This window comes from Mesorhizobium sp. CA10, from assembly GCF_020165285.1.
GTDB lineage: Bacteria > Pseudomonadota > Alphaproteobacteria > Rhizobiales > Rhizobiaceae > Mesorhizobium.
On the sequence record NZ_JAIUHV010000002.1, the window covers coordinates 284169 to 739903 of the forward strand.

423 protein-coding genes, 2 tRNA genes and 5 pseudogenes (1 of these 430 only partly in view) are annotated in these 455735 nt (G+C 63.5%); 207 read left to right on the forward strand and 223 right to left on the reverse strand.

Annotated features, from left to right (window positions below; all coding sequences use genetic code 11):
• The 4 genes in view from LB535_RS04835 to LB535_RS04850 are tightly spaced (each overlapping or abutting the next) and all read right to left on the reverse strand, a layout consistent with a single transcriptional unit that may run on beyond the window.
• Positions 1-87 carry the 5' end (the start) of a glycosyltransferase family 2 protein gene (locus LB535_RS04835; RefSeq protein WP_224631362.1) on the reverse strand. It extends 900 nt beyond the left edge of the window, so only the first 87 of its 987 coding nucleotides appear in the window; its start codon is at positions 85-87; its stop codon lies off the left edge, out of view.
• Entirely contained in the window at positions 77-1018 is a 942-nt protein-coding gene (locus LB535_RS04840) for a glycosyltransferase (protein WP_224631363.1), read from the reverse strand. The genes LB535_RS04835 and LB535_RS04840 overlap by 11 nt, the downstream gene beginning before the upstream one ends.
• Positions 1015-2028 (reverse strand): glycosyltransferase family 2 protein, encoded by a 1014-nt coding sequence (locus LB535_RS04845; RefSeq protein ID WP_224631364.1) that lies wholly within the window; start codon positions 2026-2028, stop codon positions 1015-1017. The genes LB535_RS04840 and LB535_RS04845 overlap by 4 nt, the downstream gene beginning before the upstream one ends.
• Positions 2028-3203 (reverse strand): glycosyl transferase family 1, encoded by a 1176-nt coding sequence (locus LB535_RS04850; protein WP_224631365.1) that lies wholly within the window; start codon positions 3201-3203, stop codon positions 2028-2030. The genes LB535_RS04845 and LB535_RS04850 overlap by 1 nt, the downstream gene beginning before the upstream one ends.
• A gap of 277 nt (positions 3204-3480) precedes the next feature.
• On the opposite strand from LB535_RS04850, the gene LB535_RS04855 reads away from it, so the two are divergent.
• Positions 3481-4851 carry a polysaccharide pyruvyl transferase family protein gene (locus tag LB535_RS04855; protein ID WP_224631366.1) on the forward strand — a complete coding sequence of 457 codons (1371 nt, stop codon included), beginning with the start codon at positions 3481-3483 and terminating at the stop codon, positions 4849-4851.
• On the opposite strand, the gene LB535_RS04860 is transcribed toward LB535_RS04855, so the two are convergent.
• From LB535_RS04860 to LB535_RS04900, 9 genes are all read right to left on the reverse strand, one after another.
• Positions 4753-6177 carry a lipopolysaccharide biosynthesis protein gene (locus LB535_RS04860; protein ID WP_224631367.1) on the reverse strand — a complete coding sequence of 475 codons (1425 nt, stop codon included), beginning with the start codon at positions 6175-6177 and terminating at the stop codon, positions 4753-4755. The genes LB535_RS04855 and LB535_RS04860 overlap by 99 nt on opposite strands.
• Positions 6178-6215: 38 nt before the next feature.
• Positions 6216-7334, reverse strand: coding sequence for a glycosyltransferase (locus LB535_RS04865; RefSeq protein ID WP_318012265.1), 1119 nt, complete (start codon positions 7332-7334; stop codon positions 6216-6218).
• A 214-nt stretch (positions 7335-7548) separates the two neighbouring features.
• Positions 7549-8628 carry a glycosyltransferase gene (locus LB535_RS04870; RefSeq protein ID WP_224631369.1) on the reverse strand — a complete coding sequence of 360 codons (1080 nt, stop codon included), beginning with the start codon at positions 8626-8628 and terminating at the stop codon, positions 7549-7551.
• Between the two features lie 49 nt (positions 8629-8677).
• Entirely contained in the window at positions 8678-9898 is a 1221-nt protein-coding gene (locus tag LB535_RS04875; RefSeq protein ID WP_224631370.1) for a glycosyltransferase family 2 protein, read from the reverse strand.
• Between the two features lie 88 nt (positions 9899-9986).
• Positions 9987-11318 (reverse strand): UDP-glucose dehydrogenase family protein, encoded by a 1332-nt coding sequence (locus LB535_RS04880; protein ID WP_140845616.1) that lies wholly within the window; start codon positions 11316-11318, stop codon positions 9987-9989.
• A 129-nt stretch (positions 11319-11447) separates the two neighbouring features.
• Complete coding sequence (locus tag LB535_RS04885; RefSeq protein WP_224631371.1) at positions 11448-12332, reverse strand: glycoside hydrolase family 16 protein; 885 nt, start codon at positions 12330-12332, stop codon at positions 11448-11450.
• A 138-nt stretch (positions 12333-12470) separates the two neighbouring features.
• Positions 12471-12848: a hypothetical protein gene (locus LB535_RS04890; protein WP_224545397.1), complete on the reverse strand. Its 378-nt coding sequence runs from the start codon at positions 12846-12848 to the stop codon at positions 12471-12473.
• A 123-nt stretch (positions 12849-12971) separates the two neighbouring features.
• A complete protein-coding gene (locus tag LB535_RS04895) occupies positions 12972-13982 on the reverse strand; it encodes a glycosyltransferase family 2 protein (protein ID WP_224631669.1) in 1011 nt (336 codons plus the stop codon).
• Positions 13983-14004: 22 nt separating this feature from the next.
• Positions 14005-15237: a nucleotidyltransferase family protein gene (locus LB535_RS04900; RefSeq protein WP_224631372.1), complete on the reverse strand. Its 1233-nt coding sequence runs from the start codon at positions 15235-15237 to the stop codon at positions 14005-14007.
• Positions 15238-15737: 500 nt separating this feature from the next.
• Here LB535_RS04900 and LB535_RS04905 point away from each other — a divergent pair, with 500 nt between their 5' ends.
• From LB535_RS04905 to LB535_RS04930, 6 genes are all read left to right on the forward strand, one after another.
• The gene (locus tag LB535_RS04905; protein ID WP_095769314.1) at positions 15738-15890 is read left to right on the forward strand and encodes a lasso RiPP family leader peptide-containing protein; all 153 of its coding nucleotides are present in this window, start codon (positions 15738-15740) and stop codon (positions 15888-15890) included.
• 156 nt (positions 15891-16046) lie between these two features.
• On the forward strand, positions 16047-16346 hold the full coding sequence (locus LB535_RS04910; RefSeq protein WP_095769315.1) for a PqqD family protein: 300 nt from the start codon (positions 16047-16049) through the stop codon (positions 16344-16346).
• Positions 16330-16746 carry a lasso peptide biosynthesis B2 protein gene (locus LB535_RS04915; protein WP_224631373.1) on the forward strand — a complete coding sequence of 139 codons (417 nt, stop codon included), beginning with the start codon at positions 16330-16332 and terminating at the stop codon, positions 16744-16746. Before LB535_RS04910 ends, LB535_RS04915 begins: the two co-directional genes overlap by 17 nt.
• Before the next feature lie 3 nt (positions 16747-16749).
• Positions 16750-18660: a lasso peptide isopeptide bond-forming cyclase gene (locus tag LB535_RS04920; RefSeq protein ID WP_224631374.1), complete on the forward strand. Its 1911-nt coding sequence runs from the start codon at positions 16750-16752 to the stop codon at positions 18658-18660.
• Entirely contained in the window at positions 18657-19637 is a 981-nt protein-coding gene (locus tag LB535_RS04925) for a serine kinase (RefSeq protein ID WP_318012266.1), read from the forward strand. Before LB535_RS04920 ends, LB535_RS04925 begins: the two co-directional genes overlap by 4 nt.
• Positions 19638-19645: 8 nt before the next feature.
• Positions 19646-21541: an ABC transporter ATP-binding protein gene (locus tag LB535_RS04930; protein ID WP_224631375.1), complete on the forward strand. Its 1896-nt coding sequence runs from the start codon at positions 19646-19648 to the stop codon at positions 21539-21541.
• Here the strand turns inward: LB535_RS04930 and LB535_RS04935 are convergent.
• Positions 21515-21787, reverse strand: coding sequence for an exopolysaccharide production repressor exox (locus LB535_RS04935; RefSeq protein WP_224631376.1), 273 nt, complete (start codon positions 21785-21787; stop codon positions 21515-21517). The two genes, LB535_RS04930 and LB535_RS04935, sit on opposite strands and share 27 nt — an antisense overlap.
• 607 nt (positions 21788-22394) lie before the next feature.
• Between LB535_RS04935 and LB535_RS04940 the strand changes: the two genes are divergently transcribed.
• From LB535_RS04940 to LB535_RS04955, 4 genes are all read left to right on the forward strand, one after another.
• Positions 22395-23072 carry a sugar transferase gene (locus LB535_RS04940; protein ID WP_224631377.1) on the forward strand — a complete coding sequence of 226 codons (678 nt, stop codon included), beginning with the start codon at positions 22395-22397 and terminating at the stop codon, positions 23070-23072.
• A 184-nt stretch (positions 23073-23256) separates the two neighbouring features.
• Positions 23257-24435, forward strand: coding sequence for a polysaccharide biosynthesis/export family protein (locus LB535_RS04945; protein WP_095769320.1), 1179 nt, complete (start codon positions 23257-23259; stop codon positions 24433-24435).
• Positions 24436-24551: 116 nt separating this feature from the next.
• The gene (locus LB535_RS04950; protein ID WP_224631378.1) at positions 24552-25646 is read left to right on the forward strand and encodes an acyltransferase family protein; all 1095 of its coding nucleotides are present in this window, start codon (positions 24552-24554) and stop codon (positions 25644-25646) included.
• Between the two features lie 20 nt (positions 25647-25666).
• Positions 25667-26950 carry an O-antigen ligase family protein gene (locus LB535_RS04955; protein WP_224545391.1) on the forward strand — a complete coding sequence of 428 codons (1284 nt, stop codon included), beginning with the start codon at positions 25667-25669 and terminating at the stop codon, positions 26948-26950.
• Positions 26951-27238: 288 nt separating this feature from the next.
• Here the strand turns inward: LB535_RS04955 and LB535_RS04960 are convergent, their stop codons facing one another.
• The 20 genes from LB535_RS04960 to LB535_RS05055 all read right to left on the reverse strand — a co-directional run bounded on the left by LB535_RS04960 (position 27239) and on the right by LB535_RS05055 (position 46716).
• Positions 27239-27814, reverse strand: a complete 576-nt coding sequence (locus LB535_RS04960; RefSeq protein WP_224631379.1) for a DUF1349 domain-containing protein — start codon at positions 27812-27814, stop codon at positions 27239-27241.
• Between the two features lie 121 nt (positions 27815-27935).
• Complete coding sequence (locus LB535_RS04965) at positions 27936-29375, reverse strand: aldehyde dehydrogenase family protein (protein WP_224545389.1); 1440 nt, start codon at positions 29373-29375, stop codon at positions 27936-27938.
• A gap of 125 nt (positions 29376-29500) precedes the next feature.
• Positions 29501-29986, reverse strand: a complete 486-nt coding sequence (locus tag LB535_RS04970) for a hypothetical protein (protein ID WP_224631380.1) — start codon at positions 29984-29986, stop codon at positions 29501-29503.
• Between the two features lie 212 nt (positions 29987-30198).
• A complete protein-coding gene (locus tag LB535_RS04975) occupies positions 30199-31266 on the reverse strand; it encodes an ABC transporter ATP-binding protein (protein ID WP_224631381.1) in 1068 nt (355 codons plus the stop codon).
• Between the two features lie 3 nt (positions 31267-31269).
• Positions 31270-32118 carry a carbohydrate ABC transporter permease gene (locus LB535_RS04980; RefSeq protein ID WP_224604069.1) on the reverse strand — a complete coding sequence of 283 codons (849 nt, stop codon included), beginning with the start codon at positions 32116-32118 and terminating at the stop codon, positions 31270-31272.
• A complete protein-coding gene (locus LB535_RS04985) occupies positions 32118-33041 on the reverse strand; it encodes a carbohydrate ABC transporter permease (RefSeq protein ID WP_224531429.1) in 924 nt (307 codons plus the stop codon). The genes LB535_RS04980 and LB535_RS04985 overlap by 1 nt, the downstream gene beginning before the upstream one ends.
• Positions 33042-33226: 185 nt before the next feature.
• Positions 33227-34504: an ABC transporter substrate-binding protein gene (locus LB535_RS04990; RefSeq protein WP_224631382.1), complete on the reverse strand. Its 1278-nt coding sequence runs from the start codon at positions 34502-34504 to the stop codon at positions 33227-33229.
• Between the two features lie 25 nt (positions 34505-34529).
• Complete coding sequence (locus LB535_RS04995; RefSeq protein ID WP_224631383.1) at positions 34530-35750, reverse strand: PLP-dependent transferase; 1221 nt, start codon at positions 35748-35750, stop codon at positions 34530-34532.
• On the reverse strand, positions 35747-36478 hold the full coding sequence (locus LB535_RS05000; RefSeq protein ID WP_140688122.1) for a FadR/GntR family transcriptional regulator: 732 nt from the start codon (positions 36476-36478) through the stop codon (positions 35747-35749). Before LB535_RS05000 ends, LB535_RS04995 begins: the two co-directional genes overlap by 4 nt.
• Before the next feature lie 140 nt (positions 36479-36618).
• A complete protein-coding gene (locus LB535_RS05005; protein ID WP_224631384.1) occupies positions 36619-37278 on the reverse strand; it encodes a DUF2161 domain-containing phosphodiesterase in 660 nt (219 codons plus the stop codon).
• 68 nt (positions 37279-37346) lie between these two features.
• Positions 37347-38624, reverse strand: a complete 1278-nt coding sequence (locus tag LB535_RS05010) for an L-fuconate dehydratase (protein WP_224631385.1) — start codon at positions 38622-38624, stop codon at positions 37347-37349.
• A gap of 52 nt (positions 38625-38676) precedes the next feature.
• The gene (locus LB535_RS05015) at positions 38677-39408 is read right to left on the reverse strand and encodes an SDR family oxidoreductase (RefSeq protein WP_224631386.1); all 732 of its coding nucleotides are present in this window, start codon (positions 39406-39408) and stop codon (positions 38677-38679) included.
• Between the two features lie 18 nt (positions 39409-39426).
• A complete protein-coding gene (locus tag LB535_RS05020; protein ID WP_224631387.1) occupies positions 39427-39873 on the reverse strand; it encodes a MaoC/PaaZ C-terminal domain-containing protein in 447 nt (148 codons plus the stop codon).
• An 8-nt stretch (positions 39874-39881) separates the two neighbouring features.
• Positions 39882-40955, reverse strand: coding sequence for a Gfo/Idh/MocA family protein (locus tag LB535_RS05025; protein WP_224631388.1), 1074 nt, complete (start codon positions 40953-40955; stop codon positions 39882-39884).
• Positions 40948-41277 carry an L-rhamnose mutarotase gene (locus LB535_RS05030; RefSeq protein WP_201412971.1) on the reverse strand — a complete coding sequence of 110 codons (330 nt, stop codon included), beginning with the start codon at positions 41275-41277 and terminating at the stop codon, positions 40948-40950. Before LB535_RS05030 ends, LB535_RS05025 begins: the two co-directional genes overlap by 8 nt.
• An 11-nt stretch (positions 41278-41288) precedes the next feature.
• Positions 41289-42401 carry a mandelate racemase/muconate lactonizing enzyme family protein gene (locus LB535_RS05035; RefSeq protein ID WP_224631389.1) on the reverse strand — a complete coding sequence of 371 codons (1113 nt, stop codon included), beginning with the start codon at positions 42399-42401 and terminating at the stop codon, positions 41289-41291.
• A 1-nt stretch (position 42402) separates the two neighbouring features.
• Positions 42403-43500 (reverse strand): ABC transporter ATP-binding protein, encoded by a 1098-nt coding sequence (locus LB535_RS05040; RefSeq protein ID WP_224631390.1) that lies wholly within the window; start codon positions 43498-43500, stop codon positions 42403-42405.
• A 4-nt stretch (positions 43501-43504) separates the two neighbouring features.
• Positions 43505-44371, reverse strand: coding sequence for a carbohydrate ABC transporter permease (locus LB535_RS05045; RefSeq protein ID WP_224602374.1), 867 nt, complete (start codon positions 44369-44371; stop codon positions 43505-43507).
• Positions 44372-44373: 2 nt separating this feature from the next.
• The gene (locus LB535_RS05050; RefSeq protein ID WP_224631391.1) at positions 44374-45270 is read right to left on the reverse strand and encodes a carbohydrate ABC transporter permease; all 897 of its coding nucleotides are present in this window, start codon (positions 45268-45270) and stop codon (positions 44374-44376) included.
• Positions 45271-45399: 129 nt separating this feature from the next.
• On the reverse strand, positions 45400-46716 hold the full coding sequence (locus tag LB535_RS05055; RefSeq protein ID WP_224631392.1) for an ABC transporter substrate-binding protein: 1317 nt from the start codon (positions 46714-46716) through the stop codon (positions 45400-45402).
• A 166-nt stretch (positions 46717-46882) separates the two neighbouring features.
• Between LB535_RS05055 and LB535_RS05060 the strand changes: the two genes are divergently transcribed.
• Positions 46883-47671 carry an IclR family transcriptional regulator gene (locus tag LB535_RS05060; protein WP_224631393.1) on the forward strand — a complete coding sequence of 263 codons (789 nt, stop codon included), beginning with the start codon at positions 46883-46885 and terminating at the stop codon, positions 47669-47671.
• Positions 47672-47827: 156 nt separating this feature from the next.
• The gene (locus LB535_RS05065) at positions 47828-48664 is read left to right on the forward strand and encodes an amidohydrolase family protein (RefSeq protein ID WP_224631394.1); all 837 of its coding nucleotides are present in this window, start codon (positions 47828-47830) and stop codon (positions 48662-48664) included.
• A 40-nt stretch (positions 48665-48704) separates the two neighbouring features.
• On the opposite strand, the gene LB535_RS05070 is transcribed toward LB535_RS05065, so the two are convergent.
• Genes LB535_RS05070 through LB535_RS05080 form a run of 3 tightly spaced genes read right to left on the reverse strand, consistent with a single transcriptional unit; the run spans position 48705 to position 51559 of the window.
• Complete coding sequence (locus LB535_RS05070; protein WP_224631671.1) at positions 48705-49829, reverse strand: extracellular solute-binding protein; 1125 nt, start codon at positions 49827-49829, stop codon at positions 48705-48707.
• 14 nt (positions 49830-49843) lie between these two features.
• On the reverse strand, positions 49844-51004 hold the full coding sequence (locus LB535_RS05075) for a CaiB/BaiF CoA transferase family protein (protein ID WP_224631395.1): 1161 nt from the start codon (positions 51002-51004) through the stop codon (positions 49844-49846).
• A 3-nt stretch (positions 51005-51007) separates the two neighbouring features.
• Positions 51008-51559: a MaoC family dehydratase gene (locus LB535_RS05080; protein ID WP_224631396.1), complete on the reverse strand. Its 552-nt coding sequence runs from the start codon at positions 51557-51559 to the stop codon at positions 51008-51010.
• Between the two features lie 129 nt (positions 51560-51688).
• On the opposite strand from LB535_RS05080, the gene LB535_RS05085 reads away from it, so the two are divergent.
• Complete coding sequence (locus tag LB535_RS05085) at positions 51689-51940, forward strand: hypothetical protein (RefSeq protein WP_224631397.1); 252 nt, start codon at positions 51689-51691, stop codon at positions 51938-51940.
• A gap of 35 nt (positions 51941-51975) precedes the next feature.
• Here the strand turns inward: LB535_RS05085 and LB535_RS05090 are convergent, their stop codons facing one another.
• A complete protein-coding gene (locus LB535_RS05090) occupies positions 51976-52332 on the reverse strand; it encodes a hypothetical protein (protein ID WP_224631398.1) in 357 nt (118 codons plus the stop codon).
• Between the two features lie 492 nt (positions 52333-52824).
• Here LB535_RS05090 and LB535_RS05095 point away from each other — a divergent pair, with 492 nt between their 5' ends.
• Together LB535_RS05095 and LB535_RS05100 are read left to right on the forward strand one after the other, a co-directional pair.
• Positions 52825-53283 (forward strand): YbhB/YbcL family Raf kinase inhibitor-like protein, encoded by a 459-nt coding sequence (locus tag LB535_RS05095; RefSeq protein ID WP_224631399.1) that lies wholly within the window; start codon positions 52825-52827, stop codon positions 53281-53283.
• A 63-nt stretch (positions 53284-53346) separates the two neighbouring features.
• Positions 53347-53847, forward strand: a complete 501-nt coding sequence (locus LB535_RS05100; RefSeq protein WP_224631400.1) for a DUF6496 domain-containing protein — start codon at positions 53347-53349, stop codon at positions 53845-53847.
• Positions 53848-54561: 714 nt separating this feature from the next.
• Here the strand turns inward: LB535_RS05100 and LB535_RS05105 are convergent.
• On the reverse strand, positions 54562-55380 hold the full coding sequence (locus LB535_RS05105) for a DUF3800 domain-containing protein (protein ID WP_224631401.1): 819 nt from the start codon (positions 55378-55380) through the stop codon (positions 54562-54564).
• Between the two features lie 241 nt (positions 55381-55621).
• Here LB535_RS05105 and LB535_RS05110 point away from each other — a divergent pair, with 241 nt between their 5' ends.
• Positions 55622-56998 (forward strand): DUF6538 domain-containing protein, encoded by a 1377-nt coding sequence (locus LB535_RS05110; RefSeq protein ID WP_224631402.1) that lies wholly within the window; start codon positions 55622-55624, stop codon positions 56996-56998.
• A gap of 70 nt (positions 56999-57068) precedes the next feature.
• Here the strand turns inward: LB535_RS05110 and LB535_RS05115 are convergent, their stop codons facing one another.
• From LB535_RS05115 to LB535_RS05130, 3 genes are all read right to left on the reverse strand, one after another.
• Entirely contained in the window at positions 57069-57593 is a 525-nt protein-coding gene (locus LB535_RS05115) for a hypothetical protein (protein WP_224631403.1), read from the reverse strand.
• A 328-nt stretch (positions 57594-57921) separates the two neighbouring features.
• The gene (locus LB535_RS05125; RefSeq protein WP_224631405.1) at positions 57922-58158 is read right to left on the reverse strand and encodes a hypothetical protein; all 237 of its coding nucleotides are present in this window, start codon (positions 58156-58158) and stop codon (positions 57922-57924) included.
• 361 nt (positions 58159-58519) lie between these two features.
• The gene (locus tag LB535_RS05130) at positions 58520-58750 is read right to left on the reverse strand and encodes a hypothetical protein (RefSeq protein WP_224631406.1); all 231 of its coding nucleotides are present in this window, start codon (positions 58748-58750) and stop codon (positions 58520-58522) included.
• Positions 58751-59058: 308 nt separating this feature from the next.
• On the opposite strand from LB535_RS05130, the gene LB535_RS05135 reads away from it, so the two are divergent.
• From LB535_RS05135 to LB535_RS05160, 6 genes are all read left to right on the forward strand, one after another.
• Positions 59059-59733: a recombinase family protein gene (locus LB535_RS05135; RefSeq protein ID WP_224631407.1), complete on the forward strand. Its 675-nt coding sequence runs from the start codon at positions 59059-59061 to the stop codon at positions 59731-59733.
• A gap of 197 nt (positions 59734-59930) precedes the next feature.
• Positions 59931-60377, forward strand: coding sequence for a hypothetical protein (locus tag LB535_RS05140; protein WP_224631408.1), 447 nt, complete (start codon positions 59931-59933; stop codon positions 60375-60377).
• 1200 nt (positions 60378-61577) lie between these two features.
• Positions 61578-62039 (forward strand): hypothetical protein, encoded by a 462-nt coding sequence (locus LB535_RS05145; protein ID WP_224631409.1) that lies wholly within the window; start codon positions 61578-61580, stop codon positions 62037-62039.
• An 879-nt stretch (positions 62040-62918) separates the two neighbouring features.
• Positions 62919-63833 (forward strand): hypothetical protein, encoded by a 915-nt coding sequence (locus tag LB535_RS05150; protein ID WP_224631410.1) that lies wholly within the window; start codon positions 62919-62921, stop codon positions 63831-63833.
• A 226-nt stretch (positions 63834-64059) separates the two neighbouring features.
• Entirely contained in the window at positions 64060-64236 is a 177-nt protein-coding gene (locus tag LB535_RS05155) for a hypothetical protein (protein WP_224631411.1), read from the forward strand.
• Between the two features lie 413 nt (positions 64237-64649).
• Positions 64650-68429 (forward strand): hypothetical protein, encoded by a 3780-nt coding sequence (locus tag LB535_RS05160; protein ID WP_224631412.1) that lies wholly within the window; start codon positions 64650-64652, stop codon positions 68427-68429.
• Between the two features lie 44 nt (positions 68430-68473).
• Here the strand turns inward: LB535_RS05160 and LB535_RS05165 are convergent, their stop codons facing one another.
• The 3 genes from LB535_RS05165 to LB535_RS05175 form a co-directional block, all read right to left on the reverse strand.
• Complete coding sequence (locus tag LB535_RS05165; RefSeq protein ID WP_224631413.1) at positions 68474-69178, reverse strand: hypothetical protein; 705 nt, start codon at positions 69176-69178, stop codon at positions 68474-68476.
• Between the two features lie 276 nt (positions 69179-69454).
• A tRNA-Ala gene (locus LB535_RS05170) sits at positions 69455-69530 on the reverse strand.
• A 160-nt stretch (positions 69531-69690) separates the two neighbouring features.
• Positions 69691-70086, reverse strand: coding sequence for a TIGR02300 family protein (locus LB535_RS05175; protein WP_224631414.1), 396 nt, complete (start codon positions 70084-70086; stop codon positions 69691-69693).
• 196 nt (positions 70087-70282) lie between these two features.
• Here LB535_RS05175 and aroA point away from each other — a divergent pair, with 196 nt between their 5' ends.
• From aroA to rpsA, 4 genes and pseudogenes are all read left to right on the forward strand, one after another.
• The gene (gene aroA, locus LB535_RS05180; protein ID WP_224631415.1) at positions 70283-71641 is read left to right on the forward strand and encodes a 3-phosphoshikimate 1-carboxyvinyltransferase; all 1359 of its coding nucleotides are present in this window, start codon (positions 70283-70285) and stop codon (positions 71639-71641) included.
• Positions 71638-71916, forward strand: a pseudogene (locus LB535_RS29035) (DUF6881 domain-containing protein); the annotation flags it as partial. The gene aroA and the pseudogene LB535_RS29035, both read left to right, overlap by 4 nt.
• Positions 71917-71946: 30 nt before the next feature.
• On the forward strand, positions 71947-72597 hold the full coding sequence (gene cmk, locus LB535_RS05185) for a (d)CMP kinase (RefSeq protein WP_224631416.1): 651 nt from the start codon (positions 71947-71949) through the stop codon (positions 72595-72597).
• 194 nt (positions 72598-72791) lie between these two features.
• On the forward strand, positions 72792-74489 hold the full coding sequence (rpsA, locus tag LB535_RS05190) for a 30S ribosomal protein S1 (protein ID WP_224631417.1): 1698 nt from the start codon (positions 72792-72794) through the stop codon (positions 74487-74489).
• Positions 74490-74608: 119 nt separating this feature from the next.
• On the opposite strand, the gene LB535_RS05195 is transcribed toward rpsA, so the two are convergent.
• The 4 genes from LB535_RS05195 to LB535_RS05210 form a co-directional block, all read right to left on the reverse strand.
• The gene (locus LB535_RS05195) at positions 74609-75316 is read right to left on the reverse strand and encodes an SDR family NAD(P)-dependent oxidoreductase (protein WP_224531510.1); all 708 of its coding nucleotides are present in this window, start codon (positions 75314-75316) and stop codon (positions 74609-74611) included.
• Positions 75317-75510: 194 nt separating this feature from the next.
• The gene (locus tag LB535_RS05200; protein ID WP_224631418.1) at positions 75511-77091 is read right to left on the reverse strand and encodes a 5-guanidino-2-oxopentanoate decarboxylase; all 1581 of its coding nucleotides are present in this window, start codon (positions 77089-77091) and stop codon (positions 75511-75513) included.
• Positions 77088-77756: a TetR family transcriptional regulator C-terminal domain-containing protein gene (locus LB535_RS05205; RefSeq protein WP_095769362.1), complete on the reverse strand. Its 669-nt coding sequence runs from the start codon at positions 77754-77756 to the stop codon at positions 77088-77090. Before LB535_RS05205 ends, LB535_RS05200 begins: the two co-directional genes overlap by 4 nt.
• Entirely contained in the window at positions 77726-78598 is an 873-nt protein-coding gene (locus tag LB535_RS05210; protein ID WP_224631419.1) for a dimethylarginine dimethylaminohydrolase family protein, read from the reverse strand. The genes LB535_RS05205 and LB535_RS05210 overlap by 31 nt, the downstream gene beginning before the upstream one ends.
• Positions 78599-78809: 211 nt before the next feature.
• Here LB535_RS05210 and LB535_RS05215 point away from each other — a divergent pair, with 211 nt between their 5' ends.
• From LB535_RS05215 to LB535_RS05240, 6 genes are all read left to right on the forward strand, one after another.
• The gene (locus LB535_RS05215; protein ID WP_140845568.1) at positions 78810-79625 is read left to right on the forward strand and encodes an ABC transporter ATP-binding protein; all 816 of its coding nucleotides are present in this window, start codon (positions 78810-78812) and stop codon (positions 79623-79625) included.
• 57 nt (positions 79626-79682) lie between these two features.
• Entirely contained in the window at positions 79683-80480 is a 798-nt protein-coding gene (locus tag LB535_RS05220) for a transporter substrate-binding domain-containing protein (RefSeq protein WP_140546720.1), read from the forward strand.
• A gap of 141 nt (positions 80481-80621) precedes the next feature.
• Complete coding sequence (locus tag LB535_RS05225; RefSeq protein ID WP_411969533.1) at positions 80622-81335, forward strand: ABC transporter permease; 714 nt, start codon at positions 80622-80624, stop codon at positions 81333-81335.
• Entirely contained in the window at positions 81335-82144 is an 810-nt protein-coding gene (locus tag LB535_RS05230) for an ABC transporter permease (RefSeq protein ID WP_224631420.1), read from the forward strand. Before LB535_RS05225 ends, LB535_RS05230 begins: the two co-directional genes overlap by 1 nt.
• Before the next feature lie 94 nt (positions 82145-82238).
• Positions 82239-83240 (forward strand): Ldh family oxidoreductase, encoded by a 1002-nt coding sequence (locus LB535_RS05235; protein WP_224531539.1) that lies wholly within the window; start codon positions 82239-82241, stop codon positions 83238-83240.
• 371 nt (positions 83241-83611) lie between these two features.
• The gene (locus tag LB535_RS05240) at positions 83612-84595 is read left to right on the forward strand and encodes a complex I NDUFA9 subunit family protein (protein ID WP_224631421.1); all 984 of its coding nucleotides are present in this window, start codon (positions 83612-83614) and stop codon (positions 84593-84595) included.
• Between the two features lie 8 nt (positions 84596-84603).
• On the opposite strand, the gene LB535_RS05245 is transcribed toward LB535_RS05240, so the two are convergent.
• Positions 84604-85974 carry a cytochrome P450 gene (locus tag LB535_RS05245; RefSeq protein WP_224631422.1) on the reverse strand — a complete coding sequence of 457 codons (1371 nt, stop codon included), beginning with the start codon at positions 85972-85974 and terminating at the stop codon, positions 84604-84606.
• Between the two features lie 272 nt (positions 85975-86246).
• Between LB535_RS05245 and gyrB the strand changes: the two genes are divergently transcribed.
• Positions 86247-88718: a DNA topoisomerase (ATP-hydrolyzing) subunit B gene (gene gyrB / locus LB535_RS05250; protein WP_224631423.1), complete on the forward strand. Its 2472-nt coding sequence runs from the start codon at positions 86247-86249 to the stop codon at positions 88716-88718.
• A 73-nt stretch (positions 88719-88791) separates the two neighbouring features.
• Here the strand turns inward: gyrB and LB535_RS05255 are convergent, their stop codons facing one another.
• The 10 genes from LB535_RS05255 to LB535_RS05300 form a co-directional block, all read right to left on the reverse strand.
• Positions 88792-90189: an NAD(P)(+) transhydrogenase (Re/Si-specific) subunit beta gene (locus LB535_RS05255; protein WP_095769372.1), complete on the reverse strand. Its 1398-nt coding sequence runs from the start codon at positions 90187-90189 to the stop codon at positions 88792-88794.
• 1 nt (position 90190) lies between these two features.
• Positions 90191-90610, reverse strand: coding sequence for an NAD(P) transhydrogenase subunit alpha (locus LB535_RS05260; protein WP_140545871.1), 420 nt, complete (start codon positions 90608-90610; stop codon positions 90191-90193).
• Positions 90610-91890, reverse strand: coding sequence for a Re/Si-specific NAD(P)(+) transhydrogenase subunit alpha (locus LB535_RS05265; protein ID WP_224631424.1), 1281 nt, complete (start codon positions 91888-91890; stop codon positions 90610-90612). The genes LB535_RS05260 and LB535_RS05265 overlap by 1 nt, the downstream gene beginning before the upstream one ends.
• Positions 91891-91975: 85 nt before the next feature.
• The gene (locus LB535_RS05270) at positions 91976-92200 is read right to left on the reverse strand and encodes an aa3-type cytochrome c oxidase subunit IV (RefSeq protein WP_095769375.1); all 225 of its coding nucleotides are present in this window, start codon (positions 92198-92200) and stop codon (positions 91976-91978) included.
• 148 nt (positions 92201-92348) lie between these two features.
• Positions 92349-92498, reverse strand: a complete 150-nt coding sequence (locus LB535_RS05275; protein WP_023729728.1) for a DUF3096 domain-containing protein — start codon at positions 92496-92498, stop codon at positions 92349-92351.
• A 148-nt stretch (positions 92499-92646) separates the two neighbouring features.
• Positions 92647-93339: an N-acyl amino acid synthase FeeM domain-containing protein gene (locus LB535_RS05280; RefSeq protein WP_224629017.1), complete on the reverse strand. Its 693-nt coding sequence runs from the start codon at positions 93337-93339 to the stop codon at positions 92647-92649.
• Between the two features lie 404 nt (positions 93340-93743).
• Entirely contained in the window at positions 93744-96059 is a 2316-nt protein-coding gene (locus LB535_RS05285; RefSeq protein WP_224631425.1) for a putative bifunctional diguanylate cyclase/phosphodiesterase, read from the reverse strand.
• A 149-nt stretch (positions 96060-96208) separates the two neighbouring features.
• Positions 96209-99682, reverse strand: coding sequence for an indolepyruvate ferredoxin oxidoreductase family protein (locus LB535_RS05290; protein WP_224631426.1), 3474 nt, complete (start codon positions 99680-99682; stop codon positions 96209-96211).
• A 207-nt stretch (positions 99683-99889) separates the two neighbouring features.
• Positions 99890-100420: a hypothetical protein gene (locus LB535_RS05295; RefSeq protein WP_224631427.1), complete on the reverse strand. Its 531-nt coding sequence runs from the start codon at positions 100418-100420 to the stop codon at positions 99890-99892.
• Positions 100413-101021, reverse strand: a complete 609-nt coding sequence (locus LB535_RS05300; protein WP_095769381.1) for a CGNR zinc finger domain-containing protein — start codon at positions 101019-101021, stop codon at positions 100413-100415. The genes LB535_RS05295 and LB535_RS05300 overlap by 8 nt, the downstream gene beginning before the upstream one ends.
• 93 nt (positions 101022-101114) lie before the next feature.
• Here LB535_RS05300 and LB535_RS05305 point away from each other — a divergent pair, with 93 nt between their 5' ends.
• From LB535_RS05305 to LB535_RS05320, 4 genes are all read left to right on the forward strand, one after another.
• Positions 101115-102020 carry a branched-chain amino acid ABC transporter permease gene (locus LB535_RS05305; RefSeq protein ID WP_140844787.1) on the forward strand — a complete coding sequence of 302 codons (906 nt, stop codon included), beginning with the start codon at positions 101115-101117 and terminating at the stop codon, positions 102018-102020.
• Positions 102021-102206: 186 nt separating this feature from the next.
• Positions 102207-102812, forward strand: coding sequence for a TRAP transporter small permease subunit (locus LB535_RS05310; RefSeq protein ID WP_224631428.1), 606 nt, complete (start codon positions 102207-102209; stop codon positions 102810-102812).
• Positions 102812-104602: a TRAP transporter large permease subunit gene (locus LB535_RS05315; RefSeq protein WP_224631673.1), complete on the forward strand. Its 1791-nt coding sequence runs from the start codon at positions 102812-102814 to the stop codon at positions 104600-104602. Before LB535_RS05310 ends, LB535_RS05315 begins: the two co-directional genes overlap by 1 nt.
• A 7-nt stretch (positions 104603-104609) precedes the next feature.
• Positions 104610-105638, forward strand: a complete 1029-nt coding sequence (locus tag LB535_RS05320; RefSeq protein ID WP_224631429.1) for a zinc-dependent alcohol dehydrogenase family protein — start codon at positions 104610-104612, stop codon at positions 105636-105638.
• Positions 105639-105884: 246 nt separating this feature from the next.
• Here LB535_RS05320 and LB535_RS05325 read toward each other — a convergent pair whose 3' ends face one another.
• A complete protein-coding gene (locus LB535_RS05325; protein WP_095769385.1) occupies positions 105885-106994 on the reverse strand; it encodes a TRAP transporter substrate-binding protein in 1110 nt (369 codons plus the stop codon).
• A gap of 268 nt (positions 106995-107262) precedes the next feature.
• Here LB535_RS05325 and LB535_RS05330 point away from each other — a divergent pair, with 268 nt between their 5' ends.
• Complete coding sequence (locus tag LB535_RS05330) at positions 107263-108036, forward strand: gamma-glutamyl-gamma-aminobutyrate hydrolase family protein (protein WP_095769386.1); 774 nt, start codon at positions 107263-107265, stop codon at positions 108034-108036.
• Positions 108037-108057: 21 nt separating this feature from the next.
• Here the strand turns inward: LB535_RS05330 and LB535_RS05335 are convergent, their stop codons facing one another.
• The 5 genes from LB535_RS05335 to LB535_RS05355 all read right to left on the reverse strand — a co-directional run bounded on the left by LB535_RS05335 (position 108058) and on the right by LB535_RS05355 (position 112407).
• Positions 108058-108444 carry a hypothetical protein gene (locus LB535_RS05335; protein ID WP_224631430.1) on the reverse strand — a complete coding sequence of 129 codons (387 nt, stop codon included), beginning with the start codon at positions 108442-108444 and terminating at the stop codon, positions 108058-108060.
• 175 nt (positions 108445-108619) lie between these two features.
• The gene (locus tag LB535_RS05340) at positions 108620-109603 is read right to left on the reverse strand and encodes a 2-hydroxyacid dehydrogenase (protein WP_224631431.1); all 984 of its coding nucleotides are present in this window, start codon (positions 109601-109603) and stop codon (positions 108620-108622) included.
• The gene (locus tag LB535_RS05345) at positions 109600-110622 is read right to left on the reverse strand and encodes a LacI family DNA-binding transcriptional regulator (RefSeq protein ID WP_095769389.1); all 1023 of its coding nucleotides are present in this window, start codon (positions 110620-110622) and stop codon (positions 109600-109602) included. Before LB535_RS05345 ends, LB535_RS05340 begins: the two co-directional genes overlap by 4 nt.
• A 66-nt stretch (positions 110623-110688) precedes the next feature.
• Complete coding sequence (locus LB535_RS05350) at positions 110689-111573, reverse strand: DMT family transporter (protein ID WP_224631674.1); 885 nt, start codon at positions 111571-111573, stop codon at positions 110689-110691.
• Between the two features lie 426 nt (positions 111574-111999).
• Positions 112000-112407, reverse strand: coding sequence for a DUF2000 family protein (locus tag LB535_RS05355; protein ID WP_224631432.1), 408 nt, complete (start codon positions 112405-112407; stop codon positions 112000-112002).
• A 44-nt stretch (positions 112408-112451) separates the two neighbouring features.
• On the opposite strand from LB535_RS05355, the gene LB535_RS05360 reads away from it, so the two are divergent.
• Positions 112452-113312 carry an AraC family transcriptional regulator gene (locus tag LB535_RS05360; RefSeq protein WP_224631433.1) on the forward strand — a complete coding sequence of 287 codons (861 nt, stop codon included), beginning with the start codon at positions 112452-112454 and terminating at the stop codon, positions 113310-113312.
• 63 nt (positions 113313-113375) lie between these two features.
• Here LB535_RS05360 and LB535_RS05365 read toward each other — a convergent pair whose 3' ends face one another.
• Positions 113376-113849, reverse strand: coding sequence for a MarR family winged helix-turn-helix transcriptional regulator (locus LB535_RS05365; protein ID WP_224631434.1), 474 nt, complete (start codon positions 113847-113849; stop codon positions 113376-113378).
• A gap of 371 nt (positions 113850-114220) precedes the next feature.
• Between LB535_RS05365 and LB535_RS05370 the strand changes: the two genes are divergently transcribed.
• The 5 genes from LB535_RS05370 to LB535_RS05390 all read left to right on the forward strand — a co-directional run bounded on the left by LB535_RS05370 (position 114221) and on the right by LB535_RS05390 (position 120204).
• Positions 114221-115252 (forward strand): CobW family GTP-binding protein, encoded by a 1032-nt coding sequence (locus LB535_RS05370; protein WP_224631435.1) that lies wholly within the window; start codon positions 114221-114223, stop codon positions 115250-115252.
• A gap of 228 nt (positions 115253-115480) precedes the next feature.
• Entirely contained in the window at positions 115481-116455 is a 975-nt protein-coding gene (locus LB535_RS05375) for a WD40 repeat domain-containing protein (RefSeq protein ID WP_224631436.1), read from the forward strand.
• A gap of 132 nt (positions 116456-116587) precedes the next feature.
• On the forward strand, positions 116588-117964 hold the full coding sequence (locus LB535_RS05380) for an aspartate aminotransferase family protein (protein WP_224631437.1): 1377 nt from the start codon (positions 116588-116590) through the stop codon (positions 117962-117964).
• Between the two features lie 11 nt (positions 117965-117975).
• The gene (locus tag LB535_RS05385; RefSeq protein WP_224631438.1) at positions 117976-119382 is read left to right on the forward strand and encodes a glutamine synthetase family protein; all 1407 of its coding nucleotides are present in this window, start codon (positions 117976-117978) and stop codon (positions 119380-119382) included.
• Between the two features lie 48 nt (positions 119383-119430).
• A complete protein-coding gene (locus tag LB535_RS05390) occupies positions 119431-120204 on the forward strand; it encodes a UdgX family uracil-DNA binding protein (protein ID WP_224631439.1) in 774 nt (257 codons plus the stop codon).
• Positions 120205-120488: 284 nt separating this feature from the next.
• Here LB535_RS05390 and LB535_RS05395 read toward each other — a convergent pair whose 3' ends face one another.
• The 4 genes from LB535_RS05395 to LB535_RS05410 all read right to left on the reverse strand — a co-directional run bounded on the left by LB535_RS05395 (position 120489) and on the right by LB535_RS05410 (position 125099).
• Entirely contained in the window at positions 120489-121748 is a 1260-nt protein-coding gene (locus tag LB535_RS05395) for a glycerate kinase (protein WP_224631440.1), read from the reverse strand.
• On the reverse strand, positions 121745-122248 hold the full coding sequence (locus tag LB535_RS05400) for a heme-degrading domain-containing protein (RefSeq protein ID WP_224631441.1): 504 nt from the start codon (positions 122246-122248) through the stop codon (positions 121745-121747). The genes LB535_RS05395 and LB535_RS05400 overlap by 4 nt, the downstream gene beginning before the upstream one ends.
• A 305-nt stretch (positions 122249-122553) precedes the next feature.
• Positions 122554-123870: a guanine deaminase gene (gene guaD, locus LB535_RS05405; protein ID WP_224631442.1), complete on the reverse strand. Its 1317-nt coding sequence runs from the start codon at positions 123868-123870 to the stop codon at positions 122554-122556.
• A gap of 2 nt (positions 123871-123872) precedes the next feature.
• A complete protein-coding gene (locus LB535_RS05410; protein ID WP_224631443.1) occupies positions 123873-125099 on the reverse strand; it encodes a urate hydroxylase PuuD in 1227 nt (408 codons plus the stop codon).
• A 276-nt stretch (positions 125100-125375) separates the two neighbouring features.
• Here LB535_RS05410 and LB535_RS05415 point away from each other — a divergent pair, with 276 nt between their 5' ends.
• On the forward strand, positions 125376-126296 hold the full coding sequence (locus LB535_RS05415) for a LysR family transcriptional regulator (RefSeq protein WP_140844725.1): 921 nt from the start codon (positions 125376-125378) through the stop codon (positions 126294-126296).
• Between the two features lie 89 nt (positions 126297-126385).
• On the opposite strand, the gene LB535_RS05420 is transcribed toward LB535_RS05415, so the two are convergent.
• Positions 126386-127216 (reverse strand): PhzF family phenazine biosynthesis protein, encoded by an 831-nt coding sequence (locus tag LB535_RS05420; RefSeq protein ID WP_224631444.1) that lies wholly within the window; start codon positions 127214-127216, stop codon positions 126386-126388.
• Between the two features lie 225 nt (positions 127217-127441).
• Between LB535_RS05420 and dps the strand changes: the two genes are divergently transcribed.
• Positions 127442-127930, forward strand: a complete 489-nt coding sequence (gene dps / locus LB535_RS05425) for a DNA starvation/stationary phase protection protein Dps (protein WP_224631445.1) — start codon at positions 127442-127444, stop codon at positions 127928-127930.
• A 37-nt stretch (positions 127931-127967) separates the two neighbouring features.
• On the opposite strand, the gene xdhC is transcribed toward dps, so the two are convergent.
• The 4 genes from xdhC to uraH form a co-directional block, all read right to left on the reverse strand.
• Complete coding sequence (xdhC, locus tag LB535_RS05430; RefSeq protein WP_224631446.1) at positions 127968-128870, reverse strand: xanthine dehydrogenase accessory protein XdhC; 903 nt, start codon at positions 128868-128870, stop codon at positions 127968-127970.
• Positions 128871-128923: 53 nt separating this feature from the next.
• Positions 128924-131287, reverse strand: a complete 2364-nt coding sequence (xdhB, locus tag LB535_RS05435; RefSeq protein WP_224631447.1) for a xanthine dehydrogenase molybdopterin binding subunit — start codon at positions 131285-131287, stop codon at positions 128924-128926.
• 193 nt (positions 131288-131480) lie between these two features.
• Positions 131481-132956, reverse strand: coding sequence for a xanthine dehydrogenase small subunit (gene xdhA, locus LB535_RS05440; protein ID WP_224631448.1), 1476 nt, complete (start codon positions 132954-132956; stop codon positions 131481-131483).
• A 3-nt stretch (positions 132957-132959) separates the two neighbouring features.
• On the reverse strand, positions 132960-133334 hold the full coding sequence (uraH, locus tag LB535_RS05445; protein ID WP_224631449.1) for a hydroxyisourate hydrolase: 375 nt from the start codon (positions 133332-133334) through the stop codon (positions 132960-132962).
• A 169-nt stretch (positions 133335-133503) separates the two neighbouring features.
• Here uraH and puuE point away from each other — a divergent pair, with 169 nt between their 5' ends.
• The 17 genes from puuE to LB535_RS05530 all read left to right on the forward strand — a co-directional run bounded on the left by puuE (position 133504) and on the right by LB535_RS05530 (position 149732).
• Positions 133504-134928 carry an allantoinase PuuE gene (puuE, locus tag LB535_RS05450; RefSeq protein ID WP_224631450.1) on the forward strand — a complete coding sequence of 475 codons (1425 nt, stop codon included), beginning with the start codon at positions 133504-133506 and terminating at the stop codon, positions 134926-134928.
• Positions 134929-135026: 98 nt separating this feature from the next.
• Entirely contained in the window at positions 135027-135887 is an 861-nt protein-coding gene (locus LB535_RS05455) for a bifunctional allantoicase/(S)-ureidoglycine aminohydrolase (protein ID WP_224631451.1), read from the forward strand.
• Positions 135884-136375, forward strand: coding sequence for an ureidoglycolate lyase (locus LB535_RS05460; RefSeq protein WP_224631452.1), 492 nt, complete (start codon positions 135884-135886; stop codon positions 136373-136375). The genes LB535_RS05455 and LB535_RS05460 overlap by 4 nt, the downstream gene beginning before the upstream one ends.
• 15 nt (positions 136376-136390) lie before the next feature.
• Positions 136391-136984: a nucleoside deaminase gene (locus LB535_RS05465; RefSeq protein WP_224631453.1), complete on the forward strand. Its 594-nt coding sequence runs from the start codon at positions 136391-136393 to the stop codon at positions 136982-136984.
• Positions 136985-137033: 49 nt separating this feature from the next.
• On the forward strand, positions 137034-137339 hold the full coding sequence (locus LB535_RS05470) for a type II toxin-antitoxin system MqsR family toxin (RefSeq protein WP_224631454.1): 306 nt from the start codon (positions 137034-137036) through the stop codon (positions 137337-137339).
• A 2-nt stretch (positions 137340-137341) separates the two neighbouring features.
• Entirely contained in the window at positions 137342-137755 is a 414-nt protein-coding gene (locus LB535_RS05475) for a type II toxin-antitoxin system MqsA family antitoxin (RefSeq protein WP_224631455.1), read from the forward strand.
• Positions 137756-137834: 79 nt separating this feature from the next.
• Positions 137835-139820, forward strand: coding sequence for a CocE/NonD family hydrolase (locus LB535_RS05480; protein WP_224631456.1), 1986 nt, complete (start codon positions 137835-137837; stop codon positions 139818-139820).
• Between the two features lie 148 nt (positions 139821-139968).
• On the forward strand, positions 139969-141555 hold the full coding sequence (locus tag LB535_RS05485) for an ABC transporter substrate-binding protein (RefSeq protein WP_095769414.1): 1587 nt from the start codon (positions 139969-139971) through the stop codon (positions 141553-141555).
• 16 nt (positions 141556-141571) lie between these two features.
• A complete protein-coding gene (locus LB535_RS05490) occupies positions 141572-142531 on the forward strand; it encodes an ABC transporter permease (RefSeq protein WP_224631457.1) in 960 nt (319 codons plus the stop codon).
• A 13-nt stretch (positions 142532-142544) separates the two neighbouring features.
• A complete protein-coding gene (locus tag LB535_RS05495; protein WP_224532594.1) occupies positions 142545-143369 on the forward strand; it encodes an ABC transporter permease in 825 nt (274 codons plus the stop codon).
• Positions 143369-145024: an ABC transporter ATP-binding protein gene (locus tag LB535_RS05500; protein ID WP_224631458.1), complete on the forward strand. Its 1656-nt coding sequence runs from the start codon at positions 143369-143371 to the stop codon at positions 145022-145024. The genes LB535_RS05495 and LB535_RS05500 overlap by 1 nt, the downstream gene beginning before the upstream one ends.
• On the forward strand, positions 145021-145170 hold the full coding sequence (locus tag LB535_RS05505; protein WP_224631459.1) for a hypothetical protein: 150 nt from the start codon (positions 145021-145023) through the stop codon (positions 145168-145170). The genes LB535_RS05500 and LB535_RS05505 overlap by 4 nt, the downstream gene beginning before the upstream one ends.
• Positions 145171-145245: 75 nt before the next feature.
• The gene (locus LB535_RS05510) at positions 145246-146085 is read left to right on the forward strand and encodes an alkaline phosphatase family protein (RefSeq protein ID WP_224631460.1); all 840 of its coding nucleotides are present in this window, start codon (positions 145246-145248) and stop codon (positions 146083-146085) included.
• 280 nt (positions 146086-146365) lie between these two features.
• Positions 146366-146932: a sigma-70 family RNA polymerase sigma factor gene (locus LB535_RS05515; protein WP_224631461.1), complete on the forward strand. Its 567-nt coding sequence runs from the start codon at positions 146366-146368 to the stop codon at positions 146930-146932.
• Positions 146929-147594, forward strand: coding sequence for an anti-sigma factor (locus LB535_RS05520; RefSeq protein WP_224610188.1), 666 nt, complete (start codon positions 146929-146931; stop codon positions 147592-147594). Before LB535_RS05515 ends, LB535_RS05520 begins: the two co-directional genes overlap by 4 nt.
• On the forward strand, positions 147584-149032 hold the full coding sequence (locus tag LB535_RS05525) for a S8 family serine peptidase (RefSeq protein ID WP_224631462.1): 1449 nt from the start codon (positions 147584-147586) through the stop codon (positions 149030-149032). Before LB535_RS05520 ends, LB535_RS05525 begins: the two co-directional genes overlap by 11 nt.
• Positions 149033-149162: 130 nt before the next feature.
• Entirely contained in the window at positions 149163-149732 is a 570-nt protein-coding gene (locus tag LB535_RS05530; RefSeq protein ID WP_224631463.1) for a GNAT family N-acetyltransferase, read from the forward strand.
• 103 nt (positions 149733-149835) lie between these two features.
• Here LB535_RS05530 and LB535_RS05535 read toward each other — a convergent pair whose 3' ends face one another.
• From LB535_RS05535 to LB535_RS05545, 3 genes are all read right to left on the reverse strand, one after another.
• On the reverse strand, positions 149836-151182 hold the full coding sequence (locus LB535_RS05535; RefSeq protein WP_224631464.1) for an NAD(P)/FAD-dependent oxidoreductase: 1347 nt from the start codon (positions 151180-151182) through the stop codon (positions 149836-149838).
• A gap of 139 nt (positions 151183-151321) precedes the next feature.
• Positions 151322-152344, reverse strand: a complete 1023-nt coding sequence (locus LB535_RS05540) for a substrate-binding domain-containing protein (protein WP_224604314.1) — start codon at positions 152342-152344, stop codon at positions 151322-151324.
• Between the two features lie 16 nt (positions 152345-152360).
• Positions 152361-152636, reverse strand: coding sequence for a hypothetical protein (locus LB535_RS05545; protein ID WP_224631465.1), 276 nt, complete (start codon positions 152634-152636; stop codon positions 152361-152363).
• 66 nt (positions 152637-152702) lie between these two features.
• On the opposite strand from LB535_RS05545, the gene LB535_RS05550 reads away from it, so the two are divergent.
• From LB535_RS05550 to LB535_RS05570, 5 genes are all read left to right on the forward strand, one after another.
• Entirely contained in the window at positions 152703-154058 is a 1356-nt protein-coding gene (locus LB535_RS05550; protein ID WP_095768191.1) for an ABC transporter substrate-binding protein, read from the forward strand.
• A 165-nt stretch (positions 154059-154223) separates the two neighbouring features.
• Positions 154224-155237, forward strand: a complete 1014-nt coding sequence (locus tag LB535_RS05555; protein WP_224631466.1) for a carbohydrate ABC transporter permease — start codon at positions 154224-154226, stop codon at positions 155235-155237.
• Position 155238: 1 nt separating this feature from the next.
• Complete coding sequence (locus LB535_RS05560; RefSeq protein WP_140844682.1) at positions 155239-156393, forward strand: carbohydrate ABC transporter permease; 1155 nt, start codon at positions 155239-155241, stop codon at positions 156391-156393.
• A 4-nt stretch (positions 156394-156397) separates the two neighbouring features.
• Positions 156398-158062 (forward strand): alpha-glucosidase, encoded by a 1665-nt coding sequence (locus LB535_RS05565; protein WP_224631467.1) that lies wholly within the window; start codon positions 156398-156400, stop codon positions 158060-158062.
• Positions 158063-158097: 35 nt separating this feature from the next.
• The gene (locus LB535_RS05570; protein WP_095768187.1) at positions 158098-159210 is read left to right on the forward strand and encodes an ABC transporter ATP-binding protein; all 1113 of its coding nucleotides are present in this window, start codon (positions 158098-158100) and stop codon (positions 159208-159210) included.
• A 186-nt stretch (positions 159211-159396) separates the two neighbouring features.
• On the opposite strand, the gene LB535_RS05575 is transcribed toward LB535_RS05570, so the two are convergent.
• The gene (locus LB535_RS05575) at positions 159397-159630 is read right to left on the reverse strand and encodes a DUF680 domain-containing protein (RefSeq protein ID WP_095768186.1); all 234 of its coding nucleotides are present in this window, start codon (positions 159628-159630) and stop codon (positions 159397-159399) included.
• Positions 159631-159701: 71 nt separating this feature from the next.
• Positions 159702-159908 carry a DUF680 domain-containing protein gene (locus tag LB535_RS05580; protein WP_095768185.1) on the reverse strand — a complete coding sequence of 69 codons (207 nt, stop codon included), beginning with the start codon at positions 159906-159908 and terminating at the stop codon, positions 159702-159704.
• Positions 159909-160528: 620 nt separating this feature from the next.
• On the opposite strand from LB535_RS05580, the gene LB535_RS05585 reads away from it, so the two are divergent.
• From LB535_RS05585 to LB535_RS05605, 5 genes are read left to right on the forward strand one after another with little or no spacing between them, the layout of a single operon-like run.
• Entirely contained in the window at positions 160529-160951 is a 423-nt protein-coding gene (locus tag LB535_RS05585; protein ID WP_224631468.1) for a PqqD family protein, read from the forward strand.
• 33 nt (positions 160952-160984) lie between these two features.
• Positions 160985-162034 carry a serine kinase gene (locus LB535_RS05590; protein ID WP_224631469.1) on the forward strand — a complete coding sequence of 350 codons (1050 nt, stop codon included), beginning with the start codon at positions 160985-160987 and terminating at the stop codon, positions 162032-162034.
• The gene (locus LB535_RS05595) at positions 162031-162786 is read left to right on the forward strand and encodes a glycosyltransferase family 2 protein (protein ID WP_224631470.1); all 756 of its coding nucleotides are present in this window, start codon (positions 162031-162033) and stop codon (positions 162784-162786) included. The genes LB535_RS05590 and LB535_RS05595 overlap by 4 nt, the downstream gene beginning before the upstream one ends.
• The gene (locus LB535_RS05600; RefSeq protein WP_224631471.1) at positions 162783-163460 is read left to right on the forward strand and encodes a glycosyltransferase family 2 protein; all 678 of its coding nucleotides are present in this window, start codon (positions 162783-162785) and stop codon (positions 163458-163460) included. Before LB535_RS05595 ends, LB535_RS05600 begins: the two co-directional genes overlap by 4 nt.
• Entirely contained in the window at positions 163460-164932 is a 1473-nt protein-coding gene (locus LB535_RS05605; protein ID WP_224631472.1) for a nucleotidyltransferase family protein, read from the forward strand. The genes LB535_RS05600 and LB535_RS05605 overlap by 1 nt, the downstream gene beginning before the upstream one ends.
• Before the next feature lie 25 nt (positions 164933-164957).
• Here the strand turns inward: LB535_RS05605 and LB535_RS05610 are convergent, their stop codons facing one another.
• From LB535_RS05610 to LB535_RS05645, 8 genes are all read right to left on the reverse strand, one after another.
• Positions 164958-165362 (reverse strand): type II toxin-antitoxin system VapC family toxin, encoded by a 405-nt coding sequence (locus LB535_RS05610; protein ID WP_224545298.1) that lies wholly within the window; start codon positions 165360-165362, stop codon positions 164958-164960.
• The gene (locus tag LB535_RS05615; RefSeq protein ID WP_095768178.1) at positions 165359-165592 is read right to left on the reverse strand and encodes an AbrB/MazE/SpoVT family DNA-binding domain-containing protein; all 234 of its coding nucleotides are present in this window, start codon (positions 165590-165592) and stop codon (positions 165359-165361) included. Before LB535_RS05615 ends, LB535_RS05610 begins: the two co-directional genes overlap by 4 nt.
• 69 nt (positions 165593-165661) lie before the next feature.
• The gene (locus tag LB535_RS05620; RefSeq protein ID WP_224631473.1) at positions 165662-166408 is read right to left on the reverse strand and encodes a ferredoxin reductase; all 747 of its coding nucleotides are present in this window, start codon (positions 166406-166408) and stop codon (positions 165662-165664) included.
• Between the two features lie 24 nt (positions 166409-166432).
• Positions 166433-167044 carry a molybdopterin-dependent oxidoreductase gene (locus LB535_RS05625; protein ID WP_224631474.1) on the reverse strand — a complete coding sequence of 204 codons (612 nt, stop codon included), beginning with the start codon at positions 167042-167044 and terminating at the stop codon, positions 166433-166435.
• Between the two features lie 116 nt (positions 167045-167160).
• Complete coding sequence (locus LB535_RS05630; RefSeq protein WP_224631475.1) at positions 167161-168699, reverse strand: DegQ family serine endoprotease; 1539 nt, start codon at positions 168697-168699, stop codon at positions 167161-167163.
• Positions 168700-168888: 189 nt separating this feature from the next.
• Positions 168889-169635, reverse strand: a complete 747-nt coding sequence (locus LB535_RS05635; RefSeq protein ID WP_224631476.1) for an MBL fold metallo-hydrolase — start codon at positions 169633-169635, stop codon at positions 168889-168891.
• A gap of 14 nt (positions 169636-169649) precedes the next feature.
• Positions 169650-170816, reverse strand: coding sequence for a diphosphate--fructose-6-phosphate 1-phosphotransferase (locus LB535_RS05640; protein ID WP_224631477.1), 1167 nt, complete (start codon positions 170814-170816; stop codon positions 169650-169652).
• Positions 170817-170927: 111 nt separating this feature from the next.
• On the reverse strand, positions 170928-171596 hold the full coding sequence (locus LB535_RS05645; protein WP_224631675.1) for a L,D-transpeptidase: 669 nt from the start codon (positions 171594-171596) through the stop codon (positions 170928-170930).
• A 325-nt stretch (positions 171597-171921) separates the two neighbouring features.
• Between LB535_RS05645 and LB535_RS05650 the strand changes: the two genes are divergently transcribed.
• From LB535_RS05650 to xylB, 3 genes are all read left to right on the forward strand, one after another.
• Positions 171922-172545, forward strand: coding sequence for a LysE family translocator (locus LB535_RS05650; RefSeq protein ID WP_224631478.1), 624 nt, complete (start codon positions 171922-171924; stop codon positions 172543-172545).
• 4 nt (positions 172546-172549) lie between these two features.
• A complete protein-coding gene (locus tag LB535_RS05655) occupies positions 172550-173869 on the forward strand; it encodes a tetratricopeptide repeat protein (protein ID WP_224631479.1) in 1320 nt (439 codons plus the stop codon).
• Between the two features lie 82 nt (positions 173870-173951).
• Positions 173952-175406, forward strand: coding sequence for a xylulokinase (gene xylB, locus LB535_RS05660; RefSeq protein WP_224631480.1), 1455 nt, complete (start codon positions 173952-173954; stop codon positions 175404-175406).
• Positions 175407-175603: 197 nt separating this feature from the next.
• On the opposite strand, the gene LB535_RS05665 is transcribed toward xylB, so the two are convergent.
• Positions 175604-175966, reverse strand: a complete 363-nt coding sequence (locus tag LB535_RS05665; protein ID WP_224631481.1) for a nuclear transport factor 2 family protein — start codon at positions 175964-175966, stop codon at positions 175604-175606.
• Positions 175967-176076: 110 nt separating this feature from the next.
• On the opposite strand from LB535_RS05665, the gene xylA reads away from it, so the two are divergent.
• The 3 genes from xylA to LB535_RS05680 all read left to right on the forward strand — a co-directional run bounded on the left by xylA (position 176077) and on the right by LB535_RS05680 (position 178598).
• Entirely contained in the window at positions 176077-177402 is a 1326-nt protein-coding gene (gene xylA / locus LB535_RS05670; protein WP_224631482.1) for a xylose isomerase, read from the forward strand.
• A gap of 170 nt (positions 177403-177572) precedes the next feature.
• Entirely contained in the window at positions 177573-177776 is a 204-nt protein-coding gene (locus LB535_RS05675) for a hypothetical protein (RefSeq protein WP_095768166.1), read from the forward strand.
• A gap of 60 nt (positions 177777-177836) precedes the next feature.
• Entirely contained in the window at positions 177837-178598 is a 762-nt protein-coding gene (locus tag LB535_RS05680) for a TIGR01458 family HAD-type hydrolase (RefSeq protein WP_318012269.1), read from the forward strand.
• On the opposite strand, the gene LB535_RS05685 is transcribed toward LB535_RS05680, so the two are convergent.
• Complete coding sequence (locus tag LB535_RS05685; protein ID WP_224629722.1) at positions 178579-179559, reverse strand: GlxA family transcriptional regulator; 981 nt, start codon at positions 179557-179559, stop codon at positions 178579-178581. The genes LB535_RS05680 and LB535_RS05685 overlap by 20 nt on opposite strands.
• Before the next feature lie 131 nt (positions 179560-179690).
• On the opposite strand from LB535_RS05685, the gene LB535_RS05690 reads away from it, so the two are divergent.
• From LB535_RS05690 to LB535_RS05745, 12 genes are all read left to right on the forward strand, one after another.
• Entirely contained in the window at positions 179691-180614 is a 924-nt protein-coding gene (locus tag LB535_RS05690; RefSeq protein ID WP_224631484.1) for a 3-keto-5-aminohexanoate cleavage protein, read from the forward strand.
• A gap of 14 nt (positions 180615-180628) precedes the next feature.
• On the forward strand, positions 180629-181255 hold the full coding sequence (locus tag LB535_RS05695) for an HD domain-containing protein (RefSeq protein WP_224631485.1): 627 nt from the start codon (positions 180629-180631) through the stop codon (positions 181253-181255).
• Between the two features lie 5 nt (positions 181256-181260).
• A complete protein-coding gene (locus LB535_RS05700; RefSeq protein ID WP_224610147.1) occupies positions 181261-182382 on the forward strand; it encodes a carnitine 3-dehydrogenase in 1122 nt (373 codons plus the stop codon).
• 4 nt (positions 182383-182386) lie between these two features.
• Positions 182387-183550 (forward strand): acyl-CoA dehydrogenase family protein, encoded by a 1164-nt coding sequence (locus tag LB535_RS05705; RefSeq protein ID WP_224631486.1) that lies wholly within the window; start codon positions 182387-182389, stop codon positions 183548-183550.
• Positions 183551-183614: 64 nt separating this feature from the next.
• Positions 183615-185693 (forward strand): acetate--CoA ligase family protein, encoded by a 2079-nt coding sequence (locus LB535_RS05710; RefSeq protein WP_224631487.1) that lies wholly within the window; start codon positions 183615-183617, stop codon positions 185691-185693.
• Positions 185686-186468, forward strand: coding sequence for a carnitinyl-CoA dehydratase (locus LB535_RS05715; protein ID WP_224631488.1), 783 nt, complete (start codon positions 185686-185688; stop codon positions 186466-186468). The genes LB535_RS05710 and LB535_RS05715 overlap by 8 nt, the downstream gene beginning before the upstream one ends.
• A gap of 216 nt (positions 186469-186684) precedes the next feature.
• A complete protein-coding gene (locus tag LB535_RS05720) occupies positions 186685-187617 on the forward strand; it encodes an alpha/beta hydrolase (RefSeq protein ID WP_224631489.1) in 933 nt (310 codons plus the stop codon).
• 364 nt (positions 187618-187981) lie between these two features.
• The gene (locus tag LB535_RS05725) at positions 187982-189943 is read left to right on the forward strand and encodes a hypothetical protein (RefSeq protein ID WP_411969528.1); all 1962 of its coding nucleotides are present in this window, start codon (positions 187982-187984) and stop codon (positions 189941-189943) included.
• An 11-nt stretch (positions 189944-189954) separates the two neighbouring features.
• Positions 189955-193794 carry a DUF11 domain-containing protein gene (locus tag LB535_RS05730; protein ID WP_224631491.1) on the forward strand — a complete coding sequence of 1280 codons (3840 nt, stop codon included), beginning with the start codon at positions 189955-189957 and terminating at the stop codon, positions 193792-193794.
• 288 nt (positions 193795-194082) lie between these two features.
• Entirely contained in the window at positions 194083-194760 is a 678-nt protein-coding gene (gene rpe, locus LB535_RS05735; RefSeq protein ID WP_224631492.1) for a ribulose-phosphate 3-epimerase, read from the forward strand.
• A gap of 261 nt (positions 194761-195021) precedes the next feature.
• The gene (locus tag LB535_RS05740; RefSeq protein WP_224631493.1) at positions 195022-195759 is read left to right on the forward strand and encodes a GntR family transcriptional regulator; all 738 of its coding nucleotides are present in this window, start codon (positions 195022-195024) and stop codon (positions 195757-195759) included.
• Between the two features lie 108 nt (positions 195760-195867).
• Entirely contained in the window at positions 195868-197385 is a 1518-nt protein-coding gene (locus LB535_RS05745; protein WP_224631494.1) for a malonate--CoA ligase, read from the forward strand.
• Positions 197386-197566: 181 nt separating this feature from the next.
• Here the strand turns inward: LB535_RS05745 and nagA are convergent, their stop codons facing one another.
• From nagA to LB535_RS05765, 4 genes are read right to left on the reverse strand one after another with little or no spacing between them, the layout of a single operon-like run.
• Complete coding sequence (gene nagA, locus LB535_RS05750; protein ID WP_224631495.1) at positions 197567-198727, reverse strand: N-acetylglucosamine-6-phosphate deacetylase; 1161 nt, start codon at positions 198725-198727, stop codon at positions 197567-197569.
• The gene (locus LB535_RS05755) at positions 198724-199755 is read right to left on the reverse strand and encodes an SIS domain-containing protein (protein WP_224631496.1); all 1032 of its coding nucleotides are present in this window, start codon (positions 199753-199755) and stop codon (positions 198724-198726) included. Before LB535_RS05755 ends, nagA begins: the two co-directional genes overlap by 4 nt.
• Complete coding sequence (locus LB535_RS05760) at positions 199752-200531, reverse strand: GntR family transcriptional regulator (RefSeq protein ID WP_224531693.1); 780 nt, start codon at positions 200529-200531, stop codon at positions 199752-199754. Before LB535_RS05760 ends, LB535_RS05755 begins: the two co-directional genes overlap by 4 nt.
• Complete coding sequence (locus tag LB535_RS05765; protein ID WP_224631497.1) at positions 200528-201409, reverse strand: BadF/BadG/BcrA/BcrD ATPase family protein; 882 nt, start codon at positions 201407-201409, stop codon at positions 200528-200530. Before LB535_RS05765 ends, LB535_RS05760 begins: the two co-directional genes overlap by 4 nt.
• Positions 201410-201609: 200 nt before the next feature.
• Here LB535_RS05765 and LB535_RS05770 point away from each other — a divergent pair, with 200 nt between their 5' ends.
• The 6 genes from LB535_RS05770 (at position 201610) to LB535_RS05795 (ending at position 208094) form a co-directional block, all read left to right on the forward strand.
• Positions 201610-202560 carry an N-acetylmuramic acid 6-phosphate etherase gene (locus LB535_RS05770; protein WP_224631498.1) on the forward strand — a complete coding sequence of 317 codons (951 nt, stop codon included), beginning with the start codon at positions 201610-201612 and terminating at the stop codon, positions 202558-202560.
• A gap of 114 nt (positions 202561-202674) precedes the next feature.
• Positions 202675-203934, forward strand: a complete 1260-nt coding sequence (locus tag LB535_RS05775) for an ABC transporter substrate-binding protein (RefSeq protein ID WP_224631499.1) — start codon at positions 202675-202677, stop codon at positions 203932-203934.
• Positions 203935-204176: 242 nt separating this feature from the next.
• Positions 204177-205106: a carbohydrate ABC transporter permease gene (locus tag LB535_RS05780; protein ID WP_095768146.1), complete on the forward strand. Its 930-nt coding sequence runs from the start codon at positions 204177-204179 to the stop codon at positions 205104-205106.
• 8 nt (positions 205107-205114) lie between these two features.
• Positions 205115-205954 carry a carbohydrate ABC transporter permease gene (locus LB535_RS05785; protein WP_224604417.1) on the forward strand — a complete coding sequence of 280 codons (840 nt, stop codon included), beginning with the start codon at positions 205115-205117 and terminating at the stop codon, positions 205952-205954.
• 112 nt (positions 205955-206066) lie between these two features.
• Positions 206067-207080 carry a Gfo/Idh/MocA family protein gene (locus LB535_RS05790; protein WP_263490618.1) on the forward strand — a complete coding sequence of 338 codons (1014 nt, stop codon included), beginning with the start codon at positions 206067-206069 and terminating at the stop codon, positions 207078-207080.
• Between the two features lie 15 nt (positions 207081-207095).
• Positions 207096-208094: an ABC transporter ATP-binding protein gene (locus tag LB535_RS05795; RefSeq protein WP_224631501.1), complete on the forward strand. Its 999-nt coding sequence runs from the start codon at positions 207096-207098 to the stop codon at positions 208092-208094.
• A gap of 204 nt (positions 208095-208298) precedes the next feature.
• On the opposite strand, the gene LB535_RS05800 is transcribed toward LB535_RS05795, so the two are convergent.
• The 5 genes from LB535_RS05800 to LB535_RS05820 form a co-directional block, all read right to left on the reverse strand.
• Complete coding sequence (locus LB535_RS05800) at positions 208299-209144, reverse strand: fumarylacetoacetate hydrolase family protein (protein ID WP_224631502.1); 846 nt, start codon at positions 209142-209144, stop codon at positions 208299-208301.
• Positions 209145-209318: 174 nt separating this feature from the next.
• Positions 209319-210050 (reverse strand): SDR family oxidoreductase, encoded by a 732-nt coding sequence (locus LB535_RS05805; protein ID WP_224629686.1) that lies wholly within the window; start codon positions 210048-210050, stop codon positions 209319-209321.
• A 319-nt stretch (positions 210051-210369) separates the two neighbouring features.
• Positions 210370-212745: an aldehyde dehydrogenase family protein gene (locus tag LB535_RS05810; RefSeq protein WP_224631503.1), complete on the reverse strand. Its 2376-nt coding sequence runs from the start codon at positions 212743-212745 to the stop codon at positions 210370-210372.
• 16 nt (positions 212746-212761) lie between these two features.
• Positions 212762-213808, reverse strand: a complete 1047-nt coding sequence (gene deoC, locus LB535_RS05815; protein ID WP_224631504.1) for a deoxyribose-phosphate aldolase — start codon at positions 213806-213808, stop codon at positions 212762-212764.
• 426 nt (positions 213809-214234) lie between these two features.
• Positions 214235-215062, reverse strand: a complete 828-nt coding sequence (locus LB535_RS05820) for a ferredoxin--NADP reductase (protein ID WP_224629680.1) — start codon at positions 215060-215062, stop codon at positions 214235-214237.
• Positions 215063-215284: 222 nt separating this feature from the next.
• On the opposite strand from LB535_RS05820, the gene LB535_RS05825 reads away from it, so the two are divergent.
• Positions 215285-217357, forward strand: a complete 2073-nt coding sequence (locus LB535_RS05825; RefSeq protein WP_224631505.1) for a hydantoinase/oxoprolinase family protein — start codon at positions 215285-215287, stop codon at positions 217355-217357.
• Between the two features lies 1 nt (position 217358).
• On the forward strand, positions 217359-219047 hold the full coding sequence (locus LB535_RS05830; protein WP_224631506.1) for a hydantoinase B/oxoprolinase family protein: 1689 nt from the start codon (positions 217359-217361) through the stop codon (positions 219045-219047).
• 238 nt (positions 219048-219285) lie between these two features.
• Here LB535_RS05830 and LB535_RS05835 read toward each other — a convergent pair whose 3' ends face one another.
• The 6 genes from LB535_RS05835 to LB535_RS05860 form a co-directional block, all read right to left on the reverse strand.
• Entirely contained in the window at positions 219286-219747 is a 462-nt protein-coding gene (locus tag LB535_RS05835) for a MarR family winged helix-turn-helix transcriptional regulator (RefSeq protein ID WP_224631676.1), read from the reverse strand.
• On the reverse strand, positions 219744-220328 hold the full coding sequence (locus tag LB535_RS05840) for an amino acid synthesis family protein (RefSeq protein ID WP_224604446.1): 585 nt from the start codon (positions 220326-220328) through the stop codon (positions 219744-219746). Before LB535_RS05840 ends, LB535_RS05835 begins: the two co-directional genes overlap by 4 nt.
• Positions 220321-221205, reverse strand: a complete 885-nt coding sequence (locus LB535_RS05845) for a UPF0280 family protein (protein ID WP_224631507.1) — start codon at positions 221203-221205, stop codon at positions 220321-220323. The genes LB535_RS05840 and LB535_RS05845 overlap by 8 nt, the downstream gene beginning before the upstream one ends.
• Positions 221205-222746 carry a 6-hydroxynicotinate reductase gene (locus tag LB535_RS05850; RefSeq protein WP_224631508.1) on the reverse strand — a complete coding sequence of 514 codons (1542 nt, stop codon included), beginning with the start codon at positions 222744-222746 and terminating at the stop codon, positions 221205-221207. The genes LB535_RS05845 and LB535_RS05850 overlap by 1 nt, the downstream gene beginning before the upstream one ends.
• Entirely contained in the window at positions 222743-225490 is a 2748-nt protein-coding gene (locus tag LB535_RS05855) for a molybdopterin-dependent oxidoreductase (protein ID WP_224631677.1), read from the reverse strand. The genes LB535_RS05850 and LB535_RS05855 overlap by 4 nt, the downstream gene beginning before the upstream one ends.
• A 62-nt stretch (positions 225491-225552) precedes the next feature.
• The gene (locus LB535_RS05860; RefSeq protein ID WP_224631509.1) at positions 225553-226410 is read right to left on the reverse strand and encodes an FAD binding domain-containing protein; all 858 of its coding nucleotides are present in this window, start codon (positions 226408-226410) and stop codon (positions 225553-225555) included.
• Between the two features lie 303 nt (positions 226411-226713).
• On the opposite strand from LB535_RS05860, the gene pncA reads away from it, so the two are divergent.
• Positions 226714-227328, forward strand: a complete 615-nt coding sequence (gene pncA, locus LB535_RS05865; RefSeq protein ID WP_224631510.1) for a bifunctional nicotinamidase/pyrazinamidase — start codon at positions 226714-226716, stop codon at positions 227326-227328.
• A 328-nt stretch (positions 227329-227656) separates the two neighbouring features.
• On the forward strand, positions 227657-229039 hold the full coding sequence (locus tag LB535_RS05870; protein WP_224631511.1) for a sodium:proton antiporter: 1383 nt from the start codon (positions 227657-227659) through the stop codon (positions 229037-229039).
• Between the two features lie 238 nt (positions 229040-229277).
• Here the strand turns inward: LB535_RS05870 and LB535_RS05875 are convergent, their stop codons facing one another.
• The 8 genes from LB535_RS05875 to gcvA form a co-directional block, all read right to left on the reverse strand.
• On the reverse strand, positions 229278-230006 hold the full coding sequence (locus LB535_RS05875; RefSeq protein ID WP_224631512.1) for an ABC transporter ATP-binding protein: 729 nt from the start codon (positions 230004-230006) through the stop codon (positions 229278-229280).
• Positions 229999-230727: an ABC transporter ATP-binding protein gene (locus LB535_RS05880; protein WP_224631513.1), complete on the reverse strand. Its 729-nt coding sequence runs from the start codon at positions 230725-230727 to the stop codon at positions 229999-230001. The genes LB535_RS05875 and LB535_RS05880 overlap by 8 nt, the downstream gene beginning before the upstream one ends.
• Entirely contained in the window at positions 230724-231686 is a 963-nt protein-coding gene (locus LB535_RS05885; RefSeq protein ID WP_224631514.1) for a branched-chain amino acid ABC transporter permease, read from the reverse strand. Before LB535_RS05885 ends, LB535_RS05880 begins: the two co-directional genes overlap by 4 nt.
• Positions 231683-232564 (reverse strand): branched-chain amino acid ABC transporter permease, encoded by an 882-nt coding sequence (locus tag LB535_RS05890; RefSeq protein ID WP_224531644.1) that lies wholly within the window; start codon positions 232562-232564, stop codon positions 231683-231685. The genes LB535_RS05885 and LB535_RS05890 overlap by 4 nt, the downstream gene beginning before the upstream one ends.
• Positions 232565-232580: 16 nt before the next feature.
• Positions 232581-233885 (reverse strand): ABC transporter substrate-binding protein, encoded by a 1305-nt coding sequence (locus tag LB535_RS05895; RefSeq protein ID WP_224631515.1) that lies wholly within the window; start codon positions 233883-233885, stop codon positions 232581-232583.
• A gap of 154 nt (positions 233886-234039) precedes the next feature.
• Positions 234040-235482 (reverse strand): hypothetical protein, encoded by a 1443-nt coding sequence (locus tag LB535_RS05900; protein WP_224631516.1) that lies wholly within the window; start codon positions 235480-235482, stop codon positions 234040-234042.
• A 183-nt stretch (positions 235483-235665) separates the two neighbouring features.
• Positions 235666-236970 carry a nicotinate phosphoribosyltransferase gene (gene pncB / locus LB535_RS05905; protein ID WP_224631517.1) on the reverse strand — a complete coding sequence of 435 codons (1305 nt, stop codon included), beginning with the start codon at positions 236968-236970 and terminating at the stop codon, positions 235666-235668.
• Between the two features lie 189 nt (positions 236971-237159).
• Positions 237160-238134, reverse strand: a complete 975-nt coding sequence (gcvA, locus tag LB535_RS05910; RefSeq protein WP_224631518.1) for a transcriptional regulator GcvA — start codon at positions 238132-238134, stop codon at positions 237160-237162.
• A gap of 212 nt (positions 238135-238346) precedes the next feature.
• Between gcvA and speB the strand changes: the two genes are divergently transcribed.
• From speB to LB535_RS05930, 4 genes are all read left to right on the forward strand, one after another.
• Positions 238347-239402 (forward strand): agmatinase, encoded by a 1056-nt coding sequence (speB, locus tag LB535_RS05915; RefSeq protein WP_224631519.1) that lies wholly within the window; start codon positions 238347-238349, stop codon positions 239400-239402.
• 139 nt (positions 239403-239541) lie between these two features.
• The gene (locus tag LB535_RS05920; RefSeq protein WP_224631520.1) at positions 239542-240342 is read left to right on the forward strand and encodes a transporter substrate-binding domain-containing protein; all 801 of its coding nucleotides are present in this window, start codon (positions 239542-239544) and stop codon (positions 240340-240342) included.
• A 76-nt stretch (positions 240343-240418) separates the two neighbouring features.
• Positions 240419-241087 carry an amino acid ABC transporter permease gene (locus LB535_RS05925; protein WP_224631521.1) on the forward strand — a complete coding sequence of 223 codons (669 nt, stop codon included), beginning with the start codon at positions 240419-240421 and terminating at the stop codon, positions 241085-241087.
• Positions 241084-241731 carry an amino acid ABC transporter permease gene (locus tag LB535_RS05930; RefSeq protein ID WP_224631522.1) on the forward strand — a complete coding sequence of 216 codons (648 nt, stop codon included), beginning with the start codon at positions 241084-241086 and terminating at the stop codon, positions 241729-241731. Before LB535_RS05925 ends, LB535_RS05930 begins: the two co-directional genes overlap by 4 nt.
• 39 nt (positions 241732-241770) lie before the next feature.
• Here the strand turns inward: LB535_RS05930 and LB535_RS05935 are convergent, their stop codons facing one another.
• Positions 241771-243174, reverse strand: coding sequence for an MATE family efflux transporter (locus LB535_RS05935; protein ID WP_224631523.1), 1404 nt, complete (start codon positions 243172-243174; stop codon positions 241771-241773).
• A gap of 241 nt (positions 243175-243415) precedes the next feature.
• Here LB535_RS05935 and LB535_RS05940 point away from each other — a divergent pair, with 241 nt between their 5' ends.
• From LB535_RS05940 to LB535_RS05965, 6 genes are all read left to right on the forward strand, one after another.
• Positions 243416-244333: an AraC family transcriptional regulator gene (locus LB535_RS05940; RefSeq protein WP_140846401.1), complete on the forward strand. Its 918-nt coding sequence runs from the start codon at positions 243416-243418 to the stop codon at positions 244331-244333.
• A 279-nt stretch (positions 244334-244612) separates the two neighbouring features.
• Positions 244613-245887: an ABC transporter substrate-binding protein gene (locus LB535_RS05945; RefSeq protein ID WP_224631524.1), complete on the forward strand. Its 1275-nt coding sequence runs from the start codon at positions 244613-244615 to the stop codon at positions 245885-245887.
• A gap of 103 nt (positions 245888-245990) precedes the next feature.
• Positions 245991-246857 carry a carbohydrate ABC transporter permease gene (locus LB535_RS05950; protein ID WP_224631525.1) on the forward strand — a complete coding sequence of 289 codons (867 nt, stop codon included), beginning with the start codon at positions 245991-245993 and terminating at the stop codon, positions 246855-246857.
• Between the two features lie 11 nt (positions 246858-246868).
• Positions 246869-247681: a carbohydrate ABC transporter permease gene (locus tag LB535_RS05955; RefSeq protein ID WP_411969534.1), complete on the forward strand. Its 813-nt coding sequence runs from the start codon at positions 246869-246871 to the stop codon at positions 247679-247681.
• 14 nt (positions 247682-247695) lie between these two features.
• On the forward strand, positions 247696-248742 hold the full coding sequence (locus LB535_RS05960; protein WP_224631527.1) for an NAD(P)-dependent alcohol dehydrogenase: 1047 nt from the start codon (positions 247696-247698) through the stop codon (positions 248740-248742).
• Positions 248743-248745: 3 nt separating this feature from the next.
• Positions 248746-249831: an ABC transporter ATP-binding protein gene (locus tag LB535_RS05965; RefSeq protein ID WP_224631528.1), complete on the forward strand. Its 1086-nt coding sequence runs from the start codon at positions 248746-248748 to the stop codon at positions 249829-249831.
• Positions 249832-250189: 358 nt separating this feature from the next.
• Here the strand turns inward: LB535_RS05965 and LB535_RS05970 are convergent, their stop codons facing one another.
• From LB535_RS05970 to LB535_RS06010, 9 genes are all read right to left on the reverse strand, one after another.
• Positions 250190-251776, reverse strand: coding sequence for an FGGY-family carbohydrate kinase (locus tag LB535_RS05970; protein WP_224631529.1), 1587 nt, complete (start codon positions 251774-251776; stop codon positions 250190-250192).
• Positions 251773-252456 (reverse strand): HAD family hydrolase, encoded by a 684-nt coding sequence (locus LB535_RS05975; RefSeq protein ID WP_224631530.1) that lies wholly within the window; start codon positions 252454-252456, stop codon positions 251773-251775. The genes LB535_RS05970 and LB535_RS05975 overlap by 4 nt, the downstream gene beginning before the upstream one ends.
• 20 nt (positions 252457-252476) lie before the next feature.
• Positions 252477-253955 (reverse strand): mannitol dehydrogenase family protein, encoded by a 1479-nt coding sequence (locus LB535_RS05980; RefSeq protein ID WP_224631531.1) that lies wholly within the window; start codon positions 253953-253955, stop codon positions 252477-252479.
• 148 nt (positions 253956-254103) lie between these two features.
• A complete protein-coding gene (locus LB535_RS05985; RefSeq protein ID WP_224631532.1) occupies positions 254104-254874 on the reverse strand; it encodes an L-iditol 2-dehydrogenase in 771 nt (256 codons plus the stop codon).
• The gene (locus tag LB535_RS05990) at positions 254871-255875 is read right to left on the reverse strand and encodes an ABC transporter ATP-binding protein (RefSeq protein WP_224631533.1); all 1005 of its coding nucleotides are present in this window, start codon (positions 255873-255875) and stop codon (positions 254871-254873) included. The genes LB535_RS05985 and LB535_RS05990 overlap by 4 nt, the downstream gene beginning before the upstream one ends.
• Positions 255876-255921: 46 nt before the next feature.
• The gene (locus LB535_RS05995; protein ID WP_224610066.1) at positions 255922-256746 is read right to left on the reverse strand and encodes a carbohydrate ABC transporter permease; all 825 of its coding nucleotides are present in this window, start codon (positions 256744-256746) and stop codon (positions 255922-255924) included.
• A gap of 11 nt (positions 256747-256757) precedes the next feature.
• Positions 256758-257630: a carbohydrate ABC transporter permease gene (locus tag LB535_RS06000; RefSeq protein ID WP_095768103.1), complete on the reverse strand. Its 873-nt coding sequence runs from the start codon at positions 257628-257630 to the stop codon at positions 256758-256760.
• A gap of 143 nt (positions 257631-257773) precedes the next feature.
• Entirely contained in the window at positions 257774-259084 is a 1311-nt protein-coding gene (locus LB535_RS06005) for an ABC transporter substrate-binding protein (protein WP_095768216.1), read from the reverse strand.
• A gap of 174 nt (positions 259085-259258) precedes the next feature.
• Positions 259259-260167 (reverse strand): LysR substrate-binding domain-containing protein, encoded by a 909-nt coding sequence (locus LB535_RS06010; protein WP_224631534.1) that lies wholly within the window; start codon positions 260165-260167, stop codon positions 259259-259261.
• Between the two features lie 62 nt (positions 260168-260229).
• On the opposite strand from LB535_RS06010, the gene LB535_RS06015 reads away from it, so the two are divergent.
• Positions 260230-260463: a hypothetical protein gene (locus LB535_RS06015; protein WP_318012270.1), complete on the forward strand. Its 234-nt coding sequence runs from the start codon at positions 260230-260232 to the stop codon at positions 260461-260463.
• A gap of 20 nt (positions 260464-260483) precedes the next feature.
• On the opposite strand, the gene LB535_RS06020 is transcribed toward LB535_RS06015, so the two are convergent.
• Entirely contained in the window at positions 260484-261440 is a 957-nt protein-coding gene (locus tag LB535_RS06020) for a sugar-binding transcriptional regulator (protein WP_224631535.1), read from the reverse strand.
• A 209-nt stretch (positions 261441-261649) separates the two neighbouring features.
• On the opposite strand from LB535_RS06020, the gene LB535_RS06025 reads away from it, so the two are divergent.
• A complete protein-coding gene (locus LB535_RS06025; protein ID WP_224631536.1) occupies positions 261650-262282 on the forward strand; it encodes an HAD family hydrolase in 633 nt (210 codons plus the stop codon).
• A gap of 400 nt (positions 262283-262682) precedes the next feature.
• Here LB535_RS06025 and LB535_RS06030 read toward each other — a convergent pair whose 3' ends face one another.
• From LB535_RS06030 to ureC, 8 genes are all read right to left on the reverse strand, one after another.
• The gene (locus LB535_RS06030; protein ID WP_140628305.1) at positions 262683-263450 is read right to left on the reverse strand and encodes a class II aldolase and adducin N-terminal domain-containing protein; all 768 of its coding nucleotides are present in this window, start codon (positions 263448-263450) and stop codon (positions 262683-262685) included.
• Between the two features lie 83 nt (positions 263451-263533).
• Positions 263534-264166, reverse strand: coding sequence for an urease accessory protein UreG (gene ureG, locus LB535_RS06035; protein ID WP_042637471.1), 633 nt, complete (start codon positions 264164-264166; stop codon positions 263534-263536).
• On the reverse strand, positions 264163-264603 hold the full coding sequence (locus tag LB535_RS06040) for a DUF3995 domain-containing protein (RefSeq protein ID WP_224631537.1): 441 nt from the start codon (positions 264601-264603) through the stop codon (positions 264163-264165). Before LB535_RS06040 ends, ureG begins: the two co-directional genes overlap by 4 nt.
• A complete protein-coding gene (locus tag LB535_RS06045; protein WP_411969535.1) occupies positions 264600-265328 on the reverse strand; it encodes an urease accessory protein UreF in 729 nt (242 codons plus the stop codon). Before LB535_RS06045 ends, LB535_RS06040 begins: the two co-directional genes overlap by 4 nt.
• Positions 265264-265839 carry an urease accessory protein UreE gene (gene ureE / locus LB535_RS06050; protein ID WP_224631538.1) on the reverse strand — a complete coding sequence of 192 codons (576 nt, stop codon included), beginning with the start codon at positions 265837-265839 and terminating at the stop codon, positions 265264-265266. Before ureE ends, LB535_RS06045 begins: the two co-directional genes overlap by 65 nt.
• Complete coding sequence (locus LB535_RS06055) at positions 265836-266441, reverse strand: glutathione S-transferase family protein (RefSeq protein ID WP_224631539.1); 606 nt, start codon at positions 266439-266441, stop codon at positions 265836-265838. The genes ureE and LB535_RS06055 overlap by 4 nt, the downstream gene beginning before the upstream one ends.
• 56 nt (positions 266442-266497) lie before the next feature.
• Positions 266498-267091 carry a hypothetical protein gene (locus tag LB535_RS06060; RefSeq protein ID WP_224631540.1) on the reverse strand — a complete coding sequence of 198 codons (594 nt, stop codon included), beginning with the start codon at positions 267089-267091 and terminating at the stop codon, positions 266498-266500.
• 93 nt (positions 267092-267184) lie between these two features.
• Positions 267185-268897, reverse strand: coding sequence for an urease subunit alpha (gene ureC, locus LB535_RS06065; RefSeq protein WP_411969529.1), 1713 nt, complete (start codon positions 268895-268897; stop codon positions 267185-267187).
• Positions 268898-269064: 167 nt separating this feature from the next.
• Between ureC and LB535_RS06070 the strand changes: the two genes are divergently transcribed.
• Positions 269065-269442, forward strand: a complete 378-nt coding sequence (locus tag LB535_RS06070) for a hypothetical protein (RefSeq protein ID WP_140843685.1) — start codon at positions 269065-269067, stop codon at positions 269440-269442.
• 117 nt (positions 269443-269559) lie between these two features.
• Positions 269560-270045 carry a hypothetical protein gene (locus tag LB535_RS06075; protein WP_224631541.1) on the forward strand — a complete coding sequence of 162 codons (486 nt, stop codon included), beginning with the start codon at positions 269560-269562 and terminating at the stop codon, positions 270043-270045.
• A 20-nt stretch (positions 270046-270065) separates the two neighbouring features.
• On the opposite strand, the gene LB535_RS06080 is transcribed toward LB535_RS06075, so the two are convergent.
• From LB535_RS06080 to LB535_RS06100, 5 genes are read right to left on the reverse strand one after another with little or no spacing between them, the layout of a single operon-like run.
• Complete coding sequence (locus LB535_RS06080; RefSeq protein ID WP_224631542.1) at positions 270066-270371, reverse strand: urease subunit beta; 306 nt, start codon at positions 270369-270371, stop codon at positions 270066-270068.
• 7 nt (positions 270372-270378) lie between these two features.
• Positions 270379-270972, reverse strand: a complete 594-nt coding sequence (locus tag LB535_RS06085; protein WP_224631543.1) for a HupE/UreJ family protein — start codon at positions 270970-270972, stop codon at positions 270379-270381.
• Positions 270973-270997: 25 nt separating this feature from the next.
• Entirely contained in the window at positions 270998-271252 is a 255-nt protein-coding gene (locus LB535_RS06090; RefSeq protein WP_224631544.1) for a DUF1272 domain-containing protein, read from the reverse strand.
• Between the two features lie 12 nt (positions 271253-271264).
• Positions 271265-271567 carry an urease subunit gamma gene (locus LB535_RS06095; RefSeq protein WP_041003069.1) on the reverse strand — a complete coding sequence of 101 codons (303 nt, stop codon included), beginning with the start codon at positions 271565-271567 and terminating at the stop codon, positions 271265-271267.
• A gap of 21 nt (positions 271568-271588) precedes the next feature.
• Positions 271589-272470: an urease accessory protein UreD gene (locus LB535_RS06100; RefSeq protein WP_224631545.1), complete on the reverse strand. Its 882-nt coding sequence runs from the start codon at positions 272468-272470 to the stop codon at positions 271589-271591.
• Between the two features lie 203 nt (positions 272471-272673).
• Between LB535_RS06100 and LB535_RS06105 the strand changes: the two genes are divergently transcribed.
• The 3 genes from LB535_RS06105 to LB535_RS06115 all read left to right on the forward strand — a co-directional run bounded on the left by LB535_RS06105 (position 272674) and on the right by LB535_RS06115 (position 274980).
• Complete coding sequence (locus LB535_RS06105) at positions 272674-272928, forward strand: acyl carrier protein (RefSeq protein WP_041003067.1); 255 nt, start codon at positions 272674-272676, stop codon at positions 272926-272928.
• A 4-nt stretch (positions 272929-272932) separates the two neighbouring features.
• Complete coding sequence (locus LB535_RS06110; RefSeq protein WP_224631546.1) at positions 272933-274141, forward strand: beta-ketoacyl-[acyl-carrier-protein] synthase family protein; 1209 nt, start codon at positions 272933-272935, stop codon at positions 274139-274141.
• Positions 274142-274275: 134 nt separating this feature from the next.
• On the forward strand, positions 274276-274980 hold the full coding sequence (locus LB535_RS06115; protein ID WP_224631547.1) for a glutathione S-transferase family protein: 705 nt from the start codon (positions 274276-274278) through the stop codon (positions 274978-274980).
• Positions 274981-274984: 4 nt separating this feature from the next.
• Here LB535_RS06115 and LB535_RS06120 read toward each other — a convergent pair whose 3' ends face one another.
• The 4 genes from LB535_RS06120 to LB535_RS06135 all read right to left on the reverse strand — a co-directional run bounded on the left by LB535_RS06120 (position 274985) and on the right by LB535_RS06135 (position 279401).
• Entirely contained in the window at positions 274985-275305 is a 321-nt protein-coding gene (locus LB535_RS06120) for a hypothetical protein (protein ID WP_224631548.1), read from the reverse strand.
• A 152-nt stretch (positions 275306-275457) separates the two neighbouring features.
• Complete coding sequence (locus LB535_RS06125) at positions 275458-276084, reverse strand: nucleoside triphosphate hydrolase (protein WP_224631549.1); 627 nt, start codon at positions 276082-276084, stop codon at positions 275458-275460.
• Positions 276085-276245: 161 nt separating this feature from the next.
• Positions 276246-277352, reverse strand: a complete 1107-nt coding sequence (locus tag LB535_RS06130; RefSeq protein ID WP_224631550.1) for a hypothetical protein — start codon at positions 277350-277352, stop codon at positions 276246-276248.
• A 240-nt stretch (positions 277353-277592) separates the two neighbouring features.
• On the reverse strand, positions 277593-279401 hold the full coding sequence (locus LB535_RS06135) for a methyl-accepting chemotaxis protein (protein ID WP_224631551.1): 1809 nt from the start codon (positions 279399-279401) through the stop codon (positions 277593-277595).
• A 450-nt stretch (positions 279402-279851) separates the two neighbouring features.
• Between LB535_RS06135 and LB535_RS06140 the strand changes: the two are divergent.
• Positions 279852-280697, forward strand: a pseudogene (locus LB535_RS06140) (D-alanyl-D-alanine carboxypeptidase family protein); the annotation flags it as partial.
• 367 nt (positions 280698-281064) lie between these two features.
• Here LB535_RS06140 and LB535_RS06145 read toward each other — a convergent pair.
• Entirely contained in the window at positions 281065-281514 is a 450-nt protein-coding gene (locus tag LB535_RS06145; protein WP_224631553.1) for a universal stress protein, read from the reverse strand.
• A gap of 379 nt (positions 281515-281893) precedes the next feature.
• On the opposite strand from LB535_RS06145, the gene LB535_RS06150 reads away from it, so the two are divergent.
• The 5 genes from LB535_RS06150 (at position 281894) to LB535_RS06170 (ending at position 288006) form a co-directional block, all read left to right on the forward strand.
• The gene (locus LB535_RS06150) at positions 281894-282817 is read left to right on the forward strand and encodes a DUF1003 domain-containing protein (protein ID WP_224608179.1); all 924 of its coding nucleotides are present in this window, start codon (positions 281894-281896) and stop codon (positions 282815-282817) included.
• Positions 282818-283070: 253 nt separating this feature from the next.
• A tRNA-Arg gene (locus LB535_RS06155) sits at positions 283071-283147 on the forward strand.
• A 363-nt stretch (positions 283148-283510) separates the two neighbouring features.
• Positions 283511-284626 (forward strand): Fic family protein, encoded by a 1116-nt coding sequence (locus LB535_RS06160; RefSeq protein WP_224546577.1) that lies wholly within the window; start codon positions 283511-283513, stop codon positions 284624-284626.
• Positions 284627-284716: 90 nt separating this feature from the next.
• A complete protein-coding gene (locus LB535_RS06165; RefSeq protein ID WP_224631554.1) occupies positions 284717-285850 on the forward strand; it encodes a hypothetical protein in 1134 nt (377 codons plus the stop codon).
• Positions 285851-285903: 53 nt separating this feature from the next.
• Positions 285904-288006: a nuclease-related domain-containing protein gene (locus LB535_RS06170; RefSeq protein WP_224585957.1), complete on the forward strand. Its 2103-nt coding sequence runs from the start codon at positions 285904-285906 to the stop codon at positions 288004-288006.
• Here LB535_RS06170 and LB535_RS06175 read toward each other — a convergent pair.
• Positions 287972-288601, reverse strand: coding sequence for a hypothetical protein (locus LB535_RS06175; protein ID WP_224546559.1), 630 nt, complete (start codon positions 288599-288601; stop codon positions 287972-287974). The genes LB535_RS06170 and LB535_RS06175 overlap by 35 nt on opposite strands.
• Before the next feature lie 119 nt (positions 288602-288720).
• On the opposite strand from LB535_RS06175, the gene LB535_RS06180 reads away from it, so the two are divergent.
• Positions 288721-288957, forward strand: coding sequence for a helix-turn-helix domain-containing protein (locus LB535_RS06180; RefSeq protein ID WP_224525795.1), 237 nt, complete (start codon positions 288721-288723; stop codon positions 288955-288957).
• Here the strand turns inward: LB535_RS06180 and LB535_RS06185 are convergent.
• Positions 288951-289151, reverse strand: coding sequence for a helix-turn-helix transcriptional regulator (locus LB535_RS06185; protein WP_224525796.1), 201 nt, complete (start codon positions 289149-289151; stop codon positions 288951-288953). The genes LB535_RS06180 and LB535_RS06185 overlap by 7 nt on opposite strands.
• A 127-nt stretch (positions 289152-289278) precedes the next feature.
• On the reverse strand, positions 289279-292326 hold the full coding sequence (gene traA / locus LB535_RS06190) for a Ti-type conjugative transfer relaxase TraA (protein WP_224585954.1): 3048 nt from the start codon (positions 292324-292326) through the stop codon (positions 289279-289281).
• Positions 292327-292498: 172 nt separating this feature from the next.
• Between traA and LB535_RS06195 the strand changes: the two genes are divergently transcribed.
• From LB535_RS06195 to LB535_RS06205, 3 genes are all read left to right on the forward strand, one after another.
• Complete coding sequence (locus LB535_RS06195) at positions 292499-292825, forward strand: conjugal transfer protein TraD (protein WP_224546657.1); 327 nt, start codon at positions 292499-292501, stop codon at positions 292823-292825.
• A 1-nt stretch (position 292826) separates the two neighbouring features.
• Entirely contained in the window at positions 292827-293045 is a 219-nt protein-coding gene (locus tag LB535_RS06200; protein ID WP_224546555.1) for a conjugal transfer protein TraD, read from the forward strand.
• 596 nt (positions 293046-293641) lie between these two features.
• Positions 293642-293917 carry an rRNA adenine N-6-methyltransferase family protein gene (locus LB535_RS06205; RefSeq protein ID WP_224546553.1) on the forward strand — a complete coding sequence of 92 codons (276 nt, stop codon included), beginning with the start codon at positions 293642-293644 and terminating at the stop codon, positions 293915-293917.
• 401 nt (positions 293918-294318) lie between these two features.
• On the opposite strand, the pseudogene ftsH reads toward LB535_RS06205, so the two are convergent.
• Together ftsH and LB535_RS06215 are read right to left on the reverse strand one after the other, a co-directional pair.
• A pseudogene (gene ftsH / locus LB535_RS06210) lies at positions 294319-296249 on the reverse strand (ATP-dependent zinc metalloprotease FtsH).
• A gap of 114 nt (positions 296250-296363) precedes the next feature.
• On the reverse strand, positions 296364-297146 hold the full coding sequence (locus LB535_RS06215; RefSeq protein ID WP_140715342.1) for a Crp/Fnr family transcriptional regulator: 783 nt from the start codon (positions 297144-297146) through the stop codon (positions 296364-296366).
• 94 nt (positions 297147-297240) lie between these two features.
• Between LB535_RS06215 and LB535_RS06220 the strand changes: the two genes are divergently transcribed.
• From LB535_RS06220 to LB535_RS06230, 3 genes are read left to right on the forward strand one after another with little or no spacing between them, the layout of a single operon-like run.
• The gene (locus LB535_RS06220; RefSeq protein WP_224525806.1) at positions 297241-297720 is read left to right on the forward strand and encodes a circadian clock KaiB family protein; all 480 of its coding nucleotides are present in this window, start codon (positions 297241-297243) and stop codon (positions 297718-297720) included.
• A complete protein-coding gene (gene kaiC / locus LB535_RS06225; RefSeq protein ID WP_224546549.1) occupies positions 297707-299203 on the forward strand; it encodes a circadian clock protein KaiC in 1497 nt (498 codons plus the stop codon). Before LB535_RS06220 ends, kaiC begins: the two co-directional genes overlap by 14 nt.
• A 1-nt stretch (position 299204) precedes the next feature.
• Positions 299205-300347, forward strand: a complete 1143-nt coding sequence (locus tag LB535_RS06230; protein ID WP_224585950.1) for a two-component system sensor histidine kinase NtrB — start codon at positions 299205-299207, stop codon at positions 300345-300347.
• Positions 300348-300466: 119 nt separating this feature from the next.
• Here the strand turns inward: LB535_RS06230 and LB535_RS06235 are convergent, their stop codons facing one another.
• From LB535_RS06235 to LB535_RS06260, 6 genes and pseudogenes are all read right to left on the reverse strand, one after another.
• Positions 300467-300832: an SPW repeat protein gene (locus tag LB535_RS06235; RefSeq protein WP_140715336.1), complete on the reverse strand. Its 366-nt coding sequence runs from the start codon at positions 300830-300832 to the stop codon at positions 300467-300469.
• A complete protein-coding gene (locus LB535_RS06240; protein ID WP_224585948.1) occupies positions 300810-301175 on the reverse strand; it encodes a DNA-directed RNA polymerase subunit omega in 366 nt (121 codons plus the stop codon). Before LB535_RS06240 ends, LB535_RS06235 begins: the two co-directional genes overlap by 23 nt.
• 8 nt (positions 301176-301183) lie before the next feature.
• Positions 301184-301930 (reverse strand): NADH dehydrogenase ubiquinone Fe-S protein 4, encoded by a 747-nt coding sequence (locus LB535_RS06245; protein WP_224585946.1) that lies wholly within the window; start codon positions 301928-301930, stop codon positions 301184-301186.
• A gap of 73 nt (positions 301931-302003) precedes the next feature.
• Positions 302004-302501 (reverse strand): Hsp20/alpha crystallin family protein, encoded by a 498-nt coding sequence (locus LB535_RS06250; RefSeq protein ID WP_140715330.1) that lies wholly within the window; start codon positions 302499-302501, stop codon positions 302004-302006.
• A 75-nt stretch (positions 302502-302576) separates the two neighbouring features.
• Positions 302577-303046 (reverse strand): annotated as a pseudogene (locus LB535_RS06255) (Hsp20 family protein).
• A gap of 228 nt (positions 303047-303274) precedes the next feature.
• Complete coding sequence (locus LB535_RS06260) at positions 303275-303637, reverse strand: hypothetical protein (protein ID WP_224585942.1); 363 nt, start codon at positions 303635-303637, stop codon at positions 303275-303277.
• A 238-nt stretch (positions 303638-303875) separates the two neighbouring features.
• Between LB535_RS06260 and LB535_RS06265 the strand changes: the two genes are divergently transcribed.
• A complete protein-coding gene (locus LB535_RS06265) occupies positions 303876-305270 on the forward strand; it encodes a Do family serine endopeptidase (protein WP_224525820.1) in 1395 nt (464 codons plus the stop codon).
• Between the two features lie 441 nt (positions 305271-305711).
• Here LB535_RS06265 and LB535_RS06270 read toward each other — a convergent pair whose 3' ends face one another.
• The 3 genes from LB535_RS06270 to LB535_RS06280 all read right to left on the reverse strand — a co-directional run bounded on the left by LB535_RS06270 (position 305712) and on the right by LB535_RS06280 (position 309738).
• Positions 305712-307046 (reverse strand): tyrosine-type recombinase/integrase, encoded by a 1335-nt coding sequence (locus LB535_RS06270; RefSeq protein WP_224525824.1) that lies wholly within the window; start codon positions 307044-307046, stop codon positions 305712-305714.
• 199 nt (positions 307047-307245) lie between these two features.
• Positions 307246-308916 (reverse strand): recombinase family protein, encoded by a 1671-nt coding sequence (locus LB535_RS06275; protein ID WP_224631555.1) that lies wholly within the window; start codon positions 308914-308916, stop codon positions 307246-307248.
• Between the two features lie 366 nt (positions 308917-309282).
• Complete coding sequence (locus LB535_RS06280; RefSeq protein ID WP_224631556.1) at positions 309283-309738, reverse strand: hypothetical protein; 456 nt, start codon at positions 309736-309738, stop codon at positions 309283-309285.
• Between the two features lie 246 nt (positions 309739-309984).
• Between LB535_RS06280 and LB535_RS06285 the strand changes: the two genes are divergently transcribed.
• The 3 genes from LB535_RS06285 (at position 309985) to LB535_RS06295 (ending at position 311735) form a co-directional block, all read left to right on the forward strand.
• A complete protein-coding gene (locus LB535_RS06285) occupies positions 309985-310197 on the forward strand; it encodes a helix-turn-helix domain-containing protein (RefSeq protein ID WP_224631557.1) in 213 nt (70 codons plus the stop codon).
• 353 nt (positions 310198-310550) lie between these two features.
• Complete coding sequence (locus tag LB535_RS06290; RefSeq protein ID WP_224631558.1) at positions 310551-310808, forward strand: hypothetical protein; 258 nt, start codon at positions 310551-310553, stop codon at positions 310806-310808.
• Positions 310809-310844: 36 nt separating this feature from the next.
• On the forward strand, positions 310845-311735 hold the full coding sequence (locus tag LB535_RS06295) for a DUF1353 domain-containing protein (RefSeq protein ID WP_224631559.1): 891 nt from the start codon (positions 310845-310847) through the stop codon (positions 311733-311735).
• A 189-nt stretch (positions 311736-311924) separates the two neighbouring features.
• On the opposite strand, the gene LB535_RS06300 is transcribed toward LB535_RS06295, so the two are convergent.
• From LB535_RS06300 to LB535_RS06310, 3 genes are read right to left on the reverse strand one after another with little or no spacing between them, the layout of a single operon-like run.
• The gene (locus LB535_RS06300) at positions 311925-313148 is read right to left on the reverse strand and encodes a hypothetical protein (RefSeq protein ID WP_224631560.1); all 1224 of its coding nucleotides are present in this window, start codon (positions 313146-313148) and stop codon (positions 311925-311927) included.
• On the reverse strand, positions 313145-313627 hold the full coding sequence (locus tag LB535_RS06305) for a response regulator (protein WP_224631561.1): 483 nt from the start codon (positions 313625-313627) through the stop codon (positions 313145-313147). The genes LB535_RS06300 and LB535_RS06305 overlap by 4 nt, the downstream gene beginning before the upstream one ends.
• The gene (locus LB535_RS06310; protein ID WP_224631562.1) at positions 313617-317069 is read right to left on the reverse strand and encodes a hypothetical protein; all 3453 of its coding nucleotides are present in this window, start codon (positions 317067-317069) and stop codon (positions 313617-313619) included. The genes LB535_RS06305 and LB535_RS06310 overlap by 11 nt, the downstream gene beginning before the upstream one ends.
• Positions 317070-318716: 1647 nt before the next feature.
• On the opposite strand from LB535_RS06310, the gene LB535_RS06315 reads away from it, so the two are divergent.
• Positions 318717-319355, forward strand: a complete 639-nt coding sequence (locus LB535_RS06315) for a hypothetical protein (RefSeq protein ID WP_224631563.1) — start codon at positions 318717-318719, stop codon at positions 319353-319355.
• A gap of 467 nt (positions 319356-319822) precedes the next feature.
• Here LB535_RS06315 and LB535_RS06320 read toward each other — a convergent pair whose 3' ends face one another.
• Both LB535_RS06320 and LB535_RS06325 read right to left on the reverse strand, forming a co-directional pair.
• Entirely contained in the window at positions 319823-320752 is a 930-nt protein-coding gene (locus LB535_RS06320) for a Kiwa anti-phage protein KwaB-like domain-containing protein (protein WP_224631564.1), read from the reverse strand.
• Positions 320749-321351: a hypothetical protein gene (locus tag LB535_RS06325; RefSeq protein WP_224631565.1), complete on the reverse strand. Its 603-nt coding sequence runs from the start codon at positions 321349-321351 to the stop codon at positions 320749-320751. The genes LB535_RS06320 and LB535_RS06325 overlap by 4 nt, the downstream gene beginning before the upstream one ends.
• A 186-nt stretch (positions 321352-321537) precedes the next feature.
• Here LB535_RS06325 and LB535_RS28970 point away from each other — a divergent pair.
• Positions 321538-321922 (forward strand): annotated as a pseudogene (locus LB535_RS28970) (tyrosine-type recombinase/integrase); the annotation flags it as partial.
• Positions 321923-321965: 43 nt separating this feature from the next.
• On the opposite strand, the gene LB535_RS06330 reads toward LB535_RS28970, so the two are convergent.
• Positions 321966-322226 (reverse strand): hypothetical protein, encoded by a 261-nt coding sequence (locus LB535_RS06330; protein WP_224631566.1) that lies wholly within the window; start codon positions 322224-322226, stop codon positions 321966-321968.
• Positions 322227-322498: 272 nt separating this feature from the next.
• Here LB535_RS06330 and LB535_RS06335 point away from each other — a divergent pair, with 272 nt between their 5' ends.
• The 8 genes from LB535_RS06335 (at position 322499) to LB535_RS06370 (ending at position 331495) form a co-directional block, all read left to right on the forward strand.
• Complete coding sequence (locus LB535_RS06335; protein ID WP_224631567.1) at positions 322499-323074, forward strand: hypothetical protein; 576 nt, start codon at positions 322499-322501, stop codon at positions 323072-323074.
• Entirely contained in the window at positions 323071-324456 is a 1386-nt protein-coding gene (locus LB535_RS06340) for a 7-cyano-7-deazaguanine synthase (RefSeq protein WP_224631568.1), read from the forward strand. The genes LB535_RS06335 and LB535_RS06340 overlap by 4 nt, the downstream gene beginning before the upstream one ends.
• Complete coding sequence (locus LB535_RS06345) at positions 324440-325630, forward strand: helix-turn-helix domain-containing protein (protein WP_224631569.1); 1191 nt, start codon at positions 324440-324442, stop codon at positions 325628-325630. Before LB535_RS06340 ends, LB535_RS06345 begins: the two co-directional genes overlap by 17 nt.
• Positions 325605-326300 (forward strand): DNA-binding protein, encoded by a 696-nt coding sequence (locus LB535_RS06350; protein ID WP_224631570.1) that lies wholly within the window; start codon positions 325605-325607, stop codon positions 326298-326300. The genes LB535_RS06345 and LB535_RS06350 overlap by 26 nt, the downstream gene beginning before the upstream one ends.
• 228 nt (positions 326301-326528) lie before the next feature.
• Positions 326529-326951: a hypothetical protein gene (locus LB535_RS06355; protein WP_224631571.1), complete on the forward strand. Its 423-nt coding sequence runs from the start codon at positions 326529-326531 to the stop codon at positions 326949-326951.
• Complete coding sequence (locus LB535_RS06360) at positions 326942-328255, forward strand: ImmA/IrrE family metallo-endopeptidase (protein WP_224631572.1); 1314 nt, start codon at positions 326942-326944, stop codon at positions 328253-328255. Before LB535_RS06355 ends, LB535_RS06360 begins: the two co-directional genes overlap by 10 nt.
• A gap of 773 nt (positions 328256-329028) precedes the next feature.
• Positions 329029-330018 (forward strand): hypothetical protein, encoded by a 990-nt coding sequence (locus LB535_RS06365; protein WP_224631573.1) that lies wholly within the window; start codon positions 329029-329031, stop codon positions 330016-330018.
• A gap of 1 nt (position 330019) precedes the next feature.
• Positions 330020-331495, forward strand: coding sequence for an FAD-dependent oxidoreductase (locus tag LB535_RS06370; RefSeq protein ID WP_224631574.1), 1476 nt, complete (start codon positions 330020-330022; stop codon positions 331493-331495).
• Positions 331496-331534: 39 nt separating this feature from the next.
• Here LB535_RS06370 and LB535_RS06375 read toward each other — a convergent pair whose 3' ends face one another.
• The 4 genes from LB535_RS06375 to LB535_RS06390 all read right to left on the reverse strand — a co-directional run bounded on the left by LB535_RS06375 (position 331535) and on the right by LB535_RS06390 (position 333669).
• Positions 331535-332005, reverse strand: coding sequence for a YbhB/YbcL family Raf kinase inhibitor-like protein (locus tag LB535_RS06375; RefSeq protein WP_095768074.1), 471 nt, complete (start codon positions 332003-332005; stop codon positions 331535-331537).
• Positions 332006-332053: 48 nt separating this feature from the next.
• Positions 332054-332491, reverse strand: coding sequence for a DUF2267 domain-containing protein (locus LB535_RS06380; RefSeq protein WP_224631575.1), 438 nt, complete (start codon positions 332489-332491; stop codon positions 332054-332056).
• A gap of 343 nt (positions 332492-332834) precedes the next feature.
• Positions 332835-333245 (reverse strand): CBS domain-containing protein, encoded by a 411-nt coding sequence (locus LB535_RS06385; protein WP_263490577.1) that lies wholly within the window; start codon positions 333243-333245, stop codon positions 332835-332837.
• A gap of 148 nt (positions 333246-333393) precedes the next feature.
• Complete coding sequence (locus tag LB535_RS06390; protein WP_224631576.1) at positions 333394-333669, reverse strand: hypothetical protein; 276 nt, start codon at positions 333667-333669, stop codon at positions 333394-333396.
• 265 nt (positions 333670-333934) lie between these two features.
• Between LB535_RS06390 and LB535_RS06395 the strand changes: the two genes are divergently transcribed.
• Complete coding sequence (locus tag LB535_RS06395) at positions 333935-334621, forward strand: alpha/beta fold hydrolase (protein WP_224631577.1); 687 nt, start codon at positions 333935-333937, stop codon at positions 334619-334621.
• A 296-nt stretch (positions 334622-334917) separates the two neighbouring features.
• Here the strand turns inward: LB535_RS06395 and atzF are convergent, their stop codons facing one another.
• Genes atzF through LB535_RS06440 form a run of 8 tightly spaced genes read right to left on the reverse strand, consistent with a single transcriptional unit; the run spans position 334918 to position 343186 of the window.
• Positions 334918-336720: an allophanate hydrolase gene (atzF, locus tag LB535_RS06405; RefSeq protein ID WP_224631578.1), complete on the reverse strand. Its 1803-nt coding sequence runs from the start codon at positions 336718-336720 to the stop codon at positions 334918-334920.
• On the reverse strand, positions 336717-337067 hold the full coding sequence (locus LB535_RS06410; RefSeq protein ID WP_224631579.1) for a cupin domain-containing protein: 351 nt from the start codon (positions 337065-337067) through the stop codon (positions 336717-336719). Before LB535_RS06410 ends, atzF begins: the two co-directional genes overlap by 4 nt.
• Positions 337060-337728 carry a cysteine hydrolase family protein gene (locus LB535_RS06415; protein WP_224631580.1) on the reverse strand — a complete coding sequence of 223 codons (669 nt, stop codon included), beginning with the start codon at positions 337726-337728 and terminating at the stop codon, positions 337060-337062. The genes LB535_RS06410 and LB535_RS06415 overlap by 8 nt, the downstream gene beginning before the upstream one ends.
• Positions 337728-339260 (reverse strand): ABC transporter ATP-binding protein, encoded by a 1533-nt coding sequence (locus LB535_RS06420; protein ID WP_224631581.1) that lies wholly within the window; start codon positions 339258-339260, stop codon positions 337728-337730. The genes LB535_RS06415 and LB535_RS06420 overlap by 1 nt, the downstream gene beginning before the upstream one ends.
• Before the next feature lie 10 nt (positions 339261-339270).
• Positions 339271-339972 carry a cysteine hydrolase family protein gene (locus LB535_RS06425; protein ID WP_224631582.1) on the reverse strand — a complete coding sequence of 234 codons (702 nt, stop codon included), beginning with the start codon at positions 339970-339972 and terminating at the stop codon, positions 339271-339273.
• A 14-nt stretch (positions 339973-339986) separates the two neighbouring features.
• Positions 339987-340913, reverse strand: coding sequence for an ABC transporter permease (locus tag LB535_RS06430; RefSeq protein WP_224631583.1), 927 nt, complete (start codon positions 340911-340913; stop codon positions 339987-339989).
• Positions 340913-342037, reverse strand: a complete 1125-nt coding sequence (locus LB535_RS06435) for an ABC transporter permease (RefSeq protein ID WP_224631584.1) — start codon at positions 342035-342037, stop codon at positions 340913-340915. The genes LB535_RS06430 and LB535_RS06435 overlap by 1 nt, the downstream gene beginning before the upstream one ends.
• Before the next feature lie 21 nt (positions 342038-342058).
• Positions 342059-343186, reverse strand: a complete 1128-nt coding sequence (locus LB535_RS06440) for a BMP family ABC transporter substrate-binding protein (RefSeq protein ID WP_224631585.1) — start codon at positions 343184-343186, stop codon at positions 342059-342061.
• A 324-nt stretch (positions 343187-343510) separates the two neighbouring features.
• Between LB535_RS06440 and LB535_RS06445 the strand changes: the two genes are divergently transcribed.
• Complete coding sequence (locus tag LB535_RS06445; protein ID WP_224631680.1) at positions 343511-344155, forward strand: GntR family transcriptional regulator; 645 nt, start codon at positions 343511-343513, stop codon at positions 344153-344155.
• A 104-nt stretch (positions 344156-344259) separates the two neighbouring features.
• Here LB535_RS06445 and LB535_RS06450 read toward each other — a convergent pair whose 3' ends face one another.
• The 7 genes from LB535_RS06450 to LB535_RS06480 form a co-directional block, all read right to left on the reverse strand.
• Complete coding sequence (locus LB535_RS06450; RefSeq protein ID WP_411969536.1) at positions 344260-345573, reverse strand: ABC transporter substrate-binding protein; 1314 nt, start codon at positions 345571-345573, stop codon at positions 344260-344262.
• Positions 345574-345666: 93 nt separating this feature from the next.
• On the reverse strand, positions 345667-346515 hold the full coding sequence (locus LB535_RS06455) for a carbohydrate ABC transporter permease (protein WP_224631587.1): 849 nt from the start codon (positions 346513-346515) through the stop codon (positions 345667-345669).
• Positions 346512-347447 carry a carbohydrate ABC transporter permease gene (locus LB535_RS06460; protein ID WP_224631588.1) on the reverse strand — a complete coding sequence of 312 codons (936 nt, stop codon included), beginning with the start codon at positions 347445-347447 and terminating at the stop codon, positions 346512-346514. Before LB535_RS06460 ends, LB535_RS06455 begins: the two co-directional genes overlap by 4 nt.
• 1 nt (position 347448) lies before the next feature.
• A complete protein-coding gene (locus LB535_RS06465) occupies positions 347449-348540 on the reverse strand; it encodes an ABC transporter ATP-binding protein (RefSeq protein WP_224631589.1) in 1092 nt (363 codons plus the stop codon).
• A 43-nt stretch (positions 348541-348583) separates the two neighbouring features.
• Positions 348584-350095, reverse strand: a complete 1512-nt coding sequence (locus LB535_RS06470) for an alpha-N-arabinofuranosidase (RefSeq protein WP_224631590.1) — start codon at positions 350093-350095, stop codon at positions 348584-348586.
• A gap of 184 nt (positions 350096-350279) precedes the next feature.
• On the reverse strand, positions 350280-351206 hold the full coding sequence (locus LB535_RS06475; RefSeq protein ID WP_140545631.1) for an ArsR/SmtB family transcription factor: 927 nt from the start codon (positions 351204-351206) through the stop codon (positions 350280-350282).
• A 202-nt stretch (positions 351207-351408) separates the two neighbouring features.
• Positions 351409-352881 carry a PLP-dependent aminotransferase family protein gene (locus tag LB535_RS06480; protein WP_224631591.1) on the reverse strand — a complete coding sequence of 491 codons (1473 nt, stop codon included), beginning with the start codon at positions 352879-352881 and terminating at the stop codon, positions 351409-351411.
• A 535-nt stretch (positions 352882-353416) separates the two neighbouring features.
• Between LB535_RS06480 and iolE (LB535_RS06485) the strand changes: the two genes are divergently transcribed.
• The 7 genes from iolE (LB535_RS06485) (at position 353417) to LB535_RS06515 (ending at position 360511) form a co-directional block, all read left to right on the forward strand.
• A complete protein-coding gene (iolE, locus tag LB535_RS06485; protein ID WP_224631592.1) occupies positions 353417-354328 on the forward strand; it encodes a myo-inosose-2 dehydratase in 912 nt (303 codons plus the stop codon).
• Positions 354329-354355: 27 nt separating this feature from the next.
• Positions 354356-355453, forward strand: a complete 1098-nt coding sequence (locus LB535_RS06490) for an ABC transporter ATP-binding protein (RefSeq protein ID WP_224631593.1) — start codon at positions 354356-354358, stop codon at positions 355451-355453.
• Positions 355450-356763, forward strand: a complete 1314-nt coding sequence (locus tag LB535_RS06495) for an extracellular solute-binding protein (protein WP_224631594.1) — start codon at positions 355450-355452, stop codon at positions 356761-356763. Before LB535_RS06490 ends, LB535_RS06495 begins: the two co-directional genes overlap by 4 nt.
• Positions 356764-356774: 11 nt before the next feature.
• On the forward strand, positions 356775-357668 hold the full coding sequence (locus tag LB535_RS06500) for a carbohydrate ABC transporter permease (protein ID WP_176477056.1): 894 nt from the start codon (positions 356775-356777) through the stop codon (positions 357666-357668).
• Positions 357665-358483, forward strand: coding sequence for a carbohydrate ABC transporter permease (locus tag LB535_RS06505; RefSeq protein ID WP_224631595.1), 819 nt, complete (start codon positions 357665-357667; stop codon positions 358481-358483). The genes LB535_RS06500 and LB535_RS06505 overlap by 4 nt, the downstream gene beginning before the upstream one ends.
• Before the next feature lie 63 nt (positions 358484-358546).
• Entirely contained in the window at positions 358547-359539 is a 993-nt protein-coding gene (iolG, locus tag LB535_RS06510) for an inositol 2-dehydrogenase (RefSeq protein ID WP_224631596.1), read from the forward strand.
• 45 nt (positions 359540-359584) lie between these two features.
• On the forward strand, positions 359585-360511 hold the full coding sequence (locus tag LB535_RS06515) for a sugar phosphate isomerase/epimerase family protein (protein ID WP_224631597.1): 927 nt from the start codon (positions 359585-359587) through the stop codon (positions 360509-360511).
• 69 nt (positions 360512-360580) lie between these two features.
• Here the strand turns inward: LB535_RS06515 and LB535_RS06520 are convergent, their stop codons facing one another.
• Positions 360581-361690 carry a Gfo/Idh/MocA family protein gene (locus LB535_RS06520; protein ID WP_224631598.1) on the reverse strand — a complete coding sequence of 370 codons (1110 nt, stop codon included), beginning with the start codon at positions 361688-361690 and terminating at the stop codon, positions 360581-360583.
• A gap of 157 nt (positions 361691-361847) precedes the next feature.
• Between LB535_RS06520 and LB535_RS06525 the strand changes: the two genes are divergently transcribed.
• The 9 genes from LB535_RS06525 (at position 361848) to phnN (ending at position 371916) form a co-directional block, all read left to right on the forward strand.
• Positions 361848-362693 carry a MurR/RpiR family transcriptional regulator gene (locus tag LB535_RS06525; RefSeq protein WP_224631681.1) on the forward strand — a complete coding sequence of 282 codons (846 nt, stop codon included), beginning with the start codon at positions 361848-361850 and terminating at the stop codon, positions 362691-362693.
• 154 nt (positions 362694-362847) lie between these two features.
• Entirely contained in the window at positions 362848-364782 is a 1935-nt protein-coding gene (locus tag LB535_RS06530) for a bifunctional 5-dehydro-2-deoxygluconokinase/5-dehydro-2-deoxyphosphogluconate aldolase (RefSeq protein WP_224631599.1), read from the forward strand.
• Between the two features lie 32 nt (positions 364783-364814).
• Entirely contained in the window at positions 364815-366659 is a 1845-nt protein-coding gene (gene iolD / locus LB535_RS06535) for a 3D-(3,5/4)-trihydroxycyclohexane-1,2-dione acylhydrolase (decyclizing) (protein ID WP_224631600.1), read from the forward strand.
• A 35-nt stretch (positions 366660-366694) separates the two neighbouring features.
• Entirely contained in the window at positions 366695-367609 is a 915-nt protein-coding gene (gene iolE, locus LB535_RS06540) for a myo-inosose-2 dehydratase (protein WP_140843606.1), read from the forward strand.
• Positions 367610-367673: 64 nt separating this feature from the next.
• Positions 367674-367886, forward strand: a complete 213-nt coding sequence (locus LB535_RS06545; protein ID WP_224631601.1) for a DUF3329 domain-containing protein — start codon at positions 367674-367676, stop codon at positions 367884-367886.
• Between the two features lie 376 nt (positions 367887-368262).
• Positions 368263-369075: a 5-deoxy-glucuronate isomerase gene (gene iolB, locus LB535_RS06550; protein WP_224631602.1), complete on the forward strand. Its 813-nt coding sequence runs from the start codon at positions 368263-368265 to the stop codon at positions 369073-369075.
• A 245-nt stretch (positions 369076-369320) separates the two neighbouring features.
• Entirely contained in the window at positions 369321-370028 is a 708-nt protein-coding gene (locus LB535_RS06555; protein ID WP_224631603.1) for a DUF1045 domain-containing protein, read from the forward strand.
• A gap of 122 nt (positions 370029-370150) precedes the next feature.
• Positions 370151-371290, forward strand: coding sequence for an alpha-D-ribose 1-methylphosphonate 5-triphosphate diphosphatase (locus tag LB535_RS06560; RefSeq protein ID WP_224631604.1), 1140 nt, complete (start codon positions 370151-370153; stop codon positions 371288-371290).
• Positions 371290-371916: a phosphonate metabolism protein/1,5-bisphosphokinase (PRPP-forming) PhnN gene (phnN, locus tag LB535_RS06565; protein ID WP_176477063.1), complete on the forward strand. Its 627-nt coding sequence runs from the start codon at positions 371290-371292 to the stop codon at positions 371914-371916. Before LB535_RS06560 ends, phnN begins: the two co-directional genes overlap by 1 nt.
• Before the next feature lie 200 nt (positions 371917-372116).
• Here the strand turns inward: phnN and LB535_RS06570 are convergent, their stop codons facing one another.
• The 7 genes from LB535_RS06570 to LB535_RS06600 form a co-directional block, all read right to left on the reverse strand.
• Entirely contained in the window at positions 372117-372932 is an 816-nt protein-coding gene (locus LB535_RS06570; RefSeq protein WP_224631605.1) for an ABC transporter ATP-binding protein, read from the reverse strand.
• Positions 372932-373663, reverse strand: coding sequence for an ABC transporter permease (locus tag LB535_RS06575; RefSeq protein WP_224631606.1), 732 nt, complete (start codon positions 373661-373663; stop codon positions 372932-372934). The genes LB535_RS06570 and LB535_RS06575 overlap by 1 nt, the downstream gene beginning before the upstream one ends.
• Before the next feature lie 9 nt (positions 373664-373672).
• Positions 373673-374419, reverse strand: coding sequence for an ABC transporter permease (locus LB535_RS06580; protein ID WP_224631607.1), 747 nt, complete (start codon positions 374417-374419; stop codon positions 373673-373675).
• An 86-nt stretch (positions 374420-374505) separates the two neighbouring features.
• On the reverse strand, positions 374506-375348 hold the full coding sequence (locus tag LB535_RS06585) for a transporter substrate-binding domain-containing protein (RefSeq protein WP_224629887.1): 843 nt from the start codon (positions 375346-375348) through the stop codon (positions 374506-374508).
• Between the two features lie 193 nt (positions 375349-375541).
• Positions 375542-376537, reverse strand: a complete 996-nt coding sequence (locus LB535_RS06590; RefSeq protein ID WP_224525925.1) for an ABC transporter permease — start codon at positions 376535-376537, stop codon at positions 375542-375544.
• Positions 376534-378099: a sugar ABC transporter ATP-binding protein gene (locus LB535_RS06595; RefSeq protein ID WP_224525926.1), complete on the reverse strand. Its 1566-nt coding sequence runs from the start codon at positions 378097-378099 to the stop codon at positions 376534-376536. Before LB535_RS06595 ends, LB535_RS06590 begins: the two co-directional genes overlap by 4 nt.
• A 120-nt stretch (positions 378100-378219) precedes the next feature.
• On the reverse strand, positions 378220-379182 hold the full coding sequence (locus LB535_RS06600; RefSeq protein WP_095768035.1) for a sugar-binding protein: 963 nt from the start codon (positions 379180-379182) through the stop codon (positions 378220-378222).
• A 611-nt stretch (positions 379183-379793) separates the two neighbouring features.
• On the opposite strand from LB535_RS06600, the gene LB535_RS06605 reads away from it, so the two are divergent.
• Complete coding sequence (locus LB535_RS06605) at positions 379794-380909, forward strand: LacI family DNA-binding transcriptional regulator (RefSeq protein WP_224631608.1); 1116 nt, start codon at positions 379794-379796, stop codon at positions 380907-380909.
• Between the two features lie 63 nt (positions 380910-380972).
• Positions 380973-382049 carry an NAD(P)H-dependent flavin oxidoreductase gene (locus LB535_RS06610; protein ID WP_224631609.1) on the forward strand — a complete coding sequence of 359 codons (1077 nt, stop codon included), beginning with the start codon at positions 380973-380975 and terminating at the stop codon, positions 382047-382049.
• A 69-nt stretch (positions 382050-382118) separates the two neighbouring features.
• Here LB535_RS06610 and LB535_RS06615 read toward each other — a convergent pair whose 3' ends face one another.
• Entirely contained in the window at positions 382119-383522 is a 1404-nt protein-coding gene (locus tag LB535_RS06615; RefSeq protein ID WP_224631610.1) for an FAD-dependent oxidoreductase, read from the reverse strand.
• A 177-nt stretch (positions 383523-383699) separates the two neighbouring features.
• Between LB535_RS06615 and LB535_RS06620 the strand changes: the two genes are divergently transcribed.
• A complete protein-coding gene (locus tag LB535_RS06620) occupies positions 383700-384500 on the forward strand; it encodes a class I SAM-dependent methyltransferase (RefSeq protein WP_224631611.1) in 801 nt (266 codons plus the stop codon).
• A 19-nt stretch (positions 384501-384519) separates the two neighbouring features.
• Here LB535_RS06620 and LB535_RS06625 read toward each other — a convergent pair whose 3' ends face one another.
• Complete coding sequence (locus LB535_RS06625; protein WP_224631682.1) at positions 384520-385224, reverse strand: helix-turn-helix transcriptional regulator; 705 nt, start codon at positions 385222-385224, stop codon at positions 384520-384522.
• Positions 385225-385351: 127 nt separating this feature from the next.
• Here LB535_RS06625 and LB535_RS06630 point away from each other — a divergent pair, with 127 nt between their 5' ends.
• A complete protein-coding gene (locus LB535_RS06630) occupies positions 385352-385987 on the forward strand; it encodes a LysE family translocator (RefSeq protein WP_224631612.1) in 636 nt (211 codons plus the stop codon).
• Positions 385988-386008: 21 nt separating this feature from the next.
• Here the strand turns inward: LB535_RS06630 and LB535_RS06635 are convergent, their stop codons facing one another.
• From LB535_RS06635 to LB535_RS06670, 8 genes are all read right to left on the reverse strand, one after another.
• Positions 386009-387100, reverse strand: a complete 1092-nt coding sequence (locus LB535_RS06635) for a 3-deoxy-7-phosphoheptulonate synthase (RefSeq protein WP_224631613.1) — start codon at positions 387098-387100, stop codon at positions 386009-386011.
• Between the two features lie 436 nt (positions 387101-387536).
• The gene (locus tag LB535_RS06640) at positions 387537-387800 is read right to left on the reverse strand and encodes a type II toxin-antitoxin system prevent-host-death family antitoxin (protein WP_224631614.1); all 264 of its coding nucleotides are present in this window, start codon (positions 387798-387800) and stop codon (positions 387537-387539) included.
• Between the two features lie 110 nt (positions 387801-387910).
• Positions 387911-388705 (reverse strand): SDR family oxidoreductase, encoded by a 795-nt coding sequence (locus tag LB535_RS06645; RefSeq protein WP_224608277.1) that lies wholly within the window; start codon positions 388703-388705, stop codon positions 387911-387913.
• 29 nt (positions 388706-388734) lie between these two features.
• Positions 388735-389727 carry an inositol 2-dehydrogenase gene (iolG, locus tag LB535_RS06650; RefSeq protein ID WP_224631615.1) on the reverse strand — a complete coding sequence of 331 codons (993 nt, stop codon included), beginning with the start codon at positions 389725-389727 and terminating at the stop codon, positions 388735-388737.
• 80 nt (positions 389728-389807) lie between these two features.
• A complete protein-coding gene (locus LB535_RS06655; RefSeq protein ID WP_140543283.1) occupies positions 389808-390578 on the reverse strand; it encodes an ATP-binding cassette domain-containing protein in 771 nt (256 codons plus the stop codon).
• A gap of 2 nt (positions 390579-390580) precedes the next feature.
• Complete coding sequence (locus LB535_RS06660) at positions 390581-391657, reverse strand: ABC transporter permease (protein ID WP_095768206.1); 1077 nt, start codon at positions 391655-391657, stop codon at positions 390581-390583.
• 181 nt (positions 391658-391838) lie between these two features.
• Positions 391839-392780, reverse strand: coding sequence for a sugar ABC transporter substrate-binding protein (locus LB535_RS06665; protein ID WP_095768205.1), 942 nt, complete (start codon positions 392778-392780; stop codon positions 391839-391841).
• Between the two features lie 504 nt (positions 392781-393284).
• Positions 393285-394316: a LacI family DNA-binding transcriptional regulator gene (locus LB535_RS06670; RefSeq protein ID WP_224631616.1), complete on the reverse strand. Its 1032-nt coding sequence runs from the start codon at positions 394314-394316 to the stop codon at positions 393285-393287.
• Positions 394317-394488: 172 nt separating this feature from the next.
• Here LB535_RS06670 and LB535_RS06675 point away from each other — a divergent pair, with 172 nt between their 5' ends.
• From LB535_RS06675 to LB535_RS06685, 3 genes are read left to right on the forward strand one after another with little or no spacing between them, the layout of a single operon-like run.
• Positions 394489-395595 (forward strand): fatty acid desaturase family protein, encoded by a 1107-nt coding sequence (locus LB535_RS06675; RefSeq protein ID WP_224631617.1) that lies wholly within the window; start codon positions 394489-394491, stop codon positions 395593-395595.
• Positions 395596-395636: 41 nt separating this feature from the next.
• Complete coding sequence (locus LB535_RS06680) at positions 395637-395951, forward strand: MocE family 2Fe-2S type ferredoxin (protein ID WP_140674315.1); 315 nt, start codon at positions 395637-395639, stop codon at positions 395949-395951.
• A gap of 5 nt (positions 395952-395956) precedes the next feature.
• Positions 395957-397186 carry an NAD(P)/FAD-dependent oxidoreductase gene (locus LB535_RS06685; protein WP_224631618.1) on the forward strand — a complete coding sequence of 410 codons (1230 nt, stop codon included), beginning with the start codon at positions 395957-395959 and terminating at the stop codon, positions 397184-397186.
• Between the two features lie 377 nt (positions 397187-397563).
• On the opposite strand, the gene LB535_RS06690 is transcribed toward LB535_RS06685, so the two are convergent.
• The 5 genes from LB535_RS06690 to hslV form a co-directional block, all read right to left on the reverse strand.
• Positions 397564-398598: a DUF1402 family protein gene (locus tag LB535_RS06690; protein ID WP_411969537.1), complete on the reverse strand. Its 1035-nt coding sequence runs from the start codon at positions 398596-398598 to the stop codon at positions 397564-397566.
• Positions 398599-398737: 139 nt separating this feature from the next.
• A complete protein-coding gene (gene hslU, locus LB535_RS06695) occupies positions 398738-400048 on the reverse strand; it encodes an ATP-dependent protease ATPase subunit HslU (RefSeq protein WP_224525955.1) in 1311 nt (436 codons plus the stop codon).
• Positions 400049-400053: 5 nt separating this feature from the next.
• The gene (locus tag LB535_RS06700) at positions 400054-400653 is read right to left on the reverse strand and encodes a DUF2585 domain-containing protein (protein ID WP_224546351.1); all 600 of its coding nucleotides are present in this window, start codon (positions 400651-400653) and stop codon (positions 400054-400056) included.
• Positions 400654-401220, reverse strand: coding sequence for a GNAT family N-acetyltransferase (locus tag LB535_RS06705; RefSeq protein ID WP_411969531.1), 567 nt, complete (start codon positions 401218-401220; stop codon positions 400654-400656).
• A 6-nt stretch (positions 401221-401226) separates the two neighbouring features.
• Positions 401227-401778 (reverse strand): ATP-dependent protease subunit HslV, encoded by a 552-nt coding sequence (gene hslV / locus LB535_RS06710; protein WP_095768016.1) that lies wholly within the window; start codon positions 401776-401778, stop codon positions 401227-401229.
• A gap of 215 nt (positions 401779-401993) precedes the next feature.
• On the opposite strand from hslV, the gene hisB reads away from it, so the two are divergent.
• From hisB to LB535_RS06760, 10 genes are all read left to right on the forward strand, one after another.
• Positions 401994-402590, forward strand: a complete 597-nt coding sequence (gene hisB, locus LB535_RS06715) for an imidazoleglycerol-phosphate dehydratase HisB (RefSeq protein WP_224631619.1) — start codon at positions 401994-401996, stop codon at positions 402588-402590.
• Between the two features lie 4 nt (positions 402591-402594).
• Complete coding sequence (locus LB535_RS06720) at positions 402595-403068, forward strand: DUF2628 domain-containing protein (RefSeq protein ID WP_224631620.1); 474 nt, start codon at positions 402595-402597, stop codon at positions 403066-403068.
• Position 403069: 1 nt separating this feature from the next.
• Positions 403070-403720, forward strand: a complete 651-nt coding sequence (gene hisH, locus LB535_RS06725) for an imidazole glycerol phosphate synthase subunit HisH (RefSeq protein WP_224631621.1) — start codon at positions 403070-403072, stop codon at positions 403718-403720.
• A 2-nt stretch (positions 403721-403722) separates the two neighbouring features.
• Entirely contained in the window at positions 403723-404013 is a 291-nt protein-coding gene (locus tag LB535_RS06730) for a DUF1330 domain-containing protein (RefSeq protein WP_095768012.1), read from the forward strand.
• 3 nt (positions 404014-404016) lie between these two features.
• On the forward strand, positions 404017-404763 hold the full coding sequence (gene hisA, locus LB535_RS06735) for a 1-(5-phosphoribosyl)-5-[(5-phosphoribosylamino)methylideneamino]imidazole-4-carboxamide isomerase (RefSeq protein WP_224631622.1): 747 nt from the start codon (positions 404017-404019) through the stop codon (positions 404761-404763).
• A complete protein-coding gene (locus LB535_RS06740) occupies positions 404760-405599 on the forward strand; it encodes an arginase family protein (RefSeq protein WP_224631623.1) in 840 nt (279 codons plus the stop codon). The genes hisA and LB535_RS06740 overlap by 4 nt, the downstream gene beginning before the upstream one ends.
• Positions 405599-406390: an imidazole glycerol phosphate synthase subunit HisF gene (hisF, locus tag LB535_RS06745; RefSeq protein WP_224631624.1), complete on the forward strand. Its 792-nt coding sequence runs from the start codon at positions 405599-405601 to the stop codon at positions 406388-406390. Before LB535_RS06740 ends, hisF begins: the two co-directional genes overlap by 1 nt.
• A gap of 9 nt (positions 406391-406399) precedes the next feature.
• Complete coding sequence (locus LB535_RS06750; protein ID WP_095768008.1) at positions 406400-406723, forward strand: phosphoribosyl-ATP diphosphatase; 324 nt, start codon at positions 406400-406402, stop codon at positions 406721-406723.
• Positions 406724-406795: 72 nt separating this feature from the next.
• A complete protein-coding gene (gene coaA / locus LB535_RS06755; protein WP_140843531.1) occupies positions 406796-407755 on the forward strand; it encodes a type I pantothenate kinase in 960 nt (319 codons plus the stop codon).
• Between the two features lie 387 nt (positions 407756-408142).
• Positions 408143-410083: a GtrA family protein gene (locus tag LB535_RS06760; RefSeq protein WP_224631625.1), complete on the forward strand. Its 1941-nt coding sequence runs from the start codon at positions 408143-408145 to the stop codon at positions 410081-410083.
• A gap of 152 nt (positions 410084-410235) precedes the next feature.
• On the opposite strand, the gene LB535_RS06765 is transcribed toward LB535_RS06760, so the two are convergent.
• The 4 genes from LB535_RS06765 to LB535_RS06780 all read right to left on the reverse strand — a co-directional run bounded on the left by LB535_RS06765 (position 410236) and on the right by LB535_RS06780 (position 414459).
• A complete protein-coding gene (locus tag LB535_RS06765) occupies positions 410236-411417 on the reverse strand; it encodes a glycosyltransferase family 87 protein (protein ID WP_224631626.1) in 1182 nt (393 codons plus the stop codon).
• 105 nt (positions 411418-411522) lie between these two features.
• Positions 411523-412140 (reverse strand): alpha-ketoglutarate-dependent dioxygenase AlkB family protein, encoded by a 618-nt coding sequence (locus tag LB535_RS06770; protein WP_224631627.1) that lies wholly within the window; start codon positions 412138-412140, stop codon positions 411523-411525.
• Between the two features lie 188 nt (positions 412141-412328).
• Positions 412329-412766: an alternative ribosome rescue aminoacyl-tRNA hydrolase ArfB gene (arfB, locus tag LB535_RS06775; RefSeq protein ID WP_224525984.1), complete on the reverse strand. Its 438-nt coding sequence runs from the start codon at positions 412764-412766 to the stop codon at positions 412329-412331.
• A gap of 82 nt (positions 412767-412848) precedes the next feature.
• A complete protein-coding gene (locus tag LB535_RS06780) occupies positions 412849-414459 on the reverse strand; it encodes a phosphoenolpyruvate carboxykinase (protein ID WP_224631628.1) in 1611 nt (536 codons plus the stop codon).
• Between the two features lie 340 nt (positions 414460-414799).
• Between LB535_RS06780 and LB535_RS06785 the strand changes: the two genes are divergently transcribed.
• From LB535_RS06785 to LB535_RS06850, 14 genes are all read left to right on the forward strand, one after another.
• Positions 414800-415501, forward strand: a complete 702-nt coding sequence (locus LB535_RS06785; RefSeq protein WP_006201274.1) for a response regulator transcription factor — start codon at positions 414800-414802, stop codon at positions 415499-415501.
• Between the two features lie 127 nt (positions 415502-415628).
• Positions 415629-417413: a sensor histidine kinase gene (locus LB535_RS06790; RefSeq protein ID WP_095767999.1), complete on the forward strand. Its 1785-nt coding sequence runs from the start codon at positions 415629-415631 to the stop codon at positions 417411-417413.
• A gap of 13 nt (positions 417414-417426) precedes the next feature.
• Positions 417427-417888, forward strand: a complete 462-nt coding sequence (locus LB535_RS06795; RefSeq protein WP_224631629.1) for an HPr kinase/phosphorylase — start codon at positions 417427-417429, stop codon at positions 417886-417888.
• A 164-nt stretch (positions 417889-418052) separates the two neighbouring features.
• The gene (locus LB535_RS06800; protein WP_027166957.1) at positions 418053-418454 is read left to right on the forward strand and encodes a PTS sugar transporter subunit IIA; all 402 of its coding nucleotides are present in this window, start codon (positions 418053-418055) and stop codon (positions 418452-418454) included.
• On the forward strand, positions 418451-418747 hold the full coding sequence (locus LB535_RS06805; RefSeq protein WP_095767997.1) for an HPr family phosphocarrier protein: 297 nt from the start codon (positions 418451-418453) through the stop codon (positions 418745-418747). The genes LB535_RS06800 and LB535_RS06805 overlap by 4 nt, the downstream gene beginning before the upstream one ends.
• 202 nt (positions 418748-418949) lie before the next feature.
• Positions 418950-420350: an adenosylhomocysteinase gene (gene ahcY, locus LB535_RS06810; protein ID WP_224607129.1), complete on the forward strand. Its 1401-nt coding sequence runs from the start codon at positions 418950-418952 to the stop codon at positions 420348-420350.
• Between the two features lie 189 nt (positions 420351-420539).
• Positions 420540-423119, forward strand: coding sequence for a sensor histidine kinase (locus LB535_RS06815; protein ID WP_224631630.1), 2580 nt, complete (start codon positions 420540-420542; stop codon positions 423117-423119).
• 10 nt (positions 423120-423129) lie between these two features.
• Positions 423130-424641, forward strand: coding sequence for a tRNA (adenosine(37)-N6)-threonylcarbamoyltransferase complex ATPase subunit type 1 TsaE (tsaE, locus tag LB535_RS06820; RefSeq protein ID WP_224631631.1), 1512 nt, complete (start codon positions 423130-423132; stop codon positions 424639-424641).
• A complete protein-coding gene (locus LB535_RS06825; protein ID WP_224631632.1) occupies positions 424638-425360 on the forward strand; it encodes a nucleotidyltransferase family protein in 723 nt (240 codons plus the stop codon). The genes tsaE and LB535_RS06825 overlap by 4 nt, the downstream gene beginning before the upstream one ends.
• A complete protein-coding gene (gene addB, locus LB535_RS06830; RefSeq protein ID WP_224631633.1) occupies positions 425357-428476 on the forward strand; it encodes a double-strand break repair protein AddB in 3120 nt (1039 codons plus the stop codon). The genes LB535_RS06825 and addB overlap by 4 nt, the downstream gene beginning before the upstream one ends.
• Positions 428473-431985, forward strand: a complete 3513-nt coding sequence (addA, locus tag LB535_RS06835; protein WP_224631634.1) for a double-strand break repair helicase AddA — start codon at positions 428473-428475, stop codon at positions 431983-431985. Before addB ends, addA begins: the two co-directional genes overlap by 4 nt.
• Positions 431986-432059: 74 nt before the next feature.
• Positions 432060-432383 carry a thioredoxin gene (gene trxA, locus LB535_RS06840; protein ID WP_095767992.1) on the forward strand — a complete coding sequence of 108 codons (324 nt, stop codon included), beginning with the start codon at positions 432060-432062 and terminating at the stop codon, positions 432381-432383.
• Between the two features lie 131 nt (positions 432384-432514).
• Entirely contained in the window at positions 432515-432796 is a 282-nt protein-coding gene (locus tag LB535_RS06845) for a cupin domain-containing protein (protein WP_140546375.1), read from the forward strand.
• Positions 432797-432850: 54 nt separating this feature from the next.
• Positions 432851-433615 (forward strand): TSUP family transporter, encoded by a 765-nt coding sequence (locus LB535_RS06850; RefSeq protein ID WP_224631635.1) that lies wholly within the window; start codon positions 432851-432853, stop codon positions 433613-433615.
• A gap of 36 nt (positions 433616-433651) precedes the next feature.
• On the opposite strand, the gene LB535_RS06855 is transcribed toward LB535_RS06850, so the two are convergent.
• The 6 genes from LB535_RS06855 to LB535_RS06880 all read right to left on the reverse strand — a co-directional run bounded on the left by LB535_RS06855 (position 433652) and on the right by LB535_RS06880 (position 439504).
• Complete coding sequence (locus LB535_RS06855; protein ID WP_224631636.1) at positions 433652-434071, reverse strand: VOC family protein; 420 nt, start codon at positions 434069-434071, stop codon at positions 433652-433654.
• A 52-nt stretch (positions 434072-434123) separates the two neighbouring features.
• Positions 434124-435449 (reverse strand): bifunctional folylpolyglutamate synthase/dihydrofolate synthase, encoded by a 1326-nt coding sequence (locus LB535_RS06860; protein WP_224631637.1) that lies wholly within the window; start codon positions 435447-435449, stop codon positions 434124-434126.
• Positions 435450-435704: 255 nt separating this feature from the next.
• Complete coding sequence (gene accD / locus LB535_RS06865) at positions 435705-436631, reverse strand: acetyl-CoA carboxylase, carboxyltransferase subunit beta (RefSeq protein WP_140843501.1); 927 nt, start codon at positions 436629-436631, stop codon at positions 435705-435707.
• 94 nt (positions 436632-436725) lie between these two features.
• Positions 436726-437565, reverse strand: a complete 840-nt coding sequence (trpA, locus tag LB535_RS06870) for a tryptophan synthase subunit alpha (protein ID WP_224631638.1) — start codon at positions 437563-437565, stop codon at positions 436726-436728.
• A 2-nt stretch (positions 437566-437567) separates the two neighbouring features.
• A complete protein-coding gene (trpB, locus tag LB535_RS06875) occupies positions 437568-438818 on the reverse strand; it encodes a tryptophan synthase subunit beta (protein WP_224631639.1) in 1251 nt (416 codons plus the stop codon).
• Between the two features lie 26 nt (positions 438819-438844).
• Positions 438845-439504 (reverse strand): phosphoribosylanthranilate isomerase, encoded by a 660-nt coding sequence (locus tag LB535_RS06880; RefSeq protein ID WP_224631684.1) that lies wholly within the window; start codon positions 439502-439504, stop codon positions 438845-438847.
• Between the two features lie 110 nt (positions 439505-439614).
• On the opposite strand from LB535_RS06880, the gene LB535_RS06885 reads away from it, so the two are divergent.
• Positions 439615-439830 (forward strand): hypothetical protein, encoded by a 216-nt coding sequence (locus LB535_RS06885; RefSeq protein WP_095767985.1) that lies wholly within the window; start codon positions 439615-439617, stop codon positions 439828-439830.
• A gap of 325 nt (positions 439831-440155) precedes the next feature.
• On the opposite strand, the gene LB535_RS06890 is transcribed toward LB535_RS06885, so the two are convergent.
• The 4 genes from LB535_RS06890 to LB535_RS06905 all read right to left on the reverse strand — a co-directional run bounded on the left by LB535_RS06890 (position 440156) and on the right by LB535_RS06905 (position 443546).
• Positions 440156-440914, reverse strand: coding sequence for a M48 family metallopeptidase (locus LB535_RS06890; RefSeq protein WP_224631640.1), 759 nt, complete (start codon positions 440912-440914; stop codon positions 440156-440158).
• Between the two features lie 120 nt (positions 440915-441034).
• Complete coding sequence (locus LB535_RS06895) at positions 441035-441514, reverse strand: DUF2852 domain-containing protein (RefSeq protein WP_224631641.1); 480 nt, start codon at positions 441512-441514, stop codon at positions 441035-441037.
• 116 nt (positions 441515-441630) lie between these two features.
• Complete coding sequence (locus tag LB535_RS06900) at positions 441631-442773, reverse strand: benzoate/H(+) symporter BenE family transporter (RefSeq protein WP_224631642.1); 1143 nt, start codon at positions 442771-442773, stop codon at positions 441631-441633.
• Positions 442773-443546: an alpha/beta hydrolase gene (locus LB535_RS06905; RefSeq protein ID WP_224631643.1), complete on the reverse strand. Its 774-nt coding sequence runs from the start codon at positions 443544-443546 to the stop codon at positions 442773-442775. Before LB535_RS06905 ends, LB535_RS06900 begins: the two co-directional genes overlap by 1 nt.
• Positions 443547-443759: 213 nt before the next feature.
• On the opposite strand from LB535_RS06905, the gene infC reads away from it, so the two are divergent.
• Entirely contained in the window at positions 443760-444296 is a 537-nt protein-coding gene (gene infC, locus LB535_RS06910; RefSeq protein WP_095767981.1) for a translation initiation factor IF-3, read from the forward strand.
• A 74-nt stretch (positions 444297-444370) separates the two neighbouring features.
• Here infC and LB535_RS06915 read toward each other — a convergent pair whose 3' ends face one another.
• Entirely contained in the window at positions 444371-444529 is a 159-nt protein-coding gene (locus LB535_RS06915) for a hypothetical protein (RefSeq protein WP_224546267.1), read from the reverse strand.
• Between LB535_RS06915 and LB535_RS06920 the strand changes: the two genes are divergently transcribed.
• The 8 genes from LB535_RS06920 (at position 444528) to LB535_RS06955 (ending at position 452323) form a co-directional block, all read left to right on the forward strand.
• Positions 444528-445175, forward strand: coding sequence for a methyltransferase family protein (locus LB535_RS06920; protein ID WP_224526022.1), 648 nt, complete (start codon positions 444528-444530; stop codon positions 445173-445175). The genes LB535_RS06915 and LB535_RS06920 overlap by 2 nt on opposite strands.
• A 180-nt stretch (positions 445176-445355) precedes the next feature.
• The gene (locus tag LB535_RS06925; RefSeq protein ID WP_224631644.1) at positions 445356-446651 is read left to right on the forward strand and encodes a hypothetical protein; all 1296 of its coding nucleotides are present in this window, start codon (positions 445356-445358) and stop codon (positions 446649-446651) included.
• 249 nt (positions 446652-446900) lie between these two features.
• Positions 446901-447104, forward strand: coding sequence for a 50S ribosomal protein L35 (gene rpmI / locus LB535_RS06930; RefSeq protein ID WP_027166935.1), 204 nt, complete (start codon positions 446901-446903; stop codon positions 447102-447104).
• A 93-nt stretch (positions 447105-447197) separates the two neighbouring features.
• The gene (gene rplT, locus LB535_RS06935) at positions 447198-447599 is read left to right on the forward strand and encodes a 50S ribosomal protein L20 (protein WP_042637600.1); all 402 of its coding nucleotides are present in this window, start codon (positions 447198-447200) and stop codon (positions 447597-447599) included.
• A gap of 145 nt (positions 447600-447744) precedes the next feature.
• Positions 447745-448842, forward strand: a complete 1098-nt coding sequence (gene pheS, locus LB535_RS06940; RefSeq protein ID WP_224631645.1) for a phenylalanine--tRNA ligase subunit alpha — start codon at positions 447745-447747, stop codon at positions 448840-448842.
• Positions 448839-449276: a GFA family protein gene (locus LB535_RS06945; RefSeq protein ID WP_224631646.1), complete on the forward strand. Its 438-nt coding sequence runs from the start codon at positions 448839-448841 to the stop codon at positions 449274-449276. The genes pheS and LB535_RS06945 overlap by 4 nt, the downstream gene beginning before the upstream one ends.
• A complete protein-coding gene (gene pheT / locus LB535_RS06950) occupies positions 449273-451681 on the forward strand; it encodes a phenylalanine--tRNA ligase subunit beta (protein ID WP_224631647.1) in 2409 nt (802 codons plus the stop codon). The genes LB535_RS06945 and pheT overlap by 4 nt, the downstream gene beginning before the upstream one ends.
• 39 nt (positions 451682-451720) lie before the next feature.
• Positions 451721-452323 (forward strand): nucleotidyltransferase family protein, encoded by a 603-nt coding sequence (locus tag LB535_RS06955; RefSeq protein WP_224631648.1) that lies wholly within the window; start codon positions 451721-451723, stop codon positions 452321-452323.
• 330 nt (positions 452324-452653) lie between these two features.
• Here LB535_RS06955 and LB535_RS29040 read toward each other — a convergent pair whose 3' ends face one another.
• Positions 452654-452821, reverse strand: a complete 168-nt coding sequence (locus LB535_RS29040) for a hypothetical protein (protein WP_224631649.1) — start codon at positions 452819-452821, stop codon at positions 452654-452656.
• A gap of 19 nt (positions 452822-452840) precedes the next feature.
• Between LB535_RS29040 and LB535_RS06965 the strand changes: the two genes are divergently transcribed.
• Positions 452841-453236: a hypothetical protein gene (locus LB535_RS06965; protein WP_224631650.1), complete on the forward strand. Its 396-nt coding sequence runs from the start codon at positions 452841-452843 to the stop codon at positions 453234-453236.
• Here LB535_RS06965 and LB535_RS06970 read toward each other — a convergent pair.
• The gene (locus tag LB535_RS06970; RefSeq protein ID WP_224631651.1) at positions 453222-454043 is read right to left on the reverse strand and encodes an Asp/Glu racemase; all 822 of its coding nucleotides are present in this window, start codon (positions 454041-454043) and stop codon (positions 453222-453224) included. The two genes, LB535_RS06965 and LB535_RS06970, sit on opposite strands and share 15 nt — an antisense overlap.
• Before the next feature lie 40 nt (positions 454044-454083).
• Positions 454084-455325 carry a D-amino acid dehydrogenase gene (locus tag LB535_RS06975; RefSeq protein ID WP_224631652.1) on the reverse strand — a complete coding sequence of 414 codons (1242 nt, stop codon included), beginning with the start codon at positions 455323-455325 and terminating at the stop codon, positions 454084-454086.
• Positions 455326-455592: 267 nt separating this feature from the next.
• Between LB535_RS06975 and LB535_RS06980 the strand changes: the two genes are divergently transcribed.
• On the forward strand, positions 455593-455735 hold a 143-nt coding region (locus LB535_RS06980), incomplete at its 3' end, for a GIY-YIG nuclease family protein (RefSeq protein WP_411969539.1).

The window sequence follows — 455735 nt, forward strand, 5'->3', positions numbered from 1 at the left end:
GAGTTGCGCGATCGCGCCGGCGATGGCGCGGTCGAGAGTCGCCTCGGCGTTGTAGGCGGCGATGACGAAGCTGACGTCAGGCTGCACGCTTGTTCCCTTGTTCTGGCGACGTGAGGCCGTATTGGCGGATTTCACGGACGCCGACCAAACCGCTGACGACACCAACGTGCATAATGCCGCGCAGCACGCTGCGGTTCCGCTGCACCGGGCTGATGGCGGTCAAAATAGCCATGCCGAAGCAGTAAGCAGCCTTGGCCGAAGCGAGCCCGACCTGACCGGCGCGACGCAACCCGCCGGCGCCGTGTCCTATCAGGTGGCCATGCGTCTGGCCGAAGCGGAAGCGGCGGCGGCGCAGCCAGTCGAACGCGGCCCTGGCACGCGGCACGACCTCGTCGACGAAGGCTTGCGGAGCAAAGGCGATGCGGCCGCCGGCCTTGACCATGGCATCGAAGAACTCGGTGTCCTCGCCACCGGTCTGGCCGCGCGCCAGGCTGAAGCGCCGGCCGCAAAGGCTCGCGTCGGCCATTTTGAGCAAGACGTTGCAGGTGTAGCCGGTACGGATCTCGCCGCGCACCCAGACCGGCAAGGTGGAATGGAAGTCGCCCTTCTGCATCCAGTCCGGCGCGTCGGGGCGGTAATGCGCCCGCACCGGACCGAGCACCGCCGCAGCGCCCGTGGCATCGGCCGCCGCCATCAATTCGACCAGCCAGCGGGGCGACGCCGTCTCGTCGTCATCGATGAAGGCAACGAAGTCCGACACGCTGGCGTCGAGACAGGCGTTGCGGGCAATCGAGATGTTGCGCGCCGGCGCGTGACGATAGCGGACCGGCAGCTTCAATTCCTCGGCCAATGCTTTCACCAGCTTCTGCGCGCCGGGCTCATCGTCATTGTCGGCAACGACGATGCCAATCTCGGCTCCCGCCGGCTTCTCCAGCGCGGCGACGGAGCGCAACGTGTCGGCCAGCTCCGGCCGACGGAAAGTGCAGATGCAGATGTCGATCGAGCGCCCGGTCATCATGCCACCTTGCGCTGCAATCGAGACGCCAAAAGCTGCTGCCAGAAACCGGCCGACCAGCCGAAATGCATGACCATCGCCGAAACCCCAGCCAGCGCTATGCTGGCGTTGCGTTGGCGTGTCGCGGTGACCGCGCCGTAGCCGAGGCACACCGCCGCCCATAAGAGGAACGGCACCGCCGCCAGCCAGTGGACGAAGGAGAACAGGGCGAGCAGCACCACGGGCGCAACCAGCAGCGGGATCATCTGCCGAACCTTCGGCACCATGCGGTGCTTCAGCACGTTCCTGGCGCGACCGCGGCCATAGCCGAGATACTGGAAATAGAGGCTCTTCAGCGTCGAGCGCGGATAATAGACCATCTGCGTCCTGCCGCTCATCCAGATGCGGTAGCCGGCCTGACGCAGGCGGTAGTCGAGCTCGGCGTCCTCATTGTGGCTGAAGCTCTCGTCGTAGCCGCCGACATGCCTGAAGGCGGCGACGCGCATCAGCGCGTGGTGGCCGTGGTCGACCCATTCGCCTTCGGACATGTGCCGGTGCTTCGAGCCGCCGGTGCCGAGCTTGGAATTCTGCGCCGCCGCGACCGCCTTCTGCACGGCCCCGGTGCCGGCGGTCAGCATCGAAACGACGACCGAATCGGCGCCGGTGGCAAATGCCTCCCCGACCAGCCGGTCGCAGTAGTCGTCCGGATAGCCGCCATGCGCGTCGATGCGGATGAGGTAGTCCGCGCCTTCGCCAAGGGCCGTCACCGCGAGATTGATGGCGGCGCTCTGGAGGCGCTTCGGATTGGCGAGCAGGATGACCCGGGGATCCTTCGCCGCGACGTTTTCGACGATGGCTTGCGTGCCGTCGGTGCTGCCGCCGTCGGCGACGACGATGCGGCCGCCGAGCCGGGCCGCCGCGGGCCGCAATTGGTCGAGCAGGCCGCCGATATGGGCCGCCTCGTTGAGGCAGGGAATGACGATCAGGATCGATGGGATAGCCTGCGTCAGTGGTTGCTGCACGTCCCCTGCCATCACGCCGCGGCCTCTGTCGTCGCAAAATTTGAAGGCATAGCGGCGAGGCCGCTCAGCTTTTCGACGAAAGCCGCGCAGTCGCTGCGGTCGTAGCTCCAGGTCCGCGGATTGCGCGCCAGCACCCGCGACTTCAGGCCGCGATATCGATCCTGATCCATCCGCCCGAGCACCGCCTCGATGCCCTCGGGCGTCGCTTCGGACAGAAGCACGCCGATATCCTGCCGCTTCAGGAAGCGGCCGGTTTCGGTGCTCGCCATCGAGATCGGCACGGCGCCGAAGCGGCAGCCCTCGTAGAGACGGTTGGGAAGCAGCCATTCCGAATTCTGACCGGCTTCAAAGAAATCGATCGCCCAGGAGAAATGAACCTCACCGTAGATGGCTGCCATGTCCTCCGGATTGCGGTAGGGGCCGCGGAAGGAAAGCCACGGCTCGGCCTCGACGAAACCGTGAAAGTCCGGAAATTCGGACAGCGCCGGACGGCCCCTGAGCACGACTTCGAAACGGCCCGCCTGCCGGCGGGTGAAATCGGCCAGCAGCTCCAGCGAGCGGCGGCAGCGCAGCGCGCCGAACCAGCCGATACGCCAGGGCGGTGGCAACGGGCTGTCGTCCTCGACAGAATGCGCGGCGACAACGGATGCTGCCTCGAAATATTTGTTCTCTATCAGCTCGACAGGTGCGACGATCTGCCCGAAAGGCTCGAAGTAATTGGCGATGAAGGCCGGCGAGCTCGTCACCAGAAGCTTCACGTCGCGCGCGAGATGGCGTTCGGCGCCACGCAGCGTCCTGCCGACGAAGTCGTCGCGCAGCACCAGGCGATGGATATCGAGGCATTCATAGACGATCGGCACGCTCGCCCCGAGCGCGCCGTTGGCGCGGCGGGCCAGCGCCAGCATTTCGAGGTTGCGCGCGATGATGAGATCAGGCTTGGGCACGGCGCCCAGCTTCGCGCCGATCGACATGGCTGCCTTGGCGACAGCGCCGATGCGCTGCGCGAATCGGCCGTCGCGCGTCGCGCCAAGGTCGACAGGCTCGATGCCTTCGATCTCGGCGACCGGGCTGGTGGTGCGGCGGAAGCCCGCCAGGGTAACCCTGGCGCCGCCTGCCTTGAGCATCTGTATTCTCCGGCGCACCGCCGGGTCGGATACGTCATGCACAAGGTACAAGACATGCAGCATGTAACTCGACCGCTGTTGGGCCCACCCATCGGGGATGCTAGTACAGCTTTTGCTGCATCGCAACAATTTTGGTGCGGCGTAGCAAGCGCCCGCACATTTTTTGTTGCACTGCAAAAATCATAAGCTACTCTCAGCCTGCTTGGCGTCGATCCGGATTTCGCGTTGGCTATCAGCGCGGAGCAGCCCGCCAGATCGCGACGCGGATCGCGTGTAAACACTCCGGCAAACATGCCGTTTTAACCGACGTGGCCCGCCACGGACGCGAAACGAGGTTCCCATGAAAGTCGTGATCGAAAACACAGTGTGTCTGAACACTGGCGATGCCGCGATCCTTTTGGCTATCCGCCATATTCTCAGATCGATCGTCGGCGGCGATGTGCAGTTCCTGGTTTTCGACAGTCAGCCCGACGTCGCGGCCAGGCTTTACCCGAAGAAAGATTACCCGGATCTCGAATTCCACAAGCTGCTGTCGGAATCCCTGTTCAGGGATCAGCATGGCGGCGGGATAAAGGGCCGGCTCAAGTCGATCTACAATCGGGGAGTCTTGCGCGCCTTGCGCCGCTTTGCCCAAAACGGCGCCAGCAGCGTGTTCTTCAGCAGAAGCGACCGCCACGGCCTTGAGGCCTATGCGAGCGCCGACCTGGTGGTCACGACAGGCGGAACCTATCTCGTCGAGAACTACGATCTTGAAAAGCGGCTCAATCAATTCCGCATCGATGCGATCTTGGGCAAGGACCCGATCTTCTTCACGCAATCGCTCGGCCCGTTCAAGAAAAGTTACAATCGCCAGGAGCTAGGCCCGATCTTCGATCGGGCTCCGCTCATCCTGCTGCGTGATGAGCGATCCAGAAATCACCTACTGGATCTGGTGAAAGACCCCGGCAAATGCCATGTGGTCGCCGATGCCGTCTTTGCCCTGGCTGATACCGACAGGATCAAGAAACATCTCGGCAGCGCACCGGCGCCGACGGGCCGAGTCGCTATTTCCGTCCGCCACTGGAGCTTCGTCAGCGACGGTGAAGATGGCATGCGCCGCTATCTCGATTCGATCCGGGAGATCGCCACAATTCTTGTCAGGGACCACGCCAAGCAGGTGACCTTCATCTCAACCTGCCAGGGTGTGCCGGAATATGCCCATGACGACGCCAGGACTGCGCGGGCGATCGTGGCCGAGCTCGACCCGGAAATCGCCGAACACGTCAATATCGACGCCGCATTTCACACGCCCGACCAACTGATGGCGCTGGTGAAGGATTGCGACTTCGTCGTCGCCACGCGCATGCATATGATGATCATGTCGCTTTGCGTCGGCACACCGGTGCTGCCGATCGCCTATGAATTCAAAACCAAGGAAGTCGCCAAGCGCATCGGTGTCGACGACCTTCTGCTCGACATTGATACCGTAACGCCGTCGGAAGCAGCCGAAAAACTCGGCAGATTCATCGCCAGTCTTGACCACTATCGCCGGGCGAGCCTCGAGGCCGTGCTGGAAGAGCATGCGTCGGCAATGTCGGCAACCAGGCCGCTGTCCTCCTTGATAGGCAACCGCTCACCCAATGTTGCTGGCGACGTTGGCAAGAGTGGCGAACAACGCCTTGCGCGACTGCGGAACAGCAAGCATGAGGGCCAAGGCGAACCCGTAGTTTAGGACGACCGCCACCAGGATCGTGAGCAGGTCCGACTGATTGGTCAGCAGCGCCGGCAGCGACAGATACGAGAGCCAGGCGAGCAGGGACGAGACGATGAAGAGCCCCTGTATGCCCAGAAAATCGCCGGCGGTCACCGGGCCGACACGATGGATGAGGGCGGCAAGCACCGGGATACGCAGCACGTAACCGCTGATGGCATAGGCCGCCGCGACGCCGATGGCACCCCAATGCAGGCCGACGATGAAGGAGGCGACGGTCGTCAAAGACGAATAGATGCCCCAATGAAACATCGTCTTCGTCTTGCCCTGGCAGATGAATATCCACCCCGTGGTGCTCGATACGGACTGCATCAGGCCGGCGATGCCCAGCCAGGCGAAAATCGGCGCCACGGCCATCCAACGCTCGCCGAAGAGAAGCCTGACCACCTGCTCCGAAGTCAGTGTCAAAGTCGCAATGCCGGGCATGGTGATGACGGCCAGCAGCCAGTTTGTCCGGACGTAGATGTTTCGAAATCGCTGCTTGTCCTCATGGATGCGGCTGAGCAGCGGCACCATGATACGCGCCAGCGGCTGGTTGATGTTCTGCAGCGGAAAGAGCAGAAGCTTGTACGCGCGATCATAATAGCCCAGCTCGACCGCGCCGGAATATTTTCCGATGAGAATGTTGTCGAGGTTGCGAGACAGAAAATTGACGAGATTGAAGCCGGTGAGATTCGCCCCGAACCTGAATATGTCGGCGTCGACCTTCAGATTCGGCCAAGACGGCGTCCAGCGCGTCACCAGCCAGCCGGCAACCAGCGCTACGACAGCTGACACAGCTGGACCCAAAACCAGAGACCAATAGCCAAGCCCTAAATACGCCGCGGTTGCGGTAGCGAGCAGCCCTACGGCCGCGGTGATTGCGTCGTTGAACGCAAGCTGGCCGAATTGCAGATAGCGGTTCATCAGGGCAAGCGGCACCGCGGCAAGACTGCCAAAAAGCAGCGGCACGGCGGAAGCAAGTGTTATCCCCCACATTCGCTGATCGCCGTAGAAAGCGGCAATGGCGGGGGCCAGGCAAGCCACGACCGCCCCGGCGCACAGGCCGACAACCGCGCTCAGCCAGAAGACTTGGTTGAGTTGCCGTTGATTGATCTCCTTGCGCTGGATGACCGCCTGCTGGAGGCCCAGATCCTGAAGCAGGCCGACGAAGGCCACGATCGGTCCCACGGAAGCCACCAGACCGAAATCCTCGGGGACGAGCAGCCGGGCAAGGATGACGACCGAAAGGAACTGGATCGCTATCTTGAAGCCTTGCGCGCCGGCCGTGACCAGCCCGCCGCGCAAGGCAACGCGACCAAATTGCGGGGGCGGCGGATTGGCATTCATGTGACGGATCCGGTCTCCCCTAGCCGCGCAACGATCTGCGCAAAGCGTTCATTCAAGCTATCGGCATTGAAATCCGCCTCGACCTTCCTTCGAGCGGCAAGCGCTATCGGCTCGCACAGGCCCGGGTTCTCGGCGATCCAGGTGAGTTTGCCGGCAAGCGCGGCGACGTCCCTTTCGGGCACGAGGAAGCCAGTCTTGCGATCCTCGATCAGCTCCGGAATTCCCGAATGGTAGGTGCTGACAGCGATCAGGCCGCCGGCCATCGCCTCCATGAGCGCAACCGGTATTCCTTCCAGATCGCCGTCTCGCCCGGCGACGCTTGGCAGCAGGAAGACATGGGCGTCGCGCAGGCGCTGCTTCACCTCGCCGTGCGGACGCGGTCCGAGGAAGGTCACCCTGTCGGCAATACCGAGGTCGACGGCGGTAAGCTTCAATTCCTCCAGCAATTCCCCGCCGCCGATCACGGAATAGGTCCAATCGCGGTGCGGCAGGCAAGCGAGGGCGCGAAGCGCATATTCGGTCCCCTTTTTCTCGGTCAGCCGGCAGACCGAGATGAAAGACAGCGTACGCCCCTGCCAGGAGCGCCAGCGATATTCGATCTCGCTTGGGCGAATGCCCATGTGGTGAACCGCGACTTGTGCCGGCGCGGCACCGGCATCGATCAGGGCCTGACGGAAGAATGCGTTCACAGGGAGCTGGAGAGCCCCTTGTTCGAAAACGGGCCTGTACTGGTCCAGAGTGCCGTCATGCAACGGCCTGCCGACATCGGTGCCATGGAATATGGTCACTAAAGGCGCGGAAATCCTGTGCCGCTTCATGACGCGGGCGACGCGCAGGCCGTTATGGCCAAAATGCGCCACGATCACATCGACGTTTCGCAGCTTTTGTGCGTTGGCCAGGTCGATAAAGGTCGAAAGCTTGTCCCAAAATCTGCCGGACCATTTCCGGAGCAGTGAGCGGTAGCGATTCAGGCCACCCCACCAGGAAACGACAGGGCCGGGCAATGTCTGCCAACGTGCATCGTCCACATTGCTATCCTTGCCAAAAGCCATCTCGTTGCAGACGACGCTGACTTTCATTCCCCTTTCAAGGCATCCGGCAATCTGATCGAGCACGAATGTCTCGGACAGAGTGGGAAATTTGTCGACTACGAAGCAAATCCTCATCGGCAGGATGTTCTCGCCCAGATCAGGCTGGAAACATCGCCGGCAGGGCCTGACGCATGCGGCATGAACTTTGACTCCTGTCGCCCCAACCTATTGCAGGTTTTGCCGCATCGCAACATTTTTGGTGCAGCGCAGCAAACGGTTCCCTCTCCTTGCTTGTAAGCTACGCAGCGTGGCGGACGCCCTGCCGAGCCGCTCTTTCGAGCAGATCGAGAAACACCACCAATTGCCGCGCGGGATCGAGCTCCGGGCGCTTGGAGAAGGCCAGAGCCGAGGCCGAAAGCCGTTCGTATTCCTGGCGATCATTCCAAAGGCGCGTCACCGCCGACGCCCAGTCGATAAGCGGGGCGTCGTAGTCGAGCACCACGCCGCCGGGACCAATGGCTTCGGGCAGGCCGCCGCGCCTCGAGCCCACGACAGGGATGCCGCTGCAATGCGCCTCGGACGCCACGCGGCCCCAGGCTTCCTCCCATTTGCTCGGAGCAAGCAGGATCCTGGTGCGGCCATAGACCGTCTTCATGTCGTCGGTGCGGTTTTCCAGCGTGACGTTCGAGAGCGGCGCGATGGTCTTTTCGATGCGGGCACGATGCTCGTCCTCCAGTTTCCAGCTCTCCACGAAGAGGAAGGGAATCTCCGGGCAGGCGGCCGCAATCCTCACCGCCAGATCGAACCCCTTCTCCTCATAGGGATTGATCATGGTGACGAATTCGCCGGTCGTATGCGTGCAGTAGAGCGCGTCGTTGATGGTCGGCGGAAGCACGGTGGACTCGATGCCGAATTTTTCCTTGTAGGTGCGCGCCGTGAATTCCGAATTGGCGATGTACAAAGCCGAATTGAGTTCGCGCGGATCGCCGGCGAGTTCGTGAAATTCGACATTATGCAGATAGACGACCAGCGGCACGCCTTCGGCAAGAAGCGCCTTTCCGAGCAGGACGGATTTGTGGCACTGCACGACCGCGACATCCGGTGTGGCCTTCTCGACGGCGAAGCCGGCCGCCTCCCAGGGGAACCAGGCGCGCATCACCGGGTAGCCGGGGAAATTGTCGACAACCGCGGGCTGCCGCAGCAGCTTCATCTTGGCACGCGCCTTGAGGCCGAACATGCCGTCGCCGAACAGCGAGGCGAGGACCGACGCCTGATGGCCGTGCTCGATCAGCTGTTCGACCAGGTGATGCGTGTTGGATTGCACGCCGCCGGTGAACTCGGGAATGTACCCGTTGCCGCTTGCAAAAAGCACTTTCATCGTTCTGCTCCTAATTCGGCCCGGGCGAGTATCCGCAAGCCACGGCTCATCAGCTTGCGCCGCGCGCCAAGGGAAGCTTCGACGTCATCGCCCGACACAGCCGGCCGAGCGAAGCGGAAAGCGACAGCGCCGAATACTCCCGCAACAATTTTGAAGCCGGGATCACCTTTCCCGCCTTCAGGTCCCGCGCCAGATAATGCGGGAAGGAATGCATGTATTCCCTGACGAGGTCGGCCTTCAGCGGTCCCGACCTCCATGCCTTCACCGCCGAGACGAATTCGTCGGCCGGGGCGGATGCCAAACCTGTATCGTAGGCTTCGAACGTACGCCGCACGATGGCGCGTTCCTTGTCGCTGAGCGACGTCTTTCCGGCTCCTTCGGCAAGCAGGGCGTAGCGGCGGATGTCCTCGGCCGCGTGATGCCACAGACCCTTCCTGGCCATGATGCTCGACCGCTGCAGCAGCGCCTGCATCTCGAGATCGGCCGTCCTCGGCAGGGCCTGCTCCGAGCGATCCAGATACTCATGCAGATCGACCGACTTGTAGACCTCTTCCATGATCGCCCGGTCGTACGCGCCCCAGGCCTTGATCCGGTCGGTGTAGGAAATGACCACCTTGGTGCTGCCGCGGACCATGTCGTGCTGGCGCTGGAAGAACATCAAGCCATCAACCCTGATGCCCTTGAACCGGCGTGCAAGCCTCAACATCATCTCGTAGTCCTGCGACCGGACCAGGGTCTCGTTGAAGCCACCCACCTCGTCGTAGCATTTGCGGCGCACCAGGAGACCCGGCTGGTGGACGTGGCAATATTCAAGATGCGACGGGAAGAAATTGTCCTGGCTGACATGGCCGAAGGCGACGACCTCGTAATCCTGCTCATCGATCTGGGCCGAACGCTGGAAACGCGCATATTCGCCGAATGCGAAATCGGCGGCCGGCTCCCGCTCGAAGGCGGCGAGAAACCGCTCAAGCGCCGTCGGGTGCGCGACGTCGTCGTCATCGAATATCCAGACGAAATCTCCTGTGCAGCGCTTCAGGGCAAAATTCAGCGCCGTCGATTTCCCGCCATTCTCCTTGCGGTGGTATTCCACCGGCGCCGGGAAAGAGGCCGCCACCGCGCCGGTATCATCCGTCGAGCCGTCGTCCACGATCAGGATCTGATCCGGCACCACGGTCTGCCGCAGCAGGCTGCCGATGGATTCGGGCAGGAATTTTTGCCGGTTGAAGGTGGGGACGATGACGGTGACCGTCGGTTTGCGCTGCGCAGCCATTGATGACCTCATACTGTTGCCGATGCTCCGTTCGCCGGCATGAGTCCACAGCCAAGGCGACGGCCATTGTCCTTGAGGCAATCAGCCCTCATGCCGCCATCCTGCCGATCGAGAAATATTCGATGCCGTAGCGCGCGATCACCTTGGGATCGTAGAGATTGCGGCCATCGAAGATGACCGGCGTCGTCAGAGCATCCTTGAGCGCATCGAAGGACGGCGCGCGGAAGCTCTTCCATTCGGTGCAGATCAAAAGCGCGTCGGCGCCGCGCAGCGCCGCTTCCTTGGTGCCGCACAAAAGCAGATCCTCGCGCAGGCCGTAGATCGCCTGGCACTCCTGCATCGCCTCGGGATCGTAGGCCTGCACCTTGGCGCCGGCCGCCCACAGCGCTTCCATCAGCGTGCGCGCCGGCGCCTCGCGCATGTCGTCGGTGTTGGGCTTGAAGGCCAGCCCCCAGACGGCAAAGGTCTTGCCCCTGAGCGCGCCCTTGAAATAGTGGTTGACCTTGTCGAACAGGACCGACTTCTGCGCATTGTTGCGCTCCTCGACGGCGCGCAGCAGCTTGGCGTCGAACTTGACGCCCTCGGCGGTCTTGATCAGCGCGCGCACATCCTTGGGAAAGCACGAGCCGCCATAGCCGAGGCCGGGATAGATGAAGTGGTAGCCGATGCGCGGATCCGAGCCGATGCCCTTGCGCACCTCCTCGATGTCGGCGCCCAGCTGCTCGGCGAGATTGGCCATCTCGTTCATGAAGCTGATCTTGGTCGCCAGCATGCAATTGGCGGCATATTTGGTGAATTCGGCGCTGCGCACGTCCATCACGATCATCTTCTCGTGGTTGCGGTTGAACGGCGCGTAGAGCTCGCGCATCACCATCTCGGTGTCCTCGCTGGAGGTGCCGACGATGATGCGGTCCGGCTTCATGCAATCGGCGACCGCCGAGCCTTCCTTGAGGAATTCGGGGTTCGAGGCGACGTCGAAGGCGAGATCCTCGCGGCCGCGCTTCTTCAGCGTTTCGGCGATCCTGGCCTTCACCTTCTCGCAAGTGCCGACCGGCACGGTCGACTTGCCGACGACGATCTTGGCGCTGTCCATCTCACGGCCGATGGTCTCGGCGACGGCCAGCACATATTTCAGGTCGGCCGAGCCATCCTCGCCGGGCGGCGTGCCGACCGCGATCATCTGGATCTGGCCATGCCTGACCGCCGCCGCCGCGTCGGTGGTGAAGCGGATGCGGCCGGCCGCGTGGTTTTCTCTGACGAGGGCCTCCAGGCCCGGTTCGAAAATCGGGACCAAACCCTGGTTCAGCCGCTCCACCTTCTTCTCGTCGATATCGACGCACACCACCTCATGGCCGACCTCGGCCAGCACAGCGGCCTGGACGAGACCGACATAGCCAATCCCAAACACCGTCAAATTCATTTGGTTCTATTCCTGTCAAAGGCCGGGCCGCAAAAGCGGTCCGGCCGGTTCAGATGTCCCCCAGGCCAACGGCCCAGTTGGTTCGGCATGATCCTATCCCAAAATCGGTTCCACTTTGGGGGATCATGCCTAGTTGGAATTGCTAATGCTGCATGCCAGCGATTCCGGGAATTGGCATGGCTGGCCCAAAGCGGTGAAAGCGACGCGCTTGACCTCCATGGTCACCTTGCTGCCGGGATCGACAAAGGCGCCCATCCAGTTGGTCAGCTTGTCGCTGCCCCAAAGGCTGAAGAAGATTTTCTGCGAATGCTTCGGCAACTCGTCGGGGTTGGTCACCTCATGGACGAGCTTGCCGTTGACGTACCAGCGCAGCCGGTCCTTCTCCCAAACGAAGCCATAATCGTTGAAGCCCTTGTCGGCGCCGCCTTCGACGTCGACAAGCTTGCCGTTCTTCGGCTTGCCCTGAATGTAGCTGTTGACCTGCACCTTCGACGGATCCTTGGTGAGGACCTCGAAGTCGATCTCGTCCCAAGGCTGTTTGTCCTGCGGGCCGATATAGGAGAAGAAGGCGGCGTTGAGGCCGGAGCCGGTGCCGGTCTTCATCCGTGCCTCATAGACCCCATAGCCGTAGCGCTGCTTGGTCTGGATCTCGGCGCAGGCGAACTCGCGGTCCTTCAGCTTGCGCTTTTCGAAGCCCAGCGAAAGCACGCCGTCGGACAGCCGCACGAGATCCTTCGACCACGTGCAGTTCTGATGTGCGCCATTGGTCCAGCCGTCCGAGACGAACCAGCGGGACTGGTTGAAATTCGAGAAATCGTCAACGAAGGACGGCGCGCTTTGCAGCTCTTGCTGCGCCGCTTGCGCATGCGCGGGATGCGGGCTCGCCGTAAGGGCCGCAGCGACCGCAAACAGGGCGCCGACCACGCCAAGCCTCAGGCTGGTTAATCCGCTCCCTGGCGCCTGCGATACCTCGCAAGCCGCCTCGGTGGAGGTGTTGTCCGGATTTGCGTTCATAACAAACTCACCTTGTGTTGTCCGCCCAACCCAAAGTCATCCTCGGTTCGCATGAGCGAGCCGCTTCCGATCTTCCGCCCTGTGAACTCCTCTAATGTCCTGTAACGTCTCGTACCGATGACGGCGCCTGACGCGCCGTCAGCCTCTTGCCGTCGCCTGCGCAGCAGACCGGTCGGCACCATCCTCGACGATCGCGTCGAGCGAATGACGCAGTTCCTTCACCAGGCCTTTCTGGCGAACAAGCTCCGCAATGCGCCGCTCGCAGTTCAGGATCGACTTGGTCATCGCGGCGACATCCGATCCCTTGCTGGCCGACGCCGAACCATTCTCCATCGCCTCGACCAGAAAGGCGGCGTTGGCAGCCGTCGACTTATAACGATTCTCCAGTCCGATTTTCTCCGCCTCGATCTCGGCCGCGATCTGGTCGAACAGCTTCGCCAGCCGGTCGAAACGCTGGAGATCGGTCTGCCGGTCGCGAGCCGGATCCCGGGATCTGAAGCTAAAAATCGAAGCCATCCTATCGGCCTTTCGAAATTGCTGCATTGCAACATAGACTGCCATTCCAGCAGCGACTAGGCAACATCATAGTTTTCGGAATGCGATTTTTTGAGGGACGGCGGTTTCCGGGACAATGCGCGATCACCCGTTTGCGGCGCTGGTTGCCGCCATCAGGAAGCGCGTCGGCGGCATTTGCTGCCGCGCAACAATCCCGGTGCGGCGGAACAGCGCGTCGAGCTTGTCGGTGGCGACGCCGCGCACGATCGGGATCAGATTCGATTGGCTTGCGAAAGCGTAGGCCGCGGCCGATGCCAGCCCACGCTCGGCCTTCACATCAAGGAAGTTGCGCAGCCGGTATTTGTCGCGGACATGGCGCTCATGGCGCCGCAAGGCGGCCTTCGAGCGCTCCGGAAGGCTGTCTATCTGGAGCAGCGCCAGATCGGCATCGGCAAGGCGCTTCAAATCCTGCGTCCTGTGGCGGCCGCTCAGCGAATCGGCGCGCACGATCGCGCCATAGCCGCAGGATTTGATGATCTTGAACCGAGCCCCGTAAGCGACAGCGCGCGCGTAGAGTTCGTAGTCCTCGCCAAGCCTGAGGTTCTCGTCGTAGCTCAACCCATGCCGCTCGAGGAAAGCCCGGCTGATCACCGGCTTGAGGAAACCGAGCTCGCCGCGCCGCACACGGCGGCGCGAGATGTTGCCGTCGATGAAGCGCTCGAAATCGAGAAATTCCGGCTCGGCCGCGAAAGGCGGGGCGGCGACCTTGGCGAGATCGGTCGCGGCATCGTCGCGGATCAGCATGATGTTGTCGGCGGCGAAATCCCAGTCGGTGCTGGCGAAAAGCCGGCGGAAGCGGCCTTCGAGGAAGAAATCGTCGGCGTCGAGGATGCTGATGAAGGGCGATTTGGAGGCCTGGATAGCGGCGTTGCGCGCGGCGGAAGGACCGCGATTGACGTCGAAACGGATGACGGCAAGCCGGCCGCTGCCATCGTCGGCGGCCAAAGCCACATCCCGGGTGTCGTCGGTGGAGGCGTCGTCGACCACGATGACTTCGGCGACTTCGGCCTCGCGCAGCGCCGAAGCGATGGCGCCGGGAATGGTGCGCGCCGCATTGCGCGCGGCGATGATGACGCAGACCCCCGAGGTCGTTATGGGCGTCGTCACGGGCATGGGCTCACCTTTCGCTTGCATGATTGGCCGCCCCGCCCACGATTCTGATCATTTCGCTCCGCGCCGGCCCGGCCGTGGCCGGGCGCTCGAAGATGCGCCGGCTGAGGTCGGCGGAGGCCGCCCAGCCGGCTTCAGCCAGGTAGCGGACCGGCTCGCGGCCGCAGAGTTCCCACAGCACATGGCGGCGCTGCGGCCAGCGCAGGGACGCGAGCCACGGCGCCATGACCATGTGGAAGAGGTCGGCGTTGTCGATGCGGGCCAGCATGCGGGTGGCGCGATCCGAAAGCAGCGTGCCGTCGCCGCCGAGCAGCACGTCGGCGGCGCGCAATCCCAAGAGCAGCGTATCCGCCAGGCCCTGTTCGGCGGCGTGGTCGAGCACCCTCCGCTGCTCGGCCTCGCTCAGGCGGCTGACGCTGGCCCTGACGTCACAGACATAGCCGGCGCAGGGCTCGCGGTTGAAAAAGGCCTTGGCGACGCTGATCGAGGACAAAAGCAAGGTGTCGGCGGCCGAGATGATCGGCATGGCGGCGCCGGCCAACTCGACTTCGCGCTTGCGGCGCAGGAAGCCGTCGGTGTCGCGCGGGCTGGGCGAACCCGGCTGCTGCAGCCGGTGGTGGAGGTCGACTGTCGAGGCCCTCGCGCCGTCTTCGCGCACCATATGCTGCTCACCGAGGAAGCGCACCCACCAGACCGAGCGCGACTTGCCGGCAACCTCATAGCCCATCGTGCGCAACGCATCGCGGGCCTTGGCGAAACCGGTCGGCGAAACCAGTATATCGACGTCGCCGGATGGCTTCATGAAGTGGTCGCCATAAAGCAGATGCTGCTGGAGCGGCCCCTTGAGGAAGACGAAATCGACCTGCCTGTCGCGCAGCACACGAGCGATGGCCACCGAATCGCCAATGCAGGCGACATTCATCGACATGGTACGCCGGCGGTAGCTGTCGAGCCAGCCAGGCAACTCCGCAGGCGCGGCATTCGCGGGCGCCCGCGCGAGCGCCTTGAGCAGGAAGACGGCGACCTTGTTCAGCCTGGCGATGTCGGCGACATTGGTTGCCGAAATTGGGGCCGCCGGGATCGGGGTGGCCGACGCCGTCGGCGCGGGCACATCGACCCGGCCATCCGTGATGTTGGCTCGTGGCGCGAAAAACAGCCTCAGGCAGGCCTGCACATAAGCGACTTCGTCGGTGCAGCCAGCGGCGCGCAGCCTTTCATAGGAGCCATCCTGCACCGCCATGCCCGATGTCGTTCTCCGCAAAATGCCGCCCAAAGGGTTTATACTGCACCTGCGAAGAAAAGCATCGGAAAAATTGACGCGCTCACGCCAAAAGCGGCTGAGGCCGCCTCCTGACCGCAACCCCAGCGTTTAAAATCGCTTCGCGTTCAATCACTTTTGAAGACAATTCCGGGGGCGTCCCGGCTGGCCGGAAAATGACGATTTTTTGTGACAAATTCATCGCAATTGCGAGATGTCTTTTTCGCCTGAAAAATTATCGCAGATAAATCAACCGCTTATCTAAACGACACGGACCTACGGTTGAATTCCTGGATGGGTGAGGTTTAGGATGACGCTGCCTAGGCCTTGATTAACAACGGATACGAGCGCAACCAAGAATTGATTAATGCTTGGTAAATCAAGCTTGACTCATGGATGTTGCCATGCAGCAATTGCGCTGCAGCATAGCGATATGTTGGCGGCATTCTGCAGCCGCTTCCAGTCCTTAATTGGAGAGTACAATGGAACAGAATGTTGAAAAGCATGAGTATGAAACCCCCAGCCTGACGGTTCACGGTTCGATTGAAACTATCACGCAGGGCGGTGCAGGCACGACGGCGCTCGACGCGAGCTTTCCCGCGCACACGCCGGTCGGCGAGCTGACTTTCTCTTAAAACTCACACAGGTGTCCGGGTGTCTGAGTTGGGGCTCCGGATGCTCTCCAACAGGTGAGCCGGGGGGCGTTGTCCCCCGGATTCCTGCCGAGGATCGCAGGCAACCGATCCCGGTGGAAGCCAAAGGGCGCGACGGGCCAGCAACGAGGTTTTAGGATGCACTGGAACCCTTCGGACCATGACCGCGTCGTCGCGACGAACGAGGCGGTGGCTTGTGAATTCGGCGCCGGACTGGCGCTGCTCCACCTCAAATCCAATGTCTATTACAGCCTGAACGGCGTCGGCGCCTTCATCTGGGAGCAGATCCAGGAGCCGCGATCCATGCTCGATATCCGCAGCGCCGTGCTTGCGCGCTACAATGTCGATGCCGAACGCTGCAGGGCCGATGTCGAGGGCTTGCTCAAGGGGCTGAGCGAAGCAGGGCTTGCGAGGCTCCACAATGAGGAACTGGTCTAGGCTCCGCTCGCTGAGCGCCTGGGAAATGCTGTTTCTGGCGCACTGCCTGATGGTGGTGAGCGTTGTGCGGCTCGCGCTGACGCTGTCCTCCTATCACCGTGTCCGTAGCCTGGTGACGGGAATGCACGCCAGACGCGACGCCAGCGTCGCCGACCTGCGGCGTGTCGCATGGGGCGTCGCCGCCGCGGCGCGGCTCGTGCCGGGCGCCAGCTGCCTGACCCAAGCGCTGGCAGGACAATATCTGCTCGCCCGCCAGGGCAGCGCATCGAAAATCTGCATCGGCATCGAACGAGGGACCGGCAGCGAGCTCAAGGCGCATGCCTGGTTGATGAGCGGCAACCACATCGTGCTTGGCGGCTCGATCAAAGGATTTGCCCATCTGGTCGACCATAGGTCGTGAGCGATGAGCGGCGTCGCTGGAATCGTGCTCAGCGATAACGGCCGGCCCGCCGCGGCCGGCGATATCCAAGAGATGCTTTCGCGCATGCGCCACCGCGCCCGCGACGGTAGCTCATGGTGGACGGATGGCAGCGTGGCGCTCGGCCATGCCTGGCTCGACACGACCGGTGAGAAGGGCCCCGGCCCGCTGACGATGGCCGGCGGCAAGCTCGCCATCACCGCCGACTGCCGGCTGGACAATCGCGACGAGCTTCTGGCGCGGCTCGGCATGCGGGACCGGTCGGTCGCCGACGCGGTGCTCATCATGCGCGCCTACCTTAAATGGGGCGAGGCCTGCCCGACCTATCTGCAGGGCGATTTCGCCTTCGCGATATGGGATGGCGAGCGCCGGGCGCTGTTTTGCGCGCGCGATCATTTCGGCGTCAAACCTTTCTACTATCATTCGACCGGCAGGCGCTTCGCCTTTGCCTCGGAGATCGGGCCGATCCTGGCGCTGGACGGCGTCGGCAGGCGGCTCAGCGAACACCAGATTTCCGGCTTCCTCGCCGGCTTGACGGACGATCCGCAGGCCACGCTCTACGCCGAAATCTTCCGCCTGCCGGCGCGGCACAGCATGACGGTCGCCGACCGCCGGGTAGTGCTGCAGCGCTACTGGCAGATCGAGCCTTCGCAGCGGCCGCCGCACCCGGACGCGGCCGAAGAATTCAGGCATCTCTTTGCGCAATCGGTGGAGAACAGGATGCGCGGCACGCCGGCCGTCGGCGCGATGCTGAGCGGCGGGCTCGATTCCTCCTCGATCGCTTGCGTCGCCGGTCTTCGCGCGGCGGCGAGGCGCAACCCGAAGCTCAAGACTTTCTCGCTGGTGTTCGACAAGGGATCGTCGATGGACGAGAAGCCGTTCATCGATGCGGTGCTCGACGACAATCCGCTCGATGCCACGCTGATTGCGGTGAGCAATTACGCGCCCTTCGCCGAGTTCGAGCGCATCCTGGAGGAACAGGAAGGCACGTTCCTGGCGCCCGGTCTGTCATTGACCCGCGACCTTTACCGCACCGCGGGCGCAAAGGGCGTCAAGGTGCTTCTCGACGGGCATGGCGGCGACGAGGTCGTCTCGCAGGGCCATGGGCACCTCCATGAACTCGCCAATGCGGGCCGTTGGCTCGAGCTGTGGCGCGAATTGCACAGCGCCGCCAACACCTATGGCGAGGGCATGTTCTCCCTCTATTTCAAATTCCTGACCATTTATGGACCGGCTTGGCGGATCGCCCGGATGAGATCGATGGCCAGACGCCTTGTCGGCAAGGTGCGGCAGAGGCCCGCATCGGCGCCGCGCGCCTGGGCGGGCCTGGTCAATCCGGACCTTGCCAGGCGCACCAATCTTGCCGAGCGGTTTCATCGCAGCGGCTACATGCCCGCCGCCGTGAGCGCCAGCGAAGCGCTGACGCATCGCTGGCTGCTGTCCACCGGGCTGGTGCCGCACGCCTTCGAAGTGCTCGACAAGGCCGCCGCCAATTCCGGCGTCGAGCCCCGCTATCCGTTCTGGGACAAGCCGCTCGTCGAGTTCTGCCTGGCGCTGCCCGGGGAGGAAAAACTCAGGGACGGGTTTGCCCGCCACGTGCTGCGCCGGGCCATGCAAGGCGTTCTGCCGCCGGCCGTGCAATGGCGGCGCGACAAGATCGATTTCACCGCTAACCTGGTCAAGGGCATGCTCGGCAACCACCGCGAGCTTCTGGACAGGCTGCTGATAGCGGACGGCGAGCGGATCGCGCCCTATGTCAACCTGCCTGAAGTGAACGCCGTCTATGAGCGCCTGCTCAGCCAGCCCGAGCAGGCAACGCTGCCCGACGTCCAGCATGTCTGGCGTTCGGTTTCGCTATCGCTGTGGCTGCGGCAAGTCCAAGGAAGCCCCGCATGAAGCTTCCGACCGCTTCCCTTGCGCGACCGGGGCCCGCCACCGGGACAATGGCGCCGGGCGGACGTGTCCGCCATTTCTACAAGGCCTACGGGCTGATCGTCAGCTCGGACGTGGCGTTGCCGGAACTGACGCTGACGGCGCCGGCGACGCCGGACCTGGAGATCGCGGTCGGGCCGATCGACTTTCCCGACGGCGCATCGCATGGCGCCACGGGCTTTCGGTTCGAGGCGACCCGCCAATATCTTTCCTGGCAGGCGGTCGGCACCTTCATGATCAGCGACGGCAGGCGGATCGATGTCGATCCGGCGCCGGGGATCGACGACCCGCTGCTTGCCTTTCCGCTGCTCGGGCCGGTGATGGCTCTTGCCCTGCATCGGCGCGGGCTGCTCGTCCTGCATGCCAGCGCCATTGCCGTCGACGGCAAGAGCGTGATCTTCATGGGCGACAAGGGCGCCGGCAAGTCGACGACGGCGGGCGCGATGATCCGCGCTGGCCATCGGCTGCTCACCGATGATGTCGTCGCGCTGGATTTGTCCGACCCTGGACGAACGATGATCCTGCCCGGATTTCCGCAGCTCAAGCTGGCCGCCGACGCGGCCGGCGCCATTCGCCTCGAGCAGGCGGAAGTGCGCCCGCAGGTGCATCCGCAAATCGACAAGGCGCAGCATCGGCTGCACGACGGATTTGCCGCCGAGGCGGTGCCGGTATCGCGCATCTATGTGCTCGAGCGCGGCGAACGCGCGGCGATCTCGCAGCTTGCCGGTGTCGCCGCGCTGCCGGCGATCATTAAATTCTCATACATCACGCGCTTCGGCCGGCAGGCGTTGACCGGCGATCTCGCCGCCGCGCATCTCAGCCAATGCGCTAAGATCGCCGGGCTGATCGGCGTCAACCGCCTCGAAGTGCCGGCCGGACTCGCCAGGCTCGATGAAGCGGTCGCCGCGATCGAATCCGACCTGGCGTCCGGAACAAGGTGATCCAGGGTATGGGCTGGTCCTCGAAGTTTCGCCTGTCGCTTTTGCGCGATGTCGCCGGTTTCGGCGCCATGGTGGCGCATGTCGGCGGACGGCGCACGGCGACGGCGCTTGCCTTCCTGATCCTGGGGAGCCTCACCGAAGGCATTTCGATCCTGCTGCTCGTTCCGCTGCTGCGCCTGATCGGCAAGCCCGACCAGGACTATGCGGTGCGGGTGCCGGAGGCCTTGCATCGGCTGGTGCCCGGCGGAACGCTGTCGCTCGCGAGCGTGCTCTCACTGCTCGTCGCGCTGGTGGCGCTGCAAGCGATGTTCAACCGCTTCAAGTCGGTCTACATGGCGCGGTTGCTCTATGACTTCGTCAACCGCGTGCGCATGAACCTGTTCGAGAGCATCGGCAAGGCCCGCTGGGGCGTTTTCACCCGCATCCGCAGCTCCGATCTGGACCATGCGCTGAACGGCGACGTCGACCGGGTGCAGGTTGCGGCCTTCTCGCTGCTGATGCTGACCCAAGCCACACTGCTCCTGGCCGGCTATCTCATTGTCTCGCTGTTCATCTCGCCGGTGATGACGTGCTTCGCCATCCTTGTCGGTCTGGTGCTGCTGGTTGCGCTGCAGCCGTTCCGGGCGCGCGCCAGCGCCTATGGCCGCACGCTGACCGGCAATCGCCAGGACCAATACCGCACGGTCTCCGAGTTCCTCGGCGGCATCAAGGTCGCCAAGAGCCTGAACGTCGAGGCAAGCTATTTTGCCGAGCTCGGCGCGACGCTGGACAGGATGAAGGCCGACAACATCGCCTTCGTCCGCAACAGCTCGCTCGGCACCGCTCTGTTCCAGGTTACGAGCGTGATCGGGCTGAGCCTCTTCATCTATATCGCGCTGGTTCGCTTTCACCTGTCGCTGGCCGAGATCGTCGTGCTGCTGCTGGTCTTCATGCGGGTCGCGCCGCGTTTCATGGACATGCAGCTTCAGACCCAACAAGTGCTGATCAACCTGCCGGCCTATGCTTCGATGCAAAGCCTCCAGGCTCGCTTCGATGCCGAGCGCGAGCCGGAAGAGAACGTGACCGAACAAGGCGCAAAACTGTCGCTTGAGACCGGCCTCAACATCCGCGATGTGGCGTTCGCCTATGGGGAGGGCGACGGCAAACCGGTGGTCAGCGACATCACCTTCGGCCTGCCGGCGGGCAAGGTGACGGCGCTGATCGGCCCTTCGGGTTCCGGCAAGAGCACGATCGCCGACATGCTGCTTGGGCTGCTTGAACCCACCCAGGGACGTATTCTGGCCGACGGCGTCGAGATCACGGCGCAGAATCGCAGGGCCTGGCGCGATCAGGTCGCCTATGTGCCGCAGGATGTGTTCCTGCTGCACGACACGATCGCCGCCAATCTGCGCCTTGCGGCGCCTGAGGCCAGCGACGAAGAATTGTGGGCGGCCCTGCGAAACGCCCATGCGGCCGATTTCGTTGAGCGGCTGGACTCGCGGCTCGATACGGTGGTGGGCGACCGCGGCGTCCGCCTTTCCGGCGGCGAGCGGCAGCGCATCGCATTGGCGCGTGCGTTGCTGCGCAAGCCCTCGCTGCTGATCCTCGACGAGGCGACAAGCGCGCTCGACTGGCAGAATCAGTCGCTGATCGCCCAATCGATCGAGGCGCTGCGCGGCCGGATGACGATTTTGACCATCGCGCACCGGCCGTCGATGATCGCCTTCGCCGACTGGGTCGTGGCCATCGAGAACGGACGCATCGTCGAGGTCGGACAATATCGGCGGTTGAGGGCGAAAGCCGGCAGCCGGCTTGCAAGGATGCTGTCCGGCGAGCAGGTGGAGCGCGAAAGCGCGCCACCGATCGCGGCCGGGCTGACCTCCGCGCCGGTCGAACGTTCAGTGGAGGCTACGTCTGGCGCTTAGCTTTTCGCCTTCGGCGACCTTGCTCAGGATCGGGCCGCGGTCCGCCTCGCGGGTCTTGTCGGCCGATGTCGGCGTGGCTCCCCCGATCATTGCAAAGACCAGAAGGAAATAGCCGGCCTGGATAATGACGGCGCAGACGATGGTGCGAAGCAGGATGGTTCCCGCCGACACGCCATCGAAATAGGACCAGCCGATGACGATCGCGAGCGCGAAGATCATACCGACGATGAATTTCGGCAAAGACATGACCGCCGCCCTCTCAACCGAGACGAGCATGCAGAAGCTGCGACTTACCCACCCGCGTAACTCCCCGTTGCGCCAAAGAGCTCTTTCTGGCTGCCCAATCCGGCCGGTTGCTTCCGACCTTCCTTACCCGTGCAGACTATGACAGGAACAATTTGCGACTCTATTAAGGCCGGCCTGCCGGAGCAAGGCCGTGCAGGTATGGTTTCCAACGATTTTACGAGATCGACTCTGCCATGCTGCGCCGCACACTCTGGCTCCGAGAGCTATTCAATGAGACGTCTGCCGCTTCAGTTAAACTCATCACTTTGATTAGTATTTTATGTGAATAACTTACCATTGCGAGTGCTTCCAGCGGCCTGCAACCGCGTTTCTTCTGCAGCAAAGAATGCACTGTCCAAAAATGGCCCGAAAAGCGGACTACATTTTCCTGGTTTTCTCTCACCTTGTCATAAACGTGCCACAAAGGTGAAAATTTGGGCAAGGCAGGTTTATTATTTAATCAATTCATGACGTGAACATTTCAACGCGATGGGAAATTGTGTGTTGCGCTGCAGCATTTTTTTGGTATCTTGCCGTAAACCATCCGTTCAACGTATGGAGCTTCTGCATGAGGGACGTCGCCAAGTCGGCAAATGCGAGTTTTGCGCAGGCCGGCGTTGATTTTCCACCCCCCATCGGCGGTCTGCTCAAACGCAGTTTCGATGTCGTTGGGTCCCTGGCTGGGCTGATCCTGCTGAGTCCGCTCTTCCTGATGGTCGCGCTGCTGGTCAAGCTTTCGGATAATGGTCCGATCTTCTATGGCCACAAGCGTATCGGCCGCGGCGGCAGGATTTTCTCTTGCCTCAAATTCCGTACCATGGTGCCGGATGGCGAACGCGTGCTCGCTGCGCATCTGGCGGCCAATCCGGAAGCCAACGCCGAATGGATCGCGACGCGCAAGCTGAAGAACGATCCGCGCGTCACCCGCGTCGGCCAGGTGCTTCGCAAGCTCAGCCTCGATGAGCTGCCGCAGATCCTCAACATCCTGCAGGGCGACATGAGTCTTGTCGGCCCGCGCCCGGTCGTGCGCGACGAATTGGAAATCTACGGCAGCGCGGCGGTCTATTACCTGAAGTCGCGCCCTGGTCTCACCGGTCTGTGGCAGGTGAGCGGCCGCAACGACGTATCCTACGACACGCGCGTCGCCTTCGATCGCCATTATGTCGAGAACTGGTCGTTGTCCGAGGATATTCGCATCATCTTCAAGACTGTTCCTGCCGTGTGGATGTCACGCGGCAGCTATTGACCGACGGGCCTGCTCCGCCAGATTCGGGGCAGGCATCCGGCAGTGATCTCATCGGGCGGATGGGGCCAAAGCGAATCGGAAAACGTATTTGACAAAAGACCTCTTCGGACTGCCCTTCGCATGCAGTCTCATATCCAGGACCACAGCCCGCTTCGGCGGCGTCTTGCTTGCTGCGTTGCTGGTCATGCCGCAGGTCGCTGCCGCCAGCGACTATCGGCTTGGACCGCTGGACAAGCTCAACATCCGGGTCGCCGAATGGCAGACTGTCGACGGCACGTTCCGCGATTGGTCGGCCCTCAATGGCGAGTATTCGGTCGGCCCGGGCGGGATGCTCTCGGTGCCGTTCGTCGGCGACATGCAGGCCGCCGGCAAGACGACGGCCGAGATCGCTTCAGCGATCGGGCTCGCCCTGCAACGAAAGCTGGCGCTGCCCGACAAGCCGGAAGCCTCGGTCGAGATGGCGCAGTTCCGGCCGTTCTACATTTCAGGCGAAGTCCAGAACCCCGGGCAGTTTCCCTTCGTGCCCGATCTGACCGTGCTCAAGGCAATCAGCATTGCTGGCGGTATCCGGCGCAATGCCGACTATGGTCCGCAGCTCGAAAAGGATCTGATTACCGCCAAGGGCAGCTATGAGATCTATGACGACCAGCGCTTGCGGCTGATGGTCAAGCGAGCCCGCATCGACGCCGACCTCGCCGGGAAGACGACTTTCGAGGTGCCTCAGGAAATTCAAGGCGATCCGAGATTGCCGACCATCGTCGCCGACGAAACGGCGATCCTGGTCTCCGACCAGAAATCGCTGAAGCTGAAGCTCGACGCACTCGACGACCTGAAGGGTGTTCTGCAGTCGGAAATCGAATCGCTGCAGAAGAAGATCGCCAACCAGCAGAAGCAGGTCGATCTGGCCTCGAAGCAGGCCGACAGCATCGGTCCGCTGGCGCAGAAGGGCCTGGTCGCCAATGCGCGCCTGCTTTCCTCGCAGCAGTCGGTCACCGATCTGCAGGGCAAGATCCTGGATTATGAGACGGCCATCCTCACCGCCAAGCAGTCGATCAGCAAGGCGGAGCAGGACGCTATCGATGCCCGCAACACACTGAGTTCGAGCCTCACCGCCGATCGGCAGCAAACGGAAGCGAACCTTAATGAGGCGGCCTTGAGGGTCGGCATGCAGAAGGGCCTAATCGCACAGGCATCGGATCCGGCAACGGCTGCCGCCTACACCGGCAATGAAGAGCCAGCCCTGCTCTATTCGCTGGTGCGCGTCGTCGACGGCAAGACCAGCGAGGTCGAAGCCAAGGAAGACACGCCTATCCTGCCGGGCGACGTGATCAAGGTGAAGCTGGCGCCGACGGCCAGCCAATAACGCCGCCGGCCCGGGTTTGTCCGAAGCGAACCGGGAACGGAGGCGGGAGGGACAAGCCAGGCTCGTTCGCGCGCAGCGCGGGCGAGCGATCTGTTTGGACCGCTTGAAGGCATAACATGCAGCCCGCAGCCCAGCGTCACGTGTATCTGAACCTCGACGCCATCCGCGGCGTGGCGGCGATCAGCGTCATGATCTACCATTTCTCGCCATTCCTCGCCGACGGCAAGGTGCTGCCGTCGAGCTATCTCGCGGTCGATCTGTTCTTCCTGCTCAGCGGCTTCGTCATCGCGCATGCCTATGACCGCAAGATCGAAACCGGCATGGGCTTCGGCACTTTCGTGGCCATCCGCCTGATCCGGCTCTATCCGCTCTATCTAGCCGGCACGCTGCTCGGCTTCTTCTATCTGCTGGTCAAGAACAGACTGATGCCGGCGGAATACATGCCGCTGTCCGAGATCGGCATGCAGCTGACAACCGGCATGCTGTTCATCCCGCTGGTCAGCGACGCCTATCATACGATCTTTCCTCTCAACCCGGCATCGTGGTCGCTGTTCTTCGAGCTCATCGTCAACATTGCCTATGTCGCTGTCTTCGTGCTCTTGTCGCAGCGGGTGCTGACGGGGATCGTCGGCGCCAGCCTCGTGCTGCTCGTCGTCGCCTCGGTTGTCGCCGGCACGCTCGATTTCGGCATGACCGGCAAGACCATTGTCAGCGGGCTGCCGCGCGTAACCTTCTCGTTCTTCCTTGGCGTGCTGCTCTGCCGATCGATGGCGCGCTGGCAGGGCAACTTCGGCTTCCTGCGGCGCGGCTTCTGGGTCGAGGGCGCGATCCTGCTCACGCTTGCGGTCTTCGCCATCGCCCCGGCTGCCGGCGGCGCGCGGGTTGCTTACGACCTCTGCGCCATCGTCATCGTCTTCCCGATCATGGTGATGACGGGCGCGGTGGCGCCGACCGCGCCGCGACTGTCAGGCGTCTATGGCTGGCTCGGGCGGATTTCCTACCCGATCTACATCATCCACACGCCGATGCTGATGATCATCGCCGGGGCCGGCAAGGCCTTCTCGATCGATCCGTTCGCGCATCATCCCTTGTTCGGCATCGTGATGGCGGCGATGGTTGTCGTCATCGCCGACATCGCCACGCGCGTCTATGATGAGCCGGTGCGGCGCTTCCTGCAGCGGCAGATGCAGCGCGCCCGGGCCGTGGCTTAGCGCGGGACAAAAAGGCCGGTATGAAGATTCCGAAATCCATCCTGATCGATCCCGATCGCAACGAGACCTACGGCATTTTCGCCGTCGCGGTTTCCACGCTCGCCTTCGCCTACTCGCCCAATTTCGGCCAGATCCTGATCCTCGCCTACTACGCCGTCTGGCTGCCACTGCTGTTCGTCGACTACCGGCGCTTCACCTGGAAACTCTCCAGCGCCTGGCTACCCATTCTGCTTGCGGCCTATGTCTGCCTCTCGGTGTTCTGGTCGCAGGCGGCGGGCATCAGCGCGCGCGCGGCGGTGCAATATTCCTCGCACATCGTCTGCGCCTATGTCGCGGCGCGCACCATCAGCGTGCGCACGCTGGTGGTCGGCTCGCTGATCGGCATCTTCTTCGTGCTGCTCTATTCACTCGGAGTCGGTGGTTACGCGCTCGACACGATCGACGGCACGGTCAATTTCGTCGGCGCCTTCGGTTCCAAGAACCAGGTCGGCTTCTTCTCTTCGCTCGGCATCTTCTTCTGCCTGGCGTTCCTTGTCTTCTACCGGCGCAACTGGCTGGGCTTCGTCTGGACCGCGCCGATCATGCTTTTGTCGGTCTATATGCTGGCAATCGCCCATTCGGCGACGTCGGTGGCCTCGCTGCCGGCGGTGATCGGCATCGTGATGCTGCTCACCATGACCAAGGTCCTGTCGCGACGCTATCGCCGGGTGCTGTTCGTCGTCGGCGCCGGGGCGCTGGTGACGGGCGTGGTGGCAGCGCTCAACCTCGGGCTGCTGGATGTCGTGCTCGGCATATTCGGCAAGGATTCGACGCTCACCGGCCGCACCTATCTGTGGGAACAGGGCTGGAAAGCAGCGCAGCAGCGTCCGCTGCTCGGCTATGGCTATGCCGCCTATTGGGTGCAGGGTTTTGCCGATCCGGAGCGGCTGTGGGCGGAATTCTATATCTCGACGCGTTCCGGCTTCCACTTCCACAACACCTATGTCGAGACGCTGGTCGAAATCGGCTTCATCGGCGTCACCTTGCTGGCGCTGGTCATCCTGCGCGCCTTCTACGGCCATGTATCGAAGGTGGTGTTCGGCGGGTGGAGTGCCGATTCGGTGGTGCTTGCCGGCGCGACCGGGCTGATGCTGATCCGCTCCTTCTTCGAGGTCGAGATGCTCGGCCCCTATTTCATGGCGTCCTTCATCGTCTATTACGGCCTGTTCAAGCTGAACCCATTGCCGGCTTTCCGGCGCCGCCAGATGGCCGTTGCCGCCGAGGACGAGAGGCCGGCCATCGGCCGCATGCCGGCGCCGACCTGAGGGGCTTTTGGCGTGCTCGCCAACGATCTTGGAATCCGCCCGAGCGGCTTGCCCAAGCCCGAAATCCTGCACGTGCCGTGGTAAACGCCTATGTTACATCGGCCTGCCGCGCCAACCATTCGACGGACACTGGGCATTGCGGCGTGGCCGCAATGTCGGTCGGTTCGTTGAAGCAGCGCGTCCAGAACAGGATCAGCGGAGTATCAGACGGCTTCGGACCCTTCCGCTCTGGCAAGGCGCCGTCTTACCTTATCGCGGCAATCGCGAAAGAACCACGCGGTTCCGCACTCACCCATGCAGGTCCCTTGCAATCGCCGGCCCGATCGTGAAGCCGGAGAAGGTCGCCTCAAAGCCTTCGCGCTGCGGCGAGCAGCACATCATGCCGACATCGACCGTTTTCGAGATCGGGAAATAGGCCAGGCGCACCGGTTTCCAGTGGCCGCCCGAGGCGTCCAGATACTGGATGCGGATCGCCTCGGCATGGCGGGTCAGGCGGATCCTGACGCCGTCCTTGCCGGCGGCAATGGCGACCAGCGACCAGTCGGAGGTGTCGTTGGTGACAACGACGGAGAAGTATGCCAGCCCGTCGGTGTATTCGATGCCGGCCTTGATCCAGTGCGTTTCGCTCAGGCGCAGCATCAGCCCCGCCTGATCGTAGAGCACCTTGTAGTCACCCTTGACGGTGACTTCGGCGCTGAAATCACCCTCGACGGAACGGTAGAGGAAATGGCCGTTGTCACGCCAGAAGCCGTAGAAGGTCTCGCGCCAGAAGTCGGTGTCCTTGCCTGTTCGGACGGTGAGCGTGCCGTCGCCGACCGTGTGCTGCGGTGGCGGGTTGAGCCATGTCATGTCGGCCACGCTCATCGATCTGCTCCCGGATTGGACTAGTGCGTTTCACCGTTTCATGGAAACGGCGAAACGCCCTATCTCCTTGTTTTTGCGCAATTCCGGACGGAAAACCGCCAACACTTTTCCTGGAACTGCTCTAGCCGGCGAATGTATAGGCGGTCTTCACCGTGGTGTAGAACTCCATCGCGTAACGGCCTTGTTCGCGCGGGCCGTAGCTCGAGCCCTTGCGGCCGCCGAACGGCACGTGGAAATCGACGCCGGCCGTCGGCAGGTTGACCATCACCATGCCGGCCTCGGAATTGCGCTTGAAATGCGTCGCGTGCTTCAGGCTGGTGGTGCAGATGCCGGAGGTGAGGCCGAACGGCGTGTCGTTGGCGACAGCCAGCGCTTCGTCATAGTCCTTGACGCGGATGACATTGGCGACGGGGCCGAAAATCTCCTCGCGCGAGATGCGCATCGCGTTGGTCGAGCCGACAAACAGCGCAGGCTGCAGATAAAAGCCAGGCGCGCCGCGCTCAAGCCGGTCACCGCCGAAGGCGAGCTCGGCGCCTTCCTGGCGGCCGATGGCGATGTAATCCTCGTCCTGCTTGAGCTGGTTCTGGTCGACGACAGGACCGATCTGGGTCTTGGCATCGAGCGCATCGCCGATGACGAGCTTGTCCAGCCGCTCCTTGATCGCGTCGACAAAACGGTCGTGGATGCCGTCGGTGACGATCAGGCGCGAGGACGCCGTGCAGCGCTGTCCGGTCGAGAAATAAGCGCCGTTGACCGCGCAGTCGACGGCCACCGCGAGATCGGCGTCGTCGAGCACGACGAGCGGATTCTTGCCGCCCATTTCGAGCTGGAATTTGCGCATGTGCTCCACACTTGCCGCGGCGACGCGCTTGCCGGTCCCGACCGAGCCTGTGAAGGAGATGGCGTTGACATCGGGATTGTCGAGCATCGCCTGGCCGACCACCGATCCCTTGCCCATGACGAGGTTGAGCACGCCCTTGGGCAGGCCGGCGCGGTGCAGGATATCGACGATGGTCCAGGCGCTTTCAGGAACCAGCTCGGCCGGCTTGAAGACGATCGTGTTGCCGTAGGCCAGCGCCGGCGCGATCTTCCAGGCGGGGATGGCGATGGGGAAATTCCACGGCGTGATGATGCCGACGACGCCGACGCCTTCGCGCGTCATCTCGACGCCGACGCCAGGCCGAACGCTCGGCACCATCTCGCCCGACAGACGCAGCGTCTCACCGGCGAAGAAGTCGAATATCTGCGCGGCGCGGATCGTCTCGCCGACGCCCTCTGCCAGCGTCTTGCCTTCCTCGCGCGCGAGCGACCGGCCGATCTCGTCCTTGCGTGCCATGATCTCGTCGGAGGTTTTCTTCAGCACGGCATGGCGGGCAAGAGGCCCGGAGCGCGACCAGGCGGGGAAGGCCGCCTTGGCGGCGGCGATAGCCTGCTTGGTTTGCTCAGGCCCGGCCGAAGCATATTCGCCGACGACGTCGTTGGTGTTCGACGGGTTGATGTTGCGTGAGCCGGCCTCGCCAAGCCACTCGCCGTCGATCAGGTTCTTACGCAGCACGGTCATTGTCTTGTTCCTTGAAGCTGGGGTAGTGGCAGTCCGTCGGCCGGTCAATTGTCGGACAAATGATATAATGATTGTCCCGTGGCAGGTCTACCGGCCTTCTGCGACAAACCTAGGGCCTTGCCGCGTCAGGTCGAGAACGACCAGAACAGGCAGGCGAGCGTGACCGCGCCGAAGGCGACGAAGAACAGGCTTCTGAGCAGGACGTTGCGGCGAAGCTCGTTCATGGTGAGATGCGCCGCAACGATCACTGCCACGAACAGGAAACGCCAATTGAAAAGCGCCCAGAGCACCTCGTGCTGGCCGAAGGCCCATCTGGCAAGCAGCGAGCCGACGATGGTCGCGAACAATACGATCGTCGCCCAGAAGATCGCATCGGCCGCGTGAGTCAGGACGACGCCGGCGGCGCGGATGGGCAGGATCATCATCAGCATGGCAGCGAAGAAATAGACGGCGGCGATCGCCAGGAACGAGCCGGCGTCGGCGATGCCGTCGAGACGCTTCACGCCGAACGCGCCATAGGGATAGCCGTGCCTCGCCACGGCCAATGACAGCGCCATCAGCAAAGCGCTCAAAACCGTGACCAGTGCGAATGTGCCGAGGGCCTTGCTCATGCCTTTTCCTGTCGAGACGAATCAACAGGAGTCTAGCAGAGCATGGCCCTCGAAAGCCGCAATTCACTGCTCGACATTCTCGAAGATGTCGGCGCTTAAGCGATCAAGTTGGTTGCCATGACAGCGAGACGATCGCGCCTGAGTTGAACACCCACATCTGCGGCCGGTGAGTTGCTGGCGGAGCGTTCCGATGACGCGCCGCTGCTGGCCAGCTATCCAATCCGGTTTCCGCTCACCGGATCGAACAGATGCAGCGCAGCCGGATCGGCGGCGAGGCGGATCGTGTCGCCCGGCCTCACATCGCTGCGGCCCATGACGAAGACGCAGACCTGCTGGTTGGCCAGCCTGACATAGAACTGCGTCGAGAGACCGAGCGGCTCGAACACCTCGACCTCGGCCTTCAGCGCGCCGTCTTCGACCAGCTTGATGTGTTCCGGCCGCAGTCCGATGGTGAGGTCATCGCCGTCGCTGAGCGGCAGGCCATCCGGCAGCCGCAGCTTCTGGCCATCGGCGAGCACGGCATTGACCTTGCCACTCTTGGCGACCTTAGCCGGCAGGAAGTTCATGCCCGGCGAGCCGATGAAGCCGGCGACGAAGGTGTTGACCGGACGGTCGTAAAGCTCCAGCGGACGACCGACCTGCTGCACATAGCCGTCATGCATGACGACGATGCGGTCGGCCATGGTCATCGCCTCGACCTGATCGTGGGTGACATAGACCGACGTGGTCTTGAGCTGCTGGTGCAGCGCCTTGATCTCGGCACGCATATGGACGCGCAATTTGGCGTCGAGGTTGGACAGCGGCTCGTCGAACAGGAACACTTTCGGGTCGCGCACGATGGCGCGCCCCATGGCGACGCGCTGGCGCTGGCCACCGGAAAGCTGGCGCGGCAGGCGACCGAGATAGGGGTCGAGGCCGAGCCGCTTGGCGGCAGCACCTACCCTGCCGTCGATCGTCGCCTTCTCGGCCTTCTTCAAAAGCAGGCTGAAGCCCATATTGGAGGAGACATCCATATGCGGGTAGAGCGCATAGGACTGGAACACCATGGCGATGTCGCGGTCCTTCGGCGCAACATCGTTGACCAGCCGCTCGCCGATATGGATCTCGCCGCCGGTGACTTCTTCCAGGCCGGCGATCATGCGCAGCAGCGTGGACTTGCCGCAGCCGGACGGGCCGACCAGCACGACGAACTCGCCATCGGCGATCTCGAGATCGACGCCGTGCAGGATGCGCAGCGCGCCGTAATCCTTCTCGACGTTTTGCAGCGTGACGGAAGCCATCTTTTATCCTTTGACCGCGCCGGCGGTGAGGCCGGTGACGAGATAGCGTTGCAGGAAAGCGAAGAAGACGCAGACCGGGATCAGCGCCAGGATGGAGGCCGCCATCATCTGCCCCCAGTCGACGGCGAACTTGCCGATGAAGGTGAGCAGGCCGACGGCGAAGGTCTTCTGCTCGTCGCTGGAGATCAGCATCAGCGCGAACAGCAACTCGCTCCAGGCGGCGGTGAAGACGAAGCCCAGCGTCGCGCCCATGCCGGGCAAGGTCAGCGGCACGATCACCCGGCGCATCGCCTGCGCGCGGGTGCAGCCGTCAATCATCGCCGCTTCCTCCAGGTCTTTCGGGATGCCGTCGAAGAAGGACTGCATCAGGAAGGTTGCGAAGGCGGTGTTGAAGGCGGTGTAGATAATGATCAGGCCGATCAGGCTGTTGGTGAGGCCGAGGTCGCCCATGATGCGGTAGATCGGCGGAATGACCATGACCAGCGGGAAGGTCTGGGTGAGCAGCAACAGGATCGCCAAAGTCGCCTTGCCGCGGAAAGTGAAGCGCGACATGGCATAGCCGGCAAGCGTGGCGATGACGGTGACAAAGGCGGCCGTCGACACCGAGACGATGACGCTGTTGAGGAAATAGCGCGGAAAGTCGGAGGCCTCGAGCACGGTGGCGAAGTTCTGAAAGGTCGTCTGCGACGGCCAGAAGGTGATGCCTTCGGAATAGAGCAGGCGTTCGGGCGTCACCGAGATCTTCAGCGTCCAGAAGATCGGAAACAGCGCGAAGATCACGTAGGCCGCGATAGCGCCGTAGAGACCGATGCCGCCGAAGATTCGCGAAGTGGTGGAGCGACCGGCGATCATCAGACGTGCCTCACCAGGGTGCGGCGGATGGCGATCAGGCCGATGGCGTAGGCGATGAGCAGCACCAGAAGCAGCACCGCAACCGCCGAGGCGTAGCCTTTGTCGAGGGACTTGAAGGCGCTGACATAGATGTAGACCGGCACCGTGCTGGTCGAGCCCGCCGGCCCGCCCTCGGTCATGACGAAGATCAGATCGGCGAAGGTGGCGATCCAGATGGTGCGCAGCATGACGGTGATGACGATGGTCGGCGCCAGGAAGGGCAGCGTCACCTTGGTGAAGCGCTGCCAGGGCGAAGCGCCGTCGATGGCCGCCGCCTCATGCAACTCGGAGGGGATCGACTTCAGCGCCGCCAGCAGCGTGATGGCGAAGAACGGGATGCCGAACCAGATGTTGGCGACGATCGGCCCCCACATGGCGGTGGCGGGATCGGACAACACGTTGGTCGGCTCCGCCTTCAGGCCAAGCGCGAACAGCCAATGCGGCAGCGGCCCGATGATAGGGTTGAACAGCCAGGCCCAGGTGAGGCCTGAGAGAAAGGACGGCACCGCCCAGGGCAGGAATACCACCGCCTGGACGACCTTGCGGCCGTAGAAAGGCTTGTCGAGCAGCAGCGCGAGACCCAGGCCAAGGAAGAACTGAAAGAACAGGCTGGCGACCGTCCACCACAACGTGTTGATCAGCGCCTGGCCGAGCACCTGGTCGGAGAGCATCGCCTGGTATTGGGCGAGGCCAACATATTGCGACTTGAAGGCCGAGAATTTGCGGAAGGAATAGCTGATGCCGATGATCAGCGGCACCAATAGCACCAGGACCAGCAGGACGATCGCAGGCGATAGATAGAGCCACGGCTCGATCGCGGCCTTGCTCAGCCGTTGCTTTCGCGGCCGGGCGGCGGATCGGATTTCGGAGACGGCGTAGGTCATAAGTTTTTGGCTCTACGGTGGTGAGTGGGTGCCGGGGACGGCGACAGCGTCCTTCTCCCCGTTCAACGGGGAGAAGATGCCGGCAGGCAGATGAGGGGCAGCGCGAACTTATGAAGGTGTGGCGCCGCCCCTCATCCGTCACTTCGTGACACCTTCTCCCCGTAAACGGGGAGAAGGAAAGAAGCTCACTTCTTGTTTTTTGCCAGCCAGTCCTGCTGTTCCTTGGTCAGGAACTTCGCCCATTCGTCGGCGACATCCTTGGCCGGCTTCTGGCCGAGCAGCACTTCCTGAAAATTCTTGATCGCCACCTGGTCGACGAAGTTGCCGAGGTTCTCCAGATGCGTCGGCGGCGTCACCATTTCGTATTTGGAGCTGTCGCTGAGCTCGGTGAACCAGCCCTTGAACTGCTCGGTCTTGAAATGGGCGTCCTGGTCAGCGCCGTTGTGGATCGGCACGACGCCGACTTCCTTGGCCCATTCCAGATTGTCCTTGGGCGACAGCAGCGTCGCCATCAGTTTCCAGGCCTCATCCTTGTGTTGGGAATTGGCGAACATCGCCCAGCCGGCATAGCCGAGCGTCGGGTAGGATTTGCCGCTCGGACCCACGGGGAGCGGCGCGACCGCGAAGTCGTCGGCGCTCATCTTGTCGGCGATGCCGAGCAGCGCGTCCGGATCCTGGTTTAGCATGGCGCAGGTGCCGGAATAGAAGCCGGTCACCGTCTCGTTGAAGCCCCAGCTCACGGAATCTTTCGGCGCCAGACCGTTCTTGTACATGTCGGCCAGCATCTGCAGACCCTTGACCGAGCCTTCGTCATTGATGGTCGAGACGCCGTCGTCGGTGAAATAGCCGCCCTTGCCGTCGGCGATGTTCATGAACATGTGCATGCCGTTGAAGGCGCCGGGACCCCCGCGCAGGCAGTAGCCATATTTGCCGGGAATGGCGGAGATCTTCTTGGAGAAGGAGACGAACTCGTCGAGGTTTGCCGGCGGACGGTCCAGTCCGGCTTCCTTGAACAGCTTCTTGTTCCAGAACAGCGCGTTCACATAATAGCCATAGGGGATCATGAACTGGGTGTTGTTGACGGTCGAGCCGAACTGCTTGGCGCGATCGCCGAGCGTCTTGGCGTCGGGCCATTTGGCCATGAAGGGACCGAGATCCTCGAGCTGGCCGTTGTTGGCATAGAGGCCCATCCAGCGTTCCGGCATCTCGACGACGTCGGGCGTGTCACCGGCCTGTACCATGGTGAGAAACTTCTCGAAGGCCTGGCCCCAGGGCAGCGAGACCACCTCCACCTTGATGCCCGGGTTCGCCGTCTCGAATTCGGCAATCTGCTTCTTCAGGAATTCGGTGCGCGGCGGGCTGGTGATGACCTCGACCAGCTTGATGGTGGTATCGGCCAGCGCGCCGCTGGCGGAAATCGCCAGGCCGGCCACGGCGGCAAACAGGAAGGTCAGTCTTTTCATCTTCGGGACTCCCATTTTTGGACGACTATTTTTTTGATTTGTCGAAGGCTTTACTTTTGTCGAAGGCTTGGGCGATGTCGGCCCAGAGGTCCTCGACATTTTCCAATCCGACATTGAAGCGGATGGTTCGGGGGCTGACGCCGAAGCGCGCCATCGAATTGATGCCCGGCGTCTGCTCGAGCGAGGCTTTTGCCGGCACGACCAGGCTTTCATGGCCGCCCCAGCTGACGCCGATGCGGAAATATTTCAGCGCGTCGACGAAGGCCGGGATGTCGACATCCTCGGTGACCTCGAAGGAGAACAGGCCGGCATAGCCGGCTAAAGTCTTCTTGCCGGGGTGGTTGGAATAGGCGGGGTGGTTGACCCGCTCGACCTTGCCATGCGCCTTCAGCCGCTCGGCAATGATGAGGCCGCTCTTCATGTGATGCGGCAGGCGCAGCGGCAGCGTGCGCAGGCCGCGCAGCAACAGCCAGCCTTCGAAGGGCGACAGCTTGCCGCCAAGCTGCGAATAGGTCTGTTCGTTGATGTGCTTGATGTGGGCCGCCGAGCCCGCCACCACACCTGCGACGGTGTCGCTGTGGCCGCCCAGATATTTCGAGGCCGAATGCAGCACCAGGTCGACGCCATGCGAGATCGGCTTCTGGAAGACGGGGGTGGCCCAGGAATTGTCGATGGTGGTGACGATGCCCTGCTCCTTCGCCAGCCGCGTCAGATGCTCCAGGTCCTGCAGCTCGAACATCATCGAGGTCGGACTTTCGAGGTAGAGCAGCTTGGCGCCGGGAAGTGCCGCGGCAACCGCGTCGGGATCGGAGCCGTCGACATAATCGACCTTGATGTGCAAGCGCGGGAACAGCCGCTCGAACAAGCGGTAGGCGTCGCCATAGCAGTTGCGCACGGCAACCATGCGCTCGCCGGCGCCGACAAAGGCGAGCACTGTGGCGCTGATCGCCGCCATGCCGCTGGAAAAGCCGCGCGCGGCCTCCGCGCCTTCGAGCGCCGCGACACGCGCTTCGAATTCCATCACCGTCGGGTTGTCGCCGCGCGAATAGATCGGCTGCTTTCGCCGTCCGGCGAAGGTGTCGGCCATGTCGGCATAGTTGGCGAAGGTGAACAGCGACGTCTGGTAGATCGGCGGCACCACCGCACCGTCGGGAAACGGATCGTCATGCGCCAGAAGCGTCGCCGCCTCGCCGAGATAGTCGCTGGCCATCGAGGCCGGGTCGAAAGTGCTGGGCTGCTCGTTCATCTGCGGTCCGAAAGTTTGAGGTTGGCAGCGCCGCGCTTCAAATCGTCCTCGACGGTGGCGATGAGTTTTAGCGCCTCGGCGCGAGCGCCATCGGGGTCACGCGCGGCGATGCAATTGAAGATGGTCCGGTGATAAGGAAAACTGGCATGGCCGAAGTCGCGCACGCCGAGAGGATGCTCCCAGAAGCGGTGGAACAGCTCGTACATGGCGGCGATGATCTGCTCGAATAGCGGATTGCCGGAAGCGCGGAAGATCGCCTGGTGGAATTCCCAATCCTCGTCCGAGGACATCCCGGCGCGGGTCTGGAAGGCCTCTTCCATGAGGTCGAGCTTGCGCTCGATCTCGGCGAGCTCGGCTTTGCCGGCACGAATGGCGCAGAGGGCGGCGGCCTCCGCTTCCAGCGCGCGCCGGATCTCAAGCGTGGACATCAGGCCGGCGAAATCATTGCCACCGGCTAAAGTCAGCGGCATGTGCAGCATATCGGGCGAGACGGCGGCCTTGAGGTAGGTGCCCGAACCCTGCCGCCGCTCGACCAGGCCGAGGCCTTCCCAGCGCGTCAGCGCCTCACGCACCGTGTTGCGGCTGACCTTGAGGCGTTCGGCGAGGATGCGCTCCGTCGGCAGCTTCTCGCCGGGACCCAGAGCCTCCTGCCGCACGAACCCCGCCAAGGCCTTCAGCACCGCGTCGTCGCGCGCCGTCGTCTGGATGGGCGGAAGGAAATCGGTCACGCCGGCTGGGCCTGAAAGTGGTTCAATGGTCCAACCAATTTCTGCACATGCGGAAAGATGAGTCAACAACCGAAACCAGGCCCGACGCCGAATGGCGGTTTTCCGGTTACAACGCGGAATGGTAAGTCGGCAAATCGTCCTTACAACGTCGCCGGCAAAGGTCCGATGGCGGCAAGGCCGGCTTCTGTCAGTGCATAGATGCCGCGCTCGGCGCGGGCGAACCAGCCATAGTAATTGTGCTGCAGGATGCTGGCGGCGCGCGGCGAAAGCGCCTTGAGATCGCGCGGCCGTTTCGGACCGTCGGCCAGGGCGGCGGCGCAGGCCAGCGCTTCCTGCCGGTAGGCGGTCATGATCGGCTTCTTGCGCGTGCTGCCGCCGATGGACGGATCGCCCTTGCGGCGGTGATGCTCCTCGACTAGGCGTGAGCGCCGCCTGGGATCCCGGCGCGGCGGCAAGGCGGCCGGACTGAGCAGCAGCTCCACCTCGCCCTTCTTGCCGACGCCTAGCAGGCCGAAGCCGAGGCGGCGGCAGAGCGCGCGGAAGCGGCGGTCATGCTCGCGGCCCTTGCCGCGCGCCGACATATAGGCGGCAAGCCACACCTCGTCGCAGGCCGCCGCGCGGTCGACGGCTTGCAGGACGAGCTCGAGGTTGAACTGCAGCTTCAACTCGCAGATGACGACAACCGGCGGCTCGCCGGCACGCACGCCGACCACGTCGCAGCCGCCGATCTCGCCCTTGACGGCGAAATCCAGGCTCTCGAGGAACCGCTTCACCGGCTCGTAGAGGGAAGTCTCCTGCATTCGGCAGGCATAGCCGATTCGCAGCGGTCCAGTCGCGCGGGCGTAGTAACAGTTTGCAGCGTCACCTTTCAGGGCCGATGCAGGTAGTCCTCGATTGACTGTGCCTTCATCTCGATCGAGAAGCCGGGCGCACGGGGCGGCATATAGGCGGCATCGCGGATCACGCAGGGTTCGATGAAATGTTCATGCAGGTGATCGACATATTCGATCACCCGTCCGTCCTTGCTGCCCGACACCGCGATATAGTCGATCATCGACAGATGCTGGACATATTCGCATAGACCGACGCCGCCGGCATGCGGCCAGACCGGCAGGCGGTATTTGGCGGCGATCAGAAGCACCGCCAGAACCTCGTTCAGCCCGCCCATGCGGCAGGAATCGATCTGCACGACGTCGATCGCGCCGCCGGCGATGAACTGCTTGAACATGATGCGGTTCTGGCACATCTCGCCGGTCGCGACCTTGATCGGCGCGACAGCCTTGCGGATCTTGGCGTGGCCGGCGATGTCGTCCGGGCTGGTCGGCTCCTCGATGAAGAAGGGTTTCGCGAAGGCGAGGTCCTTGAGCCAGTCGATCGCCTGGTCGACCTCCCAGACCTGGTTGGCGTCGATCATCAAATAACGGTCCGGGCCGATGACCTCGCGGGCGATCCTGAGACGGCGGATGTCGTCGGCGCGGTCGCGGCCGACCTTGAGTTTGATGTGGTTGAAGCCATCGTCGACCGCCTCCTGGCAAAGGCGCCTGAGCTTCTCGTCAGGATAGCCGAGCCAGCCGGCAGAGGTGGTGTAGCAGGCATAGCCTTCGCGCTCGAGCGTGGCGATGCGCTCGGCCTTGCCCGTCTCGGCCTTCTTCAGGATCGCCAGCGCCTCGGCGGGCGTGATGGCGTCGGTGAGGTAGCGGAAATCGACGATGCGCACGATCTCTTCCGGGCTCATCTCTGCGACCAGCCGCCAGACCGGCTTTCCGGCTTCCTTGGCCCAGAGATCCCAGACAGCATTGACCACCGCGCCAACCGCAAGATGCATGGCGCCCTTGTCCGGCCCGATCCAGCGCAGCTGGCTGTCGCCGGTCACGTGGTGCCAGAAGCGGCCGGGATCCTCTTTCACCCAGTCGAGATCGAGCCCCACGACGAGGTGGCGCAGCGCTTCGATCGCCGCGCAGCAGATCTCGTTGCCACGACCGATGGTGAAGGTGAGGCCATGGCCTTTCAGCGGCGGAACATCGGTGTCGAGAATGACATAGGCAGCCGAGTAATCCGGGTCCGGATTCATCGCGTCCGAGCCGTCGAGGCTTTGCGATGTCGGGAAGCGCAGGTCGAAGGTCCTGAGGTCTGTGATTTTGGTCATTGCTGCCTCGTAACTGGCTTGCCTCACAACTCAACTGGCGGCCGAAACGGCCTCAGATCGACCAGCCGCCGTCGATATTATAGGCCTGCCCGGTCGTATAGGTGGCGCCGGCCAGGTAGACCGCAAGGTCGGCGATCTCCTCCGGCGTGCCGATCCTGCCCATCGGCTGACGCGCGATGAAGGCGGCGCGCGCGGCCTCATAGTCGCCCTGCGCCTGCATGCGGCCCTGGAGCGAGGGACTCTCGACGGTGCCCGGGCAGATGGCGTTGCAGCGGACGCCCTTGGCGACATAATCGGCGGCAATCGACTTGGTCAGGCCGATCACGGCCGCCTTGGTCACGCCATAGGCGAAGCGGTTCGGCACGCCCTTCGGGGCGCCAGCCACCGACGCCATGTTGATGATCGAGCCATCGCCGCGCTCCAGCATGCCGGGCAGCACGGCGCGGATGGTCCGGATCATGGCGCGCACATTAAGATTGAAGGCAAAGTCGAGATCCTCGTCCTTCATCTCCAGGATTGAGCCGGCATGGACGAAGCCGGCGCAGTTGAACAGCACGTCGACTTGGCCGATCTCGGCGAAGGCGGCCTTCACCGCCTCGTCGTTCAGCACGTCGAGTTTTCGCGTCGTGATGCCAGGCGTCTTGCCAAGCTCGGCCAAGGCCGCCTCGTTGATGTCGGTGGCATGGACGATCGCGCCGGCCTTGGCGAAAGCCAGCGCGCTTGCCCGTCCGATGCCCTGCGCGGCCGCCGTGACGACCACGACCTTGCCAGTGATATCCGCCATGTTCTTTGTCTCCGTCTTTCAGCCGGGCAGTCGCTCGACGATATAGATGTGATCCGCCGCCAGCACGACCTCGTCGCGCTGGTTCAAAACCTCGACGTGTTCAACGACGCGTCCCGCGTTTGGCCGTTTCGGATCGTCTTCCTTGGCGGCGATGGTGGTGCGCGTGCGGATCGTATCGCCGATGAAGACCGGCTTGATGAAGCGCAGCCGGTCGTAGCCGTAAGAGAAGGCGACCGGGTTGACGACGCTCGCCGTCAGCCCGACACCGACCGAGAAGACCAGCGTGCCATGCGCGATGCGCTGGCCGAAGGGCGTGGTCTTCATGAACTCGGCATCCATGTGATGCGGGAAGAAATCGCCGGTGTGGCCAGCATGGACGACGAAGTCCGTCTCGGTGATGGTGCGGCCGCTGGTGAGGCGCGACGAGCCGATCTCGTAGTCCTCGAAATAGGTGGTCTGTTCCATGTCCGGCCTTACGGCTTTGCAGCCAGCGGCGTCGCCGGCGCGGCACTCGATTTATAGGCGGCCTCGACCAGCGCCATGGTGTGCCAGGCGTCCTCGACGGAGCTGACCAGCTCCGCGTCTTCGCCGGATGCGAAGCGCTGAACATTGGCCATGCGGCCGACAAAGGCATCGGGGAACCATTCGCCGGCGAGCGGCACGGTGACCCACTCCGACCTGCCTTTCGGATAGATTTCCAGAATGTCCGGCTCGCCGCGCGGATAGTCGAGGTTGAGGCCGAGCTTGACATAGGCTGCGCCCTCGGTGCCGCAGATGCGGAACTCGCAAGCCTGGTGGCGGCGCCCGAATTTGTGGTCGTGGTTGATCGAGAGCGCGCAGCGCACCGTATCGCCATAGTCGAGGATGGCGCTGGTGCGGGTCTGCGCGACCTTGTGATGGGGATGGCCGAGCGTCTTGGCATGCACGCCAAGCGGATTGCCGAGAAGCTGGCGGATCAGGTCGAGATAATGGATCGAATGCATGGCGATCTCGACGCGCGGCGCCTTGAGCAGGAATTCCCACAGCTGCCAAGGCGTGTCGAGCGCCAGCAGCGCGTCGAAATCCACCACCTCGCCTAGCCATCCCTTGGCAATGCCGTCCTTCAGCGCCAGCATCATCGGCGCGAAGCGGAGCTGGAAATTGACCGCCGCCTTGAGCTGCTTGGCGCGGCAGATTTCGAGGATCTCCGTCGCCTCGCCGAGATAATTGCCCATCGGCTTCTGGATCAGCGCTACAGCGCCATCCGGCAAAGCGTTCAGCACCTCGACATGCCGGCCCGGCGGGGTGGCGAGATCGAAGATCGCGTCCTTTACCGCAGCCGCTTCCTCGACCGAACGGAACGCCGTCACGCCCCATGTCTCGGCCAATTTTTGCGCCTTGGCCCGGTCCGGATCGTAGAGGCCGGAAATCGGGAAGCCGGCCTTACGATAGGCGGGAAAATGCGCGTCGCCGACGATCGAGCCGGCGCCGAACGTCACGATCGAGCGGGGTTTTAAAGGCTTTGGCCAGGACTGCGCCAGCGATGCCGGATCAAAGGCATCAGTCATGATGGAAGACCTCGTCCATCGACGCCCACCACTCGCCTTCCTTCCGCGTCTCAAGCGGCTCCTGACAGGGCATGCAAACGGACCACCATTCCTGCGTCTTGGGGTCGGCGGCCATCTTGGCCATGTCGGCGGCGTAGTCGGTGCCGTGATATTCGAAATAGGAGAAAAGCAGGTTCTCCGGCCGCTTCAGGTAGATCGAATAGTTCTTGATGTTGCAGGCCGAGATCATGGCGAGAACGTCCGGCCAGACGGCAGCGTGAAGGCGGACATATTCCTCGACCTTCTCAGGCTTTAGGCCCAGTACCATTCCCATCCGCTGCATCATCCGTCTCCCTATTTCACGATCGCCGTGGTGAACTCGGCGATGCTCTTTGCCTTCACGGCGTCCCAATCCCAGTCGATGCCGAGGCCGGGCTCACTGGGCGCCAGCGCATGGCCATTCTCGATGCGCATCTTGTCGCCCGTCAACTCGTCGAGCTGCGGAATATATTCGACATATTTGCCGTTCTGGATGGCGCAGACCAGGCTGACGTGCAGTTCCATCAGGAAATGCGGGCAGACCGGCATGTCGAAGGCCTCGGCCGCGTGGGCGACTTTCAGCCACGGGGTGATGCCGCCGATGCGGCCGACATCAACCTGGATGATGTTGCAGCCGCCTTTCTGCATGTACTGGCGAAAATGCCTTATCGAATAGAGCGACTCGCCGACGGCGATCGGCGTCGCGGTCGAGTTCGACAGCCGCACATGGCCGTCGATGTCGTCTGCCGGCAGCGGCTCCTCGATCCAGGCGAGATCGAGATCGCGCAACCGCTCGGCGCGGCGGATCGCCTCGTCGACGGAAAAGCCCTGATTGCAATCGGTCATGATCTCGTAGCCGTCGCCGACCGCCTTGCGCACCGCCGACAGCCGCGCGACATCCTCTGAACCGTGCGGCTTGCCGATCTTCACCTTGGAGCCGCTAAAGCCCTTGGCCTTCGCTTCCAGTGCATCGTCGACCAGTGCGGCCGTTTCGATATGCAGCCAGCCCCCCTCTGTGGTGTAGAGCGGGCAGCGGTCCTTGGCGCCGCCGGCAAGCTTCCAGAGCGGCAGGTTCTGTTTTCTCGCCCGCAGGTCCCAAAGGGCGGTATCGATCGCGGCCAGCGCAATCGCGGTGATGGCGCCGATGGTGGTGGCGTGGGTGGCGAATTCGAGATCGTGCCAGATCGCCTCGATCCGGTCGGCGTCGCGGCCGATCAGGCGCGGCGCAAGATGGTCGGCCAGAAGCCGCATCACCGACGAGCCGCCGGTGCCGATCGTATAGCTGTAGCCGGTGCCCGATGCGCCGTCGGAATCGGTGATGGTGACGATCGGCGTCTCCTGGCTGACGAAGCTCTGGATCGCGTCGGTGCGCTTCACCTTCGGCACGAGGTCGACCATGCGCAGCTCGATCTTCTCGATTTTCGCCATGTCAGCTCCTCAGCGACTTGCCGGTTTCGGCGGAGAACAGATGCGCGCGGCTCAGGTCGAAGCTCATGCCGATCCTGTCACCTGCTTTCAGCGGCTTGGGATTGAGCATGCGCGAGATCCAGTCGGTGCCGTTGAACTCGGCGAAGACCAGCGTTTCGTTGCCGAGCGGCTCGGTGATGCTGACCGGCAGCTCGATACGATGGACTTCCGCTTCGCTGCCTGAGCTCAGGCCGTGGCCGGTCGGATAGAAATCATCGGGACGGATGCCGAACACGACCTTGTCGCCGGCAGCCGTCTTCGACTTGAACTGGCCGGGCAGCGGCAGGCTGTCGCCGCCACCGAACATCAGTCGCCCGTCGCTCACCGTCGCCTGGTGCAGGTTCATCGGCGGCGAGCCGATGAAGCCGGCGACGAAGTGGGTCGCAGGCCGGCTGAACACCTCGTCCGGCGTGCCGACCTGCTCGATATGGCCCGAGCGCATGATGACGATGCGGTCGGCCAGCGTCATCGCCTCGACCTGGTCGTGGGTGACATAGATCACCGTCGACCTGACCTTGGCGTGCAGCTTCTTGATCTCGGTGCGCATCTGCGTGCGCAGCTTGGCGTCAAGGTTGGAGAGCGGCTCGTCGAACAGGAAGACATCGGGATCGCGCACGATGGCCCGGCCCATGGCGACGCGCTGGCGTTGGCCACCCGAGAGCTGCGAGGGGCGGCGCTCAAGCAGCTCGTCGAGGCCGAGGATGGCGGAGGCTTCGGCAACGCGCCGGTCCATGTCATCCTTGGCCGCACCCGCGATCTTGAGCGAGAAGGCGAGGTTCTCGCGCACCGTCATGTGCGGATAGAGCGCATAGGACTGGAACACCATGGAGATGTTGCGCGAGCGCGGCGGCAGGTCGTTGACCATGCGCCCGCCGATGTCGATCATACCGCCGCTGATGTCCTCGAGGCCGGCGATCATGCGCAATGTCGTCGACTTGCCGCAGCCGGACGGGCCGACCAGCGCGATGAACTCGCGGTCGGCGATCTCGAGATCGATGCCGTGCACGATCTCCATGTTGCCGTAGCGCTTGGTGAGCTGTTTCAGCGAAACCGTTGCCATGAAATCAACCTTTCACCGCGCCGGAGGTCAGGCCGCCGACGAGGTGTTTCTGGACGATATAGGTGAGGGTCAGGGCCGGGATGATCATCACCACGGCCAGCGCGCACATGCCGCGCCAGTCGATGGTGAACTCGGCCGTATAGTCGAGCAGCCCGACGGGCAGCGTCTTGGAATTGACGGAACGTGTGAGCTGCGAGGCCAAAGCGAACTCGTTCCAGCAGGTGAGGAAGGCGAAGATCGCGGCCGAGGCGATGCCAGGACGCGCCAGCGGAAACTCGACCTGCCAGAAGGCCTGCCAGCGCGTGCAGCCGTCGATCTGGGCTGCTTCGGCAAGGTCCTTCGGCACCTGGCGGAAGAAGCCGTCAATCAGCCAGATGGTGAACGGCACGTTGAGCGCGACATAAGCGAGGATCATGCCGATATGGGTGTCGATGATGCCCAGCCGCACATAGAGGAAAAACAAAGGCAGCGAGAGCGCGATGCCGGGCACGGTGCGCGTCAGCATCAGGCCGAGGAACATGCCCGACTTGCCGCGGAAGCGGTAGCGCGCGAAGGCGTAGCCGCCGGCCATGCCGATGGCCACCGCGATCGCCGTCGAGGTGACCGAGATGATCAGCGAGTTGCGGAAATAGTCGAGCACCGGGATGCCGCCTTTGCCGATGCCGCTGAACATGGCGACATAGGCGTCGACGGACAGCTGCTGCGGAATCCAGACCGGCGGCTTGGCCATGATCTCGACCGTGGGCCTCAGCGACGACAGCACGATCCAGATGCCCGGCAGGCAGATCACCAGCATGGCAAGGAATAGGCCGACGCGGTGCGCGACGGTGAGCGCGCGGCGCGTGAGGCGGGCGGAGGCGTTCTCGTCCATTCTCACCACTCAGCGCCGATCTGCGCGCGAGCCGCGGCGAGCTTGTTGTAGAAATAGACGGTGAAGGCGATCGATAGCAGAATCGAGAAATAGGCCATGGCATTGGCGAGGCCCATGCGGGCATCGCTGTAGGCCGTGCGCCCGACCAGCGTCCACAACAGCTCGGTGCGGCCGGCCGGGCCGCCATCGGTCATGATCTTGACGATGTCATAGGCTCGCGCGACATCGAGCGAGCGGATCGTCATGGCGATGTAGGCGAAGGGCATGACGAAGGGCCAGGTGACATAGCGGAAGGTCTGCCAGGGCGTGCAGCCATCGACGCGCGCCGCCTCGATCGGCTCCTTGGGCATGGCGAGCAGGCCGGCCAGGATCAGAATCGCGAAGATCGAGGTCGATGACCAGATCTCGGCGATCGAGATGGCGATGAAGGCGAGATGGCCTTCGATCAGCCACGGGATGGCGTCCTCAGTGATGCCCAGCGACTGCAGCGCATTGTTCACCAGGCCGATATTGTCGTTGAACATGAATTTGAACTGGAAGCCGACGAGGATCGGCGAGAACATCATCGGGAACATCATCAGCGTGCGCAGGATGCGCTGGCCGCGCGTTGCCTTCTCGACCAGCATGGCCAGGCCGAGGCCGAGCAGCATCTCGAGGTTCAGCGCGATGGTGAGCAACAGAACGGTGCGGCCGAAGGCCCACCAGAAATCCGCATTGGTGAGGATCGATAGATAGTTCCTGAAGCCGACGAAGACGAAGAAGGTCTCGGGCCGCGTCAGGCGGAAGGGCGTGAAGCTGGAATAGAGCGACAGGATCAACGGTAGCACCACCACAGCCGCCAGCACGACCATGGCCGGAAGCAGCAGCAGGAACGGCGCGGATGGCTTGAAGCCCTTCATCAGGATCCTGTGGTGTATTGCATTTCGGGCCGCCACGGGCATGGCCCCGGCCGGAGCGGAAAGTCAGCGGCGACAAGACGCTGTCGCCTCCCCCATTCACGACGGGGGAGGCAGCCTTGGGAGTGCTGCTTAGAGCTTGCCGGCGTCCTGAAGGATCTGCGTCGCCTTGGCGGCCGCCTCGTCCAGGGCCTGCTTGGACGTCTTGTCGCCAAGGATCGCCGCCTGCAGCTCGGGGTAGACGGCGTTGGAGATCTCGATCCACTCAGGCGTCTGCGGCACGGCGAAGGCGTGCTTGGCTTCCTCCTGGAAGGCGGCGAGGACCTCCTTCTTGTACGGATCGTTCTCAGCCTGCTTCAGGTCCCAGTCCCAAACCGCGGTGCGGGTCGGCAGCGGGCCGGCGGCGGCTTCCAGCTTCTGGCTGTCCTCATTGGTCAGCCACCACGCCAGAGAGGCGGCGGCTTCCTTGTTCGGGCAGTTCTCGGTCACTGAGAAGCCATGGAAACCCGACCAGCCGGTGCGCTTGCCGGAAGACCCCTTGGGCGCGACCTTCACGCCGACATTGCCGGCGACCTTCGAGGACTTCGGGTCGTTGAAGAAGCCGGCCCAGCCCGGCCAGTCGAGGTTGATCGCCACGGTGCCCGAGGCAAAGCCCTGGCCGAGATCGTCCCAGAGATAGTTGGTGGTGCCGGCCGGCACGGCCTTGGCCTTGTAAAGATTGACGAACCAGTCCAGCGCACGGATACCGGCCTCGGAATTGAAGACGGGCTTGCCATCCTTGTCGAGATATTCGCCGCCCTCGGCGACCACCATCTCGTAAAAGCGGCCGTTGATCGCCTCTTCCTTGCCGGCGAACTGCGTGCCGTAGAAATTGGGCGGGTTGGCGAAGAACTCAGCCTGGTCGGTGACTTCCTTCCAGGTGTCGGGCGGCGCAAGGTCATAGCCGTATTTGACCTTGAACTTGGTCTTGTTGTCGGCGTTGTCGTAGAGGCTCTTCTGGTAGTAGAGCGCCGAGACATCGAACTGCGCGCGCGGCAGCATCTCGAGTTTGCCGTCGATGGTCGCGGCCTTGATCGTCGAGGGCACGAAAGCGTCGATCTCTTCCTTCGGCAAGAGCTTGCTGAGGTCGGTGTAAAGGCCGGTATATTGCGGCGCGAAGGAAGAATGGTTCCAGCCGACGCACCAGTTGGTGCTGCCCGAGGCGATGTCCGACTTCAGCTCCTTGTCGATATCGAAGCCGTTCTTCTTGGTCAGGATGTTGACCTTGGCGCCGGTCGCCTTCTCCCATTCGGGGATGCGCTCGTAGAGCTTTTCATATTGCTGGCCGCCGATCAGCTTCACGTCGATCGTCACGCCAGGAAATTTGCCGGGCAGATCGGCCGAAAACGCAGTGCCGCTCAGCAGCAGGCCAGCCAGGCCGGCGGAAATGCCTAGAACCAGTCTCGTCATGTTCTCCTCCCATGGGCTCGCAGCGACGGCCCTGCCGAGTGCGCGATCGATCGCTTGAGCTTCATTCATATGCAAATAGCATTTTCATTCCCGGGTCAAGCCGAATGTGCTTCCAGTGGAACGAAGTTCATGCATATATGCAGCTCGAAATTCACTGGAGGGACGGGTGGCAGAGGAAGACGATGGGGACCGCTACCGCGCGCCGGCGCTGGACAAGGGGCTGGATATTCTCGAGTTGTTGTCCAGCGTGGACGGGGGGCTGACGCAGGCGGAGATCGCCAAGCGGCTCGACCGCAGCCCGAACGAGTTCTACCGGATGCTCGACCGCCTGGTGCGGCGCGGCTATGTCACCAAGATCGACGGCGACCGTTACTCACTGACGCTCAAGCTCTTCGGCCTCGCGCAATTGCACGCGCCGGTTCGCCGGCTGGTGTCCTATGCGACGCCGATCATGCGGGAGCTGGCCGAAACCTCATCGCAGGCCAACCAGTTGGTCGTGTTCGACCGGGGCGCCGCCGTGGTCATCGCGCAGCAGGAAGCGCCTCGCTATTGGGGCATCTCGATCCGCGTCGGCTCGCATATCAGCTTGTTCGACACTGGTTCCGGCCATGTGCTGCTTGCCTTCCGCTCGCCCGAAGAGCGCAAGATGATGATCGCCGAGCATCTGCAGAGCACCGAACAGTTCAACCTGACGCCGGAGTTCTTCGCCCGCCTCGACCAGGTGCGCGACCGCGGTTACGAGATGATGGCCTCGCTGCAGACCGCCGGCGTCTACAATCTTTCGACGCCAGTGCTGGGGCCGGACGGCAGAGCCATCGCGGCGCTGACCATTCCCTACATCACCTTGGTCAATGCGCCCACGGCGCCGGACATCACACTGACGATCCGGCATCTGCAGCATGCAGCGGCAAGGCTCTCGCAGCTCGCCGGATCGGATGTGCCACAATCGTCGTAATTTCTTATTTGAATAATAGATTTTTCGGCGAGATAGTGTCTTAGGAGCGGGATCCGGTCATCCCGTCCTAACGCTTTGTTTTTTTGGAGCATGATCTTATCCGAAAAGTCTGCAACTTTTCAGGATCATTCTCCAGGCCACGGAGGATACGCCGCCATGATCATCGACACGCATCTGCACCTCATCGACCAGGGCGCGCTTCGCTATCCATGGCTTGCCGGCGTGCCGGCGCTGAACCGCGATTTCTCCTATGCCGAATATGCCGCCGATGCGCGGCGCTCAGGCATTGAAGCCGTGTTGCATATGGAGGTCGACGTAGACCCCGCCGACATCGCCGCCGAGACGGCGCACGTCAAGGCGATCGCCGGCCAGGCGGGCAGCCTGCTTCGCGGAGCGATCGCCTCCTGCCGGCCCGAGGAGGCCGGTTTCGAGGCTTATCTGGAAACGGTCAAGGCGGAGCCGTTCGTCAAGGGTTTCCGTCGCGTGCTGCATGTCGTTCCCGACGACGTTTCGGAAGGGGCGCTGTTTCGCCAGAACGTCAAGCGGCTGGCCGGCACTGGCCTGACATTTGATCTTGTGGTGCTGCCGCATCAGATCCCAAAGGCAATGGCGCTTGCCGACCTCGCGCCCGACGTCCAGTTCGTTCTCGACCATTGCGGCGTGCCCGACATCAAGGGCAATGCCGAGCATCCGTGGCGAGAGCATATGGAAGCAATTGCCAAGCGGCCCAACGTCACGGCCAAGATCTCCGGCGTCGTCGCCTATGCCGATCCGGCGACGTGGACGGTCGAGACGCTCCGGCCCTATGTCGAGCACACGATCCGGTGCTTCGGCTGGGACCGGGTGATCTGGGGCAGCGACTGGCCGGTCTGCACGTTGGGCGGCGGGCTGACGACCTGGATCGCCGCCACGCATGCGCTGCTGGCCGGTGCAAGCGATTCAGAGCGGACCCGCCTGCTCTCGGGCAATGCACGCCGGCTGTGGCGGATATAGACGTCAAGCTCGCCGAGCGTCGCGGCGGCGATCGGCACATCTAGCCGGCGGCTGGCGCGAAACTCTCCCGGAACAGGCGATTGATGTCGGCGACGACATGGCCGGCGTCCTGCCGGCCGGCAAGGCCTTCATTGATGCGGTCCGAAGCCAGCTGCTGGAAGGCCATGTAGCCGTCATGGCGCGGGCGGACCCAGGCGCCCTCGAGTGTCGCCCGCGTAGCGCGATAGAAGTCGCTGGTCGCGGCATTGACGGCATTGTCCTCCCAGGCCGCGGCATGGCCGGGCTGGCCGCCTGCGGCGGCGTAAGGGCCGCGCTGCACGTCGCCGCTGGCGATCCAGTAGGCGAAGTCGATTGCCGCCTGGCGCTGGGCGGAAAAGGCGGAGACGGCAATGCCGGTGCCGCCAAGCGCCGAGCCGACCGGGCCGTTGCCGCTGGCAACCGGTATGTCGGCGAAGGCGAGGCGGTGCGGGCGGAAACCCGCCACCGCATAGGGAACATAGCCATAGATCAGCGGCGCGCAGGCGATGCGCGAGCCGGACTTGGCCATCTTCTCGAAGACGGCGATCGGATCCATCGTCAGGCATGCGGGATCGACTAGCGCCGCAATCTCACGCAGCATCTCGAAGGCGGTTTCGCCGGTCTCGCCATCGACAAGGTCGTTCGAGCCGTCGACTATGCATGGCCGGCCGAGGTCAGCAGTCAAAGTGTAGAAGCACATCAGCGAATGCGGCGGCCGAAGCGGCAGGAGCACGCGGCCCTGCTCGGCAAGCGCCAGCACCTCGGTCCAGATCGCCGGCGCGGCTTCGATCAGATCGGGCCGCCAGGCCTGCACCTGGGTCGCGGCGTCGATCGGGAAAGCCCATTGCCGGCCCTGCCAGCTATAGCTCGGATAGGATTGGCCGACGCTTGCCGCAGCCAGCGCCATGCGTTCCGCCTCGCGTCCGGGCACATCGAGCGGCGCAAGGCATTTCTCGGCGGTGATCTGGCCGACATGCGGGTGGTCGATGACGATCAAATCATAGGCGCGGGCGAGCTCTTCCACCGGGAAGGATTCGAAATCCTGCAGCGAGCGCTTTTCCCATTCGATCGAGACGCCGGCCTTTTCCTTCCACAGCGCCGAGCACGCCACCATCGGGTCATAGCCGCGCGGATGGCTCCAGGTCATGCCTTTCAACCGGATCACAGGCCGAACTCCGCGCGGATTTTCTCGCTGTGCTCGCCGATCCGAGGGGCGGCCCGATCCACCTTGGCGCGCGCGCCGTCGACGCGCAGCGGCGAACGCGTGGTGAGGATCGACACGTTGTCCTCGCGTGTCACGGTCTGCAGCATGTCGAGGGTCTTGAAGCCATCGCTCTGCATCAGTTCCGGCCACGTCAGCACCTTGGCGCACCAGACGTCGGCGGGCTCGAGAATGGCAAGCCACTCGTCGATGGTCTTCTCGGCGATGCGCCTGGCGATGATCGCCTTGATCTCGTCGCGGGCGGTGAACCAGGTCGCGGGCTTGTCGCGGAAAGGGTCGAGCTCGGGCAGTTCGAGCAGGTCGGCTATCTTCGGGATCGGCGTCATGGCAATCGCCAGGTAGCCGTCCTTGGCCAGATAGACGCCGTAAGGCGCCGAGAGATAGGCATGGGCGCTGCGGAAGGACGACCGCTTCGGCAGGCGGCGGCCGTCGTTGAGATGCGTGGTCAGCACCTCGAACTGGAAATCGACCAGCGCCTCGAGCAGGCTGGTCTCGACATGGCCGCCCTCGCCCGTGATGCCGCGCCGCACCAGCTTGGCCAGGATGCCTTGGGCGCAGGCGGCGCCCGCCAGCATATCGGCGATCGCCAGGCCGAACGGCACCGGTCCCTGCTCCTCGTCGCCGTTCAGCCACATCACGCCGGAACGAGCCTGCGCGAGCAGATCCTGCCCAGGGCGCTTCACCCATGGCCCTTCCTCGCCATAACCGCTGATCGAGGCATAGACGAGCCGGGGATTGATCGTGCTGACACGCTCATAGTCGAGGCCGAGCCGCTCGATGACGCCCGGCCGGAAGTTCTGGATAAGCACGTCGGCCTTGGCGATCACACCGCGCAGCGCGGCGAGGTCGGCTTCGTTCTTCAAATCGAGGGCAAGGCTTTCCTTGCCGCGGTTGATGGCGTGGAAAATGGTGGAATCGCCGCCGATCTCGGTGTCGCTGAGATAGAGCCGGCGCGACAGGTCGCCGCCATCGGGCCGCTCGATCTTGATGACGCGCGCGCCGAGGTCGAGCAGGCGCAGCGAGCAGTAGGGTCCCGACAGGAACTGGCTCATGTCGACGACGACGAGGCCGGTCAGCGGAAGTTCTTTGTCAGCGGCCACGATTCACTTCTCGGTCTTGCCGACAAAATCGGCCGGGTTCTTGTATTTCACGGTCTGCAGATGCTCGCAGTAGAGCACGAGCTCCCCTTCACCCTTGAAGACTTCATAGCTGGCGCGGATCAGGCCCATATCCTGGTAGCGCGGCTTTTTGTCGAGGTTGGTGCGGATCGAATAGATGGTGTCGCCGATGAAGACCGGCTTGATGAAGCGCAGTCTGTCGTAGCCATAGGAAAAGGCGTTGATGCAATTGGTGGCGACCAGGCCGAGTCCGGCCGAGAAGACGAAGGCGCCCGCCACCAGCCGCTTGCCGAAGATACCTTCCTTCTCGGCGAACATCTGGTCCTGCACGTAAGGATGGATATCCAGCACCAACGCATTGAACATATGGCTTTCGCCCTCGGCGATGGTGCGGCGAAGCGAGCGGATTTTGTGGCCGACCTGCCAGTCCTCGTAGAACCAGTTTTCCGAATTCCAGACAGGGATGTCGGCATGCGCCTCAGGCATGTCGGCGGGATGCGTCGAGGCGACACCAACGGTCGGCGAGAATGCGCTCATGATCCTCTCCGGGAGCTTCCGGCGCGGCCTGCAAGGCGATTCCGGGCGCGATGCCGGATGGCGAAATGCATGGTCGCTTTCCTCCCACTGTTTTCTTTTGTGAATAACATTTTCACATATGGGATTGCCTTGCAAGCGACGATCGGCGAAATTTTCGCCAAGGCCGGCACCAGCGGAGGAGCCGCCGGCGACGCCAGGAAGATCGATGCAAAGCGCCTGTCTTGCCTTTGTCGGCAGCCTCAACCGCCAGGCGCCCTGCTTCCAGGGCGCGGCGCCTACGCCTTCGACGAGGCGACGCTTGCCGTGCAGAAGCTTGCCGAGACCGACGAGATCGGAACGCCGATATGCGTGCGGATCATCGAGGACCGGCTTCAATCCTAATCTTAGCGAGTGGAGTTCTTAGCGACTGACTTTGCTCACTGGCCGACCCGCGCGAACGAGCCGGTATAGGTCTGGCCGGCAAGCGCGTAGGTGACGTTGAGCGTTCCAGGCGATGCCATCGTTGCGGTGATGTCGGCGCCGTTCGGCAGGCGTCCGAGCTTCAACGTGTTGCCGGAAATCCTACCGGAGCCGTCGGCGACGCCCGGCTTGTTGTCGGCCAGATCGCCCCATGCGTAGCTGGCCGTCACCTGCCCGCCTGAAGACACGGTCAGGATCGCCAGCTTGCCGTCGTACATGCCGTTGAGCTGCCCCGCCCATATGCCGGAGAATGCGGCGTATCTGGCGGGAACGCCCTTGCCGGGTGGAACGACCGCAGCCGCCTCATCCAGCACCGCCGAATTCGGTGAGGCCGGAGCGGGAGCGGCGGCCGGAGCGGGTTGCGGGTCAGCAACAGGCTGTGTGTCCGGGGTCGATTGACAAGCAGCAAGCGCGGCCGCAATGCAAAGCATCGGCAAGAGATTATTTTGTCGCGCAAGCAGCCCGGATCGAACACGTCCCTGCGCCGGATTTCCACCCAAAGCCGGAATTCTCATAAGCGTCCCTCTGACAGGAAGCCCTTAGCCTAGTTGCGGCCATCGGCATAGGGATTTCCTCCGGCGCTTGTTTCGCCGGATGCGAGCCGCGTTCGCTTCCGTGGGAGCAGCTTTCCCGACATCTAAACTTGCTGGCATCCATCGACGCTCCGTCGCGGGCATGATGCTGGAACTCCCGCCAATGCCCCGCGTTCCAAAAGAAACCAGTAGCGAGCGCGCTCCGCCGATCCGAGCAAAGATCGTTCGTGAATTCCTTCGAGAAGAACGCGATAGGTGCACGGAGCTCCAGCCATGGCTTTCACGCTTGAGAGTCCAGCCTTTGAAAACGGACAGACCATTCCCGAGCCCTATGTCCGCAACGGAGGCAATTTGTCCCCTCCCCTGCGGTGGAAGAACGCACCGGCCGGGACCAGAAGCTTCCTGCTCGTCGTCGAGGATCCCGATGCGCCGCGCGGCATGTTTCGCCATTGGGCGGTCTATGACATTGCCGCCGGGCGAGACCGCCTGCCGGAAGGCACCGCTGGACCGGAAACCTTCCACCAGGCCGTGAACGACTTCGGCAATGCCCATTATGACGGTCCCCAGCCGCCAAAAGGGCACGGCGTTCACCATTATCACTTCCGTCTTTCAGCGCTCGACGTGGAGGCGTTGGAACCCGGCGGAGAACCGAAAATCGCGAATCTTCTGGCCCAGGCGAAGCCGCATATGATCGCCACTGCCGACCTCGTCGGCACATATGAAAGCCGCTGATGCGCGATCTGACGCATCCTGTCGGCATTCGATCATGCCGCCGTTCGAACGAGGAGAAAGACAATGCCGGACAAAAAAACCATCGAAAAGGCGCGCGAGGACAAGCGCGAAGGCAAGTCGGCAAGCACGCAGGCCGGTGAATTCGTTCACGCGGAAATCGACAAAGTCCGCAAGGGCAAGCACGGCACCCGCTCCACCAAACAGGCGATCGCCATCGGCCTTTCGGAAGCGCGCCGCGCGGGCGTCGACCTGCCGCCCCCCAAAAAAAGCGATGTGAAGGAGAGCACGCGCAAGAGCGCCAAATATGCTTACGAGGCAGGCCAGGGCGAACGGAAGCCGAAGCGCCAGCCGAAGGTCTCGAAGGCGGTATCGAAGGTGCTTGAGGGCGAGCCGAAAAGCACCGCCTCCCACAAGGCTCTGTCGAAGCAGGCCAAGAGCGCCGCATCCGGCCGCACAGCCGAGGAGCGGTCGGCGGCGGCGAGGAAAGCCGCGCAGACCAAAGGCGCCGCCGGACGATCGGCGGCAGCGCGCAAAGCAGCCAGAACCCGCGCCGAACACGGTTAGGAGCAATTTCAGGAGAATGTGACCGGCTAAGTTGGATGCTTTCGCCGTGACTTTCATCAGGAATGGCAACAAACCAGCGAACTGTTCGTGAAACTCTAGCCGCAACAGCAGGAAGCGGCGACGCCGTTCACGGGACTCCTTCGGCGGGGCTCCATACCGGCCACAGATGCAGCGGCCCAATATGCCGGAGCGTTTGCCATTCGATCATTCGGGGCATATGGTTTTGACATCGGCCGCCAGATATTTCGGATGCAGTCGACAGTAAGAGGTACGTGCTCTTGCCCGTCCGGGAGAAGACACATGCCTCAATCCGTGTATTCGAACATCCGGCCCATCGGCACTGTAGCTCTACCCGACTGTCAATCGACATTGAACATCAAGAGATTGAACACCGGACCACTCCGCCAAGGTTGAATGGCGAGCGTGTATCCCGACGGGTGCAAGGCATCAAGCCGGCCCAATAAAAAGAGGCCACGTCTTGGGCGTCGGGATTTGCACCTGATCGCGCCAGATGGCGACGACATCATGTCCGGCGGTCTCAACCGCTGATCAGCCCCAGAGCAAGGGCGATCTGTCCAGCCAACCAAATTCCCCCAACGACAAGGCAGAGGCCGGCGAAGGGCATGACGAGCATCCTTTTGACGACCCACCAAGCCGCGCCCGCGCGCGTCATTTCTCTCATAGGGGTACGTCTGTTCATGGATCGGCCAACTTCTATAACTGCATGTACGGCTGGGCGCGTCGTTGCACGTAAAGCATGCGTGCCACCAAATCAGCCTCAGTTTCGTTTCCGCTCGCGGGCACCCCGAATTCCTTGAGCAATCGGACATAATACAAGAGCCGAGCTTTGTCGAAGTGAGCGCCGCGATGGGGAATGTCTAGCAGGCTTGCAAAATCCTTTCGTCGCGGTCGTCCGGTCATCCTATGCTTGACTTCGGTGGCCCACTGCCACGCTAGCAGGTCGGCAGCTTGGACGGCGGCAGACCCTTGCTTCGGGATGAATGAGTGAGCGGCATAGCCATAGTGAACGTTGTGCAATGCGCTCAGGGGGTTGGTCAGAGCCGCCTCCACCACCTTGCTGGCTTCAGATCGGCTAGCGTGACCCGCCTCAAAAAAATAAGTCGACTTTCCCCGAAAGCCACTTCTGGAAAACCACTTGCCTATCTCATCAATGACGCATCTGGCGCAAAATGCGTAGGGGCTCTTAGCCGGACCCCAATCGGGCATCAGTTCCTGATATGCCGCCAGGTCAACGGACACGGCAAAGCCATGCGCGGCACGACGTTTAATAATCCCAATGAGAGCAGTCTCTGCCTCGATGCGTTGTGCGCGAGTAAGCGAGGCGAAGTGTTCATTCCCGTGCGCACAATCGACCATGTGAAAAAACGGCAGATCGTACTTTTTCAGGACACGCGCCCACTCACCCGCCATCAGACGAGCTTCGCGCTTTGCAAATGCGTATCCAGCGACGCAAAGCACCGGCGACCCGGCGTGCGAACCGCTCTCATCAAAATATGCGTGAACGATTTGCACGAGCCCACTCAACAGCGGCAGAGAGTTAGAGAGGCGCACCCAAATTTCAGAAACGTTCTTTTCTATCAATTAGATAGAAGGACTGTTTGGTGGAGCCAATCGGACTAGACACCACGTCGCCCACACCCGTTGCAAACCTTGAAATCCCATGGTAGGCGGCCTTATTAAGGGGTCAGAACCTGGGGTCAGAATTGAAATGAGCAGGCGGAGGCAGACAAGGGGACGAAGGAACAACGGGGCGATGCGGCACCTTCAACTGAAGGGAAACCGATACCGCTACCGTAGGGCCATTCCGGCAGAGCTTCAACGGCACTTCGGAGGCAACAAGTTCTACGTCCGGTCGCTTGAAACCAGTGACGTTGTAGAGGCCAAGCGGCGTCGGGACGCGGCCGAGAGGGAGAGCGACAAGCTGTTCGCCGAGCTTCGGCGCGGCGGAATGACCGCCACCACCCGAGACACCATTCGGGAGCTTGGGCAGGTATGGGCAAGGGAGCTTGTGGAGAGCCGAGCGGACCCCGTTAGATGGACCGAAAAGCTGACAGGGCGAACCCCCGCCACGGACGAAGATGTCCACGACGCTTACGGCCATGTCATGGAACAGGCCGAGAGGGTCGAGCGGGAACATGGGGAAGAGGCAAAGGCAAAGTTTCTTAATGAGGCGTTCGGCCGTGTCGGCGTGGACCGCTTCCGGGACGACTACCTTGGCGAGGTGAAGCTTGCCCCGAAGACCATCAGGGACCGAACGGGCCACCTTAACAGGTTCGCAAGGTGGGCCGAAGCCGAAGGTTTGCGACTGGCCGATATCGACCGCCGCACCGCAGGACGATATTTCACCTCACAGCTCGCCGGCGGAGACCGCTGGACCGCTCTGAAGCACCTGTCGAGCTTGCGGGGATATTGGGACTTCCTGAAGCGGCGCGGCCACGTCAACGGCCGTGATAATCCTTGGGAGGGCCAGCAGCTGCCCGACCGGAGCCGCAGGGTTGAACGTGGGGCGCGGGACAATGACGAGCGGCCTTTCACGACGAAGGAAATGCAGACCCTCCTCTATCCCCCGGCGGACGAGAAGACCAAGGCGCTAGGGCGAACCCCTGCCCCGCTTATCGATGACGCCATACGCATTGCGGCGCTGACCGGGATGCGGCTTGCGGAGGTCGTTACGCTTTGGTGCGAGGAAGTAGACGAGGGTTTCTTCTCCATCGGCCACGGAAAGACGAGCGCGGCGGTGCGCCGTGTTCCCATCCATCCGCACCTCAAGCAGATCGTGGAGCGGCGGACAAAGGACAAGAAGCCAAAGGACTGGCTATTTGACGAGCTGCAACACGAGAGGGACCCTGGCGACACGTTCGGCAAGCGTTTCGCCCGCTATCGAGAGCGTTTAGGGGTTGACGACAAGAGGGAAGGAAAGCGCCGCAGCTTGGTCAACTTCCACAGCTTCCGCAGATGGTTCATCACCGAGGCCGAACGCGGCGATATTCCAGAGAGCACCATTGCGGCTGTCGTGGGCCACGAGGAGGGCCGCAAGGGAATGACCTTCGGGGTTTACTCGCGGGGGCCGTCAGACGAGCAAATGCGGGCCTGTGTCGAGGCCGTGAAGCTGCCGTCTGCGAAGCAGTAATTACTTCTTCGTAGGTCGGGTAGGTGCAGGGGCGGTCGAGGGCTTGCCAGCGTCCGGCTTTCCGACGCCGCTAGGGACCACCGGGGCTGGCCGGTGGCTGGGGGTTCCCCGTTGTTCGTAGCTGGGAGTTGGTGGTCGCGCCATTTGGAACGGTCCTCGTGCTTGTGTAGGCATGAAGTGCCAACGAAATTACCCCAAGAATGAATAGCACAAGCGCCGCGACATTTAGGAGTTTCGTCGCCCCCTGGAACGGGTTTCCACCGCTTTCGTAGGCCGTGGAGTTGATGACGCATTTGTCTAGCTTGTCGATTTCTCTCTGCGCGTCCTCTGCGCCTGTAAAGTAGGACGTTATGTTTGCCGATATGGCAGCACCGAAACAAATCCATGAGGTGAGTAGGTAGGCGCTCACGGCTCCGCTGCCCCCTCCGATCTTGTCCATAAAGACGATGGATATCCCGAGGGCACCGCTCGACACGCTCAAGAGCGACTTGTCTAAGGTCGTTAGCTGATCCGACCGCAGCGCAACCATGGCCTCGCGATGCTTCAAGAGACCCTCGAAGTACGTTTCTGTCGGCCCGCCGTCTTCCTCCCGCACCAGCTTACCCCCTTGCTGCATCGTCTCGATTGTAGGAACATACTCCTAGATGGGGCGACACTCAACAGGAGGTCGCGATGGTTCGACGCAACAGACCGAAGCAGCTATCAAACGGAGAGCTGGAGCAATTCATGAAGGCGGCCGAGGCGCTGCACCACAGCATCACGCGGCCTCTCATTTCGCCCCAGTGCGACGACTACAGGTCCCTTCAGGATTTGCATGAGGCGCTGCTGAAGGCTGTGCGAGAGGTGACCGGAAGGGACGCAACGTTCATCCGGTGGTTTGGGGCTGGGTCGCGGTGAGACGGTTCGGCCTCTGACACCAGTTGTCAGGCGGCGTCGTCGGCGGTGCGCTCGGCTATAGCGAACGCTTGTAGGTTCTTCACCTTGCCGTGTTCCCCTTCGGCGTTTGCGATGATGGAGAAAAAGGCCGCTCTCACTATATCCTTTTTCGAGACCTTCGGATGCTGAGCCTTGACGGCCTTTATCAACTGCTTGGGGTTCATGTCCGGCGTCACGACACGCATAAGAGTGTCTGCGATTGCCTGCATCTCCGCTGTATCCATCTCTCATGCTCCCAGGTTTCGACCAGTCTGCATTAGCAGTGCGACAAGCGTGAGGCGGAGGGCCTCGCGACCTCAACAACCTAAGCCCGCTTGAACACACAGGCGGTTTGCGCGATTGTCATCCGCCCCCGTTAACACAGGTGAACGATGAACCGGAGGGAAAAGGCTCGGCCTTTCGTGCCAACCGAAATCCATGTCGGGACCGTCAAGGATCATGAGGGACACATTGGCATCCTCTCAATCCTGACGACGGAAGGCTTACTGGACATAGCGTTGGACCGGCAAGCCGCCGAGGCAATAGTCACGGCCATCGAAGCTATACGGTCCAAGCTGGAAATGGCCCAGGGCTAGGCTATCAGCCCTAACCTGGGAACTTGGCCTGCTCCGCCCGCTCTAACTGGTCAAGCAGGGAGACCTCTTGTTTGGTAAGGGACGGGTCCACCTCTAGGCCCAGCAGTTTTCTGACATCGCGCCGGTTGGTTTCGGCCCTGATAAGCTTGCGCAGGGCACGTGCGATCACCGCTTCGGATTGTCCCTGCATTTTGGATCGCGCTTTCTTGGAATTCCCCAAGCGCCAACGCAGCGGGGACATGATGGTTCCAAGCGGTTTCAAACTGGCCCAAAAATCCGAGGGGCCGAACTCGACAGTTGATGCAGCGCGATACCCCCCGCCGGGGGTCGCGGCCGCCCTCACACCCGAGGCCCACGCTCGGCCACCGATAGGCCCTCCTTCGTGTCCGGTCAGCGGCTGGAGCGGCTTCGTGGGGCTTCGGTGGTGTAGGACACCGGGCAGACCCGAACGCCTCTCCAGCCACCGCTCTTTTGTCAGGCACAACGAACGTTGACATTAGACAAATGCCGTTCTAAGGCTTTGTCAGGCACAACGGGCAGGGGCAGGCAATGAAGCAGTACGTCATCTACACACGGGTCTCGACCGAGGATCAGGGCAAGCTAGGTCACGGGCTGGACGCGCAACGGCGCGACATCGATATCTTTCTGGAGAGGTTCACCGAGGTCCCATTCGAGGTGCTCGGCCGCTTCTGCGACGTGCTCTCCGGCAAGCAGGATGATCGGCCCGAGCTGGCGAAGGCGTTGGCGCTGGTGCGCAAGACCGGAGCGGAGCTACTCGTGGCGAAGCTCGACCGGCTAAGCCGTAAGGTGGCCTTCATCGCGGCCTTGATGGAAGACCCCAAGGTGCGCCTTCGGGTCGCCCAAATGCCCCATGCGGACAAGTTTCAGCTCCACATTTACGCGGCCCTTGCGGAGCAGGAGCGGGACTTCATATCGGCCCGCACGATCGCGGCGCTGAAGGAAGCGAAGGCCAAGGGTAAGCAGCTCGGCGGCCTCCGGGACAAGACCATGGCCCGCAATGCAGCCATCCAGGAGAAGGCGCGGCAAGAGGCGGGGCCGGCGATGGCCGTCATCGGCCCCATGAGAGCCGGCGGGGAGACCCTTATGGCAATCGCCGAGGCCCTGAACAGGACCGGAGTGGCAACTTCGCGGGGTGGCCGGTGGACGGCCAAGCAGGTTTCCCGCGTGATTGATCGAGCCAGGTTGGTCCAGAATGCAGAATAACCATGTATCAGATGGTCCCGGTTACGGGACAAACTTTGATGCATCCAACGCTCCTCTAGATTGAAACGTGGATATGTTTTGCCCGGATACGGGACAATCCAATTATTGGCCCGTATGCGGGAGTTTAATACTCATTGATTGCTCGCCGGCCGTGCGGCATCCCGTGACCGTCTCATTCAACACACGAGGACTACAGCATGACCGACCACAACACCGCCCCTTCGGGCCACGCGGGAGAGGCGATAAGGCACCTTGCGAAGGCTATAGGCGGCCTCACGACCACCATCCGCGCCGTGGGCTCCGGCCGAGAGCTACACTCGCCCCTCACTTTGGAGCCCCTTGGGTGGACCGAGAAAGCCCTTGCGGAATTTGAGCGGCTCTCGAAGACGTCACTGGAGGGCACGGACACGGACAGGACGGGCGGGCCATCGGCCCTTGTCTCGCGCCTCGCCTTCGTTGCCGAGAGCGCATCACAAGCGCTGGAATGCATCGCAGCAGGGGCGGCAGTGTCGGAAGCCATTCGCTACGCTCTCATGGCGGACAGCCACCTCACCCAATTCGTCCGCATGATCCCGGAGGAGGAGTACGCTTCAGCCATCCGCGACGTGTGGGGTCGGGAGGCGATGCCCGTTCGGCTTCGATAGGGCCTCTTTCGTGTCCGGTGGGGCACTTTCAGCGGCTTCGAGGGTTCGGGAGGTAGAATGTACCGTCCGGACCCTGAAGGCTGTTTTTAGGGCTGACCGGACACAAAGCCGATTACCCCTTCACTTAGGAATGGCGGCCCCGTTTCAATTACCACCCCATCTAGGAATGGCGGCTCCGGTTGTGGGTCTTACGTGATTAGGGACTGCCTCAGGAATGGGGCTCCCGGTTCAATTACCCCTTGCTCTAGGAATGCCCGCCCCGGTTGGTCTCAGGTGATTAGGGCCCGCTTCAGGAATGGCGGTCCGTTTCAATTACGACACACCTCAGGAATGGCGGCCCCGATCAATTACGACTTACCCTAGGAATGCCCGCCTCCCTCACGTGGTTTATGAACGTGTTTGAGAGGGCCGAACCAATTACCCCTCCCCCTAGGAATGGCGGCTCCGGTGTGGGTCTTACGTGATTAGGGACCGCCTTAGGAATGGGGCTCCGGTTCAATTACCCCACCACTCAGGAATGCCCGCCTCCCTCACGTGGTTAGGGACGTGTTTATGGGCAGGGGTGTCGATTACGCCTTACTTCAGGAATGGTCCCGCCCTGCACGATGTTCTGAACGTGTCTATATGGCTGGCCTGTCAATTACCCCCCACTTCAGGAACCGACCCCTCCGGTTGAGCTAACGCTTATTGGGAGAGAGCCGAGGCTAAGGCCATGTTCTATGGCATGGGCAATTAGGCCGCACCCTAGGAAAGGGGCCTCCGGTCGATATATCTAACGTGTTTATGAGCGTTGGATGTGAAGTGGTCCAGAGCGCGTGACTAACGCTGCTCCTCCACAATCCTCCTACCTCCCTCTTTCAAACAAGGCTCCCCTTCAGTGGGTCGAGCCGACCCCTTCAGAGACGCAAGACGACGCTTTCAAGCTTCATCCCGACCTCCTCCAAAGCCACCTCCGGGCGACCTTCAGTGTCTCCATAGGTTCCCCGGCGATGGATTGGCGGGGCTGGCTCATTCGTTCCACTCGGAGCGTCGTCTTGCGTCTCTCTTTTTTGCCATCCCGTAGTGGGGTCCCCAGCGGGGAAGCCCCTAACGCCAGCGCCGCAAAGCGTGTGTCCGTGTGCGTCTCTCTGTTTCGACGCGGCCCGTAGCTCCGCCCCTCCCAAATATCTTTGCCTTCCGTAGATTGGACCCAGCAACACCATGACGACCACCTCTAGGCCCACTCCAGGGCACCCCAAGACCTACCAGCGTATCCCGAACGACCACTTCAGGCCCTACCGTCGCGGACTGGTCAGCGAGAACCTTGTCCTTGTCCCCATCAACGACCCGAAGCGGGGCCGTGTGCTTTTCGCCAAGGTCGAGGAGCGCACCTTCGACAATCTTCCCGGACATGTCCGCAATGCCGCGTGGGCCGTGGTTATGGAAGGGAAGCGAGCAAACGACATGCACTTCTCGGTCCGCGTCGGACACTCCAGCGACATGGTGGTGGTGTCTCGACTGATCATGGGCGCAAAGCCCGGAGAGCGTGTCCTGAACCTCGGCGGCGATCCCCTCGACCTCCGGACCACCAATCTTCGCCTCAAGCAGATCAAGGCCACCAACAGCGTCATGACGGCACGGCAGCGCCATCGCCAGCTTCAGCAGGAGGCACTCGCACAATGAGCCTTCTCGCAACCTGTGAATGGTCGGACGACTACAGCGCCGTCGTCGCCACCATAGGCCCCCGTTACCGCGTCATAGTGGACCGCAGGGGCTTCGGATGGAACCTACAGCACCGCCGAGCGCGGGGCGGTGGACATGGGCGATGGTTCTCTATCGCCTCGCTCATCACGTCTCGAAAGAACCTGTCCGAACTAACCATCCCGAACATGCACTCAGGCTACATCAAAGACCAAGGGATCACGCAGGAGATTGTGGACGCTGCCTTTGCCATGCTGCCCGAGCGGTTCTCTCCCGAGCCCACCTTCGAGCACCGTACGGTCCACGAAAGGCGACCCATTAGGGTAGAGCCCACGTCCTACAAGACGGCCCACGACATCTTCCCGAGGTCGTGACCCCTCACCACTCACACACTCAAAAGGAGCAAAGGTATCTCCACGCCTACTCACGGCGGAAACGCCGCGACCCTGACCGTTGAACTGTTCGGTTCATACGGCGCACGACACCACGACTACATCCAAGACTTCAGCACATGGAAGTCCCCCAAGGACCCGCTAGGCCCACTAGCCCGCCTTCTCGTCCGCCAGGGGTTCAGCCCGTCCTCCCGAATGCATGTCGTCCGCGATGGCGTTCCGGTCTTCAAGCGAGACCGCAAGCTATCCGCATGGGCCGGAGAAGACTGGGCCGACACGCAGACCACCGTCGCTAGGCGCAGGGGTTATGTCCCGTTTGTGTCTGGTGAGGCCCTTTCAGAGGCTTCGACCGACCAGGACGAGGAAAGCACCGTCCTCGCCTGAACGCCTCTCCACGACACGTTTTTCCTACCACCTCAGCCGCGCCTAAAGCGGCGCACAAATCAGCAGAAAAGTGAGACACACCACCATGGCAAACTATGCCGACTTCCAAATCACCGCAGACACCGCCCTTGAGGCACAAGCCGCCGCCGCACAGTCCCGCAACACCCCCACCGCCGCTCCCACGGTCCAGACCAATCGCAAGGTCCAGGTGGACACCCACGGCGATGGCCGGGTCGTCACCAAGGACCTCGGCTCCCGCAGCGTAGAGACCCAGCGGCAAGTCCGCCCCGGCAACGTCCTGATCGGTGGCGTTGAAACCTCTATCGAAGCCGCCCGTGCCGCAGGACTGCTCCCGCCGGGTTTTGATGGGCCTGTCGGGAACAAGGCCACCCCGGCAGGCACCGCACAGGCCACCTCCGCCGCCGCAGACGACGCAAAGGGCTCTGAAGGTGACCAGAAGGCCGCCGAGGGTGCCGCTGAAGGTGACGCCGCAACGGACCTTGCCGCAATGGTGATGGACACGCTTGCGGGGACCTTGGGAGCCGACGCTGTAGAGACTGGTATTTGGCAGGCCGCCGAGACCGGCGACATTGAGGGGAGCACCCCGCAGGGTGTAACTGACGACGCCGTGTCTGCGATTGTCGAGGGCTTCACTGCCCAAGCAAACGCCGTGCTGCGCAGCCTCCCCGCAGGGGTAGCTTCAGTAGCCATGCTGGAGGAGACCATGAATGAGGCGGAGCTTCGCGAGGCCCGCATGGCGACCATCCACAATGACCGTGAGAAGCTTGCCCACCTCGGCAAGACGGCTCTCGGCCGGATGGAAACGATGCCCTATCAGAACGCCGCAGCGTTTGAGGCTCTCATCGCCGACATGCCCGCAGCCGAGCGGAAGGCTCTGTCCTTCAATGAGGAGCGTAGGGAGTGGATGGTGAAGGTTCCGGGCCGACAGGCCATGTCCTTCGGCTCCGCAGTCCGCGCCGGCATCGTTCGCGTAGGCTAGTGCCGTACCGCGACCCTCTAGCCCGCAAGGCCGCCCGTCGCCGCCACTACGTTGCCAACCGTGATCGACTGTTGGCGGGACAGCAGGCCCGCAGAGATGCCGACAGGGAAGCTTGTCGAGAGGCCAATAGGCGACATTCGGCGGCCTACAGAGCGAGGCGTAGGGCGCTCGGCTCTCTCCAGACATAGACCCATTACCCAAGCCCACAACACCAAGGAAAACCACGTTGGAAAACAAGCACGACAAGCAGGCCAAAGAGGCCGCCGCGTACACCTCAATGATTGCGTCAATCCATTGTCCGGCAGAGGTCGAAGCGGCTGCGGCTGCGGAGGCCGAGTTGCAGGCGAAGGCCAAGCGCCGGAAGTCCAAGACGACGCCGGTCCCGGTAGACGCCACAAGCTGACATGCCCTCTGCCATCCACTACCCCCGCGCTTTCCTGAACTGGCAGGCGCGGGTCGTAGCGGCGCGGGCGGCTCACCTCTACCGCGCGTCTCATGACGGGCGCGGCAACTGGACCGTGACATGCCCAGGCGCCTACAAGGACAAGCCCATCAACTTCCCCGCCGACGACCACGTTACCTCCGGTTCTGACATCGGCGGAAATGATGCCGGGGGTATGCAGCCTGCACCCCTAAAGGATGCACAGGCGTCAACGGCGGCTCCGATGACCCCGGCAGAGAAACACGCTGCTGAAGTCCGGGGCAGTTATCCCGACCTAAGCGCCTAACAAGGCGACCACCACAACCGACAAGGGCTCCGGCGCAGCGATGCACCGGGGCCTCTTTTCGTCATCAACACCACCAAACGGAGACACCATGAGTTCCAGCCTCGCCGAGGCCATCAAAAACGAAAGTCAGCGGATCGGCGCTGACCCGCAAGACCTTGCAACAGTCATGTCCTACGAGACGGGCGGCACCTTCGACCTTTGGAAGAAAGGCCCGGTGACCAAGTGGGGTCAGCATATCGGCCTCATTCAGATGGGCGAGCCGCAGCGCCAAAAGTACGGCTACTACAAGGGCATGTCTGTCGAGGATGCCGTCCGGGCCTCCGCAAACTACCTCGTGGACAACGGCTTCAAACCAGGCATGGGCCTGCTCGACATGTACTCCGTCATCAATGCCGGCGGACCGGGCTTGTACGATCGCTCCGATGAGGCCAATGGCGGCGCTCCCGGCACCGTACGGGACAAGGTGGAGCAGCAGATGGGAAGCCATAAGGCGAAGGCCCTGGCCCTGCTAGGTGGCGAGTATGCGCCGGAGGTCTCAAACCCCTACGCCGAGAACGTCGCCCCGCAGAACAACACCGGCATTTACGACAACAGCCGCACCCCGCCGGCTCCTACGCTGGTCGAAGTCACACAGCAGAAGGCGGACGAGGCCGCCAATGGCCCGCAGCCCTACACCGGCTGGGGCGGCTTTGTCGAACAGGTGGCCGACGACATGGCAACGGACAATTACACGTCCCGCATCATCCGTTGGGCCACCCAAGGCTCCTATGACCCGAACGACAAGGGCTGGTCAGAGGACGAGTGGAAGCACATCACGGAGACCCTCCCGGAGCGGTATCACGATTACGTGCTAACCGGCTCCTCGAAGTACAACCGGGACCTCCGGCTGAAGTACGCCACGGAAATGGCCGAGATTGACGCCCGCAAGTCCACCGCAGGCACCGCAAGCTCCCTTACATCCGGCCTGATCGCTGGCGCTCTGGACCCGGTGTTGCTCCCTACGCTGATCGGCGGGCCGGCTGTCTCGTTGGGCCGCACGACGCTGGGCTTCGCCGGGAAGGTGCTGGCCGGTGCTGCTATAGGCGGCACGACTAACGCCGCGCTGGAGCTTGGGGCAAAGTACGGTCTGGACGACCCACGAGCGGACGCCGTGACTGCATTTGGCGTAGGGGCGCTGCTTGGTGGCCTCGCAGGGCCGCTGGCTCGCAATGCCGCCACGACGGTCGAACGGGACATGATGACCAAGATTGGCCTCGACACCATTGAGGAGGCCAAGCAGCGGAAGCTCTCACAGATGCCGTCCCACGATGCGCAGATGATCGTGGACCATACGGGCTCGGCAGGCGCAGCCCGCAACACCGACCGCATCGTCCCCTTCGACCCGAACGACTGGGGCATAGATGACGCGGCGGTTGACCGTGGGTTCGGCGGCAAGTCTCGCTTCGACGTGGCGGGACAGCTCACCACAAGCGCCAACCCTCGCGCCCGTCTCGCCGGCTTCGCCTTTTTCGAGGAGAGCGCCGGCACCAAAGGCCACGCTGTTCTCGACGCCCCTGCCTCGGTCCGCGCCGTAGCTCTGGAGCGGAAGCTTATGGGCAACCGCAACTCCGTTTATCAGGTCGCCATGCGTGAGTATGTGACGGAAGGGGCCTCGCTCCTCAATCCGATTGCCCGCGCCCGTCGCGCCGACGAGTTCAACCGCCTCGTCAACGCCTACATGGCCGACCCGCACCCGTCACCCGACGTGAGCCCAGCCATCGTCAAGGCGGCCGGAGCCCGCAAGGCATTCTATGACGGTTGGGCCGACGAGTTGGAGCGAGCCTTCCCCGGTCTTCAGGTGAAGCAAAAGGGCTACTACTCGCCGAAGGTCGCAGACCACAATCGGATCTCGGAACTCGACCGCACCGTGGACGAGGAGACCATGCACAAATTCATCGGCGAGAGCATCCGCCGAGCGCATGGGGAGATTGAGGAGAGCCTTCTGAAGAAGATGGCGAAGGGCTATTGGGCCAATATCCGCAAGGCCGGCTATGGCATTGAGGACAGCATCGCCGGGGCTCTCGGCCTTGGCGACAAGCAAGGCTTCAAGGACGCCTTCAAGCGGTCCCTGAACGAGGCCGAGGGGTTGTCGGACGCGGACCTCGACAAGGTGTACGACCTTTTCTCCGGTGTCGTGGACGAGACAAAAAAGACCGGCGACGGTTCCAAGGGTGTCGGCTACCTGAAGCGTCGGACTGTGATGGATTACGCCTACTCGGCCAACGTCCGCACCCGCGACGGCGGCTCGATCCCGCTGAAGATGGACGACGTGTTCATCCAGGACGCCGAGTTCCTCGACCACCGATACGCCCGCACAATGTCGGGTCGGGTGGCCTTCGCGGACACGAAGATACGTGACCCCAAGACAGACCAGCTCATCTTCGACGGCATCCGCTCCGAGGCCGATCTGGAGAAGGTCAAGAACTGGGTACGGGAAGGTTTCCACCAAATGGACAAGCCCCTTGCCAAGGTGCAAGCCGCCATGGACAGCTCCATTGAGAACCTCGACTTCGGATGGAAGCGTATCAACGGCATCCCGGTCTATGGGCAAGAGAAGAACTACGCCCAGTGGGTCCGCCGAATGAAGGCCCTCCAGTTCATCCGCCTCATGTCCAACATGGGCCTTAATCAGGTTCAGGAGAGTTGGAAGGTGGCGGCCATGACCGGCTTCCGCGCGTCAATGCAACAGCTCCCCGCAATCCGCCGTATGGTGGACGAAACAGGACGTTCGGTCCCCAAGCGGGATGCTCTCCTCGCCGAACTGGAGCATATGACGGGCATCGGTCTGGACGGCTTGGTCGGCAAGTTTGACTTCCGCCTAGCTGACGACCGGATTGGCGCGGGTGCTTCCTCACGGCTGGCTAACGGCTTAGACGTGGCGCTCGACTGGGGCCAGCGGGTGACCGCAGAAGTGTCCCTTATGCGGGGCATCCACGACTATCAGCAGAAGTGGGCGGCCAAGGCCGTGGCCCAACACCTCTTTGACATGGCCCGTGAGACCGCTGTTGAAGGCGGTGGGTTCGACCTCTCCCGGCTGGCCGGCAAGGGTCGTGAGCGGCTCGCAACCGCTGGCATCGGCGACAAGCAAGCCGAGTTGATCTTCGGCAACCTCTTGGCCCACGCCGAGCGGGACGGAGGCAAGCTCGTGTCGCTCGGGGCGAACAAGTGGGACCCGAAGGCCGTGACGGAGTTCTCCTACCTCATCAACCGCTACACCGACCGTCTCGTCCAGGCGAACGACGTGGGCGGATTGGCCCGGTGGATGAGCCATCCAGTCGCACAGCTCTTTGCGCAGTTCCGCAGCTTCGTGCTCGGGGCTTGGGCGAAGTCCACGCTCTACAGCATCAACCACATGGACCCGCGAATGGCGGTCCTCTTGGTTGGGGAGCTGGCCTTCGGCGCTGCCACGTTCGCGGTGCGGCAGGCTCCGCAGCTTGCGACGGACGAGGGCTATGACAGGTACTTCGAGGAGACCCTTGACCCGGTGAACCTCGCCAAGAACGGGTTCGCTCGTTCGGCCACGGCTTCGGTGCTCCCGATGCTGATGGACAGTGCCTTGCTCATGACCCCGATTGGCCCCCAGTTCGGCTCCGCACGGGCCAGCGGTGCGCCACAGGACGCTCTCTTTGGTGCGCCGGTCCTCGACCAAGTGAGCAAGGCGCAGACGTTCGTGAGAGGGGCGGCCAATGCGGCCCTGAAGGGTGAGGACATGACCCAGGCACAGGCGCGGGCCGGCTGGAGCGCCTTCATGCCGCTTGGCAACTTCCTGCCGTTCTCGGCACTCTTCAGTCACATGATTGAAGGGTTGCCGGAGCGGTCGGGGCGGTAAGACGCCTCAAGGAGCCCCGGTCAGTTGATCGGGGTCTCCCTCTTCTAGCTTTGCTTTTGGTCAGCTCTGTCGACCGGCAAGTCGGGGTCTGGATTGAACCGCTTTAGCACCTTCTTGTAGAACTCGACGTTGATGCCCCCGAGGTCGTCCGGGAATGCATCATCCTTGCGGTAAAGGCTGATCGTCTCCGGTAAAAAGTGCATTGGTTGGTGGACTACCTTCAACCGTAGAGGCGGCCACGCCTTCTCATCCAACGCAAGCTCAAACTGTGCCAGCGCGGTTTTCTTCCCGTCCATGTAGTCGTAGATGATTGCGTCAATCGTACCGCTCCACCTCTTGCGCCCCTCGACCGTGAGGCGGGTGTGGACGTAATGCTTCTCCAGCCCCCCGGAGTACAGCTCTCCCTCTACCTCCCCGTGGTAGACCCGAAGTCGCAACACGACCGGCGAGCCCTCCACTGTCGAGGCGGTGCGCTCCTCATCTGTCGCGTCTATCACCCCCTCCAAGTCGCTCGTCCACACGCCGGAGTACTGCTGATCCAGGAGGACAAAATCGGTGACGTTCTTGTATGCGGCCGGAGCCTCGTTGAAGAACGAGTTCACCTTGGCGGGAAGTTCCAGGAGGCCCAAGAACACCGCAACCAACCAACCGGACGCCGCGATCAACGCGGTCCGCCTAGTTGCCCAAGTGATCGGCGCGGTCTCCGCAACCTTACGCCTTGTCACTGCCGGGGTGTTACGCTTTGCCACGCCGCCCTCCGCTGCCGCAGCAGCTATCCCCACTAACTGTTTATGTCCGGTGCGGGCAATAGAGGGCGATTGTTGTTCGACAGGTCTTTCTGCCGGCCGCCCTATATTGGAGCCGCCCAAAGGCCGACCGGACATAGAACAGAGCCGGTGGGCGCAATCCAGCGGGACCCAGCACCGCCCGCACGTCCGCCCTCGGCGTAAAAGGGGTCAGAAAACGGGATCAGGGGGTCATTTCTGACCCTTCTAAGTACTTGATTTTGCTCATGTACAGTGACTTGGTGGAGCCAATCGGAATCGAACCGACGACCTCTTGAATGCCATTCAAGCGCTCTCCCAACTGAGCTATGGCCCCACTCCCGGCAGTCGGCCGGCGCCGTTTCCGGCGAAGAGATCCGGCGCGATGGGAACCGCGCCGTCGTTTAGTGCTGGCGGCTTCTAGCGCCGCCTTCGGTCAAGATCAAGCCTTGAAAAGCCGCTTTTTCGTCACAGGCCAAAATGGCCGGCAAACGAACTTAGACTTCGTCATCGTCGTCGCCGACGCCGATCATATCGGCGACGTCATCGTCCTCTTCCTCTTCGTCGGCAAGGAAGGTGTCGTCCTCATCGTCGCCGAGATCGACATCCTCTTCATCGTCGCCAAGATCTGGAAGCTCGTCGCCGCCGCCCTTCACCTCGTCATCGGCCTCCTCGAGCGAGACGACTTCGGCGCCTTCCTCTTCGTCGGCGTCCACTTCCTTCTCGGCGACTTCCTCATCTTCCTCGAGGGCGGAAATCTTGCCTTCCTCGAAATAGGAGCGTGGATAGCTCTTGCCGGTATAGGGCGAGACGATCGGGTCTTTGTTGAGATCGTAGAATTTCCGACCCGTTTCGGGGTCGACACGCTTGGTGCCAAGTTCAGCTTTTGCCACAGCAGGCCTCGTCAATAAAAGAGTGGTCCCCATAACCGCAGTTTTGAGCGCTGTCAAAGCCAAAAGCCGGCATTGTAAAATGCTCGTATTCGAAGGCCTCGCACAAGGGGATGACCATTGCAACGCACCGTGATACGAGACCGCCGCAGCATGACGAACCGAGCCGGCCAGCCGGCATTTCATTTGGAAGACAAGGATGTCTCACTCCGCCGCCGCTAAGCCGGCCACGGCCCGCAAATCCCCTGCCCTTGCCGGCACCGCGCGCGTGCCGGGCGACAAATCGATCTCACACCGCTCGTTCATGTTCGGCGGCCTTGCCTCCGGCGAAACCCGCATCACCGGCCTGCTCGAAGGCGAGGACGTGATGCGCACGGGCGCCGCCATGAAGGCGATGGGCGCGCATATCGAAAAGAACAGCGGCGAATGGGTGATCCGCGGCACCGGCAACGGCGCGTTGCTGCAGCCTGAAGGCCCGCTCGACTTCGGCAATGCCGGCACCGGCTCGCGCCTCACCATGGGGCTCGTCGGCACCTATGACATGGAGACGGCCTTCATCGGCGACGCCTCGCTTTCGGGCCGGCCGATGGGCCGCGTGCTCGACCCGCTGCGCCAGATGGGCGTGCAGGTGCTGAAGGCCGCGCCCGGCGACCGCATGCCGATCACGCTGCGCGGCCCGAAGCATGCAGCACCCATCACCTATCGCGTACCGATGGCATCCGCCCAGGTGAAGTCGGCGGTGCTGCTTGCCGGCTTGAACACTCCCGGCATCACCACGGTGATCGAACCCGTGATGACGCGCGACCATACCGAAAAGATGCTGAAGGGGTTCGGCGCCAACCTGAGCGTCGAGACGGATGAGCGCGGCGTGCGCCACATCTTCATCGAAGGCCAGGGCAAGCTCACCGGACAGACGATCGCCGTGCCAGGCGACCCCTCCTCCGCCGGCTTCCCGCTTGTCGCGGCGCTGATCGTGCCGGGCTCGGACATCGTCATCGAGAACGTGCTGATGAACCCGACCCGCACCGGGCTGCTGCTGACCTTGCAGGAAATGGGCGGCAAGATCGACATCCTCAATCCGCGCAATGCCGGCGGCGAGGACGTGGCGGACCTGCGCGTGCGCTCCTCGGAGCTGAAAGGCGTGGTGGTGCCGCCCGAGCGCGCGCCCTCGATGATCGACGAGTATCCGGTGCTGGCCGTCGCCGCGAGCTTCGCCGAGGGCGAGACGCTGATGCAGGGGCTGGAGGAACTTCGGGTCAAGGAATCCGACCGTCTGGCGGCGGTGGCTAGAGGCCTGGAGCTCAACGGTGTCGACTGCACAGAGGGCGAAGCCTCGCTCGCCGTGCGCGGCAGACCGGGCGGCAAGGGACTCGGCGCTCATCCGAACGGCCCCGATACCGCCGTGAAGACGCATCTCGACCACCGCATCGCCATGAGTTTTCTGGTGATGGGGCTGGCAACTGAAAAGCCGGTGACGATCGACGACGCCAACATGATCGCGACGAGCTTTCCGGAGTTCATGGGATTGATGAAGGGATTGGGCGCGGAGATTGTATGAAATACGTCTACGTTCACTGGAAGCATGAGATCGCGGAAGAGCCGTCTCACCTCTGGTATGAAGTCGCAGACGACAATTTCCAAAACCGGACAATAGAGTTCTATGCTGATGGGTCGGTTGGCTTCGCCATTCGCGGTGATGCCCCGGACGGGTCAGACGACCTTGAAATCGGAGGGACACGAAATTCCACCGAAGGCTTTCCAGATATCGAAGAGATCAACTCGGATCCTGATTTCGAGGCTTTGCCGGTCACAGCGGTCGAGTTCGATCGCCAGTGGCGCAAGGCGCTTGCGTCAAGGCGTCGAATGACCACTCCCTTCACCATCGCCATCGACGGCCCCGCAGGCGCGGGCAAAGGCACGCTCGCCCGCCGGCTTTCCGACCACTACCGCCTGAACCTGCTCGATACCGGCCTCACCTATCGCGCGGTGGCCCTCAAGCTGCTCGAGCTCGGTCTGCCGCTCGACAATGTCTCGGCTGCAGAAACCGCGGCGCGGCAGGTCGACCTGTCGAACCTCGACCGCACCGTGCTCGCCGCGCATGCGGTGGGCGAGGCGGCCTCCAAGGTCGCGGTCATTCCGACCGTACGGCGCATCCTGGTGGAGAAGCAGCGGGCCTTCGCCAAGGCGCCGCCGGGCGCCGTGCTCGACGGCCGCGACATCGGCACGGTGGTGTGCCCCGATGCCGACATCAAGCTCTATGTCACGGCAAGCGCCGAAGTGCGCGCAAGGCGTCGGCTGGCCGAGATCGAGAGCATGGGCGGCAGCGCCGATTTCGCCACCATCCTTGCCGATATCGAGCGCCGCGACGAGCGCGACATGGGCCGCGCCGACTCGCCGCTGAAGCCGGCGGCAGACGCGCACTTGCTTGATACCAGCGAAATGGCTATAGAAGCCGCGTTTCTGGCGGCGATGGCGATCGTTGACAACGTCCTTGCCAAGAGAAACAAGGCCTGATCAGGTTTTTCGATTGCCGTTGGCGGCGAAAATACCCATATCGGGCACGAACCAGCCTGCCAGCATTCTTCATGCGCCGGACTTGCCGCCTGAACAGCGGCCAAGGGCTTTCAGCCCGGAACGCCGGCAGGCTCACGCAACGCTAACCCACGGCGCCCGCCCCGCTTGAAGACCGGGGTATTCCAGGAGAAACAATGTCAGTAGCTAATCCGTCTCGCGACGATTTCGCGAGCATGCTCGAAGAATCATTCACCGCCGGCCATTCCGGCGAGGGCCAGGTTGTCCGGGGCACGATCACCGCGATCGAAAAGGACATGGCCATCATCGATGTCGGCCTCAAGGTCGAAGGCCGCGTGCCGCTGAAGGAATTCGGCGCCAAGGGCAAGGAATCCTCCCTCAAGGTCGGCGACACCGTCGAGGTCTATGTCGAGCGCATCGAAAACGCGCTTGGCGAAGCCATGCTGTCGCGCGAGAAGGCTCGCCGCGAGGAGAGCTGGGTGCGTCTCGAAGAGAAATTCACCAAGGGTGAGCGCGTCGAAGGCGTCATCTTCAACCAGGTCAAGGGCGGCTTCACCGTCGACCTCGACGGCGCCGTGGCGTTCCTGCCGCGCAGCCAGGTCGATATCCGCCCGATCCGCGATGTCACCCCGCTGATGCACAACCCGCAGCCCTTCGAGATCCTCAAGATGGATCGCCGCCGCGGCAACATCGTGGTGTCGCGCCGCACCGTGCTCGAAGAGAGCCGCGCCGAACAGCGCTCGGAAATCGTGCAGAACCTCGAGGAAGGCCAGGTGGTCGAAGGCGTGGTCAAGAACATCACCGACTACGGTGCGTTCGTCGACCTCGGCGGCATCGACGGCCTGCTGCATGTCACCGACATGGCATGGCGCCGCGTCAACCATCCGACCGAGATCCTCAACATCGGCCAGACGGTCAAGGTGCAGATCATCCGCATCAACCAGGAAACCCACCGCATCTCGCTCGGCATGAAGCAGCTCGAGTCGGATCCGTGGTCGGATATCGGCACCAAGTTCCCGATCGGCAAGAAGATCAAGGGCACCGTCACCAACATCACCGACTACGGCGCGTTCGTCGAGCTGGAGCCGGGCATCGAGGGCCTCATCCACGTTTCGGAAATGTCGTGGACGAAGAAGAACGTGCATCCCGGCAAGATCCTGTCGACGACGCAGGAAGTCGACGTGGTGGTGCTCGAGGTCGATCCGGCCAAGCGCCGCATCTCGCTCGGCCTCAAGCAGACGCTGGAAAACCCGTGGCAGGCTTTCGCCTCGAGCCATCCGGTCGGCAGCCAGGTCGAGGGCGAGGTCAAGAACAAGACCGAGTTCGGCCTGTTCATCGGCCTGGAAGGCGACGTGGACGGCATGGTGCATCTCTCCGACCTCGACTGGACCCGTCCGGGCGAGCAGGTCATCGAAGAGTACAATCGCGGCGACATGGTCAAGGCGCAGGTGCTCGACGTCGACATCGAGAAGGAGCGCATCTCGCTCGGCATCAAGCAGCTGGCCCGCGACACTGTCGGCGAGGCGGCCAGCAGCGGCGAGCTGCGCAAGAGCGCCGTCGTCACCTGCGAGGTCATCGGCGTGAAGGATGGCGGCCTTGACGTGCGGCTGGTCGACAGCGGCATCGAGACCTTCATCAAGCGTTCGGACCTTTCGCGCGACCGCGACGAGCAGCGCCCCGAGCGCTTCACCGTCGGCCAGAAGGTCGATGCCCGCGTCATCGCCTTCGACAAGAAGACCCGCAAGCTGCAGGTCTCGATCAAGGCGCTGGAAATCGCCGAGGAGAAGGAAGCGGTCGCTCAGTACGGCTCGACCGACTCCGGCGCTTCGCTGGGCGACATTCTGGGCGCCGCGCTGAAGAAGCAGGGCAACTAAAGCCTTCCGGGAGAGCCGTTTGCGGCTTTCCGTCGGAATTGCGTAAGCCCTTTGGCGACAACAAAAACCCCGCCGGAGCGATCCGGCGGGGTTTTTCTATTGTCGGGATTTCTGTGCGGTCAGGCGCGGCCGTAGAGCGGCACCAGCGTACCGCTCATCGCCAGGTTGGCGGGCGAGGCGAGGTAGGCGATCGCTTCCGCCGCGGCCTCCAGGCTGACCCATTTGGCGAAATCGGCATCGGGCATGTCGGCGCGGTTCGCGGGCGTGTCGAGCGTCGAGGGCGCCACGGCGTTGACGAGGATGCCCTTGCCCTTCAACTCCTCGGCCATGGCCACCGTCATCGCAGCGACCGCCGCCTTGCTTGCGGCATAGGCAACCATGCCGGAGCCGCGCCTCGGATCGAGTCCGGCGCGCGCGGTGACGTTGACGATGCGGCCGGCCGTGTTGGACTCCAGCATCGAGCGCACCGCGGCGCGGCTGCACAGGAAAGCCGTGCGGGCGTTGGTGTCCATCATCTCGGCGAAGGAGGCCGACTCGATCTTTTCGACCGGCGCCATAGTGAAGCCGCCGGCAAGGTGGATCGAGGCCCAGAGCTCGGGAACCTGATGGTAGAAGGCCTCGACCTTGGCCGAATCCGACAGGTCGACATTATGCGCCAAATGCACGCTGGCATGGGCTGCGTAAGGAAAATGCGGCGGGGCCGCCGCGTGGGCATTTGGCACGTGGCAGATCGCGCCCTGCTCCAGCAATCTGCCGACAACCGCGCCGCCGAGCGCCCCAGTGCCGCCCGTCACCACGACATGCCTGCCATTCAGCGTTTCCGTCATACCTAGACCGCTCCTGTCATTTTTTATGATTATATCTTGGGTTATGCCGCCCCACGCTCGAACGTCGCGCCTTTCGCGCTGTCACTCAATTGAAATATCGACATGGCTGGCGCAGCGTCTTTGCATGCGTCGGACCTTGGCGGCGGCATGGATTGCCGGCGCCTAAAGGGTCAACCGGCAGATGCACCGATCTTTCAGTCGACGGTGATTTCGATGACGCGCGGCTTGCCGGCCGCCCGCGCGCGCTTCAGCGCCGCGGCGAGGCCGCCAGCCCCGGCCAGCCGCTCGGCCTCGATGCCATAGGCCTCGGCGAGCTTGCAGAAATCGGGCGGTGCCGGCGACACGCCGACCGGCTCGACGCCGACATCGAGCATCGAGGTTTCGATCTCGCGATAGCCGCGATTGTTCCAGACGACGAAGATTACCGGCGCTTCGGCGTCGAGCGCGGCGCCGATCTCCGGCAAGGTGAACTGGAAGCCGCCATCGCCGGTGAGGCACACCACCGGCGCCTCGGGCACCGCAAGTGCTGCGCCGATCGCCGCCGGCGGACCGTAGCCCAACGCGCCGAAGCCGGTCGCGGCGTTGAACCAGCCGCCGGGACGGTCGTGGTCGTAATAGAGGTTGGCGGCATAAATCGGCTGGGTCGAATCGCCGACGATGATGGCGCCCGGCAGCGCGTCGCGGATTGCCTCCACGGCGCGCACCTGCGCCAGATATTCGGGCTTCAGCTCGGCCCGAGCAGCCTCGCGCGCGGCGGCCGCACGAGCCTCGCCATCGCTTGCCGCGGCATGGCCAGATCCGATCGCTGCAAGCAGCGCCTCGATCGCTTCCGCGCAATCCGCGTGGATGCCAACCGTCACCGGCCGGCGCGCAATCTGGTCGGCGCCGATATCGATGCGGATCAGGCTCGGCGGCAGCACGAAGCCGCCGTCGCTATAGCCGTCATAATCGGTCGGGCCGAATTCGGTGCCGGCGGCAATCACCAGATCGGCGTCCGCCATCAACGCACGCACGGCCTTGAGGCTGGGGCTCGCCGGCACGCACAGCGGATGGCCATGCAGCAGGCCACGCGCATTGGCGGTCTCGACCACGGGGGCGCCGAGCGTCTCGGCCAGACGCCGCAGCGCCGCATCGGCCTTCTTGGCGCCGCCGCCTGAAAGGATCAGCGGACGGCGTGCGGCCCTGCAAAGCCGTGCCGCCTCGGCGATCGCCGCCAACTCCGGAGCGGGCGGCGCGGCATTGCTAAGGACGGCCGCAACACCATCGGCGGGCTTGACCATGACGTCGGTGGGGATCTCGATATGGACCGGCCCCGGGCGTGAGGAGGAGAAAACGGCGAAGGCGCGGGCGAGCGCGCCAGGCAACTGCCCGGCCTCGGTGATGCGCTCGGAAAACAGCGCCACCTTCTCCATCATGCCGCGCTGGTCGGGCAGCTCATGCAGGAAGCCCAGCCCTTTTCCCAGCGTGTCGGTGGCGTTAACGCCGGAAATGACCAGCATCGGCACCGAATCGGCGCGCGCCTGTCCCATGGCGGTGATGGTGTTGGTGAGGCCCGGCCCGGTGATGACGAAGGCGACGCCGGGCCGGTCGCCGGCGCGCGCATAACCGTCGGCCATGAAGCCGGCGCCCTGCTCGTGGCGCGGCGTGACATGGCGGATCTTCGAGCCCGCCAGGCCGCGATAGAGTTCAACCGTATGCACGCCCGGAATGCCGAAGACGGTGTCGACGCCATGCGCCTCGAGCAATTTGATCAGCGCTTCGCCGATGGTGGTCATTGGTTTCCTCCCTTTTCCGGCGCCAAGCCGAGCTCGGCCTCTATGGCTTTGACGCCAATCGCCGCCAATTCGCCAGGCGAGAACATCTCTGCTGCCAGGCAGCCTTCGATCCAGAGCCCGTCGATGATCGCGTTGATCGCGATGGCATGGCGACGCAGCTCGCCTGCGTCCGGCTTGCGCCGCTCGGCGGCGAGCACCTCGGCAACGACTGCTTCCACCTCGTCGCGAAAGCCGAGATAGCCTTCGCGATGGGCACGGGCGAGCGCCGGATCCGCATTGGCGCGGCCAAGGAAGGTTGCCCAGAGCGAAAACACCCGCCGGTCGACGATCGGCGCGTTGAGGTTGGCGGTGACGAAAGCCGCGAGGCGTTGGCGAGGCGAGGCGTCTTCCATGACCAATGCCGCCTTCGCCTGCTCGGTCATGCGGCCGACCAGCGCCGTATAGGCTTCCTGCAGCAATTCTTCCTTGCCGGGGAAATAGTGCCGGATCAGCCCGGCGGTGACGCCGGCGCGCAAGGCGATGGTGCGCAAGGTGGCGCCCTGAAGTCCATATTCCGCCACGCTGTCCAGCGTCGCATCGATCAGATCCTGCCGCCGCCGCTCCTCGCCCTCGCGGCGGAACTTGCGGCGCGCATTCATTGGCGCAGGATCGGCCGCGTCAGGCATGTCGGCCCGCCTTCGCAGGCGATGCAGAGCGCATCCGCCTCGAATGTCTCGACCGTGCAGCCGGCGGCTTCCATCGCGGCCTTGGTCTTGGGAAAACCCGCAACGGCGATGACCTTGTGTGGGCTGGTCGGCAGCACGTTCAGGCTGAGGCCGTTGGAAGCGGCGAACTCTTCGGCGTCGCCTTCGACCAGCCGGATGCCGCGCGCCTTCAGCATCTGATAGAACGCCGCCGGCAGAAGCGGCGAATGGACCAGGGCCAGGTCGTCGGCCAGCGGGCTGATCACCGACATCAGATGCAGGCACGCCTCTTCGCCCTGCCACAGCGGCAGATCGAAGCCGTACACGGAAATGCCCAGCGGCGTCAGCAGGTTGGAAACCTGCTGGATGCCTTCCTGGTTGGAGCGCACACCGCGCCCGATCGCCAGCGTGCGGGCATCCACCCATACGCAGTCGCCGCCTTCGACCTGACCAGGCGCCTCGACACGACCGAGGACCGGAATGCCCAGTTTCTTATAGGTTTCCTCATGCAGCGAGGGCTCCCGGGCGCGCAGTGGCTTGCCCATGGACAGGATCAGCGCGCCGCGGTCGGTCATCAGCGACGGGTCATGCGTGAACACCGAATCCGAAAGGCCGTCGGTCGTGTCCTCGATCCATTCGATCTCGGCGCCGGAAGCCGCCACCATGTCGGCAAGGGCCGCATGTTGCACGGCTGCTTTCGCCGGGTTGAATCCCGGGCCATAGTGCCAGACCGCCCTGTCGGCGTCGCGCATGGCGTTGGCCGCCGACCGCATCAGCACGCGCCGCAGCGGCGCCGCCATGGACTGTGACCCGAAAGCGCTCATCGATGCCCTTTTAAGATGAAAAAAATCGTGAAAATTTCATGAAAGGCTATTTATACACTTGCGCAACAAGGCCGCAAGTGCCGTAATGAGCGGGATTGACGGGCTCGCGCTGTCGGGTCCATGCTGAAGCCTGGAGCGGGTCAGTGCAGCGTATGTTGATTAGCCGGATAGACGTTCGACGACCTGCAGTCGGCCAGATAGAGGTCACCCGGTGAGCGCTGCAGCAGCTGCCGCAGTCCAATCCGGCGAGGCGCAGAACGGCGCCGCTGAAGCCATCCATGTCGAAAACCTGCACAAGAAGTTCGGCCAGTTGCACGTGCTGAAGGGAGTTTCGCTGTCGGCGCGCGACGGCGAGGTGGTCGCCATCATCGGCGGCTCCGGTTCCGGCAAGTCGACGCTCTTACGCTGCATCAACTGCCTGGAGAACCCCACAAGCGGCATCATCCGGGTCAATGGTGAGGAGATCAAGCTCAAGGCCGACAGCCACGGACACACCGTTCCGGCCGACCGCAGGCAGATCGAGCGCATTCGCTCGAGGCTCGGCATGGTTTTCCAGAATTTCAACCTGTGGAGCCACATGACGCTGATCGAGAATGTCATCGAGGTTCCGGTGCATGTGCTTGGCGTCAAGCGCAGCGAAGCGATCGCCCAGGCCGAGAAACTGCTCGCCCGCGTCGGGCTGGCGGAGAAGCGCGACGTCTATCCGGCTTTCCTGTCCGGCGGCCAGCAGCAGCGGGCCGCGATCGCCCGCGCGCTGGCGATCAATCCGCGCGTCATGCTTTTCGACGAACCGACTTCCGCGCTCGATCCCGAGCTGGTCGGCGAAGTGCTGAAAGTCATCGGCGACCTGGCGCGCGAGGGGCGCACCATGGTGCTGGTGACGCATGAAATGAAGTTCGCCCGCGAGGTCGCGACGCATGTCGTCTATCTCTACAACGGGCTGGTCGAGGAGGAAGGTCCGCCGGAACAGCTGTTCGGCGCGCCCAAATCCGAAAGGCTCAAGCAATTCCTCCGCAATGTCGGCTAGGTGCCGGCATCAAGCGGAGCGAAAAACCGGGAACAACAACAAACTGGGAGTCCTGACATGAAGACTGTTCTCAAGACATTTGCCGCCGCGCTGCTTCTCGGCGTCGCGGCGATGGGCGGAGTGGCCAAGGCCGAGCAGGTCAAGATCGGCGTCGCCGCCGAACCCTACCCGCCCTTCACCTCGCCCGACGCCAGCGGCAAATGGGTGGGCTGGGAGATCGACTTCGTCGACGCCGTCTGCGCCGAAGAGAAACTTGACTGCGTGATCACGCCGGTGGCCTGGGACGGCATCATCCCGGCGCTTACGACCAAGAAGATCGACGCCATCGTCTCTTCCATGTCGATCACCGACGAGCGCAAGAAGACGATCGACTTCTCGGACAAGTACTACAACACCCCGACCGCGATCATCGGGCCGAAGGACCAGAAGTTCGGCGCCACGCCGGACGATCTCAAGGGCAAGGTGATCGGCGTCCAGGTCTCGACCGTGCATGCCGTGTACGCGAAGAAGCATTTCACCGGCGCGCAGGAAATCAAGGAATACCAGACCCAGGATGAAGCTAACCAGGATCTGGCCGCTGGCCGCATCGACGCGGTGCAGGCCGACTCGATCGCGCTCGGCGAATTCCTGAAGTCGGACCAGGGCAAGGCCTGCTGCGACCTGAAGGGCATGGTGGCGCCCGACGACGAAGTGCTTGGCCCGGGTGTCGGCGCCGGTATCCGCAAGGAAGACACCGCGCTCAAGGAAAAGTTCAACGCCGGCATCAAGGCGATCCGCGCCAACGGCAAGTACGACGAGATCTCGAAGAAATATTTCGACTTCGACATCTATGGCGGCGCCACGCAGTCGAACTGAGCCCTCTCGAAATGAGTGAGGGCATGGCGTCCGCGCCATGCCCGTGCCACGCATGCCCGCCGCCGACCTGACCGTCGGCGGCTCGCCAGCAATCCGGGGACGAAGCTGATCGACGCCTTTCTTCCGGCCTCCGCGGCCGGCATCATCGAACTCCTGTCGCCCGTGGCGCCCGGCTGGGGCGGCACGCTGCTGGTCGGCCTGCTGCATTCGATCGAGATCGCCATAGGCGCGACGTGCCTCGGCCTCATGATCGGCACCGCCGGCGCGTTCGGCAAGCTCTATGGCGGCCCGGTGACGCGCGATCTGCTCGCGGTCTACACGACGGTCGTGCGCGCCGTGCCGGAACTGGTGCTGATCCTGCTGCTCTATTACGCCGGCACCGACCTCATCAACCAGGTGCTGACGGCGATCGGCTACAGCCGTGTCGACATCAGCGGGCTCGCGGCCGGTATTTTCGTGCTGGGTTTCGTCCAGGGCGCCTATTCGACCGAAGTCATCCGCGGCGCCATCCTCGCCATCCCGCAAGGCCAGATCGAGGCCGCCCGCGCCTACGGCATGTCGCCGGGCCTGATGCTGCGACGCATCACTGTGCCGGCCATGCTGCCCTTCGCCATCCCCGGCCTGGCGAATCTGTGGCTCATCGCCACCAAGGACACCGCGCTGCTTGCTGTCGTCGGCTTCTTCGAACTGACGCTGGCGACGCGCCAGGCGGCCGGCGTAACCAAGGCCTACCTGCTTTTCTACCTTGCGGCCGGCGCGCTCTATCTCGCGCTCTCGCTGTTCTCCAACCTGATCATCGGCCGCATCGAGGCTTGGTCGCGGCGCGGCATGCCCTCCGTCAGGGAGGCGCGCTGATGTCCGCCGAAGCCTCCGCGATCCACATGGCGGCGCGCGCCTCGATCTGGCTCAAGCCGCACCGCATCGTGCTGATCCTGATCGGGCTGGCGCTGGTTCTGTGTGCCGCCGTCTTCATGCGTTGGGACTGGCTGCCGCAATATTGGGAAATGGGCCTGATAGGCATCTGGCGGACGCTTTGGATCCTCGCCGTGACCTGCGCGCTGGGCTTTGCGCTGGCCGTGCCGCTCGGGCTCGCCCAGGCCGGCGGACCGATCTGGTTCTCGGCGCCGGCAAAGGCCTTCTGCACCATCATCCGGGGAACGCCGCTGCTCCTGCAGCTCTGGCTGCTCTATTACGGCCTCGGCTCGATCTTTCCGCAATATCCATGGATCCGCGAATCGTGGCTTTGGCCGTATCTCAGGCAGGCCTGGCCGTATGGCGTGGTGGCGCTGACCTTCTCCTTCGCCGGCTACGAGGGTGAAGTGATGCGCGGCGCATTCGCCGGCGTGCCGCGCGGACAGTTGGAGGCCGCCCGCGCGTTCGGCATGAGCCGCTGGAAAATCTTCCGGCGCATCTGGCTGCCGCAGGCCGTCTACCGGGCGCTGCCGACGCTGACCGGCGAGACCGTGCTGCAGTTGAAATCGACCCCGCTGGTGGCGACGATCAGCGTCATCGACATCTTCGCCGTCTCCTCCAAGGTGCGCCAGGACACGTATCTGACCTACGAGCCTTTGCTGCTGCTGGCGCTGATCTATATGACGATCACCGGTATCCTGGTCTTCGTCTTCAGCCGGATCGAGGCACGGATTCCGGTCAAGATCGGATAGCGAATAGAGAGTAGCGAATAGCGAGTAGTTTCTTTATTTCCCGCTACTCGCTACTCGCTATTCCCTATTCGCTACTCGCTGCAGGGCAACACTGATGCAACTCACCCTCGCCCAGGCAACAGGCCTATGCCGGATGGCGGCGCTCGGCGCGGGCGCCAATGAAGAGGCAGCGCAGTCGCTGACGGCCTCGATCATCGCCGCGGAAGCCGAAGGCCTGTCGACGGTGGGGCTGTCGCATTTCATCGACTATCTGGAAGCACTCGAAGCCGGCCGCATCGACGGCAACGCCGATCCGGCGATCACGCGGCCGGCGCTCGCCGTCTATCTTTCGGATGCGCGCGGCGGACTTGCCCATATCGGCTTCGACCGCACAATCGACGACCTGGTCAAGGCGGCAAAACTGTTCGGCGTCTCGATCTTCTCGCAGAAGAACGCCTACACATGCGGCGCGCTCGGCTATTTCACCGGTCGGCTGGCCGACCAGGGGCTGGTGTCCTTCGCCGCCACCAACGGACCGGCGGTGCTTGCCGGCTCGGGCTCGGTCAAGCCGGTCTATTGCACCAATCCGATGTCCTTTGCGTCGCCCGCCGCCGACGGGCCGCCGCTGATCATCGACCAGTCGTCGAGCGCGACCGCCTTCGTCAACATCCGCAAGGCGGCCGAGGACGGCAAGAAGATCCCCGAAGGCTGGGCGCTGGATGCCAGCGGCAACCCGACCACCGATCCGGCGGCGGCGATGAAGGGCGCCATGCTTGCCTTTGGCGGCCAGCGCGGCGCCAACATCGCTTTAATGGTCGAGGTGCTGGCCGCGGGCATTTCCGGCGCCAACTGGTCGCTCGACGCGCCCTGGTTCACCGATGGGGCGGAGAGCCCCGGCACCGGCCTTTTCGTTCTGGCCATCGAGCCAAAGCTGCTCGACCCGAATTTCGAGCGGCGCATGAAGGACCAGCTCGAGCGGTTGCGGCGGCGCTATGGCGTGCATATCCCCGGCCGCTCGCGCGCTGACGCCGCCGAGAAGGCAAAGGCGCGCGGCATCACCACGTCCAGGGCAGTGGTGCAGCGCATTTCGGAATTCGCCGAGCGTTATTCGGCCTGATTTTTCCCTCCGCGATTGAACTTTTTTCGACGTGACACGACCCATATCCGGCACCCCACGCCGCGAGCCGCCCGATTGGCTTCGTCCGGCTGGCGGCGCCACGCCGGGCGTTCAGGGCGGGGCGGGCGTGCTTGCTTCACGCCACCTTGATGCCGTCTCAGGTCAGGCCGTCTCGTTGGACCCTGCTTCGGTGTGGACACTGCCCGGAAAACCCCGCTTCGGCGGGGTTTTCTGTTCTCCCAAATGCGGCGGGGCAGGCATTCCGGGCAAGTTCAAAAACAAGCCGACGGCGACTTCCGGTCGCTCTTTGCCTTTGGCGAGAAACGGATTAAGAAACGGCTTCAGCCAAGCATTTGCGCGCGGAGCCAGTCATGACCGAAATCCTGCAGACCCCCAAGCTCGTCGTCGTCTTCGGCGGCTCGGGCTTCGTCGGTCGCCACGTCGTGCGAGCGCTGGCCAAGCGCGGCTACCGCATCCGGGTCGCCTGCCGGCGGCCCGACCTTGCCGGCCATGTGCAGCCGCTCGGCAATGTCGGCCAGATTCAGCCCGTGCAGGCCAATGTGCGCGTGCGCTGGTCGGTCGACCGCGCCGTGCAAGGCGCCGACCATGTCGTCAACCTGGTCGCCATCCTGCATGAGACCGGCCGCCAGAAATTTGGCGCCGTGCACGAGTTCGGCGCGCGCGCCGTCGCCGAGGCCGCACGCTCGGTCGGCGCCGGCCTCACCCAGATCTCGGCACTCGGCGCCGATCTCAATTCGCCGTCCAACTACGCCCGCACCAAGGCGCTGGGCGAAAGGGCAGTGTTCGAGACGATTCAGGATGCCGTCATATTCCGCCCGTCGATCAATTTCGGACCGGAGGACCGCTTCTTCAACCGCTTCGCCGGCATGGCGCGCCTGTCGCCCGTCCTGCCGCTGATCGGCGGCGGGCAGAACAAGCTGCAGCCGGTCTATGTCGGCGATGTCGCCGAAGCGATCGCGCGCTCGGTCGACGGCAAGGTCAAGGGCGGCCAGATCTACGAGCTCGGCGGCCCGCAGGTGCTGACCTTCAAGGAATGCATGGAGGAAATGCTTGCCGTGATCGACCGCAGGCGCCTCCTGGTGCCGGTGCCGTGGTGGGTGGCGAACATCCAGGCGTCGATCCTCCAGCTGCTGCCCAATCCGCTCCTGACCAAGGACCAGGTGCTGCAGTTGCGTGAGGACAATGTCGTCTCGGACGAAGCCGCCAAGGCCGCCAGGACGCTTGCCGGGCTGGGCATCCAGCCGCAGGCGATCGCCACCATCCTGCCCAGCTATCTCTGGCGCTTCCGCGCCGCCGGCCAATTCCAGCAGCGCCGGCCGATCGCGGACCGTTAGACCAGTTTCTACGCCCGCCGGGAGACCTGCATCGGCAGGCCGCCCTGCGGCTGCGTGGTGAGCTTCTGCACCGGCCATGGCCGGGTCTGCGACGTAGCATCGAAGCGAAAGCGCGACAACAGGATCGCCAGCGCGATGATCGCCTCCTGCATGGCGAAGCTGGCGCCGATGCAGACGCGCGGCCCGGCGCCGAAGGGCAGGTACTGGAAGCGGTCGATCCGGTCGCGGTTTTCCGGATGGAAGCGCTCCGGCAGGAAGGCGTTCGGCCTGTCCCACAGCTTGCGGTGGCGATGCACCACCCAGGGCATCACCAGCACGGCGGCGTATTTCGGAATATATAAGCCGTTCCAGGTCTCCGGTTCGATCGGCTCGCGGTTGATCGAGGGCGCAGGCGGATAGAGCCTGAGCGCCTCCTCGAACGCGGCGCGGGTGAGCGGCATGGCATCCAGCCACTTGGTCGGATCGGGTTCGCGCGCCAGCACGGCGTCGATCTCCTGCTCGATCTTGTCGCGTTCCCAGGGCGCCCCGGCGAGGCAATAGATCGTCCAGCCCAGCGCCCGCGCGGTCGTCTCATGGCCGGCGCCGATGAAGGTGATGATGTTGTCCTCGACTTCGGCGCGGGTCAGCCCGTCCGGCCCCTCGGCGCGCAGCAGAAGCGTGAGAAAGTCCTGCGGCACGGCGTCGGGATCGCGCTTCAGCCGCTCCTCGCGCATCTTCACTGTGTTGGCCACGATATTGCGGAAATAGGCCATGGTCTTGCGGCCGCGGATGCGGGTGAAGCGCGGCAGCCATTCCGGCGCGCGCAGAAGGTCAAGCGGGTCGACACGGCCCATGGTCTCGAACAGGCGGTCGATCTCCTTGGCGAAGCTGCCGGGCTCGCCGGCGATCTCGCCGGAAAACAGCGTTTCGGCGAGGATGTCGTAGGTGAGCAGCGTCATGTCATGCGCGACATCGGTCATGCCGCCGGCCTCGTAGCGGGTGACGAAATCCAGCGTGCGCTTCAGCATCGGCCCGGCGAAGCCGAAGATGTGGCGCGGTGTGAACACCGGCGCCATCGCCTTGCGCGAGCGCCTCCACACCTCGCCTTCGGCGGTCAGCAGCCCGTCGCGCAGGATCGGGCGCAGGATCAGCTGGCGCACAGTCGCCATCTTGTAATTCTTGGCGTTATCGATCAGCACATGGCGGATGAGGCCGGGATCGTTGGCGATGACCAGAGGGCCGCCGATGCCGGTCACCGAGATCCAGGGCTCGTTGTAGGTATGCTCGCCCCACAGCTCGAGCGGATTGCGGTAGACGATGCGCATCATCTCCAGCGTCGAAGGCGGCGTTGTGCGCGGCGTCGGCGCCGGCGGCACGAAAGGGGCGGGCTTGGTGTCCATGAAGCATGCTCCGCTGACAGCCGAATGTAGTGTCCGACGAAGCGGGCGTCCATCTGGCCGAGCAGGTCCGCGACCGTCACCAAATGTGGCTCGCGTTCAGCCAGCTTGCCGGTCCGTCGGCTGGGGTGAATGAAAGGCTTCTCGCCAAGCCGGCAAAATGGCCGCAAACCTTGGAAAACCAGCCGTTTGCGCCTATATCTAGGACATCAAAACGGCGCGATTCGGGGTGACTTTCCCGTGCCGGACCATCGACATCAATCAGACAGGTATTCATGAGCGACCAGACCGAAAGCGCCATTGGCGTGGAAGCCGAGTACGGGGCCGATTCCATCAAGGTTTTGAAGGGGTTGGATGCCGTTCGCAAGCGTCCAGGCATGTATATCGGCGACACCGATGACGGCTCGGGCCTGCATCACATGGTCTATGAGGTGGTGGACAACGCCATCGACGAGGCGCTGGCGGGCCACGCCGACCTCGTCTCGGTGACGCTCAACCCCGACGGCTCCGTCACCGTGATCGACAATGGCCGCGGCATTCCGACCGACATCCACTCCTCAGAGGGTGTTTCGGCGGCGGAAGTGATCATGACGCAGCTGCATGCCGGCGGCAAATTCGACCAGAACTCCTACAAGGTTTCCGGCGGCCTGCACGGCGTCGGCGTCTCGGTGGTCAACGCGCTTTCCGCATGGCTCAAGCTCAAGATCCGCCGCAACGGCGAAATCTTCGAGATGAGCTTCACGCATGGCAATGCCGACGCGCCGTTGAAGGTGACGGGCACATATGAGCAGAACAAACAGCCCGGCACCTATGAGGGCCGCAGCGGCAGCGAGATCACCTTCTTCCCGTCGGCCGAGACCTTCACCATGGTCGAATTCGACTATGGCACGCTGGAGCACCGGCTGCGCGAGCTTGCCTTCCTCAATTCCGGCGTGCGCATCGTGCTGACCGACGCGCGTCATGCCGACCTGGTGCGCCACGAGCTGCATTATGACGGCGGCCTGGAAGAGTTCGTCAAATATCTCGACCGGGTGAAGAAGCCGCTGATCGAAACGCCGATCGCCATCCGCGCCGAGCGCGACGGCATCACCGTGGAAGTCGCGATGTGGTGGAACGACAGCTACCACGAGAACGTGCTGGCTTTCACCAACAACATCCCGCAGCGCGACGGCGGCACGCATCTGGCGGGCTTCCGCGCGGCGCTGACCAGGCAGATCACCGGCTATGGCGAATCGTCCGGCCAGACCAAGAAGGAAAAGGTCTCGCTGACCGGCGACGACTGCCGCGAGGGTCTGACCGCCGTTTTGTCGGTCAAGGTGCCGGATCCGAAATTCTCCTCGCAGACCAAGGACAAGCTGGTTTCGTCCGAGGTCCGCCCGGTGGTGGAAAGCCTGGTCAACGAGGCGCTGGGCACCTGGCTGGAAGAGCATCCGAGCGAAGGCAGGGTGGTGGTCGAGAAGGTGATCCAGGCGGCGGCCGCGCGCGAGGCCGCGCGCAAGGCGCGCGACATCACCCGCAAGAGCTCGCTCGGCGTCACCTCGCTGCCCGGCAAGCTCGCCGACTGCCAGGAGCGCGATCCGGCGAAGTCGGAAATCTTCATCGTCGAGGGCGATTCGGCCGGCGGCTCGGCCAAGGGCGGACGCTCGCGCCAGAACCAGGCGATCCTGCCGCTGCGCGGCAAGATCCTCAATGTCGAACGGGCGCGCTTCGACCGCATGCTCTCTTCCGACATGATCGGCACGCTGATCACTGCGCTCGGCACCTCGATCGGCAAGGACGAGTTCAACGCCGACAAGCTGCGCTACCACAAGATCATCCTGATGACGGACGCCGACGTCGACGGCGCCCACATCCGCACGCTGTTGCTCACCTTCTTCTTCCGGCAGATGCCGGAGCTGATCGAGCGCGGCCATCTCTACATCGCCCAGCCGCCGCTCTACAAAGTGACGCGGGGCAAGAGCTCGCAATATCTCAAGGACGAAAGCGCCTATGAGGAATATCTGATCGGGTCCGGACTGGATGAGGCCTCGCTGGTGCTGGCCTCCGGCGAGGTACGGACAGGACAGGACCTGCGCGCCTCGGTCGACGACGCGCTGGCGGTGCGCCAGCTGGTCAACGGGCTACACACGCGCTATAGCCGCAGCGTCGTCGAGCAGGCGGCAATCGCCGGCGCGCTCAACGCCGACGTGCTTGCCGATCTCGGCCGCGCCAACGCGATGGCCGAGCGCGTCGCGAAGCGGCTGGACATGATCGCCGAGGAGACCGAGCGCGGCTGGACCGGCCGGTTGTCGACCTCCAATGACGGCTCCGGCGGCTATGTGTTCGAGCGCACCGTGCGCGGCGTGAAGGATGTGGTGCAGCTCGATGCCGGATTGATCAATTCGGCCGATGCGCGCCAGCTCGACCGCTACGCGCCGCGGCTTTCGGAAGTCTATGCCGAGCAGCCGAGCTTGCGCCGAAAAGAGACCTCGGAGCTGCTTTCGGGGCCGCTGGCGCTGCTCAACGCGGTGTTCGCTTCCGGCCGCAAGGGCCTCACCATGCAGCGCTACAAGGGTCTCGGCGAGATGAATGCCGAGCAGCTCTGGGAGACCACGCTGGACCCGAATGTGCGGTCGCTGCTGCAGGTCAAGGTCAACGACGCGACCGATGCGGATTCGCTGTTCTCACGGCTGATGGGCGATGAGGTGGAACCACGCCGCGAATTCATCCAGGACAATGCGCTGTCGGTGGCCAATCTGGATATCTGAGCGCGCCTTTACAGATTCAAAAAGAAAGGCCCGACAACTGTCGGGCCTTTCTTTTTGATGCCTGCCATGACGCTCAGTGATCCATCGCCTTGACGATTTCCTCGGTCATCTTCTTGGCGTCGCCGAGCAGCATCATGGTGCCGTCCTTGTAGAACAGCGTGTTGTCGATGCCGGCATAGCCGGAACCGAGCGAGCGCTTGACGAAGAGGCAGGTGCGGGCCTTGTCGACGTCGAGGATCGGCATGCCGTAGATCGGCGAGGACTTGTCGTCGCGCGCAGACGGGTTGGTGACGTCATTGGCGCCGATGACATAGGCGACGTCGGCCTGCGCGAATTCCGAGTTGATGTCCTCCAGCTCGAACACTTCGTCATAAGGCACGTTGGCCTCGGCCAGGAGCACGTTCATGTGGCCGGGCATGCGGCCGGCGACCGGGTGGATGGCGTATTTGACCTCGACGCCATTGGCCTTGAGCTTGTCGGCCATCTCGCGCAGCGCGTGCTGCGCCTGGGCGACCGCCATGCCGTAGCCCGGCACGATGATGACCTTCTGCGCGTTCATCATCAGATAGGCCGCGTCGTCGGCCGAGCCCTGCTTGACGGTGCGCTCGATGCCGTCGCTGGCCACAGCAGCGGTCTCGCCGCCAAAGCCGCCGAGGATGACCGAGATGAAGCTCCGGTTCATGCCCTTGCACATGATGTAGGACAGGATCGCGCCCGACGAGCCGACCAGCGCGCCGGTGATGATCAGCGCCAGGTTGCCGAGGGTGAACCCGAGTGCCGCCGCCGCCCAGCCGGAATAGGAGTTCAGCATCGACACCACGACCGGCATATCGGCGCCGCCGATCGGGATGATCAAGAGCACGCCGAGCACCAGCGAGGCGGCGACGATCAGCCAGAAGACGAGCTTGGATTCGGTGGTCACGAGCAGCACGATCAGCACCACCAGCGCGATACCGAGCGCGATGTTGATGAGGTGACGGCCGCCGATCATGATCGGCTTGCCGGACATGCGTCCGTCGAGCTTCAGGAAGGCGATGACCGAGCCGGTGAAGGTGATGGCGCCGATGGCGACGCCCAGGCTCATTTCGACCAGCGCCTGGGCGTGGATGTCGCCCGCGGTGCCGATGCCGAAACTTTCCGGCGCGTAAATGGCGGCAGCCGCCACCATCACGGCGGCGAAGCCGACGAGGCTGTGGAAGGCGGCGACCAGCTGCGGCATCGAGGTCATGGCGATGCGACGCGCGGTGACCGCGCCGATGCCGCCGCCAATGGCGAGACCGAGCACGATCAGGCCGAAGCGGCCGGCCGAAGGCAGCGCCAGCGCCAGCGTTGTGGCGATGGCGATGCCCATGCCGATCATGCCGTAAAGATTGCCCTGCCGACTGGTGGTCGGGTGCGACAGGCCGCGCAGCGCCAGGATGAACAGGATGCCGGAGACAAGATAGAGGAAGGAAGCGAAGTTGGCGTTCACGTCACTTTTCCTTCTTCTTGTACATGGCGAGCATGCGCTGGGTGACGAGAAAGCCGCCGAAGATGTTGACCGAGACCAGCACCAGCGCGACGAAGCCGAAGCCCGCCGCAAGGCCGGAAGCGGCAATGCCGACGGCGAGCAGCGCGCCGACGACGATGACCGAGGAAATGGCGTTGGTGACGGCCATCAGCGGCGTGTGCAGCGCCGGCGTCACCGACCAGACGACATAATAGCCGACGAAGATCGCCAGCACGAAGATGGCGAAGCGGAAGACGAAGGGATCGATGGCGCCACCCGAAAGCGCGTGCGCGGCATTACCGGCAGCCTCGCCTGCGGGCGCGTTGGCAAGGTCCTGCACGGCAAGGCGGACGGCGGCGGTCGCCTGATCGAGCTGATCGAGAGCTTTCTGCAGCTGTTCCATCACGCGGTCCCTTTCGACTTAGACGAGGGCGACTTGGCTGCGGCGGGTTTCTTCGCCGCGATCTTCTTCGCAGCAGGCTTGTCGAAGGCGTCAGCTACGATGGTCGTCGCGGGAATGGCAGCCGGCTCGGTGCGCGGCTCTTCCGCCGCCTTGGCGAAGGCAGGATGCACGACTTTGCCGCCATCGGTCAGCATCGTGGCCTTGACCAACTCGTCGTCGCGCTTGATCGAAAACTGTTTCGTCGCCTTGTCGACCATCGTCTCGAGGAAGGCGTAGAGATTCTTGGCGTAGAGCAGCGAGGCGGATGCAGCAACACGACCGGGCACGTTGAGATGGCCGACGATCTTGACGCCGTTTTCTGTCGTCACGACTTTGCCGGGCACCGCGCCTTCGACATTGCCACCGCGCTCGACCGCCAGGTCGACGATCACCGAGCCCGGCTTCATCGAGGCGACCATGGCAGCCGAGATGAGCTTCGGCGCCGGACGGCCAGGGATCAGCGCGGTGGTGATGACGATGTCCTGCTTGGCGATGTGCTCGGCAGTCAGCGCCGCCTGCTTGGCCTGGTATTCCTTCGACATTTCCTTGGCGTAGCCGCCGGCCGTCTCGGCCGCCTTGAACTCCTCGTCCTCGACCGCCAGGAATTTGGCGCCGAGCGATTGCACCTGCTCCTTCACCGCCGGACGCACGTCTGTAGCGGTGACGATGGCGCCTAGCCGCCGCGCGGTGGCGATGGCCTGTAGGCCGGCGACGCCGACGCCCATGACGAAAGCTTTCGCCGCCGGCACTGTGCCTGCCGCCGTCATCATCATCGGCAGCGCGCGGTCATATTCGGCGGCCGCGTCGATCACCGCCTGGTAGCCGGCGAGATTGGCCTGCGAGGAAAGCACATCCATCGACTGGGCGCGGGTGATGCGCGGCATGAATTCCATCGAAAAGGCGGTGATGCCGGCCTTGGCCATCGCGGCGACAGCGGCATCGTTGCCGTAAGGATCCATGATGGCGATGACGGCGGCGCCCGGCTTGTAGCCCTTGAGCTCGCCATCCGTCGGCCGGCGCACTTTCAGCACCACATCGGCCTTTTTGGCGTCGGCCGCCGTTCCGATCGCGCCGCCGGCAGCAGTGAAATCCTGGTCGGGAATGCGTGAGCCGAGGCCGGCACCCTTCTCGACGATCACGTCGAAGCCGAGACCCGCCAGGCGCTTGACCGTCTCCGGCGAGGCCGCGACGCGCGGCTCGTTCGGGTCAATCTCGCGAGGGATGAATACGATTTGTCCCACCGGATGATCCTTTCGGCTGGAACCTTGACTGCGCAAGGCGTCGGCCGGACGTCCGGCGACGTCGAGGGCAATGGGCTTGGGAAGTCTACCGCAGAATGAGAGTGCCGACGGCCATGATCAGGATGAACAGGATGGTCGCCGAGAAGAAGCCGCCGACGAAGAAACCGAAGGCCATTGCAATAAGGACGGCGGCACAGAACAGCGAGCCGTATTTGGCAAGACCGAGGAAGCCTTTGTAGGTACGGTCGTGCTCGGCATAGTCCATCTGCGCGCCCAGCTCGACAGGACCGGTCGGCGTGTGATCAGCCATGGAAGTACCCCTTCGAAAATGCCTTCGAGGCACATAGCGAAAAGCCGAACCAAGAGCAATGGCGCTATTGCCGCACAGTCCGCGACAACAGCCTCAAACGAAAGTTGAAATCGAATGCCGCGCGATGTCATGCGGCCGGCGCGGGATTTCAGCCCGCGAGGTGGGGGAAAAGGCCGAGCAGGCCGACAACGATCAGGTAAAGCGCGACGATGTAGTTGAGGAGCCGAGGCATCACCAGGATCAGCACGCCGGCGATCAGCGAGATCAGCGGCGTCAGCGCGAGCGAGTGGATGGTCATGCGGGATCCTTTCTTATGACAGGCGCGATCGCCTGGGCAGACCGGGCTGCGGAGCTTGTATCGACGCAATTCCGAACGGAAAACCGCTCACACTTTCCTGGAATTGCTCTGACAACGTCGCCGCCGGCGAAAGGTTCATGGCCTGCATTCAGGCCGCGGCGCGGTAATATTTCGCCGTCGGCAGAATGGTGAGGGGCGTCAGCCGGTTGATGGCCGGATTGCCGAACATCATCCGCTGCTCCATCGGCGTCGATCTGAAGAACGGCAATCGTTTGAGCGTCAGGCGCATGTTTTCGCCGGCCGGGATTTCGAACAGTGCGAGCGGGGGAAGAACGCCCGGAAATACTTTAGCCTCTGTCCTCTGCACGGCCTGAAAGTAACGAACGTAAAAAGCGGAATGCTCCATCTTGACCGGCGTCAGTACCGAGTCCTGGCCAAAATAACAGGAGGCGACCATGGCAATCCTGAGTGTCAGGAAAGGTATCACTCCGGGCGACGGTGCGCTGGCAGGATCGGCTGCGAACCGGGTTCCATCGATGAAGGTTTCTCCGCGCGCAAGCCGCTCCTTCAATATTTCCGGATAGGCATCGACGGAGGGCGAGAACGGACACTCGCTGGTAATATAATGGAAACGCAGTGTGCTGACCAATTGGCCATAGCAATAGACACCGAACCGGTAGGCGTTGGGCAGATTATCCCAGCGATCCTCGAACATACCGCTCGCGATCGGACCACACATACCTGAGCGCCGATAGGAATTGTAGCGGAGCCGGTATATCGCCTCCTGATCTTCACCCCCGGTGATGAGACGATATTCGACATGATCCAGCAGTTGCATCATGGATCGGTTGAGCGCCGAGTCGATTCTAGCGCTGGCGTCGACCGACGCGCTCTTTCTAGCAACAACCATAGTCTGTCCTCGAATTCCGCTTATAAATAAGCTATTCGAGTTGAAATGAGACACAAGCTGAAAATTCGATATCGCTGATTTACCGGTTGTTAACCTTAACGGCCGCGAATCGTTCGGCGATCTCATGCAAAAAATGCAGGATCGTGCAGCCGGGTTGTCTGATCCGAACTGGCGGCGATCACCGCGGTGATTCTGAAATCAGGTGTTGCGCGCACCAGTACGTGGCGGATTTAGACAGCGCCCGAGCTGTCATCCTTTCATTGGGTGAACATTCGATCTGCTTTTTGAACGCAATTCCAGGTGAGACACACTCCGCACCTTTCCTGGAATAGCGTTCAGCTGGCTGTCCGTTTGCCGGCGATATACAGATCCGCGGCAAACGGCCACGTGACACTCGACATCGTCTCGATGCCCGACGCGCTGAGCGCGGCGCCGAAGAGGAAGCCTTGCACGAAGTCCGGCTTGACCAGATGGACCAGCGTCTTCAGCTGCTCGAAGGTTTCGACCCCTTCGATGGTGACAGAAAGACCCAGCGTCCGGGACAGGCCGACGATGCCCTTCAGAAGATCGAGCGACTGCCGGTTCTGGTTCAAATCGATCAGGAAGGAGCGATCGATCTTGATCTTGTCGAGCGGCAGCTTGTGCAAATAGCTGAGGCTGGAATAGCCGGTGCCGAAATCGTCGAGCGCAATGCGGACGCCAAGCGTCTTCATCTCTTCGATCAGCTCGCGCGTCAGCGATTTGTCGTCGAGCAAGGCTGTCTCGGTGACCTCGATTTCGAGCCGGTGCGGCGCAAGGCCTGACGCCGCCAGCGCGTCACGAACCTTCTGCACGACGTCGCGGTTGCGGAAATCCTTGGCTGAAAGGTTGACCGATACGCTGGTCTGCGTCGGCCATTTGGCGCATTCGGCGCAGGCCGCCTGCAACACGAAAGTACTGATGTCGGCAATGATGCCCATCTCCTCGGCGAGCGGGATGAAGACGCTGGGCGAGATCGGGCCGAGATCGGGATGGTCCCAGCGGCAGAGCGCCTCGCAACTGGCGATGCGCATGGTGCTGATGGCCACGATCGGCTGGTAGACGACGCGCAACTCCCTGGCCTGTACGGCATTGCGCAGGTCGGCCTTCATCAGCTGGCGACTGCGGAACGCGGCATCCATTGATGCCTCGAACAGCCGCCAGCTGTTCTTGCCGAGCTCCTTGGCCTTGTAGAGGGCAAGGTCGGCCTTGACGATCATGGCGTCGACATCGGTGTCTGCGACCCTGGACAACACGGCGCCGCCGCTGGCCTGGATGCGTAGGCTGTGACCGGCGACATCCACCTCCCCCTGCAGGTTGACGAAGATCTCGTCGAGCAAATCGTTGAGATGGCTCTCGTCCTCGATGCGGTCGAAGAAGACCATGAACTCGTCGCCGCCGAAACGGCTGACATTGATGCCTGGCCCGGCGACCGCAGCCAGCCGCTCGGCCAAGGCATAGATCAGCCCATCGCCGACCGGATGGCCGAGTGTGTCGTTGACGCTCTTGAAATCGTCGAGGTCGAGCACGGCGAGGCCGCAGAGCCGGTCGCGGTCGCCGGACGCCATGGCTTCGCCGACCAGTTCGTTGAAATAGGCGCGGTTCGGCAGCCCCGTCAAATTGTCGTAGCGCGCCATGAAGCGGATCTTTTCTTCCGCCTCGACGCGGGCCGTCACGTCCTCGAAGGTGATGACGCCCAATTCCTGGCTGCCTTCGCGCGCGGAAAATTCATAGTGCTGGCCATTGGCAAGCGAAACCAGCACCTTGCGGTCGCGGCCTTCGCGCAAGGCGCGCGTCAGCTGCGCCTCGATGTAGCGGCAGTCCTTTGGCGCCAGCATGCCGCCGGCAACGCCGCGCATCAGCAGGCCGTGGATCGAGCGCCCGAGCAGCGCCTCGGACGATTTCAGCGACATCAGATGGGCAGCTTCGGCATTGGCGACCGCGACGCGCCCGTCCGGGCCCAGCATGACCAGGCCGTGCGACATGGTGTTGAGCGCGCGGTCGAACCGGCGCGTCAGGTTCCTCGCCTGCTTGTGGCCAATGACCGCGGAGAAGAGCACGTTGCGGACATGGTCAGCGCTGCTGATCGTGACGAACGTCAGCGGGATGATCATCAAGCCGAGGACGACAGAAGCCATATCCATGCGCAGGATGAGCGCAAGAGCCGCCGGCCCGACGAGGGTCAAGGAGAAAATCTGGACCATGCGCATGGACCCGTAGCTTCGCCCGACAACCGTTACCAGGGTCGTCAACGACAACGACACCGACGCCAGTTCACCAAACTGGTCAGGACGCAGGTAGATCGACACGAAGCAGAATGACCCCAATGCGAGGCCCTGGGCGCTGCCTTTGATAATGTAGTTGCGCTCTATCGCTTCTGCCTCCGCGACACTTGCTATGGTGCCGCCCGCTCTATGGAAGCCTTGGATGCTGAAGTACCGCCAGAGGCTGGCCGATAGCAGAACGAAAGCCAACGCCAGATAAAGCAGATCCTGCGTGCGCAGGTAGACCATGAAACCGACAATCCAGTAGCATACGCCGCCGATCGCCACCATGCCGGCGTTGTCGAACAATGCCCGCACGAACTGGATATAGACGTCCGCCGGGATGCTCTCGGTCTTCGCTCTGCCCATACACTCGGCCCAACACTACGCCTTGTCATGCCACACCCCGCCTTAAGAAAGGCTTAGAACGGCGCGCGGCGACGGTTGCAGAGGGTTGCTGTGAGCAGGACGGATAAGGGATTCGGGATTTTGGCGCGGCGTCCAACGCGCCGGCGCGATCATTCCGCCGCACGAAGCGAAGGCTCCGCCGGGGCTTGCTTCAAACGCTCGATCAAACGCGAGCGCTCGCCCGCCGCCTTGTCGGCGCTGGCCTGCCGGACATGACCGTAGCCGCGGATAAGCGCCGGCACGGAGGCCAGGGCCGTCGCGGCTTCCACCCTGCCCGGCGCCAGCGCGTCGGCGATCAGGTCGAGATCGGCCTCGTATGCTCTCAGCGACTGCCGCTCGGTGCGCCGCTCGGCCGTGTAGCCGAAAAGGTCGAAGGCGGTTCCGCGCAGGCCCTTCATCGCCGCCAGCAGCCGAAAGCCCTTCATCATCCACGGGCCGAAGCTCGATTTGCGGGGCTTGCCGTCATTGCCGCGCCGCCCGAGGATCGGCGGCGCGAGATGGAACTCGAGCTTGTCGTAGCTCTGGAACTGCTTGGCGAGGTCGGCGGCGAAAGTGCCGTCGGTGTAGAGCCGCGCCACCTCATACTCGTCCTTGATCGACATCAGCTTGAAGAGGTTCCTGGCGACGGCCTCGGTCACTGCGGTCGAGCCGGGCGCGGCCTTGGCTTCGGCGGCGCGCAACGTCGCCACGCGGTCGGCGTAACGCCTGGCATAGGCGGCGTTCTGATAGGCGGTAAGGAAGGCGACACGGCGGGCGATGACATCGTCCAGCGTCTCGGCCGGTCGGGAAGCCGGCTTGCCCGTCTGGCCGACCAGGCCGCGCACGAAATCGGGCTGATGCGCGGCGCGGCGGCCCCAGCGGAAGGCCGCGATGTTCATCGGCACAGCCTCGCCGTTCAATTCTATCGCCTTTTCAACGGCTTCGGCGGAAAGCGGCAGTCCGCCATGCTGGAAGGCGAAGCCGAGCATGAACATGTTGGCGCCCAGCGAATTGCCGAACAAAGCCGTCGCCGTGCGGGTGGCGTCGAAGAAATGCGCCTTGTCGTCGCCGGCCGCCGCCCGGATCGCCTTCTTCAGCCGCTCGATCGGCAGCGAGAAGTCGGCGGACCGGGTGAATTCGCCGGGCATGATCTCGGCGGTGTTGGCGAGGAAGATCGTGTGGCCCTCGCGCACCGCGCCCAGCACCTTCTTGGCGCCGGAGACGACGAGATCGCAGCCCAGCACAAGGTCGGCCTTGCCGGCCGAAACGCGGATGGCATGGATGTCCTCGGGCGTCGGGGCGATGCGGACATGGGTGAAGACCGAGCCGCCCTTCTGGGCGAGGCCGGCCATGTCGATCATGCCGCAGCCCTTGCCTTCGAGATGCGCGGCCATGCCGAGCACCGCGCCGACGGTGACGACGCCGGTGCCGCCGACCCCGTCGATGATCGCCGCCCAGCCCTGGGTGCCCATGCGGAATTCGGCTGGCGCGGGCACGCCGTCGAGAGGATCGGCCTTGCCGGCAATGCCCTCGGCCTTCCTGATCTTGCCGCCATGCACGGTGACGAAGGATGGGCAGAAGCCGTTGAGGCAGGAGAAGTCCTTGTTGCAGCTCGACTGGTCAATCCGGCGCTTGCGGCCGAATTCGGTCTCGACCGGCTGGATCGAGACGCAGTTCGACTGGACGCCGCAATCGCCGCAGCCTTCGCAGACCAGTTCGTTGATGAAGACGCGCTTGTCCGGATCGGGGAAGGTGCCGCGCTTGCGGCGCCGGCGTTTCTCGGCGGCGCAGGTCTGGTCGTAGATGAGAACGGAAACGCCTTTGAGCCCACGCAACTCGCGCTGGACGAGATCGAGGTCGTCACGATGATGGATGCTGATGCCGGCCGGGAAATCGGCCTTGCCGGCATATTTGTCGGGCTCGTCGGTGACGACGGCGATGCGCTCGACGCCCTCGGCGCGCACTTGTCTGGCGATCATGTCGACGGTCAGGCCGCCCTCATGCGGCTGGCCTCCGGTCATGGCGACGGCGTCGTTGTAGAGTATCTTGTAAGTGATGCTGGCGCCGGAGGACAGCGCGAAGCGGATCGCCAGCACGCCGGAATGGTTATAGGTGCCGTCGCCGAGATTCTGGAAGATGTGGTCGCGCTTCGAGAACGGCGCCTGTCCGACCCATTGCGCGCCCTCGCCGCCCATGGCGGTGAAGCCGACCGTATTCCTGTCCATCCACAGCGCCATGAAATGGCAGCCGATGCCGGCGGCGGCGATCGAGCCGTCCGGAACCTTGGTTGACGAATTGTGCGGGCAGCCGGAGCAGAAGAAAGGCGTGCGCGAGCCGATATCGACAGTGTCGGCGAGCATTGCCTGGAACTGGCGCAGCTTCGCCAGCCGCGCGGCGATTTCTTCCGACGGGCCGATGGTGCGCAGAATCCGTTCGCCGAGCGCGATGGCGATCTCGTTCGGATCGAGCGCGCCCTTGGCCGGAAACAGCCAGTCGCCGCGCTCGTCCTTCTTGCCGACGATCACCGGCTGCGTGGCGGTGCCGTAGAGGTTCTCGCGCAACTGAACCTCGATCAGAGAGCGCTTTTCCTCGACAACGACGATGGTGTCGAGGCCGCGCGCGAACTCGGCGATGTGCTGGAAGTCGAGCGGCCACGGGCAGCCGACCTTGAACAGGCGGATGCCGATGCGGTTGGCGGCCGTCTCGTCGATGCCGATATCCTCCAGCGCCTGGCGGACATCGAGATAGCTCTTGCCGATGGTGATGACGCCGAGCTTGGGGTTGCGGCCGCCGGAGTAGACAATGCGGTTGAGACTATTGGCCTGGATGAAGGCGGAAGCGGCGGCGCGCTTGTACTCGTGCAGCCGCTCTTCCTGGCCGAGCATGTCGATCTCGTGGCGGATGTTGAGGCCGCCCGGCGGCATGTCGAATTCGGGAATGACGATGCCCAGACGCTCGATCGAGGCGTCGACCGAGGCGGTCGATTCGATGTTGTCCTTGACGCATTTGATCGCCGCCCAGGTGCCGGCGAAGCGCGACATTGCAAAGCCGTAGAGACCGTAGTCGATGATCTCCTGGACGCCTGCCGGGTTGAGGATCGGCACCATGGTGTCGACGAATAGGAATTCGGTGGCATGCGCATTCGTCGAGGATTCGGCCATGTGGTCGTCGCCCATCAGGGCAAGCACGCCGCCGTGCTTGGACGAGCCGGCAAGATTGGCGTGGCGGAAGACGTCGCCGGAACGGTCGACGCCCGGCCCCTTGCCGTACCAGACCGAAAAGACGCCGTCATGCGTGCCCTCGCCCAGCAATTCGGTCTGCTGAGAACCCCAGCAGGCGGTGGCGGCGAGTTCCTCGTTGAGGCCGGGCTGGAAGACGATGTCGGCAGCCGCAAGCTGCTTCTTGGCCCGCCATAGCTGCATGTCGAGGCCGCCCAAAGGCGAGCCGCGATAGCCGGAGACGAAGCCCGCCGTGTTGAGGCCCGCGCGGCGGTCGCGCTCGCGCTGCATCAGAAGCATGCGCACGACCGCCTGCGCGCCGGACAGGAAGACGCGCTCCTTGCCAAGGTCGAACTTGTCGTCGAGCGCGACATGGTGCAGCGTCATCAGGTATTTCCTCTGCGGAGGCGGCGCAAATCAGGCAGCCAACGTCGGAGTGGGACGCCGCAGTCTTTCTTCCCTTGGCGGAGAGGTCAAACAAAATCGCAGCAGCCAGATAACACGCAACAAACGGTCTGGCGAGTGGCCGACGGCGCATGCAAGACCGCGCCAACCGCTTCCCGAGGAACAAAAATTTCGTGAGCGCTGGGCGTTTCAGGTCGCTTTCGAGCAATCCGGCTTCTGCGCATCGGGCAGCCTGCCGTCAGGATGGCCGGCAAGGTCCGGGTTGAGCTCGTATTTCGGGCCGATCACCAGGGGGCGGTCCGGCAGCATCGTCTGGTCCTCCGACGAGGTCATGGTGGTGTCGATGCTTTGCAGCAATGTGCCGCTGGCATCCTGGATGCGGATCGAGACTTTGTAAGGCTTGTCCTTGACCACGCAGGAGAGCGGCGGACTGGTGAGCGTGATATGGGGCAGCTTCGGCCAGATCTTCTGGTTGACGACGAGCGGCTCGCCGCCGGCCGGGTTCTGGAAGCTCACCACCGCGACCTGGCCGTCGACCATCGGCCGCAGCGGCTTCAGGGTGATAACATAGGTGGCGATGGCGAGCCGGTAATTGAACTCGAACAGCTTGCCGGAGATGGCGAAGAGTTGCTCCTTGCCGGTGTCGCGGCAGGCGCCAAGCGCGAATGCAGCGATCAAGGCGGCGCCGACCAGAGCCGAACGCGACAATTTCCTAAGCATTGCTGACCTCCCTCGCCGCTGTGCGGCGGCGGTAATAGCGGTTTGCCTTCTGGCGGTTGCCGCAAACCGCCATGTCGCACCAGAGGCGGCTGGCGTTGCGGCTGCGGTCGACGAACAGCCAGCTGCAATTGGGACAGATCCTCAGCCTCGCCACCGTTTCGTCGCGCAGCAGCGACAGCGCCGAGACGGCCAAAGCCGCCTCGAAGGCAATCGGCGTTTGCGGATCGCCGAAAGGCTGGCCCGGCACCCCGATCTCGGTCGCGCTGCCGGACAGTCCGCCGGCGCAGGCCGTGAGGAAATCCGGCAAATGGCTGGTCGCGATCGCGCCGTTCGATACGGCATGACGAAACAGGCGGTCGGTCGCTTCGCGAATCGAGACGACGGCTGGCTTTATCTCGCCCGGCTCCGGCGCCTGCAGCCTTCGGCCGCCGAGCTCGGCTGCGCGAAAGCCGCTCGCCGCCTCGGCGAAGCGGGCGATCTCGGCCGGATCGTCAAAACGGTCAAAGGACTTTTGCGGATCGTTGCGCAGCACGACGGTGTTCGCCGTGTCGAGCGCAAGGATGCCGCCGGTGAAGCGGTGCGGGGTCCAGGAAACCGTCATGACAGAAATCTAACCGATAAAACGCATTTGACAAGTTAGATTCCGGGTGCAACGGTCCGGCGGGGTCGCGTCATACGACCTGTAGGATATCGCATGCTCTATTTCTTCCAGCAGGTGCTGAACGGGCTGCATTCGGGCGCGCTCTATGCGCTGCTCGCCTTCGGCTATGTGCTGACCAACGGCATCCTGCATCGCACCAACCTGGCTTACGGCGCGCTGTTCGCCTTCTGCGGCCAGACGATGATCCTGACCGCCGCCTTCGGCTATCAGGCGCTGTGGCTGACGCTGGCCGCCGCGGTAATGCTCGGCGTCGCCGCCGCCGTGCTTTATGCCGCGCTGATCAGCCATGTCCTGTCGCGCAGCGTTTTCGAGAGGCTCGCCGACCGCTCGCCCAACGCCATCGTGGTGACGACGCTCGGCATTCTCATCTTCCTGTCAGAAGCGAGCCGCATCGCCGCCGACACGCATGACCTGTGGCTGCCGCCGATGCTCGCCAACCCCGTCATCTTTGCCCAGGGTGAGGGCTTCAAGGTGACGCTAACCGTCATCCAGTTGCTCGATTGCGCTTGTATCATCGCGGTGGTGGCGCTGGCGGCCTGGCTGTTCTCGCATTCGCATTTCGGCCGCGCCTGGCGCGCCGTCTCCGACGATCCGAAAGCGGCGGCGATGTGCGGCATCGACGTCACTGCCGTGTTCCGCCGCGCCGTGCTGTTCAGCGGCTTTTGCGCCGCCCTGGCCGGCGTGCTTGCCGGGCTCTATTACGGCAATGTCTCCTTCGGCACCGGGCTGGTCTACGGCCTCAAGATCCTGTTCGTGACGGCGGTCGGCGGTTATCTGTCGCCGCTCAAGGCGGCGCTTGGCGCCGCGGCCTTCGGTATGGCGGAATCGCTCTGGGCCGGCTATTTCCCGCTCGAATGGCGCGACGCCTGGATCTATCTCTTCCTCGTCGCCATGCTGGTGCTGATCGGCGCCGGGCGCGACCAGGCCAAGATCGCCTGAGCTCCCAGACTTTGGTTGCATGACGCCGCGTCATGCGGCGGCATTCCGCCTCTGCGCGGCTTGCCGATCTGTTTGCCTCGCTTTGTCATGTTGACCTGCCGGACCACGCACTGCATATCGTTGGGCCAAGCGGCGCGACACCGGAGGGGGAATCGGGCGCGCTGCCGGTACCAGGGAGGACTATGCATGGCAGGGCTGCTCGCTCTATCCAGGACGATCGACCGCATCAACGAGTTCATCGGCCGCTGGGTGTCGTGGCTGATCCTGCTCGCGATCCTGGTGAGCGCCGGCAATGCCGTCATCCGCAAGGTGTTCGACATCTCCTCCAACGCCTGGCTGGAGCTGCAGTGGTACCTGTTCGGCGCCGCCTTCATGCTGGCCGCCGCCTACACGCTGAAACAGAACGACCATATCCGCATCGACATCGTCTACGGCATGTTCTCGCGCCGTGTGCAGCACTGGATCGACCTCTTCGGCCATCTGTTTTTCCTGATGCCGTTCGTGGTGCTGATGGTGATCTATTTCGTGCCTTATGTGTCGCTTTCCTTCCGCAGCGGCGAGATGTCGACCAATGCCGGCGGCCTGATCGTGTGGCCGGCCAAGGCCATCCTGCTGGTCGGCTTCTTCCTGCTCGCGCTGCAAGGGGTTTCCGAGATCATCAAGAAGATCGCCATCATGCGCGGCGACATGGACGATCCCACTCCTTTCATCTCGGCCCATGAGCAGGCCGAGCTCGAGGCCAAGGCGCTGGCCGAGGAAGCCAAGGCGCTCGCGGGCGAGGTGCGCTCGTGATCGAATTCATCGCGCAGAACATGGCGCCGATCATGTTCGCCTCGCTGGTCATCTTCCTGTTGATCGGCTACCCCGTAGCCTTCTCGCTCGCCGCCAACGGGCTGATGTTCTTCTTCATCGGTGTCGTGCTGTCGCCCTATTCCGGCGGGTCGATCAACCTTGCCTGGCCGTTGCTGCACGCGCTTCCCGACAATTTCTACGGCACCAGGGTGATGTCGAACGACACGCTCTTGGCGATACCGTTCTTCACCTTCATGGGTATCGTGCTGGAGCGCTCCGGCATGGCCGAGGATCTGCTCGACACGATCGGGCAGCTGTTCGGGCCGATCCGCGGCGGGCTTGCCTATGCGGTGATCTTCGTCGGTGCGCTGCTTGCCGCGACGACCGGCGTGGTGGCCGCTTCGGTCATTGCCATGGGCCTGATCTCGCTGCCGATCATGTTACGCTACGGCTACGACCGGCGCGTGGCCTCGGGCGTCATCGCCGCCTCCGGCACGCTGGCGCAGATCATCCCGCCGTCGCTGGTGCTGATCGTGCTGGCCGACCAGCTGGGACGCTCGGTCGGCGACATGTATGCCGGCGCATTGATCCCCGGCCTCGTGCTCACCGGCATCTACATGCTCTACATCCTGATCATGTCGATCGTCCGGCCGAACTCGATGCCGGCGCTGCCGCTCGAGGCGCGTACGCTCGGCCACGGTGTGATATCTCTGCTGGTGGCAGTTGTAGTGACGGGCGCGATTTCCTACGCGGCCTATCGCTACCTTGCGCCGACCCACGGCGACAATGCCGACATCCTCGGCTTCGCCGTCGGCGTCATCATCATTTATGTCGTGGCCATCCTCGATCAGCGGCTCCGTATCAACATGATGTCGAAGCTGGCGCAGCAGGTGGTGATCGTGCTGATCCCGCCGCTGGCGCTTATCTTCTTGGTTCTGGGCACCATCTTCCTCGGCATCGCCACGCCGACGGAAGGCGGCGCCATGGGCGCCGTCGGCGCGCTCATCATGGCGGCAATGAAGGGCCGCCTGACGATGGACGTCATCAACCAGGCGCTGGCGTCGACGACCCGCCTTTCCGCCTTCGTGCTGTTCATCCTGATCGGCGCGCGCGTCTTTTCGCTGACCTTCTATGGCGTCAACGGCCATATCTGGGTCGAGCGCCTGTTGACCTCGCTGCCCGGCGGCGAGACCGGCTTCCTGATCGGCGTCAACATCCTGGTCTTCGTGCTTGCCTTCTTCCTCGATTTCTTCGAGCTCGCCTTTATCATCGTGCCGCTGCTGGCGCCGGCGGCGGACAAGCTCGGCATCGACCTGATCTGGTTCGGCGTGCTGCTCGGCGTCAACATGCAAACCAGCTTCATGCACCCGCCCTTCGGCTTCGCGCTGTTCTACCTGCGCTCGGTCGCGGCCCGCGTGCCTTACCTCGACAGGATCACCGGCAAGCAGATCGCGCCGATCACCACCGGGCAGATCTATTGGGGCGCCGTGCCGTTCGTCCTGATCCAGGTGATCATGATCGGGCTGACCATCGCCTTCCCGCAGATGGTCATGCGCTACAAGGGCGCCGCGGTGGAGCCCAGCACCATCGACCTCAGGCTGCCCGACATGCCTTCGCTGTCGCCGCTCGGCACGCCGCCGGCGAACAACAATGGAGCTGCGCCGTCCAATGGCGGCGCTCCGGCGGCACCCGGCACGCCCGACCTGTCGCAGCCGCCGAGCTTCGGCGATGCGCCGGCCAAGCCGGCAGCGCCGGCGCCCGATCTCTCGCAGCCGCCCAAATTCAATTGAGGACACCATGAGAGCCGTGCGGCTGGAGGCGGTAGGTAAGATCGGGTTGCGCGAGGTCGCAAAACCCGTTCCCGGGCCTGAGGACGTTCTGGTGCGCATCGAGGCCTGCGGCGTCTGCGGCACCGACCGCCACCTCTTCCATGGCGAATTTCCCTGCACGCCGCCGGTGACGCTCGGCCATGAGTTCTCCGGCATCGTCGAAGCGGTCGGCGCGGCGGTGACGGGCATTGCCGTCGGCGACCGCGTCACTGGCGATCCGAACATTGCCTGCGGGCGCTGCGCCCACTGCCACGCCGGCCGCGTCAATCTCTGCAGCAATCTGCGCGCCATCGGCATCCACCGCGACGGCGGCTTCGCCGATTACGTGCTGATGCCGCAAAGCCAAGCCTTCCGACTGCCCGCCAACCTCAAGCCGACGCATGGCGCTTTCTGCGAGCCGCTCGCCTGCTGCCTGCACGGCGTCGACTTGGCCGCGATCCGGCCGGGCGCATCGGTCGCGGTGCTGGGCGGCGGCGTCATCGGCCTGCTCGTCGTGCAGCTGGCCAAGCTCGCGGGCGCGGCGACCATCATTCTGTCGACCCGGCAGGCTTCGCGTCGCGCGCTCGCCGAGGAACTCGGCGCGACCGCGACGATTGACCCAAGCGCCGGCGACCCGATCGCGGCCGTCGCCGGGCCGAATGGCCTGGCGCCCGGCGGCGTCGACGTGGTGCTGGAATGCGCCGGCGTCCGCGACACGGTGGAGCAGTCGATGCGCATGGCAAAGGCGGGCGGCACGGTGGTGATCGTCGGCGTGGTGCCGCAAGGCATGAAGGTGGAGATCGAGCCGTTCGATCTTCTGTTTCGCGAACTGAAGGTGCTCGGCTCCTTCCTCAACCCGTTCACGCATGGCCGGGCGGCCCAGCTGATCGCCTCCGGCGCGATCGAGATCGACCGGCTGATCTCGAAGCAGGTCAGCCTCGAAGAGGCACCGGACGTGATCGCCAATCCGCCGGCGCCGGGCGAGGTCAAGGTGCTGGTGGTGCCGGGCCGAGGCTGATGGCGCAGTTTTCCATCTTGCAACGTTGGCGATTGGCGAAACCGCCGATAAGGGCGCCCCTCTCCCCGTCCCTATACGGGGAGAGGATGCCGGCAGGCAGGTGAGGGGCGGCGCCGACGTCGGATGGGTAAGGGTTAGACCCAGATCACGGCTCTAGGCTTTTCAATCGCCGAGGTTGGCGCTGCCCCTCATCCCCCTGCCGGGACCTTCTCCCCGTATAGTGACGGGGAGAAGGGGCTAATCTTCCTACAGCTTGCCGTTGCGCTGCTGCACCATCATGAAGGTGTCGTAATTGTATTCGGCCACCTGGGCCCAGAGATAGTGCTCCTTGCGGAAAGCCTTGATCGATTCCCAGATTTTCTTGAACGGCGCGTTGTTGGATTCCATCTCGGCGTAGACCTCATTGGCCTTCTCGAAGCAGGCGGCCATGATCTCCTGGCTGAACGGCGCCAGCTTGGCGCCGTTCGACACCAGCCGCTTCACCGCCGCCGGATTGAGATAGTCGTACTTCTGCAGCATGTTGGCGTCCGCCGCTTGCGCGGCGGTATGCACCAGCGACTTGTAGGCCGGCGAAAGCTCTTCGTATTTGGCCTTGTTGAACATCAGATGCACGGTCGGGCCGCCTTCCCACCAGCCGGGATAGTAGTAGTAGGGCGCGACCTTATAGAAGCCGAGCTTCTCGTCGTCATAGGGGCCGACCCATTCGGCGGCGTCGATGGTGCCCTTCTCCAGCGCCGGATAGATGTCGCCGCCGGCGATCTGCTGCGGCACGACGCCGAGCTTCTGCACAACTTTGCCGGCAAAGCCGCCGATGCGCATCTTGAGGCCCGAGAGATCGGCCACCGTGTTGATCTGCTTGCGGAACCAGCCGCCCATCTGAACGCCGGTATTGCCGCCCGGCAGGCCGAACAGCCCTTGCGTGGCGAGGAACTCGTTGAACAGGTCGATGCCGCCGCCATGATAGTGCCAGGCATTCATACCGCGCGCGTTGAGCGAGAAGGGCACTGCGGCACCGAGCGCCCAGGTCGGGTCCTTGCCCCAGTAATAGTATGCGACCGTATGGCAGGCCTCGACCGTGCCGGCCGTGGTGGCGTCCGCAGCCTGCAGGCCGGGCACGAGCTCACCGGAGGCGAAGACCTGGACCTGGAAATTGCCGTCGGTCGCCTCCGACAGCATTTTTGAGAAGACTTCGGCGCCGCCATAGATCGTGTCGAGCGATTTCGGGAAAGACGATGCGAGCCGCCAGGTCACCTTGGGATTGGACTGGGCAATGGCCGGCGTGGCAAGTGCCGCCGCGGCTGCCGCGGCACCCACGCCGGACGCACCGGCCTTGCGAATGAAAGAACGACGATCCATTAAGTTTCCTCCCTTGCGGATCAGATGACCGACGTCAGGGCATCCTCGTTGCCCGGATCGGTTGGGGAAGAAACATACACAGGCAAAGAGTCGAGTCCAGTGTTGCGGGCAAGGGTTGCCGACATTCCGGCGCCGCGTGCAACTATAGTCTAACGAGCCTGCCGCTGGCCCATGCAAGGCAGCGAAACTTGCCATGGCAAACTGCCCTCAGATCGCCTATTTTGTAGGCAGATTAACTCCTTAGCCCTCGAAGGAATCCAAACCCAAAATGCAGCAACCGCTCGTCGCAGTCTCGTCCGACGTCCGCCAGTTCGACAACTACACTTGGCACGCGGCACCCCAGCAGTATCTGGAAGCGGCGGTCGCCGGCGCCGGCGTGTTCCCGCTGCTGGTGCCGTCCTTCGGCGACCGGCTCGATTTCGACGAGCTGCTGTCGTCGGTCGACGGCGTCATGGTGACGGGCTCAAAGTCCAACGTGCATCCCTCGCTCTATGGCGGCGATCCCAGCGAGGCCAACGGCCCCTACGATCCGGCGCGCGACGCAACCACGCTGCCGCTGATCCGCAAGGCGATCGAGCGCGGCGTGCCGTTGCTTGCCATCTGCCGCGGAATCCAGGAGCTGAACGTCGCGCTCGGCGGCACGCTGGGCACCGAAATCCAGGAGCGCGATGGCTCGCTCGACCACCGCGCGCCGGTGAGCGACAATCAGGACGAGCGCTTCGGCATCCACCAGACGATCTCGATCAAGCCCGGAAGCTGCCTTGCCGGCGTGTTCGGCGCCGGCGAGATCAAGGTGAATTCGCTGCATCGCCAGGCGATCGACCTGCTGGGCTCCAGGCTCCAGGTCGAGGCTTTGGCCAGCGACGGCACGATCGAAGCAGTCTCCGTCAAGGATGCCCGCGCCTTCGCAGTCGGCGTGCAATGGCACCCCGAATACTGGGTGAAGTCGGACAGCAATTCCGCCAAGATCTTCAAGGCCTTCGGCGATGCCGTGCGCCTGCATGCGGCCGCGAAAACAGGTGCCCGCGCCGCGGCAGAGTAAGCCCGAACGGTTCCGCGGCGGCTATTCGCTCGTGCTCAGCGCCAGAAGCGGCGCGGCCGGCGCGTAGGATTCGTAGCCGTCGCCATCGGCAACGCCGAAGGTGACGATCGGATCGACCCCGTCCTCGCTGAAAGCGACCGAACCATCCGCCTGCTCGCGCCAGAATTTCGCGTGCTCGATGCCAGGCATCAGCTTGCGGCAGTTCGGGGCGACGGAAAGCAACGACAGGACCTCGGAGATTTCGGCGCCGCGGTGGATGGCGCAGGCCGCTTCATCGCCATTGGCGGTCAGCCGATAGGCGTTTGTCGGGATGAGTTCTGTGGCCTCGCTTTGGCCGTTGCCGCCATGCAGGAACTGAACGCCCCCGAACAACGCTACCGATGCTGCCAAGCCAACGAACAGCTTCACCCTGCCTCTCCGCACATAACCAAGTATGCAGAATGATTCCAAAGGGTTAAGTGGGCGTTAATAAATGTGGCGACGGGTGCGGATTGGAGCAATTTCCAGGACGGCTTTCCGTCCGGAATTACACCGAAACAAAGAGGCAGGCGGTTTGCCGTTTTCGTGAGGACCGAGAAACGCCTCAGGCTCGCGCCTTGACGTTGAGCGTCTCGGGCACCGGTGTCAGCGGCCGGCGGTCGGTAAACCACGACACGAGGTTGTCGACGCACAGATCGGCCATGGCGCGGCGGGTGTGGACCGACGCCGAGCCGACATGCGGCAGAAGCGAGGCGTTGGGAGCATCGAGCAGGGCCTGCGGCACGTTCGGCTCGTCGGCAAAGACGTCGAGCCCGACGGCTGCGATGGTGCCGCTCTTGAGGGCGGCAGCGAGGGCTGCCTCGTCCACCGTCGAGCCGCGGCCGATATTGACAAAGACGCCGTTCGAACCCAGCGCCGACAGGACCTCGGCATTGACCGCTTTCTCGGTGGAGGTGCCGCCCGGGGCAATGCAGATCAGCGTGTCGACGGCTTCGGCAAGCCCCTTCAAAGTGGCATGATATTCGTAAGCCAGGCCTTCGACCTTGCGGCGGTTGTGATAGGCGATCGGCAGGCCGAAGGCTTCAAGGCGACGGGCGACGGCCCGGCCGATGCGGCCCATGCCGAAGATACCGACACGGCGGCCACGCAATGTAAGCCGGCTCAGGCGATAATTGCCATTCGTCACCCAGTCGCCGTCGCGCAGCCATTTCTCGGCGGCGTAGAGCTCACGCACGGTGTTGATCAGAAGGCCGATGGCGGTGTCGGCGACCTCCTCGGTCAAGACATCGGGCGTGTTGGTGACCATGACGCCGCGCTTGGCCGCGTGACCGGCGTCGACCGAATCATAGCCGACGCCGAAGCTGGCGATGATCTCAAGATTGGGCAGCGCATCGATCACCGCCGCGTCGATGCCTGCATAGGAGGCGATGCCGCGCACGGAGGCGCGCATCTCGTCCGTAACCAAAGACGGATCGGCGCGTTCGATCCGCACACACTTGAACGCCTCGTCGATGCGGCCGAGGGCATGGCCGTTGAAATCGCCCGGCACAAGGATGGCGACCGGCAATTTTCCTTCGGCCTTGCTCATGCACGCTCCACCGGCTTGCCGGTCGACTGCCGCACATGCAGTTCCGGCTTGATCAGCTCCTGCGAGGGCCGCACTGCCTGTCCGTTCAATTTGTCGAGCAGGGCGCTGGCGGCGCGGCGGCCGACCTCGCGCTGGCCGTTCCAGACCGTGGTCAGGGCCGGTGTCGCGATTGCCGCCTCCTCGAGATCGTCATAGCCGGTGACCGAAATATCGACGCCCGGCACGAGGCCGGCGCGCGCGATGCCGTTCATCAACCCGATCGCGACCAGATCGTTCCAGCAGCAGGCAGCGGTGGGCCTGTCCTTCAGCGCCAGAAACTGTCCCGAGGCCTCGAAACCCGCCTGCTTGGTGCGCGGCCCGGGAATGCGCCAGGACGGCTTCACCTCCAGGCCGGCCGCCTCCATCGCGTTGAGATAGCCCTGGTAGCGGTCGCGGCCGGTCGAGGTCTGGTCGGTGCCGCCGACCATGGCGATGCGTTTGTGGCCGAGCGAGATCAGATGATTGGTGGCGAGCGCCGTGCCATAGGCATCGTCGCCGCGGAACACCGGCACATCGGCGCCGGCGACGGTGCGCGCGATCAGCACCGCCGGCAGGCCGTTTTCCTCGGCCATGATGATGTCCTCGGCCGGCGTGCCGATGGCCGGCGACATGATGACGCCGTCGGCGCCGAGCTGCAGCAGCGTATCGATGAAGGTGCGCTGCTTTTCCAGCTGGTCGTAGTGGTTTGACAGGATGAAGGTCTGGCGGCTGCGGTCGAGCTCGCTTTCGATCGAGCGCAGTATCTCGGCGAAGAACGGGTTCATGATGTCGTGCACGACGACGCCGACGATGCCGGAGCGCGAGGTGCGCAACGAGGCGGCGCGACGGTTGTAGATATAGCCGATGGCGCGGGCGTGCTCCTTGATGCGCTCGCGCGTCGTGCCGGCGACCAGCGGGCTGTCGCGCAGCGCCAGCGACACCGTTGCCGTGGACACGCCGAGCGCATCCGCGATCGTCGAAAGCTTGATCTTCTGTGCCAGTGCCCTTCGCTCCCCAGGGTCTTTAAATTTTTTAAAACGGCCTTATGCCACCGGATTCGGCGCAAATCAAAGTTTTTTCGCCAGCGCCTCGGCCTCGGTGTCGAGCGAGGCGGAGTTGCGGACGCGAAGCCGGTGCTCGCGATGGATGATGTAGAGCCCGCTGGCAACGATGATGGCGGCGCCGAGCAGCGTCCAGCGGTCGGGGAACTGGTGGAAGATCAGCCAGCCGGAAATGATCATCCACACCATCTGCGAATAGGGATAGGGCGCGAGCTGCGTCGTGGTCGCCAGACGATAGGCTCGGACCAGCAAATAGTGGCCGCCGGCACCGAAGACGCCGAGCATCAACAGGATGACCCAGTGCCAGCCATCCTGCGGCAATGACAGCGAGAAAGGCAGCAGCGGCAGGAGGAGCACGGCGGGCGCCAGCGCCGAAAAGAGGATCAGGCTCTCCGAGCTCTCCGTCGACGACATGCGCCGCGTCATGATCACGTAAAAACTGTTCGACAGCATCGAGCCCAGCGCGAAGAGATGACCGATGCCGAACACGCCGACGCCAGGCCTGGTGATGATCAGCACGCCGACGAAGCCGGTGAGAATCGCCAGCCAGCGCCGCCAGCCGGCCCATTCGCCGAGCAGCGGGCCGGCAAGCGCGGTGATGACCATCGGGCCGAAGAAATAGATCGACGTTGTCTCGGCCAGCTGCAGCGTGCGCAGCGCCAGGATATTGAACATGGTCGAGCCGAACAAAAGGACGCCGCGCAAGAGGTGCGCCGGCAGGTTGTTGGCGCGGAAGCGAACCGGCTCGCGCCAGCCGCGCAGGAAGATGCCGACCAGCAGGACATGCACGGTGAAGCGGGCCCACGCGACGATCAGCGCCGAGACGCCGGCCAGCACCAGATATTTGCTGGAGGTGTCGAGAAAGGTGAAGCAGACATAGACGCACAGCATCAGAAGCATCGCCGCGGGCGGCGTCGCGCTGTCGTCATTGTTTCTGGGAGTGCTCAAGGTCGGGCCGAAGGAAGATAGACGGTACCCTTCTGAGGCAATCGGCCCTTGCCAGCAAGCCAAAAGCGACTGGCCCAACAAGCGCTTCGGACAGGCTTAGAGCGCATTGTCTGTTGGCGATGGCCTGAACAGTTCGCGCAGTCGTCATCCACGGGCGAAGCAAGGAGCGAAGCGACGCGCGCAGACCCGAGGATCCATGCCGTTACATTGACGCTCCGCCAGCGGCGCAGAATTCTGCCCCGTTGCACACTCCGGCTAAGGTCGCGGAATGGATCCTCGGGTCTCCGCGTCCGCTTCGCTCCCGCTCTGCCCGTGGACGACGAAGCTGGTGAGTTTGCTGCCAATCTCGGCGGTTCAAGATGGCATAAATCAGCCATGCATGCGGGCGCCCTTGGTGATCTTGTCGACGAGCTTTTTCTCGCCGCGCATGGCGATCCCCACGACCTTGGCGTCGTCCGGGGCGAATTCGGCGAAGACGGCGCGGTTGGCGACGTCGTGCCCGGTCGCGAACATCTCCTCGACATAGGCGGACGTCGTCACGCCGCGTTCCAATGCCCGGCGGTGAATCGTACCCAGCGTCGCCGCATCGGCCGACAAGACAATGACCGGCTGGATCGACATCGGGTTGTAGAGGTTGCCGGCACGATCACGGTAAGCCTCGCCGATGATTTCGGGGAACTGCGCAACGATGCCGCTGGTCAGGAACGCGGTGACGTTGAGCTTCTGCCATACCGGCAGGTCCTCTCTGAGAACAATTGCAATTTTCGTATCGAACACCAAGATTGAGACTCCGAGACGGCCCGTGACGGGCGGGACAGGCAATGGCGCAGGCTCTAAGCGAAGAAGCGAAGGAAGGTCTTGAACGTTCGTGCGCGGATGCGGCCAACGGCGATCGCATCGTTTCGGCTCCGGGCGGCTCGGGTCTCGAACGCATCGAGGCGCGCTTCCATGGCAACGCCTTCGAGCTGCACCGGCACGACACCTATGCTATCGGCGTGACATTGAACGGTGTGCAGCGCTTCCATTATCGCGGCGCGCTGCGACACAGCCTGCCCGGCCAGGCGATCGTGCTGCATCCGGATGAATTGCACGATGGCGGCGCCGGCACGGAAGACGGCCTGCGCTACAGGATCCTGTATCTGGAGCCGTCCCTGCTGCTCGACTGCCTCGATGGCGAGCCGCTGCCTTTCGTTCGCGACGCCGTGGTCGACGATCCTCGCTTGCGCGATACGTTGTTGTCGGCGCTGGCACCGCTGGACGAGGCACTCGGCGACCTGTTCGTGGCGGATTTCGTTGCGCAGCTGGCGCAACACCTCAAACGCCATGCCGGGCAGCCGGCAAAGTCAACGGGCAAGACCGCATGGCGCGCCGCCGCGCTTGCCCGCGACTATCTCGAGGAGAATGCCGAGCGACCGGTGCGCTCCGATGAGCTGGAGGCCGTCACCGGCCTCGACCGCTACGCGCTGTCGCGCCATTTTCGCGCGACCTTTTCGACCAGCCCGCATCGCTTCCTGTTGATGCGCCGGCTGCAAAAGGCGCGGCGCATGATCGCCGAGGGCGAGTCGCTGGCGGAAATCGCCGCCGGCGCCGGCTTCAGCGACCAGAGCCATTTCAACCGGCATTTCAAGAAGGCGTTCGGCATGACGCCGGGGCGCTGGGCAGCGCTGGTGCGCGACGCGTAAGCGCGACGCGCAGCATCGTCCGCTAAGCCGCCGATATTTGGGTGAAGCGACGACGCTTACGCGTCACGCTTCATCCAACTCCGCGTCATCGTCGATCAGCACCAGATCTTCGTTCGACAGATTCGCCTCGATGCGGGCGAGCAGCTTGAACAGCGCCTTCTGGTCCTTCTTGTCGAGGCCTCTCAGCGCCTGCTTCTCGGTCTTCTTGACCGACTTCTCGATGGCGCGGATGGTTTCACGGCCGGAGTCGGTGAGGAAGATATGGGCCTGGCGGGCATCGGCGTTGGAGGCGCGCTTTTCCAGGAAACCCTGCGCCTGCAGCCGGTTGATGGTCTTGGTGATGGTCGGCGGGCGCACGCCGAGCCGGCCGGCGAGATTGCCGGGGGTCTGGCCGTCCTCGCGGTCGAGCGCCAGCATGATCTGGTCCTGGCCGGCATAGAAGCCGTGGGCCAGAAGCCGCGCGGCGAGCGCTGTGCGCGCCAGCCTTGCCGCCGAATGCAGCCGGCTCATTGTCGCTGTCTTGTCCGCCTTGGCCATGGTCGTTCCCTCTTCGGCCGAACCGGCGCATCCAGCATAGAGGCTGTCCGACGGCTGGCAAATGACGATTTAAAGAGTCCGGCTTGCGGAACGCTTTGCCGGCAAGCATTGCGGTGCCCGCGCAGGTGATGCCAGATGTTTATTTCAGTTAGATGACAAACGACTTTTGCACCGGCGAGATTCACAGCGGACGCTGATGAAGGCGCTTGGGCGCCCGAGCAGTTCCTCCGTCTGGCCTGCCTCGGCCGCCGCCGATCCGTGTGCGGCGCCGCTCCGCTTGGAGGGTCGGCCTGGCCCATCGGTTTGGCGCGTGCAAAAGCTCGACACCCATCCTATATCAGGCCGACAATCCAGGATTTTCGAGGCAACCCATGAGCGACGCACAGACGCAAATCCCCGTAACCGTTCTCACCGGCTATCTCGGCGCGGGCAAGACGACGCTGCTCAACCGCATCCTGTCGGAGAGCCACGGCAAGCGTTACGCCGTCATCGTCAACGAGTTCGGCGAGATCGGCATCGACAACGACCTGATCGTCGAATCCGACGAGGAAATCTACGAGATGAACAATGGCTGTGTCTGCTGCACGGTGCGCGGCGACCTGATCCGCGTCGTCGAAGGCCTGATGAAACGCCCGGGCCGCTTCGACGCCATCGTCGTCGAGACCACGGGTCTTGCCGACCCGGTGCCGGTGGCGCAGACCTTCTTCATGGACGACGACGTGCGCACCAAGACCAAGCTCGACGCGGTGGTGGCGCTGGTCGACGCCAAGCACCTGCCGCTGCGCCTTAAGGATTCCAAGGAAGCCGAGGACCAGATCGCGTTCGCCGACGTGGTGGTGCTGAACAAGACCGACCTCGTCACGCCGGACGAGCTCGAAAAGGTCGAGGCGACGATCCGCGCCATCAACCCGGCGGCAAAAATCCATCGCACGCAGCGTTCCGGCGTGGCGCTTGACGAAGTGCTCGACCGCGGCGCCTTCGACCTGTCGCGGGCGCTGGAGAACGATCCGCATTTCCTCGACGCGCACGACCATGACCATGACCATCATCATGATCATGACGGTCACGATCATCACCATCACGACCATGCTTCCGACATCCATGACGTGACGGTGAAGTCGGTGTCGCTGCGCGGCGGCGAGATGGACCCCAAGAAATTCTTTCCCTGGATCGAGAAGGTGACCCAGATGGAAGGGCCGAACATCCTGCGGCTGAAGGGCATCATCGCGCTGAAGGGCGACGAGGACCGGTATGTGCTGCAGGGCGTGCACATGATCCTCGAAGGCGACCACCAGCGCGCCTGGAAGGATGGCGAAAAACACGAAAGCCGGCTGGTCTTCATCGGCCGCGATCTCGACGCCGAGCGGCTCAGGAAGAGTTTTGAAGCCTGCCAGGCGGCTTGATTTCCTGACTTTCAAGCGCTAGCGCTGCCCGTTCTTCCTTCTCCCCTTGTGGGAGAAGGTGGCCTCGCGAAGCGAGGTCGGATGAGGGGTGCTCCAGCTTGGCAAGGACGGCAATCCGTCCAACACCCCTCATCCGTCTTGGCGCTGCGCGCCAATCCACCTTCTCCCACAAGGGGAGAAGGAGGAGCCACATCTAGCCGCGCCGGCTATCTCGAACGGATCGTTTGCATGCCCACAGTCGCCCCGCTTGATCTCGAAGGCCATTGCGTTGCCGCCGTCTTCTTGAACGACGTGCCGCATTTCGCGCTCGCCGACGGTTCAATCCACCGGTTGGATAACGGGCACAAGACGGTGCGGGCCAATGACGGCCTGCTCGCCGCCTTCCATGACGCGGCCAACGACCGGCTGATCACCGGCGGCGAGGATGGCAAGGTGTTTGCCGTGAAGGCCGGCGGCGAGGTGAGCGAGCTGGCCAGCGCCGGCAAAAAATGGATCACCAGCGTCACTGCCGGACCGCAGGGCGCGGTCGCCTATGCTTCGGGCAAGACGGCCTTCGTGCGTTTCGCCGACGGCAAGATCAAGGAATTTAGCCATCCGCGCTCGGTGGAGGGGCTGGCCTTCTCGCCCAAGGGCATGCGTTTCGGCGTCGCCCGCTACAATGGCGCGACGCTGCATTTCCCGGCCGCCGAGGGCAAACCGGTGGAGCTCGAATGGGGCGGCGCCCATACCGGCATCACCTTTTCACCGGACGGCGCCTTCCTCGTCACCACCATGCAGGAAAACGCGCTGCATGGCTGGAAGCTCGCCGACGGCAAGCACATGCGCATGTCGGGTTATCCGGGCAAGGTGAAGAGCCTGTCCTGGAGCGTGAAGGGCAAATGGCTGGCGAGCTCCGGCGCGCCGGCGGCGATCGTGTGGCCGTTCGCCAGCAAAGACGGACCGATGGGCAAGGCGCCGCTGGAACTCGGCACGCGCGGCAATACCATGGTGACCTGCGTCGCTTGCCATCCGAGCCAGGATGTCGTGGCCATCGGCTACGAGGACGGCATGGTGATCGCGGCGCGCTTCGCCGACGCCAAAGAAGTGCTGCTGCGCCGGCCCGGCACGGGCGCCATCACGTCGATGATGTGGGACAAGGAAGAACGCCGCGTCGTGTTTGGCAGCGCCGCCGGCGATTGCGGCGTGATCGATATCACGGCTTAAGGGGAGTAAGGCAGTAGGCAGTAAGGGAGTAGGGAAATAGCGCTTGAAAGCCACCCTACTGCCCTACTGCCCTACTGCCCTACTGCCCTACTGCCCTACTGCCCTACTGCCCTACTGCCCGAGGGGGACTTCATGGATTCAATCGACCGGACTTCCATCGGCGGCATCGACGTCGCCCGCATCGCCGAATTGCGCGAGACGGAGGCGGCCGCCTTCCGCAAGGCGCGGCCGAAATCCGAGGCGAAGCTCGGCAACGGCATTGCCGGTTTCCTCGGCGGGGTGCCGATGCACTGGATGAGCGACTGGCCGACGCCGTTCCCGATCCTGGTCGACGGCGCCAAGGGCGCTACCATCACCGACATCGACGGCAATAGGCTCGACGATTTCTGCCTCGGCGACACCGGCTCGATGCTCGGCCATTCGCCGCCGGCGGTCGCCCGCGCGATCCGCCGGCAGGCCGCTCGGGGTCTGACTTATATGCTGCCAAGCGAGGATGCGCTGGCGATCGGCCCACTGCTGCAGCAGCGCTTCGGCCTGCCCTATTGGCAGATCGCCACCACCGCCACCGACGCCAACCGCTTTGCGCTGCGCGTCGCCCGCGCGGTGACCGGGCGCGAGAAGATCCTGGTCTTCAACGGCTGCTATCATGGCTCGGTTGACGAGACGATGGTGCGGCTGATCGACGACAAACCGGTCAACCGGCCTGGGCTGGCCGGCGAATTCCGCGACCTGACGCGAGCGACCAAGATCGTCGAGTTCAACGACATTGCCGCGCTCGAGGCAGCGCTTGCGGCCCGCGACGTCGCCTGCGTCATCACCGAGCCGGTGCTGACCAATTCCTGCATGGTGCTGCCGGAACCCGGTTTCCACGACGCGCTGCGGCGCCTGACCCGCGCGGCCGGCACGCTGCTGCTGATCGACGAGACGCACACCATTTCGACGGGGCCGGGCGGTTATACGCGCAAGCACGGGCTGGAGCCGGACCTGTTCGTGCTCGGCAAGCCGGTGGCCGGCGGCGTGCCGGCGAGCATCTGGGGCATGAGCGAGGAGGTCGCCACGCGCTATGGCGCCTACAACCAGACCAAGGAGCCCGGCTATTCCGGCATGGGCACCACGCTGTCGGCGAACCCGCTGCAATTCGCGGCGATGCGCGCCACGCTGGAAGAGGTGATGACGGAGGCAGCCTACGCCCATATGGACCGGCTGGCGCGCCGCCTCGATGCGGGGCTCTCCGCCGTCATTCAGCGAAGCAAGCTGCCCTGGCATGTCGCGCGGGTCGGCGCCCGCGTCGAGTTCATCTGTGCGCCCGGACCGCTGCAAAACGGCGGCGAGGCCGAGAAGGCGCATGCGCCGGAACTCGAAGCCGCCATCCATGTCGCGCTGGTCAATCGCGGCGTGCTGATCGCGCCGTTCCACAACATGATGCTGATCTCACCGGCAACGACTTCGGCGCAAGTGAGCCGACTGATCGCCGCCTTCGCCGCGGTTGCGGGCAAGCTTGCGGCGTGAGAAAAGCGGCGATGGACAATCTGAACGCCGCTACCACCTCCCCTTCCGGCTCGACTCCCGCCGAGGCGAAGGCGTTTCTCGACGCACATCCCGAGATCGAGGCGTTCGACATCGTGCTCACCGACGCCAACGGCATCGGCCGCGGCAAGATCGTGCGCCGGCACGAGCTGATGGGCATTTTCGAGAACGGCCGGCATCTGCCGATCTCGATCCTCGGCCTCGACATCACCGGCGAGGATGTGCACGAGACCGGGCTGGTGTGGGACACCGGCGACGGCGATCTCAGGGCATGGCCGATCCCCGGCACGCTGGTCCCGCTCTTCGGCACCAACCCGCCGCGCGGCCAGGTGCTGATGTCGATGCACCACCTCGACGGCCAGCCGATGACCTCCGACCCGCGGCTGGTGCTGGCAAGGCAGGTGGAATTGCTGGCGGCGCGCGGACTGCATCCGGCGGGCGCCTTCGAGCTCGAGTTTTTCCTGCTGTCCAATGAGCGCGACGCGGATGGCAAGGTTCAGCCTGCCCGCGCGGTGCTCGACGGCCGCCGCTCGGCCAAGACCGAGGTCTATTCGGTCGACCATCTGCATGGCATGGAGCCGCTGTTTTCCGACATCTACGCAGCCGCGAGGGCGCAAGGCATTCCAGCCGAGACGGTGATCTCCGAATACGCGCCCGGCCAGTACGAACTGACGCTCAACTACCGCAAGGACGTGATGAGGGCGGCCGACGATCTCGTCATGCTGAAGCGGCTGGTGCGGGCGCAGGCGCGGCGGCACGGCGTCACCGCCTGCTTCATGGCCAAACCCATCGAGGCCTATGCCGGATCGGGCATGCATTTCCATGTCTCGCTGCAGGACGATGGCGGCCGCAACGTCTTCACCGAGGCCGCCGGCGAGAAATGGTCGCTAAGCCTGCTCAACGCGCTTGGCGGCCTCATCCACACCATGGCGGAATCCATGCTGGTGTTTGCGCCGCACGCCAATTCATGGCGTCGCTTCGTCTCGCAATCCTATGCCCCCGTGGCGCCCAGTTGGGGCGTCAACAACCGCTCGGTGGCGCTGCGCGTGCCGGCGGGCGAGGCCAGGAACCGCCGCATCGAGCACCGGCCGTCGGGCGTCGACGCGAATCCGTACCTTGTCGCCGCAACGGTGCTGGCCGGCATCGTCAAGGGCCTGGACGAGGGTCTGGACCCTGGCCTCGAGACGACCGGGAACGGCTATGAACAGGCAACGGAGAAATCGAGCATGCCCGCCGACTGGCGCGCCGCAATCGAAGCGGCCAGAGGCTCCGATTTCCTGAAGTCGGCGCTCGGCCCCGACCTGCACCGAACCTTCGTGGCGATCAAGCAGGCGGAATATCTGCGCGTTGCACGCACCGTCAGCGAGCTGGACTATCATCTCTATTTGCATGAGGTTTGAGCACAGGGCCCGACAGGCACGGCAATCACGTTTTGCCGACGGCAGGAGATGCCGAAGAAATATTGGCGGAACCTTCCCGCGGCCTCGCTCATTCCAGATTTGACAGCAGGAGCAGACAGAGCTGCGTCAGAGATGATCGACCGGATGCCAACCACCCCAGCACCGCGCCATGGGAAGGTGAAGGCCAAGCATTGGCCGACGCCCGAGCCGGCCGATGTGGTGGCGCCTGAAGCCGACGATATTCCGGAGTTGCGCGAAGAGGCGAAAGGCTGCCGCCGCTGCCCGCTTTGGCATGACGCAACGCAGACCGTGTTCGGCGAAGGGCCGGAAAGCGCGGACGTGGTCTTCGTCGGCGAACAGCCAGGCGATCAGGAGGATCTGGCCGGCAAACCATTTGTCGGCCCGGCCGGCAGAATATTCGACAGCATCCTGGACGACGCCGAAATCGATCGCCGCAAGGTCTATGTGACCAATGCGGTCAAACACTTCAAATTCGAGCCGCGCGGCAAGCGGCGCATCCATTCCAAGCCCAATGCCGGCGAAATCCAGGCCTGCCGCTGGTGGCTGGACAAGGAGCTCGACCTCGTCAAGCCGAACCTCGTGGTGGCGCTCGGCGCGACGGCGGCGCAGTCGCTGCTCGGCAAGGCCGTGCCGATCACCAAGATGCGCGGCGATGTGATCGAGCGCGAGGATGGCTTGCGCGTGTTTGTGACCATCCACCCCTCCTTCATCCTGCGCATCCGCGATCATGAGGACAAGGAGGCGGAGAGGGACCGGTTTTTGCAGGATATGCGGAAGGTGAAGGGGCTGATGGCTGCTTGATCGTTCTACGCACCCGAGGGACCGGTGGGCATGCGCTTTTGAACGGCTCTGCGGCGTTGGAGATTAGCCGAAGCGCCTATCGCTTCGTCATCCACGGGCGGAGCAAGGAGCGAAGCGACGCGCGCAGACCCGAGGATCCATTCCGTGACTTCCAGGCGTCGCAATGGTGCAGAGTTCTGCTCCGCTGCATCCTACGGCTCAGGTCACGGAATGGATTCCAGGGTCTTCGCGACGGAGCTTCGCTCCTGCTTCGCCCTGGAATGACGACGTCAGCGCTTATCGCGCTACCTAACCAGAATCGCCCTCAGATCATTCACATTCGTGCCGGTCGGCCCCGGGACGAACAAATCTCCGACCGCATTGAAGGCCGTCCAGGCATTGTTGCCGGCGAGCATCGCCTTGGCGTCGACGCCTGCCGCGCGCATGCGCGCCACGGTCGAGCCGTTGGCGAAGGCGCCGGCATTGTTCTCCGAGCCGTCGATGCCGTCGGTGTCGGCGGCCAAGGCATCGATGCCGTTCACGCCGTCGATGCCAATGGCGAAAGCGAGCAGGAATTCGGAATTGCGGCCGCCCTTGCCTTTTGCCCGCAACGTCACGGTCGTTTCGCCGCCCGAGAGGATAAGCACTGGCTTCTTGAAGGGGCGGTTGCGCGTCGCTACTTCGCGCGCGATCGCGGCGTGGACGCCGCCAACCTCGCGCGCCTCGCCCTCGATCGCGTCCGACAGGATGACGGCCTGAATGCCTTGCCGCTCAGCCTCGGCGGCGGCGGCTTCCAGAGAGACGCCGGCCGAGGCGGTCAGGTGCACCTCGTTGCCAGCAAAGCGCCGATCATCGGGACGCGGCGCGTCCGCGGCCGGAGACTGGATATGCGCCATGACGGAGCCCGGCAGCTTCATGCCGTAGGCGGCGATCGAGGCCAGCGCATCCGCGCGGCTGCCGGTGTCGGGAACGGTCGGTCCCGATGCGACCAGCGCCGGATTGTCGCCCGGGATATCGGAAACGACCAGCGACACCACGCGCGCCGGATGCGCGGCAGCGGCCAGGCGTCCGCCCTTGATGGTCGAGACATGCTTGCGGATGGTGTTCATCGCCGCGATTGGCGCGCCGGAGGCAAGCAGCGCCTCGTTGACGGCGATCTCGTCAGCAAGCGTCAGCCCCGGAGCCGGCGACGGCAGCAAGGCCGAGCCGCCGCCGGAAATCAGCGCCACGACCACGTCGTCCGAAGTCAGCCCACGCACTTTCTCCAGCAGCCGGCGCGACGCCTCGAGACCGGCGGCATCCGGCACCGGGTGCGCCGCTTCGATGATCTCGATGCGCTCGCACCTGGCGCCATAACCGTAGCGGGTGACGACTAGGCCATCGATGGGACCATCCCAGACCTTCTCGAAGGCCGCCGCCATCTGCGCCGAGCCTTTTCCCGCGCCAATGACGACGGTGCGGCCCTTCGGCTTCGCCGGCAAATGATTCCGGATCGTCTTTTCCGGGTCGGCGGCGGCGACGGCGGCGTTGAAGATCGATGTGAGGAAGCTTTTCGGGTCGGTCATTTTTCTTCCGGCGGCAGCGCAAGCCCGCTCGCATCGATGCCAAGATGGGCGCACAGCGCGTCGACCACGACGCCGTGGTCCTCGCGCTCGGGCAGGCCCGAGACGGCGATGACGCCGATGACGCCGGCACCCTTGACGGTGACCGGAAAGCCGCCGCCGGCGAGCACATAATCGGCAATGTCGAGCGCTTCGCCGATTTTGAACGTGCGGTCCGGGCGCTGCTGCTCAAGCACCAGGCGATAGGTGCTTCTGAGATAGCGCCTTACAACATTGATCTTGCGCCGCGCCCAATCGGGATTTGACGCGTTCGAACCCGGCATGGCGGCGTAGAAGAGCGGCCGATCGAAAGTCCTGATGTCAACGATGATCGGAAGATCTTCCTTCAGCGCCCGGTCCCTGATGTCAGAACCGATCTTGAAGGCGACAGCCTCATCGAAAGTCGGGAAGACCAGCGTGGCTTCCTGTTTCTTGATCAGAGCGATGTCGTCGGCGGTGGCCATGTCTCTTTCTCCGAAATCCCACCGTCGTTTGTACGACAAGCTCTGTCTGGTCAAGCATTCGTCGCAGACGCGCCAGGGTCGACCCCCACTCCGTCGAGCTTCGCTCGACACCTCTCCCCCGATCGACGGGGGAGAGGAAAGGCGCGAAGCGATTCAAGCTGGCGCCTTTCCAGTTGGCCCCTTTCCTCTCCCTCCGGAGGGGGGAGAGGTGGCGCCGCGAAGCGGCGACGGAGTGGGGGAACCACTTGGCAACCAGGCGCAGTCATCATCTTGCCCTACTCGAAGATCTACCCCATTGTCGGGACTTATCCCGCCACAATCGCGCTCTTCGCCGGCCGGCCCGCCACATAGACCTCGCGCACGGCACGATCGTCGCCCAGCGTCTGCAGCAGGAAGAGCTCTTCCGCCAGCGTCTCCACGGTCTCCATCCTGAGCCGCATGCCCGGCGTCGCGTGGGCGTCGAGCACTACGATGTCGGCATCGGTGCCTTCGTCCAGCGTGCCGACCCTGTCGGCCACCGACAGCGCTTCGGCGTTGCCGCGCGTCAGCTGCCAGAAGGACTGGAACGGATTGAGCTTCTCGCCGTTCAGCGCGATCACCTTGTAGCCTTCATCCATGGTGCGCAGCATCGAATAGTTGGTGCCGCCGCCGACATCGGTGGCTGCGGCTATCCTGAGCGGCTTCTCGCGCCGGCGGTAACGCTGGTAGTCGAACAGGCCGGAGCCGAGGAAGAGATTGGAGGTCGGGCAGAACACCACCACCGAGCCCGACTGCGACAGCGCATCTGCCTCGCGTTCTGACAGGTGGATGCAGTGGCCGAACAGGCTCTTTTTGCCGAGCAGGCCGTAATGCTCATAGACGTCGGTGTAGTCGCGCGACCAGGGATAGAGCTCCTGGGTGAAGGCGATCTCGGCGTGGTTTTCCGACAGATGCGTCTGCATGTGGAGATCGGGATGCTCGCGGCATAGCACGCCGGCCATCTCCATCTGCTCGGGCGTAGAGGTGATGGCGAAGCGCGGCGTGATGGCATAGAGTTGGCGGCCCTTGCCGTGCCATTCGGCGATCAGCGCCTTGGTATCGTCATAGCCGGTCTGCGGCGTGTCGAGCACGCCGTCCGGGGCGTTGCGATCCATCATCACCTTGCCGGCGATGTTGAGCATATTGCGCTCGTGCGACTCCGCGAAGAAAGCTTCGGCTGAACACTTGTGCACCGAGCAATAGGCGACGACGGTCGTCGTGCCCTGGCGCAGCATCTCGTCGAGGAAGACCCTGGCGATGCGGCGGCCATGCTGCGCGTTCTGGAATTTCGACTCTTCGGGAAAGGTGTATTTGTTCAGCCAGTCGAGCAGCTCGGCGCCGTAGGAGGCGATGATCTGCATCTGCGGCACATGAACGTGGGCGTCTAGGAAACCCGGCAAGATCAGATGCGGACGATGGTCGATCGTCTCGATGCCCGTGCCCGCCTTCTTCAAGACCTCCGCATAGGAACCGACGGCAACGATCTTGCCATTGTCGATCAGCAGTCCGCCATCTTCCTCGTAGCGCCAGGCGGAATGGTCGTCTATCGCTTCGGGCCAACGCAGGAAGGAGAGCGTGCGGCCGCGCAGAATTTTCGCTGTCATGCTTACTTTCCGGCGCCTTCGAACCAGGCGACCAGAAGGGCCCTTTCCTGGTCGGTGATCTGGGTGACGTTGGCGGGCGGCATGGCATGCGCCCGGCCGGCCTGGATGTAGATTTCGCGCGCATGCTCGGCGATGCGCTCGTCGGTGTCGAGCAGCACGCCCTTCGGCGCATGGTAGATGCCTTCATAGACCGGCTCTTGCGTGTGGCACATCGAGCAGCGGCCGAGCACGGTGTCGCGCACGGCCGGGAAATGCGCCGAGGCCATATAGACCTGCGCTGCGGCGGATGCGGCGGAGGTCTTCGGCTCGCCGGTCAGCACCTTCGGCACGGTCGACAGCCAGATGATGATCATGAACAGCACGGCGGCGCCCAACCATGTCCAGGTCGGGTTGCCCTTCCTTGCATGCACGGTGTTGAAATAGTGCCGGATCAGCACGCCGATGATGAAGACCAGCGAGGCGATGACCCAGTTGAACTCAGTGCCGAAAGCCAGCGGGTAGTGGTTCGACAGCATCAGGAACAGGACCGGCAAAGTCAGGTAGTTGTTGTGCAGCGAGCGCTGCTTGGCGATCTTGCCGTATTTCGGGTCCGGCTTGCGGCCGGCGATCAGGTCGGCGACGACGATCTTCTGGTTGGGGATGATGACCATGAAGACATTGGCCGACATGATGGTGGCGGTGATGGCGCCAAGATGCAGGAAGGCGGCGCGGCCGGTGAAAAGATGCGTCAGCCCCCAGGCGATGAACACCAGCACGCAATAGAGCACCAGCATCAGCCCGGTGTCGCTTTTGCCGAGCGGCGAGCGGCAGAGCAGGTCGTAGACAATCCAGCCGACGCCGATGGTGGCCAGCGACAAGAGGATGCCGACCGGCACCGAGATGTTGAGCACGTTGGGATCGATCAGGAAGAGATCGGCCCCGGCGTAATAGACCACGCAGAGCATGGCGAAGCCCGACAGCCAAGTGGCGTAGGATTCCCATTTGAACCAGGTGAGGTGCTCCGGCATCTCGGCCGGCGCCACCAGATATTTCTGGATGTGGTAGAAGCCGCCGCCATGCACCTGCCACTCCTCACCGAAGGCTCCGGCGGGCAGGCCGGGCCGCTGGCGCAGGCCGAGGTCGAGCGCGACGAAATAGAAGGACGAGCCGATCCAGGCGATGCCGGTGATGACGTGCAGCCAGCGGACCGCGAAGCTCAGCCAGTCCCAGAAAATCGCGAAATCCATCATTGCACTCGTCCCTGCCGATGAGAGCGACTTTACGGTCTGGCGCGCAAACGAAAAGAGGCGAGGTGCGCGATGACTTTCAAAAAAAAATGGAAAATACTAGGGTTGCCTAAGGTGTGTGAGGATTCAGGTCAGGCCGAGCCGAAAACGGCGGGTTTCGAGAACCGGAGCGGAGCGTAGTTGAAGTACGTGAGCACCGGAAGCGCAGGAACCCGGCGTTTGCAGGCCGGCATCAGCTGAATCTCCACACACCTTCGCGCAGCCGCTTGAGAGCCACACATGGCCTATCTCGACAACATCGCTGTCTTCGTTCGTGTCGTCGAGCTCGGCAATCTTTCGGCGGCGGGGCGCGACATGCGCATTTCGCCGGCGGTCGCCTCCAACCGCATCAAGGAACTGGAGAAGCATCTTGGGGTGCGGCTGTTCAACCGTACGACAAGACAGTTGATGCCGACCGAGCATGGCACGGTGTTCTACACCGGCGCCAAGCAGGTGCTGGACGCGATCACCGAGGCGGAGGCGGCGGTCGCCGCGCTCTCCGGCCAGCCACGCGGGACCATCAGGGTTACGGCGCCGCTCGGCCTCGGCCGGAGGCTGATCGCGTCAGGCATTCCGGACTTCCACGACAAATATCCCGATATCGAGGTGAGGCTTCGGCTCTCCGACCACAATGTCGATATCATGAAGGAAGGCATCGACGTCGCCTTCCGGCTCGGCATCATCGAGGATTCGAGCCTCAGGATGCGCGGCATCATGGAATGCGAGCGCGTGCTGGTGGCGGCGCCGAAATACCTGGAAGCGCGCGGCGAGCCGACCGAGGCGCAGGAGCTGATCGGTAAAAAGCACGACTGCCTGATGCTGCGCTATGCCGGCGCGCGCGAATATGTCTGGACGCTGCAGACGCCGAACGGACCGCAGAAATTCGAGGTGCACGGTCCCTATGACACCGACGACGGCGACGTTCTGACCGGCTGGGCACTATCGGGGCGTGGCATCATCAACAAGCCGCGTTTCGAGGTCGAGCCGTTCATCCGCGACCGGCGGCTGAAGGTGATCCTGCCCCAGGCGCCGCCGACGCCGGTGCAGTTCGCCGCCGTCTATCCGCACAAGAAGCTGCAGGATCCGAAGGTGCGGCTGCTGCTCGACTTCATGGCCGAGCGCTGCCAGCGGCTGATCAAGGACCTCCTGGCCGGGAAGTAACGGCCGGTGGCGTCGCCATTCCGGACGGAAGGCTACGGCGAAAGGCGCCGAACCTAACTGCGGCGCATTTTTCCTGGAATTGCTTCGGATCAGTCCATTAGCCTGGCCGTGCCGGAAACCCTGATCGAGCTGCCCGGCGCCGGCGGAATATCGGCATGGAGCCGCGAGCGCATGCCCATGTCTTCGCCCTGGACGATGTCGATGGCGCCGCCATGCGGCCAGCCGAGATCGCGCAGGTAGCCGGCAAAGGCAGCGGTCGCGGCGCCCGTCGCCGGATCCTCGTAGACGCCGCCGGACGCGAAGGGGTTGCGCGTGTGAAAGAGGCGCGGCGTCTCGGCATGGGCGAGGAGGATGGTGACCAGGCCTTCCCGCCGCATGAAGGACTGGCCTTGCTTCAAGTCATAGGCCATGGCCGCCAACGTCTGGCGCGACTTCAGCGCCAGCACGAGATGATCGGCGCCGCCATGGATGAGCGCCGGCGGAATGGCGGGGTCGAGATCGGCCGGCTCATAGCCAAACAAGGCGAGCGCTTCGCCGACCAGTTCCGACGATGCGGCCTTGCTGCGCGTCGGTGGCGACTGCAGGGCGGCGGCAAAATTGGCGCCATCGCGAAAGCCTTCGACGGTGATGTCCGCCTGGTTGAGGGTCAGCCTGAAGATGCCGTCGCCGAACTTTCCGACCAGCGCCGCGCCGAGCGCGATGGTGGCATGGCCGCAGAACGGCACTTCCGACTCCGGCGAAAAGTAGCGCACGCGCCAGCCGCCGCCTTCGGGCGCCGCGAAGGCGGTTTCCGAGAAGCCAACTTCCGCTGCGACACGCTGCATGTCGGCGACGTCGGGCAGCGTCTCGCCAATCACCACGCCGGCGGGATTGCCGCCGGTGTTCCCGTCCGAAAATGCGGCGATCTTCAATATGTCCATGTTCCTGACCCCGTTATCCGTGAGGCGCAACAAACACGTTTCGCGCCGCTTTGGGAAATGAGGAAAGCAGCAAGCAGCGGTGAGCGCCAGTCACACCTGCAATCGGGGGTGGTGCCCCTCGATCCAACGCGGAACGAAATTCCGGTCATCGCCGTTCTGACGATTGGCGGTCGTTCGGGCCGCCTTCAGCTTTCATCATGCGACGCAGCGGGACAGGAGCCGACCATGGACGCCATCGTCACCAAGAACGACCTCAAATCCGATGCCAAGAAGGAATCGATCGATCTGCTCAACGCCAGGCTTGCCGACGCCATCGACCTGGCGCTGATCACCAAGCAGGCGCATTGGAACGTCAAGGGCCCGCAATTTATCGCCATCCACGAGATGCTGGACGAATTCCGCGAGGAGATCGATGGCCATGTCGACATTCTCGCCGAGCGCGCCGTGCAGCTCGGCGGCACCGCGCACGGCACCTCGCAGGAAGTGTCGAAGGCGACCAAGCTGAGGCCTTATCCGACCGACATCCACAAGACCAAGGATCATCTGGCGGCGTTGATCGACCGCTATGCCACGGCCGCCAAGCTGACCCGCGAAGCAATCGATGAGGCCGACGACGCCGGCGATCGCGATACGGCGGACATCTTCACCGCCTATTCGCGCTCGCTCGACAAATTGCTGTGGTTCCTCGAGGCGCACACGCAGGAAAAAGAATAGCCAGGCGCTTCCCGGCTTTCACAACATGGCCGGCAGGTTAGCCCGCCATCGTCTTTTCGGGCGCGGCCGAAGCAGCCGGCTGGGCGCCGTGCGACACCAGCGCCGTCATGATCTCTGCGGCGGCGAGCGCTGCAATCACCGGCGGGCGCTTGTCCTTCACCGCATTGCCGCCGATCGGCGAGACGAGCCGGGCGAACTGCGCTTCGCTGCCCTCGGCGGATTTCAGGAACCAGTTCCTGAAGGTCGCCTTCTTGGTCTTCGAGCCGATCATGCCGACATAGGCGCTGTCGTCGCGCTTCAGCGCCTCGGCGACGATCAGGAAATCCAGCGCATGATCATGGGTCAGGATAGCGAAGGCCGATCCGGCCGGCGCCTCGCGCACCACGGCTTCGGGCAACGATATCAGCCGCGTCTCCACCGTTTCCGGCATGCCTTCCAGCGCCTCGGCGCGGGTCTCGACGACGAAGACATGGATCGGCAGCAGCGCCAGCGAAGCTGCCAATGCCTGACCGACATGGCCGCCGCCGAACAGATAGACATGCGGCAGACGCGCCTCTTCCGATTCAGCGTTGGCGATCAGCTGCTGCTCCAGCGAAGCATCGACGAGGCGGATCGACACCTCGACGCGGCCGCCGCAGCATTGGCCGATTTCCGGCCCGAGCGGAACGTCAAGCGTTGCGCAGATCTCGTCGACCTCGATACGGGCTTCACCGGCCGGAGATCGCGACCGCTGCCCTGCATTCAATACCTGCCGCGCCTTGTCGACCGCCATATATTCGAGCTGACCGCCGCCGATGGTGCCGAAAATCGACGATGCCGAGACAAGCATGAAGGCACCGGCTTCGCGCGGCGTCGAACCCTTCGTCGCCGCCACCTCCACCAATGCAGCCCGGCCGACCCGGCCGAGGAATTCCTTCAGCTGTTGCGCCTTCGAGTTCATCGTCTGCATTTCCACTTGGGAAATATAGGGTTTTTCGGCCCGAATTGCACGTTTTAAGCCGGCTTCGCGGCTTCCCGTTTCAACCTCTCGATCGCCATCAGCACCCGTTCCGGTGTCGCCGGAGCATCGAGACGTGGACAGATCTTGTGACCGGCAACGCTCGCGACGGCGTCCGACAGCGCATGCAGCACCGACATGCCGTGCGGCAGCGGCGGCTCGCCTACAGCCTTGGAGCGGTGGATGGTCGGCTCATAGGCCGAGGACCAGTCGGTCAGCTTGACGTTGAAGATTTTCGGACGGTCGGACGCGAGCGGGATCTTGTAGGTCGACGGCGCATGCGTGCGCAGCCGGCCGCTATCGTCCCACCACAGCTCCTCGGTCGTCAGCCAGCCCATGCCCTGGATGAAGCCGCCCTCGACCTGGCCGAGGTCGATAGCCCGGTTCAGCGAACGGCCGGCGTCATGCAGGATATCGGTGCGCTCGACGACATATTCGCCGGTCAGCGTGTCGACCGAGACTTCCGAGCAGGCCGCGCCATAGGCGTAATAGTAGAAGGCATGGCCGCGGCCCTTGCTGCGGTCCCAATGGATCTTCGGCGTCTTGTAGAAACCGGCCGCCGAGAGCTGGATGCGATTGATATAGGCCTGCTTGACCAGATCGTTGAAGGCCACTTCCTGGTTGCCGATGCGCACCCGGTTGGGCAGGAACACGACCTGATCGTGCGGCACCTGATACTTGTCGGCGGCGAAATCGGTCAGCCGCTTGCGGATCTGGCGAGCGGCGTCCTGCGCCGCCATGCCGTTGAGGTCGGCACCGGACGACGCGGCCGTCGGCGAGGTGTTCGGCACCTTGGCGGTGGTGGTGGCGGTGATCTTGACCCGGTCGAGGTCGATCTGGAACTCCTCGGCCACGACCTGCGCCACCTTGAGATGCAGGCCCTGGCCCATCTCGGTGCCGCCATGGTTCATATGGACCGAGCCGTCGGCATAGACATGCACCAGCGCGCCGGCCTGATTGGCTTCCGTCTTGGTGAAGGAGATGCCGAACTTGACCGGCGTCAGCGCCAGTCCGCGCTTGATGAAGCGGCTGTTGTTGTTGAAGGCGCTGATCTCGCGGCGGCGGCGCGGATAATTCGCGCTTTCCTCCAACTCGGCCACGATGCGCTGGATGATGCAGTCCTCGACCTTCTGGTGATAGGGCGTAACGCTGCGCTCGCCGATGGCCTCCATCGGGTCGTAGAAATTGAGCTTGCGGATCTCGAGCGAGTCCTTGCCGACGGCGAAGGCAACCTCGTCGATGACGCGCTCCGCGCCGACCATGCCCTGTGGGCCGCCGAAGCCGCGAAAGGCGGTGTTGGAGACGGTGTTGGTGTAGAGCGGCGCCGACTTCGCATGCACCGCAGGATAGAAATAGGCGTTGTCGCAGTGGAACAGCGCGCGGTCGCCGACCGGACCGGAGAGGTCGGCGGAGAACCCGCAGCGCAACGCATAGGTGAAGTCGACGCCCAGGATATTACCCTCGTCGTCGAAGCCGACCTCGTAGTCGATGGCGAAGTCGTGCCGCTTGCCGGTGGCGGTCATGTCCTCGTCGCGGTCGAGCCGGATCTTCACCGCGCGCTTCAGCTTCTTGGCGGCGATGGCCGCGATGGTCGCGCACTGGTTGGCCTGCGTCTCCTTGCCGCCGAAGCCGCCGCCCATGCGGCGCACTTCGACTGTCACCGCATGGCTCGGCACGCCGAGCGCATGGGCGACCAGATGCTGCGTCTCGCTCGGACCCTGCGTCGAGCAATAGACGACGACCTCGTCGTCCTCGCCGGGGATCGCCAGCGAGACCTGGCCTTCGAGATAGAAATGATCCTGGCCGCCGAGCCACATGCGGTTCTTGATGCGGCGCGGAGCGGCGGCAATCGCCGCGGCGGCGTCGCCGCGCTTCAGGATCAACGGCGTGGTGACCTGCTTGTCGTTGACCGGGTCGAGATTCCAGATGTCGATGACGGCCGGAAGCTCGTCATACTCGATTTTTGCGAGACGCGCCGCGCGGCGCGCTTCCTCACGCGTCTCGGCAACAACGGCGAAGATCGGCTGGCCGTAAAACTCAATCTTGCCCTCGGCGAGCACCGGATCGTCATGCATGTTGCTCGGCGAAACATCGTTCTCGCCGGGCACGTCGGCATAGGTCAGGACATCGACCACGCCCGGCGCCGAACGCACGGCCGACAGGTCGACGCTTTTGAGCGTGCCGTGCGCGATCTTCGACAGGCCGAGGCCAATATGCAGCGTGCCGGCAGGCTCCGGCATGTCGTCGATATAGACGGCGGCGCCGCTGACATGCTTGTGCGCGGAATCGTGCCGCTGGTCGGTGGCGACACCGCCGGCGATTTTTTCCGCCTTGAGGTTGGGAGTGGCGTGCTTGTTCATTTAGCCTCCTTCCCTTCTCCCCGTTCACGGGGAGGAGGTGGCCCGAAGGGTCGGATGAGGGCCAGCGCCGATATTGACGAATTTGCGAAAAACGATCGGCGACGGCGCTGCCCCTCATCTGCCTGCCGGCATCTTCTCCCGGTGAACGGGGAGAAGGGTGCTACTGGCGACCGCTTGCCCGCGTTGATTCGCATCAGGCGGCCTCGTTGCGCGAGACCTGGAACGGCGCTTTCGTTCCGGTCGTCTCGATATAGAAGCGCAGCAGAAGGTTCTTTGCCGCCAGCGTCCGGTATTCGGCGGTCGCGCGCATGTCGGTCAGCGGCGTGAAGTCGCTGGCGTATTGCGCCATCGCGGCCTCCACTGTCGCTTCACTCCAGGTTTTGCCAATAAGCGCCTTTTCGACTGCCGCGGCGCGCTTCGGCGTCGCCGCCATGCCGCCATAGGCGATGCGGATGTCGGCTACCGCGCCATCCTTAGCCAAGGTCAGGTAGAATGCCCCGAGCGTCGCGGTGATATCCTCGTCGCGGCGCTTGGTGACCTTGTAGACGGCAAACTTCGTGTCCTTTGCCGGCACCGGCACATGCACGGATTCGACGAATTCGCCAGGCTGACGGTCCTGCTTGCCATAGGCGATGAAGAAGGTTTCGAGCGGTATGGTGCGGCGGGCCTCACCCTTGCGCAGCGTGAGCTGCGCGCCGAGCGCGATCAATGGCGGCGGCATGTCGCCGATCGGCGAGCCGTTGGCGATGTTGCCGCCGATGGTGCCCATGTTGCGCACCTGTTCGCCGCCGATGCGGTCGACCAGCGGTCCCAATGCCGGGATGCGCTTCGACAGCGTCTCGAAGGCTTCGGTGTAGGTCACGCCGGCGCTGATGGTGATGACGCCGTCTTTTTCCGAGGTCGTACGCAAGCCGTTGAGGCCGCCGATGAAGATTGCCGGCGAGATGTCGCGCATATGCTTGGTGACCCACAGGCCGACATCGGTCGAGCCGGCGACGATGGTGGCGCCCGGTTCCTTCTCGAGGAAGGCCGCGAAATCGTCGACACTGGCCGGCACGATCAGCCGCGCCTTGCCCGACCCGATCTCGACCCTGGCGCCATCGCGCAGTACCTTCAGCCGCGCGGTGATGTCGTCGCGCTCCACGGCCAGCGGATCCTTAGCCGCCTTGCCGTAGCTCGAAATGGCGTGCGCGGCGCGCATGATCGCCTCATAGCCGGTGCAGCGGCAGAGATTGCCCTGCAGCGCCTTTTCGATCGCCGCGTTGGACGGGTCGGGCGTCTTCATCCACAGCCCGTAGAGCGACATAATGAAGCCCGGCGTGCAGAAGCCGCATTGCGAGCCGTGGAAATCGACCATCGCCTGCTGCACCGGATGCAGTTTTTCACCGTCGCCGCGCAGATGCTCCACGGTGACGACATGGGTGCCGTCGAGCGAGCCCACGAAGCGGATGCAAGCATTGACGCTTTCATAGACTAGACCTTCGGTGGAGAGCTTGCCGACCAGCACCGTGCAGGCGCCGCAATCGCCCTCGGCGCAGCCTTCCTTGGTGCCGCGCAGCGAGCGGTTGAGCCGCAGCCAGTCGAGCAAGGTCGCATCGGGCGCGACGTCTTTCAGCGCCACGTCGCTGCCGTTCAGGATGAAGCGTATTTCGTTGCGGGTCTCAGCCATGTCTCAGCTCCCCCGATAGGTCGAGTAGCCGTAAGGCGAAATCAAGAGCGGGACGTGGTAGTGCCGTGCTTCCGCCATGCCGAAGCGGATCGGCACGATGTCGAGGAAAGCAGGTTGCGGCAGGTCGATCCCCTGGCCGCGCAGATAGTCGCCGGCGGCGAAGACCAGCTCATATTCGCCGGTGCGGAAATCGGCGCCGGCAAGCAGCGGCGCATCGCAGCGCCCGTCATCGTTGGTGGCGACGGTCTTGAGGTGCGTGCGGCCCTGGCCCTCGATGCGAAAAAGGCCGATCGACAGGCCCTTTGCAGGCCGGCCGGTCGCGGTGTCGAGCACATGGGTCGTCAGGCGCCCGCCATCGGCTTTCGACGTCTCTGCCACTGGCCGCCTCCCATCCCGGTTCAGTTTCAGGTCAATTGTGCGCCAATTAAAGGCTATGCATAAGCCCCGGTCGAGCGGAGCGTGGCAAAAAGCACTTTCAAAAATTTTCGGGGGAATGCATGCGCACTCCTTTCGATATCTTCATCTCGACCATCGGGCAGGAGCGGCAATGCGTTACGATCGGGACATGCGCGGTTACGGGGCAAATCCGCCGGATCCGAAATGGCCCGGCGGCGCGCATGTCGCAGTGCAGTTCGTCGTCAACTATGAAGAGGGCGGCGAGAACTGCGTTCTGCATGGCGACAAGGCTTCCGAAGCCTTCCTGTCGGAGATCGTCGGCGCGGCGCCCTGGGTCGGCCAACGCCACTGGAACATGGAATCGATCTATGAATACGGCGCGCGGGCCGGCTTCTGGCGGCTCCACCGGCTGTTCACCGAAGCGCAAGTGCCGGTGACTTGCTATGGCGTCGCCACGGCGCTGGCGCGCTCGCCCGACCAGGTCGCAGCGATGCAGGAGGCCGGCTGGGAAATCGCCTCGCACGGGCTGAAATGGATCGACTATCGCGACCACTCGGCCGAAGACGAGCGGCGCGATCTCGAAGAGACGATCAAGCTGCACTACGAGGTGACCGGCGCGCGGCCGACCGGCTGGTACACCGGCCGCACTTCGGTGAACACGGTGCGGCTCGTCGCCGAGGAAGGCGGCTTCGACTACGTCTCCGATACTTATGACGACGAGCTGCCCTACTGGTTCGACCGCGACGGGCTGGAGAAGCCGCAGCTCATCATCCCCTACACGCTCGACGCCAACGACATGCGCTTCGCGACGCCGCAGGGCTTCAACTCCGGCGACCAGTTCTTCGCCTATCTGAAGGACAGTTTCGATACGCTCTATGCCGAGGGCAAGGCGGGCAGGCCGCGCATGATGAATATCGGCCTGCATTGCCGGCTGGTCGGCCGTCCCGGACGGGTCGCGGCGCTGAAGCGCTTCGTCGACTATGTGAAATCGCATAACAAGGTGTGGCTGACACGGCGCATCGACATCGCCAAACACTGGCGCGATACGCACCCCTACGAGGCACCGGCGCTGCGGCCGTCGCGGATGCGGTTCGAGGAATTCGTGCATGCCTTCGGCGGCGTGTTCGAGCATTCGCCCTGGATCGCCGAGCGCGCCTACGAACTGGAACTCGGGCCCGCGCATGACAGCGCCGGCGGCCTGCACAATGCGCTCTGCCGCGTCTTCCGCGCGGCGAGCGAGGCCGAACGGCTTTCCGTGCTCAACGCCCATCCGGACCTCGCCGGCAAGCTGGCGGCGGCCAAGCGGCTGACGCCGGAATCGACGAAGGAGCAGGCCTCCGCCGGGCTCGACGCGCTGACCGACAAGGAGCGCGAGCTGTTCTCGAAACTCAACGCCGCCTATGTCACCACCTTCGGCTTCCCCTTCATCATTGCAGTCAAGGGCAAGACCAAGGACGAAATCCTGGCGGAGTTCGAGGCGCGGATCGGCAACAACCGCGGCGCCGAGCTCGAAACCGCCTGCAAACAGGTCGAACGCATCGCGCTGCTTCGCCTGAAAGACATGCTCCCACTCTAATGTTTATTTTTCACGCAATTCCGTATGGAAGGCCACGGCGAAGCCGCCGACCTAACCGCTTCATACTTTTCCTGGAATTGCTCTGAGGGCCAGGACCGATGGATATGATCAAGACTGCCGAGCGAACCTATTACGCCCCGCATGGCGGCCATCCCGGCCAGAACGAGCTTCTGACCGGCCGCGCCGTCTTCACCGAGGCCTATGCGGTCATCCCCAGGGGCGTGATGCAGGACATCGTCACCAGCCCACTGCCGTTCTGGGACGAGACCCGGGCCTGGATCATCGCAAGGCCGCTCTCGGGCTTCGCCGAGACGTTCTCGCAATATATCGTCGAAGTTCTGCCCGGGGGCGGCAGCGACCGGCCCGAACTCGACGCTGGCGCCGAGGGTGTGCTGTTCGTCGTCGAGGGCGAGCTCACCGTTTCGCTTGCCGGCAAAAAACATGTACTTGCCCCCGGCGGCTTTGCCTTCCTGCCGCCGTCGAGCGGCTGGACGGCGCGCAACGAGAGCGGCAGCGCCGTTCGCTTCCACTGGATTCGCAAGGCCTATGAGGCGGTCGACGGCCTCGACGCGCCGGAAGCCTTCTTCTCCAGCGATCAGGACGTGGCGCCGAGCCCGATGCCGGGCACGGAAGGGCGCTGGGCAACGACCCGCTTTGTCGACCCGGCCGACATGCGCCACGACATGCATGTCACCATCGTGACGCTGAAGCCGGGCGCGGTCATCCCCTTCGCAGAAACCCATGTCATGGAGCACGGACTCTACGTGCTGGAAGGCAAGGCGGTCTACCGCCTCAACCAGGACTGGGTCGAGGTCGAAGCCGGCGATTTCATGTGGCTGCGCGCCTTCTGCCCGCAGGCCTGCTATGCCGGCGGCCCCGGCAATTTTCGCTACCTGCTCTACAAGGACGTCAACCGTCACGCCAGGCTTGGCGGCTATCTTGGGGGCAAGGCGCGGTGAGCCGCATCGTCGCTCGACCGCTGACCCGCGAGAGCTTCGCGCCGTTCGGCGACGTCATCGACATGGGCGGCGACAACCGCTACCCGATCAATGACGGCAAGGCGATGCGCTATCACGACCTCGCCACGGCGGAAGCCGCAGGCCCGAATGCGCGCGTGCTGATCTCGATGGTGCGCGGCACGCCCTATGAGATGCCGCTCAAGCTCACCATGGTCGAGCGCCATCCACTCGGCAGCCAGGCCTTCATCCCGCTGTCGCCGCGGCCGTTCCTGGTGGTCGTCTGCCATGACACCAAGGACGGTCCGGGTGAGCCGCATGCCTTTCTCGCCGGCTCCGGACAAGGCATCAACTACCGCCGCAACCTCTGGCACGGCGTGCTGACGCCGATCGGCGAGGAACAGGATTTCCTCATCGTCGACCGCGGCGGCGACGGCTCCAATCTTGAGGAATTTTATTTCTCGCATCCTTACGAGATCCACCTTCCCTGAAAGCTCGCGATTCCCATGACCGACATTTCGCTGATCGACCGCCTGCTCGATGTGATCGAGCACGACATCGTGCCGAAGACGGCGCAAGGCGTCGCCCATGGCAACAAGCTGTTCGGCGCCGCGATCCTGCGGAAAGACGACCGTTCGCTGGTGCTGGCCGAGACCAACAACGAGATGGAAAATCCGCTCTGGCATGGCGAGGTGCACTGCCTGAAGCGCTTCTACGAAATGCCCAAGGCCGAGCTAGTCGACACCAAGGATGCGCTGTTCGTCGCCACGCACGAGCCCTGCTCGCTCTGCCTGTCGGCGATCACCTGGACCGGTTTCGACAATTTCTACTATCTCTTCAGCCACGAGGATTCGCGCGACAGTTTTGCCATCCCGCATGATCTGAAAATCCTGAAAGAGGTCTTCACCCTGGATCCGGGCGGCTACAATGCCGAGAACGCCTATTGGAAGAGCTTTTCCATACGCAGGCTGGTCAGGGCTTTGCCCGACGCTGAGCGCCAGCGGCTGGAGGCTCGGATCGGCAGGATTTCGGCGCGCTATGACGAGCTGTCGGAGGCCTATCAGGCAAGCAAGGCCGACAACGACATTCCGCTGAACTGAGCAATTTTCGAATCTTGATTTGCCACCTTTATGGTGGCATATTTGAAGTATGGAGAAGCGCAGACCGACTTGCGATCTTGGTGCGATCAAGACGACGTTTGGGTCTGCCGATACGCTGGCAATCACGATATCAGCGCTGCGCGATGCCATTGGTCTCGGTTTCGATCGCACGAGTGTCGTCGAGGTGATTGGCACCATGACACCAAAGATGTTCGTAAAATCGATGACAACGTTCGCGGATCATCGGGTCTGGCAAGATGTTTACCATGTCCCAGCGCGCGACCTGATCCTCTATGTGAAATTTCAGGCGGATGTCGTGACTGAATTCACGGTTGTGGCATTCAAGGAGAAATAGCCATGGCAAAAAAAGAGATGCCTGAAACGATGGCCTCCCCGGAAACAGGAGAGACGCTGACGCGCGGGGTTCGTCCATTCGCCGTGACCTACAAGGGCGAGAGCATGACGGTTGACCTGCCCGGCTATTATCCAGCTTCGGATGGTGAGAGCGTGCATATCGGGGATGACATGGCTGCCGTCGATGCCGCTCTGCGCATTCTCAAGGAAAAGATCGACGGCGTGCCGGCGCCAGAAACTATCCGGCGCATGCGCGCAAAGCTCAAGCTGTCGCAGCGCGAGGCGGGTTCCCTGTTCAAGGTTGGAGAGAATGCTTTTGACAAATATGAAAGAGGCCTCATCGAGCCGAGTGGACCGACCATTCAGTTGATGACGCTGCTCGAAAAACATCCCGAACTGCTCGACGAATTGCGCTAACGACCCAGGTCGCACTTTTTGATGCTCCAGTCGCGATTGGCGATTGAAAGTCGCCACGCTGCGTAGCGTTATGCGCCCCATGAAAACCGTCACCGAATTCCCCCGCAAAGTCGTCGAATTTCCCGATATGGGCATCGTCATGCCGGATGGCTGCCGGCTGTCGGCGCGCGTCTGGATGCCGGAGGACGCGACTGACGATCCGGTGCCGGCGATCCTCGAGCACCTGCCCTACCGCAAGCGCGACGGCACCATCTTTCGCGATCAGCTCACCCATCCCTACTTCGCCGGCCACGGCTACGCCTCGATCCGCGTCGACATGCGCGGCAATGGTGATTCCGAAGGGCTGATGGACGACGAATATTCCGAGCAGGAATTGCAGGACGCCTGCGACGTCGTCGCCTGGGCGGCCGCGCAGCCCTGGTGCAACGGCAATGTCGGCATGATGGGCATCTCGTGGGGCGGCTTCAACTGCCTGCAGGTGGCGGCGAAGCAGCCGCCGGCGCTGAAGGCGGTGATCAGCCTGTGCTCGACGGTCGACCGCTATGCCGACGACATCCACTACAAGGGCGGCTGCCTGCTCTTGGAAAATTTCGGCTGGGCCTCGACGATGCTGTCCTATTCGTCGCGGCCTCCGGATCCGGCGATTGCCGGCGGCAACCGCTGGCGGGATTTGTGGCTTAACCGGCTGGAGAACCAGCCTTTCCTTCTGCCGCTCTGGCTCGGCCACCAGCATCGCGACGCCTATTGGAAACGCGGCTCGATCTGCGAGGATTTTTCGGCTGTTCAGGCGGCCGTGCTGTCGATCGGTGGCTGGCATGACGGCTACCGCAACACGATCTCCAATCTCGTCACCAACATCGAGTCGCCGGTCAAAGGTATCGTCGGTCCCTGGATCCACAAATACCCGCATTACGCCGGGCCCAAGCCGGCGATCGGCTTCCTGCAGGAAGCGCTGCGCTGGTGGGACCGCTGGCTGAAGGGCGCTGAAACCGGCGTCGAGGCCGATCCGGCCTACCGCGCCTACGTGATGGACAGCGTGCGCCCGGCGCGCTGGCATCCCGAGCGGCCGGGCCGCTGGGTGGCCGAGCAGACCTGGCCGTCGGCCAACATCAAGCTTGAGACGATCGAGCTCATCCCCGACGGCGCCAAGCCCGCGATCGTCGCGTCGCCACAGACCTGCGGACTTGCCGGCGGCGAATATTTTCCCTTCACCTTCGGGCCGGAACTGCCGGGCGACCAACGCCTCGACGACGCGCTGTCGGTTTGTTTCGATCAACCCGAGCTCGGCGAAGCGATCGACATAGCCGGGGCGCCGGAGCTCGATGTCCAGCTTGCCTCCGACCGGCCGCAGGCCAACATCGCGGTGCGGCTCTGCGACGTGCATCCGGACGGCGCCTCGGAGCTGATCTCCTATGGCGTGCTCAATCTGACCCACCGCAACTCGCATGAATTCCCCGAACCGTTGGTTCCCGGGCAGACGGTTTCGGCGCGCGTGGTGCTCGACCAATGCGCATATCGTGTGCCGGCCGGCCACAAATTGCGCATCGCCGTTTCGACCGCTTACTGGCCGATGATCTGGCCCTCGCCGGAACCGGTACGGCTTGATCTCTCGACGGCGACGCTGAGGCTGCCGCTGCGTCCGCTGGCAAGAGGGGATGAGGTTTCGTTCCCTGAGCCGGAAGGCGCGACGCCGTGGGCGACCGAGACGATCAGGCAGGCGAATTCCGAACGCCATGTCGATCGCGACGAGAAGACCGGGCTGGTTAGGCTTTCCATAACCGACGATTTCGGCGAGGTGCGCGACATCGACCATGGGCTGGCCAATGGCAGCGTCGTGCGCGAGATATGGACGATCCATCCCGACGACCCGCTGTCGGCCACAGGAGCCACGCATTGGACGCAGACCTTGTCGCGCAATGAATGGTCGGTGCGGACCGAGACTTTTGCCGAGATGCGATCGGACGCCGCAAACTTCATCGTCAGCGCCAGAATCGAAGCCTATGAGGGCGAAAAGCTGGTCTTCGAACGCGACTTCGAGCAGACGATTCCCCGCTCCATGGTTTGAGCCGAAGCAAGATTGGTCCAAATGCGACGTACGATTTACGCCACCGTATGTCGCATTCGGTCTTGCCTGCCGCTTTCCCTTACGGTCATTATCTCCTCCAATAGCAAGAAACGACCATAAGGTCGGATACCCAGAGTGAGGAACCATAATGTCCAACGAACTCGACTATCTCAGCCGGCGAGTCGCGGCCGGAAAACTTAGCCGTCGCGACTTTCTCGGTCGCGCCGCGGCGCTCGGCGTCACCGCTACCTTTGCCAACTCGCTGCTCTCCAGCGCCGTGCGCGCTGCCGGCCCGGTCAAGGGCGGCACGCTGAAGGCCGGTCTGGTCGGCGGTGAATCCACCAACAGCCTCGATCCGGCCCTGTTCATGACCCAGGTGCCCTTTGCCTTCGGCAAAATGTGGGGCGAATTGATCGTGGAGCTCTCGCCCGACGGCAAGCTGGAGAACCGCATCGCCGAGGAGATCGGCTCTTCGGACGACGCCAAGGTCTGGACGCTGAAAATACGCGACGGCATCGAGTTCCACAACGGCAAGACGGTTACCGCAGAAGACGTCGCTGCCACGCTCGAGCGTCATTCGGACGAGAAGTCCAAGTCCGGCGCGTTGGGCTACATGAAGGGCATCGACACCATCAAGGTCAACGGCAAGGAAGTCGTGCTGACGCTGAAGGAGCCTAACGCCGACCTCCCCTACCTTCTCAGCGACTATCACCTGATCGTCCAGCCGAACGGCGGCAAGGACAAGGCCGATGCGGGCATCGGCGCCGGTCCGTACAAGGTCAAGGTCAATGAGCCCGGAGTGCGCCATGGCGGCGAACGCTTCGCCAATTACTGGCAGGGCGACAAGATGGGCCACGCCGACCAGATCGAAATCATCGTCATCAACGATGCGACAGCGCGCACGGCGGCCCTGCAGGGCGGCCAGGTCAACATGATCAACCGCGTCGAGCCGAAGATCGTCGATCTGATCAAGCGCGTGCCTGGCGTCACCATCCGCAACCACTCCGGTCCGGGCCACTACGTGTTCATCATGCATTGCAACACGGCGCCGTTCGACAACAACGATCTCAGGATGGCGTTGAAGCTGGCGATCGACCGCGAGGAGATGTTGAAAAAAGTGCTGCGCGGCTACGGCTCGCTCGGCAACGATTTCCCGATCAACGCCTCCTACCCGCTATTCACCGAGATCGAGCAGCGCAAGTACGATCCGGACAAGGCCAAATTCCACTACAAGAAGTCCGGCCATGACGGCCCTGTGCTGCTTAGGACCTCGGACGTCGCCTTCCCGGGCGCTGTCGATGCATCCCAGCTTTTCCAGCAGAGCGCCGCCAAGGCCGGCATCAAGATCGAGCTCAAGCGCGAGCCCGGCGACGGCTATTGGAACGAAGTCTGGAACAAGCAGCCCTTCTGCGCCTCCTATTGGGGCGGTCGCTCGACCCAGGACCAGATGTACTCGACCGCCTATCTGTCGACCGCCGATTGGAACGACACGCGTTTCAAGCGCCCGGACTTCGACAAGATGGTGCTGGCCGCGCGCGCCGAACTCGACGAGGCCAAGCGCAAGGCGATCTACCACGACATGGCCGTCATGGTGCGCGACGAAGGCGGCCTGATTCTGCCGATGTTCAATCAGTTCATCGACGCAACAGGCCCCAAGGTGGCTGGCTGGGTGGAGGATCCGCATCAGGAGCTTTGCAACGGCTACGCGCTGGCGAAGTGCTGGCTCGAAGCCTGAGCACGGCCTTGCGGAGATGTCCTCACCCATCGTGAAACTGGTGGCCCAGCGCGTTGCGCTGGGCATCCTCCTTCTGCTGGCCGTTTCGGTCCTGATCTTCGCCGGCACGCAGATTCTGCCCGGCGACGTCGCGCAAGCCATCCTGGGACAATCGGCGACCCCGGAGTCGCTGGCCAATCTGCGCGAGCAGCTCGGGCTCAACCAGCCTGCCTATATCCGTTACTTCCACTGGCTGGGCGGCGTGCTGACCGGCGATCTCGGCACCGCTATGTCGAGCGGCCAGGACATCGCGACTTCGATCAAGGAACGGCTGTGGAATACGCTGTTCCTGGCCTTCTGGGCGGCCGTCGTGGCGATCCCGCTGGCGATCACGCTTGGGTTGATCGCGGTGCGCTACCGTAATGGCTGGGTCGACAAGCTGATCTCCGGCGTGGCGCTTGCCTCGACCTCCTTCCCGGAGTTCTTCATCGGCTATCTGCTCGTCTTCTACTTCGCGGTCCAGCACCAATGGTTCCCGGCCATCTCGACCGTCTATGACGGAATGTCTTTGGGTGAGCGCCTGCAGGCCATCGCGCTGCCTGCGGCAGCGCTGACTCTGGTGGTGCTCGCCCATATGATGCGCATGACGCGCGCGGCGATCCTCAACGTCATGCAGTCGGCCTATGTCGAGACGGCCGAACTCAAGGGGCTGTCGGCCGCTGCCGTTATCCGCAAGCATGCCTTCCCGAACGCGATCGCGCCGATCATCAATGTCGTCATGCTCAACCTTGCCTATCTGGTGGTCGGCGTCGTCGTGGTCGAGGTGATCTTTGTCTATCCAGGCATGGGGCAATATCTGGTCGACCACGTCACGAAGCGCGACGTGCCGGTCGTGCAGGCGGTCGGCTTGATCTTCGCCGCCGTCTATATCACCCTCAACATCATCGCAGACATTGCGGCGATCGTCGCCAATCCGCGACTCAGGCATCCGAAGTAGGGGGGCGGCCGATATGCTCGATATCAGACGCATCCCTCTGCCATCGCTGGTCGGCCTGGTGCTGACCGCGCTGTTCGTGCTGGCGGCAATCTTCGCGCCCTTGATCGCGCCGCACGGCAACGCCGAGATCATCGGCGACGTGTGGGAGCCGATGTCGGCCGCGCACTGGCTGGGCACCGACAATCTCGGCCGCGATCTGTTGTCGCGCATGATCTACGGCGCCCGCATCACGCTGTTCATCGCGGTGCTGGCGACGGCACTCTCCTTCTCGCTCGGGGCCATTCTCGGCTTTTCGGCGGCGGTATTCGGCGGCTGGTACGACACGATCCTGTCGCGGCTCGTCGACCTCCTCATGTCGATCCCGACGCTGATCATGGGCCTCGTCGTGCTTTCGGTGCTGCCGTCGAACCTAGTGACGCTGATCCTGGTCATGGGCATCCTCGATTCGACCCGCGTCTACCGACTGTCGCGCGCGGTCGCCGTCGACATCAACGTCATGGACTATGTCGAGGCAGCGAAGCTGCGCGGCGAAGGCAGCGGCTGGATCATCTTCCGCGAGATCCTTCCCAATGCGCTGTCGCCGCTGGTCTCGGAACTCGGGCTGCGCTTCATCTATGCCGTGCTGTTCCTGTCGACGCTGTCCTTCCTCGGCCTCGGCGTGCAGCCGCCGGATGCCGACTGGGGCGGCATGGTGAAGGAGAACAAGGACGGCATCGTGTTCGGCATTCCGGCGGCGCTCATCCCGGCGGCGGCGATCGCGGCACTTGCGATCTCGGTCAATCTCGTCGCCGACTGGGTGCTCAATCGCACGACGAGCCTGAAGGGAGGACGCGGCTGATGGTTGACGGCAAAGCAAAGTCCGGTCCTCTCCTCGACATCCGCAACCTGCGCATCGAAGCGACGGTCTATCCGCCGGGCGAAGCACCGAGGACCATCCCGCTTGTCCACGACGTTTCGCTGACGCTGGAGAAGGGCAAGGTGCTTGGGCTGATCGGCGAGTCCGGCGCCGGCAAGTCGACCATCGGCCTGTCGTCGATGGGCTATGGCCGCGGCGGCGTTCGGATTACCGGCGGCGAGGTCATCCTCAACGGCCGCGACATACTGAAAGGCGGCAAGGAAGGCCTGCGCAAGCTGCGCGGCCGCGAAGTCTGTTATGTCGCCCAGTCGGCTGCGGCGGCCTTCAATCCGGCGCACCGGCTGATGGACCAGGTGGTGGAGGCTACCCTCCTGCACGGCACCGCGACCCGCGCCGAAGCCGAGAAACGCGCCGTCGCCCTGTTCAGGAAGCTCAGCCTGCCCAATCCCGAAACGATCGGCCAACGCTTCCCGCACCAGGTATCGGGCGGCCAGCTGCAGCGCGTGATGACGGCGATGGCGTTGTGCTCGGAGCCGGACCTGATCGTCTTCGACGAGCCGACGACGGCCCTCGACGTGACGACGCAGATCGACGTGCTGTCAGCGATCAAGGATGCCATCCGCGACACCCATGTCGCGGCCCTTTACATCACCCACGATCTAGCCGTCGTGGCGCAGGTGTCCGACGAGATCATGGTGCTGCGTCACGGCCGGCTGGTCGAATGGGGCGGCACCCACCAGATCATCAAGGAGCCGCGCCAGGAATACACCAACGCCCTGGTCTCGGTGCATCAGATCGAACACCAGGAACAGCAGCCGGGCACGACGCCGATGCTATCGGTGAAGAACGTGACGGCCGCCTATGGCGGCGGCCACGTCAAGGTGCTGAAGAACGTTTCGGTCGACATCTTTCCAGGCCAGACGCTGGCCGTGGTCGGCGAGAGCGGTTCCGGCAAATCGACGCTGGCGCGCGCCATCACCGGTCTCTTGCCGCCCGAGAAAGGTAGCGTCGTCTTCGACGGCCGCACGCTTGCCAACAGGCTCGCCGACCGGCCGAAGGAGGACCTTCGCCAGCTGCAAATGATCTACCAGATGGCCGACGTGGCGATGAATCCGCGCCAGACGGTAGGCACCATCATCGGCCGGCCGCTGGAGTTCTATTTCGGCATGAAGGGCCGCGAACGAGACAAGCGCGTCGCCGAGCTGCTCGACGAGATCGAGATGGGCAAGGGCTTCGTCGACCGCTATCCGGCCGAGCTTTCCGGCGGCCAGAAGCAGCGCGTCTGCATCGCCCGCTCGCTGGCCGCCAAGCCGAAGCTGATCATCTGCGACGAGGTGACCTCGGCGCTCGACCCGCTGGTCGCCCACGGCATCCTCAAGCTGCTGCTCAACTTGCAGCAGATCGAGAAGGTGGCCTACCTTTTCATCACCCACGATCTGGCGACGGTGAAGTCGATCGCCGATTCGATCGCGGTGATGTATCGCGGTGAAGTGGTGCGCTACGGATCCAAGAGCAAGGTGCTGACGCCGCCCTTCGACGCCTACACCGACCTGCTCCTCTCCTCCGTTCCCGAAATGGAGATCGGCTGGCTGGAGAAGGCCATCAAGGGCCGGCGCATGGAAAGCGCCGGCAATTGACGCAATTCCCGCAGAAACTGTTAAGGCGGCTTTCCGCACGGAGTAGCGTCGCCGCCAATGCCAAGAAGGTCGGCGGCTGGGTGAAGAATCCGAATGGCGAGATGATGGACGGCTATGCGCTCAACGAGTGCTGGCTGAACGCCTGATATCAAGCTATCCAAAGCAGCGCCGCGTGTCCGCGCGACACGCGGCGCTGCTGTTTTCGATGCATGGGAACCGCCGTGGCGCTCAAATCCAAACTGCTGCTCATCATCCTCGACGGCGTGCCCTACCGGAACTGGCGCCGGCTGATGGGCAATCTCGAAGGCTGGGCGCAGTCGGGCGAGGCGCAGGTGTGGAAGATGCGCTCGGTGCTGCCCTCGACCTCCGCCTGCTGTTACGCCTCGATCCACACCGGTGTCACGCCGCAGGTGCACGGCATCCTTTCCAACGAGAACCGCTTTCGCGTCACGCAGCCGGATATCTTTTCGGAAGTGAGCAAGGCCGGCGGCAAGACGGGCGCGGTGACCCATTCCTACTGGTCGGAATTCTTCCGCTCGTATCCGTTCGACCTTGTCGAGGACATGGAGTTCGACGAGCCGGGCGGGCCGATCACGCATGGCCGCTTCCACACCATGACCGGCTACAATCTCAAGAATCAGATGACGCCAAGCGATGTCGACCTGTTCGCGACGCTGACGATGCTGACCAAACGCCATGGCATCGACTACGGCATCCTGCACACCTGCACGCTGGATTCGATGGGTCACCGCTTCGGCCATGACTGCCACGAGATGGACCATGCCTGCTACGCGACGGACGGCATGTTGGCAGCCTTCCTGCCGCAATGGCGCGCAGCCGGCTATGAAGTGATCGTGACGGCCGACCATGGCCAGACCGATCGCGGCCACCATGGCGGCCATGACGACGAGATGCAGGATTTCGCGCTCTATTATTTCGGGCCAGCGAAGGGACCGGAGGCCGACACGCTGCTCGACCAGCTGCAGCTCGCGCCGACAGTGCTGAGCCGGCTTGGCGTGACGATACCGGAGACGATGAAGGCGAAGGCGTTTTTGGGTTAAGCGGCCTTTCCTTCTCCCCCCCTGTGGGAGAAGGTGGATCGGCGCGCAGCGCCGAGACGGATGAGGGGTGTTCCAGCGGAGTGAGACGCTGGCTTTCCCTGGAACACCCCTCATCCGGCCGCTTCGCGGCCACCTTCTCCCACAAGGGGAGAAGGAAAAGCGTCCCTACTGGCAACCTCCCCGCTCTTCAGTTAGCCTCCAAGAAAATCCTTGGCGGAGGGTGAACCTTTTTGGACCGATCAGCGACAGAGCTTCGAGGAGCCAGGCGGCTCGACCGGCCATGAATGCGGCGACGGAAACCGATCGCGCGCTTGTGGACCGGGTCGTGAAGGGCGACCGGGCCGCCGTCCGGCTCCTGTTCATGCGTCACCACGCGCGGATCTACCGCTTCGTGGCGCGCCAGACGGGATCGGAAATGATGGCCGACGATATCACGAATGAGGTTTTTCTGGAGCTGTGGAAACAGGCGCCCAGTTTCGAGGGCCGCTCTGAAGTTTCCACGTGGCTGCTCGGCATCGCCCGCTTCAAGGCGCTATCCATGCTGCGCAAGAAGAAGGAAGACTGGATCGACGACGACGACGCCGCGCAAATTCCCGACGGCGCCGACACGCCGGAAGTCGTGACCATGAAGGAAGACAAGGCCGCCGCCTTGCGCCGCTTCGTCGATGCCCTGCCGGAAGAACACCGCACGGTGATCGACCTTGCCTATTATCATGGCCAGTCGGTGACCGAGATCGGCGAGGTGCTCGACATCCCGGTCGCGACCGTCAAGACCAGGATGTTCTACGCCCGCAAGAAACTCGGCGAAGCCCTCAAGGCCGCCGGTTACGACAGGGGTTGGCCATGAGCGCCGCTGAAAAGATGTCGCGTCGCGACGAGATGGAAACGCTGCTGCCGTTCTACCTGAACGGCTCGCTGGAAGGCGCCGAGCTGGAGGCCGTCGAGGAGTGGCTGGCCACCGATCCGGCGGCGATGAATGCGCTTGGCGAAGCGGAGGCCGAGTTCTCCGGCACCGCAGCCGCCAACGAGGCGATCCGGCCGCCCGCCGACGCGTTCTCCCGCTTCTCCAAGGCGCTGGACGCCGAGGCCGGTCCGGTGCGAACGCCCGGCCAATCCTGGCTGGCAAGAGTCTTCGGCCGGGTGACGGCAATGCCTGCCGGTGTCGCCTGGGCGGCTGCCGCGGCGCTGCTTGCGCTGGTCATCGTGCAGTCCTTCGAACAGCCGGGCGGCAAGGGCAAGGACTTCGAGGTGGCCGGCGCTCAGGACGATCTGGCGAAGCTGCCTTTCGCGCTGGTCAAGTTCAAGGCGGATGCGAAGATGGCCGATATCGCCGCCTTCCTCGGCCAGAACGGGTTGAAGATCGCCGGCGGCCCGACCGCGGACGGCGTGTTCCACCTGACGATTCCGGCCAGCACGGCGGCCGATTACGACAAGCTCGTCGGCCTTATTGCCGCCCAGCCTTTCGCGGAGGCTGTGGTGCAGGGAAGGAAACCGGCCGATGGCGGCTAAGGCGGTCATTCTGCATGCGGCGCTCCTTGCGGCGGCGGCATTTGTCGCCGCGCCTGCCTCCGCGCAGACCAACGATCCGAACCTGACGCAAAAACAGCTCGATTGCCTGGACCGCACGACGGCGGCCGGTGGGGGCTGCGACAAGGAGGGCGGTGCCAGGAATGGCGTCGCGACGTCGGGCACGGCCATGGGCGGCGCGGTGGTCCTGCCGGCGCTCATCGTCGACCTGTTCCCGAATCCCCCGGCGAGCGCCGCCCCGCGAACGCCGGCGGACGGAACGTCGTCATCGAACGGTTCCAGCACCACGCCGCCACCCGCTCCAACGCCGAGCGGGCCCGTCACGGTGCCGCAGGGCCTCAATCTGGCGGAACCCCCGCGCGCGATCGCCGGTGAATTCGTGCCCGACGAAGTGCTGGTGACGGTCGCCGGCGATGCCGGCGTGGTGCAGCAGATCGCTAATTCCTTTGGCCTGCAGGTGCGCTCGCAGCGCCAGTCGCTGCTGCTCGGCACCACATTGGTGCGCTTCGGCATCACCGACGGGCGGCCGGTCGGCGTCGTGCTGGCGCAGCTCGCAGCCGATGGGCGCACGCAGCGGCGCGAGCCGAACCATATCTATTCGCTGCAACAGGCGGCGGGCATCGTCAACTACGCCTTCGAGCGCATCGCGCTCGATGCCAAGGCGGCGAGCGGCGAGAATGTGCGGGTCGCCGTCATCGACACCGGCATTGACGACAGCAACCCGGCGCTCGCCGGCGTGATTGCCGGCCAATACGACGCCATGCCCAACGTGCCGATCGAGAAGCGCGACCACGGCACCTCGGTCGACGGACTGATTGCCGGTGTCGGTCCGCTGGAAGGCATGGCGCCCGGCGCCAAAATCTATCACGCCCGCGCCTTCGAAGGCGGCAAGTCGACCATGGACGTCATCCTGTCGGCGCTCGACTGGGCGGCCGAGCAGAATGTGCGCATCATCAATATGAGCTTCGTCGGCCCGAAGAACGACCTGCTCGGCATCGCCTGCCGGAATGCGCGGGGGCTGGGCGTGGTGCTGGTGGCGGCCGCCGGCAACAACGGCCCGAAAGCGCCCTATGGCTATCCCGCCGCTTTCGACGGCGTCATCGCCGTGACCGCCACCGACGCCAAGGACGGGCTGATGCCGCAAGCCAATCGCGGCGCCTATGTCTTCATCTCGGCGCCGGGTGTCGAAATGGTGGCGCCGAGCGGCGCCGGCTCCGACGTGGTGACCGGCACCTCCTTCGCCGCCGCAATCGTATCCGGCGCCATCGCCAATCTCATCCATGCCGCGCCGAACCGCACGGCCGATGACATCGAGAAGGCGCTTGCGGCGACGGCCAAGGATCTTGGGCCCAAGGGGCGGGACAATGACTTCGGCTATGGGTTGCTGGACATCAAGGCTGCCGGGGCGGCGAAGGAGTGAGTCTCGTGTTCGAGAGGCTAATGCCCCGGTGCCTTTGGTGTTGAACCTCAATCAAAGGGTTATCGCAAATGGCCGCGATGAGCGGAGCCGGCCATTCGACAAATAGGCACGAACATCTTAGCTTCCGCAAATGACAGCCGATCTTCCCGAACTTCGGGGCGCTCGCCTCATCCTTCGCAGACCAATTCCCGAAGATGTGGAAGCTCGGCTAGCGCTCGGTCGGCATCGCGAGATCGTTGAAGCCTACGGTGGGATATTCGACCCAAACACAACCTTTACCCGAGCCGATGCCGAAGCAGCCATTCGCTTCATCGAGCAACAGGACTATGCATGGGTGATCGATGCAGGTTGCTTTGTCGGTCATGTGCGCCTTCACAGCATAGACTGGCACGATAAGAGGGCGGCCTTGGCCATCGGCATCGACGATCAAGCATACCTCGGCAAGGGATATGGCGCCGAAGCGATCAGGCTCGTCCTCGGTTATGCGTTTGGTCTTGGCCTGCACCGTGTGTTCCTGCGTGTATTATCGAGCAACTCCCGCGCGATCGCCTGCTACCGCAAATGCGGATTTGTGGAGGAGGGACGTGAGCGCGAAGCCGCATTGGTCAGCGGGGCTTGGCAGGAAGACATCATTATGGGGCTGCTGGACAGAGAATTTGGTCCGTCTGAAGGTCGATCCGGTCGCTTCAAAAGAACTTAGGGTTTAACTAATACCCGCATCGCAATCGGGCGTCATCGCAGTGACCGTCAGCGACCAATCGCCTATGGCGTGGGCGATTGAGAATGGACTTCCGGTCCCCGGTTTAAAGAGCCGGACCTAGCCGGACAGGGCTTCCGTCATAGAAACGCGACAATCGAAAACGGCTGAGGTCGTGGCCGGTTTCATTTCCCTGGATCATGTCGCAGACGACGCGGCCGATGCCAGGTCCGATACCGAATCCGTGGCCGCTCATGCCCGTTGCGACGAAAAGACCGCCGATCGCCTGGACCCGATCCACGACGGGGACGACGTCGGGCATGGCGTCAATCATGCCGCCCCAGCCGGCCTTCAGACGAACCGTCTCGAACCGGGGGAAAAGCTGTTTGAAATTGCGCTCGATCGAGCGAAGCTTTGCCGGCTCAGGGGCTGGGTTGAGCACGCGCATTCTTTCGAAAGGGCTTGCGGAATCCGGCGCCCAATTGCGTGGCGTCGACCAGCCGTCCGGGTAGCCTGACGGAGCGAACGGGAAATAGCGCGTTCCGAACGGATTGTCCCTGAGGGCGGGAATATACTTGGTGAAGTGCCGGAATGCGTCAGGCCCCAGATAAAGCAAGTGGCTGCCGCCCGCAGCGAGCGTATATCCGCCATCCTGCCTGCGCCTGAAAGCGATGTGGTCGTCGGCGGCCGCGCCTCGATAGACCTCAGGCATGGGTTCTGTGGCGGCCGCGGTAACGCGGACGCTGAGCTGGGGGATGGCTACGCCATGTCTCGCCAGGAACAGGGACGACCAGGCGCCGCCCGCGACCAGCACGGTTGAGGTCTCGATATATCCCGCCTCGGTCCAAACGCCCTTGATCCTGCCGGCTGCGATCTCGAGGGTGCGCGCCGCGCAATTCTCCACGATCCTGGCGCCTTTTCGCACGGCAAGCCTGGCTAACGCAGGCACCGCCAACCAAGGTTCCGCGCGCATATCTGAGGGCGTCGTCATCGCGCCCTTGAATCTGCGCGACATGCCGGTGATGAGTTTTGCGGTCTCGTCGGCGTCCAGAAGGCGCGTGTCGAGCCCATGGATCGCGGCGATCCTCATGAATTCTTCGAACTTGGCCATGTCCTTGTCGGCGTTCGCCAGGTAGGTCACGCCTGTCTGGTTGAGCCCGATGTCCTCGCCGCATTCCTCGGCCAGTTGCCGCCATAGGCGACAGGCCTCGATGACGATCGGCAGCTCATCCGCGTCCCGTCCCTGCTTTCTGATCCAGCCCCAATTGCGGGAGGACTGTTCGGCCGCAACGCGGCCTTTTTCCAGCAGCGTCACCGGAATGTTTCGGGAAGCAAGGAAGAGGGCCGTCGTTACGCCGATGATGCCGCCACCGACGATCACCACCTCCGAAGTCTTCGGCGGAGGACCGGGGTACTGGACTGGATCCGCTTCGGTGAACGGGAATGTCGGCAAATGGCGCACCCGGAAGGACTGGTTGACGGTTCTGGCTTACCGGTTGTCACCGTCCAGCATCAGGAGCAGCCGAAGGCTGACCGTTGTCCCACGGCAGTCGCCCGGAATGAGTCAGTGGCGAAGCTGTTGGATTAGGCCCCTATACCGGCGCTCCGGCCACCGACCCTCGCACCACCAGATCCACTGGCCAGACCTCACCGCGAGCCCCCTCTTCCAACCCCGATATCCGCGCGGCGAGGCGCTCGGCGACACGCGCGCCGGCGAGGCGGATCGAGGAGCGTGTCGTCGACAGCGGCACCGGGAAATTCTCCGGCCGCAGCCAGGGGAAGACGTCGTCATGGGCGATCAGCGAGAGGTCGCCCGGAATGGTGAGGCCGAGATCGCGCACGGCGCGCACCACACCCAGCGCCATGATCAGGCTGGAGCAGACGATCGCCGTCGGCGGCTCAGCCTCCTCGAGCAGGCGGCGGGCGGCCCGGTAGCCGTTTTCCTCGGTCATCGCCACCGAGCGGATGTGGCGTTCGCCGAGTGCCAGCCCGTTCGCGGCAAGCGCGCGGCGCATGCCGCGCTCGCGGTGGATGGCGAAGGTCTCGCGCTCGTTGCCGTTGATCAGCGCCAGGCGCTTGTGGCCGAGCTGGATCAACAGTCTCGACGCTTCGTGGAAGGCGCCCTCATTGTCGATGTCGAGATAGGGATAGTCGAAATCGAAGCCTTCGCTGCGGCCATGGACGATGAAAGGGATGCCCAGCGTGTTGACCAGCGCCAGCCGCTTGTCGGCCGGCCGCGGCGAGGACAGGTAGACGGCGTCGACCTGGCGGTTGGCGACGATGCGGCGGTAGGTCGTTTCCTCGTCGTCGGCATCGGCGGGCGAAAGCACAAGGTCGAGCTCGTGCGCACGGGCATAGTCGCCGAGGCCGGAGAGGAATTCGACGAAGTGCGGATCGATGTCGACGGCGGCACCGGTCGGCAGCACATAGCCGATCATTCCCGACTTGCCGGTGGCGAGCCGGCGCGCGCTGGGGTTGGGCCGGTAGCCATGGCGCTTGGCGGCATCCATAACCCGGCGCCGGGTCTCCTCGTTAACCTCGGGGTAGCCGTTCAGCGCCCGGCTCACCGTGGTCTGCGAGAGCGACAGCATATGCGACAGCTGCTTGAGGTTCATCGGAGGCCCTCCAGCCTCAAAGCGCTTTCAATTTTGAATCGGTCTGACGATTGTTGGCGTGATCATCAAGCATGACGACCTTAGAGGCCAGACAGCGTCGTTTGAAGCAAAATTGCTGCTGCAGTGCCAAAAAAGCATGCTGCGCTGCACTTTTTTCGCTTAATCTTCTCCTATTTAAATCGATTAATGACGCGCCCACTTGACTCCAAGGCGATTCAATGGCGAGATCAAAATAGCCAAAGCGCTTTGGAAGTCTCTTCGAAAGGTTGCGGTTGCCCTTTCGCTGAGTCACAGTTCCGCGGCGTCGGCGGACGAAATGGAGGTTTCGTCCTTTTTGTGATCACTGGGAGGACTTGCGATGAAGAAAATGCTTCTCTTGGGTGCGGCGTTCGCGGCACTCACCCTCAGCCTGCCGGCGCAAGCCGAACTGAAGTTCAAGCCGGGCGAGGATTCGAAATTTCATTGGGCGAATTACGACGACCTCAAGAAGGTCGACCTCAAGGGCGAGACGCTGACGATCTTCGGGCCGTGGCGCGGCGAGGACGAGGCGCTTGTCCGATCCGTTCTCGACTATTTCCAGGAAGCGACCGGCGCTGAGGTGAAATATTCCTCGTCCGAGAATTATGAGCAGCAGATCGTCATCGACACCCAGGCCGGCAGCCCGCCCAACATCGCCGTCCTGCCGCAGCCCGGCCTCATCCAGGATCTTGCTTCCAAGGGCGTGCTGACCCCGCTGGGCGACGACGTCGCGGCCTGGATCAAGGAAAATTACGCCGCCGGCGACTCCTGGGCCAAGCTCGGCACCTATACGGGCAAGGACGGCAAATCGGGCTTCTATGCCTTTCCCTACAAGATCGACGTGAAGGGGCTCGTCTGGTACTCGCCCGACAATTTCGACGAGGCCGGCTACAAGGTGCCGAAGACCCAGGAAGAACTCGCCGATCTGGAGAAGAAGATCGTCGCCGACGGCGGCAAGCCCTGGTGCATCGGGCTGGGTTCGGGCGGCGCCACCGGCTGGCCGGCGACCGACTGGGTCGAGGACATCATGCTGAGGACGCAGCCGCCGGAAGTCTACGACAAGTGGGTGAAGAACGAGATCCCGTTCACCGATCCGGCCGTGGTCAACGCCATCGACATCTTCGGCAAGATCGCCACCGACGACAAGATGGTGGACGGCGGCGCCAAGGCGGTCGCGGCGACCGACTTCCGCGACAGCCCGAAGGGCCTCTTCACCGTGCCGCCCAAGTGCTACATGCACCACCAGGCATCGTTCATCCCGTCCTTCTTCCCGGAAAACGTGAAGCTCGGCCAGGACGCCGACTTCTTCCCCTACCCGCCTTACGCCTCCAAGCCGGAACTGGGCACGCCGCTGGAAGTGGCCGGAACGCTGGTGATGATCACCAAGGATTCCAAGGCCTCGCGCGAGTTCATCAAGTTCCTCGAGATGCCGCTCGCGCATGAATTGTGGATGGCGCAGAAGAGCTTCGTCACCCCCTTCAAGGCGGCCAACAAGGAGGCCTATGGCAGCGACGCGCTGAAGAAGCAGGGCGAGATCCTGGTCGGCGCCACGACGGTCCGGTTCGACGGATCCGACCTGATGCCGGGCAAGATCGGCGCCGGCTCGTTCTGGACCGGCATGGTCGACCTGGTGGGCGGCAAGTCCGCGCAGGACGTCGCCGCCGACATCCAGAAAAGCTGGGACGGCATCAAATAGCATCCTGAAATCTTCCTAATCCTCCTATTGGACCCGGGCTACGGTCCGGGTCCGACCGGCGGTCCGCGCCGGAAGCCTTCGCGTTTCGATTGTTCCTAATAACCGAAAGTCGGTGCATCCGATCGCCAGCCTCGGCCGGCCGGTCATGCGCAGGGAGAGGGACCCATGGCGGCTCAGATTTTCTCGGCCATCTTCGTCATCATCGTCGGCGTCGGCGGCTGTGTCGCCTATTTCTGGGGCGCCAACAAACTGCTCGATCTCGTCTTCCCGTCACGCGGCGTCTCGGGCACCGCCGCCGTCGACAATTTGCGCCGGCAGGGAATGGTGCGACCCTGGCTGTTCGTCGGCCCGGCGATGATCATCCTAGCCATCTACCTGATCTACCCGGTGATCGCGACGCTGTGGCTCTCCTTCTTCGACCGCGGCGGCACCAATTTCGTCGGGCTCGCCAATTATGAATGGGCGGTCAGCGATCATGATTTGCGCAATTCGATCTTCAACAACATCCTGTGGCTGGCCGTGGTGCCGGCTGCCTGCACCTTCCTCGGCCTGATCATCGCCGTGCTCACCGACAAGATCTGGTGGGGCACCATCGCCAAGAGCCTGATCTTCCTGCCGCTGGCGATCTCCTTCGTCGGCGCCAGCGTGATCTGGAAATTCATCTACGAGTACCGTGGCGAGGGCCAGGTGCAGATCGGCCTGCTCAACGCCATCATCCAATATTTCGGCGGCCAGCCGCAGGTTTGGATATCGCTGCCGTTCTGGAACAATTTCTTCCTGATGATCATCCTGATCTGGATCCAGACCGGCTTTGCGATGGTCATCCTGTCGTCGGCGCTGCGCGGCATTCCGGAAGAGACGCTGGAAGCGGCCGTGATCGACGGCGCCAACCCGTTCCAGATCTTCTGGAAGATCATGGTGCCGCAAATCTGGGGCACGATCGCCGTGGTGTGGACCACCATCACCATCCTGGTGCTGAAAGTGTTCGACATCGTGCTGACCATGACCAACGGCCAGTGGAATACACAGGTGCTCGCCAATCTGATGTTCGACTGGATGTTCCGCGGCGGCGGCGATTTCGGCCGCGGCGCGACCATCGCCATCATCATCATGATCGCGGTCATCCCGATCATGGTCTGGAACATCCGCCAGGCCAACAAAGAGACGGGAGGGCACTGAGATGGCGACCAAGACCGGAAAGTCCTTTGTCGGCCGCTTCGGCGTCCATATCGCCGTGCTCGTCTTCGTGGCGATCTGGACAATCCCTACCCTCGGCATCCTCGTCTCGTCGCTGCGCGACAAGGACCAGATCGTCGCCTCCGGCTGGTGGAACTCCTTCGCCAGCTCCAGCCAGAGCGAGGCGGGACGGCTGCCGGGCGCGTCGGCGCAAACCCAGAAGGACGGCAAATACGTCATCGAGGGCAATATCTTCGGCGATGGCCCCAAGCGCGAGATCAGCGCCTTCGGCGTCAAGTCCTCCGCGCCGACGCAGTACAAGGCGGGATCGGTTGCCGACCTCGATGACGGCGTCACGCTGCAGATGAATGCCGACGGCGGCTTCGTGCTGTCGTCACCGAAGGCCTTCGAGGGCGACCGCGGCCAGCGCGTCTATTTCGCCTCCTCGGCGCCGCCGAAATTCACCACGGACAACTACGATTCGGTGCTGTTTTCCGAAGGCATCGGCCGCTCGTTCATGAACTCGCTGACGGTGACCATCCCGGCGACGATCATCCCAATCCTGATCGCAGCCTTCGCAGCCTACGCGCTGGCCTGGATGCGCTTTCCCGGCCGGCCGCTGCTGATCGCGGTGATCATCGGCCTTCTGGTGGTTCCGCTGCAGATGTCGCTGATCCCGCTGCTCAGGCTCTATAACGGGGTCGGCGCCTTTTTCGGCGTGCCGTCCAAGACCTATCTCGGCATATGGCTGGCACATACCGGCTTCGGCCTGCCTTTCGCCATCTACCTGCTGAGGAGCTATATCGCCGGCCTGCCGCGCGAGATCATGGAATCGGCACGCATCGACGGCGCCAGCGACTTCGAGATCTTCGTCAAGATCGTGCTGCCGCTGTCCTTCCCGGTGCTTGCCTCCTTCGCCATCTTCCAGTTCCTGTGGGTATGGAACGATCTACTGGTGGCGATGGTTTTCCTCGGCACGGCGCCCGATCAGATCGTGCTGACGGCCAAGCTCAACGCGCTGCTCGGCTCGCGCGGCGGCAAGTGGGAGATCCTGACCACATCGGCGTTCATCACCATCATCGTGCCGCTGTTCGTGTTCTTCTCGCTGCAGCGCTATTTCGTCCGCGGGCTGCTTGCCGGCTCGGTGAAAGGAGGTTGAAGACATGCAATCGGCTTTGAAGGCGACGTCGCAGCCAGACCCGGCCGTGGACCGCGACTGGTGGCGGGGCGCGGTGATCTACCAGATTTACCCGCGCTCCTATCAGGACTCCAACGGCGACGGCATCGGGGACCTGAAGGGCATTGTTCAGCGCCTGCCCTATATCGCTTCGCTCGGCGTCGATGCCATCTGGATCTCGCCCTTCTTCAAATCGCCGATGAAGGATTTCGGCTACGACGTGTCGGACTATTGCGACGTCGACCCGATGTTCGGAACGCTCGCCGATTTCGACGCGCTGGTGACGGAAGCCCATCGCCTGGGCCTCAAGGTGATGATCGACGAGGTGCTGTCGCACACCGCCGACATCCACCCCTGGTTCAAGGAAAGCCGTTCCAGCCGCAACAATCCGAAAGCCGACTGGTATGTGTGGGCGGACGCAAAGCCCGACGGCACGCCGCCCAACAACTGGCTGTCGATCTTCGGCGGCTCGGCCTGGCAGTGGGACACCAGCCGCCAGCAGTATTACATGCACAATTTCCTGGCCGAGCAGCCCGACCTCAACTTCCACAACGCAGAAGTTCAGGACGCGCTGCTCGACATCACCCGCTTCTGGCTGGAGCGCGGCGTTGACGGCTTCCGCCTCGACACGATCAATTTCTACTTCCATAGCCAGGGGCTGGAGGACAATCCGCCGCTGCCGCCGGAACAGCGCAACGACCAGACGGCGCCGGCGGTCAATCCCTACAATTACCAGGACCATATCTACGACAAGAGCCGGCCGGAGAATCTCGGCTTCCTGGAGCGCTTCCGCGCGCTTCTCGACGAATATCCGGCGCAGGCCGCCGTCGGCGAGGTGGGCGATTCCCAGCGCGGCCTGGAGGTGGTCGCCGCTTACACCGCCGACGGCAAGCGCGTGCATATGTGCTATTCCTTCGACTTCCTGGCGCCGGAGAAGATCAGCGCGGCGAAAGCGCGCGCGGTGCTGGAGGCCTTCGGCACGGTCGCCAGCGACGGCTGGTCGTGCTGGGCCTTCTCCAACCATGACGTGATGCGGGTCGCCTCGCGCTGGGCCGCCAACGAGGCGGATCCGATCGCCTATCTGAAGGTGATCTCGGCGCTTTTGATGTCGCTGCGCGGCTCGGTCTGCATCTATCAAGGCGAAGAGCTCGGCCTTGGCGAGGCGGAGCTGAAGTTCGAGGACCTGCAGGATCCCTACGGCATCCGGTTCTGGCCGGAGTTCAAGGGTCGCGACGGCTGCCGCACGCCGATGGTTTGGGACGCGGCCGCCAAGAATGGCGGTTTCTCGACCGCCAAGCCGTGGCTGCCGGTGCCGGGCAAGCACCTGTCGCAGGCGGTCAACGCGCAGCAGGGCGACGCAAGCTCGCTGCTCGAACATTACCGCCGCTTCCTAGCCTTCCGGCGCCAGCATCCGGCGCTGACCAAGGGCGACATCAACTTTATCGAAAGCGATGGTGACACCGTCGCCTTCACGCGCCGCGAGGGCAATGAGCGGATCGTCTGCGCCTTCAATCTCGGCAGCAAGCCCTCCGAGGTCGATCTCGGCAAAGGTGCGCTGCAACCCTTGCCCGGGCACGGCTTTTCGGGACAGACTGGCAGCGGGCCGGTCCGCCTCGGCGGCTACGGCGCCTGGTTCGGACGCATCGACTGAACTTCTAAAACAGGGATCAACGGGAGAAGAAAAACATGGCCGATGTCACGCTCAACCAGGTGAAGAAATCATACGGAAACCTCAACATTCTCCACGGCATCGACCTCGATATCAAATCAGGCGAGTTCATCGTCTTCGTCGGGCCGTCGGGTTGCGGCAAGTCGACCTTGCTGAGGTCGATCGCCGGCCTCGAGGAGATCACGTCGGGCGAGCTGAAGATCGACGGCGAGGTGGTGAACGACGTGCCGCCGTCGAAGCGGGGCATCGCCATGGTGTTCCAGTCCTATGCGCTCTATCCGCATATGACGGTTTACGACAACATGGCCTTCTCGATGAAGATCGGCAAGGAAAGCAAGGCCGAGATCGACAAGCGCGTGCGCCAGGCGGCGGAGATCCTGCAACTGACCAAATATCTCGACCGCCTGCCCAAGGCGATGTCGGGCGGCCAGCGCCAGCGCGTCGCCATCGGCCGCGCCATCGTGCGAAACCCGAAGGTGTTCCTGTTCGACGAGCCGTTGTCGAATCTCGACGCAGCACTGCGCGTCGCCACCCGCATCGAGATCGCCAAGCTCAAGGAATCGATGCCGAACACCACCATGATCTACGTCACGCACGACCAGGTCGAGGCGATGACGCTGGCGGACCGCATCGTGGTCTTGAAGGAAGGCGTTATCGAGCAGGTCGGCACGCCGATGGAACTCTACAAGCGGCCCGGCAACCTGTTCGTCGCCCAGTTCATCGGCTCACCGGCCATGAACATATTGCCGGCAAAGATCGAGAAGGCCGGCAATCCGACCGTGGTCAGCCATGTCGGCGGCCGCAAGGCGACGGTGCCGATCGCGACGCCGGCCTCGGCCAATGGCGCGGCGGTCAGCTTCGGCGTGCGGCCGGAGGATCTCGCGATTGCCACAGGCGCGGACTTTCTGTTCGAAGGCAAGGTCGACTATATCGAGCAGCTCGGCGAGGTTCAGCTCGTCTATATCGATATCGGCCGCGCCGACCTGCCGCTGGTTGCCAAGCTGCCGGGCAATGTCGAGGTCAAGCGCGGCGAGACGCTGCGGCTCAACGCCGGCGCCGGCGATCTGCACATCTTCGACGCCGACGGCCATTCCTTCACGCTGCATCGCGAGGAAGCAAAGGCTGCCTGACGCTAGAGAGTTTCACCGTTTCACCGAAACGGCGAAACTCTCTATCTCTTTGTTTTCACGCAATTTCGGACGGAAAACCGCTTACACTTTTCCTGGAATTGCTTTATCGGCAGGCTGGCTTTCCCGGCAAAAAAAGAGAGCGGCGGGCCTGGCCCGCCGCTCTCTCTTTCAAATCACAGTCGGCTGTCAACGGTTGCCAAAGTGGTCGCGGTCGGCACCCTGGGGCGCCGACTTCTGCACGTCGCGCGACGAGTTCAGCAGCTTGTAGACAGGCGAGTCGGTGCCGATCGACGACGTAGGGGTGGTATCGACCGCCGGGGCCGGCTGGTTGACGCCACTGTTGTTGTAATTGTCGCTGCCCGCAAAAGCAGCGCCGGAAACGGCCAGCAGGGCGGCCGTGGCAAGAACGATCTTCTTCATTTCAGTGCTCCTGAATCTTGTGATCCGACCGATGCCGGCGGGCGAGCCCGCCGCCGGTTAAAGGTCGGCTGTTAGTTGTTGCCGAAAAGGTTGTGGTCGGCGCCCGTCGTGGCAGGCTGCTGAGTGGCCGGCGCAGACTGGCGGACCGCAGCCGTGTAGGACGAGTCGACCTTGGCCGCCGCCTGATTGGCTTCATTCGGGTTGTAATGGTCGCTACCAGCAAAGGCGCTGCCAGAAATTGCCAGAAGGGCTGCGGCAGTGAGAACAATCTTTTTCATTTTTGCTACTCCAGTATCTTTATTCAGTCCGTCTAGCGGCGTGTCTTGGGAATGAAATCGCGTCGTTCGGACAGCGCTGATTTGGGTGAGCCGAGGGCGGGATTCCAATCACGAAGTTTTTCCGTCTGGACCATGATTGCGCATCTTGAAGTTTTGATAAGCATGCCTATGACTTTATTTTTATCGCATTTAATCAAGGACTTATGAAGATTTGACCGTTGGCTCACCAAATGTATCGGAGCGCGAACGTTCACACCGTCCTGCACGCACCGTCAACAGAAACGAACCGTTCAGTTCGATTTTAGAATCTCCTAATAGTCACTTTTCGATACCATTAACCATCATACCCCCGCTCCACAGGCCGATTCGGCCCGCTCCATGACCGTGTTCAGACTGAAGGCCAGCGGGCATTCGCGCCGGGAGGGTCGCGGTCGCCCTGCTTGTCGGTGCCCGTAATCGGGGCTCGAACCGCGAATTGAACACCAAAATGGTCGAGATGACGCCGTTATGCCCTGCCTTGCCAAGCAAGGATCGAGTGTTTACAGGCGTTGTCCAGGGGTCAGGGCAACGATACGACCGGCGCAGCCGCCGGCCGGAATTGCAGAGCGGGGGTCAAGAACATGCCTCTTTCCGACGTCTACGCCGTTGCGAGCCGGGACATCGTCTTCGAATCCTTCGACGGCGAAGCTGTCGTGCTCGACCTCTCCAACGGCAAGTATTTCGGCTTCTCCGATTCCGGCAGCAAAATGTGGCAGGCGCTGTCCTCGGGTGTCGGCACCGAAGCGCTGATCCGATCGGCCGCTGGCAGGATCGACGCCGCCGCCATCGAGGCATTCATTACGCAGCTGGTCGAGTTCGGGCTGCTGACGCCTTCCAGCGCAACGCCGCTGCCCTCATCCGACGATTTGCCGGCGGCGCTGGCTGCGGCGAGCGAACCGCTCACCGTGAGCGTCCATGACGATCTTGCCGACTTGATCATCGTTGACCCGATCCATGAAGTCGAGGAGCCGCTCGGCTGGCCGGCCGTCAGGCAGGTTTCCTGAACCGGCGAAGGGTCAGGGCGGCCGGAACAGACCATGCCACATGTGACGCTCGAGACCCTACCGGACTATGCCCGCTTTCTCATCGCCGCTGCCGAAGGCGCGGCGGTGCAGTTTCCGGTCCGGCGTGCTATCCGCCTGCCGGGGCTGGAATTGATCGCGCATCTCGATCCCGGCGCGCTCGCTGATGCCCTTGGCCAGGCCTTCATCGAAGCCGAAGGCGATCCGCGGGACTCCCGCCAATGCCGTATCTTCATCGGCCATCCAGGCATCGGCGACATGCCGGAACCGGCAAGCTGGGGCGATGCGCATTTCACCGAGCACGGCTTTGCCCGGAAACTTGCGGAGGCAGGGCTGCGCGGCCATCATTACCACGATCTGGATTTCTGGCAGGTCTACGATCCCGCCCGACGGATCGGCGTCCAGTTGATGCGGTCTCCCGACGCGTTTCCGCCTTGGGAGCAGGGGTCGCCGCTGCGCGCCTTCCTGCACTGGGAATACGCCGCGCGCGGCATGCGCCTTGCCCATGCCGGCACGCTGGGCCTCGACGGCAGGGGCGTGCTGCTGGCAGGCGCCGGGGGTGCGGGAAAATCCGGAACCGTCGTAGCAGGACTGCTCAACGGGCTGGACAGCGTCGGCGACGATTACGTGCTGATCGACCTTTCCGGCGGCGTGACCGCGCGACCGCTGTTTTCGATCCTGAAGCAGGATCCGCCGGGTTTCGCCCGGCTCGGGCTGGAAAGGCGGCTGGGAACCGGCCGCCCGCTCAACTGGCAAGGCAAGCATGCCTTCCACATTCACGAGATCGCGCCCCGGCCAAAACGTGAGAGTCTGGACATTTGCGCGTTGCTGGTGCCACATGTCAGCGGCGGAAAGACAAGTTCGATCGCACCGATTTCGCGCAAGGATGCCATCATGGCACTGGCGCCGTCCGGCATCGCCCAGATGCCTGGCGAACGCGAAAGCGGTTTTCGCTTCTTCAGCGATCTGACTCGGCTACTGCCATGCTACCGAATTTCACTTGGGTCACGCCCAGAAGAAATCGCCGCTACGATTGCGGATTTCCTTGTCCGGAGCGCCCGGTGAAGTTGAGCGTGATCATGCCTGTCTACAATCGCGAGCGCTATGTCGTTGCGGCATTGCGTTCGCTCATCAGGCAGCGCGACGCCGCCGATCTCGACATCATCGTCATCGATGACGGCTCGACCGACGGTTCGGCCCAAGCGGTGCGCGCGATGATGGACGAAGCATCTTGCATCCGGCTGTTTCGGCAGGAAAACATGGGCGTGACCCGGGCGCGCAACAGCGGGCTCAGCCGGCTCAAGCCCGAGACGGAACTGGTGTCCTTTCTCGATTCGGACGACATCTCGCCAGCCGGGCGCTTCGCGGCGGATCTGGACCTTTTCAGGCGCGATCCTTCTCTCGAGCTCACCTATTCCAGGATGATGCTGGTCGACAGAATCGACGACGAGACGCTGGAGCCGACCCGCGACAGCACCAGCATCACGGTTCGCGGCATCCATCTCTCGGCGGCGATCTTCTCGCGCCGTCTGGTCGACCGGATCGGCGCTTTCGACGAGGACTTCGTCCAGGCCGAGGATACCGACTTCCTGCTGCGCAGCTTCGAGGTCGGCCCCCGATGCGCGCTTCCGGACACGCTGGCGCTTTATTACCGGCGGCACGCCGGCAACATGACAAGGCAGCAAGATGTCCAGTCGCGCGAGTTCATGCGCGCGATCTACAAGTCGATGAAGCGGCGCAGGGGCAACCCTTCGCTCAAGCCGATCGAAGGCATCTTCGAACTGAAGAAACTCGCGGACTGGCAGTTCATGTCATGAGCGCATACGGCGTCGTCATTCCGGCCTACAACGCCAGCGCCACGATCGCGGAGACGCTGCGATCGGTGGCGGCGCAGACGTTGCGGCCCGAACTGGTCGTGGTGGTCGACGACGGCTCGACCGACGATCTCGCCGCCGCGATCGGCGGCATCGACCTGCCGCTCAGGCTTTTGCGCCAGGACAATGCCGGACCCGGCAGCGCGACCACCCGCGGCATCGCCGCGCTGTCGACGCCCTTCGTCGCCACGCTCGATGCCGACGACCTTTGGCTGCCTGAAAAGATCGCGGCGCAGCTTGCCCATCTCGAACGGCTTCCCGGCATATCCGGGGTCTTCACCCATATGCGCGCCTTCCGCGACGGAGAGCCCGACGCGATGGCCCCGACCGCAACCCCCGGCTGGTCGCGCTCGACGATGCTGATGCGCCGGGAGACCGCGGAGAGCGTCGGCCCGATGGTCGATCCGCCGGGCGGCCGCGGCGAGATGATCGACTGGATCGCCCGCGCGCGGGAAAGCGGTTTTGTCCTCGACATGATGCCTGATGTCCTGGCGCTGCGGCGCATCAGGCCGGGGAGCCTGTCCTATGGGCGCGACGCGGCACGCGACCGCGGTTACCTGGAAGTGGCACGCCTGGCCATGCTGCGACGGGCACAAAGCAAAGCCGGTTCCAGCTGATGGCGAAGATCCGTCGCATCGGCAGGCGTTTTCCAGACTATGGCTGGTCCTGGCCGACCGGCTCGCTCGACCAGTTGCTCAAGGCGGCACTTCTGCCCGACGAAGAGGCGGCGCGCCTTTGCGCCGCCGGCTGGCTGAACGAGAACGACATCGACCACGTCTCCTTCCGGGAACACCGGTTGCTTGCCGCGATTTCCGACAGGTTCGGACGCAAGCTTGCCGGCAACGCCGCTTATCCGCGCCTGGTCGGCCTGCAGAAGATGCTGTGGACCAAGTCGCGCATGGCCATGCGCGAGGCCGAGCCCGCACTGAAGGCGATGGTCGATGCCGGTTGCACGGTGATGTTGATCAAGGGCGCCAGCCGCACCGCGCTCGATGCCGCCGCGCAGCGCGGGCGCGTGGCGCATGACATCGATATACTGGTGCGGCCGGGCGATATGCAGCCGGCCTTCGATGTGCTGCGCGACCGCGGCTGGCAGATCGCCAGCGGTGTTTCCCCGCAGTATCTGCGCGCACGGCTGGGATCGCTGCGCTCGATGAATTTCTTCAAGGGCAATTACGGCGACATCGACCTGCATCAGCTTGCCTATGACGGGTCGCAGCAGAACACCGAGGACGACCTCGCCATCTGGCGCCGCGCGATTGCCGCCAAATTCAGCGACGTCAGCGTAGTCGTCCCCTCGGCCGCCGACCGCACCGCGCTCGCCATCGCGCATGGCGGCCTCGACGCACATACGCATAGCGACTGGCTGGTCGATTGCACCGTGGCCATCGAGGGCGGCACTGTCGACTGGACCATATTCCTCGATGTCATCGCCAGGCGCAGTCTCGCCGTCGCCGCGGCGGTGGCGCTTTCCTATCTTGCGCTGGAGATCGGCATCGCTGTGCCGGAGGCCGTGCTGGCCAAGGTGGTGGACATGGCTGACCGGCGCGGCGCGGCGCGGCTGTCGTCGGTTCTGCAGGCCAAGCCGCGCACCGATTTCGGCGCGCTGACCTGGCTGTCGCGGGGATTTGCAAAGCAGTTGCGCCTGCAGCGCAAGAAAGGCCGGCTGAAGCAGACCGAGCCCGACATCGTGTGGCGCGGCAAGTCCGTGACGACGAAGGCGACAGGCGGGCCTGCCGCATTTGTGCTCTCGCAAACCCTGGACGGACCGCAGGGCGAAGCCAGCGAGATGACGCTCGATCTTATCGTGCGCATCGTCGTCCCGCCGGTCAGGCGACGCATCGAGATGGAGATCAATGCGGGCGACCGGCACGTGGCCCGGCTGCGCTCGATGTCGATCAGTCGTTCCGGCGGGGAGCGGATGCTGCGCTTTCGCGGCAAGGTGAAGCTTGAGGGGACAGGACGGGCCCTGGTGCTGGAGGCTCGGCCGTCACGCCAGTTTCGCGTCTGGGACAACGAGCAGGCCGTCGCCAGCTACGGCGCGCTGCCTTTCCAGCTCGTTTCGGCGAAATTCTCTCCGACCGGCTGACATCAGCGCAACAGTCCGGGACGGCTCAAGAGCCTGGGGTAATCAGCTTCAGGGAGGGGAAATAGGTTCGATATCGGCCGATATCGCGGGTCAGAAGTGGAAGATGGCCGACCGCAGCGTGCGCACCAATGAAGAAGTCCGGCAAAACACCAGTCTTTTGTCCTCCTGACCGGTGGTACTGTGTAAATACCTTTCCGGCAAGGAAAAGAGCGGCCCTCGGCATGGGAGCCATTTCAAGACCGGCCGCATCGAGAAAAGCGTCAAGATCCTCGATGCGGGCATAGCGTACGGCGAGCTCGGCATAGACCGCATCGTTGATCAACAATGGTCCGTTGAGGCTCGCCGCCTCAAGCTGAGCAACCGACCAATCTGCCCAGTTTGGATCGTCAGTAACAAGGTCAAGCAGGACGTTGGTGTCGATGAGCGTCACGCTTCACCACGCGTCAGCGCCATGATCGCGTCGGTCGTAAGCCCCTCGCCGGCATGGCCGCGCAACTTGGCGAAGCGGCTCGCCGTTTGCTTTCTGTCGACACGAGCAAGCACTACGCTCCCATCGGCGGCGCGCCGGAAATCGACCCTGCTTCCCGGGACGATCCCCAACAGATCGCGGACCGGTTTTGGAATGGTGACCTGTCCTTTTGACGTAACGGTGGTGGCCATCTTCGCTCCTCAGTAATACCAATTGTAAGCAAGGTATTACCTATTGGGTCGAATTTCAACGGGCTTCTGTCAAACTCCATAGCGCTCGGTGCGGATAATCCCCGCCGGAACGCCGGCGCCAATCAGGGCATCAGCGGCGGCCGAGACGAAGGCGTTCGAGCCGCAGACATAGGCCAGCCTCGGTGCCTTCGGCAGGCGCTCGATGGCTTGCGCCATCATGCGGGCGTCGACGCGCCGGGAATAGTCGGGCGGCCGCCTCGCCGGCTCGCGGGTCAGCGTCAGCACCAGATCGAACCCGTCACGACGATCGTCGAGGCCGATCAGCTCGTCGCGAAAAATCACCTCGTCCCAGACCCGGGCCGAGAACACCAGCGCAACGGGCACCGCTTTGTTGCGCAGCGTGCGATGGCGCACCATCGCCATCAGCGGCACGACGCCCGAGCCGCCGCCTACCAGAAGGATCGGCCCGCCGTCGCTCTCCTCCCAGATGAAATGGCCCCCCAGCGGTCCGCGCAGCTCGATCTCGTCGCCGACGGCAGCGACATCGTGGAAGAAGGGCGAGACCTCGCCGTGGTCGAGCCGCTCGATCGCGAGCTCGACGACGGCACCTGCTTCGGGCGCCGAAGCTATGGAATAGGATCGGCGCGCCTGATAGCCGTCCGGCGCCGTCAGCCGGACTTCGACATGCTGTCCGGCCAGATGGGCGAAGCGCCGCGACGGCTGGAACCAGAAGCTGGTGACGCGTGGCGTGCGCTTTTCGATGCGGGTGATCGTGGCTGCCTGCCAGGGCGATTGCGGCGACGGCTCGGCGCTCATCGATTGCTGCTCACAAATCGCCCCTCACGGGTCACTGGAATAGCGCTGCTCGCGCCAGGGGTCGCCATACATGTGATAGCCGCGCAGCTCCCAGAAGCCCGGCTCGTCGCGCTCGGTGAACTGCAGCCCGTTCACCCATTTGGCCGATTTCCAGAAATAGAGATGCGGCACCAGAAGCCGGGCCGGCCCGCCATGATCAGGCGTGATCGGCTTGCCTTCGTAAAGCAGCGCCACCATCGCCTTGCCGGTGATGAGGTCCTTGGTCGGCACATTGGTGGAATAGCCGTCAAACGACAGCGCCAGCGTGTAGGCCGTCGGCGGCTCGATGCCGGCATCGGCGAGGATGTCGTCGATCATCACACCTTGCCAGGGCGTGTTGAACTTGGTCCAGGCCGTCACGCAATGGATGTCGCGCGTCATCTTGCTTTGCGGCAGCGCGTTGAATTCGGCCCAGTTCCATGTCTTGAGCGGTCGGGGCCCCCGCTTGAGGGTGAAGGACCAGTCCTCGGTACGCACCCGCGGCGTCGGCCCCGCCGACAAAACCGGGAAACCCTGCTCCAGATACTGGCCCGGCGGGATGCGCGTGTCGGTGTCGGAAGGAGGACGCCGTCCGGAAAAGAAGCCACGCGTAACCATCGAGACATCCCTTGCGCCGGATTTGGTCGATCGCGGGGAGTGTTCTCGAAGACGCCTTCCGGGGCAACAGAAATCTTGGCGACCCGCCTTGCAACCGGCAGGTCGCCACGACGTCGTCAGCCGGCCGCGAACGGGACCGCGACGAAGATCTGCTGGTCGCCGCGATCGACAAGCAGCAGCACCGACTTCTTGCCCGACTTGGCTGCCTCGGCGATCGCCTGGTTCGCCTGTCTGGCGTTCTTTACGGGCGTCTGGTCGACGCCGACGATCACGTCCCCCGGCTGGAGGCCCGCCGCCGAAGCCGCCTTGTCCGGATTGACACGCTCAATCACGGCGCCGTGCTGGTTGTCGGCAAGGTTGAGCTCCTGCCGGATATCGGGAGTGATATCGGTCAGCCCGAGGCCGAGCGACGGCACGCCCTGGCCCGCTGACGGCTTGCCGCCTTCGCCATTCGAGGCGGTCTGCACCTCGTCGGTGTTGCGGCCGACGTCTGCGGAGACCTGAACCGCCTTGCCCTTACGCCAGATATCGACCGTTTCCTTGTTGCCGGGCGGAACATCTGCGACGGCGCGCGACAGGTCCTTCGGATCCTTGATTGCCTGGCCGCCAAAGCCGGTGATCACATCCCCGACTTCAATGCCCGCCTTGGCCGCAGGCGAGCCCGGCGTGACCGACGAGACCAAGGCTCCGGCAGGATGGTCGAGGCCAATGGCGCCGGCAACATCCGGGGTGACCGGCTGGATCTGGACGCCGAGGTAGCCGTATTCGATGTCGCCGCCCTTCATCAGCTTGGCCACGACTTTCTGGGCCTGATCCGACGGGATGGCGAAGCCGACGCCGACGCTGCCGCCATTGGGCGAGTAGATGGCGGTGTTGATGCCGATCACATTGCCATGGATGTCGACCAGCGGACCGCCCGAATTGCCGTGATTGATCGGCGCGTCGATCTGAATGAAGTCGTCGAACGGCCCGCTATGGAGATCGCGGCCGCGCGCCGAGACAATGCCGGCGGTAACCGTGGTGCCGATGCCGAATGGGTTGCCTATCGCCAGCACCTGGTCGCCGGTCATCAGCTTGCTGGAATCGCCCCACTTGACGGTCGGCAACGGCTTGTCTGCCTTGATCTTGAGCACAGCCAGGTCATGCTTCGCATCGTGGCCGACAAGCTTGGCCGGAAGCTCGGTGCCGTCGTCGAGCGTCACCTTGATCGAGCTGGCGCCGTCGATGACATGGTTGTTGGTTACGATTGTGCCATCCGCGCTGACGATGAAGCCGGAGCCGAGCGCCTCGCTACGTGGTGCCCGCTGAGGGGGCGTCTTGGGCATCGGCATGCCCTGGTCGCCGAAGAATTGCCGGAAATAGTCGTCGAAAGGCGAGTTGCCGTCGAAGGGCGAACCCTCGCTCATGGCGTCCGGCTGGCCCTTCATCATTGTCGTGACTGTTACGACTGCCGGCTTTGTGGTGGCAACGATGGGAGCGAAGGAGCCGTTAGGCGCGGTAACGCCGGCGGCGGGAGTTTGCGTGGTGGCGACGGCGTTGCTCAATCCGGCGCTGTTCGTGCTCTCGGCAAAGGAACCGATAACGGGAGAAATGATCAGCGCAGCGCCCAACAGGGCCGCGACGCGATGTCTGCGAAGAATGTTCATGGGTGACATGGTCGTTTCTGTCCGGGCGAGAGGTTGATCCGGCGCCCCGGATGGCTCTCGAAGCACGCATCCGTTGGCGTGTCGGCGACCGGGATTGCCTGCCTCGCCTTGCATGGCAGCCGGCCGGATCGACAATCAGGATTTAGGGTGCGGAATGGCCTGAATCAGGGCCTTTGGATGACCTTACGAAGATTTAATTCAGAGAGCGCTTACGAACCGCTCTCTCCGACGCAGATAAGCGGAGGCGATCTCACGCATTCGCTGGCCGGTAAAACTCGGGCCATGGCCGCCATGGCCGATGCGGATCGGCAGGTCGAGCAGGCGCCGCATGGTGCGGCAATAGGCCGTGCGGTCCGAATCCGGCAGATCGTCGATCAGCATGCCGTCATAGATGGCATCGCCGGCGAGGAAGAGGCCATCGGCCTCGTCGAAAAGCGCGATCGAATCCGGCGAGTGTCCAGGCAGATGCAGCACACGGAATTTGCGGTCGCCGAGATCGACGATGTCGCCTTCGTCGAGCACACGCGTCAGCGGTGCTGAGGGAATCCGGTAATCGGCCGCCTTCCAGTCCGGCGCCGGCAGCTTCGAGACGGCGCCGTCGAGATTGTGGAACATGTACGCGTAGGTGACGGCATCATCCATGACGTCGAACCGCGGCGCGCTCATCTTCGGGCCCAGGCGCAGCGGGAATTCATGCAGCGAGCCGACATGGTCGAGATGGATGTGCGTGGCGACGACGATGAGCGGCTTGCCGGGCGGCGTGTCGATCTCAGGCGCCAGCGGACGGATGCCCATGCCGGTATCGACCAGCAGATCCGCCTCGCGGCCCTTCAAATGCCACATGTTGGCGCGCACGAAATCATGCACGAAAGGCTCGGTCAGCATCGTCGTGCCGGCATCGACTTTCGCCTTGCCGAACCAGTCGCCAACCGCAAGCTCGGGCATCGGGCCGCCGCCCATCAGATGAACGGCTTCCCGACCTTGTATTTTTCCGGCACCAGCCGCTTCAGATAGGCCATGCCGGCTTCCGAAAGCTGATTGGCGTCCGGCTTCATGAAATCGTCGGGCATGTGGCGGGTCTTGCCGGCCACCGCCTTCAGCGGCACCTTCTTCAACACCGTCTTCGACCCGTCATACTGGATCGCGACCGAGCCGCCGCCTTCGCCTGCAACGGCAACCGCGAAGGCGCCCGCATCGAAGGCTTCCTCGGCATCGAGAGCGCTGATCGCGCCGACATAACCGCGCGGCATATAGCCCAGCGCGTCGACCCGCGCGCGCTTGCCGGGCAGGCCCTCGGCCAAGGCCCGTTCGAGCGCCGCCGGCAGGTCGCTGCCCGACAATTTGACGTTGCCGTGCTGATCGCGCTCCAGCTTGTCCGGCGGCACCAGGCTTTCGACCAGCGCCTTGCCGTCGGCAGTGCTGACGCCCTCCGAGACAGCGACGATGCAGCGCTTGTGGCGGTCCAGCTTTTCGCGCACTTCCTCGATGAAGCGCTTCGCCGAGAAGGCGCGCTCCGGCACGTAGATCAGATGCGGTCCGCTGTCGGGATCGAGCTGCCATGCGGCCGCGGCGGCGGTCAGGAAGCCGGCATGCCGGCCCATGACGATGCCGACATAGATGCCGGGCAGGGCGCGGAAATCGAGGTCGACGGAGAGGAAGGCGCCAGCGACGAATTCTGCCGCCGAGATGAAGCCCGGCGTGTGGTCGTTCTCCTCGAGGTCGTTGTCGATGGTCTTGGGCGCGTGCACGAAGGCGATCGAGCCGCCGGCGGCATCGGTCAGGATCTGCTGCGTGCCCGAGGTGTCGTTGCCGCCAATATAGATGAAGGCGTCGGCGCCGGCCTTTTTCAAGCCGTTGAGGATGACCTCGCAATAGGCGGCGTCCGGCTTATCGCGGGTCGAGCCGAGGGCGGCGCTCGGCGTGCCGGCAATCAGCCGCAGCCTGTCCTCGGGGATGGCGGAGAGATCGACATAATTGCCGTCGCGGATGCCGCGCACGCCGTGGAGCGAGCCCAGCACCTTGGCGCCTGGATGACGTTTGCGAATTTCCAGCGTGGCGCCGACGACCGTCTGGTTGATGACGGCGGTCGGGCCGCCGCCCTGCGCGATGACGAAGGTTCCAGCCATGTTTTCTCTCCCGAGGCGAAGGTTTTCACGGCACCTTCGCCTGTCTTGCGGCATCGCGCAACGGAAGAAACGGGATCTCGAAATGGCGGCCAGACAGGTCGCCTGGAAAGATCAGACCACGACGACCGGGTTCTTCTTGGAAACGCGGCTGTAGAGGTCGATGATGTCCTGGTTGATCAGGCGCACGCAGCCCGACGACATTGCCTGGCCGATGCTCCACCATTCGGGCGAGCCGTGGATGCGGTAGCCGGTATCCTTGCCGTTCTGGTAGATATAGAGCGCCCGGGCGCCCAGCGGATTGGTGAGGCCGCCGGGCTGGCCGCCTTGCCATTTCACCAGTTCGGGCTTGCGCTGGATCATTTCCGGCGGCGGCGTCCACACCGGCCATTCGCGGCCGTACTGGATGTTGGCGCGGCCCGACCAGCGGAAGCCGTCCTTGCCGATGCCGACGCCGTAGCGGATGGCGTCGCCGCCCGGCTGGACGAGATAGAGCATGCGCTCCTGCAAGTGGACGACGATGGTGCCGGGCGCCTCGCCGGTCTTGTCGACGACGATCTGGCGGCGGAACTGCGGCTTGACCTTCTGCCACGGCACCTCCGGCACCTGGAAGCCGCCGTCGGTGAGCGAGGCATACATGACGTCCGGGCCGGTAATGTTCTTGTCGACGCTGATCGCCGGACGCATGGGAGGCACGGAACCGGTGACGGTGTTGTCGAGCTGCATTTGCGGCAAGTCGAGCGCGTCGGTGGTGCTGCAGCCGGCAAGGCCGAGCAGCGCCATGGCGCCCGCGCCGGAAAGCACGGCGCGGCGGGAAAGCTGAATTTCGGTATCGATTGCGGCGCCGTTGGAAGGCGGCGTCAGACGTTGCGGCAACTCGCGCATGCACAAACCCTACGCTGCCGGCGGGGGTCCGGCCGGATCGCAGGCATTTTCGCCATTCATCGTTGAAAAAGGGTGAAAGAGCCCGTGCCGGGCTTAACCCTAACGGATCGTTATGGCGGTAGATGAGCCGCCGGCCTCGGCGCTGAAGATTTTTCCCACGGCCCCTTTACATTCTCGCCGGCCCCAGGATTTATCCTTTTCTTTGCGCTCAAGGAGCAGGGAAATGTCCTTCGAAAACTGGGCTGCCTTCGCCGCCGCCTCTTCCATCCTTCTTGTCATTCCCGGCCCGACGATCCTCCTGGTCGTCTCCTACGCGCTGGGCCAGGGCTGGCGCACCGCGCTGCCGATGGCGGGTGGCGTCGCGCTGGGCGACTTCACCGCCATGACACTGTCGATGCTGGGCATCGGCGCGCTGCTCGCGGCTTCGGCAACGGTGTTCACCATGCTCAAGGTGATCGGCGCCGGCTATCTGATTTATCTCGGCATAAAACTGTTCCGCGCCGGCGGCGCGGTGAAGGCAGAACCGCGCACCGACGCAGTCTCGGCAGTAAGGATGATGGCGCATGCCTGGCTGGTGACGGCGCTCAACCCGAAGAGCATCACCTTCTTCGTCGCCTTCCTGCCGCAGTTCCTCGACCGGCACGCCGATTTCTGGACGCAGATGCTGATCTTCGAGACGACCTTCCTGACTTTGGCCTTCGCCAATGCCTTTGGCTACGCGCTGGTCGCGTCCAGGGCCAGGGCGATCGTGCGCAACCCCAAGGCGATCCGCATCTTCAACCGCACCGGCGGCACGCTGCTGGTCGGCGCCGGCATCGCCACGGTGGCGATGCGGTCGGCCAACTGACGCTATGAAGGACGCATTCGGTCTTGCCTATTCCGGTGCGACCGAAGCCGGGTTTTCGTCCTACGCCCGCGCCATGCATGAATTGCAATGCTTCATCGGCGATCCGGCCGGTTCTATCGACCGCGCCGTTGCCGATGATCCGGCCTTCGTCATGGCGCATGTGTTCAAGGGCTATCTGTTCGGCCTCGCCACCGAGCGGGACGCGATGGCCGTCGCGCGATCATGCCACATGGCGGCGCTGCCACTCGCCGGCACCGCGCGCGAACGGGCGCATGTTGCGGCGCTTGGGCATCTCGCCGATGGCCGCTGGCATGAAGCCGCGCGCATCCTCGAAGACATCGCGATCGACACTCCGCGCGATGCGCTAGCGCTGCAGGTCGGGCACCAGATCGATTTCTTCACCGGCAATGCGCGCATGCTGCGCGACCGTATCGGCCGGGCGCTGCCGGCGTGGCAGAAAGGCATGCCGGGCTACCACGCCATTCTCGGCATGCAGGCCTTCGGGCTGGAAGAGATGGGCGATTACGCCCGTGCCGAATCCCTGGGCCGAGAAGCCATCGAGATCGAACCGCGCGACGGCTGGGCGCAGCATGCGGTCGCGCATGTCATGGAAATGCAGAGCCGGCAACGAGACGGCATCGCCTGGATGCGCGCCAATCCTGATGCATGGACCAAGGAGAGTTTTCTCCAGATCCACAATTGGTGGCATCTGGCGCTGTTCCATTACGATCTCGGCGAAACCGACGAGGTGCTCAAGCTCTATGACGGGCCGATCTATGGCGACCGCTCGACATTGGCGCTCAATATGGTCGATGCCTCAGCGATCCTGTGGCGCCTCGCTCTGGGCGGCGTCGATGTCGGCGACCGCTGGGCGGCGCTTGCCGGCAACTGGATGCCAAAAGCCGCCGCCGGCAATTATGCCTTCAACGACGCGCATGCGATGATGGCCTTTGTCGGCGCAGGGCTGGAGGCGCCGGCGAAAACGCTGATCGAGACGCAGCGCGAGGCGATGCGCGGCGACGATGACAACGCCGCCTTCACGCGCGATGTCGGCCATCCGCTGACGCTTGCGATCAAGGCTTTCGGCGGAGGCAAATATGACGAGGCCGTGCGCCTGATCCGGCCGATCCGCTCGATCGCGCATCGTTTCGGCGGCAGCCATGCGCAGCGCGACGTGATCGACCTGACGCTGATCGAGGCCGCGTTGCGCGCCGGCGATACGGCGCTCGCGCGGGCGCTGACGGCCGAACGGCAGCTCGCCAGGTCCGACAGCCCGCTGTCGGCGCTGTTCTCGCGTCGCGCCGCCGATTTGTCAGAGAATTGACCCGGAGCGGATCTTGTCCTAAAAACTGGCCAAGCCAGATTTTTTCGGGATCCGAAAAAATTAACGGCAGTGGGAGGAAATCATGTATCTCGGCCTCGACCTAGGGACTTCGGGCGTCAAGGCGCTGCTGATCCACGACGGCCAGAAGGTCATCGGCTCCGGCCATGGCTCGCTCGATGTCTCGCGGCCGCATCCCGGCTGGTCGGAGCAGGATCCGGCGCATTGGATCGAAGCCTGCGAGACGGCGATTGCCGAGCTCAAGGCTTCGCACCCGAAGGAGCTTGCCGCGGTCAAAGGCATCGGCCTTTCCGGCCAGATGCATGGCGCCACCCTGCTCGATGCCTCGGACAAGGTGCTGCGCCCCTGCATTCTGTGGAACGACACTCGCAGCCATGTCGAGGCGGCCGCGCTCGATGCCGATCCACGCTTCCGCAAGCTCACCGGCAACATCGTCTTCCCGGGCTTCACCGCGCCGAAGCTTGCCTGGGTGAAGAACAACGAGCCGGCAATCTTCGCCAAGGTGGCCAAGGTGCTACTGCCAAAGGATTACCTGCGGCTCTGGCTGACCGGCGAGCATATTTCGGAAATGTCGGATTCGGCCGGCACATCGTGGCTCGATGTCGGCAAGCGGCGCTGGGCGCCCGAATTGCTGGCGGCGACGTCGCTCGACGAGAAGCACATGCCGTCGCTGGTCGAGGGCACTGCCAAGGCCGGTGGGCTGCGCGGTGAGCTTGCTTCCAAGTGGGGCGTCGCGGCGGGTATTCCTGTTGCCGGCGGCGCTGGCGACAACGCGGCCTCGGCCTGCGGCATGGGCACGGTCGGCGCCGGCCACGCCTTCGTGTCGCTCGGCACGTCGGGCGTGCTGTTTGCGGCGAACGCCTCCTATTTGCCCAATCCGGAAAGCGCGGTGCACACGTTCTGCCATGCGCTGCCCGACACCTGGCACCAGATGGGCGTGATCCTTTCGGCCACCGATTCGCTCAACTGGCTGTCGGAGATCACGGCAAAGAGCGCCGGCGACCTGACCGGCGAACTCGGCGATACGCTGAAGGCGCCGACGGGCGTTACCTTCCTGCCCTATCTCTCGGGCGAGCGCACGCCGCACAATGATTCCGCCATCCGCGGCTCCTTGACCGGTCTGGCGCATCAATCGAGCCGGGCCGTGCTGACGCAGGCGGTGCTTGAGGGCGTCGCCTTCGCCTTCCGCGACAGTCTCGAAGCGCTGAAGACGGCCGGCACGACGCTGAGCCGGGTGACCGCGATCGGCGGCGGCTCGCGCTCGCGCTATTGGCTGAAAGCGATCGCTACCGCGCTGCAGGTTCCGGTCGATATTCCGACCGAGGGCGATTTCGGCGCGGCGTTTGGTGCGGCAAGGCTTGGGTTGATTGCGGCGACGGGGGCCGATCCGCTGGCTGTGTGCACGGCGCCGGCGACGGATGCGACGATCGAGCCGGATGTCGGGCTGGGTGGCGCTTATGCTGATGCGTATCAGAGGTATCGGGCGCTGTATCCGGCGATAAGAGCGATAACTGCGTGACTATGCGCGAGGCCCCCCTCTCTGCCCTGCCGGGCATCTCCCCCGCAAGGGGGGAGATTGGATGTCACGCCGGCTTTCGCCAATCGCCGGCGTTGCAAGGAGAGGCGAGGCCTCGAAGCTGCCAATCTCCCCCCCTGAGGGGGAGATGGCCGGCAGGCCAGAGAGGGGGGCCTCGCATCCCACCTCCCCAGTTAGCCTCACTGCGCCGGCACCTTGTCCAAAAACCCGGTGACGCTCTTCAGGCGGCCGTTCTCGATGACGCCGATGTCGGTGCCTTCTATGACGGACTCCGTGCCTTCGGGTCCCAGGTTCCACGAGAAGCGGATCTTGTCCGCGAAACCGTCCGGCTCACCCTTCAGCGAGAAGCGGAAGCCGACGAAGCGCTGTTGCACGCCGTCGATCAGCGCGGCGATGCCGTCATGGCCATCGCCTTGCATGACCGGGTCGCGATAGCTGACGTCGCTGGTGAAGGCAGCTTCGAGCAGCGCCTTGCGGTGCTGCGCATCGCTCTCGTTCCAGGCGGCGATGTAGTTGCGGGCGATCGTGTTGAAGTCGGTCATTGTCATGGTCCTTCGTTGGATCGTTTCGATATGACGCTTTTCGCCCGGCAAAAGAGTGAAACCAATTACGCCTGAGGTAATCGGGAACCATCTCGGAGAGGAAGGAAACCATGAGCAGCGGATTTTTCGGCGACATCAAGACAATCAAATATGAAGGGCCGGATTCGACCAATCCGCTGGCCTACCGGTTCTACAATCCCGACGAGGTGGTGGCCGGCAAACGGCTGGAAGACCATCTGCGCTTCGCCGTCGCCTACTGGCATTCCTTCGCATGGCCGGGCGGCGACCCGTTCGGCGGCCAGACCTTCGACCGCCCTTGGTTCGCCAAGCCGGGCGGCATCGACACGATGGAACTGGCCAAGCTCAAGGCCGACGTCGCCTTCGAGATGTTCTCGCTGCTTGGCGCGCCCTATTTCTGCTTCCACGACGCAGACGTGCGCCCGGAAGGCAAGGATTTTTCGGAGAGTGCCGCGCGCCTCGACGAGATCACCGACTATTTCGCCGACAAGATGAAACAGACCGGCGTCAAGCTGCTCTGGGGCACGGCGAACCTCTTCTCGCATCGCCGCTTCATGTCCGGCGCGGCCACCAATCCCGATCCGGATGTGTTCGCCTATGCGGCGGCGACGGTGAAGAGCTGCATCGACGTTACCAAGAAGCTCAAGGGCGAGAACTATGTGTTGTGGGGCGGCCGCGAGGGCTATGAGACCTTGCTCAACACCGACCTTGCCCGCGAGCAGGAGCAGGCCGGCCGCTTCCTCAACCTCGTCGTCGACTACAAGCACAAGATCGGCTTCACGGGCACGATCCTGATCGAGCCGAAGCCGCAGGAGCCGACAAAGCACCAGTACGACTACGACGTCGCCACCGTCTACGGCTTCCTCAAGCGCTTCGGGCTGGAGAAGGAAGTAAAGCTCAACATCGAGCAGGGCCACGCGATCCTGGCCGGCCATTCCTTCGAGCATGAGCTGGCTTTGGCGAATGCCCTTGGAGTCTTCGGTTCGATCGACATGAACCGCAACGACTACCAGTCGGGCTGGGACACCGACCAGTTCCCCAACAACGTGCCGGAAATGGCGCTGGCCTATTATCAGGTGCTGCAAGGCGGCGGCTTCAAGACCGGCGGCACCAATTTCGACGCCAAGCTCAGGCGCCAGTCGCTCGACCCGGACGACCTCCTGATCGGCCATATCGGCGGCATGGATGCCTGCGCACGCGGCCTCAAGGCGGCGGCAAAGATGATCGAGGACAAGGCGCTGTCCGGCCCGCTCGCCGAGCGCTATGCCGGCTGGAACACCGCCGAAGGCAAGGCGATGCTTTCGGGCGAGCGCACGCTGGAGGAGATCGCCGAGCGCGTCTTGAAGGAGAAGATCGAGCCGCAGCCGCGCTCCGGCCGGCAGGAACTGCTGGAGAACATCGTCAACCGCTACGTCTGATCGCTCAGGCGGAATGCCGAGCGTATAGCATTCGCGCGGGGCAGAACTTCACGACAAGGTTTTGCCCCGAGCCGCCCCTCAATCGCCCCGCTCTTGCCTTCAAACAGCCGTCACGGAACTCGTATAAACGTGGCTCCTGTGGCGGGTGAAGAAGAAGGAGGCGAACCGATATGCAGCACGAACGCGAGATCGACGCCCTGCTTTCGTCCGGTGAAACCGGATCGATCATCGACCGGCTGATGGCCTTGCCGCATTCAAAAGACGGCGGCCGCAAGACAAATGAATGGGACCGCGCGGTCGCCGCGCGGTTGGAAACGGCGCTGGCCAAGAGCATGCGTACGCGCATCGTCGGCGAAGGCCGCGACGCCGCCTGACAATTCCCGTGATTTGACGAAAAGAGGTGGCTTCTCCATCCTGCACCGATGATACGCGCGGTGCTGCTTGACCTTGTGGGTGTCGTCTATGATGGCGATACCCCGATCGCAGGAACCGTGACCGCGGTCGGGCATTTACGCAAGGCCGGCCTGCCGCTCCGCTTTGTCAGCAACACGACACGCTCGCCGCGCAGCAAGATCGTCGCGCAACTTGCCGCCATGGGCATCGAAGTTGCGGATGAAGAATTGCTGACGCCGGCGCAGGCTGCGATCGAGTGGTTGCGCAGGCATGGCCGCGAGCCGCATCTGCTCGTCCATCCCGATCTCGAAGCAGAGTTTTCGGGCCTGGAGGGAGCAAGCGGCAAGGCGGTCGTCGTGGGCGATGCGGGCGAGGCATTCGGCTACGCCAGCCTCAACCGTGCTTTCCGCGCGTTATCCGCCGGCGCCGATTTTGTGGCCTTGGCCACCAACCGCATCTTCAAGGATGCGGACGGCCAGGTCAGCCTTGACGCCGGCGCCTTCGTTGCGGCCCTCGAATTCGCCAGTGGCCGAAGCCCTGTCGTGCTCGGCAAGCCGTCGGCGGATTTCTTCCTTTCGGCGCTCGCCGATTTGAACTGCCCTGCGGCCGATGCGGTCATGGTCGGCGACGACGCGGAGAGCGATGTCGCCGGCGCGCTCAGCGCCGGTCTTGGCGCGGCGCTGCTCGTACGGACGGGCAAGTACCGACCCAAGGACGAGACGCGATACGATCCGGCTCCGACGGCAGTGGTCGATGACCTCGCCGCCGCAACAGACTGGATTCTCAATCGCGCCGCAGCCTGACCGGCGCCTCGCCGAAAGCTCTTGAAAATGCCCTGGAAAATGCTGCGGCGGAGGAAAAGCCGGTCCGCCCGGCAATGTCGGCCATGGCGATGCGCGTATCCACCACGAGCCGCCGGGCGGCGCTGAGGCGCAGCCTCAGATAATAGGCGCCGGGCGTCTCGCCGATCGACTTGCGAAAAATGCTTTCCAGCGTTCTTGCCGTGACGCCGGCGCGTTTTGCCACGGCGTCGATGGTGAGCGGCTGGTCGACATGCGCTTCCATCAGCCGGATCGCCTGGGCAAGCCTAGGATCGTAGCCGTCGAGCCGGCCGAGCGAGACCAGCGGCTGCGCGTCGGTCGCGGCGCGCGCCTGGTCGTAAATGAAGACGCTCGCCACATCGAGCGCGGCGGCCATGCCGAGCCGGGTGCGAATGAGATGCAGCATCAGGTCGAAGGTCGGCGAGGCGCCGCCGGAGGTGAAGACCGGCCCGTCGATGACATAGCGGTCCGGCCGCACATCCACGCCCGGAAAGGCGGTCGAGAAATCCTCCATGTCTTCCCAATGCGTGGTGGCGCTGCGGCCCTCGAGCAGGCCGGCGCGCGCCACCAGCCAGGTGCCGGCCTCGACGCCGCCGCAGGCGCGGGCAGCGCGCGCTGCCCTGCGCAGGCCCGCGAGCAATGCCGAGGTGGCGTAGTTCTGCGTGCCGAAGCCGGCGACGACAACCAGCATGTCGGTGGCCTCGGCCGCGTCGAAGCGGCCGCTGACGGCCACGGGGAGGCCGCATGTCGTCACCGGCGCCTCGCCGGTGACCGAGACCAGTTTGAAATCGAACAGCGTCTCGCCTGAGATGCGGTTTGCTGCGCGCAGCGGGTCGACCGCCGAAGCCACGCACATGATCGAGGACCCCGAGAACACGAGGAGCGTAACCTTGAGCCTCTCGCGCTCGGACCGAAAGATGGTCGGCTTTTCGCTTTTGATCATGAGAGCTTCGTAAAACGCAAAACAGTTTCCGGCAAGTCGGGCATTCTTGCTGAATTGCCGTGCATGCCGTGCCGCTATCGGCTCCCGCTTCTGGGAGGCATGCATGGCCGATCGAATCTGGGAGGATCAAGATGCCGCTTGCGATGAACCGCGAGGTCTTCATTACCTGTGCCGTGACCGGCTCCGGCGGCACGCAGGACCGCAGCCCGCATGTGCCGCGTTCGCCCAAACAGATCGCCGATTCGGCGATCGACGCCGCCAAGGCGGGTGCGGCGATCGTCCATTGCCATGTGCGCGACCCCGAGACCGGCAAGCCGAGGCGCGACGTGCATCTCTACCGCGAGGTGACCGAGCGCATCCGCGAAGCGAACGTCGACGTGGTGCTGAACCTCACTGCCGGCATGGGCGGCGACATGGTGTTCGGCTCGCCGGAAGCGCCGCTGCCGCTCAACGAGAAAGGCACCGACATGGGCGGCGCCACCAACCGCATGGAACATGTGCGCCAGTGCCTGCCGGAGATCTGCACGCTGGATTGCGGCACGATGAACTTCGCCGAGGCCGATTATGTGATGACCAACACGCCGGGCATGCTGCGCGCCATGGGCGGCATGATGACGGCGCTGGGCGTGAAGCCGGAGATCGAGGCCTTCGACACCGGACATCTGTGGTTCGCCAAGCAGTTGGTCGAGGAGAAGGTGCTCAACCCGGATGCGCTGGTGCAGCTCTGCATGGGCGTGCCATGGGGCGCGCCGGACGACCTCAACACTTTCATGGCGATGGTCAACAACGTGCCCTCGACCTGGAACTGGTCGGCCTTCTCGATCGGCCGCAACCAGATGGCCTATGCGGCGGCGGCCGTGCTTGCCGGCGGCAATGTCCGCGTCGGCCTGGAAGACAATCTGTGGCTCGACAAGGGTGTGCTGGCCACCAATGCGCAGCTGGTCGAGCGCGCGGCCAGCATCGTCACCAATCTCGGCGCGCGTATCCTGGGGCCTGATGAAGTGCGCAAGAAGCTCAACCTGACCAAGCGGGCACCGATCGCGGCCGTGGCGTAAGGCGGGCGCTGGCCATGGCTGATACCGCCAAGTTCACCGCGATGAAGGACGGCGACAGGGAAGACTACGAATTCCTGACCGCCCATGAGATCGACTACGCCGCCAAGACCGGCGACCGGCTGCTCGACGCGCTCGTGCAGCTCGATGAGGGTCTGTCGGGCTACAAGATCACCCGGCTCGGCCATTCGCTGCAGGCGGCGACGCGCGCCTGGCGCGACGGCGCCGACACCGACTGGATCGTCTGCGCGCTGCTGCACGACATCGGCGACATCTACGCGCCCTACAACCACGACGAATATGCGGCTGCGATCCTGAAACCCTTCGTGCGCGAGCAATGCACCTGGGTGGTGGAAAAGCACGGCGACTTCCAGCGCCTCTATTACGCGCATCACCTGGGCGGCAACCGGCATGCCCGGGACCGCTTCGCCGGCCACCTCTATTTCGATGACTGCGACCAGTTCTGCGAGCGCTGGGACCAGTCGAGCTTCGATCCCGATTACGAGACGCTGCCGGTCGAGTTCTTCCGGCCCTTCGTGCTCGAGGTCTTCGCCCGCAAGGCTTACGATCCGGCGGTGATCCGCGCCGGCGAGCGCGTGGCCCTCACAGATCCCGAAACAGCCAAGACGAGAACCGGAGCCTGACAAGCATGAGCATCATCAACAAGGCGGCCGCGATCGGCGGCGGTGTCATCGGCGCCGGCTGGGTGGCGCGGCTGCTGCTGAACGGCATCGACGTGTCGATCTTCGATCCCGATCCGGAAGCGTCGCGCAAGGTGGGCGAAGTGATGAAAGGCGCGCGCCGCGCCTACAAGCAGATGCTGCCCGGCGGCCTGCCCAAGGAAGGCAAGCTCACCTTCGCCAAGACCATCGCCGAGGCGGTTGCCGACGCCGACTTCATCCAGGAAAGCGTGCCGGAGCGGCTCGACCTCAAGCACAAGGTGCTGGCCGAGATCGACCAGCATGCGCCCGCCAACGCCATTGTCGGCTCCTCGACCTCCGGCATCAAGCCGACCGACATGCAGGTGGCGATGAAGAAGCATCCGGAGCGGCTGGTCGTCGGCCATCCGTTCAACCCGGTTTATCTCTTGCCGCTGGTCGAGATCGTCGGCGGCGAGCAGACCTTCCCCGAGGCGATCGAGGTGGCCAAGGAGCTCTACGCCTCCATCGGCATGAAGCCGGTGGTGGTGCGCAAGGAGATCGAGGCCTTCGTCGGCGACCGCCTGCTCGAGGCCGCCTGGCGCGAGGCGCTGTGGCTGGTCAAGGACGGCATCTGCACCGTCGAGGAACTCGACGACATCATGCGCTATTCCTTCGGCCTGCGCTGGGCGCAGATGGGCATGTTCCAGGTCTACCGGGTCGCCGGCGGCGAGGCCGGCATGCGCCACTTCATGGCGCAGTTCGGACCCTGCCTGAAATGGCCGTGGACCAAGCTGATGGACGTGCCGGAGTTCAACGACGAGCTGGTCGACCTGATCGCCACGCAGTCGGATGAGCAGGCGCATGGCCTGTCGATCCGCGAGCTGGAGAGGATCCGCGACGACAATCTGGTCGCAATCATGGAGGCGCTGTCGAAGCAGAACAAGGGCAAGGGCTGGGGTGCCGGCGCGCTGCATAAGGACTATACCAGGCAGCTCGCCAAGCTGGCCGCCAAGAAGACTCCAGCCAAAACTGCCGAAAAGCCCAAGCCGGCGAAGAAGGCAGCCAAGCCGGCAAAGGCTGAGAAGCCCGCCAAGGGCGATAAGGCGAAGAAGAGCAAGAAGAAGGGCTGAGGCGATGCATTTCGGTCTTTCGGAAGAACAGAAGCTCATCGTCGAGACGACGCGCGCTTTCGTCGAGAACGAGCTCTACCCGCATGAGCGCGAGGTGGAGCGCACCGGCGTGCTGCGCCGCGAGCTGATCGGCGAATTGAAGGCCAAGGCGATCGAGGCCGGGCTTTATGCCGCCAACATGCCGGCCGATGTCGGTGGCGCCGGCTTGGACACGGTAAGCTGGCTGCTCTACGAGAAGGAGCTTGGCCGCGCCAATTACGCGCTGCACTGGACCTGCGTGGCGCGTCCCTCCAACATCCTGCTCGCCGGCACGCCGGAGCAGCGCGAGAAATACCTCTTTCCCTGCATCCGCGGCGAGAAGTCGGACTGCCTGGCGATGACGGAGCCCGGCGCCGGCTCCGACCTGCGCGGCATGAAGGCGACCGCGGTGCAGGACGGCTCGGACTGGGTGCTCAACGGCACCAAGCACTTTATCTCGCATGCCGACATCGCCGACTTCGCCATCGTGTTCATGGCTTCGGGCGAAGAGGATTCGCCGCGTGGCAAGCGCAAGAAGATCACCGCCTTCTTCGTCGACAAGGGCACCAAGGGCTTCACGGTGCGCGACGGCTATCGCAATGTCTCGCATCGGGGCTACACCAATTCGATCCTCGAATTCGACGATTGCCGGCTGCCGGCTTCCCAGGTGCTCGGCGAAGTGCACAAGGGCTTCGACGTCGCGAATTCGTGGCTTGGCGCCACGCGTCTCCAGGTCGGCGCCACCTGCCTCGGCCGCGCCGAGCGCGCGCTCTCGCACGCCATAGAATATGCCGCGCAGCGCCAGCAATTCGGCCAGCAGATCGGTAAGTTCCAGGGCGTTTCGTTCAAGCTGGCCGACATGGCGACGGAGCTCAAGGCTGCGGACCTGATGGTGTTCGAAGCCGGCTGGAAATACGATCAGGGCACCGTCACCGACCAGGACATGGCGATGGCCAAGCTGAAGGCCACCGAGATGCTGGCCTTCGTCGCCGACGAAGCCATCCAGATCCATGGCGGCATGGGCCTGATGGACGACCTGCCGCTGGAGCGCATCTGGCGCGATGCCCGCGTCGAGCGCATCTGGGAAGGCACATCGGAGATTCAGCGACATATTATTTCGCGGGCGCTGCTGCGTCCGTTCGGAGCTTAGAGCATGATGCGCCAAGGCCCGGATCCGGCCTTGGACAAGATCGCGCTCAAACGAAAAGATGGCCATGCATAAACTCGAACGTCTCCTGCGCCCAAAATCGATCGCCGTGTTCGGCGGGGCGCAGGCCGCCGCCGTCGTGGCGCAGTCGATCAAGATGGGCTTTGCCGGTGAGATCTGGCCGGTGCATCCGACCAAGGACGAGGTCGCCGGCCGCAAGGCCTATCGCTCCGTCGCCGACCTGCCCGGAGCACCGGACGCCGCATTCGTCGGCGTCAACCGGCATCTGACCATCGAGGTGATCAAGGCGCTGGCCGAACGCGGCGCCGGCGGCGCCGTCTGCTTCGCCGCCGGCTTCCTCGAGACCGAGGCCTATGACGAGGACGGCGAGCGGCTGCAGGCCGAGCTCGTCGCCGCCGCAGGCCAGATGCCGATCATCGGCCCGAACTGCTACGGCCTGATCAACTATGCCGACGGCGCGTTGCTTTGGCCCGACCAGCACGGCGGCATCCGGTTGGCCGAAGGCGGCAAGGGCGTCGCTATCATCACCCAGTCGTCCAACATCGCCATCAACATGACGATGCAGAAGCGCGGCCTGCCGGTCGCCTTCCTGATGACCGCCGGCAACCAAGCGCAGACCGGCCTTTCGGAAATGGCATTGGGCCTGATCGAGGACGAGCGCGTCACCTCGCTCGGCCTGCATATCGAGGCCTTCGACTCGGTCGCCGGCTTCGAGAAGCTGGCGGCACGGGCGCGCGAATTGAAGAAGCCGATCATCGCCATGAAGGTCGGCCGCTCGGAGCAGGCAAGGCAGGCGACGGTGTCGCACACCGCCTCGCTGGCCGGCTCCGACGCCGCCTCCGGCGCCTTCCTGAAGCGTCTCGGCATCGCGCGCGTCGATTCCATTCCCGCCTTCATCGAGGCGCTGAAGCTGCTGCACATCACCGGACCATTGCCCGGCTACAGGCTCTCGTCGATGAGCTGCTCGGGCGGCGAGGCTTCCGTGATGGCCGACAGCGCCGAAGGGCGCTGGGTGCATTTTCCGGCCCTGACGGCCGAGCACCGCGCGCATGTCAAATCGACGCTCGGACCGCTGGTCGCGGTTGCCAATCCGCTCGACTACCACACCTTCATCTGGAACAACGAGCCGGCGATGACGGCCACTTTCACCGCCATGGTGTCGGGCGGCTTCGACCTCAACATGCTGGTGCTCGACTTCCCGCGCCCGGACCGCTGTTCCGACGTCGACTGGTGGGCAACGCTGCGAGCCTTCGAGGCGGCGCTGAAGACCAACAAGGCCCAAGGCGCGATCGTCTCCTCGCTGCCGGAAAACCTGCCGGAGGAATACACCGCCGGCCTGATGGCGCGCGGCATGGTGCCGCTGTTCGGCATCTCGGAGGCCATGGACGCCGCCCAGGCCGCCGCCTTCATCGGCTGGGCATGGCGCGAGCCGCAGGCGCAGCCGGTCGACACCACGGCGGCGGGCACGTCGGAAGCCAAACGCGTGACGCCGGACGAGGCCGAAGCCAAGGAGAGACTGATCAACGCCGGCCTGCCGGTGCCGAAGGGCGAGCGCGCCTCCAACGCGGTCGAGGCGGTGATTTCCTCGATGAGCTTGGGTTTCCCGGTGGCTCTGAAGGCTCTCGGCGTCACGCACAAATCGGAAGTGGGCGCGGTGCGGCTAAACCTCAAGGACGCCGAATCCGTCAGCGCCGCCGCGCATGACCTTTTGCCGCTCGGCACGGGACTCTATGCCGAGCGCATGGTGCGCGACGGCGTCGCCGAGCTGATCGTCGGCTTCACCCGCGACCCGATGTTCGGCGTGGTGATGACGCTCGGCACCGGCGGCGTGCTGGTCGAGCTGTTGCGCGACAGCGTGACCTTGATGCTTCCGGCGACGCGCGACGATATCGAGGCGGCATTGCGTGGATTGAAGCTCTATCCTCTGCTCGAAGGCTATCGCGGCCGGCCCAGAGCCGATGTCGCGGCCGCCATCGACGCCATCGCCGGCATTGCCGACTTCGTGCAGAAGAACGAGGGCGAGATCGAGGAACTCGACATCAACCCGCTGATCGTGTGCGCCGAAGGCAAGGGCGCCTGGATCGCGGATGCCCTGCTGGTGCTTGGAGAGAAGAAGAATGGCTGAAATCATCACCACCCGCCGCGAAGGCGCTGTCCTCGAGGTCACGCTCGACCGGCCGAAGGCCAACGCCATCGACCTCAAGACGTCGCGGCTTATGGGCGAGACCTTCAAGGCGTTCCGCGACGATCCGGACCTGCGCGTCGCCATCGTCAAGACGGCGGGCGACAAGTTCTTCAGCGCCGGCTGGGACCTGAAGGCGGCCGCCGCCGGCGATGCGGTCGACGGCGATTACGGCGTCGGCGGCTTTGCCGGGTTGCAGGAGCTGCGCGACCTCAACAAGCCGGTGATCGCCTGCGTCAACGGCATGGCGGTGGGCGGCGGCTTCGAGCTGGCGCTGTCCTGCGACCTCATCTACGCCTCGGATCATTCCTCCTTCGCGCTGCCGGAGATCCGCGCCGGCACGCTGGCCGACGCTGCGACCATCAAGCTGCCGAAGCGCATCCCCTATCACATCGCCATGGACCTTCTGTTCACCGGCCGCTGGATGGATGTCGCCGAGGCGCATCGCTGGGGCCTGGTCAACGAGGTGCTGCCCAAGGACAAGCTCGAGGAGCGCGTCTGGGAGATCGCAAGATTGCTCGCCAGCGGCCCACCACTGGTCTTCGCCGCAATCAAGGAGACGGCGCGGGTGGCCGAGGCGCTGACCTTCCAGGACGCGATGAACAAGGTGACGCGCCGGCAGCTGCCGACGGTCGATAAGCTCTACGGGTCGGAAGACAATATGGAAGGGTTCCGGGCTTTCGCGGAGAAGCGCGAGCCGGTTTGGAAGGGCAAGTGATTCTGCGGAGATGACGGAGCGAGGCCCCCCTCTCTGCCCTGCCGGGCATCTCCCCCTCAAGGGGGGAGATCAGATGTCACGCCCGCTTTCGCCAATCGCCGACGTTGGGAAAGAAGTGCCGTCGACGAAACTGCCAATCTCCCCCCTTGAGGGGGAGATGTCCGGCAGGACAGAGAGGGGGGCCTGGGCTCGGCCTTGGCTACCTGTTCCGCACCCATGACTGACTACAAAACCCTCGTCGACGCAGAAACCTGGGCCTTCATCGAGAAGACCAACTCCTACTATCCGCCGGACACGATCGACTACACGATCGAAGAGCAGCGCGCGATCTATGACCGGATGTGCCGGGAGTTCTTTGCCGGCTATCCGCAGGGCGTGACCGCCTTGACGACAGGCATCGCCGACGGCATCCCGATCCGCATCTATCGCAACGCGGAGCCGAACGACGCTGCGATGGTGCTCTACCTTCATGGCGGCGGCTTTATCCTGGGCGGGCTGGAGAGCCATGACGATGTCTGCGCCGAGCTTTGCGCCCGCACCGGCTACGAGGTGGTCTCGGTCGATTATCGGCTGGCGCCGGAGCATCTGCATCCGGCCGCCTTCGACGACGCCATGGACGCGTTCGAATGGGCCGCCAAGACCTATGACTGCCCTGTCGTGCTTTGCGGCGACAGCGCCGGCGGCAATCTCTGCGCGGCGGTAGGGCATGCGACGCGCGGCCATGAAAAGAAGCCGGCCGGCCAGATGCTGATCTATCCCGGGCTCGGCGGCGACCATTCGCGCGGCTCCTACGTCACCCATGCCGAGGCCCCGATGCTGACCGCGCGTGATCTCGACTTCTACAAGCATATCCGCACCGGCGGCATCGACCAGACCGGCGACATCACGCTCTATCCGCTGGCCGACGCTGATTTCGCCTATTTGCCGCCGACGGTGCTGATCACCGCCGAGTGCGACCCGCTGTCGTCCGACGGCGAAGCCTATCGCGACCGCGTCATCGCGGCCGGCGGGCGCGCCGCCTGGTTCGAGGAGCCGGGCCTGGTGCATGGCTATCTCAGAGGCCGCCACATGGTCGGCCGGGCACGGACGAGCTTCACCCGCATTGTCGAGGCGGTGTCGGCCCTCGGCCGGGGCGACTGGATATGGTAACGCCCCTGGCGACCGCAAACACTTTCCACCCCGCTATCCTCCCATGAACCTTTCCACGCCGGCCAGCGACTGACGGCCAGGCGCCGCAATGGCGCGGCCCGGAAAGGAAGCCGCCATGACCATAAACCCAGAGACTTCGCGGTCTCCGGGAACAACGGAAACCCGGCGCGATCACCACCTTCGGGAAGGGATCGACGCGCTGGGCTTTCGGCTGATTCCGTTGACCCTGCACAGGAGCAGGCGTATCGTCGCCAAGAGGAAAACAGACAATTCGAACGTGGAAGAACGTGCCGCAACGCCGCGCCTTGCCCTGGTTGGCGCGGTAGAGGCGGACGTTCCTTCCAGCGGCTTCGGGGGGAGTTCAATGTCTGGCGTTCGCGGCTCGTTCCTGCGTTCCCGTGGCCGCCGTTTGCGCCGCGCAATCGCAACAAGCGGCGGAATTCTGGCTTTGGCGCTGTCCGCCGGCTTGTGGCTCGGCGTTGCGAAGGCGCAGGAAACGCAGATCATCTATCCCGGATCGATGGCGGTCACCGGCTTCCCCGGCACCACCATTCCCGATTTCGATCTGGGTCTGCCCCCCGGCGTCGACCCGGTCGACGAGACCTTCATCGATACGTCCCGCGCATCCTTGCGCATTTTCGACGTCTCGCATCTCGGCGGGCCCGCTTCCGGCCAACTCGTCAACACGCGGCCGCCCTTCGAGGTGACGGCCGGGCAGATCGGCGAGGTGTTCGGCCTCGCCTATGACGATGGCGTGCGCGACGGCGTGCCCTCAGGCGTTCCCAACCTCTACGCGGCTGCGACCTCGCTGCATGGCGTCGAGATCGTCACGCCGGACGCCGACCATGACGGCAGGCCGGAACGGCAGCGCCGCGGCACCGCGGGCGCCACTTTCATGCAGGGTCAGTTCGGCACCGAGAATGGCGGCGGACCAGGCACGATCTGGAAGATCGACGGCATCACGGGCGCCGTCTCCAAATTCGCCGACATCGACACCAACAGCGGGCCGGGCATCGGCAACCTCGCCTTCGATGCTACCCATCGCCAGTTCTTCGCTTCGGATCTCGATACCGGGCTGATTCACCGCATCGATATCGAGGGCAATCTGATCGACAGCTTCGACCATGGCGTTGCCGGGCGCCCGGCGCATGGGCTCGCCCCGGTCGCCGACGACGGCGCCGTGATGGACATCCAGGCTGCCGCTTTCGATAGCGAAGACCCCGCGACCTGGGGCTACACGCAGGATGCGCGCCGGGTCTGGGCCGTCGCCTATCATGGCGGCCGACTCTACTATTCCGTCGGCGAGAAGGCCGAAATCTGGTCGGTCGGCATCGCGAGCGACGGAGGCTTTGCCGGCGGTCCGCGCTGGGAACTGACGGTCAAGGCGGACCAGGACTATGCCGTCACCGACATCGCCTTCGACAATAAGGGCTTCATGTATCTCGCCCAGCGCGGCCCGGTCGAGAACCGCTACGATTACAGCCACTTCGCCGATTCCGGCAAAGGCGAACTGATACGCTACTGGCGCGAGGATCCGGACGATCCGGCAACGGAATCGGCCTGGGTCGAGGTGCCGCAGGAATATGCCGTCGGCTTTCCGCAGGGCAACCGGCAGTCGGCCGGCGGCGTCGACCTGCAATATCGCTATGACGCCGAAGGCAATCTCGACACTTCCGTTTGCACCGACACCGTCGTCAACACCGGCGACAAGTTGCGCGACAATCCCGAACTTGCCGAGCGCCTCGCCGCCGGCGGGCCGCTTGCCGTGCATGGCGTCCAGCTGACGCCAAGCGCGCTGGTCAAGCCGGCGAACGTTCCGCCCTTCGGCTCGTGGTTCGTCGACTTCGACGGCTATTTCGAAGACCCGGACGTCCAAGGCCATATCGGCGACGTAAGGGTCTGGCGCCCCTGTGAGGGCCGCGCCGGCTACTATGAGGAAATCCCCGGCGGCGGCTACCTGCCTCCGTTCTATCCGCCCGACTTCCCGCCGCCCGGCAACCTGCCGCCCTGCGTGGATGTCGAGGACGTGCATTACTACTGCACGCCACGCGGTCTGCGGGCCGAACTCACTCTCCATGACCATGCCGGCTTTGGCGGCGATTCGATCAAGGCGCAGTCCAGGACGCCCGGCGTCGGGGTATCAACCCCCATGTCGCATGTTCCGGGCAAGCCCTACACGATCGACATCACCGGCCATGATCCGGGCGACACCGTCAATGTCGGGCTCTGCTTCTACCGCAAGTCCGACCAGGACAAGGGTGGCTACTACCCTTGTTGCAAGATGACGCTGCCGCTCAGAACGCCAGCCGTCAGCTGCGAACGTTGAGGGAGGGACAGATGAGCAATCTCGCCCTTTCCCGCTTCGTTTCGAGCAACCCGAAACCCGTCATGGAGACGATCATGAAACCCCTGTCATATGCCAGGCGCGGCGCGCGCTGGCTGATGGCGGCCGGTGTCGGGGTCGCCATGACGGCTCTGCCGGCGTTTGCCCAGGACCAGGTTCCGGCCAAGACCAATCAGGCCGCCAATCCGGCGTCACGCGGCATCAATGCGGAACTCGCGCGGATCGTGCCCTTCTTCACCAAGAAAGGCAGCCAGAAAAACTGCGATACGGTCGAGTACGTCCTGAGCTTCGGCATCCATGGCGACCCGCAGGACTTCGACCGACCAAGCGTGGCCGCCCTGCTCAAAGCGACAAGGCTCGATTTCAAGGACCAGCTGCCGCACGGCCTGCAGATTGTCGGCGTCGATGTCACCGGCGACGGCACCAGCGCCTCCGGCGGAGCGCTGCCCGTTGCTTCAATCGGCACGTCGGACAGCCCGAACGACACGGCCAGCGTTTCCAACTTCCGCATCAGCGCTGCCAACCTCGATGGCGCGGGTGCTGCGAACGAACGCGTCATCACCTTCCGCATCACCGCCAGGATAGATCATGCGACCTTTCCCGTGCCGACGACGGTCGACAACCAGGGTGAGATCGAGGTGGCCTTCAGGGGCGGTCCGGCAACAACGATCCACTCGCAGGATCCGGACAGACCGGACGACGGTGATTTCCTGACCGGCGTGAAGACCTCGATCAAGATCGACTTGATCAAGTGCAACCCGCCGCCGCCACCTCCCGGCAAGGAATGTTTCAAGGTCGAGCGTGGCACGGTCGATTGCGTGCCCGGCGGCGGCGCCTTCATCTATCATATGCCGGTCGGCCCGGAGATGGGCGACAAATGGATGCAGGTGTCGACGACGACGCCCGGCGTCAGCATCGTTCCCGACATGCAGAAGGTGCCGATCGGCGGCGGCGTGCTGAACTGGAAGATTATCGGCGCTTCGCCCGGCGAGACCATCCACCTCGTCGTCACTGGCATCGAGACCTATGCCGGCCCGAAGGAAGGCTGGGGGCTCTGCTGCACGCAGGTGATCGACATCGTCATCCCGCGTGACCTGAGATGCCCGCCCAAGGACAAGGAGCCGGACCTGAAGGTCGAGAAACATGCGGACGTGCCGCGTTGCACGATGGCCGGCGGCTGCGACTTCACCATCACCGTCACCAATGTCGGCGACGCGCCCTATAACGGCAAGATCGTGCTCGACGAGGTGACGCTGCCGGCAGGCTCAGTGCTGACCTCCGGGCCGAACGCGCCCTGGGTCTGCGCGCCCGGCACGACGCCGATGACCTGCACCTATCCGGCGACTACGCTCAACCCCGGCGCCTCCGTCAACCTCAAGCTCGGCTTCAAGCCGGCGGGCGGCTGGCAAGGCGGCGTGCTGCGCAACTGCGCCGCCTATGACTACCAGGCCAGCGGCAAGCCGCTGTTCGGCAGCCAGCAGAACGACCGCGGCTGTGCCTCGATCCCGATCTGCCGCCGCGGCGATCGCGATCCGCAGTGCAATCCGCCGGTCGAGAAGAAGGTCGACCTGATCCTGAAGAAGCGCGCCCGTACCCCGGTCTGCACGCCGGACGGCGCCTGCACTTTCGTGATCGACATCATCAACAACGGCACCGGCACCTATAACGGGCCGCTGACCGTGATCGACACCTACCCCGGCGGCGCGCCGACCTCGTCGACCTTCGGGCCGAGCCCGCCATGGGCCTGCGGACCGAACGGCCCCGGACAGTTCCGCTGCGACAATGCCGGCATCTCGCTGCCTCCGGGCGCCTCGACGCCGATCGTCGTCAGAGCGGTGATGCCGGCGAACTACCGGCCGGACACGGTGGAGAACTGCGCCGAGGTGAAGGGCATTGCCGGCGAGGTCGACCTCGCCAACAACAAGGCTTGCGCCACCGAGCGCATCCGCCACCCGAATGGCGGCCAGGCCGGACTGCGCATCGCCAAGACCTGCGATGGCTCGCTTGCCGGCGCTGCGGTTGTTTCCTGCCGCATCACCGTCGTGAATGCCGGCACCGCCGCCCCCACCGGCCCGGTGCGGGTCAACGATGCCGCCACGCTGGTGTCAGGCGGAGCGCCTGTGCAAATCCAGAGCGTCACCCCCGACGGTGCGGACTGGGCTTGCGGACCGGTGCCTGCCAACACGCTGTCATGCCAGATTCCCGGCGCCGCGATGACGCCCGGCACCAGCCGGCACTTCGACGTGACGGTGAGCGGCAACGGCGCGTTCGAGAATTGCGCACGCGGCTCCTACGGGCCGGCGCCGGGTGACGACATCGTCTACCCGGTCGGCCAGGCCTGCGCGAAGGGCGGCGGCGGCTCGATCATCCACGTCGAGAAGACCGGCGATGCCGAGTGCCGGCCGGGAGAACCATGCTCGTTCGAGATCACCATCACGAACGATGGGCCTACCCCCTTCTCCGGCCCGGTCCGCATCGGCGATGCGATCGGCATCGACGGCATCGGCAGGTTGGAAGGCGTCCGGATCACCTCGATCGAGCCGCCGTTCGGCTGCTCGCCGGAGCCGGCGACGCTGCCGGCGTCCTGCATCGCGAACCTGGCGCTCGGCGCCGGCGAAAGCCACAAGCACCATGTCACGGTGACGCTTCCCGACGACAGGCGGCTTGCCGATCTAAAGGGCACGGTCAGCGGACAGAATTGCGTCGGCGTGCTCTCGCCGAATACGCCGGTGCAAAGCGGCGGCGACGTGCTGTCGCGCACGCCGAGCGGCATGCAGGGCGATCGCGGCAAGGCCTATGCGTGCCATCCCTTCACCGTCAGCCGAGAGGTTAAGAACCAGTGCTTGTATGGAATGGTGCTGAACTCGGCCGGCCGTTGTGTCTGTCCGGAAGGCACCACCTTCCGTGATGGCCAATGCTCGTCCGGTGGCAGCAAGCTTCTGCCGGTGCCGCAGCGTTGCGTCCTGCTCCAAGGCCAGATCCGCACCGAGGACGGACGCTGCGTCTGCCCGCGCGGCACCGAATTGGAAAACGGCAAGTGCGTCCAGGGCGAAGAGCCGCAGGAGCCGCAATGCAAGCTGCGTCCCGGCCAGTACCGCGACCAGAACGGCAACTGCGTCTGCCGCCGCGGCGAGCTGGTGAACGGCGTGTGCCAGGTCGTCCCGCCGAAATGCTCGATCCGTGGTGCAGTGCTGACGACGGACGGCTGCGTCTGCCCGAAAGGCACGCATCTCGACCGTGCCGCCAAGGCCTGCGTGCCTGACAGGGAGCCGCCCGCCCAGTGCCGTATCCGCGGCCAGTCCCGCAACGCCGATGGCGATTGCGTCTGCCCGAGTGGCATGGAGGTGCGCGGCGGCGCCTGCCGGCCGATCGTGTCGAAGCAGTGCCCGGTCCGCGGCCAGGTGCGCGACGCCAATGGCAACTGCGCCTGCCCGGACGGCCTGGTGGTGCGGGGCAAGGCCTGCCAGCGACCGAGGCCGAGCCAGGAGCAGTGCGCCATCCGCGGCCAGGTCCACAACAAGCGGGGTGACTGCGTCTGCCCGCGCGGGACCGAAATCCGCAACGGCGCCTGCCGCAAGGCGTCGGTGGAATGCGCACCGGGTGCGGAGTTCATCGACGGACAGTGCCAGCCGGTTTTCACTCGGCGGCGCTGCCCGGCCGGAACGGCCGGACAGTATCCGGATTGCTACCCGATCCGCAGGCAGCCGGACATCGAGATCAACCCCGGCATCCTGCTCAACCCGAATGTGCTGCAGCAACTGGTGCCGCAGCGCCAGCCACGCCGCATGCTGCAGGATCCGGCGGGCGCCAACATCCAGAACTTCAAGCCGTAATCGTGCGGCTGAAGATCGAGACCCGCCGGAGCGATCCGGCGGGTTTTCTCTTCCACATCGAAGAAAGCTCCACGGCAGGCGGCCAGTGCGCCCGTCGAAAACATGCTCCCCCTTGGCCGGATCATGGTCGAGGGCGTTTCACCGTTTCACGAAAACGGTGAACGCCCTATCTCTTTGTTTTCACGCAATTCCGGACGGAAAAGCGCTCGCACTTTTCCTGGAATTGCTCTAGGCAATCGCCCTGACAGGCGCGACCATGCGCACAGGACCGCCGGGAGAATTTGCGCCATGAGCAAGAAGACCCTGATTGCGCCATCGGTGCTGGCATCGGATTTCTCCAAACTCGGCGACGAGGTCGAGGCCGTTGCGGCGGCCGGGGCCGACTGGATCCATCTCGACGTGATGGACGGCCATTTCGTGCCCAACATCACCTTCGGCCCGCCGGTGATCAAGGCGATCCGCAACCGCACCAAGGCCTTCTTCGACTGCCATCTGATGATTGCGCCGGCCGATCCTTACCTGGCGGCCTTCGCCGAAGCGGGCTGCGACGGCATGACGGTGCACGCCGAGGCCGGGCCACATCTCGACCGCTCGCTCCAAACCATCAAGAACCTCGGCAAGAAGGCAGGCGTCTCGCTCAACCCGGCAACGCCGGAAACGGCGATCGAGTATGTGCTCGACCGGCTGGACCTCATCCTGATCATGACCGTCAATCCGGGCTTCGGCGGGCAGGCCTTCATCCCGGCGATCATCGACAAGGTGAAACGGGTGAAGGCGCTGATCGGCGGTCGGCCGATCCGTATCGAGATCGACGGCGGTGTTTCGGCCGAAACGGCGCCGCTAGTGACCGCGGCCGGTGCCAATGTGCTGGTAGCGGGCGCCGCAGTCTTCAAAGGCGGCAGCGTCGAAGCCTATAGGGCAAATATCGAAGCAATTCGAACGGCTGCCGACAGGGCCGCCAGTTAAACCTATAACGGTGCGAGCCTCGCGGGAGTTGTACAACCGTGACAAGGATTGAACGATTGTTCATTCTATGAAGCGACGCAGGAACATCGACTTTTCCCTGAGATTCTACTTTGTTCAATAAATAGACGATCCGCTTGTCTTAAAGTCGAATATCGTCATCTTCCGCTTGAGACACCTCATTGTCCGGCTGTATGACACATGTACGGGAATTGCTTCGCCGCGGGGCCCTGGCAAACCAGGGGCAAAGCAACAGGAGTTCGATTGACAAACGGAAACACCGAGCCGGGCGAGAGCAAGGGCGCCAAAAGCACGCTTGCCAGTTCGGTCTACCAGCAACTCCGCGACGACTTGCTGCGCGGAGCCCTGGAGTCCGAGACGAAACTGCGTGTCGAGTGGGTCGTTTCCCGCTATGGCGCCGGCGCCTCGCCGGTGCGCGAGGCGCTCAACCGCCTGGCTGCCGAGGGCCTGCTCGGCCGTCACGACCAACGCGGCTTCTTCCTGATGCCGGTCAGCGCCGCGGAACTGGAGGAGCTGACGCGTACGCGCTGCTGGCTGGAGGAGCGGGCGCTGCGCGAATCCATTGCGCACCGAACCGCAGAATGGGAAGAGCAACTGGTGCTTGCCCTGCACCGCCTGGCGCGCGCCGAGCGCCGCCTGCCGGATGACCCGGCAACCAACAATCCGGAATGGGAAAAGCTGCACCGCGCCTTTCATCGCGCCCTGATCGCGGCCTGCAGGTCGCACTGGCTGATCGGCTTTTGCGACCAGCTTTCCGACCAGGCCTCGCGCTACCGCCTGATCGCGCAAAACGCGCCAGGCACGGGGCGCGACGATCTCGGCGAGCACCGCATCATCGCCGAACGCACGCTGGACGGCGACGCCGACGGCGCGGTCGAGGCGCTTCTCAATCACTACCGCCTCACCGCGGCGATGTGCATGGAACGCCTCGCCCAGGGTTATGATCCGAAGGCCGGCAAGTCCCAACGCGGCCGTAAATAGCGGATCGAAAAATCAACGCAGTTTTTGCTCCGGGCGCCAAATCTGGTATTCGCTCAGGCGAGCGCAAGGCATGCGCCATTCGGCCTTCGTCCGCCTTGAGGACATTTCATGACCAATCATCTCTTCAGCGCATTCCGTTCCCGCATGCCGGCGCCTGGCCGGCTGCTGATGGAGACGGATGACGGCCGTTCGATCACCTATGGCGACATGCTGGCGAAGTCGGCGCAGCTGGCGCATGCCCTCGCGCAGGCCGGCGTCGAGCCCGGTGACCGTGTCGCGGTTCAGGTCGAGAAGAGCCCGGAGGCGATGCTGCTCTATCTCGCCTCGTTACGCACCGGCGCGGTCTTCCTGCCGCTCAACACCGCCTACACGCTGCCCGAGCTCGACTATTTCTTCCGTGATGCCGAGCCGAAACTGATCGTTTGCGATCCGGACCGCCTTTCGGGCGTCGAGCCGCTTGCCGCGGCGGTCGGCGCCACGGTGCTCACGCTCGGCCGCGACGGCCAGGGGATACTGGCTAGCCAGGCTTCGCGGCAAGCGACGGATTTCAGCGATGTCGCGCGCGGGCCGAACGATCTTGCCGCGATCCTCTACACTTCCGGCACGACCGGCCGTTCCAAGGGTGCGATGCTCAGCCACGAGAATCTCGCCTCGAATGCCCGCGTGCTGGTGGAGCAATGGCGCTTCGGCGCCGACGACGTGCTGATCCACGCGCTGCCTGTCTTCCACACACACGGCCTGTTCGTCGCCACCAACGTCGTCTTGATGGCCGGCGCGACAATGTTGTTCGAGCAGAAATTCGATCCCGCGCGCATTCTGTCGCTGATGCCGCGCGCGACGGCTTTGATGGGCGTGCCGACCTTCTATGTGCGGCTGTTGCAGCAGGACGGCCTGACACGCGAGGCGGCGGAGACGATCCGGCTATTCATCTCCGGCTCGGCGCCGCTGCTCGCCGAGACGCACAAGGCCTGGCGCGAGCGCACCGGCCACGCCATCCTCGAGCGCTACGGCATGACCGAGACCAACATGAACACGTCCAACCCCTATGACGGCGAGCGGCGCCCGGGCACGGTCGGCTTCCCCTTGCCCGGAGTCTCGCTGCGCATCACCGATCCCGAGACGGCCAAGCCGCTGGCCCAGGGCGAGATCGGCATGATCGAGGTCAAGGGGCCGAACGTCTTTGCCGGCTATTGGCGCATGCCCGACAAGACCAAGGCCGATTTCCGCGACGACGGCTTCTTCATCACCGGCGACCTCGGCCTGATCGATGCCGACGGTTATGTCCACATCGTCGGGCGCGGCAAGGACCTGATCATCTCCGGCGGCTACAATGTCTATCCGAAGGAGATCGAGAGCGAGATCGACGCGCTCGACGGTGTCGGCGAAAGCGCGGTGATCGGCGTGCCGCATCCCGATTTCGGCGAAGGCGTCACCGCGGTGGTGGTGCGCAAACCGGGCTCGGCGATCAGCGCCGCCGACATTGTCGGCGCCATCGCCGGACGGCTGGCGAAATACAAGCATCCGAAGCAGGTGATCTTCGTCGACGAACTGCCGCGCAACACGATGGGCAAGGTGCAGAAGAACGTGCTGCGCGAGGCATATAAGGATATCTATACAGCCGGCTAACAACACTGCGTCGTCACCCTGGGGCGAAGCAAGGAGCGAAGCGACGCGCGCAGACCCTAGGATCCATGCCGTTACGCTAAGGCTTTGCAAGGATTACAGAATTCTGCACCGTTGCGCCCTGCGGCAGAGGTCACGGAATGGATCCTCGGGTCAAGCCCGAGGATGACGAAACCGCGAAGGCCTACGCTCCAAACACCTTCCTGCCGCCGATCCAGACGTTGCTGACATCCAGCCCCTCCGACAGACCAACAATGTCGGCTGCTGTCCCGTTGGCGAACCGGCCAAGCCTGTGCGCCTGGCCGATCGCCTCGGCCGGATACAGCGAGGCCATGCGCAGAGCCTCGTCGAGATCGAGCCCGACGACGCGATGGACGTAGTGCACGGCGGAAATCATGTCGAGATCGGCGCCGGCCAGCGTGCCGTCGGCAAGCCTCAGACTCCCGTCCTTGCGGTAGATGGTGCGGCCGTTGAGCGTGAACGATGTCATGTCGGTGCCGATCGTCGCCATGGCATCGGTGACCAGCACGATCTTGCCAGGCCCCTGCTTGCCGCGCAGCGCAAGCATCATCGTCGCCGGATGGACATGGATGCCGTCGGCGATGATCCCAGCATACAGGCCGCCGGTGTCGATCGCCGCACCGGCCAGGCCCGGCTCGCGGTTGCCGATCTGGCTCATGGCGTTGAACAGGTGCGTGACCACCGTGGCGCCGGCTTCAGCGAAGGCGGTTGCCGTCGCGTAGTCGGTATCGCTATGGCCGAGGCTGACGACGACGCCGGCCTTGGCCAGCGCCGCGACACGGGCCGGCTCGACCGATTCCGGCGCGATCGTGGTGAGCAGGACGGGAAGCTGTTTGCGCGCGGCGATCAGCGCCGCCTGGTCGGCGTCGGTCATCGGCCGGATCAGCGCCGGATCATGCGCGCCCTTGCGGGCTACCGAGAGATGCGGCCCTTCCAGGTGCAGCCCGAGGAAGCCCGGCGCCTTTTCCCGGGCGGCCTCGGCGCCGGCGGCGATGGCGGCGGCGGTGATCGCCGGCGTGTCGGTGATCAGCGTCACCAGCAGCGCGGTGGTGCCGAAGGGCGCGTGCGCCCGGCAGATGGTCTCGATCGAGGCGACGTCGGGATGGTCGTTGAGCATCACGCCACCGCCGCCATTGACCTGGATGTCGACGAAACCGGGCACAAGCAGGCCGCCGCCGGTCTCGACCGTCGAAACGCCGGACGGAATCGCCCCGGTGGGCAGGATGGCCTCGATGACGTCGCCCTTGACGACGAGGGCGGCGTTGTCATGCCAGTCGGCGCCGTCGAAGATGCGGGCGCCGGTGAGTGCGAAACGGTCGCTCATACGGTTTCCGTCACCTTGCGCAAATTGCGCGGCGCGTCGGGGTCGAGGCCGCGATGGCGCGCGAAGGCCTCGACGAAGCCGTAGAAGGACACGATTAGCGGCAGCGGATCGGTCAGCGGGTGGCCGGTGGCGACATGGGGAAGAAGCCGCGCGGCTTTTGCCTTGTCGGAGGTGATGAAGGCGGCGGCGCCCTTGGCCGTCAGTCCGTCGGCCGCCTCGGCGACCGAGGGTTCGGACGCATCGCGGGCGGCAAGCGCCAGGACCGGGAACCCGGGGCCGACCAGCGCCAGTGGCCCATGCATGATCTCGGCGGCGCTGTAGGCCTCGGCGTGCATGGCGCAGGTTTCCTTGAATTTCAGCGCCGCCTCGCTGGCGATCGCGAAGGACGGGCCGCGGCCGAGGATGAACAGCGATTGCGGGTTCTCCAGAGCGCCGGCGAGCGCCATCCAGTCGCAGGCGATCGCCTTCTCGAAATGGCCGGGAAGGCCGGCGAGCGCCTTAAGCAGTGCTTGGTCGTCGGTCGCATGCGCCATCAGCGCAAGGCCGGCAACGGCCGAATTGACGAAGGTCTTGGTGGCCGCGACGCTGCGCTCAGGTCCGGCCAGAATGTCGATGGCGTGGTCGGAAGCCCGCGCCAGCGGCGAGTCCGCCGTGTTGGTGATGGCGACGGTGAGCGCGCCGCCAGCCCGAGCGGTTTCGGCCATTGCGACGATGTCCGGGCTCTTGCCCGACTGCGAGATCGCCAGGCAGGCCGAGCCCCGGAGCCTCAACCTGGCGCCATAGATCGACGCGATCGACGGCCCAACGGAGGCGACGGCAAGGCCTGCCGTCAGCTCGACGGCATATTTCATGAAGGTCGCGGCATGGTCGGACGAGCCGCGCGCCACGGTGACGACGAAATGCGGATCGCGCTCGCGAAGGCCGCGACCAGCCTCGGCCAACATGGTGGACGAGCCGTCGAGAAGGCGCGCGGCCGCTTCCGGGATCTCGTTGATCTCGCGCCGCATATGGGTGGTGCTGGCATTCATGGCCGGAGCTCCTCTCCCGGCCCGGTCAGCCGGAGTTCCGCGACGAAATCATAGGCGTCGCCCCTGTAGACCGAGCGGGTGAACTCGATCACCTTGCCGCTCGCCAGATAGGAAATGCGCTCGATCTGCAGTCCGGCAACCCCCGGCGGCACTTCCAAGAGGCGCGCATCGGCGTCGCCGAGATTGGTTGCGGAGATGCGCTGCACGGCACGTACCGGGCGATTGCCGGTCGTTTCCAGCGCCGCATAGAGCGAGGAGCCGATCGCTTCGGGATCGGGCAGGACGCTGGCCGAGAGCGCCGCGCGCTCGATCGCCAGCGGCGTGTCGTTGGCGATGCGAAGGCGCGCGACGCGCGCCACCAGCTCGGTCGAGGAGAGGCCCAGCACCATCATCTCGTCCGGCGACGGCGCATAGAGGCCGCGGTCGAGCCAGACCGAGCGCACATTCATGCCGCGGCGCGCCATGTCCTCGGTGAAGGAGGTGAGCCGTGACAGCGACTGCTCGACACGCTCCATGCGCGGCGCGACGAAGGTGCCCGAGCCATGACGCTGGACGAGGATGCCGCCCTTGACCAGGTCCTGCACCGCCTTGCGCACGGTGACGCGCGAGATGTCGGCCTTGCTGGCGATGTCGCGCTCGGAGGGCAACGCGTCGCCCGGACCGATCAGGCCGCGATTGACCGCTTCCTCGATGCTGCGCCTGAGCTGCAAATAGAGCGGCGCGCCGCTCTGCGAGGATTCTTTCAGCATGGAGAAGATCTGGTCGGCGGCGCTCATCGGGCGGCCTCCGGACCCTTGGCAAAGATGCGCAGGGCCATCTGCACGGCGCCGCCCAGCGCATCGTCGAGCGGGGCTTTGAGCAGCGCCTGATAGCGTGCCGAAAGGCGCGGCGCATAAAGCGGCGCCAGGCCGCCGAGCAGGCAGAGCGGAGCATGGTCGGCAAGCTCGAGCGCGTTGAGCGAGGCCTCGACATCGGCGACCGCCTTGCCGAGGATGAAATTGGCGACGAGGTCGCCCTTTCCTGCATGCTCGAAAACCTTTGGCGCGAAGCCGCCGAAATCGCCCGGCTTGGCGTTGGTGGTGAATTCGACCACGTCTTCGGGATTGTTGCGGAAGACAGCGAGCATGGCGTCGGTCAAGGGCGAGCCCGGACGGATGCCGTCATAGGCAAGCAGCGTCTGTTCCAGCAGGTCGCGGCCGATGCGGGCGCCGCTGCCCTGGTCGCCGACCTGGAAACCCCAGCCGCCGATGGCGCGCGACTTGCCGTCCTTACGCGCCATATAGGCGGTGCCGGTGCCCAGAATGGCCATGGCGCCGTCACCGGAGCCGACCGCGCCCTCTAGCGCGATCTCGGCATCGGTTTCGACACGACTCCGGCTGAAGGGCAGGATCGCCTCGAGCTGCTGCCGGTAGGTGCCGACATTGGCGCCGGCGAGACCGAGAATGGCCGGCGTTTGGGGAATCAGTTCCGGATCCGCCCCGGCGGCCAGAAAAGCCTGCTTGGCCGCCTCGACAATGTTGGCACGGGCGCCGGTGAGGTCGGTGCGGATGTTGGCGGCGCCGCTCTTGGCGCGACCGACAACGGCGCCGCCGACGGTCGCAAGGGCCGCCCTGCAGCTGGTGCCGCCGCCATCGATGCCAAGCACGAATTTCACGCGATTTCTCCTCGGAGCCCGATAATACCAATAAAATACCAATAGCCAAGAGTTAATTTCTGTTCAAAAAAGATTAAGGCGCATTTTATTGAAAAATCACGCCAATTTGCCGACAAGGGAGGTCCGCCGCCTGAAATTCATTAATGCGTGTGGACAAGTGGTATTTTTTTGGTATTGTTCGCTCAATCGGAGGAAAATGCATGGCCGAGATGCGCACCGAAGCGCTCCACCAGAATGCCGAGGGGCTGGATGTCCAGGCCCCCGAAACCATTCTGGCGTTCCTGGCCAACGCCCAGATCGAGGCCGGCAAGGCCGTGCACGGCGCCATTCCGGCGATTGCCCTTGCCGCCGAACTCATCGCGAAGCAATTGAAGAGCGGCGGCAAGCTTGCCTATGCGGCGGCCGGCAGCTCCGGCTTGATGGCGCTTGCCGACGCGTTGGAGTTGCCGGGCACCTTCGGCATTGCGCGCGACCGCATCGCCATCCTCATCGCCGGCGGCGACGACGCCTTCCGCACGCTGGCAGGCGGGCCGGAGGACGACACCGAGGAAGCGGCGGCGGCGGTTGCCGCGGCTGCTATCGGCAAGGGCGACTGCCTGATCGCCGTCTCCGCCAGCGGTTCCACGCCATATGCCGTGCGGGCGCTCGAAGACGCGCGCAGCCGGGGCGCCGCCACCATCGCGATTGCCAACAACCGGGGCGCCGTCCTGTTCAAGCAGGCCGACGTCGCCATCCTGCTCGAAACCCCGCCTGAGCTGATCGCCGGCTCGACGCGCATGGGCGCGGGCACGGCGCAGAAGATCGCGCTCAACATGCTGTCGACGCTGACCGCGATCCATCTCGGCCATGTCCATGACGGCTACATGGTCAATCTCACCGCCGACAACATCAAGCTGCGCGACCGCGCCGTGCGCATAGTCGCCGCCATCAGCGGCAAGAGCCGCGACGACGCCGCCCGCCTGCTCGAAGAGAGCCGCGGCGGCGTCAAGACCGCCATTCTGCTCGCCGCGGGCGCCGCCAGCGCCGACGCGGCCGAGAAGATACTGGAAGGAACCGGCCAGAAGCTCAGGCCGGCGCTTTCCGCGCTGGGTCATGATTCCGAAAAGTGGAACCCGCTTTTCGGAAAAGATCATGCCCTAACAAAGAGGTAGGGCCCTTTTCATCCCGATTTCCATCGGGGTGAAACGGGCTTGCGAGGGGAGCAAGGGGCGCTGAGCCCCTGTTCTCAAAACCGAACCTGAAAAAGGTCAACAGGGAGACTGAAGATGAAGACCAAACTACTGACGGCCCTTCTGCTCGGCACAAGCATCCTCGGCACGACTGGGATGGCGCTGGCCGAGGACGTGACGCTCAACATCGAAAGCTGGCGCGGCGACGACCTGACCATCTGGAAGGACAAGCTCATTCCGGCCTTCGAAGCTAAGAACCCCGGCATCAAGGTGGTGTTCGCGCCTTCGGCCCCGACCGAATACGACGCGGCCCTCGGCGCCAAGCTCGCTGCCGGCTCGGCGGGCGACCTGATCACCTGCCGCCCCTTCGACAAGTCGCTGGAACTGTTCAAGAAAGGCAACCTCGCCGACCTGAGCTCGCTGCCTGGCATGGAGAACTTTTCGCCCGTCGCCAAGGCCGCCTGGCAGACCGACGACGGTAAGTCGAGCTTCTGCGTGCCGATGGCCTCGGTCATCCACGGCTTCATCTACAACAAGGATGCCTTCGACAAGCTCGGCATCAAGGTGCCGCAGACCCGCGACGAGTTCTTCGCCGCGCTCGACAAGATCAAGGCGGACGGCACCTACATCCCGATGGCGATGGGCACCAAGGACCTCTGGGAAGCCGCGACCATGGGCTACCAGAATGTCGGCCCGAACTACTGGAAGGGCGAGGAAGGCCGCCAGGCGCTGATCAAGGGCGAGCAGAAGCTCACCGATCCGCAGTGGATCGAGCCCTTCAAGGAATTGGCCAAGTGGAAGCCGTATCTCGGCGACGGCTTCGAGGCGCAGACCTATCCGGACAGCCAGAACCTGTTCACGCTCGGCCGCGCCGCCATCTACCCGGCCGGCTCGTGGGAAATCGGCCTGTTCAACACCCAGGCGCAGTTCAAGATGGGCGCCTTCCCGCCGCCGGTCGAGAAGGCAGGCGACACCTGCTACATCTCCGACCACACCGACATCGGCATGGGCCTGAATGCGGCATCGAAGCATGCGGAAGAGGCCAAGAAGTTCCTGTCCTGGGTCGCCTCGCCGGATTTCGCCACCATCTACGCCAACGCGCTGCCCGGCTTCTTCAGCCTGAACTCCTCGCCGGTGAAGATGGAAGACCCGCTGGCGCAGGAGTTCGTCTCCTGGCGCGGCAAGTGCAAGTCGACGATCCGCTCGACCTACCAGATCCTGTCGCGCGGCACGCCGAACCTCGAGAACGAGACCTGGGTTGAATCGGCCAATGTGATCAACGGCACCGACACGCCGGAAGCCGCGGCCAAGAAGCTGCAGGACGGCCTCGACAGCTGGTACAAGCCGGCGAAGTAAGAGCATCGATTGCGATGCCGGCCGGGCTCGGGCCCGGCCGGCGTTCAAACAGTTCCCGATAGCGATTGTCGGCGCAGCCTCCCGGTCTTACCCTCCCAATGCGGGGAAGACGGAGCCGATCTGTCGCTGGCCTTGTCTTTCTCCTCAAGGGGACAGCCAAGCCGTGCATCGAGGCATCAGCTAGCATCAACCGACCTGGAACCCAGAGACGGCGGGGAACCGAACTCATGGCTACCGAACTCATGGCTGCAGAAACGCGACCGAAAAGAGCGATCCGCTGGCATGTCGGCGTCTTCCTGGCGCCGGCGGTGCTGGTCTACACCGCATTCATGATCCTGCCGCTGTTCGGCACGCTGCAGCTTTCGCTGTTCCGCAACATCGAGCAGTCCCAGGTCTTTGTCGGACTGGGCAATTTCCGCACGCTGTTCGGCGATCCGAACTGGTCGGTGAATTTCTGGAACGCGCTGAGGAACAATGTCTGGTTCTTCATCATCCACATGCTGGTGCAGAACCCGATCGGGGTGCTTCTGGCGGCGCTTCTTTCCAGCCCCCGGCTGCGCTTCACCGCCTTCTACCGCACGGCGATCTTCGTGCCGACGATCCTGTCCTTCGTCATCGTCGGCTTCGCCTGGAAGCTGATCCTGTCGCCGATCTGGGGCGTGGCGCCGCATCTGATGGATTTCGTCGGATTGAAGAGCTTCTTCACGCCGTGGCTCGGCAAGGAGCAATATGCGCTCACCGCGCTCAGCCTGGTCTCGGTCTGGCAGTTCGTCGGCATCCCGATGATGCTGATCTATGCAGCGCTGCTGTCGATCCCCGACGAGGTGATCGAGGCGGCCGAATGCGACGGCGTCACCGGCATGGCGCAGTTCTGGAAGATCAAGCTGCCGCTGATCCTGCCCTCGATCGGCATCATCTCGATTCTGACCTTCGTCGGCAATTTCAACGCTTTCGACCTGATCTACACGGCGCAAGGGGCGCTTGCCGGGCCGAACTATTCGACCGACATCCTCGGCACCTTTCTCTACCGCGCCTTCTTCGGCTTCCAGCTGCAGGTCGGCGATCCCAACATGGGCGCGACCATCGCCACGATCATGTTCCTGATCATCCTCGCCGGCGTCTGCGTCTATCTGTTCCTCGTGCAGACGCGCCTGCGTCGCTACCAGTTCTGAGGCGCACCATGAGCACAGCCACACGTTCGCTTCCCCGCGCCATCGGCGCGCATGCGATCCTCCTGACCTACACGGCGATCGCGCTGTTTCCGGTGGTCCTGGTGGTGATGAATTCGTTCAAGTCGCGCGCAGGCATCTTCGGCGCGCCGCTGACGCCGCCGACGCCAAAGACCTTCGACCTGATCGGCTACACCACGGTGATCGGCCAGGGCGACTTCATCCACTATTTCCAGAACAGCCTCGTCGTCACCGTCGCCTCGCTGTTCTTCGTGCTTCTGTTCGGCGCGATGGCCGCCTTCGCGCTGTCGGAATACCGCTTCCGCGGCAACACGATGATGGGGCTCTACCTGGCTCTCGGCATCATGATCCCGATCCGCCTCGGCACCGTCGCCATCCTGCAATTGATGGTGGCGACCGGGTTGGTCAACACGCTGACGGCGCTGATCCTGGTCTATACCGCGCAAGGCCTGCCGCTGGCGATCTTCATCCTGTCGGAATTCATGAAGCAGGTGTCCAGCGACCTGAAGAATGCAGGCCGCATAGACGGGCTGTCGGAATACACGATCTTCTTCCGGCTGGTGCTGCCGCTGGTGCGTCCGTCCATGGCGACCGTCGCCGTCTTCACCATGATCCCGATCTGGAACGATCTGTGGTTCCCGCTGATCCTGGCGCCTTCGGAGGAGACCAAGACCGTGACGCTCGGCGCGCAGCTCTTCCTCGGTCAGTTCGTCACCAACTGGAACGCGATCCTGGCGGCGCTGTCGCTGGCGATCCTGCCGGTGCTGATCCTCTATGTCATCTTCTCGCGGCAGCTGATCCGCGGCATCACGTCGGGAGCGGTGAAGTGAGCCGCAATAGCCAACTTTTGATAGGGCTGCGCTTCACCCTCTCAGGAAAAAATGGAGCAGTCAGGTGAGCGATAAAACCTCTCTTCGCGTAGTCGTCGCCGGCCTCGGCAATATGGGCCGCAGCCATGCGCTTGCCTACCACAGCAACCCAGGCTTCGAGATCGCCGCACTCGTCAACCGTTCCGACGTGCCGCTGCCGGACGGGCTCGCCGGCTACGGTATAAGGCGCTCCTTTGACGACGCGCTGCGCGACGAGAGGCCGGATGTCGCGGCGGTCGCCACCTATTCCGACAGCCATGCCGACTATGCGGTGCGGGCCTTCGAGGCCGGCTGCCATGTCTTCGTCGAGAAGCCGCTGGCGACCACGGTTGCCGACGCAAAGCGAGTCGTCGATGCCGCGAAGGCCAACGGCAAGAAACTGGTGATCGGCTATATCCTGCGTCACCATCCGTCCTGGGTGCGGCTGATCGCCGAGGCGCGCAAGCTCGGCGGCCCATATGTCTTCCGCATGAACCTCAATCAGCAATCCTCCGGCCACACCTGGGAGACGCACAAGCAGCTGATGCAGACGACGTCGCCGATCGTCGATTGCGGCGTGCATTATCTCGACGTGATGCTGCAGATCACCGACTCGAGACCCGTCGAGGTGCGCGGCATGGGGGTGCGGCTGAGCGACGAGGTGGCTCCGTCAATGTACAATTACGGGCACCTGCAGGTGCTGTTCGAGGACGGCTCGGTCGGCTGGTACGAGGCCGGCTGGGGGCCGATGATCTCGGAAACGGCCTTCTTCGTGAAGGACGTCATGTCGCCGAAGGGCTGCGTCTCGATCGTGATGAAGGAGGGCGTCAGGTCCGACGACATCGACACCCATACCAAGACCTCGACGATTAGGCTGCATAGCGCGGCGACTGGGCCGGACGGCAAATTCGCCCGGGAGGACCAGCTGCTGTCGATGGAAGGCGAACCGGGCCACCAGGAGCTTTGCGACCTCGAACAGGCCTTCCTCCTCAAGGCCATCCGCGAAAACATCGACCTCACCCGCCACATGGACGATGCCGTGAAATCGCTCGCCGTCTGCCTTGCCGCCGACGAGAGCGTGCGCAGCGGCAACGCCGTGAAACTCTAGAACAGGGACGACGCCGTGGGTTCGCTGAAGATCGAGAATGTGAAGAAGGCTTTCGGGCCGGTCGAGGTGCTGAAGGGCATCAACCTCGAAGTGACGGACGGCGAGTTCGTCGTCTTCGTCGGCCCGTCCGGCTGCGGAAAATCGACGCTGCTGCGCGTCATCGCCGGCCTGGAAGATTCGACCTCCGGCCGCGTGCTGATCGACGGCACGGACGTTTCCGTCACGCCGCCGGCCAAACGCGGCATCGCCATGGTGTTCCAGACCTACGCGCTCTACCCGCATCTGACGGTGAAGAACAATATGGCGCTTGGCCTGAAGCAGGCCGGCACGCCGGCGGCCGAGATCGAGCGGCGCATCAAGATCGCCTCCGCGATGCTGTCGCTGGAGCCCTATCTCGAGCGCCGCCCGGCGGAACTGTCGGGCGGCCAGCGCCAGCGCGTCGCCATCGGCCGCGCCGTGGTGCGCGAGCCGAAGCTGTTCCTCTTCGACGAGCCGCTGTCCAACCTCGATGCGGCGCTGCGCGTCAACACCAGGCTTGAGATCGCGCAGCTGCACCGGCGGCTGAAGGCGACGATGATCTACGTCACCCACGACCAGGTCGAGGCGATGACGCTGGCCGACAAGATTGTGGTTCTCAACGCCGGCCGCATCGAGCAGATCGGCAGCCCGATGGAGCTCTATAATTCGCCGGCCAACGAATTCGTTGCCGGCTTCATCGGCTCGCCGAAGATGAATTTCATCGACGGCGCCAGGCTTGGCGAGACGGCCAAGACCATCGGCGTGCGGCCGGAACATGTCACCGTCGACGCGACGTCGGGCGCCTGGAAAGGCACGGTCGTGCATGCCGAGCATCTCGGTGCCGACACCAATCTCTATCTCGACTGCGAGAAGGCCGGGCTGATCACCGTGCGCATCTTCGGCGTCTACAATGCCGAGCCGGGCGCGACGCTCTACGCGACCCCGGATGCGGCGAAGACGTATCGGTTTGGAGCGGATGGGAAGGTGTTGAGGTAGCGGCGGCTTCCCCTTCTCCCCTTGTGGGAGAAGGTGGCCGCGAAGCGGCCGGATGAGGGGTGTTGGAAGGATCTCGTCGCGGCAGAATGAAGCGTGGGATATCTTCAATCTTCAAGGCGGCACTCCGGTGGAGCACCCCTCATCCGTCTCGGCGCTGCGCGCCGATCCACCTTCTCCCACAAGGGGAGAAGGGATAGTCGCACCTTACTCGTCCGCTTTGAACGTCTGCTTCTGCTGGCCCAATCCCTCGATGCCGAGCTCGACGACGTCGCCCGGCTTCAGGAACACCTGCGGCTTCATGCCGAGGCCGACGCCGGGCGGGGTGCCGGTGGAGATGATGTCGCCGGGATGCAGCGACATGAACTGGCTGAGGTAGGCGACCAGATATTTGACGCCAAAGACCATGGTCCTGGTCGAGCCGTTCTGCATGGTCTTGCCGTTGACGGTCAGCCACATCTTCAGGTTCTGCGGGTCGGCGACCTCGTCCTTGGTGACCAGCCAGGGGCCGGTCGGGCCGAAGGTGTCGCACGACTTGCCCTTGGTCCACTGACCCTGGCGCTCGGCCTGGAAGGCACGCTCGGAGACGTCATGCGCGACGCAATAGCCGGCAACATAATCCAGCGCGTCGTCCTCCGAGACATACTTCGCTGTCTTGCCGATGATCACGCCGAGCTCAACCTCCCAGTCGGTCTTGACCGAGCCGCGCGGGATCAGCACGTCGTCATCGGGCCCGACGATCGCCGAGCTTGCCTTCATGAAGATGATCGGCTCCGGCGGCACGGTGGCGCCGGTCTCGGCGGCGTGATCGGAATAGTTCAGGCCGATGCAGATGAATTTTCCGGTGCCGGCGACGCAGGCGCCCAGGCGCGGCTTGCCAAGGACCACCGGCAGCGACTTCGGATCGAGCTTCGAGAGCATCTCCAGCGAAGCCGGATGAAGCGCCGTGCCGGCGATGTCGGCGACATGAGCCGAAAGGTCGCGGATCGTCCCATCCGCATCGAGCAGGCCGGGCTTTTCGCAGCCAGCTTCGCCATAGCGCAACAACTTCATCTCAACGTTCTCCACCTTGCGGCCAAGGGCCGGTTTTGCAAATTCCCATCAAAGCCAGCGGACCGTAGTTGCCGACCCCGTCCACGGCAAGCAAGCCTCGCTACTATGCCGACCAAATCGTCGAGATTTTCAGACGTTTCGATCCGACCGCCCCACCGATATCCGAGCCTCTCGTCAGATCGACCAGCCGCCATCGATATTATAGGCCTGCCCCGACGTGTAGGTTGCGCCGGCAAGATAGACGGCGAGATCGGCGATCTCCTCCGGCGTGCCAAGCCTGCCCATGGGCTGGCGGGCGATGAAGGCCGCGCGCGCTGCCTCATAGTCGCCTTGGGCATGCATGCGGTCCTGAAGCGACGGGCTTTCGACCGTGCCCGGGCAGATCGCGTTGCAGCGTATGCCCTTGGCGACATAATCGGCGGCAACCGCCTTGGTCAGGCCGACCACGGCTGCTTTGGTCAGTCCGTAGACGAAGCGGTTCGGCACACCCTTTTGCGAGCTTGCCAGCGAGGCCATGTTGATGATCGAGCCGTCGCCGCGCTCCAGCATGCCCGGCAGCACGGCGCGGATGGTGCGGATCATCGAACGGACATTGAGGTTGAGCGCGAAGTCGAGATCCTCGTCCTTCATCTCGAGGATGGAGCCGCCATGGACGAAACCGGCGCAGTTGAACAGCACGTCGACTTGGCCGATCTCGGCGAATGCAGTAGCGACGGCCGCATCGTTCAGCACATCGAGCTTGCGTATCTTGATGCCAGGCGTCTTGCCCAGCTCGGCCAGCAGCGGCTCGTTGATATCGGTGGCGTGAACGGTCGCGCCCGTCTTGGCGAAAGCCAGCGCGCTCGCCCGGCCGATACCTTGCGCCGCCGCGGTGACCACAACCACCTTACCCGCCAGATCCGCCATGTTTTCTCCTCGCCTGCCTGGAGTGTTTCACCGTTTCACAGAAACGGCGAACCGCTCCATCTCCTGCTTTGGCGCAATTCCGGACGGAAAGCCGCTCACACCTTTCCTGGAATTGCTAGTGCGTCCGCCTCTATCGATGGCCGGCCCAGGCGTCGTGTGCCAGACAGCTGGCATCGTGCGGTCAGATTTCCGCTTCATAGATAAAGATGTTTTTTCTCGTTAAAGAACACGCGCCCGGACGTCAAGCCCGAGGGCAATCACCTTCGCGGCAACGGCCAAAAACGGCTCCGTCGCGTGGCGCGCCTCAACCGGAACGCCATCAGTCGCCGTAAGGTACCCAGACGTTCTTGACCTCGATGGCGCGGCGCAGGAACGGTTCGCCGGCGGCCTCCCCCGAGGCCCAGTCGAGCGTGCGGCCGTTGCCGGTCCAGACCCGCTTCAAGTTGCCGATGGAGTCGGCCTCCGCCTTGGCGCAAATGTCGGCATCGGCGAATACCCAGAGCCCGTCGACATCGTCATGCTTGGCCAGCACGCCGGCCAGCTCGGCGCTGCGGCCGGTGACGATGTTGATGGCGCCGGCAGGCAAGTCGGAATATTCGATCACCTGATAGAGGTCGGTCGCAAGCAGCGGATGCCGCTCGGACGGGACGGCAACGACGGTGTTGCCCATGGCAAGCGCCGGCGCGACCAGCGAAATGAAGTTGAGCAAAGGCTGGTTGTCCGGCGCAACGATGCCGACGACGCCGACCGGCTCATGCAGCGCGAGCGTCACGACGCGGGCCGGCGGCTGGTGGACGCGGCCCTCGAACTTGTCGGTCAGGCCGGCATAGAAGAACAGCCGCTCGATCGACTGCTCGACCTCTTCGCGCGCGGCCTTGGCGGTGACGCCGGTCAACTGGACAAGGCGTGCGGCGAACTCATCGGCGCGGCCCGAAAGGTTCTCTGCGAAGTAATAGAGCACCTGGCTGCGGTTATAGGCGCTCGCCTCCGGCCAGGCCTTGCAGGCGCGGGCGGCGGCGACGGCATCGCGGATGTCCTTGCGGTTGCCGAGGCCGACTTCGCCGGCCAGCTTGCCCTTGGCGGTGGCAACGGCGAGCGAATAGTTGCCATCCGGGCGCACCTGCTTGCCGCCGATGAACAGCTTTGCCGTGCGATCGATCGCCGTGCCGTCGGCCTGTTCGACCGACTGGGCCGTTCCGGCCATGGCTGGCTTGATGACGGACCCGACCGGCAGCTTGGCCGCGAGATATTCGAACATGCCTTCGCGACCGCCTTCACGGCCAAAACCGCTTTCGCGGTAGCCGCCAAAGCCGCAGGCGGCGTCGAACATGTTGGTGCCGTTGACCCACACCACGCCCGCCTTCAATTGCGGCGCGACATGGAGGGCCAGATTGATGTTCTCGCTCCATACCGAGGCGGCAAGGCCGTAGCGCGTGTTGTTGGCAAGCTCGATCGCTTCCTCGGTGTTGCGGAAGCTCATCGTCGCCAGGACAGGGCCAAAGACCTCTTCCTGCGCCAGAATGTTAGCCGGCGAAACACTCGTCGCGAGCGTCGGCAGGTGATAGTAGCCTGTCGTCGGCAAGGCAGCGTCCGGCTGCCAGCAGACGGCGCCCTGTTTCGCGCCCTCGGCGATGAGACCCTTGACGCGGTCCAGCTGGGTGCGGTCGACAAGCGGGCCGATGTCGGTGTTCTTGTCGAGCGGACTTCCGACGCGCAGCCGCGCCATCCTGACCTTGATCTTCGCAATGAGGGCCTCGGCGATGCCTTCCTGCACCAGGAGGCGCGAGCCGGCGCAGCAGACCTGGCCCTGGTTGAACCAGATGCCGTCGACCAGGCCTTCGACGGCGCTGTCGAGATCGGCATCCTCGAAGACGATGAAGGCCGACTTGCCGCCGAGCTCCAGTGAAAGCTTCTTGCCGGAACCGGCCGTCGCCTTGCGAATGATCCTGCCGACTTCCGAAGAGCCGGTGAAGGCGATCTTCTGGAGGCCGGGATGATTGACGATGGCCGCGCCCGCTTCAGGGCCGCCCTGAACGATGTTGACGACGCCTTTCGGCACGCCCGCCCGCTCGCAGATCTCGGCGAACAATATGGCGGTGAGCGGCGTGAATTCGGCAGGCTTCAGCACCACCGTGCAGCCGGCGGCCAAGGCCGGCGCGATCTTCCAGGCCAGCATCAGCAGCGGGAAATTCCACGGGATGACCTGGCCGACGACGCCGACCGGCTTATGGTCGGGAAAGTCCTTGTCCAGCGTCTGCGCCCAGCCGGCATGATGGATGAAGTGGCGGATCGCCAGCGGCACATCGATGTCGCGGCTCTCGCGGATCGGCTTGCCGTTGTCGATCGATTCCAGCACCGCGAACAGGCGCTGGTGGCGCTGCATGGCGCGGCCGATGGCATAGAGCACTTTTGCGCGGGCGTAGCCCAAGGATGCCGACCATTTTGGCAGCGCCTTTGCTGCCGCCGCAACCGCCGCGTCAATATCGGCGGCGCCGGCATCCGAGATCTTGGCCAGAAGCTTGCCGGAAGACGGCTCGCTGGTGTCGAAAGTCTTGCCGCTTGTCGCCGCTTTCCAGCCGCCGTCGATGAACAGCGCCTTGGAGAAGTCGCGTGCGGCGAGCCAGGCATCCGCCTCATTGCGGGCTTCCGGCGCCGGGCCGTATTCCATGGCGTGATAGCGTTCGAGGATGTTCATGGGGCGCACTCGTAGCCTACGCCATCGCGTGGCGGTGGTTGGCCGAATAGTGGCCGGTCAAATGATGTTCGAGCTGGCGTTCGATGTCGGTGAGCAGGCTGGAGGCGCCGAAGCGGAACAGGTCCGGCTCGAGCCAGGGACGGCCGAGCTCCTCTTTCATCAGCACCAGCCAGTCGAGCGAGACTTTTGCCGTCGAAATGCCGCCGGCCGGCTTGAAGCCAATGAGATAGCCGGTCTCCTCGAAATAGGCGCGGATGGCGCGCACCATGGCAAGGCCGACGGGAAGCGTGGCGTTGACGCTCTCCTTGCCGGTCGAGGTCTTGATGAAATCGGCGCCCGCCATCATCGCAACCATCGAGGCGAGCATGACGTTGCGCAGCGTGGCGAGGTCGCCGGTGCCAAGAATGACCTTGAGATGCGCATCGCCGCAGGCGGCGCGCATGGCGACGATCTCGTTGAACAGCTCGCGCCATTTGGCGCCATAAACCAGGCCGCGCGGAATGACGACGTCGATCTCGTCGGCGCCGTCCTTCACCGATGCTTCGATCTCCTGCAGGCGGGTCGAGAGCGGCGCAAGGCCGTGCGGGAAAGCAGTCGAGACGGCGGCGACATGGATGCCGGTGCCGCGCACGGCGTCGACCGCGGTGGCGACGAAGGGATGGTAGACGCAGACCGCCGCCGGACGGATCGCCTCGCTCGATATGCCGAGGCCCTCGACGATATCGCGACGCAGGGGACTGATCGCCTTGGCGCAAAGCCGGCGCACGCGCTCGTCGGTGTCGTTGGAGTTCAGCGTGGTGAGATCCATGCAGGCGATGGCGCGCAAGAGCCAGGCGGCCTGGTTGTCGGCCTTGATCGAGCGCCGCTTGGTGAGCGTCGCGACCCGACGCTCCAGCGCCGAGCGGTTGACGCTGCGCACCGATTCCAGAAAACCGAGATCGAGCTTCATGCCGGGGTTGCGGGCAATGCCGTGCTCCAGCGGCACCGACGTGTTGGCGGCGGCGCGCGCCGGCAGCGGCATCACCTTGGGCGCGCCTGCGCCGGCCTCGCGGATCGTGCTCATCTCCTGCCCTTTCACTCAGCGCCTTTGCGCTTTTATGCCTTCGTGGGTGTCATTGGGTGGCACGAACGAAGATAGCCCGTGAAACGATGCTTCACGAGTCTTTCAAAGGGTCATAGCGCAAAAAGCCCGCTCAGGCAGCAGATTTTTGACCGTATGGTCAAAACATCATGCTCCCTGCGTTGGAGATTGGCCGCAACGCCCATCCCTTCGTCATACTCGGGCTTGACCCGAGTATCCATGCCGTGACCTCTGCCGCAGAGTGCAACGGCGCAGAATTCTGTAACCGCCGCAACGCCTTAGCGTAAGGCACGGATTCTAGGGTCTGCGCGCGTCGCTCCGCTCCTTGCTCCGCCCTAGAATGACGAAGCGCGAATGCCGTCGCTAATCTCAGACGCCTCCAACAGAGCAGGCGGACCGCGATATGTCTCAGCCGACGAAGGCGCGCTCGACGACGAAGCTGGCCGGATGACTCAAGGAACCTTCCTGGAAGCCGAGGCTCTCAGCAAGCTCCTTGACGTCCTTCAGCATATGCATCGAGCCGCAGATCATGATGCGGTCGGTCTCTGGGTTGAGCTTGTCGATGCCGAGGTCGGAATAGAACTTGCCCGAGCCGATCAGCGCGGTGATGCGGCCCATGCGCGCCGATTCCTCGCGGGTCGTCGAATTGTAGAGCGTGACGCGGCCGCCGGTCAGCTCGCCGATCAGCGGATCGCTTTCGAGCGCCGCCACCAGCTCCTGGCCATAGGTGAGCTCGGCATTGTCGCGGCAGGTGTGGGTGAGAATGACCTCGTCGAACTTCTCGTAGGTATCGGGGTCTCGCAGCAGGCTGGCGAAGGGCGCGATGCCGGTGCCGGTCGAGATCATGATCACGCGCTTGGCGGGCGTCAGTGCGTCGAGCACCAGCGTGCCGGTCGACTTCTGGCGCATGATGACGGTGTCGCCGACCTCGATCTTCTGCAGCTCGGAGGTCAGCGGACCGTCAGGCACCTTGATCGAGAAGAATTCAAGCTCGTCGTCCCAGGCGGGGCTCGCGACCGAATAGGCGCGGAAGATCGGCTTCTCGGCATTGGGCAGGCCGATCATGACGAACTCGCCGGAGCGGAAGCGCAGCGACTGCGGCCGGGTGATGCGGAAGGAGAACAACCGGTCGGTATAATGCTTCACCGACACCACGGTCTCGGCATAGACATTGGCCGGGATCGGGAACTGCAGCGGCTTTGCGCCGGCGACGTTCAACGCGGATGTCGTGTTCATTCCAACCCAACTTTCCGGCCCAGATGAAACGCACTGGGCGCCAAACTTTCTCCTGCGCGCCCGAACGGTCAGGTTCCTGCGTGCTTCCTGCACACTGTCAAGCGGTAAGCTCTTGTGTCGATAATTTATTAGTATACAAATGATCTTCAGGTCAAGATGGCGGCGTAAAACGCCTTTCCAAACCGAAGCATATCCGTAGTCCTGGCATTTCGGGTTTCGGCAATGAATGAGAAATTTTCGGCGTCGGCGGGAAACGTCGTGGCTGGCATCGATGTCGGCGGAACCTTCACCGATCTGCTTTTGATCGACGGCAAGGCGGGCGGCAAGGTCCATATCGCAAAGACACCTACCACGGTGGAAAACCAGGCCTTCGGCGTCGTCGCGGCACTTGGCGCCACCGGTTTTCCGATCGACGGCATCGACCTCATCGTGCATGGCACGACGACCACGACCAACGCCGTGCTGGAACGTCGCCTGGCGCGGACCGGCATGATCACCACCCGAGGCTTTCGCGACGTGATCGAGCTTGGGCGCCGCACAAGGCCGCAGGCCTATGGGATGACGGGCACTTTTGTCCCCGTCATTCCCCGCGACCTTCGGCTTGAAGTATCGGAGCGGGTCGAGGCGTCGGGCGCCGTGCGCATTCAACTCGACGAAGCCGAGATGCGCGATGCGGTGAAGGCGCTGCTCGACGCCGGCTGCGAGTCGCTGGTCATCCATTTCCTGCACTCCTACGCCAACCCGTCGCATGAGCGGCGCGCGGCAGAGATCGCGGCGGAGCTCTGGCCGAACAGCCACATCACCACCGGCCATGCGCTGCTTTCGGAAGCGCGCGAGTTCGAGCGCGGCGTCACCGCAGCGGTCAACGCCTCGGTGCAGCCGATCCTGGAGCGCTATGTCGAGCGGCTGCGCAAGGAGCTTGCCGCGAAAGGTTATGCGCGCGACTTCCTGATCATGAACGGCAATGGCGGCATGATCTCGGCCCGCTTCGTCACGCAGGAATCGGCAAAGACCGTGATGTCCGGCCCGGCGTCGGGGGTGATCGCCGCCGCCTATACGGGAAAACGCGCCGGCTTCGGCAATCTCGTCACCTACGACATGGGCGGCACCTCGACCGACGTGGCGCTGATCCGCAACGCCGAACCCGCCGTCTCCAACGAGATCGAGATCGAATATGCGATGCCGATCCATGTGCCGATGGTGGCGGTGCACACGGTGGGCGCCGGCGGCGGCTCGATCGCGCGCGTCGATGCGGCCGGGCTGATCCAGATCGGCCCGGAAAGCGCCGGCGCAAATCCCGGCCCGATCTGCTACGGGCGCGGCGGCATCGAGCCGACCATCACCGACGCCAATCTGGTGCTCGGCCGCCTGGCGCCGAAGAAATTGCTCGCCGTCGACAATCCGGTCACGGTCGAGCGCGTCACCGGGATTTTCGAGGAGAAGATCGGCAAGCGCACAGGCCTCTCCGGTGTCGAAGCGGCGGGTGCCGTCTTGAGGCTCGGCAACATGAAGATGGCGGGCGCCATCCGCATGGTCTCGGTCTCGCGCGGCCACGATCCGCGCGATTTCGCGCTGTTCGCCTTCGGCGGCGCCGGACCGCTGCACGCCACGGCGCTCGCACGCGAGCTCGGCCTGCCGAGAGTGCTCGTACCGGCGCGCCCGGGCATCACCAACGCGCTCGGCTGCGTTGTGGCCGATCTGCGGCACGATTTTGTCAACACAATCAATCAGCCCGTCGGCGGCCTCGACGAAACCGCGCTTCGCGAGGTATTGGAACGGCACCGTAACGAGGGCGAAGCGCTGATCGCCAAGGAAGCGGTGAAGCCGGACGAAATCCGCGTCACGCATTCGGCCGACATGCAGTTCGTCGGCCAGACGCACATTATCAACGTGCCGCTGCCCTCCTCGTCGGTTTCACGAGAAACACTGCAGCAATTGTTCGAGAAGGCATATTTCGCCCGCTTCAAGGTCGAGCTGCCGGAAATCCGCGCCAACCTCGTCAACCTCAACACCTCGGTCACCGGCGTGCGGCCGCAGATCGACCTGTCGCGGCTGATCGACCCGGCGGGACGCGCGGCAATGCTAACAGAGGCGCGGCGCGAAATCCGGCCGGTCTGGTACAACGGGCGCTGGCATGACACGCCGGTCTATGCGCGCGAAAAGCTGCCGCTCGACGCCACAATCGAGGGTCCGGCGATCCTGGAACAGATGGATGCGACGACCGTGCTCGAACCCGGCGACCGGGCGCGCTCGGATGCGGACGGCAACATCATCATCGACATCGGCGAGACCTGAGATGGCAAAGCTCGACACGATCACGCTTTCGGTGCTGCAGGCGGCGCTGCAGCAGGTCTGCGACGAGATGGACCTGACCTTCTCGCGCGCGGCCTTCTCGCCGGTCATCGCGGAAGCCAATGACCGTTCGGACGGCATCTATTCGGCCGTCGACGGCTCGCTGATCGCGCAAGGCAGCCAGGGCCTGCCGGTCTTCGTCGGCGTCATGCAATACTCGACCAAGACCGTCATCGAGATGATCGCCGACGGCCGTTGCCTGGCGCCGGAGCCCGGCGACATCTACATCGTCAACGACCCCTATCTCGGCGGCACACATCTGATGGATGTGCGCTTCGTCATGCCGGTCTATCGCTGCGGCCAGATCTTCTGCTGGCTTTCCAACACCGGCCACTGGCCGGATATAGGCGGTTCGGTGCCGGGCGGCTTCTCAGCCTCCGCCACCGCGGTCGAGCAAGAGGGCTTGCGTCTTCCACCGATAAAGCTGTTCAAGAAGGGCATGCTCGATCCGGAGATCTACGCCATCATCTGTTCCAACATCCGGGTCGCCGACCAACGCATCGGCGACATCCGGGCGCAGGCCGCCGCGCTGCTGATCGGCCAGGACAGGCTCAACGAGATACTGGATCGTTACGGGGACGAAACCGTCGTTGAGGCCATCGCGGAACTGCGCCGCCGCGCCGCAGAGCAGATGCGCGCCTCGATCGCCATGATCCCGGACGGCGTCTACCGCTCGCAGGCCTTCGTCGATTCCGACGGGGTGGTAAACGAGCCGCTGACCATCAATCTCGCCGTCGAGAAGCAAGGCGACACGCTGACCTTCGACTTTGCCGGCTCATCGAAACCCTGCGCCGGACCGATGAACAGCGTGCTGGCGACGACCTTGTCGTCGGTCTATCTGGCCATGCGGCATATTTTTCCAGAAGTGCCGATCAGCGCCGGCGCCTTCGAACCGCTAAACGTCAAGCGGCCGGAAGGCACGTTCCTCGACGCCAAATATCCGCGCCCGGTCTCGGGCTGCGCGGCGGAGGTTTCGCAGCGCATCGCCGAAGCCGTATTCGCCGCGATGGTGCAGGCGCTGCCGGAAAAGGTGACGGCGGCGCCCGCCGGCTCCAGCGGCAATTTCGCGCTCGGCGGCAACGATCCGGCGCGCGGGCGCGACTATGTCATGTACCAGATCTCGGGCGGCGGTTATGGCGGCAATGCCGGCCATGACGGGTTGAGCAATGGCTGCTCGACCATCGGCATTTCGAAATCGCCGCCGGTCGAGATCATGGAGCAGGCGTTTCCGGTGCTCTACCGGCATTACGCGCTGCGCGAAGGCTCCGGCGGCGCGGGAAAACATCGTGGCGGCTTCGGGCTCGCCTATGAAGTCGAGCTATTGCGCGGTGAAGCGCGCGCATCATTCGTCATGGATCACGGCCGCTTCGGGCCGCAAGGCGCGCTCGGCGGCAGGGACGGCGCGCCGAACAGCGTCACCGTGTTCCGGGGCGGCGAAGCGCATGTGCCGCCGCATCTTTCCAAGGAACAGGACATCGCGCTCAAGGCCGGCGACCGCGTGCGTGTCGGCACGCCCGGCGGCGGCGGTTACGGCGATCCGCGCGAGCGCGACCCGAAGCAGGTCGCCGAGGATGTCAGGCTCGGGTACTATACGGCTGAGCAGGCCAGGGAGATGTTCGGGGTGGACGTGTAGGCGGACGGGCGTGGCGTTAGCCAAACGCTCAGGTCGAGTTCCCGCCAACCCCCCTCTGCCCTGCCGGGCATCTCCCCCGCAAGGGGGGAGATCGATGTCACCGGCACTTTCGCCAATCGCCAGCGCCTTAGGGAAGGCACCGGGTGAGAAGCTGCTAATCTCCCCCGGGGGAGATGGCCGGCAGGCCAGAGGGGGTGCTGTCCCTCCAGCGCCTAAAGATCCTCTCGAAAGCAACCCTTCACGCCAGCTTCGCAAGCAGCCGCAGGAACGTCGCGGTTTCCTTGGCAGTCAGCGGCGCCAACGTCTCCTCGGTGATGGCGCGGGCGAGCGGGATCAGCCGCTCGATCGCCTCGCGGCCTTCCGGCGTCAGATTGACCAGCAACCGCCTTTTGTCGACCTCGTGCTTGGAAACCTCGACCAGGCCGCGCGCCTTCAGCCGGTCGATGACACCCTTCACGGTCGCGGCGTCCATGGCTATCAGCGTTCCCAATTGGTTCTGCGAGGTTTCGCCGATATCGTAAAGCTTGGCCAAAGCGGCAAATTGCGGCGGCGTCAGGTCGCCGATATGCGAAGCGAAGATCGAAACATGGCGCTGGTGCGCCTTGCGCAGGATGAAGCCGACCTGGTCCTGCAGGTGGTAGTTGTTCTCGTCGTCGTCTTCGGCCTCGACCAGCCGCAGCAGATTGTCCTCGGCGCTCATCTCAGGCCGTCCCATGCCTTAATGTCCTCGGCAGCCAGGCCGCCCATGCGGTTGTGGACACGCGGGCCGCAGGTCATGGCGAGGCAGAACAAGATCTCGTCCGGACGCGGGCCGTCGCTGATGCCGACCTCCATGGCGTCGAAATGACTGCGCACATAGGCGGCGTTGATATGGCCGAGCGGCACATCGAGCCGCGCGCCGAAGGCGCCGACCTTCTTGGCCGAGGGCACGATCGCCTTGGCGTCGCCGAGGCGCTCGCGCATGGCGTAGCCGCCCGGCACATGCCACAGCGCGCCGTGCTCCAGTTCCCCTGCCGTGCCGACGATGGCGCCCTTGCCGTAGCCGTCGATCTTCTTCACGTCGCCGCCGAGCGCCGCGATCAGCCTGTCCGAGAGCAGAAGCCCCAAAGGCTTCAGGTCCTCCATCGCGCCCTGCAGGTCCTCGACATAACGGCCGGCGAAGGGGTTCTTGACCACGGCGAGAGCCGCCGCGCGCAGGCGGGGTTCTTTCGCGACGGGGCCGCCGTCGTGAAAAATCTCCTCGGTCAAGACCGCGACCTTGCGGATCGGAAAGTCAGGCATGGGCAAATTCCTCCTGTGCATGCTTGTTGGGCGCAGCGAGCGTCACCGAGCCACTGATGCGGGCCTCGCCCGCCAGAAACAGCGCCGAGGCGGCGACCAGGCCGCGCCGGCGAAAATCTTCGGCGACGGCAAGGCCGTTGTCTAGCGCGCGCGCAATTTCGGCGGCGTCAAGCGGGCCGACGCTTTGCGTCACCAGCATCTCACCGAGATCGCTGTCTGGCGCCAGATCGCGCGCGGCGGCGCGTGCAATGGCGGGATGTCCGGGCAGATCGACGGCGTTGGCAATCAGCGTTGCCGCCGCGTCGGCCTCGGCGCCGGTCGGCGCCAGCACCGTGACGGCATCGGCTATGCCCAGCGAAAACGACCGGCCGCGCCAGCCGCTCGTGGCGACGCCGCGCACGCCGTCTTCGGCTCGAATGGCGACGCGGTCGGCCAGGCCGTGCCCGGTGCCGGCGATCGCCACCGTCATCGTCTGGCCGATGCCAAGATGGAGAGCGCAGTCGCCGCCATTGTTGACGTAAGCGCGGTCGAGCCGGCGGCCGGCGAGCATTGCGCTGAGAATTTCGTCGGCTACCGAACCGGCAACGGCGGCCATCGGCGTGATAAAGCATTCCGCCAACGGCATGACGGCCGCCTCCATGCGGCGCGCTGTCGGGCCGGCGAAATCGCGCGGCGCCAGGAAGAAGGCCGGCAGGCGCAATTCGGGCAGCTCCTCGACCACCTCGATCAGGATCGTCTGAAAGCGCGCGACCGCCTGTTCGTACGCGGCGCGGCATTCCTCCGCTTCGCCAAAGGCCTCGACGATCAGATCGATCGGCCCATGGTTGAGATGGAGCCGCCTGCCGTCGGCAAGCCAATGCGCCTGCGGGCCGTTCATCAGCCGGCCCCATTCGCCACGGCGCGGCGCAGTTGCGCCAACGGCGGCCAGGGGTTATCGGCCGGCGCGCCCGTGCCGCGGCGCGGATTGAGATATTCGCCGCCCTTGGCGAGGATGTCCTCGATGCTGCGGATCTCGTTCTCATAGCCGCCGAGCCGGACATAGTCGTCGCGGCGCATGGTGAACTCGATCGGCGCCACCAGCGCCGGCGTCGGCACATAGCCGAAGGCGCCTTCCGGCACGCGGGTGACGTCGACCATCAGCGTGATGCCGCCGCCCGGCCAGACATAGACCGGCGCGCCGCCCACGGTCACATAGGTCTTCAGCCCTTGCACCGAGCGGGTGAGGTTGACCGGGTTTTCGGTGACGCCGGCACGCAGCGAGCCGCCGGCGCCGCCGATGAACAGAACCGTGCACAGCGCCGGCTCGCAATTGTCCTCGATCAGGCCGACGGACTTTTGCAGCCGCTCGGGAAATGGCTTCTGGACCGGCTTCAGCTGGTCGTCGAGCTCGTAATAGGCGAACTGCTCGCCGGTGGTCGAGACCATCAGCAGCGACAGGCCGGGACGCGCGCCCTTCTTGGCGTTCCAGTCGCCGAGGATCGACAGCGGATCGGAAATCGTGGTGCCGCCCCAGCCGAGGCCGGGCTCGGACACCTTGAAATAGCGGCCGGGGGTCGAGCGGCGGCCGATGATCTTTATCCCCGTATCCTCCCAGCCCAGCACCTTGCCGGCCTGATGCTCGGAGACGACGCCGGTGATGTGGTCGTCGACCACCACCACCTCGTCAACGAGGCCGCGCCATTGCGTGGCGAACATGCCGATGGTCGCCGAGCCGCAGCCGACGCGCATGCGGTGCTCGACCTTGCCGTCGATAACCGGCGCCTTGCCGGCTTCGACGATGACCGTCGCGCCGCCGTCGATGGTGAGCTCGACCGGGTTGCGGTTGCACAGATTGAGCAGCGCGTCGCAGGTGGCGCGTCCTTCTGCCTTCGAGCCGCCGGTGAGGTGATGGACGCCGCCGAGCGACAGCATCTGCGAGCCGTATTCGCCGGTCGTGACATGACCGATCGCCTCGCCTTCAGAGCGCACGGTCGCCGTCTCGTCACCGATGTGGCGGTCGGTGTCGATCTTCACCTTGACGCCGCAATAGGAGAAGATGCCTTCGGTGACGACGGTGACGAGATCGACGCCTTCGACTTCCTGGCTGACGATGAAAGGCGCGGGCTTGTAGTCCGGATAGGTGGTGCCGGCGCCGATCGCGGTGACGAAGCGGCGCCCGGTGTTGACCAGCTCGCCGTTCCAGGCTTCGCCCTCGGCGACGAAAGGCACGACCGCGCCGCCCGTCTCGGCCGCGTGGTCGAGGATGGTCAGCGGATCCATGCGCACGATGCGGCCGCCGACATTGCCGTAGCGGTCGCAGGCGCCGGTGCGGCCGTCGGCGATGTAGCACATGACCGGGCAGGCATCGCAGCGGATCTTTTCCGCTACCTGCTTCTCGCCGGGATCGTGGGTTTCGAAACGTTCGGCAAGCTCGCTCATCGGCGCGCCTCCTTCTCTCGGATCGCCGCCAGGATTCGGCTCGGCGTCGCCGGCACCTTGGTGACCAGGACGCCTGTGGCATGGCGAACGGCATTGAGGATCGCCGGCGCCGTCGGGATCAGCACATGCTCGCCCAGACCCTTGGCGCCGAACGGTCCTTCCGGATCCGGAACCTCGACCAATATATGTTCGATGGGCGGCACGTCGCCGATGGTAGGGATGAGGTAGTCGTGCAGGTTTTCGGTGCGGCCGGGGATATATTCCTCCATCAGCGCCATGCCGATGCCTTGCGCGATGCCGCCTTCGATCTGGCCTTCGACCAGGACCGGATTGATCGCCTTGCCGACATCATGCGCCGCGGTGATCTTGATCAGCTTCACGGTGCCAAGCTTGAGATCGACCTCGAGCTCGGCGATCTGCGCGCCATAGCCGTAGACCGCGTAAGGCTTGCCCTGGCCCTTGGCATCGAGCGGCAGCGTCGGCGGGTCGTAGGTTTCTTCCGCAGCGAAAACGAAGCCGTCGGCATCGGCCTTCAGCGCCGAAAGATCGATGCGCCGCGCGGCATCGCCTTCGCGGATGGAGATGCTGGTGCCGTCGAGCGCGATCGTCGCTTGTTCCGAGACATTGGCAAAGCGCAGGATCTTCTCGCGCAACGCCCTTCCGGCCTTCTCGGCGGCCTTGCCGGTGACAAAAGTCTGGCGCGAGGCGGATGTTTTGCCGGCATCGGGCGTGATGGCGGTGTCGGCGCTCTTCAGCGAGAAACTGGCCAGCGGCAGGCCGAGCGCGTCGGCGCAGATCTGGGCGATCACTGTGTTGGAGCCCTGGCCGATGTCGACCGCGCCCTGGTGCAGGACGACGTCGCCGGAGGCCGAGATGCCGACCTTGATGGTCGAAGGATTGGGCAACGAGGTGTTGCCGCAGCCATACCAGCAGGAGGCGATGCCGACGCCGCGCTTGCTTGCCGTATGGGTTACGTTGAACACCTCCGCGTCCGCCAGCGCACGCGCCCAGTGCGGCTTGAGCTGTTCCAGGCACTCGCCGATACCGACACCTGATTCCAGGCGTTGGCCGGTGACCGTTTCGTGTCCGTTACGAAGGCAGTTTTTAAGCCGGAAATCGAGACGATCCATGCCGAGCTTTGCGGCGAGCTCGTCATAGAGCGTCTCCTGCATGATGGTAGCTTGCGGCACACCGAAGCCGCGGAAGGCGCCGGCGATCGGGCCATTGGTGTGGATGGCGTAGCCCGTAGCCCGGTAGTTCGGCGTGAGGTAAGGGCCGGAGGCATGCACCGGCACGCGATTGGCGACCGTCGGGCCCCAGCTGGCATAGGCGCCGGTGTTGAAATCGCCCTCGAAGACCATGCCTATGACACGGCCTTCGGCATCGGCGCCGATGGTCGCCTTCATCTCGGCCGGATGGCGCTTGGTTGTCGACATCATCGATTCGTTGCGGGTGTAGGCAAGTGCTGCCGGCCGACCCGTTTTCATCGCCACAAGGCCGATGAGAGGCTGCAGCGAGACATCGAGCTTCGAGCCGAAGCCGCCGCCTGTCGCGGTCGGCACGATGCGCACCTTGTCTAAGGCAAGGCCCAGCACCTTGGCCGTGTCGTCGCGGTCCATGTAGGGCGCCTGGGTGCAGGCGACGACGACCAGCGTGTCGCCGTCCATATAAGCATAGCCGGCTTCCGGCTCGATATAGGCGTGCTCCACAAAGGAGGTCTCGATGGCGCCGGAGACAGTGACCGCTGCGCCGGCGAGCGCGCCATCGGGATCGCCGCGCTCGACATAGCCGGAGGTGAGCAGGTTTGCAGGTCGGTGCGGATGGATCAGTGCCGCGCCGTCAGCTTTCGCATCGCGCGGCTGCAGCATATGCGGCAGCTCGGTCCAGGCGATGGGAAAGTCCGTCAGGTCGAGGTCGAGGATCGCCTCGCGCTCGCCAGCCACCAGGGCCACGGCCTCGCCGCGCAGGCGCGCAAAACCATCGGCCAGCGCCGGCTGGTCGGCGAAGGGGCCGATGACGCCGAAGCAATTCTTTCCCGGAATGTCGGCGGCGGTGAAGGCGCCGGTGAGGCCAGGATGCGCCTTGGTCCAGGCATCGATATCGCCGAAGCTGAAGCGGGCATGATAATGCGGCGAGCGCACCACCAGCACCGCCAGTGCGTCGGACGGGAAGGAATCGCCGCCGAATTTTTCGTCGCCGGTGACTTTCGGCACGCCGTCGAGCCGGATCGGCGAGGCACCGACGGCATGGCCGGCTTCCGGCAGGCGAAGATCCACGCTGTTCATGTGCTGCGAGGCCTGCATCACCGCCGCGACGATTTTCCTGTAGCCGGTGCAGCGGCAAAGGACGCCGCCCAGCGCGTCCTGCGTCTCGGCCTCACTCGGCGTAGGATTGCGGTCCAGCAGCGCGGTGGCCGCCACAAGCAGGCCGGGCGTGCAGATGCCGCATTGCGCGGCACCATGTTCGAGGAAGGAGGCCTGCAAGGCGGACAGCCGGCCATCGGCGAGGCCCTCGACAGTGGTGACGGAGGCGCCGGCCACGGAGGCCACCGCCATCAGGCAGGCGCAGACCGGATTGCCGTCGACCAGCACCGTGCAGGCGCCGCAGTCGCCGGCATCGCAGCCGACCTTGGTGCCGGTCAGCCGCAACTCGTCGCGCAACACCTGCGACAGACGCCTGACCGGCGGCACCGACACGCTGACGGCAGCGCCGTTGACGTCGAAGGCGATCTGGGAGCGCTCCATGCCGGACCGGGCCATGGTGGATTGGGCCATGCCGGATTTGGCAGCGCCGGACTGGGTCATGCTCATGCGGCCACCTTGCCTTCGCCATGATCGATCGCAGCGCGCACCGCGCGGGCTACTATCTCGCGCGCGGCATCCTGTCGGTATTCCGCGCTGCCACGCACGTCGGCGATCGGCGACAATTCGTCGATCGGCGCCGACAGCACCGCATCCGCAAGGGCAGAAGTAACTGGCTGCCCGCGCAACGCCGTCTCGACACCGGCGAGACGGCGGGCGACTGCCGAGCAGGCGCCGACAGCGATCGCCGCATCGGCGACGACACCATTCTCGACCACCAGCCGCGCCGCCGCCATGGCGATCGAGATGACGAGATAGCGCCGGGCGCCGAGCTTGACGAAGGCCGAGCTGCCGGCAGCGGAACGCTTCGGCACGCGGATGGCGGTGACCATCTCGCCCGGCTGCAGCGCGGTGCGGCGATTGCCGAGGATGAAGTCGCCGAGGGCCAGATGGCGGATGGTTTTCGCCGAGCGCAATTCGACATCGGCATCGAGGGCCAAAAGCGCCGGCACGCCATCCGCTGCCGGCGAGGCATTGCAGAGATTGCCGGCCACCGAGGCGACATTCTGGATTTGGACCGAACCGACCTCGCGCGCGGCCGATTTCAACGCATCGAACGCGGCCGGCAACGGGTGGCGCACGATGTCGGTCCAGGTCGTGCGCGCGCCGACGCGCCAATGCCCGTCCGTTTCGGCGACGCCGCACAGTTCGGCGAGACCGTTGATGTCGAGGACGTTGTCGCGGAAGGGTTTCGCGCCCTGCGCCGGATAGAAATCCGTGCCGCCGGCGAGAATGCGCCAGCGGTCCTCGCCAAGCAAAGCGAGCGTTTCGTCGACCGTGGTGGGTTTTGCGTAACGGATCACGCTCTGCCTTCCAGACAATTAGGGCCTTCCCAGACCTTTAGGCCTTCCCCAGGCCTCCCGAAGTGCCGCTTCAGGTCTTCTTGCCGGTCTCCGGACCGGTCAAATTCATTCGTATGCAAATGATATCAGGCCGGCCGGAATTGTCAAAGCCGGAGTTGGCGCCGCGAAGAGCTGAACGCGATTGTTATGGCGCCGGAGGTTGACGCCGCCGGCCATCTGGTCAAGGTTCCGTGTCCGGTCGCGTCAGCGGCTTTTGGACAGGTGCCCCAAGCCAGACGAGAGGGCCGAAACGAAAGGGACCGCATGGCCGAAGAAGCGCTCATCGTCATCGACGTGCAGAACGATTTTTGCCCCGGCGGCGCGCTGGCGGTTGCCGGCGGCGACGAGATCGTGCCTTTGGTCAACGACCTGATCCGGCGAACGGAGCACGTGATCCTGACCCAGGACTGGCACCCGGCCGGGCATTCGAGCTTTGCCTCCAGCCATCCGGGCAAGCAGCCTTTCGAGGGCATCGAGATGCCATATGGGCCGCAGACGCTGTGGCCCGATCACTGCATCCAGGGAAGCCTCGGCTCCGATTTCCATTCGGGACTGGCCTGGACCAAGGCGGAACTGGTGATCCGCAAGGGGTTCCGCACGGCGATCGATTCTTATTCCGCCTTCTTCGAGAACGACCATAAGACGCCGACCGGCCTCGGAGGCTATCTGAAGGAACGCGGCATCGACACGATCACCCTGGTCGGCCTCGCCACCGATTTCTGCGTCGCCTTCTCTGCGCTCGACGCGGTGAAGCAGGGTTTCAGGACGACCGTGCGGCTCGACGCCTGCCGCGGCATCGACCTCAACGGCTCGGTCGAGGCGATGCTGAAGCGGATGCGCGACGCCGGCGTGACGCTCGAAGACCATTCGGCGGACTGACCGGATCGTGGGGAAGGTCCCGCTCACCCGGATTGCGGGCTCCCCCTTCTCCCCTTGTGGGGTGAGAAGAGGTCCGCGTAGCGGACGAAAAGCCAATCGCTTGGCTTTTCGAACTTCGAACGCCCTGAGCCAGCGAAGGGCCGGGTGGTGTCGCCGAAGGCGACGGATGAGGGGTGTTCCAGGGAACGCCAGCGCCTCACTCCGCTGGAACACCCCTCATCCGTCTCGGCGCTACGCGCCGATCCACCTTCTCCCACAAGGGGAGAAGGGGAGGGCGCGCCGCGGCCGAAGGAAGGAGCTTTTCGCATTCATCGCGCTCGCCATCGCGATGCTGCTTCCGGTCAAGGCTTTCGCCGCCGAAATCCACAGGCTGCCGGGCGCCGCGATGCCGCTGTGGTGGGGATTGCCTTTTGCCGGCCTGCTCTTGTCGATCGCGACCGGACCGCTGCTTTTCCCGCATGCGTGGGAGCATCATTACGGCAAGATCGCCGCTGCCTGGGCCATGCTGGCGGTGGTGCCGCTGACGATCGCCTTCGGGCTTCCCGCGGCAGGCGAAGCGGTGCTGCACACGCTGCTTACCGAATATCTGTCCTTCATCATCCTCCTGTTCGCGCTCTACACCATCTCGGGCGGCATCCTGCTTGCCGGCAACATCCACGGCACGCCGCTCGTCAATGCCGGCCTGCTGCTCATCGGTGCGCTGCTTGCCTCGGTGATCGGCACCACCGGCGCCTCGATGATCCTGATCCGGCCGATGCTGCGCGCCAACGACAACCGGCCGTTCAACGCCCATGTGGTGATCTTCTTCATTTTCCTGGTCTCCAACATCGGCGGCTCGCTGACGCCGCTTGGCGATCCGCCTCTGTTCGTCGGCTTCCTGCGCGGCGTCGATTTCTTCTGGACGACCGCGAACCTGTGGCGCGAGACGCTGTTCAGCGGCGGCCTGGTGCTCACCGTCTTCCTGGCGCTCGACATCATGCTGCATCGCCGCGAGGGCGGCATGCCGAAGATCAAGGATCCTACGCCGGACACGAAGGTGCGCCTGCGCGGCCTCGCCAACCTGCCGCTGCTTGCCGGCGTGATCGGCGCGATCCTGCTTTCGGCGAGCTGGAAGCCGGGCGTCAGCATCCCGATCCTCGGCGTCGGCCTCGAGCTGCAGAACCTGGTGCGCGACGCCATCATCCTGGCGCTCGCCTTGCTGTCCCTCAAGGTGTCGTACAAGAGCCACCGCGAGGCGAACGGCTTCACCTGGGAGCCGATCGCCGAGGTGGCGAAGCTCTTTGCCGGCATCTTTACCTGCATCGTGCCGGTGATCGCTATCCTGCGGGCCGGCCATGACGGCGCGCTGGCGCCGCTGGTGGCCCTGGTCACATCCGCCGACGGCCAGCCGAACAATCTCGCCTATTTCTGGCTGACCGGGGCGTTGTCGTCGTTCCTCGACAATGCGCCGACTTATCTGGTGTTCTTCGAGCTTGCCGGCGGCGATGCGCACCACTTGATGACCGAGGCCGCCTCGACATTGGCCGCGATCTCGGCGGGCGCCGTGTTCATGGGAGCCAACACCTATATCGGCAATGCGCCGAACTTCATGGTTTTCGCCATCGCCCGGCATCGCGGCTTCAAGATGCCCGGCTTCTTCGGCTATATGGCGTGGTCGGGGCTGGTGCTGATCCCGACGTTTTTGATCGCCGGGTTAATGTTTTTTCGATGAGCTGAGCTACTCAATTTCCACCGCCGGCGCTGCCCCTCATCTGGCTGCCGCCATCTTCTCCCCGTGAACGGGGAAAAGGGGGCTGGCATCGCCGATTTCGCCAATCACCAACGTTGCAGAATGACCGCCGAGGTCGCGGCCAGCTTCTTTCTCCCCGTTCACGGGGAGAAATGCCCGGTAGGGCAATGAGGGGCAGCGCAGCCGCCGACAGTCTTGGCACCGACGCGCACTCGGCGCCCTATCCCACCCCCACATACCTGCGCACCGCCGACGGATCGGCGCGCAGTGCTTCGACCTCTACCGTCTCGCGATTGCGGCCGTTCTCGATGAATGAGACGCGGTCGGCGACCGACAGAACGGCGTCGACGCGCTGCTCGACCAGGATGGTCGAGACGCCGAGCTCGCGCAGCTTCGCCACCGTCTCGCGGATTTTGGCGATCATCGACGGCATCAGCCCTTCGGTCGGCTCGTCCAGCAGCAGTACTTGCGGCTCGAGGCAGAGCGCGCGGGCCATTGCCAGCATCTGCTGCTCGCCGCCGGAGAGCGTGCCAGAGCGTTGCCTCAGCCGCTCCCTGAGCAACGGGAAGAGATCGAGCACGCTCTCGCGGGTTTGCTTGCCTTTGCCGCGCGCCATCAGACCGATCTCGATGTTTTCCGCTACCGTCATCTCGGCGAAAAGCCGCCTGCCCTGCGGCACATAGGCGACGCCGGCTTTGGGCACGTCATGCGCGGCGAGCCCGGTCAGTTCCTTGCCGTCCAGCCTGATCGAGCCGGCAGCCGCCGGCACCACACCCATGATCGCCTTCAGCGTCGTCGTCTTGCCGGCGCCGTTGCGGCCGAACAGGCAAAGCACCTCGCCTTCGTTGAGGATGAGGTCGAGGCCGTAGAGCACCTGCACCTCGCCATAGAAGCAATCGAGGCCGGAAATGGTGAGCAATCCGCCATTGGTTCTAACGGAGTCAGCCATGGGTCGCTCCGAGATAGGCATCCTGAACTTGCGTGTTGGCGCGGATCTCACCCGGCGTTCCCTCGGCGAGGATCTTTCCCGAATTGAAGACGGTGATGCGGTCGGCAAGCTGCATGACCACCGGCATGTTGTGCTCGATCAAAAGCACCGTGGCGTCCCTGGCGATCTCGCGCACCAGCGTGATGAAATTGTCGATCTCGCTGTCGGCGAGACCCTGCGTCGGCTCATCGAGGATCAGCAGGCGCGGCTTCAGCGCCAGGCCCATCGCGACTTCGAGCAGGCGCTGGTGACCATAGGAAAGCTGCCCGGCAAGCGTGCCGGCGCGGTCGGCGAGACCGGTCCGCTCGAGTGCCGCCATCACGCCGCTTCTCACCTGGCCCTTCGTGCGGCCGTCGGTCAACGTGCGCTGCACCGGCAGCGCAACATTGTCGAAGGCGGTGAGATTGGCGAAGACGCTGGTGATCTGGAACGTATAGGCGACGCCGAGGCGAACCCTTTTGTAGGCCGGCATGGCGGTGATGTCGGCGCCGTCGAAGACGACCATTCCGGAGGACGGCCGGATGCGGCCTGAGAGCAGGCTGACGAAGGTGGTCTTGCCGGCGCCGTTGGGGCCGATGATGGCGCGGATCTCGCCCGGCATCAGCGCGAAGTCGACGCCGTCGACGGCGCGCAGGCCGCCGAAATGGCGCGACAGGCCCTTGGTGGTGAGCAGCGGCATCATGGCAGCCACCTCAGCCAGCGCTCGCGGATGCTGCCCAGAATGCCTTTTGGGAAGAACAGCACCAACAGGATGAGCGCCACGCCGACGATCAGCAGATAGGCGGAGGTGAAGCCGCTGGTGATGTCGGTGACATAATACATGAACAGCGTGCCTACGAGCGGCCCGAGCGTGGTCGCGGCACCCCCGAGCAGCACCCAGAGCAGCGGCAGGATGGAATATTGCACGGAAGCGAAGCTCGAGCCGACATAGCCGAACAGCAGCGCATAGGCCGCGCCCGAGGCCGCGCAGATGGCCCCGGAGGCGACGACCGCGGCGAGCTTGTTGGCGACCGTGTCGTAGCCGAGCATCTTGGTGCGCTCCTCATTCTCGCGAATGGCGACCAGCACGCGGCCGAAGCGGGAGCGGACGACGGCTAAGGTGACGAGCAGAATGATCGAGAAAAGCGCCAGCGCGCTCATGTAGCGCACGGTCGGGTCGGTCAGGTCGAAGGATGCGCCGCCGATCGCGATCACCCGCGACGCCTGCTGGATGACCAAGCCCTGGTCGCCGCCCGTCCAGGCGGCGAAATAGAGGATGAGCAGATAGAAGACCTGAGCGAACATCATGGTGACGATCATGAAGGCGACGCCGGAGGTGCGCAGCGCCAGCAGGCCGATGACCAAGGCGAGCAGCGCGCCACAGGCGACGCCGGCGACAAAAGCTGCCGGCACGCCCCAGCCGAGGTGATAGACGGTCAAGCCGGCGCCGTAGAGGCCGGCCGAGAAGAACATGGCATGGCCGAGGCTGAGCAGGCCGACATAGCCGAAGAGCAGATTGTAGCCCATGGCGAAGACGGCGAGCGCCATGATGCGGGCGAACAGGCCCTGGTGGTAGTCCGGCAGGACGAAGTTCAGCGCGAAGAGAAGCGCGATGACGCCGATATGCAGGGCGTAGGTCTTTGCCGGTGAAGCATCCCTCATCGCGGCGTAGTCCCGAACAGGCCTTGCGGCCGGAACACCAGCACCATGGCGACGACCAGCGTGGCGATGATCTTGGCCAGCGTCGGCGAGAAGAACATCGAGATGATGCCGTCGGAAAGGCCGATCAGGACGGCGGCCACCACGGTGCCGCGGAGCGATCCCAGCCCGCCGATGATGACGACGATGAAGGACAAGAGCAGCGGATCCTGCCCCATCAGGTAATGCGCCTGGCTGATCGGCACGATCAGCACCGCGGCGATCGCCGCCAGCATGGCGCCGATGGCGAAGACGCCGGCATAGACGCGCTCGACCGGGATGCCGAAGGCCTGCGCCGTCTCGCGGTCATATTGGGTTGCCCGCATGATCAGGCCGATCTTCGTTCGCGTCAGCACCAGCCAGGTGATCACCAGCAGAATGGCGGAGGCGGCGACCACCGAGAGCTTGTAGCCGGAATAGCCGAACCAAGGCAGGAGAATGCGGTAGCTGAAAGGCGGCTCGACCGGGCGCGCCTCGGGACCATAGAAGGTCAGCGCCAGCTGCTGGATGATGTAGAGCATGCCGATGGTGGCGACGATGGTGCCTTCGGGATTGTAGTGGAGCCGGCGCAGCACCAGGCGTTCGGCAATCAGCGCGACCAGCCCGACCAGCAAGGGCGCGATCACCAGCGCGGCGATGAAACCGATCGCCGGGTGGCCGGAGATCGCCGTCGAGACCGCCCAGGCGAGCACCGCACCCAGCATGAAGAACTCGCCATGCGCGACATTGACGACGCGCATGACGCCGAACACCAGCGACAGGCCAAGCGCCGTCAGCGCCAGCACGGCGGAGGTGACGAGGCCTTCGAGGGCGGCGAGGAGGAGATGGGGTCCGAAGTGCATGGGCTATGAGACAAGCTCACAGCGCCTGCGTCGTGTAATCCCCTTCCGGCTCGTAGAGACCGTCCTCGATCTTGGTCTTGTGGACGACCTTGAGCTTGCCGCCTTCGACCTTGGAGATGTTCTGGATGCCGAAGCATTGGTGGATCTTGCCGTTGAAGGTTTTTGGACCCTGCGGATGCTCCGGCCCTTCGGCGAATTCCTTCAGCGCCTCGGTCGCCTCGACCAGCTTGGCGCGATCCTCCGGTCCCTTGTAGCCGGCGTCCTCCATCGCCTTCTTGACCACGTAGAGCGTTTCCCAGCAGCCGAACATGTGGGCGGCGGTGGAGACGTCCTTGGGGTCGCCGACCGCGGCGCCGTTGTCGTCGATGCCGACCGCGGCGCGGTAGGCTTTCTGCGCGGCAGAATCGTCAGGCTGCGCATAGCGCGGAGAGCCTTCCCAGAAATGGCTGCCGTCGAGGAATTCGAGGCCGGGGCTGTTGATGTCGACGGCTTCGAGCGAGTCGATGAAGCCGAAGAGCTGCGGCCGTTGCGAGCCGTAGAACTCGCCGAGCTCCTTGACGAAGGTGAGCACCGCAGGGCCGACCATGACATGGTAGATCACCTCGGTCTCGGCCGGGATCTGCGGGAAATATTTCGTGAAGGACGACTCCGTCGGCGGGATGGCGATCTGAGCGATCACGTCGGCGCCCTGCGCCTTCAGCGCCGGCGGCAGGTAGTCGCGATGGTCGTGGCCGAAAGCGAAGTCGGGGAAGATCTGCGTCACCTTCTTGCCCGCGTTCGCCGCGATCCACGGCGCCATCGACTGGATCTGGCTCTTCACGTCGGTGATACCGGGCTGGAAGACGTAGCGGTTGAGCTTGGTGGAAGCGACGTGATGGCCTTCGCTGACGACGAAATAGGGGATCTTGTTCTCGCCGGCGGCGGGCGCCGAGCCGATCACGACATGCGAGAACAGTGTGCCGAAGACGATGTCGGTCTTGTGCTGCTTGGCAAACTTGTTGACCACCTCGGCGCCGCGCGCCGGATCGGTGCCGTCATCCTCGATGACCAGCTCGACCTTGCGGCCGCCGATACCGCCGGCGTCGTTGATCGCCTTGACGGCGGCGGCGCTCGTCTTCTCGTACCAGCGACCATAGGCGGCGCCGATGCCGGTGCGGTGCAACTGGAAGCCTATCTTGATCGGCGCCGAGCTCTGCGCCTGGCTGTAACGGACAAAGCCCGGCGCCAGCGCCAGGCCGGCCCCGGCGGCGATACCCTTCAGCGCGGTGCGGCGCGACAGCGTCGTCTTGGAGAGGTCGAAAAATCCGTTCTTGTCAGCCATGTCGGTTCCCCTGTTTTTTTCAGTCTTGACCAGCGATAAGGCGGCTAAGCCATCCCCTTCCGAAGGATGGGAAAATTGCATGTGTACAAACTAAATCACCAAAGCCGCGACGTGGCAAGCTAGCTTCCCTCGCGTCATGGCGGCGGCCCTTGTCTCATCCCGCCGTCGGCGTGGCAAGCAGCCACAGGCCGAAGATCGTGTAGGCGATCATCAGCACCGTGAGCGGCAGCTGGCTGAGCGCGGCACGCGACGGCTGAGGATGGAGACGCCAGGCAAGGCCATGTGCGACGAGGACCGCCAGCACATGGCCGGCGATGATGACGCCGGCCTGCAGGTTCCACAGCCACCAGGCGGACTCGGCGCCGGCGACTACGCCGGCCTCGACCATCCTGTTGGCGGTACCGAACAGGTTCCAGCCGAGCGCGAAAGGATCGGAGAGCGCGACCAGCGCATACTGGCCGTCGACCAGGAGCACGGTGAGGTAATGCGCGATATGATAGGCGAGCGCGATCGGCACGATCGACCAGACCAGCAGGCCGGCGGCTTTTCCGAACGACTGCGCATCGCCGGCGAGGCGCTGTCCAAGAAAGGCGGCCAAAGCGAACACCGCCGCGAGCAGGACAAGGGTCAGCACGAGGCCGAAGCTGCCGATGCCGACCAGCGCGGTGCGGCCGGGATATTCCAGCGGGTTGACGCCGAACAGGCTGAGCCAGAAGAAGGTCTTCGACAGGCCGTCGAAGGACACCGAAGACAGCGCCAGCAGGAGGAAAGCCGTGCCGCTCAGCGGCAGCGGGTCGCCGGCAAGCAGCTTCGCACCGGGCCAGCAGAGCGAGAGCCGACCATCGAGGCGCTCGACGGGCGCGAAGCGGGCGACCATGGCGAAGAAGGCAGTGAGGAATTCGCCGCGCTTGCTCCAGGGGTCGTAGCCGAAGATGAGCATCGCGACGAAGCTGGCCAGCCAGTAGAGGCCGGCGGCAAGGGCCAGGCGGGCCGGATCGTCGGGTGCCGGATCGATCAGCTCGAACCAGGCGAAGGCGAAGAACAGCACGAAGGCCGGCCAGTAGCCGAGTCTTAACGGCAGATGTGACGGCTGGGCTTCGCTCCATCGGTCGCCCACAAGCCGGCTCACGACGCGCCAGGGCCCATACCATGGGTTGAGCCACGCCCACAGGTCGCCGAGCATGCCTTGCAGCAGGGTGAGGCCGGCCCAGAGCAGCGTCCAAATCACGAGTGGGAGAGGGTTGGAAAGCGGGTCGCGACTGCCGGAGAGACCGGCGGCGACGAGAAGCGCAAAGCCGGCAAAGGAAATCAGGCTGACGACAATGCGGGGGGTGTCGCTGAAGGCAAACAGGGGTAGGCGCCGACGCCAGAAATTGCCGAGGGCAGCGGCCGGCAGCAGGGCCAGGACGAGGAAGCTGACGGCTACCGCCAGCGCGCCGCCGGCGATGTAGTAACCGGTCGGGAGGAGCAGGACGTGGCCGCGGTCGGAGGCATGGGCGAAGGCGGGCGTCGGGAGAGTGGCCGCCAAGGGAGTTGCGAGAAAGGCCAACCTCCAACGTTGGCGCTCTACGGCGCCCCCCTCTGCCCTGCCGGGCATCTCCCCCTCTTGGGGGGAGATTAGCAGTTTCGGCGCCAGCTCTCCTCCTGCGACGTCGGAGATTGGCGAAAGCGGAGATGACAGCGTAATCTCCCCCCTAGAGGGGGAGATGTCCGGCAGGACAGAGGGGGGCGCGAAGGAACTCCGCTTATCCGGGAATTCCATTCGTCCGGGCCTTAAGCCTCACACCTTCACCAGCTGCTCCACCCGGCCCTTCTCGCCAAAAATCCTCAGATACCGCTTGATCTCCTTCTCGTCCCCAGTCGCCTTGGCGGGGTTGTCCGACAGCTTCACCGCCGGCCGGCCATTGGCTTCACTGACCTTGCAGACGAGCGAGATGGCGTCGAGGCTCTTGGTTTCGGTCGGCGCGCAACCCTCGAAATCATTGGTTAGGTTGGTGCCCCAGCCGAAGGACATGCGCACCTTGCCGCGGAAATGCTTGTAGGTCTCCTCGATGGTCTCGACTTCCAGGCCGTCGGAGAAGATAAGCAGCTTCTGCTTGGGATCCCTGCCTTTCTCACGCCACCAGGAGAGGACCTTCTCGCCGCCTTCGATCGGCGGCGCGCTGTCCGGCCGGAAGCCGGTCCAGTCAGCGATCCAGTCCGGCGCATCGCGCAGGAACGCGGCGGTGCCGAAAGTGTCGGGGAGCACGATCAGCAGATTGCCGCCATAGTAGCGCTGCCAGTCCTGCAGCACCTTGTAGGGTGACTGCCTCAGCTCCTCTTCGGAATTGGCAAGGGCGGCGAAGACCATAGGCAATTCATGCGCGTTGGTGCCCAAAGCCTCGAGGTCGTTATCCATGGCCAGAAGGACGTTGGAGGTGCCGGTGAAGGCATCGCCGATGCCTTCCTTCAGCGCCTCGACGCACCAACGCTGCCACAGGAAGGAATGGCGGCGTCTTGTGCCGAAGTCGGAAATGCGGATGCCGGGCAGCGCTTTGAGCCGCTCGGTCTTGGCCCACATCTTGGCCTTGGCGCGGGCATAGAGCACGTCGAGCGCGAACGGACCGAAGGAGCGCATCGCCGCGCGCGAGCGCAGCTCGTTGATGATCGCAAGTGCCGGGATTTCCCAGAGCGTCGTGTACATCCAGGGCCCGGCGAAGGAGAGCTCGAACTGGCCGTCGCGCCTGGAAAGCTCGTATTCGGGCAGGCGGAAATCCTCGAGCCAGGCGAGGAATTCCGGCTCGAAGATCTGCTTGCGGCCGTAAAAAGTGTTGCCGCCCAGCCAGATCATTTCCTTCTTCGAGAAGCGCAGGGTGCGGGCGTGGTCAAGCTGTTCGCGCAACTCGCCCTCATCGATCTCATCGGCCAGCCGCACCGAGGTGGTGCGGTTGATCAGCGTGAAGGTGGCATCGACCTTGGGATACATGCCCCAGATCATCTGCAGCATCAGAAGCTTATAGAAGTCGGTGTCCAGCAGGCTGCGGACGATCGGGTCGAGCTTCCAGGTGTGGTTGTAGACGCGCCGCGCTATATCGGTCTTTGCCATGCTCGCTCACCCATAAAGCACAACGCACGGGAACGCGGGCGCCACGCTTCAAATCCTTGTTCGATCAATTCCGGACGGAACCCCGTTGCGCGGAATTGCTTTAGCAACTGCCTCTTAGCACCGTATTTTCGAACGCGCTTGCTGCTTTGCAAGCTGGCCCGACAAAAAGCAGCTTTGCAAGTCCAGCCGTCAGGATGCGGTCCTGGCGCCTATGACCTTGAGGGCGGGGCGTTTTCTGCGGCTCGGCACGCGGCCGGCGACCGGCGCATCGGCGCGGGCCTCGTCCTGCTCCTTCTCGGCGAACAGCCAGTCGATGAAGAGCTGGACGATCGGCGCCGAGCGCATCTCGTTGCGGCAGACGACGTAGAAATCGTCGACCGCCGGAACCGACAAACTGAAGGGCGCCACGAGCATGCCCCTGGCGAGCAAGGCGCGCGCGGTGACGGAATCGCCGAGCGCCACACCATGGCCGTGCACGGCGGCCTCCGTCGCCATGCGGGCATCGCCCAGACGGTGGCGGCGGCCGCGTTCCAGATCGAGCGCGTCGGCGGCGGCCAGCCAGGTGTGCCATTCACGGCCATCGTCGCCATGCAGGAAGACGTGGTCGGCGAGGTCGCGGACGCTGCGGATCGGGCGGTTGTTGATCAGCGTCGGACTGACAACCGGAAATAGCTCCAGGCCGGACCACTTGCGTATCCAGCAGTCGCTCCAGCTGCCGTCGCCATAATGCACGCAGACGTCGATGTCCGCGGCGCGGATGTCTTTGGGATCGTTGGACGGGATCAGCGTCAGCTGGATGTCCGGATATTGCGCCGTGAAGGAGCCGAGCCGCGGCGTCATCCAGAGCAAGAGCAGCGCCGGCACGCAGGAGACCGACAGCGCGCCGGCGCTTGCCGGCCGCGTCATGCGCTGGGTGGCGGCGGCGATGCCGTCGAAGGCGGCCGATACCGCCGGCAGGAACTCCGCGCCATGCGGCGTCAGCTTCACGCGCTGCCCGCTGCGCTCGAAGAGCTTCACGCCCAGCGACTGCTCGAGCGCCTTGATCTGGTGGCTAACGGCGCCATGCGTGACATTGAGCTCACCCGCCGCCTTGGTCAGCGAGGCGTGCCGCGCCGTGGCCTCGAAGGCGCGCAGAGGGTTCAGCGGCGGCAGGCGCTTGGCCATGAGGAGCTCCTCTTTTGTGAGATTTTCTCACAGCTAGGACCCTAACAATATCAATTGATTTTTCAAAGCGGCTGCCCGACACTTTTGCCCGGAACAGCTTCAAGAGACGCGGAATCCGCAACGCAGCGGCGGACAACGATCCAGCCGGACAACAGGCTGGCTTGGCAAATCGCACATGCGGGCAGCGCTGCAGGCAGGCAGGAGGACCGGACATGGGTTACGATCGCGGCAAGCTCGAAGCGTTGCGCCGCAAATATGGCGAGAGCCATGGCGGCGAGATGTTCGACCCGAAATTCCGCAAGGTGGCCGACAAGATCTTCAACAAGTCGGGCACACGCCTCGCCCCCTATTCCGGCATCCCGACCTTCCTCGCCGCGCCCTATCGCGAGATCGCGGCCGACAATCCGGATTTTGGCGACCTGCAGGTGGCGATGATCGGCGTGCCGATGGATCTCGGCGTCACCAACCGTCCCGGCTCGCGCTTCGGGCCGCGCGCGTTGCGCGCCATCGAGCGCATCGGCCCCTACAATCATGTGCTGGAATGCGCGCCGACGCATGAGCTGCGCGTCGCCGATATCGGCGACACGCCGTTCCGCAGCCGCTACCGGCTGGAGATCAGCCACGAGGACATTGAAAAGCGGACCAATCAGATCGTCGACGCCGGCGTGCTGCCGCTCTCCGTCGGCGGCGATCATTCGATCAGCCATCCGATCCTGAAGGCGGTCGGCAAGAAAGCCCCGGTCGGCATGATCCATATCGATGCCCATTGCGATACCAGCGGGCTGTTCGACATGACCAAGTTCCACCATGGCGGACCGTTCCGCAACGCGGTGCTGGACGGCGTGCTCGACCCTTCGCGCACCATCCAGATCGGCATTCGCGGCTCGGCGGAATATCTGTGGGAGTTCACCTACGAGTCCGGCATGACCGTCGTGCATGCCGAGGAGGTGACCGGGCTCGGCATTCCTGCCATCATCGAGAAGGCTCGGAAAATCGTCGGCGACGGTCCGACCTACATCTCCTTCGACGTCGACAGCATCGATCCGGCCTTCGCGCCCGGCACCGGCACGCCGGAAGTCGGCGGGCTGACGACGCGCGAGGTGCTCGAACTGCTGCGCGGTCTGAAGGGTCTCAACATCGTCGGCGGCGACGTGGTCGAGGTGGCGCCGCAATATGACGCGACCACCAACACCGCCCATGTCGGCGCCCAGGTCCTGTTCGAGATCCTGAGCCTGATGGTGTTCAGTCCGGCGATCAAGAAGGGCTGATGCCTCGCGCAATTCCAGACGGAAGCCATGGCGAAGTCGCCAAGCCTAAACCGCGTTTTCTGGAATGCTCTGCCAACACGGCCGCCGCGCTGGAGCCGGCGACCGGTTTCAACAACAAGCTTCCAGCAGGGGAATAACAATGTTACTTCGCAACGCACTGAAATCCGCCATCGCGGCGGCTGTAATGCTCGGCGCCGCCGGCCTCGCCACGCAGGCGAAGGCCGACGCCGTCGACGACATCACCAAGGCCGGCGCCATCAATGTCGGCATCTTCTCCGACTTCCCGCCCTTCTCCTCGGCCAGCGCCGATATGAGCATCAAGGGCTATGACATCGACGTCGCGCAGGCGATCGCCGATTCACTCAAGGTGAAGCTCAACCTGGTCAGCGTCACCGGCCAGAACCGCATTCCTTATCTCACCGACAAGCGCGTCGATATCTTGATGAGCGTCGGCTACTCCAAGGAGCGTGAGCAGGTGATCGATTTCGCCGCCGCCTACGCGCCCTATTACATCGCCGTCATCGGCCCGGCCGAGCTTGCCGTCAAAGGCAAGGACGACCTCGCCGAGAAGTCGATCGCCGTCAATCGTGGCACGCTGGAGGACACCTCGCTGACCCAGGCGGCGCCGGCTTCCGCCAACATCCGCCGCTTCGACAACTACAATTCCGTCATCCAGGCCTTCATCTCCGGCCAGACTCAGCTTATGGTCGTCGGCAACGATGTCGGCGCCCAGGTGCTGGCCAAGCAGGACGCGCTGAAGCCGGAGCAGAAATTCCAGCTGCTCACCTCGCCCTCGCATATCGGCCTCAACAAGAACGAGGACCGGCTCAAGAAGGCGGTGAACGACGCGGTCGCCAAGATGCTGGCCGACGGCAAGCTGGACGAGAGCTCGAAGGCCTGGCTGAAGACGCCGCTCAATCCGGACAACCTCAAGGATTGATCTGTCTACCGGTTCGGCGCCGTAAGGGGCGCCGAACCCTCTCTTCGGTCAGGCACCTCCAACAAGGTCAATCGCCATGGGCTACAGCCTCGACTTCGGCTGGCTTGCGGGTGCGGCGGGCATGATTGCGCGCGGCGCGGCGATGACGCTGCTTTTGATCGCCGTCACCACGCTGGCGGGCACGTTCCTCAGCATCCTCGGCGCGGCCGGCAAGAGAAACGGCCCGAAGCCGCCTCAGCTGGCGATCGGCATTTATGTCGAGGTGATGCGCAACACGCCATTCCTGGTGCAGCTGTTCTTCATCTTTTTCGGACTGCCCAGCCTAGGCGTCAGGCTCGACCCGATCCTGGCCGCGATGCTGGCGATGACGCTCAACATGGCGGCCTATACCATCGAGATCGTCGGCGCCGGGCTCGACGCCGTGCCGCGCGGCCAGAGTGAAGCCGCGCTGGCGCTCGGCCTCAGGCCCCGCCAGGTGTTCGTCAAGATCGTGCTGCCGCAGGCGCTGAAGGTGATCTACCCGGCACTGACCAGCCAGATCGTCATCATGATGCTGGAATCGGCCGTGGTGTCGCAGATCGCGGTGCGCGAATTGACTTATGAGGCCGACATGCTGCAGGCGCGCACTTTTCGCGCCTTCGAGACCTATTTCGTGGTGACGATGGTGTATCTCGGCCTGTCTATGGGGCTGCGCCGGCTGCTGGTCGGCGGCGGCCGCCGTGTTCTGGGGGCGGGCGTGTCATGATCGAGTTCACCTTCTGGGACATCGTCCGCAATCTGCTGCTCGCCGCGCGCTGGACGGTGCTGCTGTCGCTCGCCGCCTTCGTCGGCGGCGCGCTGGTCGGGCTGGCGGTGCTGTTCTTTCGCATCGCCAAGAACAAGTGGGTGAAGCGGATCGCGTCAGGCTATATCGCGCTGTTCCAGGGCACGCCGCTTTTGATGCAGCTCTTTTTGATGTTCTTCGGCCTGCCGATGCTGGGGCTGCGCATCGAACCGTGGACGGCAGCGGCGCTCGGCCTCACCTTTTTCGCCAGCGCCTATCTGGCCGAGATCTGGCGCAGCGGCGTCGACGCGCTGCCGCGCGGCCAGTGGGACGCCGGCGCCAGCCTCGGGCTGCATTATCTGCAGGAGCTCAGGCTGATCATCCTGCCGCAGGCCTTCGCCATCACCCGCGCGCCGACCGTCGGCTTCTTGGTGCAGCTCATCAAATCGACGGCGCTGACCTCGATCATCGGCTTCGAGGAACTGGTCAGGACCTCCAACGCCATCAACAATGCGACCTTCGAGCCGTTCAAGGTCTACGGGCTGGTGGCGCTGATCTTTTTCGTCATGTGCTTCCCGCTGACGCAATACGCACGGCGGCTGGAGCAACGCGCGGGGGCGCGCTGAGCCGACGAAGGCTGCCGACTGGACCCGCAGCCTTGTCGATCAATGCCCGAAGGCGAGCGCCGGCGCGATGCGGTCGCGCCTGAGCCAGCGCGCGAGCAGCAGCGCCGCCACCACGGCCAGTCCCGAGGCCAGGCCGATCCAGATGCCGACGCCGTTCAGGCCGAAATGGAAGGCGAGCAGCACGCCGAGCGGCAGGCCGACGCCCCAATAGCCGATCGCGGCGTAGATCATCGGCACCTTCGTGTCGTGCAGGCCGCGCAGCATGCCGGCCGCAACGGCCTGGGCGCCATCGAAAATCTGGAACAGCGCGGCGAAGGCAAGGAACGAGACGGCAAGCGTGATCACCCTTGCATTGGCGGGATCGGCAAGATCTATGAAGGCGCTGATCAGCGTGTGCGGCCAGAGAATCATCACCAATCCCATCAGCGCCATGAAGGACACGCCGATGACGAAGGCGGTCCAGCCGGCGCGCGATACGCCTTCCGGGTTGCCGGCGCCATGCGCCAGCCCGACCCGGACCGTGACCGCCTGGTTGAGACCGAGCGGCACCATGAAGGAGATCGAGGCGATCTGGATGGCGATGGCGTGGGCGGCCAGCGAATCCGCGTCGATCAGGCCCATCAGCAGGGCCGCTGCGTTGAAGATCGTCACCTCGAAGGCGAGGATGCCAGCGATCGGCAGGCCGAGCCTCAACAGGCCGCGGAAGCGCGGCCAGTCGGCGCGCCAGAAGCGGCCGAACAGACGGTAACGGCGAAACTTTTTCTCCTTGATCACCACGGCGGCGAGGCCGACGAACATCAGGGTGCTGGACAAAGTCGTGGCGAGGCCCGAGCCGGCGATGCCCATCGACCTGACGCTGAGATTGCCGAACATGAACACCCAGTTGAAGAAGGCGTTGCAGGCGACCGCGACGAAAACGATGATCAGCGCCCAGCCCGGCCGTTCCAGCGCCGAGATGAAGGAGCGCAGCACGATATAGCCATAGAAAGGCAGCACCGCCCATTGCAGCCAATGCAGATAGATGCCGGCCTCATGCGCGAGCTCCGGCTTCTGGCCCATGGCCAGAAGCACCGCTTCGCCATGCCAGAGAAAAATCCAGATCGGGATCGAGATGAGGATCGCCAGCCACAGGCCCTGGCGCACGGTGCGGCGCAGGTCGCGCACGGAATGGCGGCGGCGGCCGAGCTCGGTCGCCATCATCGGCGAGGTCGCCAGCATCAGGCCGAGGCCGAAGATCAGCGGCATGAAATAGAGATTGGAGCCGAGCGCGCCTGCGGCGAGCGTATCGGCCCCGAGGCGGCCCATCATCATGACGTCGGTCGCGGTCATAGCGGTCTGGCCGAGATTGGTCAGCACCATCGGCCAGGCGAGCGCGATCGTTGCCCTGATTTCCTGACGCCAAAGGTTTTCCGGCGCGCGAGCGCCGGCTTCGATCGCAGACATTGTTCCGCTCTTTCAGAACACGGCGCGTCGGCCAAAGGGCCGGAAGCCGCACACACGGCGCAAAATGGCGCCATTTGCGTCGCCTTGTGAACGAAATGCGACATCATGGCAAGGGCAGAGGTCCGGCTAGCGATTGATCCAGGCGAAGCCGGGATTCCGCGACGCCTCTTTCATTTGCCGGCCGGGGGCTGCTACGGATGCCCTGGCATATTAAGCCGGCGCGCCATGCCGGGAGGAACGAATGCCGTTCAGGCGCAGAAAGAACACAGCCGCGATCCCGCGCACGGCGCCCGCCTTCGAGCACATCGTGACGGAGGCCAGCGAGAGCTTCCTGTGGCGGCTGGACGATTATCCGTGGGAGCGCAATGTCTGGAATTTCCATCCCGAATACGAAATCCATCTCTTGCGGAAATCGTCCGGCGTCGTGCTGGTCGGCGACCATATCGGCGAGTTCGGGCCGGGCTATCTGACCATCGTCGGCGGCGGGCTGCCGCATGACTGGGTGACGGCAGTGCAACCCGGCGAGCTTATCGAAGGCCGCGATATCGTGCTGCAATTCGATCCCGAACGGCTGCGCGGCTCCTCGGGGCTGCTGCCGGAGCTGCGCGAGCTGGAGCCGTTCCTGGAACGCTCGCTGCGCGGAATGGTCTTCCATGGCCAGACGGCGCTCGACGGCGCCGAGCTGATGGAACGAATGGGCGAGGTGCATGGGCTGGCAAGGTTCCGCATGTTCCTCGAACTGCTGGACCTTCTGGCCACCACCCAGGAATACGAGCTTCTGTCGTCGCCGGATTTTTCTCCGCTTCTCGACGCGGAATCGCTGGATATTATCCAGCGCTCGCTGACCTATCTGTTCCAGCACTTTGCCGAGGATCTGAAGCTGCCGGAGGTGGCGGCGTTGGCCGGGATGAGCGAAAGCACTTTCTCGCGCTTCTTCCAGAAGAACACCGGCAATTCGTTCAGCGACCACGTCGCCAAGCTCAGGCTCTGGCAGGCCTGCAAGCTGCTCGCCGACACCGAGATCCCGATCACCGACATCTGCTTCCAAGTCGGCTATATGAACATCTCGAACTTCAACCGCGCCTTCCTGCGCAAGCACAAGATGACGCCGTCATCCTACCGCAAGCTGTCGCGGCAGCGGCTGACGCTGCGGGCCTGATTTCGCCACCCTAACTTTTGTTTCATCGCAATTCCGGACGGAAAACCGCTGCACACCTTTCCTGGAATTGCTCTAATCGTACTGATACTCGTGTGACGGACAGACTCTGCCGGTGCCATTTTTTGCGCCGCACAATGCATAAAAGTACAGGTCTGCTGCAACGAGGCTTCTAGTCTCGCCCCTTCCAACTCCTCATTTTGGCGGCGGGTCGCAGTCATGCGGGCGACGGTGAGGGTCGCTTAGCCCGCGGACTTGCTTGTTCCTGGAGGAGAAACATCAATGAAATCAACCCGGCTCGCTGCCAGCCTCGGTGCAGCTTTCGTGCTTACCGCTTCCGTTTCAACCGCAGCACTGGCGCAAGCGCCGGTCTGCTCGGCGCCGGTCAAGGTGCTGGCGCAGCCGCGCGACGGGCTGACGCTTCTGGAGGACTCCAAGGACGAGTTCAAGAAGCTGTCCGGCGCCTCGTTCCAGATCGACTATCTCAACGAGAACGACCGCCGCGCCAAGTCGCGCGCCGACGCCTCGACCGTCGGCAACTACAATGTCTACTATGTCGACGAGGCGAACGTCGCGCTGTTCGCTTCCTCGGGCTGGATCGCGCCGCTGACCGATTATTATCCGGCTGAATACGATTTCGCCGATTTCGATCCGGGCCGCCAGAAGGTCGCCACCTATGACGGCAAGGTCTGGTTCGCGCCGCTGACCGGCGGCGGCGACCTGATGGTCTACCGCAAGGACGTGCTCGAGGCCGCCGGCATCCAGCCGCCCAAGACGCTGGACGAGCTGATCGCCGACGTGCCGAAACTGACCAATGCCGACAAGGGCGTGTACGGCATCGCGCTGCGCGGCGCGCGCGGCTCGGGCGCCAATGTCTGGCGCTGGATGCCTTTCTTCAAGGCCTATGGCGGCAAGTGGTTCGACGGCGACAAGCCGGCTTTCAATTCGGACGCCGCAGTCAAGGCGACGGAGACCTATCTCAAGCTGTTCAAGGACTCGGCCCCCGGCACGCAGACCGGCAGCTGGGATGAATCGACCGGCGCCTTTCTCTCCGGCCAAGTCGCCATCCTCGTCGAATCGACGCCGCTGTCGGGCATGGCGGTGGACCCGAAGACCTCGCAGGTGGTCGGCGAGGTCGGCTTCCTGCCGCCGCCCTCGCCACTGCCGGGCGGCGGCTACGGGCATGGCCTCGCCATCGGCACCAAGGCCAATGCGGATGACGCCGCGAAGAAATGCGCCGGCCTGTTCATCGCCTGGGCGACCTCGAAGGAGAACGAGAAGCGCCGGCTCGATGCGCATCAGTTCGGCGAGCTCAACCGTACCAGCGTCCTCTCCAGCAAGGAATTCGCCGACATCTACGGCGCCGATCTCGGCAAGGCGCTGGCCGACACCGGCAAGGTGACGGCGGTGAATTTCTGGCAGGATCCGCGCTGGCCGGATCTCGGCGACCGCTGGGGCATCATCCTGGAAGAGCTGGTCACCGGCACTCGCACCGACATCAAGGGTGGCCTCAACGAGCTCGAGGCCTATGCCAACGAGTTGGTGAAGAAGAAGTAATCCTCCCGCCTGCGGCGCGCGATCCACGGCATTCGAAGGAATGCCGGGATCCGTGCGCCGCGGGACCTTCACCAGACCCCAGTAAAAAATCCAAGGATAGGCAATGCGCCGACGATCTTCCCTGCCGGTCACATTTCTGGTTCCTACCCTCGCCATCCTCCTAGTGCTGTCGATGGTGCCGACGCTCTACGCCATCGTGATCGCCTTGCAGAACCGCGAGTTGAGCACGACCGGTTACTCATGGGTCTGGTTCTCGAACTTCGCCGATCTCTTCCTCGACCGCCGCTTCCTCAACGCCGTCTGGGTTTCGGTGAAATGGGAGATCGTCACCGTGGTAGCGACGATGGTGGTGGCGATCGGGCTGGGTGTGCTGATGTTCGAGGTCGCGGGCCTACGCCTGCGCAATTTCTATTGCCTTTTGTTCATCATCCCGGTGCTTTTGCCGCGCGTCTCTGCGGCCTTCGTCTGGAAGTTCGCCTATCATCCGCTCTACGGCATCGCCACTTATCCCTACCGGCTGATCACCGGCGGGCTGATCTTCGATCCGCTGTCCAAGCCGGGCACCGCATTGTTCGCCGTCGCTTCGGTGGACGTCTGGCAATGGGGACTGTTCTTCGCAGTCATCGTGCTGAAGCTTCTCGAAACCTTGCCGCCGCAGCCGATCGAGGCGGCCCGGCTCGACCACGCCAAGCGCTGGCAGATCCATGCCTATGTCACCTTGCCGATGCTGAAGGCGCCGCTGATCAGCCTGATGTTCGTCAAGATGATCGAGTCGCTGCGCTCCTTCGACCTGATCTATGTGATGACGCGCGGCGGGCCCGGCGTCGCGACTGAGACGCTCGACATGTATGCCTTCTCGCAAGGCTTCATCGAGTCCGGCAAGGTCTCCTACGCTTCGGCCATGGCGGTGCTGATGATGATCGCGACGGTCATCACCTTCACCATGCTGTGGAAGCGGGTGCAGGCATGAAGCCATATCCGATAAGACCGGGCCGCCTGGTCGCCAAGGCCATCCTGGCGCTGGCCGGATTCCTGGCCGTGTTCCCCCTTCTGTGGACGGCGCTCAATGCGCTGAAGAACAATGTCGACATCATCACGCGCGTGCCCAAGGTGGTCTTCACGCCGACGCTCGCCAACATCGGCTACATCCTCGGCCGCGACAGCGTGCTGACCGGGCTCTACAACTCGGTCGTCGCCTGCGGTTCGGCGGTGCTGATCGGCGTCGTGCTCGGCCTGCCGGCGGCCTATGCGGTGGCGCGCTATCCCAACCGCTTCGCCGGCGACATCCAGTTCTTCGTCTTGTCGCTGCGTTTCCTGCCGCCGGTGGCGGTGGCGATCCCGCTGATGGTGATCTGGCTGCAGGTCGGGCTCTACGACACTTTGCCGGCGCTGATCGTCACCTATTCGCTGCTGACCATATCGGTGATCATGTGGCTCGCCATTCCCGCCTTCCAGGGCGTGCCGAAAGAGATTGAGGAGGCGGCCTTCGTCGACGGCTACGGCGCCTATTCGGTGTTCTGGCGGATCGCGCTTCCCGTCGCGGCGCGCTCGCTGATCGGCGCCATCGCCTTCAGCTTCGTGCTGGTCTGGAACGAGTTCCTGATTGCGCTGATGCTGTCGAGCTCCAACGCCAAGACGCTGCCGATCGTGGCTTCCGAGCTCTCCCAGCAAGGCATGAACGTGCCGTGGGGAATCCTCAACGCCTCGGTCGTGCTTCTGTCGCTGCCGCCGCTTTTGTTCCTCGGCGTTTTGAGCGGCTTCCTGAATTCCGTTTTCCGGCAAAAGAAAAGTTGATGCGAGGATACCCGATGCGGGCACTGGTGCTTGAGAAAAAAGGCGAACTGTCGCTGCGCGAGATCGCGCTGCCGCAAGACGTCGGACCGGACGACGTCAGGATCGCCATCCACACGGTCGGGGTCTGCGGCAGCGACGTGCATTATTACACGCACGGCGCCATCGGCAGCTACATCGTTCGCGAGCCCATGGTGCTCGGCCATGAGGCTTCGGGAACCATCGTCGAGGTCGGCGCCAATGTCACGAATCTCAAGGTCGGCGACCGCGTCTGCATGGAGCCAGGCGTGCCGAACCTTTCATCGCGCGCGACCAAGCTCGGCATCTACAATGTCGACCCGGACGTCCGCTTCTGGGCAACGCCGCCGGTGCATGGCGTTCTCGCGCCCTACGCCGTCCATCCGGCGGCCTTTACCTACAAGCTGCCGGACAATGTCTCCTTCGCCGAGGGCGCGATGGTCGAGCCCTTCGCCATCGGCATGCAGGCGGCGGCGCGCGCGCGCATCGTGCCCGGCGATGTCGCCGTCGTCGTCGGCTGCGGCCCGATCGGCATCATGATCGCGCTCGCCGCGCTGGCGGGCGGCTGCTCCAAAGTGCTGATCTCGGACTTTTCCGCGCCGAAGCTTGCGATCGCTGCCCAGTATCCCGGCATCGTGCCGGTCGATATCGGCAAGCAATCGCTGGTCGACGCCGTCGCGGCGGCCACCGACAATTGGGGCGCCGATATCGTGTTCGAGGCGAGCGGCAGCCCGAAGGCCTTCGCCAACCTGTTCGACGTGGTGCGGCCAGGCGGCGCGGTGGTGCTGGTCGGCCTGCCGGTGGAGGCGGTCGAGCTCAACGTGCCGGCGGCGATTTCCAAGGAAGTGCGCATCGAGACCGTGTTCCGCTATGCCAACATCTTCGACCGCGCCCTGCAGTTGATCGCCTCCGGCAAGGTCGACCTCAAGCCGCTGATCACCGGCACCTATGATTTCTCCGAGAGCATCAAGGCGTTCGAGCGCGCGGCGCAAGGCAGGCCGCAGGACGTCAAGCTGCAGATCCTGCTGACCGGCGAGAAGGGATAAGGGATGTCCGCGATCGTTTGCTCCCATGTCGACAAGGCCTATGGCGCCACGACCGTCATCCGCGACCTCAACCTCGCGATCGAGGAACATGAATTCGTCGTGTTCCTGGGGCCGTCCGGCTGCGGCAAGTCCACGCTTCTCAGGATGCTGGCCGGGCTGGAGGATATCAGCGGCGGCGAGGTGTCGATCGGTGGCAAGGTGGTGAACGATCTCGAGCCCGGCGATCGCGGCATCGCCATGGTGTTCCAGAATTATGCGCTCTATCCGCACATGACGATCTTCGACAACATCGCCTTCGGATTGAAGCGGCAGAAGGTGCCGGCGAACGAGATCAGGAAGCGGGTCGAGGCGGTCTCGAAGACGCTCGGGCTGGAGCCCTATCTCGGCCGCAAGCCTACAGAGCTTTCCGGCGGTCAGCAGCAGCGCGTGGCGATCGCGCGCGCCATGATCAAGACGCCGAAAGTGTTCCTGTTCGACGAGCCGCTCTCCAACCTCGACGCCAAGCTGCGCAATCATATGCGCGTCGAGATCGCCAGGCTGCACCAATCGCTGAAGACCACCACCGTCTATGTCACGCATGACCAGCTCGAGGCGATGACGCTGGCCGACCGCATCGTCTTGTTGAAGGACGGCGTGATCGAGCAGATCGGCTCGCCGGCGGAGATCTATCGCCGCCCAGGCAATCTGTTCGTGGCCGGCTTCATCGGAACGCCGAACATGAATTTCATCGACGTGACGGTCGGCAAGGGCAAGGATGGCTGGACGCTGACCGGTGCGGGGACGGTGCTGCCGCTCGGTGGCCAGAGTTTCCACCTGCAGCACGGCGATCGCGTGGTGCTCGGGATCCGGCCGCCCGACCTGACGCTGGCCGGCGTGGGCGCAAGCAACGTCCTGCAAGGCACCGCCGATCTCATCGAGTTCCACGGCAATGACGCGCTGGTGACCTTCGGCTCCGGCGGCAAGGAGATCAGCGCGCTGGTGCCGGCCCGCGAATGCCCGGAGTTGCGCGCGCCGGTACGCTTCACGTTCGATGAGGAGAGCATCCATCTGTTCGACGCGGAGACAGGCAAGTCGCTGCGCAAGCAATAGGCAATTCCGCCCGGAATTGCCTAGGGACGCGCACAGTTCCAAGCGGCTGGTCTTTGCCGTAGTGTGCATGGCAGCTTGGCGCATGCATTGTCTTATGCTGCGCTGGTCGACCCCCACTCCGTCTCGGCTTCGCCGAGCCACCTCTCCCCCGATCGACGGGGGAGAGGAAAGGCGCCAAGCTTTTTGCCGTCGACGCTCGTCTAGCAAGGCTCCCTTCCTTTCCCTCCGGAGGGGGAAAGGTGGCGCTGCGAAGCAGCGACGGATTGGGGGAACCACGCGGCAATCAAGCCTCAGCTGGTCCGTCACGCCAGTCACAGAAGATGTGTGCATGGCGTAGCCGGAATTGCGTGGATGGAAGCTACCCGATCGCGTCGAGCATCTGCCGCTGGCGGTGCATTTCGAGGAAGATCCGGTAGTCTCGGTCGAAGCGGGCGCCGGCTTGCTTGTTGGGCGCGCGCGTGCGGCCGCCTTGCTGCATCGCGACACAGGCCGCGTTGAGGTCAGGGTAGAGGCCTGCGGCGGTCGCCGCCACCATGCCGGTGCCGAGCAGCACCGCCTCGTCGGCCAGCGGCTCGACCACCGTGCAGCCCGTGGCGTCGGCGTAGAGATCCATCAAAAGCGGGTTCTTGGTGTGGCCGCCGGTGACATGCAGCGTGTCGATCAGATAGCCGTTCTCGTTCAGCGCCTCGAGCACATGGCGCACGCCGAGCGCGATGGCGACGGCGGTGCGCCAGTAGAGCTTGCACAGGCTGTCGAAGGAGGAATCGAGCGTCAGGCCGCTGATGACGCCGACCGCGTGCGGGTCGGCGAGCGGCGAGCGGTTGCCGTGGAAATCCGGCAGCACATGCAGCCTTGCCGCCAGCGCGTCGCCATCCTCGGCGCGCAGCTCGGCGACGCGCCTGGCGATCTTCATATGCATGGCCGCGTCCGGCTCGCCGCCGGCGCCATGCCAACGGATGATGTGGTCGAGCAGCGCGCCGGTGGCCGACTGGCCGCCTTCCGACAGCCACAGCCTCGGCAAAGCCGCGCCGTAATAAGGGCCCCAGACGCCAGCAAAGGGCTGCGGGTCTTGCGACATGGCCATAACGCAGGACGATGTGCCGGCGATCAGCGCCAAATGCCGGCTGATGTTCTTCTCGTCGCCGGCAAAGCCGCCGAGAACGCCCAGCGCACCGGCATAGGCATCGATGACGCCGGCGCCGACCCGGCATTTCTCGGTGAGGCCGAGCTCGGCTGCGGCCTTCGCCGTCAGCGGACCGATATCGGCGCCGACCGGGCTTGCCTTTTCCGGCAGATTGCCGTGCTCGAACAGGTCGCCGAGCCCGACGAGCTCGAAGAAATCGCGCCGCCAGCTCTTTTCCTCATGCGCGAGATAGGTCCATTTCGCCGTCAGCGTGCATTGCGAGCGGGCGAGCGAGCCCGATGCCTTCCAGGTCAGGAAATCGGCAAGGTCGAATAGATAGCCGGCTTCATTCCATGTGCTCGGCAGATGACGCTTCAGCCACATCAGCTTCGGCGTTTCCATCTCCGGCGACATCACACCGCCGATATAATCGAGCACGGCGTGACCGCTTGCGGTGCATTCATCGGCCTCGGCGATGGCGCGGTGATCGAGCCAGACCATCGTGTCCCAGCGCTTCTCGCCCGTGACCGATACGCTGATCTGGCCGCCCTGCCTGTCGCGCGCGACCAGCGAGCAGGTCGCGTCGAAAGAGATGCCGGCGATATCGCCGGCGGCGACGCCGGATTTTTGGAGCGCGGACCGCACGGATTTGCACACCGCCGACCAGATATCTTCCGAATCGTGTTCGGCATGATCGGGCTTGGGCTGATGCATGGCGATTGGATGATCGGCGCGGCCGAGCAGGTTGCCGCGCACGTCGAGAATGCCCGCGCGCGCGCTCCCGGTGCCGACATCGACCGCGCAAACGAAACTCTTGATCAAGATGCTTTTTCTCTCGCTCCCAGGCCTGCAATCAAATCGGGCAATTGCAGCATGTCAGCGAATATAAAGTCCGGTTCCGTCGACGCAAGCCGCGCCTTGAGGGCGGGATTGGAGGCATGCGAGCCGCCCGTGAAGGCAAAGACGCGCATCCCCGCCGCGCGCGCGGCGGCGACGCCTGCCGGGCTGTCCTCGATGACTAGACAATTGCGAGGACGCGCCTGCATGCTTGCCGCGGCATGCAGGAAAAGGTCGGGCGCCGGCTTGCCGCGTTCGACCATGCTGGCGCTGAACAGATGCGGATCCAGCAGGGGGAGCAGGCCGGTGACGTCGAGCGCATAGCGGATGCGTTCCAGCGTACCGGACGAGGCGACGCAGCATGGCCGACCGAGCTCCGGCAGCACCTCCTTGATGCCGGGGATCGGCTTCAATTCCTCGCGGAATTTGCGCATCAGGTCGACGCGCATGGCGGTCAGATGCCGGTCGCTGATCTCGAGCCCGAAATCGCGGCCGAGGATCTCGCGCACGCTCTTCATGCTCTTGCCCAGGAAATGTTCGTAGGCGGCATCCTCGCTCACCGTGCCGCCGGCGAGTTCGATCATGCCGAGCAGCGCCGAGACCGAAAGCGCCTCGCTGTCGACCAGCACGCCGTCACAGTCGAAGATGACCAGTTCCGGCGTCATGACTGCTGCGTCCGGCGCTTTTAGAGTTTGCCGGCGAGGTAACGCGTCAGGGTTTCGCGCGCGCCGTGCGCCCACAGGACCTTCAAGGCGTGGGCGAAGGCCTCGGCGAAGACGGACGAGCGGCCGACATCGCCGTAGATGTCCTCCATCGCCAACCAGGCCTGCGGATCGTCCTTGGCCGCCTTCGCGGCCGCCTGCATGCGGTCCCAGCTCGGGTCGTTCGGCTCGATGACGGCGCCGCTGTCGGTGGTGCCGAAGCAGTAGCGGCACCACAGGGCCGATTCCAGCGCGAGGCCGGCGACACCCTCGCCCGCCTTCAGCCGGTCGGCGATCGTCGGGATGATGAATTTCGGCTGACGGTTGGAGCCGTCGAGGCAAAGCCGGCGGATCGTGTCGCCGATCTTGGGATTGGAGAAGCGGCGCTCGATGAGCTGGTAATAGTCCTCCAGATCCGTATCCGGCACCGGCGGCACGGTCGGGATGATCTCGTCATGCTCGAGCTTCGACAGGAAGGCGCGCACCAGCGGCTCCTGCATGGCTTCATGCACGAAATGAATGTCCATCAAGCCAGCCGGGTAAGCGATGGTGGCGTGTCCGCCATTGAGGATGCGTATCTTCATCAGCTCGTAAGGCGAGACATCCTTGACGAATTGCACGCCGACCTTTTCCAACGCTGGGCGGCCGGCGGTGAAACGGTCCTCCAGCACCCATTGCTTGAATGGCTCGCAGAACACCGGCCAATTGTCCTCCAGCCCGAAATCATCGGCGAGGATCTTGCGCTCGCGGTCGGTGGTGGCAGGGGTGATGCGATCGACCATGCCATTCGGGAAGGCGACCTTGTCCTCCACCCATTTGGCGAGGTCCTCGTCGATCAGCCGCGCAAGGCCGATGACGCCGTCGGAGGTGACGTGGCCGTTATGGGGGATGTTGTCGCAGGACATGACGGTGAACGGCACGATGCCGTCGGCCCGCCGGCGCAACAGCCCGGCAAGGATGATGCCGAAGACGGTCTTCGGCACAGCGCCGGGCTGCGCATCGGCGACGATATCGGGATGGGCCGGGTTGAATTTGCCGGAGGCCGGGTCGATGAAATAGCCGCCCTCGGTGATGGTGAGCGACACGATCTTGATCGCCGGATCGGCAAGCCGCTCGATGGTCGCAGCCGCGTCGCCGGGCATCAGGAAATCGATCATGGCGCCGGTGACGCGGGCGCTCATATGACCCTGATCCTGCTCGACGACGGTGGTCAGCCAGTCCTGTTCCTGCAGCTTGGCGCGACCGATCTTCTCGCCTTCGAACACGCCGGCGCCGATCAGCGCCCAGTCATGGCCCTCGCCGGTGCCGAACAGGTCGTCGAGATAGACCGCCTGATGCGAGCGATGGAAGTTGCCGACGCCGAAATGGACGATGCCCGCCTTCAGGACAGAGCGGTCATATTTCGGGCCGGCGACCTTGGCCGGCAGCATGGCGAGGTTCGAGGAAGAGAGTCTTACGGTCATCTCATTTACCCTTTGGCCGATCTGCAGCCCGACTGTTCCGCCTCCTTCGGATGGCGAGGATGAGGGGCAACACCCGGTATTCCGTTATGCTGCCCCTCACCTGCCCCATGGCGTCTTCTCCGGAGGAAAGAAGAGAAGCGCCTCCCCCTCAACTCATCCATTGGCCGCCGTCGACATTGTAGGTCTGGGCGACGATGTATTCGGCCTCGTCACTGGCGAGGAACACGGCCATGCCGGCGAGATCTTCCGGCTTGCCCATGCGACCGTAAGGCACGCCTTCGCCGACCAGCCGCTTCTTCTCGCCCTTGGGCCGGTTCTCATATTTTGCGAAGAGCGCATCGACCTGGTCCCACATGTCGCTGTCCACGACACCCGGCGCGATGCCGTTGACGTTGATCCGATGCTTGATGAGGTCGAGCCCGGCCGATTGGGTGAGCGAGATGACGGCGGCCTTGGTGGCGCAGTAGACCGCGACCAGCGGCTCGCCGCGGCGACCGGCTTGGCTCGCCATGTTGATGATCCTGCCACCTTTGCCACGCGCGATCATCGAACGGGCAGCCGCCTGCAGCATGAACAGCGTGCCGGCGACATTGACCGCGAACAGTTTTTCGTAGCTCGCCCTCGTTATCTCGACGATCCGCGCGAGGTCGAAGATCGCCGCGTTATTGATCAGCACGTCGAGCCCACCGGTCTTGGCCTCGACCGCTTTCACCGCCGCTTCGATCGAGGACTGATCGGTGACGTCGAGCCGGACTGCGTAAGCGGCAGAACCGATCGCTTTCGCCGTCGCTTCCGCCGCTTCAATGTCGATATCGGCAATTGCGACTGTCGCGCCTTCGCGCGCATAGGCCTCGGCGAAGGCCCTGCCGATGCCGCGCGCCGATCCGGTGATCAGCGCCGATTTGCCTTTCAACCTCACTGCACCAGCGCCTTGCCGTCGGCGCCGAAGCGGTGGAGCTTGGTCTTGTCGGGGGTCAGGTAGACGGTGTCGCCATGCTTGACCGCGACCTCGCCGTCGGCGCGGACATTGATGGTGCCGATGCCGTCCGCCTGGACGTGGAGGAAAGTGTCGGAGCCGAGATGCTCGGCAACGCCCACCGTCGCCTTCCAGTCGCCCGCCGAGGTCGAGATATTGAGATGCTCGGGGCGAATGCCGATGGTCTTGGCGCCATATTTCTGCGCCGGCGCGCCTTCGATCATGTTCATCTTGGGCGAGCCGATGAAGCCGGCGACGAAAAGGTTCTTCGGCGTCTTGTAGAGCTCCATCGGCGAGCCGACCTGCTCGATGTTGCCGGCATTGAGCACGACGATCTTGTCGGCCATGGTCATGGCTTCGACCTGGTCGTGGGTGACGTAGATCATCGTCGTCTTCAACTGATGATGCAGCTCGCTGATCTCAAGCCGCATCGTGCCGCGAAGCGCGGCGTCGAGGTTGGACAGCGGCTCGTCGAACAGGAAGGCCGAAGGCTGGCGCACGATGGCGCGGCCGATGGCGACGCGCTGGCGCTGGCCGCCGGACAGCTGGCCTGGGCGGCGCTCGAGATAGTTGGTGAGGTTCAAGATGCGCGCGGCGTCCTTCACCTTCTTGTCGATGGTCGCCTGGTCTTCGCCGGCCATCTTCAGCGGAAAGGCGATGTTCTTGGCGACCGTCATATGCGGATAGAGCGCGTAGGACTGGAACACCATGGCAAGCTTGCGCTTGGCCGGCGCCTCGCGGGTGACGTCGCGTCCATCGATGCTGATGGCGCCGCCGCTGGTGTCCTCGAGCCCGGCGATCAGCCTAAGCAGCGTGGACTTGCCGCAACCCGAGGGGCCGACGAACACCACGAACTCGCCGTCCTCGATGTTGAGGTCGATGTTCGGAATGATCGTCGTCGACCCGAAGGACTTGGAGACGTTCTTGAGCGCGATGTTTCCCATGGTTTCCTCCCGGGGATGGTCTTCGTCGTCCGCCGCTTGGGCGTTGCTACTTCACGGCGCCAAAGGTGAGGCCGCGCACCAGCTGCTTCTGGCTGAACCAGCCCATGATCAGGATCGGCGCGATCGCCAGCGTCGAGGCCGCTGACAGCTTTGCCCAGAACAGGCCTTGCGGACTGGAGAAGGAGCTGATGAAGGCCGTCAGCGGCGCGGCATTGGTGGTGGTGAGCCGGATGGTCCAGAACGCCTCGTTCCAGGCCAGGATGATGTTCAAGAGCATGGTCGAGGCGATGCCGGGAACCGCCATCGGCGTCAGCACATAGATGATCTCGTTCCACAGCGAGGCGCCGTCCATGCGCGCCGCTTCCAGGATCTCGCCCGGGATTTCGCGGAAATAGGTGTAGAGCATCCAGACCACGATCGGCAGGTTGATCAGCATCAGCATGACGGTTAGGCCGATGCGGCTGTCGAGCAGGCTGGTGTCGCGGAAGATCAGGTAGATCGGGAACAGCACCGCGACGGCCGGCATCATCTTGGTGGACAGCATCCACATCAGGATGTCCTTGGTGCGCTTGGTCGGAGAGAACGCCATCGACCAGGCTGCCGGAACCGCAATCAGGATCGCAAGCAGCGTCGAGCCGACCGACAGGATCACCGAGTTCAGGAAGAACTTGAAATAGCCGCTCTGCGCCTGCACCTCGGCATAGCTCTCCATGGTGCCGGACGGGATCAGTGCAAAGCCCTGGATCGCTTCCTGCTCGGACTTGAACGAGGTGATGATCGTATAAAGGATCGGAAAGAAGATCAGCAGGGCGACGATCCAGGCCGCGGCCGTGGCGATGGTCTTGTGCTGGGTGGTGACTGCGCGTGCCATCTTATCCTCCCTTATTTGTCCAGGTTCTTGCCGACGGCGCGCATGGCGAAGAAGGCAACGATGTTGGCGAGAATGACGGCGATCACGCCGCCAGCGGACGCCTGACCGATTTTGAACTCCAGGAGCGCCTTCTGGTAGACGAGGAAGGGCAGGTTGGTGGAGGCATAGCCCGGGCCGCCATTGGTGGTGACCAGGATCTCGGCATAGACCGACAGCAGGAAGATCGTCTGGATCAGGATGACGACGGTGATGGCGCGCGACATATGCGGCAGCGTCAGATAGATAAACCGGCTAATAAAGCCGGCGCCGTCCATCTCGGCCGCTTCCTTCTGCTCGCCGTCGAGCGATTGCAGCGAAGTCAGCAGGATCAGCGTGGCGAAGGGCAGCCACTGCCAGGCGACGATGAGGATGATAGCGGTCAGCGGATGCTGGCCGAACCAGTCGATCGGCTCGGCGCCGAAAAAGCGCGCTATATCGGCAAAGACGCCGTATTGCGGATGCATGATCATGTTCTTCCAGACCAGCGCCGCGACCGGCGGCATGACGAAGAACGGCGAGATGACCAGGATGCGCACGATGCCCTGGCCCCAGATCGGCTGGTCGAGCAACAACGCCAAAAGGATGCCCCCGACCACGGTGATGACCAGCACGCTGACAACGATGATGAGCGTGTTGAGGATCGAGGAGAGGAAGGCCGGATTGGAATAGAACAGCGCGTAGTTGGAGAAGCCGACAAAACCGTTACGGATCGGGTTCAGCGGATTGTATTGCTGGAACGAGAACCACAGCGTGAACAGCAGCGGCACGATCATCCAGACGAACAGCAGGATCACCGATGGCGCCATCATGAAACGGGCAAGCGAACGGGTTTGCTGAGTAGCCATGACGGTCACCCTCCCAAGGTCAGCCGGATTTTCAGAGTCGTGCCAGAATTTTCCCGATTTTGAAGGGTGGCCGCCCGAACTGGGTTTCGGGCGGCCCCTTGCCGGTCATGATGCGCTACCGGCGTTCGGCACCGGGAGGAGCCTTACTTGATGTAGCCGCCTTCGGTCATCGCCGCGGTGGCGGCGTCCTGAGCCTGCTTCAACGCGTCGTCGACGCTCGACTGGCCGGCAAGGGCTGCCGAAAAGAGCTGGCCGACGGTGGTGCCGAGGCCCTGGAATTCAGGGATGGCGACGAACTGCACGCCGACATAGGGCACCGGCTTGACGGTCGGATGCGTCGGATCGGCGGCATTGATGGAGTCCAGCGTCATCTTCGCGAAGGGCGCCGCCTTCTGGTACTCCGGATTGGCGTAGAGCGAGGAACGCGTTCCAGGAGGAACGTTGGCCCAGCCCTCCTTCGAGGCGACGAGCTCGAGATAGTGCTTCGAGGTCGCCCATGAAACGAATTTCTCGGCGGCGTCGGCCTTCTGGGTGCCGGCGGGGATAGCGAGCGACCATGCCCACAGCCAGTTGCCGCGCTTGCCGAGGCCGTTGTCGGGCGCCAGCGCATAGCCGACCTTGTCCGCAACCTTCGAGGCCTTCGGATCGGAGACGAAGGACGCCGCGACGGTGGCGTCGATCCACATGCCGCACTTGCCCTGCTGGAAGAGCGCCAGGTTCTCGTTGAAGCCGTTGGAGGAAGCGCCTTCCGGACCGTCGGCCTTCATCAGGTCGACATAGAACTGCAGCGTGTTCTTCCATTCGGGCTGATCGAATTGCGGCTTCCAGTTCTCGTCGAACCAGCGGGCGCCGAAGGAATTCGACATGGCGGTGAGGAAAGCCATGTTCTCGCCCCAGCCGGCCTTGCCGCGCAGGCACACGCCATTCACGCCATTGGCGCGGTCGGTCATCTTGTCGGCGGCCTGCTTGATGAAGTCCCAGGTCGGCGCGTCGGGCATCTTCAAACCAGCCTTCTCCATCAGGTCCTTGCGGTACATGACGAAGGAGCTCTCGCCGTAGAAGGGCGCGGCATAGAGCTTGCCGTCGACCGAAAGGCCGCCGGCGATGGCCGGGATGATGTCCTTGACGTCATAGTCGTCGCCGAGCTTGTCGAGCGGCAGGAGCCAGCTCTGCTTTGCCCAGATCGGAACCTCGTAGGTGCCGATGGTCATGACGTCGTACTGGCCGCCCTTGGTGGCGATATCGGTCGTGACGCGCTCGCGCAGCACGTTCTCTTCAAGCGTCACCCAGTTGAGCTGGATGTCGGGGTTGGCCTTGGTGAAGTCGTCCGTCAGCTTCTGCATGCGGACCATGTCGCCATTGTTGACGGTGGCGATGGTGATGGATTCGGCATGCGCGGCGAAAGCGAGGGCGCTGGCCGACAACAGGCCCAGGGTGAGCGTGCGAAGTTTCATCAAATTCCTCCCATAAACCAAGATGAGCATTTGCCTTGGCTCTGGGCAATTACTCACTTGGCGTGAATTATGTCAACCCTGAATCTGTGCTGCAGCGCAGCAGAAATGACGCCGCACGCCCCGGTCGGGCGACGCGCCGGTATCCCAGGGAGGAGGAACGTCAGGGCGATTGGCTTACGGGCAGGCGATCTCGGCCAGGAGCCAGTCGCGGAAGGCGCGGATCTTCGGCACGTTGCGGCGCGCCGTCGGATAGACCAGCCAATAGGCATGGCCGTCGTCGCCGACGAGGTCGAAGGGCTGGACCAGGCGGCCGTCGGCGATCTCGTTCTTGAACAACGACCTGGTCAGGATCGCAACGCCATGGCCGGCCATGGCCGCGTTCGCTTCATAGGCCTGCGCGCCCATGCTGGAGCCCGGCCTTTTGGCGAGGTCGTGCCCGGTCACGCCGGCGGCCTCGAACCATTGCGTCCACCAGATGTCACCGGGGTCGAGGATCGGCAGGCGCAACAGGTCCGCCGGCTCCTTGACGCCGCCGATGCTCGCCGCGAGCTTGGGACTCAGCATCGGCGTGAAATCGGCATCGAGCAGCTTGTGCGCCTCCAGGCCCGGCCATTTGCCGCCGCCGGAACGGATGGCGAGATCGACATCCTCGCGCGCGAAATCGGTCAGGCGGCTCGACGTGTCGAGCCCCACGGCAAGTGCCGGATGCGCGAGCTGGAACGCGCCCAGATGCTGCGCCAGCCAGTTCGAGGCAAAGGTCAGCACGGTGGTGATGCAGAGCAGGCCGTCGGCGCCGCCGCGCGCCGCGGCATAGGCCTGGCCCAGGATGGCGAAGGCTTCGCTGACGGCGGGCGCCAGGCGCTGGCCGGGCTCGGTCAACTCGATCTGCCGCGGCCGGCGCAGAAACAGCGGCGCGCCGATGCGCTCCTCGAGCAGCTTGATCTGGTAGCTCGCAGCCGCCTGGGTCATGCCCAGCTCCTGCGCGGCCTTGGTGAAGGACAGGTGCCTGGCCACCGCCTCGAACACCCGGATCGCCTGCAGCGGCGGCAGGGGCGCAAGCTGCGGAGAGCTGAGATCGGGCATAAGGCCTCCTTATGGGTCATGATCGAGGTTTGATTGGAAGCACGAACCGGCCAGACCGATATTTGGGGTCGACGATCAATCCAGTTCAAGCATTGCGAAGGCTGACGATCATGGTCACGGTTCAGGAAAAGCTCGTTTCTACCCCGGCACAAGGCTGGTTTTTCACGCTCGTGCGGGAATTTGCAAGGTTTTCGGGCCGCAGGCGCGGTTATCTCGATGTCCGGGAATTTTCCGAGCATCTGCAGCGCGACATGGGCTTTCTCGACGGCAACGATCCGCGCGGCCGCTCGCAATAGCCGGCACTTTTTATGGGCAATCAGCCGGCAAGCAGTGCTTCGGCCGTGCGTTCGTCGGTGATGAGGCCGTTGACCAGCCGGCGGTTGACGGCGGCCAGGATGCCCGCCAGCTTGCGTTCGCCCATGGCCAGAGCGATGACCAGCGACCTTTCCCGCGACGGCAGCGCGGCGGAAGACACGCGGTCGTTGGTGATGCCTTCGATCATGCGGCCTTCGCGGTCGTACACCCAGCCGACGATCTCGGCGATGCCGCCTGCCTTCTGCAGCGCCTTCAACTCGTTTTCGGAAATGAAGCCGTCCTCGTAGAGCGGGGCCTTGGGCCCGAGATCGCCGATGCCGACGAAGGTGACATCGGCCTCGGCCGCCAGCGCCAATGTAGGCTGGATCATCGGCTGGTTGAGCAGCATCTCGCGCTCTTCCGGCGAGGACGCAATGACCGGCAGCGGCATCGGGAATGACCGCGCCTTGACGCGGTCGGCCATGGTGAAGATGACGTTGTAGAAGGCGGCCGAGCCATCGGGCGAGATGTTGCCGGTCAAGGACACGACCTTGTGCTGCGGGCATTCCATCGGCGGCAGTTGCTCGATCGCCGCCTTCAGCGTGCGCCCGGTGCCGATCGCCATGACGATGGGGGCCTCAGAGCGCAGCCGGCGTTCGATCTCGGCCGCGGCCGCCTCGGCGATGCCGATCGTCGTCGAGCTCGAGGTCGGGTCACTCGGCACCACTTCGACAAGGTCGAGGGCGAAGCGCGACTTCAGCCGCGCGGCGAGGTCCAGGCAGTTGGCGATCGGATGATCGACCCGTACCTTGATCAGGCCCTCCGACATGGCGAGCGATACCAGCCGCTGCGCCGTCTGCCTGGAGATGCCGAGCTTGGCGGCGATCTGGTCCTGCGTGTTGCCGGCAACATAATAAAGCCAGCCGGCGCGCGCGGCGTCGTCCAACCTGGTGCTGCCGGTTTCCTGTCGCGAATTCACGTCCTGCCTCCCAGCCCGCAAGAATGTTGAAACGGGCTCTATAACTTACAGCGATTGCACCAACGCGCAATTGTCTATCGAAAGAGCAATTGCTTGGCAGCTTTCCTGATCCCCGAAGGATCAATCCGCCGCTTGCCCAGCCATTTGCCGGCGGGACGGTTTATCTCCACCGGGAAACCGATTAAGGGGATCGGCGAAGGGAGCCGCGCATGACGCCGAAAGCCGTTTTCTGGGATATGGACGGGACGCTGGTTGACAGCGAGCCGCTGCACGAGGCGGCACTTGTGGCGGCGCTGCGCAGCGTCGGCATTGCCCCGCCGCCCGACCTGCATCAGCGCGTGCTGGGCATCGCCGCATGGCCGGTTTACGAAATGCTGCGCGACGAGTTCGGCCTCGCCCTGCCCTTCGACGATTGGATCGTGCGCAAATATGACCACTATTTGCCGCTGGCCGAAACGCTGAAGCCACGCCCCGGCGCAATCGAGGTGTTCAACGAATTGCGCGCGCTCGGCGTCGAGCAGGCGGTGGTGTCCAACTCCGACCGGCTGATCGTCGACGCCAATCTGCGCGCCGTCGGCCTCACCTATCCGGGCATGAAGACGGTCAGCCGCAACGACGTGATCGACGGCAAGCCGCTTCCCGAACCATTCCTGCGCGCCGCCTATCTCGCCGGCGTCGATCCGGCGGATGCTTTTGCCGTCGACGACAGCCTGACAGGCGCCATGGCCGGACTGGCGGCGGGCATGAAGACGATCTTCTGGCCGGAGGCGCCGATGGAAGGCCCGGCGGGAGCGATCGTCATCAACAGCGCTGAAGAGCTGCGCGCGCAACTGGGGCTCTGAGCAGCTTCAGACGTCGGCGCTGCCCCTCATCCGCCCTTCAGGCACCTTCCCCCCGTGAAACGGGCTACGGCATGCACACATTTCCGAGCGGCTGGTCTTTGGCGATAGCGTGCGTAGCAGCTTGGCGCATGCATTGTTTGATGCTGCGCTGGTCGACCTCCACTCCGTCTCGGCTTCGCCGAGCCACCTCTCCCCCGATCGACGGGGGAGAGGAAGGGCGCCGAGCTTTTTGCCGCCAACGCTCGTCCAGCAAGGCTCCCTTCCTTTCCCTCCGGAGGGGGGAAAGGTGGCGCTGCGAAGCAGCGACGGATTGGGGGAACCACGTGGCAATCAAGGCTTCGGCCTGATCAGTCGCGCCAGTCACAGAGGATGTGTATAGCGTAACCGGGGAGAAGGAAGATCAATTCCGGTAGACCGGCTCTTCCTCGTCGAGGATTGCCTTCAACTCGGCAAGGTGACGCTCGGCCTGGCCGGGATAATCATCCATTTCGCGCGCGGTCTTCTCGGCGATCTCGTCCGAGAGCGTGCGCAGCGGACGGCCGGTCCACAGCGCCTTGATGTAGGTCTCGGCGGCGCGTTCGAAATAGAACATGCGGTTGAAGGTGTCGGCGACGGTGTCGCCGATGACCATGACGCCGTGATTGCCCATGACCATCACCTTGACCTTGGGGTCGGTGAGAAGCTGCGAGCAGCGCTCGCCCTCTTCCTCGAAGGCCAAGCCGCCATAATTGGCATCGACGACATGGCGGTTGAAGAACATGGCTGAGTTCTGGTCGACCGGCGGCAGCGTCGAATCGGCGAGCGAAGCAAGCACGGTGGCGTGGATTGAATGGACATGCATGGCGCAGCGCGCATGCGGGACGTTGCGGTGGATGGCGCCGTGCAGGCCCCAGGCGGTCGGGTCGGGCGCGTTGGGGCCGGACAGCGTGTCGGGATCGTTGGCGTCGATCAGCAGCAGGTCGCTCGCCTTGATGCGCGAGAAATGCACCTGGTTGGGGTTCATCAGGAACTTCGTGCCTTCGTCGTTGACGGACAGCGAGAAATGGTTGGCCACCGCCTCATGCATGTTGAGCCGCGCCGTCCAGCGGAAGGCGGCGGCGAGATCGACCCGCTCCTCATAATAGGGCAGGTTGCTCAGCGGTTCCTTATGCAGGCGGGCAAGGCTCATCGAAAATCCTCCGCTTGGGTTTGTGTCCCGAGAATGCCGCGCATGGCGGCTGCCAGCAACCGATAAACGCTGGCTCAGCGGGATCAAGCCGCCGGGCGCGCCGACTGCAGCCCGCCCTGCTCGACGATGAAGTCGATCACGTCCTGCAATCCCTTGCCGCGCGAAAGGTCGGTGAAGCCGAACGGCCTTTTGCCACGCATGCGGCCGGCATCGCTCTCCATGACGTCGAGGTTGACGTTCACATAGGGTGCCAGATCGCTCTTGTTGATGATCAGGAAATCCGAGCGGGTGATGGCCGGGCCGCCCTTGCGCGGGATCTCCTCGCCCTGGCAGACCGAGATGACGTAGAGGGTCAAGTCGGCAAGGTCAGGCGAGAAGGTGGCGGCGAGATTGTCGCCGCCGGATTCGATGAAGATGATGTCGAGATCCGGGAATTTCTTGTTCAGCTCGGCAATGGCCCGCAGATTGATCGAAGCATCCTCGCGGATGGCCGTATGCGGGCAGCCGCCGGTCTCGACGCCGACGATGCGCTCTTCGGGCAATGCTTGTAGCCGCGCGAGCATCATAGCATCCTCCTTGGTGTAGATGTCGTTGGTGACGACGGCGATCGAAAAGTCGTCGCGCAGCGCCTTGCAGAGCTTTTCGGTGAGCGTCGTCTTGCCGGAGCCGACCGGCCCGCCGATGCCGATGCGAAGAGGACCGTTTTTCGACGTCATGCCGGAAACTCCGTGATGGCAAGAATTGCGAAGCCTGCCCCGATCAGGAGGCAAAGCGGCGAATAAAGGCTTTGGTCAAGCCGCGCGAAAGGCTGTTCGGGCGCGAGCCGGCGCCACCAGGGCGTGAAGCCGGCAATGCCGCGACCGAGGAAGACGAGGCCGATCATCAAAGCCGTGGCAGCCAGGCCCTCTCTTGGAAAGGGCGTCGCAAAGACGCCGGCCAACGCCAGCGGCCAGAGCGTTGCCAATGCCAGGCAGGTCGCGACAGCAAAACTCGCGAATGACGACGGCATCTCGTCGACGCCGCGAAAACCGACGACGGCGCGGGCGCAGGATGCCTGGTCCGTGCCCGGCCAGATGCCGCCTATGCCCCAATAGACATGCAGCGTTGTGATCAGGAGCAGGACGAAGGAGAGGATGACGGCAAGCACGATCATGAGCGGAACAGCCTGGAGTATTGCGTCTCATGCTGCATCGCCGCTATGTCGGACATGAAGGCCGCGCCGCCCAGATCGTCCAGGCTGGAAGCGCCGGCGCGCGATGCGGTCGCCAGCGTCAGAGGTTCGAAGCCGGCTAACAATGCGACGGCGTCGACCTGGCCAACGACACCCAACCTGATTGCCGCTTGCAGGAGATTGGAGAAGAAAGCCTGCAGGAAGGCGGAGAGCGCCTCCGAAAGGCCGATGCCGCTGCCGCCCGCAACGGCGCCGACTGCTACGCAATAGGGGCAATCGGCCGGCAGGCGCTCCAGCGCTCGAGACGACCAGGCCGACGCCGCCTGGAGGAAGGCTGTGCCCTGCAGCATGGTTTCCGTGTGCCGCTCCTGCGACCCGGCAAGCGCTTCGGCCAGCGCCGCTATTTCCTGGAGATCGCCGCCGTCACGTCCGCGCCGCCAGCCTTCGGCGAAGAGCACAGCGTCGTTCCAGCCCGAGCCGATCTCGACCAGCGTCTCCAGCCAGCCGGCGAGATCGTCACGATCCGCGATCAGCCCGTCATGCACGGCGCGCTCGATCCCGTGGCTGTAGGAGAAGCCGCCGACCGGAAAGGACGGCGACAGCCAGGCCATCAGCCGCAGCAGCGCGACACTGGAAAGCTCCTCAGTCATGATGGTGGTGATGGTCGTGGTGATGGTCGTGCGCATGATCATGGTGATCGTGATCATGGCCGTGGTGGTCATGATCGTGATCATGCGAATGGCCGTGGTCATGGCCGGAATAGGCGCCGCGCACCGGGCTGAACGGCTGCGAAACCTCATTCACCGTGGCGCCGAGGCCTTCCAGCATCGCCTTGATGACATGATCGCGCAGGATGAGGATGCGGTCCGCCTCGATCGCCGCGGCAAGGTGACGATTGCCGATGTGCCAGGCGAGTTCGGTCAGATGAACCGCATCGCGGGCGCGGATGTCGTAGACCTCCTCGGGCGCCGCGACGATTTCGAGCTGGCGGCCGTCTTCCAGCACCAGCCGGTCGCCATTGTTCAGCGCCATTGGTTCGGGCAGGTCGACCAGCACCTTTTCGCCGGCCGCGGTCTCGATGGCGCGGCGGCGCAGATGCCGCTCGTCATGCGGCAGCACGGCTTTGTCGTAGGGCGCGGTCAAAGCCGGATCCCCGGCGGCAAGCACCGAAACGGCACGCGGGAATTTGGTGAAATCGGTGTTAATGTTGAGCTTCATTTCATGGCTCCGCCATTTGCTTGCGCCCTTGCACGGGCGGGGCGCCCGAGGACACGATCGAAATAGGTGTTGACGCGCTGGGACTCGATCGGAAAGCGGCCGGCACGAGCCCAGCCGCCAATATCGCCCAGCAGCACGTCAACGGCCGAGAAGCGGTCGCCCAGCGCAAAGGGCTTGTCGCCAAGCCGCCGTTCCAGCGCCTTTATTTCGGATGCGAAATCATAGGCCGCAGCCGGGCCGACATCCACCCGAACATCCCTGGGGAGCAGGAAGCGGTGGCGCAGCTTGTTCCACAGCGGCGCTTCCAGTTCGCTCTGGGCGAAGTGCATCCAGGAGTCCGTCTCGGCGCGGCCGGCGAGACCCGGATTGGCGCCCATGCCCTTATCGGCATGCTTATCGCCCAGATAGACGCAGATCGCCGCTGAATCCGTGACCTTGAGCTCGCCGTCGATCAGGATCGGCACCTTGCCGGAGGGGTTGAGTGCATAGGCCTCCGGCGAGCGCAGCTTCACCTCGACGAATTCGTAGGGCTGCCCGAGCTCCTCGAGCATCCAGAGCACCCGGCTGACCCGGGATCCGCGCGATCCGACGGCCTTGTACATGGTTAACCTTGCTTTTCCGAAACCTTAGACCATCGCCGGTATCAGCCCAATGGCGCTCAGACGATGGTGTCGAAGAGCCGCAGGATGAACGATACCTGGTAGACAAGCGCAGCCGCGACGAAAGCGATGTGGAAACGGCGGTCGCGAACCAGGATCGCCACCAGGCAAAGCGCGACGAAGACCGGCGTGCGGATCAGATATTCATTGCCGAAGCGGGCGAAATGCTGCGGGCCCTTGAGCAGCGTGTCGACCACGTCGAGCAGATAGGTAGCCGCCAGCAGCCCGAAGAACCAGGCGCGGCGCGAGTAAAAATAATCCTCGTAGCTGGTGTAGTCGAGCATCGAATCCGGAAACAGCAGCGCGCAAAGCAGGAACAGCGTGATAGCGTAAAAGATGATGAAAAGATATTTGCCGAAGGTCCAGTTCTCGATGGCGTAGAGGCCGAATTCCCACCACCAGAAATGCACCAGCATCAACAGCACCGAAGCGACCCAGGCGAGATGCACCGCATAGAGCCGGTACTGGCCTGGATGCTGGACGATGCGGGCAGTTCCCGAAAGCAGACGCGTGACGCCGAGGCCGATCACCATGCCCATGACGATGCGGATATGCGGGAAGATGTCGTGCGGGGAGGCGATTTCGGTGGGCATGCGTAATCACAATGCGGCTGCTGCTTTGCCGCATATTGCGGTCTGTGCGCGCGAGCCGCAACGATATTTGCCCACTCACCGATCAGCCGCCTGTCAAAACAGGAAATACCTCTGCGCCATCGGGAGCACGGTCGCGGGTTCGCAGGTCAAGAGCTCGCCGTCGGCCCGCACTTCGTATGTTTCGGGATCGACCTCGACATGCGGCGTGGCGTCGTTGAGCACCATCGAATGCTTGCCGATGCCGCCGCGCGTGTTCTCGACCGCGATCATCGCCTTGTCGACGCCCAGCCTGCCCTGCAGGCCGGCATCGAAGGCGGCCTTCGAGACGAAGGTCACCGATGAATTGGTCAAGGCCTTGCCATAGGCGCCGAACATCGGCCGGTAGTGCATCGGCTGCGGCGTCGGGATCGAGGCGTTCGGATCGCCCATGGGTGCTGCGGCGATCGAGCCGCCGACCAGCACCATCTCCGGCTTGACGCCGAAGAAGGCCGGATTCCACAGCACCAGATCGGCGCGCTTGCCGACGGTGATCGAGCCGATCTCCTTCGACAGGCCATGCGCGATGGCCGGATTGATGGTGTATTTGGCGATGTAGCGGCGGACGCGGAAATTGTCGTTGTCGCCGGTTTCGTCCGGCAGCGCGCCGCGCTGGCGCTTCATCTTGTCGGCGGTCTGCCAGCAACGGATCGCCACCTCGCCGACGCGGCCCATGGCCTGGCTGTCGGAAGAGATTATCGAGAAGGCGCCGATGTCGTGCAGTATGTCCTCGGCGGCGATCGTCTCCTTGCGGATGCGGCTTTCGGCAAAGGCGATGTCCTCCGGGATCGACGGCGACAGATGGTGGCACACCATCAGCATATCGAGATGCTCGGCGAGCGTGTTGACCGTGTATGGCCGGGTCGGGTTGGTCGAGGAAGGGATGACGTTGGGCAGGCCGCAGACCTTGATGATGTCGGGCGCGTGGCCGCCGCCGGCGCCCTCGGTGTGAAAGGCATGGATGGTGCGGCCCTTGATGGCCGCCACCGTGTTCTCGACGAAGCCCGATTCATTCAGCGTGTCGGTGTGGATCATCACCTGCACGTCGTAATCGTCGGCGACCGACAGGCAGCAGTCGATGGCGGCCGGGGTCGTGCCCCAGTCCTCATGCAGCTTCAGCGAGCAGGCGCCGGCCAGCACCATCTCTTCAAGCGCCGCCGGCTTTGACGCATTGCCCTTGCCCGACAGGCCGATATTCATCGGAAAGGCATCGAAGGACTGGATCATGCGCGCCATGTGCCAGGGTCCCGGCGTGCAGGTGGTGGCCAAAGTGCCATGCGCCGGGCCGGTACCGCCGCCAAGCATGGTGGTGACGCCGCTCATCAGCGCTTCCTCGATCTGCTGCGGGCAGATGAAGTGGATATGCGCGTCGAATCCGCCGGCCGTCAGGATCTTGCCTTCGCCGGCGATGATCTCGGTGCCGGGGCCGATGATGATGGTGACGCCGGCTTGCGTGTCCGGATTGCCGGCCTTGCCGATCGCCGCGATGCGGCCGTCCTTCAGGCCGATATCGGCCTTGACGATGCCGGTCAGCGCATCGACGACCAGTGCGTTGGTGATGACGGTATCGACGGCACCCTCGGCCCGCGTGACCTGGCTCTGGCCCATGCCGTCGCGGATGACCTTGCCGCCGCCGAATTTTACTTCCTCGCCGTATACGGTGAGATCCTTCTCCACCTCAATGAAGAGCTCGGTGTCGGCAAGCCGCACCTTGTCGCCGACCGTCGGTCCATACATCTGCGCATAGGCGGCACGGCTTATCCTGGCCATCAGCGATTGCTCCCGAAATTCAGGTTGAATGAACGCGAGGTGCACATTGTCGCCACCCAATGGTCACGCAATGACCCGCTCGGCGACACCTTGCGCGCCCATTTGGCGGTTGAGGTGCCCCGGTCAGCCCAAAAGGACCGTTTGCCAAACCGATGGAAGGAATATCCATGCTCAAAGCGATTCTTCTCGCCGCAACCGCCACCACGTTGATGGCGGGCACTGCCAATGCCCAGCAGCAGCCGACGCCGCAGCCCAGCCCCGCGCCAACCGCGCCCGCCGCGCCGAAGGCCCAGCCCGCGGCGCCCGCTATCCAGAGCGTCAATGTCGTCGATATCACCGAACTGCCCAAGGACACGCAGACGCAGGTCAACCAGATCGTGGCGCAACGCGGCGATGCCGGCCTGCAGACATTGCGCAAGTCGATCGACGCCACGCCCAAGGTCAAATCCGCGCTCGAAGCCAAGGGCATGAGCTCCGCGCAGGTGATCGCTGCAAGCATGCAGCCCAATGGCGCGCTGACGCTGATCACCAAGAAAGCGAGCTGATTGCACGCCCAGGCGGGCCGCCTTGCGGTCCGCCTGCCGACTTTTGAAGGGAACCTCCGGCCAAGCAGGACCGTTTCGCTGTTTTCGCCCCGCCACGAGTTCAGTCAGGAGCGAGCGATGGCGAAAGCCCCGCGTTTTAAAAGATGGAGCTCCGCGGTTGCCGCCACGCTTTTCGTGGCTGCGCCCCATGCGGCGCCCGCGGCGCAGCCGCTGGACAACGACAGGCCTGCCGCGGCAATCGTCGATTCCGATGTCCGGCAGGAAGAGGCGCTTTCCTCGACGGAGGCCGGAAAGGTCATCACTGCCATCGAGCGCACCCGCGACAACATCGGCACGGTGCGAAAGACAACCAAGCTCGATACGGTCGACATCGTGTTCCTGACCGACGCGGCGCGCAGCGAGGGCGGGCCGCCGCTGGCGATAGAGAACAAGGTGAAGCAGCATCAGGAGGACGTCGCCGAACTGCGCCAGGAGATCGAGGCGAACGCCCTGCTCTTCAACGCGATCGATTCGCGGCGCGTGCAGGCCGAGGACGTGCTCGCCGTAGAGTTCGACAATCCGGGGAAGGTCGTCATCTATGCCGCCGCCAAGCCTCCGAAGTGATGTGAGCGCGCCGGCGGACGTCACAGCTTGCCCATTACCTTTTGCTGGAAGCCATAGACCTCGCGTTTGCCGCCCAGCGGCACCAGCGTCACGTCGCGCTCCTGCCCGGGCTCGAAGCGCGTCGCGGTGCCGGCGGCGATGTCGAGCCGCATGCCGCGCGCGCTCTCGCGGTCGAATTTCAGGCCCTCATTGGTCTCGTAGAAATGATAGTGGCTGCCGACCTGGATCGGCCGGTCGCCGCTGTTGGCGACCTTGAGCGTGACGGTCGGCAGCCCCTTGTTGAGCTGGATCTCGCCCTTGGCCGCGATGATTTCGCCGGGGATCATCGCGCCCTCACAACACGCCGAAGGCGAGGCCGACGCCGGCCGCCGCGCAAGCCGCACCTGCAGCGCGCGCCAGGCTGCGGAAGCGCATGCCGAGGCTGAGGGCCGCCGCGATGCCCACGGCATGGAGAAGGGCCGTCGCGGCGGCGAAACCCGCAATGTATTCCAGCCCGCCGGCGTTTTCGGGCACTTCCGTGCCGTGGGCGTGACCATGGAACAGCGCGAACAGACCGATGACCGCGATCCCGGTCGAGACCGGCAGGTCGATCGCCAGCGCCACCAGCAGGCCAAGCGTCACCACGGAAGCGAGGATGCCGGGCTCGACGAAAGGCATCGGCACATGCAGCATGCCGAGCGCGCCGCCGGCCAGCATCACGCCGACAAAGGCCAGCGGCCAGGCCCAGATAGCCTTGCCGCCCTTAAGCGCCGCCCACAGGCCGACGGCGATCATGACCGTCATGTGGTCGAGACCGGACAGCGGGTGCGCGAAACCGGCGGCGAAGGACGAGGTCGTGGCGATGCCGACATGGGCATAGGCCGGCATGGCGGCTGCCAGGAAAAGGATCGCGGCAAGCGTGCTACGTTTCGTCGAAGCGGGGATCATCTTTCTGCCCTTCCAATTGAGCCGGTCAAGCGGCCTTGCGCGGGCCGCAGCCTTCGGCCTTGAGCACGCGCCTGGTCGACGGCGGATATTTCGTCAGCTTGGCCGCCGGCCGGATCGGCCGCGGCGCGAAATTGCCGCCGCAATTGGGGCAGACGCCACCCAGCACATTGTCCACGCAGTCGGCGCAGAAGGTGCACTCGAAGGTGCAGATCAGCGCATCGGTCGCATCCGGCGGCAGATCCTTGTCGCAGCATTCGCAATTCGGCCTGAGCTCCAGCATCTGTCTTCCTCCTCACCGGATCGGTTCATGCACGGTCACCAGCTTGGTGCCGTCGGGAAATGTCGCCTCGACCTGGACGTCGTGGATCATCTCGGCGATGCCGTCCATGACCTGGGCGCGGGTGACGACATGCGCACCCGCCTCCATCAGTTCCGCGACCGGGCGGCCGTCGCGCGCGCCTTCGACGACGAAGTCGGTGATCAAGGCGATGGCTTCGGGATGGTTGAGCTTGACGCCGCGCTCCAGCCGCTTGCGCGCCACCATCGCCGCCATGGCGATCAGCAGCTTGTCTTTTTCACGCGGCGTCAGGTTCATGCAACTTCCCGGCAATCGAAATCAGAGTGACCACAATTTAGGCAGGCCCGCCCGCCCATTGAGCAGTTCGACGAGCGGAACCAGCCGCTTGCGGAGCTGGTAGCCGTCGCCGGCACAGAGCCTCGCAAGAAGCTTGCCAGATCGGCCGACGCGCCAGAAACTGGCGCCGCCCCAACCACCGGTGGCGGGGTCGCCGATGATGGCGCGGGCCGGCTCCAGCAGACTTTCAGCCTGCGGCGACACCAGCAGCAATGTGGCGACGGCAAGCGCGCCGCCGGTCGCCGCCCGCCGCTGGAGCGTTGCGGCGATGTCCTGGCCGAGCCGGAAATCCTCCGCATGGACCAGCGCACCGCCCTGGCGAACCCGCCAGCGGTCACGGAAACTGCCTTGAACCATCCGCTCGCCCATCGCCAGCCGGCCGAACAGCGTGGCTTCGAGCATCAATGCCTCGGCATCGTCGCCAAGCTCGACATCCAGCGTGCGGACGAAGGCGGCCCAGTCGAAAACGATGGTTTCCTGCGGCAGCCAGGCGATGCGGCCGCCCGGACCGACACGCAGGTTGACGCTTGTCTCGGCCCTGTCGGCGGCGGCGCGATAGACCTTCTCGCAGGCCTGGGTGGTGACGGCGGCGGAGGCGTCGGCGCCGACCTCGACCGTCCAGCCGAGGCGATCGCCGCCGGTCAGCCCGCCGGCGGTGTTGATCAGCACCGCCTCGAGCGGATCGCCTTGCACCGCCGGCAGGCGGATCTTGGCCGATCCGTCCTGATAGAGCCGCCGCAGGCGCGTCCGGCCGCCGCTCTTGCTGCAGAAAAGCCTGCCCAGGCCGGCAACACGTTGCGCGGCAGGCAAGGGAGGGGCGGCCAAAGGCGAGGCAGGCTGGGATGTCAAAGTGTTGCCGATCATGTCCATGATTCCAGGTTAAGCACTCCGGCGGCTTTGTCGATATCGCTTGTTGCTTGACATCGTTTCGGTTTCTATAGAGGGAAGCCACCTTGGAGCGGTCGCGCGGCGCCTGACGAGGTAAGGGCAACGGCGTTTGTTGGGTCCGGGGATCAAAAAAAGAGGCGCTGATCAGTGGCGTCGGGCAACGACAGGGAAGGAACCGAATGGCTGACCAGCTGACGACCGAGATCATCGAAAAGATCAAGGCGCATGCCGATACCGGCGGCGAGGAAATCACCGCCAGCACCGATCTCGGCACGCTCGGCATCCATTCGCTGGAGCTGACCGAGATCATCTTCGATCTCGAGGAAAAGTACGGCATCGAGATCGAGATGAACACGGTCGATGCCTGGAGCAACCTCAAGAACGTCGGCGACATGGTCGAGGCGGTTCGCGAACTGATCGCGAAAAAAGCCTGACTGCATGCAAAAACGCGTCGTCATCACCGGTATTGGCGGGATTTGCGGGCTCGGCAACGATGCGGCGGCGATATGGGACGCCATGCGCGCCGGCCGCTCGGCCATCGGCCCTATCGACAATCCGTCGCTGCATGACCTCAAGGTCAAGACCGGCTGCGAAATCAAGCAATTGCCGGACCATGGCATCGACCGCAAGCAGGTCGTGTCGATGGACCGCTTCAGCCTGCTGGCCGTGATCGCGGCGCGGGAAGCCATGCAGCAGTCGGGCTTGACCGCACATGCCGACAACACCTACCGGATGGGCGCAATCGTCGGCATCGGCGTCGCGGGCTTCGAGACGATCGAGGAGAATTACCGCGCCATCCTGCTCGAAGGGCGCAACCGCGCCGCCATCTTCACCGTGCCGAAAGTGATGCCAGGCGCCGCCGCCGGCCAGGTCAGCATGAATCTCGGGTTGCGCGGCCCTGTTTTCGGCGCCACCTCGGCCTGCTCGTCGGCCAACCATGCGATTTCCTCGGCGGTCGACCAGATCAGGCTCGGTCGCGCCGACGTGATGGTCGCCGGCGGCACCGAAGCGCCGCTGGTGTGGGGCGTGCTGAAGGGCTGGGAGGCGCTCAGGGTGCTTTCGCCCGACACCTGCCGGCCGTTCTCGGCCGATCGCGCCGGGCTGGTGCTCGGCGAAGGCGCGGGCATGGCGGTGCTCGAAAGCTACGATCACGCGATGGCGCGCGGCGCCACCATCTTGGCCGAGATCGCCGGCGTCGGGCTTTCGGCCGATGCCTCCGACATCGTCGCGCCGACCATCGAGGGACCGGAAGCGGCAATGCGTTTTTGCATGGCGGATGCCGGGCTCAATCCGGAAGATGTCGACTACCTCAACGCGCACGGCACCGGCACCAAGGCCAACGATCAGATCGAGACCGCGGCGATCAAGCGCGTCTTCGGCGAGCATGCCCGTTCGCTTTCGGTGTCCTCGACCAAGTCGATGCATGCGCATTGCCTCGGCGCTTCGGGCGGGCTGGAGATGATCGCCTGCGTGATGGCGATCCGCGACGGCATCGTGCCGCCGACCGCCAATTACCGCGAGCCGGACCCGGAATGCGATCTCGACGTGACGCCGAACACGGCGCGCGAGCGCAGGGTGCGCGCGGCGCTCAGCAACAGTTTCGCCTTCGGCGGAACCAATGCGGTGCTGGCCTTCAAGACGGTTTGACCGCGGCCCACTGGTTGACTGTGTGTCCATGCCAAGCCGCTTGCCGGTGTATTGATCCCGGCCGGCCGGGATCCTAATTCTCCCTCACCCGCCAAAAAGCGCCGCCCCGCGCCAATCCGCATCCGGAGTTTGCGATGACCGACCTGTCCGCCTTTCCGATCGCCAAGCGCTGGCCGGCCAAGCACCCCGAGCGCCTGCAGCTTTATTCCGCCACGACGCCCAATGGCGTGAAGGCGTCGATCGCGCTGGAGGAGATCGGCCTGCCTTATGAGCCGCATTATGTCGATATCGGGAAGAATGAGAGCTGGACGCCGGAATTCCTGTCGCTCAATCCCAACGGCAAGATACCGGCGATCATCGATCCGGACGGTCCGGGCGGCAAGCCGATCGGCTTGTTCGAATCCGGCGCCATCCTGCTCTATCTGGCCGACAAGACCGGCAAGCTCATTCCCGCCGATCCGGCGCGCCGCTACGAGACGATCCAATGGGTGTTCTTCCAGATGGCGGCGATCGGCCCGATCTTCGGGCAGGTCGGCTTCTTCCACAAATTCGCCGGACGCGAGATCGCCGACAAGCGGCCGCTGGAGCGTTACCGCGACGAGTCGCGGCGGTTGATCGGCGTCATGGAAACGCGCCTGAAGGGTCGCAAGTGGATCATGGACGACGACTACACCATCGCCGATGTGTCAATGCTGGGCTGGGTGCGCAACCTGATCGGGTTCTACGAGGCGCGCGACCTGGTCGGTTTCGACGATTTCCCGACCGTTGCCGAATGGCTGAAGCGCGGCCTGGCACGGCCTGCGGTGAAGAGGGGCCTGACCATCCCGGCGAAGGGCTAGACTCTTATTTCGACTTGGCGCCGGTTCCCCTGCCAAGCATGGACGCGGCCAATCTTGCAGTCGCCACCACCGCGCCGGTCGCAACGCTTGCAACCGTGCGGATCGGACCCGGCCTGCTTGCGGCTGGTTTATGGGGCTTCTGCGCCTTGGCCGCGACCTTGTGGGCCGCGCCGGGCGTCACTTTCTTCGGCGCTGCCTTACCGAAGGTCGGCTTGGCGTCCTTCGATCGTTCGGCCGCCGCGGCGCCGGCTTGGGCTTGCGTCGTCCTGGATTGGCTGGCCCTGCTGGCCTTCTTGGGCGCGGTTTTTCTGCTGTTCGTTGCCATCTGACGGCTCCTGCATTCTCGGTTCGCAGTTTCGGAGGGAAAGCGTTCGCCCGCCTTCCTGGAATTGCTCCGGCGCCGGACAATTCGGGATAGGGTCATAACGGCCTGAAAACCTTAAAGTTCCCGCCGGAAAATATTGAAAATTGAGCAGGTTAACCAATAACCAAGGAACCAACGACCATATCGGCCGGCCGGCGCCGCGCCAGCACCCGCTCGATGTTGGGCATGTCGTTGGAGGCGATCCATGCGCGGGCGTCCTCGTCGGACTTGCCATGCTCGCGCCAGCGCTCCATCAGGCGGCTTTCGAGCTCGCCCCGCGGCACGTCGACGAAGATGGTGAAATCGAACAAAGGCGCCAGCCGCGACCACGGCTCCTCGTCGAGCAGCAGATAGTTGCCCTCGACCAGGATGAATTTGGTGTCGGTGCCGACGATTTCGGCCGCCGCGCGCGACAGTTCCATGCTGCGGTCGAACACGGGAATCGCGATATCGGGTTCGCCGGAGCGGATGCGCTTCAAGAGCGTCTCGAAACCGGCGAAATCGAACGTTTCCGGTGCGCCCTTGCGGGGGCGCAGGCCGCGGCGGTTGAGAATGATGTCGTCATAATGAAAGCCGTCCATCGGTACGACCTCGGATGTGCCTTCCGGCAGCAGTTCATGCAATGCAGCTGACAGTGTCGACTTGCCGGAGCCGGGCGGACCGGCGATGGCGACAACGAAGCGCTTGGCTCCGCCGGCGCGCTTGAAGATGGCGGCTGTGATATGGGCGATCTCGGACATCGGCGGCTTTCCGGCTGCGGTTCAGCCGACATCTTGGCGGGTGTCGGCAGAAAATTCAAACCTCGTTCCGAAGTTTAGGCGGCCTGCGCACCTTCGAGGTTAGCCGAGGCGTCCATCCTCGTCGCCCTGGAATGACGAACTCTCAGGCGCTGGCCGACGTCTCAATCAGGAACCGAGCCGCCGATGCGCAGGAACCCGCCGTCGAACGGCACCTCCCGCGCTGCCCCGCCGGCAACGATGAAACGCAGGCGGTCGGGCGCCGATTCCAAGCCGCTCGGCGGCTCCACGTCCGCGAACGGAACCCCACCGATGACATGGCGAAACGACACTGACCGCCCTTCAGCGAGTGCAAAGACTGTGGCCACGCCTTCATGCTTCAACCAGTTGTTGCCGAGCGAAGCGGCATGGCCGATCGCGGTGCGGCCGTCCTCGATGCCGAGCACGCCGAGATGGCGGCCGCTCCAGGGCGCGTAGTCGCGGCCGCCATTCGAGAACCACAGCATGGTGACCGGCAGTTCGGCCGGGTTCTTCAGCACCAGAACCAGATCCTGCTCGGCGCGCCGGGCAATCGCCGTCCAGCCCGGGCCGCCGTGATCCGCCTCGACCAGAGTAATGAAATCCTCGCGCCTGTCCTCCATGCGGTAGTCGGTGAGGTCGGTTGTGCCGCCGGCGGCGAGCGGGAACTTTGTGAGGTCGGCGGCGCGAGCCGGATAGGCCAGCATGAAGCGGCCGCGGGCCGGATCGGGCTCCGGCGGCATCGGCGGCGTGACGGCCATGCGCTTCGGCGAGAAGGCGAGCCTACCGCCGCCCGTCATCGCCGTCATCGGATGATGGGCGACGGAAATCGCGCCGGCGCCGCCGGAAAACATGTGCTCCTGGTAGAGGAAAGGATGGCCATCGCGCAGCGTGAAGACCTTGTCGACAGTGGCGCCCATGACCTTGCGGCGCAGCCGGAAGACGGCGCGCCAGCCTCCGGGAACCGCGCCGTTGTCGACGACGTCCCACTCGCTGTTGGCCGGCCAGCCATGCAGGGGCGCGGTCTCGACGTCACTGGTGGAGAAAGGCGCGCAGAGGAAATCGCCGGACAGGCGGACCGTGCCTTCGGGCAGGGTTTCCGGCAGGCTCTCGCGCGGCGTGCCGACCCAGGGCGCGCGGTGCAGGGGCTTCAGGATGCGGCCTTCGGCCTCGACCTCCATGGCACTGATGTGACCGACGGCAAGATCGAGCGAAACCGAGATGCCCTTTGCGTCGATGGTGAGCGTGTCCATGAATGCTTCCCGAATCTTTTCTCGCGGCAGCAAAGCCTGTCCAGCACCGGATACGCAAGCGTGATGGCTGGCAATTTGCATCAGGCGTTTTCGCCCCCGCCAACCTATCCTTCGTCATTCTAGGGCGGAGCAAGGAGCGAAGCGACGCGCGCAGACCCTAGAATGACGAAGGATAGGTCGTCGCTTCACGCGCGATAAAAAATCGCAAGAGAGGCGAACAGCGCCACGCTGAAAACGACCCTACTGCCTTTTATACTCCCTGACCGGCGACTTGGTGCCATCGGTATAGGTCACCTGCACCGCCATCGATTTCACGTCATCCTTGACCTTGAAATAGGGTTGGTAGTCGGAAGGAATTGCATAAGGGTCCTTGGCGTCGCAGGGCGGCATCTTGATCTCCTTGTCGAGCTCGGTTCCGTTCAGGCTGTAATGCACTTGCCTGATGGCGCAGCGGAAGGAGAGCATCTGGGTGAAATAGACCAGACCGCGATTGCCGCCTGCGTCGAAGGCGATCCACGACGTCCAGAACTGGTCGAGGATCTGCTTGTTGCCCTGCTGGAGCGCTGAATCCGGATCGAAGCGGATGTCGAACGGGCCGGTCTCACGACCGCGGATGTCGAGATATTTGATGCCGATATTGGTCGCCGCGGTGCTGTCCGGCAATTCGAAGCTCGGATTGGGCATCGGCTTGCCGGTGCGCTGGTCGTTCACGGCTATCAGCCCGGTGTCGGTGAACGGGCCATTGGCGCCGAGCCGCCAGGAAATCGCCGTCGCCGGCTCGGGCAGCGAGATCGTCATCGACCAGCCGGCGTTGGAGCGCGTCGGCGTCAGCGTCGGCACGAAGCGCGACGGGTCGAGCACGTCGCCCAATGCCGTCAGCCGCGCGCGGCTGCGGTCGAGCCAGTCGGCCAGTTGGGTCTGATCGACGAAATATTTGAGCAGGCCGCCGTCTTTTTCGTACGAAACGAATTTGGTCAGCGCGGTCGCCTCGCTGCGCTTGTCGGCCAGCGTCTGGCTGCCCAGGCGGTCTTCCGAAAATTCCTGCGCCAGGAGAAAGTAAGCCGGCGCGTAATCCGGGTTGGCGGCGATGAAGGCGTTGAGCTTGTCGAGCCGCTGGACATCGTCGAACTGCAACAGATGGACGAGCTTAATCGACGGCGCCTTGGCCTTTTCCGCCAGAGAACCCAACACTTCGCGGGCGCCCGCCTTGCCGTCCTGGACCCTGAGCAGCGTGGCGAAGCGCGTATAGGGGTCGATAGCGTCGACATCGAAGCCGGCAAAGGCAAGATAGGAACGGCGCGCGTTGAGCATGTCGCCGGCCAGCTCATAGACGCGGGCATTGTGATAGAACTCGTCCGGGCGCTTCGGATCGGCGATCGTTCCGCCTTGCGCGGAGAGCTGCGCGAAGCCCTTGGCGATGGTGTCGATCGAAGCGGCGATCTGCTCGGTGGTCGCCTGCAGCTTTTCGGCCTGCGCCTGCTGCTGTTCTTGGCCCGCGGCCAAGCTGTCGGTGGTCTGCTTGACCGCCTCCACGGTCTTCTGCGTCTCGGTGCCCTGTTGGGTCTGCCTGGTCTGCGTCAGCGCGATCTCTTCGGTCGTCTTCGCCATCGTGTCGGTGGACTTCTTGACCGCTTCGACGGTCTTCTGCGTCTCTGTGACGGTTTTCTCGATCTTCGCCACTTTCTGCGAGACGATGCCCAGCGACTGCTGCAGCTCGGCCACCGCCGGCACGAGGCTGGCGATCACGCCGTTCTGCGAATTCGTTTGCTGCTGGATGCCGTAGACGCCGCCGGCGATTGCCGCCGCGCTGGTGGCGAAGATCAGCGCCGGCATGGCTTTTGCCGCCAGCACCAGGCGCAGCACCATGGCGATGGCGATGATCAACGCCGCGACCGCGGCGCCGAGCGCGATATAGGCGGCGAAGGGTCCGAGCGGGTTGAGCACGTCGCCGACCGCGCCGCTGACAAAGGCGAAGCTCGCCGCCCATTTGCCGGTGCGGCTGAGCGATGCCCGCAGAAGCGAGGTGGTGCCCGTGGCGATTTCCGACATTGCCGATCCCCCAAAACCAAGCCGCGCGCATAGTAACGGAAAGGTGGGGCGGAAGGCAAAGCGTGGGTAAGCAGGTGGCCGGCGATTGGCGAAAGCCAAGCAGCATCCGATCTCCCCCTTGCGGGGGAGATGTCCGGCAGGACAGAGGGGGTGCGAAGGATCGCGGCCTTGCAGAATGAGCGATGTTCAATCAGGCTTCGTCTAAGGACATGGCGGCCACGCTGGCGGGACAGCACCCCCCTCTGCCCTGCCGGGCATCTCCCCCGCAAGGGGGGAGATTGGCAGCTTCGGCGAGGGCTCGAACCTCCAAAACCTGGGCAAATGCCTTATTGCCGCCGTTAACCAGTTGGACGCGGCACATGCGGTACGTTAGCTTCGCCGCATCGCAGCAACAGCTTTAGAACCGTCTTGCCCCGTCCCTTCCCGCTCCTCCAGAAACTCATCGCCGCGATGGCCCTGCTCCTGCTGGTCGCCGGCTGCACCACGGCCGCGCCGCCGGAAAGCGTGCTGGCCGTGCCGGCGCAGCCGCAGAAATATGCGGCGATCGTGGTCGATGCCTCGACCGGCAAGACCTTGTTCGAGGTGAACTCGAGGTCGCAGCGCTATCCCGCCTCGCTGACCAAGATGATGACGCTCTACATGCTGTTCGAGGCGCTGGAGTCCGGCCGCGTCACCAAGCAGACGCTGATTCCGGTTTCCGACCACGCCGCCTCGCAGCCGCCGACGAAGCTGCGCTTCCGGCGCGGCGAGACGATCGACGTCGATTCCGCCATCCGCGCCATGGTGGTGAAGTCGGCGAACGACGTGGCGGTGGCGGTGGGCGAGTATCTGGGCGGCGGCTCAGAGGACCAGTTCGCCGCCATGATGACTGCCAAGGCGCGCCAGCTCGGCATGACCGCCACCAATTTCCGCAATGCATGCGGCCTGCCCGACGACGGCCAGGTGACCACGGCGCGCGATATGGCGGTGCTGGGCATGGCGCTGGAAAAGCGCTTTCCGCAGCATTTCCACTATTTCTCCGAAAGCGACTTCATGTTCCGCGGCCGGCTGGTGCGCGGCCATAACGACATGCTGGGGCGCGTGCGCGGCGTCGACGGCATCAAGACCGGCTACATAAGAGCCTCCGGTTACAACATCGTCACGTCCTACAATGCCGACGGCAGGCATCTGATCGTGGTGGTGATGGGCGCCGACAGCGCGCGCCAGCGCAACAACCATGTCGAAGCGCTGATCCAGCGAAGCCTGGGGCCGACGACAGCCGATGCCGGCCAGCCCAGGCTGATGTATTCCGGGCAGCCGGCTTCGCCCCTGCCCGGCATGGCGCCGCCGGATTCGGCTTTGCCAGGGCTGCCGGCACCTGGTTCCGCGCCCCCTGCGTCGATGCAGGCTGGCCAGCCGGCGTCCGATCTGCCTTCGCCGGATTTGGCGTCGCCCAGTTCGCCGCTGCTGCCGACGCAGTAGCGCGGCGCCTTTCGACTTCGTCACGTATGGACGGCCCCTTTTGGCAAGAGGCAAATGGCGACGACGGCCCGGGGTCTGTCGAGGTTCAGGTCAGGCCGTACACGATGGCTTCCGAGAACCGGAGCGGAGCGTACTTAACTGCGTGAGCACCGGAAGCGCAGGAAACCATCGTTCGCAGGCCGGCATCACCTATCGGCGGAGCCTACCGGACCACCAGCACCGGGATCCGCGTCAGCGACACCACCTCCGCCGTCTGGCTGCCAAGCACCAGGCGGCCGAGGCCGCGGCGGCCGTGCGAGGCCATGACGATGAGGTCGCTGCCCTCGGCGCCCGCAACCTCAAGGATCGCCTCAGCCGGCGCCTTGTTCTCGACGTGGACGCCCTTGGAGGCCACACCCTTGGCATCGGCTTCGGCCTTGCATTTGTCGAGCACCTCGCTTGCATATTTGCGCGCGCTTTCCTCGTAATTGGTGAGCTCGTCGGCGGCGGCATAGCCGGCCATGGCGCCGCCCCAGGCCAGCGTCGGGAAAGGCTCGGAGACGGTGACGAAAGCCACGGCGGCGCCAAGGCCCACGGCCAGCTCCAGCCCGTGAGCGACGCCCTTCTGGGCTAGTTCCGAACCGTCGGTGGCGATCAGGATTTTCTTGTACATGGCGGCGATCCCTCATTTGCCGGATGGCGGGAGCCTGAACGCTCAGGCCTGATCTCGATATAGTCAGCCTATCAGGCCCGCCACAGGGGCCAGCTTGATCTGGATCAAGGCCAGGCGGCGGAGACGATTGCGCCAGGGGAGACTTGTCGAGGCAGCTTGCGCGGATTGGGGGTCTTTTCGCTTCTGGATTACCATCGAGGCGGCGGGTAATCGCTGAGGGCGGCGCTGCGCTATGCAATTGCGCGCGCATCGACGTGCGCTCCTCACCCTGCCGCCCAATCACAAGAACTTGTCTGTCATACGAGATTCATACTGACCATGGATATGCCGCGCCGGCTTGGCGTATCGTATCGCAAAGCCTCGAACAGGAGCACCGACCATGGCTAGCGACCCGAAGGCAGCCGCGCAGAAGCAGGCGGACAACGAGAACGACGTCGCCGGCGAATATCTCGAGGCGGAAACCGTGTTGGAGGATGCCCAGCACGGAGCCGACGAGATCCTCGAAGCGCCGGAAGTGCCGGATTCCGAACCGCATGTGCCCGGCCGGATCAAGCCGAAGAAAAAACCCTCGGCGATCAGCGGCCGGAAATTCCGCAAGCGCGACCTGGTGCGCATCGACGATCTCAGGCCCAGCCTTGCCGACCGCATCCGCTCCGACCATCCCGACCTGCCGCGCGGCGCCCGCATCAGCCGCGAGGAGCTCGGCCGCTACCGCATGCGCTACATGGAGGAGCTGCTGCAGCAGGAGCATGGCGAATTCTCCGAGCTCGACCGCCAGGTGGTGGAATCGATCGCGAGACAAGACACAATCTCGGAAAACTCGGAAGAGGAGTTCGAGGAGCACCGCTCCTTCGCCGACCGCGTCTCCGACACGATGGCCGAGTTCGGCGGCAGCTGGTGGTTCCTGATTTCGTTTGCTACCGTGCTTCTGGTCTGGATCGGCATCAACCTGATCGCCGGCTTGGCGCACGCCTTCGATCCCTACCCGTTCATCCTGCTCAACCTTCTGCTCTCCTGCATCGCCGCCATCCAGGCGCCGGTGATCATGATGAGCCAGAAGCGGCAGGAAGCCAAAGACCGGCTGCGCTCCTTCAACGACTACCGGGTGAACCTGAAAGCCGAGCTTGAAGTGCGCCACCTGCACGAAAAGCTCGACTATTTGATCTCGCGCCAATGGCAGCGGCTGGCTGAAATGCAGCAGATGCAGCTGGATGCGATGCACGAGTTGGCGGGTGCAAAGAAGCAGAAGCGGGCGACAAGGGCGGTGAGGAGGAGGGTGGCGAAAGTGGAGGCGGAGGGGTGAGACCCAGAAGCTTGGGTTCCTCGACAAAACGGACGTCCGAACGGCGGCGAGACCCGCGGCTTGCTCCGAAACGGTGGGCTCGGCGAAGCCGCGACGTCGAGGGAGCGCCATGTCCGATAAACATCGATGAGACAAGCAATCCGTCTCACGCCGCCGCACAATCGCCAATTGGCCGTTGAAGCCACGGGCGGCTTCCGCTATGAAGCCGTGGCTGGCCGGCTCACCGGCCGGTTCGTTTTCCGGTTTCCGGGAAGCACCCGTAGCTCAGCTGGATAGAGCGCTGCCCTCCGAAGGCAGAGGTCGCAGGTTCGAATCCTGCCGGGTGCGCCATTTTTATACTGTCAAAACAGGTGGTTAGCAAGGTATTTTTCCCGCGAGACGAGGTCGGGAAGTGCGTCGCGGAAGCACCACGGAAGCAGTCGGACATGTATTCGGGCTAGGCTTTGACCGATCACTGTGGAGTCAGACGCCCATTCCGCGCCAACTTACCACTGGTCGCGGCCGGGTGCAGCTTGTGGCTCCGGCTAAGGCCCAACTCTACTCATGGGACTGTGGTTTCTTCACGGTCAATATGTCGAATTTTCTGCGGGGGCGGCCGGAGACTGTCTAACGGGTGCTGGCTGAGGCATAGATCAGATTGCTATAGCTCACCTTTTTCGATATCATGAGTTATAGAAAGGGGCTCTATAGCTCATGGCATGGAATTGGGAGCAGGCCGACTGGCCGCATTTTACCTACGACAAGATGGCATTGGACCCGCTGGAAAGCGAGTTCCTATTGCGATCGGGCGAGTTCCTGGGCGTGTTTCGCCATGTCGGCCCCGATGACCGCGACCAGATCCGCATCGATCTAATCAGCGAAGAGGCCTTGAAGACATCCGAGATCGAGGGTGAGTATCTCAACCGGGAAAGCCTGCAATCATCCTTGCGGCAGCAGCTTGGGCTCGGAGGCGAGAATAGGCGCATACCGCCCGCCGAGCGGGGCATCGCCGAAATGATGGCCGACGTGTATCTGCATTTTGCCAAGCCGCTCTCGCATCGCACGCTCTATGCCTGGCACAAGATGGTGATGTCCGGAGAGCGACGCATCGAGACGATCGGCAACTATCGCCAGCACGCCGATGCCATGCAGATCGTCTCTAACCGGCTGGACAAACCCAAAGTGCATTTCGAGGCGCCGCCCTCATCGCGCGTGAAAGCCGAGATGGACGCCTTTACCATCTGGTTCAACGATACCGCGCCCAAGGGTAAGACTCCGCTTCCCGCGCTGACGCGCGCCGGTATCGCGCATCTTTATTTCGAGAGCATACATCCGTTCGAAGACGGCAACGGCCGCATAGGACGCGCGCTTTGCGAAAAGGCGATGGCGCAAAATCTGGGCGAGCCGAGTCTCATCGCGTTGGCCTATACGATCGAACGTCATCGCAAGGCTTATTACGACCGGCTGGAAGCCAGCAACAAAAGCAACGCGATTACCGACTGGCTGCTATATTTCGCCGACACGATCCTCGAAGCGCAGCGCGTAACGCTTGCTCGTGTCGAATTCTCCGTCGCCAAGGCCAAATTCTACGAGCGCCATCGGGATCAGTTCAACGAGCGCCAGGAAAAAGTCATCGCTCGAATGTTCCGCGAAGGTATCGACGGCTTCAAGGGCGGTCTTAGCGCCGAGAATTACATCGCCATCACCCAGGCGTCGCGCGCTACGGCGACGAGGGACCTGCAGGATCTCGTTGCCAAGAGTGCGCTGATAAGAGCTGGTGAACTCCGACACACACGTTACACGCTGAATATTTGTGACGATCGTGCGTAAATCCCATCGAAAGAAGAGGCAGGCTGTCAAAGAGCCTGCTTGCCTCAACATCAGTGAATGGCGGGCAGCTACCCGGCAGGAAGTGGTGGAATGGGTAACAGCGACAGGAAACCTAAGAAGAAGAAAGGCGGCGCCATTCTCGCGGTCAGGTCACGGCTTAGGCCGGTGGATATCTACTGTTATCTGAAAGCTCGCTTTGGCGAACCGAACGGTTTTCAAAACTTTCTGCGCAAGGATGACAGCGATAACTGGATACACTGGGACTACAGCCTCAAGGCCGGCGAGACCGACGTGTATATCTTGGGCATGTCGCGCGAGATTCATATCATGGTCGGCGAGGCGCTCACGCACCAGCAGTGGCGGGACCTGATTGTCGGTATTAGAACGGACTATGCGAGGATCGGTCCGCAGAAATCTGCCGTACTGCAGAGCCTGGAAAAATTCGTCGTCTTTCAGAATAAGTTTGTCAGTATCGCGGGCCTGTGCGCCGACTTGCACGCAGCTATTATCGATGCCCCGGCAAAGACGGCTTTTCCAGAAAGATCGCCAGGTGCCAAATCGCGGCTGAAAACTTTGGAAAAAGCCATGCAAGGAGTATCCACACGTGCGAACGACCTCTTCGGGAACTGTCTAAAGCTTCACCTTCTGATGCCGGTTATGGCCGAGGCCTTCATCAATATGGTGATCCTCATGTTCACCCGCGATGAAATCCGGAATGCCCCTGAAGCCTATCAGGCCTTCATCCGGGCTAAGATTCCCGACCGCCTCGCGCTGCTCAGCCAGCATTGCGATGGCTTTGCACGCGATATCGACAAGAGCACCAATGCCTATGCGCATTTCATGCGAGTCATCGATAAGAGAAATTTCGCATTGCACGGTAATGTCGATCCTATCCGCGAGCAGATCGAGGTGGTCTATTTCGACGGCAGACGCCCGCTCTTCAATATGCCAGGAAACCATGTCGAAAGGTTCTTCGAGCATCTCGAAGCGATTCATCGACCCGAAGAGATCGTGTCCGATTACGAAGCCGTCCACGCATTTCTGTGGGAAATTACGGAATGCCTGAAGCCTCGCACGCAGACGTTCTTCAAGCAAGTCATTGGGGATGCATACCCCGGGTTCGAAGTCCATAGGAAGCGGGCTACTCGCATCCTGCCCGACCATGTGATGATGGGTATGTTGCCAAGTGTGCTCTACGACGACGACCTCGTTGTTAAGTGGTGAGTGAGTCGATTCTTTGGCCCAATAGCTCTAGCCCACATAAGAATTGGCGCGACATGACAAACATGGAATTGGGAAACCCAGGGCGACCAAAGGCGCGTTCTCTCGAAAATATATTCGACGACTTGCGTGTTCTCGCGCAGAGCCCCGGGACATTGCATGATATTTCCGCCATCATGTATCGCGACTGGATCGTTGCTATTGATTTGCGAGAAGCTAAAGTTGCCGACGATCCAGAAAAGCGCTGGTCTACCACCAAGCTAAACAGCAATGAGTTCATGCTCTTGCTCGGGCTGATGGTTCAGTCCGCGTCGGATTGCACTTACTCCATCGTCAATACTGACATCGATTTTGCAGACAAAGCTGACAGACTTCTCAGGGAATTCCACGACCGGCTCACATTGGATTCGATGCCGGATTTCAGTGATCCTGGAAAGATCGAAAGGGCTCTGGGCGCCGCGGCTCGGGAAGCCATTTATTACGGTGCTGACAGCTTCTTTCTCCATCAGCTAGAGCGTTTTGCCCGAGACCGATATCGCGATGATTTTGAATGGCTGATCCGCAATGCTGGGCTTTCAGCGCGTCCAATGGTCGAAATTGCACGGTTCATCATGGAGCATACATCGCGGCAGATGTCAGCGATCAACGCGAGGAAGGAGGATGGAACGGTTCCGACCAAGGCAGATTTAACGGACAGCCTCTTGATCGCCAAAGCCGAGCTGATCAAGAAATTCGGTGCCAGCAAGGCGAAGGCCTTCATGGCCAAGTTCGCAACCCCTGTCACAAACGCAAATGCCAACTTCACGTCTGCGTTTGTTGTGAATCAAGCCAATCTTGCGCCGCTGATCGATATTGGGGAGCATCTCTATGCACCAAACGCATACAGGCTGGCTGAGAGCGTCTACGAGAGCCCGACCTATTGGATGATAGCCGACAAGACATATGTCGACATAGCAGCCAAGCATCGAGGTGCCTTTCTGGAGAAAGCAGCTGCTGACCTCTTTCGATCGGTATTCGGCACGGCGAATGTGTATGAGAACGTCACGATCCAGCCAAGCAAAAAGAAGACAGCCGGCGAAGCCGACGCGCTCATAGTTTACGGCGAGTTCGTGATCGTCGTGCAGGCGAAATCCAAGCGTGTGACGTTAACGGCAAGAGCGGGTGATGAAGAGGCATTAAACAAGGATTTCGAAGGCGCCATTCAAGCCCCATACCGCCAAGCCTACGAGTTTGCCGAGCTAGTCCAGGCCGGAGCGGAATGCAAAACGAAAGACGGCAAAGCACTGACGTTCCCACCAACGGTGCGGGTGTTCCCTGCCGTCATATTGAGCGACGCTTTTCCTGCTGCGACGTTTCTCTCAAACATCATGCTGAAGAGAAGCGACAGGATCGCGCCCGTCATTTGGGACCTAGGCGTTCTCGATTGTGTGGCGCGCATGCTGCCAACGCCCATCGAGTTTCTTTACTACCTTAAGTGCCGCTCGGACGTTTTTGATAAGATGCATTCGGATAGTGAATACAATTTTCTCGGCTATCATTTGAAATACAAACTGGCGATGGATCCTGAATATGACTTCATGCATCTTGAGAAGGATTTTGCCGAAATCGTCGAGGATTTTATGATGCCGCGGGACGTCGGGGTGAAGACGGTTCGCCCAGTTAGCATCCTTGAGCGGTTGGACATTCCGGTTATCTCCGAATTGTTCAAGAGCCTGAAGACGGCACCCCCCGAACTGGCATCGGTAGTCATCGACCTCTACGATTTTTCCTATGGCTCGCTGACGGACTTATCTAAAACCGTGCTGGCAATCCGAGAAGAAGTTGCGGCGGGCAAGGAGATGAAATCGTTCTCGATTCTAACAGAAACAGGCGGTCTTACCTACTTGGCTTGCCGGACTCTGAACGACAAAATATGGCTGGCCGCTGAGGCAATCGGCCAAAAACACAAGTACGATTCGAAGCGAGATCGATGGTACGTCATCGTGGACGACATCAGCACATCAGCGCCTGTCGATGCGGCCCTCCCGCTGGTGGAGAAGTGGCATGAGGATGCTGATCTAGCCGAAAACTCCCGCAAGGTAGACGAACTATTCAAGACCAAATGGCAGCCACGTGCCATTCTCCCTAGGCATCAGAAGAATGGGCCGAAGTTGACATGACTTGGCATTCATTTGGGGATTGAATGACACGGGAGGGGTGCACGGAGAACCCCAATTGAAGGTTGGCGGCCCGGTTTTCCAGACCGATGAGGTTGGCCGCGATCGCTTGATATTGCCTGCAGTTCGCCTGAACGACGGATCGCTCAGGCCGCCCAAGCGGTAGGCTGCCGGCGATTTTCTTCAAGTCGTCGAGGATCGAAGCAATATGCGGCCAGGGAAAGTCTGTTGGATCATCGATATCGCGATCTGCGCCAGCGATGATTTCGAGCTTGGCGACGATGCCAAGAAGCGACCGCGCCTGTATGTGGGGAAGTTTGTCCTGAAGCTTTAAAACCGCCGTTGTGGCCTCGACCTCCGCTTGGCAAGCGATCGAATAGCCGACTTTCTCATCGATCGCTTTTGGGTCTGCAGCGCCGAGAACGCGCCTCTCTAGGCGCTGTTGAAGTCGGCAAAGGACATGCGAGACATGCTGCGCCCGCGCCCAATCTCGCAGCAGTTGAATTGCAGGGTCTGCATCCGGCAACCGGTCCAACGCGTTGGCAGTCTTGCCATTCGTGACGGGAGGCATAGTCGTGCTATGGTCGGAATCAGCCATGATCCGAGCTCCGCAAAGCCTAGGCGTGGTCAGACCGTTGGAGGCGGACGCACCACTTCCAACTGTCGTTTCCTAAAACAAGCATATTTGCGCTTTTTGCGCAACAGGGCATTTGAACAATGAAGGTAAGTGCGGCCCAAGTTCGCGCGGCCCGTGGGCTCCTCGACATTTCTCAGCAGGAACTGGCGGATTTATCCAAGGTGAGTTTGAGGACGATCGTGCAATTCGAACGTGGTTCGAAACCCGCATCTGAATCAATCCTCCAAGCGCTGAAGCTGTCACTCGAAGCTGCCGGAATAGAATTCATTCCAGAGAATGGTGGCGGCCCGGGCGTGCGCTTGTCACGCAATCACTGATCTTCTGTTCGCCATGCGACGGGATTTTCGATCCATTGATTTACGTCTGATTCCCGCCAACCCGCACCGTTGACGCTGATCTTGATCTGAGCCGGGAATGTGCCTTCGGCGATTTTGCGGTACATCGTTGAGCGGGACAGGCCGGTCCGCGCCAGGACGGTTCTAAGGCGAATGATACGATCCGGTTCAGGCATGACTGCGTTGCCTTCGCTGAGAGCATTTGGCACCTGTTGGAACCAAACAGGACAACCCAAGGCTCGCAGGCAATCAGATTTGTCATCTGATCGATTTGGGGCGTCGGAACGGCGGCAAATCGGATGTTTAGATTCCTATGCCACGCCCGCTGCCAATGCCGTGGTTGAACGCGAGTTCCACACCCAGACGGCGGCCGGATTCGACTTGGATGCCGAGCACCTTCTTGTGATTGGCGAGTAGCGATTCCAGTTGGGGATCGCGTTCAAGGCTCTTGGCCATATCGGACATGGCCGCACGCGTTGACTTGTAGCCGGACATGTCGCCGGCCTGATATTGCTGCTGTGCCGTCCGATCGAGTCTTTGCCAACGTTCCATGAACAGGTCGGCGCGGCGGCCGGGATTGATGTCCATCCCGGTGCGGATTTCCGTCTCAAGCTGGAGAGCAAGCACGATGCGGTTGACGCGGCCGGCACCCGCCTCGCGGACAAGTTCGGGATTTTTCACATATGCCGCTTCGGCATCGCGCCAGCCATGCGGCCGCACCTTCTCGAAAGCGCTACGCGCATCTCTCAATTCGCGCATCTGCTCGGGACTGCCCTGCCCGTCTGCATTTCCAGTACTGAGGATCGCGTCGAGCGCACGCGCGTGCCGAACAAGCGCCTTCGTGCGAGCGCTGCGCAATGCCGCTTCCGCGTCCACCGGCACATTCACGTCGGGCGGCACGCCTGTGGCGAGATTTCCTCCGCCGGGCGTCCGGCCTGCATCTCCGATCCGCGCGCCAACACTTTGCCTTGCCGGCCCAGGTCCACGTTCCTGCATCGGCTCGCCGTCTTCGGGAGAGCGCAACCCGTCCAGCAGCCCGCCAATCCTGTCACGCAGCTTCTCCGGAACGATCCGGCGCACGATTTCGACCACACGCTGTCGAAAGGTGATCCCGCGTCGCTCGGCATAGGTCTGCGCCGGGTCGACCTGGTCGTAATCCGACGCCATGTCCTTGGCGCGATCGCGTGAGAGCGTGCGGACGAGCCGGTCTCGTGTCGCGAAGTCGTCGCTGCCGTAGTGCAGTTCCATCCCGTCGCGATGCCGCGACAGGGCAACGTAGCTGCCATGGGCATCCATGCCCGGCGTTGCCAGCACATGGGTCCGGTCGACGGTCATGCCCTGAGCCTTGTGGATGGTCGCGGCATAGCCGTGGTCGATGTGGGCATAGTCTTTCAGGTCGAAGCGCACCGACCTGCCGTCGTCAGTGCGAGCCGTCATGCTCTGCGTGCTGACCTCTTCGATCACACCGAGCGTGCCGTTCTTGACGCCGAGCGACCGCTCGTTCCGCAAGAACATCACCCGGTCGCCACTGGCAAAGTTTCTCGCGCCGCGTTCCACACCCACGTGAACATCGTCGCCGAGATCTCCAGCAACGCGCATGCGCTCGCGCGCTGCCTTGTTGAGCGCGCGCACTTCGTCGTTTGTGTGAGTGAGGATGATGCGGCTTGCCTCTGGGTCTGCCTGCCTGTCGCGATCCCAGCGTTCGACCAGATCACTGCGGGCCTCATCGCGCGAGGCAGCCCGGTGCACCATTCCTCTGTCGTCATAAGCGCCGATCGCAGCGCCGATCCTGCCGGTCGCCAGATCGCGCGTGGCGTCACGCTGCCACTCCTCGCGCTGCCGGCGCACTTGACCGATTTCGACGCCGCCATGGCGCTCATGAATCGAACGGAATGCGGCGCCCGCCTCGATCGCCTGCAACTGCCGCGGATCGCCGACCAGCACGACTTTTGCGCCAACGTCCGAGGCGTGGGAGAGCACGCGCTCCAACTGGCGCGTGCCGACCATGCCTGCCTCGTCGATCACCAGGATATCACGCGCTTTGAGCAGATCGCGGCCCTGTCCCCAGCTGTGTTCCATGCTGGCGATGGTTCTCGACGAGATGCCCGAACCGCTTGTGAGATTCTCGGCCGCAATGCCGGAAAGTGCCGCGCCTCGGACCTCATAGCCGGCGGCTGCCCATGCCTGGCGCGCAACACCCAGCATGGCGCTCTTGCCGGTACCGGCAAAACCGACAACGATACCAAGACCGCGGTCATCTGTGATGTGATCCAGTGCATCGGTCTGCTCGTCAGAGAGAACAAGGCTACGATGCTTGGCATCCGCCAACGCCGTCGCACGATCCCGGTCACTCACAGCATGCTGCCGCTCGCCGGCCATGCGTTCTGCCGCGCGATGCAGGCGCTGTTCCGTTTCGATCATTTGCCGGGTGGTGAAGCGATCGGCACCGCGTCCGTCCTTGCCGAGTTCGACCAGATCGGGTGCGTTGCCGATGGCTGCCGCCACCGTGTTGAACTGCTCCATCCCGTCGCTGTGTCGGTGCGAGAACTTCGCAATGTCTTTTCGGGTGAAGGTCGATTGCTGATGCGTGATGGCATCCAGCGCCACGGATGGATCGGCAATAATGCGATCGCCATTGTTGCGCGCGATCTGGCGGTGCAGTTCGGCGCGATCCGCTTCAATGCCGGCAGCGTCAAGGCCACCGCCCTCGATGCGTTGCGCCGGTGCACCAATCTGGGTTTGCGGCTCAAGGGCAATGCCCTGGGCTTCCAGACTGCGATGGTCGATGCGGGCGTCTATGTCGAGTTCGGCAAGCCGCTCATTGGCAAGCTCGGCCCATCGCTCGCGCCAGCGCTCGACCAGCTCAGTGCTGTTCCAGTCGCGGACTTTCGGACCAAAGCCGTTCTCGTCCACCGACCGCATGGTCAGCATGACATGAGCATGAGGTTTTGGACTGCCATCCTCTGCCCTGTCCCAATGCACATTGAGATCGGCGACCATGCCCCGGCTGACAAACTCGGCCTGCACGAAGTCGCGCGCCAGTCCGATGCCTTGCGCGTGGCTTAGTTCGCGTGGAAGGGCAAACTCCACCTCGCGGGCAAGCTGCGCATCCTTCCTCACCTCGAAAGCCTCGACGTCGTTCCACAGCCGTTCGCGGTCGCTCCAGGCGCCCAGTGCATTCTCTGGCAAGATCACCTCGGAATGGACGACACCGCGCTTAGCCGAAAAGTCATGGCTGCGTTCGATGCGCTCGTCGCGCAGCCGCGAGGCCGAGCGGTAGGCGGCCGACGCCACGGCACTTGAGCCAGCTTTGCGGCCAATGACCTTGACGTGAAGATGATAGATCGCCATCGCGACCAGATCATTTGCACGGCAAAGCGAACGTCGGCACGACGTATAAGCGCGCCCTCCCTCGAAAAAATCTCGGGAGCGACCAGCCCGTCCCGGGCTGTCTCGGCAACCCTGAAGCCTTCAGGCAAGTGCTCGTCTATCATCGCCGCATTGACGTCAGATGGAGACGGCCATGCGTAAACCACGGGATTTCGACGCGGAACTGAAGGCACTGGAAGAAAAGGCGCGGGAACTCAAAACGCGAAAAGTGCAGCAACTCGGCGAACTGGTCATCTCGACCGGAGCCGATGCGCTCACCGCCGATGAACTGGCGGGCGCATTGGTCGCCATCGCCGAGGCGAAGGATGCCGGAAAAAGGGAGGCATGGGCGAAGCGCGGGGCCGCTTTCTTTCAAGGGCGGGCGCGGCGATCTGGGTCAGCGCTTAACCGCGACAACGGCAGCGCTCAAAGGCAACCGGGCGGCGCGCAGTCGCCATCAGGCGGCGCGGGCGCGGCATGACATGCGCATATGGCAGGTCGAGCGCCGCAAGCGCACGCGCCATCTGATCGAACTCGGCGGTCTCGTCATCAAGGCCGGGATCGTCGACCTGACCGGCGATGATCGTGCCACCATCTATGGCGCGCTGCTCTGGATGGCCGACAAGCTCAAAAGCCATCAAGGGGCACAGGCGCGGGCGCTCTGGGCAGCAAAGGGAAAGCAGGCGTTCGAGAATGAATGAAGTACATCAGCATCGCCAAATGACAGGGCCCGTTTGGCCGCCATTGAGACAGGCGGGCGCAAGGTCTCGAACAGACGTGGGGCTCCTTATCGACCATTGAGCGACCCGCAACGGCAGATACCGATGTCTTGGTACTCGTCCACCAATGTCCAACAATAACTCTGGATCAGCGTTTCGCGTTGCCCGTCTGCCTAAAGCTTGCTCAGGCCCTCGCCGTTCAGCTGACGCACAGCTTCCATGACAACCCCGTGAAAGTCGTGCGACTCCCTCGCTGGGCCGGCAAAGCTGGCGCCTACCAGTTGGGCCATCAGTACGCGCAACACGGGACCCGATATCCATGCCGACAAGAATCGATGCTAGTGAAGCGCGCCGGTGGTTTGCCGAAGACCTGCGTGTCTCGTCACCTGTCTTGCACAATCCTGCGGTCATCGAGGCCTTCGCAAAGGTTCCGCGCGAACATTACCTTGGCAACGGGCATGGCGTATCCATTCGCGATTGCAAATCGGAGCGAGCCATACCAGCCCTTCAGCCGCACTTCATGAGATTTACCATGACGTTCTGGTCTCGCTTGACGAAAGACGCGGACTAACAGCGGCTTGCCGTCGCTTTGGGCCTTGGTTTTCGACCATCTGAACACCGCTCCTGGCCAGACCGTGCTTCAGGTGGGCGCCGGTGCCGGCTATTTCACCGCCATCCTCGCTGAGCTGACGGATTCTGGAGGACGCGTGATCGCCTATGAGATCGACGAAGAATTCGCGCGGCGCGCGCAAGCAATCTTGCTCATTATGCCCAGGTCGAAGTGGTATCCGGTGATGCACCGCAGGCGGTTGATCTGCCGGACCTCGATGTCGTTATCGCCTTTGCCGGAGTAACGCACGTGCCGGAACGGTGACTTTCGAACTTGTCCGACGCTGGCCGGATGGCGCTGCCGTTCACGGGTCAAAACCAAGGAGGTTTCATGATGCTTCTGGAAAGGGCTGGCGATAAGTTCCCTGTACGATCACTTGTGCCATGCGGGTTTTACCCCTGCAGCGGAGCCGGGCGCAGTGAGGAAGAAAAGGTCGCGCTCAAGGCTGCGCGAGGCAAGGTCACCCGTCTCGCGTAATATCACCTAGGGCGACCAGCAAATGGCATCGAGAACGCTTGGCTGGTGACCGACATATACTGGTTTCGAAAGCCTAGCGATCGATATCAATCTCGCGTGTCGCCGTTGCAGCGTGCGACACGGCTTTCGACGAGCGATCTATGCCGTCGGGAGCAGTCCGAAGCATCACTATTGCGTCCTGAATTTCCCCGATCCGGGCGTGGGGATTGCGGCCGCGGTCCTGGCCGGCTGCAGCGTAGGCTGCCTCTTGTCCGACGACTGACCAGACCCGTCCCGTACAGCACCATCCGCCGAGACGTCTCCGACCAGCGACGCAAGTTCGGTCTCGTCGAGCGTCTCGGTCTCGAGCAGCCTGCGTGCCGCCCTTTCCAGCACGTCGCGCCGCTCGGTGAGGAGGCCGACGGTTCGTTCGAACGCGGCCGCCACAATGTCGCGTACTTCCGTGTCGATGGCGTCGGCGGCGGCTTCGCCGTAATCGTGCTCGCGCGGTCCGCCGGCGAGCGGGTTAGGGCTCAGGAAGGAGCGCGGGTCCTTTTCCAGCGCCACGTGCCCGAGTTTTGCCGACATGCCGTAACGCGTCACCATGGCGCGCGCTATGTCGGTTACCTTGGCAAGGTCATCGGCGGCTCCGGTGGACAAATGGCCGAATACGATCCATTCGGCCGCCCTGCCGCCGAGCAGCACCGCCATCTTGTTGTCCAGCTCCTCACGCGTCATCAGGAAGCGGTCCTCGGTCGGACGCTGGATAGTATAGCCGAGCGCGCCGACGCCGCGTGGTATGATCGACACCTTGTGCACCGGGTCGACGCCAGGCAGCGCCATGGCTACCAGCGCATGACCCATTTCATGATAGGCGACGATCTCGCGCTCCTTCGGGTTCAGGAGCCGATTGCGTTTCTCCAGTCCCGCGACGATGCGTTCCACCGCATTGTTGAAATCGTCCATCGTTACCGCATCCGCCTTGCGGCGCGTGGCGAGCAACGTCGCCTCGTTCACAAGATTGGCCAGGTCAGCACCGGTGAACCCGGGCGTCAGCGCCGCCACTTTTCCGCATCGACATCCCTCGCCAGCTTGGCCTTGCTCATGTGAACCTGCAGGATCTTTATGCGACCCTTCTTGTCGGGCCGGTCGACCAATACCTGGCGGTCGAAACGGCCGGCGCGCAGAAGTGCCGGGTCAAGGATTTCAGGACGGTTCGTCGCGGCCAGCAGCACGACGCCGATCTGCGGATCAAAACCGTCGAGTTCGACCAGAAGCTGGTTGAGCGTCTGCTCCTTTTCGTCGTGGCCGCCGACCGCGGTCCCGCGGGCGCGGCCAAGAGCGTCGAGCTCGTCGATGAATATGATGGCGGGAGCCTTGGATCGCGCCTGTTCGAAAAGATCGCGCACGCGCGCGGCCCCGACCCCTACGAACATCTCGACGAACTCCGAACCGGAGATCGAGAAGAACGGCACCTTGGCCTCGCCCGCGACGGCCTTGGCGAGGAGAGTCTTGCCGGTGCCTGGCGGTCCGACCAGCAGCACGCCTTTGGGCATGCGTCCTCCGAGGCGGCCGTATTCGCCCGGGTTCTTCAGAAAATCCACAATCTCTTGCAACTCGGCCTTGGCCTCGTCGACCCCCGCCACATCGTCGAACGTCACGCCGGTATTGGCTTCGACATAGATTCTGGCCTTGCTCCTGCCAATTTGCATCAAACCGCCGACGCCGCCGTCCATGCGTCTTAGAAGCAGCATCCACAGGCCAAAGAAGACGAGCACCGGCACAACCCAGGAAAGCAGGTCGCTCAGGAAGGTGCTTTCGACCTGGCCAGTCACAGTGACACCGTGTTCCTGCAGGTCACGGGCGAGGTCCGGCTCGACGCGTGTAGTGATAAACAGCGGCCTGCCGTTTTGCGGCTCCTTGAAGCGGCCCTGGATAAAGCGGTCCGAAACCTGCACCTCAGCGATCTTGCCGGCATTCAGAAGGGTCTCGAACTGGCTGTACGGTATCTGGGCGACGTGTTGCGTCGTGGCATAGATGTACTGGACGACCATCACGCCCACGAACGCCGCAATCCAGTACCAGATATTGAACTGCGTCTTTCTGTTGCTCATGTCCATGGCGGCCTCCACAGGGGAACGGATATAGGTCGCCCAGTCCGCGCGGCATCGGTGTAGGCCAGGTCCGGGGCAAAAAAGTGGGAGGCCCCAGACCGGCCGGCGACAATGGGTCTGTCACTGTCCTTTCCTATGCGGCATGCCCAGCGCACCTGTCATGCCGTTTTCCTCCGCCGGATAGACCCCCTTCAAAACGTCGTTGAAATGATGGCTGACGGCCGCATTGCACTCGCAGGCAAGCGAGCGCAGCCCTTCTGGACTGCGTACAGCAAGCCGGGAGCGCCGGGTTTCGATGACGCCGCGCTGCCTCAGGTCTCGAATGACCCGGCTCAGATAGGAGCGGCCGACCCCCAGCATTGTAGCAAGCTGTTCCTGCGTCACCGCAAGGTTTTCGGCTCCCGTCCGTTCTGTCACGGCCAACAGCCATCTTGCCGCGCGCTGTTCGATCGAATGCGCTGCGCTGCAGGCGACGGATTGGAATACCTGCGCCATCAGGCAATCAGCGTAGCGGGCAAACAGGTGACGCAATGTCAAGGAACGCAATTTGGCTTCTTCGAGATGTTGCAGGTCGATCCTGAAGAATGAATCGCCAAGTTGAACTTCGGCCCGCGCATACGCTGGAAGTCTGCCTTGGCTGACGATGCCGCCGACCGCTCCTTCACGTCCGATGAGCGCAGTCTCGATCGCTCGCCCGTCGCTCAACACGACGCGGTAGGAGACCAGGGCCGATCCGCAAGGGAAATAGGCGTAACGGACTGCATCGCCTGGCTCGTGCAGCAAAGTCCCGGCAGGCGCCGACCATTGTTCGAGCCTCGGTTGCAGGATCTCCCAGTCGTCGGCTCTGAGGGCCCGAAGCAGGTTGTTTCCGATCGGGTCTGATCGCTTTCGAGGGTTCTCCATCGCACTCCTCCGTTTCAAATGGCGGCGTTTACAACGACCGGCGCGAAGAAATGTTCACAAGTGCGCAGACGCGGCGGGCGCGGCTATCTACAAATTGCACGGGGGCGCTGATCCAGGCCTCACCGAGCGCAAGCCGTGGTGCATCGGCTTCCAGGCAGACCGACGGCTGCTGAGGGAAGAACGGCGGCTGGATTCCGCGGCGTGGCGCCTCGTGCACGTCGAAAACTGCAACTCCCTGCGGCAAGGCGTGAACATGAGCGTCAGTCATCGGTCCAATCCAGAGGCCAACGGCCTGCTTCGCCTGTATGTCGCCGGCGATGGGCCGGGCGCCCGTCGGGCGCTGGCAAGCCGTCTGAGGATAGTGGAGGAGTTGGCCGGCGGTATCGAAATCCAGGTCGTCGACGTCGTCGCGGATCCTGACGAGGCGGAAAGGGCCGGCATTCTAGCGACGCCGACGCTCTCGGATGAGTCAACCATCCCTCCACGACGGCTGATTGGCGACATCAGCAACATCGCTCAGGTTCTCGACTATTTCGGTTATCGCAAGAAGGACAGTGGCTATGACCACAGCTGAAGAGATCCTCATCGATCCCGCGCTCGAACGCGTCAGGACCGGTATCGAGGCTTTCGACGATCTTGTGATGGGCGGCCTGCCGCGCGGGCGCACCACCATCGTCGGAGGCACGCCCGGCAGTGGCAAGACTGTATTTGCGACGCAGTTTCTGGCCCACGGCATCACCGTGCTCGACGAGCCCGGCGTCTTCGTCACGTTCGAGGAATCGCCGGTCGAGATCGAGGTCAACATGGCTAGCTTCGGCTGGGACATCCGTCGCTGGCGCGAGATGAACAAGCTGGTCTTCGTCGACGCCAGCCCGCGTGACCACGACCAGATGGTTGTCGGCAATTTCGATCTGTCAGGCTTGCTGACGCGTGTCCTGCACGCTGCGCGAAACGCCGCGGCGAAGCGCATCGTGCTGGATTCCGTCACCCAGCTCTTCGACCACTTCGTCGCGGAGCAGACATCGGTCCGTCGGGAACTCCTTCGCATTGCGACAGCGCTAAAGAGGGATGGTTTGACGGTGCTAATGACCGCCGAACGCAACAGCGAGTATGGCGAGATCTCCCGCCACCGGATCGAGGAGTTTGTTGCCGACAACGTCGTAATCCTGCGCAACGCGCTCGACCGCGAGCGACGCAGGCGTACGATCGAAGTTCTCAAGATGCGGGGCAGCCGCCACGTGGAGGGCGAGGTGCCGATCACGCTTGTGGTGAAGCAAGGCATAGTGGCAGTGCCACTGTCTTCACTGCGGCTCGAGCAGCAATCCAGCACCAAGCGGGTGACGAGCGGCAATCCGGAACTCGACAGGATGTGTGGCGGTGGATTTTTCCGCGACAGCATCACCCTCGTCAGCGGTGCGACGGGCACCGGAAAGACCCTGCTGGTGACAAACTTTCTGGCAGGCGGCGCGGCGGCTGGCGAACGTGCCTTGCTGGTCGGCTACGAAGAGAGCCGCGGCCAGATGTTCCGCAATGCGCGCGGCTGGGGCGTCGACTTCGAGGCCATGGAGGCGGATGGCCGGCTGAAGGTCGTTTGCATTTACCCGGAAGCGCAGAACTTGCCGGACCACCTGTTGATGATCCGCGAGCTAATTGAAGAGTTCAAGCCTGACCGGATCGCTATCGACAGCCTGTCGGCATTGGAACGGATCGCACCAGAGACCGGTTTCCGGGAATTCCTAATCAGCCTCACTTCCTTCATCAAGAAACACGAGATCGCTGGCCTTTGCACGGCCACCAACAAATCGCTCGTCGGCGGCCAGAGTGCTAGCGAACAGCATATTTCAACCCTCACGGACTCGATCATCCTATTGCGGTACATCCAGGAAGGGGATTTCATGCATCGGGGGATCATGGTGCTGAAAATGCGCGGCAGCGAGCATGACAAGCAGATTCGGCGCTTCACAATCGACGGCACCGGCATGCATCTCGGTCAGCCCTTCGACGGCGCACCCGACGTGTTCGGCGACTCCGCCGCGTCTTGGCGTGAGGAGCGTTGAGATGGCGTGCGGCGCAGCCGAAATCTCCGACCAACACGGCGACGCAAATCTGACGGGCATCAGCCAACTCGACTTTCGACGGCTGATCGAAACCACGGCCGACGGGGTTCTGGTTGTCGATCTGTCGGGAACGGTGCTTTATGCAAATCCGGCGGCCGCCGCGATCTTCGGTTATCCGGCTGCCGATCTCGTCCACATCCCCCTCGGCCGGCCGGTCATATCGGGTGAAACCACGGAAATCACCGTCCACAGACCCAATCAAGCACCAGCCGAAGTGGAAATACGGACGGTTGAACTTAGCTGGGACGGTAGGCCGGCGCTGCTTGCCAGTCTTCGCGACGTCTCCGCGCAACGCGCGCAGCAGGAGCGTCGACGTCAATCGCAAAAGCTCGAAGCGATCGGCCGGCTCGCTGCCGGCATCGTTCACGACATCAACAATCTGCTCGCGGTGTTCGAATCGGGGCTGCGACTGCTTCAGAAGCAGCTGCGCGAGGATCCTGCGAATCCGAACGCGGCGATGCTGATTGAAGAGTTGCTCAAACGAACGCAAAACGGCAGTGCGCTGACGCAGCAATTGCTCGCGTTCTCTCGCGCACAGTCGCTGTATCCGGAGACAATCGACCTGAATGGACGTATCGAAGCCGTCACGATGCTGCTGGAGCGGACGCTGGGGAACGGGATCAGCATCAGGCTTGAGCTGGATCCGGCACTTGGCCCCGTCGTTGTCGATGCCAATCAGCTAGACGTCGCCATCCTGAACCTGGCTGTGAATGCCAAGGACGCGATGGCCGGCCGGGGCACGCTGGCGATCGAGACCAGCGGTACTCCCGGCAACATCGAAGACGTGCCCGCTCCGGCTGCCTCTTTTGTTCGGGTCACGGTCAGCGATACGGGTTGCGGGATGAGCAAGGAGGTCCTGGCCCACGTGTTTGAGCCGTTCTTTACGACCAAGGCCGATGGCCGGGGAACCGGACTTGGGCTTAGCCAGGTTTACGGCTTCATCAAGCAGTCCGGGGGGCATGTTAGGATCGAGAGTGCGGTCGGCGAGGGAACAAGCGTTCATCTCTTTCTTCCCCGCGCGCCAAGCACAGGAAATGAGGAACTGCAAATGCAGGGCGAGATCAGGCTCAACACACGTCGGTGAAAAAAGCGGCCTGTGTTTCGGCTGCCGATGTACCTGGCCGCAACGCCTACAACGGCAGACCGCACCCGTAGCGGTTGAAAAAAGCGGGCCCGGAGATCCGGGCCCGCCAGAGATGCTGGTCAGGCCGTTGAAAGCGGACGGTCGCCGAAGAACCAGAGGCTTCCGGCAGCCAAGGCCGCTACGATCACTCCCACGACCACATGTACCCACATGGCCGTTGTCAGGGCCGAGAAACCGAGGGCCCAGGGCGAGATCAGCGTCCACAGCCCAACCACCAGGTTTGCCCATTCCTCATAGGCATGGAACGCAACCAGCGCACCCACGGCGATCAGGGCAATCACCGCACCGGCGATCCAGGCGTTCCAGGCCGCATAGGTTTCAGCCGCAAATCCAAAATACCAAGGCGACAGTACCAGCGCTATGCCGGCGATCACATTGACGATATCGATCGCCGGACGACTTTCAGTTTTCAGCCATTTCTCCATTGCTCATCCTCCTTTCCTGACATGGTGAGTGCGCCGCCCTCTGAGCGACGGCGGGTGCGGCAGCCAGGGATTGACCTTTGCCACCGCGAAGCTTTCTTCGTCGGCCGGGCCGTCCCCGGCCATCGCGCGGAACCGAACCGGCCAGAACAAAGGACTTGATCTCGTCGGGCTGGAAGCGGTTGCCGGCGATCTCGCGCAGGGCGAGTTCGACGGGCGCCGTCGCTTCGTCGGTCAGGCGCTCAGCACCCCGGCTGAGCGCACGAGCGCGCCCCGCCACGGCGACGGCCAGTGCGAAACGGTTCGGCAGCGTATTTTCACAATCGAGCACAGTCAGCCGATCCATGACGACCCTCACATTGCCTTCTGCTTCTGTTCAGGAATAGAAACGGCCAGGTTCGCTGCCGTAACTGGCTCCAGCGCGAGCAGGGCCAATTCCACTTCGTCCAGCCGCGTCGGACGCGCGTTTTCCGGCATCCCCTCGGCCGTGGCGAGATCGACCAGATACTCGTTCCACGCCCAGTTTCGCAGGATTGCGCGTTTCTCGTCGGCTGTCAGAAGAGGATCGACGACCACGTCCATCGGCGATGCATAAAGCGCCTCCGGGTCCGTCAGCGCCGGTCCATAATGCGGCGCCTGCGAAACTGCGCCGTGGCTGCTTTGCAGCAAAGCCAACTGGAGGCGGTTCCAGACAACGTCTGCGCCGGCCTGCAGCGGGTTGTCCGCGTCAGACGATTCGACACTGGACTTTTCGGCCGCCGGGCTTCCTTGAACAGCGTAGGCAAGCCCCTGCCGTTCGGCATAGTCGATGGCCGCCTGAGCCGTTGGAAATTCGAGCTCCACCTGGGTCAGCGTGTCACCACTTGCGGTGTAGCCCATCAGCGGTTCAATGACCGGCGCAGTACGCCGCTCGAACAACAGCCGCCACCCTTTCGGCCGCGCACGGCTTGAGGTCATGACTGAGCGGCAAGGCTTGTAGATCCGCGCGACGGCATCACGCGGGAACTCGGATCGCCCGAGCGACGGCGCTCGCCCGCGTTTCTCGTTTGCCGGTCCGAGATTTTCTACGACTGGTGTGACTTTTCTTTCTTGCTTCTGCATCACTCATCCCTCCCATTTTTGGCGAAGGATGCGCCGGAGGCAGCGGGCTGCCGCCTCCGACTTGGTCCATGCGTCAGTGGGTGATCGGGATGCGCTTCACCTTCGACTGCGCGTTCGGGTTCTTCGGCAGCGTCAGGATCAGGACGCCATTGGCAAAGGACGCCTTGACCTTGTCGTCCTCGACCTCGTAGCCGAGGGGTATGCGCCGCTCGAAGCGACCGTAGAAGCGCTCGGAGTAATCCTTCTCCTCGGTTTCCGACCGCTTTTCGCCACGCAGGGTCAGCACATCTTCGTCGAGCAGGACTTCGATGTCCTTCTCTTCCATGCCGGGAACCTCGGCGGTGACGCGAAGCTCGTTGTCCGACTCCGAAATCTCCACCTTCGGCCAGCCCCCATCGAAGGGCGAAAGCTGTCCCACAGCAGGCAAGCGCGTCTCGAAGCTCCTCAACATATCATCAAAGAGCCTGTTTACCTCGCGGTGAAGCGACAGGAACGGGTCGCCACCGCTATAGATGCTGGGGGCCTGGTTGTTGCTGTTGCGGCCCCACGGAATAAGGTCACGCACGTTCATGGTTATTCACCTCCACGTTCAACCGCGCGGCACCGGGCGATTACCGGTGCCTGTCGCTTCTGATTCACTCTGACTTCAGGCAGCGTTCTTTTCGGCGTCGATCTGCCGCGGCGCTGCCTTTGCCGGACTGCCTGCGAAGGCGATCCGGCGCGGTTTCATCTCTTCGGGAAGCTCGCGCTTGAGATCGATGTTCAGCAGCCCTTGTCCAAGCTGGCGCCGACGACTTTCACATGGTCGGCCAGTTCGAACCGACGCTCGAAGGCGCGCCCGGCAATGCCGCGATAGAGATACTGGCCGTCATCATCGCCAGATTGCGACCCGCTCACAACCAGCAGGTTAGGTTGATGAGTGATAGTCAGCTGTTCCTGCGAGAAGCCGGCAACCGCCATGGTGATGCGATAGGCGTCCTCACCAGCCTTGGCGATGTCATAGGGCGGCCAATTGTCTATCGCAGTGACACGGCTCGCATTTTCCAGCATGTTCAAAATCCGGTCGAAGCCGATGCTGGACCGGAACAGAGGGGTGAAATCGAGGTTTGTCCTCATAGCCACATCCTCCTTCGAGCAACATGGATACAAGGAGACGCCAAGAGCCTTGGCGCCTCCTGGACTTGTGCCGGCCCCATGTGGCGGCCGGCGATCAACATTTATAACAGTGATTTACACGTTCAAGGGGCCTATAGGAAAATTTTCAGCCAGAGAACACGTCTGCCCCGCCAGCGAATCCTCGCCGGCGGGCGGATGCCTCGGATGAAGAGCGTGGCTGCGCTCCACTCAAAGTCGATCGACGGATGCTGCAAGACCGGTGACCGCAATGCTGTCGATCTCACGACCGCGACCGGTGCCGGGAAGCTTCTCCAACTGATCCAATTGGCGCAACGCATCCATGATGGCATCGAAGCTGACCGGTTCGGTTGCTCCCGGCGGCATGCGCAGCGCCGGCACCGATTCCACTGCACATGCATCCGATGCCCATGACGAAAGGATTGCACGCTTCTCCTGGACGTCCAGCGTCACGTCGGTCAGCACGTCCTGGGGTCGCTCGAAATGCCGTGCCGGATGGAGTAACCGGTCAAGAAAAGCATCAGAGCCCACGGGCCCGATCGGGGGAAAACTCGTCGAAATGGCTCCTTCCATCGATAGTTCTCCGCTTTGAACAGTCTCCTCTGTTGACGTCATGTTTGGTGGCTCTCTCGCGATTTCCACCAGCTGAAATTTTGGAGAGTTTCGAGCAAATTTCAATGGCCCCGCAAGGCCACATCCCCGCCGTTCAGCCTACCATAAACATTTTTTCAAACCGGTGAAACAATCGGCGTGAATGTCAGTTCTTGGGTTCGCGCAGCAGCGCCAGGGCGGTCGGGCAGGAGAACCAATCATGTCTTACATTTCCGGGAAGCGACTTTGCATTGGCTTCGTCGCAGGAATTTTGATGCTCACGGCTGCCGGCTTTGCTCCAGTTTCAGCACAGGAAATTCCGAACGACTTCAGCGCAATCGTGCGTCAGAAACTGCCGGCCGTGGTCGCGATCACGACGAGGCAGATCATCCAGGACCAAACGATGCTCGACGACTTTCTCAACCCCTTCGACAGCCGCGGGCCTGCCCAGCCGCAGGTGCGAGAAGCTCTTGGCTCTGGCTTTGTGGTCAGTCCCGAGGGCTACATCGTCACCAACAATCATGTCGTGGCCGACTCCACCGAAATCCACGTCGTATTCTCCGATAGGGAGACTTCGCCCGCGCGACTTGTGGGCCGCGATCCAGCGACCGACATTGCGGTGCTGAAGGTCGATCCACGCCCCAACATGACGGCCACCGCCTGGGGTGACTCTGACGCAATGCAGCCGGGGGCCTGGACGATCGCGATTGGCAGTCCCTTCGGGCTCGGGGGAACCGTTACCGTCGGCGTTCTTTCCGCCCGCTCGCGCGACATCCAAGCCGGCCCTTACGACGATTTCCTTCAGACAGACGCCTCGATTAATAGAGGCAATTCCGGCGGCCCTCTGTTTAACGCGCGCGGCGAAGTGATCGGGGTCAACACGGCCATCGTCTCTCCGTCCGGCGGCAGCATAGGCATCGGGTTCGCCGTGCCCTCCCGAACTGCACGAAGCGTTGCTGATCAGCTGATCCGCACCGGCCGCATCGAGCGCGGGTTCATCGGAGTGCGCCTCCAGGAGGTGACGCCGCCGCTTGCCCAGTCACTTGGCATATCAAGCACCAAGGGAGCGCTGGTCGCCTCGGTCGAGCCCGGCAGTCCGGCGGAGAAGGCCGGCTTGCAATCGGGGGACGTGATCACCCGGTTCAACGGCAAAGATATCCAGGGCGTCCATGACTTGACATTGGCGGCAGCGAACGAAAAGCCAGGGTCGAAAGCGACGTTGACAAGGAACCGCGGCGGCTCCCAGCAGGAGGTGGAGCTCACTGTGGGTCAACGCAAGAACGAGGAGGTGCAGACCGGTGCAGTTCCGAGTCCGGAAGCGGCGGACCAACCGCTCGGATTGTCGCTCAGCCCCATTCCTGACGAAGCGCGTCAACAACTCGGTCTCCAGCCGGGTACGACCGGAGTCTTCATCCAGGAAGTGGCGCCAAATAGCCTCGCCGCGGAGAACGGCCTTCGGCCTGGGGACGTCATCATCTCGGCCAACAACCGCAACGTGACGCAGCCTTCTGATATCCAGCAAGAGTGGACCAAATCCCGCCAGCAGAAAAAGCCCATCTTGTTCCGCATCGAAAGGCAAGGACAATCGCTTTTCGTTGCAGTGGCCGTTTCCTGACGCGGCGCTGCGTCAGGCCAGCCACGGTGACGAAGAAGTGGCCTTGATGGCCGCCCTCACGGCTGCTCAAGGCAAGGTCGCGGTTAGAGGCTGACCAAATTCCGACAATCCCGGCTTAGTGAACGGCGAGAGAGGAGGTGTTCCGCTGCTCCCTTTGAGGTGAAACTGTAGAAGACGTCTTCGACACGTGACCAAGTCCCTACGACCTCGCCGTCCTTGTCAATTACGTCTTCGGGTCGCGGCTCCCCGTGCCCATCCAGCAAGACATTTCAAATGTTGAGGCATCGTCACGGCGTTCTTTCCAACGCTCGAATCGCGACGAAGAAAGTGAGGTCGAATCGAGCAAAGATAATGCCTCGGGAGGCGACCTCTGGGTCCCTGTCACGAAGTGCATGTACGCAAAGCGACAACCAACTCGTAAGATGTTGCGCAATTGCACCGTCACGACATCTTAGTACCGGTGGACCCTACAGCCGTCGTCAAGAACTTCCGCATGGCATCCTTGCGCGCACTGTGATCGAGCGCATAATTTGCGCGCTCGAACTTCGCTCCATCGAGCAGAGCCTGAATGTAGCTAGCGACTGTGTCACCTGCCATTACGAGCGCAGTGTCTACCGTGTGGATGTAGCGGCTTGTGATCGTTCCGCGAGAATGTCCCACCAATGCAGCTATGGTCGACTCGGTAAAGCCGAGATCGTTTGCCACGCTCGCGAAGCTGTGACGAAGCACGTGGGGTGTCACGCTTTCAAGCGGTGTGTCTTTGACGAGCTTTTGCCATAGCTTGGGGAAGCCGACCAATGGCTTCCCTTCCTCCGTGCCAGGAAAAACAAAATCAGCCTCATCGCCGGACAATAGTGGCTTGAGCAACTCGACCACAGGCAGGCCGATAGCCCGAGTCGACGCACCTTCCTTGGAGTCCTCAAGCCTGATGCAACTGCGCTGAACATCGATCTCGCCCATTCGAAGATTGATGATCTCGCCTCGTCGACATCCTGTCATAGCGAGGGCTCGAACCATTTTCGTGGCCGTTGAAAACTGCGGGTCGAGAGCGGCGTCCGCGAGAATCTTGCCTAACGCTCTATACTCACGCTCGGTCAGGCGACGGTCACGGACGCGATCTTTTGGCTTACGAAAGCCGTGAACCGGATTCTTTTCGATGATCCCTTCTCTAACTGCATAGGAGAAGATGCTGCCGAGAAGACCGACGCCGCGCGAGCCGGTGCCAATGCCTCCGCGAACGATCGCTCGGCCACGCTTCTTCGTTTTGATGTCGGTTCGGGTCTTGCCGTTGGCAACGTCGCGCAGAAATTTGGCAATGTCTGCCATGGTGATCTCGGTCACTCTCCGGTTCCCGAGGAGCGGAAGGATGTGGCGCTTTATACGGCTACGGTCGATCTCCATAGTCGACGGCTTCTTGGGGCGACCGCCTTTGCCAGGTACAAGTCCGGCTTCACAATCAGCCAAATATCGGGTGCAAAGCTCTCTGACGGTAATCGTTTTGGCGTCGAGAAGTTTCGTTTCCGCAGGATTGTCGCCTTGCGCGATCCGACCGATCAATATGCGGGCCTCCTTTCGGGCCGCATCTGGTGCCCAGACCCCGTGGGGACCGATGGTGAATCGGCGGGTCCGACCTTTAGCTCGATATTGCACGAGGTAGCTGCGCTTACCGGATGAAAACACGCGCAGCCCAAAGCCAGGCAACTCATCATCCCAAAGGAAGTAGTCCGACTTTCCCGGTCCCGCTTGATCCACGGTTCGTTTGTTCAGCTTAGCCATCGCACACCTCAGGGTTCTGTCGAAGTGATCCCGCGGAAGCACCACGGAAGCACCCGGACGGAAACTCCGGCCTGCGGTAGGATACTGGCTTCGGTTTTTGGGTCGACAAAAAGTCAGTCGTCGTAGTAGCTTAGCGAACGATATCGTAGAAACAGAAGCTATTGAAAAGACTGGCTAAATCGGCCTCCGAAGGCAGAGGTCACAAGTTCGAATCTTGTCGGGTGCGCCACTTCAGTACAGAACTGCGAACTCCCGACACCGCCGTTTCTGCGCCTGACGCCGCGACCAGGGTTTGGAGCAATTCGGATTTTGATCCGATGATTCTGACTTCCTTCTCGGCCACTTCGATCCGCTGCGCCAACGCTCGCAGGTGATCGCGGCGGTAGCCGCCACGCGGATCGCGCATGCGCTCGCGAGCGGCGCGGGCGAATGTGTTGACCATTTCGGGCGTGATGGGCTGGTTGCCGGTGCTGTCGAGCGATGCCTTGATGCGTTCCGCATCTGTCGTGGCTTGTTCCTTGATGGCTTTGAGACCCGCGATGCGGTCCTTGAGAGCCGGATCGTTGACGTCTGTGACGCCAGCCTCGATCGCGTCATAGAGCCGATTGAGGCGCTGGTCGGTCTCGGTGATCTTCCGCTTCAGTTCGCCCAAGTGCTCGCGGCGGCGCTCAGTGCGTTCCTGCCTCCGGCCGAGGACAGCCTCAAGAATGGTGGTGAGCCGTTCTGGCTTGAGAAGCCGCTTCTCCAGATGATTGGCAACCAAGTCGTCCAAAAAGGCCATGGGGATTGATTTGCCCTGGCAACCGGCCTTGCCCTGGCGGGCGCGTGTCGAGCAAGTGTAGTAGCGATAAATATCACCGTTGTTCCCCTTGCCGGTCCTGAGCGTCATCGCTCCTCCGCACTTTGCGCAAAAGCAGATACCGGTAAGGAGAACGGGACTGGTGGTGACCCTGGGTGGCGTCACCATTGGATGGCGAGATTTGAGACGCGCCTGCACGGCATCGAAGGTCTTGCGCTCGATGAGTGCGGGCACTGCCATGACGACAACCTCGTCGTCCGGCTTCTTTGCCCTGCCCTTGAAGCTGCGCGTATTGAAGCGGTGTTCGCCAATATAGGTGGTTCGGGTTAGTACGGCGTGGATTTGCGCCAGTCCCCAGAGACCGCCGTCTCGGGTGAACAACCGGTTCTCATTCAGATGGCAGGCGATCGATTTGACGCCCATTGGTCCTGAGATTCCATTCCCCTGAAGAAAGAGGTGGTAGATCAGTCTGACGGTGTCGGCGTGCAGCGGATCGACCTCCAGCTTCTTCTTGGTCTTCGATCCGCGCTGCTCCGCCGCAACGATCCGGTAGCCGATCGGAGGCAACGCCCCATTCCAGAAGCCCTGCCTGGCATTCTCGTTCATGGCGCGGAGCACATGCTTGGCGTTCTCTCTCGACTGGTACTCATCGAAGAGAGCCATGATCTGGCGCATCATGACATGCATTGGATCGTCACCCATCTCCTGGGTAATCGACACAAGTCTTACGCCGTTCTTGGCGAGCCGCCTGACATGGAACTCAAGCTCGAAGTGATCGCGGAAGAATCGGCTGAAGGAATGAACGACCACGACATCGAAGGGGGAAGGCTTTGATGTGCCGTCCTCGATCATGCGCTGGAACTCTGGACGCTTGTCATTGGTGGCTGATGCGCCTGCCTCGACAAAGGTCTCGACCAGCTCATAGCCACGAGAGGCGCAGTAAGCCTCACCTTGGCGCCTCTGGTCGGGAATGGAGACATCGTGCTCGGCCTGGCGGGCCGTCGATACGCGGAGGTAGAGGACTGCCCGCGATCCCTTTGCAGACTGCTGCTGTTGTGAAGCCGTCTTCATAAGCACTGTCTCCCTGTCATTTCATGGGCGATCTCCGAAAAGCTGATCGAAGATGTCGCCAAACCACGCCTCGAACGCGTCGATTTCCGGGGAAGTGACAGGGACGGGCTTTGGCAGATTGTCGGTAACGCGCCACTCGCGTGGATCGTGTTGAACCAGTCGGCCAACGTGTGGACGCGGCTCAACGTGTAGGTAGTCATACAGGTCGATCGGCAATGTACCGAGGCGGACCCGTGACAGTTCCGCAGAAGTCGCTTTGCGAGCCGGGTGGGACATAACCCAAATATGCCCCAGCAACCCGTCAAAGCGGAACGACCTATGTATTCGCCAGGACCACCATTCGCACGCTGATGGATCAGCTTTCGTTCAACCGGTTTGGCCACATCGCTCCAAGGCATCTTCCTCCTTCAGGGCTGCGACCAGCTTGGCTGCCGCCTCCCAATGTCTGGCGATGTCAGCCCGGACAATCGCCCTCTCCGGCCGATCCATACCTATGTCTCCAACGATCGCCTTCATGTCCCGAAGCACCGACGCGATGTGCGGCCAGGGGAAGTCAGACGGATCATCGATCTCCCTGTCTGCTCTAGCAATCATCTCCAGCTTGGCGACCACGCCAGCAAGCGAAGTCGCCGTGACATCGGGGATTGCGTCCAGATGCTTCAACTCCTCCGTCACGGCGAGCACTTCCGCTTCACGTGCAACCGCATACTCTGGGCTCCCCTCGACCGTCTGCAAGGCCGTGACCTGCGCCGCTCGGACGCTATTTCCGGAGCCCGATGTCGCCAAATCCGTCAATCCCGGAATTCCGGTATTGACCAACATTCGGCTCTCCAGCCGTTGCTGTATTCGGCACAGTAGGAGCGCGACGTGATGGGCTCGCTGCTGGTGAGACCAAAGGTACAGTGCTCGGTCATCGAACCGACTTTCCAATTCGGGTTGTCTATCGAATCTGTCCATGAGGGTGAGCCTTTTCGTTTGCAGGAAGGCATCTCCTCCATATCATATTGAATGCCGAATAGGAACTATCGTTCCTGGAAGGATCGTTCCATTCCTGAGCTATCTCTGGGAATGGACCTCAAGGAAGTTTTTGCAAGCAACTTGCGTCAAATCAGAAGCAGCAAAGGGCTGACGCAGGAAGAGCTGGCAGAGCGCGCAGGGCTTAGCGCTAGATACATCGGCTCAATCGAGCGGGCACACGTTTCGGCAAGTGTCACCGTGCTCGGGCGCATCGCAGACGCGCTGGGTGTCGAGCCGCACCTGCTGGTGCGGCTGAACAGATAGCCACACGCCACCGTTGAGCCGCCCGCGAGCGCGCCCTCAACAGCGCTGTAGCGAGCGGGCGGCGGCTTTGCGCCTCATCTCGGCCATAGTGTCACCTTTGCCGCTGCCGGCATCCAGACATTGTCGGCAAACGCTGTCCGTCGCGGTTGCGCCTCTTGACCGCTATCACAAGCAACGGGCGACAAACATCAGCTGGGCGTGGCTTTGTCTATCGAGGGTCGCCGCGACGTGCTTAGCAGTGCGGATGCATTCCATATTTAAGCTATTCAATTTCGGAAATATGTTTTCACGCCAGTTGCCGTAGGATCTACGGAGCCATATTCTCATTGGCTTAAAGTCATCGGGAAAAGGCAATGCGGTTGATCGACGTAGCGATTTTCAAGGGCCGCCGCCCGTTCGGCCGACTGTTTCTCGTTGTGTTTCTGGTTTTTAACTGCTTCATGGCATGGGCGCTTGTCGAGGCGATCGACGCTTTCACGAACATCTCGAACGCCAATACTTCACGGATATTTGGCCTGGACAGGGAAGGCTTGCTCAGTGTTTTGGTAGTGGCAATCGTCTGGGCGGTCGGTGCAACTATCTCAGGCCTCTTGGCGCGCTGGACAAGATAGAGGCGAAATTACCGAGCCCGGCAGAGGAGCACTGACATGCGGGGAAGTTTTCTGCTCTTGGCAACTGCACTAGGTGCATCGTTTTTGAGGGTCGGCATAAGCCAGGCGGATCCGGTGCTCCCGATGTGCAGCAAGGCCACCGACACGGACTGCTTCACAGGCAAACTAGGCCTTGTCCACATCCCCCCGGTTGAAGAAGACAAGGACCAAGCCTTGGAATATGACTTTGGCTTTGTCGATAGCTCTGGAACAGGCTGGCAGACCAACTCGGGCGACCCTACCAACGGCGCTAGCATACCAAAGGCCCTACGGTGGATTGTTGGGCAGCCGTTTGATCCGCTCTTCGTGCCTGCCTCCGTTATTCACGACCGCTATTGCGATATGATAAGAAGCCGCAGGGTTTATCCTTGGAAGGCGACCCATCGAATGTTCTACGAGGCATTGTTGGCCACGGGCGTGTCGCCATCCAAGGCCAGGCTCATGTACTATGCCGTCTACAGTTTCGGGCCGCGCTGGACGCCGGCTGAGATAGATGCCGGGCATGTCTGCCGCGGGAATCTAACCCCGTTTTGTCAGCAGATTATAGGCGAGTCAGGGGCGACTGTCAGTTCAAGTGATCCGGAACCGGCCGTCGCAGAAAATCCCGCGGAGTTGAAAAAGAAATACGAGATCACACGCGGACCCGACGGCAAATTCGATGTTTATCGCAAGGCGATTTACGATCAGCCCGACGTGGACGGCGACATGCACGCCGTAAGGACGATTCTTGACGCAACATTCTCAGGCCCTGACGCTGAGAAGAGTTCACCGGAACAGCAGATGGAGCTGATCGAAAACCTTTCCGACACTCGCCACCCAGCCGAGGTTATTCTCCTCAACGAGAAGGTTCCAAACCCAAAATCGAAAGTTACCAAAAGCCCGAAGTGACGACTCGTCGTCGTGGAGTCTCCCATGGAGAATCTGGCCCATGGCGCATTCCTTGATTCGGACGACAAGGATGCCTCGTCAAAGCCCGGGGATCAAACGGCACAGCTTGCACCTCGGCCGAACCGGGCAGGTACGCAAACCTTGAGTAGCTCCCAGCCTCCGAAAAGTTCGCAAAAATTTGGACGGACCTTAGGGACAGACGAGCCGGTCTCCGTAACGCTCGATTAAGAGTCCCAGGACCTGGGCGCTGGCATATGCGGCAAAGCGCTGATGTCCGTCTTCCTTGTCCGGATCTGCGAAATCGCACACGCCTTTCAACGCGAAGCATAATGGCTGCGGCCTGGTCGCGGCGTGCACTGCTGCGAACATGCCATATATCTCCATCTCGACGCCGATCAGTTCCTGATGCTGGGCTCGGATTTCTTTGATGACATTGCCATCGGCGAGCACTGCCGATCCCGATGCTACTGGACCCACAAATATCCGCGGCACCCCTGAGGGATCTTCTGGGTAGTTGGCGGCAATGGCTCCCAGAGCGGCCTTGTCGTCACGCAATTGCTCTACATGGCTACGCACCAGGGCTGAGGCGGGAAGGTGATGTGGCCGCATCGAAAACTGGGTACTTTCCTTGTCGCGAACTCTCTTGCCACTTTGGAAATCCCACGAGGGGTCTGCGAACAGCACATCGCCCAATTTGACCTTGTCGCGGACGCCAGCGCAGATACCTGTCATCGCCACCAGTCGGGGCTTGAGCAACGCGATGATCGACGCAGTACGCAGCCCAGTCGAAACCATTCCCATGCGCGGTGCCGTCGTCAGACACACAGTGAGACGACGACCACCGACCTCAAGATGGCCGTCATGCACAAACACCAAGTCATCGATCGGCCGAGCGGCCGACCAGTTCCATGGAAGTTTGAGCACTTCTGCCTGTTCTGGCTTGGCCAGAGCGCAGACGATCGCCAAGTCGATCCGCTCATCTTGCTTCTGGGGCTCGGCTCGACGGGCGAGGAGGAAGCGGGCGCAATTTGTCGCGCGACTGACCCATTCGTCATTGTCGTCGGCATAATTTAGGACCGTCCATGTCTGGTCCTCAAATTCCCGCAGCACGGAAGCGGCAATTTCGCGATCGGCGGTGATGCCGAGAATGTGGCGCGGCGGGTTAGGGAGCTCCTTTTCACGGATCTCGAACAGCAGGTCGGCGGAATGCTGAACCGACTCGTCAGCTTCGGGCCAGAGCGGCAGCAGGATATCGAGGATGAGTAGATCATAGAGGTGCTGCTCGATTTTTTCGCGGGCGGCGTTCGCGCAACCGACCAAGTCGATCTGCTCGCGCGCAACGCCGATTCCGCCAAACGCCGCGATCAGCCGGTCATAGCGTTTGGGATGATCGTCCACGATTAAAATCTTCATTGCGGATCCTTCCTGAGCCCGGTCTCGACGAGCATTGAGCGAAGCACGGTCTTCCACTCATCGAAGGTCGAATTGTAATGAAGAACCGCCCGCAAAACGCTGGGAAACTCGTCCATCAATTCGTTGCGCAGTTGCGCGAGATCGACGGTGCTGCCCCCTTCGCGGACGAAGCCTTCATAGCCGGTAATAACGATGGTCGGGCATTCGATTTCCGCCATCGCCATGTTGCGAAGGACTTCAGTGCCGCCAAAGCCCTGCGGGCGCCCGCCGCGCTCGCGCTCGCCAACATCGAACGTCGGCAGCGACATGTCGAGGATCAGTAGATCAATCGGGCCGGTCTCGAGGACGTCGAGCGCGGAATTAATCGACCGGGCGAACAGCAGTTTGGCGGTGGGTACCAAGTCTACTAGCAGGGCCTCGATATGTCGGCGCTTGGGCGCTTCGTCCTCGACCACCAGGATGCGCGACTCATCCGGCATCGGACTGGTTTCCGCTAAACAGGATGACCGCGTAGGTAACTTCGAGCAGAAAACGCCCCTCCGGGGTGAACCCGAAATCAATGCGTCCGCGCTCAGACTGGACGACCACTGCGGCAAGCTTGGCAAAGCCGCTGCCTTCCTCGACCCGCGTGCGGCGGTCATGCGAACCTTCGGCGATGATTTTGCGAATCACCTCGGCATGCTTTTCCTTTTCGGCGCGGTTGGATGTGCGGCAATCGCTAATGACGCGTAAGGTTAGGGTCGCATCGGATTCGTTCCATTTCGCAGAGACGTCAATGTGCGGTGTTTTGAGCCCAGAATGCTTACGGGCATTGCCTAAGCCGACAAAGACTACGTCATGAACGAACACCAAGTTCGCGGCGTGAAGATGGAGATCGCCCTCCGCCGACTGGGCGATTTCGGGCGAAAACCCCCGCTGCGACTTTAGGGCGGTGTCTACGCCGATCCGCAGGATCTGCTCGAGCGAGAATAGCCGGTGCTGTCGCAAGGTGTCAGCATGCACGAACCACTGAGCGACTTCGTCGAGTTTGAGCTGGACTTCGTTAGCCGCACCTCCCATCGCGGCATCGAATTCGAGCCACGCGCTATCGTGCTCGGCAAGCTGACGCACCGATGCCCTAACCACGTCAAACTCCTTAATCACGCGCGACTTGATGTCGTCGGTGATGAAGTTTCGGATCAAGGACAAGGAGCGTTCGATGGCCGCCCACAAAATGGGCAACGCAACGCGTATGAATTCCGGGAAGGTCAGGTCAAACCGGATCATCGCCCGGGAAAGGCCCACCAGCCGGTCGTTGAGGTCGATGGTAATCATGCCCTGAGGTTTGTCGGTGCTACGGAGGTGGAAATAGGTGTCCTTAGCCTGGGCGATTATCTCGTCGAATTGCATGGCGAAATGGCGCAAGGCCGCGTCGATATTAATGCGCGCGGCATCCTCAATATGGTCGAAGCGATCGAGCCAAGCGTCATTGCGATGATAATCGCCCGCCTCCGATTCGCGGGTTGTGATCAGTCCTGCAAACTCAAGCGGCCCGCGAATTAGGCCGATGAAGCTTTGATGGCGGACGCGTTTCGAAAGATAAAAGTCTAGCCCGAAACTGGCATTTGTCAAAAACTCTTCCGCAAGCCGCCGCAACATGCTGAAGAGGACTGCGTCTGCTTCATTCTCCGGCACAAAATTGCTGCGGTTCGAGGGCGTCGTCTCCAGTTCACGCAGCACGTCATCGAAAGACTGTTTGGCATTTATGTCGATATGGACAAGGTCCCGGTAGCGGGCGTAGTCCTCAGCCAGTTCGCGCAGCGCCCAGCGGATTAGTCCCTCGCTATTGACATGAATGCGAGTGCTGTCAACGATCCAGCGCCCTTCGTCGAGTTCCAAGTCATTGGCGATGACAATGATTTCAGCCTGATAGGCCTCGCTGTTACGCGGATCGATCCTGCCGAGCAGGCCGCAGATCGCTTGGCGTTCCTCCAGGATCGCCCGCGTGCCTGAGAATAATCGAGTGAGGTCGATGATGTCGGGTACGCAAACATAGCGAAGGAAATAGACCAGTTCGTGGGGCGCCACAGGCAGCGTGATCGCTTCTAAATCGGATGGACGCGAGACACTGAGCTGGCGCAGCGTGTGTCCTGTCGCAAAGCGCATCTTTGAAGCGGTTTCGCTTGATTCCTTTTCGCTCCACAGCAAATGCAGCGCGATCGGCGCTGCCAGTGGAACGGTAACCGCCTTGTAATCATGCCAAGCGAAATTCTTCAGCGCGCTGACGACCGGCAAAAACTGAGCATGGGTCGGACTCCGTGTCCCCTCGTTTGCGATCAGCACGATCACCCGCTGCCGTTCGCCGAGGGCGTACACGGCATGCAATCGGACCAGGGCACAAAGATTGCGCAGAGGTTCGGGCCAATTTTCATCGAAAGGCCCTAATGTCTCGACCACTTGTTCGAATTCGCCCCGATGGATATGGCCGACTGCCCGCAACATACGGTGTCCCTGGGATAGGCTAACGCCCGGGCAAGCGGCCTCATACCAAGCCGCACAGGTGGCGTCGCCAAAGAGTTGGCTGGCCGTGCAGCCAAGATTCCAAGGCTGGTCCTCCGGGCCGTGGGTCGGGCTGTTCAGACCGATCAGCCACGGCCGCCACGGCTGGTCGGGTTCGCGCCTGCGTAGCTGGATCATGCACTCAACAAGTCCGGCGGCGAGGGGTAGCCCGCGCAAATTGAGCGCCATCTTGGCGAGCTTGGCCCACGCGTCGTCCGACCCGTTGCAGCGGCTTTGCACGCGAGCGATCAAGGCGGCGACATCGGTCGGGCGCGCAGGCGAAGTGTCGCGTTCTCGATCTCCATGGCCGAGCGCGAACCCGGCGTAGATAAACTGCCAGGGGTCGTCAGATAGGACCCGCAGACCAAGTCGCATGGCCCGGTGGACCCGGCCTTCGAACAGTGCGTTTGATATATCCGTGGCGCGCGGTGGAAGTTTGCGCGGGCGCGCGGGATCGAGCAGGGCGACCAGTTTGGCGAGGCGAAAATCGTCGATCGCTAGTTGATTGATGCAGCGCACGATTAGCTCGGCACGCTCCTGCGCCGGGTCTTGTCGAACCATTTCCTGGAGAACTCTGACGAAGGTCTCGTAGATGTCGACAATTCCCTGGCTCTGCTCGACGCGTAACACTTCAGCGAGGCCAGCATCGGTGATGGGCAAGTCATTCTTTAGCCGGTAGCGATCATAAGCCTTGGTCGAGTCGTTATGGGTAGTCAGCCCGTTGATACGAACCTCGATATCATCCATGAACTTTGCCAGCGTGGTTCGGTCTTCGTTGCGCACGCTGGTATGATACGCCGTAAAGTTGAGCAGGCCGGTACGGTGGATCTTACGCAATACTGCCGAATATCGCTTCTGCCGCTCGAGCCCGCCGGCGAGATGCTCGAGCGCGAGCCGTAGCTGTATCGACCAGAGAGACACGCCGAGCAGATCCTGCAACGCGGCGATCCCTTCGATCGCTTCTTCATAGGCGCCAGCAAAGACCGTTCGTTGGATGGTCGCGGTGGCCTCCACCAGCACAGTGAGCCGTGGGGCCTCAATGCGGAGCCGCTCAGTAATCCAAAGCAGCTCATGCTCCAGCGAGACGATCGGGGCTTTGGCGTACACTCCCCCAAGCTCGTCATAACCAATCGGCACTGCGTTCAGATCACCAAGCTGACCGCTCGCCTGCTCGGCAATCCATTCGAGATAGACACGGTATTGCGCTGGTTCGATGGCCGCGCGTGCGTCGAGCAGCAAATCCTGCATTCCTGAGCGGAAGGTGCGATGCGGAAGTGCCACGCGTTCTTCGACGAAACGCCTCGATCGAAAGCTAGCAATCAATCCTCTGAAGCGGTGCTGAAGATCTAAAAGCTGTCGACTAGCATTCTTCGGCGACGTCATGGATATTGAGCGCTTTCCTGGGGCCGTAGCAATCCGAGCATCTGGTCAATCCTGATTCGTCCGGCAGTACGATCACAAAAATGACATCGATTACAATCGAAAACCCGAAATTTCGTTAGCCCACCCTTATCCACCCTTATAGTGTGAAGTGCGCACATATTAACGTATTGTACTTTAAGATCGCGCGCTCTGATGGCTATCTGCGAAACCGAAGATTGCCAAACCCGCCACTTGTCAACGTCCTTAGGAGCAGCGGCTTGTGAGTTTGAGGTGGCGAGGGACGCTAACGTCATTGAGTCTGCGGATTTCCGTCCACTCTCTTCCCAAGTTGAGGGGGCAATCTATTGGCGGCTCGGCCGTCTAGTGGATAGCTCAGATCCGCATGTTGGCCACCGAAACAAAAGGCTGCTTTTCGTGGCCTAAGTCCCAGAAGGTGACCGGCAGCAAGCGGCCCCAGTGCAGACGTTTGAAGGATAAGGGGCAAACCCGGCATGGGCCAGCGGATGTGCTCCGCACCTTGGAGATTCTCACACCAGATCAATAATTTATTATAAAATCGCACATTGCAGCGAAGGCGAGCAATGTGTGAGAAATGGCGAAAGCGCCAACAAAAACAGCCAGCCGTCCGCGCCACAATGTGCGGCCTTTTATCTTGCCGTCTTAATCGGTCGTACTTTGAGAGACTTGGTCGCCATCGTCGTTCCTCCTCTAATATACGATAATACACCATTCTATGCTCTACACCACGATTCCGTACTCTTGCGTTGAATTCCGATGCGCCGTGCAGTCTTCCGCGCCCTACGACGGCGTAGCAGCGCTGCTTATTTGCAGCACGGGAACCGTCGTGGCGCACTTTTCCATCGGAGTGACGGAGCATCGTCACAGGCAATCCGGCGCGGTCCGGCCGTCTCGCGATCAGCGCGGCCGCAGGCAATGTGTGGCCGCCCTGTTTGCAAACGGTATGTTTTGAGAGGCACACCCGGTCTGCACCAATGTATCCGGCCTCGGCGCGTTGGGCGCCCTGCCAAGATGGAGATTCGCGCTCCGGCTCCTAACAAAATACACGGCCTCGAAAGGGCCACTCACTGCTGACAGGTTTGCCAAACGCCGATCAACCGTTCGGCCTCTATGTACATCCTCCCGCAGACTTCATGCGGCCGAGCAGTTGCCGGGACGCGCCCGCTCGACCAACTCGTTACCCTTTCGAGGCCGTTACGGCTTCATAGGGGCGTTGCTTTGACATCACGTCCCAGGCGATCCGGGCCAGCTTGGACGCACAGTTTTGCTGCTCGACCAGCCGCTCGCCCCGACGGGCAGTATCCTAAGCTCGACCGTTTTTAGCTGCCGCCTGACAATCCAGGCCAGCCGACGTGGCTGAATCTACCTGGGTGCGCATTTGCTGCAATCGTATTGCGCTCATCGTGCGCTCGGCTTGTAATGCGGCTGCGGACCCGTGGTATTGGAGCAACGGGCAAGGGACTTCCCGGCAAACAGATAGACAGGCAATTTGAGCGCGTCGTCGTAGCGCTCAGATTTGTGCTTGCAGCGACGAGTTGAGCCGCGCGAGGTAGGATGAAACAGGTAGAAGACACTGCAGATCGGCGACAGAAATCCTGGTGCATACATTGCGGCGGTTGGATAGTGCAAGTGACCACCAACCGGGACCACGCACCCTCCAAGGTGCTACTCGACAAACCGTATCCGGCTAACATGCCGCTGATGAAAGTCTGCCAGCCGTGCAACTCCGGTTTCGCGGAGGACGAGGAATACGTCGCAGGTTTCCTCGGGGCTCTACTGTCCGGAAGCACCGAACCCGAGGCCCAGTTAATCGAGCGGTCGGCGCACATATTCCGAAGCAATCCTCAGCTGCGCTCGCGCGTTGAGAAAGCCAAACACATCGACAGAGACTTGTTTGGGGAAGAGACGATGTTGTGGTTGCCGGAGTTGCCACGATTCGAGAACGTGTTGGTTAAGAATGCGCGAGGTCATGCGTACTACGAGATTTCAGAGCCTCTCTTGGAAGCTCCTTCGGGTGTTTGGTTTGGACCGCTGGCGTCCCTGACAAGCGACCAAACCGCAAGCTTCGAGGATATTCCCTGGCCGGATGGGCTTTTGCCAGAAGTTGGCAGTCGGATGATGAGCCGGTTTTTGACCGGTGACGATCTGGACGACGGTTGGGTCATCGTTCAGGAAGGCGTCTACCGCTATGCTGTCATGCAAACCGGCGGCATGGTCGTGCGCATAGTAATGCGGGAATATTTGGCGGCGGAAATTATGTGGGAATAGGTTTGTCTGCGTAACGCACCTGAGATTGCCCTATCCTGTCTGACGCCATCGACCCGAATTTTCGATAATGCCGATCAACCAGCCAACCTAGACTCTATGACTAAACCCTCTATTTAAAAGCTTTGAACGCCTCGATAAGCGGGCGGGGCTCGCTCGCGTCGGCCCGATCTCCAGAGTCTCGACAATGGGTCGTAGGCTTGCCGCACCATGAGGCAGCGCCACAAAAGGTCGTACCAAGAAATCAAGGCCGCTCTGCTGAACAGATCACTGACTACGAGTTTTCTGCGAGCTATATCGATCGAGTCCGCGATACGACCGTTGTAGCACCCAAGCTCTGAGCCAAATATCGCGTCATGAGCTATAGAACTGCATTATATAGCTCGTAGATTATCTGCAACCGAAAGCATCTGTCAGAGTGCAGATTTACCGTTGAGCCGGTTTAAAATTTACGCAACGTTCTGAAAGGTCTAGACATTAACCGGCGTGGTGTCTTGTACATCGTATATCAGTGATGAAAAACCTGATTTTAGACGGTGATCCAGCAGCGCCTTCATGATCTGTGCGCAGGTTTCCGGCGTTGCGACAATTCTCCCTTGGTCATCAAACTCGATGGTGAACCCGTATTCGGCTTGGTTGTTGCGCAACTGCTCCATAAAGATCGGATCGCGGTAATGTCCCTTGCTATGGATGGCACAGGCGCGACGAAGCTGTATTTTGTTATCGCCTATATAGGCAACCAGAGGGTCAATGCTCACAAAGACCGCCAAGAATTCAGGTTCGGCGCGGAGCGCTGCAAAGTCCTCGCGCTGCTCGGCTTTATGGCGCAGGACCGTTTCAAAGTGGCCCTTATCCAAGATCAGGATGTCGTCGCCGAGGATAAAAAAGTCGAAGGTGCGGCTCAACTCAAAATGCGGCCTCTCATCGAGGGCGAGCTGCTCGTCTGCAAAATAGAGATTGCGCACTGACGCGGCCTTCTTGGTTCTCCATCCAGTGTCGGTTTTGCGGACACCGTACACGATCTGGTCACCGGCAATGAACTTGGCCACGTAGAATTTTGAGTTTTGAAGGTGTTTAACTGTCCGCGCTTTCTTGCTTGCAACTTCTGCGGCGATTTCCGCGATCAGAGTGCCGCTATGGGTCTCATCGGCCTGGATATGCAGGGCGCTAGCTTCATTGTTCTGTGCCAAAAGGCTATAGTCCAAAACCTCCTCAATACGGGCTGAATCGGCCGCGAAGGCCTCTTTCAGGGCCTGGTCGACGCCCGGGGTCGTTTCGACCCAATGTCCTGAGTAAGTCGGACTTTGTGCCGCTTGCCCGCTGGGCCCTTTCACGGTCCAAAGATTGACCTGAGCGTTTGCCGGGTCAAAGTTCTTTAAGTCTTGAAGTGCCGTCATCATTTGCCCCCCTTATGATGGTCGGATTTAATGATCATGATGTCTTGGACTGTGGACTGGTCGTACGGCTGGCTCGGTTCCAGCGGGACTCTGGAAAGAGCCCTAGCCGTGCGCTTCTCCTTGTCCCCTGGAAATGAGAAGCTGATTTCATATAGGCGCCAGCCAAACACGATGAGCACAGGGTTCAGGATCAACTGTCCCGAGCGATAGGTGATCAAGAACATCCACGCTAGGAAGATCAGAAGCCCGACAAACTTGCCAGTCTCCTGATAGTCAAGGCTCATGAAGGACACAACATAGGGCAATGTGTAACTCATCAACTCGGCTGGAATGTATTTGCTTTCTAATACATCAATCCGCGTCTTCGGCTTCACCGTAGCCAGAGACCCCAGTGACAGAACGAAACAAACCAGCGTGACGCAAAAGATCGCTAGTGGAAAAATGCCATTACGAAGGGGTAGAGCGCACCCGTTGGAAAAGGGCGGCCAGCATACGGGCGCGAACAACTGATCGTACCGATAGTCCTGGGCAAGCAGGATAAGCCCCAAAGGGAAGTACGAGCCGATAAATACAATAAGGGATGCCCAAAACCGGAACTGCAAAGCGTCTTCCCATCCTATAAATTTTAAACATGCGCCAGATACGCCGCAAATGCCAGCAGACTATTGTTTTCGATAGGAGGAGGGGAGGACCTTGAATTCCTGCGTCGGCGAGACCGGCAGTGCATGGATCAAAGATGGGGGATCGCCGGGTCTGCACGGCAGGAAGACCGTGGACGCCCTTGATTCATGCGGGGGCGACGCCCCCCCGGCAGCAGGCCAATCCGCTTTTTCTTCGATCGAGAAGGACGTCTGAGAGATCGCGCGCTTTTCGACCTGGCGATCGACTCCAAGCTTCGCGGATGCAATCTGATCAAAATCAAGATCGGCGATGTCGTCGCAGGTGCAGACATTCGGACCCGAGCGATCGTCATATAGCGGAAGACCGGCCGACCGGTTCCGTTCGAGCTAACCACCGAGGTTCGCGCCAGCCTGTTATCGTGGCTGGAACGCCGGGGCGGAACCGCGGCCGATTACCTGTTTCCGAACCGCGTCGATGATACGAGCCATATGAGCCACCCGGCAGTATGCTCGTCTCGTCGATGAATGGGTGTCTGCCATCGGTTTGCGTTCGCTGGAAGCCTGAAAGGGGACATTGCGACTGACAACAGCGAACGTCAGCCCAAACGAACCCGCGGAAACTCATCCAGCACATGGGTCGCGGTGACAAGCAGGCCCGGGCCGACCATGACGCCACTTCCCAGGATGGTCGCCCCATCTCTATCCAAAATCCCGACGGCTAGGAGAGCGTCGCCGGCTTCATACAACGATCGCAGTGGGCCGATGCCGTCCTCAGCCGAGTATTCAACCGTCGCCCAAGAAAGCTCCAGGTCAGCGAGTGCTGGATTATCCGGCGTGATCAGGACAGTGTGGGACAAGCGACAAGGCTCCGATACGACGTCTCAAAGCCTATCACTTTCCACTTCATGGCGACCAGTCGTATTGGCGCGGGGATACGCTCTCTGCTTGTTGGAAGCTCGATAGCAAGCCCAAACTTGGACCGGTGAGGTACGCGAGGAACGCCAAGCGATCGCGTCCGCCCACACAAAGCAAGGGATTTTCCTACTCAGATCTCCAATTGTCAGATTTTCATCTAAGAATATTGACTTTGTCAGATATTATGTCAATCCTGCCGACATAGGAGGTTGTCATGACCGATGGGCCATTCAGAAATGCAGAACTCAGCAGCCGCTGGAAACGGTACGGGCAAGACCTGGTCAGCGACGCGGTCAGCACGGAAGAGCGGACGATGCAGGCTTGTCACAGCATGATTGGTGACGTCGACATGAAGGAATTTGGCCCGCTTTTCGGCGACCTCAAGGCGCATGCGGAACGCATGCAGATGGATCTAGACCCGGTGTCGGAGGTCGAAACGATTTTCGAGAGTCACCCAACCTCGCCTTTGGCGGATGCGCTTCAGCGGCGTTTGATCGCGAACTTGCGTGACCAGATGCCTATCGACGAGGCTCTCAACCGATCGCTCGAAAGCACGGCGAAAGAGTGGATCGGTACCACCAAAAACCGGCTCGACGAAGAATGCATTCGCGCCCGCGAGCTCGGTGACATGAAGCGCGAGGATTATCACAAGGGCATAGAGCGGAACCGCGAGACGTTTGCGGCCATCAAGTCCAACGAGCTCTGCGATGCCCTCGCCACGGGCAATAAGAGCGCTTTCCGGCAGGCAGTTCAAAAGAAAGCCGGCGTGGACGTGGGGCCGGAAGAGTGAGTGCCCGTACGCATGAGTCACCCGTATCGGGCAAGCACCTGTTCGTAATCGAGAAGGGGCAGAGGCCCGGCCGCGCTCTCCCGAAGGGCGCTGTAACGGCGGAAGTCGGCCGGCACATTCGCTTCAATGCGGCAGTTCTGGATACGTTCGACGTGAAGGGCTTCCAGCCGCTGCATTACGACATGCTGGTCTTGTGTGCCGCCATTGAGTTTGCTGACCGACGTTGGAAGCGCCCGCTTGGGTGGCGCCGGACCCTGGAAGTGACAGTTCCGGTCATCGACCTCAAAAGCTGGGAGAAGCCGGAGGTTTTGAAGAGCCTTCATGGCGTCTTGAACCACCTGACCGGCGACACGTGGCGGTTTTCCTTCGTTGGAGCGAAAGATCGCTCGCCCATCGGTTCGCGGCAGATTCCGCTGGACTTCGGCAAGACCAAGACCTTCGCCGTCGCTTACAGCGACGGCTTGGATTCGCGTGCGGTCTCTGCGTTGAGTGGCGACCAGGACGAGGCCCTATGCATTCGAATCGCCGGCAATCGCCAGCGCCGGAAAGCCGGAGACAGCTTTTTCACGCAGATCCCGTTCAAGGTGCAGGGATATCGCGGACACGAAAGCAGCTTCCGATCGCGCGGTTTCCAGTTTGCAGCGGTAGCGGCAATTGCGGCGCAGCTTTCTAGCGTGGCGCGTATCATGGTCCCCGAGAGCGGCCAGGGTGCGCTCGGACCCGTATTGCTGCCTCTGCACAACATCTATCCTGACTATCGCAACTATCCAACTTTCTTCCGAAAGATGGAGCGGTTCATCACGGCACTGCTGGGCTATCGGGGCAAGTTTGAGCAGCCACGTTTGTGGTCGACGAAGGGGCAGACGCTACGAGCATTCCTGGACATTCCCGGAAATACCGAACGGCACCTGACGAGCACTCATTCCTGCTGGCAGAGCCGCCGCGTGGTGAATGTCGGGGGGCGAAAGCAGTGTGGCTTGTGTGCCGCCTGTTTGCTCAGGCGCGTTAGTTTGCATGCAGCTGGTGTTAACGAGGCGCGAGACGCTTATGTCGTGTCCGATCTGGCCGCTACTGACGCGAGCGGCGCCCTATCCGTCGTACCCCTGAAGGCAGATCGGGACATCATGGTCGAATACGGAAGCGTGGGCGCACGGCACCTGCAGCATCTCGCCGAGCTTGCCAGCTTGCCTGATGACGCCCTTCGCGTCCACGCCTCGCAGATCGGGGCGGCAATCGGGAAAAGCACTGAGGAAACGTTGACGAAGCTAAGGACAATGTTGGGTACGCACGCCGTGGAATGGCGGGCATTTCTGTCCGCGCAAGGAGAACAAAGCTTTTTGAAGAGCTGGATGGATGGAGGGCGCTATGGCCGATTTGAATGAGCTGAGCGCGCAAGAAATAGGACGTCGACTGCGCATCGCGCGGGAGAACGCGGATATCCGGCAGGATGTCGCGGCCAAGGTCATAGGTATGTCCCGCCCGACGTTGGTATCTATTGAGAAGGGCGTGCGCCGTGTGCGCGTCCAGGAAATCCAGATGTTGGCTCGTCACTACGGCGTGTCTGTGAACGCACTCCTTCGCAGAGAAGCCGTCCACACCGATTTGATGCCCCGCTTCCGGAAACTGCGTGAGACGGAAGATGCACACACCACCGAGGCCATTCTGCTCTTCAACGATCTGATCAAGGCGGACGTTGAAATGGAGAACATTCTAGGTATCCAGCGGCGGAGAAATTACCCGCCGGCGCGCGGCATCAATGACGATGACGTCGTTGCATTGGCAGAAAAGCATGCCAAGGAACTGCGCGACTGGCTGGGTCTCGGCCCAGGGCCGATTGCCGATATCTTTTCGGTTATCGAGCTGGGCCTCGGCATCCGCTTGTATCAGCGCCGCCTTTCTTCGAACTCGAAGGTGGCGGGCCTGTTCACTTACGATGAGAGCATCGGCGCCTGCATTCTTCTCAACGCCAACCATCCATTGCCACGTCGCATCCAATCCGCAGCTCATGAAATCGGCCATTTCTATGGCACCCGGCAAACCCCGGAAGTGCTTGAGGAAGATGAGAAATTCCTGTCGCGTGATGAACGCTACGCAAACGCCTTTGGCCGCGCGTTCCTGACGCCGGCCGAAAGCTTCTCGGAAAGCTTTCGCCAACTGAAGGAGATAACTGGCAAGACGACCCGACGCCTGATCATCCTCCTTGCCCAACAGTACAACATCTCGCGCCAGGCTTGCGGTCTCAGGCTCGAAGAATTGGGTCTCGTCAAGCGCGGCACCTGGGCCTGGTTCGAGAACAACGGCGGCATCACCGACGATCATGTTCGGGAGGTCCTGGGCGAAATGACGGATCGCCGCGATCCGGCAAAGAGTGACGCCGATCGACCGATCTCGCACCGGCTGAGCCTCATGGCACACGCCGCTTGGAAGCGAGGACTGATGTCGGAAGGACAATTGGCGGAGCTGCTGAAGGTGGGCCGAGTGGAGCTTCGCGGCATTGTTGATCAAATCGAGCTTGAGGAAAGAGAGACGGATGAGTTGCTCAAGCTCCCTGATTGATATCACGGACCCGCTGGTTCTCGACACGAGTGTTCTGATCAACCTCCACGCCTGCAAATACGGCGAGCAGATACTCGCAGCCATTCCCAACGAAATTCTTGTCCCCGAGATCGTGGCTGGAGAACTGGAACACGAGACGAGCCGCAGGAACGGGGAGCACGGCTTCCTGTACAGTCTCGTGGCGAATGGAACCGTAACGCTCGCCGGTTTGACTGAGGCGGAGTACGTGATTTTCTACGAACTCACGTCGATCGCGCCTTCGCTGGACGATGGTGAGGCGGCAACGATCGCCGTCGCCTCGGCCAGAAACTTCTTACCCGTCATCGACGAAAAAAGGGGACGAGCTCGCGCTCTCGCCAAAGCGCAAGCGGCGGGCTGGTCACTGGATATCTTCCGTCATCCAGCCGCGCTTGCCACCCTCGGCGATCAATCCGCCATCGACGCGCTCTATCTCGCCCTTCGCGACGGCCGCATGCGAATACCCCCGGAAAGCGCGGATAGCGTGATCGGGATTATTGGTATCGAGCGTTCGCGCGATTGCACCTGCCTCCCTGGCTACCGGGACCGATTTGCAGGGGCGCCCAATCGATCCATCGACGTGGAATTTACCGCCGTCGCAGATCTGGAGGCCGGCGAATGGTTGCTCGATCATTTGGCCGAATCTGAGTAATCAATTGTGCTGATCTCCGCTATGCACAACTCCCCGATCGTAGCCATCAAGGCCGGCTTGAAATGATGAACAGCGAGCTGCCCACCAAGCTCTGGGGAGCTGCTGCGGCTTGGTTGGTCAACTCTGAGGTGCGGACCACCGCATCCGCCCGCCGGTAGTGCTCGGTTCGCACCTGACAAATAGACTGTGGCATGCCTATATTCTCGAGTTTGCGAGTGACGGTGACTGATGGCACGGCAGGGAAATAATCCAAAGCGCCGCGTGGAAGATCTTGAACAGCTCTCCGACGAGGCGATCGACGCATTGGCTGATGAAGCAAAGTATGTCGGCAGCGGACATCACAAACGATACCCGCTTGACTACGGCTTTGAGCGAACGAACCCCGTGCCCACAAAGTCGTTGTGTGATATGGTGCGGCCAATTCGGCTCGGAGAAGCGGAGGCGTTGCTAGAGAGAGGGATTCGCGCCAAAATGGTCAGCCGTTTGGAGAACGGCTTTCCAAAGTATATATGGACCGTCGGCGCCGACGGCGTCGTATATGAATCGAAAAGCGACCCGCGGTCGCCTGACCTGTACCACGGCTACCCGCTGGAACACGAGAAGGTCGTACGGGACTACATATTGAGTGAGTGGAAACGGCGATGCCCGTGAATTGGCGAATTGAGGTCGAGTGGGAAGCACTGCAGGGCGTACCCGCAGAGGAGCAGGCCTGCTTCGGCGCCATTGGCATCCGTGTCAATGATCTCTGGCTAACGGAGGGACATGACTATCTCGCCAATCGACTACGGACGCGACCCTATCTTTCAGGGTATCACTTAGCCGAATGGTTTGCGTGGAACTGGTGGAGGCTCCGCTGGGAGCCTCGCTCCTTGTCGCGGGAATGGGATCAGACACATTGTATGGGGGCTATCGGCCAAGGTTACATCTGGCCCAATATAACGATCTTCTCGGACGGGGAGCGCACGGCGCTTGTCGCTCATCCGACGGCTGAGCGCGCTGATACGCCCTTCCGTTACATCTCAGATCGCGCGGCGGTTCTCCCATCCGGACAATTCGAAGCCGGGCTCGACGAGTTCTTCTCGCAAGTCTTCCAACGCCTGGATGCGCAGGGAGTCTCCGGCACGAACCTGCATGCCATCTTTGAAAGCCTCTCGGAGGAGAGAAGTAATCCCGAGCTTGCAACGCGTCGCAAATTCGAGGCCTTGCTTGGCGAGGATCCTGATGAAGCCAATCCTGCAATCGTCGAACAGCTTATCGCGGATGCTGGCGAGGCCGGAACTGATGGCATCCAAGAAATCGCCGCACTTCATGCAGGTTCCAACACCCCCACGTTCGATGACCTAAAGACACTTGCACGCAATAACGGCTACGAAGCCTCAGCGCGTGATGCGGTGCGCCTGCGCACCCATGAAGGGATCAGGGCGACAGGTGAGACGCCAGCTTGGCTGATCGGCGCGCGGGCAGCCCGGGTGCTGCGTGAGCAGGAGCGCCTCAACGGCAATCCGATCTCCGACAAGCAGCTCGCTGCACTCGCCGGCACTGCCGCGTCAGCCCTTGAGTCCCGCAAGGACCGTGTGGCTGAGTTTTCGTTCGTTGTCGACGACCAGAAAGACACGAGCCGTTTGGTCCTGCGTTCGAAATGGCATGAAGGTAGGCGGTTCGAGCTAGCACGATTACTTGGTGATCGCTTACTATCGCCGCGATCAAATCGGTTATTTCCAGCAACCCGTGCCTACACCTACCGGCAAAAGATGCAGCGGGCGTTCGCAGCTGAGTTCTTGAGCCCCTTCGAGGAGGTGGAGCAGATTCTTGCAGGGGACTACTCGTCGGAGGGACAACGTGATGCGGCTGAACACTTTGGCGTATCTCCTCTAATGATCCGCACTCTGTTGGTAAATCGTCATCGGATTCCATCTGAAGAACTCGGCGAGGATTTTGACGTCGCCGCTGCCTGATCTTGCCAACTAGAAGCGTTCCTAAGTCTGCTACAATATCGAAAATGGCGACCCGTGAGTAACTGGGCCGCGCCGGATTAGCACAATATGTGGTCGCCAGACGGTGGCAACCTGTCCATTATCACTAAGGCGGCTAGTCTGCTGACGGCCCCACATAGGTCGTTAATTGTCATCCGCAGCGGCGGCCATACGTGACTTGGGGGGGCAACATCAGCAGGCGCAATTCCTGACAGAAAGGTAGAACCGCCTCGCCTTCCACCCACCACGCATGGGCCAATTCCTCTTTTTATTTCAGAGAGTTATGGCGACATTCCGATACTCATCTTAGAGGACTATAGCGTAGACATAGTTCTCATCACCACCTGCGACGGTGCGCCAGTTTCTCATTGTATAACAGGCAGTTAGAACTAGGCTTTGCTTAGCTGAAGTCGTTCGGGGTTGAGCGGCGTAAGCGCTGAGAACCGCGCTCGGCTGCGGCCTCGCCAGCCTCAAATTCGGCTTTGGCGGCGTCGCAACTTTGCCTCCCCGATCGAAACGCCCGAAACGCCTGGCAACCTCGCACATCCCGCTATGAGTGCCTGGCCCCGAAACTCGTGATCAGGACGAGGATATCCGGTCGCCGGGCAAAGCGGCCAAGGAACCCGCCGCCGATCAGATCGTTTCGCGATATCTGGCAAGATCAATCGGACCGAGGAGAGCTCGAAATTCGGCATGCTCGCAACCGCGCGGGGCCGAATACCGGCCAGTTCCGCCAGTTCTAGGACTTTGGCTCAATGTTGCATGACCTCGACTATGTCCTGCGAAAACTCGACTGGCTGCGCGCCGAAGGCGTCTGGCCCAACGGCTTGCGGTATCTTTGGACCGATGCATTCGGCGTCGTGCTCTATGTCTCGCTTTATACAGAAACTGGCGAAGAGCGCTGGCTGGGCGCGGCCGACCGGCTGGTGGCCGATGTCGAGCGGGTGCTCGGCCGCCGGCGCGGATTGAGGATCGGCGAGGCGGCGGATCGCGACGGCCAGTATTTCCATTATCTGGCGATGTGGCTGTTCGCCTTGGCGCGTCTCGGCGATCTGAAGCCGGAATACCGCAAGCGCGGCATTGCCCTGGCGCGTGACATTCACCCGGCCTTTGTGATCCCCGGCCGCGGCGTGATCTGGAAGATGCAGGAGGATCTGAGCAGCCCATATCCTGGCTACGGTCTCGGCAGCATGGATGCCTATGACGGCTACGTCTCTTACCGGATGCTCGGTGAGGACGCGCTGGCGGTCGAGATCGCGCAAATGCGCGACCTGATGGAGCGGGATTGGCGCACCCTCGACATCGAGCAGGACCTCGGCCTGGGCATGATGCTGTGGCTCGCCCATTTCTTTCCCGACGAGCCGTGGGCAGAGGCGCAGACGAGGCGTTCGCTGCGAACCCTGGAAACGATGTGGGTCGACCCGCCCGGCTATTTCAGCCGCGCCCCATGGCTGGGCGATACCAAGTTCGCCTTCACCAATTACGGCGTTTCACTCGGCCTGCAGGCCGCCGGTATCTGGCCGGGGCGTGTCGACAGGCTGAACGCCTTCTTCGAGGACTGGCGCTCGGGCGACGAATACGACCGCGAGGCGATCACTTGGGTGATGGCCTGCACCTCGCACCTTCCCGGCGCTTTTCTGACCCGGGGTGGCGTGCGATCGACTGAAAGCGACGAACCCCGGGAACGTTCCTCCGCCGGCCCGGTTGTCGATGGAAGCGCATCGAGACGCGAGGGACGCGGTTGAAATGGCCATTCTCTTAGGAAAACCGGGAAGCTGTTGGGTTGCGGCAGCCACCGCCACCAACTTTCCCCGGCTCGAAGGTTCGGTCCGTGCGGACGCCGTTGTCGTGGGTGCTGGAATTGTCGGCCTGACGACGGCGCTTCGCCTTTGTGAGGCTGGCCGGTCGGTGGTCATCCTCGAAGGCCTGCGGACAGGCGGCCAGGTCACCGGCCGCTCGACGGCCAAGATCACCACGCAGCATGCGCTGATCTATCGTCATCTCATCGACACTGTCGGCAGGGAGTTAGCCCAGGACTACGCCGACGCGAATTCCGCTGGCGCGCAACAAATCCGCGATTGGGTCAACAACTACGCCATCGCCTGCGATCTCGAGAGCAAGGACGCCTATACCTACACGTGCAATGAAAGCCGGCGCGCGGAGGTCGTGGCTGAGGCGGAAGCCGCGCGCCAGGTCGGGCTGGAGGCCGATCTCCTCGAGCGCGCGCCGCTGCCTTTCGAAACGACCGCAGCATTACGATTCCCCGACCAGGCGCAGTTCAATCCAACGATGTATCTGATTGGCCTGGCGGCAGCGGTGACAGGCCATGGCGGCCGTATCTTCGAAAACAGCCGCGCCACCTCGATCGACGAGGCAAGCCGCTGGCGCGTCGTGACCGATGGCGGCGTCGTTGATGCCGGGGACGTCGTTGTCGCCACCAACATGACGGTGAAGAGTCCCGTCGGCATGGCGAACCGGACGCAACCGCGCTGCCACACCGCCATGGCCTTTCGGGTCGATGATCCCCGCCCTGTCGACGGCATGTTCATCGGCATCGACGATCCGACGCATTCCATCCGCACGGGCCGTGATGCCGAAGGTCCACTGCTGGTCGCGCTCGGCCCCAAATTCAACACCGGCTGGGATGGCGACGTGGCGAGGCGGTTCGTCGAACTGGAAAAATGGGCGAGAAAGAACCTTCCCGTCGGTGACGTTGCGTGGCGCTGGTGCAATGAGGACTATGACACGGCCGACAGGATCCCATACGCCGGCGAACCCGATCCCACCAAGGCGGCCGGCTTCCACATTGCCACGGGTTTCAACGCCTGGGGCATCACCAACGGAACGGTCGCGGGCACGATGATCGCCGACCTGATCTGCGGCCGCCCAAGCCGATGGCAAAAACTCTACGATCCGGCGCGGCCCTATCCCGAGGACTTCCACAAGAATGGCCGCAGTCAATCGATCGTCTCGAGCACACACGATATAGCGCCCGGCATGGGTGGCGTGATCGTAAGGGGAGACGAAAAGATTGCGGCGTGGAGAGACACCGAAGGAGCACTCCAGGCGGTTTCGGCGACCTGCACCCACAAAGGCTGCACCGTATCCTGGAACAATGCCGACCGCACCTGGGATTGTCCCTGCCACGGCTCGATCTTTGCCGCCGACGGCTCGGTCATCCACGGCCCCGCCCGAAAACCGCTTGCCCAGATTGCATTGTGAAAGCGGCAGTTGTGAAGGCGGCGACCAATGCCGCCGGCCTCATGCTGGCCGTTCGTAGGTTCCGACCAACTCCGTCTCCTGCAATGCGTGTTTCTGGGCTTGCTTCCAGACCTGATGCACGCCCGCCTGTCCCGGTACGCCGAGGCTCGGTACATCGAGCGCGGCCAGCCGAAAGTGGTAATGGTGGACGCCATGCCCCGCAGGCGGCTGCGGACCATCGTAATTGGCATTGCCGAAATCGTTGGTGCCTTGCCTGAGTGCCGACGGACCGGGCTTGCCATCTTCGGCTTCGGCAAGTCCGCCGGCATCCGGCGGGATATTGAAGACCGCCCAGTGCCCGAACGTCCCGCTTGGCGCATCGGGATCCTGCACGACTAGAACAAGGCTCTTGGTACCGTCAGGAACACCGGACCACTTCAGCGGCGGCGAGACGTTCTGGCCGTCGCGCGCGTACTTTTCGGGAATTTTTCCGCCTGCCGGGAACGCCGGGCTGATAAGGGTGAGTGGCATTGCTATTTCCCCAGGAGATTGCGACCGAGAAACCCGCGCCGGCGCCGTTCACGCCGCTTGCTGAGCTTCGGCGACCCGTCTGATCTCTCCTGGCAGGGAGTCCCAGACCTTGTGCATCTGTCCTTCTTCGACATGATGGGCAAGCACCTTGGACACGGCCCTGAATGCATCCTCGGAATCGAGCGGACGGATGAGCTCAAGCTCCGCCTTGATCTTGGCTAGAAACTCGTCGAGCGACCGCACCTTCTCGGGAGCTTTGGAGGGCTGATATTGGTCATAGAAGGCGCCACGAACCAGAATCGGCAATTGCGAGCCGAGGTGGGCTGCAAGATCCGGCTGGATACGGTCGCGCAGGGCGTGCAGCACCGCTCCGAGAACGTGCCAGGCGACCTGCCGATCCGGTCCAATCTCGTCCATGATCTCGTCGAGCCAGATGTTTGTGGTCTGCAGTGTCTTGTCGAATACGTCCAGTCTGGTGGCGTTCATCGAAATCTCCTTTCGTTGAAATCCGACTGGGTGGATTGACCAAACAGGCGTGCCGGCCCGTTGTTCCGCGATGGCATGTCCCGATGCGCATTCTTGTCGGCTGTCGAGCTTCCGAAGAACCCCGCTGCAAAGGACAAGACACGCCGCATAAGCGCGATAGTGGCCAAACCGAAGGCTGCCTGAGCAGGGGACGTTCAGCCCCGACGGAGGAGGACGCATGCCAGCATCCGCTCAGGCGAGCGTCTAGAGCGGTTCAGTGTTTCACGGAATCCCCAAACCGCTCCAAGTTTTGGTTTTAAGCAATTCCGGAGCGAAACTGCTACGCACTTTTCCTGGAATTGCTCTAGCGACGAGGATCGTCCGTCGCCTCGGAAATGCCTTCGAGAGCGATCTTGGCGGCTTCCTCATCGGTCCGCCCGAGGTCAGCCAGAGCAATGACGCCGACGAGACGCTTGTCGCGGTTGATCACCGGAAGACGACGCACCTGATGCTTGGCCATGATCTTCGCCGCATCGGTGATGTCGGCGTCATCGAAGCACCAATGGACATGCTCAGACATGACCTCGCGAACGGTCGTGTTGCCGGCTGAGCGCTCTTCGGCGACGCCGCGCATCACAATGTCGCGGTCTGTCACCATGCCGACCAACCTGTCATTCTCGCCGACCGGAAGGGCGCCGAGATTGTCGGCCCGCATTTTCCTGGCGGCATCCCTGATCGTCGTGTTCGGGCCGACCAGTTCGGTCCGACGGCACATAATCTCCTGAACTTGCATGGGATGTTCCTCTCTCTGATTGCTGAGGCGCCAAACCGCCTCCTGCTGCGCATCGGAGATCGCCAGGCGTCCGGACACGGACCGCGGTCTGCTCGATCCGCGCGCCAACGCGCCTCCCTCGCGATCGAAACTATTCTTGGAACGTCGAGACAGCGAGCGAGTTCCAAAATGATACCGGTGCCGCGGTCATCCCACGAGAGTGGCCACAGGCTGAAAGAATATGCACCGGGAAAACAGATGCACGCGGATCGAAGCTCATGGCTGCCATCTTTACAGATCGGCCGGACGGCGACTGGCCGGGGAACTCGTTCGCTTTGCCGGGCGCGACGACGTCATCGTATTGGCGCTGCCTCCCGGCGCCCTGGACGAAGTCGCGGATCTCGCGGCTCAATGGTTCTTGCGCCATCTGATTTCGGACAGATCGGCGTCGAGGTTCTGACAGTCGGGGCTTGGATCACCGGTCCCGGGATCATTTGCACCGGCCCGTGAATGGCATCGGTCATTTCCCATGCATGGCCGCCGGATGTCTGCAGATGCTGTCTTAAGGTGCCAGTCGGGCACGGGCTGGGGAATGCGCTGCGTGCATTCGTTGTTCACGGCCGTAATCCGGATTCTACCTGGCTAGCACGAGTGATTTCGATCCCAGTGGAAATCTGATCAGGAGAAAAGCCATGGATTGGCAGTTGCCCGAGCGGTTCGACTTCAACGGTGATGAGATCGCCTGGGGCGTCATTGGCGAAGGGCCGCCCGCGGTCGTCATGCATGGCTCGCCATTCTCTTCGCTCGAATGGCGGCGGATCGTGCCATGGCTCGCGCGGCATCGACGGGTCTTCTACTACGACATGCTCGGCTATGGACGCTCGACCAAGCCCGAGGGCGACGTCCTGCACGGCACTCAGAACAGCCTGTTCGCGGCACTCGTAAACCATTGGGGTGCCGAGCAGCCCGATATCGTGGCGCATGACTTCGGTGGCTCGGTGGCGCTGCGTGCGCATTTGCTTGACGGTGTCGACTACCGCAGCCTCATATTGATCGACCCGGTCGCGATCAGCCCGCAGGGCTCAGCGCTGGTGCAGGCGGCGAAAGCGCATGGAGAGGTGTTCGCCAGACTGCCTGCCTATGTCCATGAGGCCATGCTGCGCGCGTACATCAGCGCGGCGGTCAAGCGCACTTTGGCTGAGGAGGAGATGCGGCTCTATCTCGATCCCTGGCTTGAGGAAGAGGGGCAGAAGGCGTTCTGGCGCCAGATCGCTCAAATGGACGACAAATACAGCGAGGAGGTCGAATGGCGCTATGGCGAGATTCGCTGCCCAGTGACGATACTGTGGGGTGCTGAAGACGAGTTCATCCCCCGGTAAAGGATGGGGAGGAATTCGCGAGGCGTATTCCAAACGCGTCATTCACGGTTATCGCCAACGCCAAGCACCTTGTCCAGGAAGACGCGCCCGAAGCAATCGTTGCCGCGGTGCTCGACGTCTGGCATCAGCACGCGTCAGGTTCGGGACTGTCGGCAGCAGCGCATAACAGCAATCATTGAGCGGCAGCAGAGTGTTCCGCCGAAAGGCGACGATGACACCCTCTTCGTCATCGTTCGGACGACGTGCCCGGCACTGATTCCACGCAAAGCAGTTCGCGGAACCCGTTGACGACACATTCAAACGGGAACGCGACCAGACTGAAAGCGGCGCCAGCCGCCGAATGACGAGATGTCGGAAGCGCCCAGCAAGCCCACAGATTCCACCAGGAAGCCTTTGGCGCTGCTGCCGTCGTCAAGCTCTATGTTGCCAATGCCCAGCGGCGGCGGGATGGCGGCCACGAAGTGGCCGAAGGCCTCGGCAGGCATCCGCCAGACTTCGACCTCGATCGCAGTGCCGCCGCTCTCCACACGGATCAGTCCGGGCTTAGGCGTGGCTTGGCCGGCGAGCTGGTAAAGCTTGTATGAAGAAGCCGTCCTCATCGCCCGGCAGAACCGGGCGCCGGCCTGCTTGAGCTGGCCATTGAGCGGCATTCCCGAGAGGTGAGCGCCGACCACCACCAATTCGATCGTGCCGTCTTCGGCCGACGCGCCGACAGGCTGCACGCTCGGCTGCCCCCAGCCGGTCGCGCCGAGGGTGAGACCGCTCGCGGCATGGAGATCGCGCGCGATGGACGCCACAAGGCCGTCCAGTCCGGCGGCCGCAAGCAGTGTCACGCTCATCGGCAGGCCGTCGTCGCGCGTGCCGGTCGGCACGGCGATGCCGCACATGTCGAGCAGGTTGACGAAATTTGTGTAGGTGCCGAGCCGGCTGTTGGTCTCGACCGGATCGGCGAGCACGGCGGCGGTGGTGTAATGCGTCGGCGCGGTCGGCACACAGAACAGGTCGACCGAGGCGATGAGCGGGGCGAGCTTGGCCCGGTAGGCCTGCAGGGCATAGAGGCCGCGGAAAGCGTCCGCCGCCGACAGCTTCCTGGCGCCGCCGATGATCCTGCTCGTCACCGGATGCATGGCAGCTTCGTTGACTTCCATGAAATCGCGGATCGCAGCATAGCGTTCGGCGACCCAGGCACCCTCATAGAGAAGGTTGGCGGTGGCGTAGAAATCGCCGAACGGGATTTCGACCAGCCGGCAGCCGAGCCGCGACAGCATGGCAAGCGAGGCCTCGAAGCCGGCCTGCATCGCCGCATCGCCGAAGAATTTCCGGTCGGCTTTTGCCGGGATGCCGACGCTCGGCACAGGCGGGCGCGCGGCGAGCGGCCGGACGGCGATGTCGCGCGAATAAGGATCGGCCGCATCGCGCGCTGCCGCGACGCAGAACACTGCATGGGCGTCGTCGACGGTCAGCGCGAACACCGACACGCAGTCGAGTGTGCGGCAGGCCGGAACGACGCCGCCTGTCGACAACGCACCGACGGTCGGCTTCAGCCCGACGATGTTGTTGAGGCCAGCCGGGATGCGGCCGGAGCCGGCGGTGTCGGTGCCAAGCGCGAAGGAGACGATGCCGCGCGCCGTCGCCACCGCCGACCCGGAGGAGGAGCCGCCCGGCACCAGCTCCGCGTCGATGGCGTTGCGCGGGATCGGCCAGGGCGTGCGCACACCAACGAGGCCGGTGGCGAACTGGTCGAGATTGGTCTTGCCCACGACCAGCGCGCCGGCGGCCTTGAGCCGCGCCACCACGGTGGCGTCCTTGTCGGGCCAGTAGGTGTATTGCGCGCAAGCCGCCGTCGTCGGCATGCCGGCGACGTCAATGTTGTCCTTGACGGCGAAGGGAATGCCCCACAGCGGTTTTGCCACCGGGTCGAACGGGCCGAGCGCTTCGGCCGCGGCAAGCAGATCCGGCCTGGCGGCGAGATGGATGAAGATGCCCGGATCGTCGGCAGCCTCGATGCGGGCATAAATCGCCGCGATCACATCGCCAACGCCGACACCTCCACGATAGGCGGCGCGCAGGCTCGCTATGTCGAAGTGGACATCACTCATTTCGTCTCCCCCAGAATGATCACCGGCAGGTCCCATTGGATCAGCACGACACAGCCGTCCTTCGTCCACACCGAATGCTCGGTTCCGACCGGATTGAGGATCACGCTGCCGGCAGGATAGTCGCCGTTCTCGTCGCTCTGGGTGCCTTCCAGCACGACGATGGTCTCCAGGCCGGCATGGCGGTGGCGCGGCACGCCGGCGCCAGGCCGGTATTTCAGGATCGCGACGGACGGCTCGACCGGCCCGCCCTGCAGCAGCCAGTGCACGCCGATGCCGTCGCGGAAAGACTCGAACGCCAGATCGCGCCAGCCGCCGTCGAGCAGGCCGGCAAAGGCAAGATTAGGCATTGGCAATTCCCTCGAGCACCTGGTCGGTCGTCGCCGTCCAGCCGACGATGGCGCCCTGCGCCCTGATCATGGCGATCGCCGCCGCCTTGAACTCGGGAAAATAACTTTCCGTGGCGTCCTCGGCGAGCAGGCACTCATAGCCGCGATCGTTGGCCTCGCGCATCGTCGTCTGCACGCAGACTTCGGTGGTGACGCCGGCAAAGACGAGCTGCTCGGCGCCGAGCCTTTTCAGGTCATCGCCGAAGGAGGTCGCATAGAAGGCGCCCTTGCCTGGCTTCTCGATGACGATCTCGCCGGGCAGCGGCGCAAGCTCGTCGAGGATCGCGGTGCCGGGCTCGCCGGCGATCAGCACGCGGCCCATCGGCCCGGAATCGCCGATACGAACCGACGGATTGCCGCGATTGCGCTTGGCCGGCGGCAGGTCGGAAAGGTCGGGCCGGTGGCACTCCATCGTGTGGATCACCGGAAGGCCGGCGGCGCGAAAGCCGTCGATCAACCGCTTCACCGTCGGCACGATCGCGGTCACCCGGCTGACGTCGTTGCCGAGGCTGGCGCCGAAGCCGCCGGGCTCGGCGAAGTCGCGTTGCATGTCGATGACGACCAGCGCCATGGTCCGCGGCTTGAAGGCGAACGGAAATGGCTGCGCTGCGATTTCCGCCATTAGTGATGTCCCGCCATGTGCTCGCCGATAGTCTGGACACTGGCCTGCGCAATCGGCGTCTCGTAGACCAGCGCACCGTCCGACATGACGAAGATGCGGTCCGAGAGCTCGAGCAGTTCGTCGAGATCCTCCGACGTCAGAAGCACGGCGGCACCGGCATTGCGCGCCTGCATGATGCGGGCGCGGATTTCGGCCACGGCCGAGAAGTCGAGGCCGAAGCACGGGTTGGAGACGATCAGAAGGTCGACCTTGCCGGTGAGCTCGCGGGCAAGCACGGCGCGCTGCACATTGCCGCCCGACAGCGAGGCGATCGGCGAGGCAAGGGATGCGGTCTTGACCTTGAACTGCTCGACCAGCCTGGCGCTGAATGCCCTGATGGCGCCGGCACTGATCCAGCTCACCGGTTTGCCGTTGGCGTCGATGTCGAAGGTGCGGAAAGAAATGTTTTCGGCCACCGTCATTTTCGGCGCACAGGCATTCTTCAGCGGCTCCTCGGGAATGAGCCGCACATTGAGAGCGCGCGCCTCGGCCCGCGTTGCCGCATAGGCGGTGCCGCGCACCATGACCTCGCCGGCATCGCGGGGACGCTGCCCGGCCAGCACTTCGAGCAATTCCTTCTGGCCGTTGCCGGAAATGCCGGCGATGCCGACGATCTCGCCGGCGCGCACGCCGAGATCCTCGATCCGGATCGACTTCAGCCCGGTGCGGTCCGGCGCCTTCAGCGCCTTGACCTTGAGCACGATCTCGGCGTCCGGCCTGGGCTCCGCGCGGCTGTCGAGGGCCGCGATCGGCTGGTCGCCGATCATCATCGCCGCCATGGCTTTGCGGTCGAGGTCGACGACGCGGCCAGTGCCGGTCAGCCTGCCCTTGCGCAGCACGCTGACGTCGTCGGCGAATGCCGTCACCTCGTGGAATTTGTGCGAGATCATCAGCACGGTCAGATCGCCAGCCCTGGTCATGGCGCGCACCAGGCCAAGCACTTCCTGCGCCTCACCGGGGGTGAGCACGGAGGTCGGCTCGTCCAGCACCAGGAAGGAGCGGCCGAGATAAAGCTGCTTGACGATCTCCAGCTTCTGCTTCTCGCCGGCAGCGAGCTCGGCCACCTTGACGTCGAGCGGCAGCTTGAACGGCATTCGATCCATGAACTTTGCGAGCTCGCCGCGCTCCTTGCGCCAGTCGATCACGCCGGGAACCTTCTCACGCGAAATGACCAGATTCTCGGCGCCGGTGAGCGACGGGACAAGCGTGAAATGCTGGTAGACCATGCCGAGGCCGAGCGCCGAGGCGTCCCTGGGGCTGGCGATCGCCACCTCGCGGCCGTCGACGAGGATGTCGCCGGCGGTCGGGTGATAGAAACCCATCATGCATTTGACCAGCGTCGACTTGCCGGCGCCGTTTTCGCCAAGCAGCGCGTGGAACGATCCGGCCGGCACCTTGATGGAGACGTCGCCCAACGCCGTGAAGGCGCCGAAACGCATGGTCATGCCGATGGTCTCGACGCCGACGGCCTTGTTGCTGGTGATCGCGCTCATCCTGGTTTCCTTACGGCAGCTGGGCGACGAAGGATGCCGAGTTCGACACCGCGCCGAAGACGCCGCCCTGCATCTTGATCATCTTGATCGCGGCGAGATGATTGCCGTAGTCGGTCGCGCCGCAGCAGTCCTCCAGCATCACGCATTCGAAGCCGCGGTCGTTGGCCTCGCGCATGGTGGTGTGCACGCAGACATCGGTGGTGATGCCTGTGAGCACGATGTTTTCGATGCCGCGCTGGTTGAGGATCAGCTCCAGGTCGGTGGCGCAGAACGAGCCCTTGCCGGGCTTGTCGATGATCGGCTCGCCCTCGGCCGGGTAGAGGTCGGGGATAATGTCCCAGCCCGGCTCTCCGCGCACCAGGATGCGCCCGCAGGGGCCGGGGTCGCCGATGCCGGCATTGATGCGGCGCGAGCGCCAACGCTTGTTGGCGGGCAGGTCGGCGAGGTCGGGGCGGTGGCCCTCGCGGGTGTGGATGATGGTGTAGCCTTTCGCGCGCATGGCCGACAGCACCGACTTGATCGGCTCGATCGGTGCGCGCACCAGCGACAGGTCGTATCCCATATGGTCGACATAGCCGCCCGGCCCGCAGAAATCGGTCTGCATGTCGATGACGATCAACGCCGTGTTGTCGGGGCGAAGCTCGCCATTGTAGGGCCACGGATACGGGTCGGCGTCGATATAACGCTGGGTGATTTCGGCTCTGGCGTTCATGGCAAAAACTCCAGCTATCTGGTGATCGACAATTCGCCCGGCGCGCCCGCTAGCGAGCGGGTCGGCGACGAGGTGGCGATCATGATGATGAGGGTGAGGATGTAGGGGGCGGCGTAGAACAAATAGTAGCCTTGCGTGACGCCGACCGACTGCAGCGCCGGTCCGAGCGCTCCAGCGCCGCCGAACAGAAGCGCGGCGGCAAAGCAGCCGAGCGGATTCCAGCGCGCGAAGATGACCAGCGCCACCGCCATCAGCCCCTGACCGGACGAGATGCGCTCGGTCCAGCTGCCGGGATAGTAGAGCGACAGATAGGCGCCGCCGATGCCGGCCAGCGCGCCGCCGACGCCGGTGGCGATGAGGCGCACTGTGTTCGGGTTGAGGCCCATGGCGCGCGCGGCGTCGGAACTGTCGCCGACGACGCGCACGATGAGGCCGGCGCGGGTGTTGCGGAAGGCCCACCACAGGACCAGCGAAAGCACCGCACCGATCAGGAACAGGACGTTAACGTCGAGTGCCGCCTGCACCTGCGGAATGTCGGACCAGGCGCCGAAGGGAATGGCCGGAAGATTGGGCGCTTTCGGCTTGATGAACGGCTTGCCGAAGAAGAAGGCGAGCCCCGAGCCGAACAGCATCAGCGCGATGCCGATGGCGATGTCGTTGACTTTCGGGAATTTGCAGATCCAGCCATGGAACAGGCCGAAGCAAAGGCCGGCGGCCGCAGCGGCCAGCAGGCCGAGCCATGGCGAGCTGGTCATGACCGCGACTGCATATGCGGTCATGGCGCCGAAGACGAGCGTGCCTTCCAGCCCCAGATTGATGCGGCCGGAGCGCTCGGTGATGGCCTCGCCCAGCGAAACGAAGATGAAGGGCGTCGACACGCGGATGGCACCGCCGAGGATGGCGAGCGGCACGCCCCAGAGGCCGATCCCGGTCGCATCCATCACGAGGCCCTCTGCCATAAATCGGGATTGAAGGCCTTGAAACGGCCGTACAAGGTTTCGCTGAGCAGGATGACGATGAACAGCATGCCTTGCAGCACCAGCACAGTGGCGTCGGGCAGGTCCATGCGGCGCTGGATCAGCCCGCCGGACGCGTCGATGCCGCCAAGCAGGATGGCAACCGGGATGATGGCCAGCGGGTTATGGCGGGCGAGGAAGGCGACGAGGATGCCGGTGTAGCCATAGCCGGCGGCGAGCGAGCCGTTGGCGCTGCCTTGCACGGCTGCGACTTCCAGCATGCCGGCAAGACCGGCAAAGCCGCCCGCAAGCGCGGTAAAGCCGACGATGAGCGGTCCGACGGCCAGCCCCTGCACCTGCGCTGCCCTGACATTGCCGCCGGCGATGCGGGCGGCAAAGCCCCAGCGGGTCTTTTCGATCAGCACCCAGGAGAGCATGCAGGCGGCGACGCCGACAGCAAGCCCCCAATGCACCTCCATGCCCGGAATGTTGCCGATGCGGTAGATGTCGGCGAGCGGCTGGGTCGAGGGCTTGTTGAGCGAGGCCGGGTCGCGCAGCGGCCCTTCCACCAGCTGGTTCATCAGGGCGATGGCGATGTAGGCCATCAGCAGGCTGGAAATGGTCTCGTTGACGGCCCGGTAGTGGCGGAGCGCGCCGACGGCACCGATCCAGATGCCGCCGGCGGCCAGGCCCGCCACGCCCATGGCAAGAATGACGATGAAGGAAGGCGCGCCGCCGAGCGCCACGCCTATGGCAGCGGCGCTGACGCCACCGAGCACGATGGCGCCCTCGCCGCCGATGACGACGAGGCCGAGCCGCGCCGGCAGTGCCACGCACAGCGCCGCCAGCAGCAGCGGTGCGGCCCGCGACAGCGAATTCTGAATGGAGAACCACGAGCCGAAGCCGCCCCGCCACATGGTCTCGTAAAGCAGGACCGGGGACTTGCCGACCAGGGCGATGAACAGGCTGAACAGCGCCATGCCGACGACAAGAGCCGCGAGCGGAATGACGAAAGCCTCCGCCCGCCGCGCGATCCATTCCAGCGCCGCCGGATATCCCCTCGCGCCGAGCAGGGCCGGCGCCTCCGCACTGCTGACCGTATCGGTCATGGTCCCCGTCTCCGCTCGGCTTCAGGCGGTCGAGCCGACGACGCCCTCGACGAGATAGTCCATGCTTTCGAGCTCGATGGCGGTCTCGACGAAGGCCTGGCCCTCCGTCGCCACGACGGCGCCCTTGTTGCTCTTCAGCGGGCCCTTGATGACGGAGAAGCCGCCCTTCATCATTTGGGCCAGGGTGGCGTCGAATTGCTTGCGGGCCGGCTCGCCGACGGCGGGACCGAGCGGGCTCATCTTGACGAAGCCGTCGGCCAGTCCGCCGCGGGTGAAATTGGGCAGCGGCGTGCCGGCGATGAGGTCGTCGACGAACATCTTGTAGACCTTGGCCCAGTTCCACTCGGCGCCGGTGAGGTATTTTTCCGGCGCCAGCGGGCTCTGGTTGGCGTGGTAGCCACAGACGAAGGCGCCGCGGCCCGCGGCCGTCTCGACCACCACTTTCGGGCTGTCGACATGGCAGGTGATGACGTCGGCGCCCTGGTCGACCAGCGCGTTGGTGGCTTCCGCTTCCTTCACCGCCAGCGACCATTCGCCGGTGAAGATGACCTGGCAGGTGATCGCCGGATCGACCGAGCGCGCGCCGAGCAGGAAGGAGTTGATGTTGAGCAGCACCTGCGGAATGGGCTTGGCGGCGACGAATCCTAGCTTCTTCGACTTCGATGTGTGGCCGGCGACGACGCCGTTCAGGTACTGGCCCATGCCGATATAGCCGAAATAGGAGCCGGCATTCATCGGGTGCTTGGCCTTGTCCCACATGCCGCCGCAATGGCGAAACTGCACGTCGGGGAATTTCGCGCACATGGCCAGCATGTGCGGATCGAAATAGCCGAAGGAGGTCGGGAAGATAAGCGAGGCGCCGTCGAGGTTGATCATCGATTCCATCGTCTTCTGGACGTCGACCGTCTCGGGAACGTTTTCTTCCTCGACGACGGAGATGCCTTCGATGCTCTTCAGCGCGGCCGCCCCCTCGGCATGCGCCTGGTTGTAGCCATAGTCGTCCTTCGGGCCGACATAGATGAAGCCGACAGTGGCGGCGGCGGCGACGGCACGGCTGATCGGAAAGGATGCCGAGGCGAGGCCGAGCGCGGCTCCCGCGGCTGAGGTCTTGAGCAGTTGGCGGCGGTTAAGCATGAATCTGTCGGTCATAGTGAATGCTCCCCTTTGGGACCCTTTTCCGGGTCGGTTAACATGCCGTCCAAGAAAGTGCATGCAACCGCCGTGCCAGTTTATGTCTTGGAATTTATCCAATAAAATCAGTTATCAGATCGAAGGCTTATGCCTATGCCGGAGGCAATTGCATGCACTTTTTGCCTCGAAAGTAGCCAGTTTGACAGGCAGATTAAAATAGAGGCATAGAGGGCATATCCGAGTCGGAGGGCCAATGAGTCGGCCGACTCCACGAGAAGACGCGACGGAGGAAAATTGTCGGGGAAGCGCAGCTTGATCAGGTCGGGCACGACCGTGGATCAGATGGTCCGGGCGATCGGCGATCGGATCGTCACCGGCTACCTGCGTCCGGGCGAAAAGCTGGACGAGACCGCGCTCGCCGCTCGCTTCGACGTATCACGCACCCCTGTCAGGGAGGCGCTCGGCCAGCTCAGCGCCATGGGCCTGGTCGAGAGGCGGCCAAACAGGGGCGCTATCGTCGCCGTCGTGACGCAGGAGCATCTCGCCTCGATGTTCGAGAGCATGGCCGAACTGGAAGCGATCTGCGCGCGCTTCTCGGCCGAGCGCATGACCAGCAGCGAGCGTCGCGGGCTCGAGATCGAGCACCAGGCTTCGGCGCGGATGGTGCAGCTGGGCGCCGAGGAGGACTATGAGTATTTCAACACCGAATTCCATAGCCGGCTCTATCGTGGCGCCCACAATGCGCATATCCACGAACTCACCGTGATGACCCGCAGCCGGTTAGCACCCTTCCGCCGCGCCCAGTTCATGCTGCCCGGACGGCTGGCCAAATCCTGGCAGGAACACGACCTGATCGTCACCGCAATCATGCGCGGAGACAGCGTGGCTGCGGGCAAGGCCGCCAGGGACCATGTCTCTATCGTCAGTGAGGCGAGCGCGGTGTTCGCGGCTGATGATCGCAAGCCAATTCGGCGGGACGTGGCCTGAAAATTTCCGCACGGTCCGAAGAAGCAGTGCTGCTTCATTGGCCAGAAAATGCCCGCGACGGTCTCCAGCCGCGGGCATTGAGGGCGTTTCCGAGAAACCTGCGGTCAAATGTTGGCGAGCAATTCGTTGACGCGGCTTTCCATGTCGGCAAGTGCGGCATCGACGTCCTTCTGGCCGGTGATTGCAGCGCTCATCTCTTCGCCCACGATGTCCTGGATCGCGAACTGGCGCTGTACCGCGGACGGCAGCGGCCGGCCGAGATCGGCGACCGCGGCGATGGTGTTGCGATGCGGCAGTGCCTTGAAGGCGTCGGAGGCGATGATGGCTTTGTAGGCCGGCAGGTGGCCGGTGCGCGACCAATCGAAGTCATGGTCGGCGAAGAACTTCAGGAACTTGCCGATAGCCGCGGTCTGTTCGGGTGTGCGGTCCTTCTGCGAGACTGCCCAGGTGTGGCCATCGGCATATTGCGCGTGGGCGCCGGCAAATAGCTGCGGATACGGGTAGACTGCATAGCCGCCCTTGTTGAGGGCCGTACCCTTGGTTTCGGACTGGGCGTTGTTGTCGCCGACGACCCACGTGCCGTTGAGCTGCACGCCGCCTCCACCGGCAAGGAAGGCGTTGATGGCGCCGCCATAGTCGAGGTCCTTGGTGGTGTAGTCCTTGTCGAAGATCGCCTTGTACATCTCGACGACCTTCTTGGCTTCCGGCGTGTTCAGCTTCACATGCTTTGGATCGGCGAAGAAATCGGAATTCTGCTGGAAAAGATAGGTGTAGAGATTGCGCGTGTAGAGCGCGGTCTCATTGGCCAGGTTCTGAACGAAGTATGGCTTGCCGGTCTTCTGCTTGAACTGTTCGGCCTGGGCGAGCAGCTCCTCGGGCGACGTCGGAAGAATCGGCGTGCCGTCGGCATTGACGAGGCCAGCCTGTTTGAAGAGATCCATGTTGATGTGATAGAGCATCGTCCAGCTGTCGATCGGCAGGCCGTAGATCTTGCCGTCCTTGGTGGCGCCGTTGCGCGCCGCGTCCGTGAAGGAATCGGGTGTGACGCCGACGGACTTCAACAGATCGTCAAGCGGCATTAACAGCCCCTTGGACTGGTAATCCGAAAGCGCGGATTCATGGATCGTGACGATGTCGGGAGCATCGCCCGAAGCGAACTGCGCGGTCAGCTGGTCATAGCCCGGCCATTCCACAGTGCTGACGCTGACGTGGACATCGGGGTTGTCGGCGTTGAACTTGTTGATCAGCGAGGTGATGATGCCGCATTCGCCTACTGCCTTGGCGACATCGGTGTTGGTGCCGAAATCGGCATCGCAGGCACCGAAAAAGCGCTGCACGGTCAATTCCGTCGCTGCAAGGCTCGGGCTTGCGAGCATCAGCACGCTCGCCGAGACCGCTGCAAACAGGACTTTCTTCATTTTCATATCAGTTCCTCCTCCTGAGTCTGCGCCACTCCACGCTGGACTGGCTTCATGCTTCAATCGCTGCGACGCCCGCCGTCAGGCAATCTGTCATCGCACCGCGGCGCCCGAGACGGCCGTGACGATGTATTTCTGGAAAAACAGGTAGACGATCAGGATCGGCGCGCCGGCGAACACCGCCTGTGCCATCAAGAAGCCGATGCCTTCCGACTGGGCGAAATTGGTCTGTGTCGAGGCCATGCCGACCGTCAGCGTGTACATATCCTTCTTGGTTGCCGAGATCAGCGGCCACAAGTAGTCGTTCCACGCGCCGAGGAAGGTGAAGATGCCGAGGGTTGCCTGGGCAGGCACCGTGAGCGGCAAAAGAACCTTCCAGAACGTCCTGAACCGGCCGGCATTGTCCAGCATGGCGGCTTCGTCCAGCTCCTTCGGGATGGCCTTGAAATACTGGGACATCAGGAAGACGCCGAAAGAAGCCGACAGGCCCGGGAGAATGAGCCCGTGATAGGTGTTGTGGAAGTTCAGCATGCTGAAGATCTGATGGCGGGCGACAAGCACGGCCTGTTCGGGAACCGCCAGGCCGAAGAGGACGATCACGAACAGGATGTTTCGGCCGGGGAAATTCAGCCGTGCAAAGCCATAGCCGGCAAGCGACGACAGGATCAGCGTTCCGAGCGTCAATCCTCCGGAGACGATGATGCTGTTGAGCACCCAGACGAACACCGACGAGGTGCCGATGGTGTTGATGTAGTTCTTGAGCGTATAGGGTGCCTGAAACACCGAATTCGGATTTGCCATCAGCTCGGCATTTTCCTTGAGCGACAGGCCGATAACCCACAGGACCGGCGCGACCATGACCAGGGAAAGCAGGATGACCAGAGCCAGCAACACGCGGTCGCCGAATGCGCGTCCCTTGATGGAGATGGCTGGAGCCCTCATGCCTGACCCACCTTGTTGCGCGTGACCAGGTACTGGGCCATGGCCGCCATCAGGATGAGGATGAACAGCACCTCCGAAGCCGCGGCACCCATGCCGAGATCCCAGCGGCGGAACGCGGTGTCATAGATGTACAGCACGATCGGCTTGGTCAGGTTGTTCGGACCGCCGCGTGTCATCAGCCAGGCCTGGCCGAACAGCTGGAACTGCAGCACGATCTGGACGATGACCACCAGGACGAAGGTTCGTTTGATCGACGGCAGCGTAATCGAGCGTAACGTCTGCCAGCGATTGGCATTGTCCAGGGCTGCCGCTTCGTAAATATCCTGCGGAATCTGCTGGAGGGCGGAGAGAAAGAGCATTATCGGCAGGCCGATGCACCACCAGACGGTGGCAATGGCGATGCCGATCATCGCCAGGCTGGGATCGGAAATGAAAGCCGGGGCGGTTGCGCCGAACCATCCGTAGATCGTCGACAGAAGGCCGACATTCGGAATGAACACGATGCGCCAGATCAGCGTGACGATCGTGACCGACAGCACGGAGGAAGAAAAGAACAGGGTCCGCAGCACCGCGGCGGTGCGCGTGCGGCGGTTGAGGCAAAGCGCGAGAAAAAGACCGATCAGTGCCAGGGTCGGCACCGTCAGAAGCACGAAGTAGAAGGTATTCCAGACCGATTGCAGGAACACCTTGTCGTGAAACAGCCTGATATAGTTGCCGAAACCGACGAAGTTTCCGGATGAGAACGTGTCGGCCTTGTGGAAGCTCAGCCACATTCCCCAGAACAGCGGGACCAGCAGAAGCGTCGTGAAGAAGAACAGGAACGGCGCGACGAAAATGAAGTTTCGCCATTGCGGCGCGTAGATGTCGACGCTTGCCGCTCTGACGCCGGCGGCCGGAGGCGCGGTGCGCGGCGTCGCCCGTCGGTCGTCCATGTCAGACCTCCCCCGCGTGCCAGGCGCGACCGGTCTCGCCGAACAGATGCGATTTCCGCCCGTCGAAGGCGAGCCCGACCTTGTCGCCGACCGCGACGCGGCTGTTGCCGACATCCGAGCCGACGATCTGCTGGCCGTCGCCAAGCCGGGCGTAGACCAAGGTGCGTTCGCCGAGCCGCTCAAGCACATCGACCACGCCATCGGCATTGCCCTGCCCGGCGGAAACGATGCGCACGTCTTCCGAACGGATGCCGAAAGTGTATTTGCCATCGATCGTCTGGTCGGAGGCGATCTCGGTCTGAACCGATATGCCGTCCGCAAACCTGGCCGTGGCGTTCCGGCTCGATCTGTCGAGCGTCGCCTCGACAAAATTCATCGCCGGCGCGCCGACGAAGCCTGCGACGAATTTGGTCGCGGGGCGGTCGTAGATTTCCATGGGAGAGCCGATCTGCTCGATCTTGCGATTGTTCATGACGACAATACGGTCGGCGAGCGTCATCGCCTCAACCTGGTCGTGGGTGACGAAGATCATCGTCGATTGCAGGCGCTGGTGCAGTTGGGCAAGCTCGATGCGGGTACGGGTCCGCAATGCCGCATCGAGATTGGAGAGCGGCTCGTCGAACAGGAAAGCCTTCGGCTCCTTGACGATCGCACGGCCGATGGCGACGCGCTGCCGCTGGCCGCCGGAGAGCTGGCCCGGCTTGCGCTCGAGCAGGTGCTCCATTTCGAGGATGCGGGCGCTCTCCTTTATGCGCGCGTCGATGACGTCGCGCGGCATGCCGATATTCTCAAGCCCGAACGCCATGTTGTCGCGCACGCTCATATGCGGATAAAGCGCATAGGACTGGAACACCATGGCAATGCCGCGCTTGCCCGGCGGCAGATGATCGATACGTTCGTTGTTGATGGCTATCTCGCCGGTATCGACAGTCTCGAGGCCCGCGATCATGCGCAGAAGCGTCGATTTCCCGCAGCCGGAGGGCCCGAGAAACACGATGAATTCGCGTGCCTTGATGGAGAGAGACAGATCATCCAGCACCGTCATGGCGCCGAAATGCTTGCTCACATTCCTGATCTCAATATCGGCCGTCACGTCGAGGCTCCTCCTCAGCCCATGCACGACGATGCGCCTGAAGTCAGAGCTTCAGGCGGACCATCTGGTAGGAATAGGGCGGCAGCGGCAGGCTCAGTTTGCCGCCCACCACCGACGCGCCGGTCCCCTTCCTGGGACCGACATTGCTTGGGTTCTGCGCCGAATTGACGGCTTTCAGATCCGCGTGCGTCATCAGCTGATGGTCGACGATCTCAGCCGCGCCGAAGCCCGCTATGTCGATCGCGGTTTCGATTTCCTCGCTCGAATGGCGGTTGACGGCAAAGAAGGTGACATGTCCGGTTTCCCTGTCATGCACGCCGGCGATGTCGACATAGGAAACATCGCCGGCGACCGTGGAACTGTAGGTCGGGCTTTCCACCTTGAGATCCAGCGCATTGCCGCGGCCGTAGATCGAGGCAAAGAGATAAGGATAGAAGATCGTCTGCCGCCATGCCGGGCCGTTGGGAACGGTCATGATCGGCGCGATGACGTTGACCAGTTGCGCCAGGCACGCGATCTTGACCACGTCGGAACGACGGATGAAGGTGTTGAGGATGAGGCCGACCTGCAGCACGTCCTCGAAATTGTAGATGTCTTCGAGCAATGGCGGGGCGAAGGGCCACCCCTCATTGCCGCCAAGGATCTTCTTGTCCTGCTCCTTGGAATGGTACCAGACGTTCCATTCGTCGAACGAGATGTAGACCTGCTTCTTGGAGCGCTTCTTGGCCTTGATATAATCGATGACGCCGGCGACCGAGACAATGTAAGCGTCGAGCTTCTCGCTCATGGCTAGATAGTTCGGCGCGTCGTTGGCTTCATTGTCGAAATACATGTGCAGCGAGATGTAATCCACCTCGTTGTAAGTATGATCGAGAACGGTCGCTTCCCATTCCGGGTATGTCGGCATCTTGGCATTTGACGAGCCGCAGACCACGAGCTCGAGCGACTTGGAGAAGGCACGCATCGCCTTGGCGGTCTCGTGGGCCAGGCGGCCATACTCGTCGGCGGTCTTGTGGCCGATCTGCCAGGGGCCGTCCATCTCGTTGCCAAGACACCAGAGCTTGACGTCAAAGGGCTCCTTGCGGCCGTTGGCGATGCGCTTGTCGCTCCACTCGCTGCCGCCGGGATGATTGGCGTATTCCAGAAGGTTGCGGGCTTCATCGAGCCCACGCGAGCCGAGATTGACGGCAAGCATCATCTCGGTGTTCGCCGAGGCGCACCAGTCGGCAAATTCATGCAGGCCGACTTCGTTGCTTTCCGACGTGTGCCAGGCAAGGTCAAGGCGCACCGGGCGTCCTTCCTTGGGGCCGACGCCGTCTTCCCAATTGTAAGCGGATACGAAATTGCCGCCGGGATAGCGGACGATCGGGACCTTGAGCTCCCTGACGAGATCGATGACGTCGCGACGCATGCCATTGTCATCCGCCGTCGCATGACCGGGCTCATAGATGCCGGTGTAGACCGCCCGCCCAAGATGCTCGATGAAGGATCCATAGAGCCTGAGATCGATCTTCGAGACGATATAACGCGGATGCGCCGTAACGGCCGCCTTCATGCATTCCCTCCGAGAGTATCATAAATAGTGATTTAAATCACCTTATTAGATATCAAAGGGAAACAGCATCCGTTCGTCAAGCGAAAAACCGCCAAAAGTCTGACAATTGACCGGCAGCCTCAGCCGAAAATGAAGTCAAGCATCTGAAATCACTGCACTATTTTTGAGGCCCGATTTCATGATATCAACCGGTTTTGATCCTCAGCAGAATGTCCTGATCGTAATTTCCAAATCCTTTGCCGAAAATATTGATTCCACCGGGACGCTCGGCGTCGTCCTTGACGCCAATACGAACCCGGATTGAGTGATGGCCCTTGAGATCGAGGGCGGCGAGGCTGGTCTCAGAAATCCTGACACCGTCGACATAGGTGCCGTCAGCGGAAACCCGCCAGTTCTTCAGCTTGCCATATTGCGAGCCCTTGAGCTTCCACCAGGAGGGCGTGAAAACGCCGCGCTTGTCGCCGAAATCGCCCGGTGACGTCCAGGTGCCGACGTCGACGCCATTGATCGTCAGCGTGATGTCGGAGGGCCAGTCGGCGCTGGTGCCCGGCACTTCCGAGGACAGTTCCACCACCAGCTCGAGCTCGGTAATCTCGGTATTGGCGAGCTTGGCATTGTTGGGGAACTGATATTCGACGAAGCCGCGCGTGAACCACAACAGACCGGCCTTCATACGGTCCGGATCCAGGAAAGTGTTGGGCACATCGAGCAGACCGATGATCCCGTCCGGCGAACAGAGACCGCAGGGCGCGGTGACCTCGAATCCGGTGTAAAGCCCGATCGGCATCGATACTTCGATCGCGTCGTTCTTGACCGCACGATACTCGCTCTTGAAGACCACGAGCACTTCCTCGGCGGTCGGATAGCAGATCTTCTGGCTGCCCTTCTTCGCCTTTTGGTTCTCGGTGCGGATCAGGCCCGCATCCTCAAGCACCTGGATATTGGTCGAGACCGTCGACTGCGGCAGCGACAGCACGGAGGCTATTTCGTTGACATTCATCGGCCCCTTCTCATGCAGCAGCCTCAGCATGGAAATGCGCGCCGAAGAGGCAAGGCCCTTAAGGACGGCCATGCCCTCCTCAGGGTCGATCACCAGAAAATTGCGACTCAATGGATTGCCAGCCTATGCGATTTGCACCCGAAATCAGCTTGTATATCGGGATAATTGATTCAATCAATGCGGCGGCGGCACTCCATGCACCTTTTTGGTTGAGCGACCGCGAAGAGGCCATTGTTCCTCGGCAGGCTTGCCGCCTCGTGCGACCTAGCCAAGCAGGACGTCGGGTGCGCCATTTACCGGCGCCGCGAAACCCTCACCCCAGCGTCTCGCGGATCGCCTGCGCCAGCCGCTCCACCCCGTCCCGCGTCTGCGCGGCATCACACGCCGCATAGCCCAGCACCAGGCCTTGCGTCGGGGCCGTGTTCTGGAAATATTTCGACAGCGGCGAGACGTTGATCGCCCTTTTTGCTGCGGCCTGGCTGACCTTGATGTCGTCGATGCCATCCTTGAGATAGCCCACCACCTGGATGCCGGCTTCGGCGGGGGACAGCGTGATCTCGTCGCGCAGGCGCTCGGTCACGATCTCGCGAAAAAGCTGGCGGCGCTGGGCGTAGATGCGGCGCATGCGCTTCAGATGCCGGCTCATATGGCCTTCGGTGATGAAGTCGGCCAAGGCGGCCTGCAGGAGCAGCGGCGCGAACTGGCCGGTGGTGGAGAGCGCGTTGACGATGCGGCCGGCGAGCTCTTGCGGAAGCACCATGAAGCCGAGGCGAAGGGCGGGAAACAGGAGCTTGGCGAAGGTGCCGACATAGATGACGCGGCCGGAACGGTCCATGCTCTGGATCGCCGGCACGGGCCTCCCTTGAAAGCGGTATTCGCCGTCGAAATCGTCCTCGATCACCCAGGCGTTCGCGGTCTCGGCGATGTCGAGCAGGCGCAGCCGCTCCTCCATGCGCATGGTGATGCCGAGCGGATGCTGGCAGGCCGGCGTCACATAGATGAGACGGGGCGAGAAGGTTGGAGCATCGAGGCGCCAGCCGCGCTCCTGGTCGACCGCAATCGGCAGGATCCTTGCGCCGGCCACGGTGAACGCGGCCTTTGCGCCGTAATAGCCGGGCTCCTCCATCAACACCGTGTCCTCGGGGTCGAGCAGCAGGCGGGCCAAAAGATCGAAGGCGGCCTGCGCGCCGGTGGTGATGACGATCTGCTCCGGCCGGCAGCGCACGCCGCGCGCGGAATAGAGGTAGCCGGCGATTGCGCCCTTCAGCGCCGGGTGGCCGGTGACGTCATAGGTGCCGAACAGCGTCTCGCCGCCATGGCTGGCGCGGCGCGCGACCAGCCGGCCCCAGACGCCGAAGGGAAAGCTCTGCGCGTCCGGCATGCCGGGGTGGAACGCGACATGCCCCGGCCTGCCGTGGTGATAGGGCTGGCTGAGCAGCTGTTGGCCGCGCAGCGAGGGCTGGCGCAGCGGCACGGGCGGCTCCTCGGCCGCTGTCTCGCGCGGGCCTTCGGGCAGGTCGACGATGACCGGACGGGCGCCCTGACGATTGGCGAGATAGCCTTCGGTGACGAGCTGGTCATAAGCCGCGACGATGGTGTTGCGGCCAAGGCCGAGTTCGGCGGCCAGAGCGCGGGTGGAAGGAAGCTCCGAGCCGGGGGGAAGCGTGCGGTTGCGGATAATGGCGACGAGGCCGTGATAGAGCTGGCGCGACAGATGCTCGGGGCTCGAGCGGTTGACGGCCAGCATGTCGAGCGGGAACGCCTGGGGTTTGGGGTGGGAGCGCATCGTTTATCCCCACCCATGGATGCAATGGCAATGGCGTGCCGCGACACGCTTGTGCTGCAAGGTCGAGTTCCTTCGCCCCCCTCTCTGTCCTGCCGGACATCTCCCCCTCAAGGGGGGAGATTGGCAGTTTCGAGGCCTCGCCTCGCTTTGCAACGCCGGCAATTGGCGAAAGCCGGTGCGACATCCGATCTCCCCCCTTGAGGGGGAGATGGCCGGCAGGCCAGAGAGGGGGGCCTTGCGCCGACGATCAATGATTTCGAGGTTGCCCATCTATCCATCCTGCCACACCCGCCTCTCCGCACAAACTGGTTCCTTCATTTTCCAGAAAACTGGCCCTCGTGATGGAGACAGAGCGGCGTAGACTTCGCTCAATGATGTTGGGGTAAGACGTCGACAAAACATCTGAGGCGCGGTGCTGGGAGGGCCCCTCGCCTGACGAAACGGCAGGGGTTCGTCCGCCGCCAGCAACCGCAGCCATCTCCTCCCGAGACAGGACACCCCGCAGCCACCATGGCTGCGGGGCGGAAAGCGAGCAATGACGACAGTTCGACTTGGCATCAACCCGATCACCTGGACCAATGACGACGTGCCGGAACTGGGTGGCGACACGCCGCTCGAGACCTGCCTCAGCGAGACAGCGGAAGCCGGCTATGCCGGCACCGAGCTTGGCGGCAAGTTCCCGCGCGAGAGCCGTGCGCTCAGGCCCATCCTCGACCATTACGGGCTGGCGCTGGTCTCCGGCTGGTATGACGGGCGCATCTGCGAGAAGGAGGTGGACGAGGAATTCGAGGCGATCCGGCCGCATCTGACGCTGCTGCGCGACCTCGGCGCCAGGCGCGTCGTCTATGCCGACACCTCGCGCGGCCGGCACGGCGCCATCTACGACCCGATCTCGCAGCGGCCGAAGCTGATGGACGGGGAATGGAAGGCCTATGGCGCCAAGATCACCCGGCTCGCCGAGCGCTTTTCCGATTTCGGCGTCGGCATGGCTTTCCACCATCACATGGGCACGATCGTCGAGACCGACGCGGAGATTGACAGGCTGATGCACAGCACCGGCGAGGCGGTCGGCCTGCTTTACGATACCGGGCACTGCGCCTTTTCGGGCGGCGACCCGGAGCAATTGCTGCGCCGGCATGTGGAGCGCGTCGTGCATGTCCATTGCAAGGATGTGCGGCCGGCCATCTTAAAGAAAGCGCGCGAGGCCGACATGAGCTTCATGGGCGCAGTGATGGAAGGCATCTTCACCGTGCCGGGCGACGGCGCGATCAACTATCCCACGCTCTTAAAGATCCTGGCCGACCAGGGCTATTCCGGCTGGCTGGTGGTCGAGGCCGAGCAGGACCCGGCCAAGGCGCATCCCTTGACCTACGCGACGATGGGGTATCGGAATCTGAAGAGGCTGGCCGAGGGCGCAGGCTTCTACGTCCACGAGCGCAAGGCCTGAAGAAAACATGGGGCGCCGGGGAGGGAAATGAGCTCGGTTCTGTACCAGAAGGTGGTCAAGAGCTTCGGCGCGCTCAACGTGCTGCGATCGCTCGACCTCGCGGTGCCGGACCACAAATTCCTCGCCCTGCTCGGCCCGTCGGGCTGCGGCAAGACGACGGCGCTGCGCATCCTGGCTGGGCTCGACATGCCGACCGCCGGCAAGGTCTTTATCGGCGAACGCGACGTCACCCGGCTGCAGCCGCGCGACCGCGACATCGCCATGGTCTTCCAGAGCTACGCGCTTTATCCGCAGATGACGGTCGCCGAAAATATCGGCTATCCGCTGTGGATACGCGGCACGCCCGAAGCCGGGCGAAAGGCCAAGATCGGCGAGGTCGCCGCCGTGCTCGAGATCGGCCATCTGCTCGACCGCCGTCCGCGCCAGCTCTCGGGCGGACAACGCCAGCGCGTCGCGCTGGCCCGCGCCATCGTGCGCGACCCGGCGGCCTTCCTGATGGACGAGCCGCTGTCCAATCTCGACGCAAGACTGCGGCTCACCATGCGCGGCGAGATCAAGCGGCTCTGCCAGCGCCTCAGCGCCACCACCATCTATGTCACCCACGACCAGGTCGAAGCCCTGACGATGGCCGACTTCGTCGCCGTCATGCATGGCGGCGAGTTGCAGCAGATGGCGCCGCCCATCGAGATATACGACCGCCCGGCAAACCGCTTCGTCGCCACCTTCGTCGGCAACCCGCCGATGAACATTCTGCCGGCAGCGCTTTGCGAGCAAGGCGTCATCGTGGCCGGCAAGGTCGTCCCACTGGACGCCGCGCGGCTTGCTGCCTGCCGCGCCGCATCCGTCGCCGAAATCGGCCTCCGGCCAGAGGACTGCAGCGCTGCCGGCGTCGGCACGCCCGATGCCCTGCCCGGCGAAATCTACGTCGTCGAACCGATGGGCAACGAGACGCTGGTCAATGTCCGCCTCGAAGGCGGCAACGTCTCGGTGCGGGCCGGCCGCGATTTCAGGGGCGTGGTGGGTGAAAGCATCGGCGTCGCCTTCGACCCGGCGAACGCCTGTTTCTTCAATTCGGACGGCCTGACAGCCGTCCACAGGGTCAACAACAATGGGAGAGTGACATGATGCATTCCAGCAGACTTACTCGCCGCTCCGTCATCAAGGGTGGGCTTGGCCTGGCCTTAGCGACCACCGCCCTCACCACGCTTGGCCTGCCGATGCCTGCCCGCGCCGCCGGAAAGAAGGTGATCATCGGCGCCTTCGCCGATGGCGGCCTGACGCCGTTCAAGGAAAAGATCATCCCGCTGGCCAAGGAGCAGGGCTTCGAAATCCAGTTCCTCGAGGACGAATACGGGGTGACGCTCGAGAAGTGGTTCGCCGACGCCCAGAGCGGCGCCGGCCAGTATGACCTTTACCTGCTCGACGACCCATGGGTGCCGCAGTTCGGCGCCGCCAACGTGCTCGAGGATCTTGGCGCCGGAGGCGTCGATGGGTCGGACAAGGACTGGATCGGCGCGATGATCGACATGGGCTATTGGCCGCCGCAGAAGGGGCCGCGCGTCAAGGGCTTCGAGAACGCCAAGCCGACGTTGATCTGCGTGCCCTTCGTCGGTGACCTGCAGACGCTGACCTATCGCAACGACGTCTTCACAGGCGGTGCGCCAAAGACCTGGGACGAGGTGATCGCCAAGGGCAAGGAAGGCGTCGCGGCCGGCAAGATCAAATACCCGGTCGTCTTCCGCGGCGTTTCCGGCAACCCGATCGTCACCAGTTGGTATCCGGTCTTCCTGTCGTTCGGCGGCGCCTTCTTCGACGACAAGTGGAACCCGATCTTCAATTCGGCCGAAGGCAAGGCCTCGGCCGATTTCTTCGTCGGCACGATGAAGCAGAACGCGCCGAGCGGCGTGGTCGAGTTCGACTCCGACCAGGAGGGCGCGGCGATCCTCGGCGGGGAGGCAGGGGCGATCATCCAATATTCGGGCAACGCATTGAAGGCGGACGACCCCGCCCAGACCAAGGTGGCCGGCAAGCTCGATTTCGGCGTTGTGCCGAAGCAGGAAAAGGCGATCGCCCAGATGGGCATCTTCATCGCCGGCGTGCCGAAATCAGCGCCCAACAAGGCGAACTCGATCGAATTCCTGAAGTGGTATGTGAGCGCCGAAACACAGGCCAAGCTCTCGGAAGCGGGCTCGATCCCGGTCAAGCGCAGCGCCTTCGGCATCGCCAAGCCCGGCAACCGACTGATACCGGTCGCCCTGCAGCAGCTCGACGCCGGCGCGCTGCCGCGGCCGCGCACCCCCGACTGGGCGAAGGTCGAGGAACTGCTCGGCATCGAGCTCAACAAGGCTTTGCAGGCCGGCTCCGGCGGCGGTGCGGCCCTGGACACGGCGGCCAAGCAGGTCAAGGACTATCTGACCACGGCCGGGTACTACTGATGCAAACCGGCATGCAGGCACGCAAATATCGCCTGCAGGGGGCGGGGCTCGACCTCGCCCTCCCCTATCTCATGCTGGCGCCGGGCCTGACGATCGTGCTCGGCGTGCTTGTCTATCCGCTCTGGGACGGGCTGCGCGCCAGCACCAGGGCTTACCGCTACGGCTCGCCGGTCTCCCATGTCGGCTTCCGGAACTATGTGCAGCTTTGGAGCGACGCACAGTTCCTGAATTCGCTGTGGGTCACCGTCAAGTTCGTGGCGCTGTCGGTTTCGATCGAGGCGGTGCTGGGCTTCGCGCTTGCCTTGTTCTGCCTGCACGAATTCCGCGGCATTCGGCTGCTCAGGACGGTGCTGATCATTCCCATGGTGATCACGCCGGTCGTCGTCGCCATCCTGTTCAGGCTGATCTACGCCAGCGACGCCGGCATGCTGACGGCGCTCTCAGAGGCCATGGGCGGCGGCGGGGTCCAGATCCTCGGAAACCCGCTCAATGCCTTCATCGGCCTTGTCGTGCTCGACGTCTGGGAGTGGACGCCGCTGATGTTCCTCATCCTGCTCGCCGGCCTGCAGTCGCTGCCGCACGAGCCGTTCGAGGCGGCGCGCGTCGACGGCGCCGGGTCCTGGCGCGTCTTCGCCGATCTCACCTTCCCGATGATGCGGCCGGTGCTGGCGGTCGCCATCGTGCTCCGCACCATCGATGCCTTCGGCACCTTCGACCAGGTTTTCGTGCTGACCCGTGGCGGGCCGGGCGAAGCGACGAGGCTGATCTCGATCTATGGCTACGACACCGCTTTCAAATTCCAGCAGACCGGATACGCGGCGGCGCTGTTCGTGACGATCGGCCTCGTCGTGCTCGCGCTCGCCTTCAGCGCCATTAGGCTCCTGCGCAGGATCGACGCGTCATGAGCACCCGCCTGGCGCGCATCCTCACCACCATTTTCGTGCTGGCAGTGGTGCTGCTGCCGATCTGCTGGCTGGTGTCCACCTCGCTCAAGTCCAACCGCGAGATCACGCAGGAAGGCACCCTCTATCCGCATGTGCCGACGCTCGACAATTACGTCAGGCTGTTCACCGAAAAGCAGTTCGGCTCCTACCTGACGAACTCGGTGGTGGTCACCTTCTTCTCGGTCGCGATAGCGCTGGTCTTCGGCGCGATGGGCGCCTACGCGATCGCGAGGTTCCGCCTGCCCTTCGCCGCGGAGCGCAAGATCGGTCTCTTCCTCCTGACACTGCGCATCATCCCGCCGGTGGTGATCCTGATACCCGTCTATCTCTTGATGCTGAGCCTCGGGCTGCTCGACAGCTGGCTCGGACTGATCGCCACCTACACCGCCTTCAACGTCACCTTCTGCGTCTGGATGATGGAGAGCTTCTTCCGCGAGATCCCCGTCGATCTCGAGGAGGCTGCGATGGTGGACGGCGATTCACGCTTCGGCGCCTTCCGCCGCATCACGCTGCCATTGGCGGCACCGGGGCTCGCGGCCACCGCGATCTTCGCCGTGCTGGTCACCTTCAACGAATTCCTTTTCGCGCTGGCGCTGACCGCGACGCCGCGGGCGATGACCATGCCGCGCGGCACCGCCACACTCATCGGGCGCATCGATACCGACTGGGCCTCGATGGCGGCCGCCGGCGTCATCGGCGCGTTGCCGATCGTCTTCTTCGCACTCCTGGTGCAGCGGCATCTGGTACGCGGGCTGACTATGGGCGCGGTGAAATGATTGCCGCTCGGATACACGAACCGGCGGGCAGCGCTGGAGCGGCCTGATGAGAAAGTCGAACGCATGATGGATGTTTGTCTGTTCGGGGTGGGGCTGATCGGCCGCGTGCATGCGAGCAATCTCGCGCGCCACCCGAAGGTGCGGCTGCGCTACGTCGTCGATCCCAATCGCGAGGCGGCCGAGAAGGTCGCCGCCGTAACCGGCGCCGAGATCGTGGACACCGAGACCGTTATGAACGATCCGGCAGTGAAAATGGTGTTCATCGCCTCAGCCACGCGCACGCACGCGGAGCTTGCCATGGCCGCGGCGGCGCAAGGCAAGGCGATCTTCTGCGAGAAACCGATCGACCTCGACCTCAAGCGCACGGATGAATGCCTGGCCGCTGTCGCGAAAGCCGGCGTGCCTTTCCAGATCGGCTTCAACCGCCGCTTCGATCCGAGCTTCCGGGCGCTGAAGGAGCGCCTCGATGGCGGCGAGATCGGCGCCGTCGAGCAGGTCATCATCACCAGCCGCGATCCCGAACCGGAGACCGAGGAAGCGCTGGCGGGAGGCGGCGGCGTCTTTCGCGAGATGACCATCCACGATTTCGATATGGCGCGGAACATGCTTGGCGAGGAGCCTGTGGAGCTTTTCGCGACCGGCTCCTCGCTGGTGGCGCCGCAATACAGGAAGCTCGGCGATTACGACACGGCGATGTTCATCCTGCGAACGGCATCCGGCCGGCAGTGTCACATCAACAACAGCGTCAGGGCCGCCTATGGCTATGACCAGCGCATCGAGGTGCACGGCGCCGACGGCATGCTGCAGGCCGGCAACCGGCTGCCGACCTCTGTGGAAATGTATGGCGGCAAAGGCATATCGCGCGACAAGCCCTATTACTTCTTCGTCGAACGCTATGCCGAGTCCTACGCCGCCGAGATCGATCACTTCATCACCTGCGTCGAGACGGGCAGGAGTCCGGCAGTCACGGCCAGCGATGGGCGCAAGGCCATGATCCTTTGCGAGGCGGCGCTTGCGTCGGCTCGGTCCGGCAGGTTCGAACCGGTGAAACTCTAAGCGGATGGTGTGAAGGCAAGCGGGAGTCCCGAAATGAAGATTGGCATGATCACGGACAGCCTGGGCAACCTGTCCTTCGACGAGATGCTGCGCGCGTCGGCCGATCTCGGACTGGAGACGCTGGAGTTCGCCTGCGGCAACTGGTCGTCGGCGCCGCACATCGATCTGGCCGCCATGCTGGACAGCAAGACGACCCGAACCGAATTCGTCGCCAAGGTTCGCGACCACGGGCTGACGATCGCGGCGCTCAACTGCTCGGGCAATCCGCTGCACCCGGGGCCGCAGGGCAAGCAGCATCGGCAGGTGACCGAGGACACGATCCGGCTGGCGAGCCTGATGGGCATCGACCGGGTGGTGATGATGTCCGGGCTGCCGGGCGGACCCGGCGACACCAACCCCAACTGGATCATCACCGACTGGCCGCCCGAATGCGCCGACATCCAGCGCTACCAGTGGGACGATTGCATCATCCCGTATTGGCGCGATCTCGTCGAATTTGCGAACAAGCTGGGCATCAGGAAGCTTTGTCTGGAGCTGCATGGACATCAGGCCGTGTACAATGTCCAGACGCTGTTCCGGCTGCGCGATGCGGTCGGCAAGACGGTCGGCGCCAACTACGATCCGAGCCATCCGATGTGGATGGGCGCCGATCCCATTGCCGCCGTGCGCAAGCTTGGCTCGGCCATCTACTATGTCCACGCCAAGGACACACGTGTCGAGCCGATACCGGCGGCCATCGACGGCACGCTCGATGCGCGCCCGCCAAATCAGTTTGCCGAAAGGGCCTGGAATTACATCACGCTCGGCTACGGCCACGGCGAGACCTGGTGGCGGCAGTTCTGCACGGCGCTGAAGCAGGCCGGCTATGACGACGTGCTGTCGATCGAGCACGAGGACATGATGCTGTCGCCGATGGAAGGCATGCGCAAATCCGTGGCGCTGCTGCGCAACGTCGCTATCAACCTGGCCTGAATGCTCAGATCCGGTCCTGCATTGGTAGGTGATCACCGCCCGTTGCGGCGGCCTCGATGGCCGGCAGGCCTATCTCACATTGACCCAGCGCTGCTCCTGGAACGAACGGGCCATGGCATGCACGGTGCGCTCGATCTCCAGCCCCTCGTCGAAGTCGATGATGCGGGCCGGCTTACCAGCGATGCGCATCAGGAGCTCGCGGCATTCGATCATCTTGAGGTCGTTGAAGCCCAGCCCGTGGCCAGGCGCCGGCAGGAAGGAATCGTAAGGCTTGTGGTGCGGCGCCACCAGGATAGTGCGGTAGCCCTGCTCGGTCGGCCGGTCGGCGGTGAGGTAGAGCTGGAACTCGTTCATCCGCTCCTGGTCGTAGAGGATCGAGCCCTTCGAGCCGAAGATCTGGATGGCGATGCGGCCCTTGCGGCCCCAGGCCGAGCGGTTGACCAGCAGCGAGCCGGCAACGCCGTTCTCGAGATGCATCAAGACGCTGGCGATGTCATAGGTCTCGACCGCGCGGCGGGCGCCGGAAGCGGTCCTGCGATCGGCATAGGGTTTGACCATGTCGCACATGACGCGCGAGACGCGGCCGAACAGCGCCTTGATCAGCGACAGCGGATGGACGGCGAAATCGTCGAGCGCGCCATAGCCGGAAGAGGCCTCGTGTTTCCAGAAGAACAGCGCTTCGGGGTCGGCCATGAAATCCTCGTCCATCTCGATGCGCACGAGATTGACGTCGCCGATGATCTTTTCTTCGAGCAGCGCGCCGATATGGCGGATGGCGGGGTTCTGGATGTAGTTGTAGCCGAGCACGGCGACCTTGCCGGATGTCCTCGCGGCCTTCGCCATCGCCTCGGCCTCGGCGAAACTCGGCGCCATCGGCTTCTCGCACCACAGATGCTTGCCGGCTTCGAGGACGGCGATCGCCATTTCCGGGTGGAACTGGTTCGGCGTGGTCAGCGAGACGATCTCGACGTCCGGATCCTCGACCACGGCACGCCAGTCGCCGGAGCCTTTTGCGAAGCCGAACTCGGCAGCTTTGCGTTTGGCAAGCTCGTCATTCACCTCGCCCAGATGCACTAGTTTCGGCTTGTCGACATCGGGAAAGACGGTGCCCACCGCGTTCCAGGCGATGGCGTGGCACTTGCCCATGAAGCCAGTGCCGATGAGGCCCACTCCGACCATGTCGATTGTCTCCAGGATAAAGGAAAGTATGCGTGGATGAATTAGTCTATTTTGATAAAGAATGGAATATCTAAATCATTTTTTATGGTGTTCTTGCGCGAACTCGCTATGATGAGGCAGGAGAGGGAAAAACCTTATGAGCGTGGGCGGAGCGACGATGGACGAACGGGTGCCTCGCGATTTCGAAACGCTGCGCGCGAGGATCCTGGACAGGCGCGCGAGCCTGCCCAAGCGCATCGCGCAGATCGCCGCCTATGCGCTCGACAATCCCGACGACATCGCCTTCGGCACGGCGGCGAGCATCGCCGCCTCGGCCGGCGTGCAGCCCTCGACGCTGATCCGTTTTGCCCAGCAGCTCGGCTTCGACGGCTTCACCAGCCTGCAGCAGGTTTTCCGCGAGCGGCTGCGCGAACGCAATTCCTCCTATGATGAGCGGCTGGCGGCGCTGCGCGCCAAGGCCGAGGAAGGCCGCGGGCATCGGGCGATCTTCGACGGCTTCGTCGCCGCCGCAAGCACCTCGCTGGGCGACATTTCGCGCTCGCTCAACGATGCCCATTTCGAGGAGGCGGTGGCGCTCCTGGCTAAGGCCGAGACGATCTATGTGCTGGCCAAGCGCCGCTCCTATCCGGTCGCCTCCTACATTGCCTACGCGCTGGGCAAGCTCAAGATCCGCAACCAGCTGGTGGAATCGGCCGCGGGGCTGAACGCCGAGATGATCGGCTTCGCCACGCCGCGCGACGCCGTCATCGCCATCAGCTTCTCGCCTTACGCGCCGGCGACTATCGAGGAGACGCGCTCGATCGCCGAGCAGGGCGTGCCGATCGTGGCGATCACCGACTCGTCCTTCTCGCCGCTGGCGCAATTCGCCAAGGTCTGGTTCGAGGTCGCCGAGGCCGATTTCGGCGGCTTCCGCTCGATCTCGGCGACGATGGCGCTGGCCATGGCGCTGACCGTCGCCGTCGGCGAGAAGCGCCGCGAAACGGTGCGCCGGCGCAAGGGCTGAGCCTCCCAGACGAGCGCTTTTCGGCTTGGGAACACTCATTCCATATTGACTGTGGATTGGAATTAATATTTCATATTGACGACACCACGCCGTCGCTGGCGCGTGCTGTCCAAAACGACGCTGCTCTGCACAACAAGGCCGATGGGAGGTTCGAATGGGCGAAGCCGTGGAAGGGAAATACCCGCCGCTCGACGTCATCACCATCGGGCGCGCCTCAGTCGATCTCTATGGCCAGCAGATCGGCTCACGGCTGGAGGACATCACCTCTTTCGCCAAGTCGGTCGGCGGCTGCCCGGCCAATATTTCCGTCGGCACGGCAAGGCTCGGCCTGCGCTCGGCGCTGCTCACCCGCGTCGGCGACGAGCAGATGGGCCGTTTCATCCGTGAGCAGCTCAAGCGCGAGGGCGTCTCCGTCGACGGGCTGAAGACCGACAAGGAACGCCTGACGGCGCTGGTGCTGCTTTCGGTCGAGAGCGAAGGCGTCTCGCCGATGATCTTCTATCGTTCCGACTGCGCCGACATGGCGCTGGCCGAGGAGGATATCGACGAGGCGTTCATCGCCTCGGCGCGCTCGGTGGTCGTCACCGGCACGCATTTCTCGCGGCCCAATTCCGATGCCGCGCAGCGCAAGGCCATCCGCCTGATGAAGGCCCGGGGTGGCAAGGTGGTGTTCGACATCGACTATCGCCCGAACCTCTGGGGCCTTGCCGGCCATGCCGAAGGCTTCGAGCGCTACGTCAAGTCGGACCGCGTCTCGGCGCAGCTGAAGACGGTGCTGCCGGATTGCGATCTCATCGTCGGCACCGAGGAAGAGATCATGATCGCTTCCGGCGCCGACGATTGCCTGAGCGCGCTGAAGACGATCCGCGCGCTGTCGCCGGCCACCATCGTGCTCAAGCGCGGTGCCAAGGGCTGCATCGTCTATGACGGGCCGATCAGCGACGACCTCGAGGACGGCATCGTCGGCAAGGGTTTCCCGATCGAGATCTACAATGTGCTCGGCGCCGGCGACGCCTTCATGTCGGGCTTCCTGCGGGGCTGGCTCGGCGGCGAGAGCTTTGCCACCGCCGCGACCTGGGCCAATGCCTGCGGCGCCTTCGCGGTGTCGCGCCTGCTCTGCGCGCCGGAATATCCGACCTTCGAGGAGCTGCAGTTCTTTTTGAAGCATGGCAGCAAGCACCTTGCGCTGCGCAAGGACGAGGCGATCAACCACGTCCACTGGGCAACGACGCGGCGGCGCGACATCCCCTCGCTGATGGCTTTGGCCTGCGACCATCGCGTCCAGCTTGAAGACGTTGCCGCCAAGGTCGGGGCCGACGTTTCGCGCATCCCCGACTTCAAGGTGCTGACCGTCAAGGCGGCGGCAAAGGTCGCCGCCGGCCGCGATGGCTACGGCATGCTGATCGACGAGAAATATGGCCGCGACGCCATGTTCGAATTCGCCCGCCATCCCTTCGCCTGGCTCGGCCGCCCCGTCGAATTGCCCGGGTCGCGGCCGCTGCGTTTCGAGTTTTCGCAGGATATCGGCTCGCAGCTCACCGAATGGCCTGTCGACCATTGCATCAAATGCCTGTGCTTCTATCACCCGGACGATCCGGAAGCACTGAAGAGCGAGCAGCAGCAGAAGCTGCGCGCGCTGTTCGAGGCGGCGCGAAAGGTCGGCCGCGAACTGCTGGTCGAGATCATCGCCGGCAAGCATGGCAAGCTCGACGACACCACCATTCCGCGGGCGCTTGAAGAGCTCTATGCGCTGGGCATCAAGCCGGACTGGTGGAAGCTCGAGCCGCAGGCTTCCGCAGGCGCCTGGGCGAAGATCGAACAGGTGATCGTCAGGAACGATCCTTGGTGCCGTGGCGTGGTGCTGCTCGGGCTGGAAGCGCCGCAGGACGAGCTGGTCGCGGCGTTTGCCGCCACCGCCAATGCGCCGATCGTCAAAGGTTTCGCCGTCGGCCGCACCATCTTCGTCAACGCCGCCGAACGATGGCTGGCCGGCAGGATGTCGGATGACGAGGCGATCGCCGACATGGCCGCGCGCTTCGAGCAGTTGACCGAGGCATGGCTTGCCGCGCGCGGCCGCAAAGCCGCATAACGAGACCGCTGAAGGACTGCGGAGGAGACATCATGAGCAAGACAATCCGCCTGACGATGGCGCAGGCGCTGACCCGCTTCCTCAGCCGGCAAATGACCGAGATCGACAGGAAGAAGGTGCCGATCTTCGGCGGCGTCTGGGCGATTTTCGGCCATGGCAATGTCGCCGGCATCGGCGAGGCGCTCTACCAGGTCCGCGACGAGTTGCCGACCTTCCGCGCCCATAACGAGCAGGCGATGGCTCACGCGGCGATCGCCTATGGCAAGGCGAATTTCCGCCGCCGCTTCATGGCCGCGACCAGTTCGATCGGTCCCGGCGCGCTCAACATGGTGACGGCGGCCGCACTCGCGCATGTAAACCGGTTGCCCGTCCTGTTTTTGCCTGGCGATGTCTTCGCCAACCGCCTGCCGGACCCGGTGCTGCAGCAGGCCGAGGATTTCTCCGACGGCACGGCGAGCGTCAATGACTGCTTCCGGCCCGTATCGCGCTATTTCGACCGCATCACGCGGCCGGAGCAGATCATCCCGGCGCTGAACCGCGCCATGCAGGTGCTGACCGATCCGGCCGAATGCGGCCCGGTGACGCTGTCGCTCTGCCAGGACGTGCAGACGGAGGCCTATGATTATCCCGAAAGTCTGTTCGCCGAGCGTGTCTGGACACCGCGCCGGCTCCGCCCGGATCGGAACGAGCTGGCGGCAGCCGTCGCGGCGCTGAAAGGCGCCAGGAAGCCGCTGGTGATCGCGGGCGGCGGGGTGCTGTATTCGCAGGCTTCGGACGAGCTCGCCAACCTGGTGCAGGGCGCTGGCATTCCGGTCTGCGAGACGCAGGGCGGCAAATCCTCGTTGCCCGACGACCATCCGCTCAACATGGCGGCGGTCGGCGTCACCGGCACGTCGGCCGCCAACCGGCTGGCGGAGGAGGCCGATGTCGTGCTTGCGGTCGGCACCAGGCTGCAGGATTTCACCACCGGCTCCTGGGCGCTGTTCAAGAATGCCGGCCGCACCATTATTGGCCTCAATACTCAGGTCTTCGACGCCGGCAAGCATTGGGCGCTGCCGCTGGTCGCCGACGCGGCCGAAGGGCTTGCCGAGCTGTCCGCCGGGCTGAAGGGCTGGAAGGCGCCCGCCGCCTGGACCGATAATGCGCTGAAGGGCAAGACGGAGTGGCAGGCGGCAGCCGCAAAGGTAACCGCTTCAACCAATGCCGCCTATCCTTCCGATGCGCAAGTGATCGGCGCGGTGCAGCGCGCCATGGGTTCGGGCGTCACGCTGCTGCATGCCGCCGGCGGTCTGCCCGGCGAATTGCACAAGCTGTGGCAGGCCGGCGCGCCCGGCTCCTACCATGCGGAATACGGCTTCTCGACCATGGGCTACGAGATCGCCGGCGGGCTCGGCGTCAAGATGGCCAAGCCCGACCAGGAGGTCGTCGTCATGGTCGGCGACGGCTCCTATCTGATGCTCAATTCCGAGATCGCCACTTCGGTGATGCTTGGCCTGAAGCTCACCCTCGTTTTGCTCGACAATCGCGGCTATGGCTGCATCAACCGGCTGCAGATGGCGACCGGCGGCGCCAACTTCAACAACCTCTTGAAGGACGCCCGCCACGAGGTGATGCCTGACGTCGACTTCGCCGCGCACGCGGCAAGCTTAGGTGCCGTGGCCGAGAAGGTAGCGTCGATCGCCGAGCTGGAGACAGCACTGGCCAAGGCGAAGAAGAACGACAAGACGACGGTGCTGGTGATCGACACCGATCCGCTGGTGTCGACGGAGGCCGGCGGCCATTGGTGGGACGTCGCCGTGCCGGAAGTCTCGTCGCGACGCGAAGTCAACGCCGCGCGCAAGAAATACGAGGAAGCCGTGGACAGCCGTAAGGGCTGAACCGGCTCGCAACGAACCGACATTGGAGTGACGACTTGAAAGCCAAACTGGGCATGTCCCCCATCGCATGGTGGAATGACGATCTCGTGGAATTGAGCGATGACGTGTCGCTGGAGGAATGTTTGCGCCAGTCGCGCTCGGCCGGCTTCACCGGCATGGAGATGGGCCGCCGCTTCCCCAACGATCCGAAGGTGATGCTGCCGATCCTGAAGGAGGCCGACGTCACGCTTTGCGGCGGCTGGTTCTCGGGCACGCTTGTCAACGAGGACATCTCCCGGAACAAGGACCGCATCCAGCCGATGATCGACCTGTTCAAGGCCGTCGACGCGCCCTGCATCGTCTATGGCGAGGTCGGCCGGTCCATTCAGGGCGACCGCTCCAAGCCTCTGGCCACCAAGCCGAAACTTTCAGATGACGAGATGAAGGCTTACGGCCGGCGCGTCACCGAGTTCGGCGAGTGGTGCGCTGAGCAAGGCATGCCGCTCTCTTACCATCACCACATGGCGGCGGTGGTCGAGACCGAGCCGGAGCTCGACGCCTTCATGCGCAACTCCGGCGAAGGCATTCCGCTGCTGCTCGATGCTGGCCATCTCGCCTTTGCCGGCGGCGACGTGCTGCGCGCCATTGACAATCACCACAAGCGCATCAACCACGTCCATGTGAAGGATGTTCGCATGGGCGTGATCGACGGGCTCGACCGCACGAAACAGTCCTTCCTCGACGCCGTGGCGCTCGGCGCCTTCACCGTGCCGGGCGACGGCTCGCTCGATTTCGGCGCCATCGTCCAGCGTTTCGCCGATCATGGCTATGAAGGCTGGTTCGTGGTCGAGGCCGAGCAGGATCCGAAGAAGAACCCGCCGCTCAAGATGGCCCAGGTCGGCCACAAGGAACTTATGCGGGTGATGACGGCCGCCGGCTATACGGTCGAGACGCAGGGTTTTCCGGCCTGAGCAGTGGAATAGTCGGGGCGCCCGGTTTATCCGTTGTGCTTTGGCAAAATCCTGGATTGGCGCGATGAAAGACTATGAGCATCCCTTCTTCCGGCCGCTGTGGCGCCGTATCGCGGTCGTCGCGGTCTGCCTGGTCTGGTCGGTGATCGAATTCGCCTCCGGCACACCCTTCTGGGGCGTCATCGCGCTGGGCTTCGCCGGTTACGCGGTGTGGCAGTTTTTCTACCTCTACAAACCGGAGGAGGAGAACAAGGCCGACGTCGAACCAAAAGAGTGAGTGATCCATGGCTCGAGAGCTTCTACGGATCGGATACTGCGTGCAAGGCGGATCGCATACGTTGGCGATTAGCCGAAACGCTCCTCGCTTCGTCATCCTAGGGCGGAGCAAGGAGCGCAGCGACGCGGCGCAGACCCTAGGATCCATTCCGTGACTTCGAAGCAGCCGCTGCGGTACAGAATTCTGCTCCGCAGCGCCCTTCGATTGAGGTAACGGCATGGATTCTAGGGTCTCCGCGACGGAGCTGCGCTCCTGCTTCGCCCTAGAATGACGAAGTTGGAGGCCTCGGCCAATCTCGAAGGTTGTGCTGGTTCTGTCAGCCGGCAAGATCTTTGATCCGCAACCAACGAAGGCCAACGGAATAGGAGAGACAAAAATGTCGAAACTGCTCGTCAAGGCCGACAAGGGCCACGGCCATGTCGCTCACGTCACGCCGCAAAGCGCCGGCTGGACCTATGTCGGTTTCGACCTGCATCGGCTTCGTCCGGGCGAGACGGTGTCCGGCAAAACCGGCGAGCGCGAGGCCTGCCTGGTGTTCGTCACCGGAAAGGGCAAGGCATCGGCCGGCGGCAAGGATCTCGGCCTGCTCGGCGAGCGCATGTCGCCCTTCGAAGGCAAGCCGTGGTCGGTCTATGTGCCGCAAGGCGCCGACTGGTCGGTGACCGCCGATACCGAGCTGGAACTCGCCGTCTGCTCGGCGCCTGGCCTCGGTGGCCGTCTGCCGGTGCGCGTCATCGGACCTGACGATCTCGGCCAGGAGGTGCGCGGCAAGGGAACCAGCACGCGCTACGTCACCAACATCCTGCCCGAGGGCAAGCCGGCTGATTCGCTGCTGGTGGTCGAGGTGATCACGCCCGGCGGCCACACGTCGAGCTATCCGCCGCACAAGCACGACCAGGACAATCTGCCGGCCGAATCCTATCTCGAGGAGACCTATTATCACCGCCTCAACCCGCCGCAGGGCTTTGCCTTCCAACGCGTCTACACCGATGCCGACCGCAACGGCGTGCGCGAGCTGGACGAGGCGATGGCGATCGAGGACGGCGACGTCGTGCTGGTGCCCAAGGGCTATCATCCCTGCGCGGCCTGCCACGGCTACGACCTCTATTACCTCAACGTCATGGCCGGACCGAAGCGGACGTGGAAATTCCACAACGCGCCCGAGCATGAATGGCTGATCAAGGCCTGATCGACGCGCCGGCAAAGCCGTTGGTCCAGCCCGGAAAAATCGTCGGCTAACGAGCTCCGTGCTGGACTTGCCTTCGAAAACCCACGAAAGCTTCGTCAATCCGTCATGGAAATCACCTATGGCAGCGGTTCCGGTGCATGTCGCCCCAAGCGCTCCGGCGTTTGGGCCACGACCTGCCAAGACAATGACTTGAAGCGCGTCGCATATTCCTTTGGGGCGCGCAGCGCGCTTGACGAGGAACGCCCATGCGCTACGCCATCTACTATACCCCGGGGCAGGACGAGAAGCTGGCGCGCATTGCAGCCAACTGGCTGGGCCGCGACCCGTTCGGCGCGGCGACGCGGCCGGTCGAGGCCGTGGGCGATCTGTCGGCCGCGGAAGTCGCTTTCCATACTGCCTCTGCCCGGCGCTACGGATTCCATGCGACGCTGAAAGCGCCGTTCCGGCTGGCGCCGAACGAGACGGAAGCTTCGCTGCGCGCCGCGCTCGACGCTTTCGCCGAGACGACGCCGCCTGTGATCATCCCGCGTCTCGTCGTCGGCCAGATCGACGGCTTCTTCGCGCTGGTGCCGGAAACGCAGTTTGCGCCGCTCAACGATTTCGCCGGCGAGGTGGTGCGCGCCTTCGATCCGTTCCGCGCGCCGCTGACGGAGGCCGAGATCGAGCGCCGCAGCCCCGATGCGCTGAAGCCGGACGAGTTCCGCAATCTCTGCCAATGGGGCTACCCTTACGTCTTTGACACGTTCCGCTTCCACATGACGCTGTCGGGGCGGGTCGGGCCACAGGAAAGCCCACGTCTTCGTGCAGCGATCGACGGCCTGTTCGCCGACGTGCTGCGGCAGCCCGTGCCGGTGGATGCGCTGACATTGTTCGTCGAAAGCGAGCCCGGCGCCCCGTTCATGGTGCTTTCCCATCATGCGCTTGGCCGCAGCCCCGCCCGCAAGACCGCATAGGACGGATCCGCGGAAACGCTGAACCGCCCTATCTTTTTGTTTACGCAATTTCGGACGGAAAACCGCAAAGCACTTTTCCTGGAATTGCTCTGAAACGACTGCTTGAGATAGGACCGCCCGAGATGACCGCCGAAACCGTTCTCACCAATGCCCGCATCGTGTTGCCCGACGAAATCGTCAAGGGCTCGCTGTTGTTGCGCGGTGGCCTGATTGCCGCCGTCGAGCCGGGGGCTGCCCGCGCCGGCGAGGACATGGGCGGCGATTACATCATCCCGGGTCTCGTCGAGCTTCACACCGATCACCTCGAAGGTCATTACGCGCCGCGCCCGAAAGTGCGCTGGAACCCGATCGCCGCCGTGCTTGCCCATGACGCCCAGGTCGCGACCGCCGGCATCACCACGGTGCTCGACGCCCTGCGCGTCGGCATGGACGAGGATGCCGACCTGAAATCCGACGACGTTCGCAAGCTGGCCGACGCCATCGAGGACAGCGTGCGCCAGGATCGGCTCAGGGCCGACCATTTTATCCACCTGCGCTGCGAGGTCTCGGCGCCGGACTGCCTCGAGGCTTTCGCCAATTTCGAGACCGACGAGCGGGTTAAGCTCGCCTCGCTGATGGACCATGCGCCCGGACAGCGCCAGTTCGTCAACCTCGAGACCTATGCCTACTACTACCAGCGCAAGCTGAAGCTGACGGACCGCGACTTCCAGAAATTCTGCGAGAAGCGGATGGCCGAATCGGCCCGCAATTCCGGTCCGAACCGCGTCTTCATCTCGGCCGCCTGCCAGGAGCGCGGCATCGTGCTGGCGAGCCATGACGACGCGACCGCCGGCCATGTCGACGAAGCGATCGAGCAGGGCGTGCGCGTCGCCGAGTTCCCGACGACGGAAGAGGCCGCCAAGGCCTCGAAAGCCGCAGGCCTCGGCGTGCTGATGGGCGCGCCAAACGTCATGCGCGGCGCCTCGCATTCCGGCAATGTCTCGGCGCGCACGCTCGCCGCCGACGGCCTGCTCGACATCCTGTCGTCCGACTACATCCCTTTCAGCCTGATCCAGTCGGCCTTCTTCCTCGGCGACGTCGTCGAGGGCATCTCGCTGCCGCAGGCGGTCGCCATGGTCTCGAAGAACCCGGCCGAAGCGATCGGCCTCGCCGACCGCGGCATCATCGAGCCCGGCCGCCGTGCCGACCTGGTGCGGGTGCGCGTGGACGACCATGTGCCGGTCGTGCGCACCGTGTGGCGCCAGGGCAGCCGGGTAGCATGATGATGGTCTCAGCTCTCATCGAGCGCGAGCTGGCCGACAGCCTGCCGATCCGCAACGGCGTCTTCGTCGCGGTGGTGGGGCCGAGCGGCGCCGGCAAGGATACGGTGATCGGCTACGCCAAGGCGCGCTTTGCCGGCGAGACGCGGCTGGAATTCGTGCGCCGCGTCATCACCCGGCCGAGCGACACGGCAAGCGAGGACCACGATACGCTGGCCGATGCCGCCTTTGCCGAGGCGGAGGCCGACGGCGCCTTCTCGCTGTGCTGGGACGCGCACGGCCTGCGCTATGGCCTGCCGGCCGATGTCGATTGGGCCGTGGCCAATGGTCATGTAGCCGTGGCGAATGTCTCCCGCGCGGTCATCCCGGCGCTGCGCGAGCGCTACGCCAACCTGGCCGTGGTCGAGATCACCGCCACGCCGGAAATCCTCGCCGAGCGGCTGGCGGCGCGCGGCCGTGAATCGCGCGGCGAGGTGCTTGCCCGCCTGGCGCGCAGCACCAGCGTAAAGCTGACGGGACCGGACGTGACCTCGATCGACAACAGCGGCGACAAGGAAATCGCCGGCGAACGCTTCGCCGAGGTGCTGCGCAAGGCGATGGCGTTCTCGGATCTGTCGGACATGATCTAAGACCTTCTCCTTCTCCCCTTGTGGGAGAAGGTGGATCGGCGCGCAGCGCCGAGACGGATGAGGGGTGTTGGAAGGATCGCTGCGATGACGAAATGAGCGCTGTGCGCATCCTATTCTTCAGCGCCTCGTTTCTTCCAGCACCCCTCATCCGGCCGCTTCGCGGCCACCTTCTCCCACAAGGGGAGAAGGGGCGCCGCGCTTCACTTGTGGAAGTTGGCGATGAACTGCTTGAACTGCGGCGTCGGCGGCCTAGCGAACATCTCCTTCGGTTCGCCGGCCGAGTCCACCTCGCCCTTGTGCAGGAACATCACCTTGCTCGACACGTCGCGGGCAAAACCCATCTCGTGCGTGACGACCAGCATGGTGCGTCCTTCTTCGGCGAGCGAGCGCATGACGCGCAGCACCTCGCCGACCAGTTCCGGATCGAGCGCGGATGTCGGCTCGTCGAACAGCATCACCTTGGGATTCATCGCCAGCGCTCGGGCTATTGCCGCGCGCTGCTGCTGGCCGCCAGACATGTGGGGCGGATAGTAGTTGCGGCGCTCCCATATGCCGACGCGCTTCAGCAATGCCTCGGCCTGCTCCAGGCACTCGGCGCGCGGCCGCTTCAGCACATGCGTCGGCGCGGCGACGAGGTTTTCCAGCACGGTCATGTGCGACCATAGATTGAAGCTCTGGAAAACCATGGCGAGGTTGGCGCGGATCCGCTCCACCTGGCGGATGTCGGCGGGCATCTGGTGGCCGTCGCGACCCCGCTTCATCTTGATGAGCTCGCCGTCGACCCGCACTTCGCCGGAATCCGGGGTCTCCAGGAGATTGATACAACGCAGCATCGTGCTCTTGCCGGACCCGGAGGAGCCGAGAATCGAGATGACGTCGCCCTTGTGGGCCTCGAGCGAAATGCCCTTGAGCACCTCATGATCGCCGAAGCACTTGCGCAGATCCTTGACGCTGATGGCTGGCGTCTCATCGGAGGACGGCGCGGCTTTCGCGGCAGCGGCGACATTTGCCGACATCACAACACCTCCGGTACGGGTTTGACTTGCTGGCTCTGCTCGGGCGGGGGACGCAGATGCGGCGAAAGCCGGTGCTCGACCCAGGCGAACAACCGGGCGATCGACAGGTTGAGAAGCAGGTAGATCACGCCGGCGCAGGTCAGCACCTCAATCGGCCGGAACGTGTCATGCTGGATCTTCTGCGCCGTTCCCATCATCTCCATGATGGTGACCACGGACGCCAGCGCGGTTGCCTTGGTCATGAGGATGATTTCCGTCGAATAGGCCGGCAACGCAAGCCGCAGCGCGATCGGCAGCGTGACGAGGCGGAAGCGGGTGAAGGCCGACATGCCGAACGCCTTGGCCGCCTCGATCTGGCCGACAGGCACCGCGCGCAGCGCGCCGCGGAAAATCTCGCTCTCATAGGCCGCAGTATTCAAGGCCATGGCGACGATCGTGCAATACATCGGATCGCGCAGGATTGGCCACAGGATCGGGCTGTGGCGCACGAAGTCGAACTGGGAGAGCCCGAAATAGACCAGATAGAGCTGCACCAGCAACGGCGAGCCGCGGAAGACGAAAACATAGGCGCGGGTGAAATACTCGCCCGATTTGTAGCCGGAAGCCCGCAGCCAGGTCAGGCCGGTGGCGATGATGAGCCCGAAGGCGATGCCGAAGAACCAGATCTCGAGCGTCAGCGGCAGCGCCTTCAGCACGCTCCACATGGTTGAAAGGTAGAAGTCGAAATCCACCGCCACCTCTTATTTCGGCCGTGTGAAGCTTCGGGAGGTGTAGCGCTCGGCTTTGTCGAAGATCGGCGTCGAGATCGAGGTCATCACCAGATAGAGGATGCCGGCGAGCGTGTAGAAAAGCAGCGAATGATGCGTCGAGCGCGCCGCCTTGTTGGCCGTCAGCATCAGCTCGGCGACGCCGGTGACCGAGATCAGCGCCGAGTCCTTGATGGTCAATTGCCAGACATTGCCCAGCCCCGGCACCGCGAGACGCAGGACCTGCGGCATGATCACGAGGCGAAAACGCAGCCAGGCCGACATGCCGTAGGCACGCGCCGCTTCCAGCTCGCCGCGATGGATCGCCAGGAACGAGCCGCGAAAAACCTCGGCCTGATAGGCGCCGGAAATGATGCCGACCGCGAGAACGCCGCCAAGGAAACTCGGCATGTTCAAGATATCGGCCGAGCCGATCGATCCGGTCGAGCGCGCCACGCCGGTCAGGATCTGGGTGCCGCCATAGTAGAACAGGTAGATGATCAGGAGTTCCGGTTCGCCGCGGAAGACGGTGGTGTAGCTCTCGCCGATGAACCTCAATCCGCCGCGATGCGAAAGCTTGGCCGCCGCCACCAGCGAGCCGAGCACGGCGCCGATCAGCATCGAGACGACGGTGACGGCGAGCGTCCAGGCGATGCCCCAGAGCAGTTGCACGCCCCAGCCGGCGGCCAACAGCTCATAGGCCGTCGAAACCTGATCCTTGAGATCGTTGAGAAACTCCACTTACGGCTCCTGCGGGCGCCGAGATAGGCATCGACGTATATGCTCAATGCAAAACGGGAGCAGCCTTGGCTGCTCCCGTTGCGACATTACTTGGTAATGTCGATCTTGAACCATTGCATGGAATATTTCGACACCGAGCCGTCATCGAGCGCGGCCTTGAGCGCCTTGTTGTAGATGTCCTGCAGGTCCTTGTCGCTCTTGCGGAAGGCCGCGCCGATGCCCGGCCCGAGGATCGGGCCACCCTTGAATTGCGGGCCGACGAATTCCAGGTCTTTCGCATCGGGCTTGGCCAGCGTGCCTAGGAAATAGGTGGTGTCGGCGAAGGCGACGTCGATGCGGCCCGCCATCAGGTCGAGGTCGTGCTCGTCGGTGGTCTTGTATTCATGGACGTTGGCGACATCCTTGAGATATTTGTCGGCGAAGGTCGCCTCCGTGGTCGAGACCTGCAGGCCGACATTCTTGCCGGTGAGCTCCTTGCGCAGCGTGTCGAGCGCCGCCTTGGATTCGGCGTCGTCCTTTGAGAGATCGATCATCTTGCCGGTGTTGGACATCTGCGCCAGCGGGCCGTTCTTGTCGGCCAGGAAAGCCACCGGCGACGACGCGTAGGGAATCGAGAAGTCGATGGTCTTCATGCGCTCTTCGGTGATCGACATGCCGTCCATGACGATGTCGAACTTGCCTGCCGTTAGCCCGGGAATGACGCCATCCCAATCCTGCGCGACGATGCTGCATTCCAGCTTCGCGCGGGCACAGACGTCGTTCAGGATGTCCACCTCGAAGCCGACGATCTTGCCGCTGGCATCGGTCTGGTTCCACGGGGCATAGGAGCCCTCCATCGCGACCGTCACGGTCTTCCAGTCCTTGGCCATAGCCGGGGTCGAGCAGGTCAGCGCCAGCGCGGCGAGCGCGATCCAACGTGATGATGTCACGGTAATTTCTCCCATATTTTGTTCTTGGAACCCTCAGATACCATTTGCTTAGCCCAGCCCCGATTCTGCGACAAGGGCTGTTTTCCGGTTCACGCGTTGTTGCAATTCGTCCGCGAATCGGGACCTGCCCACGGCTTCACCGCGAGCATCGATCCAATCGGAACCCGGTCCGGGTGTGGACGGAAGAGCGAGACTACTCCGCCGGCGCGCCGGCGACGCCCCGGCGAGACGCCTCCAGCATCCGGCGCCGGGCGCGGAAGACGCCCCATTGCTGGTCGACCAGCACGCCGATCAGGATCACGCCGCCCATCACCGCGAAGTTGAGCGAGGAAGGAATGCCGAGCAGGTTGACGAGGTTCTGCAACTCCTGCAGCAGCACGGTGCCGAGGACAGCACCGACCAGCGACCCTTCGCCGCCGCGCAGCGAGAAGCCGCCCAGCACCGCCGCGGCGATGGCATAAAGCTCATAGAACTGGCCGTGGCTCGCGGGCGAGATCGAGCGCGTGTACATGGCGAAATAGATCGCCGACAGCGCCGTCAGCACGCCGCAGATGACATAGGCGGCGATGATCACCCGGCCCGTGCGGATGCCGGAATATTTCGCCGCTTCCTCGTTCTTGCCGATCGCATAGAGATAGCGGCCGAAGACCGAGCGGTGCAGCACCACCCACATAACGATGGCGATGACGATCAGCGCGATGAAGCTGTTCGGCAGGCCGTAGGAGCGGCCCGCGGTCAGGAACTCGAGCGTCGGGAAGTTCTGCCCGAAGGCGAAGCCGGCCGTGCCGTCGGCGGTATAGAAGCGCGCCACGCCGCGATAGATGAGCAGGCCGCACAGCGTCACCACGAAGGGCTGCAGTTTCAGCCGCGTGATCAGCCAGCCATGCACGAAGCCGATGACGGCGCCGAGCACGAGGATCAGCACGAAGGCCAGCGGCCAGCTCACCTCGCGCACCGCGATGAAATCGATGAACAGCGTGCCGAGCAGGGCGATCACCGAGCCGACCGACAATTCGATGCCGCCGGTGATGATGACGAAGGCCTGGCCGATCGACAGGATGCCGAACAGAGCGACCAGGTTGGAAGTGTTGGCGAGATTGATCGCCGACAGGAAGCGCGGGTTGATGGCCGTCACCACCGCGCCGACCACCAGGATCAGGATCAGCAGGCCGAGATCTTTCTTGCTCATTGCGCTCCTCCCGCCGCCTGCAGCAGTTTCGGCTTCTTGCCGACCGCCAGCAAAAGCACGTTCTCCTGGCTGAAATCGTCCTTATCGAGGATGCCGGAGATCTGCCCCTCATGCATGACCGCGATGCGGTCCGACACGCCGATCACTTCTTCCATGTCGCTGGAAATCATCAGCACGGCGACGCCGGCATCGGCGAGCGCCCGCATCAGCCCGTAGATCTCCGCCTTGGCGCCGATGTCGATACCGCGCGTCGGCTCGTCCAGGATCATCACCTTGGGGTTCATCGCCAGCCATTTGGCCAGAACCACCTTCTGCTGGTTGCCGCCCGACAGCGTCCCAGTGCGGGTCAAGACCGACGGCGCCTTGATGCCGAGGTTCTTCTTCTGCTTTTCGGCCGTCGCGAGCTCGGCGCCGACCGAGACCAGCGAGCGCCTGGCATGGGCCGGCAGGTTGGGCAATGAAATGTTCTGCGCGATCGAGAGATCGAGCAATATGCCGGTGAGCTTGCGGTCCTCCGGCACGAGGAAGATGCCATTCGCCACCGCGTCGGCCGCCGATGTCACATTCAGCGGCTTGCCGTCGAGCGTGACGCTGCCGGCGAGCCGTTCGTCGATCCCGAACAGCACGCGCGCGAGCTCCGTGCGGCCGGAACCGACCAGGCCCGCAAGGCCGAGTATCTCGCCGCGTTTCAACTCCAGACTGACCGGCCGGTCCGGATAGGTGCTGGTGCGGATTGCATCCGCCGACAGGGCTACGCTGCCCGGAGCCCGCGCGGCCTCGCCGGCCTTCTCGCGCTCCTTCAGCATGCGGCCGATCATCAGCCTGACCATCTCGTCGTGATTGATGTGGCTCTTGGGAAGGGTGCCGGCCAGCGTGCCGTCGCGCAGCACCACGACGCGGTCGGCGACGCGCTCGATCTCATGCAGCCGGTGCGAGATGAAGATGACGCTGATGCCTTGCGCCTTCAGGCCCTTGATGACGTCGAGCAGCTTTTCGGTTTCCGCCATCGGCAGGCTGGAAGTAGGCTCGTCGAGGATGACAAGGCGCGCCTTGATCGACAGCGCCTTGGCGATCTCGACCATCTGCTGCTGCGCGAGCGACAGCGACGCCACCGGCGCGTCGGCCGAGAAATTGGCGCCGACGCGCTTTAGCAGCGGCGCCACCATCTCGCGCAGTTTCGCGCGGTCGACCAGCCTCAGCGGCCCGGCACGCAGCGGCTCGCGGCCGAAGAAGATGTTGGCGGCGACGTCGAGATTTTCGAAGAGGTTCAGTTCCTGGTGCACGAAGGCGATGCCGGAGCCGATGCTATGCTCGACGGTCAGCGCGTCATGCGCCGCGCCGTCGACGGTGATGGTGCCGCTGTCCGGCCGCGTCACGCCGCCGAGGATCTTCATCAGCGTCGATTTGCCGGCGCCGTTTTCGCCGACCAGGCCTATGACCTCGCCGGGCCGGACCTCCATCGAGAATCTGTCCAGCGCCACAACGCCCGGATAGGTCTTGCGCACGGCCTCGAGGCTCAGGAACGGAGCGGTGGTCGGTTGAGTGGAATCGGTAGAGGTCATCACGCCATAGTTTACCGCACGGGGCAACAGCCGGTGGCCACAGACTGACGGGCCTTGGCGGGTCCGTCAATACGAACGCCGGCTCAAGGCGAACCTTGAGCCGGCGCAACTGTGCTGAGCTTACTTGCCCTGCATCGCCTTGAGGTTGGCGGCGTAGGCGTCCACATCATCCTTGCCGATGATCTTGGTCGGGATGATGATCAGGTTGTTGGCCGGGATGCCCGACTTGTCGCCCTTGAGGTAGGAAGCCATCAGCTTCATGCCCTGATAGGCCCATTCGAACGGCTGCTGCACCACGGTCGCGGCGACGGTGCCTTCCTTGACGCCGCCCAGCGTGATCGGATCGTCATCGAAGCCGACGACGGTGATCTGGCCGAGCTTGCCGGCGTCGCGCAGCGCTTCATAGATGCGCGGCGTGTTGTAGGAGTAGAAGCCGACCATGCAGGTGATGTCGGGGCTGGCGACCAGCGCGTCCTCGACATTCTTCTTGGCACGCGCCTGGTCGATGTCGTCGCCGCGTACGTCGACCAGCTCGATCTTGCTGCCGGCGAGCCCGTCCTTCATGCCCTGGATGCGCTCCTTGGCGTTGTCGGCGCCGAGCAGGCCGACGAAGCCCAGGCACTTGCCGCCGTTGGGCATCGCCTTCTTGGCGATTTCGGCCGCCTGTTTGCCGGCATCGACGTTGGACGAGCCGATATAAGCGACGCGCTTGGTCTGCGGCGCATCCGAGTCGGTGGTGAACAGCGCGGTTTCCGACGCGATCTTGTTCAATCCGTCGGTCGAGGTCTTGGGATCGACGGCCGAGACCATGATGCCCTTGACGCCTGCCGTCACCAGATCATCCATCAGCCGCTGCTGGATGGCGACCGACGACTGTTCCGGATATTTGAGCTCGAGATTGTAGTCGGGCAGTTCGCCCTGCGCCTTCTTCACGCCGGCTTCCGCCGCCTTCCAGAAGTCTGACGCACCGTTGACGACGAAGGCCAGCGTCGGCTTGTCGTCGGCGCGCACGCTGGCGCTTACCGACAGGCCTAATGCCAAGGCCGCCGCGGCGACTGATGCGTTGCGTATCATGGATTTCATAGTTCAACCTCCCTTGTAGAACTCTTCGCTGATGTCTCGGCTGCGGCGCGGATAACCCTCCTCCTCAAGGGTGTGGCGCAAAGGTCCGCCGACTTAAGAACGGTTCCGATCCGGCCGCGGTCGAGACACTAGACACTCATGTGGCATTCGTAAATAGTCCGATTTGTCTGACATTTTCGTGAGGATGGACACGCGCCCAAACCGGCGATCCCGCCGGCTTTCGAGCGAGCATCCTTCGCACTTTGCCGGCACCGAGCGGAAGCCCGGACGGTTACGACGAGTTGACAGTAGAACTCTTACAGCTATTAGTAAAGAGTATTAGTTTTGAGCTGAGGCGCGTGCTTTCGAAGCGGAGGAGACGCTGGTCGAAAGATGCGCCGAGAGTGAGGAGAGCACGTGCGCAAAAGCCTTCTATCGCACGGAAACCCGTAGGAATTGTCAGCGCTGCTGACCTTATCGGACTGATTTCGTCGCGACGCGGCGCGGCCGGCGATTTGCATGTCGCGCTTGATAATACTTATTATCAATAGTGTGTTTCAGATGAGCGTGCCGACCATCTTGCCGTTGCAATCGGCCTTTGCTTTGGAGCCGGCCGGGTTTGGGAACCGACCATGAGTGAACCAACGGAACTGCGCGATCCTCCCGGGGCTTCCAGGCGCCGCAAGCCGGCCGCCAAGCCCAAAGGACGTGTCACCATGACCGACATCGCGCGCGCCGCCGGCTGCTCGCAGGCGACGGTCTCGTTCGTGCTCAACAATTCGCCGGGCATCAGGCTGTCGCAACAGACACGCGACCGGGTGATCGAGGCGGCCAGAGCGCTGGGCTATTCGCCGCCGGTCTTTTCCGCGCTGCGGCCGCCGGTGACGCCCTTCGAAGGCCTGGATGGCGTCATCGGCTTCGCGGTCGACCAGCTCGCCACCAGCCCCGAGGCGGTGGTCGCCATCGAGGGCGCGCGGCAGGCCTCGTGGAACGCCGGCAACGTGCTTCTGGTGGCGCAGACCATGGGCGACGCGGTGATGGAGCCGCGCGCCATCCAGGCGCTGACGGGGCGCGGCATCACGGCGTTGATCTATATGACCATCTTCACCCGCGAGATCGCCGCGCCGGACTTCCTCTACAGCCTCGAGATGCCGGTCATCCTGCTCAACTGCTACACCGCCGATTATGCTTTCCCGGCCGTGGTTCCCTCCGAGATCGCCGGCGGCCAGAGCGCGACGAGACACCTGATCGGCCATGGCCATCGCCGCATCGCCACCATCACCGGCGAGCCGTGGATGCAGGCCGCGCAGGATCGGCTCAAGGGCTATCGCCGCGCTCTAGCCACCGCCGACATCCCGTTCGACCCGGAACTGGTGGTGGAGGGCGACTGGTCGGCCAGCGCCGGCTATGCCGCGACGGTCAAGCTGCTCGGGCTCAAGGACCGGCCCACCGCCATCTTCTGCCAGAACGACCGCACCGCGATCGGCTGCTACGAAGCGCTGAAGGAAGCCGGCCTGCATATCCCGCACGACATCTCCGTGGTCGGCTATGACGATGAGGAGATCGCCCGCCATCTGTTCCCGCCGCTGACGACCTCCATCCTGCCGCATCTGGCAATGGGCCAATGGGCGATCGAGCAACTGGAGACGCCGCCGACGCCCGGCCGCGGCCGCTATCCGATCACCAAGCTGGAGTGCCCGCTGGTGGAACGGGAGAGCGTGGGGAGCGTACCCGAACAATTCCGGTGACCCGGCCCCGAGACCGGCTTATGATGAGTGAGCGTGTGTTCCTTCCCAACAGGAAAAACGCTCATGTGGCCGAACCGCCGTTTATGCGATCTTTTCAAGATCGAGCATCCGATCATCCAGGCGCCAATGGCGGGCTCGGCGACGCCGGAGCTCGCCGCCGCGGTGAGCAATGCCGGTGGGCTGGGGTCGCTCGGATGCGCATCGATGCTGCCGGATGGCCTGCGCAACGTTGCGCGCCAGATGCGCGCCTTGACCGGGCGTCCCTTCAACCTCAACTTCTTTGTTTTTCCCAGACCCGACACCGGCGACACCGTGCTGACCCAGGTCATCGACAGGTTGCGGCCCTACTATGAGGAGCTGTCGCTCGGCGAGCCCTCGCGGAGGCTTCCGCCGATCGGACCGGGTTTCGACGAAGAAAAGCTTGAACTGCTGCTCGAGACCCGGCCGCCGGTCGTGAGCTTTCATTTCGGCATTCCGGATGCGGCTGCCATCGGCAGGCTGAAGCAGGCCGGGATCGCAATCATCGGCACCGCGACGAATGTCGCCGAGGCGCGCAAGCTCGCCGACGGTGGAGCCGACGCGGTCATAGCCCAGGGCTGGGAGGCGGGAGGTCACCGCGGTTCGCATGCTCCCAATGGTCCTGGCGACGGCGTTGGAACGATGGCACTGGTTCCCCAGGTCGTCGATGCCGTCGAACTCCCGGTCATTGCCGCGGGAGGCATCGCCGACGGCCGCGGCATAGCGGCCGCTTTCGCGCTTGGCGCCAGCGGCGTGCAGATCGGCACCGGCTTCCTGTCCTGCGACGAAGCCGGCACGGACGCACCGCGCCGCGCCCTGATCCGCACGGCGACCGACATGGACACGATGGTCACCGATGCCTTCACCGGCCGCGCGGCGCGCGCGAGACGCACCCGCTACGCCCTGGAAATGGAGGAGAGCAGGGTGCCCGTTCCGGACTTCCCGCAAATGGTCGCGCTCAGCGCTCCGCTCGGCGGCGACAAGGATTTCGCCTTCCATCTCTATGGGCAGGCGGCGGCGCTGAACAGGGAGCTTCCGGCCGGACAACTGGTGCGAACGCTCGTGGCCGAAACGGGCGAAGTGTTCGACGCTCTCTCGACCGGCAAAACGACGCCTGCGTGAGCGAAGTCTCCGTCACCGCGGTCCCGACGAGCTTTTAACCCCGAGCGTCGACGCCGGATTGCGAAAAGATCAGCCGGCAAGTAGCGATGCCATTCGGTCGCGATCGATGATGTTGGGATTCGGCGGCAAAGGGCGACCGTCCAGTTCGGCCATTTTTGCCGCGACATGCGGTCTGGCGACGACATCCTGCGGCAGCGAAACGCACATGGCGATCTCGATCACGCCGCGAAACACGTCGGCATCCTCGCTTGCGGCAGCGAAAAGCCGGGCCATGACCGGATTCGGCGGCGGAACAGGAAGGCCGTCCGCCAGGGAGTTCATCTCCGCGATCCGGGCACGGTCGGCGGCGATCTGGTTGCGATAGAACGGCCCGACCTGGCGCTCGGTCTCGGCATCATATTCTCGCGAGAATCCGGCGGGGTCGTCGATGTGCCGGCGAGCGACATTCCTGAGCACCTGCGCGTGCAGAAGGCCGACGCTCAACCCCCGCCCGGCGGACGGATTGGTGCAGGCCCAGGCGTCGGCCACAGCCGCAAACCCGGTGACGACAGGCTGGCCGTCGACGACAAACCGCCGGTAGCGGTCGAGAACGCCTGCCATCAGCAGGACATGCGTGATCGGCTCGCCGTCAAGCCAATGGGCTTGCATCGGACATGCCGTTACGACACGGTGGAAGGTGGCGGTGTCGCGCAAAGCCCGCATGGCCTTATTTCTCGCGGAGGTGAACAGGGTGACCGACCAGGTGTCGTTGTCGCCATCCAGCGTGAGAATCGAGAATAGCCCCATCGGAGTGAGCAGGCGGCCCTTTCGGCGCGGCCGCTGCTTGCCCGTGAAATAGCGGGTGAAATAGACGAAATTGCTATCTTCGGCTTCCTCGCTCGGACTGCGGCCTCCGGCGGCAACGATCCATTCGCAGGCAGGGCTTCGCCGCCCCATCGCATCGATCACCAGGTCAGCGCGAATCTCCTCACCGGACGTCGTGCGAACGCCCGCAATATGCGGCACGCCGGGAATGGCTGAGGCTCCCGTGATCAGCTCGCGAACCTTGATCCCCCGCCGGACGGTCACATTGGGCGCAGCTTGCGCTATCTCGGCTACGGCCCATTCGATCACCGGCCGCCGGCCGGTAACGAAGCGCATGGCTTCGTCGCCCGGGCGGGGCGCCCTGTCCGTTATTGTCGGGGGCAACGATCGAGGGTCGAAGAAGTCCATCCAGACGCAGCCGGCGCGCAGCAAAATATCCGTCAGCCCCGGCAGCTCCTGATCGGCGACCATCCGGAAACGCGAACTGAGGTTGTGGGGCTGCCTGAACTGCGCAACGCCGGGGCGCTCCCAGTCCCATCCTTGAATGGAACTCGAAGGCCGATCCGCCGGGTCGGCCTCGAGGACCGTCACGTCGTGACCATCGCGGCCAAGCATGGCCGCCGTGCACAATCCGATTACGCCTCCACCGCAAATCAGGATCTTGCTCACCCCGTCCCCCAATATCCGCGAGGGTTGGGCGCCATATTAGCTTCTGCGCACAGTCCCGGCAACGTGCCGGGCCGCCAGGCCCCCCGCTTGTGTGCGGTCACTGAACGATCCGCTGCTTTGGCTGCTTGGCATGGCTTCCGTGGAAGTCTACGTTGACTTCAACGAAGGGAGGGCGGGATGACATCAAGTTTCACCGTTCACGCGGCGTCGGGCTATGAGCAACTGATGGGGCGCTGGAGCCGCAGGCTCGCGCCCAAGTTCATCGATTTCGTCGGTCTGGCCGGCGGCGAAAAAGTCCTCGACGTGGGTTGCGGCACCGGCAGCCTGACCTTCGAGCTGGCGAAGTCAGGCGATCTCACCGATATCGAGGCCATCGACTTCTCGCCGGTCTTCGTCGCGGCGGCGAAGGAGAGGAACACCGATCCGCGCGTCACCATCCAGCAGGCGGATGCCACCGCACTGCCGTTCGCCGACAATGCGTTCGACCGCGCGTTGGCGCTGCTGGTGCTGCACTTCGTGCCGGAGGCCGGCAAGGCGGTGGCCGAGATGCGCCGCGTGACGCGGCCGGGCGGTGTGGTCGCGGCCGTGGTCTGGGACCATTACGGCGGCATGACCGGGATGCGCATGATGATCGACACAGTTGCGGCGCTCAGCGAAAGCGGGCGTCAGCTGCGCAACCGCTATTGCTTCCAGCCGATGATGCAGCCGGGCGAGATGAAGCGGACCTTTGTCGAGCAGGGTCTCGTCGATGTCACCGAGGCCGAGCTGATGATCCGCATGGACTACGCGGATTTCGACGACTTCTGGACGCCGATCGGCGCTGGCGAAGGCCCGCTCGGCAAATATATGACCACGCTGGACGCGGCCGAGCGGGAGCGTGTCGAGGCCGCCGTCCGCGATGCCTATCAAGCCGGCCGACCGGATGGCCCGCGATCCTTCGCCAATGTCGCCTGGGCCTGCCGCGGCATCGTTCCCTGAGACATAAGGCGGCAACGCGTCAGTTGCCGGCGGCCGCCGGGGCGTTGATCTCCCAGCCGTCGACCCACACCTGCCGCAGCCGGTCGCCTTCGCCCTTGAACCATTGGCCGGCCGCCCGGCAATCCTCGATGCGGTCGCTGCGGAAATTGCGGATGGCCTGCCGCAACTCGCACCAGGCGACGATGTTGGCGGTTTCGGCATAGTAGATCAGGGCGACCGGGCGAATGATGCGGCCGGTCGGCCGTCCCGCCTCGTCGCGATAGGAGAGGCTTAGCTTCTCCTCGTCGCGGATGGCGCGGCGGACCAGAGCGAGGTCGACGGCTGAAGCGGAGGGTGCTGCAAAGCCCCAGGCATGGAGGGCGTTGGCGTCGAGCGTCTGCCGCAAAGGCTGCGGCACGGCGCCGGCGATCTTGGCGCCGACGCGTTTGGCGGCCTGCTTGAGCTCCTCGTCGCCGGTGCGCTCGAGCAGCGCCAAGGACAGCACGATCGCCTCCATCTCCTCGATGGAAAACATCAGCGGCGGCAGGTCGAAGCCGGGGCGCAGGATGTAGCCGATACCGCGCCCGCCCTCAATGGGCACGCGCATTGCCTGCAGGGCTGCGATATCGCGATAGACCGAGCGTACGGTCACTTCCAGCCGCTCGGCGATCGTCGCCGCCGTCACCGGCTTCTTGGCCAGACGCAGGATCTGGATGATCTCGAACAGCCGCGAGGCCTTGCGCATTTCCTTGGCCCGATCAGAACGCAACTGACACATCCCCGTCAGTTGGAGTGACCTATAGAGTCGCCTACCCTCTTGAAAAGCAACAGATTCCTTTTCGCGCAAGCAGATAATGCGACAGGCAACTGACATGAGCTATGGCGAAAATCTCTGGCTGTTCTTCGTGCTTCTGTTCGGCGTCATCGCCGTTCCGGGCATGGACATGCTGTTCGTGCTGGCCAATGCGCTGACCGGCGGCAGCAGCAGGGGCCTGGCCGCCACCGCCGGCATCATGCTGGGCGGTGCAGTGCATACGCTGAACGGAGCGATCGGCGTCGGCCTGCTCATGCATTTCGTGCCGATCCTGTTCACGCCGCTGCTGATCGCCGGCGCCGCCTACATGGCCTATATCGGCATGTCGCTGATGCGCAGCTCGATCATCGTCGGCGACAACGGACCAACCGGGAGCCGCTCGGCCTGGAAGGCGTTTCGCCAGGGCCTGGTCACCTGCCTGATCAATCCGAAGGCCTATCTCTTCATCCTTGCCGTCTATCCGCAATTCCTGAAGCCGGCCTACGGTCCGATCTGGATGCAGGCGACGATCATGGGATTGCTGACGGTCGCCACGCAAGCCGCGATCTATGGCGGGCTCGCCGTCACGGCGGGGCGCAGCAGGCAGATGCTTGTGGCCAATCCCCGCGCGACCGTTCTCGCCGGGCGCATGGCAGGGCTGCTGCTGTTTGCCGTTTCGATATTCACGGCCTGGGAAGGTTTGAGGGCGGCGTGATCGCCGCCCTCTCCATTTCGCTCAAGCCGCGCCCTGCCGGCTGGCAAGCATCTCGCGCTTCACCGACCGGCGCCATTCGACCGCGCCGGCGAGGCCGTGCAGCACCGTTTCCGTGGTAGCCCAGTCGATGCAGCCGTCGGTGATGCTCTGGCCGTAGACCAGCGGCTTGCCGGGCACGACGTCCTGCCGGCCGGCGACGAGATTGCTCTCGATCATGACGCCGATGATGCGCTCGTCGCCCGCGGCAATCTGGCCCGCCACGTCATGCGCGACCTTCGGCTGGTTCTCCGGCTTCTTGGCGCTGTTGGCGTGGCTGACATCAATCATCAGCCGCGGCGCGATGCCGATGCGGACTAGCTCGGCCGCGGCGGCCTCGACGCTTGCGGCATCATAGTTCGGCGCGACGCCGCCGCGCAGGATGACATGGCAATCCTCGTTGCCGGTGGTCGCTGCGATGGCGCTGCGGCCGCCCTTGGTCACCGCCATGAAATGATGCGGCTGGGCGGCGGACTTCACCGCCTCGCCGGCGATCCTGAGATTGCCGTCGGTGCCGTTCTTGAAGCCGACCGGGCAGGACAGGCCCGAGGCCAGCTCGCGATGGATCTGGCTTTCGGCGGTGCGCGCGCCGATGGCGCCCCAGGCGACAAGGTCGGCGATGTATTGCGGGATGGTCATGTCGAGGAACTCGGTCGCCGCCGGCAGGCCGAGATTGTTGACGGCCGACAGAACGTTGCGCGCCATGCGCAACCCCTTTTCGATGTTGAAGCTGCCGTCGAGGTCCGGGTCGTTGATCAGGCCCTTCCAGCCGACCGTGGTGCGCGGCTTTTCAAAATAGACGCGCATGACGATCTCGAGCCGGTCGGCCAGGGCCTCGCGCAGCGCCGCCAGACGGCTGGCATAGTCAACGGCCGCGACCGGATCGTGGATGGAACATGGGCCGACGATGACAAGCAGTCGATCGTCGGCCCCCGAGAGGATCGAATGGATAGCGTTGCGCGAGGCAGCGACGGTGCGCGTCGCGGTGAGCGAGCGCGGTATCTCGCGCATCACCTCGTCCGGCGTGCTCAAGGCTCTGATTTCGGTGACCCGAAGGTCGTCTGTGGTGGTCAACACGGCTTTCTGCTCCTGGTTTAGGAGACCTGCCGGCTGAAACAAAAAAGCCGCCAGGTCTGGCGGCTTGTCGGATTTTCGATCTAGAGTTTTCAGATCGAGCGCAATCCTCCCGCCGCCAGCGAGCTACCGTAGCTAAAGTACCAAAACGAGGCGGTCAGGTGGATCATGCGCCTGATATAATCGATGCGGGGGCGCTTGTCACGTGGCTGATGAGAGCCAATTTGGAATGGCCGAATCTCGCGGTTTCGTCCTTGGGCGGAGCGGGAAGCGAAGCGTACCGCGTAGACCAAAGGAATCCATTCCGTGCCTTGGGCCGAGGAATGCACCCTAGCAAAATTCTGCGCGGCCGCGACGCTTCAAAGTAACGGCATGGATCCTCGGGTCTGCGCGCGTCGCTTCGCTCCTTGCTCCGCCCGTGGATGACGAAGGTAGCGATTCATAGCGGCAGATCACGCAGTTCGTCGTGTTGACGTTCAAGGTCTAAATCGGCACCACGCAGTGGCGATTCCAACAGGAATTCCGCAAGCGTACCCTTTCGCCCGGTCCTTCGAAGCCATTCTTCGGCCGACACGACAAGCACACTTGGTTTGCCGTTTTCGGTGATCCTCTGCGGCGCGTACCGCGCCCGCTCGATAATCTCCGCGAACCGGACTTCTGCCTCGGCGACAGTCCAGCTGGTATGTTCGGGCGCAGACATCATTCCACCCCCATGATTGTTCGGACTTATGACTATGAGGGAAAGGCAATGCTGCGGCAACCGGCAGACATGCGCGCTCTTGGGCCCGCGCGCCGTTACGCCAAAGCCAGCCGCTACTCCCCGATCACCCCGGCTATGTTCTGATCATAGTCGACCAGCGAGCCGGTCATGACGCCCGCCTGCGGGCTCAGCATGTAGGTGATCAGCCGGGCAAGCTGCGCGGGCTTGACCAGCTGGCCCATGGGCTGCGCGGCCTCGGCCTTCTCCAACCAGTCATCCGACGCTCCGTGCCATTTTTTCTGGACGATCGCCTCGCCCTCGGTGTCCATCCATCCCGGCAGCACCGCATTGCAGCGGATGCGGTTCCGCCGATAAGCGCTCGCGACATTCTTGGTCAGCGTCATCAGCGCGCCCTTGCTGGTCGAATAGGGCGTCAGGAAGGACTGGCCGGCATGCGCCGACATCGACAGCACGTTGACGATCGAGCCCGGAGCCTTGCGCTCCAGGAGATGCGCGACGAGGCCCTGCATCAGGAAGAAGGGGCCGCGGACATTGGTGTCGAATATCTGGTCGAAGAGTTCTTCAGTGGTCTCCACCAGCGACCCCCGCGCGGAAGTAGCGGCGGCGTTGACCAGCGCGTTCAGCGTTCCGAAATGCTTGATCGCTGTCTCGACGGCGCGCTTGCAGTCGGCGACCTTGGCGACATCAGCGCTGATGAAGATGGCGTCGACGCCGCTCTTCTTCAGTGCCGCGACCGCCTTGTCGCCTTTCTCCTGCGAGCGGCCGACCAGCGCCAGCGCGCGGCAGCCCTCGTCGGCCAAGGCTTCCGCAACCGCGAAGCCGATGCCCTGCGCGCCGCCGGTGACGATGGCGCGCGTTTCTGAATTGCGACCGGCCAAACCGTTCATCGCTGTGCTCCTCAATCCGTATTCAAATTTCAATCGACGCGGATGGTCTTGCCCGTCTTGGCCGACTGCAAGGCCGCGTCGGCCAGTTTCAGCGCGATCAGCCCGTCCTTGCCGCTCGGCGCCGCCTTCTTGCCGGCAGTTGCCGCGGCGATGAAGGAGGCGATCTCGTTGGCATAGGCGTCGATGTAGCGGGTCATGAAGAAGTCGTGCAGCGGCGGACGGGTGTAGCCCTTGTCGTTGGCGAGCTCGATCGACACCGGCCGCTGGTTCTCGGCCGCGACCATGCCCTTGGAACCATGCACCTCGATGCGCTGGTCGTAGCCATAGGTGGCGCGGCGCGAATTGGAGATGACGGCCTGCTTGCCGGAGGCGGTCTCAAGGATGACGCTGACCGAGTCGAAATCGCCGGCTTCGCCGATTTTCTTGTCGACCAGCACCGAAGCGTGCGCGCTCACCGCGATGGGCTCCTCGCCGAGCAGGAAGCGCGCCATGTCGAAGTCGTGGATGGTCATGTCGCGAAAAATGCCGCCGGAGCGGGCGATGTAATCGAGCGGCGGGGCGCCCGGATCGCGCGAGGTGATGGTGACCATCTCGACCGTGCCGATGGCGCCGTCGTCGATCGCCTTGCGCACGGCGGCGAAATGCGGGTCGAAGCGGCGGTTGAAGCCGACCATCAGCGTGGCCTTGGTCTTCTCGACAACGGCCAGGCATTTCTCGACCCGCTCGACGGAGAGGTCGATCGGCTTCTCGCAGAAGATCGCCTTGCCGGCCTTGGCGAAGCACTCGATCAGATCGGCATGGGTGTCGGTCGGCGTGCAGATGATGACGGCGTCGATGTCCTTGGCCTGCTCGATGGCATCGATCGTGCGCACTTCGGCGCCGTAGGCGGAGGCGAGCTCAGTCGCCGCTTTCTCGAAGGCATCCGCCACGGCAACCAGTTTTGCCTGCGGATTTGAGCCGACGGCGCGGGCATGCACTTTGCCGATACGACCGGCGCCGAGAAGAGCGAAGCGGAGAGTCATGGAATGTCCTTCGAGATGATGTTAAAGGCTCGCCCGCGTCTGGTGGCGCGGACAATTGGTTGATCCCGTCGCGGCGTCCGTCAGGCGGCCTGCAGTTCCGCCTGTCCGGTCTTGGCGCCGGTGATGTAGGCGACGATGTCGTTGCCGTCGGTGTCCTGCTTGCGCAGGTTGGCGACGATCTTGCCGCGGCGGAAGACGACGATGCGGTCGACCAGATCGAACACCTGGCGCATGTTGTGGCTGACCAGGATCAGCGGCTCGCCGTTTTCCTTCAGCGTACGGATGATGTTTTCGACCTGCGCGGTTTCCTGCACGCCGAGCGCTGCCGTCGGCTCGTCCATGATGATCAGCTTGGAGGCGAAGGTCGCGGTCCGGGCGATCGCGACGCATTGGCGCTGGCCGCCGGACATATGGCGGATGGTGCTGGAGAGGTTGGGGATCTTCACCGCCGTGCGGATCAGCGCCGCCTCGGTCGCCTTGCGCATCGCCTTGCGGTCGAGGATCGAGAACGGCCCGAGGTTGAAGAGCACCTTCTCACGCCCAAGGAACAGGTTCGACGGCACGTCGAGATCGTCGGCCAGCGCAAGGTTCTGGAACACGGTCTCGATGCCCGCCTCGCGCGCCTCGATCGGGCCGGCGAAGTTCACTTCCTTGCCGTCGAACCAGATCTTGCCGTCGGTGCGCTGCTCGACGCCGGTGATCTGGCGCACGAAGGTCGATTTGCCGGCGCCGTTGTCGCCCATGATGGCGACATGCTCGCCCTTGCGCAGCTCGAAATTCGCCTCCTGCAGCGCGTGCACGCCGCCATAGTGCTTGGTGAGGTTTTCGGTCTTCAGAACGATGTCTGACATGGTCAAGCTCCTATCGCGCGGCGGCGCTGGCGCCATTGATCGAGAACGACCGCGCCGACGATGATCACGCCCTTGACCATCTCCTGATAGTAGGCGTCGAGGCGCAGGAAGGTGAAGCCGGAAATGATGACGCCGAAGATCAGCGAGCCGATCACAGTGCCGATGATGGAACCGCGGCCGCCCGACAGCGAAACGCCGCCGATGACCGCCATGGCGATGGCGTCGAGCTCGTACATGACGCCCATGCCGGCCTGGGCGGTGAGGTTCTTGGAGCAGAGCACCACGGCGGCAAGCGAAGCGAGGATACCGGCGATGGCGTAGACCAGTACCTTGTGGTTGGCGATCTTGATGCCCGACATGCGCGCGGCATCCTCGTTGGAGCCGATGGCATAGCAATGCTTGCCGTATTTCGTATAGCTCAGGATAAGCTGGAACAGGAGCGCCAGCGAGATAAAGATGACGACAGGCATCAGGCCCTTGCCGATGGCCGCGAAGCTGTCGGTCGGGAACGAGATCGGCTGGCCCTTCGACCACCATTTTGCGATGCCGCGGGCGGTGACCATCATGCCAAGCGTGGCGATGAAAGGCGGAATGCGGGTATAGGCGATCAACAGACCGTTGATCAGGCCGGCGATCAGTCCGCAGCCGATCGCGACCAGCACCGGCACGATGACCGGCAGGTCGGTCCAGCCATAGTCGATGAACATCGCCTTGGGATTGGGATTGCCGTTGACGGTCGCAACCTGCGCGAAGCTCATGGCGATCATGGCGGTGGCGCCGACGATCGAGCCCGAGGACAGATCAATGCCGCCGCAGATGATGACCTGGGTGACGCCGATGGCGATGATGCCGACGATCGAGACCTGCAGGATGATGATCTGCAGGCGCTGCTCGTTGAAGAGGCCCGACACATTCTCGCGCGTGTTGAACAGGAAGCTGTCGCCGAGGAAGACGCGGCCGATCAGCTCGAAGGCGACGACGAGGATGACCAGCGCCAGGAACACGTTGAACTCGGCCGGCCATGGGCGCTTCTTGGCGTCATAGCTCAACCCGCCAATGCCATGCGATGTCTGTGACACGTCTTCTTCCTCCGAATGACCGCGCCCCGTTCTCCCGCCCTGTCGAGCGGGAGAGGAACAGAGCGGCGCCGCTTCGCCAGCAGCCGATTTCAGCCAGTCCGATGCGTCGCGGCACCACCCCGCGGTTTGTCTTCACGCAATTCCGTACCGAAAACCGTTCCTGGAATTGCGCCGGCGCGCCTCAGTTCTTCTTCAAGAACTTGTCGATGTTCGCCGGAGTGACGAGCTGGAACGGGATATAGACCTTGTGTTCCACCTTTTCGCCCTTGGCGAGCTTCAGCGCCGCGTCGAGCGCACCGGCGCCCTGGCCGGCAGCGTCCTGGAAGACGGTCACGTCGAGGTCGCCCGCCTGCATCGCGGCCAGCGCGTCCTGGGTGGCGTCGACGCCGCCGACGACCACCGACTTCATGTCGATGTTGGCGGCCTTCATCGCCTGGATGGCGCCGATGGCGCTTTCATCGTTGTTGGCGATGACGCCGTCGAACGCCTTGCCCGACGACAGCCAGTTGGTCATCAGGTTCTGCGCCTGGTCACGATCCCAGTTCGAAGTCTGCTTGTCGATGATCTTGATGAAGCTGCAGTCCGGCGTGGCGATGACTTCCTCGATGTCCTTGGTGCGCTGCACCGCGGCCTGGTTCGAGAGCTCGCCCATGATCACGTAGACATTGGCTTCTTTCTTGCCGGCTTCCTTGAACAGGCGGCAGGCTTCCTTGGTCTCGAGCGTGCCGGATTCCGCCTCGTTCGACGCGACGAAAGCCTGGTTGTCCGGCAGCTGATCGACATTGACCGGCTGGCGGTTGACATAGACCAGCGGGACCTTGGCCGCGGCGGCCGCGTCCGACATGGCCTGGGTGGCCGAGGTGTCGACCGGATTGACGATGATGGCGTCGACGCCCGAGGCGGCGAAGTTCTTGATCTGGTCGAGCTGCTTGGCCACGTCGTTCTGCGCATCCTCGACCTGCAATTCGACACCGCTCATGCCCTTGGCCTGCGCGATCATGCCGTTGCGCAGCACGGTCAGGAAGTTGTCGTCGAACTTGGCCATCGAAACGCCGATCTTGGCGGCGAAGGCGGATGAGCACATCAGCGCCGAAAGCGCGACGCCCAAAAGCAGTTTCTTCATTTTATTCTCCTCCACTTGGTGTCCGGCTGCACCCATTTGAACCGGAATCCCCGGTTTGCCCGGGGAATCTCTCCCTGCGGCCATGCGGCGTCCCAACTCGACTGGAACGCCTCTTCCTCCGTTCGCACAGGCGTTCCGGAACGAAAGAACCAAAAAGCCTAGCTAGTGAAATATTCATTCCATTTCGTTTTGGAAACGTCAAGGGCGATTCCGATGAGATTGGCCGGTTTTTCGGTCCCGATCGTCGAAACCCGAGCCCGAATCGGAGCAAATCGCCATGAAAGAATCCATCAGCCTGATGGATTCTTTCACATAGACCCCGTCGCAACCGCCGGAAATTGGCTGAAGCCGCCCCAACCTCGTCATTCTGTGGCGAAGCAAGGGGCGAAGCGACGCGGCGCAGACCCTGGAATGACTCTCGCGATGGGCGTTTCGGCCAATCTCCAACGCATGCCGCCTGCCAATGCAAACAGAGCGACCGATCACAATCCTGCGCTGGAGCTTCTAGATGTTTTCCGGCAGATAGATATCGAAGGGCAGGAAGGTCTGCCCCGGCGCATTGGCGGCGCCGCTTTCGATGGCATGGGCCATCAGCCCCAGGAGTTCCCGGCAGAGCGCGGCGAGCGGCGTCGAGATCACCATGGTGAGGATGTTGTCGGCAAGTGCTGCGCGCGAGACGGCGTTGATCTCGTTGCAGATGACGACCGGCATAACCGCCGGGTTTGCCGTTCTCAGCGCCGAGACGGCGCCTTCCATGCCGCCGCCGGCGACATAGCAACCGGCAAGATCGGGATGGCGCGCCAGAAGATCGAGCATGGCGTCATGCGTCACGTCATTCGCCTCGAGGTTGACCAGCGTCTCCATCACGGTGAAATCCGGCGCGTGCTCGCGGAAATAGGAGCGAAAGCCGATCTCGCGCAGCTCGTGGCCATGGAAGCGGTGGCTGCCGACGAAGAGAGCCACCTTGCCCGGCTTCCTGGCGGCCTTGGCGATCATCCATGCGGCGCTGCGTCCGACCTTGCGGTTGTCGAGACCGACATAGCCCTCGCGGATGCCGGCGGCAAAATCGGACAGCAGCGAGAACACCGGCTGCCCCCTCGCCTTCAGCGCCTCCACCACCGCCGTCAGCGCCGGGTGATCCGGGCCGACAACGGCGATGGCTCTCGACTTGGCCGCCAGCCTGCGCATCTGGCCCGCAATCTCATCGGGTGCCAGCGACGTGGCGAAGTCGATCGCGGCAGTGCCGCGGAAACGTTGCGACTGCGAAACCGCCAGCTCGAGCTCCCTGGCAAAATCGCCATAGAAGACGTCATTGCCCCTCAGCAGCAGGAAGCCGAGCCGGTATTCCGGCAATTCCTGGCGCATCCGCTGCTTGATCAGCCCCGCCGCGTGGTAGCCGATTTCGGTGGCGGCCTCATACACCCGGCGCGCCGTCTCCTCGCGCACCGGCAGGCGGCTGTTCAGCACCCTGTCGACGGTGGCGACGCTGACGCCCGAGACGCGCGCGAGATCGCTAATGGTCGGCCGCTTTGCCATGAATGCTCCATTGCCTGTCCGACTCAGCATATCTCACTCTGATAGGAAATGATAGAAACTATCTTCCTGATGTTGAGACTATCATGGGCCGGCGGTATGGTGAAGTGGAAGCCGGCCATGAACGAGCCCAGACCTGCCAAACCGTTCGCCAGGCGCTGTTGGAGGAAGCTCAATGACTGCCATGACGTCTTCGTCGGCGTCGCCACGCGACTACAGCCTGACCGGCCGCGACGCCAAGCTCGCGGTCGAGAACGGGCTGGCGGCGGCCGAGTGGTACCATACCGAGATCCCGCGCAAGCAGATGAAGGAGCTGATGCAGCGCTCCGACCAGCCGGCGATCCGCGACACCATCATCTGGCTCGGCGCGCTGATCCTCAGCGGCGCGGGCGGCGCCTGGTTCTGGGGCAGCTGGTGGTGCGTGCCGTTCTTCTTCGTCTATGGCACGCTCTATGGCTCCTCGACCGATTCCCGCTGGCACGAATGCGGCCATGGCACGGCCTTCCGCACCCAGTGGATGAACGACGCCGTCTACCAGCTCGCCTGCTTCATGATCATGCGCAATCCGGTGACATGGCGCTGGAGCCATACACGCCACCATACCGACACCATCATCGTCGGCCGCGACCCGGAGATCGCCGTCATGCGCCCGCCGGATCTGCTGCGCGTCGTCTTGAACTTCTTCGGCATTCTCGACGCATGGCATGCCATGACCGACATGCTGCGCAACGCTGCCGGCGTCATCAGCGCGGCGGAAAAGACCTTCATCCCCGAACAGGAACAGCCGAAGGCGATCCGCGTCGCCCGCATATGGCTCGCCATCTATATCGCGACCATCGCCCTGGCGCTCTATCTGCATTCCTGGCTGCCGCTGCTGCTGATCGGCCTGCCCCGCCTCTACGGCGCCTGGCATCACGTCATGACCGGGCTGCTGCAGCATGGCGGGCTGGCCGAGAACGTCATCGATCACCGGCTCAACAGCCGCACCGTCTACATGAACCCGGTCAGCCGCTTCATCTATTGGAACATGAATTACCATGTGGAGCACCACATGTTCCCGATGGTGCCCTATCACGCGCTGCCGAAGCTGCACGAGATGATCAAGCACGATCTGCCGGCGCCGACGCCGTCGATCCTGGCCGGCTATCGCGAGATGATCCCGGCCTTCCTGCGCCAGCTGCGCAACGAGGATTATTTCCTCAAGCGCGCGCTGCCGCCGACGGCGAAGCCCTACCGGGAAGAGCTGCACAACGACAACCCGGTGGCGGCAGCGGCCGAGTGATCTGCCGAAGAGCTTAACCAACCGATTTCGCGGAGAACGAGATGAGCGACTGGGTCGAGGCCTGCGCGGCCGGGGACATCGATGAGGAGGACGTGATGCGGTTCGACCATGCCGGCCGCACCTTCGCCATCTACCGCAGCCCGGACGACGAATATTTCGCGACCGACGGGCTGTGCACGCATGAAAAGGTGCATCTGGCCGACGGTCTGGTCATGGACGACATCATCGAATGCCCGAAGCACAATGGCCGCTTCAATTACAAGACCGGTGACGCGCGCGGCGCGCCGGTCTGCGTCAACCTCAAGACCTATCCGGTCAAGGTCGACGCCGGCAAAGTTCTTGTTCAGGTCGGGTGACGCTGATGACGGGAGGAATGGTGGTCATCGGAGCCGGCGAATGCGGGGGGCGCGCCGCGCTCGCCCTGCGCGATCTCGGCTTCGAAGGGCCGGTCACGCTGGTCGGCGACGAGCCGCATCTGCCCTATGAGCGGCCGCCGCTGTCGAAGGAAGCGATGACTGGCGAGGCGCTTTCGATCAAGGCGATCGCCACCGACGCGCTGTTCGCCGAGCGCGCGATCCGCCACATCCATTCCGTCCGGGCCGTCGCGATCGATCGTGCCGCGCATGTCGTGCAACTGTCGGACGGATCCTCCCTTTCCTATCAAAAGCTTTTGCTGGCGACCGGATCCGTGCCGCGCACGCTGCCGATGCCGGGTCTCGGGGGGCGTTGTGTCTATCTCAGGACCTTCAACGACGCTTTGGCCATTCGCGCTCATCTCAGCGCCGGCAACCGCGTCGCCATTATCGGCGGCGGCTTCATTGGCCTCGAGCTTGCCGCCGCGGCGCGCAAGCTCGGCGCCGCCGTCACCGTCATCGAGGCGCAGCCGCGCATCCTGATGCGCGGCGTGCCGGCCGAGATCGCCGAGATCATCCACAAGGCGCATGAGGCCGAGGGCGTTGCGATCCGCACCGGCCAGGGGATAGCGGCGATTGCCGATGACGGCGCGGAGGTAAGCATCACGCTGGCCGACGGGCAGGCCATCGTCGCCGATCTCGCGGTGATCGGCATCGGCGCCGTGCCGGTGACCGCGCTTGCCGCTGAGGCGGGACTGGCGATCGACAACGGCATCGCAGTCGACGAGCAGTTGCGCACCGCCGACCCGGATATCTTCGCCGCGGGCGACTGCTGCTCGTTCCCGCTTGCCGTCTATGGCGGCCGGCGCGTGCGTCTCGAAGCCTGGCGCAACGCCCAGGAACAGGGCGCCTTGGCCGCGAAGAACATGCTGGGCGCCGGCGAGGCGCATGCCGCCGTGCCGTGGTTCTGGTCGGATCAGTATGGGCTGACCCTGCAGATCGCCGGGCTGTCCGACGAAGGCAAGAGCACCGTGCGGCGCGACCTCGACGACGGCGCCTTCATCCTATTCCATCTGGCCGAGGACGGCAGGCTGGTGGCCGCCAGCGGCATCGGCCACGGCAATGCGGTGGCGCGCGACATCCGGCTGGCGGAAATGCTGATCGCCAAGCGGGCGACGCCAGCCCCGGAAGCGCTCGGCTCGCAAGCGGTCAAGCTGAAGTCGCTGCTGGCGGCGTGAACTGCCTTGATAATTGTTGAGCTCGGCGCTGGCCCTCATCTGCCTGCCGGCACCTTCTACCCGTAAAACGGGCTACGCTATGCACACGTACTCTGTGACTGGCGTGACTGATCGACCTGAGGCTTGATTGCCACGTGGTTCCCCCAATCCGTCGCTGCTTCGCAGCGCCACCTTTCCCCCTCCGGAGGGAAAGGAAGGGAGCCTTGCTAGACGAGCGTCGACGGCAAAAAGCTTGGCGCCTTTCCTCTCCCCCGTCGATCGGGGGAGAGGTGGCTCGGCGAAGCCGAGACGGAGTGGGGGTCGACCAGCGCTACGTTGGACAATGCATGCGCCAAGCTGGCATGCACCCTACGGCTCCGCTCTCAAAGCCTGACGCCCTAAAACAGCGCCTTGAGCTCATCCAGCTTGTCGTTGACCAGCCAGCCGTAATAATTTTCTTCGGGCAGCTTTTCCGGTTCGCCGGCGGCGCGGCGCTTGTCGTTCTCGGCCTTCAGAGCATAAGCGCGCTCTTCGGGGTTGCCGACATTATAGAGCGTGGCGGTGAGGCCCGGATTTTTCGAGATGTCGAAGCCGGCGATGCCGCGGTAGGCGTCGATGGACTTCCTGATGGTCGCGGCGACGTAAGGCAGCGTCAGGTCCGGGTCCATGATGGTCTTGTAGACGGCGTTGGGATCGCCGACGTCGAGCCTGGGCAGGCCCGAGACCTTGTGCACGAGGTCGCTCATCTGCAGCGCGGTCAGCGGGTTCAACTGGCCGAGGCCGAAGGTCTGGCCGGCATAATAAGGCTGGAAGAAGGTGGCGCCGAAGCGATCGTTGGGGAAATCCTCGCCGCCGACGCTCTTGCCGCGGAAGGCGCGATTCCACACCTGCTCGCGGCATTCCCAAAGATCGTAGCTGTCGTCCATGCCGGCGCATTTCTCGAATTCCGGCCGCTGGATGAAATCCGAGACGTCCTCGCCGTGATAGGCGAAAGAGAGCTTGCTCGACAAATAGGAGATCGCCTTCACGTAATAGGTCTGCAGACGGTCGTAGGCGTCGACATTGTAGGTATGCTCGCCGACGATGGCGCCGACGATATGCATGGGATCGATACCGTAGGCTGCTGCCGCCTTCCTGATCTTGCCGCGCAGCTCGGCATCGTTCTGCAACAGCGCGTAAACCTTGCGGTACTTGGCCTGGAAGGTGGTGTTTGTGGCCTGAGTGCGCCGGCTGGAGGCGCCTGGAATATCCGGCTGCACGCTGTTGCGGTTGCCCGGGGGCACGATGGTCGCGGCATCGGCGGTTGCCACCGCCGCCGCCAAGGCCATGCCGAGAAAAAGCAGGATAAGTTTCTTCATACGCCGCCGCCTTCGAATGCGCGGCAAACTAGGTAAAGCGCTTGGCAGAGTCGAGAGAAGGCTTCGAGCTGCCAGCGAAAATGGTGGCCAGATGCTTCCATTTGGCCACACTTTGGATTGGAAGGGCGTTTCAGGCCGGCCTGAGCCAGCCCGAAATCGGGGCATTGGACGGGCGTTTCAGGCCGGCCGGAAGCCAGCCCGAACCCGATAGAGCTTAAAGAATAAACCGCGACAGGTCGGTGTTGCGCGACAGGTCGCCGACATGCTTCTCGACATAGGCGGCGTCGATGGTGACGGCCGTGCCGTGGCGGTCGGGCGCGTCGTAGGAAATCTCGTCCAGCACACGCTCCATCACCGTCTGCAGGCGCCGCGCGCCGATGTTCTCGACGCTGGCGTTGAGGTCGACGGCGATGCCGGCGAGCGAATCGATGGCGTCGTCGGTGAAGGTCAGCTCGACGCCTTCGGTCTTCATCAGCGCGATATACTGCTTGATGAGGCTCGCCTCGGTCTCGGTGAGGATGCGGATGAAATCCGCCTTCTCCAGCGCGCGCAGCTCGACACGGATGGGCAGGCGGCCCTGCAGCTCCGGCAGCAGGTCGGAAGGCTTGGAGACGTGGAAGGCGCCCGAAGCGATGAACAATATATGATCGGTCTTGATCGGCCCATATTTGGTCGCGACCGTGGTGCCTTCGACCAGCGGCAGCAGGTCGCGCTGCACGCCTTCGCGCGACGGGCCGCCCGAAATGTCGCTCCTGGCGGCGATCTTGTCGATCTCGTCGAGGAAGACGATGCCGTCATTCTCGGCCGATTCCAGCGCCCTGCGCACCACCTCGTCCTGGTCGAGCAGCTTGTCGGACTCGTCGTTGACCAGCACCGCGTAGGAATCGCGCACCGTGGTCTTGCGGGTCTTGGTCCTGCGGCCGCCCATCGCCTTCGAAAGCATGTCGTTGATGTTGAGGACGCCGACATTGGCGCCCGGCATGCCGGGGATCTCGAAACCGGGCATGCCGCCGGTGCCGGTGTCGGCCACCTCGATCTCGATCTCCTTGTCGTCGAGCTCGCCGTCGCGCAGCTTCTTGCGGAAGGAGTCGCGGGTCGCCGGGCTCGCCGTCTTGCCGACCAGCGCTTCCAGGACGCGTTCCTCGGCGTTGATCTGGGCGCGCGCGGCGACGTCCTCGCGCATCTTCTCGCGCGTCAGGCCGATGGCGACCTCGACGAGATCGCGCACGATCTGCTCGACATCGCGGCCGACATAACCGACCTCGGTGAATTTCGTGGCCTCGACCTTGACGAAGGGCGCGCCGGCGAGCCGCGCCAGACGCCGCGAGATCTCGGTCTTGCCGACCCCGGTCGGGCCGATCATCAGGATGTTCTTCGGCATCACCTCTTCGCGCATCTGGCCTTCCAGCTGCTGGCGGCGCCAGCGGTTGCGCAAGGCAATGGCCACGGCGCGCTTGGCGTCCTTCTGGCCGATGATGAAGCGATCGAGTTCCGAAACGATTTCGCGGGGAGAAAATGTGCTCATATTACTCAAATTCCACTTTGCCACTGCCTGATAAACTCGAACGGATGCAGCAGCATGATCACGTTGAGCGTCAGATTGTCCCGGATGATGTAACCCGTGCCGAACTCGAAGATGAGCGCCAGGGCCACGACCACCCATATAGGTAGCTTTCGCGCCATCACAAATCCCAGCGCCATGAACAGCGTGTCGGACACCGAGTTGATGATCGAGTCGCCGTAATAGTTGAGCGAGATGGTGCCGGCGCGGTAGCGGTCAATGATGAAGGGGCTGTTTTCCAGGATCTCCCAGCCGCCTTCGATGAGGACGGCGAAGGCGAGCCTTAAGCCCACCGGCGAGCGCGGGAACAGCGCCCAGGCCAGCGCATAGAACAGGAAGCCGTGGATGATGTGCGAGAAGGTGTACCAGTCGGCGATGTGCTGGGAGTTCTCCGAACTGTTGACCACGCCATGCCAGAGCTTGACGTAGCCGCAGGTGCAGATCGGCGGATGGCCCATGCCGTACAAGGCGCCTGCCTGGAATATGATAAAGGCGAGCACGAGCAGCAGGCCCATGCGCCAGCTGTCTTCATAGGCCGAAAGCGTCTTGTCCCCTCCGGATGCGGTCATTCAATCAGTCCCCAGATGTTCATCGTCGTTGGCCGAATCGACGGCCATCAGCACGACGTCCCCATATTGCGAATGCCTGCGGCCGATCGGCCTGAAGCCGGCCTTCTCATAGGCGCGGATGGCGCGGCCATTGTCGGGATGCGGATCGATGATGACGCGCGGCGCGCCTTCCTCCAAAAGCTCCCCGACGAACTGGCGCACGATGGCCGAGCCATGACCGATCCCGACCAGCTCCGGCGGGCCGATCGTGAGATCGATGCCCAGCGTGCCGAAGGGCTGGTCGGCATAAGGATGGTCGTCCTCCATATGCGGATCATAGCTCTGCAGATAGGCGATCGGCCTGCCGTCGAGCTCGACGATCAGCGGTTCCACCGAAACCGAATCGATATGCTCACGGATCTCGGCGATTTCCTTTTCCGGATCGTCCCACCATGCGGCGACATGCGGCTCGCGCAGCCAGCCGGCGATCATCGGCAGGTCTTTTTCCGTGACCGGCCGAAAATCATAGCTATCTTCCTGTTCGACCATGATCTTGTCCGAAAACCGGCGGCCACCCTTCGGGATCATGGTCGTTCAAGCGGCATCGAGCGTTTCGACGACAAAATTGTTGTTGGTGTAGACGCAGATGTCGGACGCGATCTGCATGGCCTTGCGGGCGATCTCCTCGGCATCCTTGTCGGTGTCGATCAGCGCGCGTGCCGCGGCCAGCGCGTAATTGCCGCCGGAGCCGATGGCCATGACGCCATGCTCGGGCTCCAGAACGTCGCCATTGCCGGTCAGCGCCAGCGAGACCGACTTGTCGGCGACCAGCATCATGGCTTCCAGCCGGCGCAGATAGCGATCGGTGCGCCAGTCCTTGGCGAGCTCGACGCAGGCGCGCGTCAGCTGGTCCGGGTATTGCTCGAGCTTGGCTTCGAGCCGCTCGAGCAGGGTGAAGGCGTCGGCGGTAGCGCCGGCGAAGCCGGCAATGACGCTGCCGTCCTTGCCGATGCGGCGCACCTTGCGGGCGTTGCCCTTCATGATCGTCTGGCCGAGGCTGACCTGGCCGTCGCCGGCGATCACGACCTTGTTGCCTTTGCGCACGCTGATGATGGTCGTAGCGTGCATGGTGAGTTCATTCGACATTTGAGCTCCGATGCGCGCTATCCCTCGAAAAGGCGATTGGCGCGGTACGAGTGAGTTTGATCGGCCATATGTATGCACAAGGCCAACGATTGCAAACCGCCTCAGGCCGAGCCGATAGCGGCCGGAATGGCAACTGGCAATCGCCGGATCATGCTGATAGAAGGCTCTCGTTTTCAAGCCCTGGCGCCTCCAAGCAGGGCAACAAGGACAAAGCGATGACGCGTTCGGCCGAAGTCAGCCGCAAGACCAAGGAAACCGAGATTTCGGTCTCCGTCGATGTCGACGGCAAGGGAAAATCCGACATTTCGACCGGCGTCGGCTTCTTCGACCATATGCTTGACCAGCTGTCGCGGCATTCGCTTATCGACATGACGGTCAAGGCCAAGGGCGACCTGCATATCGACGACCACCACACGGTCGAGGACACCGGCATCGCGATCGGCCAGGCGCTGAGCAAGGCGCTGGGCGAACGGCGCGGCATCATGCGCTATGCCTCGATCGGCCTTGCCATGGACGAGACGCTGACCAGGGCGGCGATCGACGTCTCGGGCCGGCCCTTCCTGGTCTGGAATGTGGGCTTCTCGTCGCCGAAGATCGGCACGTTCGACACTGAGCTGGTGCGCGAGTTCTTCCAGGCGCTGGCGCAGAATGCCGGCATCACGCTGCATGTGACCAACCATTACGGCGCCAACAACCATCATATCGCCGAAACCTGCTTCAAGGCGGTGGCGCGGGCGTTGCGCGCAGCGCTGGAGCCCGATCCGCGCCAGCCCGACGCGGTGCCTTCCACCAAGGGATCCCTGAAAGGATAGCCCTATGGCGATCTATGTCGTGATGGCGCCGCCGGCCGGCAACAAAGCCGAGGACGCAATTTTCGTGCGCGACAGCTTCACCTGGCTGGGTTTCCTGGTCGCGCCGCTCTGGCTCGCCTGGCACCGGATGTGGATCGAGGCGGCTCTGACCTTCATCGTCATGGCGATCCTGTCGGTGGCCGGCGAGAGGCTCGGGCTTGAGGGGGCCGGATCGCTGCTGTCGCTGCTGGTCTCGCTCTATGTCGGCTTCGAAGGCCAGGGGCTGCGGATCGCCTCGCTGCGGCGGCGCGGCTGGCGCGAATGGGGCGTGATCGAGGCCGGCAATCTCGGCGATGCCGAGACGCGCCATGCGCTGGAAACCGACGTGGAGAGCGAGGAGCAGCCCGCCCTGCCGCGCATCGTGCCGGATGCATCGCAGGCACGTCCGCCGCAGACAGGCATGGCGCTCGGCCTGACTCATACGCCTGGAAGGCCCTGACATGCGGGTGGCAATCATCGACTACGGCTCGGGCAATCTGCGCTCGGCCACCAAGGCCTTCGAGCGCGCCGCGCATGAAGCGGGCCTTGCCGCGACGATCGAGCTGACGGCCGACGCCGAGCGCGTGCGTTCCGCCGACCGCATCGTGCTGCCGGGCGTCGGCGCCTATGCCGACTGCGCCGCCGGCCTGCATGCGGTGTCGGGCATGTGGGAGGCGGTGGAAGAGGCCGCGCTTCGTAAAGGGCGGCCTTTCCTCGGTATCTGCGTCGGCATGCAGCTGATGTCGCAACGCGGCCTCGAAAAGACCATCACCCAAGGTCTTGGCTGGATCGCCGGCGACGTCAAAGAAATCACGCCGTCCGATCCGGCGCTGAAAATCCCGCAGATCGGCTGGAACACGATCGAACTCCAACGCAAGCACCCGCTGTTTTCCAGCATCGAGACCGGTCCGAAGGGGCTGCACGCCTATTTCGTCCATTCCTATCATCTGGACGCGAAGAATTCCGGCGAGGTACTGGCGACGACCAATTATGGCGGCGCGGTGACGGCGGCGGTTGCGCGCGACAACCTTGCCGGCACGCAGTTCCACCCCGAGAAGAGCCAAGCGCTCGGCCTGGCCTTGATCACCAATTTCCTGAAATGGAGGCCCTGACAATGAGCAAGAAGGGCTATTGGATGGCAATGATCGATGTCCGCGATCCGGATGTCTACAAGCAGTATATCGACGCGAATGCCGTCGCCTTCGCGAAATACGGCGCAAAGTTCCCGGTCCGCGCGGGACGCTACGAAAGTCCGGAAGGGCCGACCGGCAACCGTCACGTGCTGGTCGAGTTCGAGTCCTACGACAAGGCGATCGAATGCTATCATTCGCCTGAATATCAGCATGCCTCGAAGTTCCGGCTCGCCGCCTCGACCGGCCATTTCGTCATCGTCGAGGGCGCCTGACCGATGATCCTGTTTCCCGCCATCGACCTCAAGGACGGAAAGTGCGTGCGCCTGAAGCATGGCGACATGGCCACCGCCACCATCTACAACGACGATCCCGCCGCGCAGGCCAGGGCCTTCGAGGAGCAGGGCTTCAAGTGGCTGCATGTCGTCGACCTCAACGGCGCCTTCAAGGGCCAAAGCGTCAATTCGGCGGCGGTCGGCGCCATTCTGAAGGCGACGAAGAATCCCGTGCAGCTCGGCGGCGGCATCCGCACCTTGCCGCAGATCGAGGATTGGCTGGATCGCGGCCTGACGCGCGTTATCCTCGGCACCGTGGCGGTGCGCGAACCCGACCTGGTCAAGGAGGCCTGCAAGGCCTTTCCCGGGAAAATAGCCGTCGGCATCGACGCCAAGGGCGGCAAGGTCGCGGTCGAAGGCTGGGCCGAGGCCTCCGAGCTCGGCGTCATCGAGCTGGCCAAGAAATTCGAGGGCGCCGGCGTCGCCGCCATCATCTACACCGACATCGACCGCGACGGCGTGCTGACCGGCATCAACTGGGATTCGACCATCGACCTCGCCGAGGCCGTGTCGATTCCGGTGATCGCCTCCGGCGGCCTCGCCTCGATCGCCGACATCGTGCGCATGACCATGCCCGACGCGCAAAAACTCGAAGGCGCGATCTCCGGACGGGCCCTGTATGACGGACGTATCGACCCGACCGAGGCGCTGGCGATCCTGCGCGGCGAGCGGGCGGAGGCAAGAGCGTGAACATTTCGATCATCCTGGCGTCCTATGACAGCGGCCATTTCCACGGCGGCTGCGGCCAGGGCCCGGACGCGCTGATTTCGGGCGGGCTGGCCGACGCGCTGAAGCTCGCCGGCCACGATGTCGAGGTGAGCGACATCGGCAAGGTGGTCGAGGACGAAGCCGAGCGCGAGATCGGTACCGGATTTGCCGTCTGCAACGCCGTTTCAGGCGAAGTCCGCATGGCGCTGGACAGGAAGCGGTTTCCGATCGTGCTGGCCGGCAACTGCCTGACCGCCGCCGGCGCCGTGGCCGGTGCCGGTGCCGACGCCATCATCTGGGCCGACCAGCACGGCGACCTCAACACGCCGGAAACCACCACAACGGGCTTTCTCGACGGCATGGCGCTGGCCACCGTGCTGGGCCTGTGCTGGCGATCGATAGCGGCGCAGATCCCGGGCTTCAAGCCGGTCGATCCGTCGCACTGCGTTCTGGTCAACGCGCGAGACCTCGACAGCGCGGAACAGGAACTGCTGGAAAAGCTGCCGATCATCCGGACCGAATGCCCGGACTGGAAGAGCGCCGCGCAAAGGCTGAAGGCCGACGGCGCACGCCAGGTTCACATGCATGTCGACCTTGACGTGCATGACCCCGAGAAGCTGCAGGCCAACCGTTACACCACGCCCGGCGGTCCGGCTCCCGAGCAGCTGCGCACCGCCATGTGCGGCCTCGCCGGGCCGCTCGCCATCGCCGGGCTCACCATCTCCGCCTACGATCCGGCCTTCGATCCCAAGGGCGACGTGCCGCCGCTGGTCGGCGCGCTGGTGGTCGACCTGCTCTCGACGCTGGAGCGCAAGTGATGCTCAAGGCCCGCGTCATCCCCTGCCTCGACGTCAAGAACGGCCGCGTGGTCAAGGGCGTGAACTTCGTCGACCTCGTCGATGCTGGCGACCCGGTCGAGGCCGCCAAGGCTTATGATGCCGCAGGCGCCGACGAGCTCTGCTTCCTCGACATCACCGCCTCGTCCGACAATCGCGAGACGATCTTCGACGTGGTTGCCCGAACGGCCGAGCAGTGCTTCATGCCGCTCACCGTCGGCGGCGGTGTGCGCCAGGTGGCCGACATCCGCAAGCTGCTCCTGGCCGGCGCCGACAAGGTGTCGATCAACACGGCGGCGGTGAAGAACCCGGATTTCGTCGCGGAAGCCGCCGACAAGTTCGGCAATCAGTGCATCGTCGTGGCGATCGACGCCAAGAAGATGTCGGCGCAAGGCGAGACCGACCGCTGGGAGATCTTTACCCATGGCGGACGCGAGAAGACCGGCATCGACGCGGTCGAATTCGCGCAGCGCATGGTCGAGCGCGGCGCCGGCGAGATCCTTTTGACCTCGATGGATCGCGACGGCACCAAGGCCGGTTACGATATTGCGCTCACCCGGGCGATTGCCGACGCGGTGCGCGTGCCGGTGATCGCATCGGGCGGCGTCGGAACGCTCGATCACCTGGTCGAGGGTATCCGCGACGGCCATGCGGGCGCTGTGCTCGCCGCCTCGATCTTCCATTTCGGCACCTACACCATCGCCGAGGCCAAGACGCATATGGCCAGGGCCGGCCTGCCGATGCGGCTGGACTCGGCCGCCCATCGGACTTAAACCGCTGCTATGGCTCAATTTTCGCTCGCCGAGCTGGAAACGATCATCCATCAGCGCGCCCATTCCGGCGACGCCGACTCATGGACGGCGAAGCTGTTCGCCAAAGGCATCGACAAGGCGGCGCAGAAGCTCGGCGAGGAAGCCGTCGAGACGGTGATTGCCGCAGTCAAGGGGGACAAGAAAGCCGTCGTTTCGGAAAGCGCCGATCTTATATATCATTGGCTGGTCGTCCTTGGCATCGCGGGCATTCCGCTTGACGAGGTGCTGAAGGAGCTTGAGGGCCGAACCAGCCGCTCGGGTACCGCCGAAAAGGCGTCCCGGCCCCAGGGCTGATCGAAAGAGAGAGTATGATGTCGCCCGGCTTCGCACTTTTCGGCAGCACGCTCTAGGAGGGCAGGAAACCCGATGGACCAGCTGGCTCCGACCGAGAAGTATTCCCCCTATCGATTCTTCTCCGCCGAGCAATGGTCGCAGTTTCGCGCCGACACGCCGCTGACGCTGACCGGGGACGAGATCGACCGGCTGCGCTCGCTCAACGACCCGGTCGACCTCGAAGAGGTCAAGCGCATCTACCTCTCGCTGTCCCGGCTGCTTTCGGCCCATGTCGAGGCAAGCCAGCTGCTGTTTCGGCAGCGCCAGGCCTTTTTCAACGCGCAGGACGTCGTCAAGACACCCTTCATCATCGGCATTGCCGGCTCGGTCGCGGTCGGCAAGTCGACCACGGCGCGCGTGCTGAAGGAACTTCTGGCGCGCTGGCCGTCGAGCCCGAAAGTCGACCTCATCACCACCGACGGCTTCCTATTGCCCAACGAGATCCTGCGCCGCGAGAATCTCATGGAGCGCAAGGGGTTCCCCGAGAGCTACGACGTCGGCGCGCTGCTCAGATTCCTGTCCGGCATCAAGTCGGCGCAAAGCAGCGTCCGGGCGCCGGTCTATTCGCACCTGACCTACGACGTGATCCCCGGCGAGTTCGTCACCATTGACCGGCCGGACATACTGATCTTCGAAGGCATCAACGTGCTGCAGCCGGGCAAGCTGCCGAAGGATGGCAAGATCGTGCCATTCCTGTCCGACTTCTTCGATTTCGCCATCTATATCGATGCCGACGAGAAGCTGATCCATCAATGGTACATCCAGCGTTTCATGCGGCTGCGCGAAACCGCCTTCCGCAATCCGGATTCCTTCTTCCACCGCTATTCGCAGCTCTCCGAGGATGCCGCGCGGGCCATCGCCGAGGGGCTGTGGGCCAACATCAACCTGAAGAACCTGCGCGAGAACATCCTGCCGACCAGGGCGCGGGCCGACCTCATCCTGCGCAAGGGCACCAACCACCTGATCGAGGAAGTGGCGTTAAGGAAATTGTGACCCCTTAACGGCGCCTTAGGCAATCCCGACTAGCGTTGCCAGCCAAACTCCAGCGGGTGTCGGGAGGCAACCGGTGATCAATGCGGGCAATGCCGCGGGACGCGAGCCCCTCGTTGTCCTTTCGAGGATGACGCCGTGCTGATCAGCAGGCACAAAGCCGGCCGATTGTTGAAGGCCGCTGGGCTTAGCGAAATCGAAGGCGGGCACCTCCCGTGGCTTCCTTTCGCCAACGCTGTCGCACCCAGGGCCGAAAGCTGGGTCTCGCCCTTGCCACTAGATCACGATGACGTTTCGTTGAATCGCCATCCTAGTCTAACTCTTTGTTGGAGCAGGATCTTCTCCGAAAACCGGTTTCCACTTTTCGGGATCATACTCTAGGAGCGCACTATGTTTGCAGCGGCCGCGTCTGACCTGTTGGCAAGCCGTCGCCCGAGCCGGTTTCTGGTGACCGGCATTGGCGCGACGCTATCCTATGCCCTGCTTGCCGCGGCATTTTCGACAGCGATGACCCCGGCCCTGGCTTCTGTACTCGCCTACGCCCTGGCCGCGACCTTCTCCTATGCTGGGCACAAATACTTGAACGGTGCGCACCGCCTTGAAGCGCCGCCCTTCGCGGTGCTGACGCTGGTCGGCCTGGCGATGTCCTACGTGCTCCCGGTCACGCTGTCGGAAAGGCTCTCCCTGCCGGCGTGGATACCCATCGCGCTGACCTGCCTGCTCGTCCCGCTCCTCAATTATGTGGTGCTTCGCCGCTGGGTTTTCGGAAAGGCTCTCGCCGAGCCGGGGAGTGCCCCCCGAATGAACGTGTTGCAGGAGCGCCTGCAAACGATACCACTACTCCTGACCTTGCTGGTGGCCGGCTACGCGGCCTGGCTGGCCGTTGCCATCGTGCCGACCAATGTCGACGTTTCATGGTTGCTGGTCGTGTGCGATCGGCTGCTGAACGGCGAGCATCTGCAAACCGACATCGTGGAGATCAATCCGCCATTCTCCGTCTGGCTGTACATGCCGTTCATGTTCCTGGAGCGGCTGACCGGCGGCCGCGCCGAACTTTGGTTGGTGCTGGGCGTGATCGGCCTCGCGCTGGCAAGCCTTGCGTTTTCGGCCCGCATCCTGGCGCGTGCCGACCCGATCTATTTTCAACCTCGTTTCATTTGGGCCTTCCCCGCGGCGTTTCTGCTGATCGTCTGTTTCCACCCCGGTGAATTCGGGCAGCGCGAGCATTTCGCCATCATAGCGATCCTGCCTTGGATTGCGCTGCAATGCGCCCGCCAGCGCGCATCTGACTTCGTGGCTGGCTCGAGACTGGATCAAATGCTTGCGGGCATGTGCGCCGCCTTCGTGGTCATGGTCAAGCCGCCGCATTTCGCCCTTGCCTTTGCCCTGCCGGCGGCCTGGCTGGCCTTCCAGCGTCGTTCCCTCAAGTCATTGCTTGTCCCGGAAAACATCGCGGGGGCGGCGATCGTCGCGTTCTACGTCGTCTACATCGCTGTGTTCGACACACAATTCATTACCGAGATCCTGCCTTTGGCGAGAGACGTGTACCTGCCCGCACGGGAGCCGCTTCTGGCGTTGCTGGACTGGCCCGGGTTCCTCATCCTTCTGACAATTGCGACGGTGCTTCTGGCTGACGGCTTCCAGCGTATGCATTGGGACGCCAAAATCCCGCTTCTCGCCGCATTTGGACTGCTTCCCGCCTTCCTGATCATGGGCAAGGGCTGGCCTAACCATGCCATGCCCATGATTGTTCTCGGCACTCTTGCATTTGGCATGCAGCTCCTGCACAGCGAGAGTCCGGGCAGATTGAAGCCCGTCGGCAAAGCGGCCGCCATTTTCGGCTGCTTTCTAGTGCTGCTGCTGACGGCCAAAATCCAATGGTTCATACTGACCAACGACTATAGCCCGCTGGAACGCTCCATCGCTTCAATTCAACGGGTCGACCGCAACCCGACGATCGTCTCGCTCTCGGCAATGCTGCAAGTGGCACATCCGCTCTCGCGACGGGTCGGCGGCCATTTCGTCTCGCGATATCCGTCGGCATCGATGGTTTTCAATGCCAACAAGCTTGCCGAAACAGGCGACGACCCGCAGCTCAGAAGCCGGCTTGCCGATATACGCGATGGCATGATCGGACAACTGGCCGACGAGATCGCGACCAAGAGACCGGATATCGTGCTTTATGAGACCGGGCCAGACTGGGACAATCTCATGCTGCGCGATCCAAGGATCGCACTCGAATTGCAGCAATACGGCATCCTGCACCAGGAGGCGGGGATAAGCGTGTATTTCCGCAAGGATCTCGCTGCCGGCGGTGAAGCGGCGAAATAAACACCGAACCACCCACTGCAGGATGCTGCTCCGGCCCTAGAGCAATCCCAGGAAAAGTGTGAGCGGTTTTCCGCCCAGAATTGCGTCAACACGAGGAGTAGGGCATTTCGCCGTTTCCGTGAAACGGTGAAATGCTCCGGCCACAGGCCGCTCTATGTCGCGGCAGGCTCCCTGCCCATTTCAGCCCTGCGGCTTCGGGCCAGTATCGAAATCAGCATCCAGGCGCCGAGCGAGAGCGGCACCAGAACACCAACGAAAAACCCGGCATTGTTCAAGATATGCGCGAAAAAGGGATAGAGCCAACATAGCGCGAGAAGAAGCCGGGGCGGTCTTGACACCATTGTGAACAGCATGGCGATGGCGACCGCGACACCGATCATGTCGTAGGTGTAGCCGTAGGGCGTGGCAAGGATTGCAAGGACCGCGGTAAGCGCCACGCGTTCCTGATGCGGGATCCGGCGCCCCGGCCGCCAGAGCCAGACCGTCGCGGCGATGGAAGCGATGGTCGCGATCGCCTGCACACCATAGGCCGCGGCCAGCCCAAAGCCGATTACCCTCGCCGTGAAGAACACCGTGACCGCGTTGTAGTGGTAGGGCTGCGGAAAAGGCGCCTCCATGATCGCCGTCATCAGAGGGCGGGTTTCAGTCAGGAACAGCCGCCAGACATCGAAGCCGAAGAACAGGCCGGTGGCGGCGGCGATCATGGCGCTGGTGCCGATGGCCGCGAGAATGGCGCGCCAGTTGCCGCTAGCGAGCAGGCAGAAGGGCACGAGAATGCCTAGATGCGGCTTGATCGTCAGCAGGCCGAACAGGATTCCGGCCAGCAGCGGGCGCCTGGGCGCCACGGCAAGGCCTCCGATCAACAGCGCCGTGGTCAGCGCGCCGTTCTGGCCGAACACGGAGTTCCAGATAACCGCCGGGCTCAAGACAATGGCCAGTTCCACGGCCGCTCCCAGCTTCAGCGGCCGGATCGCCAGCCACAGGCACAGCACGGTGCCGACCGTCCAGATCAGATAGGCAGGCAGGATCGGCAAGGTGGCAAGCGGAACGCCGAGCAGGAGGATGCTCGGCGGATAGCTCCATTCCTGATTTGGAAGGTCGGGTGAGAACATCGCGCGCAGCGCCGCGCGGTAGGCATCCACGTCGAAAAGGGCGGCAACGTGGCCGTCCATGGCCATGCGGGAGCCGGCCCAGAGATTGGTGAAGTCCCAGTAGGGGAGCTTGTGCGAGAGCAGCGACAGGCCGTCGGGACGGTAGGCCCACAATGTGCGCAGGTAAAACTCGGCCATCCAGAAGCCGATCACCGTCACGATGGTCACGGTGGCCAAGTCCAAGAGGCGTCGGATCCTGATTCGGCTCGGTTCCATGGCAATCCCGGCTGCCCGCGCTTTTCTTAGGCTTTTGTCCTTAAGATCGCGTTGTCCCGGCACCAGGCATGCTCAGCCAGGTAACGTCACCCGCCGCAGCGTCAGATTGATGCGGCCGCCGTTCTTCAGCAGCGCCGATGTCGCCGGATAGATACGGTCGACACCGTGGAAGGCGAGGCGTCCTTCGCCGCCAAGCACGACGACGTCGCCGCTCTTCAGCCTGAACGACTTGGTGCCGCCTTCGCGCCTGTCCTGGCCGACCCGGAACAGGCAGTCGTCGCCCAGCGAGACCGATACCACGGGCGCGGCGAAATCCTGTTCGTCGCGATCCTGATGCAGGCCCATTTTGGCATCCGCCGAATAGAAGTTGACCAGGCATGCCTCGGGCGGATGCTGATAGGCCGAGACCTCGCGCCATAATTCCAACAGGGCTTCCGGGATCGGCGGCCAGGGCTCGCCGGTCACCGGATGCGTCGGCTGATAGCGATAGCCGCGCTCCTTGTCGGTCACCCAGCCAAGCGCGCCGCAATTGGTCATGCGCACGCTCATCTCCTTGCCGGTGCGCGGCATGGCCGGCACGTAGAGGGGTGCGGCCTGCACGACGCGCCTGATCTCCTCGACCAGCGCTTCCTGGGCCGGGCGCGCGAGGTAGCCCGGCATATGACGGACGCCTTTGGGCAGAACGAGCATGGATCGATCCGTTGCTCCCTAGAGCCGGATGGTTTCGGGTCTGTTCGACATGAAATCTGAATCCGTCTCTAAATCAGAGAGATAGGGCATGATGTCCCGAAAACCGCTTCACACTGGTCGGCATCATGCTCCAAGCCATGCCATCCTTCAAAGAAGGCGGCGACCCGAAACCAGCGGCTTTGGCCGGATCAGTCGCTTTCCACCCGACCGCGCAGCTTCTTCACCGTCGACCGGCCTGCCTTGCTTTTCAGGCGGCGCTCCACGGCGCCTTTGGACGGCCTGGTCTTCTTGCGCGGCGGAGGCGGCGGCTCGGCCGCCTTGGCGATCAATGCAGTCAGCCGCGCCCGCGCGTCGGCGCGGTTCTGCTCCTGGGTGCGAAAGCGGCCTGCCTCGATGACGATGACGCCGTCCTTGGTGGCGCGCTGGCCGGCCAGCTTGATGGCGCGCTCGCGCACGCGCTCGGACAGGCCGGACGCGTTCGCCGCGTCGAAGCGCAGCTGCACGGCGGTGGCCACCTTGTTGACGTTCTGGCCGCCCGGACCGGACGAGCGGATGAAGTCCTCATGCAGGTCGCCAGGATGGATGACCGCTTCGCCGGAGATGATGATATCGTCGTCGCTTGCCATGCACGCACTCATGACGCGACGGCGGCAAAAAGAAAAGGCCCGGCGCGAGCCAGGCCCTGGAGGAAGAAATTAGCAGTGACTGCTATTCAGCCGCTTCCTGCATCCGCGGCGCCGCGCCGAGGATGGTCGCGTCGACATGGCGTTCGAACTTCTCGAAATTGACGGCGAACATGTTGACCAGCTTCGCGGCCTGGCGGTCGTAACCGGCCTTGTCCGCCCAGGTCGAGCGCGGGTCGAGAATGGCGCCGTCGACACCCGGGACCGCCACCGGCACCTCGAAGCCGAAATTGGCGTCGGTGCGGAACTCGGCCGACTTCAGCGAACCGTCGAGCGCGGCGCCCAGCAAGGCGCGCGTCACCTTGATCGGCATGCGGCGCCCGGTGCCGTAGGCGCCGCCGGTCCAGCCGGTGTTGACCAGCCAGCAGTCGACGCCATGGCCGGCGATCAGCTCGCGCAGCAGATTGCCGTATTCGGATGGATGGCGCGGCATGAACGGGGCGCCGAAGCAGGTCGAGAACGTCGCCTCCGGCTCGGTGACGCCCTTTTCCGTGCCGGCAACCTTGGCGGTATAGCCCGACAGGAAATGGTACATCGCCTGCGCCGGCGTCAGCCTGGCGATCGGCGGCATGACGCCGAAGGCGTCTGCGGTCAGCATGATGATGTTCTTCGGATGCCCGGCTCGGCCGGTCTTCGAGGCATTGGGGATGAAGTCCAGCGGATAAGCGCAGCGCGTGTTCTCGGTCAGGCTGCCATCGTTGAAATCCGGAACGCGGCCGGCGTCGAGCACCACGTTCTCCAGCACCGTGCCGAAGCGCTGCGTGGTGGCGAAGATCTCCGGTTCGGCCTCCGCCGACAGCCTGATCGTCTTGGCGTAGCAGCCGCCTTCGAAATTGAAGATGCCCTGCGGGCCCCAGCCATGCTCGTCGTCGCCGATCAGCGTGCGCGACGGGTCGGCCGACAGCGTCGTCTTGCCGGTGCCGGACAGGCCGAAGAAGACGGCCGCGTCGCCGTCTGCACCTTCATTGGCGGAACAGTGCATCGGCATCACGCCCCTTGCCGGCAGCAGATAGTTCAGCATGGTGAAAACCGACTTCTTCATCTCGCCGGCATAGGAGGTGCCGCCGATCAGAACGATCTTGCGGGTGAGGTCGACCGCGATCACCGTTTCGGTGCGGGTGCCGTGACGCGCCGGATCGGCGCGGAAGGAGGGCAGGTCGATGATCGTAAGCTGCGGCACGAAACGCACGATCTCCGCGGCTTCGGGACGGATCAAAAGATTGCGGATGAACAGCGAATGCCAGGCGAATTCGGTGATGACCCGGGTCGGCAGCTTCAGATTGGCGTCGGCGCCGCCGACGAGGTCCTGCACGTAGAGGTCCTTGCCGGCTGCATGTGCCTTGAAATCCGCCAGCAGCGCTTCGAACTCACCCGGCGAGATCGCCTTGTTGTTGTCCCACCAGACCTGGCCGCCGGTCGCCTCGTCGCGCACGACGAATTTATCCTTCGGCGAACGCCCGGTGTGCTGGCCGGTCTCGGCGACCAGCGCGCCCTGCGCGGTCAACCTCGCCTCGCCGCGCCGGATCGCTTCCTCGTAGAGTTCGGCCGCGCCAAAATTATAGCGTACCATGCCCATTGTCTTCAGGCCGATCGCGTCGATGGCGCAGTCGGGGTTGCGTTTGCCGGCTTCCGACATCAAATTTCCTCTCTGGATTTGGCCGCATCTGACGGGTTACTTCCCGGAGCCCGCGCTGGGGCCGTCAGGTTCAGAACCAGAAAAGCCGAATGATATCAAATCATTAATCGATTTAAAAAATTTGAAAGTTGTTTAAATCGTTTATATGTGCAAAAACCGTAGAGGTTGCCCAAAGGATTGGCAGGCTCGGTTCGTCCAATCCCACTATGGGTGCGATGGCGTGTGACGGCAGGCCGCCCGTGACTTCGGACAAGGCCCGTGCCACATTTTGTACCCAATTTGTCCTGCAAAAGCCCCTTCTCGACGACAGAAGGGACAGCTCATGAGGGAGCCGCTTGAAATGGCAACAATCGCGCTTGTCGACGACGACCGAAACATTCTGACCTCGGTGTCGATCGCGCTCGAATCCGAGGGCTATCGGGTCGAAACCTACACCGATGGCGCGTCGGCGCTGGAAGGCCTGGCGGCACGGCCGCCGAACCTCGCCATCCTCGACATCAAGATGCCGCGCATGGACGGCATGGAGCTGTTGCGCCGCATGCGCCAGAAGTCGGATCTCCCGGTCATCTTCCTGACGTCGAAGGACGACGAGATCGACGAGTTGTTCGGCCTCAAGATGGGCGCCGACGACTTCATCCGCAAACCGTTCTCGCAGCGCCTGCTTGTCGAGCGCGTGCGCGCAGTGCTGCGCCGCACCAGCGCCCGCGAGGCGGCGGCCAAGGCGCCCAGCCAGCAGGCCCGCTCGCTCGAACGCGGCCAGTTGGTGATGGACCAGGAGCGGCACACCTGCACCTGGAAGGGCGAGCCGGTGACGCTGACGGTGACCGAATTCCTCATCCTGCATTCGCTGGCGCAGCGCCCCGGTGTGGTAAAAAGCCGTGATGCGCTGATGGATTCAGCCTATGATGAACAGGTCTATGTCGACGACCGCACCATCGACAGCCACATCAAGCGGCTGCGCAAGAAGTTCAAGGCCGTCGACGACGACTTCGAGATGATCGAAACCCTTTACGGAGTCGGGTACCGGTTCCGCGAAGCGTAAGATAGGCAGTAGGGAATAGTCAGTAGTCAGTTTTGAATGATGCGGGCGGCCACCCATAGCCGAAGTCAGCCAACCACTTCCCTACTGCCTACTCACTACTCACTAACTAAACAGGGCCTGCTATTCGATGGCAGTGGAAGTAGAGCGAGGCAGACGGGCGGGCGCGGCAAGGCGTCCGCCGCGGATCGTGCCTGCCTTCGTTTCGAAAATCACGGTGCCGATGCGCCGGTTTCTCGGCCATCACATCTTCTCCAGTCTGACGCGGCGCATCCTGTTCCTTAACCTGGCCGGCCTCGCCGTGCTGGTCACCGGCATCCTTTATCTGAACACCTTTCGCGACGGGCTGATCGACGCGCGCGTTGAAAGCCTGATGACGCAGGGCGAGATCATCGCCGGTGCCATCGCGGCTTCGGCGACCGTCGAGACCGATTCGATCAGCATCGATCCGGAAAAGCTGCTGGAGCTGCAGGCGGGCGAAAGCCTGGGGCCGGGGTCGGACCAGCTCGACAACCTCGATTTCCCGATCAATCCCGAGCGCGTCGCGCCGGTGCTACGACGCTTGATCTCGCCGACGCGCACCCGCGCCCGCATCTATGACCGCGACGCCAACCTGCTGCTCGATTCGCGGCATCTTTATTCGCGCGGCCAGATCCTGCGCTACGACCTGCCGCCCGTCGACGAGGAGCAGCCGGGCGTCGTGGAGCGAGTGGAGAAGTTCATCTTCGACTTCTTCCGCAACAAGGACCTGCCGGTCTACCACGAGCAGCCCGGCGGCAACGGCGCGGCCTTTCCCGAAGTGGTCAAGGCGCTGACCGGCAGCCCTTCGACCATCGTGCGGGTGAGCGAGCAGGGCGAACAGATCGTCTCCGTCGCGGTGCCGATCCAGCGCTTCCGCGCCGTGCTCGGCGTCTTGATGCTGTCCACCGAAGGCGGCGATATCGACAAGATCGTCGCGGCCGAGCGCAAGGCGATCCTGCGCGTGTTCGGGGTGGCGGCGCTCGTCACCGCGATCCTGTCGATGCTGCTCGCCTCCACCATCGCCAATCCGTTGCGCCGGCTTTCAGCCGCCGCCGTCAGGGTGCGGCGCGGCGTCAAGAGCCGCGAGGAAATCCCCGACTTTTCCGATCGTCAGGACGAGATCGGCAATTTGTCCATTGCCGTGCGCGATATGACGAATGCGCTGTATGCGAGAATCGAAGCGATCGAAAGTTTCGCGGCCGACGTGTCGCATGAGTTGAAGAACCCGCTGACGTCGCTGCGCAGCGCCGTGGAAACACTGCCTTTGGCGAAAAACGATGCTTCTCGCGCGCGCCTGATGGAGATCATCCAGCACGACGTGAGGCGGCTCGACCGCTTGATCACCGATATCTCGGATGCGTCCCGCCTCGATGCCGAGCTGGCGCGCGACGATGCCGCGACCGTCGACCTGAAGAAGTTCATCACCGATCTCATCGCCGTCTCGCGCGAGACAACGCGCAACAAGAAGGCCGTCGAGATCGACCTCAAGGTCGCCAAGCTGCCGGCCGGCGCCAAAGGCTATTTCGTCGTCGGCCATGACCTCAGGATCGGCCAGGTCATCACCAACCTGATCGAGAACGCGCGTTCCTTCGTGCCCGACGAGCATGGCCACATCGCGATCTCGTTGGCGCGCGCGGGCAAGTTCAACATCATCACCGTCGACGACAACGGCCCGGGTATCCGGGCCGAGAAGATCGACCGCATCTTCGAGCGCTTCTATACCGACCGGCCGGCCGGCGAGGCGTTCGGCCAGAACTCCGGCCTCGGGCTGTCGATCAGCCGTCAGATCGTCGAGGCACATGGCGGCACGCTGACGGCCGAGAACATCCCAGGCACCAAGCCCGGCGAGATCAAGGGCGCGCGTTTCGTGGTGACGCTGCCGGCGGAAGGCTGATCGCCGAATCGACATGCCAAGCGCCGCCGCAAAGCCCCGCAACATTCATGGGACGGCAATACTGGTCGGCGAGCGCGGCGTGCTGATCACCGGGCCGTCGGGCGCCGGCAAGACGACGCTGGCGCTGGCGCTTGTCGATCATTGCCGCGCGCAGGGCCTTTTTGCCCGGCTGGTCGGCGACGACCAGTTGTTTGCGGCCGCGCACAGCGGCCGGCTGGTTTGCCGCGCGCCGGCGAACATCGCCGGCCTCGCCGAGGTGCACGGCATCGGACCGCGGCCGCTGACTTTCGAACCGGCCGCCGTGATCGACCTTGTGGCGCGGCTTGTCGAACCGGCGGACATGGCGCGTCTGCAGGACGAGACCACGGAGACGATCGGCGGATGCCGGCTGCCCCGCGTCGATGTCGCCCGGCAAAATGTCACCGCCGCGTTGCCCATGCTGATGGCGCGGCTGTCGATCCAGCCTTTTTCATGATCCGGCCCGGGTTTTTTGCTGCGATGCGTCAAAATGGCCCGGGCAGCCGCAATTTTGGGCTTGTCAACCGGCCGTGCGTCGACAAGATAGCGCTCCCGCCGCCTGGAATGGCTGGCGAACATAAGATACGCCTGTGAAGCGGCGATGACGGGAGCCACCAGAGAATGATCGGACTCGTGCTCGTGACGCACGGTCAACTCGCTACCGAGTTCCGACATGCCGTAGAGCATGTCGTCGGGCCGCAAGACAATTTCGAAACCGTGGCGATCGGCGCCGACGACGACATGGAGCAGCGCCGGGCCGACATCGTCGACGCAGTCGCGCGCGTCGACACCGGCGCAGGCGTCATCGTGCTCACCGACATGTTCGGCGGCACGCCTTCCAACCTCGCCATCTCGGTGATGGAATCCGGCCGCACGGAGGTCATCGCCGGCATGAACCTGCCGATGCTGATCAAGCTCTCCTCGATCCGCAAGGGCGACAACATGGCCGCCGCGCTCGACGAAGCGCAAGCGGCCGGCCGTAAATACATCAACGTCGCCAGCCAGCTCCTGAGCAGCAAATGAACGCATCGGCGCCGCGGACGGATGAGGTGGTGCGGGAGTTCCCGATCATCAATCAGCGCGGCCTGCATGCGCGCGCTTCGGCCAAGTTCGTCCAGGTCGCCAGCGGCTTCGACGCCACCATCCATGTCGAGAAGGACGGCGTGAAGGTCGGCGGCACCTCGATCATGGGCCTGATGATGCTGGCGGCGAGCCCAGGCTATTCGATCCGCGTCATCGCCAGCGGCCCGGAAGCCGTGCCGGCCATGGACGCGCTGGAGCAGCTGATCGCCTCACGTTTCGGCGAGGAAATCTAGTCACGCTTTTTGTTGGATGCATGTCGTCTTCCCAAAATCGTTCCGCGCTTTTGGACGATATGCAAGACATGCGCGCATAAAGATTTCTTTATGTCCCATTGTCGTGCGGCGACCGATCTGGTAGTCAAGCCGGCAACCGCGCCCTCCCATGCGCCTCCCGGCGTCGGCGCGCCTTGAGAAAAAATCACACCGGAGCACTGCCATGACGGGTAGCAAGGACTATGTGGTCGCCGACATCTCGCTTGCCGGCTGGGGCCGCAAGGAGATCGAGATCGCCGAAACCGAAATGCCGGGCCTGATGGCCTGCCGCGAGGAGTTCGGCGCCAAGCAGCCGCTGAAGGGAGCGCGCATCACCGGCTCGCTGCACATGACCATCCAGACGGCGGTTCTGATCGAGACGCTGAAGGCGCTGGGCGCCGACATCCGCTGGGCCTCCTGCAACATCTTCTCGACCCAAGACCACGCGGCCGCGGCCATAGCCGAGGCCGGCATTCCGGTCTTCGCCATCAAGGGCGAGTCGCTGGAAGACTATTGGGACTACACCGACCGGATCTTCCAGTGGACCGATGGCGGTACCTCCAACATGATCCTGGATGATGGCGGCGACGCCACCATGTACATCCTGCTCGGCGCGCGCGCCGAGGCCGGCGAGGACGTGCTGTCCAATCCCGGCAGCGAGGAGGAAGAGATCCTGTTCGCCCAGATCAAGAAGCGCCTGAAGGCTTCGCCAGGCTTCTTCACCAAGCAGCGGGAAGCGATCCGCGGCGTCACCGAGGAGACCACCACCGGTGTCAACCGTCTTTACCAGCTGCAGAAGAAGGGCCTGCTGCCCTTCCCGGCGATCAACGTCAACGATTCCGTCACCAAGTCGAAATTCGACAACAAATATGGCTGCAAGGAATCGCTGGTCGACGGCATCCGCCGCGGCACTGATACCATGATGGCCGGCAAGGTCGCGGTGGTCTGCGGCTATGGCGACGTCGGCAAGGGCTCGTCGGCCTCGCTGCGCGGCGCCGGCGCGCGTGTGAAAGTCACCGAGGTCGACCCGATCTGCGCGCTGCAGGCGGCGATGGACGGCTATGAGGTGGTGACGCTGGAAGACGCCGCGCCCACTGCCGACATCGTCATCACCACCACCGGCAACAAGGACGTCGTCACGCTCGACCATATGCGGTCGATGAAGGACATGGTGATCGTCGGCAATATCGGCCACTTCGACAACGAGATCCAGGTGGCGGCGCTGCGCAACCTGAAATGGACCAACATCAAGCCCCAGGTGGATTTGATCACCTTCCCGGACGGCAAGCGGATGATCCTTCTGTCCGAGGGCCGCCTGCTCAACCTCGGCAACGCCACCGGTCATCCGAGCTTTGTCATGTCGGCCTCGTTCACGAACCAGGTGCTGGCGCAGATCGAGCTTTTCAGCAAGCACGGCCAGTACGAGAACCAGGTCTATGTGCTGCCCAAGCACCTCGACGAGAAGGTCGCGCGGCTGCATCTCGACAAGCTCGGCGCCAAGCTGACGGAGCTGTCCGGCGAACAGGCCGCCTATATTGGCGTGACGCCGCAGGGCCCGTACAAGCCTGAACACTACCGCTATTAACCAAAGCGAAATTATCTACCATATATTGAAGCCGGGTGGTTGACTTTCCACCCGGCTTTATTTTTTGCGCCAATGATTCTTCACGCCGATTCCAGCAAGCGTTATTGTTGTGATTCGCGGTCCGGGGACATGTTGGGCCGGGGACGCATCAGGGCGGTCTTGCATTCAAGCGGCGAAGAGGACCAAGACATGCCGGGGGATTACCCGCCACGCGCGGGAAAGGCCGTTTCCGGCGGCCATGAGGATTCGAATGATGCCGGCCTCGGCGAGAGCCGCGGCGGTTTTCGTGCCGGCTCGCGGCTGGCCTTGCTGCTTGCGAGCTCGATGCTTGCCGGCCCGCTCCTCGCCTTTGCGGCCCACGCCGAGACGGGCATTCCGGCAAAGGCCGCGGCGCCGGTCAGCACGCTTGAGGTCATGCAGCTTGCCATGTTCGTGGGCGTGATGGGCGCGGCGCTGGTTTCGGCCATCTTCCTTATCCGCGAGCGCGCACGCACCGCCTCGCAGAACCTGCAGCTCAGGGCCCGCATCGCGGACGTCAACGCTGCGCTGCAGCGTTCCGAGGCGCTGCTCAATCTGCGCGACCAGCGCCTGATCGTGTGGACAACGGACAACAAGAAACCCGAGCTCATCGGCAGCCTGCCGCTGGAAAGCGGCGCGCCTGACGACAGGTCCGCCTTCCTCGCTTTCGGCCGTTGGCTCATGCCGCGCTCGGCGGCGGCGCTGGAGCACGCGGTTGCCGCCTTGCGCGAACAGGCGAAGACCTTCGATCTGGTCATCGAAACGCAGGCCGGCGTGCCGCTGGAGGTGCATGGCCGCAAGAGCGCGGCGCATGTGCTGGTGCGTTTCGTCTCGCTGTCGGAGACGTTGCGCAACCAGGCCAGGCTGAAGATCGAGAACCAGCGGCTCAGCGGCGACTACGACACCTTGATCGGCCTGCTCGACGCGTTGAAGATGCCGGCATGGCTGCGTGGCGCGGACGGGCGATTGCAATGGGTCAACCGCGCCTATGCGGAGGCCGTGGAAGCAGGAAGCGCCGCCGCGGCCGTGCGCGACGCGGCGGAATTCCTTGGCGGCCAGGCGCGCGATCAAATCGCCGAGCAGCATAAGTCGCACCCGATCTTCGAACAGACGCTATCCACAGTGATTGAAGGCGATCGCCGCATGTTCGCGGTCACCGACTTCGCCGGCGCCGACGGTTCGGCGGGGCTCGCCTGCGATACCAGCGCGGCCGAGACGATCCGCGCCGAATACGAGCGGACCGTGCGCAGCCATGCCGACACGCTCGACCAGTTGAACACCGCCGTGGCGATCTTCGACACCGAGGAAAAGCTGCGCTTCTTCAACCAGGCCTTCCAGAAGCTGTGGGGTCTCGACTCGGGCTTCCTGCTCAGCGCTCCCTCCAACACGCTGCTGCTCGACCGGCTGCGCAGCGAAGGCAGGATCGCCGAGCAGCCGGAATGGCGGCGCTGGAAGGAAAACCTGCTCAGCGCCTATCGCGCCGTCGAATCGCAGGAACACTGGTGGCACCTGCCGGACGGCAAGACGATCCGCGTCGTGGCGAACCCGCAGCCGAAGGGCGGCGTCACCTGGGTGTTCGAGAACCTGACCGAAAAGATGGACCTCGAAAGCCGCTACCAGACCGCCGTGCGGGTGCAGGGCGAGACGCTGGACAATCTCGCCGAAGGCGTGGTCGTATTCGGTCCGGACGGGCGGCTGCGCCTGTCCAATCCGGCCTTCGTCGCGCTGTGGGGGCTGACGGTGGAAGCGGTCAAGCCGAACGTCCATGTTTCGGCGATCCGCGACCTGTGCGACCAGCGTGCGGCGAACAGCCCGTGGGGCGGCTTCGTCGCCGCAGTCACCGGCTTCGACGACGAGCGCCGCGACCGCCGCGGCCAGATCGAGCTCGTCAACGGCAACGTGCTGAGCTACGCGGTGATCCACCTGCCCAACGGCCAGGTGATGATCACCTTCGTCGACGTCACCGACACCGTCAATGTCGAACGGGCGCTGAAGGACAGGAACGAAGCGCTGGAGAAATCCGACCAGCTGAAGAACGAATTCGTGCAGCACGTGTCTTATGAGCTGCGCTCGCCGCTGACCAACATCATCGGCTTCACCGAGCTTCTGTCGCTGCCCGCGACCGGGCCGCTGACGCCCAAGCAGCGCGAATATGTCGAGCATGTCGGCTCGTCATCGTCGGTGCTGCTCACCATCGTCAACGATATCCTCGACCTGGCGACGGTCGATGCCGGCATCATGCAGCTCGACATCTCCGAAATGAACATCGACCGGACGATCGCCGCGGCCGCCGAGCTGGTCGCCGACCGGCTGGACGAGCATCAAATCAAGCTCGAGATCGATGCGGCGGAGGCGCCGGCGAGCTTCCATGGCGACGAAACCCGCATCCGCCAGATCCTCTACAACCTGCTCAGCAACGCGGCGAATTATGCGCCGGAGGCAAGCACGATCCGGCTTACCTGCCGCCGGCTGGCCGACGGCGTCGAGTTCTCGGTGCATGATGATGGCCCTGGCATGCCGCCGGACGTGCTGGAATCGGTCTTCCGCCGCTTCGAGCCGCGCGCCAATGGCGGGCGGAGGCGCGGCGCCGGGCTGGGGCTCTCGATCGTCAAGAGCTTCGTCGAACTGCATGGCGGAACCGTGCGCATCGAGACCGGCCAGGACAGGGGCACCACGGTGATCTGCACCTTCCCGGACAAGCCTTCCGGAATCCCCGATACGCCGGCGGGCATCCGCGACGCGGCCGAGTAGCGCGGACTATATGGCTGGACCAGTGTTGGAACGTTTTCTCGCCGACGAGGCGGCAACGGCAAGGCTTGGCGAGGACCTTGCCATGGCATTGCGCGCGGGCGACGCGATCGCGCTGAAAGGCGATCTCGGCGCCGGCAAGTCGACGTTGGCCCGCGCGCTGATCCGGGCGCTCGCCGACGACGCCAATCTCGAAGTGCCGAGCCCGACCTTCACCCTGGTGCAGAACTACGAGACGCGCGTTCCGGTGCATCATTTCGACCTCTATCGGCTGTCCGCTCCGGACGAGCTCGACGAGCTCGGCCTCGACGACGCGCTAAGCCAAGGCGCGGCGCTCATCGAATGGCCGGAACGGGCCGCAGACCGCTTGCCGGAAACGGCGCTGTGGGTCGATCTTGCCGAGCAGGGCGAAGGCCGCGCGGCGCGGCTTTCCGGGCAGGGACCAATCTATGACCGCGTGGCGCGATCGCTGGCGATGCGCGATTTCCTGGCCTCCGAGGGATGGGGCGAAGCCAGCCGCCGCCATTTCGTCGGCGACGCCTCCGCCCGCTCCTATGAGATCGTCGCGCTGCCCGGCAAGGCGCCGCGCGTGCTGATGAACTCGCCGCGCCTGGTGCTCGGACCGCCGGTCCGCGACGGCAAGCCCTATGCGGTGATCGCCCACACGGCGCAATCCGTCGCCGCCTTCGTCGCCATCGACCGGGCGCTCTATGCCGCCGGCGTCAGCGTGCCGGCGATCCATGCCCAGGATCTCGACCAGGGTTTTCTGCTCATCGAGCATCTCGGCTCGGAAGGTTTCCTCGGTCGCGACGGCCAGCCCGTCGCTAAACGCTACGAGGCGGCGGCCGAATTGCTGGCTATGATGCATGGCAAGACCTGGCCTACGCGCTTGGAAGCGGCGCCCGGCGTATTTCACGACGTGCCGTCGTTCGACCGGGAAGCCATGCTGATCGAGGCCGACCTTCTGGTCGACTGGTATGTGCCATGGATCACCGGCGAACCGGCAAACGACGCGTTGCGGGCCGGCTACCACGAGGTATGGAACGCGCTCCTCGATCGCCTGGCAGGCAGCGAATACACGCTGATGCTGCGCGACTTTCATTCGCCCAACATCATCTGGCGAGGCGAGCGCGCCGGCCTTGACCGGCTGGGCATCGTCGATGTGCAGGACGCGCTGATCGGGCCTGCCGCCTATGACGTCGCTTCTTTGGCCATGGATGCGCGCGTCACCGTCTCGCCCGAGATCGAGCGGCGCACCGTCGCGGCTTATGTCGCAGCGCGGCGCGCCGCCGGCGCTTTCGACGAGGCCGGCTTCGCCGAGGCCTATGCGATCATGGCCGCGCAGCGCAATTCGAAGATCCTCGGCATCTTCGTGCGGCTCGAAAAGCGCGACGGCAAGCCTTACTATCTGAAACACCTGCCGCGCATCCGCGATTATCTGAGGCGGGCGCTGGCGCATCCGGCGCTGGCCGGCCTGAAGGATTTCTACATGGCCCACGGCCTGCTCGAGGAACGGGTCCCATGAAGCCGACGATTGCGATGGTGCTGGCTGCCGGACTCGGCAAGCGCATGCGGCCGATCACCGACACGATGCCCAAGCCGCTGGTGAAGATCGCCGGCAAGACCTTGCTCGATTGGGGGCTGGACAGCCTGGAAGCCGCCGGCGTCGCCAAGGCCGTCGTCAACGTGCACTATCTGCCGGAGCAGATCGTCGCGCATGTCGCCCATAGGCGCGCACCGAAGATCGTCATCTCCGACGAGCGCGAGGCGCTGCTGGAATCGGCTGGCGGCATCGTCAAGGCGCTGCCGCTTCTGGGTGGCGAGCCCTTCTACATCATCAATGCCGACACATTCTGGATCGACAGCGGCCAGCCCAGCCTAGAGCGTCTTGCCCTTGCATGGGACGCCGCGAGAATGGATATTCTGCTGATGCTTACCGACCTCGACTCAGCGACCGGGCATTGCGTCGGCACCGATTTCCTTGTTGCCCCTGATGGAACCCTACGGCGCTCGAAGGGCGATCCGGCGGGCCTGATCTATGCCGGCGCCGCCATCATCCATCCGCGCATCTTCAAGGACGCGCCCATGGGCTCGCATTCGCTCAATGTCTATTTCGACAAGGCGATCGCCACAGGGCGCCTGTTCGGCATGAAGATGAACGGACGCTGGATCACCGTCGGCACTCCGGACGCCATTTCGGCGGCCGAGGCAGCCGTGGCCGGTGCCCTAGCGAAGGCGGTATGAGCGGCACGCGCCGCGTCTTTTCCATTCCGCCCGGAGCGCCGTTCCTGCCGACGCTGGCGGGGGCGTTGCTCGACGGGCGCCTGATCCCCGGCTTCCGCTTCGACGGCGACCCGCTGGCGCTTGCCGACGCCACCATCTATGTGCCAACGCGGCGCGCGGCGCGGGCGCTGCGCGGCGCCTTCGTCGATGTTTTAGGGAAACGCTCCGCCATCCTGCCGACGGTGCGGCCGCTCGGCGAATTCGACGAGGGGGAGGCGGCCTTCGACGCCGAAGCCGCGCCGGCGATAGATCTGGCGCCGCCGATCGCCGCGCAGGAGCGGTTGCTTTTGCTGGCACCGCTGGTGCGCGCCTGGAAGGAAAGCCTGCCGGCGCATGTGAGGGCACGGTTCAACGAGGAATTCGTCGTGCCGACCTCGGCCGCCGACGCCATCTGGCTGGCGCGCGACCTTGCCCGGCTGATGGATGAGATCGAGACCGAGGGCACGGATTGGGCGAGGCTCGCGACGCTGGTCACCGGCAATCTCGCCGGCTGGTGGCAAGTGACGCTCGATTTCCTCGGCATCGTCACCGACAACTGGCCGGAACTGCTCAAGGAGCGGGACCGCTCCAATCCAGCCGCGCATCGCAGCGCGCTGATCCGGCTGGAGGCGGCGCGGCTGAAGCGCACTCCGCCGGCCGGACCGGTGATTGCCGCCGGTTCGACCGGCTCCATCCCCGCCACTGCGGAACTGCTTGGCGTGATCGCCGGCCTGCCCAACGGCGCGGTCGTGCTGCCCGGGCTCGACCGCAACCTGGACGACGCATCCTTCGCGGCGATCACGGCGCCTGGCGCGCGCCCGGCAACGCTCGGCCACCCGCAATACGGCCTCGCCAAGCTGATCGGCGGCATCGGCATTCCGCGCCGCGACGTCGAGGACCTTGTTGCGGCGCCATCGCCGCTCGCGTTGCGCGCGGCCCTGGTCGGCGAGGCGCTGCGGCCGGCCGAAACCACCGAATACTGGACCGAGACACGGCCGCGCTTCACGGCACTCGACATCGAACATGCGCTGGCCGGCGTGACGCTGGTGGAAGCGGCGAACGAACGCGACGAGGCGGCGGCAATCGCCATCGCGCTGAAGCGCGCCGTGGAGGTCCCGGGCAAGCGCGCGGCGCTCGTCACCGGTGACCGCGCGCTGGCGCGGCGGGTTTCGGCCGAGCTTTTGCGTTTCGGCGTCGTCGCCGACGATTCGGGCGGCGCGCCTTTAATCAATACACCGGCCGCCAGCCTGCTCAGGCTCGCGCTGAGCGCCGCCTTCCGGCCCGGCGATCCCGTCGGCCTGCTTGCGTTGCTCAAGCATCCGCTGCTCGCGCTCGGTCTCGAACGCCAGGCCATGCGCAAGGCTGCCGAGCTCGTCGAGCTGGTGGCGCTGCGCGGCGGCACGGGCCGGCCTGATGTCGCGTCGCTCGGCGCGCTGTTCGAGACACGGCTGGCGGAACTGAGCGGCGACACAAGGCAGCCTTTCTGGTTCTCGCGCTTGACCGTGCGCAGCATCGAGCAGGCCCAAGATATGCTTAGCCGCCTTACCAAGTCGCTGTTGCCGCTCACCGCGATGCGCGACGAGAAAGGCGCCGATATTGCGACGCTGACGCGCGCGAGCGTGGTCGCGCTGGAAAGTCTCGGTCGCGCCGTCGACGGCGACCTGGCGGAGCTCTATGCCGGCGATGCGGGCGAGAAACTCGCCGACCTGCTGCGCGGGCTGGTGGCGGCGTCGTCGCCCTTCACCTTCGCCGCTTTGGAGTGGCCCGACGTGATGGAGGCGCTGATCGCGCCGGAGACGGTCAAGCCGGCGCAAGGCACCGATCGCAACATCGCCATCTGGGGCGCGCTGGAGGCTCGGCTGCAGCATGTCGACATGCTGGTCATCGGCGGGCTCAATGAAGGGGTTTGGCCGCGCAAGCCCGAGAGCGACCGCTTCATGTCGCGGCTGATGAAGACCGGCATCGATCTCGAGCCGCCGGAGCGGCGCATCGGCCTTGCCGCGCATGACTTCCAGATGGCGATGGGCACAAAAGAGGTCGTGCTGACGCGTTCGGCGCGCTCCGGCGACGCGCCGGCGGTGCCGTCGCGCTGGCTGCAGCGCATCCTGACCTTCCTCGGCAAGGAGCGGGCGGCAGCACTTCGCGGCCGCGGCGACGCGCTGCTTGCCTGGGCGCGCGCGCTCGATGCCGGCGAGAAGAAGGATTTTGCCTCCCGCCCGCAGCCGAAGCCGCCGCTCAGCCTGCGCCCGCAGCATTTCTCGGTCACCGAGATCGAGACGCTGCGCCGCGACCCCTACGCGGTCTATGCGCGGCGCATCCTCGGCCTGATGCGGCTCGAGCCGTTAATCCGCGATCCGGGCGCCGCCGAACGCGGCACGCTGTTCCACGAGATCCTGCATCTGTTCTCGCGGCGGGTCGAGGATCCGAGGGCGCCGAACGCGCTGGCCAGCCTCATTGAATCGGGCCGTACCTGCTTTGCCGACGCAAAGCTTCCGCCTGATATCGAGGCTATCTGGTGGCCGCGTTTCGAAAAGCTCGCCGAAAACATCATCGAATGGGAGCATGGCCGCGCCGATGCTTTCGCGAGGCGCTATGCCGAGGAGCGCGCCGAGAAGACGGTGGTCGGCCGCACCGGGGTGACGCTCTCCGGCTATGCCGACCGCATCGACCTGCTTGCCGGCGGCATGGCCGACATCCTCGATTACAAGACTGGATCCTCGCCCTCGAAAGCGCAGGCGCACACGCTGCTGTCGCCACAGCTCGCGCTGGAGGGCGCGTTGCTCAGGCGCGGCGCCTTCAAGGAACTCGGCATCCGCGAACCCTCGCAGCTCGCCTTCGTGCGGCTGAAGCCGAATGGCGAGGTATTCGAGGAATCGATTCTCGACTACAACCGCAAGTTCCGCACTGCCAACGACCTTTCCGAGGAGGCCTGGGCGCGGCTGGAACGGCTGCTCTTCCACTATGCCGACCCGACCACCGGCTATCTGTCGCGCGCGCTGCCCTTCCGCGAGGGCGAGGCCGACGGCGACTACGATCATCTGGCGCGGGTGCTCGAATGGTCGGCCGGCGGCGCCAGCGACGACGAGGCGGAAGGATGAAATATCCGATCCCCTCCGATACCGCCGCCAGCCAGGCGCGCGCCTCCGATCCCGCCTATTCCGCCTGGGTGTCGGCCAATGCCGGTTCGGGCAAGACGCATGTGCTGGCGCAGCGCGTCATCCGGCTCCTGCTCAACGGCACCGATCCGTCGAAGATCCTGTGCCTCACCTACACGCGGGCTGCCGCCGCCAACATGTCGAACCGCGTGTTCTCGACCCTGTCGGAATGGACGGCGCTGCCCGATGCGGAACTGGCGATCAGGATCGCGGCGCTGGACGGCCGCGGCGCCGACCGCGACATGATGCGGCGCGCACGCCGGCTGTTTGCCGAGGCGCTCGAGACGCCGGGCGGGCTGAAAATCCAGACCATACACGCCTTCTGCGAATCCGTGCTGCACCAGTTCCCGCTCGAAGCCAACATCCCGGCGCATTTCGAGATGCTCGATCCGCAGATGGAGGCCTCGCTGTTCGCCGATGCCCGCCGCGACATGATCTCCGGCGCAGGCGCCGGCGTCGAAGGGCTGGCGGAAGCCTTTGCCACCGTGCTGGAACGCGGCGGCGAGTTCGGGCTCGATACGCTGCTTGCCGAGATCGTCGGCAAGCGCGATGAACTGCGCGGTTTCATCGCCAAGTTCGGCGAGGATCGGGACTTCCGGCCGCTGTTCGCCGAATTCGGCTTCAGGCCTGGACAGACGGCCGAGGACATCGCTGCTTCGCTGTGGCCGCTGCCTGGCTTTTCGCCTGGCCAGCTCGCTGAATTTGCCCGTGCCGCCGAGGCCGCCGACGCCAAGCAGGTTTTGAACAACGTGCTGCCCTATGCGCAGAGCGCCTTTGCCGAGGCCGATCCGATCCGGCGGCTGCGCCTGCTCGCCAAAGCATTCCTGCGTGCGGACGGCGACCCCTACGATCCGTCCAAAATCTTCAGGAAGGCGCTTGTCGACCGCCTGCCCGACCTGCCGGACCGCTATTTCGTGGTGGCGAAGGCAATCCTCGACGTAACCGACCGGCTGGCGCTGTTCCGCATGCTGGAAGGGACAGCGGCAGCGCTCACCGTCGCCGGCTGGCTGATCGCGCGCTATGAGCAGTTGAAGCGCGGGCGGGGTTTCCTCGACTTCAACGACCTCATCACCCGCACCGTGAGCCTGCTGTCGCGGCCAGATGCCGGACCATGGGTGCAGTTCAAGCTCGACCAGGGCATCGACCATATCCTGCTCGACGAGGCGCAGGACACCAGCCCGGACCAGTGGGAGGTGGTGAAAAAGCTGACCGAGGAATTCTTTGCCGGGCTTGGCCAGCGCGAGGCGGTCACGCGCACGATCTTTGCCGTGGGCGACGAGAAGCAGTCGATCTATTCCTTCCAGGGAGCCGCGCCCGATTCCTTTGCCGAAAGCCGGCTGTTGTTTGCCGGGCGCGTGCGCGATGCGGAAGCCGCGTTCGCCAATCTCAAGCTCACCTGGTCGTTCCGGTCGAGCGACGATGTGCTTGCCGCCGTCGACCGCGTCTTTGCCGAGCCGGGCGTCAGGCGCGGCATCAGCCACGACCCCGATCCACTAAGCCATAAGGCGATCCGCAATGACGCGCCGGGCTATGTCGAGGTGTGGCCTTCGATCGGCGCCGAGATGGTCGAGGAGCCGGACGACTGGACCTTGCCGGTCAACCATGCCAGCGCGCCGGCGGTGCGGGTGGCCGAGCATGTCGCCACGACCATCCAGACCTGGCTGCGCAACGGCGAGATCATCGAGGGCAAGGGAAGGAAACTGACCGCCGGCGACATCCTCGTCCTGGTGCGCAAACGCGACCGCTTCGTCCATGCGCTGTCGCGCAGCCTCAAGAACCGGCAGATCCCGGTCGCCGGCGCCGACCGGCTGAGCCTGCCCGGCCATATCGCCGTGCAGGACCTGATCGCGCTTGGACATTTCCTGATCCAGCCGGAGGACGACCTTTCCCTGGCCGCCGTGCTGCGCAGCCCGATCTTCGAGGTCTCGGAGGAGAGCTTGCTCGCGCTCGCTGGCTCGAGGCCGAAGGGCCAGTCGCTGATCGCCTCGCTCAGGCAACATGCGGCCGAAGATGTTTCCCTCGCCGCTGTCGTTAGCCGGCTCGACGGCTGGGCAACCGAAGTGGCGTTCAAGCCGGTGTTCGAATTCTACGCCGCGGCACTGGCGCGCGACGGACTGCGCCGCAAGATGACGGCGCGGCTAGGACCCGAAGCCGGCGACATCCTCGACGAATTCCTGAGCTTTTGCCTGGCCGAGGAACGGACCGGCCTGCCGGGGCTGGAATCCTTCCTCTCGACGCTCGAAAATGCCGGCCCCGAGATCAAGCGCGAGATGGACCAGACGCGCGACGAGGTGCGCGTCATGACCGTGCATGCCGCCAAGGGCCTGGAGGCGCCGGTGGTCTTCCTGGTCGATGGCGGCTCGGCGCCGTTCAGCGACCAGCATCTGCCGCGGCTAATGCCGTTCGAGAGCTCGGGCGCGCAATGGAAAGGCAAGGGCTATCTGTGGCGCTCGGCCAGCGATGTCGCCAATGGCGTCTCCAAGGCGGCCTCGGTCCGGGCGCGCGAGCTGGCCGACGACGAATACCGGCGGCTGCTCTATGTCGGCATGACGCGCGCCGAGGACCGGCTGGTCGTCTGCGGCTATCACGGCAAGCGGCAGCCCAGCCCCGGCACGTGGCATTCGATCGTCAGCCGCGCGTTGCTCGGTGCGCCGGAGAGTTCGGAGCGGCGGCATCCGGCGACTGCCGAGGTGGCCGTGCACCGGTTCCACATGACGAAATTGCCGCCGGTGGCGCTGACCAGCGTCGACGAGGCAGGGCCGTTCGAGCACGTAGCGCCGCTGCCTGAAAACCTGTTCCGGCCGCTCCCGCCCTATGAGGAGCTGCCGCGGCCGCTTTCGCCTTCCGGCGCTTCGGCGTTGATCGACGAGGCGAAAGAAGCCGTCCCCGACACGCGCTCGCCGGTGCTCGACGCCGCCGCCGAACCCGGCTTTGCGATCATGCGCGGCCTTGCCCTGCACAAATTGCTGCAGATGCTGCCCGGCATCGCGGAGGAGGAAAGGCGGGGCGCCGCCGAGCGCTACCTGGCGCGCGCCGGCGCGGATTGGCCGGATGGCGAGCGCGACAGGGCGCTGGACGCCGTGCTCTCCATCCTGTCCGACACCCGCTTCGGCGCGCTGTTCTCGCCATCCTCCCGAGCGGAGGTCGCCGTCATGGGCAGCCTCGAGGTGAAGGGCAGGCTGCGCTCGATCTCCGGCAAGATCGACCGGCTGGCGGTCACGCCCGAAAAGGTGTCGATCATCGACTACAAGACCAACCGGCCGGCCCCCAAAGACCTGGCGGAGGTGCCGCCGGCCTATGTGCTGCAGCTTGCGCTCTACCGCGCTCTGCTCCAGCCGCTCTATCCGGGGCGCGAGGTGACGGCGGCGCTGCTGTTCACCGAGGCGCCGCGACTGATCGAGCTGCCCGCCCCCCCCATGGATGACGCCCTTGCCCGACTCACGGCAGCGTGACACAAGAACTGCTTGAACATCGACGCCACAACCACCACATTTGGTGCAACCCGAGTTTTCGAAAGGATTTCAGCATGGCCACCGTCAAGGTCGACAAGGGCAATTTCCAGGCCGATGTGCTCAACGCCAAGGAGCCGGTCGTGGTGGATTTCTGGGCGGAATGGTGCGGCCCGTGCAAGATGATCGCTCCGGCGCTGGAAGACATCGCCAACGAACTCGGCGCGAAGATCAAGGTGGCCAAGCTCAACATCGACGAGAACCCGGAGCTTGCCGCGCAGTACGGCGTGCGCTCGATCCCGACGCTGATGATTTTCAAGGGCGGCGAAGTGGCCGACATGAAAGTGGGCGCCGCGCCGAAGACCGCGCTGTCGCACTGGATCAACGGCAGCCTCGCCTGAGCCAATCTGAAGTTTTCAAGATCCAAGCCCGGCCATCGCGCCGGGCTTTTCTTTGGCGTCATGGCTCGTCGCGCTCTGGCTCTCGCCTGCGGGCACTCCGTGTTCTCTGTTCGCAGGAAAGGGAGAGCTCCATGACCGGAACCGCCAAGGCCATAGTTCACGTCGACAATGAGCGCGTCATCGTCACCGAATACCGCTTCGCGCCGGGCGCCAACACCGGCTGGCACCGCCATGGCCACGACTATGTCGTCGTGCCGCTGATGGACGGCAAGGTGAAGCTGGTGACCAAGGACGGCGAATCCTTCGCCGAGATGAAGCAAGGCGCGCCCTATTTCCGCCGGGAAGGCGTCGAGCACGACGTCATCAATGCCAATGACGGCGAATACGCCTTCATCGAAATCGAGCTGAAGTAGGCCGGCCGTGATTGCCGGCTTGCACGTTTCCTTTCCGGCCTCGTGCGGGATGTCGTGGGTCTAACGCCTGTCCTCGCCTTTGCCGGTTTTGCGGCGGTGGCCGCTTATGTCCAGACCCTGACGGGCTTCGCCTTCGGCCTGGTGATGATGGGCGCGATTGCGCTTGTCGGCTTGCTGCCGCTGCCCGATGCAGCCGCCATGGTCGGCATGCTGACCCTGGTCAATGCCACGCAGATGCTGATCCAGGGCGGCTGGCGCGAGATTGCGCGCCGGGAGCTGCGGCTTATCCTGGTCGCAAGCCTGCCTTCGCTGCTCTTGGGGTATGCCCTGTTGGAATGGCTGGCGGACACGCGGGCCGACCTGCTGAAAATCGGACTCGGTCTGGCCATCGTGATGTCCAGCCTGCAACTGGCCATCAGGCCTACCGGCTTGGCAAAACGGTCGTCGGACGCGAGTTTCGTCGGCTTCGGTGTCGTTTCGGGCCTGATGAGTGGGCTGTTTGCGACCGGCGGCCCACCGCTCGTTTATCATCTCTTTCGCCAGCCAATGCCGCACAAACGTGTCCGCGAAACGCTGGTCGCCGCTTTCGGCGCCGCGCAGGTGGTGCGGCTTACCCTAGTGACGGCAAGCGGCAACCTGCCGACCATGTCGCCTGTCGCGCTCCTCCTCGCCATACCGGCCGTAATGCTGATGACCTATGCGGCGCGGCGCTGGCCACCGTCATTGTCGCAAGGGACGATGCGAAAGATCGTCTTTGTTCTGCTTTTCCTGTCAGAGCTCTCGCTGGCGTTGCCCGCCGCGATGCACCTTGCCGTCTAACTTCAACTGCTCATGCGGGCGACGTGTCGCTCCAATTTACCAGTCGGCGACACGGTCGCCGCCGGTGAATTGCGCGCTCTTGGCGGTGTATTCGAACAGCTCGATCTTCACGCCGTTGGGGTCGGCGATCCAGGCCTGGTATGTGTCGTCGCAGGCGAGCTTCTTTGGCGTGACCGCGACGCCTTTCGACCGGATATGAAGGATCGCCGCATCGATGTCTTCCACCTCAAGGCAGAAGTGGTTGATCTGGTTTGCCTCGCTGTAGCTGGATTCACGTTTCTCGAACACCTCGACATGGCTGCGGCCACCGCAGTCTATGTAGAAGCCGAAGATCCTGCCGTCGCGCAGGAAATTGAACCGCGTGTCCATGCCGAGCACGTCACGGTAGAAGCCGCGCGTCGCCTCCAGGTCGTGCGCGAAGATGCAAACATGGGCGAGCTGCTTCACCTTGATCATGGCCGGTTCCTTTCGGCCCCCGCCGAAATCCGCAATGCTGTCCCGGTTCGGCTCAGGTCGGCGGCGTGCCGTTTTCGGCCAGCACGGCGCCGGCGAAATAAAGCGAGCCGCCGATCAGGATGCGCGGCGCCGGGCCGTCCCAAGAGTCGCGCAACAGCATCAGCGCGTTGGCGACGGAGCTGACCGGCTCGGCCGACAGGCCGGCCTCTTCGGCACGCAAGGCCAGCTCGTCGTTGGGAACGCCGGCGTCGCTGCTGGTCACCGGCACGGTGTAGACATGGCGGGCAAGCCCCTTGAAGGCGCTGAAATAGCCGGTCTGGTCCTTGGTGTTGATCATGCCGGAGATCAGGACCAGCGGCCGCGGGTTCTTTTCCTCCTGCTCGGCCAGCGCCTCGGCGATGACGATGCCGGCACCGGGGTTGTGGCCACCGTCCAGCCAGATCTCGGCGCCCTTCGGCGCCAGGTCAACCAATTTGCCTTGGGTCAGCTTCTGCATGCGTGCCGGCCAGGCGACATGGGTCATCGCCCGCTCGGCGGCGCGGTGGCCGATCTCGAAGCCGGCCGCCTTGACGGCGGCGATCGCCGCCGCGGCGTTGGCGTATTGATGGCGCCCCGGCAGGCGCGGCGAGGGCAGGTCCATCAACCCGTCCCCGTCCTGATAGACCATGCGGCCGTTTTCCTCGAAGGCGAGGAAATCCTGGCCATAGACCACGGTCGGGCAATCCAGCCGCTCGGCCGACTCGATCAGCACCTGAAGCGCGGTGTCGCTTTCCTGGGCGCCGATCACCACCGGGCAGCCGCGCTTCATGATGCCGGCCTTCTCGGCGGCGATCAGCTCGACGCGGTCGCCGAGATAGGCTTCATGGTCCATCGATATCGGCATGATCACCGAAACCGCCGGCCGCTTGATGACATTGGTGGCGTCGAAGCGGCCGCCGAGGCCGACCTCGATGATCGCCGCCTCCGCCGGATGCTCCGAAAACAGGATGAAAGTGACGGCGGTGAGGATCTCGAAGACAGTGATCTTCTGGCCGCCATTGGCCTCGGCGACACGCGCGATGGCCTCGGCGAAAATATCGTCCTCGACGAGCTTGCCGCCGCCTTCGGCCGCCAGCCGGTAGCGCTCATGCCAGTTCACCAGATGCGGCGAGGTGTGGACGTGGACAAGGTGGCCGGCGGCCTCCAGCAGCGCGCGCGCGAAGGCGGCGCAGGAGCCCTTGCCGTTGGTGCCGGCGATGTGGATGACCGGCGGCAGCCGATCCTGCGGATTGCCGAGGCGCTCGAGAAGCCCCGTGACGCGGTCCAGCGAAAGGTCGAAGCCTTTCGGATGCAGCGTCATCAGATGTTCGATTTCGCGTTCGGCGGAAAGCGTTGTCATGATGGAATCCTAGAGCGGTTCATCATCTCATGGAATGCAGAACCGCTCTCTCTTTTTTGTTGGCGCAATTCCGAACGGAAAACCGTTCCACACTTTTCCTGGAATTGCTTTGGCGGGCGGTTCCCGAAACCGGGAATCGGTTCGAACGAGCCGTGCGCAAATCAGAGGCTACAGCACGCAACAGGCGGCGCAACTCGCGGTTCGCGGCGAGCGATGTCGCGTCAAGCCGATATATCGCTTCAAGCCGATATCGCTTCAGGCTTGCGCGCGCGCCTCGGCATTGACCACCGCCGGCGGCAGGATCTCCGGCTCCAGCGGCTTCTCGGCCTCCGGCATCTTGAGCAGCATCTTCAAGAGACGGGAAATGGTCCGGCGCATCTCGAGGCGCGACACGACCATGTCGACCATGCCGTGTTCCATCAGATACTCCGCGCGCTGGAAACCGTCGGGCAGTTTTTCGCGGATGGTCTGCTCGATGACGCGCGGGCCGGCAAAGCCGATCAGCGCCCCGGGCTCGGCGATGTGGACGTCGCCCAGCATGGCGTAGGACGCGGTGACGCCGCCGGTGGTCGGGTTGGTCAGCACCACGATATAGGGCAGGCCGGCTTCCTTCAGCCGGTCGACGCCGATCGTGGTGCGCGGCAATTGCATCAGCGACAGGATGCCTTCCTGCATGCGGGCGCCGCCGGAAGCGGCGAACAGGATCAGCGGCCGCTTGCGCTGCAGCGCGACCTCGAAAGCATGCACGATGGCTTCGCCGGCGGCCATGCCGAGCGAGCCGCCCATGAAGGCGAAGTCCTGCACGGTGACGATGACCGGCAGCCCGTCAATGGTGCCGGCCCCGTTGAGGATCGCATCCTCGAGGTTGGTCTTGGCCTTGGCCTCCTTCAGGCGGTCGGTGTAGCGCTTCTCGTCGCGGAACTTCAGCGGGTCCTGGACGACCTTCGGGTTTTCCAGCACCTCGTATTTGCCGTCATCGAAGAAATATTTCAGCCGCTCCTTGGCCGAGATCTTCATGTGGTGGCCGGAAGCCGGGATGACGAACTGGTTGGATTCGAGATCCTTGTGGAAGACCATCTCGCCGGTCTCGGGATCCTTGATCCAGAGGTTTTCCGGCATGTCGGTGCGCCGGCCGAGCATCGAATTGATCTTCGGGCGGACGTAATTGGTGATCCAGTTCATGGCTTCGGCTCCTGTCCTGGAAAGGACTTCAAGCAATTCCAGGGAAAGTCTGTGGGGTTTTCCGGCCGGAATTGCTCAAGAACAAATAGTCGGGCTATTCGGCAGCAGCAAGGCGGGCCGAGCGGACGCCCTGGGCAAGACCGCTGACCAAAGTGGCGACGGCTTCGGCCGGATCGGCTGTTTTGTCGCCCTTGGGGCCGAGCACATTGGCGACCGCATTGACAATCGCGGTGCCGACGACGACGCCGTCGGCATTAGCGCCGATCACACGCGCCTGCTCGGCGGTCTTGACGCCGAAGCCGACGCAGACCGGCAGGTCGGTGTGGCCCTTGATGCGGTTGACAGCCGCGGCCACCTTGCCCGTGTCGGCCAACGCCGAGCCGGTGATGCCGGTCATCGAGACGTAGTAGACGAAGCCGGAGGTGTTTTCCAAAACCTTGGGCAGGCGCTTGTCGTCGGTGGTCGGCGTCGCCAGGCGGATGAAGTTGACGCCGGCCTTCAGCGCCGGAATGCACAGCTCCTCGTCCATCTCCGGCGGCAGGTCGACGACGATCAGTCCGTCGATGCCGCTCGCCTTGGCGTCGGTGAGGAAGCGGTCGACGCCATAGATGTAGATCGGATTGTAGTAGCCCATCAGCACGATCGGCGTCTCGTCGTCGCCGGCGCGGAAGTCGGCCGCCAGCTTCAGCGTCTTCACCAGTGTCTGGCCGCCCTTCAGCGCGCGCAGGCCGGCGGCCTGGATCGCCGGGCCGTCGGCCATCGGGTCGGAGAAGGGCATTCCCATCTCGATAATGTCGGCGCCGGCGATCGGCAGCGCCTTCATGATCGACAGCGAGCTGTCGTAATCGGGGTCGCCGCCCATGAAATAGGTGACCAAAGCCGGGCGGCATTCGGCCTTGAGCTTCGCCATGCGGCGATCGATGCGGGTGGTCATTGTCAGATCTCCATGCCCAGCATGTTCGCCACCGTGTGCACGTCCTTGTCGCCGCGGCCGGACAGATTGACGATGACGATCTGGTCCTTGTCCATCTTGGGCACGATCTTCATCGCATGCGCGATGGCATGCGCCGATTCCAGCGCCGGGATGATGCCTTCGACGCGGGTGGTGAGCTGGAAGGCTTCCAGCGCCTCGTCGTCGAGGATCGGCTCATACTGGACGCGGCCGGAATCGCGCAGCCAGGAATGCTCGGGACCGACGCCCGGATAGTCGAGGCCGGCCGAGATCGAATGGCCGTCGAGGATCTGGCCGTCCGAGTTCTGCAACAGATAGGTGCGGTTGCCGTGCAGTACGCCGGGCTTGCCGGCATTCATCGAGGCGCAATGCTCGATGCCGTCAAGGCCGCGCCCGCCAGCTTCGATGCCGATGATGCGGACGTCCTTGTCGTCGAGGAAGGGATGGAACAGGCCAATGGCGTTGGAGCCGCCGCCGACGGCGGCGATGATGACATCAGGCAGCCGGCCTTCCTGCTCCAGCATCTGGGCGCGGGCTTCCGTGCCGATCACCGACTGGAAGTCGCGCACCAGCTCCGGATAGGGGTGCGGGCCGGCGGCGGTGCCGATCAGGTAATAGGTGTCCTCGACATTGGTGACCCAGTCGCGCAGGGCCTCGTTCATGGCGTCCTTCAGCGTGCCATGGCCGGCGGTGACCGGCCGCACCTCGGCGCCGAGCAGCTTCATGCGGAAGACATTCGGGCTCTGGCGGGCGACATCGGTGGCGCCCATATAGACGACGCAAGGATAGCCGAAGCGCGCCGCGACGGTGGCCGAGGCGACGCCATGCTGGCCGGCGCCGGTCTCGGCGATGATGCGCTTCTTGCCCATGCGCTTGGCGAGCAGGATCTGGCCGAGGCAATTGTTGATCTTGTGCGAGCCGGTGTGGTTCAGGTCCTCGCGCTTGAAATAGACTTTTGCGCCGCCCCCGAGGCCCTTGGCCGAGGAAACCTCACGAAGATGTTTTGTCAGGCCCTCGGCGAAATACAGCTTCGACGGCCGCCCGGCATAATGGGTGGACAGGTTCTGCAGCTCGGCCTTGAACTCGGGATCGGTCTTGGCCTTGTTCCACTGCTCTTCCAGATCGAGGATCAGCGGCATCAGCGTCTCGGCGACGAAGCGGCCGCCGAAAATGCCGAACATGCCCTGCTCGTCGGGCCCGGTGCGGAAGGAATTGGGCATTGCCGGCTTGTTCATCGCCGATCTCCTGATGTGAATTATATTCAGGCGGCGCGGTCGTCGCGCGCGGCCCTGACGGCCCGGAAAAACTGCTCGATCAGCGCCGGATCCTTGATGCCCGGAGCGCTTTCCACGCCGGACGAAACGTCTATTCCGGGCGGGTCGGCCTGTCTCAGGGCATCGCCGATATTGGCGGCGTTGAGCCCACCGGAAAGCATGTATTCGAGCCCGGCGTCAAGGCCGGCAAGGATGCGCCAGTCGAAGGCGACGCCGTTGCCGCCAGGCAATTGCGACCCCTTCGGCGGCTTGGAATCCAGAAGGAAGCGATCGGCGATGCCGATGAAGGATTTTATGCGGTCGAGATCCGCCGCCTCGCTGATGGGCAGCGCCTTCATCACCGGCAGGCCGTAACGCGCCTTGATCTCGGCCACGCGCTCAGGCGTTTCCGAACCATGCAATTGCAGCATGTCGGGCTGCATTTTCGCGACGATCTCGTCGAGAAAGCCATCATCGGCGTCGACGCTGACGGCTGCCGCCAGGGCCTTGCCGCGCGCCGCCTGACGCAAACGGCCGGCCTCGGCGGGCTCGACATAACGCGGGCTCTTGGCGAAGAAAATAAAGCCGACATGGCTGGCGCCGCCGGCAAGCGCGGCGGCCATCGCGGCGTCGGTCTTCAATCCGCAGATCTTGATGTCGAGCGTCATGGCGCGGGCTTGGCACGAAACGGGAAAAGAGTCGAGAAAAAGCATGCTGTTGCCGGTCCGGCGGAAAACACTACCTTCATATAGGAACCACAGGCGGGAGCAGGATAATCATGGCCGACCGGACCGTCGCCGAACTGAAGCAGAAGATCGCGCAGGCGCGCGAGGTGATCGCGCATCTGATGGACAAGGCCGCCTTCAACGGCGCCGAGGCGCACCGCGCGCTGGAATATTTCGGCAGCGATATGTTCGACCGGGATTTTTTGCCGTGGCCGCATACCGAGGAAGGACTGCGGCCGGAGGAGCTGAACGCGGCGAATGATGATTGAGGGGCGGTAGTAGGGCGCCACCTCTCCTTCGTCATCCTAGGGCGGAGCGACGCGAAGCGGCGCGCAGACCCTAGGATCCATGCCGTTACGTCGGCCCAAGAGTGCAGCGATAGAGAATAAAACGCCTTTCCGGGACGCCTCCCGCCAAAGGCAAAGCAATTTCTGAACCGCTACGGCGTTCGCACGTCACGGCATGGATCCTAGGGTCTGCGCGCGTCGCTTCGCTCCTTGCTTCGCCCTAGGATGACGAAGCTGAGATGGCTCGGCTAATCTCCAGCGTTTGCACTAGCAGTGACGGCGTTCTCTGCATTGCCATCCGCTGGAGCTACTCAAAAACAATCGCCTGCAAGGCGCCGCCGTTGCGCTTCAGCCAGTCCTTGCAGCGGTCGGTATCCGGGCAGAGTTTTTCGCACAGCTTCCAGAATTTCGGGCCGTGGTTCATCTCCTTCAGATGCGCCACCTCATGCGCCACCAGGTAGTTTATCACCGCCGGCGGCGCCATCATGATGCGCCACGAGAAGGAGAGATTGCCCTCCGAGGTGCATGACCCCCAGCGGCTGGAGGTATCCTTATACCTTATCGCCTTGGCGCGCTTGCCGATCGTTTCGGTGTGCTTGACCACCAGCCTCTCGATCTCCTTCTTGGCCTCGCGCTTGAGATAGTCGGCGATGCGGCGCGGCAAATGGATGCGCTCGCCGTGGATGATCAGAAGCGGGCCGCGATCGTCGCGCGCGACGGTGACGGTGCCGCGCTTCGAAGGCTCGTGCACGATGCGGTGAGGCACGCCGCGGATCGGGATCCGGATGCCCGGGCGCACCTGCGGCCTCGTCGGCACCTTGGCCAGCCGCTGCTCCAGCCAGTCCTGATGGCGGTCGAGGAATTTCTCCACCTCGCCGCGGCGCAGGCCGGGCGGCACGGTGACGCGCAGGCCCTGGCCGCCGGAATCGATGCGCAGCGTAAGCCGCCGGGCCCTGGCGCTTTCGACGATTTTCAGCGGCAGCGTGCGGCCGGCGACGCAATGCTCGCGCTCGACGACAGGCGTGGGCTTTGGCTTGGTCAGATTGCGAAGGAAGCCGAGGGTCATGGCTGGACGATACGCGATTCGAAAAAAACGGCCAGTGGAGGGAAGCTACATAGGGAACAAAAAAGAAACGGCGCCGCTAAACGCGACGCCGCATATCATACCGAGACGTGTCGCCGGATCTCAGTCGTCGAGCAGGTTGGTACCTTTGCCGCCCTCCGGACCCGCCTTGTCGCTCGAGCTGGTCGAGCTCGGCGCGGTCGACTTGTTGCGGTTGGCCATGAAGCGGTCGAACTCTTCCTGGTCCTTGGCGCGGCGCAGTTCGCGGGCGTACTCGTCGAACTCGGAGAGCATCTCGTCGAGCTTGCGGCGCTGTTCAGCGAGGCGCTCGAGCTCCTTCTCGCGCCAGTCGTCGAAGGCGACGTTGCCGGTGCGGGCCGAGCCGTGGCCCCAGCGGGCCGCCTTTTCGGAGCGACGACGGCAACCGGCGAAGATGCCGTCCGTGGCGCGGTTGACGTCGCGCTTGAAGCCTTCCAACCGATCGCCCCAGATGATGTAGGCGAGCATGGCGAAGCCGAGCGGCCAGAACACCATGAAGCCGATGACCATCAGCGCGATGGTGGCCGGCGTCCAGGCCGGACGGATCAATGCACTTGTGTTCATTTTCTCCCAATCCTTCCATTGGAGACAGCCAAACCGGCTGCGTGGAATCGAAATGGGAAGGCGAAATCGGCGATTCAAGACAAACCCCGCCAAAACCGGCGAAGCACCTGAAATGATTATCGCTTTTTGAGTTTCTCCAGGAAAAGCACCGCCATTCCGGCAACGAGCCCCCAAAATGCCGCGCCGACGCCAAGGAGCGTGAGCCCCGAAGCCGTCGCGGCGAAGGTGACGGTGGCCGGCATGCGTTCGGCCTCGTCCTTCAGCGCGATCGACAGCGCGTTGGCCAAGGGCGCCGTCAAGGCGAGCCCCGCGACCAGCACGATCAGGCTTTGCGGCAGGACGGCGAAGATCGCCACCAGCGAGGCGCCGAAGATCGCGAAGATGAGATAGGCGAGCGCGTAGAACGGCCCGGTCTTCCAGCGTTCGGCCGGGTCGGGATGGACATCGGGGCCGGTGCAGATTGCGGCCGAGATCGCCGCGAGATTGGTGGTCGCGGCGCCGAACGGCGCCGAGAGCAGCGAAAACAGGCCGGTGACGCCGATCAGCGGACCGGGCTCCGGATGGTAGCCCGCTGCGCGCAGCACCGCGAGACCGGAAAGGTTCTGCGAGGCCATGGTGACCAGATAGAGTGGCAGGGCGAGGCCGATGATCGCCGATGCGGTGAATTGCGGCGCAATCAATGTCAATGTCGACAGTTCCGGCGCCGGCAGGCTGCCGACGCGGCCGGTGAGGAAAGCGGCGAGGCCGCCGCCGATCAGCACCACCAGCACCGACAGAGCCGGATTCAACAGACGGATGACGAAGAAGGCGGCGATCAGCGGCAGGATTAGCCAAGGGTCGGCCGGAATGGCCTTCACCGCATTGACGGCGAAGCTGACCAAGATGCCGGCCAGCATGCCGGACGCGACCGAGGCCGGGATTTTCGCGATTAGCCTGGTCAACGGCTTGAACAGGCCGGTGGCGACCAGAAGGACGCCGGTGACCATGAAGGCGCCGACGGCCTGCGGCATCGTAAACCCGCTTGAGGCCGCGATCAGCGCCAAGCCGGGCGTCGACCAGGCAGTGATGACCGGCATCTTGGTGCGCCAGGACAACCACAGACACTCAACGACCATGGCCAGGCAGATCGCCGTTACGCCGCTCGCGGTCTCGATCTGCGTGGCGCCGACCGCCTTGGCGGCGGCAATGACCAGGGCCAGAGTGCCTCCGAAGCCGACGATCGCCGCGACGAAGGCGGATATCGGGATGGAGATGCGCATTATCCGGCCGCCCGCTTGACCATGTCGCCTACGGCCCGCTTAAGCATGTCGAGATCCTCGGGGCGGGACAGGCGATGATCGCCGTCCGGGATCAGCGACAGCGTCACATCGTCGGCGGGCAGCATGGATGCGAGCTTCAAGGCATGGCCGGACGGCACGTCCGGATCGGCCAGGCCCTGCAGGATGTGCACCGGGCAATGAGTGTCGATCGGCCCGGTCATCACCCGATTGGCGCGGCCGTCCTCGATCAGCGCGCGCGTGTAGATATAGGGCTCGTCCGAATAATCGGACGGCTCGGCGAAGAAGCCTTTTTCCCTCAGATCCTGCCGCTGCGCGTCGGTCAGCACCGGCTCGATCAGCTCGACGGTGAAATCAGGCGCCGGGGCGAGCAGCACCAGGCCGGCAACCCTCATGTCGTCCGCCTTGCGCAGTTCCTGCGCCATGCGCAACGCGATCCACGCCCCCATCGAGGAGCCGACCAATACCTGCTTGCCCTTGCTGAACCGGCGAAAGACGGCGAGGCTCTCGGCCAACCACTTCGAGATCGTGCCGTTAGCGAATTCGCCGCCCGACTCGCCATGGCCGGAATAGTCGTGGCGCAGACAGGCGTGGCCTTCGCTCGCAGCCCAGGCGGCAAGCGTCTGCGCCTTCGTGCCCTGCATGTCGGACTTGTAGCCGCCGAGCCAGACCACGCCGGGCGCCGCGCCCGGCATCTGCCTGACGGCGATGCCCGACCCGTCCACATCGATGAAAACCGGAGCGCTGGCGGCCATGAGCTTGTCCTTCCCGCCGGTCTTTTGGCACAGGCGGTGGTTCAACGAAAAGTGCTCGCGGCGTTTCTTTGCTTGGTGCAGACAATTACCAGGCAGCAGGTGATTTTGCGGCGCGGCTATGCTATTGACTCACGCCCCGCGCTCCCCACATAGGCGCGTCCACCTACTTTTGTCTAAAGAACCCAGAACGAAACGGCCGAGGAGACCACGACCATTCGCAGACCTTTCAAAGCAGCGGCACCCACCAAGGACGGGCCGCGCTCCAACCGAGACATCCGGGTGCCCCGGGTCCAGCTTATCGACGCCGACGGCCAGAACCGAGGCGATGTTTCCATCAACGACGCGTTGCTGCTGGCCGAAGAGGCCGGGCTCGATCTCGTCGAGATTTCGCCCAATGCGGTGCCGCCCGTCGTCAAGATCCTCGATCTCGGCAAGCTGAAATACGCCAACCAGAAGAAGGCGGCCGAAGCGCGCAAGAACCAGAAGGTCATCGAGATCAAGGAGATCAAGATGCGCCCGAACATCGACAGCCATGACTACGAGACCAAGATGAAGGCCGTGCGGCGCTTCTTCGAGGAAGGCGACAAGGTCAAGCTGACGCTGCGCTTCCGCGGCCGCGAGATGGCGCATATGGAACTTGGCATGCAGCTTCTGAACAAGGTGCGCGAGGAAGTTGCGACGATCGCCAAGGTCGAGGCGGAGCCGAAGCTCGAAGGCCGCCAGATGATGATGGTTCTGGCGCCGCGCTGACCAGGGATGGCGCGGCCGCCAAAGCGTCGCGTCCATCACGGTTTCGAGAGTTGCCGGGCTCTTTGTATCCCGCTCTAAAATCCGCCCGAATTGCCGGGCACGGCGTCCCGACGATCGGCGGGGCGCCTGTTTTCAACCCGATCGCCAGCCACCTCGACGATCCCTTCGCGATCGCGAGCAATCGACGATCGGCTTTTGCCGATCGCGAACCAATCGACGATCGGATGGGTCATGGTCGATGAAGTGAAGGTCTCAGCCGACAACCAGACTGAGGGGTTGGGCGGCTACCAGCACATGCGCCGGATCGTGCTGGCGGTGCTGATCGTGGTGCTGTTCTGCGCGCTTCTGTTCGGCCAGTCTTCCTTTCCGCCGGACACGTCCGTGCACGAGTCGATCGAGATGTTCGGCGTGCTTTTGATCTTTCTCGGCATTGTCGGGCGGCTGTGGTCGACGCTTTATATCGGCGGGCGCAAATCGGCCGAGGTGGTCACCGGCGGACCCTATTCGATCACCCGCAACCCGCTCTATTTGTTTTCGACCTTGGCTGCCGCCGGGGTCGGGGCGCAGATCGGCTCGTTCAGCGGCATCATCCTGTTCTCGCTGCTCTGCGCCGGCGCCTTCCACATCGTCATCCTGCGCGAGGAGCGTTACCTGAAGGAACTGCTCGGCGCGCCCTACCAGGCCTATCTGGCCAAAGTGCCGCGGTTCTTCCCGAACCTTGCGCTCTACCAGGAAGGCGATACCGGCAGCTTCAGGCCGCGCCTGCTCTTGAACACGCTGCTCGACGGCCTGGTGTTCCTGGTGGCGCTGCCCGCCTTTGAGCTGATCGACGGCATGCAGCAGTCGGGGGTGCTGCCGGTGTGGTTCACGCTGCCCTAAGAGTTGACGGACAGAAGCACTATCGAATTGCCGGGCTAACTTCCGAACATATTAATAGTCTGGCTACACGAATGGTGTAGTGGTGATCGTGGCAAATAAAGCGCCGGGGTGCACTGTGTCGAGCATCAGGTCGGCACCACCACATTTGCGAATGTTTTCCACACGGAGCAAAGCTTGAGGATGAGGACTGCCGTTGCCGCCGTCGGCGGGCTCATTCTCCTGGCTTTGGCTTGGGTGACGGCGACCGCCAACCGCGAACACGCGACCGAGCAATTGTCCTTTACAAAGGACGCCTATGTCGATCACGGAACCTACTTCCGTCTGAAGGTGGATTTTGACTATAAGGGCGAACAACAACACTATGACATTGTTGTTGGCTGCAACGTCCTCAACATTCACTACAAGGACAGTTCCTCGACTTATGAAGCCGGTCTGATCCCAACAGTTTGGGGGCAGCGCATGGGCGACGGTAAGGCGGTGGTGATTCGTGCGCCCGATGCCTGCCGTGGCGACACGACAGAAAACGGCGGCGTGCCCGCGGATTTTCTACCGGTGATGGTCGTCTATGAGAATGCCGACACCATGGCCTTCGGCACGGGCTATATGACTGACGACGCCTACCGAAGCCCGAAATCGGTGCTGAGGTTCGACAAAGCGACGGTCGAGCGCGCTACGCGCGCCGAGTTCGATGCTTTCCGCGCCAATGGCCCACAGAACATCATCACGCGCAGCCAGTATCATTCTGCACAAAATGACTACCAGCTCGCACTTCTGGGCCTCCCGAGGAGCTATCTGGCGTTCGGAAGAAGTTGCTCCGCCTTTTCCCGCTGGAGACTGTCCGGGCCGGAGCGGGAGATCGTGCGCAAGTACCGGCCATCGACCGCTGCCCGCTACTGGACTATCTCCCAGACACTCTTGGACACGACCACCCAAGCCTCCCTTACGAGCGAAATTCGCGAAGCGCGAAAAAAGGCGAAAAAACAGACCCGCGACGATGGGCTGGCCCTAGGGGTAAATGGAGGCTTCTGGCAACCGGACTTCGGGGCACTGCGCCGCGATGGTACACAATTGGTGGGGCTGAAAGCCAGCAGCAAAGGTAGCAGCACCACAAAAGCTGCTGCGTTCTATCCGGCGGACACTTCGATGAGGCAAGACAAATGGCCTGTGGAGCGTACCGCGAGGATTGCCGCGTATGAAACCCTACAGTCGGTAAATACAACAAATATCGATGTCGACGACGGGCGGAACCGAGGCTTCGCTTATTGCTACCTAGGCGACCGGCCGCCAACAAAGGAATTGGGAGACAAGGTGTGGGCCTTGCCTGCGACCACGACCATCGATGGGAAAGATGTGGTAGCGGGTGCTCCGGAGCACTGGGGCTATGGATTTTATCGCGCCGAGCTCGTCTTCGACGGCGATGAATATGTATTGGAACGAGTTCTTTTCAACCTCGAGTCCACAAGAGGTGACGTGTGACTGATAAGCGCTGCGTTAGCACGCTCCGATCTTCGGGAACCTGAGGCGGGCGCGCAGCTTCGGTGCGTGTAGCTTCAGGTGTATCGGCTTCAGGTGTTGCACGCCGGCCATCTTTGATCTATAGGACCGCCGTTCCAAGAAAACCGCCCGGCAGGGCATGCCGTGGCGGTTTCATTTGCTTTTCGGGCTTTGGTCGGCCCGAAGCGAGACAAGAAGCGCGATGGTGCGCCACCAATACGGAGTAGCAAAATGCCCAAGATGAAGACCAAATCGGCCGCCAAGAAGCGGTTCAAGATTACTGCCACCGGCAAGGTGCTTTCGGCTGCCGCCGGCAAGCGCCACGGCATGATCAAGCGTTCCAACAAGTTCATTCGCGATGCCCGCGGCACGATGGTTCTGGCTGAACCGGACGGCAAGAAGGTCATCAAGAATTTTCTGCCGAACGGCCTCTAATCCCTCGGCTTGGAACCACTTTTGTTTTTACGCAATTCCGAACGGAAAACCGCTGAACACTTTTCCTGGAATTGCTTTTAAGGAGATCATGACATGGCACGCGTAAAGAGAGGCGTTACCGCCCACGCCAAGCACAAGAAAGTTTTGAAGGCCGCCAAGGGTTTCTACGGCCGCCGCAAGAACACCATCCGCATCGCCAAGCAGGCGGTGGAGAAGTCGCTGCAATACGCCTACCGCGACCGCAAGAACCGCAAGCGCTCGTTCCGCGCGCTGTGGATCCAGCGCATCAACGCCGCGACCCACGAGCATGGCCTGACCTATGGCCGTTTCATCGACGGCCTCAACAAGGCCGGCATCGAAATCGATCGCAAGGTCCTTTCGGACATGGCTATCCACGAGCCGCAGGCTTTCGCCGCGCTGGTCGCCAAGGCCAAGGTCGCGCTCGAATATCTGAAGAACACCACGCCGAATGCTTTTGAGAGCGCTGTCGCCTAAGCCAGCGCTTCCCAAGCATACGCAAATCTGATTTGGGGAACCCGCGCTGGCACGGCTGGCGCGGGTTTTTCTTATGCCTGATGTAACCAAAATGGCGACGACGAAACCGAAATGGTGACAGTCGCCCGACCGAGAGAGCTTCGCCGTGAACGCCACTGCTGGAAATCTTGAAGCCCTGGAAGGCTCGTTGCTCGCCGAAATCGCCGCGGCTTCGGACGAGGCCGCAATCGAGGCGGTGCGCGTCTCGGCGCTGGGCAAGAAGGGTTCCGTCTCCGAAATGCTGAAGACGCTGGGCGCCATGAGCGCCGAGGAGCGCCAGGTGAAGGGGCCGGCGATCAACGGCCTGAAGAACCGTGTCACCGAAGCGCTCACCCAGCGCAAGGCGGAACTGAAGGATGTGGCGATCGCGGCCCGGCTCGCGGCTGAGAAGGTCGACGTCACGCTCCCGGTTCGCCAATCGCCGGCCGAGCGCGGCCGCATCCATCCGATCAGCCAGGTGATCGACGAGATCGCGGCGATCTTCGGCGATCTCGGCTTCGCCATCGCCGAAGGCCCGGATATCGAGACCGACTACTACAATTTCACCGCGCTGAATTTTCCCGAGGGACATCCGGCGCGCGAGATGCACGACACCTTCTTCTTCCAGCCGGACGAGAAGGGTGAGCGCAAGCTGTTGCGCACCCACACCTCGCCCGTGCAGATCCGCACCATGGAGAAGCAGAAGCCGCCGATCCGCATTGTCATCCCCGGCAAGACCTACCGGCAGGATTCGGACGCCACGCACTCGCCGATGTTCCATCAGGTCGAGGGGTTGGTGGTCGACAAATCAGCCAATGTCGCCAACATGAAGTGGGTGCTGGAGGAGTTCTGCAAGGCCTTCTTCGAGGTGCCGTCGGTCAAGATGCGCTTCCGTCCGTCCTTCTTCCCGTTCACCGAGCCCAGTCTCGAGGTCGATATCCAGTGCGACCGCTCGCGTCCCGGCGAAGTGCGCTTCGGCGAAGGCTCCGACTGGATGGAGATACTGGGCTGCGGCATGGTGCATCCCAACGTGCTGCGCGCCGGCGGGCTCGACCCCGACGAATATCAGGGCTTTGCCTGGGGCATGGGCATCGACCGCATTGCCATGCTGAAATACGGCATGCCGGACCTGCGCGCCTTCTTCGACGCCGACGTGCGCTGGCTATCGCATTACGGCTTCCGGCCGCTCGACCTGCCGACGCTGTTCGGGGGGCTGTCGACATGACCGCACCCCACACCGGGGGCTGTCGCTGCGGCGCGGTGCGGTTCGAGGCCTCGGCCGAGCCGCACCACATCAGCTATTGCCATTGCGGCGATTGCCGGCGCGCCAGCGGCGCGCCGGTGTCGGCCTTTGTCGGCTTCATGGCCGATCAGGTCGCGCTCAACGGCAAATCGCTGAAAAGCTATCGCAACGGCCCGGTGGAGCGCACGTTCTGCGGCATCTGCGGCTCGCCGATCGCCTATACCGACCAGCGGCTCGACAACCAGATCTATTTCATGCTCGGCGCCATGGACATGCCGGCCTATTTCAGGCCGACAGTGCATGCGCATGTGCGCGAGCAACTGCCCTTCCTGCACATGCCCGACGCGCTGCCGCGCGAGCTGAAGACCAGCGTGCCCAGACCTGATGGGCAAGGACCGAACGGAACAGAAGCATGAAATTCACCCTCTCCTGGCTCAAGGACCATCTCGAGACCGACGCCTCGCTTGCCGAGATCGTCGAGCGGCTGACCGCGATCGGCCTCGAGGTCGAACACGTCGACGACAAGGCTGGCCTGAAACCCTTCGTCATCGCCAAAGTGCTGACGGCGGTGCAGCATCCGGACGCCGACCGGCTGCGCGTGCTGACAGTCGATACCGGCGATGGCAAGCCGCCGGTGCAGGTGGTCTGCGGCGCGCCCAACGCCCGCGCCGGCATGATCGGCGCCTTCGCGGCGCCCGGCACCTATGTTCCCGGCATCGACGTGACGCTCTCGGTGGGCAAGATCCGCGGCGTCGAAAGCCACGGCATGATGTGCTCGGAACGCGAGCTGGAAATCTCAGACGAGCATAACGGCATCATCGATTTGCCTGAAGATGCGCCGGTCGGCACCAGCTTCGCCGCTTACGCGCATCTCGACGATCCGGTGATCGAAATCAATCTGACACCGAACCGTCCGGACGCGACCAGCGTCTACGGCATCGCGCGCGACCTCGCGGCGAGCGGACTTGGCCGGCTCACCGGCGGCGGGATCATGCCGCATGCCGGCGAAGGCCTGTGCCCGGTCAAGGTGAAGATCGAGGCGCCCGAGCTCTGCCCCGGCTTCGCGCTGGCGCTGGTGAAGGGCGTCAAGAACGGCCCGTCGCCGAAATGGCTGCAGCAGCGGCTGATCGCCATCGGGCTCAGGCCGATCAGCGCGCTGGTCGACATCACCAACTATGTCACCTTTGACCGCGGGCGGCCTCTGCATGTCTTCGACGCCGCCAAGGTCGCCGGCAATCTCGTGGTGCGGCGCGCCAAGGACGGCGAGAAGGTGCTGGCGCTTGACGGGCGCGAATACACGCTGACGCCGGAGATGTGCGTGATCGCCGACGACAATGGCGTCGAATCGATCGCCGGCATCATGGGCGGCGAGCATTCCGGCTGCGACGAGAACACCACCGACGTGCTGATCGAATCGGCGCTCTGGGATCCGATCGCCACGGCCCGCACCGGCCGCGCGCTCGGCATCATCACCGACGCGCGCTACCGCTTCGAGCGCGGCGTCGATCCCGAATTCATGGTGCCGGGCGTCGAGCTGGCGATCAAGCTGGTGCTCGATTTCTGCGGCGGCACGCCTTCTGAAATCGAGGTTGCCGGCTATGCCGGCCACAAGCCGAAGATCGTCTCCTTCCCGCTGTCGGAAGTAAAACGGCTGACCGGCATCGAGGTGCCTAGAGAGGAAGCCCTTGGCATCCTGACCCGGCTCGGCTTCGAGCCGAAAGGACTGAGCGACGTCGTCAAGGTAGAGGTGCCGTCCTGGCGGCCGGATGTCGACGGCAAGGCCGACCTGGTCGAGGAGGTGATGCGCATCCATGGCGTCGACAACATCTTGGCCCAGCCGCTTACCTCGCATGACGCGGTCAACGGCAGGATCCTGACCACGCTGCAGGTGCGCACCCGCGCCGCCAAGCGCGCGCTCGCCGTGCGCGGCATGATGGAGGCCGTCACCTGGTCGTTCATCCCCGCTAGGCATGCAGAGCTGTTCGGCGGCGGCCAGACGGCGCTCAAGCTCGCCAACCCGATCGCCGCGGACATGTCCGACATGCGGCCGTCGCTGCTGCCGGGGCTGATCGCGGCCGCGCAGCGCAATGCCGACAAGGGCATTGGCGATGTGGCGCTGTTCGAAGTCTCGGGCACCTATGAAGGCGATGGCGCCGACCAGCAGCGGCGCGTCGCCGCCGGCGTGCGGCGCGGCACGGCCAAGCTCGACGGCTCGGGCCGCAGCTGGTCCGGCAATGCCGGGCCGGTGGGCGTGTTCGACGCCAAGGCGGACGCGCTCGCGGCGCTCGAGGCCTGCGGCGCGCCGGTCGACCGGCTGCAGATCGAGCCCGGCGGCCCGGCTTGGTATCATCCGGGACGCTCCGGCACGATCAAGCTCGGGCCAAAGACGGTGCTCGGCACGTTCGGCGAGTTCCATCCGAGGACGCTGGACGGCCTGGATGCGTCAGGTCCGATCTGCGGCTTCGAGGTTTTCGTCGACGCCGTGCCGGAGCCGAAGGCCAAGCCGACGCGCACCAAGCCGAAGCTGGAGCTGTCGCCCTTCCAGGCGGTGAAGCGCGACTTCGCCTTCGTCGTCGACAGGACGGTCGAGGCCGGCACGCTGGTGCGGGCAGCTTTGGCCGCCGACAGGAAGCTGGTCACCGGCGTCTCCGTGTTCGACGTCTTCGAAGGCGCCTCGCTGGGGGCGGCCAAGAAGTCGATCGCCATCGAGGTCTCGATCCAGCCGGTCGAAAAGACGCTGACCGACGAGGACTTCGAGGCCATCGCAAGACGCATCGTCGACAACGTCAACAAGCAGACGGGCGGCGTGCTGAGGGCGTAAGGCATTGCGCAGAGATGGCGAATCGCTCTCCAAAGGGCGATGCACCATCTCCGCTATTCCGGCCTTCCCTTCGAGGAACAGCGCGCTGCCTTCCTGGCCATCATCGCGGCCGATCCGCTGCTGGATGAAACGTTGGCGCGTGTGCGCCAACTCGCGCTGCCGGACTGGCTGGTGGTCTCGGGCGCGCTCTACAACAGCGTCTGGAACCACCTGACCGGCAAGTCGCCGGGCTACGGCATCAAGGATGTCGACCTGTTCTATTTCGACGACGCCGACTTGTCCTACGAGGCCGAGGATGCGGTGATCCGCCGGGCGGCAGGGCATTTCGCGGGGATGGCGCTGCCGGTCGAGGTGCGCAACCAGGCGCGGGTGCATTTGTGGTATCCGGTGAAGTTCGGGCAGGAATGTCCGCGTTATGCGAGCGCCAGCGAGTCGGTGAGCTATTTCGCCTCGAAGACGCATGCGGTGGGGGTCCGGTACGACGCCGACGGAGCTTTGGAGCTGGTGGCACCGTTCGGGCTCGACGATCTTTTTTCGTTTCGCATCACGCCGAACCGGGTGCTGGACAATCAGCGGACGCATGAGGCGAAGGGGAGAAGGGCGCAGGAGTACTGGCCGGAGATTGAGGTGGTGCCGTGGTAGGATAAGTTGGCGCGAGGCACCCCCCTCTGCCCTGCCGGGCATCTCCCCCTCAAGGGGGGAGATCGATGTCGCGTCCGCTTTCGCCAATCGCCAACGTTACGAGGAGAAGCGCCGGCGCCCAAGCTGCCAATCTCCCCCCTTGAGGGCATATGCGCTAAGGTAGCTTTGGCATGGCTTGAAACTTGCGCTTTCGTGGTGGCTCACGCCATCGATGTCGCAAGGCATGGAGCTTTCGGCGCAGGGCTGCCAGGGGTGGCTGGGTAAAGATCGCTGCGATCAGGGAGGCAACGATCTGGCGGGTAGCACGCCACAACAGCGGTCGCCCGTCGCTCAAGGGGGAGAGACACCCAACTCCTGCGAGAGGGGTTCGGTCACAAGCGCGATGAGGAAGTGGGCAAGTATCCAAGGTTTTGCGATCCTTGGGTCTTTGGCGGGAGGCGCGCGCAGCCCGATCAGGCTCTTCAGGCGCTTGAAGGCGAGCTCGATGCGCCAGCGCATGCGATAGAGCTGGAGAACCGTGCCGGCGGGAAACCTCCCGACCCAGCGAGGTCACAAGGATGACGAAGCCGGCTGCAATCAGCGTCTGCGGTTGAACCTTGTTGCCCTTGGCCCTGGCTTCCTTGTTGATTTTGCGCCGCGCTTCTTGTGCCGCGGCCTCGGATTTGCGCAAGGCGATCAGGCGCATCTTCACCGACTCACCTTTCTTGAGGCCCAGCCGGACAGGCGTTTCGAAGACCTCCTCGCGGCAGCTCTCCAGATGGCCGATGAGATCGAACGCCTCGCCGTTGGCGTCGAGTCATCGGGCATTCTTCCACGACGCGCGCACGACAACGTCGCCGCCTTGCGCTATGACCTTTGCGATCCGCTCGGCCTGCAGAATGCATGCGCCAAGCACCAATCACACAGCCGGTAGCGCAAACAACCGGCCGCCGGCGGGCACGACGTCATCGATGCCGGCAAGCCGCAGGCAGTGCCAGGCCATGGCGTGGTTGGAGGAGGTGACGGGAATGCCGATGCGCCGCTCCAGCTCGGCGACCGCTTCCGCCACGCGCAGGCTGGTGCAGGAGATGAAGATCGCTTCCACCCCCGGCACGGTGGCCAGCGTCTCGGCCGCCGCCTCGATCGAGGCAAGCGAGATGCGAGCCGCCTCGCGGTCGTCGCGCCGGTCGAAAGTGGCGACGGCTGATATGTCGAGGCCGCGGCCGGTGAAATAGCGGACCAGGCCCTGGTTGATCTCGGGTGCATAAGGGGTCAGCAGGCCGATGCCCCTGGCGCCGAGCGCCTTGAAGGCGGCCAAAGCGCCGGTGACCGGGGTGGTGCAGGCGACGCCCGGCCGCGCCTTGCGGATCTCGGCGAAGACGGCTTCCTCGCCGAGCGTCATGGTGGCCGAGGTGCAGCCGAAGCCGACGACGTCGAGCGGGATGCTGGGCAGGATCAGATCGACGGTCGGCGCGATGCGCGGGCCGATGGCGCGCAAAGTGTCGGGCGTGATGTCGTTGTCGTTGAACAGGCGCGCCTCGTAGAAGGCGACGCCCGGAATGCGGATCAGCGCGCGGAACTCATGCTCCAGCGTCTGGTCGGTGGCGAGGATCGCGAGCCCGATCGCCGCGCGCGAGGCGAGGCCGCCGTCGATCTCCGACGGAAGGACGCCCAGATCGACTGGCTTGGGGGCGACCGGTCCTGGCGATTGCGGGCGGGTAGCGGCCGCGCTGACAGACATGGCATTCCCTTTCCTGCTCGACCCCCTCGGGATCATGCTCTCAGTTCAAAATTCCGTCCATCGAGATCGCCGGCTTGCGGCCGGCGATCAGGTCGGCGGTAATGCGGGCCGAGCCATGCGACATGGTCCAGCCGATATGGCCGTGCCCGGTATTGAGATAGAGGTTGCTGAGGCGGCGCCGGCCGAATTCGGGCAGATTGTTGGGCGTCATCGGCCGCAGGCCCGCCCACATCTCGGCGCGGTCGTAGTCGGCGCCTTCGGGATAGAGTTCCTCGGTCACCCCTTTCATGAAGGCGAAATCGGCCGGTTTGTGGCTGGTATCGTAACCGGCGAACTCGGCCGTAGCGGTGACGCGCAGCCGGTCGCCGAAGCGCGATACGGCCACCAGATTGTGCTCGTCGATGGCGGCGATGGTGGGCGGCCGCGGCTGGTTGCCGATCGGAATGGTCAGCGAATAGCCCTTGATCGGATAGATCGGCAGGCTGATGCCGACGGTGCTCGCGATCAGCGGGCTGTAGGAGCCGAGCGCCAGCACATAGGCATCGCCCTTGACGCTTCCCTTGTCGGTCCGCACCTGAGAGACATCGTCGCCGGACGTCTCGATGCCGGTGATGGTCGTGCCGGTGCGGATCTCACCGCCGCGCGCGACCACTTTTGCCGCCAGCGCGCGGGTGAATTTCGCCGGATCGCCGGTCTCGTCGGTCGGACAATGGATGCCGCCGGCGATTTTTTCCTTGGCGGAAGCCAGCGCCGGATCGAGGGCGACGATGGCGTCGCGGTCGAGCACCTTGATCAGCTGGCCGTCGGATTCCAGCAGCTTCATATGCTCGACGCCTTTGTCGAGCGCCTGCTGGCTGCGATAGAAATAGAGGATGCCGCGATCGTTGCGGTCATAGTCTATCGCCTCGTCGGCGACGACCTCGTGCAGCACGGATTGCGAATAGACGGCCAGCCGATGCTTGAGCAGCGTGTTGCGCCTGGCCTTCCCGGCCGTGCATTCCATCAGGAACAGCCAGGACCAGCTGTAGAGCCGAGGATCGGCCGAAAGCTTGAAGCGCAGCGCCTGGTCTTTCAGCACCAGCGATTTCAAGAGGATCATGGGCGCCTTGGGCGAGGACCAGACGAAGGAATGGCCGGGCGCGATCATGCCGGCATTGCCCCAGCTGGTTTCGGCGGCGACTTCGGCGCGCCGCTCGAGGATGACGACCTCGTGCCCGTCCTTCTGCAGCTGATAGGCCGTGGTGACACCGACCACGCCGCCACCCAACACGACCACGCGCATGGCGCCTCCGGAGATCGCAAGCTGGGCACAGTTTAGAGGGTGGATGGCGGCGTGCAATGGCACACATACGGAGATGTCGGCGGGACAGCACCCCTCGCAGTCAGGGCGATGCAAATGGCGCTTCGTCATTCTAGGGCGGAGCAAGGAGCGAAGCGACGCGCGCAGACCCTAGAATCCATGCCATGACATTGGCCATAGAATGCAACGGTCCGGAATAGCGGCTGGCATGGCGCCAGATAGGATCGCGACATGACAGGTTACGTCTACATGACCGCAAGCCAGAAGGGCGGCACGATCTATATCGGTGTCACCAACGACCTTGCCCGCCGCATACCCGAGCACAAGAATGGCCAAGGTTCCAGCTTCGCCAGCCGTTGCGGTGTGCAGCGTCTCGTCTGGTACGAGGAATA

Excerpts from the sequence above, each read along its gene's own strand:
- LB535_RS05370 (WP_224631435.1), top strand. The coding sequence starts at position 114,221 with ATGAGCGACGCACAGACGCAAATCCCCGTAACCGTTCTCACCGGCTAT.
- LB535_RS05995 (WP_224610066.1), bottom strand. The coding sequence starts at position 256,746 with ATGGCACGCGCAGTCACCACCCAGCACAAGACCATCGCCACGGCCGCG.
- LB535_RS05130 (WP_224631406.1), bottom strand. The coding sequence starts at position 58,750 with ATGTCCCCGCTGCGTTGGCGCTTGGGGAATTCCAAGAAAGCGCGATCC.
- LB535_RS06345 (WP_224631569.1), top strand. The coding sequence starts at position 324,440 with ATGGCCGATTTGAATGAGCTGAGCGCGCAAGAAATAGGACGTCGACTG.
- LB535_RS06150 (WP_224608179.1), top strand. The coding sequence starts at position 281,894 with ATGGCTAGCGACCCGAAGGCAGCCGCGCAGAAGCAGGCGGACAACGAG.
- LB535_RS04995 (WP_224631383.1), bottom strand. The coding sequence starts at position 35,750 with ATGAACGAGCAGCCCAGCACTTTCGACCCGGCCTCGATGGCCAGCGAC.
- LB535_RS05470 (WP_224631454.1), top strand. The coding sequence starts at position 137,034 with ATGGAGAAGCGCAGACCGACTTGCGATCTTGGTGCGATCAAGACGACG.
- LB535_RS05150 (WP_224631410.1), top strand. The coding sequence starts at position 62,919 with ATGGCAAACTATGCCGACTTCCAAATCACCGCAGACACCGCCCTTGAG.
- LB535_RS06320 (WP_224631564.1), bottom strand. The coding sequence starts at position 320,752 with ATGATGACGGCACTTCAAGACTTAAAGAACTTTGACCCGGCAAACGCT.
- LB535_RS04940 (WP_224631377.1), top strand. The coding sequence starts at position 22,395 with ATGAGGGACGTCGCCAAGTCGGCAAATGCGAGTTTTGCGCAGGCCGGC.
- LB535_RS04890 (WP_224545397.1), bottom strand. The coding sequence starts at position 12,848 with ATGGCTTCGATTTTTAGCTTCAGATCCCGGGATCCGGCTCGCGACCGG.
- LB535_RS05135 (WP_224631407.1), top strand. The coding sequence starts at position 59,059 with ATGAAGCAGTACGTCATCTACACACGGGTCTCGACCGAGGATCAGGGC.
- LB535_RS05290 (WP_224631426.1), bottom strand. The coding sequence starts at position 99,682 with ATGACGCTGCACCATGTCGCGCTCGACGACAAGTTCGACCTTGGCAAG.
- LB535_RS06925 (WP_224631644.1), top strand. The coding sequence starts at position 445,356 with ATGAGGACTGCCGTTGCCGCCGTCGGCGGGCTCATTCTCCTGGCTTTG.
- LB535_RS05890 (WP_224531644.1), bottom strand. The coding sequence starts at position 232,564 with ATGCACTTCGGACCCCATCTCCTCCTCGCCGCCCTCGAAGGCCTCGTC.
- LB535_RS05520 (WP_224610188.1), top strand. The coding sequence starts at position 146,929 with ATGAGCGCCGCTGAAAAGATGTCGCGTCGCGACGAGATGGAAACGCTG.
- dps (WP_224631445.1), top strand. The coding sequence starts at position 127,442 with ATGGACGCCATCGTCACCAAGAACGACCTCAAATCCGATGCCAAGAAG.
- LB535_RS06655 (WP_140543283.1), bottom strand. The coding sequence starts at position 390,578 with ATGTCAGACATCGTTCTGAAGACCGAAAACCTCACCAAGCACTATGGC.
- LB535_RS06285 (WP_224631557.1), top strand. The coding sequence starts at position 309,985 with ATGGACCTCAAGGAAGTTTTTGCAAGCAACTTGCGTCAAATCAGAAGC.
- LB535_RS06090 (WP_224631544.1), bottom strand. The coding sequence starts at position 271,252 with ATGCTGGAGCTCAGGCCGAATTGCGAATGCTGCGACAAGGATCTGCCG.
- LB535_RS06175 (WP_224546559.1), bottom strand. The coding sequence starts at position 288,601 with ATGGCTGATTCCGACCATAGCACGACTATGCCTCCCGTCACGAATGGC.
- LB535_RS06040 (WP_224631537.1), bottom strand. The coding sequence starts at position 264,603 with ATGATCGTGCTTGCCGTCATCCTCTCCTTCGTCCTGCTCCTGATCACA.
- LB535_RS05310 (WP_224631428.1), top strand. The coding sequence starts at position 102,207 with ATGGCAGGGCTGCTCGCTCTATCCAGGACGATCGACCGCATCAACGAG.
- LB535_RS06125 (WP_224631549.1), bottom strand. The coding sequence starts at position 276,084 with ATGTCCGAGATCGCCCATATCACAGCCGCCATCTTCAAGCGCGCCGGC.
- LB535_RS06770 (WP_224631627.1), bottom strand. The coding sequence starts at position 412,140 with ATGCTCGTTCTGCCCAAAGGCGTCCGTCATATGCCGGGCTACCTCGCG.
- LB535_RS05205 (WP_095769362.1), bottom strand. The coding sequence starts at position 77,756 with ATGCCTGACGCGGCCGATCCTGCGCCAATGAATGCGCGCCGCAAGTTC.
- LB535_RS06070 (WP_140843685.1), top strand. The coding sequence starts at position 269,065 with ATGCTCAAAGCGATTCTTCTCGCCGCAACCGCCACCACGTTGATGGCG.
- LB535_RS06010 (WP_224631534.1), bottom strand. The coding sequence starts at position 260,167 with ATGCCCGATCTCAGCTCTCCGCAGCTTGCGCCCCTGCCGCCGCTGCAG.
- LB535_RS04985 (WP_224531429.1), bottom strand. The coding sequence starts at position 33,041 with ATGACCTACGCCGTCTCCGAAATCCGATCCGCCGCCCGGCCGCGAAAG.
- LB535_RS06700 (WP_224546351.1), bottom strand. The coding sequence starts at position 400,653 with ATGACCGCATCCGGAGGGGACAAGACGCTTTCGGCCTATGAAGACAGC.
- LB535_RS05210 (WP_224631419.1), bottom strand. The coding sequence starts at position 78,598 with ATGAGCGCTTTCGGGTCACAGTCCATGGCGGCGCCGCTGCGGCGCGTG.
- LB535_RS06245 (WP_224585946.1), bottom strand. The coding sequence starts at position 301,930 with ATGCAGAAGCAAGAAAGAAAAGTCACACCAGTCGTAGAAAATCTCGGA.
- gcvA (WP_224631518.1), bottom strand. The coding sequence starts at position 238,134 with ATGGCCAAGCGCCTGCCGCCGCTGAACCCTCTGCGCGCCTTCGAGGCC.
- LB535_RS05960 (WP_224631527.1), top strand. The coding sequence starts at position 247,696 with ATGCGGGCACTGGTGCTTGAGAAAAAAGGCGAACTGTCGCTGCGCGAG.
- LB535_RS06880 (WP_224631684.1), bottom strand. The coding sequence starts at position 439,504 with ATGACGCTCGACATCAAGATCTGCGGATTGAAGACCGACGCCGCGATG.
- LB535_RS05615 (WP_095768178.1), bottom strand. The coding sequence starts at position 165,592 with ATGGCCACCACCGTTACGTCAAAAGGACAGGTCACCATTCCAAAACCG.
- LB535_RS05305 (WP_140844787.1), top strand. The coding sequence starts at position 101,115 with ATGCTCTATTTCTTCCAGCAGGTGCTGAACGGGCTGCATTCGGGCGCG.
- LB535_RS05125 (WP_224631405.1), bottom strand. The coding sequence starts at position 58,158 with ATGGATACAGCGGAGATGCAGGCAATCGCAGACACTCTTATGCGTGTC.
- hisA (WP_224631622.1), top strand. The coding sequence starts at position 404,017 with ATGATCCTGTTTCCCGCCATCGACCTCAAGGACGGAAAGTGCGTGCGC.
- LB535_RS05600 (WP_224631471.1), top strand. The coding sequence starts at position 162,783 with ATGAGCGCATACGGCGTCGTCATTCCGGCCTACAACGCCAGCGCCACG.
- xdhC (WP_224631446.1), bottom strand. The coding sequence starts at position 128,870 with ATGAACTCGAAGGCGCAACAGCTGAAGGAATTCCTCGGCCGGGTCGGC.
- LB535_RS04850 (WP_224631365.1), bottom strand. The coding sequence starts at position 3,203 with ATGCTGCATGTCTTGTACCTTGTGCATGACGTATCCGACCCGGCGGTG.
- LB535_RS05025 (WP_224631388.1), bottom strand. The coding sequence starts at position 40,955 with ATGACTGATGCCTTTGATCCGGCATCGCTGGCGCAGTCCTGGCCAAAG.
- LB535_RS05950 (WP_224631525.1), top strand. The coding sequence starts at position 245,991 with ATGCGCCGACGATCTTCCCTGCCGGTCACATTTCTGGTTCCTACCCTC.
- LB535_RS06425 (WP_224631582.1), bottom strand. The coding sequence starts at position 339,972 with ATGAACGCCAGAGCCGAAATCACCCAGCGTTATATCGACGCCGACCCG.
- LB535_RS05965 (WP_224631528.1), top strand. The coding sequence starts at position 248,746 with ATGTCCGCGATCGTTTGCTCCCATGTCGACAAGGCCTATGGCGCCACG.
- LB535_RS06945 (WP_224631646.1), top strand. The coding sequence starts at position 448,839 with ATGACCGCACCCCACACCGGGGGCTGTCGCTGCGGCGCGGTGCGGTTC.
- LB535_RS06055 (WP_224631539.1), bottom strand. The coding sequence starts at position 266,441 with ATGTACAAGGCCGTCGGATCGCGCGGATCCCGGGTCAGCCGGGTGCTC.
- LB535_RS05110 (WP_224631402.1), top strand. The coding sequence starts at position 55,622 with ATGCGGCACCTTCAACTGAAGGGAAACCGATACCGCTACCGTAGGGCC.
- iolD (WP_224631600.1), top strand. The coding sequence starts at position 364,815 with ATGAGCAAGACAATCCGCCTGACGATGGCGCAGGCGCTGACCCGCTTC.
- LB535_RS06855 (WP_224631636.1), bottom strand. The coding sequence starts at position 434,071 with ATGATCAAGGTGAAGCAGCTCGCCCATGTTTGCATCTTCGCGCACGAC.
- LB535_RS05820 (WP_224629680.1), bottom strand. The coding sequence starts at position 215,062 with ATGAACACGACATCCGCGTTGAACGTCGCCGGCGCAAAGCCGCTGCAG.
- LB535_RS06545 (WP_224631601.1), top strand. The coding sequence starts at position 367,674 with ATGAAAGACTATGAGCATCCCTTCTTCCGGCCGCTGTGGCGCCGTATC.
- LB535_RS05925 (WP_224631521.1), top strand. The coding sequence starts at position 240,419 with ATGGGCTACAGCCTCGACTTCGGCTGGCTTGCGGGTGCGGCGGGCATG.
- LB535_RS05940 (WP_140846401.1), top strand. The coding sequence starts at position 243,416 with ATGCCGTTCAGGCGCAGAAAGAACACAGCCGCGATCCCGCGCACGGCG.
- LB535_RS06025 (WP_224631536.1), top strand. The coding sequence starts at position 261,650 with ATGACGCCGAAAGCCGTTTTCTGGGATATGGACGGGACGCTGGTTGAC.
- LB535_RS06005 (WP_095768216.1), bottom strand. The coding sequence starts at position 259,084 with ATGAAACTTCGCACGCTCACCCTGGGCCTGTTGTCGGCCAGCGCCCTC.
- LB535_RS06110 (WP_224631546.1), top strand. The coding sequence starts at position 272,933 with ATGCAAAAACGCGTCGTCATCACCGGTATTGGCGGGATTTGCGGGCTC.
- LB535_RS05635 (WP_224631476.1), bottom strand. The coding sequence starts at position 169,635 with ATGCCCGAGCTTGCGGTTGGCGACTGGTTCGGCAAGGCGAAAGTCGAT.
- LB535_RS05005 (WP_224631384.1), bottom strand. The coding sequence starts at position 37,278 with ATGCAGGAGACTTCCCTCTACGAGCCGGTGAAGCGGTTCCTCGAGAGC.
- ureG (WP_042637471.1), bottom strand. The coding sequence starts at position 264,166 with ATGACGTCGAAAAACGGTCCTCTTCGCATCGGCATCGGCGGGCCGGTC.
- LB535_RS05400 (WP_224631441.1), bottom strand. The coding sequence starts at position 122,248 with ATGGCCACCGCCGACGACATCGCTCTGATCAAGAAACAGGAAGCCACG.
- LB535_RS06295 (WP_224631559.1), top strand. The coding sequence starts at position 310,845 with ATGCGGGGAAGTTTTCTGCTCTTGGCAACTGCACTAGGTGCATCGTTT.
- LB535_RS05920 (WP_224631520.1), top strand. The coding sequence starts at position 239,542 with ATGTTACTTCGCAACGCACTGAAATCCGCCATCGCGGCGGCTGTAATG.
- LB535_RS05770 (WP_224631498.1), top strand. The coding sequence starts at position 201,610 with ATGGCCGAGATGCGCACCGAAGCGCTCCACCAGAATGCCGAGGGGCTG.
- LB535_RS04945 (WP_095769320.1), top strand. The coding sequence starts at position 23,257 with ATGCCGCAGGTCGCTGCCGCCAGCGACTATCGGCTTGGACCGCTGGAC.
- LB535_RS05825 (WP_224631505.1), top strand. The coding sequence starts at position 215,285 with ATGAATGAGAAATTTTCGGCGTCGGCGGGAAACGTCGTGGCTGGCATC.
- LB535_RS06595 (WP_224525926.1), bottom strand. The coding sequence starts at position 378,099 with ATGACCTCTACCGATTCCACTCAACCGACCACCGCTCCGTTCCTGAGC.
- xylB (WP_224631480.1), top strand. The coding sequence starts at position 173,952 with ATGTATCTCGGCCTCGACCTAGGGACTTCGGGCGTCAAGGCGCTGCTG.
- rpmI (WP_027166935.1), top strand. The coding sequence starts at position 446,901 with ATGCCCAAGATGAAGACCAAATCGGCCGCCAAGAAGCGGTTCAAGATT.
- LB535_RS06030 (WP_140628305.1), bottom strand. The coding sequence starts at position 263,450 with ATGAGCCTTGCCCGCCTGCATAAGGAACCGCTGAGCAACCTGCCCTAT.
- phnN (WP_176477063.1), top strand. The coding sequence starts at position 371,290 with ATGATGGTCTCAGCTCTCATCGAGCGCGAGCTGGCCGACAGCCTGCCG.
- LB535_RS06800 (WP_027166957.1), top strand. The coding sequence starts at position 418,053 with ATGATCGGACTCGTGCTCGTGACGCACGGTCAACTCGCTACCGAGTTC.
- LB535_RS06300 (WP_224631560.1), bottom strand. The coding sequence starts at position 313,148 with ATGAAGATTTTAATCGTGGACGATCATCCCAAACGCTATGACCGGCTG.
- LB535_RS05850 (WP_224631508.1), bottom strand. The coding sequence starts at position 222,746 with ATGAGCGAGCTTGCCGAACGTTTCGAAACCCACGATCCCGGCGAGAAG.
- deoC (WP_224631504.1), bottom strand. The coding sequence starts at position 213,808 with ATGAGCACGATCCGCGAGGCCGGCGCAGGCGCGCCCAAGGTGATGCCG.
- LB535_RS06310 (WP_224631562.1), bottom strand. The coding sequence starts at position 317,069 with ATGACGTCGCCGAAGAATGCTAGTCGACAGCTTTTAGATCTTCAGCAC.
- LB535_RS05715 (WP_224631488.1), top strand. The coding sequence starts at position 185,686 with ATGGCTGAAATCATCACCACCCGCCGCGAAGGCGCTGTCCTCGAGGTC.
- LB535_RS04950 (WP_224631378.1), top strand. The coding sequence starts at position 24,552 with ATGCAGCCCGCAGCCCAGCGTCACGTGTATCTGAACCTCGACGCCATC.
- LB535_RS04905 (WP_095769314.1), top strand. The coding sequence starts at position 15,738 with ATGGAACAGAATGTTGAAAAGCATGAGTATGAAACCCCCAGCCTGACG.
- LB535_RS05245 (WP_224631422.1), bottom strand. The coding sequence starts at position 85,974 with ATGGACACCAAGCCCGCCCCTTTCGTGCCGCCGGCGCCGACGCCGCGC.
- LB535_RS06335 (WP_224631567.1), top strand. The coding sequence starts at position 322,499 with ATGACCGATGGGCCATTCAGAAATGCAGAACTCAGCAGCCGCTGGAAA.
- LB535_RS05300 (WP_095769381.1), bottom strand. The coding sequence starts at position 101,021 with ATGACGGTTTCCTGGACCCCGCACCGCTTCACCGGCGGCATCCTTGCG.
- LB535_RS06000 (WP_095768103.1), bottom strand. The coding sequence starts at position 257,630 with ATGGCTACTCAGCAAACCCGTTCGCTTGCCCGTTTCATGATGGCGCCA.
- LB535_RS05030 (WP_201412971.1), bottom strand. The coding sequence starts at position 41,277 with ATGCAGCGGATGGGAATGGTACTGGGCCTAAAGCCTGAGAAGGTCGAG.
- LB535_RS05020 (WP_224631387.1), bottom strand. The coding sequence starts at position 39,873 with ATGGAACAGACCACCTATTTCGAGGACTACGAGATCGGCTCGTCGCGC.
- LB535_RS04930 (WP_224631375.1), top strand. The coding sequence starts at position 19,646 with ATGGGCTGGTCCTCGAAGTTTCGCCTGTCGCTTTTGCGCGATGTCGCC.
- xdhA (WP_224631448.1), bottom strand. The coding sequence starts at position 132,956 with ATGGCTGAGACCCGCAACGAAATACGCTTCATCCTGAACGGCAGCGAC.
- LB535_RS05755 (WP_224631496.1), bottom strand. The coding sequence starts at position 199,755 with ATGAATGCCAGCACCACCCATATGCGGCGCGAGATCAACGAGATCCCG.
- ureE (WP_224631538.1), bottom strand. The coding sequence starts at position 265,839 with ATGAAGCTCAACATTAACACCGATTTCACCAAATTCCCGCGTGCCGTT.
- LB535_RS06230 (WP_224585950.1), top strand. The coding sequence starts at position 299,205 with ATGGCGTGCGGCGCAGCCGAAATCTCCGACCAACACGGCGACGCAAAT.
- LB535_RS05775 (WP_224631499.1), top strand. The coding sequence starts at position 202,675 with ATGAAGACCAAACTACTGACGGCCCTTCTGCTCGGCACAAGCATCCTC.
- hslV (WP_095768016.1), bottom strand. The coding sequence starts at position 401,778 with ATGTCGAATGAACTCACCATGCACGCTACGACCATCATCAGCGTGCGC.
- LB535_RS05230 (WP_224631420.1), top strand. The coding sequence starts at position 81,335 with ATGTCCGCCGAAGCCTCCGCGATCCACATGGCGGCGCGCGCCTCGATC.
- addA (WP_224631634.1), top strand. The coding sequence starts at position 428,473 with ATGAAATATCCGATCCCCTCCGATACCGCCGCCAGCCAGGCGCGCGCC.
- LB535_RS06370 (WP_224631574.1), top strand. The coding sequence starts at position 330,020 with ATGGCCATTCTCTTAGGAAAACCGGGAAGCTGTTGGGTTGCGGCAGCC.
- LB535_RS05375 (WP_224631436.1), top strand. The coding sequence starts at position 115,481 with ATGCCCACAGTCGCCCCGCTTGATCTCGAAGGCCATTGCGTTGCCGCC.
- LB535_RS06675 (WP_224631617.1), top strand. The coding sequence starts at position 394,489 with ATGACTGCCATGACGTCTTCGTCGGCGTCGCCACGCGACTACAGCCTG.
- LB535_RS05830 (WP_224631506.1), top strand. The coding sequence starts at position 217,359 with ATGGCAAAGCTCGACACGATCACGCTTTCGGTGCTGCAGGCGGCGCTG.
- LB535_RS05350 (WP_224631674.1), bottom strand. The coding sequence starts at position 111,573 with ATGCTGTGCGTCTATGTCTGCTTCACCTTTCTCGACACCTCCAGCAAA.
- LB535_RS05585 (WP_224631468.1), top strand. The coding sequence starts at position 160,529 with ATGCCTCTTTCCGACGTCTACGCCGTTGCGAGCCGGGACATCGTCTTC.
- LB535_RS06145 (WP_224631553.1), bottom strand. The coding sequence starts at position 281,514 with ATGTACAAGAAAATCCTGATCGCCACCGACGGTTCGGAACTAGCCCAG.
- rplT (WP_042637600.1), top strand. The coding sequence starts at position 447,198 with ATGGCACGCGTAAAGAGAGGCGTTACCGCCCACGCCAAGCACAAGAAA.
- LB535_RS05685 (WP_224629722.1), bottom strand. The coding sequence starts at position 179,559 with ATGATCAAAAGCGAAAAGCCGACCATCTTTCGGTCCGAGCGCGAGAGG.
- LB535_RS06895 (WP_224631641.1), bottom strand. The coding sequence starts at position 441,514 with ATGAACACAAGTGCATTGATCCGTCCGGCCTGGACGCCGGCCACCATC.
- LB535_RS04965 (WP_224545389.1), bottom strand. The coding sequence starts at position 29,375 with ATGACCGTGCTGCGTAAGAACCTGATCGACGGCGAGTGGCTTGGCGAG.
- cmk (WP_224631416.1), top strand. The coding sequence starts at position 71,947 with ATGACCACTCCCTTCACCATCGCCATCGACGGCCCCGCAGGCGCGGGC.
- LB535_RS05575 (WP_095768186.1), bottom strand. The coding sequence starts at position 159,630 with ATGAAGAAGATCGTTCTTGCCACGGCCGCCCTGCTGGCCGTTTCCGGC.
- LB535_RS06360 (WP_224631572.1), top strand. The coding sequence starts at position 326,942 with ATGCCCGTGAATTGGCGAATTGAGGTCGAGTGGGAAGCACTGCAGGGC.
- LB535_RS06415 (WP_224631580.1), bottom strand. The coding sequence starts at position 337,728 with ATGGCGGAAATCGCAGCGCAGCCATTTCCGTTCGCCTTCAAGCCGCGG.
- LB535_RS06515 (WP_224631597.1), top strand. The coding sequence starts at position 359,585 with ATGATCACGGACAGCCTGGGCAACCTGTCCTTCGACGAGATGCTGCGC.
- LB535_RS05700 (WP_224610147.1), top strand. The coding sequence starts at position 181,261 with ATGAGCATCATCAACAAGGCGGCCGCGATCGGCGGCGGTGTCATCGGC.
- LB535_RS06685 (WP_224631618.1), top strand. The coding sequence starts at position 395,957 with ATGACGGGAGGAATGGTGGTCATCGGAGCCGGCGAATGCGGGGGGCGC.
- LB535_RS05360 (WP_224631433.1), top strand. The coding sequence starts at position 112,452 with ATGGCGCAGGCTCTAAGCGAAGAAGCGAAGGAAGGTCTTGAACGTTCG.
- LB535_RS06350 (WP_224631570.1), top strand. The coding sequence starts at position 325,605 with ATGAGTTGCTCAAGCTCCCTGATTGATATCACGGACCCGCTGGTTCTC.
- LB535_RS06080 (WP_224631542.1), bottom strand. The coding sequence starts at position 270,371 with ATGATCCCCGGCGAAATCATCGCGGCCAAGGGCGAGATCCAGCTCAAC.
- accD (WP_140843501.1), bottom strand. The coding sequence starts at position 436,631 with ATGAACTGGATCACCAATTACGTCCGCCCGAAGATCAATTCGATGCTC.
- LB535_RS05260 (WP_140545871.1), bottom strand. The coding sequence starts at position 90,610 with ATGGAACAGCTGCAGAAAGCTCTCGATCAGCTCGATCAGGCGACCGCC.
- puuE (WP_224631450.1), top strand. The coding sequence starts at position 133,504 with ATGCGTTACGATCGGGACATGCGCGGTTACGGGGCAAATCCGCCGGAT.
- LB535_RS06180 (WP_224525795.1), top strand. The coding sequence starts at position 288,721 with ATGAAGGTAAGTGCGGCCCAAGTTCGCGCGGCCCGTGGGCTCCTCGAC.
- addB (WP_224631633.1), top strand. The coding sequence starts at position 425,357 with ATGAGCGGCACGCGCCGCGTCTTTTCCATTCCGCCCGGAGCGCCGTTC.
- LB535_RS05055 (WP_224631392.1), bottom strand. The coding sequence starts at position 46,716 with ATGACGAGACTGGTTCTAGGCATTTCCGCCGGCCTGGCTGGCCTGCTG.
- LB535_RS06290 (WP_224631558.1), top strand. The coding sequence starts at position 310,551 with ATGCGGTTGATCGACGTAGCGATTTTCAAGGGCCGCCGCCCGTTCGGC.
- LB535_RS05320 (WP_224631429.1), top strand. The coding sequence starts at position 104,610 with ATGAGAGCCGTGCGGCTGGAGGCGGTAGGTAAGATCGGGTTGCGCGAG.
- LB535_RS06410 (WP_224631579.1), bottom strand. The coding sequence starts at position 337,067 with ATGCCTAATCTTGCCTTTGCCGGCCTGCTCGACGGCGGCTGGCGCGAT.
- LB535_RS06420 (WP_224631581.1), bottom strand. The coding sequence starts at position 339,260 with ATGAGCGCGATCACCAGCAACAAGGCCGTCGGCGTCGAGACCATCGGC.
- LB535_RS05580 (WP_095768185.1), bottom strand. The coding sequence starts at position 159,908 with ATGAAAAAGATTGTTCTCACTGCCGCAGCCCTTCTGGCAATTTCTGGC.
- atzF (WP_224631578.1), bottom strand. The coding sequence starts at position 336,720 with ATGAGTGATGTCCACTTCGACATAGCGAGCCTGCGCGCCGCCTATCGT.
- LB535_RS05295 (WP_224631427.1), bottom strand. The coding sequence starts at position 100,420 with ATGCTTAGGAAATTGTCGCGTTCGGCTCTGGTCGGCGCCGCCTTGATC.
- LB535_RS05495 (WP_224532594.1), top strand. The coding sequence starts at position 142,545 with ATGCTCGATATCAGACGCATCCCTCTGCCATCGCTGGTCGGCCTGGTG.
- LB535_RS05145 (WP_224631409.1), top strand. The coding sequence starts at position 61,578 with ATGACGACCACCTCTAGGCCCACTCCAGGGCACCCCAAGACCTACCAG.
- LB535_RS05540 (WP_224604314.1), bottom strand. The coding sequence starts at position 152,344 with ATGAACCTCAAGCAGCTGTCGCATATGCTGTCGCTCTCGCAGACCACG.
- LB535_RS04885 (WP_224631371.1), bottom strand. The coding sequence starts at position 12,332 with ATGAACGCAAATCCGGACAACACCTCCACCGAGGCGGCTTGCGAGGTA.
- LB535_RS05980 (WP_224631531.1), bottom strand. The coding sequence starts at position 253,955 with ATGACCGTAAGACTCTCTTCCTCGAACCTCGCCATGCTGCCGGCCAAG.
- LB535_RS06135 (WP_224631551.1), bottom strand. The coding sequence starts at position 279,401 with ATGTCGGAAATCGCCACGGGCACCACCTCGCTTCTGCGGGCATCGCTC.
- LB535_RS05340 (WP_224631431.1), bottom strand. The coding sequence starts at position 109,603 with ATGAGCAAGGCCGAAGGAAAATTGCCGGTCGCCATCCTTGTGCCGGGC.
- LB535_RS06215 (WP_140715342.1), bottom strand. The coding sequence starts at position 297,146 with ATGGAGAACCCTCGAAAGCGATCAGACCCGATCGGAAACAACCTGCTT.
- LB535_RS06680 (WP_140674315.1), top strand. The coding sequence starts at position 395,637 with ATGAGCGACTGGGTCGAGGCCTGCGCGGCCGGGGACATCGATGAGGAG.
- LB535_RS05560 (WP_140844682.1), top strand. The coding sequence starts at position 155,239 with ATGGCGACCAAGACCGGAAAGTCCTTTGTCGGCCGCTTCGGCGTCCAT.
- LB535_RS05365 (WP_224631434.1), bottom strand. The coding sequence starts at position 113,849 with ATGGCCAAGGCGGACAAGACAGCGACAATGAGCCGGCTGCATTCGGCG.
- LB535_RS06115 (WP_224631547.1), top strand. The coding sequence starts at position 274,276 with ATGACCGACCTGTCCGCCTTTCCGATCGCCAAGCGCTGGCCGGCCAAG.
- LB535_RS06105 (WP_041003067.1), top strand. The coding sequence starts at position 272,674 with ATGGCTGACCAGCTGACGACCGAGATCATCGAAAAGATCAAGGCGCAT.
- LB535_RS06730 (WP_095768012.1), top strand. The coding sequence starts at position 403,723 with ATGAGCAAGAAGGGCTATTGGATGGCAATGATCGATGTCCGCGATCCG.
- LB535_RS06845 (WP_140546375.1), top strand. The coding sequence starts at position 432,515 with ATGACCGGAACCGCCAAGGCCATAGTTCACGTCGACAATGAGCGCGTC.
- LB535_RS06640 (WP_224631614.1), bottom strand. The coding sequence starts at position 387,800 with ATGATGTCTGCGCCCGAACATACCAGCTGGACTGTCGCCGAGGCAGAA.
- LB535_RS04880 (WP_140845616.1), bottom strand. The coding sequence starts at position 11,318 with ATGAATTTGACGGTGTTTGGGATTGGCTATGTCGGTCTCGTCCAGGCC.
- LB535_RS05530 (WP_224631463.1), top strand. The coding sequence starts at position 149,163 with ATGACAGCCGATCTTCCCGAACTTCGGGGCGCTCGCCTCATCCTTCGC.
- LB535_RS05785 (WP_224604417.1), top strand. The coding sequence starts at position 205,115 with ATGAGCACAGCCACACGTTCGCTTCCCCGCGCCATCGGCGCGCATGCG.
- trpB (WP_224631639.1), bottom strand. The coding sequence starts at position 438,818 with ATGAACAAGCCGGCAATGCCCAATTCCTTCCGCACCGGGCCCGACGAG.
- traA (WP_224585954.1), bottom strand. The coding sequence starts at position 292,326 with ATGGCGATCTATCATCTTCACGTCAAGGTCATTGGCCGCAAAGCTGGC.
- LB535_RS06085 (WP_224631543.1), bottom strand. The coding sequence starts at position 270,972 with ATGATCCCCGCTTCGACGAAACGTAGCACGCTTGCCGCGATCCTTTTC.
- LB535_RS06470 (WP_224631590.1), bottom strand. The coding sequence starts at position 350,095 with ATGAAGGCGGCCGTTACGGCGCATCCGCGTTATATCGTCTCGAAGATC.
- LB535_RS05840 (WP_224604446.1), bottom strand. The coding sequence starts at position 220,328 with ATGCCTGACTTTCCGATCCGCAAGGTCGCGGTCTTGACCGAGGAGATT.
- LB535_RS04935 (WP_224631376.1), bottom strand. The coding sequence starts at position 21,787 with ATGTCTTTGCCGAAATTCATCGTCGGTATGATCTTCGCGCTCGCGATC.
- LB535_RS05710 (WP_224631487.1), top strand. The coding sequence starts at position 183,615 with ATGCATAAACTCGAACGTCTCCTGCGCCCAAAATCGATCGCCGTGTTC.
- LB535_RS06460 (WP_224631588.1), bottom strand. The coding sequence starts at position 347,447 with ATGGACGACCGACGGGCGACGCCGCGCACCGCGCCTCCGGCCGCCGGC.
- LB535_RS06630 (WP_224631612.1), top strand. The coding sequence starts at position 385,352 with ATGAGCTATGGCGAAAATCTCTGGCTGTTCTTCGTGCTTCTGTTCGGC.
- xylA (WP_224631482.1), top strand. The coding sequence starts at position 176,077 with ATGAGCAGCGGATTTTTCGGCGACATCAAGACAATCAAATATGAAGGG.
- LB535_RS06240 (WP_224585948.1), bottom strand. The coding sequence starts at position 301,175 with ATGGATCGGCTGACTGTGCTCGATTGTGAAAATACGCTGCCGAACCGT.
- LB535_RS06720 (WP_224631620.1), top strand. The coding sequence starts at position 402,595 with ATGGCGATCTATGTCGTGATGGCGCCGCCGGCCGGCAACAAAGCCGAG.
- LB535_RS05390 (WP_224631439.1), top strand. The coding sequence starts at position 119,431 with ATGCCGAAGAAATATTGGCGGAACCTTCCCGCGGCCTCGCTCATTCCA.
- LB535_RS06590 (WP_224525925.1), bottom strand. The coding sequence starts at position 376,537 with ATGAGCAAGAAAGATCTCGGCCTGCTGATCCTGATCCTGGTGGTCGGC.
- iolB (WP_224631602.1), top strand. The coding sequence starts at position 368,263 with ATGTCGAAACTGCTCGTCAAGGCCGACAAGGGCCACGGCCATGTCGCT.
- LB535_RS06785 (WP_006201274.1), top strand. The coding sequence starts at position 414,800 with ATGGCAACAATCGCGCTTGTCGACGACGACCGAAACATTCTGACCTCG.
- LB535_RS06915 (WP_224546267.1), bottom strand. The coding sequence starts at position 444,529 with ATGACCCATCCGATCGTCGATTGGTTCGCGATCGGCAAAAGCCGATCG.
- LB535_RS05805 (WP_224629686.1), bottom strand. The coding sequence starts at position 210,050 with ATGGCGGATCTGGCGGGTAAGGTGGTTGTGGTCACCGCGGCGGCGCAA.
- LB535_RS06970 (WP_224631651.1), bottom strand. The coding sequence starts at position 454,043 with ATGTCTGTCAGCGCGGCCGCTACCCGCCCGCAATCGCCAGGACCGGTC.
- LB535_RS04955 (WP_224545391.1), top strand. The coding sequence starts at position 25,667 with ATGAAGATTCCGAAATCCATCCTGATCGATCCCGATCGCAACGAGACC.
- hisB (WP_224631619.1), top strand. The coding sequence starts at position 401,994 with ATGACGCGTTCGGCCGAAGTCAGCCGCAAGACCAAGGAAACCGAGATT.
- LB535_RS06170 (WP_224585957.1), top strand. The coding sequence starts at position 285,904 with ATGACAAACATGGAATTGGGAAACCCAGGGCGACCAAAGGCGCGTTCT.
- hslU (WP_224525955.1), bottom strand. The coding sequence starts at position 400,048 with ATGAGCACATTTTCTCCCCGCGAAATCGTTTCGGAACTCGATCGCTTC.
- iolE (WP_224631592.1), top strand. The coding sequence starts at position 353,417 with ATGACGACAGTTCGACTTGGCATCAACCCGATCACCTGGACCAATGAC.
- LB535_RS06505 (WP_224631595.1), top strand. The coding sequence starts at position 357,665 with ATGAGCACCCGCCTGGCGCGCATCCTCACCACCATTTTCGTGCTGGCA.
- LB535_RS05500 (WP_224631458.1), top strand. The coding sequence starts at position 143,369 with ATGGTTGACGGCAAAGCAAAGTCCGGTCCTCTCCTCGACATCCGCAAC.
- aroA (WP_224631415.1), top strand. The coding sequence starts at position 70,283 with ATGTCTCACTCCGCCGCCGCTAAGCCGGCCACGGCCCGCAAATCCCCT.
- LB535_RS06490 (WP_224631593.1), top strand. The coding sequence starts at position 354,356 with ATGAGCTCGGTTCTGTACCAGAAGGTGGTCAAGAGCTTCGGCGCGCTC.
- LB535_RS05485 (WP_095769414.1), top strand. The coding sequence starts at position 139,969 with ATGTCCAACGAACTCGACTATCTCAGCCGGCGAGTCGCGGCCGGAAAA.
- LB535_RS06120 (WP_224631548.1), bottom strand. The coding sequence starts at position 275,305 with ATGGCAACGAACAGCAGAAAAACCGCGCCCAAGAAGGCCAGCAGGGCC.
- LB535_RS05420 (WP_224631444.1), bottom strand. The coding sequence starts at position 127,216 with ATGGACATATTGAAGATCGCCGCATTTTCGGACGGGAACACCGGCGGC.
- LB535_RS06525 (WP_224631681.1), top strand. The coding sequence starts at position 361,848 with ATGGACGAACGGGTGCCTCGCGATTTCGAAACGCTGCGCGCGAGGATC.
- LB535_RS05525 (WP_224631462.1), top strand. The coding sequence starts at position 147,584 with ATGGCGGCTAAGGCGGTCATTCTGCATGCGGCGCTCCTTGCGGCGGCG.
- LB535_RS06905 (WP_224631643.1), bottom strand. The coding sequence starts at position 443,546 with ATGGCCGCCAGCGCTCCGGTTTTCATCGATGTGGACGGGTCGGGCATC.
- LB535_RS04970 (WP_224631380.1), bottom strand. The coding sequence starts at position 29,986 with ATGAGCAAGGCCCTCGGCACATTCGCACTGGTCACGGTTTTGAGCGCT.
- LB535_RS06795 (WP_224631629.1), top strand. The coding sequence starts at position 417,427 with ATGCCAAGCGCCGCCGCAAAGCCCCGCAACATTCATGGGACGGCAATA.
- trxA (WP_095767992.1), top strand. The coding sequence starts at position 432,060 with ATGGCCACCGTCAAGGTCGACAAGGGCAATTTCCAGGCCGATGTGCTC.
- LB535_RS05655 (WP_224631479.1), top strand. The coding sequence starts at position 172,550 with ATGAAGGACGCATTCGGTCTTGCCTATTCCGGTGCGACCGAAGCCGGG.
- LB535_RS05480 (WP_224631456.1), top strand. The coding sequence starts at position 137,835 with ATGAAAACCGTCACCGAATTCCCCCGCAAAGTCGTCGAATTTCCCGAT.
- iolG (WP_224631596.1), top strand. The coding sequence starts at position 358,547 with ATGATGGATGTTTGTCTGTTCGGGGTGGGGCTGATCGGCCGCGTGCAT.
- arfB (WP_224525984.1), bottom strand. The coding sequence starts at position 412,766 with ATGGCAAGCGACGACGATATCATCATCTCCGGCGAAGCGGTCATCCAT.
- LB535_RS06605 (WP_224631608.1), top strand. The coding sequence starts at position 379,794 with ATGAGTGAACCAACGGAACTGCGCGATCCTCCCGGGGCTTCCAGGCGC.
- LB535_RS05800 (WP_224631502.1), bottom strand. The coding sequence starts at position 209,144 with ATGAAGTTGTTGCGCTATGGCGAAGCTGGCTGCGAAAAGCCCGGCCTG.
- LB535_RS06975 (WP_224631652.1), bottom strand. The coding sequence starts at position 455,325 with ATGCGCGTGGTCGTGTTGGGTGGCGGCGTGGTCGGTGTCACCACGGCC.
- LB535_RS05040 (WP_224631390.1), bottom strand. The coding sequence starts at position 43,500 with ATGGCAACGGTTTCGCTGAAACAGCTCACCAAGCGCTACGGCAACATG.
- LB535_RS06750 (WP_095768008.1), top strand. The coding sequence starts at position 406,400 with ATGGCTCAATTTTCGCTCGCCGAGCTGGAAACGATCATCCATCAGCGC.
- LB535_RS06920 (WP_224526022.1), top strand. The coding sequence starts at position 444,528 with ATGGTCGATGAAGTGAAGGTCTCAGCCGACAACCAGACTGAGGGGTTG.
- LB535_RS04925 (WP_318012266.1), top strand. The coding sequence starts at position 18,657 with ATGAAGCTTCCGACCGCTTCCCTTGCGCGACCGGGGCCCGCCACCGGG.
- LB535_RS05415 (WP_140844725.1), top strand. The coding sequence starts at position 125,376 with ATGGCCTATCTCGACAACATCGCTGTCTTCGTTCGTGTCGTCGAGCTC.
- LB535_RS05270 (WP_095769375.1), bottom strand. The coding sequence starts at position 92,200 with ATGGCTGATCACACGCCGACCGGTCCTGTCGAGCTGGGCGCGCAGATG.
- LB535_RS06645 (WP_224608277.1), bottom strand. The coding sequence starts at position 388,705 with ATGAACGGTTTGGCCGGTCGCAATTCAGAAACGCGCGCCATCGTCACC.
- LB535_RS04840 (WP_224631363.1), bottom strand. The coding sequence starts at position 1,018 with ATGATGACCGGGCGCTCGATCGACATCTGCATCTGCACTTTCCGTCGG.
- rpe (WP_224631492.1), top strand. The coding sequence starts at position 194,083 with ATGAGCAAGAAGACCCTGATTGCGCCATCGGTGCTGGCATCGGATTTC.
- LB535_RS06075 (WP_224631541.1), top strand. The coding sequence starts at position 269,560 with ATGGCGAAAGCCCCGCGTTTTAAAAGATGGAGCTCCGCGGTTGCCGCC.
- guaD (WP_224631442.1), bottom strand. The coding sequence starts at position 123,870 with ATGACAGCGAAAATTCTGCGCGGCCGCACGCTCTCCTTCCTGCGTTGG.
- LB535_RS05625 (WP_224631474.1), bottom strand. The coding sequence starts at position 167,044 with ATGGTTACGCGTGGCTTCTTTTCCGGACGGCGTCCTCCTTCCGACACC.
- LB535_RS06455 (WP_224631587.1), bottom strand. The coding sequence starts at position 346,515 with ATGAGGGCTCCAGCCATCTCCATCAAGGGACGCGCATTCGGCGACCGC.
- LB535_RS06130 (WP_224631550.1), bottom strand. The coding sequence starts at position 277,352 with ATGGACACGCTCACCATCGACGCAAAGGGCATCTCGGTTTCGCTCGAT.
- LB535_RS06495 (WP_224631594.1), top strand. The coding sequence starts at position 355,450 with ATGATGCATTCCAGCAGACTTACTCGCCGCTCCGTCATCAAGGGTGGG.
- LB535_RS05465 (WP_224631453.1), top strand. The coding sequence starts at position 136,391 with ATGACCGACATTTCGCTGATCGACCGCCTGCTCGATGTGATCGAGCAC.
- rpsA (WP_224631417.1), top strand. The coding sequence starts at position 72,792 with ATGTCAGTAGCTAATCCGTCTCGCGACGATTTCGCGAGCATGCTCGAA.
- pncA (WP_224631510.1), top strand. The coding sequence starts at position 226,714 with ATGGCCGAAGAAGCGCTCATCGTCATCGACGTGCAGAACGATTTTTGC.
- LB535_RS06305 (WP_224631561.1), bottom strand. The coding sequence starts at position 313,627 with ATGCCGGATGAGTCGCGCATCCTGGTGGTCGAGGACGAAGCGCCCAAG.
- LB535_RS04980 (WP_224604069.1), bottom strand. The coding sequence starts at position 32,118 with ATGATCGCCGGTCGCTCCACCACTTCGCGAATCTTCGGCGGCATCGGT.
- LB535_RS06440 (WP_224631585.1), bottom strand. The coding sequence starts at position 343,186 with ATGACCGACAGATTCATGCTTAACCGCCGCCAACTGCTCAAGACCTCA.
- iolG (WP_224631615.1), bottom strand. The coding sequence starts at position 389,727 with ATGACTCTCCGCTTCGCTCTTCTCGGCGCCGGTCGTATCGGCAAAGTG.
- coaA (WP_140843531.1), top strand. The coding sequence starts at position 406,796 with ATGGACCAGCTGGCTCCGACCGAGAAGTATTCCCCCTATCGATTCTTC.
- hisH (WP_224631621.1), top strand. The coding sequence starts at position 403,070 with ATGCGGGTGGCAATCATCGACTACGGCTCGGGCAATCTGCGCTCGGCC.
- LB535_RS05410 (WP_224631443.1), bottom strand. The coding sequence starts at position 125,099 with ATGATGGATTTCGCGATTTTCTGGGACTGGCTGAGCTTCGCGGTCCGC.
- LB535_RS06270 (WP_224525824.1), bottom strand. The coding sequence starts at position 307,046 with ATGGCTAAGCTGAACAAACGAACCGTGGATCAAGCGGGACCGGGAAAG.
- nagA (WP_224631495.1), bottom strand. The coding sequence starts at position 198,727 with ATGAGCGACCGTTTCGCACTCACCGGCGCCCGCATCTTCGACGGCGCC.
- LB535_RS06250 (WP_140715330.1), bottom strand. The coding sequence starts at position 302,501 with ATGAACGTGCGTGACCTTATTCCGTGGGGCCGCAACAGCAACAACCAG.
- LB535_RS06365 (WP_224631573.1), top strand. The coding sequence starts at position 329,029 with ATGTTGCATGACCTCGACTATGTCCTGCGAAAACTCGACTGGCTGCGC.
- LB535_RS06670 (WP_224631616.1), bottom strand. The coding sequence starts at position 394,316 with ATGGCAAAGCGGCCGACCATTAGCGATCTCGCGCGCGTCTCGGGCGTC.
- kaiC (WP_224546549.1), top strand. The coding sequence starts at position 297,707 with ATGACCACAGCTGAAGAGATCCTCATCGATCCCGCGCTCGAACGCGTC.
- LB535_RS05590 (WP_224631469.1), top strand. The coding sequence starts at position 160,985 with ATGCCACATGTGACGCTCGAGACCCTACCGGACTATGCCCGCTTTCTC.
- LB535_RS05515 (WP_224631461.1), top strand. The coding sequence starts at position 146,366 with ATGAATGCGGCGACGGAAACCGATCGCGCGCTTGTGGACCGGGTCGTG.
- hisF (WP_224631624.1), top strand. The coding sequence starts at position 405,599 with ATGCTCAAGGCCCGCGTCATCCCCTGCCTCGACGTCAAGAACGGCCGC.
- LB535_RS06500 (WP_176477056.1), top strand. The coding sequence starts at position 356,775 with ATGCAGGCACGCAAATATCGCCTGCAGGGGGCGGGGCTCGACCTCGCC.
- LB535_RS06195 (WP_224546657.1), top strand. The coding sequence starts at position 292,499 with ATGCGTAAACCACGGGATTTCGACGCGGAACTGAAGGCACTGGAAGAA.
- LB535_RS06450 (WP_411969536.1), bottom strand. The coding sequence starts at position 345,573 with ATGAAGAAAGTCCTGTTTGCAGCGGTCTCGGCGAGCGTGCTGATGCTC.
- LB535_RS05945 (WP_224631524.1), top strand. The coding sequence starts at position 244,613 with ATGAAATCAACCCGGCTCGCTGCCAGCCTCGGTGCAGCTTTCGTGCTT.
- LB535_RS05220 (WP_140546720.1), top strand. The coding sequence starts at position 79,683 with ATGAAGACTGTTCTCAAGACATTTGCCGCCGCGCTGCTTCTCGGCGTC.
- LB535_RS04990 (WP_224631382.1), bottom strand. The coding sequence starts at position 34,504 with ATGAAAAGACTGACCTTCCTGTTTGCCGCCGTGGCCGGCCTGGCGATT.
- LB535_RS06570 (WP_224631605.1), bottom strand. The coding sequence starts at position 372,932 with ATGTCGGCAAATGTCGCCGCTGCCGCGAAAGCCGCGCCGTCCTCCGAT.
- LB535_RS05790 (WP_263490618.1), top strand. The coding sequence starts at position 206,067 with ATGGGCCGCAGCCATGCGCTTGCCTACCACAGCAACCCAGGCTTCGAG.
- LB535_RS06100 (WP_224631545.1), bottom strand. The coding sequence starts at position 272,470 with ATGATCGGCAACACTTTGACATCCCAGCCTGCCTCGCCTTTGGCCGCC.
- LB535_RS05100 (WP_224631400.1), top strand. The coding sequence starts at position 53,347 with ATGCCGGACAAAAAAACCATCGAAAAGGCGCGCGAGGACAAGCGCGAA.
- LB535_RS06280 (WP_224631556.1), bottom strand. The coding sequence starts at position 309,738 with ATGTTGGTCAATACCGGAATTCCGGGATTGACGGATTTGGCGACATCG.
- LB535_RS06890 (WP_224631640.1), bottom strand. The coding sequence starts at position 440,914 with ATGACCCTCGGCTTCCTTCGCAATCTGACCAAGCCAAAGCCCACGCCT.
- LB535_RS05900 (WP_224631516.1), bottom strand. The coding sequence starts at position 235,482 with ATGCCCGGCAGGGCAGAGGGGGGCGCCGTAGAGCGCCAACGTTGGAGG.
- LB535_RS05975 (WP_224631530.1), bottom strand. The coding sequence starts at position 252,456 with ATGACGCCGGAACTGGTCATCTTCGACTGTGACGGCGTGCTGGTCGAC.
- LB535_RS06480 (WP_224631591.1), bottom strand. The coding sequence starts at position 352,881 with ATGCGCTCCCACCCCAAACCCCAGGCGTTCCCGCTCGACATGCTGGCC.
- LB535_RS05780 (WP_095768146.1), top strand. The coding sequence starts at position 204,177 with ATGGCTGCAGAAACGCGACCGAAAAGAGCGATCCGCTGGCATGTCGGC.
- LB535_RS05160 (WP_224631412.1), top strand. The coding sequence starts at position 64,650 with ATGAGTTCCAGCCTCGCCGAGGCCATCAAAAACGAAAGTCAGCGGATC.
- LB535_RS05010 (WP_224631385.1), bottom strand. The coding sequence starts at position 38,624 with ATGACCAAAATCACAGACCTCAGGACCTTCGACCTGCGCTTCCCGACA.
- LB535_RS05195 (WP_224531510.1), bottom strand. The coding sequence starts at position 75,316 with ATGACGGAAACGCTGAATGGCAGGCATGTCGTGGTGACGGGCGGCACT.
- LB535_RS05240 (WP_224631421.1), top strand. The coding sequence starts at position 83,612 with ATGACCGAAATCCTGCAGACCCCCAAGCTCGTCGTCGTCTTCGGCGGC.
- LB535_RS05620 (WP_224631473.1), bottom strand. The coding sequence starts at position 166,408 with ATGAGCGCCGAGCCGTCGCCGCAATCGCCCTGGCAGGCAGCCACGATC.
- LB535_RS05490 (WP_224631457.1), top strand. The coding sequence starts at position 141,572 with ATGTCCTCACCCATCGTGAAACTGGTGGCCCAGCGCGTTGCGCTGGGC.
- LB535_RS05385 (WP_224631438.1), top strand. The coding sequence starts at position 117,976 with ATGGACAATCTGAACGCCGCTACCACCTCCCCTTCCGGCTCGACTCCC.
- LB535_RS04875 (WP_224631370.1), bottom strand. The coding sequence starts at position 9,898 with ATGGCTGCGCAGCGCAAACCGACGGTCACCGTCATCGTCCCCACCTTC.
- LB535_RS05070 (WP_224631671.1), bottom strand. The coding sequence starts at position 49,829 with ATGACCTGGAGCCATCCGCGCGGCTATGACCCGATGGTGGCGTGCTCG.
- LB535_RS06165 (WP_224631554.1), top strand. The coding sequence starts at position 284,717 with ATGGGTAACAGCGACAGGAAACCTAAGAAGAAGAAAGGCGGCGCCATT.
- LB535_RS05395 (WP_224631440.1), bottom strand. The coding sequence starts at position 121,748 with ATGACCGACCCGAAAAGCTTCCTCACATCGATCTTCAACGCCGCCGTC.
- LB535_RS05095 (WP_224631399.1), top strand. The coding sequence starts at position 52,825 with ATGGCTTTCACGCTTGAGAGTCCAGCCTTTGAAAACGGACAGACCATT.
- LB535_RS06060 (WP_224631540.1), bottom strand. The coding sequence starts at position 267,091 with ATGCCCACCGAAATCGCCTCCCCGCACGACATCTTCCCGCATATCCGC.
- LB535_RS06900 (WP_224631642.1), bottom strand. The coding sequence starts at position 442,773 with ATGCGCATCTCCATCCCGATATCCGCCTTCGTCGCGGCGATCGTCGGC.
- LB535_RS05285 (WP_224631425.1), bottom strand. The coding sequence starts at position 96,059 with ATGGGCAGAGCGAAGACCGAGAGCATCCCGGCGGACGTCTATATCCAG.
- LB535_RS05675 (WP_095768166.1), top strand. The coding sequence starts at position 177,573 with ATGCAGCACGAACGCGAGATCGACGCCCTGCTTTCGTCCGGTGAAACC.
- LB535_RS05745 (WP_224631494.1), top strand. The coding sequence starts at position 195,868 with ATGACCAATCATCTCTTCAGCGCATTCCGTTCCCGCATGCCGGCGCCT.
- LB535_RS05605 (WP_224631472.1), top strand. The coding sequence starts at position 163,460 with ATGGCGAAGATCCGTCGCATCGGCAGGCGTTTTCCAGACTATGGCTGG.
- LB535_RS06045 (WP_411969535.1), bottom strand. The coding sequence starts at position 265,328 with ATGATCACGATCACCATGATCATGCGCACGACCATCACCACGACCATC.
- LB535_RS06200 (WP_224546555.1), top strand. The coding sequence starts at position 292,827 with ATGCGCATATGGCAGGTCGAGCGCCGCAAGCGCACGCGCCATCTGATC.
- LB535_RS05555 (WP_224631466.1), top strand. The coding sequence starts at position 154,224 with ATGGCGGCTCAGATTTTCTCGGCCATCTTCGTCATCATCGTCGGCGTC.
- LB535_RS06380 (WP_224631575.1), bottom strand. The coding sequence starts at position 332,491 with ATGAACGCCACCAGACTGGACGTATTCGACAAGACACTGCAGACCACA.
- LB535_RS05895 (WP_224631515.1), bottom strand. The coding sequence starts at position 233,885 with ATGGCTGACAAGAACGGATTTTTCGACCTCTCCAAGACGACGCTGTCG.
- LB535_RS05630 (WP_224631475.1), bottom strand. The coding sequence starts at position 168,699 with ATGTCACCCATGAACATTCTTCGCAGACATCGCGTCGCGGCCCTGTTG.
- LB535_RS06375 (WP_095768074.1), bottom strand. The coding sequence starts at position 332,005 with ATGCCACTCACCCTTATCAGCCCGGCGTTCCCGGCAGGCGGAAAAATT.
- LB535_RS06620 (WP_224631611.1), top strand. The coding sequence starts at position 383,700 with ATGACATCAAGTTTCACCGTTCACGCGGCGTCGGGCTATGAGCAACTG.
- LB535_RS05455 (WP_224631451.1), top strand. The coding sequence starts at position 135,027 with ATGGATATGATCAAGACTGCCGAGCGAACCTATTACGCCCCGCATGGC.
- LB535_RS05050 (WP_224631391.1), bottom strand. The coding sequence starts at position 45,270 with ATGAAGGGCTTCAAGCCATCCGCGCCGTTCCTGCTGCTGCTTCCGGCC.
- LB535_RS05690 (WP_224631484.1), top strand. The coding sequence starts at position 179,691 with ATGCCGCTTGCGATGAACCGCGAGGTCTTCATTACCTGTGCCGTGACC.
- LB535_RS05665 (WP_224631481.1), bottom strand. The coding sequence starts at position 175,966 with ATGACCGACTTCAACACGATCGCCCGCAACTACATCGCCGCCTGGAAC.
- LB535_RS04915 (WP_224631373.1), top strand. The coding sequence starts at position 16,330 with ATGAGGAACTGGTCTAGGCTCCGCTCGCTGAGCGCCTGGGAAATGCTG.
- LB535_RS06665 (WP_095768205.1), bottom strand. The coding sequence starts at position 392,780 with ATGAAGAAACTGCTTTTGGGCGTCGCGCTTTCGGCGCTGATGTGCTCA.
- LB535_RS06265 (WP_224525820.1), top strand. The coding sequence starts at position 303,876 with ATGTCTTACATTTCCGGGAAGCGACTTTGCATTGGCTTCGTCGCAGGA.
- LB535_RS04900 (WP_224631372.1), bottom strand. The coding sequence starts at position 15,237 with ATGGCGGTGCAGGATGGCTCCTATGAAAGGCTGCGCGCCGCTGGCTGC.
- trpA (WP_224631638.1), bottom strand. The coding sequence starts at position 437,565 with ATGACCACCCGCATCGATCGCCGCATGGCGAAGCTCAAGGCCGAATGC.
- LB535_RS06235 (WP_140715336.1), bottom strand. The coding sequence starts at position 300,832 with ATGGAGAAATGGCTGAAAACTGAAAGTCGTCCGGCGATCGATATCGTC.
- xdhB (WP_224631447.1), bottom strand. The coding sequence starts at position 131,287 with ATGAACAAGCACGCCACTCCCAACCTCAAGGCGGAAAAAATCGCCGGC.
- LB535_RS05935 (WP_224631523.1), bottom strand. The coding sequence starts at position 243,174 with ATGTCTGCGATCGAAGCCGGCGCTCGCGCGCCGGAAAACCTTTGGCGT.
- speB (WP_224631519.1), top strand. The coding sequence starts at position 238,347 with ATGGGTTACGATCGCGGCAAGCTCGAAGCGTTGCGCCGCAAATATGGC.
- LB535_RS05880 (WP_224631513.1), bottom strand. The coding sequence starts at position 230,727 with ATGATGCCGCTGCTCACCACCAAGGGCCTGTCGCGCCATTTCGGCGGC.
- LB535_RS05570 (WP_095768187.1), top strand. The coding sequence starts at position 158,098 with ATGGCCGATGTCACGCTCAACCAGGTGAAGAAATCATACGGAAACCTC.
- LB535_RS05835 (WP_224631676.1), bottom strand. The coding sequence starts at position 219,747 with ATGAGCGCCGAGGACAATCTGCTGCGGCTGGTCGAGGCCGAAGACGAC.
- LB535_RS06260 (WP_224585942.1), bottom strand. The coding sequence starts at position 303,637 with ATGGAAGGAGCCATTTCGACGAGTTTTCCCCCGATCGGGCCCGTGGGC.
- LB535_RS05550 (WP_095768191.1), top strand. The coding sequence starts at position 152,703 with ATGAAGAAAATGCTTCTCTTGGGTGCGGCGTTCGCGGCACTCACCCTC.
- LB535_RS05475 (WP_224631455.1), top strand. The coding sequence starts at position 137,342 with ATGGCAAAAAAAGAGATGCCTGAAACGATGGCCTCCCCGGAAACAGGA.
- LB535_RS06825 (WP_224631632.1), top strand. The coding sequence starts at position 424,638 with ATGAAGCCGACGATTGCGATGGTGCTGGCTGCCGGACTCGGCAAGCGC.
- LB535_RS05330 (WP_095769386.1), top strand. The coding sequence starts at position 107,263 with ATGCAGCAACCGCTCGTCGCAGTCTCGTCCGACGTCCGCCAGTTCGAC.
- LB535_RS06560 (WP_224631604.1), top strand. The coding sequence starts at position 370,151 with ATGACCGCCGAAACCGTTCTCACCAATGCCCGCATCGTGTTGCCCGAC.
- LB535_RS06600 (WP_095768035.1), bottom strand. The coding sequence starts at position 379,182 with ATGAAATCCATGATACGCAACGCATCAGTCGCCGCGGCGGCCTTGGCA.
- LB535_RS05065 (WP_224631394.1), top strand. The coding sequence starts at position 47,828 with ATGATCATCGACACGCATCTGCACCTCATCGACCAGGGCGCGCTTCGC.
- LB535_RS06705 (WP_411969531.1), bottom strand. The coding sequence starts at position 401,220 with ATGATCCCGAAGGGTGGCCGCCGGTTTTCGGACAAGATCATGGTCGAA.
- LB535_RS06805 (WP_095767997.1), top strand. The coding sequence starts at position 418,451 with ATGAACGCATCGGCGCCGCGGACGGATGAGGTGGTGCGGGAGTTCCCG.
- LB535_RS06555 (WP_224631603.1), top strand. The coding sequence starts at position 369,321 with ATGCGCTACGCCATCTACTATACCCCGGGGCAGGACGAGAAGCTGGCG.
- LB535_RS06760 (WP_224631625.1), top strand. The coding sequence starts at position 408,143 with ATGTTTGCAGCGGCCGCGTCTGACCTGTTGGCAAGCCGTCGCCCGAGC.
- LB535_RS05200 (WP_224631418.1), bottom strand. The coding sequence starts at position 77,091 with ATGACCACCATCGGCGAAGCGCTGATCAAATTGCTCGAGGCGCATGGC.
- LB535_RS04975 (WP_224631381.1), bottom strand. The coding sequence starts at position 31,266 with ATGGCTTCCGTCACGCTGCAAAACGTCGAGAAGGATTACGGCGCGCTG.
- LB535_RS05645 (WP_224631675.1), bottom strand. The coding sequence starts at position 171,596 with ATGGCGCTGCTCGGCCTTGCCGGCTGCAGCACCACCGACGCGCTCGAC.
- LB535_RS05650 (WP_224631478.1), top strand. The coding sequence starts at position 171,922 with ATGTCCTTCGAAAACTGGGCTGCCTTCGCCGCCGCCTCTTCCATCCTT.
- LB535_RS05705 (WP_224631486.1), top strand. The coding sequence starts at position 182,387 with ATGCATTTCGGTCTTTCGGAAGAACAGAAGCTCATCGTCGAGACGACG.
- LB535_RS05990 (WP_224631533.1), bottom strand. The coding sequence starts at position 255,875 with ATGGGAAACATCGCGCTCAAGAACGTCTCCAAGTCCTTCGGGTCGACG.
- LB535_RS29040 (WP_224631649.1), bottom strand. The coding sequence starts at position 452,821 with ATGCGCTGGCGCATCGAGCTCGCCTTCAAGCGCCTGAAGAGCCTGATC.
- LB535_RS06790 (WP_095767999.1), top strand. The coding sequence starts at position 415,629 with ATGGCAGTGGAAGTAGAGCGAGGCAGACGGGCGGGCGCGGCAAGGCGT.
- LB535_RS04855 (WP_224631366.1), top strand. The coding sequence starts at position 3,481 with ATGAAAGTCGTGATCGAAAACACAGTGTGTCTGAACACTGGCGATGCC.
- LB535_RS04920 (WP_224631374.1), top strand. The coding sequence starts at position 16,750 with ATGAGCGGCGTCGCTGGAATCGTGCTCAGCGATAACGGCCGGCCCGCC.
- LB535_RS06625 (WP_224631682.1), bottom strand. The coding sequence starts at position 385,224 with ATGCGCAAGGCCTCGCGGCTGTTCGAGATCATCCAGATCCTGCGTCTG.
- LB535_RS05280 (WP_224629017.1), bottom strand. The coding sequence starts at position 93,339 with ATGATGCAACTGCTGGATCATGTCGAATATCGTCTCATCACCGGGGGT.
- LB535_RS06390 (WP_224631576.1), bottom strand. The coding sequence starts at position 333,669 with ATGGCGCAAGAACCATTGAGCCGCGAGATCCGCGACTTCGTCCAGGGC.
- LB535_RS05235 (WP_224531539.1), top strand. The coding sequence starts at position 82,239 with ATGCAACTCACCCTCGCCCAGGCAACAGGCCTATGCCGGATGGCGGCG.
- LB535_RS06530 (WP_224631599.1), top strand. The coding sequence starts at position 362,848 with ATGGGCGAAGCCGTGGAAGGGAAATACCCGCCGCTCGACGTCATCACC.
- LB535_RS04910 (WP_095769315.1), top strand. The coding sequence starts at position 16,047 with ATGCACTGGAACCCTTCGGACCATGACCGCGTCGTCGCGACGAACGAG.
- LB535_RS06430 (WP_224631583.1), bottom strand. The coding sequence starts at position 340,913 with ATGGATGCGACCGGGATCGGCCTCTGGGGCGTGCCGCTCGCCATCCTC.
- LB535_RS05015 (WP_224631386.1), bottom strand. The coding sequence starts at position 39,408 with ATGGCGGATATCACTGGCAAGGTCGTGGTCGTCACGGCGGCCGCGCAG.
- LB535_RS05325 (WP_095769385.1), bottom strand. The coding sequence starts at position 106,994 with ATGGATCGTCGTTCTTTCATTCGCAAGGCCGGTGCGTCCGGCGTGGGT.
- LB535_RS05725 (WP_411969528.1), top strand. The coding sequence starts at position 187,982 with ATGTCTGGCGTTCGCGGCTCGTTCCTGCGTTCCCGTGGCCGCCGTTTG.
- LB535_RS06445 (WP_224631680.1), top strand. The coding sequence starts at position 343,511 with ATGGTCCGGGCGATCGGCGATCGGATCGTCACCGGCTACCTGCGTCCG.
- LB535_RS06955 (WP_224631648.1), top strand. The coding sequence starts at position 451,721 with ATGCACCATCTCCGCTATTCCGGCCTTCCCTTCGAGGAACAGCGCGCT.
- gyrB (WP_224631423.1), top strand. The coding sequence starts at position 86,247 with ATGAGCGACCAGACCGAAAGCGCCATTGGCGTGGAAGCCGAGTACGGG.
- LB535_RS06185 (WP_224525796.1), bottom strand. The coding sequence starts at position 289,151 with ATGCCTGAACCGGATCGTATCATTCGCCTTAGAACCGTCCTGGCGCGG.
- LB535_RS05380 (WP_224631437.1), top strand. The coding sequence starts at position 116,588 with ATGGATTCAATCGACCGGACTTCCATCGGCGGCATCGACGTCGCCCGC.
- LB535_RS06160 (WP_224546577.1), top strand. The coding sequence starts at position 283,511 with ATGGCATGGAATTGGGAGCAGGCCGACTGGCCGCATTTTACCTACGAC.
- LB535_RS06520 (WP_224631598.1), bottom strand. The coding sequence starts at position 361,690 with ATGGTCGGAGTGGGCCTCATCGGCACTGGCTTCATGGGCAAGTGCCAC.
- LB535_RS06355 (WP_224631571.1), top strand. The coding sequence starts at position 326,529 with ATGGCACGGCAGGGAAATAATCCAAAGCGCCGCGTGGAAGATCTTGAA.
- ureC (WP_411969529.1), bottom strand. The coding sequence starts at position 268,897 with ATGGCCAGGATAAGCCGTGCCGCCTATGCGCAGATGTATGGACCGACG.
- LB535_RS05760 (WP_224531693.1), bottom strand. The coding sequence starts at position 200,531 with ATGAGCGCCGCCGACCAGATCTTCTCCATGCTGAAAGAATCCTCGCAG.
- tsaE (WP_224631631.1), top strand. The coding sequence starts at position 423,130 with ATGGCTGGACCAGTGTTGGAACGTTTTCTCGCCGACGAGGCGGCAACG.
- LB535_RS06275 (WP_224631555.1), bottom strand. The coding sequence starts at position 308,916 with ATGAAGACGGCTTCACAACAGCAGCAGTCTGCAAAGGGATCGCGGGCA.
- pncB (WP_224631517.1), bottom strand. The coding sequence starts at position 236,970 with ATGGCAAAGACCGATATAGCGCGGCGCGTCTACAACCACACCTGGAAG.
- LB535_RS06095 (WP_041003069.1), bottom strand. The coding sequence starts at position 271,567 with ATGAACCTGACGCCGCGTGAAAAAGACAAGCTGCTGATCGCCATGGCG.
- LB535_RS05855 (WP_224631677.1), bottom strand. The coding sequence starts at position 225,490 with ATGGAGCGCTCCCAGATCGCCTTCGACGTCAACGGCGCTGCCGTCAGC.
- LB535_RS06395 (WP_224631577.1), top strand. The coding sequence starts at position 333,935 with ATGGATTGGCAGTTGCCCGAGCGGTTCGACTTCAACGGTGATGAGATC.
- LB535_RS05885 (WP_224631514.1), bottom strand. The coding sequence starts at position 231,686 with ATGAGGGATGCTTCACCGGCAAAGACCTACGCCCTGCATATCGGCGTC.
- ahcY (WP_224607129.1), top strand. The coding sequence starts at position 418,950 with ATGACGGGTAGCAAGGACTATGTGGTCGCCGACATCTCGCTTGCCGGC.
- LB535_RS06860 (WP_224631637.1), bottom strand. The coding sequence starts at position 435,449 with ATGACAACGCTTTCCGCCGAACGCGAAATCGAACATCTGATGACGCTG.
- LB535_RS05035 (WP_224631389.1), bottom strand. The coding sequence starts at position 42,401 with ATGGCGAAAATCGAGAAGATCGAGCTGCGCATGGTCGACCTCGTGCCG.
- LB535_RS06815 (WP_224631630.1), top strand. The coding sequence starts at position 420,540 with ATGCCGGGGGATTACCCGCCACGCGCGGGAAAGGCCGTTTCCGGCGGC.
- LB535_RS05695 (WP_224631485.1), top strand. The coding sequence starts at position 180,629 with ATGGCTGATACCGCCAAGTTCACCGCGATGAAGGACGGCGACAGGGAA.
- LB535_RS06780 (WP_224631628.1), bottom strand. The coding sequence starts at position 414,459 with ATGTCGGAAGCCGGCAAACGCAACCCCGACTGCGCCATCGACGCGATC.
- LB535_RS05045 (WP_224602374.1), bottom strand. The coding sequence starts at position 44,371 with ATGGACGAGAACGCCTCCGCCCGCCTCACGCGCCGCGCGCTCACCGTC.
- LB535_RS05565 (WP_224631467.1), top strand. The coding sequence starts at position 156,398 with ATGCAATCGGCTTTGAAGGCGACGTCGCAGCCAGACCCGGCCGTGGAC.
- LB535_RS04960 (WP_224631379.1), bottom strand. The coding sequence starts at position 27,814 with ATGAGCGTGGCCGACATGACATGGCTCAACCCGCCACCGCAGCACACG.
- LB535_RS05140 (WP_224631408.1), top strand. The coding sequence starts at position 59,931 with ATGACCGACCACAACACCGCCCCTTCGGGCCACGCGGGAGAGGCGATA.
- LB535_RS05640 (WP_224631477.1), bottom strand. The coding sequence starts at position 170,816 with ATGGCTGGAACCTTCGTCATCGCGCAGGGCGGCGGCCCGACCGCCGTC.
- LB535_RS05275 (WP_023729728.1), bottom strand. The coding sequence starts at position 92,498 with ATGACCATCCACTCGCTCGCGCTGACGCCGCTGATCTCGCTGATCGCC.
- LB535_RS05875 (WP_224631512.1), bottom strand. The coding sequence starts at position 230,006 with ATGGCTGACTCCGTTAGAACCAATGGCGGATTGCTCACCATTTCCGGC.
- LB535_RS05870 (WP_224631511.1), top strand. The coding sequence starts at position 227,657 with ATGCTGCTTCCGGTCAAGGCTTTCGCCGCCGAAATCCACAGGCTGCCG.
- pheT (WP_224631647.1), top strand. The coding sequence starts at position 449,273 with ATGAAATTCACCCTCTCCTGGCTCAAGGACCATCTCGAGACCGACGCC.
- LB535_RS05730 (WP_224631491.1), top strand. The coding sequence starts at position 189,955 with ATGAGCAATCTCGCCCTTTCCCGCTTCGTTTCGAGCAACCCGAAACCC.
- LB535_RS06385 (WP_263490577.1), bottom strand. The coding sequence starts at position 333,245 with ATGTGCCGTCGGACCGAACTGGTCGGCCCGAACACGACGATCAGGGAT.
- LB535_RS05080 (WP_224631396.1), bottom strand. The coding sequence starts at position 51,559 with ATGAGCGCATTCTCGCCGACCGTTGGTGTCGCCTCGACGCATCCCGCC.
- LB535_RS06610 (WP_224631609.1), top strand. The coding sequence starts at position 380,973 with ATGTGGCCGAACCGCCGTTTATGCGATCTTTTCAAGATCGAGCATCCG.
- LB535_RS05810 (WP_224631503.1), bottom strand. The coding sequence starts at position 212,745 with ATGAACATCCTCGAACGCTATCACGCCATGGAATACGGCCCGGCGCCG.
- LB535_RS05720 (WP_224631489.1), top strand. The coding sequence starts at position 186,685 with ATGACTGACTACAAAACCCTCGTCGACGCAGAAACCTGGGCCTTCATC.
- LB535_RS06435 (WP_224631584.1), bottom strand. The coding sequence starts at position 342,037 with ATGACCGATACGGTCAGCAGTGCGGAGGCGCCGGCCCTGCTCGGCGCG.
- LB535_RS04870 (WP_224631369.1), bottom strand. The coding sequence starts at position 8,628 with ATGAAAGTGCTTTTTGCAAGCGGCAACGGGTACATTCCCGAGTTCACC.
- LB535_RS05845 (WP_224631507.1), bottom strand. The coding sequence starts at position 221,205 with ATGAACGGCCCGCAGGCGCATTGGCTTGCCGACGGCAGGCGGCTCCAT.
- LB535_RS05930 (WP_224631522.1), top strand. The coding sequence starts at position 241,084 with ATGATCGAGTTCACCTTCTGGGACATCGTCCGCAATCTGCTGCTCGCC.
- LB535_RS06885 (WP_095767985.1), top strand. The coding sequence starts at position 439,615 with ATGGCCGACCGGACCGTCGCCGAACTGAAGCAGAAGATCGCGCAGGCG.
- LB535_RS04845 (WP_224631364.1), bottom strand. The coding sequence starts at position 2,028 with ATGGCAGGGGACGTGCAGCAACCACTGACGCAGGCTATCCCATCGATC.